368 protein-coding genes, 24 tRNA genes, 3 pseudogenes and 1 riboswitch (2 of these 396 only partly in view) are annotated in these 461,373 nt (G+C 47.6%); of the genes and pseudogenes, 183 read left to right on the top strand and 212 right to left on the bottom strand.

Annotation, left to right across the window (positions count from 1 at the left end):
- On the bottom strand, positions 1–363 hold the 5' portion of the coding sequence (locus ACOMG9_RS07170; RefSeq protein WP_448216392.1) for a GAF domain-containing protein. It extends 138 nt beyond the left edge of the window; the window shows 363 of its 501 coding nt (coding positions 1–363); the start codon lies at positions 361–363; the stop codon falls past the left edge of the window.
- A gap of 421 nt (positions 364–784) precedes the next feature.
- Between ACOMG9_RS07170 and ACOMG9_RS07165 the strand changes: the two genes are divergently transcribed.
- The gene (locus tag ACOMG9_RS07165) at positions 785–985 is read left to right on the top strand and encodes a hypothetical protein (protein WP_422133007.1); all 201 of its coding nucleotides are present in this window, start codon (positions 785–787) and stop codon (positions 983–985) included.
- Between the two features lie 206 nt (positions 986–1,191).
- On the opposite strand, the gene ACOMG9_RS07160 is transcribed toward ACOMG9_RS07165, so the two are convergent.
- From ACOMG9_RS07160 to ACOMG9_RS07030, 27 genes are all read right to left on the bottom strand, one after another.
- Positions 1,192–1,267, bottom strand: a tRNA-Glu gene (locus tag ACOMG9_RS07160).
- Between the two features lie 34 nt (positions 1,268–1,301).
- Positions 1,302–1,377 (bottom strand) — tRNA-Ala (locus ACOMG9_RS07155).
- Between the two features lie 195 nt (positions 1,378–1,572).
- Positions 1,573–1,648 (bottom strand) — tRNA-Ala (locus tag ACOMG9_RS07150).
- A gap of 3 nt (positions 1,649–1,651) precedes the next feature.
- Positions 1,652–1,727: transfer RNA gene (locus ACOMG9_RS07145), tRNA-Glu, on the bottom strand.
- A 43-nt stretch (positions 1,728–1,770) separates the two neighbouring features.
- Positions 1,771–1,846: transfer RNA gene (locus tag ACOMG9_RS07140), tRNA-Gly, on the bottom strand.
- A gap of 34 nt (positions 1,847–1,880) precedes the next feature.
- A tRNA-Gly gene (locus ACOMG9_RS07135) sits at positions 1,881–1,963 on the bottom strand.
- Positions 1,964–1,997: 34 nt separating this feature from the next.
- Positions 1,998–2,080, bottom strand: a tRNA-Gly gene (locus tag ACOMG9_RS07130).
- Between the two features lie 34 nt (positions 2,081–2,114).
- A tRNA-Gly gene (locus ACOMG9_RS07125) sits at positions 2,115–2,197 on the bottom strand.
- 37 nt (positions 2,198–2,234) lie between these two features.
- Positions 2,235–2,310 (bottom strand) — tRNA-Glu (locus tag ACOMG9_RS07120).
- Positions 2,311–2,353: 43 nt separating this feature from the next.
- A tRNA-Gly gene (locus ACOMG9_RS07115) sits at positions 2,354–2,429 on the bottom strand.
- A gap of 34 nt (positions 2,430–2,463) precedes the next feature.
- Positions 2,464–2,546: transfer RNA gene (locus tag ACOMG9_RS07110), tRNA-Gly, on the bottom strand.
- 151 nt (positions 2,547–2,697) lie between these two features.
- Positions 2,698–2,780: transfer RNA gene (locus ACOMG9_RS07105), tRNA-Gly, on the bottom strand.
- 37 nt (positions 2,781–2,817) lie between these two features.
- A tRNA-Glu gene (locus ACOMG9_RS07100) sits at positions 2,818–2,893 on the bottom strand.
- Between the two features lie 43 nt (positions 2,894–2,936).
- Positions 2,937–3,012: transfer RNA gene (locus ACOMG9_RS07095), tRNA-Gly, on the bottom strand.
- Between the two features lie 34 nt (positions 3,013–3,046).
- A tRNA-Gly gene (locus ACOMG9_RS07090) sits at positions 3,047–3,129 on the bottom strand.
- Positions 3,130–3,163: 34 nt separating this feature from the next.
- Positions 3,164–3,246 (bottom strand) — tRNA-Gly (locus ACOMG9_RS07085).
- A 34-nt stretch (positions 3,247–3,280) separates the two neighbouring features.
- Positions 3,281–3,363, bottom strand: a tRNA-Gly gene (locus ACOMG9_RS07080).
- A 34-nt stretch (positions 3,364–3,397) separates the two neighbouring features.
- A tRNA-Gly gene (locus tag ACOMG9_RS07075) sits at positions 3,398–3,480 on the bottom strand.
- 34 nt (positions 3,481–3,514) lie between these two features.
- A tRNA-Gly gene (locus ACOMG9_RS07070) sits at positions 3,515–3,597 on the bottom strand.
- A gap of 95 nt (positions 3,598–3,692) precedes the next feature.
- A tRNA-Glu gene (locus tag ACOMG9_RS07065) sits at positions 3,693–3,768 on the bottom strand.
- 53 nt (positions 3,769–3,821) lie between these two features.
- Positions 3,822–3,897 (bottom strand) — tRNA-Ala (locus ACOMG9_RS07060).
- A gap of 258 nt (positions 3,898–4,155) precedes the next feature.
- Entirely contained in the window at positions 4,156–5,649 is a 1,494-nt protein-coding gene (gltX, locus tag ACOMG9_RS07055; protein ID WP_448216391.1) for a glutamate--tRNA ligase, read from the bottom strand.
- 171 nt (positions 5,650–5,820) lie between these two features.
- Entirely contained in the window at positions 5,821–6,270 is a 450-nt protein-coding gene (locus tag ACOMG9_RS07050) for a zinc ribbon domain-containing protein (RefSeq protein WP_448216390.1), read from the bottom strand.
- Positions 6,213–6,734: a hypothetical protein gene (locus ACOMG9_RS07045; protein ID WP_448216389.1), complete on the bottom strand. Its 522-nt coding sequence runs from the start codon at positions 6,732–6,734 to the stop codon at positions 6,213–6,215. Before ACOMG9_RS07045 ends, ACOMG9_RS07050 begins: the two co-directional genes overlap by 58 nt.
- On the bottom strand, positions 6,707–7,021 hold the full coding sequence (locus tag ACOMG9_RS07040; protein WP_448218622.1) for an IS607 family transposase: 315 nt from the start codon (positions 7,019–7,021) through the stop codon (positions 6,707–6,709). Before ACOMG9_RS07040 ends, ACOMG9_RS07045 begins: the two co-directional genes overlap by 28 nt.
- Positions 7,022–7,027: 6 nt before the next feature.
- Complete coding sequence (locus ACOMG9_RS07035; protein ID WP_448216388.1) at positions 7,028–7,165, bottom strand: hypothetical protein; 138 nt, start codon at positions 7,163–7,165, stop codon at positions 7,028–7,030.
- Between the two features lie 111 nt (positions 7,166–7,276).
- On the bottom strand, positions 7,277–8,569 hold the full coding sequence (locus ACOMG9_RS07030; protein WP_448216387.1) for a cation:proton antiporter: 1,293 nt from the start codon (positions 8,567–8,569) through the stop codon (positions 7,277–7,279).
- 269 nt (positions 8,570–8,838) lie between these two features.
- Between ACOMG9_RS07030 and ACOMG9_RS07025 the strand changes: the two genes are divergently transcribed.
- From ACOMG9_RS07025 to ACOMG9_RS07015, 3 genes are all read left to right on the top strand, one after another.
- Positions 8,839–9,735 carry a LysR family transcriptional regulator gene (locus tag ACOMG9_RS07025; RefSeq protein ID WP_494529987.1) on the top strand — a complete coding sequence of 299 codons (897 nt, stop codon included), beginning with the start codon at positions 8,839–8,841 and terminating at the stop codon, positions 9,733–9,735.
- A 45-nt stretch (positions 9,736–9,780) separates the two neighbouring features.
- Positions 9,781–10,704, top strand: coding sequence for a hypothetical protein (locus tag ACOMG9_RS07020; protein WP_448216385.1), 924 nt, complete (start codon positions 9,781–9,783; stop codon positions 10,702–10,704).
- Between the two features lie 110 nt (positions 10,705–10,814).
- The gene (locus ACOMG9_RS07015; protein ID WP_448216384.1) at positions 10,815–11,192 is read left to right on the top strand and encodes a RidA family protein; all 378 of its coding nucleotides are present in this window, start codon (positions 10,815–10,817) and stop codon (positions 11,190–11,192) included.
- Between the two features lie 40 nt (positions 11,193–11,232).
- On the opposite strand, the gene ACOMG9_RS07010 is transcribed toward ACOMG9_RS07015, so the two are convergent.
- Complete coding sequence (locus ACOMG9_RS07010; RefSeq protein WP_448216383.1) at positions 11,233–11,793, bottom strand: DUF2058 domain-containing protein; 561 nt, start codon at positions 11,791–11,793, stop codon at positions 11,233–11,235.
- Between the two features lie 193 nt (positions 11,794–11,986).
- Here ACOMG9_RS07010 and ACOMG9_RS07005 point away from each other — a divergent pair, with 193 nt between their 5' ends.
- Positions 11,987–12,502 (top strand): shikimate kinase, encoded by a 516-nt coding sequence (locus ACOMG9_RS07005; protein ID WP_448216382.1) that lies wholly within the window; start codon positions 11,987–11,989, stop codon positions 12,500–12,502.
- A gap of 92 nt (positions 12,503–12,594) precedes the next feature.
- On the opposite strand, the gene ACOMG9_RS07000 is transcribed toward ACOMG9_RS07005, so the two are convergent.
- From ACOMG9_RS07000 to rplM, 5 genes are all read right to left on the bottom strand, one after another.
- On the bottom strand, positions 12,595–13,350 hold the full coding sequence (locus ACOMG9_RS07000) for a cytochrome c1 (RefSeq protein WP_448216381.1): 756 nt from the start codon (positions 13,348–13,350) through the stop codon (positions 12,595–12,597).
- Positions 13,350–14,582: a cytochrome b gene (locus tag ACOMG9_RS06995; protein WP_317142580.1), complete on the bottom strand. Its 1,233-nt coding sequence runs from the start codon at positions 14,580–14,582 to the stop codon at positions 13,350–13,352. Before ACOMG9_RS06995 ends, ACOMG9_RS07000 begins: the two co-directional genes overlap by 1 nt.
- Positions 14,582–15,175, bottom strand: a complete 594-nt coding sequence (gene petA / locus ACOMG9_RS06990) for a ubiquinol-cytochrome c reductase iron-sulfur subunit (protein WP_422132998.1) — start codon at positions 15,173–15,175, stop codon at positions 14,582–14,584. The genes ACOMG9_RS06995 and petA overlap by 1 nt, the downstream gene beginning before the upstream one ends.
- 481 nt (positions 15,176–15,656) lie before the next feature.
- Positions 15,657–16,049, bottom strand: a complete 393-nt coding sequence (gene rpsI, locus ACOMG9_RS06985) for a 30S ribosomal protein S9 (protein ID WP_252176279.1) — start codon at positions 16,047–16,049, stop codon at positions 15,657–15,659.
- Between the two features lie 12 nt (positions 16,050–16,061).
- Positions 16,062–16,490 (bottom strand): 50S ribosomal protein L13, encoded by a 429-nt coding sequence (gene rplM, locus ACOMG9_RS06980; RefSeq protein ID WP_252176280.1) that lies wholly within the window; start codon positions 16,488–16,490, stop codon positions 16,062–16,064.
- A 302-nt stretch (positions 16,491–16,792) separates the two neighbouring features.
- On the opposite strand from rplM, the gene ACOMG9_RS06975 reads away from it, so the two are divergent.
- From ACOMG9_RS06975 to trpC, 8 genes are all read left to right on the top strand, one after another.
- Complete coding sequence (locus ACOMG9_RS06975; RefSeq protein ID WP_448216380.1) at positions 16,793–17,824, top strand: NADP(H)-dependent aldo-keto reductase; 1,032 nt, start codon at positions 16,793–16,795, stop codon at positions 17,822–17,824.
- Positions 17,825–18,069: 245 nt separating this feature from the next.
- On the top strand, positions 18,070–18,747 hold the full coding sequence (rpe, locus tag ACOMG9_RS06970; RefSeq protein WP_448216379.1) for a ribulose-phosphate 3-epimerase: 678 nt from the start codon (positions 18,070–18,072) through the stop codon (positions 18,745–18,747).
- A gap of 91 nt (positions 18,748–18,838) precedes the next feature.
- Positions 18,839–19,375, top strand: a complete 537-nt coding sequence (locus ACOMG9_RS06965; RefSeq protein ID WP_448216378.1) for an HAD hydrolase-like protein — start codon at positions 18,839–18,841, stop codon at positions 19,373–19,375.
- Positions 19,372–19,518 (top strand): HAD hydrolase-like protein, encoded by a 147-nt coding sequence (locus tag ACOMG9_RS06960; protein ID WP_448216377.1) that lies wholly within the window; start codon positions 19,372–19,374, stop codon positions 19,516–19,518. The genes ACOMG9_RS06965 and ACOMG9_RS06960 overlap by 4 nt, the downstream gene beginning before the upstream one ends.
- 356 nt (positions 19,519–19,874) lie before the next feature.
- A complete protein-coding gene (trpE, locus tag ACOMG9_RS06955; RefSeq protein WP_448216376.1) occupies positions 19,875–21,401 on the top strand; it encodes an anthranilate synthase component I in 1,527 nt (508 codons plus the stop codon).
- 1 nt (position 21,402) lies between these two features.
- A complete protein-coding gene (locus tag ACOMG9_RS06950; RefSeq protein WP_422132993.1) occupies positions 21,403–21,984 on the top strand; it encodes an aminodeoxychorismate/anthranilate synthase component II in 582 nt (193 codons plus the stop codon).
- Positions 21,985–22,072: 88 nt separating this feature from the next.
- The gene (gene trpD / locus ACOMG9_RS06945) at positions 22,073–23,110 is read left to right on the top strand and encodes an anthranilate phosphoribosyltransferase (RefSeq protein WP_448216375.1); all 1,038 of its coding nucleotides are present in this window, start codon (positions 22,073–22,075) and stop codon (positions 23,108–23,110) included.
- Positions 23,111–23,112: 2 nt separating this feature from the next.
- A complete protein-coding gene (gene trpC / locus ACOMG9_RS06940; protein ID WP_422132991.1) occupies positions 23,113–23,916 on the top strand; it encodes an indole-3-glycerol phosphate synthase TrpC in 804 nt (267 codons plus the stop codon).
- 345 nt (positions 23,917–24,261) lie between these two features.
- Here the strand turns inward: trpC and ACOMG9_RS06935 are convergent, their stop codons facing one another.
- Positions 24,262–24,741, bottom strand: a complete 480-nt coding sequence (locus tag ACOMG9_RS06935; RefSeq protein ID WP_448216373.1) for a superoxide dismutase family protein — start codon at positions 24,739–24,741, stop codon at positions 24,262–24,264.
- A gap of 406 nt (positions 24,742–25,147) precedes the next feature.
- Between ACOMG9_RS06935 and ACOMG9_RS06930 the strand changes: the two genes are divergently transcribed.
- Complete coding sequence (locus ACOMG9_RS06930) at positions 25,148–25,558, top strand: OsmC family protein (RefSeq protein ID WP_448216372.1); 411 nt, start codon at positions 25,148–25,150, stop codon at positions 25,556–25,558.
- Positions 25,559–25,575: 17 nt separating this feature from the next.
- On the opposite strand, the gene ACOMG9_RS06925 is transcribed toward ACOMG9_RS06930, so the two are convergent.
- Together ACOMG9_RS06925 and cysZ are read right to left on the bottom strand one after the other, a co-directional pair.
- On the bottom strand, positions 25,576–25,917 hold the full coding sequence (locus tag ACOMG9_RS06925; protein ID WP_448216371.1) for a histidine triad nucleotide-binding protein: 342 nt from the start codon (positions 25,915–25,917) through the stop codon (positions 25,576–25,578).
- 81 nt (positions 25,918–25,998) lie between these two features.
- Positions 25,999–26,727, bottom strand: a complete 729-nt coding sequence (gene cysZ, locus ACOMG9_RS06920) for a sulfate transporter CysZ (RefSeq protein WP_422132987.1) — start codon at positions 26,725–26,727, stop codon at positions 25,999–26,001.
- Between the two features lie 201 nt (positions 26,728–26,928).
- On the opposite strand from cysZ, the gene trxB reads away from it, so the two are divergent.
- Entirely contained in the window at positions 26,929–27,879 is a 951-nt protein-coding gene (trxB, locus tag ACOMG9_RS06915) for a thioredoxin-disulfide reductase (protein WP_422132986.1), read from the top strand.
- A 129-nt stretch (positions 27,880–28,008) separates the two neighbouring features.
- Here the strand turns inward: trxB and ACOMG9_RS06910 are convergent, their stop codons facing one another.
- Positions 28,009–28,503, bottom strand: a complete 495-nt coding sequence (locus ACOMG9_RS06910) for a Z-ring associated ZapG family protein (RefSeq protein WP_448216370.1) — start codon at positions 28,501–28,503, stop codon at positions 28,009–28,011.
- 284 nt (positions 28,504–28,787) lie between these two features.
- On the opposite strand from ACOMG9_RS06910, the gene zapE reads away from it, so the two are divergent.
- Positions 28,788–29,894: a cell division protein ZapE gene (gene zapE, locus ACOMG9_RS06905; RefSeq protein ID WP_448218621.1), complete on the top strand. Its 1,107-nt coding sequence runs from the start codon at positions 28,788–28,790 to the stop codon at positions 29,892–29,894.
- A gap of 395 nt (positions 29,895–30,289) precedes the next feature.
- Positions 30,290–31,588 carry an L-fucose:H+ symporter permease gene (gene fucP / locus ACOMG9_RS06900; protein WP_448216369.1) on the top strand — a complete coding sequence of 433 codons (1,299 nt, stop codon included), beginning with the start codon at positions 30,290–30,292 and terminating at the stop codon, positions 31,586–31,588.
- 499 nt (positions 31,589–32,087) lie between these two features.
- On the opposite strand, the gene ACOMG9_RS06895 is transcribed toward fucP, so the two are convergent.
- The 5 genes from ACOMG9_RS06895 to ACOMG9_RS06875 form a co-directional block, all read right to left on the bottom strand.
- On the bottom strand, positions 32,088–32,420 hold the full coding sequence (locus ACOMG9_RS06895; protein WP_448216368.1) for a type II toxin-antitoxin system RelE/ParE family toxin: 333 nt from the start codon (positions 32,418–32,420) through the stop codon (positions 32,088–32,090).
- A complete protein-coding gene (locus ACOMG9_RS06890) occupies positions 32,417–32,638 on the bottom strand; it encodes a hypothetical protein (RefSeq protein ID WP_448216367.1) in 222 nt (73 codons plus the stop codon). The genes ACOMG9_RS06895 and ACOMG9_RS06890 overlap by 4 nt, the downstream gene beginning before the upstream one ends.
- A 146-nt stretch (positions 32,639–32,784) precedes the next feature.
- Positions 32,785–33,603: a co-chaperone DjlA gene (gene djlA, locus ACOMG9_RS06885; protein ID WP_448216366.1), complete on the bottom strand. Its 819-nt coding sequence runs from the start codon at positions 33,601–33,603 to the stop codon at positions 32,785–32,787.
- Positions 33,600–34,265, bottom strand: coding sequence for an N-acetylmuramate alpha-1-phosphate uridylyltransferase MurU (gene murU, locus ACOMG9_RS06880; protein ID WP_448218620.1), 666 nt, complete (start codon positions 34,263–34,265; stop codon positions 33,600–33,602). Before murU ends, djlA begins: the two co-directional genes overlap by 4 nt.
- A gap of 5 nt (positions 34,266–34,270) precedes the next feature.
- Positions 34,271–35,308 carry an aminoglycoside phosphotransferase family protein gene (locus tag ACOMG9_RS06875; protein WP_448216365.1) on the bottom strand — a complete coding sequence of 346 codons (1,038 nt, stop codon included), beginning with the start codon at positions 35,306–35,308 and terminating at the stop codon, positions 34,271–34,273.
- 639 nt (positions 35,309–35,947) lie between these two features.
- Here ACOMG9_RS06875 and ACOMG9_RS06870 point away from each other — a divergent pair.
- The 5 genes from ACOMG9_RS06870 to ACOMG9_RS06850 all read left to right on the top strand — a co-directional run bounded on the left by ACOMG9_RS06870 (position 35,948) and on the right by ACOMG9_RS06850 (position 43,576).
- Complete coding sequence (locus ACOMG9_RS06870) at positions 35,948–38,794, top strand: LPS-assembly protein LptD (RefSeq protein ID WP_448216364.1); 2,847 nt, start codon at positions 35,948–35,950, stop codon at positions 38,792–38,794.
- The gene (locus tag ACOMG9_RS06865; protein WP_422412617.1) at positions 38,794–40,086 is read left to right on the top strand and encodes a peptidylprolyl isomerase; all 1,293 of its coding nucleotides are present in this window, start codon (positions 38,794–38,796) and stop codon (positions 40,084–40,086) included. Before ACOMG9_RS06870 ends, ACOMG9_RS06865 begins: the two co-directional genes overlap by 1 nt.
- A gap of 103 nt (positions 40,087–40,189) precedes the next feature.
- Positions 40,190–41,173 carry a 4-hydroxythreonine-4-phosphate dehydrogenase PdxA gene (gene pdxA / locus ACOMG9_RS06860; RefSeq protein ID WP_448216363.1) on the top strand — a complete coding sequence of 328 codons (984 nt, stop codon included), beginning with the start codon at positions 40,190–40,192 and terminating at the stop codon, positions 41,171–41,173.
- Positions 41,174–41,609: 436 nt separating this feature from the next.
- Positions 41,610–42,416: a 16S rRNA (adenine(1518)-N(6)/adenine(1519)-N(6))-dimethyltransferase RsmA gene (gene rsmA / locus ACOMG9_RS06855; RefSeq protein ID WP_494529986.1), complete on the top strand. Its 807-nt coding sequence runs from the start codon at positions 41,610–41,612 to the stop codon at positions 42,414–42,416.
- Between the two features lie 341 nt (positions 42,417–42,757).
- A complete protein-coding gene (locus ACOMG9_RS06850) occupies positions 42,758–43,576 on the top strand; it encodes a symmetrical bis(5'-nucleosyl)-tetraphosphatase (RefSeq protein WP_448216362.1) in 819 nt (272 codons plus the stop codon).
- A gap of 243 nt (positions 43,577–43,819) precedes the next feature.
- Here the strand turns inward: ACOMG9_RS06850 and ACOMG9_RS06845 are convergent, their stop codons facing one another.
- On the bottom strand, positions 43,820–44,863 hold the full coding sequence (locus ACOMG9_RS06845; RefSeq protein ID WP_448216361.1) for a hypothetical protein: 1,044 nt from the start codon (positions 44,861–44,863) through the stop codon (positions 43,820–43,822).
- 402 nt (positions 44,864–45,265) lie between these two features.
- On the opposite strand from ACOMG9_RS06845, the gene ACOMG9_RS06840 reads away from it, so the two are divergent.
- A complete protein-coding gene (locus ACOMG9_RS06840; protein WP_422132974.1) occupies positions 45,266–46,483 on the top strand; it encodes a type II secretion system F family protein in 1,218 nt (405 codons plus the stop codon).
- Between the two features lie 159 nt (positions 46,484–46,642).
- Here ACOMG9_RS06840 and ACOMG9_RS06835 read toward each other — a convergent pair.
- Together ACOMG9_RS06835 and ACOMG9_RS06830 are read right to left on the bottom strand one after the other, a co-directional pair.
- Positions 46,643–47,070, bottom strand: a pseudogene (locus tag ACOMG9_RS06835) (DUF4277 domain-containing protein); the annotation flags it as partial.
- A 394-nt stretch (positions 47,071–47,464) separates the two neighbouring features.
- Complete coding sequence (locus tag ACOMG9_RS06830; protein ID WP_448216360.1) at positions 47,465–48,685, bottom strand: hypothetical protein; 1,221 nt, start codon at positions 48,683–48,685, stop codon at positions 47,465–47,467.
- A gap of 801 nt (positions 48,686–49,486) precedes the next feature.
- On the opposite strand from ACOMG9_RS06830, the gene ACOMG9_RS06825 reads away from it, so the two are divergent.
- A complete protein-coding gene (locus tag ACOMG9_RS06825; RefSeq protein WP_448216359.1) occupies positions 49,487–50,359 on the top strand; it encodes a prepilin peptidase in 873 nt (290 codons plus the stop codon).
- Between the two features lie 7 nt (positions 50,360–50,366).
- Entirely contained in the window at positions 50,367–50,969 is a 603-nt protein-coding gene (gene coaE / locus ACOMG9_RS06820) for a dephospho-CoA kinase (protein WP_448216358.1), read from the top strand.
- 34 nt (positions 50,970–51,003) lie between these two features.
- Here coaE and ACOMG9_RS06815 read toward each other — a convergent pair whose 3' ends face one another.
- Together ACOMG9_RS06815 and ACOMG9_RS06810 are read right to left on the bottom strand one after the other, a co-directional pair.
- Positions 51,004–52,626, bottom strand: a complete 1,623-nt coding sequence (locus ACOMG9_RS06815) for an NAD+ synthase (protein ID WP_448216357.1) — start codon at positions 52,624–52,626, stop codon at positions 51,004–51,006.
- 95 nt (positions 52,627–52,721) lie between these two features.
- A complete protein-coding gene (locus ACOMG9_RS06810; RefSeq protein WP_448216356.1) occupies positions 52,722–54,824 on the bottom strand; it encodes an EAL domain-containing protein in 2,103 nt (700 codons plus the stop codon).
- A 211-nt stretch (positions 54,825–55,035) separates the two neighbouring features.
- Between ACOMG9_RS06810 and ACOMG9_RS06805 the strand changes: the two genes are divergently transcribed.
- From ACOMG9_RS06805 to ACOMG9_RS06780, 6 genes are read left to right on the top strand one after another with little or no spacing between them, the layout of a single operon-like run.
- Entirely contained in the window at positions 55,036–55,602 is a 567-nt protein-coding gene (locus tag ACOMG9_RS06805; protein ID WP_448216355.1) for a GspH/FimT family pseudopilin, read from the top strand.
- Positions 55,599–56,069: a type IV pilus modification protein PilV gene (gene pilV / locus ACOMG9_RS06800; protein ID WP_448216354.1), complete on the top strand. Its 471-nt coding sequence runs from the start codon at positions 55,599–55,601 to the stop codon at positions 56,067–56,069. Before ACOMG9_RS06805 ends, pilV (ACOMG9_RS06800) begins: the two co-directional genes overlap by 4 nt.
- A gap of 3 nt (positions 56,070–56,072) precedes the next feature.
- A complete protein-coding gene (locus ACOMG9_RS06795) occupies positions 56,073–57,122 on the top strand; it encodes a PilW family protein (protein WP_448216353.1) in 1,050 nt (349 codons plus the stop codon).
- Positions 57,123–57,124: 2 nt separating this feature from the next.
- Positions 57,125–57,685, top strand: a complete 561-nt coding sequence (locus ACOMG9_RS06790) for a pilus assembly PilX family protein (RefSeq protein ID WP_448216352.1) — start codon at positions 57,125–57,127, stop codon at positions 57,683–57,685.
- Between the two features lie 55 nt (positions 57,686–57,740).
- Positions 57,741–62,351, top strand: coding sequence for a pilus assembly protein (locus ACOMG9_RS06785; protein ID WP_494529985.1), 4,611 nt, complete (start codon positions 57,741–57,743; stop codon positions 62,349–62,351).
- Between the two features lie 57 nt (positions 62,352–62,408).
- Positions 62,409–62,831: a type IV pilin protein gene (locus tag ACOMG9_RS06780; RefSeq protein ID WP_422132960.1), complete on the top strand. Its 423-nt coding sequence runs from the start codon at positions 62,409–62,411 to the stop codon at positions 62,829–62,831.
- An 11-nt stretch (positions 62,832–62,842) separates the two neighbouring features.
- Here ACOMG9_RS06780 and ACOMG9_RS06775 read toward each other — a convergent pair whose 3' ends face one another.
- From ACOMG9_RS06775 to ACOMG9_RS06745, 7 genes are all read right to left on the bottom strand, one after another.
- Positions 62,843–63,247: a type IV pilin protein gene (locus ACOMG9_RS06775; protein WP_422132959.1), complete on the bottom strand. Its 405-nt coding sequence runs from the start codon at positions 63,245–63,247 to the stop codon at positions 62,843–62,845.
- Entirely contained in the window at positions 63,244–65,694 is a 2,451-nt protein-coding gene (locus tag ACOMG9_RS06770) for a pilus assembly protein (RefSeq protein ID WP_448216349.1), read from the bottom strand. The genes ACOMG9_RS06775 and ACOMG9_RS06770 overlap by 4 nt, the downstream gene beginning before the upstream one ends.
- A gap of 64 nt (positions 65,695–65,758) precedes the next feature.
- Positions 65,759–66,220, bottom strand: coding sequence for a hypothetical protein (locus ACOMG9_RS06765; RefSeq protein WP_448216348.1), 462 nt, complete (start codon positions 66,218–66,220; stop codon positions 65,759–65,761).
- A gap of 1 nt (position 66,221) precedes the next feature.
- Positions 66,222–66,992: a PilW family protein gene (locus ACOMG9_RS06760; RefSeq protein ID WP_448216347.1), complete on the bottom strand. Its 771-nt coding sequence runs from the start codon at positions 66,990–66,992 to the stop codon at positions 66,222–66,224.
- Positions 66,992–67,537: a type IV pilus modification protein PilV gene (gene pilV / locus ACOMG9_RS06755; protein WP_422132955.1), complete on the bottom strand. Its 546-nt coding sequence runs from the start codon at positions 67,535–67,537 to the stop codon at positions 66,992–66,994. The genes ACOMG9_RS06760 and pilV (ACOMG9_RS06755) overlap by 1 nt, the downstream gene beginning before the upstream one ends.
- Complete coding sequence (locus ACOMG9_RS06750) at positions 67,537–68,079, bottom strand: GspH/FimT family pseudopilin (protein WP_422132954.1); 543 nt, start codon at positions 68,077–68,079, stop codon at positions 67,537–67,539. Before ACOMG9_RS06750 ends, pilV (ACOMG9_RS06755) begins: the two co-directional genes overlap by 1 nt.
- Positions 68,080–68,394: 315 nt before the next feature.
- A complete protein-coding gene (locus ACOMG9_RS06745; protein ID WP_448216346.1) occupies positions 68,395–70,263 on the bottom strand; it encodes an autotransporter domain-containing protein in 1,869 nt (622 codons plus the stop codon).
- A 235-nt stretch (positions 70,264–70,498) separates the two neighbouring features.
- Here ACOMG9_RS06745 and ACOMG9_RS06740 point away from each other — a divergent pair, with 235 nt between their 5' ends.
- Positions 70,499–72,553, top strand: a complete 2,055-nt coding sequence (locus ACOMG9_RS06740) for a hypothetical protein (RefSeq protein ID WP_494529984.1) — start codon at positions 70,499–70,501, stop codon at positions 72,551–72,553.
- Positions 72,554–72,600: 47 nt separating this feature from the next.
- Here ACOMG9_RS06740 and ACOMG9_RS06735 read toward each other — a convergent pair whose 3' ends face one another.
- From ACOMG9_RS06735 to ACOMG9_RS06715, 5 genes are read right to left on the bottom strand one after another with little or no spacing between them, the layout of a single operon-like run.
- Positions 72,601–77,370, bottom strand: coding sequence for a pilus assembly protein (locus tag ACOMG9_RS06735; RefSeq protein ID WP_448216344.1), 4,770 nt, complete (start codon positions 77,368–77,370; stop codon positions 72,601–72,603).
- Positions 77,371–77,398: 28 nt separating this feature from the next.
- Positions 77,399–77,959, bottom strand: a complete 561-nt coding sequence (locus ACOMG9_RS06730) for a pilus assembly PilX family protein (RefSeq protein WP_448216343.1) — start codon at positions 77,957–77,959, stop codon at positions 77,399–77,401.
- A gap of 10 nt (positions 77,960–77,969) precedes the next feature.
- On the bottom strand, positions 77,970–79,025 hold the full coding sequence (locus ACOMG9_RS06725) for a PilW family protein (RefSeq protein WP_448216342.1): 1,056 nt from the start codon (positions 79,023–79,025) through the stop codon (positions 77,970–77,972).
- On the bottom strand, positions 79,022–79,531 hold the full coding sequence (pilV, locus tag ACOMG9_RS06720; RefSeq protein ID WP_448216341.1) for a type IV pilus modification protein PilV: 510 nt from the start codon (positions 79,529–79,531) through the stop codon (positions 79,022–79,024). Before pilV (ACOMG9_RS06720) ends, ACOMG9_RS06725 begins: the two co-directional genes overlap by 4 nt.
- 28 nt (positions 79,532–79,559) lie before the next feature.
- Positions 79,560–80,099 carry a GspH/FimT family pseudopilin gene (locus ACOMG9_RS06715; RefSeq protein WP_494529983.1) on the bottom strand — a complete coding sequence of 180 codons (540 nt, stop codon included), beginning with the start codon at positions 80,097–80,099 and terminating at the stop codon, positions 79,560–79,562.
- Between the two features lie 164 nt (positions 80,100–80,263).
- Here ACOMG9_RS06715 and ACOMG9_RS06710 point away from each other — a divergent pair, with 164 nt between their 5' ends.
- From ACOMG9_RS06710 to ACOMG9_RS06685, 6 genes are read left to right on the top strand one after another with little or no spacing between them, the layout of a single operon-like run.
- On the top strand, positions 80,264–80,896 hold the full coding sequence (locus tag ACOMG9_RS06710) for a GspH/FimT family pseudopilin (protein WP_448216339.1): 633 nt from the start codon (positions 80,264–80,266) through the stop codon (positions 80,894–80,896).
- Positions 80,896–81,477: a type IV pilus modification protein PilV gene (gene pilV, locus ACOMG9_RS06705; protein ID WP_448216338.1), complete on the top strand. Its 582-nt coding sequence runs from the start codon at positions 80,896–80,898 to the stop codon at positions 81,475–81,477. Before ACOMG9_RS06710 ends, pilV (ACOMG9_RS06705) begins: the two co-directional genes overlap by 1 nt.
- 12 nt (positions 81,478–81,489) lie before the next feature.
- Positions 81,490–82,446, top strand: coding sequence for a PilW family protein (locus ACOMG9_RS06700; protein WP_494529982.1), 957 nt, complete (start codon positions 81,490–81,492; stop codon positions 82,444–82,446).
- Between the two features lie 7 nt (positions 82,447–82,453).
- Entirely contained in the window at positions 82,454–83,014 is a 561-nt protein-coding gene (locus ACOMG9_RS06695; protein WP_494529981.1) for a hypothetical protein, read from the top strand.
- Positions 83,015–83,041: 27 nt separating this feature from the next.
- Positions 83,042–86,173, top strand: coding sequence for a hypothetical protein (locus ACOMG9_RS06690; RefSeq protein WP_494529980.1), 3,132 nt, complete (start codon positions 83,042–83,044; stop codon positions 86,171–86,173).
- A gap of 13 nt (positions 86,174–86,186) precedes the next feature.
- Positions 86,187–86,597, top strand: a complete 411-nt coding sequence (locus ACOMG9_RS06685; RefSeq protein WP_448216335.1) for a type IV pilin protein — start codon at positions 86,187–86,189, stop codon at positions 86,595–86,597.
- Between the two features lie 48 nt (positions 86,598–86,645).
- Here ACOMG9_RS06685 and ACOMG9_RS06680 read toward each other — a convergent pair whose 3' ends face one another.
- The 12 genes from ACOMG9_RS06680 to murJ form a co-directional block, all read right to left on the bottom strand.
- Positions 86,646–87,506 (bottom strand): D-hexose-6-phosphate mutarotase, encoded by an 861-nt coding sequence (locus ACOMG9_RS06680; RefSeq protein ID WP_494529979.1) that lies wholly within the window; start codon positions 87,504–87,506, stop codon positions 86,646–86,648.
- Between the two features lie 308 nt (positions 87,507–87,814).
- On the bottom strand, positions 87,815–89,026 hold the full coding sequence (locus ACOMG9_RS06675; protein WP_494529978.1) for an alginate export family protein: 1,212 nt from the start codon (positions 89,024–89,026) through the stop codon (positions 87,815–87,817).
- A gap of 128 nt (positions 89,027–89,154) precedes the next feature.
- On the bottom strand, positions 89,155–90,024 hold the full coding sequence (locus ACOMG9_RS06670; RefSeq protein ID WP_422132938.1) for an ABC transporter ATP-binding protein: 870 nt from the start codon (positions 90,022–90,024) through the stop codon (positions 89,155–89,157).
- Between the two features lie 18 nt (positions 90,025–90,042).
- Positions 90,043–91,041 carry an ABC transporter permease gene (locus ACOMG9_RS06665; protein ID WP_422132937.1) on the bottom strand — a complete coding sequence of 333 codons (999 nt, stop codon included), beginning with the start codon at positions 91,039–91,041 and terminating at the stop codon, positions 90,043–90,045.
- Between the two features lie 151 nt (positions 91,042–91,192).
- The gene (locus ACOMG9_RS06660) at positions 91,193–92,536 is read right to left on the bottom strand and encodes a CmpA/NrtA family ABC transporter substrate-binding protein (protein ID WP_448218619.1); all 1,344 of its coding nucleotides are present in this window, start codon (positions 92,534–92,536) and stop codon (positions 91,193–91,195) included.
- Positions 92,537–92,987: 451 nt separating this feature from the next.
- Entirely contained in the window at positions 92,988–93,575 is a 588-nt protein-coding gene (locus ACOMG9_RS06655; protein WP_422132936.1) for an ANTAR domain-containing response regulator, read from the bottom strand.
- A 162-nt stretch (positions 93,576–93,737) separates the two neighbouring features.
- Positions 93,738–94,682 (bottom strand): 4-hydroxy-3-methylbut-2-enyl diphosphate reductase, encoded by a 945-nt coding sequence (gene ispH, locus ACOMG9_RS06650; RefSeq protein WP_494529977.1) that lies wholly within the window; start codon positions 94,680–94,682, stop codon positions 93,738–93,740.
- A complete protein-coding gene (locus tag ACOMG9_RS06645; protein WP_448216331.1) occupies positions 94,679–95,164 on the bottom strand; it encodes an FKBP-type peptidyl-prolyl cis-trans isomerase in 486 nt (161 codons plus the stop codon). The genes ispH and ACOMG9_RS06645 overlap by 4 nt, the downstream gene beginning before the upstream one ends.
- Positions 95,165–95,260: 96 nt before the next feature.
- Positions 95,261–95,755 (bottom strand): signal peptidase II, encoded by a 495-nt coding sequence (lspA, locus tag ACOMG9_RS06640; protein ID WP_448216330.1) that lies wholly within the window; start codon positions 95,753–95,755, stop codon positions 95,261–95,263.
- Positions 95,756–95,987: 232 nt separating this feature from the next.
- Positions 95,988–98,825 (bottom strand): isoleucine--tRNA ligase, encoded by a 2,838-nt coding sequence (ileS, locus tag ACOMG9_RS06635; RefSeq protein WP_494529976.1) that lies wholly within the window; start codon positions 98,823–98,825, stop codon positions 95,988–95,990.
- A 168-nt stretch (positions 98,826–98,993) separates the two neighbouring features.
- Positions 98,994–99,917: a bifunctional riboflavin kinase/FAD synthetase gene (gene ribF / locus ACOMG9_RS06630; RefSeq protein ID WP_448216328.1), complete on the bottom strand. Its 924-nt coding sequence runs from the start codon at positions 99,915–99,917 to the stop codon at positions 98,994–98,996.
- A gap of 180 nt (positions 99,918–100,097) precedes the next feature.
- Entirely contained in the window at positions 100,098–101,681 is a 1,584-nt protein-coding gene (gene murJ, locus ACOMG9_RS06625) for a murein biosynthesis integral membrane protein MurJ (protein WP_448216327.1), read from the bottom strand.
- Positions 101,682–101,969: 288 nt separating this feature from the next.
- On the opposite strand from murJ, the gene rpsT reads away from it, so the two are divergent.
- Positions 101,970–102,236 carry a 30S ribosomal protein S20 gene (gene rpsT, locus ACOMG9_RS06620; protein WP_317142656.1) on the top strand — a complete coding sequence of 89 codons (267 nt, stop codon included), beginning with the start codon at positions 101,970–101,972 and terminating at the stop codon, positions 102,234–102,236.
- 143 nt (positions 102,237–102,379) lie between these two features.
- A complete protein-coding gene (locus ACOMG9_RS06615; protein ID WP_448216326.1) occupies positions 102,380–103,591 on the top strand; it encodes a hypothetical protein in 1,212 nt (403 codons plus the stop codon).
- An 86-nt stretch (positions 103,592–103,677) separates the two neighbouring features.
- Here ACOMG9_RS06615 and proB read toward each other — a convergent pair whose 3' ends face one another.
- The 4 genes from proB to rplU all read right to left on the bottom strand — a co-directional run bounded on the left by proB (position 103,678) and on the right by rplU (position 107,075).
- Positions 103,678–104,808 carry a glutamate 5-kinase gene (gene proB / locus ACOMG9_RS06610; protein ID WP_448216325.1) on the bottom strand — a complete coding sequence of 377 codons (1,131 nt, stop codon included), beginning with the start codon at positions 104,806–104,808 and terminating at the stop codon, positions 103,678–103,680.
- Positions 104,809–104,934: 126 nt separating this feature from the next.
- Entirely contained in the window at positions 104,935–106,143 is a 1,209-nt protein-coding gene (gene cgtA / locus ACOMG9_RS06605; protein WP_422132927.1) for an Obg family GTPase CgtA, read from the bottom strand.
- A gap of 219 nt (positions 106,144–106,362) precedes the next feature.
- Positions 106,363–106,620: a 50S ribosomal protein L27 gene (gene rpmA, locus ACOMG9_RS06600; protein WP_422132926.1), complete on the bottom strand. Its 258-nt coding sequence runs from the start codon at positions 106,618–106,620 to the stop codon at positions 106,363–106,365.
- A 143-nt stretch (positions 106,621–106,763) separates the two neighbouring features.
- Positions 106,764–107,075, bottom strand: coding sequence for a 50S ribosomal protein L21 (gene rplU, locus ACOMG9_RS06595; protein ID WP_422132925.1), 312 nt, complete (start codon positions 107,073–107,075; stop codon positions 106,764–106,766).
- Between the two features lie 403 nt (positions 107,076–107,478).
- On the opposite strand from rplU, the gene ispB reads away from it, so the two are divergent.
- The 4 genes from ispB (at position 107,479) to ACOMG9_RS06575 (ending at position 114,215) form a co-directional block, all read left to right on the top strand.
- Entirely contained in the window at positions 107,479–108,456 is a 978-nt protein-coding gene (gene ispB / locus ACOMG9_RS06590; RefSeq protein ID WP_448216324.1) for an octaprenyl diphosphate synthase, read from the top strand.
- 1,104 nt (positions 108,457–109,560) lie between these two features.
- Positions 109,561–110,304: a hypothetical protein gene (locus ACOMG9_RS06585; RefSeq protein WP_494529975.1), complete on the top strand. Its 744-nt coding sequence runs from the start codon at positions 109,561–109,563 to the stop codon at positions 110,302–110,304.
- Positions 110,305–110,369: 65 nt separating this feature from the next.
- A complete protein-coding gene (locus ACOMG9_RS06580) occupies positions 110,370–110,960 on the top strand; it encodes a hypothetical protein (protein ID WP_448216322.1) in 591 nt (196 codons plus the stop codon).
- A gap of 693 nt (positions 110,961–111,653) precedes the next feature.
- Positions 111,654–114,215 (top strand): hypothetical protein, encoded by a 2,562-nt coding sequence (locus tag ACOMG9_RS06575; protein ID WP_494529974.1) that lies wholly within the window; start codon positions 111,654–111,656, stop codon positions 114,213–114,215.
- 501 nt (positions 114,216–114,716) lie between these two features.
- On the opposite strand, the gene ACOMG9_RS06570 is transcribed toward ACOMG9_RS06575, so the two are convergent.
- The gene (locus tag ACOMG9_RS06570; RefSeq protein ID WP_448216320.1) at positions 114,717–117,278 is read right to left on the bottom strand and encodes an inositol phosphate phosphatase SopB; all 2,562 of its coding nucleotides are present in this window, start codon (positions 117,276–117,278) and stop codon (positions 114,717–114,719) included.
- A 176-nt stretch (positions 117,279–117,454) separates the two neighbouring features.
- On the opposite strand from ACOMG9_RS06570, the gene ACOMG9_RS06565 reads away from it, so the two are divergent.
- Positions 117,455–119,035: a peptide chain release factor 3 gene (locus ACOMG9_RS06565; protein WP_422137439.1), complete on the top strand. Its 1,581-nt coding sequence runs from the start codon at positions 117,455–117,457 to the stop codon at positions 119,033–119,035.
- 67 nt (positions 119,036–119,102) lie between these two features.
- On the opposite strand, the gene ACOMG9_RS06560 is transcribed toward ACOMG9_RS06565, so the two are convergent.
- Positions 119,103–119,621, bottom strand: a complete 519-nt coding sequence (locus tag ACOMG9_RS06560; RefSeq protein ID WP_448216319.1) for a copper chaperone PCu(A)C — start codon at positions 119,619–119,621, stop codon at positions 119,103–119,105.
- A 3-nt stretch (positions 119,622–119,624) separates the two neighbouring features.
- Positions 119,625–120,092: a hypothetical protein gene (locus ACOMG9_RS06555; protein WP_422132916.1), complete on the bottom strand. Its 468-nt coding sequence runs from the start codon at positions 120,090–120,092 to the stop codon at positions 119,625–119,627.
- Positions 120,093–120,140: 48 nt separating this feature from the next.
- On the opposite strand from ACOMG9_RS06555, the gene ACOMG9_RS06550 reads away from it, so the two are divergent.
- On the top strand, positions 120,141–120,932 hold the full coding sequence (locus tag ACOMG9_RS06550; RefSeq protein WP_494529973.1) for a TatD family hydrolase: 792 nt from the start codon (positions 120,141–120,143) through the stop codon (positions 120,930–120,932).
- Here ACOMG9_RS06550 and ACOMG9_RS06545 read toward each other — a convergent pair.
- The 6 genes from ACOMG9_RS06545 to ACOMG9_RS06520 all read right to left on the bottom strand — a co-directional run bounded on the left by ACOMG9_RS06545 (position 120,898) and on the right by ACOMG9_RS06520 (position 125,468).
- On the bottom strand, positions 120,898–122,673 hold the full coding sequence (locus ACOMG9_RS06545) for a hypothetical protein (protein WP_448216317.1): 1,776 nt from the start codon (positions 122,671–122,673) through the stop codon (positions 120,898–120,900). The two genes, ACOMG9_RS06550 and ACOMG9_RS06545, sit on opposite strands and share 35 nt — an antisense overlap.
- 212 nt (positions 122,674–122,885) lie before the next feature.
- Positions 122,886–123,401 carry a peptide deformylase gene (gene def / locus ACOMG9_RS06540; RefSeq protein ID WP_494529972.1) on the bottom strand — a complete coding sequence of 172 codons (516 nt, stop codon included), beginning with the start codon at positions 123,399–123,401 and terminating at the stop codon, positions 122,886–122,888.
- A 70-nt stretch (positions 123,402–123,471) separates the two neighbouring features.
- A tRNA-Pro gene (locus ACOMG9_RS06535) sits at positions 123,472–123,548 on the bottom strand.
- A gap of 40 nt (positions 123,549–123,588) precedes the next feature.
- Positions 123,589–123,665 (bottom strand) — tRNA-Pro (locus tag ACOMG9_RS06530).
- Positions 123,666–123,702: 37 nt separating this feature from the next.
- Positions 123,703–123,779, bottom strand: a tRNA-Pro gene (locus ACOMG9_RS06525).
- Positions 123,780–124,106: 327 nt separating this feature from the next.
- Positions 124,107–125,468, bottom strand: a complete 1,362-nt coding sequence (locus tag ACOMG9_RS06520; protein ID WP_448216315.1) for a class II 3-deoxy-7-phosphoheptulonate synthase — start codon at positions 125,466–125,468, stop codon at positions 124,107–124,109.
- A gap of 380 nt (positions 125,469–125,848) precedes the next feature.
- Here ACOMG9_RS06520 and ACOMG9_RS06515 point away from each other — a divergent pair, with 380 nt between their 5' ends.
- On the top strand, positions 125,849–126,085 hold the full coding sequence (locus ACOMG9_RS06515) for a hypothetical protein (RefSeq protein WP_422132911.1): 237 nt from the start codon (positions 125,849–125,851) through the stop codon (positions 126,083–126,085).
- 94 nt (positions 126,086–126,179) lie between these two features.
- Here ACOMG9_RS06515 and ACOMG9_RS06510 read toward each other — a convergent pair whose 3' ends face one another.
- From ACOMG9_RS06510 to ACOMG9_RS06500, 3 genes are all read right to left on the bottom strand, one after another.
- Entirely contained in the window at positions 126,180–127,100 is a 921-nt protein-coding gene (locus ACOMG9_RS06510) for a M14 family metallopeptidase (RefSeq protein WP_422132910.1), read from the bottom strand.
- Between the two features lie 98 nt (positions 127,101–127,198).
- Positions 127,199–128,041: a sulfurtransferase gene (locus ACOMG9_RS06505; RefSeq protein WP_494529971.1), complete on the bottom strand. Its 843-nt coding sequence runs from the start codon at positions 128,039–128,041 to the stop codon at positions 127,199–127,201.
- 293 nt (positions 128,042–128,334) lie between these two features.
- Positions 128,335–128,652 (bottom strand): hypothetical protein, encoded by a 318-nt coding sequence (locus ACOMG9_RS06500; RefSeq protein WP_448216312.1) that lies wholly within the window; start codon positions 128,650–128,652, stop codon positions 128,335–128,337.
- A gap of 463 nt (positions 128,653–129,115) precedes the next feature.
- Between ACOMG9_RS06500 and ACOMG9_RS06495 the strand changes: the two genes are divergently transcribed.
- The 4 genes from ACOMG9_RS06495 to ACOMG9_RS06480 are packed head-to-tail and all read left to right on the top strand — an operon-like array spanning position 129,116 to position 132,813.
- Entirely contained in the window at positions 129,116–130,081 is a 966-nt protein-coding gene (locus ACOMG9_RS06495) for a glycosyltransferase family 2 protein (RefSeq protein ID WP_448216311.1), read from the top strand.
- Positions 130,068–130,436, top strand: a complete 369-nt coding sequence (locus ACOMG9_RS06490; protein WP_448216310.1) for a GtrA family protein — start codon at positions 130,068–130,070, stop codon at positions 130,434–130,436. Before ACOMG9_RS06495 ends, ACOMG9_RS06490 begins: the two co-directional genes overlap by 14 nt.
- Entirely contained in the window at positions 130,433–131,239 is an 807-nt protein-coding gene (locus ACOMG9_RS06485) for a ChbG/HpnK family deacetylase (RefSeq protein ID WP_448216309.1), read from the top strand. The genes ACOMG9_RS06490 and ACOMG9_RS06485 overlap by 4 nt, the downstream gene beginning before the upstream one ends.
- Positions 131,221–132,813 (top strand): glycosyltransferase family 39 protein, encoded by a 1,593-nt coding sequence (locus tag ACOMG9_RS06480; protein WP_448216308.1) that lies wholly within the window; start codon positions 131,221–131,223, stop codon positions 132,811–132,813. The genes ACOMG9_RS06485 and ACOMG9_RS06480 overlap by 19 nt, the downstream gene beginning before the upstream one ends.
- A 17-nt stretch (positions 132,814–132,830) precedes the next feature.
- On the opposite strand, the gene ACOMG9_RS06475 is transcribed toward ACOMG9_RS06480, so the two are convergent.
- Complete coding sequence (locus ACOMG9_RS06475; RefSeq protein ID WP_494529970.1) at positions 132,831–133,301, bottom strand: outer membrane lipoprotein; 471 nt, start codon at positions 133,299–133,301, stop codon at positions 132,831–132,833.
- 74 nt (positions 133,302–133,375) lie between these two features.
- Positions 133,376–135,703 (bottom strand): inositol phosphate phosphatase SopB, encoded by a 2,328-nt coding sequence (locus ACOMG9_RS06470; RefSeq protein ID WP_494529969.1) that lies wholly within the window; start codon positions 135,701–135,703, stop codon positions 133,376–133,378.
- Between the two features lie 393 nt (positions 135,704–136,096).
- Here ACOMG9_RS06470 and ACOMG9_RS06465 point away from each other — a divergent pair, with 393 nt between their 5' ends.
- From ACOMG9_RS06465 to ACOMG9_RS06455, 3 genes are all read left to right on the top strand, one after another.
- On the top strand, positions 136,097–137,533 hold the full coding sequence (locus ACOMG9_RS06465) for an aspartate ammonia-lyase (RefSeq protein ID WP_448216305.1): 1,437 nt from the start codon (positions 136,097–136,099) through the stop codon (positions 137,531–137,533).
- A gap of 626 nt (positions 137,534–138,159) precedes the next feature.
- Complete coding sequence (locus ACOMG9_RS06460; protein WP_317142683.1) at positions 138,160–138,813, top strand: response regulator transcription factor; 654 nt, start codon at positions 138,160–138,162, stop codon at positions 138,811–138,813.
- A 450-nt stretch (positions 138,814–139,263) separates the two neighbouring features.
- Entirely contained in the window at positions 139,264–139,770 is a 507-nt protein-coding gene (locus tag ACOMG9_RS06455) for a response regulator (protein ID WP_448216304.1), read from the top strand.
- A 6-nt stretch (positions 139,771–139,776) separates the two neighbouring features.
- Here the strand turns inward: ACOMG9_RS06455 and sbcB are convergent, their stop codons facing one another.
- The 6 genes from sbcB to ACOMG9_RS06425 form a co-directional block, all read right to left on the bottom strand.
- The gene (gene sbcB / locus ACOMG9_RS06450) at positions 139,777–141,201 is read right to left on the bottom strand and encodes an exodeoxyribonuclease I (RefSeq protein ID WP_494529968.1); all 1,425 of its coding nucleotides are present in this window, start codon (positions 141,199–141,201) and stop codon (positions 139,777–139,779) included.
- 2 nt (positions 141,202–141,203) lie between these two features.
- Positions 141,204–141,842, bottom strand: a complete 639-nt coding sequence (locus tag ACOMG9_RS06445; protein ID WP_448216247.1) for a YigZ family protein — start codon at positions 141,840–141,842, stop codon at positions 141,204–141,206.
- Positions 141,843–141,936: 94 nt separating this feature from the next.
- Complete coding sequence (locus tag ACOMG9_RS06440; protein WP_422132897.1) at positions 141,937–142,305, bottom strand: PilZ domain-containing protein; 369 nt, start codon at positions 142,303–142,305, stop codon at positions 141,937–141,939.
- A gap of 35 nt (positions 142,306–142,340) precedes the next feature.
- Positions 142,341–153,446, bottom strand: coding sequence for a hypothetical protein (locus ACOMG9_RS06435; RefSeq protein WP_494529967.1), 11,106 nt, complete (start codon positions 153,444–153,446; stop codon positions 142,341–142,343).
- A gap of 180 nt (positions 153,447–153,626) precedes the next feature.
- Positions 153,627–154,523, bottom strand: coding sequence for a hypothetical protein (locus ACOMG9_RS06430; RefSeq protein WP_448216245.1), 897 nt, complete (start codon positions 154,521–154,523; stop codon positions 153,627–153,629).
- A gap of 200 nt (positions 154,524–154,723) precedes the next feature.
- On the bottom strand, positions 154,724–155,536 hold the full coding sequence (locus ACOMG9_RS06425; protein ID WP_448216244.1) for a hypothetical protein: 813 nt from the start codon (positions 155,534–155,536) through the stop codon (positions 154,724–154,726).
- Between the two features lie 334 nt (positions 155,537–155,870).
- Between ACOMG9_RS06425 and sodB the strand changes: the two genes are divergently transcribed.
- Positions 155,871–156,452, top strand: coding sequence for a superoxide dismutase [Fe] (gene sodB / locus ACOMG9_RS06420; RefSeq protein WP_448216243.1), 582 nt, complete (start codon positions 155,871–155,873; stop codon positions 156,450–156,452).
- Positions 156,453–156,570: 118 nt separating this feature from the next.
- Here sodB and ACOMG9_RS06415 read toward each other — a convergent pair whose 3' ends face one another.
- The 3 genes from ACOMG9_RS06415 to ACOMG9_RS06405 are packed head-to-tail and all read right to left on the bottom strand — an operon-like array spanning position 156,571 to position 158,583.
- Positions 156,571–157,383 (bottom strand): hypothetical protein, encoded by an 813-nt coding sequence (locus ACOMG9_RS06415; RefSeq protein ID WP_494529966.1) that lies wholly within the window; start codon positions 157,381–157,383, stop codon positions 156,571–156,573.
- 11 nt (positions 157,384–157,394) lie between these two features.
- Positions 157,395–157,760 carry a DEAD/DEAH box helicase family protein gene (locus tag ACOMG9_RS06410; RefSeq protein ID WP_494529965.1) on the bottom strand — a complete coding sequence of 122 codons (366 nt, stop codon included), beginning with the start codon at positions 157,758–157,760 and terminating at the stop codon, positions 157,395–157,397.
- Positions 157,726–158,583 (bottom strand): phospholipase D-like domain-containing protein, encoded by an 858-nt coding sequence (locus tag ACOMG9_RS06405; protein ID WP_448216240.1) that lies wholly within the window; start codon positions 158,581–158,583, stop codon positions 157,726–157,728. Before ACOMG9_RS06405 ends, ACOMG9_RS06410 begins: the two co-directional genes overlap by 35 nt.
- Before the next feature lie 242 nt (positions 158,584–158,825).
- Here ACOMG9_RS06405 and ACOMG9_RS06400 point away from each other — a divergent pair, with 242 nt between their 5' ends.
- Positions 158,826–159,050, top strand: coding sequence for a FitA-like ribbon-helix-helix domain-containing protein (locus tag ACOMG9_RS06400; protein WP_448216239.1), 225 nt, complete (start codon positions 158,826–158,828; stop codon positions 159,048–159,050).
- A complete protein-coding gene (locus ACOMG9_RS06395; protein WP_494529964.1) occupies positions 159,047–159,484 on the top strand; it encodes a type II toxin-antitoxin system VapC family toxin in 438 nt (145 codons plus the stop codon). The genes ACOMG9_RS06400 and ACOMG9_RS06395 overlap by 4 nt, the downstream gene beginning before the upstream one ends.
- Positions 159,485–159,660: 176 nt before the next feature.
- Here the strand turns inward: ACOMG9_RS06395 and ACOMG9_RS06390 are convergent, their stop codons facing one another.
- Both ACOMG9_RS06390 and ACOMG9_RS06385 read right to left on the bottom strand, forming a co-directional pair.
- A complete protein-coding gene (locus ACOMG9_RS06390) occupies positions 159,661–159,864 on the bottom strand; it encodes a hypothetical protein (protein ID WP_448216237.1) in 204 nt (67 codons plus the stop codon).
- Between the two features lie 449 nt (positions 159,865–160,313).
- On the bottom strand, positions 160,314–161,216 hold the full coding sequence (locus tag ACOMG9_RS06385; RefSeq protein WP_494529963.1) for a transposase: 903 nt from the start codon (positions 161,214–161,216) through the stop codon (positions 160,314–160,316).
- 252 nt (positions 161,217–161,468) lie between these two features.
- Here ACOMG9_RS06385 and ACOMG9_RS06380 point away from each other — a divergent pair, with 252 nt between their 5' ends.
- The 3 genes from ACOMG9_RS06380 to ACOMG9_RS06370 all read left to right on the top strand — a co-directional run bounded on the left by ACOMG9_RS06380 (position 161,469) and on the right by ACOMG9_RS06370 (position 165,182).
- Positions 161,469–163,094 carry a serine/threonine protein kinase gene (locus ACOMG9_RS06380; RefSeq protein WP_448216235.1) on the top strand — a complete coding sequence of 542 codons (1,626 nt, stop codon included), beginning with the start codon at positions 161,469–161,471 and terminating at the stop codon, positions 163,092–163,094.
- A 128-nt stretch (positions 163,095–163,222) separates the two neighbouring features.
- Positions 163,223–164,824, top strand: a complete 1,602-nt coding sequence (locus ACOMG9_RS06375) for a protein kinase domain-containing protein (protein ID WP_448216234.1) — start codon at positions 163,223–163,225, stop codon at positions 164,822–164,824.
- Positions 164,802–165,182, top strand: a complete 381-nt coding sequence (locus ACOMG9_RS06370; RefSeq protein ID WP_422412047.1) for a thiol-disulfide oxidoreductase DCC family protein — start codon at positions 164,802–164,804, stop codon at positions 165,180–165,182. Before ACOMG9_RS06375 ends, ACOMG9_RS06370 begins: the two co-directional genes overlap by 23 nt.
- Positions 165,183–165,207: 25 nt before the next feature.
- On the opposite strand, the gene ACOMG9_RS06365 is transcribed toward ACOMG9_RS06370, so the two are convergent.
- From ACOMG9_RS06365 to ACOMG9_RS06325, 9 genes are all read right to left on the bottom strand, one after another.
- Entirely contained in the window at positions 165,208–168,462 is a 3,255-nt protein-coding gene (locus tag ACOMG9_RS06365; protein WP_494529962.1) for a hypothetical protein, read from the bottom strand.
- Positions 168,463–168,771: 309 nt separating this feature from the next.
- Complete coding sequence (locus ACOMG9_RS06360; RefSeq protein ID WP_448216232.1) at positions 168,772–169,227, bottom strand: DUF29 domain-containing protein; 456 nt, start codon at positions 169,225–169,227, stop codon at positions 168,772–168,774.
- 218 nt (positions 169,228–169,445) lie between these two features.
- Positions 169,446–172,691 (bottom strand): hypothetical protein, encoded by a 3,246-nt coding sequence (locus ACOMG9_RS06355; protein ID WP_494529961.1) that lies wholly within the window; start codon positions 172,689–172,691, stop codon positions 169,446–169,448.
- Positions 172,692–172,889: 198 nt separating this feature from the next.
- Positions 172,890–176,249 (bottom strand): hypothetical protein, encoded by a 3,360-nt coding sequence (locus tag ACOMG9_RS06350; protein ID WP_494529960.1) that lies wholly within the window; start codon positions 176,247–176,249, stop codon positions 172,890–172,892.
- A gap of 202 nt (positions 176,250–176,451) precedes the next feature.
- Positions 176,452–177,594, bottom strand: a complete 1,143-nt coding sequence (locus tag ACOMG9_RS06345) for a hypothetical protein (RefSeq protein WP_494529959.1) — start codon at positions 177,592–177,594, stop codon at positions 176,452–176,454.
- A gap of 202 nt (positions 177,595–177,796) precedes the next feature.
- Positions 177,797–181,069, bottom strand: a complete 3,273-nt coding sequence (locus ACOMG9_RS06340) for a hypothetical protein (protein WP_494529958.1) — start codon at positions 181,067–181,069, stop codon at positions 177,797–177,799.
- Between the two features lie 195 nt (positions 181,070–181,264).
- Complete coding sequence (locus ACOMG9_RS06335; RefSeq protein ID WP_494529957.1) at positions 181,265–185,677, bottom strand: hypothetical protein; 4,413 nt, start codon at positions 185,675–185,677, stop codon at positions 181,265–181,267.
- A gap of 419 nt (positions 185,678–186,096) precedes the next feature.
- Positions 186,097–187,218: a restriction endonuclease subunit S gene (locus tag ACOMG9_RS06330; RefSeq protein ID WP_494529956.1), complete on the bottom strand. Its 1,122-nt coding sequence runs from the start codon at positions 187,216–187,218 to the stop codon at positions 186,097–186,099.
- A complete protein-coding gene (locus tag ACOMG9_RS06325) occupies positions 187,215–188,867 on the bottom strand; it encodes a type I restriction-modification system subunit M (protein ID WP_494529955.1) in 1,653 nt (550 codons plus the stop codon). The genes ACOMG9_RS06330 and ACOMG9_RS06325 overlap by 4 nt, the downstream gene beginning before the upstream one ends.
- Positions 188,868–188,992: 125 nt before the next feature.
- Between ACOMG9_RS06325 and ACOMG9_RS06320 the strand changes: the two genes are divergently transcribed.
- Both ACOMG9_RS06320 and ACOMG9_RS06315 read left to right on the top strand, forming a co-directional pair.
- Entirely contained in the window at positions 188,993–189,343 is a 351-nt protein-coding gene (locus tag ACOMG9_RS06320) for a type II toxin-antitoxin system RelE/ParE family toxin (protein ID WP_448218618.1), read from the top strand.
- Positions 189,340–189,615 (top strand): helix-turn-helix domain-containing protein, encoded by a 276-nt coding sequence (locus ACOMG9_RS06315; RefSeq protein WP_494529954.1) that lies wholly within the window; start codon positions 189,340–189,342, stop codon positions 189,613–189,615. The genes ACOMG9_RS06320 and ACOMG9_RS06315 overlap by 4 nt, the downstream gene beginning before the upstream one ends.
- 160 nt (positions 189,616–189,775) lie before the next feature.
- Here ACOMG9_RS06315 and ACOMG9_RS06310 read toward each other — a convergent pair whose 3' ends face one another.
- Both ACOMG9_RS06310 and ACOMG9_RS06305 read right to left on the bottom strand, forming a co-directional pair.
- Positions 189,776–193,177: a DEAD/DEAH box helicase family protein gene (locus tag ACOMG9_RS06310; RefSeq protein WP_448216221.1), complete on the bottom strand. Its 3,402-nt coding sequence runs from the start codon at positions 193,175–193,177 to the stop codon at positions 189,776–189,778.
- A gap of 537 nt (positions 193,178–193,714) precedes the next feature.
- Positions 193,715–197,005 (bottom strand): hypothetical protein, encoded by a 3,291-nt coding sequence (locus ACOMG9_RS06305; protein WP_448216220.1) that lies wholly within the window; start codon positions 197,003–197,005, stop codon positions 193,715–193,717.
- 648 nt (positions 197,006–197,653) lie between these two features.
- Between ACOMG9_RS06305 and ACOMG9_RS06300 the strand changes: the two genes are divergently transcribed.
- Complete coding sequence (locus ACOMG9_RS06300) at positions 197,654–200,575, top strand: hypothetical protein (protein WP_448216219.1); 2,922 nt, start codon at positions 197,654–197,656, stop codon at positions 200,573–200,575.
- Between the two features lie 361 nt (positions 200,576–200,936).
- On the opposite strand, the gene ACOMG9_RS06295 is transcribed toward ACOMG9_RS06300, so the two are convergent.
- Positions 200,937–201,545 carry an HNH endonuclease gene (locus ACOMG9_RS06295; RefSeq protein ID WP_422132869.1) on the bottom strand — a complete coding sequence of 203 codons (609 nt, stop codon included), beginning with the start codon at positions 201,543–201,545 and terminating at the stop codon, positions 200,937–200,939.
- A 254-nt stretch (positions 201,546–201,799) separates the two neighbouring features.
- On the opposite strand from ACOMG9_RS06295, the gene ACOMG9_RS06290 reads away from it, so the two are divergent.
- From ACOMG9_RS06290 to ACOMG9_RS06275, 4 genes are all read left to right on the top strand, one after another.
- A complete protein-coding gene (locus ACOMG9_RS06290) occupies positions 201,800–202,144 on the top strand; it encodes an antibiotic biosynthesis monooxygenase family protein (RefSeq protein WP_448216218.1) in 345 nt (114 codons plus the stop codon).
- Positions 202,145–202,197: 53 nt separating this feature from the next.
- Complete coding sequence (locus ACOMG9_RS06285; protein WP_448216217.1) at positions 202,198–203,217, top strand: acyltransferase; 1,020 nt, start codon at positions 202,198–202,200, stop codon at positions 203,215–203,217.
- Between the two features lie 371 nt (positions 203,218–203,588).
- A complete protein-coding gene (locus ACOMG9_RS06280) occupies positions 203,589–205,967 on the top strand; it encodes a hypothetical protein (RefSeq protein ID WP_494529953.1) in 2,379 nt (792 codons plus the stop codon).
- A 348-nt stretch (positions 205,968–206,315) separates the two neighbouring features.
- Positions 206,316–207,065 (top strand): HAD-IIA family hydrolase, encoded by a 750-nt coding sequence (locus ACOMG9_RS06275; RefSeq protein WP_448216215.1) that lies wholly within the window; start codon positions 206,316–206,318, stop codon positions 207,063–207,065.
- Between the two features lie 45 nt (positions 207,066–207,110).
- Here the strand turns inward: ACOMG9_RS06275 and ACOMG9_RS06270 are convergent, their stop codons facing one another.
- The 3 genes from ACOMG9_RS06270 to ACOMG9_RS06260 all read right to left on the bottom strand — a co-directional run bounded on the left by ACOMG9_RS06270 (position 207,111) and on the right by ACOMG9_RS06260 (position 209,574).
- Positions 207,111–208,349 (bottom strand): type II toxin-antitoxin system HipA family toxin, encoded by a 1,239-nt coding sequence (locus ACOMG9_RS06270; RefSeq protein WP_448216214.1) that lies wholly within the window; start codon positions 208,347–208,349, stop codon positions 207,111–207,113.
- A gap of 195 nt (positions 208,350–208,544) precedes the next feature.
- The gene (locus tag ACOMG9_RS06265) at positions 208,545–208,790 is read right to left on the bottom strand and encodes a helix-turn-helix domain-containing protein (protein ID WP_448216213.1); all 246 of its coding nucleotides are present in this window, start codon (positions 208,788–208,790) and stop codon (positions 208,545–208,547) included.
- A 121-nt stretch (positions 208,791–208,911) separates the two neighbouring features.
- Entirely contained in the window at positions 208,912–209,574 is a 663-nt protein-coding gene (locus ACOMG9_RS06260) for a TetR/AcrR family transcriptional regulator (protein WP_448216212.1), read from the bottom strand.
- 872 nt (positions 209,575–210,446) lie between these two features.
- Here ACOMG9_RS06260 and ACOMG9_RS06255 point away from each other — a divergent pair.
- The 8 genes from ACOMG9_RS06255 to ACOMG9_RS06220 all read left to right on the top strand — a co-directional run bounded on the left by ACOMG9_RS06255 (position 210,447) and on the right by ACOMG9_RS06220 (position 223,123).
- Positions 210,447–212,006 carry an F-box/WD repeat-containing protein gene (locus ACOMG9_RS06255; protein WP_448216211.1) on the top strand — a complete coding sequence of 520 codons (1,560 nt, stop codon included), beginning with the start codon at positions 210,447–210,449 and terminating at the stop codon, positions 212,004–212,006.
- 466 nt (positions 212,007–212,472) lie between these two features.
- Entirely contained in the window at positions 212,473–213,636 is a 1,164-nt protein-coding gene (locus ACOMG9_RS06250) for an isovaleryl-CoA dehydrogenase (RefSeq protein ID WP_448216210.1), read from the top strand.
- Between the two features lie 162 nt (positions 213,637–213,798).
- The gene (locus ACOMG9_RS06245) at positions 213,799–215,406 is read left to right on the top strand and encodes a carboxyl transferase domain-containing protein (RefSeq protein ID WP_448216209.1); all 1,608 of its coding nucleotides are present in this window, start codon (positions 213,799–213,801) and stop codon (positions 215,404–215,406) included.
- Positions 215,407–215,423: 17 nt separating this feature from the next.
- Positions 215,424–216,209: an enoyl-CoA hydratase-related protein gene (locus tag ACOMG9_RS06240; RefSeq protein ID WP_448216208.1), complete on the top strand. Its 786-nt coding sequence runs from the start codon at positions 215,424–215,426 to the stop codon at positions 216,207–216,209.
- On the top strand, positions 216,206–218,257 hold the full coding sequence (locus ACOMG9_RS06235) for an acetyl/propionyl/methylcrotonyl-CoA carboxylase subunit alpha (RefSeq protein WP_448216207.1): 2,052 nt from the start codon (positions 216,206–216,208) through the stop codon (positions 218,255–218,257). The genes ACOMG9_RS06240 and ACOMG9_RS06235 overlap by 4 nt, the downstream gene beginning before the upstream one ends.
- Positions 218,247–219,158 (top strand): hydroxymethylglutaryl-CoA lyase, encoded by a 912-nt coding sequence (locus ACOMG9_RS06230; protein ID WP_448216206.1) that lies wholly within the window; start codon positions 218,247–218,249, stop codon positions 219,156–219,158. The genes ACOMG9_RS06235 and ACOMG9_RS06230 overlap by 11 nt, the downstream gene beginning before the upstream one ends.
- Complete coding sequence (locus ACOMG9_RS06225) at positions 219,155–221,113, top strand: acetoacetate--CoA ligase (RefSeq protein WP_448216205.1); 1,959 nt, start codon at positions 219,155–219,157, stop codon at positions 221,111–221,113. The genes ACOMG9_RS06230 and ACOMG9_RS06225 overlap by 4 nt, the downstream gene beginning before the upstream one ends.
- A 516-nt stretch (positions 221,114–221,629) precedes the next feature.
- Positions 221,630–223,123 carry a CoA-acylating methylmalonate-semialdehyde dehydrogenase gene (locus ACOMG9_RS06220; protein ID WP_494529952.1) on the top strand — a complete coding sequence of 498 codons (1,494 nt, stop codon included), beginning with the start codon at positions 221,630–221,632 and terminating at the stop codon, positions 223,121–223,123.
- Between the two features lie 70 nt (positions 223,124–223,193).
- Here the strand turns inward: ACOMG9_RS06220 and ACOMG9_RS06215 are convergent, their stop codons facing one another.
- Together ACOMG9_RS06215 and ald are read right to left on the bottom strand one after the other, a co-directional pair.
- Entirely contained in the window at positions 223,194–223,649 is a 456-nt protein-coding gene (locus ACOMG9_RS06215; protein ID WP_422132856.1) for a GNAT family N-acetyltransferase, read from the bottom strand.
- A 170-nt stretch (positions 223,650–223,819) separates the two neighbouring features.
- A complete protein-coding gene (gene ald / locus ACOMG9_RS06210) occupies positions 223,820–224,941 on the bottom strand; it encodes an alanine dehydrogenase (protein WP_494529951.1) in 1,122 nt (373 codons plus the stop codon).
- Between the two features lie 382 nt (positions 224,942–225,323).
- On the opposite strand from ald, the gene ACOMG9_RS06205 reads away from it, so the two are divergent.
- The 5 genes from ACOMG9_RS06205 (at position 225,324) to ACOMG9_RS06185 (ending at position 228,542) form a co-directional block, all read left to right on the top strand.
- On the top strand, positions 225,324–225,512 hold the full coding sequence (locus ACOMG9_RS06205) for a hypothetical protein (protein ID WP_494529950.1): 189 nt from the start codon (positions 225,324–225,326) through the stop codon (positions 225,510–225,512).
- Between the two features lie 91 nt (positions 225,513–225,603).
- Positions 225,604–226,026 (top strand): DUF3301 domain-containing protein, encoded by a 423-nt coding sequence (locus ACOMG9_RS06200; RefSeq protein WP_494529949.1) that lies wholly within the window; start codon positions 225,604–225,606, stop codon positions 226,024–226,026.
- Between the two features lie 114 nt (positions 226,027–226,140).
- Positions 226,141–226,707, top strand: a complete 567-nt coding sequence (gene efpL, locus ACOMG9_RS06195) for an elongation factor P-like protein EfpL (RefSeq protein ID WP_422132852.1) — start codon at positions 226,141–226,143, stop codon at positions 226,705–226,707.
- A 623-nt stretch (positions 226,708–227,330) separates the two neighbouring features.
- Positions 227,331–227,816 (top strand): hypothetical protein, encoded by a 486-nt coding sequence (locus ACOMG9_RS06190; protein WP_422132851.1) that lies wholly within the window; start codon positions 227,331–227,333, stop codon positions 227,814–227,816.
- 120 nt (positions 227,817–227,936) lie between these two features.
- On the top strand, positions 227,937–228,542 hold the full coding sequence (locus ACOMG9_RS06185; RefSeq protein ID WP_448216199.1) for a DUF416 family protein: 606 nt from the start codon (positions 227,937–227,939) through the stop codon (positions 228,540–228,542).
- Between the two features lie 4 nt (positions 228,543–228,546).
- Here the strand turns inward: ACOMG9_RS06185 and ACOMG9_RS06180 are convergent, their stop codons facing one another.
- Together ACOMG9_RS06180 and ACOMG9_RS06175 are read right to left on the bottom strand one after the other, a co-directional pair.
- The gene (locus ACOMG9_RS06180) at positions 228,547–229,653 is read right to left on the bottom strand and encodes a hypothetical protein (RefSeq protein WP_422132849.1); all 1,107 of its coding nucleotides are present in this window, start codon (positions 229,651–229,653) and stop codon (positions 228,547–228,549) included.
- Between the two features lie 82 nt (positions 229,654–229,735).
- Positions 229,736–230,098 (bottom strand): hypothetical protein, encoded by a 363-nt coding sequence (locus tag ACOMG9_RS06175; RefSeq protein ID WP_422132848.1) that lies wholly within the window; start codon positions 230,096–230,098, stop codon positions 229,736–229,738.
- A 190-nt stretch (positions 230,099–230,288) separates the two neighbouring features.
- On the opposite strand from ACOMG9_RS06175, the gene ACOMG9_RS06170 reads away from it, so the two are divergent.
- The 3 genes from ACOMG9_RS06170 to ACOMG9_RS06160 all read left to right on the top strand — a co-directional run bounded on the left by ACOMG9_RS06170 (position 230,289) and on the right by ACOMG9_RS06160 (position 231,784).
- Entirely contained in the window at positions 230,289–230,489 is a 201-nt protein-coding gene (locus ACOMG9_RS06170) for a DUF2788 domain-containing protein (protein ID WP_422132847.1), read from the top strand.
- Positions 230,490–230,657: 168 nt separating this feature from the next.
- Positions 230,658–231,359 (top strand): pseudouridine synthase, encoded by a 702-nt coding sequence (locus ACOMG9_RS06165; protein WP_448216198.1) that lies wholly within the window; start codon positions 230,658–230,660, stop codon positions 231,357–231,359.
- A 38-nt stretch (positions 231,360–231,397) separates the two neighbouring features.
- Positions 231,398–231,784, top strand: a complete 387-nt coding sequence (locus ACOMG9_RS06160; RefSeq protein WP_448216197.1) for a VanZ family protein — start codon at positions 231,398–231,400, stop codon at positions 231,782–231,784.
- 78 nt (positions 231,785–231,862) lie between these two features.
- Here ACOMG9_RS06160 and ACOMG9_RS06155 read toward each other — a convergent pair whose 3' ends face one another.
- Positions 231,863–233,236, bottom strand: a complete 1,374-nt coding sequence (locus ACOMG9_RS06155) for an ATP-binding protein (protein ID WP_494529948.1) — start codon at positions 233,234–233,236, stop codon at positions 231,863–231,865.
- Positions 233,237–233,253: 17 nt separating this feature from the next.
- On the bottom strand, positions 233,254–233,952 hold the full coding sequence (locus tag ACOMG9_RS06150) for a response regulator (protein WP_422132843.1): 699 nt from the start codon (positions 233,950–233,952) through the stop codon (positions 233,254–233,256).
- Between the two features lie 927 nt (positions 233,953–234,879).
- Here ACOMG9_RS06150 and ACOMG9_RS06145 point away from each other — a divergent pair.
- The 4 genes from ACOMG9_RS06145 to ACOMG9_RS06130 all read left to right on the top strand — a co-directional run bounded on the left by ACOMG9_RS06145 (position 234,880) and on the right by ACOMG9_RS06130 (position 242,264).
- Positions 234,880–236,094 carry an efflux RND transporter periplasmic adaptor subunit gene (locus ACOMG9_RS06145; protein ID WP_422132842.1) on the top strand — a complete coding sequence of 405 codons (1,215 nt, stop codon included), beginning with the start codon at positions 234,880–234,882 and terminating at the stop codon, positions 236,092–236,094.
- Positions 236,095–236,099: 5 nt separating this feature from the next.
- Entirely contained in the window at positions 236,100–239,228 is a 3,129-nt protein-coding gene (locus ACOMG9_RS06140; protein WP_448216195.1) for an efflux RND transporter permease subunit, read from the top strand.
- A 195-nt stretch (positions 239,229–239,423) separates the two neighbouring features.
- Complete coding sequence (locus ACOMG9_RS06135; protein ID WP_494529947.1) at positions 239,424–241,712, top strand: hypothetical protein; 2,289 nt, start codon at positions 239,424–239,426, stop codon at positions 241,710–241,712.
- A gap of 183 nt (positions 241,713–241,895) precedes the next feature.
- On the top strand, positions 241,896–242,264 hold the full coding sequence (locus ACOMG9_RS06130) for a hypothetical protein (protein ID WP_448216193.1): 369 nt from the start codon (positions 241,896–241,898) through the stop codon (positions 242,262–242,264).
- Between the two features lie 28 nt (positions 242,265–242,292).
- Here ACOMG9_RS06130 and nhaD read toward each other — a convergent pair whose 3' ends face one another.
- The gene (nhaD, locus tag ACOMG9_RS06125) at positions 242,293–243,600 is read right to left on the bottom strand and encodes a sodium:proton antiporter NhaD (RefSeq protein WP_448216192.1); all 1,308 of its coding nucleotides are present in this window, start codon (positions 243,598–243,600) and stop codon (positions 242,293–242,295) included.
- Positions 243,601–244,090: 490 nt separating this feature from the next.
- Between nhaD and ACOMG9_RS06120 the strand changes: the two genes are divergently transcribed.
- Complete coding sequence (locus ACOMG9_RS06120; RefSeq protein ID WP_317142759.1) at positions 244,091–244,561, top strand: aminoacyl-tRNA deacylase; 471 nt, start codon at positions 244,091–244,093, stop codon at positions 244,559–244,561.
- Positions 244,562–244,618: 57 nt separating this feature from the next.
- Here ACOMG9_RS06120 and ACOMG9_RS06115 read toward each other — a convergent pair whose 3' ends face one another.
- Positions 244,619–245,605, bottom strand: a complete 987-nt coding sequence (locus ACOMG9_RS06115) for a DUF6435 family protein (RefSeq protein WP_448216191.1) — start codon at positions 245,603–245,605, stop codon at positions 244,619–244,621.
- A 137-nt stretch (positions 245,606–245,742) separates the two neighbouring features.
- Between ACOMG9_RS06115 and ACOMG9_RS06110 the strand changes: the two genes are divergently transcribed.
- From ACOMG9_RS06110 to ACOMG9_RS06100, 3 genes are all read left to right on the top strand, one after another.
- Complete coding sequence (locus ACOMG9_RS06110; RefSeq protein WP_448216190.1) at positions 245,743–246,180, top strand: ArsC family reductase; 438 nt, start codon at positions 245,743–245,745, stop codon at positions 246,178–246,180.
- A gap of 99 nt (positions 246,181–246,279) precedes the next feature.
- Positions 246,280–247,317, top strand: a complete 1,038-nt coding sequence (dapD, locus tag ACOMG9_RS06105) for a 2,3,4,5-tetrahydropyridine-2,6-dicarboxylate N-succinyltransferase (protein ID WP_422132831.1) — start codon at positions 246,280–246,282, stop codon at positions 247,315–247,317.
- Between the two features lie 478 nt (positions 247,318–247,795).
- Entirely contained in the window at positions 247,796–248,392 is a 597-nt protein-coding gene (locus ACOMG9_RS06100; RefSeq protein ID WP_448216189.1) for an OmpA family protein, read from the top strand.
- 71 nt (positions 248,393–248,463) lie between these two features.
- Here the strand turns inward: ACOMG9_RS06100 and dcd are convergent, their stop codons facing one another.
- The gene (dcd, locus tag ACOMG9_RS06095; protein ID WP_448216188.1) at positions 248,464–249,048 is read right to left on the bottom strand and encodes a dCTP deaminase; all 585 of its coding nucleotides are present in this window, start codon (positions 249,046–249,048) and stop codon (positions 248,464–248,466) included.
- 184 nt (positions 249,049–249,232) lie between these two features.
- Between dcd and ACOMG9_RS06090 the strand changes: the two genes are divergently transcribed.
- Positions 249,233–249,808 (top strand): NAD(P)H-dependent oxidoreductase, encoded by a 576-nt coding sequence (locus ACOMG9_RS06090; protein ID WP_494529946.1) that lies wholly within the window; start codon positions 249,233–249,235, stop codon positions 249,806–249,808.
- 31 nt (positions 249,809–249,839) lie between these two features.
- Here ACOMG9_RS06090 and apbC read toward each other — a convergent pair whose 3' ends face one another.
- The 4 genes from apbC to ACOMG9_RS06070 all read right to left on the bottom strand — a co-directional run bounded on the left by apbC (position 249,840) and on the right by ACOMG9_RS06070 (position 252,454).
- Positions 249,840–250,934, bottom strand: coding sequence for an iron-sulfur cluster carrier protein ApbC (gene apbC / locus ACOMG9_RS06085; RefSeq protein WP_422137389.1), 1,095 nt, complete (start codon positions 250,932–250,934; stop codon positions 249,840–249,842).
- 75 nt (positions 250,935–251,009) lie between these two features.
- Positions 251,010–251,699 (bottom strand): replication protein P, encoded by a 690-nt coding sequence (locus tag ACOMG9_RS06080; protein ID WP_422132826.1) that lies wholly within the window; start codon positions 251,697–251,699, stop codon positions 251,010–251,012.
- Positions 251,656–252,132: a DnaT-like ssDNA-binding domain-containing protein gene (locus ACOMG9_RS06075; protein ID WP_448216185.1), complete on the bottom strand. Its 477-nt coding sequence runs from the start codon at positions 252,130–252,132 to the stop codon at positions 251,656–251,658. Before ACOMG9_RS06075 ends, ACOMG9_RS06080 begins: the two co-directional genes overlap by 44 nt.
- A gap of 139 nt (positions 252,133–252,271) precedes the next feature.
- Complete coding sequence (locus ACOMG9_RS06070) at positions 252,272–252,454, bottom strand: hypothetical protein (RefSeq protein ID WP_448216184.1); 183 nt, start codon at positions 252,452–252,454, stop codon at positions 252,272–252,274.
- A 435-nt stretch (positions 252,455–252,889) separates the two neighbouring features.
- On the opposite strand from ACOMG9_RS06070, the pseudogene ACOMG9_RS06065 reads away from it, so the two are divergent.
- From ACOMG9_RS06065 to ACOMG9_RS06025, 9 genes and pseudogenes are all read left to right on the top strand, one after another.
- Positions 252,890–253,852 (top strand): annotated as a pseudogene (locus tag ACOMG9_RS06065) (Abi family protein).
- Positions 253,853–254,026: 174 nt separating this feature from the next.
- A complete protein-coding gene (metG, locus tag ACOMG9_RS06060; RefSeq protein ID WP_448218617.1) occupies positions 254,027–256,099 on the top strand; it encodes a methionine--tRNA ligase in 2,073 nt (690 codons plus the stop codon).
- A 77-nt stretch (positions 256,100–256,176) separates the two neighbouring features.
- A complete protein-coding gene (locus ACOMG9_RS06055; protein ID WP_448216183.1) occupies positions 256,177–257,508 on the top strand; it encodes a DEAD/DEAH box helicase in 1,332 nt (443 codons plus the stop codon).
- Positions 257,509–257,658: 150 nt separating this feature from the next.
- The gene (locus tag ACOMG9_RS06050) at positions 257,659–258,180 is read left to right on the top strand and encodes a hypothetical protein (protein ID WP_494529945.1); all 522 of its coding nucleotides are present in this window, start codon (positions 257,659–257,661) and stop codon (positions 258,178–258,180) included.
- Positions 258,181–258,285: 105 nt separating this feature from the next.
- Positions 258,286–259,599 carry a DEAD/DEAH box helicase gene (locus ACOMG9_RS06045; RefSeq protein WP_494529944.1) on the top strand — a complete coding sequence of 438 codons (1,314 nt, stop codon included), beginning with the start codon at positions 258,286–258,288 and terminating at the stop codon, positions 259,597–259,599.
- A 90-nt stretch (positions 259,600–259,689) separates the two neighbouring features.
- Positions 259,690–260,091 (top strand): SMI1/KNR4 family protein, encoded by a 402-nt coding sequence (locus ACOMG9_RS06040; RefSeq protein WP_422408832.1) that lies wholly within the window; start codon positions 259,690–259,692, stop codon positions 260,089–260,091.
- Positions 260,092–260,280: 189 nt separating this feature from the next.
- Complete coding sequence (gene trhO / locus ACOMG9_RS06035) at positions 260,281–261,270, top strand: oxygen-dependent tRNA uridine(34) hydroxylase TrhO (RefSeq protein ID WP_422132819.1); 990 nt, start codon at positions 260,281–260,283, stop codon at positions 261,268–261,270.
- A 471-nt stretch (positions 261,271–261,741) separates the two neighbouring features.
- Positions 261,742–263,238: a C2H2-type zinc finger protein gene (locus ACOMG9_RS06030; protein WP_448216180.1), complete on the top strand. Its 1,497-nt coding sequence runs from the start codon at positions 261,742–261,744 to the stop codon at positions 263,236–263,238.
- 368 nt (positions 263,239–263,606) lie between these two features.
- A complete protein-coding gene (locus ACOMG9_RS06025; protein ID WP_448216179.1) occupies positions 263,607–265,190 on the top strand; it encodes a C2H2-type zinc finger protein in 1,584 nt (527 codons plus the stop codon).
- A 45-nt stretch (positions 265,191–265,235) separates the two neighbouring features.
- Here the strand turns inward: ACOMG9_RS06025 and ACOMG9_RS06020 are convergent, their stop codons facing one another.
- Both ACOMG9_RS06020 and ACOMG9_RS06015 read right to left on the bottom strand, forming a co-directional pair.
- Positions 265,236–265,850, bottom strand: a complete 615-nt coding sequence (locus ACOMG9_RS06020) for a hypothetical protein (RefSeq protein ID WP_448216178.1) — start codon at positions 265,848–265,850, stop codon at positions 265,236–265,238.
- A gap of 67 nt (positions 265,851–265,917) precedes the next feature.
- On the bottom strand, positions 265,918–266,376 hold the full coding sequence (locus ACOMG9_RS06015; protein WP_422132815.1) for an Lrp/AsnC family transcriptional regulator: 459 nt from the start codon (positions 266,374–266,376) through the stop codon (positions 265,918–265,920).
- A 145-nt stretch (positions 266,377–266,521) separates the two neighbouring features.
- Here ACOMG9_RS06015 and ACOMG9_RS06010 point away from each other — a divergent pair, with 145 nt between their 5' ends.
- A complete protein-coding gene (locus ACOMG9_RS06010) occupies positions 266,522–267,433 on the top strand; it encodes a DMT family transporter (RefSeq protein WP_422132814.1) in 912 nt (303 codons plus the stop codon).
- Positions 267,434–267,489: 56 nt separating this feature from the next.
- Here ACOMG9_RS06010 and ACOMG9_RS06005 read toward each other — a convergent pair whose 3' ends face one another.
- Complete coding sequence (locus tag ACOMG9_RS06005; protein WP_422132813.1) at positions 267,490–267,969, bottom strand: FKBP-type peptidyl-prolyl cis-trans isomerase; 480 nt, start codon at positions 267,967–267,969, stop codon at positions 267,490–267,492.
- 93 nt (positions 267,970–268,062) lie between these two features.
- Complete coding sequence (locus ACOMG9_RS06000; RefSeq protein WP_494529943.1) at positions 268,063–271,668, bottom strand: hypothetical protein; 3,606 nt, start codon at positions 271,666–271,668, stop codon at positions 268,063–268,065.
- A gap of 11 nt (positions 271,669–271,679) precedes the next feature.
- Here ACOMG9_RS06000 and ACOMG9_RS05995 point away from each other — a divergent pair, with 11 nt between their 5' ends.
- Entirely contained in the window at positions 271,680–272,378 is a 699-nt protein-coding gene (locus tag ACOMG9_RS05995; protein WP_494529942.1) for a DNA-3-methyladenine glycosylase I, read from the top strand.
- A gap of 243 nt (positions 272,379–272,621) precedes the next feature.
- Here ACOMG9_RS05995 and ACOMG9_RS05990 read toward each other — a convergent pair whose 3' ends face one another.
- On the bottom strand, positions 272,622–272,828 hold the full coding sequence (locus tag ACOMG9_RS05990; RefSeq protein WP_494529941.1) for a type II toxin-antitoxin system PrlF family antitoxin: 207 nt from the start codon (positions 272,826–272,828) through the stop codon (positions 272,622–272,624).
- A 157-nt stretch (positions 272,829–272,985) separates the two neighbouring features.
- Here ACOMG9_RS05990 and ACOMG9_RS05985 point away from each other — a divergent pair, with 157 nt between their 5' ends.
- Both ACOMG9_RS05985 and ACOMG9_RS05980 read left to right on the top strand, forming a co-directional pair.
- The gene (locus tag ACOMG9_RS05985) at positions 272,986–273,756 is read left to right on the top strand and encodes a type IV pili methyl-accepting chemotaxis transducer N-terminal domain-containing protein (protein WP_494529940.1); all 771 of its coding nucleotides are present in this window, start codon (positions 272,986–272,988) and stop codon (positions 273,754–273,756) included.
- 233 nt (positions 273,757–273,989) lie between these two features.
- Entirely contained in the window at positions 273,990–274,649 is a 660-nt protein-coding gene (locus ACOMG9_RS05980; protein WP_448216174.1) for a hypothetical protein, read from the top strand.
- 231 nt (positions 274,650–274,880) lie between these two features.
- On the opposite strand, the gene ACOMG9_RS05975 is transcribed toward ACOMG9_RS05980, so the two are convergent.
- From ACOMG9_RS05975 to ACOMG9_RS05965, 3 genes are all read right to left on the bottom strand, one after another.
- Positions 274,881–275,795 carry a Tim44 domain-containing protein gene (locus tag ACOMG9_RS05975; protein ID WP_494529939.1) on the bottom strand — a complete coding sequence of 305 codons (915 nt, stop codon included), beginning with the start codon at positions 275,793–275,795 and terminating at the stop codon, positions 274,881–274,883.
- A gap of 381 nt (positions 275,796–276,176) precedes the next feature.
- A complete protein-coding gene (gene arfB, locus ACOMG9_RS05970; RefSeq protein ID WP_422132780.1) occupies positions 276,177–276,593 on the bottom strand; it encodes an alternative ribosome rescue aminoacyl-tRNA hydrolase ArfB in 417 nt (138 codons plus the stop codon).
- Between the two features lie 5 nt (positions 276,594–276,598).
- A complete protein-coding gene (locus ACOMG9_RS05965; RefSeq protein WP_422408815.1) occupies positions 276,599–276,961 on the bottom strand; it encodes a DUF2288 domain-containing protein in 363 nt (120 codons plus the stop codon).
- Between the two features lie 175 nt (positions 276,962–277,136).
- Between ACOMG9_RS05965 and ACOMG9_RS05960 the strand changes: the two genes are divergently transcribed.
- The 3 genes from ACOMG9_RS05960 (at position 277,137) to ACOMG9_RS05950 (ending at position 286,801) form a co-directional block, all read left to right on the top strand.
- Positions 277,137–280,277: a hypothetical protein gene (locus ACOMG9_RS05960; protein ID WP_494529938.1), complete on the top strand. Its 3,141-nt coding sequence runs from the start codon at positions 277,137–277,139 to the stop codon at positions 280,275–280,277.
- 120 nt (positions 280,278–280,397) lie between these two features.
- Positions 280,398–283,535 carry a hypothetical protein gene (locus tag ACOMG9_RS05955; protein WP_448216171.1) on the top strand — a complete coding sequence of 1,046 codons (3,138 nt, stop codon included), beginning with the start codon at positions 280,398–280,400 and terminating at the stop codon, positions 283,533–283,535.
- 119 nt (positions 283,536–283,654) lie between these two features.
- Entirely contained in the window at positions 283,655–286,801 is a 3,147-nt protein-coding gene (locus tag ACOMG9_RS05950; RefSeq protein ID WP_494529937.1) for a hypothetical protein, read from the top strand.
- Between the two features lie 58 nt (positions 286,802–286,859).
- Here the strand turns inward: ACOMG9_RS05950 and ACOMG9_RS05945 are convergent, their stop codons facing one another.
- Positions 286,860–287,582, bottom strand: coding sequence for an SDR family oxidoreductase (locus ACOMG9_RS05945; RefSeq protein WP_448216169.1), 723 nt, complete (start codon positions 287,580–287,582; stop codon positions 286,860–286,862).
- 316 nt (positions 287,583–287,898) lie between these two features.
- On the opposite strand from ACOMG9_RS05945, the gene ACOMG9_RS05940 reads away from it, so the two are divergent.
- Positions 287,899–288,528, top strand: a complete 630-nt coding sequence (locus ACOMG9_RS05940; RefSeq protein WP_448216168.1) for a glutathione S-transferase — start codon at positions 287,899–287,901, stop codon at positions 288,526–288,528.
- A gap of 161 nt (positions 288,529–288,689) precedes the next feature.
- On the opposite strand, the gene dnaK is transcribed toward ACOMG9_RS05940, so the two are convergent.
- Entirely contained in the window at positions 288,690–290,645 is a 1,956-nt protein-coding gene (gene dnaK / locus ACOMG9_RS05935; RefSeq protein WP_448216167.1) for a molecular chaperone DnaK, read from the bottom strand.
- A gap of 615 nt (positions 290,646–291,260) precedes the next feature.
- On the opposite strand from dnaK, the gene rsxA reads away from it, so the two are divergent.
- From rsxA to nth, 7 genes are read left to right on the top strand one after another with little or no spacing between them, the layout of a single operon-like run.
- Positions 291,261–291,845, top strand: coding sequence for an electron transport complex subunit RsxA (gene rsxA / locus ACOMG9_RS05930; protein WP_448218615.1), 585 nt, complete (start codon positions 291,261–291,263; stop codon positions 291,843–291,845).
- A 19-nt stretch (positions 291,846–291,864) separates the two neighbouring features.
- Positions 291,865–292,449, top strand: coding sequence for an electron transport complex subunit RsxB (rsxB, locus tag ACOMG9_RS05925; protein ID WP_422137371.1), 585 nt, complete (start codon positions 291,865–291,867; stop codon positions 292,447–292,449).
- Positions 292,446–294,956 carry an electron transport complex subunit RsxC gene (rsxC, locus tag ACOMG9_RS05920; RefSeq protein WP_448216166.1) on the top strand — a complete coding sequence of 837 codons (2,511 nt, stop codon included), beginning with the start codon at positions 292,446–292,448 and terminating at the stop codon, positions 294,954–294,956. Before rsxB ends, rsxC begins: the two co-directional genes overlap by 4 nt.
- Before the next feature lie 30 nt (positions 294,957–294,986).
- Positions 294,987–296,060 carry an electron transport complex subunit RsxD gene (rsxD, locus tag ACOMG9_RS05915; RefSeq protein WP_422132770.1) on the top strand — a complete coding sequence of 358 codons (1,074 nt, stop codon included), beginning with the start codon at positions 294,987–294,989 and terminating at the stop codon, positions 296,058–296,060.
- A 15-nt stretch (positions 296,061–296,075) separates the two neighbouring features.
- Positions 296,076–296,864, top strand: a complete 789-nt coding sequence (gene rsxG, locus ACOMG9_RS05910; protein ID WP_448216165.1) for an electron transport complex subunit RsxG — start codon at positions 296,076–296,078, stop codon at positions 296,862–296,864.
- On the top strand, positions 296,861–297,619 hold the full coding sequence (locus tag ACOMG9_RS05905) for an electron transport complex subunit E (protein ID WP_448216164.1): 759 nt from the start codon (positions 296,861–296,863) through the stop codon (positions 297,617–297,619). The genes rsxG and ACOMG9_RS05905 overlap by 4 nt, the downstream gene beginning before the upstream one ends.
- Positions 297,619–298,251: an endonuclease III gene (gene nth / locus ACOMG9_RS05900; protein WP_448216163.1), complete on the top strand. Its 633-nt coding sequence runs from the start codon at positions 297,619–297,621 to the stop codon at positions 298,249–298,251. Before ACOMG9_RS05905 ends, nth begins: the two co-directional genes overlap by 1 nt.
- Positions 298,252–298,356: 105 nt before the next feature.
- Here nth and ACOMG9_RS05895 read toward each other — a convergent pair whose 3' ends face one another.
- A complete protein-coding gene (locus ACOMG9_RS05895; protein WP_448216162.1) occupies positions 298,357–299,436 on the bottom strand; it encodes a substrate-binding domain-containing protein in 1,080 nt (359 codons plus the stop codon).
- Between the two features lie 80 nt (positions 299,437–299,516).
- Positions 299,517–300,902, bottom strand: coding sequence for a hypothetical protein (locus ACOMG9_RS05890; RefSeq protein WP_448216161.1), 1,386 nt, complete (start codon positions 300,900–300,902; stop codon positions 299,517–299,519).
- 330 nt (positions 300,903–301,232) lie between these two features.
- Here ACOMG9_RS05890 and ACOMG9_RS05885 point away from each other — a divergent pair, with 330 nt between their 5' ends.
- From ACOMG9_RS05885 to plsB, 4 genes are all read left to right on the top strand, one after another.
- Entirely contained in the window at positions 301,233–302,690 is a 1,458-nt protein-coding gene (locus ACOMG9_RS05885; RefSeq protein ID WP_494529936.1) for a hypothetical protein, read from the top strand.
- A 160-nt stretch (positions 302,691–302,850) separates the two neighbouring features.
- On the top strand, positions 302,851–303,981 hold the full coding sequence (gene dapE / locus ACOMG9_RS05880; protein WP_448216159.1) for a succinyl-diaminopimelate desuccinylase: 1,131 nt from the start codon (positions 302,851–302,853) through the stop codon (positions 303,979–303,981).
- 32 nt (positions 303,982–304,013) lie between these two features.
- Positions 304,014–304,400, top strand: coding sequence for a hypothetical protein (locus ACOMG9_RS05875; protein WP_422132762.1), 387 nt, complete (start codon positions 304,014–304,016; stop codon positions 304,398–304,400).
- A gap of 382 nt (positions 304,401–304,782) precedes the next feature.
- A complete protein-coding gene (gene plsB, locus ACOMG9_RS05870; RefSeq protein ID WP_448216158.1) occupies positions 304,783–307,263 on the top strand; it encodes a glycerol-3-phosphate 1-O-acyltransferase PlsB in 2,481 nt (826 codons plus the stop codon).
- Between the two features lie 81 nt (positions 307,264–307,344).
- On the opposite strand, the gene ACOMG9_RS05865 is transcribed toward plsB, so the two are convergent.
- The 5 genes from ACOMG9_RS05865 to adk form a co-directional block, all read right to left on the bottom strand.
- On the bottom strand, positions 307,345–308,130 hold the full coding sequence (locus ACOMG9_RS05865; protein ID WP_494529935.1) for a class I SAM-dependent methyltransferase: 786 nt from the start codon (positions 308,128–308,130) through the stop codon (positions 307,345–307,347).
- A gap of 199 nt (positions 308,131–308,329) precedes the next feature.
- Complete coding sequence (locus ACOMG9_RS05860) at positions 308,330–308,989, bottom strand: peroxiredoxin (protein WP_422132759.1); 660 nt, start codon at positions 308,987–308,989, stop codon at positions 308,330–308,332.
- A 219-nt stretch (positions 308,990–309,208) separates the two neighbouring features.
- Positions 309,209–310,024, bottom strand: a complete 816-nt coding sequence (locus ACOMG9_RS05855; protein WP_448216156.1) for an undecaprenyl-diphosphate phosphatase — start codon at positions 310,022–310,024, stop codon at positions 309,209–309,211.
- A 113-nt stretch (positions 310,025–310,137) separates the two neighbouring features.
- Positions 310,138–310,809, bottom strand: a complete 672-nt coding sequence (gene tsaB, locus ACOMG9_RS05850; protein WP_448216155.1) for a tRNA (adenosine(37)-N6)-threonylcarbamoyltransferase complex dimerization subunit type 1 TsaB — start codon at positions 310,807–310,809, stop codon at positions 310,138–310,140.
- A 151-nt stretch (positions 310,810–310,960) separates the two neighbouring features.
- The gene (gene adk, locus ACOMG9_RS05845; RefSeq protein ID WP_448216154.1) at positions 310,961–311,611 is read right to left on the bottom strand and encodes an adenylate kinase; all 651 of its coding nucleotides are present in this window, start codon (positions 311,609–311,611) and stop codon (positions 310,961–310,963) included.
- A gap of 291 nt (positions 311,612–311,902) precedes the next feature.
- Here adk and ACOMG9_RS05840 point away from each other — a divergent pair, with 291 nt between their 5' ends.
- A complete protein-coding gene (locus tag ACOMG9_RS05840; RefSeq protein ID WP_448216153.1) occupies positions 311,903–312,367 on the top strand; it encodes a hypothetical protein in 465 nt (154 codons plus the stop codon).
- Positions 312,368–312,371: 4 nt separating this feature from the next.
- Here ACOMG9_RS05840 and ACOMG9_RS05835 read toward each other — a convergent pair whose 3' ends face one another.
- A complete protein-coding gene (locus tag ACOMG9_RS05835) occupies positions 312,372–312,755 on the bottom strand; it encodes a gamma-butyrobetaine hydroxylase family protein (RefSeq protein ID WP_448216152.1) in 384 nt (127 codons plus the stop codon).
- A gap of 208 nt (positions 312,756–312,963) precedes the next feature.
- Here ACOMG9_RS05835 and ACOMG9_RS05830 point away from each other — a divergent pair, with 208 nt between their 5' ends.
- The gene (locus ACOMG9_RS05830) at positions 312,964–314,505 is read left to right on the top strand and encodes a TatD family hydrolase (protein WP_448216151.1); all 1,542 of its coding nucleotides are present in this window, start codon (positions 312,964–312,966) and stop codon (positions 314,503–314,505) included.
- Positions 314,506–314,539: 34 nt separating this feature from the next.
- Here the strand turns inward: ACOMG9_RS05830 and ACOMG9_RS05825 are convergent, their stop codons facing one another.
- On the bottom strand, positions 314,540–314,698 hold the full coding sequence (locus tag ACOMG9_RS05825; protein ID WP_494529934.1) for a hypothetical protein: 159 nt from the start codon (positions 314,696–314,698) through the stop codon (positions 314,540–314,542).
- A 157-nt stretch (positions 314,699–314,855) separates the two neighbouring features.
- On the opposite strand from ACOMG9_RS05825, the gene ACOMG9_RS05820 reads away from it, so the two are divergent.
- From ACOMG9_RS05820 to ACOMG9_RS05805, 4 genes are all read left to right on the top strand, one after another.
- On the top strand, positions 314,856–315,290 hold the full coding sequence (locus tag ACOMG9_RS05820) for a hypothetical protein (RefSeq protein ID WP_448216150.1): 435 nt from the start codon (positions 314,856–314,858) through the stop codon (positions 315,288–315,290).
- A 473-nt stretch (positions 315,291–315,763) separates the two neighbouring features.
- A complete protein-coding gene (locus ACOMG9_RS05815; RefSeq protein WP_448216149.1) occupies positions 315,764–316,309 on the top strand; it encodes a hypothetical protein in 546 nt (181 codons plus the stop codon).
- 448 nt (positions 316,310–316,757) lie between these two features.
- Positions 316,758–317,096, top strand: a complete 339-nt coding sequence (locus ACOMG9_RS05810) for a hypothetical protein (RefSeq protein ID WP_494529933.1) — start codon at positions 316,758–316,760, stop codon at positions 317,094–317,096.
- Positions 317,097–317,446: 350 nt separating this feature from the next.
- On the top strand, positions 317,447–318,601 hold the full coding sequence (locus ACOMG9_RS05805) for an LPS O-antigen chain length determinant protein WzzB (protein WP_448216147.1): 1,155 nt from the start codon (positions 317,447–317,449) through the stop codon (positions 318,599–318,601).
- 4 nt (positions 318,602–318,605) lie between these two features.
- Here ACOMG9_RS05805 and hslU read toward each other — a convergent pair whose 3' ends face one another.
- From hslU to ACOMG9_RS05765, 8 genes are all read right to left on the bottom strand, one after another.
- Positions 318,606–319,946: an ATP-dependent protease ATPase subunit HslU gene (gene hslU, locus ACOMG9_RS05800; protein ID WP_422132749.1), complete on the bottom strand. Its 1,341-nt coding sequence runs from the start codon at positions 319,944–319,946 to the stop codon at positions 318,606–318,608.
- A gap of 97 nt (positions 319,947–320,043) precedes the next feature.
- Entirely contained in the window at positions 320,044–320,592 is a 549-nt protein-coding gene (hslV, locus tag ACOMG9_RS05795) for an ATP-dependent protease subunit HslV (protein WP_257255452.1), read from the bottom strand.
- Between the two features lie 204 nt (positions 320,593–320,796).
- Positions 320,797–322,899, bottom strand: coding sequence for a S9 family peptidase (locus ACOMG9_RS05790; protein WP_494529932.1), 2,103 nt, complete (start codon positions 322,897–322,899; stop codon positions 320,797–320,799).
- Between the two features lie 71 nt (positions 322,900–322,970).
- Positions 322,971–323,570: an SPOR domain-containing protein gene (locus ACOMG9_RS05785; protein ID WP_494529931.1), complete on the bottom strand. Its 600-nt coding sequence runs from the start codon at positions 323,568–323,570 to the stop codon at positions 322,971–322,973.
- Positions 323,571–323,844: 274 nt separating this feature from the next.
- Entirely contained in the window at positions 323,845–324,975 is a 1,131-nt protein-coding gene (locus tag ACOMG9_RS05780) for a hypothetical protein (protein ID WP_494529930.1), read from the bottom strand.
- Positions 324,976–325,317: 342 nt separating this feature from the next.
- Positions 325,318–326,457, bottom strand: a complete 1,140-nt coding sequence (locus ACOMG9_RS05775) for a hypothetical protein (RefSeq protein ID WP_494529929.1) — start codon at positions 326,455–326,457, stop codon at positions 325,318–325,320.
- Positions 326,405–326,668: a hypothetical protein gene (locus ACOMG9_RS05770; protein WP_448216142.1), complete on the bottom strand. Its 264-nt coding sequence runs from the start codon at positions 326,666–326,668 to the stop codon at positions 326,405–326,407. The genes ACOMG9_RS05775 and ACOMG9_RS05770 overlap by 53 nt, the downstream gene beginning before the upstream one ends.
- Positions 326,669–326,820: 152 nt before the next feature.
- Positions 326,821–326,973 carry a hypothetical protein gene (locus ACOMG9_RS05765; protein WP_494530408.1) on the bottom strand — a complete coding sequence of 51 codons (153 nt, stop codon included), beginning with the start codon at positions 326,971–326,973 and terminating at the stop codon, positions 326,821–326,823.
- On the opposite strand from ACOMG9_RS05765, the pseudogene ACOMG9_RS05760 reads away from it, so the two are divergent.
- Positions 326,900–327,307: pseudogene (locus ACOMG9_RS05760) on the top strand (trypsin-like serine protease); the annotation flags it as partial. The gene ACOMG9_RS05765 and the pseudogene ACOMG9_RS05760 sit on opposite strands and share 74 nt — an antisense overlap.
- Before the next feature lie 233 nt (positions 327,308–327,540).
- On the opposite strand, the gene ACOMG9_RS05755 reads toward ACOMG9_RS05760, so the two are convergent.
- Positions 327,541–327,942: a hypothetical protein gene (locus ACOMG9_RS05755; protein ID WP_422412108.1), complete on the bottom strand. Its 402-nt coding sequence runs from the start codon at positions 327,940–327,942 to the stop codon at positions 327,541–327,543.
- On the opposite strand from ACOMG9_RS05755, the gene leuS reads away from it, so the two are divergent.
- On the top strand, positions 327,931–330,528 hold the full coding sequence (leuS, locus tag ACOMG9_RS05750) for a leucine--tRNA ligase (RefSeq protein WP_448218614.1): 2,598 nt from the start codon (positions 327,931–327,933) through the stop codon (positions 330,526–330,528). The genes ACOMG9_RS05755 and leuS overlap by 12 nt on opposite strands.
- A gap of 66 nt (positions 330,529–330,594) precedes the next feature.
- Here the strand turns inward: leuS and ACOMG9_RS05745 are convergent, their stop codons facing one another.
- Positions 330,595–331,011, bottom strand: coding sequence for a response regulator (locus ACOMG9_RS05745; RefSeq protein WP_422132742.1), 417 nt, complete (start codon positions 331,009–331,011; stop codon positions 330,595–330,597).
- A 148-nt stretch (positions 331,012–331,159) separates the two neighbouring features.
- Here ACOMG9_RS05745 and trxC point away from each other — a divergent pair, with 148 nt between their 5' ends.
- A complete protein-coding gene (gene trxC / locus ACOMG9_RS05740) occupies positions 331,160–331,600 on the top strand; it encodes a thioredoxin TrxC (RefSeq protein ID WP_422132741.1) in 441 nt (146 codons plus the stop codon).
- 84 nt (positions 331,601–331,684) lie between these two features.
- Positions 331,685–333,523 carry a hypothetical protein gene (locus ACOMG9_RS05735; protein WP_448216141.1) on the top strand — a complete coding sequence of 613 codons (1,839 nt, stop codon included), beginning with the start codon at positions 331,685–331,687 and terminating at the stop codon, positions 333,521–333,523.
- A 109-nt stretch (positions 333,524–333,632) separates the two neighbouring features.
- On the opposite strand, the gene ACOMG9_RS05730 is transcribed toward ACOMG9_RS05735, so the two are convergent.
- Positions 333,633–334,244: a YceI family protein gene (locus ACOMG9_RS05730; protein ID WP_448216140.1), complete on the bottom strand. Its 612-nt coding sequence runs from the start codon at positions 334,242–334,244 to the stop codon at positions 333,633–333,635.
- 164 nt (positions 334,245–334,408) lie between these two features.
- Positions 334,409–336,880 (bottom strand): F-box/WD repeat-containing protein, encoded by a 2,472-nt coding sequence (locus ACOMG9_RS05725; protein ID WP_448216139.1) that lies wholly within the window; start codon positions 336,878–336,880, stop codon positions 334,409–334,411.
- Between the two features lie 224 nt (positions 336,881–337,104).
- On the opposite strand from ACOMG9_RS05725, the gene ACOMG9_RS05720 reads away from it, so the two are divergent.
- Entirely contained in the window at positions 337,105–337,266 is a 162-nt protein-coding gene (locus tag ACOMG9_RS05720) for a hypothetical protein (RefSeq protein ID WP_448216138.1), read from the top strand.
- On the opposite strand, the gene ACOMG9_RS05715 is transcribed toward ACOMG9_RS05720, so the two are convergent.
- The gene (locus ACOMG9_RS05715) at positions 337,253–338,905 is read right to left on the bottom strand and encodes an ankyrin repeat domain-containing protein (protein ID WP_494529928.1); all 1,653 of its coding nucleotides are present in this window, start codon (positions 338,903–338,905) and stop codon (positions 337,253–337,255) included. The genes ACOMG9_RS05720 and ACOMG9_RS05715 overlap by 14 nt on opposite strands.
- A 272-nt stretch (positions 338,906–339,177) precedes the next feature.
- Between ACOMG9_RS05715 and ACOMG9_RS05710 the strand changes: the two genes are divergently transcribed.
- Positions 339,178–340,044: a hypothetical protein gene (locus ACOMG9_RS05710; protein WP_494529927.1), complete on the top strand. Its 867-nt coding sequence runs from the start codon at positions 339,178–339,180 to the stop codon at positions 340,042–340,044.
- A gap of 187 nt (positions 340,045–340,231) precedes the next feature.
- Here the strand turns inward: ACOMG9_RS05710 and ACOMG9_RS05705 are convergent, their stop codons facing one another.
- The gene (locus ACOMG9_RS05705; protein WP_422132734.1) at positions 340,232–340,942 is read right to left on the bottom strand and encodes a DNA-3-methyladenine glycosylase I; all 711 of its coding nucleotides are present in this window, start codon (positions 340,940–340,942) and stop codon (positions 340,232–340,234) included.
- 151 nt (positions 340,943–341,093) lie between these two features.
- Between ACOMG9_RS05705 and ACOMG9_RS05700 the strand changes: the two genes are divergently transcribed.
- The 5 genes from ACOMG9_RS05700 (at position 341,094) to ACOMG9_RS05680 (ending at position 346,383) form a co-directional block, all read left to right on the top strand.
- Positions 341,094–342,263, top strand: coding sequence for a pyridoxal-phosphate-dependent aminotransferase family protein (locus tag ACOMG9_RS05700; RefSeq protein WP_422132733.1), 1,170 nt, complete (start codon positions 341,094–341,096; stop codon positions 342,261–342,263).
- Between the two features lie 126 nt (positions 342,264–342,389).
- Positions 342,390–342,599 carry a hypothetical protein gene (locus ACOMG9_RS05695; RefSeq protein ID WP_448216133.1) on the top strand — a complete coding sequence of 70 codons (210 nt, stop codon included), beginning with the start codon at positions 342,390–342,392 and terminating at the stop codon, positions 342,597–342,599.
- Positions 342,600–343,023: 424 nt separating this feature from the next.
- Complete coding sequence (locus ACOMG9_RS05690) at positions 343,024–343,650, top strand: hypothetical protein (protein ID WP_448216132.1); 627 nt, start codon at positions 343,024–343,026, stop codon at positions 343,648–343,650.
- A 261-nt stretch (positions 343,651–343,911) separates the two neighbouring features.
- Positions 343,912–345,132, top strand: coding sequence for an ADP-ribosylglycohydrolase family protein (locus tag ACOMG9_RS05685; RefSeq protein WP_494529926.1), 1,221 nt, complete (start codon positions 343,912–343,914; stop codon positions 345,130–345,132).
- 222 nt (positions 345,133–345,354) lie between these two features.
- Positions 345,355–346,383 carry a hypothetical protein gene (locus ACOMG9_RS05680; protein WP_448216130.1) on the top strand — a complete coding sequence of 343 codons (1,029 nt, stop codon included), beginning with the start codon at positions 345,355–345,357 and terminating at the stop codon, positions 346,381–346,383.
- A gap of 124 nt (positions 346,384–346,507) precedes the next feature.
- Here ACOMG9_RS05680 and ACOMG9_RS05675 read toward each other — a convergent pair whose 3' ends face one another.
- Complete coding sequence (locus tag ACOMG9_RS05675) at positions 346,508–347,281, bottom strand: ferredoxin--NADP reductase (RefSeq protein WP_494529925.1); 774 nt, start codon at positions 347,279–347,281, stop codon at positions 346,508–346,510.
- Positions 347,282–347,870: 589 nt separating this feature from the next.
- On the opposite strand from ACOMG9_RS05675, the gene ACOMG9_RS05670 reads away from it, so the two are divergent.
- Complete coding sequence (locus ACOMG9_RS05670; RefSeq protein ID WP_448216128.1) at positions 347,871–348,089, top strand: LysR family transcriptional regulator; 219 nt, start codon at positions 347,871–347,873, stop codon at positions 348,087–348,089.
- A gap of 42 nt (positions 348,090–348,131) precedes the next feature.
- Here the strand turns inward: ACOMG9_RS05670 and ACOMG9_RS05665 are convergent, their stop codons facing one another.
- The 3 genes from ACOMG9_RS05665 to ACOMG9_RS05655 form a co-directional block, all read right to left on the bottom strand.
- A complete protein-coding gene (locus tag ACOMG9_RS05665) occupies positions 348,132–349,421 on the bottom strand; it encodes an ankyrin repeat domain-containing protein (protein ID WP_494529924.1) in 1,290 nt (429 codons plus the stop codon).
- A 265-nt stretch (positions 349,422–349,686) separates the two neighbouring features.
- Positions 349,687–349,956 carry a hypothetical protein gene (locus ACOMG9_RS05660; RefSeq protein WP_494529923.1) on the bottom strand — a complete coding sequence of 90 codons (270 nt, stop codon included), beginning with the start codon at positions 349,954–349,956 and terminating at the stop codon, positions 349,687–349,689.
- 6 nt (positions 349,957–349,962) lie between these two features.
- Positions 349,963–351,258 (bottom strand): ankyrin repeat domain-containing protein, encoded by a 1,296-nt coding sequence (locus ACOMG9_RS05655; protein ID WP_494529922.1) that lies wholly within the window; start codon positions 351,256–351,258, stop codon positions 349,963–349,965.
- 290 nt (positions 351,259–351,548) lie between these two features.
- On the opposite strand from ACOMG9_RS05655, the gene ACOMG9_RS05650 reads away from it, so the two are divergent.
- The 6 genes from ACOMG9_RS05650 to ACOMG9_RS05625 all read left to right on the top strand — a co-directional run bounded on the left by ACOMG9_RS05650 (position 351,549) and on the right by ACOMG9_RS05625 (position 357,884).
- Positions 351,549–352,439, top strand: a complete 891-nt coding sequence (locus tag ACOMG9_RS05650; RefSeq protein ID WP_448216124.1) for a LysR family transcriptional regulator — start codon at positions 351,549–351,551, stop codon at positions 352,437–352,439.
- Between the two features lie 95 nt (positions 352,440–352,534).
- The gene (locus ACOMG9_RS05645) at positions 352,535–353,407 is read left to right on the top strand and encodes an aspartoacylase (RefSeq protein ID WP_494529921.1); all 873 of its coding nucleotides are present in this window, start codon (positions 352,535–352,537) and stop codon (positions 353,405–353,407) included.
- A 184-nt stretch (positions 353,408–353,591) separates the two neighbouring features.
- Positions 353,592–354,155, top strand: a complete 564-nt coding sequence (locus ACOMG9_RS05640) for an LPS-assembly lipoprotein LptE (protein WP_422132722.1) — start codon at positions 353,592–353,594, stop codon at positions 354,153–354,155.
- Positions 354,152–355,198 carry a DNA polymerase III subunit delta gene (holA, locus tag ACOMG9_RS05635; protein WP_494529920.1) on the top strand — a complete coding sequence of 349 codons (1,047 nt, stop codon included), beginning with the start codon at positions 354,152–354,154 and terminating at the stop codon, positions 355,196–355,198. Before ACOMG9_RS05640 ends, holA begins: the two co-directional genes overlap by 4 nt.
- A gap of 253 nt (positions 355,199–355,451) precedes the next feature.
- Positions 355,452–356,333, top strand: a complete 882-nt coding sequence (locus ACOMG9_RS05630) for a hypothetical protein (RefSeq protein WP_422132720.1) — start codon at positions 355,452–355,454, stop codon at positions 356,331–356,333.
- Positions 356,334–356,504: 171 nt separating this feature from the next.
- Positions 356,505–357,884 carry a sodium-dependent transporter gene (locus ACOMG9_RS05625; protein ID WP_422132719.1) on the top strand — a complete coding sequence of 460 codons (1,380 nt, stop codon included), beginning with the start codon at positions 356,505–356,507 and terminating at the stop codon, positions 357,882–357,884.
- Between the two features lie 82 nt (positions 357,885–357,966).
- Here ACOMG9_RS05625 and ACOMG9_RS05620 read toward each other — a convergent pair whose 3' ends face one another.
- A complete protein-coding gene (locus ACOMG9_RS05620) occupies positions 357,967–359,778 on the bottom strand; it encodes a hypothetical protein (RefSeq protein ID WP_448216120.1) in 1,812 nt (603 codons plus the stop codon).
- Positions 359,779–360,132: 354 nt separating this feature from the next.
- Here ACOMG9_RS05620 and ACOMG9_RS05615 point away from each other — a divergent pair, with 354 nt between their 5' ends.
- Together ACOMG9_RS05615 and ACOMG9_RS05610 are read left to right on the top strand one after the other, a co-directional pair.
- The gene (locus ACOMG9_RS05615; RefSeq protein ID WP_448216119.1) at positions 360,133–360,393 is read left to right on the top strand and encodes an AbrB/MazE/SpoVT family DNA-binding domain-containing protein; all 261 of its coding nucleotides are present in this window, start codon (positions 360,133–360,135) and stop codon (positions 360,391–360,393) included.
- The gene (locus tag ACOMG9_RS05610) at positions 360,393–360,722 is read left to right on the top strand and encodes a type II toxin-antitoxin system PemK/MazF family toxin (protein ID WP_448216118.1); all 330 of its coding nucleotides are present in this window, start codon (positions 360,393–360,395) and stop codon (positions 360,720–360,722) included. Before ACOMG9_RS05615 ends, ACOMG9_RS05610 begins: the two co-directional genes overlap by 1 nt.
- A 115-nt stretch (positions 360,723–360,837) precedes the next feature.
- Here the strand turns inward: ACOMG9_RS05610 and ilvD are convergent, their stop codons facing one another.
- The 7 genes from ilvD to eat form a co-directional block, all read right to left on the bottom strand.
- Positions 360,838–362,679: a dihydroxy-acid dehydratase gene (gene ilvD / locus ACOMG9_RS05605; protein WP_422474290.1), complete on the bottom strand. Its 1,842-nt coding sequence runs from the start codon at positions 362,677–362,679 to the stop codon at positions 360,838–360,840.
- 154 nt (positions 362,680–362,833) lie between these two features.
- The gene (locus tag ACOMG9_RS05600) at positions 362,834–363,544 is read right to left on the bottom strand and encodes a DUF3581 family protein (RefSeq protein WP_448216117.1); all 711 of its coding nucleotides are present in this window, start codon (positions 363,542–363,544) and stop codon (positions 362,834–362,836) included.
- Between the two features lie 287 nt (positions 363,545–363,831).
- Positions 363,832–364,530 carry a glutamine amidotransferase-related protein gene (locus ACOMG9_RS05595; protein ID WP_422132713.1) on the bottom strand — a complete coding sequence of 233 codons (699 nt, stop codon included), beginning with the start codon at positions 364,528–364,530 and terminating at the stop codon, positions 363,832–363,834.
- A complete protein-coding gene (locus ACOMG9_RS05590) occupies positions 364,527–365,696 on the bottom strand; it encodes an iron-containing alcohol dehydrogenase (protein ID WP_448216116.1) in 1,170 nt (389 codons plus the stop codon). The genes ACOMG9_RS05595 and ACOMG9_RS05590 overlap by 4 nt, the downstream gene beginning before the upstream one ends.
- A gap of 18 nt (positions 365,697–365,714) precedes the next feature.
- The gene (locus ACOMG9_RS05585) at positions 365,715–367,103 is read right to left on the bottom strand and encodes an aldehyde dehydrogenase family protein (protein ID WP_494529919.1); all 1,389 of its coding nucleotides are present in this window, start codon (positions 367,101–367,103) and stop codon (positions 365,715–365,717) included.
- Between the two features lie 23 nt (positions 367,104–367,126).
- A complete protein-coding gene (locus tag ACOMG9_RS05580) occupies positions 367,127–368,500 on the bottom strand; it encodes a glutamine synthetase family protein (RefSeq protein WP_494529918.1) in 1,374 nt (457 codons plus the stop codon).
- 81 nt (positions 368,501–368,581) lie between these two features.
- On the bottom strand, positions 368,582–370,027 hold the full coding sequence (eat, locus tag ACOMG9_RS05575; protein ID WP_422132709.1) for an ethanolamine permease: 1,446 nt from the start codon (positions 370,025–370,027) through the stop codon (positions 368,582–368,584).
- Positions 370,028–370,303: 276 nt separating this feature from the next.
- Here eat and phrB point away from each other — a divergent pair, with 276 nt between their 5' ends.
- The 4 genes from phrB (at position 370,304) to ACOMG9_RS05555 (ending at position 378,294) form a co-directional block, all read left to right on the top strand.
- Complete coding sequence (gene phrB, locus ACOMG9_RS05570) at positions 370,304–371,722, top strand: deoxyribodipyrimidine photo-lyase (RefSeq protein ID WP_448216113.1); 1,419 nt, start codon at positions 370,304–370,306, stop codon at positions 371,720–371,722.
- 663 nt (positions 371,723–372,385) lie between these two features.
- A complete protein-coding gene (locus ACOMG9_RS05565) occupies positions 372,386–373,360 on the top strand; it encodes a YbgA family protein (RefSeq protein ID WP_448216112.1) in 975 nt (324 codons plus the stop codon).
- A gap of 304 nt (positions 373,361–373,664) precedes the next feature.
- A complete protein-coding gene (locus ACOMG9_RS05560) occupies positions 373,665–376,250 on the top strand; it encodes an ATP-binding cassette domain-containing protein (RefSeq protein ID WP_494529917.1) in 2,586 nt (861 codons plus the stop codon).
- A gap of 217 nt (positions 376,251–376,467) precedes the next feature.
- Positions 376,468–378,294, top strand: coding sequence for an F-box/WD repeat-containing protein (locus tag ACOMG9_RS05555; RefSeq protein ID WP_494529916.1), 1,827 nt, complete (start codon positions 376,468–376,470; stop codon positions 378,292–378,294).
- Positions 378,295–378,403: 109 nt separating this feature from the next.
- Here the strand turns inward: ACOMG9_RS05555 and ACOMG9_RS05550 are convergent, their stop codons facing one another.
- On the bottom strand, positions 378,404–379,345 hold the full coding sequence (locus tag ACOMG9_RS05550; RefSeq protein ID WP_494529915.1) for a class I SAM-dependent methyltransferase: 942 nt from the start codon (positions 379,343–379,345) through the stop codon (positions 378,404–378,406).
- A gap of 684 nt (positions 379,346–380,029) precedes the next feature.
- Between ACOMG9_RS05550 and argS the strand changes: the two genes are divergently transcribed.
- Positions 380,030–381,772, top strand: a complete 1,743-nt coding sequence (argS, locus tag ACOMG9_RS05545) for an arginine--tRNA ligase (RefSeq protein ID WP_494529914.1) — start codon at positions 380,030–380,032, stop codon at positions 381,770–381,772.
- Positions 381,773–381,820: 48 nt separating this feature from the next.
- On the opposite strand, the gene ACOMG9_RS05540 is transcribed toward argS, so the two are convergent.
- Positions 381,821–383,413, bottom strand: coding sequence for an FMN-binding glutamate synthase family protein (locus ACOMG9_RS05540; protein ID WP_448216107.1), 1,593 nt, complete (start codon positions 383,411–383,413; stop codon positions 381,821–381,823).
- A 233-nt stretch (positions 383,414–383,646) separates the two neighbouring features.
- On the opposite strand from ACOMG9_RS05540, the gene ACOMG9_RS05535 reads away from it, so the two are divergent.
- Together ACOMG9_RS05535 and ACOMG9_RS05530 are read left to right on the top strand one after the other, a co-directional pair.
- Positions 383,647–384,213, top strand: a complete 567-nt coding sequence (locus ACOMG9_RS05535) for an IS607 family transposase (protein WP_494529913.1) — start codon at positions 383,647–383,649, stop codon at positions 384,211–384,213.
- 22 nt (positions 384,214–384,235) lie between these two features.
- Positions 384,236–385,339: an RNA-guided endonuclease InsQ/TnpB family protein gene (locus ACOMG9_RS05530; RefSeq protein ID WP_494529912.1), complete on the top strand. Its 1,104-nt coding sequence runs from the start codon at positions 384,236–384,238 to the stop codon at positions 385,337–385,339.
- Positions 385,340–385,492: 153 nt separating this feature from the next.
- Here the strand turns inward: ACOMG9_RS05530 and dtd are convergent, their stop codons facing one another.
- On the bottom strand, positions 385,493–385,930 hold the full coding sequence (gene dtd, locus ACOMG9_RS05525; protein ID WP_448216105.1) for a D-aminoacyl-tRNA deacylase: 438 nt from the start codon (positions 385,928–385,930) through the stop codon (positions 385,493–385,495).
- An 87-nt stretch (positions 385,931–386,017) separates the two neighbouring features.
- Positions 386,018–386,971, bottom strand: a complete 954-nt coding sequence (gene pip / locus ACOMG9_RS05520) for a prolyl aminopeptidase (protein ID WP_448216104.1) — start codon at positions 386,969–386,971, stop codon at positions 386,018–386,020.
- Between the two features lie 267 nt (positions 386,972–387,238).
- On the opposite strand from pip, the gene ACOMG9_RS05515 reads away from it, so the two are divergent.
- Positions 387,239–388,939 (top strand): CAP domain-containing protein, encoded by a 1,701-nt coding sequence (locus ACOMG9_RS05515; protein WP_494529911.1) that lies wholly within the window; start codon positions 387,239–387,241, stop codon positions 388,937–388,939.
- Positions 388,940–388,974: 35 nt separating this feature from the next.
- On the opposite strand, the gene typA is transcribed toward ACOMG9_RS05515, so the two are convergent.
- Positions 388,975–390,789, bottom strand: a complete 1,815-nt coding sequence (gene typA / locus ACOMG9_RS05510) for a translational GTPase TypA (protein WP_422132695.1) — start codon at positions 390,787–390,789, stop codon at positions 388,975–388,977.
- A gap of 22 nt (positions 390,790–390,811) precedes the next feature.
- Positions 390,812–391,462: a BUD32 family EKC/KEOPS complex subunit gene (locus tag ACOMG9_RS05505; protein WP_422132694.1), complete on the bottom strand. Its 651-nt coding sequence runs from the start codon at positions 391,460–391,462 to the stop codon at positions 390,812–390,814.
- 229 nt (positions 391,463–391,691) lie between these two features.
- On the opposite strand from ACOMG9_RS05505, the gene msbA reads away from it, so the two are divergent.
- The 3 genes from msbA (at position 391,692) to ACOMG9_RS05490 (ending at position 396,633) form a co-directional block, all read left to right on the top strand.
- Positions 391,692–393,533: a lipid A export permease/ATP-binding protein MsbA gene (gene msbA / locus ACOMG9_RS05500; RefSeq protein WP_494529910.1), complete on the top strand. Its 1,842-nt coding sequence runs from the start codon at positions 391,692–391,694 to the stop codon at positions 393,531–393,533.
- Between the two features lie 123 nt (positions 393,534–393,656).
- A complete protein-coding gene (hldE, locus tag ACOMG9_RS05495) occupies positions 393,657–395,099 on the top strand; it encodes a bifunctional D-glycero-beta-D-manno-heptose-7-phosphate kinase/D-glycero-beta-D-manno-heptose 1-phosphate adenylyltransferase HldE (protein ID WP_422132692.1) in 1,443 nt (480 codons plus the stop codon).
- A gap of 142 nt (positions 395,100–395,241) precedes the next feature.
- On the top strand, positions 395,242–396,633 hold the full coding sequence (locus ACOMG9_RS05490) for a hypothetical protein (RefSeq protein ID WP_494529909.1): 1,392 nt from the start codon (positions 395,242–395,244) through the stop codon (positions 396,631–396,633).
- Positions 396,634–396,666: 33 nt separating this feature from the next.
- Here ACOMG9_RS05490 and ACOMG9_RS05485 read toward each other — a convergent pair whose 3' ends face one another.
- Entirely contained in the window at positions 396,667–397,476 is an 810-nt protein-coding gene (locus ACOMG9_RS05485) for an aldo/keto reductase (protein WP_448218613.1), read from the bottom strand.
- Positions 397,469–398,683, bottom strand: a complete 1,215-nt coding sequence (locus ACOMG9_RS05480; protein ID WP_422413360.1) for an FAD-dependent oxidoreductase — start codon at positions 398,681–398,683, stop codon at positions 397,469–397,471. Before ACOMG9_RS05480 ends, ACOMG9_RS05485 begins: the two co-directional genes overlap by 8 nt.
- A 199-nt stretch (positions 398,684–398,882) precedes the next feature.
- Between ACOMG9_RS05480 and pxpB the strand changes: the two genes are divergently transcribed.
- From pxpB to ACOMG9_RS05460, 4 genes are read left to right on the top strand one after another with little or no spacing between them, the layout of a single operon-like run.
- Positions 398,883–399,584 (top strand): 5-oxoprolinase subunit PxpB, encoded by a 702-nt coding sequence (gene pxpB / locus ACOMG9_RS05475; protein ID WP_448216100.1) that lies wholly within the window; start codon positions 398,883–398,885, stop codon positions 399,582–399,584.
- A complete protein-coding gene (locus ACOMG9_RS05470; protein WP_448216099.1) occupies positions 399,581–400,567 on the top strand; it encodes a 5-oxoprolinase subunit C family protein in 987 nt (328 codons plus the stop codon). The genes pxpB and ACOMG9_RS05470 overlap by 4 nt, the downstream gene beginning before the upstream one ends.
- A complete protein-coding gene (locus tag ACOMG9_RS05465) occupies positions 400,557–401,336 on the top strand; it encodes a LamB/YcsF family protein (RefSeq protein WP_448216098.1) in 780 nt (259 codons plus the stop codon). Before ACOMG9_RS05470 ends, ACOMG9_RS05465 begins: the two co-directional genes overlap by 11 nt.
- On the top strand, positions 401,336–402,028 hold the full coding sequence (locus ACOMG9_RS05460) for a Dph6-related ATP pyrophosphatase (RefSeq protein ID WP_448216097.1): 693 nt from the start codon (positions 401,336–401,338) through the stop codon (positions 402,026–402,028). The genes ACOMG9_RS05465 and ACOMG9_RS05460 overlap by 1 nt, the downstream gene beginning before the upstream one ends.
- Before the next feature lie 42 nt (positions 402,029–402,070).
- Here the strand turns inward: ACOMG9_RS05460 and ACOMG9_RS05455 are convergent, their stop codons facing one another.
- Entirely contained in the window at positions 402,071–405,502 is a 3,432-nt protein-coding gene (locus ACOMG9_RS05455; RefSeq protein ID WP_448216096.1) for a hypothetical protein, read from the bottom strand.
- 427 nt (positions 405,503–405,929) lie between these two features.
- Between ACOMG9_RS05455 and ACOMG9_RS05450 the strand changes: the two genes are divergently transcribed.
- Together ACOMG9_RS05450 and rsuA are read left to right on the top strand one after the other, a co-directional pair.
- Positions 405,930–406,709 (top strand): YccT family protein, encoded by a 780-nt coding sequence (locus ACOMG9_RS05450; protein WP_448216095.1) that lies wholly within the window; start codon positions 405,930–405,932, stop codon positions 406,707–406,709.
- Positions 406,706–407,422, top strand: a complete 717-nt coding sequence (rsuA, locus tag ACOMG9_RS05445) for a 16S rRNA pseudouridine(516) synthase RsuA (RefSeq protein WP_448216094.1) — start codon at positions 406,706–406,708, stop codon at positions 407,420–407,422. The genes ACOMG9_RS05450 and rsuA overlap by 4 nt, the downstream gene beginning before the upstream one ends.
- On the opposite strand, the gene ACOMG9_RS05440 is transcribed toward rsuA, so the two are convergent.
- From ACOMG9_RS05440 to ACOMG9_RS05385, 12 genes are all read right to left on the bottom strand, one after another.
- Positions 407,404–407,934, bottom strand: a complete 531-nt coding sequence (locus tag ACOMG9_RS05440; protein ID WP_448216093.1) for a DinB family protein — start codon at positions 407,932–407,934, stop codon at positions 407,404–407,406. The genes rsuA and ACOMG9_RS05440 overlap by 19 nt on opposite strands.
- A 28-nt stretch (positions 407,935–407,962) precedes the next feature.
- Positions 407,963–409,183: an MFS transporter gene (locus ACOMG9_RS05435; RefSeq protein WP_422137306.1), complete on the bottom strand. Its 1,221-nt coding sequence runs from the start codon at positions 409,181–409,183 to the stop codon at positions 407,963–407,965.
- 16 nt (positions 409,184–409,199) lie between these two features.
- Positions 409,200–410,108 (bottom strand): cyanophycin synthetase, encoded by a 909-nt coding sequence (locus ACOMG9_RS05430; protein ID WP_422137305.1) that lies wholly within the window; start codon positions 410,106–410,108, stop codon positions 409,200–409,202.
- Entirely contained in the window at positions 410,105–410,959 is an 855-nt protein-coding gene (locus tag ACOMG9_RS05425; protein WP_422474268.1) for a D-alanine--D-alanine ligase family protein, read from the bottom strand. The genes ACOMG9_RS05430 and ACOMG9_RS05425 overlap by 4 nt, the downstream gene beginning before the upstream one ends.
- Positions 410,960–410,993: 34 nt before the next feature.
- The gene (locus ACOMG9_RS05420) at positions 410,994–411,512 is read right to left on the bottom strand and encodes a hypothetical protein (RefSeq protein ID WP_422132677.1); all 519 of its coding nucleotides are present in this window, start codon (positions 411,510–411,512) and stop codon (positions 410,994–410,996) included.
- 137 nt (positions 411,513–411,649) lie between these two features.
- Entirely contained in the window at positions 411,650–412,123 is a 474-nt protein-coding gene (locus ACOMG9_RS05415) for a YHS domain-containing (seleno)protein (RefSeq protein WP_494529908.1), read from the bottom strand.
- Positions 412,124–412,317: 194 nt separating this feature from the next.
- Positions 412,318–413,262: a CNNM domain-containing protein gene (locus tag ACOMG9_RS05410; protein WP_448216089.1), complete on the bottom strand. Its 945-nt coding sequence runs from the start codon at positions 413,260–413,262 to the stop codon at positions 412,318–412,320.
- Positions 413,263–413,528: 266 nt separating this feature from the next.
- The gene (locus ACOMG9_RS05405) at positions 413,529–414,113 is read right to left on the bottom strand and encodes a cobalamin adenosyltransferase family protein (protein WP_494529907.1); all 585 of its coding nucleotides are present in this window, start codon (positions 414,111–414,113) and stop codon (positions 413,529–413,531) included.
- 91 nt (positions 414,114–414,204) lie between these two features.
- Positions 414,205–416,109, bottom strand: coding sequence for a TonB-dependent receptor domain-containing protein (locus tag ACOMG9_RS05400; RefSeq protein WP_494529906.1), 1,905 nt, complete (start codon positions 416,107–416,109; stop codon positions 414,205–414,207).
- A 4-nt stretch (positions 416,110–416,113) separates the two neighbouring features.
- The gene (locus tag ACOMG9_RS05395; RefSeq protein WP_494529905.1) at positions 416,114–417,181 is read right to left on the bottom strand and encodes a cobalamin-binding protein; all 1,068 of its coding nucleotides are present in this window, start codon (positions 417,179–417,181) and stop codon (positions 416,114–416,116) included.
- Positions 417,182–417,313: 132 nt separating this feature from the next.
- A riboswitch (cobalamin riboswitch) is annotated at positions 417,314–417,522 on the bottom strand.
- 117 nt (positions 417,523–417,639) lie between these two features.
- A complete protein-coding gene (locus ACOMG9_RS05390; protein WP_494529904.1) occupies positions 417,640–418,233 on the bottom strand; it encodes a cob(I)yrinic acid a,c-diamide adenosyltransferase in 594 nt (197 codons plus the stop codon).
- Between the two features lie 47 nt (positions 418,234–418,280).
- A complete protein-coding gene (locus ACOMG9_RS05385) occupies positions 418,281–419,726 on the bottom strand; it encodes a cobyric acid synthase (protein WP_494529903.1) in 1,446 nt (481 codons plus the stop codon).
- Between the two features lie 265 nt (positions 419,727–419,991).
- Between ACOMG9_RS05385 and waaA the strand changes: the two genes are divergently transcribed.
- Positions 419,992–421,281, top strand: coding sequence for a lipid IV(A) 3-deoxy-D-manno-octulosonic acid transferase (waaA, locus tag ACOMG9_RS05380; RefSeq protein WP_448216084.1), 1,290 nt, complete (start codon positions 419,992–419,994; stop codon positions 421,279–421,281).
- A gap of 246 nt (positions 421,282–421,527) precedes the next feature.
- Here the strand turns inward: waaA and ACOMG9_RS05375 are convergent, their stop codons facing one another.
- From ACOMG9_RS05375 to ACOMG9_RS05365, 3 genes are all read right to left on the bottom strand, one after another.
- On the bottom strand, positions 421,528–422,508 hold the full coding sequence (locus ACOMG9_RS05375) for a hypothetical protein (protein WP_494529902.1): 981 nt from the start codon (positions 422,506–422,508) through the stop codon (positions 421,528–421,530).
- Between the two features lie 158 nt (positions 422,509–422,666).
- Positions 422,667–423,947 carry an ISKra4 family transposase gene (locus tag ACOMG9_RS05370; protein WP_494529308.1) on the bottom strand — a complete coding sequence of 427 codons (1,281 nt, stop codon included), beginning with the start codon at positions 423,945–423,947 and terminating at the stop codon, positions 422,667–422,669.
- Between the two features lie 293 nt (positions 423,948–424,240).
- Positions 424,241–425,638 carry a TolC family outer membrane protein gene (locus ACOMG9_RS05365; RefSeq protein WP_422132665.1) on the bottom strand — a complete coding sequence of 466 codons (1,398 nt, stop codon included), beginning with the start codon at positions 425,636–425,638 and terminating at the stop codon, positions 424,241–424,243.
- 241 nt (positions 425,639–425,879) lie between these two features.
- Between ACOMG9_RS05365 and ACOMG9_RS05360 the strand changes: the two genes are divergently transcribed.
- From ACOMG9_RS05360 to ACOMG9_RS05345, 4 genes are all read left to right on the top strand, one after another.
- Entirely contained in the window at positions 425,880–426,530 is a 651-nt protein-coding gene (locus ACOMG9_RS05360) for a cupin domain-containing protein (protein ID WP_448216081.1), read from the top strand.
- 110 nt (positions 426,531–426,640) lie between these two features.
- Entirely contained in the window at positions 426,641–426,997 is a 357-nt protein-coding gene (locus ACOMG9_RS05355; protein ID WP_448216080.1) for a DUF1249 domain-containing protein, read from the top strand.
- A gap of 101 nt (positions 426,998–427,098) precedes the next feature.
- The gene (gene cpdA, locus ACOMG9_RS05350; RefSeq protein WP_422132662.1) at positions 427,099–427,881 is read left to right on the top strand and encodes a 3',5'-cyclic-AMP phosphodiesterase; all 783 of its coding nucleotides are present in this window, start codon (positions 427,099–427,101) and stop codon (positions 427,879–427,881) included.
- Positions 427,882–427,972: 91 nt separating this feature from the next.
- Positions 427,973–428,227 (top strand): hypothetical protein, encoded by a 255-nt coding sequence (locus tag ACOMG9_RS05345; RefSeq protein ID WP_422132661.1) that lies wholly within the window; start codon positions 427,973–427,975, stop codon positions 428,225–428,227.
- A 43-nt stretch (positions 428,228–428,270) separates the two neighbouring features.
- Here the strand turns inward: ACOMG9_RS05345 and ACOMG9_RS05340 are convergent, their stop codons facing one another.
- Positions 428,271–429,038, bottom strand: a complete 768-nt coding sequence (locus tag ACOMG9_RS05340; RefSeq protein ID WP_448216078.1) for an alpha/beta fold hydrolase — start codon at positions 429,036–429,038, stop codon at positions 428,271–428,273.
- 203 nt (positions 429,039–429,241) lie between these two features.
- Here ACOMG9_RS05340 and ACOMG9_RS05335 point away from each other — a divergent pair, with 203 nt between their 5' ends.
- Complete coding sequence (locus tag ACOMG9_RS05335) at positions 429,242–430,120, top strand: hypothetical protein (protein WP_448216077.1); 879 nt, start codon at positions 429,242–429,244, stop codon at positions 430,118–430,120.
- A 69-nt stretch (positions 430,121–430,189) separates the two neighbouring features.
- Here the strand turns inward: ACOMG9_RS05335 and ACOMG9_RS05330 are convergent, their stop codons facing one another.
- From ACOMG9_RS05330 to ACOMG9_RS05320, 3 genes are all read right to left on the bottom strand, one after another.
- Positions 430,190–431,023, bottom strand: coding sequence for a thymidylate synthase (locus ACOMG9_RS05330; RefSeq protein ID WP_448216076.1), 834 nt, complete (start codon positions 431,021–431,023; stop codon positions 430,190–430,192).
- Positions 431,024–431,062: 39 nt separating this feature from the next.
- Entirely contained in the window at positions 431,063–431,932 is an 870-nt protein-coding gene (lgt, locus tag ACOMG9_RS05325) for a prolipoprotein diacylglyceryl transferase (RefSeq protein ID WP_448216075.1), read from the bottom strand.
- Positions 431,933–432,064: 132 nt separating this feature from the next.
- Positions 432,065–432,853, bottom strand: coding sequence for a sulfite exporter TauE/SafE family protein (locus ACOMG9_RS05320; protein WP_448216074.1), 789 nt, complete (start codon positions 432,851–432,853; stop codon positions 432,065–432,067).
- A gap of 372 nt (positions 432,854–433,225) precedes the next feature.
- Here ACOMG9_RS05320 and ACOMG9_RS05315 point away from each other — a divergent pair, with 372 nt between their 5' ends.
- From ACOMG9_RS05315 to ACOMG9_RS05290, 6 genes are all read left to right on the top strand, one after another.
- On the top strand, positions 433,226–434,122 hold the full coding sequence (locus ACOMG9_RS05315) for a lysophospholipid acyltransferase family protein (RefSeq protein WP_422132655.1): 897 nt from the start codon (positions 433,226–433,228) through the stop codon (positions 434,120–434,122).
- A 394-nt stretch (positions 434,123–434,516) separates the two neighbouring features.
- Complete coding sequence (gene gad / locus ACOMG9_RS05310) at positions 434,517–435,935, top strand: glutamate decarboxylase (RefSeq protein ID WP_448216073.1); 1,419 nt, start codon at positions 434,517–434,519, stop codon at positions 435,933–435,935.
- 84 nt (positions 435,936–436,019) lie between these two features.
- Entirely contained in the window at positions 436,020–436,304 is a 285-nt protein-coding gene (locus ACOMG9_RS05305; protein WP_448216072.1) for a glutaminase, read from the top strand.
- Positions 436,305–436,675: 371 nt separating this feature from the next.
- A complete protein-coding gene (locus ACOMG9_RS05300) occupies positions 436,676–438,598 on the top strand; it encodes a PrkA family serine protein kinase (protein ID WP_422132651.1) in 1,923 nt (640 codons plus the stop codon).
- Between the two features lie 188 nt (positions 438,599–438,786).
- Positions 438,787–440,070 (top strand): YeaH/YhbH family protein, encoded by a 1,284-nt coding sequence (locus ACOMG9_RS05295; RefSeq protein WP_448216071.1) that lies wholly within the window; start codon positions 438,787–438,789, stop codon positions 440,068–440,070.
- Positions 440,063–441,673 carry a SpoVR family protein gene (locus ACOMG9_RS05290; protein WP_448216070.1) on the top strand — a complete coding sequence of 537 codons (1,611 nt, stop codon included), beginning with the start codon at positions 440,063–440,065 and terminating at the stop codon, positions 441,671–441,673. Before ACOMG9_RS05295 ends, ACOMG9_RS05290 begins: the two co-directional genes overlap by 8 nt.
- 19 nt (positions 441,674–441,692) lie before the next feature.
- On the opposite strand, the gene ACOMG9_RS05285 is transcribed toward ACOMG9_RS05290, so the two are convergent.
- Positions 441,693–443,009: an amino acid permease gene (locus ACOMG9_RS05285; RefSeq protein WP_422411342.1), complete on the bottom strand. Its 1,317-nt coding sequence runs from the start codon at positions 443,007–443,009 to the stop codon at positions 441,693–441,695.
- Positions 443,010–443,358: 349 nt separating this feature from the next.
- Here ACOMG9_RS05285 and ACOMG9_RS05280 point away from each other — a divergent pair, with 349 nt between their 5' ends.
- The 3 genes from ACOMG9_RS05280 to ACOMG9_RS05270 all read left to right on the top strand — a co-directional run bounded on the left by ACOMG9_RS05280 (position 443,359) and on the right by ACOMG9_RS05270 (position 446,035).
- Positions 443,359–444,504: an FAD-dependent oxidoreductase gene (locus ACOMG9_RS05280; RefSeq protein ID WP_448216069.1), complete on the top strand. Its 1,146-nt coding sequence runs from the start codon at positions 443,359–443,361 to the stop codon at positions 444,502–444,504.
- Between the two features lie 41 nt (positions 444,505–444,545).
- A complete protein-coding gene (locus tag ACOMG9_RS05275) occupies positions 444,546–445,475 on the top strand; it encodes a sulfurtransferase (RefSeq protein ID WP_422132646.1) in 930 nt (309 codons plus the stop codon).
- 263 nt (positions 445,476–445,738) lie between these two features.
- Positions 445,739–446,035: a cold shock domain-containing protein gene (locus ACOMG9_RS05270; RefSeq protein ID WP_422132645.1), complete on the top strand. Its 297-nt coding sequence runs from the start codon at positions 445,739–445,741 to the stop codon at positions 446,033–446,035.
- Between the two features lie 229 nt (positions 446,036–446,264).
- Here the strand turns inward: ACOMG9_RS05270 and ACOMG9_RS05265 are convergent, their stop codons facing one another.
- The 3 genes from ACOMG9_RS05265 to tyrS all read right to left on the bottom strand — a co-directional run bounded on the left by ACOMG9_RS05265 (position 446,265) and on the right by tyrS (position 451,389).
- Positions 446,265–447,938: a GMC family oxidoreductase gene (locus ACOMG9_RS05265; RefSeq protein WP_448216068.1), complete on the bottom strand. Its 1,674-nt coding sequence runs from the start codon at positions 447,936–447,938 to the stop codon at positions 446,265–446,267.
- A 250-nt stretch (positions 447,939–448,188) separates the two neighbouring features.
- Positions 448,189–449,826: a phosphoglucomutase (alpha-D-glucose-1,6-bisphosphate-dependent) gene (gene pgm, locus ACOMG9_RS05260; protein WP_448216067.1), complete on the bottom strand. Its 1,638-nt coding sequence runs from the start codon at positions 449,824–449,826 to the stop codon at positions 448,189–448,191.
- A 255-nt stretch (positions 449,827–450,081) separates the two neighbouring features.
- Positions 450,082–451,389 (bottom strand): tyrosine--tRNA ligase, encoded by a 1,308-nt coding sequence (gene tyrS / locus ACOMG9_RS05255; protein WP_448216066.1) that lies wholly within the window; start codon positions 451,387–451,389, stop codon positions 450,082–450,084.
- A gap of 471 nt (positions 451,390–451,860) precedes the next feature.
- On the opposite strand from tyrS, the gene ACOMG9_RS05250 reads away from it, so the two are divergent.
- A complete protein-coding gene (locus tag ACOMG9_RS05250) occupies positions 451,861–453,300 on the top strand; it encodes an OapA family protein (RefSeq protein WP_494529901.1) in 1,440 nt (479 codons plus the stop codon).
- 42 nt (positions 453,301–453,342) lie between these two features.
- Entirely contained in the window at positions 453,343–454,470 is a 1,128-nt protein-coding gene (locus ACOMG9_RS05245) for an anhydro-N-acetylmuramic acid kinase (protein WP_422132640.1), read from the top strand.
- Between the two features lie 67 nt (positions 454,471–454,537).
- On the opposite strand, the gene ACOMG9_RS05240 is transcribed toward ACOMG9_RS05245, so the two are convergent.
- From ACOMG9_RS05240 to ACOMG9_RS05230, 3 genes are all read right to left on the bottom strand, one after another.
- A complete protein-coding gene (locus tag ACOMG9_RS05240; RefSeq protein ID WP_494529900.1) occupies positions 454,538–455,968 on the bottom strand; it encodes a hypothetical protein in 1,431 nt (476 codons plus the stop codon).
- Between the two features lie 221 nt (positions 455,969–456,189).
- Positions 456,190–456,546 carry an iron-sulfur cluster insertion protein ErpA gene (erpA, locus tag ACOMG9_RS05235; protein WP_422132638.1) on the bottom strand — a complete coding sequence of 119 codons (357 nt, stop codon included), beginning with the start codon at positions 456,544–456,546 and terminating at the stop codon, positions 456,190–456,192.
- A gap of 152 nt (positions 456,547–456,698) precedes the next feature.
- Positions 456,699–457,484, bottom strand: a complete 786-nt coding sequence (locus ACOMG9_RS05230; protein ID WP_448216063.1) for a DUF6776 family protein — start codon at positions 457,482–457,484, stop codon at positions 456,699–456,701.
- A gap of 409 nt (positions 457,485–457,893) precedes the next feature.
- On the opposite strand from ACOMG9_RS05230, the gene ACOMG9_RS05225 reads away from it, so the two are divergent.
- Both ACOMG9_RS05225 and ACOMG9_RS05220 read left to right on the top strand, forming a co-directional pair.
- On the top strand, positions 457,894–458,526 hold the full coding sequence (locus ACOMG9_RS05225) for a CDP-alcohol phosphatidyltransferase family protein (RefSeq protein WP_448216062.1): 633 nt from the start codon (positions 457,894–457,896) through the stop codon (positions 458,524–458,526).
- 9 nt (positions 458,527–458,535) lie between these two features.
- The gene (locus ACOMG9_RS05220) at positions 458,536–458,709 is read left to right on the top strand and encodes a hypothetical protein (RefSeq protein WP_448216061.1); all 174 of its coding nucleotides are present in this window, start codon (positions 458,536–458,538) and stop codon (positions 458,707–458,709) included.
- 64 nt (positions 458,710–458,773) lie between these two features.
- Here the strand turns inward: ACOMG9_RS05220 and ACOMG9_RS05215 are convergent, their stop codons facing one another.
- Positions 458,774–458,983: a cold-shock protein gene (locus ACOMG9_RS05215; protein WP_034832746.1), complete on the bottom strand. Its 210-nt coding sequence runs from the start codon at positions 458,981–458,983 to the stop codon at positions 458,774–458,776.
- Positions 458,984–459,505: 522 nt separating this feature from the next.
- Between ACOMG9_RS05215 and ACOMG9_RS05210 the strand changes: the two genes are divergently transcribed.
- Complete coding sequence (locus tag ACOMG9_RS05210) at positions 459,506–460,018, top strand: GNAT family N-acetyltransferase (RefSeq protein WP_422132634.1); 513 nt, start codon at positions 459,506–459,508, stop codon at positions 460,016–460,018.
- Positions 460,019–460,224: 206 nt separating this feature from the next.
- Here the strand turns inward: ACOMG9_RS05210 and ACOMG9_RS05205 are convergent, their stop codons facing one another.
- A complete protein-coding gene (locus tag ACOMG9_RS05205; RefSeq protein ID WP_448216060.1) occupies positions 460,225–460,740 on the bottom strand; it encodes a TIGR00645 family protein in 516 nt (171 codons plus the stop codon).
- Positions 460,741–461,007: 267 nt separating this feature from the next.
- Positions 461,008–461,373, bottom strand: the 3' end of a protein-coding gene (gene argC / locus ACOMG9_RS05200) for an N-acetyl-gamma-glutamyl-phosphate reductase (RefSeq protein WP_448216059.1). It continues 669 nt past the right edge of the window; 366 of the gene's 1,035 nt are visible here — the last part of the coding sequence; its start codon lies off the right edge, out of view — the gene reads right to left on this strand; the stop codon is at positions 461,008–461,010.

The raw sequence follows: 461,373 nt of genomic DNA, 5'->3' as shown, positions 1-461,373 counted from the left end.
AGACAACGTAATCACGATCTCGCTCTGACTGGCTGAATCACAGGCAATATGACCAGGAAATGCAGTCACATCAGCCACTAGCTGGGTGGTTTGGTCCCGGGCAGCAGTACCACAGACGCCCCGGCCAAACGGGATGCGAACACAAGCAGGATTACCCATAAACGGCCCCAGTACCAGCTCATTGCCCCGGACGATATAAAACCCGGCCCAATTTACCTCTGCCATGGTCGTAAACAGCAGGCTGGCAACATTGGCGAGATTGGCTAGCGCATCCATTTCACCCTCAGTCAATGCCTTTGCCTGAGCCACCAATATTCGATAAAAGCTGGCTTTATCCTCCGGCATCTCAACAACTTTAAACATACTTGCACTCATTTAGATACAGCTTGATACAGCCCTAAGTTAGTAGCATTTCGCAGCAGAGTACCTAGCCACTGCCGTTATTATCACCATCAGAGCCAGTTTATATACAAGTTCAGAGACTCCAAGCAGCCTGTCGGACTTAAGCGTCCGTAGCGAGGATTGCAAGAAATTGAGGATAAAAATCTCTGTTTCTGAGGAGAATAGCGAGCTATTTGACGAAGAAACAGGGATTTTTAGACCAATTTATTGCAACCGCAGTAGGACAGTCTTAAGTCCGACAGGCTGCAAGGGGAACTTATGTCTCTAAAGTCACTCTAACTAATTATAAGGCTAACCGTGCACTTTCCCGAAGCCGGTCTAAGCTGGACTAGTGTTAAGAAGGGGGTGTGTGTTCAAAAGCACAATTAACAGAGAGGCTGTAATGTTCAATTTACATCGAATTCTTGAAGAAATGTCGACCACCGGATGGATCATCGTGGCTTTCTGCCTGGTGGCATGGATTGCCGCTACCTACCTGATGGGAGAGATTTCCGACAAACATTGGGGCGACAGGGAATCCGGTGCTTTGGTAGGCTTCTTCGTACCCGGTATTCTCTTTGTAATTGGCCTTTATATGCTCTGACATTTCTGTCTGGTTGATTCAGCCTGCATCAGCCAGACAATTCACTTTCTGGCTGACCGACCTGGACAAACAGACTGATGAAAAGCATTCTGCACATTTAATAATTAAGAAGGGAATCGGTGCCAGGGAAAGGAATTGTATTGCAGCAACGAATGATTGAATTATCTTTTCGATCATCTCAATTTATTCATCACTTCAAAGATAAATGGCATCCCGTAGGGGACTCGAACCCCTGTTACTGCCGTGAAAGGGCAGTGTCCTAGGCCACTAGACGAACGGGACACAATATTTAGCTAACACCAGGAAAGTGTTAAATTGGTGGAGCTAAGCGGGATCGAACCGCTGACCTCAACACTGCCAGTGTTGCGCTCTCCCAGCTGAGCTATAGCCCCAAAATCTGATGCGTATTATGCAGTTATTTTCTCAATGATCAAGTAGTAGATACTACCGAGGTCTGTGACACTCCCCGCCCTGCGGAGGGTTTACGGCGATCTTGCCAAAAAGCAAATTCATTAAGAGCTCAATCGAACTTTATAAAGACATAAAAAAAACAGTCAAATGACTGTTTTTTTTATGAAACATTATCATGGTGGAGCTAAGCGGGATCGAACCGCTGACCTCAACACTGCCAGTGTTGCGCTCTCCCAGCTGAGCTATAGCCCCAATTGGCATCCCGTAGGGGACTCGAACCCCTGTTACTGCCGTGAAAGGGCAGTGTCCTAGGCCACTAGACGAACGGGACATAATCTTTTGTGTCTATATGCTTGTGCATACAGCCTTTAATTTGGAGCGGGAAACGAGACTCGAACTCGCGACCCCAACCTTGGCAAGGTTGTGCTCTACCAACTGAGCTATTCCCGCAATGAAGATTATTCAGGACTTCTTCAAAGTCCGGAGCGGGAAACGAGACTCACTCTTTAACTCCGAGGCGACCCCAACCTTGGCAAGGTTGTGCTCTACCAACTGAGCTATTCCCGCAATGAAGATTATTCAGGACTTCTTCAAAGTCCGGAGCGGGAAACGAGACTCACTCTTTAACTCCGAGGCGACCCCAACCTTGGCAAGGTTGTGCTCTACCAACTGAGCTATTCCCGCAATGAAGATTATTCAGGACTTCTTCAAAGTCCGGAGCGGGAAACGAGACTCACTCTTTAACTCCGAGGCGACCCCAACCTTGGCAAGGTTGTGCTCTACCAACTGAGCTATTCCCGCAATGAAGATTTTTTATGACTTCTTCAATGTCTTAAATTGGCATCCCGTAGGGGACTCGAACCCCTGTTACTGCCGTGAAAGGGCAGTGTCCTAGGCCACTAGACGAACGGGACACAATCTTTTGTGTCTATATGCTTGTGCATACAGCCTTTAATTTGGAGCGGGAAACGAGACTCGAACTCGCGACCCCAACCTTGGCAAGGTTGTGCTCTACCAACTGAGCTATTCCCGCAATGAAGATTATTCAGGACTTCTTCAAAGTCCGGAGCGGGAAACGAGACTCACTCTTTAACTCCGAGGCGACCCCAACCTTGGCAAGGTTGTGCTCTACCAACTGAGCTATTCCCGCAATGAAGATTATTCAGGACTTCTTCAAAGTCCGGAGCGGGAAACGAGACTCACTCTTTAACTCCGAGGCGACCCCAACCTTGGCAAGGTTGTGCTCTACCAACTGGGCTATTCCCGCAATGAAGATTATTCAGGACTTCTTCAAAGTCCGGAGCAGGAAACGAGACTCACTCTTTAACTCTGGGGCGACCCCAACCTTGGCAAGGTTGTGCTCTACCAACTGAGCTATTCCCGCAGTGAAGATTTTTTATGACTTCTTCAATGTCTTAAATTGGCATCCCGTAGGGGACTCGAACCCCTGTTACTGCCGTGAAAGGGCAGTGTCCTAGGCCACTAGACGAACGGGACACAATCTTTTGTGTCTATATGCTTGTGCATACAGCCTTTAATTTGGAGCGGGAAACGAGACTCGAACTCGCGACCCCAACCTTGGCAAGGTTGTGCTCTACCAACTGAGCTATTCCCGCAATGAAGATTATTCAGGACTTCTTCAAAGTCCGGAGCGGGAAACGAGACTCACTCTTTAACTCCGAGGCGACCCCAACCTTGGCAAGGTTGTGCTCTACCAACTGAGCTATTCCCGCAATGAAGATTATTCAGGACTTCTTCAAAGTCCGGAGCGGGAAACGAGACTCACTCTTTAACTCCGAGGCGACCCCAACCTTGGCAAGGTTGTGCTCTACCAACTGAGCTATTCCCGCAATGAAGATTATTTAGGACTTCTTCAAAGTCCGGAGCAGGAAACGAGACTCACTCTTTAACTCTTAGGCGACCCCAACCTTGGCAAGGTTGTGCTCTACCAACTGAGCTATTCCCGCAATGAAGATTATTCAGGACTTCTTCAAAGTCCGGAGCAGGAAACGAGACTCACTCTTTAACTCTGAGGCGACCCCAACCTTGGCAAGGTTGTGCTCTACCAACTGAGCTATTCCCGCAATGAAGATTATTCAGGACTTCTTCAAAGTCCGGAGCAGGAAACGAGACTCACTCTTTAACTCTGAGGCGACCCCAACCTTGGCAAGGTTGTGCTCTACCAACTGAGCTATTCCCGCTTAATCAGTGCATTAAACAATGAACTGAGCGACGCAGTCTAATGACTTAGCCGGTCAGAACAATCAGTAAAAATACTACTCACTGACTTTGAAAATGGCATCCCGTAGGGGACTCGAACCCCTGTTACTGCCGTGAAAGGGCAGTGTCCTAGGCCACTAGACGAACGGGACGCAATTTTTTATCCAAACGCCTATAACGAACAAAACGTCTGGCTTTGAAAATTTGGTGGAGCTAAGCGGGATCGAACCGCTGACCTCAACACTGCCAGTGTTGCGCTCTCCCAGCTGAGCTATAGCCCCAAAATACTCCTTAACACTCCGGCTCACCCTACCCTTCCTGAAAAGATGTTTGGCTGCCCCGAAACGCAGGGCGAATGATATGGATGCCCCCCTGACCTGTCAAGCTCACTTATGAAAAAATGTTTAATTGAAGCAGATAGTTATATAGTTTTTTATCGCTGGACGCTTTACCGCTCAGGCTTTAAACAAAGCTTCTACCCCTGATAAAGAAAAAGCCGGAAAAATCCAGCCTTTTCTATAGGGAGGGATGAGTCAGGTTTACTTAGACCCAGCGCCCAGTGCCCTGAACTCTTTTTCAAAACGCTTGGTTTCTTTCTTGGACAATCCACCCAGAACATTGACCGCATGGCGCAGACGGGCACGAGTCATGTCGGCACCGAGAATGGCCATAGAATCCATTACCGACCAGGAGTTCGGTGTCCCGGCAATGGCGATAAAGATTGAAGGATTAAAATCTCCCAGCTTCAATCCCATCTCCCCGGCAAGGGTTTTCACTTCAGCAAAGATATTTTCTTTGTTCCACTGCCTGAGCTGCTCCAGTCTCCAAAGGGTGAACTGTAGCACTTTCTTTACCTCAGCCGACGCAAGCTTTTTATGTATAAAGTCTTCTTCTGACAGCTCTAACATGCCAGAGAACATAAAGCTGGCCATGGGAGCAAAGTCAGCCAGAGTTTCGACACGCCCCTGGGCGAAAGGCAGGAACTTCATAATGTAGTCGCTGTTGAGCAACCATTTATGAAGGCGATCGGCAAACTGCTCGGTGCTCAGATCCTCACGAATCCAACTGGCGTTCAGCCACGACAGTTTTTCCTGGTCAAAAATCGGACCACCCAGGGAAATACGCTGGATGTCAAAGTTTTCAACCATCTCTTCCAGGTTAAACTTCTCGCGCTCATCCGGCATCGACCAACCCATACGAGCCAGGTAATTCAGCAGCGCTTCTGGCAGGTAGCCGGCATCCCGATAATAGGTAATACTGGTTGGATTCTTGCGTTTGGATAGCTTGCTCTTGTCCGGATTTCGCAGCAGTGGCATGTGGCAGAGCTTTGGCATTTCCCACTCAAAGTATTGATAAAGCAGCTGGTGCTTGGGTGCAGAACTGATCCACTCTTCACCCCTGATGACATGAGTAATACCCATCAGGTGATCGTCGACCACATTAGCCAGATGGTAAGTAGGCATACCGTCTGCTTTAACCAGAACCTGCATATCCACCTGAGACCATTCAATTTCGATGGTGCCACGCAACATATCTTCTACTTTGCTACTGCCTTGAGAAGGTACCTTCATGCGAATAACATGGGGCTCGCCTGCAGCCATCTTGCTCTGCACTTCTTCTTCAGACAAATGCAGACAGTGACCATCATAACCTGAGCCCTGTTTGGTTTCAGCCTGCTCTGCTCTCAGGGCATCCAGACGCTCAGCGCTGCAGAAGCAACGAAAAGCATGCCCTTTATCAAGCAGCGCTTGCGCGTGCTCGTCGTAAATTTCACGTCTTTCACTTTGACGATAAGGGCCATGAGGACCGCCCACATCAGGGCCTTCATCCCAGTTCAGCCCCAGCCAGCGCAAAGAGTCGAGAATCTGCTGTTCAGATTCAGCGGTACTTCGCGCCTGATCAGTGTCTTCTATGCGAAGCAGAAACTGCCCACCCTGACTTTTGGCGAAAGCCATATTAAACAGGGCAATATAGGCCGTTCCCACATGGGGATCGCCGGTAGGTGAGGGAGCTACGCGAGTACGAACAGTCATGATCTACTAATGAGTAAAGTTTTAAGTGGCCGCTAGTCTACACCCTGCAGGGCCGCATCGACAACGAATCAACGACCGGTTAATACTTGAGGCCAACAATCCGTTCATTAGCGTTGCTCTTGATTAAATCCGCAACGAGCGCAACACTCGCTGTTATGGATAAGGTTCAAGCTACCTTGTCAAACACTTGAGAAAGACATTTCTGGCACCGTTGATGTCACGATCAACGGTGAAGCCCTCACCCTTAATAATTTTGGAAGAACCTAATTTTTCGTCAATGGTCCCGTTCCATGATTGAGTCTTGGATGTATAGGCTTCGTTGCAATCAACTACATGCTTTCCATACTTTTTTGCGTACCACTTAAGCCGCTTTTTGAATGGGTAGTGATTGAGGTCAAGCATCTGGCGGCAGGTGTTACGGCGAATGGTGCGAACCTTCTTATCTTTGCGTGTGACCATACCTCTTGTCTCAAAGATTGGCAAAAATACAACGTCGTAGTTCGACACCAGCTCGAACGCCAGCCGGTTATGCAGATCAAGAACAATGTCATCCTTTTTGCATTTCAGCCGGTCAATTTCCCTGTTGAAATGAATAATCCGATCTCTTGCCCACTGGGGCATGTCGGGGAACTCAACGCCTCTTTTTCGCTGTAGCAAGTGGCAAAGGTGCGAACTCCGGGGTCAACTCCAACGCTTCTAACCGTCCCTTGGATTTCGGGATTTAGCTCAATATGTTGTTGAACCTGAATGTACCAGCGACCTTTGTCGTAGGTTACGACACAAGATTTACCAATCGCTTCTGCTGGCACATCTTCTGTCAGGTGAATCTTGCCAAGAGCTTGTACGCAGGGATTTAACCCCTTTGGCAAACGGTCAATAGAGAATGAGTGCCTGCTACCTTTGCGGCTTTTGAAACTGATTTCTGCAAAGCCCTCTTTAGCTCCCTTGAGCTTCTTGTTGTGCTCGCAGACCGCTTTGAATGTGGTCGCTGCCGCCAGTGTTCCATTATCAGAAACAAGCGAGTTATAAGCCCTGCCACTTTCTTTTTGCTCTTGCTTCACTTGAGCTTTAATGGCAGGTCGCATGTTGATGAATTTTCCGCCGGCATCTTGTGTCCTCCCGATAATTCAACAAGCCATTTGATGAGTCCAAACCCTGATCGGGCAAGACTATCTTTTGTGGCAACCACAATATGGGTTGGATTTCCGCACACCGCTGATTCCAAAATGGTTTGCAGTCCTTTTCGCTTAAAGTTGAAAGCACTGGCAATGTCGCTGATAAATTCTGCATCAGGGTGCTCTTTGAGTAAGATACGCTTTTGCGTATCAATGCTGGATTTTTGCTTTCCAGAACTGACTCTTGCATAGCATATCTTCCTTTACTGGCTAATGAATATGCGGAAGTGACCACCACTGGTTTGCTTCACTTTTTCGTAGTGACCGCTTTCGATCTTGCGCCCCATAGTTTGGCTGGTTACGCCTTCTATCTTGGCTAGCTTTGTAGTTGAACCCCACAAGATAAATTCACCTTTTGACGATTTATCTTGTGCCTGGCGTAATTGATTTTGCGATTGTTGCAATTTTATTTAACTGCTTATTACCGCTTTCACGATGAATCATTAAAAGGGTCATCCCCCCAGCTTTTTCATAGCTTCTCTAACTATGATGTAGTGTTGATTGACACCCAGCTTTCTCATCAGCCAGTTTACTGTAGTGCCCTGAACCAGAAGAGAGAACAAAATCACAGCCAAAGTCATGTCCATAATCAGTTTTTTCTCGGGAATACTGTCAGGAATCGACAGCATCAGTGCAACAGGCACTACACCTCTCAACCCACCCCAAAACATAATGGCTTTGATTTTGTTATCCACCGGACGCCCAACCGGCAGGCGGTTAGATATAGGCAGGAGCAGATAGACGACGACCAAACGACCAATCAGAACAGAAGCAATGGCGATCAACAGGTAAGGGTAATAGTACTGTAAGTGGTCCAGATTTCTGAATAACAGGTTTTCTTTCATCCCCAGAAGCAGGAAAATCAGGCTGTTAGCAATAAAGGCCACAAACTCCCAAAAAGGCGTAATAAAGCTGCGCACCTGTTGAGACAATACTTTTCCTGAATTGGATCGAGTAACGATACCCGCAGCAATAGTTGACATAACACCGGACACTCCCAAAACGTGATCAGCAATGATAAAGCTGCTGTACGCCAGGATAGTGGTATGAGCAATCTGCACAAAGGGCTCGTTTCTGCCCAGCTTCAATAGCCAGTCCATACCGATACCCATGACCAAACCAACCAGTATTCCGCCAAAGAAGATTTCGATAAATGACCAGACTCCGTCGAACATAACACCAACGCCGAGGCCGCCACCGGCCTGAATAACCGCCAGGACAATCCCGAAGATAACAATTGCTGTGGCATCATTAAACAGACTCTCTGCATCCATCAGCATAGACATTCGAGCCGGCGCTCCTACTTCCTTGAACAGGGCAATAACGGCAACGGGGTCCGTTGCAGAAATCAGCGCCCCGAACAGCATAGCTCCAGCGAGACTGAGGGGAGTCAGCACATTCATGATGACCCCAACCACCAGCATAGAAAGGATTACGCCAAATATGGCCAGATTCAACACCGAAGTCATCTCACGAAACAGATGTGGAGGCTTTATGTTGATAGCCGCATCAAATATCAACACCGGAAGCAGGATATACATGATCAGATCATGGGACAGTTCGACCTTTAATAAGGGCCCCAATACGTCAGTGTATTGCGCCAGAATTCCCAGAGCCATGCCGATTACTACCAGACCAATAGTATAAGGAAACCGCAATTTTTTTAGAAATATGGCTGAGCTGGTGGCAAGCAGCAGCAGAGCAGCCAGTATCAGGACCTGTGTAGCAAGGCCGGTTTCATGCATATCAAAACCTCTGAAAACGATTCAATGAGACATCAGGATTATGTCGATTCGGGTTGACCAGGAAGAACAATTGCGCCTGAGGTACCAAGGAAAAATAGCATCCCACAGAGGAATTGACAGCTCAACCAGGAGACTGGTGCAGAGCTTACATCAGCCGTTAACTCCATAGGTTACAAAGACGTAAAGGTGAAGACAATCAGACATCTTAAAATTCAGTATTGTGCTCAACCAGTTTAAAATACAAGCGTCACCCTAATCAGAACCTCAACATGCACATCACACTGAAACAGCTCAAGACATTCCGGGCTGTCGCAAGTCTCGGACAGGTTCGCCTGGCTGCCCAACAGCTTAACCTTTCTCAACCCGCTACCAGCATGGCCCTTGCCGAGCTGGAGAATCAGCTGGGCTGCCAGCTTTTTGACCGCACTGGCAACAAGCTCCTGATCAATCACCAGGGCGAGCTGCTCATGCCTCTGGCCTCCGAGTTACTGGATCGGACGTCTGAAATAGAAACTCTGTTCAGAGATCTGCAAAACACCGAATCGGGTCATCTTCGAATCGGTGCAAGCACAACAATTGGCAACTATTTGTTACCCGATATTCTGGCCCGGTTCAGTGCAGACTTCCCCAGGATCAGCTTTAACATGGATATCCGTAATACCGAGACCATCATCAAGCGGGTAACCAGCTTTGACCTGGATATTGGCTGTGTAGAAGGTCCCTGCCAGCATGAAGATATTGACGTCATCCCCTGGAAAGAAGATGAACTGCTGGTCATCTGCAGCCCTGACAACCCTATAGCTAAACGGGGGGAAATCTCACTGGAAGAACTCAATCACCAGCAGTGGATTCTCAGGGAACCGGGCTCTGGCACCCGAAATATTTTTGATCAACATCTAAGCCAAAAGCTGACTGACCTGCCTATCAAGATGGAACTAAACCAGTCAGAAGCCATCAAAAAGCTGGTACAGTATGGTCAGGGCATCGGCTGCCTGTCCCGGCTTTGCGTCAGCCATGAACTGGAGCTGGGCGAACTGGTTGCTGTCAAAATCTCCGGAATCACCATGAAAAGAACCCTCTCTCTGTTGCTTCACAGGAAAAAGTATCAGAGCCAGATCATTCAACTGATACTGAAAGCTCTTCGCTGGCAGAAACCGGAATATTGACTATTTTAAGTGAGCTACTGATGAACAGCGTACAAGGATATTATTTTGCAGCTCACAGCAAAGCCTTCACACTCACAACCGCTTTTTACCAGCAAGACCATCTGGAATATTGTTTTTCTGATTCTGGCATTCTGGTTGGCCAAAGCTAATGCCTCCGAGTCTGAAGAGACCGAGCCTGCATCGAAAATAAGCAATGCAGAGCTGGAAAAGCTGGATGTCAATGAACTGAAAATGACTGTGCTTACGGACATCTCCAGCACAATAATCAGTGACGGAGAGCTTGCCAGCAGTATCAAGACCAGCATCGCAAGCCTGGTCATCAGCCCCCTCATGCACACACCTGAAGTTCAGGTTGCCGGCAGTGATGAGTTCACACGCCCAATAGCTGTCAGTTTTCAGAAAACCTTTGAGCAGAGCTTGATGAATATGCTTGATGAAGCCCTTCTCAGTCATGCAACAGCGATTATCCACACCCGCAAACCGACCACCCCGCTATGCAATCCTGTGGGCAAAGCACTCAGACAGACCATGTCAGCTTCCATGCAGGATGACCCGCACCGGGTTAAAACCATTCAGGACAGGACTTTCACCCTGCGCAGAATGGCGCAGAAAGGTTCACCTGTGGAGCTTTATGTGGCGTACACCAAAGGCGGTCTGGATAAACGCTCGCCCGAAGAACAGCAGATTTATAAAAAAGAGGTTAATAACACTGCCAATTCCAGTCTCCGTGACAAAGAGATGACCTGCACTGAAATGCCTGATGAAATAGTAGGCGCCTCCTACTTACTGACCACTAAACGAGGAAACACGCTCTTCTTTAGCACTAATGGTACTCAGGCGGCGGATGCTGCTGGCAGTATTGTCTGGAGATTCTGGTTCGGAAGCTTGAAAGATGCTTCCGTCGAAAAGCGTTACAAAGAAGTGATCAAGTACCTTAAAGAAGGTGGTCTGGATATTCCTGTTAAGTAATTGTACCGAAATCGGCCAGTTAACCCCCCTCACTACGATGACAAAGCCCTGACAGGTGATTAGAATCCGCAAACTAAAATTGGTAAACCTCCCCAGATAACTTAAGTATTATGCACAAAGTCATTGAAACCCCGGATGCACCACCTGCCATTGGCCCATACTCCCAGGGGATTCAGTTTGGCAACCTGATTTTCACCTCCGGCCAGCTGCCCATTGAGCCTGAGACCGGAGAAATGTCTGAAGACACCAAAGAACAGGCTCATCAGTGTCTGAAAAATCTAAAGTCTGTTCTGGAAGCCGCAGGCAGCAGCCTGAATAAGGTCAAGAAAGCGACGGTGTTCGTAAAAGATATGAATGACTTCACTGACATCAATGAAGTTTACAAGCAGTACTTTACCTTCCCTTTCCCTGCTCGCAGTCTGGTAGAAGTGGCTCGCCTGCCCAAAGATGTGAAGGTAGAAATTGAAGTCATTGCCACCACTGAGTAGTCAGTTGCGTCAGTAAGGGGGCCTGAACGCCCCCAGTGCTTCACCACATCAAATCGTCCGGAATTTCATAATCCGCGTACCACTCCTGCTCTTCTTGGGTCAGCTCGCTCTGACTTTCAGACTGAACAACCACAACAGCAGGTTGACGCTCTTCAATCTTTCTGGCCACTGTTGCGGGAATCACCCGATACTCTTCCTCGTCTGCCTGACTCAGAATACCGATCGCATAAAGCCCCCGACTCAGTCTGTTTTGCATGTCTTCAGAGACATAGATCTTTTTAACCTTGCCATCCACCACAAAGTTATAACCCACATCACCGACTTCCCGGGGAATAGTGTTCATCTCAATGAGCTGACAAACCTGTGCAGCAAGCGCCTTTTTCTGACGTTCTTCCTCCAGTTTGCGATTGAGCTCACGATCACGCTCTGTCTGGTCGGCTTTCTGCTTTTCCAGTTCAATACGGCGTTTTTCCTGATCGGTCAGCTCACCAGTCTTGGCAGCCTGTTTCTTCTTTTTCTTATTACTGGATTTGGCTTTCAATGCCTGTTGTTTGGTTGCCAGACCAGCGCCCATCAGCTGGTCTCTTAATGATTTACTCATGGATTGCTCAAAATAGATGGATCGAAGATGGATAAAATCTCAGGAGTGATATCTTAGCAGCCGCGTGATTTCGGAGCCAGCCGAACTCTGGTAGATAAGACACATGCCTTCAACAGAGGACTTGCAGTTGAGCATTCAGGTGTTTGAAAATAGGCCACTAAACTCTGGAAAGCAGTCACGGGTGACGCTAACAATGAAAACCAACATCACACTGATCGGTATGCCAGGCGCTGGAAAAAGTACTATTGGTATTATTCTGGCCAAAGATCTGGCCTTTGGCTTTCTGGATACCGATGTACTGATCCAGATCAGCCAACAGAAAACCCTGCAGGATATTGTTGACAGATCAGGCTATATGTCTCTTCGAGACATTGAAGAAGCAGAACTGCTCAAAGTTAATCTTAAACGACACATCATTGCCACCGGGGGTTCGGCCGTTTACAGCGAAGCCGCCATGAAACATCTTGCTAAAGAATCGATCATCGTCTTTCTGGATCTGGACCTTGAGCAGATTCGTCAGCGCATTCATAACTTTGATACACGGGGTATCGCTCGCGCAGAAGATCAAACCATTGAGGATCTGTTTGAAGAACGGGTGATGCTTTACAAGAAATACGCAGATGTAACTATCGATTGCCGAACCCTCTGTCAGGACTCGCTGGCGCTGGAAATCATTGAGCAGGTTAAACCACTTCTTCAAACAGATTGAGTGATCGCAACTACCCGGGGAAAAACAGCAGATAACAAAAAGCCCATGACAGGTATTCCGACATGGGCTTTTTTACGCTAACAGACTGTCAATCAGTGAATATCTTTCCAGTATTCGCGCTTGAGCAGCAGAGCAACGATGAAGAGCAGAACCAGGAACAGCAGGACATAGATACCCAGCTGCTGACGCTTCTGCTTCACAGGCTCAGCAGAGTATGACAGGAAGTTGGTCAAGTCATACATCGCCTGATCGTATTCAGCCGGAGTCATGGAGCCTTTGCGCTCAGGATCCACAACCAGACCACAAATCTTCTCACCGGTCAGAGGATCACGTTCAGTCGGGCTAGCACCCTGACAGCTGTCAATCTGAACACCTTGAAGCTCCATCAGCACATGAGGCATACCCACGTCAGGGAATACCTTGTTATTCACACCCCACGGACGCTTTGGATCTTCATAAAAAGTACGCAGGTAGGTGTAGACCCAGTCTTCACCACGTACCCGGGTCACCATGGTCAGATCCGGTGGCGCAGCACCAAACCATACCTTGGCTTCATCCTTGCGCATACCGTTCTTCATAAGATCACCGATCTTGGCAGACTTTGGTACCAGATTTTCCATCATCAGATCGTGTGGAATACCGATATCGTCGGCTACACGCTCGTAGCGCTGGAACTGAGTCGCATGACAGCCCGCACAAAAGTTCTGATAATACATGGCACCACGCTGCAGCGATGCCTTATCAGAGTGATCAGTCTCAATCGGATCCAGAGGATAACCTGAACCACCCGCCGCAAATCCAAGCACTGGGACCAGCGAAAACAACAGGGTAATTATTGTTTTTTTCATTATCCGGTCACCCTCTCCGGTACAGGTTTGGTTTTTTCCCATCGTGTATAAAACGGCATCAACAGGAAGAATGCGAAGTAATACAGGGTGCAAAGCTGTGCAATCAGTGTGTAGGTTACTGTCGCCGGCTGAGTTCCTAACCAGGTCAGCACCGCAAAGACAATGGCAAACAGGAAGATCCCAACCTTGCTGATAATACCCTTGTAGCGCCAGGATCTGACCCGGCTGCGATCCAGCCATGGCAGGACAAACAAAATAGCGATCGCTGCCCCCATCATGATGACACCACCGAGCTTGGAGTCGATCGGACCTATGTCAAAGGTGATCGCACGCAGGATGGAGTAGAAGGCTCCGAAGTACCATACCGGTGCGATATGCGCCGGAGTCTTCAGTGCATCGGCCTGCTCAAAGTTAGCGTACTCAAGGAAGAAGCCACCCATTTCAGGGAAGAAGAACATGACACTACAGAACACAAAAAGGAAGACTGCAACCCCTACCAGGTCTTTCACGGTGTAGTATGGGTGAAATGGAATACCATCCAGAGGTACGCCGTCCTTGTCTTTCAGCTTCTTGATATCAACACCGTCAGGGTTGTTGGAACCCACTTCGTGCAGGGCAATGATATGCAAGACCACCAAACCCAGAATAACGATAGGCAGAGCCACAACGTGCAGAGCAAAGAAACGGTTCAGAGTAATACCCGAGATCAGGAAGTCACCCCGGATCCACTGCTGCAGGTCTGGACCAATAACAGGGATAGCACCGAACAGGGAAATGATAACCTGGGCACCCCAGTATGACATCTGACCCCATGGCAGCAGGTAGCCCATAAAGGCTTCAGCCATCAGCGCCAGATAAATGGCCATACCAAAGATCCACACCAGCTCCCTTGGAGCTCGGTAAGAGCCGTAGATCAGACCACGGAACATGTGGAGGTAGACAACGATAAAGAAGAAAGATGCGCCGGTAGAGTGCATATAGCGAATCAGCCAGCCGTATTCCACATCACGCATGATGTATTCAACGGAAGCAAAAGCCTGCTCTGCACTGGGCACGTAACTCATGGTCAGCCAGATACCGGTCAGCAACTGGTTAACCAGAACCAGCAGCGCCAGAGAGCCGAAGAAATACCAGAAGTTAAAATTCTTTGGTGCGTAGTATTTACTGAGATGATCTTCCCAGACCTGGGTGACAGGTAGCCTGGCATTAAGCCAATCCATGAAGTTGCCCATTACGCATTCTCCTCATCTTGGCCGACAATGATGACTGTGTCGCTCTCAAAGGTATAAGGAGGCACTTCCAGATTGGTGGGCGCAGGCACTCCCTTGAATACACGACCAGCCAGATCGAACTTCGAACCATGACATGGGCAGTGGTAACCACCTTTCCATTCAGGGTCAAATTCCATCGGTTTGACTTCAGGCATGTATTTGGGTGAACACCCGAGGTGGGTGCAAAGACCGACCAGAATCAGGTACTCATCCTTCACGGAACGGTACTCATTTGCTGCGTACGCTGGCTGTTCTGATTTCTCGGACCTGGGGTCTCTCAACTTGTCATCCAGAGACCTTATATTATCCAGCATGGCCTGGGTTCGTCTTACCACAAACACAGGCTTACCGCGCCATTCAACTACAATCTGCTGTCCCGGCTCCAACTTGCTGAGGTTCACCTTCACAGGAGCACCAGCAGCCTTTGCTTTGGCACTGGGATTCCATGACTTGATAAAAGGTGTAGCGACCCCAACGGCCCCGGCAGCCCCCACCACCGAAGTCGCAGCCACGAGAAAGCGGCGCCGGCTGTTATTTACGCCGTTGTCACTCATTTAACCTACTCTCCCCATCCAGGCAAATGCCCAAAAACTTCTTTTAATTCACGGGTGGGATATTAGCAGGGAGTACAAGAGTTACGTCTCTTACTAAGAGAAAAATCTTTAGATGACCTTTCTCTCACCCCCTGTCAAAGCCTTGTCTGATTATTTGTCCCACCTAAGCAGCAGAGCGTAATGATACTGGTTTTAGTTTCTATACAAAAGCCTTACATGAAGTTTTCCTTAACCTCTGAATCAAACCCTTACGCCACAGGAACTCCAGCACCCCCCATTGCCCAAGGGCACATTCTATTACATCCAGCCCAGATCATATTTGTTAAACATCCAACACTGATTAAGTTTGTTTTTTATACAAACAACCTTCGCTAAGGATACAAAACACCAGCGATCGTACCGTTTTCTTTTTTTCAGCCAAAAAAAACGCCCGCATAAAGCGGGCGTTTTCTGCAGCGCCTGAAAACAGGCGCCAGCGACATCAACGCTTGGAGAACTGTGGACGCTTACGCGCTTTGCGCAGACCCACTTTCTTACGTTCAACTTCACGTGCATCACGAGTCACATAGCCAGCTTTACGCAGAGGAGAACGCAGGCTCTCATCGTACTGGATCAGCGCACGAGTGATACCGTGACGGATAGCGCCGGCCTGACCGGAACCACCACCACCGTTAACGGTGATTTTAATGTCGAATTTTTCCAGCAATTCGGTCAGTTCCAGAGGCTGGCGAACAACCATACGAGCAGTCTCACGACCGAAGTATTCGTCCAGGCTACGGCCATTGACAGAAATACTGCCAGAACCAGATTTCAGGAAAACGCGAGCGGTAGAAGACTTACGACGTCCGGTACCGTAGTATTGAGTCACTGACATGGCTACCCCCGATTAAATGTCCAGTTTCTGTGGCTGTTGAGCAGCATGCGGATGCTCAGTACCGGCGTAAACTTTCAGCTTACGGTACATGTCGCGACCCAGAGGGCCTTTTGGCAGCATACCTTTAACAGCTTTTTCAATGACCATTTCTGGCTTGTGCGCAATCAGCTTTTCAAAACTGGCTGAACGCAGGCCACCAGGGAAGCCAGTGTGACGGTAATACATTTTGTCAGACGCTTTACGACCAGTAACATGGACCTTCTCGGCATTAACAACAACGATGTAATCGCCAGTGTCAACGTGAGGAGTGTATTCTGGCTTATGCTTGCCGCGCAGACGGGTTGCAATTTCGGTAGCCAGTCGCCCCAGGGTCTTGCCTTCAGCGTCGACCACGAACCAGTCACGTTTTACGGTTTCTGGCTTTGCACTAAAAGTTTTCATTAAATTCGCCTCAGTAGTATTGCTCTCGCAATACCTGTTCTTACTTGGCCGCCCTTCTCAGGGAACTGATCAGGGATCGAAGCAAGGCTAATAGCTTCGGCAACGACCTGTTCAAACATGGGCGCTCAATTGGGAAACGGGAGCGGTATTATATCGTCTGTTCACAGGAATGAAACCCCCTTCCGACACATTAGAGGATTCCTACGTATCCGCTGATACAAATAATCTGCAAATACCCTTGTGAACATTGTAAATCCGGAGTTATTCTGCCATCAGGCTGAAACCTTTGGAGCTTGATTTCAATGGAATACAGAAAACTGGGGCGCACCGATATTAATGTCAGTGTCCTTTGTCTCGGCACTATGACCTGGGGCAAGCAAAATACCGAACAGGAAGCATTTGCTCAGCTGGATCGAGCTGTGGACTATGGTGTCAATTTCATTGACACTGCAGAAATGTATCCGGTACCGGCCAGGGAAGAAACTTATTCCCTTACAGAATCTATCATTGGCAACTGGATAAAGCAGCGCGGTAAAAGCAATGATCTGGTCATTGCCACCAAAGTCTGCGGTCCCGGCCTGACATATATAGATGGTGGCCGAATGATGACACCGAATCATATCCATAAAGCCATTGACGGCAGCCTGAAACGACTGGGCGTTGAAGCTATTGACCTTTATCAGCTGCACTGGCCTGATCGTAACACCAACTTCTTCGGAAAGCTCGGTTACGCTCACCAGCACGGCTTTGACGGGACGCCGGTAGAAGAAACACTTTCAGCCCTGGATGAACTGGTTAAGGTCGGCAAGATCAAACACTACGGCCTCTCCAACGAAACCCCCTGGGGCGTCATGGAGCACCTCCGTATCAGCAGCGAAAAGCACCTGCCAAGAGCCGTCAGTATTCAAAACCCCTATAATTTGCTGAACCGTTCTTTCGAGGTAGGTCTTGCTGAAATAGCCCACCGTGAGCAGGTCGGTCTTCTGGCATACTCACCATTGGGGTTTGGCGCTCTTTCGGGCAAATACATTGGCGGTGCGCGACCTGAAAACGCTCGATTAACGTTATTCCCTCACTACCAGCGCTATGACTCACCCCAATCTCGCAGGGCCATCAAGGCCTATGTACAGCTGGCAAAAGATTCAGGTCTGGACCCTGCTCAGATGGCACTGGCATTTGTCACATCCCGCCCTTTCCTGACCAGCAACATCATTGGAGCTACCAACCTGGAGCAACTGGAGAGCAACCTCGCTTCCAGTGAATTGCAGCTGTCAGAACCCCTGCTGGAAGAGATTGAAAGCATTCACACCCTGCAGCCGAACCCTGCCCCCTGATTTATTACACCCTTGTTCATCGGGTGTCAGCCTCAATGACACCCAACACCCCTGAAACAACGAGCCTCTTCCAGTGAGCAAAAGGTCAAAACACCGCAAAGCTTCAGGCACTTTCTGAAAGCACGACTCAATCTAGTCAGTCCACCTACTTGAAGGTAAATACTTTTTTGTTAAGAACTGACATCGGCTGGGCAAAAGTCTAAAATCCCCCACATTTCTGATCGGAACTCACCGGAAACCAAAACATGCGTGACTTTATTATCGCCCCCAGCATACTTTCGGCTGACTTTGCCCGCCTTGGAGAAGAGGTGGACAACGTCATTGCTGCCGGAGCTGACTGGGTACACTTTGATGTCATGGATAACCACTACGTACCCAACCTGACCATTGGCCCCATGGTTTGCAAGGCCCTGCGAAAGCATGGCGTTACTGCTCCCATCGATGTCCACCTGATGGTCAACCCGGTAGACCGCATAATTGGAGATTTTATTGAAGCCGGGGCCAGTATGATCACCTTCCACCCTGAAGCCTCTGATCATATTGATCGCAGCCTGCAGATGATTCGTGAAGGTGGCTGTAAAGCCGGTCTGGTATTAAATCCGGCAACCTCTCCCGACGTGATTGAATATGTGATCGACAAACTGGATATGATTCTGCTTATGTCCGTAAACCCGGGCTTTGGTGGCCAGAAATTCATTCCTTCGACTCTGCGCAAACTGCGCCATGCTCGCAAAATGATTGACGACAGTGGACTGGACATTCGTCTGGAGGTAGACGGCGGCGTCGGTGTACAGAACATTCGCCAGATCGCTGAAGCCGGAGCAGATGCTTTTGTTGCCGGCTCAGCCATCTTCAATGCTGAGGACTATCATGATGTTATCAGCCAAATGCGGACAGAGCTTTCCATGGCAGAATCCCTCTGAAGCTGATCTCAGGGAGTAGAGTCGCCTGCTGACTCTATCCCCTCTAAAACCTCAGCCTCTATTACTCCCTCCCTCTGGGTATTTGAAAACAATGAAGTTGTTTGAATTGTTGAGCAGTCCCGTTCGATTAATCATGTACGATCTCGATGGCACACTGGTTGATAGTGTTCCCGATCTGGCTATAGCCCTGGATAAAATGCTGACAGAACTCAACCGGCCTGAAGCTGGTGATGAAAAAGCCAGGCTCTGGGTAGGCAATGGTATTCCATCACTGGTCAAAAGGGCTCTGGCTGATGACATGATGGGTGACCAACCCGGTGTTGTTGAAGAAGGCACCTTTACCAAAGCTATGGAACGGTTCAAACACCACTACGCCATTGAAGTTGGCCAGCACAGCGCTCTTTACCCCGGCGTATTCACCTTCCTCAGCCAGATCCACAAGGCGGGCGTCAAACAGGCTGTAGTAACCAACAAATCCGAAATCTTCACCGACTCACTGTTAAAGCATATGGGCATTGACCACTTCTTTGAACTCAGCATAGGTGGTGACAGCCTGAACGAGCAAAAGCCCCACCCGCTGCCCCTTCAGCACACCATGAAGCACTTTGGTTGCAGAACAGCCTCATGATCGGGGACTCCAGCAGTGACGTAAAAGCGGCCAGAGCTGCAGATGTAAATGTGGTGGGCCTTCGCTACGGCTATAACCATGGAGAGCCGATTGAGTCTGCACACCCCGACCTTGTTATCGATAGTCTGACGGATTTGCTATGAAATCTGACCCTGAGCCTGACAGACTGCCAAACTGCAAAGACTCAGGGGAGAGGCAATAAACTACACAATTCAGTAGTCCCAGTGTTTGCATTAACCCTTGCAGTCATATAGTCTTCAACTCTTACTCATACGACTGCGCCCAGAATAATTGCGGAGCCAGCAGTGATAGCAAGTCATTCAGAGACATACATCAATACAAGAGACACTGAACGGTCAGTGAGACCTTCCACCCCTACCTCAAAGCTTTCCTCCCGGCGATGGCTTGGCTGGCCCTGCGCCTGATTAAAAAGCCCCAACTCAGCCAAAACCCTGCGTTTTTAGTACTTTTTAAACAGCCTGATAATAAAGAGGCCAGTATGACGCCTGAAGCTTTTTCTCGTCTGGCCCGCGAAGGATATAACCGTATTCCTGTAACCCGGGAAATCCTGGCGGATCTGGACACACCCTTGACCACTTACCTGAAGCTGGCCAATGGTCGCTACTCATACCTGCTTGAGTCCGTGGAAGGCGGAGAAAAGTGGGGACGCTACTCAATGATTGGACTACCGTGCAGAACCATACTCCGGGTGTCAGGCTACAACCCCGACTGCAAGGTCACACTGGAAACCGATGGCCAGATTGTTGAAGAGCATAACCCGGAAGATCCTCTGACCTTTATTAAGCAGTTTCAACAGGGCTACAAAGTGGCCGAGCTGCCTGACCTGCCTCGCTTTAGCGGCGGACTGGTAGGCTACTTTGCTTACGACACGATCCGTTATATTGAAGAACGACTGAAACGAACAGCACCAAAAGATGAGCTAAACAACCCGGACATCATGTTGATGGTTTCTCACGAACTGGTGGTATTTGACAACCTCAGTGGCAAGTTGATTCTGGTGACCCATGCTGACCCGGCAGAATCTGCTGCCCTGGAAAAAGCAGAGTTTCGACTGGACGACCTGGTGCGGAGACTGCAAACGACCAATGTACTGCCACCGGCACAGGCTTCACTGAACCCTGCCCGGGAAAATGATTTCAAATCCGGTTTCGGTCAGGATGCCTTTGAAGCTGCAGTAGAAACCATCAAAGAATACATTCTGGCTGGAGACGCTATGCAGGTGGTTCCATCCCAGCGCATGACCATTCCTTTTGACAGCTCACCCCTTAACCTTTACCGGGCTCTGCGCAGTACTAACCCATCCCCCTATATGTATTACATGGATCTGGGTGATTTTCATGTCGTAGGCTCATCACCTGAGATTCTTGCCCGTCTTGAAGACGGTGAAGTCACCGTCAGACCTATTGCCGGTACTCGCAAACGCGGTGCCACCGAAGAGCGGGATAAGGCACTGGAACAAGAACTGCTGAATGACCCCAAAGAACTGGCAGAACACCTGATGCTCATCGACCTGGGAAGAAACGACGTTGGGCGTGTAGCTAAAACAGGCAGTGTCAGCCTGACCGACAAGATGATCATTGAACGTTACTCTCACGTTATGCATATCGTATCGAATGTCACCTGTCGTTTAAAAGACGGTATGGATGCCATGGACGTGCTCAAAGCGACACTACCAGCAGGTACACTCAGTGGCGCACCGAAAGTACGAGCCATGGAAATTATTGATGAACTGGAACCTGTCAAGCGCGGGGTTTACGGCGGAGCAGTGGGTTATCTGGCATGGAACGGCAACATGGATACTGCCATTGCCATTCGCACTGCCGTGATCAAAGACCGCAAACTCCACGTTCAGGCTGGTGCGGGCATTGTCGCCGACTCAGTTCCCGAAATGGAATGGAAAGAAACCATGAATAAGGGGCGAGCCCTTTTCAAAGCCGTTGCCATGGCTCAGACAGGTTTGTCTGCTGCTTCCAGCAGCCAGAAGCAGACAGGGGAGCGAAACTAAGATGCTTTTAATGATCGACAACTACGATTCGTTCACCTGGAATCTGGTTCAGTACTTTGGCGAACTGGGTCAGGAAGTGGCAGTGCATCGTAACGACCACATAACTCTGGAACAGATCCAAACCCTCAACCCGGAACGTATAATTATTTCACCCGGCCCCTGCACACCCAATGAGGCCGGTATCTCCATGAAAGCTATTGCTCACTTCAGTGGCAAAAAGCCTATTCTTGGTGTCTGTCTGGGACACCAGAGCATAGGCCAGGTCTTTGGTGGCAAAGTAGTCCGGGCCCGGCAAGTCATGCATGGAAAGGTCTCACCTGTTTATCATAAGGGGCTGGGGGTGTTCACAGGCCTTCCCAACCCGGTCACAACGACCCGCTACCACTCACTGGTTGTTGAAAAAGAGAGCTTGCCAGACTGTTTTGAAATTACCGCCTGGACCCAGCACGAAGATGGCAGCATGGATGAGATCATGGGGATTCGCCACAAGACTCTACCCCTGGAAGGTGTCCAGTTCCATCCGGAATCCATCATGACCGAACGAGGCCACGACATGCTGGAAAATTTTCTGAAGCAATCCTGAAGCAATAAAGCCTTTGGTGACAGAAGCCAGGCCATAGACAACAGACATTCAGACGAACGATTGAGAACACCGACTGGAGCCAGATTACATGAATATTAAAGAGGGCATTTCCCGCGCTGTCAGCCATCTTGACCTGAGCCGTGACGAGATGATGAGCATCATGCGCGACATCATGACAGGCCAGTGCACCAATACCCAGATCGGCTCATTCCTGACCGCCATGCGCATGAAAAGCGAAAGCATTGAAGAAATTACCGGGGCTACCCAGGTACTCAGAGAAATGGTTACTGCGGTTGAAGTTAACGCTGACCACCTGGTGGATATTGTCGGCACCGGTGGAGATGGTGCACACCTGTTCAATGTATCAACAGCTTCCTCGTTTGTCGCCGCCGCCGCCGGTGCCTCTGTTGCCAAGCACGGCAACCGGGGAGTATCCAGTTCCAGCGGCAGTGCTGACCTGCTGGAAAGAGCAGGCATTCAGTTGGACATCAGTCCTGAACAGGTAGCACGCTGTATTGAACATGTGGGCGTAGGCTTCATGTTTGCTCCGGCTCACCACTCCGCCATGAAAAACGTTGTCGGTGTCCGCAGAGAGCTTGGCATAAGAACCTTCTTCAACATCCTGGGACCTATGTCCAACCCCGCCAGTGTAAAAAACCTTGTCATCGGTGTGTTTACCCGTGAACTCTGCCGCCCTATGGCCGAGGTTCTGCGCGAGCTGGGCAACAAGCACATCATGGTCGTACACTCTATGGATGGTCTGGACGAAATCAGTATCGCCAGCGAAACTTTTATAGCTGAGCTGAAAGATGGCGAAATTCATGAATACGTGATCAAGCCAGAGAACTTTGGCATTGAATCCCGGAGCCTGATCGGGTTGAGTGTAGAAGGTTCCGGGGACTCACTGGCGCTAATCAGGGACGCCCTGGGTAAACGGGAAGGCGAATACGCCAGCAAAGCGGCAGACATGATCGCGCTGAACGCTGGTGCGGCCATTTATGTTTCCGGTGTCGCCACCAGTCTGCAGGAAGGGATAGCCATGGCACAGGATGCTATTGCCAGCGGGCTGGGCCTGGAAAAAATGCGTGAGCTGGCCAGCTTCACACAAGTGATTGCGGAGGGGTAACAATGTCTATGCCAACCATCCTCAACACAATTGTTGAGAGAAAACGTGAAGAAGTCGCAGAGCGTCAGGCAACACTGTCCATGCAGGAGGTTATTACCAGAGCCCGTCACACTGAAGAGTCCCGTGGCTTTGCCAAAAGCCTGGAAGCCCGGACAGAAGCCCGGCAGGCAGCGATCATTGCCGAAATCAAAAAAGCGTCTCCCAGCAAGGGGGTGATTCGCGAAAATTTTGATCCGGCCAGCATTGCCCGGAGCTATGAAAAAGCGGGCGCCAGCTGCCTGTCCGTATTGACTGACAGGGACTTTTTCCAGGGTGCTGAAAGCTACCTTCAGGAAGCCCGCTCAGCCTGTGCCCTGCCAGTTTTGCGCAAAGACTTTATGATCGATCCATGGCAGATTTATGAATCCCGCATGATTGGTGCAGACTGCATCCTGCTGATCGCTGCCTGTCTCACAGACGGTGAACTTCAGGAGTTCAGCAGTACTGCCCTGGACCTGGGGATGGATGTTCTGGTAGAGGTCCATGGTGCCGATGAGCTGGAACGTGCTTTACCTCTGGAAGGTACATTGCTGGGCATCAATAACCGAAACCTGCATACTTTTGAAGTCACATTGGACAATACGTTCTCTCTGCTTACTGAGATTCCGGAAGGCAGAAAAGTGATTACAGAAAGCGGCATCCATACAACAGAAGACGTGGATAGTATGTTTTCGAAGGGTGTAAACAGCTTCCTGGTCGGTGAAGCATTTATGCGTCAGGAAGATCCGGGTGACGGGTTGAAAAAACTGTTTAGTCAATACCTTTAACGCCTTAGATTGAGGACCAGCAGCCAAGATCAAACTGTTTTCTACCCAGGCATCAGAGGCTGTCGCAATACTGCCTCCAGCCCCCAAGAGCCTGTCGGACTTAAGACTGTCCTACACGGCAACTGCTCCTGCGTTGCTCTAGCTCCTGCATCCATGCAGTCGTGCGGTTGCGATAAATTGGTCTAAAAATCCTTGTTTCTTCGTCAAATAGCTCGCTATTCCCCTCAGAAACAGAAATTTTTATCCTCAATTTCTTGCAATCCTCGCTACGGACGCTTAAGTCCGACAGGCTCCTGGCCCGGGTTTCGTCTGCTCAAGCAGAAGCTCTCAATGCCCAACGGATAACTACTTGATGACCCCGCAGGCAATCCTTGAATCGGCGCCTTCTGGCGTGTTATTGCCAATGACAGCAGTGCCGGAGTGGATAACCAGCGAGCGCTCTTTCAGATCAGTCAGTTTCAAATTCTTGGCAACCACCGGAACTGTGGCGAAGCCCTTGTCGTCTACATCAAGCATGGGCAGATCATCAAGAGCACCTCCGGCTGCCAGGGCCGCCTGCATCACGTCATTTTTGGAGCCCGGTTCGCAGCTGGGGTTTTCATGAACACGGAAACCATGCTCTCCGGGCGGCAGGTCATAAAGATTGGGTGTCAACTGCACCCCTCCTCCGGAGGCTTCAGAAACAGTCACTGTTCCCAGTTCTGCTCCTACACCGGAAGGAGAAACCTGATTCACCATGACCGTATAGCTTTCATTGGAGGTACAGGCAGAAAGCGTAGCTGCCACGACTACTACACCCGATAGCGCACTGACTTTATTGAACATGATTGCCAACTCCAGGAGAAATGGGATTGTAAAACAGCAATATAGCCATGCTTATTCGGGTTTACTTAATACAGTGCCTTAAAAAACAGGCTTTTTATGGTTTTATTCCAAAAAAACTCATTGACATTCCCGACCGTTATTATGTTGCTTCCGACTCACCAGCATCACGTTTCTTATCAGCCAGAGCCGTTATGGCTCCTGCTCACAGAGCGTACATTAACAGGATGGTTAGCCTGACATCCTGCTGCTGAGGTAAGATAGCGGCTTGATACCCATTGGATTTGGATAAAAGACGATGGGGATATTTTTCTGGCTGCTCTTATGAAGCCTCCATCCCAAGCTCCCGACCTTCACAGCTTGTGGGTTTGAGACTGAGAGCCCTCTTCAAGAAAGGAAAGACGCTGTAATGAAAGCACAAGTCAAATGGGTGGATCAGGAACGTTTTCTGGGACTGACTGACAGTAATAACTCCGTTGTCATGGACGCAGATAGAGCGGTTAAATCCGCACCCAGCCCAATGGAACTGATCCTGATGGGCCTGGGTGGCTGCTCATCTGTTGATGTGATCGGTATTCTGAAAAAAGCTCGCCAGAAGGTCGTTGACTGCCACGTCGATATTCAGGCTGAACGTGCCGATGCAGTACCTGCTGTGTTTACCAAAATTCACCTCAACTTTGTCGTTAAAGGCACTGCAGTAAAAGAATCCCATGTTGAGCGTGCAATAGAACTGTCTGCAGATAAGTATTGCTCGGTTGCCAAGATGCTGGGTAAGGGTGATGTAGAAATCACCCACAGCTTTGAGATTATTGAAGCCTGAGTCACAGGCATGGCTCGTCAGCCCGGAGGCCAGCTCATCTGACGACCACCAATCAGGTGGAGATGAATGTGGTAAACCGACTGACAGCCATGACTATTACAGTTCATCACCGTTCTGTAGCCGTCTTCGGCAAAACCTTCATCTTTAGCGATCTGGCTGGCCACCAGCGCCATATTCCCCAAAACTGCCTGATCTTCCGGAGTGGCATCGTTAAGTGTTGCGATATGCTTCCTGGGAATGACCTGAACATGAACGGGGCCCTGGGGATTGATATCCCTGAACGCAAGAACATCGTCGTCTTCGTAGACCTTGTCGACGGGGATCTCCCCTTCGACTATCTTGCAGAAAAGACAGCTCATTAATTGACCTCCGGGCCTTTGAGTCGAAAAACTGAATTAAGCCTATCATCAGATTCCTTAGCCCGAAAGGCTCCTGTTGCACTACTCAATCCTGTCTTCCCAAAGCAGCGTCGATCCTACGACAGCAGCTGGCATGACCAGCAAGTTGACAAAAGGAATCAGCATAACCAGAGTGACGGCTGTACCAAAACCCCAGACGTAATTTCGATCCTGCTTCAGACGTTCCAGCATATCATTAAACGACACCCCCCTGTTGTCCGCAGCATAGTCACAGTATTGGATCGACATCATCCAGCTGTTGAACAGAAACCAGAGCACAGGGGTGACGAGGTTCACCACGGGAATAAAGGATAAAATTAACAGAACCACAGCCTTGGGCAGGTAGTAGATGAGTTTTCTGACCTCCCGGCCTACGGCTCTGGGTAACAGGGTCAGCCAGTCTTTCAACTCGTATTCCGGCAGGTCTGACTTGCCATGAAGGTTCTGAACTTTTTCGGCAAGAAGCCCATTGAAGGGTGCCGCGATAAAATTCCCGACGATGGTAAAAGTAAAAAAGACCACTCCCAGCATGGCCAGGAATAACAGGGGCCAGAGCAGGAATTCAAGGAAAGACAGCCAGTCAGGCAACCAGTTAAGCAGCTGCTCCATCAGCACGCTCATTTGCTGAAGACCGAAATAGATCAGGAATCCAAACACCAGAATATTAACGGTCAGGGGAATCAACACAAACAGGCGGATGGCCGGATCGGGAAGATAGGATAGACCCTTGAGGAAATAACCGGGTCCACTTCCCGGTGCAGGCGATGGCATAGCAGAGTTCCTTTTATTGATGTTACACAACTGCTGACAATTGGCAGTGAAGTTGATGACGAACAAAGGCCAATCGCTGAAGAGATTCTGGTTCTCGTCAGCACAAGCCGTTATTATTCACACAGTTTAACGAATTATGAATCCTTTACCGTCAGAGATTTTCTTTGTCTCTGACAGTCATTCCTGAACGAGGAGTAAAATGTGAGTGAAGCCAAGCACGTCCAGCTGCTGATTCTGGGTTCCGGTCCTGCAGGATATACAGCTGCGGTTTACGCTGCCAGGGCAAACCTGAAGCCGGTTATGATCACTGGTATGCAACAGGGCGGGCAGTTGACAACCACTACCGACGTGGACAACTGGCCAGGAGGCCCCGAAGGTCTTCAGGGACCCGGCCTGATGGAAGATATGCGCATCCATGCAGAACGCTTTGGTACCGAAATCATCTTTGATCATATCGAAGAAGTCGATCTGAGCAAGAAGCCATACACCCTGAAAGGTAGCGATACCTACACCTGTGATTCCCTGATTATCAGCACGGGTGCCAGCGCCCGCTACTTGGGCCTGGACAGTGAAGAAGCCTTCAAGGGCAGAGGGGTTTCTGCCTGTGCCACCTGTGATGGATTCTTCTACAAAAACAAGGACGTCGTGGTAGTGGGTGGCGGTAATACTGCTGTCGAGGAGGCCCTCTATCTTTCCAACATTGCAAAGAAAGTGACACTCATTCACCGTCGCAAGGGTTTCCGTGCAGAAAAAATTCTGCAGGACAAGATGATCGACCGGGTAGAAAACGGCAACATGGAGCTGGCCCTTGATGCCACATTGGATGAGGTACTGGGAGATAGCATGGGCGTGACAGGCGTTCGCATCAAGGATGTGAATACTGGCGAGACCCGCGAAATCAACGCTGAAGGCTGCTTCATTGCCATCGGCCATACACCGAATACCGGTATTTTTGAAGGCCAGCTGGAAATGAAAGACGGCTACATTAAAGTCAACAGTGGTTCAGAAGGCAACGCAACACTGACTTCCAAAGAAGGCGTATTCGCTGCGGGTGACGTTATGGATCACGTTTACCGTCAGGCTATTACCTCTGCCGGCACTGGCTGTATGGCTGCCCTGGATGCTGAAAAATACCTTGACTCTCTGTCCTGATCACAGTGCCCCGCCATTGAGGCTGTCGTAAAGCTCTGCCGTACTCTCAGGCCGTTTGGGTCGCGGCCCGGGAGCGGAGGGTGGAGTCTTGCGTCGGCTTCTGTTGTCGGCTTGCAGGCTTAAGAGAGATCAGGAGGTTTTCTGGCTACTCACCGCCTCTTGAGCTTCAGTTGTTACCATGAAGTCTTCAGACAAGGTGCCTTTCTCATCCGGAGCTGTCGTCTTGGGTGCATAGTCCAGAGGCTGCTCCAAAGGCTTCGCACGTTCGCTATGACGCTTGGGAATCTGACCCGACGACAGAGCTGTGCTGCTGATCAGAGAATCACTGAGCTTGTTCTTGACTCTGTCATCGTTACACAGTGAATCGGCTCCGTTAGCCATATGCTCATAGACATCTTTATAGCTGTCCGTCAGCTTGTTGATCAGGTGAGCCGTTGTGTTGAAATGATCGGCTACGTTATCCTGATACTGCTTGAAATCAGCTTCCAGTTCGATCAGCTGAGCTTCCATTTTGCCTCGATCCGAACGGGGGCCTGCCAACAGATGATATAAAAGTGCGCCACCGGTCATACCCGCCAGAAATGCCAAACTGCCTAAAAACCAAAGTACATTCACATTTTCCACAGCATCGCCTCATTGGGTGGAACATTTCACGTCCTTTATTGCTGTCAAAGTTATAATCTTTTATGCGCAAAGTATAGAGCGGTTGTGTAACATCGGGATGCCAAAACATACCTTGTCCTGCTGAAGCCGGAAGGATACATTGTGCTCCGTTATTCCAGACTGCGGTAATGATGGCAGCTCGACTTATGCCTGCCGATACAGGAATGGGCCGGAACTGTTTCAACAACCCTGGATATGACACCCGTAAACAACGGACCTGGTGAAATAACAACTGTATGACTAGCATGACCCCGGAATCTCGTTACCAGCAGGACTTAAAGAAAGACAGCTTCAGCTATGACCCGGCTCAGGAAGCAGCGGTTCAGCATCTCCAGCGTCTTTTTGATCAGCTGACCGCTGAAGCTCCCCGCAACTCCCTGCTCAGGCGCATCAACCCTTTTGCCGGCAAAGAATTCCATACTGTTCGTGGACTCTACTTCTGGGGAGGCGTTGGCCGGGGCAAAACCTATCTGATGGACACCTTTTATGACTGCCTCCCGTTCTCCGAGAAAAAACGCATGCACTTTCACCACTTCATGCGCTGGGTTCACGGTGAACTGAAAAAGCTGTCCGGAGAAAAAAACCCCCTGGATAAAGTGGCAGAAATACTGGCTGCCGAAACACGGGTCATCTGCTTTGACGAGTTCTTTGTCTCAGACATCACCGACGCTATGCTTCTGGGTGGACTCTTTGAGCAACTTTTTCAAAGGGGCATTACACTGGTGGCCACTTCCAACGTGGTACCCGATCAACTCTATAAAGACGGCTTACAAAGAGCCCGATTCCTGCCAGCCATTGACCAGATAAAAGAGCATACCCTGGTGATCAACGTTGATGGTGGCACCGACTATCGCCTGCGCCTGCTGGAAAAGGCAGACACTTACTTCAGCCCTCTGGGAGCGGAAGCTGATCTGCACTTGCAGAAAACATTCGATGACCTTGCACCAGACATCAGCCACTGCAGGGAAGCCGACGTCATTGAGATAGCGGGCCGAGCCATCAACAGCGAACGCACCTGCGAAGACATAGGCTGGTTTAGTTTCGGGGCACTCTGTGACGGTCCAAGAAGCCAGAACGACTACATAGAGCTGGCCTGCCTTTACCAAACCGTCATTCTCGAAAATGTACCCCAGATGGGCGAGAAGAAAGACGATCAGGCCAGACGTTTCATCAATCTGGTGGACGAATTCTATGACCGCAACGTCAAGCTCATTCTGACCGCTGCAACGCCCTTGCCTGAACTCTATACCTCCGGCAGGCTGAACTTTGAATTCCAGCGCACCATCAGTCGTCTGCAAGAGATGCAATCCAGAGAATACCTGTCGCAACCGCACGACCCGATTTTGTCATAAAACAGAGTATTGGGCTCAAACGAGCATGCCCCCGAGCCATGCATTTTGAGCCTGAAACCAGTCCGGGCATAGCTGTCATGCATAACTGAATTTCCTGACTATACTCCCCTCCCGGAAAGACATCGAAAAGCCACTGAGGCAACAGATAGCAAGCTGCCATCTATGTTGTCTTCTGTCTGGTTTTGAATGCGATCAGGACAGCCATAACGTGAAGGAATGTATTAATTTAATACGCTACAACAATGCATCAGATGTCTTTCTTACACATACACCATGCAAGCTTTTTATTAGCGCCACGACCTGTTCCCGGAAAAGCAACGTGAGATTTGCGAGAGCATTGATTGCTGATTACCGGGTGGAGGTTTGATTTATTTTTTGTCAGGGGAAGAAATGTTGTGAGTGAATTATCTACAACCCGGTCTATCGATGGCAAATCGGCAACCGGGGCAAGGTCGCCTTTTGTCCCAAAAGAATTAATGATTCCCTTTGTATTGCTGGTCAGTTGTTTTGCCTTATGGGGGCTGGCACATAACATGACCGATGTTCTCATCGCCCAGTTCCGTAAGGTCTTCACCTTAAGCGATGCTCAATCCAGCCTGGTGCAGACCGCCTTCTACGGTGCTTACTTTTGCCTGGCCCTTCCTGCCGCCATCTACATAAAAAAGTTTTCTTACAAATCCGGTGTGCTGCTTGGAATGGGTCTGTTTGCATTTGGCGCCTTGCTGTTTTACCCAGCCAGCCAGACTATGCAATATTCCCACTTTCTGGCAGCCCTGTTTGTACTGGCTGGCGGACTTTCCATTCTGGAGACCAGTGCCAACCCTTACATTATTGCCATGGGGCCACAAGAGACCGCTACCCAGAGATTGAACCTCGCCCAGTCCTTCAACCCTTTAGGTTCAATTGTCGGGGTCCTGATCGGGAAATTCTATATCCTGAGCCAGCTCAACCCGGCTTCAGTCGCAGAGCGGGTAGCAATGCCGGTTGCCCAGCTGGAGGCCATCCAGTCCCGGGAATTAATGGCTGTTATGGAGCCATACATAGTGACGGCTGCCATCATTCTGGGAGGCTGTCTGTCTATAGCGCTCTGTAAAATGCCAAAAGCGGCAGATGCTTGCGAAGCATACAGCTATTCAAAATCCTTTAGCCGTCTCTTCAAAAAGAAAATATTTATCCGTGGAGTACTGGGGCAGTTTCTTTACATGGGGGCGCAAATTGGCTGCTGGTCATGGACAATTCGTTATGTCATGAATAATGTCGGAGGCACCGAGGCAGAAGCATCAACCTATTACCTCTATTCAATCCTGTTATTCAGTGGCAGTCGCTTCCTTTGTACCTCTCTGATGCGCTATATCGAACCTGCCAATTTACTGGGGGGGCTTGCCACTGTTGCGGCAGTTATGACTATCGTTGTAATGATGAGCGCTGGCTATGCTGGCATTTACGCTCTGGTGGTGATCTCCGGATGCATGTCACTGATGTTTCCTACCATTTACGGCCTCTCTGTAGCTGGGCTGGGTAAGGACACTCAGCTAGGTGGCAGCTGCCTGATTATGGCCATTCTTGGTGGCGCGGTGCTCACCGCGATAATGGGGCGGATTTCAGATATGGCGGGGATTGGCTGGGCCTTTATTATTCCGCTGATCGGATTTACTTACCTCACATGGTTTGGTCTCAAAGGGAGCAAAGCCTGATTTCATGGTGAAAAGTTTCTGGCAGGTTGCAATGGCTGCACCTGCCAGTTTGCTGAAGCTTAGCTCAGAGTGACTCTTCGATCCCATATGGTTTTTGCAAAAGGTTCATAAATCAGACAGCGAATATACCTCACAGAACTCCGTACTTGCTTTACCCGTTTGAGCGGATAAAAGCAGTAGCCTTCAGTACGCTCTCTTTTCAAAACAACCCGGGTCGTGGATGGAATGTGCCAGTACATGAATCGTTGTCTGACAATATTCATGGAAGAATCTCCTGAGAGAGAGAAGGCGTCCCTTCCAATGCAACAGGCATTCCGTGTTCTGCGTTTGAAAGAAACATTAGTCCTCTTCTCCCTATTGGGAAAGTTCCTGACAAAATGCTCCCGAATTATTTACTTTTTCGGTGCTCTCGAATCTTCGAGTAGAGCTTACAAGGCAGTCAAAAGGTATCTCATAATATTTCCAAGTGACTTATTTAATCGACAGACACTAGTCTGAACTATCGCAGGTAACGGTCAATTATATTCTGAATCTCACTGACTTGAATATCTGACTGCTCCGTTTTGCTATAGAGGGTTACCAAAATAATATCTTTTTGGGCTTTCAGATAGTAAATGACTCGATAACCACCGCTTTTGCCTCGCTTCGTATCCTTGTTTCTTATCCTGACTTTATACAAAACGGCTCCGGACACCTGAAGTCTGTCGCCGGGTGTTTGACCCGCTGCCAACTTATGAAGAAGCGGTTCCAGGTCTTCTCGAAGACTGCGGTATTTTTTTAATAACCTGCTCAGTGAGCGTTTGAATTCTGGTGTGTATTGGAGCTTTATCAATGCTCAAGACCTTGCCACAGGTCCTCTATGGGCTTGAGGTCGTTTTCAGTTATTTCTTTCCAGCCTTTTTCAAACGAATTTTCTGCACTATCGAAGGCAACACTCTCACGAAAACTATGAACAATAGTCAACAGTGCCGGCAGGAATTCAGGAGGTACTTGCTTTATCTCACTCAGCAACCTCTTTTGCACATTTGTTTCATTTTTACTTTCTTTCATGGTCGACCAACTCGGTGATAAAAATGGAAGAATCTCCTGAGAGAGGTGGCGTCCCTTCCGACACTGTAGGCAATCCATGCTCTGCACTTGAGAGAAACATTAGCCCTCTCCCTCTTAAGGAAGTTCCCTACAAAAATACACCAGAATTACTTACTTTTCCGGTGCTCTCGAATCTGGTCGTAAGCCGCCTGGATTTCCTGGGTTTTCTGCTTGGCAACTTCCATCATCTCTTCGGGCAGACCTTTGGCCACCAGCTTGTCTGGATGGTGCTGACTCATCAGCTTGCGGTAGGCTCTTTTCACTTCACTGTCTGTCGCAGAAGACTCAACCCCCAGCACTTCATAAGCTTTGGAGAGACTTTTCCCACTGTCTGGACGTGCCCAGCCGCCACCCTGATGCCCCCCGGCATGATAATAAGCTCTCTGAGCCTGAAACCTTTTGTGAAGCAACTCAAAACTGATCTTGCTGACACCCAGTTGATCACATACCTGTTTGAAAACAACCCGCTCAGCCTGAGTCAGGCTGCCATCAGCGTATGCAGCCTGCAGCTGAATTTCAAGAAACAGGGGAAGCAGGGTACTTGAACCTGCGACTTTGCGAAACTCAGCCAGGGCGGCACTGATATCTGCCGAAGGCTGCTTACCCTGGTTAAAAAGATTGATTGCAGCCTCACGCTGATCCGGTGAGAGACGCATCTGATTCATAATGGCCGATGCCATTTCAATCTCATGCTCACTGACTCTACCGTCAGCCTTGGCCAACTTGCCCATCACCAGAAAAGTGGCCTGAAAAAACGCACTCTGGGCGCGCTGACGATTAAAATGCCCCCCGGGACCGCCACCGTGGCGTTGATTGGGATTAATATAATTACGGTTCAACCAGGCGCCCACCAAGCCACCCAAAAACGCCCCGAAAGGTCCTCCAAACACAAAACCGATGAATACACCGATCAGAATTGCCGTCATGTTGCCCTGCTCTGATTTAAATGTCCTTCCAGACTCTGCAAGCGTTCCACTGTGCCGACATCAGTCCAGAGTCCGTGATAATGTTCTCCCGCCACTTTGCCCGAGGCCATTGCATCAATCAACAGGGGTGCGAGTTTAAAGACGCCGGATTTACAATGTGCAAAGAGTTCGGGTGACAATACACTCAGCCCACTGAAAGTCAGCTTGTTCTTACCATCCTTATGAACCCGTCCAAGACTGTCCAGGGCAAAATCACCGACTTTCTTGAAGTCAGGATTATCCACCAACACCAGGTGAGCTAAGTCCTTGGGTGTATCTGGTAAAGACTGGAAATCAAAGTCAGTATAAACATCGCCATTGACCAGCAGGAAAGGATCATCCCCCAGCAGCGGCAACGCCTTGAACACGCCACCACCTGTTTCCAGAGGCTCAGACTCCGCTGAATATTCAATATTCAAGCCCCATTGGCTGCCTTTGCCCAAAGCCGCAACCAGTTTTTCTCCCAGCCAGGCATGATTGATTACTATGTCTGTGAAGCCAGTCTCCGAGAGCTTTTCCAGATGATGTACTATCAGTGGTTTACCTGCCACTTCCACCAGTGGCTTGGGTTTTTCCAAAGTCAGTGGCCTGAGTCTTTTTCCCAGGCCGGCAGCCAGAATCATTGCTTTCACTGTTCAGTCTCTTTCCGTGTAGCTGTAATACAATCTTTAAGAATCGGTGCCACAGACTGCTTGAGCCATTTGGCATGAAAATCCAGCTCCTGATAACGTTCACAAACATCCATGACATAAGCAAAGGTCATTGGTATCTCTGGCAGGTACTGAGGCTTGTTATCCCGGAACCAGAGTCGGGAGAATATTCCAAGACACTTGAGGTGTCGCTGCAATCCAATCCAGTCAAACCATTTAAGGCTGGTTTCAAAGTTCACATCTTTCAACTGAGGGTGAGACTTGATAAACATCTTTAACCAACTCTCCACCTTGTCTCTGGGCCAGCTGATATAACAATCTTTCAGCAAAGAAACAGCGTCATACAACACGGGACCATGAAGGGCTCCCTGAAAATCAATGACCCCCAGGTTCCCTTGCGAGAGCACCATCAGGTTTCTGGAATGAAAGTCACGGTGAACGACCCCTTTGGGTTGTTGCAAAGCTGTCTCGGTAAGCAGTTCAAACAGCTGGTTGAGTTGCCTGCCGGTAGTGCCTTCAATATCCAACCCCAGCAATTCTTTCAGAAACCATTGGGGATAGATTTCCAGCTCTGTCATCAACAGTTCACGGCTATAAGGGGGGAGTGTGTCAGGCTTACAGGTCTGGATTTGCAAAATAATATCCAGCGCTTTTCCATAAAACTCGTCAGCACTGCTATCATTGAGGGCCTGAAGCAACAGGGTGTCGCCAAAGTCATCCACCAGCATAAAGCCTGACTGATAATCAACCGAGTGTACATCTGGCACAGAGACTCCCTGAGCCTTGAGCAAACCCGCAACGGCAACAAAAGCACGGGAGTCTTCAGTCTCTGGTGGAGCGTCTACTGCCAGCAATGAGCCTTCAGGGAGTTGCAATCGATAATAATTTCTGAAGCCGGCATCACCACCCACAGGAATCATTTGGGCAGCCCGGTCGAGTGTAGCCTGGACCGGCGTTAAAGCCTTGTACGCCCAATGCTTTAATTGCTGCAGACGATCGTTTGGAGAGGGTGTCACTTGCTTTACATGTCCTGTGTTGATTGAGAGGCCACCTACAGATTCAGAGGCTCCATTGCTTATGCCTCTTTTACTCTTGAATGTCTATGCAATATTCGGACTGAACAACTGAAGGTTTAACATCAAGGTGTTGAAATGTATTGCACTGAAAGACAGAGTAACACAGACTAGTAACAGTGATATAACTGACCCTACTGATTGTTTACTGCATGAGCAATCGGGCTCAGTCATAAATTGTCAACAAGCCATGGAATGCAAAGTCTTCGGGCAAAATCACTGTCCGCCTGAAACAATCAGCCGGACAATAGCTCATGGTAAAAAGCAGATGTTCGCTCTACGATTTCCAGAGGTCTGCCAGCAATTGACAGAGACTGACCTGAACTTTCATGTTTTCAGAACAGCTGGCGATCATGATAACCACACACAAGACCCGAAACACTGCTTTACAGATGCCCTTATTGATAGGAAATGCTGCTTCCGGCAGCAGGTTGAGTAACAAGGTTCTCTGTACGCATGACAGAGCAGATTTAAACCGCCATCAACCATGGCACGCCGTTTTGTCACGCTCCGACATAAACCGGAGTTGTGCAAAAAACCTTCAAACCATGGTAACAAGAACGGCACGGGAAAGTTGAGCTCATGGAGAAATACCCTCTACCTTTCAAACCGGCAACATTAACTCTGGCGATTGCTTCCGTGCTGCTTGCCAGCCAACCGACTGTCAGGGTTTATGCCGAATCCACACTATCAGCAGATGATCATTGGAGCTGTAAAGCCAGCCCGGATGGGTCCGGCTGGCACTGTTCTGCCGAGCCGATGGAGCCTGGTGTTATGAATCGGGCGTCTCGCCCCATTGCGCCGGCTGTGACCCAATCCGCTCGAAAGAAAGCCAGCAGTGAAACAGCGACTGTCGTAACCGGCAACAGCCGCGCCAACCTCAGGGAAACGCTAGACTGGGTGCCTGAATCCCAGCTCAGCGAGAATGAACGAAAAGCATTGGATCAGGCAACGCCCTGGTGCACAGGTGACTATTCAGAGCCTGCCCGTCCTGGTAAAAACTTCACGGGCAACTCTGATACAGCACCCATCATTGCCGAATCAGATGAATCCTCTTTTGGTCAAAATGACATAGGAACTCTTACCGGCAACGTCTCTATCAGACAGGGCAATCGTCAGATCCAGAGTGATACGGCCAGAATGAATCGCGCTACCAACTATGCCGAGTTCGAAGGCAACGTGGTCTACCGTGAGCCTGGCACCCTGCTGGTAGGTGATTACGCTGATATGCTGCTCGATAGTGGCCGGGCTACCATCAGGAATGCCAGTTACGCCATGCATGGAGCCCATGCCAGAGGGAACTCCGAACAAATCATTCGCAACGAAGACTCTACACTGGTGCTCGAAGATGCCTCTTACACCACCTGCCGCCCCGGTGATGAAAGCTGGCTGCTAACTGGCAGTAATGTCACTCTTGACCCCAATACCGGTTTTGGTTCAGCGCGAAATGCTGTTATTCGGGTCGAAGGGCTACCCATTTTCTATGCCCCCTACATGTACTTCCCCATTGATGATCGTCGTCAATCCGGCTTTCTGTACCCGACAATAGGCTCAGACAGTGAAAACGGCATCGACTTTACCCTGCCCTATTACTGGAATATTGCCCCGAATTACGATGCCACCATCACGCCTCGCATTTTGTCCAGGCGTGGCCTGCTGCTGGAAAACCAATTCCGCTATATGAATGCAAGCGGAGAAGGTGAAGCAGGTATTGCCGGGCTAACCAGTAAGGACAAGCTGGAAAAAGAAAACCCCTATTACGATCAGGAACGCTGGCTGGCCAATGTGCGTTATAAACAGCGTTTTTCTGAACGTTGGACGGCAGAGCTCGACTATGCCGACGCCAGTGACAAAAATTATATTGAAGACTTTGGTACCAATCTAAACCTGTCCAGTTCTGGTCCGTTGAATCAGAAGATAGGCACCCAATACCTGGGCGGCAGTACTTACAATAACTGGACCTTCAGTCTCAATGCTCACCAGTTCAAGAACATGAGTCAGACGGCTGATGACCCCTATAACAAACTTCCACAGCTGGTCTTCAGTGGTAACTGGCAAGCAGGAGAAACATTGCAGGTCAATTACCTGGCGGATTACACCCAGTTCAGTCGGGATAAAGACTGGCGCTTCGTCAGAGAGATTCAGCATCCGGACTTTGGTGATCCGGATATCAGAGAAAGTGTTTACGACGAAGGCTACGGTATCAAAAAAGCCGAAGGGGGTCGGGCCTTCGGTCAGGCAGGTGTCAGCTACCCAATGAAGACCATTTGGGGCTTCCTGACACCTGAAGTAAAGGTTCGAAGTGTTAACTACAGCCTCAGCAATCTGGTGGCAAGTGAAGTGATCAACGACCTTCAGGGAGCCTATGGTCAATCTGTCATCGACCCGAATGATTTTACCAAATCTCCGAATACCACAGCGGCTTCCTTCAGCCTGGATAGTGGCCTCTACTTTGAGCGCTTTACCAACCTGTTCGGTACTGACTTCACAAACACTCTGGAGCCCAGGGCCAAGTACCTTTATGTGCCTTATGTCGAGAATCAGGAATACAACCCGATTTTCGACACCGCCGCCATGGGCTTCACCTACGGTTCTCTGTGGCTCGATAACCGCTTCAGTGGCTATGATCGTATTGGCGATGCCAACCAGCTCTCTCTGGGTGTTACCACCCGCCTGATTGAAGACGATGGTTTTGAACGGATGCGTTTTGGTATTGGCCAGATTGTCTATTTCCAGGATCGCAAAGTCTACATAGCCAACAATTTAGGCTACGAGAAAGTTCCGGCTGAGGACATTGATGAAAACTTTGTCGCCATGGATGAAAGACTCAAAAGTGAACTGACCGATCCAACCTCTCCCCTGGCATCGGAATTCATCTACAATTTCAATCGCACAATGAGTGTGAGACAGGATTTCTCCTGGAATACCAACGAAAATCGTCTGGACAACTATGGTCTCTACTATCGTTGGCAGCCTGAACAGCGCAAGACTCTGAACCTCGGTTTCCGTTTCAGGGATCAGGTTGATCGCTATGTTCAAGACAAAGATGGACAAAATATTCAGATCGGCACCGACCAGAATGGCAATCCAATCTTTGAAACTGCTGATAACAACGTGAAGCAGACCGACCTGTCCTTTGCCTGGCCGATCCCCGCAACCACTAGTTGGGTTGGTCTGGGTCGCTGGCAATATGATTTAACCAACAAAAGGAACCTGGAGAGTCTTGCGGGCGTCGAATACAACAGTTGCTGTTATCAGGTTCGATTTTTCTGGCGTTCATGGATCGAAACAGACGATAATATCGACCACCCTGATCCGAAGAGCGGTGTTTTCTTCCAGTTCATCTTGCGTGGACTGGGTAATATCACTGGCAGCTCCGGAACGGAATACTTGCAAGGTATCCAAGGTTACGAGATTCACGAGAAGTAATGATGACGGGATTGAAGAGTCTATTCTTTGCCGCCTGCTGCACCCTTGCAGTAGTCGGCGGTACGGCTAACGCCAAGTCGCTACCATTGGATCGCATTGTTGCCGTCGTCGACAAAGACGTGGTGATGGAAAGCGAGCTGAACAACCGTATCGAAGCTGTTCAGCGTCAGTTGAACAGTCGGGATATTCCCATGCCTCCTGACAACATCCTCAAGAAGCAGGTGCTCGACCAGCTGATTCTTGAAAACCTGCAACTGCAGATGGGTCAGCGCGGTGGAATCCGAATTGATGACTGGGCTTTGAATGACGCCATCAGTAAAATCGCCAAGCGAAACGGTATGTCTGTTGAAGCCTTCAAGAAAAATCTTGAATCAGGCGGCCTGTCTTACGCCGCTGCCCGGGAAGAAATTCGTCGCGAGATGATCATCAACCGGGTGCGTCAACGCCAGATTGCCGAGCGTATCCAGATCAGCGAGCAGGAAGTGGACAACTTCCTCAAGTCGCCGGAAGGACAGGCCAGCATGCAAGTTGAATATCGTCTGGGCCATATTCTCATTGCCACGCCAGACAATCCGACACCTGATCAGGTTCGGGAAGCTGAAAAGAAAGCCAACAATATTGCTATTCAGCTTGACAGGGGTGCCAACTTTTCCGAAATGGCGCTCAGCTACTCCGGCGGCCAGAACGCTTTAAATGGTGGCGATCTGGGCTGGCGCTCTGCTGATCAGCTGCCAACTCTTTTTGCTGAACAGGCGTTGAAGATGACAGACGGAGAAGTATCTGCACCAATTCGCAGCCCTGGTGGCTTTCATATCTTCAAACTGATCGACACTCGTGGTAACGAGAAGCATATGGAACATCAGATACACGTTCGTCATATTCTGATCAAGCCCAACGAAATTCGCAGCGATCTTGAAGCGCAGATGCTTGCCAAGAGCCTCTATGACCGAATTGAGAAAGGTGAAGATTTTTCTGAGCTGGCCAAGGCTTATTCTGACGACACTGGCTCAGCTCTCAATGGCGGAGACCTGAACTGGGTTTCTCCCAAGACTCTGGTTCCGGAATTCCAGAAAGCCATGAAAGAAACGCCTGAAAAAGTAGTCAGCGACCCCTTCAAGAGTTCATACGGCTGGCACGTTCTGCAGGTATTGGGTAAACGTAATTCAGACATCAGCGACAAGGTCCGCAGAAACAAAGTGCGTGAAATTCTGGGCAACCGCAAGTTTGAAGAAGAGCTTCAGGTGTGGCTACGTGAAATCAGAGATCAGAGCTACATAGACATACGACTCTGAGACATCCCGAGAAGAATAACGCCCCGGTTTTCCGGGGCGTTGTTTTTTTTGTAGACTCTCTTTTGTGGCACACACTCTATTTTTCATGGCTCATGGCTGACTTATGACACGCAACACACTGCCCAGACTGATCATTACCTCCGGCGAGCCTGCGGGCATCGGACCCGACCTCTGCCTGCAACTGGCTTACCAGAATTTGCCAGTGCAAACAGTGGTCGCTGCCGATCCTGAGCTTCTGGCGCAGCGTGCAGACACTCTGGGAATGGATATAACCTTTGAATTATTCAACCCTGATGAAAAAGAACCTGCCAGAGAAGGAACTCTTCTGGTTGCCCCTGTATCCCTGACCAAACCCTGCTCAGCCGGACAGCTGGATGAAGCCAACAGCCCCTACGTTCTGGAAATGCTGAGCTATGCCATTGAAGGCTGTCAAAACGGTTTGTTCGATGCCATGGTCACCGCTCCTGTCAGCAAGGAAGTGATCAATAACGCAGGTGTTCCTTTCAGTGGCCATACCGAATTTCTAGCCGAAAAAACCAACACTCAAAAAGTCGTTATGATGCTGGCAACCGAAGGCCTCAGGGTCGCTCTGGCCACCACCCACCTGCCACTTAAGGATGTCTCGTCTGCTATCACACAATCTTCTCTGGAAGAAGTCATCAGAATTCTTCACAGGGATATGCTGACAAAATTTACCATCGAGAACCCCAGAATTCTGGTCTGCGGTCTTAACCCTCACGCTGGAGAAGGGGGTCACCTTGGCATGGAAGAAATAGAAACCATTATTCCGGTACTGGATCAGTTAAACCATGAAGGTATGAATCTGATAGGTCCTCTGCCAGCCGACACGCTCTTTAACCCGAGATATCTTGAAAATGCTGACGCTGTTCTGGCGATGTACCATGATCAGGGTTTGCCGGTTCTGAAATACAAAGGCTTTGGTAATGCCGTCAATATTACCCTGGGGCTTCCCGTTATTCGTACCTCTGTCGATCACGGCACGGCTCTGGATCTGGCCGGGACTGGAAAAGCCGATTCGGGCAGCCTGTTTACCGCTATCCGCTATGCTCTCGATATGGTTCACTAGCAGCCTGTCGGACTTAAGCGTCCGTAGCGAGGATTGCAAGAAATTGAGGATAAAAATCTCTGTTTCTGAGGAGAATAGCGAGCTATTTGACGAAGAAACAGAGATTTTTAGACCAATTTATTGCAACCGCAGTAGGACAGTCTTAAGTCCGACAGGCTGCTAGGAGCCTGACCGAGAATAGCGCCCGTAGCGAGGACGGCAGAAAATTGAGGATGAAAATTCGGTTTTGTGAGGAGAATAGCGAGCTATTTGACGAACAAAAGCGGATTTTCAGACCAATTTGCTGCCGCCGCACGACTGCATGGATGCAGGAGCTAGAGCAACGCAGGAGCAGTTGCCGCGTAGGGCAGTCTGTTCTCGGTCAGGCTCCTAGCCAAATGGCTTATCTGCCGCTATTATAGCGCCCCCTCTGTTGCTGGTTTAGTTTGTCAAAAGCATGGCTGAAATTCCCTACCACAAGGCCCGTAAACGATTTGGTCAGAACTTTCTGCACGATCACGGTGTCATTCAACGGATTATCCGTTCCATACACCCAAAGGCGGGCGACCGAATTGTGGAAATTGGCCCAGGTCAGGGTGCACTGACCGAATTTCTGCTGGACGCTGCCGGGCAACTGGACGTGGTTGAACTGGACAGAGATCTGATCCCGACTCTGAAGCTCAGGTTTGGCCTGAATCCTGAGTTCAGAATTCACGAAGGAGACGCCCTAAAGTTTGATTTCTCCTCTCTCATTAAAGAGGGTCAAACACTTAGACTGGTGGGCAACCTGCCCTACAACATATCCACCCCCCTGATTTTCCACCTGCTTGAGTTCCAGGGGCTGATCAGCGATATGTACTTTATGTTGCAAAAAGAGGTTGTGGAAAGACTGGCAGCGCAGCCCGGTGAAAAGCACTATGGGCGTTTGGGCATCATGGCCCAGTACTACTGCAAGGTAGACAATCTGTTCGTTGTGGGCCCGGGCTGTTTCAAACCAGCCCCCAAAGTTGACTCAGCCATTGTACGACTTGAGCCTTATAATAAGTTACCTTGCCCGGCGGATGACGTAAACCTTTTGGAAAGGATTGTTCGGGAAGCTTTCCAGCAACGCCGTAAAACCATGCGAAACACTCTGAAAAAGCTGATCTCTGCCGACGCACTCACTGAACTGGGTATTGACCCAGCGAGTCGCCCTGAAACGGTGACGCTGCCCGAGTTTGTTGCCATCGCCAACTATCTGCATACATCTGCCATGAACGACTGAAACAATTGTTCATCACCCTCGGGGATGAACAATTTTTCACCGTGAGAAGCTGCTATTAAATGCTAAACAGCAAGACAGCTTGCATGCCCGCTGCTCACTGAGTTACTACTATTAGCAGGGAAATACAGTTTTCAGTAGTGTGGAGAAGAACCTCCATCCGGCCAACGAAGAAAAGGATATTTTTTCGAGTCGGTCAGAAGCTTATCCTGAAACAGACACCTGATCAGGAAAAGCCTTTGGGCATTTCCACCAGGCATTCCTCAATTTGATGTTAAAAATCAGCAACCTTTATAAGTCATGTATTGCTGTTCCACATTGAAAGGTTCAGGAGATTATAGTTAATGACCGTTTACGCCGTAGGTGATATCCAGGGATGTTACGAACCTCTCAGACGCCTGCTTGACAAAGTCCGTTTCAAGCCTGGCCGTGACCAATTGTGGGTGGCGGGAGATATGGTAAACCGTGGCCCCGACTCACTGGCCACGCTTCGCTACCTGAAAAGTCTCGGTAGCCATTGTACTGCTGTTCTGGGGAACCATGACCTGCACCTGCTAGCTGTTGCTGCACGCGTTCGCCGATCTAAAAGGAAAGACACATTAGCCCCTCTACTCAGCGCCCCTGACCGGGACTCACTGCTTGATTGGTTAAGGTACCGCCCACTGATTCATCATGATAAAAAACGCAAAGTCACCATGGTGCATGCCGGAATTCCCCCGATCTGGACTCTGAAGCAGGCCTGCCTTTATGCAGGCAAGCTGGAAAAAGCCCTTCAGGGAGAAAACTATCAGGAGTTTCTTCAGTTTTTATTCAAATCAGACTCCATCAGCTCTATGGAAGAGGCCTATACCCGTCGAGCTCGTCTCAAACTGACCGCAGCCTACCTGACACGGATGCGTTTTTGTGACCAATACGGTCGGCTTGACCTCGATAACAAGACAGCATCTGCCACAGAGACATTCGCCCCCTGGTACAGCTTTCCTGACAGCCCGGTCTACAAGGAACGTATTATTTTTGGTCACTGGGCCGCCCTGGAAGGCAACAGTCAGCGAAAAAAAATCCATGCTCTTGATACCGGTTGCGTCTGGGGACGCTGCCTCACTGCCCTGAACCTGGACGACTACACTACCACCTCAGTAGACTGCTGCTATGAGGATGAATGAAATGGCTAAGAGAAGTTTGTTGAACACTTTGGGCCCTTAAGTACTCAACCATACGAAGTCATATTTTCTGACTTTTTGTTCAGGCACTCGCGGCAACTGCTCCTGCGTTGCTCTAGCTCCTGCATCCATGCAGTCGTGATGCGTTGCAACTCTGGTCACATAGCTTGCTATGTTCCCGTCGTTGCGCCTTGCAGAGCACCTGCCCAGTAAGCCAGAAATATTCGATTCCGTATGACTGAGTACTTAGCGCCTTCTTTTGAAATTCTGACTTTGCTCGGAACGCCCGGTATTGTGTTCTCTTTTTTGGTGCTTCAAAAGAGCCTCATGATTCATACAGACTACCCCGCATCCACAGGTTACTGGATCGTAGTCGTCTGCCCCCCAGGCATCACCTGTAAAGATTGCCTCTGGATGCAGCGTGCAGCTATTTGTTGGGTCATCCATCGTAAACGTAAATTTAAATGTATGAGGTTGCTCAAAGGGTTGTGTTTCTGCCATCTCATGATCATAACAAGTGTGGGTCGTCGAATTCTCCAGAGGACCCAGCGACCAATCAGCTGGCTCGCTAATATCGATTATTTGAGGGAGTTTACAGACGCCTGCGCAGGAATCGACAAAACAATTTAAACCCAAAGTATGCTGGGGTTGTCCAGGGCCTTCGTTACCGCCGCCTGAGCCTGAAGACCAAAAGCTGGAAAAAGCTTGGGGGGTTGCTGTTCCTGAGGCTTGCTGACTGGAGGACGATGCTTCTGCTGATGGCGCTTTTTGTTGTTGACTGTGACCAGGAAGCATCATAGTGGTGACCGCAAACGGGTCACCCTGAGTTGCCTCCAGTTGACCCAACGATTTATAGAACGGTGAATCGGCGTTCCAACAGCTTTTCAAAAGCGCGCCTACAGCAGCAAGTGCTTCTGCAGTCAGCCGTGAGTAGGGTTTAGAGTCAGGGGTGCCATTGGTGGTCAGAACCAGTTCGTAAGCAACCAGCAGATTAGTAGCGTAAATCAGTTGCCACGAAATCGACTCAATAAAAGACGTTTTCACTCCGTAACCGCCAAGACTGAATGCTTCGTTATCAGTTGGCAAATTTGATCCTGAATCGGCGTCGACACCGTATGACGGCTTGTCAGACAATCCATGCTCGCCAGACTCTATGGAAAAGCTCTCGCCCGGATAAACGCCACTCTGTTCAAACTCGACAACAAAACTTCCTTTCAATGATCTGGCCTGACAAATCACAGACAGAGAGAGCATCAGCAACAGCAGTGCCAAAGAGAGTGGTTTTTTCAAAATTTTTTCCTTACATCTGTTTTGTGTTTTATGTCTTCTGTCTTGTGTTTTTGATTTATTAGATTGGAAAAGTAGACAAAGAAAGTGATAGTTCAAGAAAGCAAGCGTATTTTTCTGTCAAAAACCAAAGGTTTCACTGGTAAAAAAAACCTCTGCGGCAAACCCGCTACAGCAGAATAGTCACCGGCTTTTTACAACCGTTCTGAAGACTTCTGTCATCTTTTTGTGATTTTGTTTTCTACTTCCTATAAAGTTTCCCTAAGGTCTCGTACAATACTCGCCGACAAAGCCATTAGCGCTATAATGAACCCCCTATAGCGAACTCCGTTAACAGCGGTTCAGCGCCATTGCATCGCGGTGGCTCAACAAGAATGATAAAAGAAGCTACGGAACTGGCTAGATATGGCACGAAAACCAACAAAAACAGCCACATTCGTCTGGGAAGGTAAGGACAAGAGTGGACGGAAGGTCAAGGGAGAAATCCAGAGTGGTAGTATTGCCCTGGTCAAGGCCGAACTCCGTAAGCAGGGAATCAGCACCACAAAAGTCAGAAAAAAAGGTATGTCACTGGGCACAAAGGGCGGCAAGATCAAGCCCATGGACATTGCCCTGTTTACCCGCCAGCTCGCTACCATGATGAAAGCAGGTGTACCCCTGCTTCAGGCTTTTGATATTACCTCTGACGGCATCGAAAAGCCTGCCATGAAAGATCTCATTGGCAAAATCAAGAATGATGTTGCCGGTGGTTCCACCCTGGCCGACGCTCTGAGAAACCATCCCATTCATTTTGATGACCTCTATTGCAACCTGGTCGCTTCCGGTGAGCAGTCAGGCTCTCTGGAGTCACTGCTGGACAGAATCGCCACCTACAAAGAGAAGACCGAGGCCCTCAAGGCAAAAATCAAAAAAGCAATGAAATACCCCATCGCAGTCGTGGGTGTTGCGATGATCGTAACCGGTATTCTGCTGGTCTATGTAGTGCCTCAGTTTGAGGAAGTATTCCAGGGGTTTGGAGCCGAGTTGCCTGCCTTTACCCAGCTGGTTATCGGTATCTCTGAAGTGGTTCAGAGTTCATGGCATCTGGCGATAGCCGTTCTTGTCGCCTTCGGATTCCTGTTCAAAAAACTGTTGCAGAAGTCCAAAGCAACCAGAGACAAAATGGATCGAATCACCCTCAAGATCCCGGTGATTGGTGTTATTCTTGATAAATCAGCGGTAGCCCGATTTGCCAGGACTTTATCGACGACGTTTGCCGCCGGTGTCCCCCTGGTGGACGCCCTCGATTCGGTTGCCGGTGCTGCAGGTAACGTCGTCTATTTCGATGCTACCCAACGGATCAAGGAAGACGTATCCAGCGGTCAGCAACTCCAATTTGCCATGAGAAACTCCGGCATATTCCCTGCCATGGCCGTTCAGATGGTGTCGATTGGTGAAGAATCCGGCGCTCTGGATGAAATGCTCGATAAGGTTGCTACCTTTTACGAAGACGAAGTCGACAACATGGTAGATGGACTGACCAGTTTGATGGAACCTTTGATCATGTCGGTTCTTGGTGTGCTGGTTGGTGGTCTTATTATTGCCATGTACTTGCCTATCTTCCAGTTGGGGTCTGTGGTCTAACCAACGGCTGGCAGTGAGGACATAGATCGTCCACTGCCTTTCCTTCGAGCCAACCACATGTTCCTCCTGATTATTGACCGTTAATACACTAAGCCCCTGGAAACAGAAAAATACCTATCTTGCTGCTGGGTTCTGGCAGGGCTTTTTTTTCTGGTCTGGATTGTCATGAACTCCATCCACATGAAAGCTGGTGCCATCCAGATTTAATGCCTTGCAAGGAAGTTTCAGATGATTGACGACCTTGACGGCCAGATTGAGATACAAGTCGCTAACACCAGCGTCGTACAAACTGTCGAGAGCCCGACCAAGTACCTTGTCGTTCAAGTGTTCAGCCTGTATACCTTCCCCGATAAGGAGGTCAATCGGTTTATCCTCAAAAAACTCAGGGAGCATGTACAGAGTTTGCCCCGTAAAGCCCATGCCATTGATGATCATTGCAACTACAGCTTGTCCAATAGTGACATTACGAACATCGGAGTCATTTGTGATACGGGCATCAATATATTCGGCTATCTTAACTTCCGACACATAGCGGCAACCAAGCCAAGGTGGTTGAGGTTCTTAGACTGGTATTGAGCTTGAGACATGTTGGTGTACCTGAATGTCTGTTTATTTCTTTGACAACAGATTTTAGGTAAATATCAATCGGGGTGATGAAAGGCAGCTACAGCATGTTAAGTACTCAACCATACGAAATCATATTTTCTGACTTATTGTTCAGGCACTCTGACTGCGTTGCTACTCTGGTCGCATAGCTTGCTATGTTCCCGTTGTTGCGCCTTGCAGAGCACCTGCCCAATAAGCCAGAAATATTCGATTCCGTATGGCTGAGTACTTATGGTGGATTAAACTACCGACACGAAAATAGTGGATCCTGCTCAATTTGGAACGCACTGCGTTCCAGTTTACAAAAGCCAGATAAAATGAGCGCATGTAAAGCAGGTCGTGGCCTGCGCTTATGCGTAGCCGCTGTGCGGGGAGTTAGCTGTCATCGTCAGCATTTTGGATACGGGGGTAGTTACCTGAAATTTCAAAGAGTGAGTGAGCTATAAGTGCAAGCCTATAAAGAGAAGCCATGCCAGTGTGATGAATATATGCATCATTAATAAGTGCAGCTATGGCTCTTTCATTTTCTGTATCTGAATTGTAATTTGCCTGGCTACCATTGTAAAAATGGTTAAATCTTTTAAATGTATTAAAATCCCAATCTCTAGTCCTGTTTCTAATAAATTTGATAACTGAAGATCCTCGACCGAAATTTCTTTTAAGCTTAGCTAAGGCTTCTTGTTCGTGGAGCGTATATTCTTGAGTGTTTTTTCCCAAAGCCGGGTCATCTCCATAATTAAGCCATTGCCCTACAATATCAGAGCAATAACTTGTATTCTTAACCATAATAATGCCTGTATTCGGTAAATGACCACCATCTAAGAAATCTGACTCTTCATAGTACCAGTAGTCCCGAGAAGTTATAATGCAAACTTTCTCTTCAACTGAATCTATTATTTTATCAAGATGGCTTTGATCATTCTTGAAATCATTGATCACAATGTCATCATCAATCCAGGCAATCCATTTCCCAGGTTTTACCCGACCCTCTTTCAGGAATTTCTTAATTAAAAATATTTTCCCCCAATAAGGCTGCATACCTTGCATCCAATTCATCAAATCTACTGAGTCATCATCCTGACTATTCTGGCTAAACAATACAAACTTATAGTTAGTGCGTCTTGCTTTTGAAAATGCCAAATGATTTTTTGCAACGGCCAGCGAATAGGGTTTCCAGGTTCCTCCCGATAGAATAAAGTCTATATTTTTCAATCCATGTATTGCATTGCCATCAATTTCAGAGGCATTTGGAACAGAAGAAAGAGCTGCTTTAAGAATATTTGGCTTGTTGAAATTTGTCTTGGAATATCTAGAATAATTATCTCGATATGATTTAGATTGTCCTTCAAAATCAGCTTTATTACTGATTTCTAATTCAAGGTTATTTTTAACATTCACATATAAATAACTCTCTTTAGAAAGCTCTGTATAAATATATTTATTTAAATTATGCTTTTTATCCTCATTTTCTATTTCAGTGATACTTTGCTCATATGGGCTTTTCCAGAATCTATTATCACCATCGCTTGGAATTGTGCTGTCAGCTGAAAGCCATAAAGGGATTAATGATAGAGAAATGTATCTATATTTTTTCATAACGCTTAGAATTCCATTTAATATTCATATATTTTCGGCATCATCATGATATTTTAAACAGGATGGGATGCAACTAACAAAGCCTTCCAACCGACGCACCTCAGGCGTGCGGTTGAAGGCGGACCCGCTGTGTCATGATTATTGTCCCGGTTATTAATTAATCTACTAATAAAACCGTCGGCGGTAGACAGTTTATCGTTCCTCGTTATTCTGAAGAACGGAAAGCCGCTATAAGTACCTGGCCAGTTGGTTTCGCATATTCTGGCGAGTGGATTTTTTCATCCTTCAAGGCGCAACGACGGGCGCGTAGCCATAGCTACGCAACCAGAGTTGGAACGCAGAAGGGTGGAAAAAGCCGCCGTCCAGAATATGCGAAACCAACTGGTTAGATACTTATTATTGAAAAAGCTTTTACCATCCGTTAATCGCTCTGTTCCCTGGGTTGACTAAAAAGAAGGCATTAGTGAGCGACTGGCAGCATTTGAAGCGATTGCTGCAGAACTCTAGACAAATCCACACTGACTATATTGGGTGCCTTGGCTGGTAACAGTTTCCGGCACCTGTCAGTATTTTTAATACATTGTCATTATGGTCTGAGTCGCTGGCAGGCCGTAAAGACTTTCAGAGGATAGCCCGACAGCTCAATTGAGACTGCACCCAAGAATGCACTGACGCCAAAAATCAAGTAGAGTAACCCCAGAAACAGCCATGAGCCAAAGTGTCGCTGCTATCGAATTATAATGCGCCTCTGAACCTGAACGAGTGGCACTTTAATACTAAGAAAACCGGATTTATTGACTAATGGCACTCATAGAATTACTGCAATCTTCGCCCACTTACTTCTACCTGACCCTGACTCTGGTCGGCCTTCTGGTCGGTAGTTTTCTCAATGTTGTTATTTTGCGCCTGCCGGTGATGATGGAACGTCAGTGGAAGCTGGATTGTCTGGAAACACTTCATCCGGACAAGGTGCCCACTGAGATGGAGCCTTATAACCTGATCAAGCCCGACTCCACCTGTCCAGGCTGTGGTCACAAGATTCGGGCCTGGGAAAATATTCCGGTTATCAGCTACCTGTTTTTGAAAGGTCGTTGTTCTTCCTGCAAAACCTCTATTTCTGCCCGCTATCCGATCATTGAGATGATCTCTGCCCTGCTGACCGTTGCTGTTGGTATCTACTTTGGCGCCACTCTCCAGACAGTTTTACTTTGCTTTTTAGTCTGGTCCCTGCTGGCATTGACCATGATTGACCTGGACACCCAACTGCTGCCAGACAGCATTACCCTGCCCTTACTCTGGCTGGGCTTACTGGCCAACAGCTTTGAATTATTTATTCCGTTGCAGGACGCAGTGCTGGGTGCTGCTGCCGGTTATCTTTCGCTCTGGTCTGTTTACTGGTTATTCAAACTGCTGACGGGCAAAGAAGGTATGGGCTATGGTGACTTTAAACTACTCGCTGCGCTCGGTGCCTGGATAGGTTGGCAAATGCTGCCACTGATTATTCTGCTGTCTTCACTGGTAGGAACCATTGTCTCAGTGGTACTGATCATTCTCAAAAAACAGGAACGGAGCAAACCTGTTCCTTTTGGACCTTATCTGGCCGCTGCCGGTTTTATTGCCCTGCTTTGGGGGGAAACACTGGTTCAATCTTATCTGCAGATTATGGGGCTGTGAGCTGAGCATGAGTAAGTTGGTTATTGGCGTAACGGGCGGCATCGGCAGTGGTAAAACAGCCGTTACCGACTACTTTTCCAGTCTCGGTATTACCGTGGTGGACGCAGACCAGGCTTCAAGAGAAGTGGTGGAACCCGGTCGGCCAGCTCTGCAAAAAATTGCAGAACGACATGGTCAGGATATTCTTACTGATGAAGGTACACTGGATCGAAGAAAACTCAGGGATATTATTTTCAATGACGACAGCGAACGTGTATGGCTGGAACAGCTGCTGCACCCTTTGATCCGTCATCAAATTATTCAGGAACTGGCAGCGTCTGAGTCTCCTTACACCATCATCGTTTCACCGCTTCTGGTGGAAACCGATCAACATGCGCTCACCGATCGCATTCTGGTTGTCGATGTCCCTGAAGACATTCAGCTTTCAAGAACCATGAGTCGGGACGGCATGGGCAAAGAACAAACCCGGGCCATTATGGCCAGGCAAGCCTCCCGGCAACAGAGGCTGGAGAAAGCCAGCGACGTAGTTGATAACAGCGGCTCTCTGGAGCAGCTGTTTCAACAGCTGGATGAGGTTCACAAGACTTACATGGCTTTGGCAAACGCATGAGCCCTATTGGGGAAGCCTGGTTTTGCCCGGACCCTCAAATGCCCGGACGCCATCCGTTGGTAATCGGGTATCGGCGGTCTCGCCCAAAACCACGGGGAGTAATGCGAACCCCGACCACCGCCTGCCGACGCTTGAACTCATTAACGTCAATCAGGCGCAGCACCCGATAGACAGTATCCCGGTCAAAACCGGATTCGATAATGGCTTCCGCGCTTTTATCTTCTTCCACATACATTTCGATGATTCGATCCAGTTCATCGTAGGGAGGCAGGCTGTCTTCATCCACCTGATCCGGTGCCAGTTCGGCGGAAGGCGGGCGATCGATCACTCGTTGCGGAATCACATAGCCCAAAGAATTTCGGTACTCGGACAATTCAAAAACAAGCGTTTTTGGCACATCTTTCAGGGCATTGTAACCACCGCACATATCACCATAGAGCGTGGCATAGCCTACCGCCATTTCACTCTTGTTACCGGTAGTGAGGACCATGTAACCTTTTTTGTTGGAAATAGCCATCAGCATAACGCCCCGGCAACGGGACTGAAGGTTTTCTTCTGTAGTGTCCTTTTGGGTATTCTCAAACTGGGCACTCAGCGTTTCCATAAACGCATCAAACATCGGTGCAATGGGCATGACGGAGTAATCGACACCCAGAATATCGGCTTCTTCACGGGCATCTTCCAGACTCATGTTTGAGGTATAACGGAATGGCATCATAACCGCCTGCACCCGCTCAGCGCCCAGGGCGTCAGAGGCAATGGCCAGAGTCAGAGCGGAATCAATACCACCAGATAAACCTAAAACAACGCCTTTGAAGCCATTTTTATTCACATAATCACGAACACCTGTAACCAGAGCTTTGTAAACCCTTTCATGAAGGCCTGGCAGTTCTGCGACGTCTTCCTGATCAAAAGCCTTGTCTACTATGTCGAAACGGGTTGTGTAGAGACCTTCAGCAAAGTAATCGGCCCTGACAGCAACCTGCCCATTGCCGTTCATAGCAAAAGAGCCACCGTCAAACACCAGTTCATCCTGACCACCCAGCAGGTTGACATAAAGCACAGGAAGACCCGTTTCCAGACAACGGCTGCGGATGGTTTGGTAACGGATAGATTGCTTATCTTTGTGAAAGGGAGACGCATTGAGACTCAAAATCAGCTCGGCCCCGGCATCCGCAGCCTGCTGGGCTGAAGAGGGATACCATAGATCTTCACAGACAGTCAGTGCCAGCGTTACCCCTTTACACTCAAAGACGCAGGGTTTCTGTCCCGGCATGAAATAGCGTTTTTCATCGAAAACCTGGTAATTCGGCAGATGTTGTTTGGCGTATCGGGCCACCACCTGACCGTCTCTCAACACCACGGCCTGATTTTCCAAACCATGAGCCCCCATGGCGGGCAGTCCAATCACCAGGTCAACGCCTTTAATCACACTGAGCTTGCTGATGGCCTGCTCAATTCTTAACACCATACTGGGCCTGAGTAACAGATCTTCAGGAGGATACCCACAAAGTGTCAATTCAGGAAAAACCACCAGATCGGCATGATGCTGATCACGGGCTTCTTCAGCCGATTCGATCACCCGTTGGGTGTTGCCGTCGATGTCGCCCACCTTGAGGTTAAGCTGAGCCATGACGATATTGAGCTTCGCTGACATTGAAAAGCCTGATGCCTTAATCTTGAATTTGAGAGCAGGCTATTTTCGACGATGTTGCAGCCGGTGTAAAACTCAAAATGATCCATGATTATGGCCTAGAAATCACCCTCAAAATCAAAGTCCATATGTTCTGCAGGCTCCTGAAGAAAGTCGCCCTGGATGAAATCAACACCGGTATGCCACAGTGGTGCCATTTCAACAGCACTCTGGACCTGGGGAACAATCACTTTCTGACCTTTTTGCGACAGCGCCTGAACCATTTTCTTGAGTTCTTCGCCCTGATTTTCGCTGGTCAGATCTTTGGTGAAAGACGGATCAACCTTGATATAGTCCAGGGTCATTGAGGCAATGGTTTCCATAGGGTTCAAACTACAGCCAAACTCACTCACTCCGGTACTGCAACCCAACTCCTTGACCGCCTTGAAAAAGTCCGGTGCCTGTTTATTGAAGCGGACAATATTCTGCTCACTGACTTCCACAACCACTGATGAAGCAGGAATACCTGCTGCCTTAAGTGCAACGCCCATCCAGGGCAGGAACTCCTTCTCAAGTATGGCGTTACCGCCGAGGTGCATAAAGAGTCGGATTTTATCCTTTGTGCGGGTTCGGCTCAGAAGCGCTTTTCCTGCTTCTATGACCTGCCAACGATCGACTTTGCTCCAGAGCGCATTTTTATCGAGCTTGTTTCGGAATGCCAGTGAGTCATGTTCACGACCTCTGGCATCCAACATATGCAGCTGAACTTCAAAGTGCTTTTCAGAAGAACCTTTCAGACTGACCACAGGCTGGTACTTCAATTTGAAATTGTCATTTTTCAACGCCTGACTGACCATGCCTGCCAGATGCTTCTCCACAGAACTGACCGTATTAACCTTACGTCTCTGGAAGAAACAAATCTTTCCGCCACCTTCTTTTTGAGCCTGTGTGGCAGCATGACGGGCTCTGACCAGCTGAGTATTAAGATCGCTGCAGGAATCGGTCAGTATGACACTCCCCAGACTCAGCTTGACTGGAAGCTCATTTCTTCCCAGTGTGACTCTCTCTTGTGTAACGCCCTTAATAACTTGATCGGCCAGCTCCCGCACTGCCTTTTCATCACTGGCCTTAACCAGAGCCATAATACAGTCGCCGCTCCAACTGGCAGCCTGATGTTCTATCAACACCAACCCGAGACGTGAACTAACTTCCTTGTAGTAAGGCTGGCTGACTCTTTTGCCTCCTTTGGCATGAAGTGCCCGCAGTGAATCGAGAGTAATACAGAGCAAGGCAAATTGGTCTTTGCCTGCGACCACTCTCTGCATGGCAACATCCATCTGCTCCTTGAAAGCTTCTTTATCATAAAGATGGGTTTCAGTGTCGGGACGTGCGACTCCAACGTCTTTCTGGCCAACTTCCGAAGTTCCTTCGGATTCCCGGGTTCTCACCAAAACGCTCAGTGTATAACGCCCCTCATAGGAAGTAGGACTGACTATAGCCCTGACCGGCACTTCCTTATCCCGATCAGCCAGCAGTGGACATTGAATGGCTGCCAGTGCCCGGCCACTGTCTTCGATACTGTTCAGGAAGTCACCCACATCCCTGCGATCTTTGTCTGCAACCAGATCAGTAAAGGGTTTACCGACAAGACTGGCGTTGCCATCAATCCCTACCAGCTCATTAAATGCCGGGTTTGAGTATTTAATCTGACCTTCACTGATGTAGATGATGGCATCGATCTGATCATCCAACAGGTGACGCCTCTGCTTCTCTGATTCATTCAGGGCAACACTCATGCGTCGATAGTGACGCCGGGTATTAAGGTCGGCAATTTCCCGATCAGAAGTCAGCAGAAGCAGTTCATCATTATCCTGGGTAATGACACTTCTTACTCCCAGCTTAAGCCATTCCAGCTGTTCTTCTTCCTGCTCTTCTTCCTGTTCTTCTGACAACACGATGGCAGGAATATCCCTGCCCTGCTGGTCAACCCGATCAAGCACTGAACTGATTGTTAATCCTTCTGGCAAGTCTGCTGATGAGATAATCAGCAAATCCCATTTCTGATGAGAGGACAGGGCTTCATCCAGACTTTCCATAGCGTTGACATGATGAGCACGGGTCGGGTATCCGGCATCCCGATAGACATTCAGCAGTGCCTCGGCTTCTTCAGAAGAAGCATCCACTATCAACAGCCGGACAGTATCCCTTTTTTCCTGCTCCATGGCATTGACCTGATTCAACGAGAGTTTAAGGCTTATCTCATTCTTATAACTGCCATACGCCTGAAATCATTAGCCCCTGCCAAAAAAACACCTTGTTTTTATCCGTCTGGCTTCTTTGTAAATAATTCTACAGGTTCTCTGACCCTATACTCAGATCATGAAAATGCACTTCTAGACTGATCAGATAAGCGCTAAAAACCGGTTAGGTGCGATGGAGCAGTCAAACAATCATAAAGCCAGAGCAATAAACAGCCCTGAGCCTGGAGAACAGGGATTTTCATTAATTGAACTGATGATCACTCTGTTGATCGCTGCGATTATTGTTGCCATGGGACTGCCACAACTGAGAGAAATGTCTAACTCCATCCGTTTCTCAAACATTCAGCAAAACCTGCTGTCAAACCTGCTTTACACCCGCAGTGAAGCCGTTAAAACCGGCAGCGATACCATTGCCTGTGCATCCACCGACGGGACCACCTGCGCAGCAGACCCAACCCTCTGGAGTCAAGGCTGGATCATTTTCACCGATGAAAACAGTAACGGCCTATTTGATGCAGGAGTCGATACCTTGAGACGTTCCCAGACAACAGATTCCATCGCCTCAATCACCTGGAGCAACAGCACTCCAATCGTGTTTGAGGGAGATGGCACTGTCAATAACACCAGTTCAGGCAGCTTTCTTATTTGCGACAGCCTGACAACATCGAAGGTCGCCAGAGGTATCACCATTAACCTGTCTGGTCGGGTGCGCTCAACTGACTCGGTGGTCTGTCCATGAGTTCAAATCGCTCTCAGGCAGGTATGACTCTGGTGGAAGTTCTGATCACAGTGGTCATTCTGGCCTCTGGCCTTTTGGGAATGGCTGCTTTACAAACCCGAAGCATCAGTTACAACAATATTGCCTACTTCAACTCTCTGTCCAACATTCTTGCTTACGACATGCTCGACAGGATCAAAGCCAACCCGGTCTATGCCCTGAATGGGCCCGGTTATTCGGCCAGTGTCGGCAATGTGCCCGCAGCCTATCCCGATGATTGCGACACAGCAAATTGCACACCTGCAGAGCTGGCCCGCTATGACGTAGCCCAGTGGAAGTTCATTCTCGACACTCAGCTCCCTGATTCAGATGGCTCAATTGTCAAAACCGATACACCAGAGGGTCGGAACTACACCATCACAGTTTTTTTTGATGACAGCAAAGGTCAACAGCCCCGCCGTCAGGTAATTCTCAGGAGCACGCTATAAACCATGAACAGCCCCAGGCAAAAAGGACTCAGCCTGATTGAACTGATGATTTCGATGTTATTGGGTATTTTCATCATTACCTCGGTCACTCAGGTTTTTCTTAGCAGCAATAACTCCAATCGCTTGAACTTTCAGTTGGGGCTAATGCAGGAAGCGGCCAGAATTGCTGTCAACTCCATCTCCAATGACGTCCGTGTCGCTGGCTACACAGGCTGTAATACCGATGCTTCAATCGGTAATGCCCTGCTTCAAAACAGCGCTACCCATGAATGGCTGACTGCTGAACAACCGACACAGGGGATGAATCTTTCTGACACGCAGTCAAAGATGGACGCTCAGGCCACTTCAGAAAGCCTGTTGATCTTCAAAGCCAATCCCGACACTGTTTTTGCTATAACCAACCATGACACATCCACATCCACCCTGACACTGGACCGCAACATTGGTTCGACCCTGTCGGCCGGCGGTGCTGCGGTGATAACCCGTCAGGACTGCTCTCAGGTAGCCCTGATAGCCCTGAGTTCCATCGGCGGCAGTACCGTAACCCATACCACCAGCGGTGTCGGCGATTTCAAGAATTGTGTCGCTCAACTCAAGGGCAGTTTTCGCTGCTATGACGGCTCGACGCCTTCCGGCGCTCTGTCATTCAATCCCGGTTATTTGAAGCCTCTGGAATCTGTGGGTTATTTTGTGAAACCGGATAACGGCCTGCCTACCCTGTTCCGAAAAGAAGCAGGCAATGCCTCAGCACTGGCCATAGTGGACGGCATTGAGGATATTCGAATTCATTACGGCCTGGACACAGATAACGACGGGGTCACTAATCGCTATATCAGCGCCGGTGATCGCAGTTTTCGCCATGCTGACTGGCTGCAAACCACCGCCATCCGAATTCATCTGCTGACGCGCAGTGAAACCGAAATCCTCCCTGTTCCAGCACCTCCGCCTGCGCCCCCGAGAACCTATCTTTTCGATGGTCAACAAGTCACTCAGTCGGATCGCTTCTTACGCAAGGAATATGTCATGACCATGGCCCTGAGAAACAGTGGATAATCATGAGTCATATCAGACGACGTCACGATGAAGACGGAACCGCTCTGCTCTACACCATGATTTTTTTTACACTCATGGTGATGGCGACTCTGACGGCGGTTCAATTCTCAAGCCTTGAGCAAAGAATGTCAGCCAGCTACCGGACTCATCAGACCGCTTTTATCGCTGCGGAAACCGCACTGCTGGAAGCCGAACGCTGTATCAAAAGCCAGAGCAGTTGCAACGATATCAACACGTTCGCCAGCGATTGCAGTAATGGCCTGTGCTTCAATGGCTCTGACCGTAACAGCATTATCAGCTGTCGGGCCGGGAATGCCAGCCCCTGGAAAAGTGCCGCCCTCTGGGCTGATGCCAGCAAAACCATTGCTGCCACCAGTTTGCCTTCAGGAACCTCAGCCCGCTATACGGTGGAATTCCTCTGCTACATTCCAAGAGTCTTGTTTGGGGTCACCCCCAACCCCGCCAACCCTTCCGACTGGTCAAAGCTTTACCGTGTAACCGTGCTTTCTTCGGTCGATAACCTCAATAGTCAGGTCATGTTGCAGTCCACCTACAAACGGTGAACCAGAAGAAAAAGGATTTCACAGTGTTCGTGTTAAAAGGGATAAGGATTTCACAGTGTTCGTGTTAAAAGGGATCAGTCCGTCTGCGCTTTTTGCAGCCAGAAAACAGCCTTTATCTCTGTTTTCGCTAAAAATCTGTTTATTGACATTCCTGCTCCAGCCCCTTTTCCTGCAACAGGCCATCGCAGCCGCCTCGGACTATGCTGCAACGCCCAACCAGGGCAGCACCTTTTCACCGCCTCTGGTTATGCTGGCGATGCCAGTGGATCAGCAACTCTTTCAAAGAGCTTATTCAGACTACATCGATCTCGATGACGATGGCCTGATCGATTCAACTTACAAGGACGACTTTGATTACATCGGTTACTTTGACAGTAACTGGTGCTACGCATACAGCAGCTCGGACAAGATGTACCAACCCGTATTGCCAGCTACGGGTAGCAATCAACATTTCTGCCAGGACGCCTCAGCCCCATGGAGTGGTAACTTTATGAACTGGGTGTCCATGTCCAGAATGGAAATACTGAGAGTCATTCTCTACGGTGGACATCGGTCAACGGACTCTGCCACACAGACAGTGCTTAGAAGGTCTTCCCTCTCTACAAACCTCAGTGGTGCTTTTGCCAAAGTTTATTCCGGTGCAGACATTGATAAATACACTCCGTATTCATCGCCGGTTTCTTTTTGCAGTCTCTGGGCTGGAGCACCGTCACTGAGAATCGCAGCGGGTCAGTTTCCTCGCTGGGCCACTACAGAAATCAACCAATGTCAGTGGGGAAATGCATTCAGTCCTGCCAGAAGTGCTGAACTGGCGACCCACACTGTCCAGGTAGAAGCTTGTGTCTCGGGCAAAGATGGCAATAATACCGGGCGTTGCAAACAGTACTCCAGCGGTGTTCCCAAGCCCGTTGGCCTGCTCCAAGGCTATGGCGAAGAAAATCAGATTCAATTTGGTCTTATTACCGGAAGTTATGGTCGCAACAGCTCAGGTGGTCTGTTGCGGCGCAATATCAGACAATTTGCAGGTAATACCGATCCAAATGAGGATGAGATCAATCTATCCAATGGCACCTTTAATACCAGTGTTCAGGGTATTATTCACAATATCGATGCCATTGGTTTGACCGCATGGCGTAACCCGATTTCAGAAATTTATCTTGAGGCCATCAGGTATTTCTCGGGAAGCAACGCAGGTTCTTCTGACTTCAGCACCTCAGACGCCGGACGGGGCATGACCAACGAAGCCTGGGTGACACCCATGACTCAGGCCAATGACTGCGCCAGCTGTGCCATCATTCTTATATCCAGTGGCACCAATGTGTATGACCTGGATGATTTAGACAATAGCATCTCTGATGTCACAGGCATGAGCAATATCAATGACCTGATTAACATAACCGACGATCTCGGTGACATTGAATACAATGGCAACCTCTCAGGTAATTATTATTACGGTGGCAGTAACAACCTTTGCACAGCAAAGTCCCTGTCTAATCTTTCAGATGCCGTCGGTATCTGCCCTGAAGCTCCGAACAAAGAAGGGGGTTACGCAGTTTCGGGTCTGGCTTATCACGCTCAAACAACAGACCTGAGAACCGATCTTGATGGTATCCAGAATATTAAGACCTATACCATTCAACTGGCTGACAGCCTTCCCTCCCTTAGCGCCAGTGTCAACAACAGGACCGTCAGCTTCCAACCGATCAGTTCCAGCGGCTCTTTCCGTGACCTTGTGGTTGATGAGCAGACGGCAGACGGCAAAAAAGGAAAATACACGTTTATCTGGGAAGATTGCCAGGAAGGCTGTGACAATGATTATGACGCCAGCTCCAGTATTGCCTATTGCCTTGGTAATGCCTGCTCACCCGCCATCACCGGCAATCAGATTCAGGTCACGTCCCGTTTCGAAGGGAAGTTTTCTAATGGAGGTTACACTTTTTCCCACAGTATTTTTGGTACCAATGATGATGGTATAGCGTCACCCTACGCCTTTGGCCCCGGTGGTGGAGCTGCCCAGGGTCCCGGAACGCCAGTGACTCACACCTATGTGGCGACTGGCACGGCATCGGGTATTTTGCCCAAGCCACTGAGGCTGGCAGCAAAATATGGAGGCTTCAACGACCTGGATAATGACGGTACACCCAATCATGATGCCAATGGTGATGGAGTGCCTGACAATGATTCCAGAGAGTGGGATATCAGAAATAACGCAACAGGTGAACTGGGCGCCGACAATATTCCCGACAATTTTTTTCTGGCGAGCAATCCATCTTTGTTACGAACCCAGCTGGAGCTGGTTTTTAAGGACATCGCCAGCCGTATATCTTCCGGTGCCAGTGCTGCGCTGGTTTCTAACAGTGCCAGCGGTGCAGGCTCGGCTATTCAGGGGCTATTCCGCCCCAAAATAACGGTCAATAACCTTGAAATCAGTTGGGTTGGACTGCTGCACAGTTTATTTGTTGATACCAGAGGTCACTTCCGGGAAGACTCCAATGGTAACCGGACGCTGGATGACTATTCGACTGACCGGGTTGTGACCTTGTCTTTTGACCCCATCAGAAATTCTACTGTTATTCAACGTTATACCTCTTCTGATAACGGTGTAACACTGACGCCTGATGGCAGTACCGCGGATTTGACTTCACTGAAACCTGTCTGGGATGCTCGTGAACGTTTGACAGAAATCAACAACATTACCAGTCAAAGAAACTATACGGCGCTGACCAACACTGGCCGTCATATCCTGACCTGGCTGGATGCCAATAATAATGGCCGTGTCGATGTCGGTGAGGAACAGCCTTTTGTCTCTGCCACCTTCACAGGCAGCAACGGCGACTATTTGGGTGTGAACGCATCGGAATCGGATAAGCTGGTTAAATTCATTCGTGGCGAAGACCAGACGGGTTATCGCTCCCGCTCTGTGGATATCGACAATGATGGCGACCTGGAAGTATGGCGTCTGGGCGACATCATTCACTCCAATCCTGTCGCCGTGTCGAAACCGGAAGGATATTACTCTGACAGCAAACCTTTCAACGGCAACGACTCAACCTTTATCGATTTTCAGAAACACTACGAAAACCGCCGCCAGGTCGTGTATCTCGGTGCCAACGATGGCATGATCCATGCCTTCAATGCCGGTTTCTGGGACAAAGACAATCAGCGCTTTGACCTGAATCATGATCCCTCAGAAACTCAGCACCCTCTGGGTGGAGAACTCTGGGCATACACACCGATGAATTTATTGCCCCATCTTCGCTGGCTGTCAGAACCGGATTATCCCCATGTTTATTACATGGATGGCGAACCTTTGATTTTTGATGCCAATATTTTCACCCCGGATGTTGACCACCCCAAAGGTTGGGGAACCGTACTGATCATGGGAATGCGACTGGGCGGCGGGCCGATTGACGCTTCAGTCAATAGTGTGACCCGGACCATGCGTTCTGCCTACGTCATGCTGGATATTACTAATCCGGAAAAGCCTCCCAAACTGATGGCAGAAATTACTCATCCGGAGCTGGGTTTTACCACAGGCCGACCCGTGGTGATACAACGGCGAAAACCCAACGCTTCCGGAGACTATAATTTCCCCACCGAAAACAACTGGTATCTGGCCTTTGGCTCAGGTCCGACGGGCACAGGATCCAGCGGTATACGACAAGCTCTGGGCGATGCCACCAGTGACCAGAATATGAAAGTGTTTGTCTATGACCTGAAAAACAAAAACTTTCTCAGCGCTTTTAACCCGATGGACAGTGGTATCGCACAGGCTTATGCCGGCAACATGGCCACCGTGGACTGGGATCAGGATTACTATGACGATGCCATCTACTTTGGCAGTGTAGAAACCGCAGGCAATCTCAGTGGCGAACTGCTAAGGATCAACCTGGCAGACCCACTGGCTGCTAATTGGACACTGGGCACCTTAACCCGCCCACAGCGCCCTGTTACCGCCCGCCCTACGGCAGTAACCAACAGCGATAATGAGCGTTGGGTCTTTGTCGGTACGGGTCGTGAGTTGACCCGGGCAGACAGTCAGGATACTCAGCAGGAATTCTTTTTTGGCGTAAAAGAGCCCAGGCTCGGTGATGTATTCTCTTATGGCACAGTGCCTTTTGCCAGCCTGATTGATACCACGGATATTCAAGTGGAAGCCGATGGTGACCTGAAATCCGGCTTTACCGTATCGCCGGGTACGACAGTGAGTAACTTTGAGTCCCTGCGCAACACCCTGACCACCGAAGCCGGTTGGAAAAACCGACTGATCCATGACGGCAAAGATCCCAGCGGTAAAAGTGTTAGCTCGCCGGCCAATGCTTTTGCCCTGCTGCTGTTCACCGAATACCAACCACCTGCTGATCAGTGTCTGGTGGATGGCACCAGCTTTCTGAATGCTTTGCACTATCAGACCGGCACGGCAATACCCGCCAGTATCCAGCAAGTGCTGACTCCGGGTGGTTTCACTGACGATACGGTATCGGAAAAGAAAATCAGCCTGGGAGCAGGTCTGGCACCGGCTCCGTTAGTCCACCAGGGCATTGATGGCAAAACCAGCATTATTATCCAGGGCGGTGCCGGTAATATTTCCAGCACCGATCTGGAATACACACTGACAGATGATGGCCGACAATCCTGGCGACAGATATTTAATATCCCCAAGTAGGAAGGCTATAGCGTAAACGGCCATGTGCCAGAAGAAATAATTCTAAGGAGCTGAGTTATGGATAACGAGCCAGTGCCTACTATAGGCAATGGATTCAGTCTGATCGAGCTGATGATCGTCGTTGCTATCATCGGCATTATTGTTGCGGTTGCCATTCCATCCTATCAGCAATATGTCTTTGAAAGTCGCAGGACAGACGCCCATATCGCCCTGACGACGGCGGCCGCAGAACAGGAGAAGTTCTACACCTACGACAATGCTTATACTACTGATATCAACAATCTTGGTGGAGCTACTTCTCCGGACGGGCACTACACCATCGCCGTAACGGCCACCAATACCACCTATACCCTGACAGCCACAGCAAACAGCAGCAGCAACCAATTTGAAGATGCAGACTGTCGAACCATCACCTTAAATCAACTTGGGGTCAAAGCCGGTTTTGACAGTGCCGGGACAGCGTTTTCAGAATGTTGGTGAACCGGAAAGAGCTATTGCCAGGAACCGAGTGGCGTTCGTGTACCACGACTATTGATGGTCAGGTTACCGTCCGGGGCCTGAACACCCTGAGGGGTCGCAGTCAGTAATACACACTGTGAAATAGTCATAGAAGAACACGCAGCTGCACTGATTAAGTAATGACCATTCTCGGACACCACTTCATTGGCACCATTGATGGCATAGCCCAATTTTGAGAGATCAGTAGTATAAGCCAGTTGTTCGGTAAAATAGCGTTCCTGCTGCTGCATAATCGTCAACAGGGACGATATGCCTTCGCTGCGTCGGGAATGCATGACATGTTCGTTGTACGACGGGACAATGATTGCAGCGAGAATACCGATGATGGCCACCACGATAATAATTTCCAGTAGTGTAAATCCCTTTACCTTTCTCACTGTTTTTCCCTCCAGAACGTTTTGTGGAAAGGTATCGAACCCGCTTCCCTGAGAATATCCTGAAAACACTCCCCACCCACACAGATATCTGCGCCTTGACTGCTACGGTTAAGAATGACGGGCGCTGGCGTCAAGGTATCATAGCGTAGCTGTCTCTTGCGGTCGCCTTTAACAACCTGACTATTGCCATCAAGATCAACCACTGCACTGGCATTATCAATGTTCAACACATAAAGAAAGCTGCTACCCCCGCCACCAGGCGCATAGGTAGTCAGGGTCAGGACATTATTGAACACAGTGGGCCTGCCCAGCAGCTTTTCTCCAGACACCTCAAAGCGGATATACCAGCCTTTCAAGCTACCCAAAGAACTGCGGGCCGTTGCCCGCTGAACCCCATTCCCCTGCTGTACAAGGTTGGCCGTGGCATCGTAGAGCGCTGATTCATCAATGACTGAACCATTGTTGTAGTTATAACTGGCAGGAGCGTCGTAAATGTTGGGATCCCTGAATACATAAAGCCGATCATTGACCTGAGTCCCCAGAGGTTTCGCCCTGAAACCACTGCCTACGACAATGTTCAAATGATCAACCGATCTTGACAGCGAAACATCCGGCCTTTCATAAAACCGTCGGGCATCGGCACTGGAGCTGCCAGAGAAGTTGGCAATTCGCCCTCCCGTGGCGAAGTTCCAGGCTCCGCTGTTATTCTGGTTAACATCGAATCGCCAGACCTGACCGCCAATGTCCACCGCAAAAAAGTAATCCGTCAGCCCATCGTTGTCGATGTCAATGACCGCAAGATCAGCAGGAATACTGTAATCCATATCCGACAGGTTCAGGTTGGTACCGCTGTTACCGGCAGACCAGAGCTTCTGGCCTGTTTCGGCATCCACCATATAGATGGCCCGGCCGATGTCATTATTGCCGATCGTCGTCTGTTCATCAGCATCCTGATCGTAGCCAGCACCAAATAACAGCACTTGTCTGTCAGAACCATTAAAACGAACCTTTGCCAGCGTTGGGGCTGACCAGGTCTGGCCCAATTCAGGAAAATCAGGGTTATTTGCAATGCTATCTGCCTGATTGTCCCTGTCCTGGTCCCCTCGAATCACCCATTTCAATACCGGACTGTTCCTTTCAGTAACATCAAGAGCGTAGATATTACTGCCGCCGCGCCTCATGGTGAGATAAAGATAGACATGCTCTCCAGAATCGGGACTGCCATTATTAGTCTGAAGCACATCGCCATCACCGTTGGCATCATCGATCCATACCGTCATCGGGCCATCCATGCCATAGGGCTTGGGCGGCTTACTCACAGGGGGAGGCGGTATCTGAGGGGTGCTCCTGAGCCTGCAGCTCTGATCAAGGAGGACATCACCAAACTTAAAGCGATACTCACAAAACTCAGGCTCTAAACAGGTTTGCGGGGGCACAGAAAGAGAATAATTATAGTAACAGTCACCGTCCGACTTTGGTATGCTATTTTTAAGACGGCAACTCTGTGTATGATGAAGATCTAAAAAACGATACTGATAACTGCACCAATACTCGGGAATGCATTTACCGGGTATTTGGTAGTCCCAGACACAACCCGCATCGGAAGATGGGCCGCTATAGTGGTCCCCCCCCCCTACCAGATTATCTTTGTAGAGTTTAAGGTTAACGAGCAACTCTTTAGGAATAAATGAGAACTCGGTGCTGCCATTAGCGGTATTTACACCGTGTAAAAAGCCGTCGTTGGTGGTGAAATAGACAGTTCGATCCACCACTGAGCCAACACTGTTCTTATAATAGGTGATCACTTTTGGCTGGGTATGAAGTGGATCACCAATACTGGTTCGATTGTCCGTAATGGAACCGTCACTGTCTTCGTCGTCAACATCAACCCCTCTGGCCCACTTGAGAACATTGGTGCGGTTCGTTGCCGACCCACTCCCGGACAAAGCCAGAAGCCCGGTGGTAATCCTTGAATTATTCTCACTGACACGATTACCCGAAACACTCAGGATGAGATTGTTACCAGTGATAATATTGGAAACCACCAGCCGATTTTGACTCAAATGAGCAGCCATCCCGCCATTAGTAACATTGCTGCCATCATTAGCGTTTCCCCAAAAGCTTTTGGAAGCGCTGGTAAAAAACCCGGTGGATGAATCGATAGCCAGATTACCATTGGCATCATAAACCTTATTATCCGAACCCACCCGGTAACGTTTGAGGTTGCCGCGCCAGCTGGGGCCATTAACAGATCGCAGCACGATATAATAGAGCTCATCAGAGCTTTGGAGAGCGTTTGCAGCATCACTGACCGATGCGGGTGCCGCAAACCCCAGAGTATCAATCTGGCCATTATTGTATGCATTGATCAGAAGATCCGTGTCGTCAGAGTTTACCTCTGAAAGACACAGCAGACTGAGAAACAATGTAAGAAGTAGATGATGCATCAAAGGGGAAATCCTCTGTCACGCGCTCTTACTTCTCCATCGGCAGCACAGCCTTCAGATTGATTCAAAGTGTGGTCACGTAGATGAAGCCCAGAGTCTGACTGGATTGTGCGCCTGCCTTGACCAAAGTAGCGACACTATCAATTTCGAACATTAACCCCATGTATTTCCCCAGGCTGTAACCCGGAGGTGGTGGTACCTCACCGATATATCGGAGCGTGGCAGTCTGGCAGATTTGAGTGTGGTTAGAACAACCTGTCTGATCCTGTACAATGGTAAGGCTGACATCAGCGGCCCTGGCATCCATTAAAACACTGGGGTTGTCGATAAGGTATTTATATTGTCCATCCAACTCACTGTACGCTACCTGATAGACCTGTAATCCTTTCTGCTCATTGCTGACCGCCATTTCTTCAAAAATAGCCATTTCCATAACAAACAAACCCGAAAATAGCATCACCAGCATAATGATCATGGTCATAAGCATGATCGCACCTTGCTGCCTGGCTCTGTGAATAGACCTCATACTAGAATCCGGCGTTGTTAAGTTTATAGGCTGTGGTAAAGACATATCGGGGGCGTCCATCGTTAAGGGTCAAAGTGCCACTCTCCAGGATGTTATACGTCCGTGTTCGCTTTTCAAATGACCGAGTCTGCTGACCAGAATTCACAAGTACACCCAATCTGATACTTCTGACATCCCGCCAGTCGCTGACCGTACTGGCCGACAGATACTGATGTACATTATTTGTATTATTGTGGGTAACGCCATAAAGAGCCTGGAGGCGTTCAACACCAGTGATCACAGCCCTGGCTGCACCTCTGGCTATAGAGTTTGCCGGGTTGTAGCCCCGGCAGAACAGGGTATCAATATTATTATTTGCCGGATCAGGAGCCACATAGTAAACATTGGCCGTCAGCTCGTTCGCCGGAACGGTGTTGCCTGCACAATCTTCACTGTTCTGAGGTAGAAACTGGACAGCCACCTGATCACTGTTGTTACCGCCACCATCAAATGTACATTGCGCAGCGCTGCCACATCTGCCAGTAAAGAATGGCAGCACCAGACTATTCACTTCATCGCTGTAGCCTGCCTGTCTTACAGCACGACCCAGCAAATACAGTGTATGCCGCCCATTTTCCTGTGCCAGGGCAAGATCTTCCTGAAAATAAGTAGAACGACTGCTGTTCAACATCAGTTTTAAAAAGGTGCTGCTGACTAACAAACCAATCACAAGTGCCAGCATCAGTTCAATCAGCGACAGTCCTTGCTGTCGGAATAAGGATTTTCTGATCATTACCGTAGATATTTCAGAGTCAGTGATTTCTGAGCCAGAAACAAACTACCAATGCCGCCTCTGGCTTCCCATTCAAGGGTTATCGACACCGTTGCACCAGAATTACAGGGGCTGGCTGAACAGCTGACAGTCATCTGCTGGTCGGATAGTCTGGCATTTCGGCACATGAGATCATGAACATCAAAATCAGCCATTTCATCAGCCGTGCAGGTGTTGGCAAGGCATTGTCTGGGAGCAGGCCCGGCACAATAGGATGAGAGATTACTGCTGGCGGTCTGGGCTCTACTCTGGTAACGGCCTGACTGCACCCCCTGAACATTCACCTTCATACGTTCAGACATCTCATTCGCCAGCCAGAGCGCCTGAGAACGTTGCAGGCTGTCTTGAGTTGCTCTGGTGGCCTGAGCCTGCATTCCCGCCATCCCAAGAATGCCTACCATAAAAATCACCACACTTATCAACACTTCTATGAGACCAAAGCCTTTCTCTTTGCTCTGTGGAACCTTTCTGTACGTCTTTGTATGTGCTTTTAAGTGTGCTTCCATCAACAATTACCTGTGGAAGAAGATTTTCGAATTTGTCCAGTCGTTGTGACCGATACGGTTTTAATTGGAGTGCCCAATCCTCCCGTGGGACAAACTCTGATAGTTCGCACCACTGAAGGGCTGCCCCTGGGGGTAAATGTCAATGTGTTACCGGCATTCAGATTAATCGTGACATCACTGTCAATTTCTCCGTATACCCTGATAACGTCCTCACCCGTATCAACCGAACTGTTATTGTTGGGATTAGTGAAAACCATCCAGCCTGCTTTCCAGTTGCTGCCTGAAGTATCGCAACTTGTGCCGTTTTTGCTTCGACAGAGACTGATATTCACGCCTCTTTTTATCGCCTCACTGCGAGCCACCACCACACTACTGAAAATACGTTGATTGTAAAAATCCAATCGAAACGATTGCACAAGCGAATCCAGGGACACCGTTATGGAACTAATGATGCCGACCAAAAGAATGGTGATCATCATCTCGATAAGGGTCAGCCCTTTCACAAGCCCGGGCCGGGTAATTGCGAAGCGATGCCTGAACACGACCTACTTCCTTTGCTGAATGACACTCCAACTATAGGAAAAAAAGCAAGACCAGAGATTCAGGGAATGACAGTCGGCTTATCCAGGTGTGAGCCGGATAGCACCTGATAAAAAAGGCTTCAAAGAATTGACACGAATCGGGAGATTAAGGGCTTCCCCGGGGAATGCCAAAGATCTGTCTCCATGACATTCTGCCCGAGGTTTGTGAATTCAGTTCGTGATTGCTGATACCGCCTCCGGCTTCCTGATGGATAACGAAAGACGATGTAACCCAGCTCCAGTTTGACTCTTTTTATGGAAAGGTCACGTCCCGGATTAGAAAGCAGCCGAATACGTCAAACTGACCAGCTCAGAGCCATCACCCTGACCGCTATAGTTATAATTCAGCCCCAACTTGCCATTGCCCAATTCCATAACGGCGCCCAGATTAGCCGTAGCAAAGCCACCTTCATCCACATAGGCTCCAGGCAAGTTGTACTGCCCAAAATTCAGATTGGTATTGGTGACGTTAATGCTCTCAAAGCCACCTTCCTGCTCATCGGTATGATACATCTCGGCGTTGAAGGCAATAGTATCCGTGAGCTGCATACTACCCATAAAACCGGCACGCAGCTGCATGCTTTCTGTGGATTGATTCCCCCATTTGTAATTGGAAATTTCTCCGCCACTCTCGGTATAACCGTTAACAGAAGCATGAATGGCTTGTAATCCGAGAACGGGACCAAAAACAAACTGCGACGATTCATCAAGCAGGTTATAGCCAGCCAGAAGATCCAGACCAACAGCATGGCCTTCGGTATCCCCTTTGGCAGTATAAGACTGCGAACCTATATTGAAATCACGCGCAAGATCTGCATAGTCCATATTGGTATAACCCAGTGCACCTTCTAAAAACCAGGCACCTTCACGATAACCATAAAGAATATTCAGACCATAATTGTTTGCCTCAAACGATGAACCATCGACGTCCAGCTCATTCTGTCCCAGAGTAACAGCAATACCCAAAAAATGGTTGTCATCCAGGCCTTTGATCAATCCCACAGTGGATGAATAACGATCATCGTCAGGACTTAAGCCGCCATCCAGCTCATTGGCACCCGCAGCGCCACTGATAAACCAGCCACTTTTTACATCCTTCCAGCGGGACTGACGCATTTCATTGGTAACTGCACTGAATTGACTGCGAGCTGCACTCAAGCCCATCTGCGGTAACAACCCCACTTTTCTGGGGGCTATAATGATATCCGCCATGTAATCTGCAGCCAGAGCATGGGTTTTGCCGGTGGGGTGCAAAAAATCATTAAAAATCAGGCTGTCAGGGTCCGGAGCAGTGCCATCAACCCCATAGACCGGATGCTCGAAGCATGAGGTTGAAAGACCAGTACTGCCCGCCAAACCATTGTCATAACAGGTGTACACCTGATCGATTGCAGCGCCGGTAACAGCTGCATCCACGCCTGAGGCAAAGCCAAATTGATCAGCATCCCTGACAATAAGATTAATGAAACCCTGAAAATCTACCGGTATGACATTGGCACCGGTTTGGTTGACAAAAATTTCAAGCGCCTGATTGTAACCGGCAGCGGCAGTACTTGCCGCAGTGGCCTGAGCCGGATCACTCAGAGCAGCCAGTTGTGTAAGCGGAATCCGCCCCATATCAGGCAAATTTGCCAACATAATATAGTTGGCACCAGCAGCACTCAGAGCACCCACCGCTGTAGCCATATTCTGGGCTGATGCCTGAATCGCAGCCGCTTGATCGGGCGCGCTCGACCATGTTCCCCGTAAATCATTCCCCCCACCATCGAGCAAGTAAAGTGCATTTCCAGAGGCCGAAGGGTTATCAATCAAGTAAGAATTAAAATTGCTTCCTCCACTGACCGTAACAGTATTTGCATCATCCTGAAGGGCAACCCCACCAACAATAGAATCCAGAACATCGGCGGTTTGATAGCCCCCGACTGCATAGTTATTACCGCCATTGGCAAGAGTATCAATATCCAATCCCAGGGCCTTAGCCAGCAATTCAGTCGCTATGACTCCGCCATCATTTGTCGCATAAGACAGGTTGCCTGTATCCAGCAAGCTGTCACCAAACACGTAAAAGTCACTGAAGGGCTGCTCGGCCTGAGCACCAAAAGATACGACTGCAGCCACAGCCGCAGATAGAATTTTCCGCTTCATCTTCTTTCCTTATTATTATTGTGATGATTTTTATATGCAGTATTGTGAGGCTATTTTTATCACTGCGACCAGAATTTAGCAATCAGTCATTAATAATCGGCATATGCCGCCGACTCACTTTTCCTGATTTTCTCAAGCAGCTAGCTCATCAGTCTTTATTGTCTTTCTTTGAACTTTTTTTGGATTTAAAGGTCAAAATATACTCAAGGAACACAATACTTCAGGGATTAAGTATATGAATATATCGCAGTCTGGAGCCTTCAATGGCCCCACCATCGGAAATGAGCCCTACTCGCTACAGGACAGCGTTGCCAGACTGCCTGGCAGCAACAACGCGGCAGAGGTTTATTTACCAGCTAATCGCGAACATCACTACACGGGTTCAGAGCAACCTGTTGTACAGCGCAAGGTTTCTAACCTTGCCCTCTTTGACGGGCCTGGCCCAGTATCCGCTTCAGGTCATGATATTTACCTGACGCCACTGTCCACAGCTGTACATCTTCGGGAAACGCTGCAGAACCTTATCAAAACATTGCATTATCAAAAAATAACCATCGAAAAGTCTGACGTTAAAGAACCGGAAAACCAGATTGAAGAAACGAAGGAGGATGATAAAACCGATGAGGCACTCAATATTTTTATCGGTTTTATATTATACAAGGAGGGCCTCCAGGAAGACCGTGGTTTTTTTGCAAGAGAACAAAATCGATATTTGCCAGACCAGACAATCGAAGCCAGACGGGTTACTGAGATCTGTGATGTCCTGAAGAAAATATTTCAAGAGCATTCAGAAGGAGTAAAATCTAACGAGAACTATTTTAAACATGAAGGTCTTAATTATGATCTCTCTGAAATGCTGATTGATTATCTTGCGGAAACCGGTTATATCCCAGTCTGGAAGAATTGCGATAATATACCCTGGGCTCTTCGCAGGGAACTGTTTGAATTTTTTGAAACTATCCTGTCACATTACGGCAAGTTTTCCGAGCTAATCGCTATATTTGGTTTTATTTACAAACATGAATCCCATTTTATTGAGATTGCCAAAGCTTCTGCTGACAGTCTCAATAATAATTTGTTGTCGTGTGTTTTACGCATCGATGATGACCTGCGCGAAACATTCAACAAATCGATAATGAAAGAAATATTTGAACGACGCTATATGCATGTTATTGACAACCTGTTTGCCAAAAAGTCTGAATTCGTGGGGAGCAGCGGGTATCCATTGATGAGTCCATGCCTTAAATTTGGAGAAGAGTTCGAATACTATATTAACACTTTATCGGGCTCAAAAAGTGAAGCGAGGCGTAAAGCCCTGTTTCCTCTTGGAGAGCACCTTGAAGAGCAGGGCTTTAAGTTCCTTGGTTGGATTGAACCATACAAGAGGCGGTATACCCTGAACAGTGATTTTGAGATTACCTCGTTTGTGGATACAGTTGAGTGTCTTGAGATAAACTGCAAGCCATACCACTTAGATGATAAACAAGCCCATGACTGCTTTAAAAAGGTGATTAGTGCGATTAACTTCATGCGCAACAATAGGGTCATCAGTTATAGCTCCGGGCACAAACATGTTGATGTGTTGAGCGCAACGGGCGGTGATCCCGCAATTATCATGGCAATCGAATGTGAATTACAAAACAACCCCTATTTACTCAGATTTTTCGGTAATGAAAAACGGATTGTCTCAGATAGCGAGGCGCAATGGCATAAAACATTCAGTGATTTTGAGAAGCTGAAGGATATCGCGATAGTCAGGATGAATCAAATGATTGCCCATTACAATACGAGACTAATGGATGGGGATTATTGCAGCAGCAATTTGCAAGGAGCAACCGATGAAGAAAAAATGGAAAACCTGAAACAGTTTACTGGTTTTTACAGTCGATTTGTTCAGATGACCGACTTTCAGCATATGACCGGGAAATGGAGGTGTATGCCATGTGAAGAAGATGATGCACTTGCAGGTGCTGCAGAAAAGTACATGGCGATCTCGTTATTACATATCAACGGAACAGCTGCCATCAATGCACTTCCAACAATGGAATTCCGTTTTTTCCGCTGTCCGAAAACAGCTGAAGAGGTAGAACTGGTCAATGAATTCTTGCAGGCCTGGTTTCAATATATCCACCAGTGTCGGCGTGACAATATACCTCTGGAACCCGTTCCTGCTGACATCAAGGCATCCAAAGATTATTCCCCTGAAGAAGTGCGAAGCTATGGTCTTGCCTATCTCGAAAAAATAGGTCTGGATTCACGACGTTATCTGGTCTTTATGGATGCAGAATAATGGCTTTATCCAATCGAAAAGAAAGGCAAGACCAGAGATCGATGGAATCATTCGCTTCCCCAGGGAATGCTCAAGATCTGTCGCCATGACATTCTGCCAGAAGTCTGGAAACGGTAATTCAGTTCGTGACTACTGATACTCCCCCCGGCGCCCTGGGTTACCGCAGATCGACTGCCACCAGCCCCCTGATGGATAACGGGAGACGATGCATAGCCCAGCCCCAGATTGACTCTTTTTATGGAAAGATCAGCGCTGGCCTGATCGCCCTGATCCTGCTCACCCAGAACGGGATCGGGTGATGCTGTCCCCGTCTGGTAATGCAAGCCGACCAGAGTACTGGAACCATCCACACGGCAACTGTCTGCTGATGGCTTGTATTCAGTGAACAGAATCAGAGAAAACAATCGGGAAGCCGAGGTGATTGACCGCCCGGCGGGAATAACACCATCACCCTCTAAATCAATCATCCAGCCACTCTTGGCCGCAATCACTGACTGAAGCGCAGTAAAGCTGCTGACGATTGAGGAGTCCACTGTATAAGCCACATTGCCGCTGCTGGTTTTTTTATTGATGTTACCATTGGTGTAGACCTGAACGTCCGTCGTATTGACCAGATCTGATAAAGACACCGCATTGTAGGTTAAAGCACCGCTGCTATCTTTTGGTTCCCTGAAACCATAGAAGGACTGTGCTTGTGTTGTGCGATTGTCATCATACGTCAGTAGTCTTCCACTCCCTACATAAAGCCAATGATCACGCTTGTCTGAGGCCACAACAGGGGCGGCTGAAATCGGCTTCCCGGTATCAAGAAGTGTTGTCAGTGTTGAGTCGGCCATAGTGTTTTGCAGACGCAATCTCATAAGTTTGCCAGCCAAAGTCGATGCACCTGTTGCAACTGCTCCGAGATAAACAGCATCGTCTTTATAATCCCGATCCCAATCCACGGCTGTAATATTACCTCCGTACGCCTGAGAAAACCCTGAATCCATCGGCGCCATGCCCGACACAAAAGCTTTACTTTTCAGATCATAGACAAAGAGTTTCAGATTCTGATTACTCGACCCGTCATCCAGTGCCGTTCGTATGCCAGACTCCCCTGTACCGATGGGTCCTGATGCAAAAACCAGATACCATTCATTCGTCGTAGGTGTTTGACTCCAATCATCTTCACCCTGGCTGTCTTTGGCGGCCACACGACGTTTTACCAGAGCAGGGCGAGAAGTGGTAAAGCCCAGTTCCGGATGGGTTATTTCCGCCAGCAGTTTAGGGGGCTCCTCTGGATTAGTGATATCCAGCACTACATAGGCAGAGCGAAGTGTTTTGTTATTCCCACCCAAAGTCACCTCATAATCACCGCCACCAAGACGCATACCCATCACCAGCACGGTTCCCCAGCCGCCGGGATAATCACTGTCATTACTGTCAAAAATGTTGGCATCGAAAGTTACGGGCTCTGCATCCATGTAGTAAACATGGGGATAGTCCGGCTCTCTCAACCATTGCAGATGAGGCAACAGATTCATGGGCGTATAAGCCCAAAGTTCAGAACCCAGTGGATGGCTGACTTCGCTGTTATCCCCCGTTGTGTTATAGCCGTATTGACTGTCATCCCAGAAGCCACCGTTAAAAGCGTGGATCATGCCGTCATTAGCCCCTACGTAAAGCATGTGCCGACGGTTTTTGTATTGGTTGTAGAAGGAGGTATAGGTGGTATCGGAATAGAGGGCATCAAACCGACTTTCTGGAGAAGACACCAGCTGTGGTGTTGAATGAATAATATCACCCAGTCGCCAGACATCATCGTCTCCGTCTTCATCGTAGTCAATGGTTCTAGGACGGGTTCCGGAGATCTCCTCACCGCGAACATAGTTGATGACATTGGCAACCTCAGAAGCTGAAACCCCCAGATAACCCTCGCTTGTGCTGAATGTATCAGGCGTCAGTGGCAGAGTTTCACCGATATCAACAACACCATCATTATCTTCATCCAGCCAGGTCAGAATATGGCGGCCACCTGAAGCGAGGGAACTGAAGGTACGCTGACTGGTGACGTTGGAGAGACTAGATAATTGATCTCTGGCATCCCAGATTGCATCCAGCTGATTCAGGGACTGAAGAGCGCCGTCGGGCGTCAGTGTTACCCCAGAATCTGAAGTGGAATATCTCTGAAGCAGAGTCTGGTTGGAGTTGGGGTCAAAAATCAGCTTCACGACTTTATCGACCGTATAATCATCAAGCTTGTCATTACCATTGCTGTCTTCGCGAAGTAAACCCTTACTGTCGACAAAGAGCGCGTGAAGCATACCACCCCAGGAAATGGTCTTACCGTTGTACTCCATAACGGGTTGAAACAGCGCCTGATAGAGAACACCTGCGCCGGTCTGACTGTTCGAAAAAAGTGCCGCGTTGGTGGCGGAGGACACCCTGCTGACGATATCCTGCAACACTTGCCCCAGCTGAGCTTCTAACTGGCTGGGGTTACGAGCGAAATAATAATTGTCAGGTAAACCATCTGCGCCTATTGAGCCGGTGGTATTATTCCGACTATCCCACTCCCGGTCATCATCTGAAATCCCATCGCCATTTTCGTCATACCTGGGCGTACCATCACCATCAAGATCAACAAAGCCACCGTACTTGGCCGCAAACCAGAGCGGTTTTTCAAGCCGACCTGCTGAGTTGCCGCTGGCCGTAAAGTTACTCACTTCATAATCCGTCTGCCCTTTGTAGACAAAATCGTTTTGTAATCCATCGTCGTAAGTACCAGTCATTGTGTAACTGAACCTCAGGTTCAATCCGGCATAAACACCATCTACTTGGACAGCCATTCGCACCTGGTCACTGCCAAAACTACCCACACGCAGGGTTGAATCTGAAGTGTCTGAGCACTGGGCTCCAACGCAAAACTTAATGCGTGAGGAAGCGTCATAATCAAAATCATTACCCCAGAGAGAGTCCTCCCAGGTAAACAGCAAGCTGCCTTCCACGACCTCACCATCAGAGTTCAGTACTGTATTCTCTACCACTACATCAGTGAGTGTGCAGTCACTACCACTGCCAGAGAAATTCGTTCCAGAACCAAAGTTGGAGCTGGTATGACAAACCGGTTGGAAAGTGACAGGCTTACCACCCGCATTCAGGGTAAAGCTAGGCATACTCTCTGCCAATTGAACGGCATAGGTTTTGACTTTCTGCACACCATCAAGAGTAGTGTTCAAATCGGTCTGGTTGCCATAGAACGCCAATCCGGACGCCTGATAACTCCCCTCCAGCTGAGGCAACTCAGGACACAGGCCTTTGGCTTCTGACAACCCATTAAGATACTTGGCTGTACACTGTCGTGTGCTACCTGTACCTCCAACCAGATAGTTACCAGCAAAGTTATTGTTATATTCAAGCTCACCCACTTCATCGGTTTTGCTATTCACACTGGCAGTACCCGACAAGCCAGGCAAATCGGCACTACTGGAGAGTTCGTCGGAATCAAAAGAGTTCAGTCCGCTGGACAACAGGATAATTGAACAGTTGGCACAGGCGTTGGCTGAAGTGACGGGGGCAATCCAGGACTCGGTCGACAGTCCTGACACAAATTGATCATCAACACTGGTATCAAAAGCACTGCTGGGTGATGACTGACCGGCAAAGTATCTTAGAGCCTCCAGATACATTTCAGCCAGTGGATTCCCCCAGTTGCTGCAATGACGATTTGAATAAGTTGAACGCCCTGATTTAAAGGTATCAATGGAAATGCCATAAGTGCTGCAGTCGGTATATTTATTCTGACTGTAGCTGTATCTGGCAATTCTGAAGCTGTTGATGTGCTGTATGATGCCATTGACAGAGCCGTTAAAAATACCGGTAGATACATTGACCTCATCATCAGAAGACGACGAGTTACCACCAATTTTGGAGATATTTCTTCGCAGCAAGCCACCAGAAATATTCTTGTCGTAACTGCCGCTGATCAAGCCAAACCGGAGACTGCCATCTTCACCATAGCGTTGCAGCAATCCCACCGGTTTGGCGTTGCCATTAGAATACTCTCTGCAACGAACCGACGTTGATGCATCTTTACCTGCTACACAGGATTCAACCCGAACCGTTTTTTCTGCTAACTCATAGCTGCTGGAAGGACTGTTAGACGCACTCCACTGGCACTGAATCACTTCAGTAGACGCCCAGCGCGGCCATTGACCACTGGCAATACGAACCTTTGGTTCACCAAGTTCACTGGTCGCCAGATTACAAAAACTCACAGAACCACTGTAAGGAGTCAGACTGGCAAGATCACTGCCATTGTATACTTTGACAAAAGCATGAATATCTCTGGGCAAATAGGCTCTTTCCAGAACGGTCAGAGATGAACTATCAGAAGACCGTTTACCTCCAAAGAGCACCCTTCTCAAAACATCCATTCGACTCATGGTCGCCCAATTCAGAAAATTACCACTCCATGGTGCATTTGCTGTATCACAGAAGTGACTATGGGTACCGGTTGCCAGTGCAACCGGTGAAAATCGCCCATTCGACGAACTGTACGAATAGCACCACTGACTGTCGAAGTACCCCAGGTATTCGAAGTCGTCTTTATAGGTCACATCCAACTGACCATCACCATCCAGATCCGAGTAATCCGGGTAGGCTTTTTTAAACAGCTCGTGATCAACCGACATCACCAACATAACCAGAGGTTCCGAGCTTCGACTTAACAGAGGTGGCACCGATGAATAGAGATTCGATGAGGGATCTGCTGATACCAAAGTGGACCAGACTGACAAAACAGACAGGCTGTTTATCAGTATTTGCTTCATCTTCATGACTGCACTCCTTGAGCTATAGCCTCTGCTAGTCATTTTTTTTATAAGTAGTCTGCAGCATGACCCGGGCATCTGTAGAACCACCCGTTGCCAATACGGTAATCCGATAAAACTGCGCCCAGTCAGTAAAACTGCCCGGGTCGGGGACAGGGCCATCACTTTCCTTGGGTAGATAGCACCGGAACTCAACGATGTATTTAGCCTGAGCAGATATACCTTCCAGATTAATGACCGTCGTTCGATGTCTTGAAGAGGAAGACCAGACAGACTCATCTTCCCAGGGCCTGTCACTGCCATTTTCACAGGTTCCTGCATCGGTAATTTCAGTGCCACTGAAACAAAGCCCATTGCTGCAGCCTGAATTAAAACTGGAAAGGGAAAAAACGGAATTGGCAATGTAATTTTCAGCTTCGAGCACTGCCACTTCTGCAGAGTGAAAGGCTAATTGTTCATTTCGAAAGTTACCGGTCATTTTCTCTTCCAGGCTGGTCAACCTGATCGAAGTAATACCGGCTACTGTGAGAATCAATAGCAGCACCAGACTGACCATTAAAACGCTTCCCTGCTGAGACTTCATTGTGCTTTTCATTGAACGATCCTCACTGCGGAATTCGATTCCGCAACTCCATAGTGATCACAAAAGATCGACGTAAAAAATTATCCGAGGGTGTTATGCGGTTTCCGGCAAAAAAATAGGACTGAGGGGTGTCCGTCACCTCCTGAAAACTTCTAAACAGCATCTCCATACGAACGCTGGTCACACTTTGCCAATCAAGACTGAACAACCCTATCTCTGAAGCGGTTCGATATTGATTGGCAATGCCATCGTCATCACTGTCATAGCCATAAAGCAGACTTAAACCTTCTACACCTTCAAGAAGCGCTTCAGCTGAATTAATCGCTCCAGAGGAAGTTTCTCCGGCAAACCTGCGATAGAGATTCGGGACACCGTTACTGTCCCGGAGGTAGTAAACGACAGAAGACAGAGGAAAAACCTGTGAACCGGTATGACTCTCAGCTTTGGCGTCCGCAGCGGATGTCAGACAGTTATAGCTTCCACCCAATTGGCTGGTGCAGTTATACAAGTTGCCACTGGAAGCTGATTCGTGAGAGACCGTTGAGCCACTGGTATTGGCTCCGGCACGAAAAACGGAGACCCCCTGACAGTCAGAGCGAACCGCAACCAGAAGATCTCCCGAATTAAAACTATGAGGAGCCGCCAGCGTCATTCTGGCCGTTGAGGTATTGTGACTGATAACACTCAGCCCGCTTTCCTGATCAATCCTGTGAATGACAACACTCTCTGAAATAGCATTGCTGTCGACTGAGGAATGATTGGCCTGGGGGACACCCAGAATGCCCTTATCAAAGTGTGCCATCCAGGTGCGATCATCCGTGCTGGTAAATAGGGCATTGGCAAGATCTGCACTGACAGGGCATCCTGTAGAACCAGCCATGCGAATGTCCCGCGCCATCAAATCAATGGCAAAGCGCGCATTTTCCTGAATACGGGAAAGTTCATCCTGTAGCATGTAAGTGCGATTGGCACTCAAAAAAAGGTGTCCAATACCCGCGATAAGAATCAACCCCAACAGCAGGGCGACCATCATCTCTACCAGTGATAACCCTGCCTGCTTCACCCCCTCTCTATTCATAGTGCACTCCTCAACACCACTTCACGTGCTGCCTGGGCACTTCGGGAATCATTGAATTTCAGAGTGATGACATAAACACGGCCTGAGGAAGTATCTTCTATGGCAATAGAGCCTGTAGCATCGGGTAGCTGACAGGCCAGCTGAAATTTCCATTGCTGAACATCATAGGTTGCTAACTGTGACTCACTGCAGGTTGCAGATTCACAGCTATTAATAAATTCCTGAGTCGTACAGGCAGCGGCAACATGCTCTGTTTCCAAAGTAATGTAATCACTGCCCGTAGCTGCGACTGTTTTATTCGCACGAATACGATCCATCATATCGTTGACAACAATGACAGCCTGGGAGCGGAGATAAGCCAACTGGTTATGCTGGAGGCTTTTGGTTTGCAGGCCAGCCATGCCCAACACACCGACGGAGATCACCAGCAGAGCCACCATGACCTCGATCAGGCCAATACCCTTCTGATACAGCTGGTTGATCAGGTTGCGTGTACTTCCTTTCATACGCACCTCAGTAGATTTCACAGTCTATTCAGTTGCAGGTTCCCGACTCTGACACCCTTGCTCTCCCGGTGAGACTCAGAACTATCTGCCTGACTTCAAAGCCACTCGAATTGGCTTCGCAAAGAGTAAATGTACCTGCCAGCCGGGCTTGTCCATGAGGGTTAAAACCCAGCGTGTTGCCATTATTCCACTGTATGGAAATCAGATTATCCGTTTCTCCAAAGACCCTGATTAACTGATCTTCCGAGTCGAGAGCACCATCAGCATCTTCATCTGCAAACACCAGCCACCCTGTGCTCCAGTTCGTCAGTGAGTTATCACACCCAGACCCATTACTGGACTTGCAAATCGAAACAGGACTTCGTCGTTTAATCGCCTCACTTCGGGCCAGCAACATACTGCCGAACAGTGTCTGGGTATTAGCAGCAACACGACGATCTGCCAGTACATCTTTGAAAGAGGGAGCTGCAACAGTGATAAGAATCGCAAAAACAGACAGTGTGACCAGCATTTCAGGAAGCGTCATCCCTGCCCTGCTTTTCCATTTTTGGCCCGACCCGAACACCATAATCAGTTCTCTGCTTCGATACTTTGGGAAGAAGGTTTCTCATCGTTTAACTGCACTTTAGTTGTCTCTGATATCAAACCGTAGAAGCACTGTAAGAAACTCGGATAGCAAGATCGCTTCAACCGACCAATGGCAAAAACCGCTTGGTTTTCAGGGATAAAAGATTGCGGCTGGACGTAAAGTGGCAGGTACTTATAACAGCTCATCCAGATGAAATACCGCTTATCGGTATCTACTGCCAACTGGAAAAACATTGTGTTCAACTCGGCCATGCAGGGATCATCACACTACCTGCGGCTTGCGAAAAGAAGAAAAATAAATACAAGAAGAAATGCTTTTTCATGGATGTTCAGCCCAAAACCAAGACGAATGGCTTCACACTGGTGGAGCTGATGATCACATTAGCCATTGTGGCCATATTGGCGACTGTTGCGTTTCCATCCATGCAATCGTCCATTGCTAATAATCGAGTTCGCTCCCATGGTCAGGATATTGCCAGTATTCTTAGTTTTGCTCGTTCTGAAGCCATTAGCCGCGGAATTCCTGTCGTTGTTACACCAGTCAATAGTTGGCTTGGAGGAGCAAGTGTTTCTGCTAATGGCGCCGCTATCCAAGAGTTACCCGCTCTCGTGGGCTCTACAAATATTACTAACAATTCAGCAAGCTACACCTTTGACCCAAGAGGCTTAACGATTAATAACACAGCTATTGTCGTCAACCACAATGACTCAGACAACGAAGTAAACATAAATATATCAGCAGGCGGCGCAATTACTGTTAGTGAGGGACCAAAGTGATGACAACTTATCAGGGAAGAGGCAACAGCAAGCATCAGAAAAAAGGTTTCACTATGATTGAAACCTTAGTGGCATTAATCATTATCTCTGTGGGCCTTCTTGGTGTTGCCGGTCTGGTCAGTGAATCCCAGAAGAATGTTCAGGAAGTACAGCAAAGATCAATAGCCCTTCAGCTCACAAACGACCTTCTGGCCAGAATGACTGCCAATCCCCAAGGACTTGCTAACTACCAGGGCAATATTGCTGCCGCCTTGAACCAGCCGGGAACACTCTGCAATCAGAACAATTCCGACTGCACTCCCGCTCAACTTGCAGCCTATGACCTCTGGGAGTGGAGCACCTATCTTTTCGGTAGCTCTATACAACTGAACAATAACGACGCAGGTGGTCTTATTTCTCCCACAGCCTGTATAACAGTCAACAACGATGATGATGTCACTCTTGTGATTGCCTGGAGAGGCAAGTTTCAGAGAGCGGATAGTAATGCTGCGCAGACCTGTGGCACAAATAGTCCAAATTATAACGGCGGCAATGCAAATGATTTACGCAGATTGATGGTTGTTGATACAACTATAAGCTAAGGGATAGTGCTCATGAGAAGCCAACTAAATTCGCTCCATAACCAATCTGGCTTATCCCTGATAGAAATCATGGTAGCCATGACGCTATCTCTTTTTCTTTTAGCAGGTGTTGGTATTTTATATATCAATACATTCACAATACAAAGAGACAGTAATCAGAGAGTTGATCTTAATGACAACAGTAGAACGGCTCTTACGGTAATATCAAAACACCTGAGATCAGCTGGATACGGCAACGGTCTTGGAATAGGAAGTCTGGATACCAACGGCCTTTCTATAAACCCCGCAAATAGTGACTGTGATAACCTCGGTGCTGTTTATAACTCGCTGACCCCTTTTCTTGCAGGTCGTTCCTCTGCCGATATTCTTGGATGTGCAGTTGGCCAAGTTGGGAATTACACCGTAAATGCCGGCTCTCCGTCTGACTGGATTTTATTCAAAGGTGCAGTAGGCCCGGCACTGGAGTTCGATCCTGCCAATGGCGTCAACCAGCTTCAGGCAAACACCAATTATATTTTTTCCAATACTCAACAAGGCCAACTCTTCAGAGGAACTAATCCACCTGCGACTCCGGAAGACGAAATAATCAGGGAATATCAGTTCAGTCTTTTTTATCTTTTTAACAACAATCTTCAGTTGACAAGACTCATCAACGATAGCCTTGTCACAGATACTGTTGCAAACAATGTAGAAAGCATGAGGGTAGTTTTAGGTATTGACGATAACGAGGATGGCCAGGTAAATCGGTATACAGGTGTGCCCGCCAATACACAAAATTGGACCGCAGACCAATGGAATAATGTTATTTCAGCCACCATTTATATTCTTACCACGAGTGACAATGATCCGGGCTATCAAGATACACGCTCTTATTTGATGGGAGATATCACAGTTGCAGCACCCAATGACAACCGTCACCGTATCTTGGCCAGTACCACAGTCTATTTATACAATCAGGCATACAGGTAATTTACCCATGAATAGAAGTCACCGATTGTCGCAAAAAGGTATGATTCTGCTTACCTCACTTTTATTTCTGCTTATGCTGACTGCCGTAGCTGTCACCTCTGTAAACTATTCGAACCTGTCACCCAGAAAGCTGGCAAATGCGGAAATAAAAACGCTGACCTTTAATCAGGCTCAAGGTGAATTGAATGAAGTCAACGCTCTAGGTATGGATCAATTGACACCAAATCAGTGCCCAGGGGAAAGCCCCAAAGACAGCTATAATCCAACGGAAGCGCCTGCGGGTTCAACCAGTGCTGAAATCCAGAATCATCGTTGCAACACTGCTTCTGATACATCTGCTAATTATCTAACAACAACAGCAAACACTCCCAGAAAAGAAGATGCCAGCGGTGTTGGTAATTATTCGGTTGAGTATTATCGTCTGGAAGCTGAAAGAGAGCAGTCCGGTATTCGAACTTCGATTGCAATGAATAGCTATAAGGGATTACTGGGCGACCAAAGCGGCTCAACATTTGGCCTTGATGAAGGTCGTACTGTCACAGTAGGTGACAACTTTCAGTCAAACTAGGTCAAATTAAAATAAAGTATTAGACGTATGATCCTCTTTAAAACCAAGAAGTGCATATCTTTTATAGTGAGAAAAATCTCAATCCTGAGTTCTTTGCTGCTGAGTTTCACTGCTGGTGCTGATGACACTGATATTTTTATTGGCGGTAACATAAATAATAATGAACGTCCCCAAGTACTTGTCATTTTTGATAATTCAGGAAGTATGGGCAATCAAGCTCCTGGTACAACAAAATTAAAAATAGATCTGGCTAAAGATGCTATTCAGTCACTCATCAGAGATAACCCAAACATCGATTTTGGTTTGTCTGTTTTTAATTCAAATGAATATTCTAATAATATCTATGGTGGAAACATATTTCGTGGTGTAAGAGAACGTAATTCAAGCCAAACTCAAAATTTGGTCAATTCAGTAGGTAGCATTCAACCTGAGACATGGACCCCACTCTGTGATACTTTTTATGAGGTTTATCGATACCTTACTGGAGGGTCTATTTATTTTGGCCAAACCTCTTCAAATAGAGATACCTCAGTGGAGTCTAACGGCAATTACATTTCTCCTATCAGAAGCTGCCAGAATTTGTATGTTATCTATATGACCGATGGCGAACCTTCCAAGGATGGTTCCAGAAACAATGCTATAAAAAATTTAAGAATTAATGGGACAGATCGAATCGAGAGCTGTGGCTTCTACAAAGATTATCAAGAAATCGAACGTGAGAACTGTTTACCTAAACTTGCAAAGTATCTCGCCAATCCAGGAGAATCAGGCTTAGACGGAAACTCATCTACAGGTAGTCAGAAAGCTTACACTTATACTATTGGTTTTGCTACAGACCAAAGCTTACTCTATGACACTGCCAGAGAGGGCAATGGTGTTTGTTACACTACCGTTGGAAGTAATACAGACTCAGAATCTGGCTGTATAGCCGTTGATGATATAGCCTCGGCTTTTCAAGGAGCAATCAAAGAAATTTTGAAACGAAGCAGTACATTTGTTTCACCCGCTGTCGCTGTTAACAGCTTTAATAGAACAGAAACTCTTGATAACGCCTATTATTCGATGTTCCTGCCTTCAGAATCATCTCGCTGGACGGGTAACATCAAAAAACTGAAAGTTTTCAAGTCCCAGACAGAAACTCCCGGATGTGGAAATGGCGATGACTATGACGTGGGCACTGTCGTTGATCGTGGATGTGATCAGGCTTTGAAAGAAGGTTCCAGTCAAATTGATGATGGCGCTTCTACCTACTGGGGAACAATCAATGATGGTGATCAGGTGGAAAGTGGTGGTCTGGGTGAACAACTGCTCACCAGCCGGGGTACATTCTATACAAATATTGCTGACTCCGATGGCTCCGAGCAAATTAGCTCTCTTGATAACATTCCCGCTTCAAGTTTTAACATTGCTTCAGGCAAGACCTATAGCGCGCAAAATCTGATAAGCTGGCTAAAGGGTGGAAGTGATGCCAGTGGATCTAACAGAGAGTGGGTATTAGGAGATATTCTCCACTCCAGACCTGTAACATTGAACTATGGAGCGAGAACCAATGCCTATACACAAACCAATCCTGATATACGAATAGTGTTTGGTACCAACTTTGGTCAGCTCCATTTTATAGAAGATCAAGGAAATACTGTCAGAGAAAATTGGTCATTCTTTGCCAAAGAAAGTGCTCCTATCGTTCCGTCACTCTATGAAAATCTTGATGATGTACCTCACCCTTACGGACTGGATGGTCAGATAAGTTTATTGCGTCTTGATGTAAACAACGACGGTAGCATCAAGAAAACTGACAAAGACCGAATGATCCTGTTCTTTGGCATGAGGCGAGGAGGTACAAGTTACTATGCTATTGATGTGACTGACCCGGAAGCCCCTCCAATACTCTTGTGGAGAATTGATAATTCAACCCCTGGCTTTGAAGAAATGGGCCAAAGCTGGGCACCTCCAGTACCTGTTATCTTACCTGGCCACCGATTCGTGGAAGAGACAGTTTCCGGAAGTACAGCTGCAAAAACCATATATTATAAATACGCATTAGCTATTGGCGCAGGATACGACGGTGACGAAATTAACGGTAAAGATGATGATCGCACAGGAGAGGAAATTGTCGACTCAAATGGTGAGACCAGATATGAACGCTATTACTCAACCAGAGGTCGTGGCATTTACTTTGTTGATGCTGCAACCGGCAGCCTTATAAAGTCGTTCACTGCACCCGATACAGATGATACCAATGACAACGACGCAACCCGTTTTGAATACAGTGATTTAAAATGGAGTGTACCTTCCCCACCCGCAGTCCTCGACAGCAATGGTGATGGTCTGGTTGACAGGGTTTATGTACCTGATTCAGGAGGGAATGTTTTCCGAATTGATATCGGAAAAGACTACAATGATGAGGGTGATGAACTGGCGATCTGGTCAATCTTTAAATTTGCAGAGCTGGGAGCTGATGCCTCGAGCTTTAAGCCTTCACCCGATTCAACTGATGACAAGAGGTTTATGTATCAGCCTGAGATAGTTAGAACTGTTCATAGAGGCACAGCCTATGATGCTGTCGTTCTTGGAACTGGTAACCGTGCCAACCCACTTACAGAAACAAATCTTGATAACTATTATGTTCTCAGAGATAAAAACCTGTTTTATCGTTACTACAAGTCCGGAGACTGCAATGGGTGCACCACGCCTCCAGCAACAATAAGGCATTCCGATTTGTATAATGCAACAGCCAATACCATTCAGACAGGCACAGCTATTGAGCAGCAGGAGGCTCTGAGTCAACTGGCAGGCTCCTATGGTTGGTATATTCAGCTTGAATCTACTGGAGAGAAAACAACAACAACGGGACAAGTGTATGGAGGACAGCTTCTATTCAGTACCTACTCACCATCCAGCAATCCCGGAGCTAATATTTGTACTCCTGGTGTAGGGAGTAGTTATTTTTATGTTCTAAATTTACACACTGCCAGTGCAATCCGACAAGAAGATGATAGCTGGGTCAGAAAAACAGCCTTATCCGTCATCGGTACACCCGGTGATGCCACTATCTTTTCACCGGGTGCCGGAAAAAATCTTGTTGACTTAAATACCGGATATAATGGTATCCCAAGCGAAATAGGATTATACCGTTACGGTTGGGTAGAGCAGCAGTAAAGAAGCACTCACTATGATCAATAATCAAAATACAATGAACAGATATAATGGCTTTACACTAATAGAACTTATGATTGTAGTTGCAATCGTAGGCGTTTTGGCTGCAATAGCATTTCCCAGTTATCAAGCCTTTCTCACCGATGGAAGAAGATCAGAAGGTCAAACGGCTTTGTTGCAAGCAGCAGGTCAACAGGAGCAGTTTTTTTTAGACAATAAAGTCTATACAACCGATATGACGGCACTTGGCCATGCCACTAGTCCATTTATGACTGAGGATGGGTGGTATTCTGTTTCTGCCGCCTGTGCTGTGGGTGGCTGTCAAAATGGATACACACTGACTGCCATACCCCAAGGTGCACAGGCCGCTGATGGAAACCTGACGCTTGATTCACTGGGTAGAAGAAACGCAAACTGGGATAACTAATTCTGAAAAAGCCCTCTAAACCTGAGGGCTCCATTCCAAAAAAAACAATCACCCCACAAAAATCTCAGCCACCATAACATGACTCCCCCCCGGTTCCAGCCCAACAGAAACCTGGGGCAACGTTATCGTTTCCACACAAACCATAGACTTATAATCAAAAGTAGGCACATCATGCATTTTTTCTGCCCGAACAGGTCCCGGGTTCCAGACGACTGTGCCGTTGCTGCCGGATTTTTTGATGGTGATTTTTCTTCCCAAACCAGGATCGTGAAGGATGCAGGCTTCGCTATCATCAATATAGGTTCTGTCGACTTCACCCTGAATGATCACATCCCCTTCCTGAATGCAGGCTCTGCTGTCGTCGGTCTCATCCAGGTAACGCTTGCCATCCAGTCCTTCAATCCAGATCAGGTCCGTGTTTGATACGGTGAAATAAGTATGCAACGCCTGACTGATTTCAACTTTTCCTGCTCCAGTGTTTCTCGTGGTCAGACTGATTCTTAGTGTTTTGCCAACAATAATCTCTATAGTCAGGCCTGCTTTACCATCCCATTCCGGAATACTGTCAATGGGTAATGACAAAACAACTCGAGTCTCGCCAGTCTCCAGCGTGTCAGTCAACTCAAATTTCCAAAGCTCTGTACGGGCAAAACCGTGATTGGGGCCTCCTTCCTGTCGAGGACCAAACCATGGCCAGCAAACGGGCACGCCACCACGAATCGCTTTTCCCTCAAGCATGTCTGCCAATGGGCTCATCCAGAGGACCTTCTCCTGACCTTTTGGCTGATAACTTAAAACCTGCCCTCCCTGCAGGGAAATCATAGCTTTGGCAAAAGGGTTGTCGATTTCAAGAACAGGCACAGCGCCTATCATTCTGGGTTTGAAAGCAGAATTCGTTTGAAAAGTCATAGCAAAACTTCCTGAGTTGTAACATCAGAATAACAGACCCACATTTCTGTGACATGACCAGATACCTCATCGACACATGCACCTGCATCTATTCCTGCAGATGCACTGATAGCAGGGTATGAGGTCAGTCTGGACTTATTGTGGCAACCAAAAATTTACAAGACTATGAAAGAGTATCAAAACTTCAGATAGAGAATTGGGTAGGTAGACGATAAATATCGTATTTTGGACATCCGATAGGCTGGATTGAATATGGGATCAATAACTATTTTATGAAAGGGAAGCTCAGGCTTCCCTTTTCGTTGTTATCAGAAAGTTAAACCCACCCACAACCAGAGTTTATCGGTGTCTACCATCTCAGTATCATCACCTGCTGTATAGGTAGCATATTTCACACCTGCGTTATAGTGCTTCGCAAATTTCTTGCTATAGACCAGATCGATCTCTTTGCCCAGATCTTCAATACCGGAGCTATCGTCATCAGCACTAAAATCGTGATAGGTAACCGACCACTTGCCACCAAAGAGCTTGCCGCCTACCGAGGCATAAAGATCTTTAAGACCCTCCTCAGGAGTGCCTAGGAACTGATCCGTCCAACCATTGAACTTATGAGCAGTAGCCAGTGGTGTCGAGAAGCCATAATCGCCACCATCGGAGCCCAGTACTTCATAGCCCACTTTTGTTGTAATACCGAATATTACTACTCCACCCTCGACAAAGTAGAAATTGGCATTGTGTTTATTTGAGCCTGATTCGGACTCCTGAGTGGCAAACTCTCCGGTGTAGAGGAGTTTCAGGTCGCTGACATCTGCGGAACCTGAGAGTCGCACGCCGTAGGTATCCAGCATCTTGTCAGTATTACTTTCTTCCCAGTCAAGCAAGTATGCATAACTGGTAAGTTTGCCTATGGGGGTTGCATAAGAAGCGTTGAGCAGATGATCCTTAGATCTCAGATCTTGTTCTTCTGCAAAAATCCGGTTGCGCTTGTTGATGTAGGCATATTTCAGTGACAATCCTTCAACAGGCATATAATCAGCGCTAAATGCATTGAAGGTTTGTCGGTCCTGTCGCCAGCCCACATGTCCCACAAAACGTTGATTATCATAGGCGATAACCTGCCTACCGAGCTTGGCTGTCAGCCCTTCCATTTTATATTGAATAAATGCCTGATCGACTTCGGTCACTTCCGGATCAGCAATCACAGAGTAATCACCACCATTGCCAACCTTATCATTGTAATCATCGATACCCGCTATAGACCTTGAATCTTCAAATTCCAAAAGGCCAGAGAAACCATAGTAATCCCCTGTCTTGTATCCCAGTCGAGAGCGAAGGGTCAGTGCTTTAGCATCTTTCTTAATATTGTCCTGATCAACAGTCTCGTATCTGAGCCTGAAGTCACCATACGCCTCTCCGCCGGTAAGCGCTTCTATAAATTCGTCAGCCTGAACCTGAGTTGTTGAGACAGCAGCTGCCCCCGCAATAGCCGCTGCCAGTAATGTTACCTTTGTGTGTTTCAAGGACTTAAACTCCGTTTTTTTGTTGTGAAAAGCCTTTTATCGCATGGACGACAAAAAATTATTTTTCTCGCTCATTGCTGATTTATTGTTGTTATTGTTGATTGAGCTGCGTTATATCCCCCCGGATACTACGCGGCCTGAAAGCTTTCCTTACTGCTGGAAGCTTCTTTTTTCTTTTTATGCTTGCTGATGTTTTCCACCTTGCGCTGTTTCTCATAGAGGAACTTCAATACTTCAGAGCGCAGGCGGGTATACTCAAGGTCTTCTGCCAGAGCCAGACGATCTCTGGGACGTTCCAGATTGATGTCAAGAATTTCGCCAATAGTGGCTTCTGGCCCATTGGTCATCATGACGATACGATCCGAGAGCAGTACGGCTTCATCCACATCATGGGTAATCATGATGACGGTGTTATTCAGCTCCTGCTGGATCTCCATCAAAGAGTCCTGCATATGAGCCCGGGTCAGGGCATCAAGAGCACCGAAGGGTTCATCCATCAACAAAATTTCCGGCTGCATGGAGAGTGCCCTGGCAATGCCGACACGCTGCTTCATACCTCCGGAAATTTCATCAGGTCGCTTGTGCATGGCATGCTCCATGTGCACCAATTCCAGGTTGTGCTCTATCCATTCTTTTGTTTCAGACTTGCTTTTTGAGCGTCCAAATACCTGCTTAACCGCCAGTTCAACGTTCTGATAGGCTGTCAGCCAGGGCAGCAGAGAATGATTCTGGAACACCACGGCTCTTTCCGGTCCCGGTTCCCTGACCTCCTTACCGTTAAGGACTACACCCCCGGTAGTGGCCTGGTAAAGCCCGGCAACAATGTTCAATACGGTTGACTTACCACACCCCGAATGACCAATCAGCGAAACAAATTCTCCTTTACTGATCTTCAGGTCCACGCCTTTGAGTGCCGTGAAAGGTCCTTTTGGTGTATCAAACACCATGTCGATGTGGCTTATATCTAATAGAGTGCCCGCTGCTTTTTGAGAGTTCATGTCCGTCACCTCCGTGAATTAACTGACTATGCCGGCCTTGTCCCAGGAGACAAAGCGCTGCAGCTGAAGCATGGTGCGATCCAGCAGAAAACCGATAAACCCGATGACGATAACGGCCACCATAATCCGGGCCAGAGAGTTGGAGCTGCCATTCTGGAACTCATCCCAGACGAACTTTCCAAGACCGGGGTTCTGAGCCAACATTTCCGCAGCGATCAGAACCATCCAGGCAACCCCTAACGACAATCTCATACCGGTGAAAATCATCGGTATGGAAGCGGGCAGAACAATTTTCTGCACATGCTTCAGGGCTGGCAGTCTCAGCACACGGCTGACATTCACCAGATCCTTCTCAATGGAAGAAACGCCCACTGAAGTGTTGATTACCATGGGCCACAGACAACAGAGCGTGACGGTAATCATGGAATTTAAAAAGGACTTGGCTACCAAAGGGTCAGGACTGACATACACAGCACTGACGACCATGGTCACCAAAGGTAGCCAAGCCAGGGGAGAAACCGGTTTAAAAATCTGAATAACAGGATTCACTGCCGCATTCAGGGTTTTATTCAGTCCTATGGCAATCCCCAGGGGTATGGCGATGACTGCTGCCAGGACAAATCCACTCAGCACAGTGATAAGGCTGGTGAAGATCTGGTCCAGAAACGTTTCTTTACCGGTGTAGGCACGAATTTTGGGTACGTAATCCGGGTCCTTGGCCAGTCTGGCTTCGATACGCTTCTCTTGTCGCTCATAGAAGGCCTGCTCTTTGAATCGTTCGGCGCTGTGTTCTTCATAGAGCGACCCCATTTGCTCCCAGACTGCCGAGGGTCCGGGAAATTGGCCCAGTGATGTATCAATTTTGCTGGCGACCCCTGACCAAATCATCAGAAAGACCAGGATGCCGGCAAAAGGAATCAACAGGGTTTTAAAAGTTATTATTATTGTTGTTTTAAGATTTTCAGAAATAATTGGCTTGTTAGTATTGTTATTGGCCAACGCAGTTTCAGTTGTCATGTTGGTTCTCTCCCCCAAACAGCCTTGAGCGGAAAATTCAGCCCATCCCAGAACATAAAACAGTGCACAAATCGTGATGGGGCTGTATTTTCAAAATCATCAGCCCGAGCTTGAATGGATCAACCACAAGGCTGATCCATTCACAACAAAATCAAATCTTGTCGCCCTGCTTCAGACCAATACTGAACTTGTTGATGTACTCATTAGGCTTCTTGCCGTTGTAGACGATGCCGTCAATAAAGTGGGTCTGTGGATTTCTGAACCCGTCTTCTTCTGCAAAGTTCGGGAAGTCGCTAACCTTGGCCAATTTGTCTTCGATCAGGGACCTGGCAGCTGCTTCATAGATATCCGGGCGATAAACTTTCTTGGCAATGTCGACGTACCATGAATCGGGTTTATCTTCAGAAATCTGTCCCCAGCGACGCATCTGGGTCAGATACCAGATCGCATCAGAGTAGTAGGGATAAGTAGCGTTGTAACGGAAGAAGACGTTGAAATCAGGTACTTCACGTTTGTCACCTTTCTCATATTCGAAAGTACCGGTCATGCTGTTGGCAATCACGTCGTAGTCAGCACCTACATAATTGGACTGGGAAAGTATTTTCACAGCCTCAGGACGGTTGGCGTTGTTGTTTTCATCCAGCCATTTGGCAGCACGGATCAGTGCGCGAGTCAGACGAATAGTGGTGTTGGGATATTTTTCGGCAAAGGCTTTGGTAATACCGAACACTTTTTCCGGATTGTCTTTCCAGATTTCGTAATCCGTTACAACAGGAACACCGATGTTTTTGAAGACAGCCTGCTGGTTCCAGGGCTCACCTACACAGTAACCATAGATAGTACCCGCCTCCATAGTGGCTGGCATCTGAGGTGGCGGAGTCACCGATAGCAGTGCGTCAGCATTAATCTGACCTGAGGTATCCCCCTTGTGCGGAGCATAATATCCGGGGTGAATGCCACCCGCTGCCAACCAATATCTTAATTCATAGTTGTGTGTGGAGACCGGGAAGACCATACCCATGTTGAATGGTTTGCCGTCGTCTTTGTACTTTTCAACAACGGGTTTCAGAGCATCCGCCTTGATAGGATGCTGAGGCTTGCCGTCTGCCCGTTTGGGAATATTCGGTTTCATCTGTTTCCAGATTTCATTGGAAACAGTGATACCATTACCGTTCAGATCCATGGAAAACGGAGTGATGATTTCCGCTTTTGTACCATAACCCATGGTCGCAGCAATAGGCTGACCGGCCAGCATGTGCGCGCCATCGAGCCGTCCATCGATGACGCCATCGAGCAATACTTTCCAGTTTGCCTGAGCTTCTATGGTGACGTACAAGCCTTCATCTTCGAAGTAGCCTTTTTCGTACGCAATGGCTATAGGTGCCATGTCCGTCAGTTTGATAAAACCAAACCTCAGTTCTTCTTTTTCTGGATAACCCAACTCGGCATTTACCTGCATTGACACAAGACCACTGACGCTAATCAGGGCACTCATTGCCACCGACTTAAAGGGTCTGAACCACTTCATTTGTCACTCCAAATATCTCTACTGATAGCTCACTGCCCTGCTACCTAAAGATTTATTATTCTGCACCGCCCCCTGAAATGCCTTTTCGGCTCTGGCTCATACATCGCTCCATCACCTTGTCATCACGCATTTCAGGGGTTCGGTACATCCATGTAAAAAAAAAGGCGCCCACCGCTACCTGGAAATTTTTCCGGATAGCGATGAGCGCCTTTGCTCTCTTTCACAACGTCTTTGTTGCGAATGCCTGCTCCTGCCGCCCTTGGCAGAAACATTTTTTATTGTTGTAGCTGAGTTAAAGCATTCTTCGTGCCAACTAATTTCGGCCTCTAACTCTGATCTTTTTTCAATTTTGTTTCATTGTTATTTCGGTTTGGTGCACGACACTGAAATTGCGCACCAACAACGAGCAATCTTCCGATCATGACGCTTTTTCTTCCAGCATGTTGAAAACATCAATAACATTTCTGGCCACAGCTGCCAGAGTTTTACCGTTATCCATAGCCATCTTTCTTAACTTTTTATAAGCCCGGTCTTCACTGATCCCCTGTCTGGACATCAGCAACCCCTTGGCCTTGTCCAGTAACTTTCGATCTTCCAGACGACTCCGGGTCCGCTCCAGCTCATCTTTCAATGACTGGTATTCCTGAAAACGGGCAACGGCCACATCAATAATGGTTTTGAGGCGCTGAGGCTGCAGATCAGCCACGATATAGGCATTAACGCCGGATCGTGTGGCTTGCTGGACGATGTTGTCAGTGGTTTGCTCTACAAACATTACGACAGGGAGTGGAGAGGTCTTGTTGATCAGAGCCAGCTTTTCCAGAAGTGAGGGGGCAGGCTTATCCAGACCAATCACCAGAATATCGGGCGAGAGGTCGGGCACAAGGGTCAGCAGGTCCTCATTCTGCCCCTGTCGTTTAATGACTTGGTAGCCAAACTCATTCAGTGCCTGGTTTAAAACAGACAGTCGAGCCGAACGGTCTCCAATCAACAACACTGAATCCATAGCCTGTAACACTCTATATCCCTGAAAAGATAACTATTCACAGGCTATTTTTAAGCAAGGGCTGTACCAGAGCATTGAGGAACGGGTTTAGCATTCAGAACCAGCCAGCTGTTCCGGAAACGAAATCGATGCAAATGCCTGATGCCTGACCAATTGGATGTGTCAGACTTCTACCATCCGGAGCTCTTTGGGCATGCTAAAAACAATATTCTCTTGTTCCCCTTCCAGTTCTTCGGGCTCTTCGGCGCCTAATTCAATCAACCGATTGATGACACCTTTTACCAGCACTTCAGGGGCTGAAGCGCCTGCGGTAATGCCCAGACTCTGTTTGCCTTCCAACCATTCAGGCTGAATATCCTGGGCTCCGTCAACAAGATAAGCTGATGCGCCTGTTCTTTCGGCTAATTCTCTAAGGCGGTTGGAGTTAGAACTGTTCACCGAACCTACCACAAAGACTGCATCGCATTCGGATGCCAGAGCCCTCACGGCATCTTGACGATTTTGAGTGGCGTAGCAGATATCGTCTTTGCGCGGCCCATTAATTTCAGGGAACTTGACCCTCAGTGCATCAATCACCCTGGCGGTATCATCCATAGACAGTGTCGTCTGTGTAACATAAGCAAGATGTTTCGGATCTTTCACTATCAGTTTCCGAACATCGTCTTCTGTTTCAACGAGGTACATCTTCCCGCCTTTAGAGTCGTCGTACTGACCCATGGTACCTTCCACCTCAGGGTGTCCATCGTGACCAATCAGAATACACTCCATACTATCCCGGGAGTAACGCACAACTTCCATATGGACTTTTTTGACCAGAGGACAAGAGGCATCAAAGACTTTCAAACCACGACGCGCAGCCTCTGCTTCGACCGCTTTGGAGACACCGTGAGCACTGAAAATAACAATAGAATCATCCGGTATCTGATGGAGCTCCTCGACAAATATGGCACCACGCTGTTTGAGGTTTTCTACCACAAACTTGTTGTGAACGACTTCGTGACGCACATAAACAGGAGGCTCAAAAACATCCAGAGCCCGGTTTACGATGTCGATAGCCCGGTCAACGCCTGCACAGAATCCCCGGGGATTTGCCAGCCTGATTTTCATGCCTCTGCGCTCTTGTCTGGTGTATGAGTTTCTGGTGTATGAATCGCTTGAGTGATATTCAGAACCTTCACTTCAAACAACAGTTCTTTACCCGCCAGTGGATGATTAAAGTCCACTTCAACATGGCTCTCTGTCAAACCGGTGATGACGCCAGCCAGCTCAGAGTTGGCGGCATCAGCAAAAGAAACGACTAAACCTACCTGCAACTCCATATCATCAGAGAATGTGTCTCTGGTAAACTCCCTGATGTTCTCGGGATTTGGCATACCAAAAGCACCGACGGGTGGGATTCTGAAGCTGCCCTGGTCACCCTCGGACAAGCCATAAATCACCTGCTCAAAACCCTGAGGCAGGTTCCCATCCCCCACGACAAATGTAGCAGGCTGGCCATCAAAATTACTGTCTACCACCTGCCCGTCTTCCAGTTTCAGGGCAAAGTGCAGTGTTACCTGCCTTCCCGGTCCTACCACAACATCAGACATTGTTTTTCTATACCCGCTTTCGAAAAATCCATTCATACACAGACAACGATTGCCGCCATCTTAAAGACTCCAGGCGCCCCATAGTCCAGCATAATCTCAGCTATGACTGTTATGCTGAGGCCGGAAGATATCCAGAACCAACATGGCTGCACCGGAGGTTATGGCCATATCCGCCAGGTTGAAGGACGGGAAATACCAACCGTCATGATACACCAGCAGAAAATCCACCACGTAACCATTCATGACTCGATCATAAAGATTGCCCAGTGCACCTCCCAGTATCAGAGCCATTGAGCAGGCCTGCCAACTTTCTTCTCTCTTCATTCGGGCAAGCCAGACGACCAACATCAGGCTGACGACGGATGCTACCCCCACAAAAAGCCACCGTTGCCAGCCACCCTGATCACTCAGAAAACTGAATGCGGCGCCAGTATTATAGGCCAGAGTCAGCGAGAAAAAGGAAGGAATGACAGGCACCTGCTCATAAAGGTATAAGCTGTCCACAATGCGATGCTTGACCACCTGATCCAGAATCAGAACCACTCCACTTATCCACAACCAGTGGAGCATTCCCCATGATTTTTTTCTCATACTGTTGAGGCCCTTTTAATCTGTTTTAGTGAGTCCCAGTTAAATCTTATGCCGAGTCGTATAAATGTCGATATGGTTACAAACCGAAATAGAAGATAAAGCTCTATGTCTATAACCGGAGAAGGTGACTTTTCCTTGTCCGTCTGACTGTTCATGCAGTCAAAAAATAGAGCACCAGTGAATGAAAAAAATGCCCGAACGCTATCGGGCATTTCTGATTCATGACGATCAATCAGGCAAACCTTCTGGCCTCACCTTCACCGTCAACATTTTCAACACAACGCCCGCAGAGTGAAGTGTGTGCTTCAATAGTGCCAACGTCTTCACGACGGTGCCAGCAACGATCACACTTCTCATGCACTGACTTGCGAACAGCAACCTTCAAACCCTCAACTTCGGTATCCACAGCCTTCACAGCTTCAGGCAGAGGCTTGAGTTCAGCCTTGGAAGTAATCAGGACAAAGCGCAGTTCATCGCCTAGTTTGCCCAGCGTTTCCAACAGCTCATCACTGGCAAACAAGGTCACTTCTGCTTCCAATCCGCCACCGATCACACTTTCTTTACGAGCATCTTCAAGCGCCTTATTGACGGCGTGTTTTACGGCCATGACAGAGTTCCAGTAATCTGCACCCAATTCATCACCTTCCAGGCTTTTCAGGTCTTCATACCAGGTTTCCAGCAGAACAGACTTGCTGCGCGAGCCAGGAATAGACTGCCAGATCTCATCGGCCGTAAAGCTGGTGATGGGAGCAATCCACCGGGCAAAGGCTTCAACAATATGGAACATAGCCGTCTGACAGCTGCGACGCGCCAGACTATCTGACCGGGTTGTATACTGACGATCCTTGATGATGTCCAGATAGAAACCACCCAAATCCAGAGAGCAGAAATTATGAACTTTCTGGTAAACATTAAGGAAGTTATAGCTGTCATAGGCGTCAATGACTTCCTTCTGCAGACCCATGGCACGGTCAACGGCCCAGCGATCAAGAGACAGCATATCATCCCAGGCTACACTGTCGGTTTCAGGGTTGAAGCCGTTTAGGTTAGACAGCAGGAAACGAGCCGTATTACGAATACGACGATAGCTGTCTGCCGTGCGCTTGAGGATTTCATCAGACACGGTCATTTCTGCGGTGTAGTCTGTTGCAGACACCCAGAGACGTAAAATATCTGCACCCAGTGACTTGAATACCTTCTGGGGAGCGATAACATTGCCCAAAGACTTGGACATCTTGCGACCATTGGCATCCACCGTGAAGCCATGGGTCAGAAGCTGCTTGTAGGGTGGCACACCTTTAGTAGCAATGCCGGTCTTCAGGGAAGACTGAAACCAGCCACGGTGCTGGTCAGATCCTTCTACGTAGATATCTGCAGGGGACTGCAAACCTTCGCGACGATCCAACACAGAGTAGTGGGTGACACCGGAGTCAAACCATACATCCAGAGTGTCTGTCACCTTCACATACTGCTCAGCATCTTCTGCTGATAACAGATCAGCAGGCTCCAGATCAAACCAGGCATCCATACCTTTCTGCTCGACTTTCAAGGCCACTTTTTCAATGAGTGCAGAGGTATCAGGATGCAGCTCTTCGGTTTCCTTGTGAATAAACAGAGCAATGGGCACACCCCAGGTACGCTGACGAGAGATACACCAGTCAGGGCTCTGGCCCAGCATGGACTCCATACGGTTACGACCCCAGTCTGGAGTGAACCTGACATTATCCAGAGATTTCATGGCTGTGTTTAGCAGGCCTTCTTTTTCCATACTGATAAACCATTGCGGTGTAGCACGGAAAATCAGGGGCGTTTTGGTTCTCCAGCAGTGTGGATAGCTGTGCACCATTTTGGCCTGAGCCAAAAGACGACCATTTTCTTCTAACGTTTCAACAACCTTTGGATCAACCTTGTAAACATGCTCTCCGGCAAAACGTTCAACATGACTGCGATAGAGACCGGCATCATCCAGATAGTTCAGTGTGCCAATGCCGTACTTTTTACCAACGTTAAAGTCATCGACACCATGGTCAGGTGCAGTATGTACAGAACCGGTACCGGCGTCGGTGGTGACATGATCACCCAGAATCAGAGGGATTTCACGATGATAGAATGGATGGGCTACTTTTTTGCCTTCAAGCCGGGCTCCCAGACTACGGGCAATGATAGTGTAGTCTTCAATACCGTAGCGTTGCATGGCAGACTCAACCAACTGTTCGCCCAGAATCAGTCGTGCAGGCTGACCGTTGACCTGACACTGAATCAGTGCATAACCCAATTCTGCACCCAGTGTTACTGCCTGGGAGGATGGCAGAGTCCATGGCGTTGTGGTCCAGATAACAACGGCTACTTCGCCTTCACCCTGCTCATTACCTTTGCCATCATTGTCAAAATCAAAAGCAGACAGTAGATCAGCTTCGTCCAGAGCGGCGTAACGCACATCAACCTGGGTAGAGGTTTTTTCCTGGTATTCCACTTCAGCCTCAGCCAATGCAGACCCCCCAACCACACTCCAATAAACAGGCTTATAACCTTTCACCAGATGACCGTTGTCGGCTATTTTACCCAAGGCCCGGATAATGTCGGCTTCGGTCTGGAAGTCCATGGTCAGGTAAGGCTTATCCCAGCTACCCAGGATGCCCATGCGTTTGAAATCTTCACGCTGACCATTGACCTGCTTGGCGGCATACTCCCGGCACTTGGCACGGAAGGTTTTAAAATCAACCTTATCGCCCGCCTTGCCCAACATGCCTTCCACTTTATGTTCAATCGGCAGGCCGTGGCAGTCCCAACCCGGCACGTAGGGAGCATCAAAACCGCTCAGGGTTTTGGACTTGATGATCATGTCCTTAATGATTTTATTGACCGCGTGACCGATATGGATGTCGCCATTGGCATAAGGAGGGCCATCATGCAGAATGAACTTGTCACGACCTTCGGACACCTTGCGAATCTCTTCGTAAAGCGCTTCGTCGTACCAGCGCTTGAGCATTTCAGGCTCACGCTTGGCCAGATTTCCACGCATTGGGAAATCAGTCTCCGGCAAGTTCAATGTATGCTTATAGTCGGTCATAGTTGGATCTCATCATCACACGTCTTGCGGGCCAGACAAACAGGCCCAAAGCTCGTCATCCCAAACTGTTTCAAGAAACCCGCCCGGAAGTTCCAGACGATGTTTCTCAGCAATCTTCTCACAAGCTGTTTTTCTGAGTATTCGTGAAACAGCTTTTTTGAATCCGGCTCATTGATGAAAGAAGCTTCTTGCGGCTTCCACATCATCAGCAATCGCTGCCTTGAGAGCATCCAGCGATTCAAACTTTTTCTCACTGCGGATTTTCTTGATAAATTCTACCCGCAGGGTGTGGCCATACAGGTCACCCTGATAGTCCAGAAGGTGCACTTCCAGCATGGCACGGGTGGCATTCACGGTTGGCCTGACACCCAGGTTAGCCAGCGCATCATAGCTTCGGCCATCGAACCATGCCCTGACTGCAAACACTCCCTGTATAGGCAGTGTCCGCCTGCAGACACGTATATTCGCAGTTGGAAAGCCCAACTGCCTGCCCAACTGCTGGCCTTTTGTAACACGCCCCATCATGGTGAAGGGACGTCCTAACAATTTCTCTGCCGCATCCAGACTCACACTCGCCAACTGCTCACGAATCCGGGTACTGCTGATACGGTCCATATCCATAGATACCGTTCGGGTGTCGCACACCTCAAACCCGAATTGATCGCCCATCTTTCTCAGGTGCGCAAAATTTCCCTGCCGCTTCAATCCGTAACGGAAATCATCTCCCACTATCAGATAGCGTATATCCAGTCCATCCACCAGCACCTTCATAACAAAATCATCCGGTGTCAGGTTTTGCAGTTTCTGATTGAAAGGCAGGCACAGTACCTGATCTACACCGGCTTCTTCCAGAAGTGTCAGTTTCTCTCTCAGGTTAGTCAGTCTTGCCGGTGCCTGATCGCCCTGAAAATATTCCCGGGGCTGAGGTTCAAAAGTGATCACACAAATCCTGACATCCAACTCGAAAGCCTGCTGCCGCAGTGTCTCCAGGATAGTCCGGTGTCCAAGATGAACACCATCAAAATTACCAATAGTCGCAACACAGGCGCGATGCTCCGGTCTGATATTGTGCATTCCGCGAATCAACTGCATTAGGCGGTCTATTCTCTGTTAGGCTGGCAAAGGCAGGGATTATATCTCAGGAGCGTTTTGTACTTAAGAGCCATGTTCATCAAATCACCGCTCTTTTTTCCCGGGTTGAATCTGTCGCCCGGAAAAGTACTGAAAGGAAGCCTGACAGACAGTAAAAAACTGCCCGCCAGACACTGCTCATTAATGCCTGAAGTGAACAGGGCGCAAACCGACAACCAGTAAGGCCGTTGCGTAAACAGCAAGCCCGGCAGCAACCACTTTCGCCATTTCAAACACTCGCTGCCAGAGCGTTGCATCCAGCCACCAGGCAGCGTCACCCGCCATCCAGAGCAGTAGCACCGCCATTGCGAGATTGGCAAAGATCAGTCGCCCGCAGAACAACCACCACCCCGATTCAGGAGTGAATACACCGGAACGCTTTAACCCCCAGAACAATAGTCCGGCATTCAGGAAAGCAGACAGGGTAGTAGCCAGAGCCAGACCCGCATGTTTAAGCCAGAAAACCAACATCAGATTAAAAGCCATATTGGCCACCATCGCAATGATGGCAATCTTGACCGGAGTTTTGGTGTCCTGACGGGCAAAGTAGCCGGGTGCAAGCACCTTGATCAGCATAAAAGCAATCAATCCAAGGGAATAAGCCCGAAGACTCATACCCGCCATAATAACGTCCCGGTTCTGCATCTCACCGTAGTCGAACAATGTTGCCAACAGAGGCTCTGACAGAATGAACAGCGCAATGCCCGCCGGAACGCCAATCAACAGGACAAGACGAATTGCCCAGTCCAGGGTTTTGGAAAACTGATCTCCGTGGTCATCAGCATGCTTGCGAGAGAGGCTTGGAAGAATCACTGTGGCAATAGCAATACCGAAAACACCCAGCGGCAGTTCAGACAAACGGTCTGAGTAATAAAGCCAGGAGACACTCCCGGTTTCCAGAAAAGACGCCAGCACCGTATCCAGTAATAAGTTGACCTGACTGACAGACACCCCAAACAACGCTGGAATCATCAGTTTCATGATACGCCTTACACCCTCATGCTTATGTCCCCAACCGGGAGCTGGCAGCAAGCGAATCTGCAATAAAAAAGGAATTTGCAATAACAACTGTGACACGCCGGCAATCACCACACCCCAGGCCAGAGCCATGACAGGCTCATCAAACCATTGCGACAGCAATACAGTAGAGCCAATCATGCTGAGATTCAGCAGAACCGGGGTAAACGCAGGTACTGCAAAGCGGTTGTAACTATTCAGAATGGAGCCCGCCAGAGCCGTCAGCGAGATCAACAGAAGATAGGGAAAGGTAATCCTCAACATCTCCTGAGCCAACAACAGTTTTTCGGGATAATCCATAAAACCCGGAGCAAACAGGCGGATTAACAGGGGAGAGGCCAACATGCAGACCAGGGTCACCAACAGCAGCAAACCTGCCAGAGTGCCACTGACCCGACTGATCAGATAGCGTACCTCATCAAAGCTGCGTTTAGTACGATACTCTGACAACACCGGCACAAATGCCTGGGAGAAAGCCCCCTCAGCAAACAGTCGACGAAGAAAATTTGGAATCTTGAAGGCAACAAAAAACGCATCTGCTGACGATGTGGAACCAAAATACCCAGCAATAACCACATCTCTGGCCAACCCCAAAATCCGGGAAAGCATGGTCATTATGCCCACGACCAGGCTCGACCTCAGCAAACTGGGTGTTTTATCCTCAGCTTCACTCTTCTGAGGACTGTCTGATAAGTTTTCTGTGGACATTCAGGTCGCTCAAACGATCAAAAACCGATAATAGTACTGAGTTGTCAAAGTTATTAACAGCCTCACCATTCGGGTTTGCACGCCATAGCGCCAGGAAGCCTTATTGACAACCCTTGTCCAAATAGGCATGATTCCGCGACTTGACTGTATGGGTATGGCACTGGTGAGACCCTTGCCCGGGGGATTCATTTGTGACGCGGCAAACACCATACTCCCAACAGGGTGCCCGAAGCAGCCCTGTTTAAAAACAGTGCAAATGGTTAATTAAGATTCTTAGGAGCACCACAAATGGCTAACTCTCCATCCGCCAAGAAGCGCGCCCGTCAGGCTGAGAAGCGTCGTACTCACAATGCTTCCCTGCGCTCCATGGTTCGCACTTCCATCAAAAAAGTAGTTCGCGCCATCGAAGCCAAAGACGTTGAACTGGCTAAAACTGAATACACTGCGGCTGTTCCAGTGATCGACCGCATGGCCGACAAAGGCATCATCCACAAAAACAAGGCTGCTCGCCACAAGAGCCGCCTGAATGCACAGATCAAAGCTCTGTCTGCATAATTGCCAGCCCTTGCATAGCAAGGGCATAACAAAAAGGCCGGTTTTCACCGGCTTTTTTTATGCCTTTACAAATTGAAACTTAAAATTCACAACTATACTTCCGCATTATTTCTTCCTACCCCCTCTCAACGAGGACCTTAACCATGCGGCATTTTTATTCGTTAATCTTACTCGCTTTCACCAGCCTGGCAGCAACGTTCTCTTACGCGACGCCAGCCCTACCTCCGGAAATCACTCTGGTGCTCTGTGCCCCCAAAGGCACAACGACCGATTTAATTACCGAGATGGGGATAGCCAGATTTGACTACAAAATAAATCCCGTCGAGGCTGCCGCACTCGTGCAAAAGACGATATCCGACCACCCTTTGCATCCCAAGGTCGTTTGCACCGGCGAAATTTCAAAAATCATGGAGAAAGTCAAAATTGGCAGCCAGCCTGCTGCAAACGACAACGATCAGGAAGCCTTCCGGAAGATCGCGGACGCTGTTGCGAAGACTGAAAAGTCGTCCAACTTATTCCGCAAAGGGGATCATGAGTTTTATTACCGCACCGTCTCCCCGGAGAATTCAAAAGAGATCCTGATGGAACCCGGAAAGGCTCAGGCTCTCTATCAAAAAGATTCCGGCATACCTAACGCTGGAATCAGTGATTATATGAACAGAAATAGCGGCACGCTTCTCCTGCTTCCACCTCTGGTATTCGCCGCAAGTGGTGCTTCTGAATACACCATTTACTACATCCTGGCACTCGGCCTGGGAATTTCGTTCCAGCAAACAGGCATCTGGAATTCACTCACCATTCTGGCGCTGAATACCGCCGGCATTGCCGCCCAGGCAGGTCTGCTCTTTCAACAAAACAAAGGGGGCGAGTTTCAAGATGAGTGGGACACCAATGGTTATTCCGCAGAGGCAGTTAAAGAAGAGTATGAGAAGCTACGTGCTTCGGAGGCAGATTATAACACGGTGGCAACAACCTCATGGGCTATTCTGACCCAGCAGGTTGCAGCCACTGCATTTACATTCAGCGCTATCAAATTGGCAGCGGCCAAATATCTGAGCATGGGCACAACACAGGCACTGGGCGTTTCATTTGGTCAGGCAGCGTTTAACATCATCTTCGAAAGCATAACAGGCTACCCGCTGGAAGATTGCATCCCTATTTTCAAATACGATAAAAATTACAGCGCCATCAGCGCCAGAAACTGGCCTTACTACGGCAAGAAATTTGTCGCCACTAATTTTTTCATGATTCACTGGGCCGCCAAACATTCAGGATTTATTGCTCGAAAAACCGCCTGGCTTGGTGGGCATCTGGGAAGAGCAGCATCCTTTTTGTGGAAAAAGAAACAGGATTGACAATAATTATACCGGTGTCCATGAAACCGGGATCAGATCATAAAGACGAATACCTCAATGAGTTGCGATCTGATCCCATACCTGACTCAATGCCCAGCAAGCACCATATTATCTCGATGCAAAAGCTCGGGCTCACCTGAATAACCTAACAACTCACCAATCTGGTGACTGGGTTTGCCCATGATCTTCCGGGCATCATCAGCCCCGTAATTGATCAAGCCACGGGCCACTTCCTGACCCGACTCATCAATGCAGGCCACCATCTCGCCCCGAAGGAAGTGACCTTCTACAGCCTTTACCCCCACGGCAAGAAGACTTTTGCCCTGGTTTTTAAGCACATCAACGGCACCCGCATCCAGAACCAGCTTTCCTGAGGTCTTCATGTGCCCCTGCAACCACTGCTTGCGAGCAGCCAATCGCTCATGATCCGGAGTGAGCAAGGTCCCCAAAGCTTCCTGTTCAAACAGGCGACGGATGACACTCTCAATCTTGCCGCCCACAATAACCGTTGCCGCACCAGATGCCGCCGCCTGACGAGCCGCCCGAAGCTTGGTTTGCATACCACCGCGCCCCAAACGACCACTGCAACCACCTGCCATAACATCCAGGGACGAATCAAAGGCCCTGGCCTCACTCACCAGTCTCGCCCCGGGGTCTTTACGAGGATCAGCAGTATACAAACCCTCCTGATCCGTCAGAATCACCAGGACATCAGCCTCCACCAGGTTGGCCACCAAAGCACCGAGAGTATCGTTATCACCAAAGCGAATCTCATCGGTCACAACGGTATCGTTCTCATTAACGACGGGAACCACATCCATATCAAGCAGTGTTCTCAAGGCGCTGCGAGCATTCAGATAGCGTTGACGATTGCTGTGGTCCGCATGGGTCAGTAACACCTGAGCCGGCTGGATACCATGCCTCTGAAAGCTGCTCTCCCAGGTTTGAACGAGTCGCGTTTGCCCCACGGCAGCCGCAGCCTGAAGCTCGTTCAGAGCGGTCGGTCGCTCCTTTTGTCCAAGCTTTTCCATGCCAGCCGCGACAGCTCCGGATGACACCAGAACCAGCTCAACACCTTGCTTACGCAGTTCGCACAACTCATCGACCCAACCATCTATCTGATCAATAGCCAGACCACGCCCTTCATCCGTTAACAGGGCGCTACCTATTTTGACCACCCAGCGTCGGGCTGTTTTCAGCCTGCTACGCTCACTCATGTTGCTCTCCTGCACTCTCCTCTGCACTGCCTTCTGAACCTGAGAAGGCTGTCACAACAGTGCAGCGCTTTGCTGATACTGAGTTATAAAGTGGCTCAGCTTTGCTCGCTTCTCTTGCCACAGCTTCTAAGGTGCGTAGAAGACTTCAACATCATCATCGTCGTCATGATCATCATCGTCCCGAGCCGCTTTTTCAGCTTTTCTGGCAAGACGCTGCTGCCTTCTCTCTTCCGCCAGCTCACGCATACGCCCCCTGGCTTCGTGCTCCAGCTTCTGACGGGCCTCTGCTTCCTGAGCAGCCAGTTCAGCGTCTTCGCTCTCCTGAAGATTACGCTCTTCAATGTAAGACATCAGATCCTGGGCCAACTTTTCTGTACCCCGGGAAGAGATTGCGGAAATCTTGTAAACAGGTCCTTCCCAGCCCAGCTCTGCAATCACCCGATCACAGATCTCCTGCTGTTGCTCTTCGGGCAACAAATCCAGCTTGTTCAGCACCAGCCAGCGCTCACGTTCAGCCAGAGCCGGACTGAAACTTTTCAACTCATCGACAATGGCATTTGCCACATGCACAGGATCGCTCTCGTCGAAGGGAGCCACATCGACCAAATGCAGGAGTACACGACAACGTGAAAGATGCTTAAGGAATCGAATTCCCAGACCCGCACCATCGGCAGCCCCCTCAATCAGACCGGGAATATCAGCGATAACAAAACTGCGATGCTTCTCCACACTCACCACACCGAGATTAGGAACCAGCGTGGTAAAGGGATAGTCTGCTACTTTCGGCCTGGCATGAGAGACTGAGCGAATAAAGGTAGACTTACCCGCATTGGGCATACCCAGAAGCCCCACGTCAGCGATAACCTTGAGCTCCAGTCTGAGCGAACGCTCTTCACCCAGAGAACCCTTGGTTGTCTGCCTCGGAGCACGGTTGACGCTGGATTTAAAGCGGGTGTTACCCAGACCATGCCAGCCACCCTGGGCCACCAGTAATTTCTGACCCTCGTGTGTCAGATCACCAATCACTTCTTCTGTTTCATCATCCACAACCGTAGTACCCACAGGCACTGGCAATTCCAGATCCTGACCCTTGGCACCGGAGCAATTGCGACCACGACCCGACTCACCACTTTCTGCCTGATAGCTGCGCTGATAGCGATAATCCACCAGCGTGTTCAGGTCGTTCCCGGCAACCACATAGATGCTGCCTCCGTCACCACCATCGCCACCGTCCGGCCCCCCTTTGGCAACATACTTTTCTCGCCTGAAACTCAGGCAGCCATTGCCACCTTTGCCAGCCTGAACCCTGATGGTGGCTTCATCGACAAACTTCATTCAAAACCTCCCGCAGCAATGACTTCAGACGGCCAATGCCTGCAGATAAATACTCACCCAAATGCCTGCAGCAAAAGAAAAGCATTGACCTCCAGACACTCAACTTCAGGAGTCTACACCACTCAAATCACTTTACGCATATACAAGAAAGCCCCGCCAAAAAGCAGGGCTTTCCCGTGGCGCCACCCTCAACAGGGGGTAAACACCAGAAAAGTACTGTTACGCAGCTTCGATGCGAACGTACTTACGCTTCTGAGGACCTTTAACCTCAAAAACAACCTTACCGTCAGCCTTGGCAAACAGGGTATGATCCCTGCCAATACCGACGTTTTCACCCGCGTGGAACTTGGTGCCACGCTGACGAACCAGGATATTACCTGCGTTGACTACCTGACCGCCGAAACGCTTAACGCCAAGGCGTTTACTTTCTGAATCGCGACCGTTACGAGTAGAACCACCCGCTTTTTTGTGAGCCATGCTGCTCTCCTTTTAGCTCGGTCAAACAGCCGGCTACCACACCAGATGCAGACCTTGGAAGTATTTAACGAACTGTTTCCAGTCCATCAGCCATGCCCTTTTAATCAGCCTTGAGCGGCTTCAGCAATCAAAAGGCCTGATCATTAGCCAGCAATGCCGGTAATTTTCAGCTCAGTGAACCACTGACGGTGGCCCATCTGCTTGCGGTGATGCTTACGACGCTTGAACTTTATGATCTTGATCTTTGGACCACGACCATGAGCTACAACTTCAGCAGTCACCTTGGCACCTTCAACAACAGGAGCGCCGATCTTGACTTCTTCACCATTAGCTACCAGCAGAACGTCGTTAATATCCAGGCTTTCACCTGCAGCTACGTCCAGTTTTTCAACCTTCAGGGTTGTGCCTTCAGCAACACGGTACTGTTTGCCGCCAGTTTTGATAACTGCGTACATATTTATCTCCGAAAATCCTTAATAGCCTCTTTGTCAAAGGCATCCGGCGAGATCCAGGCTTTGGTTCAAGAAAACAAGACCAGGGTACTCAGACCGGAATTTTCAATGCCATCTACGTCTATCTGATCATCACTTCAAGGTGGGCTGCGCCGCATAAACTTCTGATCAACTCTGAAAACAGAGCTCAAAAGCATGACAAAATGGACCGCCGCCCGGATTCTCAGTCAGATTGTAAGACAGGGGCGCAAATTCTAAGGAATTGCAATCCGACTGGCAACCCCGATTTATCCTTTATGACCCCTGGGGATGATACCCATGAAATAAGCACCAAAGTCATACAGCTATTGACAGCCGGGTGGTCTCTACCTACGATGCTCGATTTCCCTATCTCTGCAGCAGCCTTATGCCTGAACGCAACAAGCACTCCTTTCAAACCGTTGTCAGCGAAGATTTTGCTCTGGTTAACCAGTACATCGCCGAACAACTGCACTCGGATGTTGTCATGGTCAGCAAAATTGGCCAGTACATAATCCAGTCCGGAGGCAAACGGCTCAGACCCCTTCTGGTTCTGCTGACCGCAGGCGCCACAGGCTTCCGGGGACAGGACCATATCCCACTGGCGGCTATCATCGAGTTTCTCCATACCGCAACGCTGCTGCACGATGATGTCGTGGACCAGTCGGACCTCCGCCGAGGTCGCGATACGGTCAACGCGCTATGGGGTAATGCTCCCAGTGTTCTGGTGGGCGACTTTCTCTATTCCCGAGCCTTTCAGATGATGGTCAGTCTGGACAACATGAAGCTGCTCAAGATTCTCTCTGATGCCACTAATATCATTGCTGAGGGTGAAGTCATGCAGTTGATGAATATCAACGATGCCAGCGTGACAGAAGAACAGTATATGGATGTTATCCGATGTAAGACCGCCATGCTCTTTGAAGCCTCTACCCATACTGCAGCGATCCTGTCTAATGTGGACAGCAGGGTTGAACAATCCCTGAGAGATTTTGGCAATCATCTGGGCATGGCATTCCAGCTGGTAGATGACCTGCTGGATTATGAGGGCAACAGCGAAGACATGGGAAAAAACCTCGGCGATGACCTGGCAGAAGGCAAACCCACCCTGCCCCTGATATTCACTCTCTCCCAGGGCACCCCGGAGCAAAAAGCACTGGTCAGGGAAGCTATTGAACAGGGTGGTCTGGATAAGATTGATCAAATTGTTGAGGCGGTTCGCACCTGTGGAGCGCTGAATTACACATCCCGCATAGCCAGAGAACAGTCTGAGAAGGCCATTGCCTGCCTGCAGGCCTTGCCTGACAGCGAGTATCGTGACGCTATGGAAGACCTGGCACGTTTTGCTGTGGCCAGAACATTCTGAGCACTAGCCTGCCGAACAGCTTCTCTCTTCAGGTGGATGCTATCCACCTGCAAGGCACTGAACCTTTATTTCACTCTAAACCATCGGGTGTGAGCAGCTGACAAGCAGATTCACCTTCTGTTGGTTAGCCACCCAAACTCTTATGGGACCAAGCTGCACCTCAGAACCCATCAGCTTGATAAGCCCTTCATTTTATTCATCTATCAGATTTTGATCTACGACTTCTTATCATCCGAATCGAAGGGGGCAAAACACATAATGAGAAAATAACAGAAAAATGTAGGGAACATTTTCATGAAATCACAGTCTAAACCTTCATTATGGTCAGAAATACTGGAAAACAACTGAGAAACCACTTAGCAAGAATTGATTAATCGGCTTATCTCAGCGTCTGTGTCTAACTGACCACTCACGCTCAAATTGGAGATTGCTATGATACATGATTTTTCCTTAACAAAGACTGATACGAGATGGCAATCATCCCAGAATCATGGAGAACAAACCGCTTCTTCAGTATTGCCCCTTGTGAACATCGATTCATTGCCCTTAACACCTGAACCACAAAGTACCGGGCTGCAAAGACGCTCCAGAATTGAAGCAATTAATCAATCATGCCTTCGATGCCTGCTACCCAAATTATCCAAATCTTTTCGGTTGGATTTTGACCTTAGTGAAATTGAACGCCAGATTGATAGCTATCGGAATAGCTTTCAAGCTTATACCGATAAGGATAAGCCTTTGGAAGCTTATGAGCGCAACAAATTGGCATTGAGAACACTGGAGTCTAATATAGATGAGAATCTCAGGTGGCCCATACGCAGACACGATAACAGAAGATACGTCAGGCTACAGAATAGACTTGCTGAACAAATACAGAATATAGATACGCTTTTGAAAGCTAATTTGAAGCGTGCCACCCGATCATTTTCCAGTATCAGCCCCCTACTGAACCTCGTCTACTCAGAGCTATCTGAGTTCATTGAATTCCCCGATACGATCTGTCCGCTAAAGGACTCATTAAAGAGGTTATTTGACGAGGACCAGGCTCAGCACCCTCACTCTGGTAATGCCGAGACTCTCCAGTTGATATACAAGGTTTCTTGTTTGGTCGATCAAAAGATAGAGGAAGAGCAAAAAAGCCTGAATTATTTTCGCATTAATCTGCAGAAGCGGCGGCAAGAAAGAACACAAAGAGACTTAGAGCTTCTTAAAAATCTGAATGCAACCCTGCATGACATGGCCGTTGCTAATATGTGCCGTCACCTTGATTCACTCAACACTATGGAGTCGTTAATAGAATTCGTTGAAAATCATGGCGGAAATATAAGAACCCTGTCAGATTCAAACCATAACTCTCTTATTCAGCGTATGATAAAAACAATAGAGCATTTACCTGAAAAGGTATCCGCTGAACCACTGTTTTTACTTGATAAGAAGATGGAAGCTATTCGTGAAGACAGTAAAAAAATAATTCTCAAAAAGGCATCTTCTTTACTAATCAACGAGATCGACTCATTAGATGCCGGGATAAAGGCTTTTATCAGAGCAAGTTTTGCTGGACTGGGTGGATTTAGCAAAGATGAGGCTGCCGAGAGATTATTCTATAAGATGTGTACATTTATTAAAGACTTTGATGATGCACTTCTTACATTTGATAAAGTCACTGCCTTAAATCCACATACCTCAAAAAAATATTCTGATATCTTGTATGATAAAGTGGTATCCCAGGTAGTCAGTTTCGAGCACTTTTACCGGCTCACCAAACATACAGCTTTTACCAAACATACAGCTTTTGATAAAGACAAGAGCACCTTTTTCCTGGAAGCTTTGGGTGCTCTCTCTGAATGATTGAAACAAATGTACACTTAATTTACAGCTATTATGGAAACACCTTTTCATAGTAGTAACCTGTCATGCCTGCTTCTATTATTGCCCGCCGAGAGAAAACTATTGTCCTGCAGATTGAGGTGCCTAACGATTCTGGGAACATGCTGAATCTTGAAGATGGTTTGCAGAGAGCACTGAATGAAGCAGGGCAACTCGGAACTCAAGAGTTACTGAAGCTATTTGAGCCCCCTAATAAAGAACCTATCGTCGTTAACCAGCAGAAGTGGAGCAGCTATAAGGGAAAAGTGCTAAAGCACTACGAAACCTTATACGGGCGCGTACCCATGGAACGTTCTGTTTATCAGGGGGTCAGGGGTGGAAGTACTTTGGCACCGATTGATCTTCGCACTGGGATTGTTGGCTCTGCTACACCCAAATTTGCCAAAACTCTTGCCTGGAAATACAGTCAGATGCCTGCTCCTGCTGTAAAAGAAGATTTTGAAACCAATCATCAAAGAGTGCTGTCAAACTCGTACATCAAGCATTTATCCGACAGATTAGGTGCGTTAGTCGAAGACCAGAAAGACACTCGCTACGACTTGCCATCACTTACCGAGCCCGTGGAAACAATCGCTATCGGTCTGGATGGCACCTGCATGCTGCTGCGAGTATCGTGACGCTACGGAAGACCTGGCACGTTTTGCTGTGGCCAGAACATTCTGAACACTAGCAGCCTGTCGGACTTAAGCGTCCGTAGCGAGGATTGCAAGAAATTGAGGATAAAAATCTCTGTTTCTGAGGAGAATAGCGAGCTATTTGACGAAGAAACAGAGATTTTTAGACCAATTTATTGCAACCGCAGTAGGACAGTCTTAAGTCCGACAGGCTGCTAGCCTGCCGAACAGCTTCTCTCTTCAGGTGGATGCTATCCACCTGCAAGGCACTGAACCTTTATTTCAACCTAAACCATTAAGTGTGAGCAGCTGGCAAGCAGATTCACCTTCTGTTGGTCAGCCACCCAACCTCTTATTGGATCAAGCTGCACCTCAGAACCCATCGGTTTGATAATTACCTGACCTGAATCCACCGTCGCAGGATGTCGGGAGCAGTTTATGCCTTTTTTGAGTGAAGCAACGATGGCAGGATCAGAGGTTGGAGGACAGGCTTCATCAGCAATGCAGCAAAGATTTCACGTAATGAGAAAATAACAGAAAAATGTAGGGAACATTTTCATGAAATCACAGTCTAACCCGTCATTATGGTCAGAAATACTCGAAAACAACTGAGGAACCACTTAGCAAGAATTGATTAATCGACTTTTCTCAGCGTCTGTTTCTAACTGACTACTCACGCTCAAATTGGAGATTACTATGATACATGATTTTTCCTTAACAAAGACTGATACGAGATGGCAATCATCCCAGAATCATGGAGAACAAACTACTTCAGTATTGCCCCTTGTGAACATCGATTCTTCGGCCTTAACAAGTGGACCACAAAGTACCGGACTGCAAAGACGCTCCAGAATTGCAACCATTGATCAATCATGTTTTCGATGCCTGCTACCCAATTTTGTTCGGTTGCATTCAGGCCTTAGTGAAATTGAACGCCAGATTGATAGCTATCGGAATAGCTTTCAAGCTTATGCCGATAAGGATAAGCCTTTGGAAGCTTATGAGCGCAACAAATTGGCGTTGGAAACACTGAAATCTAATATAGATGAGAATCTTAAGTGGCCCATACACAGACACGATAACAGAAGATACGTCAGGCTACAGAATAGACTTGATGAACAAATACAGAATATATATACGCTCCTGGAAGATAATCTGAAGCGTGCCACCCAATCATTTTCCAGTATCAGCCCCCTACTGAACCTCGTTTACTCAGAGCTATCTGAGTTCATTGAATTCCCCGATACGATCTGTCCGCTAAAGGACTCATTAAAGAGGTTATTTGACGAGGACCAGGCTCAACACCCTCACTCCGGTAATACCGAGACTCTCCAGTTGATATACAGGGTTTCTTGTTTGGTCGATGAAAAGATACAGAAAGAGCAAAAAAGCCTGGATCATCTTCGCACTAATCGGCAGACGTGGGGGCAAGAAAGAATACAAAGCAACTTAGAGCTTCTTAAAAATCTGAATGCAACACTGCACGACATAGCCGTTGCTAATATGTGCCGTCAGCTTGATTCACTCAACACTATGGAGTCGTTAATAGAATTCGTTGAAAATCATGAAGAAAATATAAGAATCCTGTCAGATTTAAAGCATAATCTTCTTATTCAGCATATGATAAAAACAATAGAAGATTTACCTGAAGAGGTATCCAGTGAACCATTGTTTTTACTTAATAAGAAGATGGAAGCTATTCATGAAGACAGTAAAAAAATAATTCTCAAAAAGGCATCTTCTTTACTAACCAACGAGGTCGACTCATTAGCTTCCGGGATAAAGGCTTTTATCAGAGTAAGTCTTGCTGGACTGGGCGGATTTAGCAAAGATGAGGTTGCCGACAGATTATTCTATAAGATGTGTACATTTATTAAAGACTTTGATGATGCACTTCTTACATTTGATAAAGTCACTGCCTTAAATCCACATTCCTCAAAACATTTCGATATCTTGTATAAAAAAGTGGTATCCCAGGCAGTCAGTTTCGAGCACTTTTACCGACTCACCAAACATACAGCTTTTGATAAAGACAAGAGCACCTTCTGCCTGAAAGCTTTAGCAATAAATCCAGACCATGTTGACCTCAGGAAACTTCATAAAAACATTATTGAACAAAAAATCCATCAACAGTTTTATAAAACCGTAGATGCATCAAGAAAAGTTTTTAATAAAAACAGTCAGTCACAGATTAAAAAGATTATTGACTCACACAAAGCTAATTATCAAAATCAAATTAGCACTCTAATTAGAGAACCAAGTATTCTCACACGCTACAATGAAAAAATTAAAGAAGCTACCGAGAAATTTGAAAAAGCTGATCTTAGTTTTCGCCACATTAGAAGTCGTCATGACACAGATAGATTAAAAATACCTTTAAAAAAGGCTATTACGCTTTCCTTGGAAGCTATGATACTAGCACCCACAGACAAAATGAGAAAAAGCGCTGAAGAACTAATCGACAAATTTTTTAATGAAACACATATGAACCCACGGACTTACCAAAAACATATACGGAGACCAAAAATAATAAATACAGAGATTAAAAAGATCAAAGCTTATCCAACCGCAGAAAACAAATGTCAGAATTTAAAAGAAACTGCCATCGCAAATATCAAACGCAAGCTTGACGCTCAGGTCTTAATTAAATCCCATGAGTTCGATAAACTTGTGAGCCAGAAAAAGCAAGAATTAGACAACTCATTGTCGTTGCACCATCAGAAGCTTGGCAGTTATTACCATAGCTTGGCTCAAATGAGTCCCACTGCCTGGTTTTTTCCAACAGATGGGTTTTTGATGCCCTATGTGTATGCTGCCCTATTAAGCCCTGAATATCCCGTCAATATGGGTAGCAGATATTCATCTGATACTGGTGATGTGCGCGGAGATCTTTCTCCGTCTACTGTCACAGGAAATTTATCAATTTCAGATTCAGTCATTGGAGATGTTCTTGATCAAGGCAGTCTCGATTTAAGCGGTATCGGTGACAGCATCGATTTAAGCGGTCTGGGTAACAGTCTCGATTTAAGCAACCTCGATTTAGGCAACCTCGATTTAGGCAACCTCGAGTTAGGCAACCTCGAGTTAGGCAACCTCGATTTAGGCAACCTCGAGTTAGGCAACCTCGAGTTAGGCAACCTCGAGTTAGGCAACCTCGATTTAGGCAACCTCGATTTAGGCAACCTCGATTTAGGCAACCTCGATTTAGGCAACCTCGATTTTAGCGATCTAGATGGCGGTTTCGATTTAGGTTTCTAGTAAGTATTTTCTGAGGTGGCCACTTACCACAATATAAAACAGCTACCAAACTCGGCTTAACTGATATGCTTTTTAAAACAACAGACAACCATGTTTGTAGACAGAGGGTTATTTGCAGACGTCAGAAAAGGACTAATCAACCTATAAGCCTCGTAAGACAGATCCAAAATACTTTCTGTCTATGACAGACTTGAGAAAGCTTTGAAACCTGGCTTAGCAGTTGGAGGCTCTCATGCTGTTTAGCACCGGGAAAAACAAGGCGGGCAGAGTTCACACCCGCAAGATTTTCGGTGGTTAAGTACTCAACCATACGAAATCATATTTTCTGACTTATTGTTCAGGCACTCGCGGCAACTGCTCCTGCGTTGCTCTAGCTCCTGCATCCATGCAGTCGTGCTGCGTTGCAACTCTGGTCACATAGCTTGCTATGTTCCCGTCGTTGCGCCTTGCAGAGCACCTGCCCAATAAGCCAGAAATATTCGATTCCGTATGGCTGAGTACTTATTTCACTTTAAACCGGGCTTTATGAGCAAGCTTATGAGCAAATTCGCCCAGACGCTTTTTGTTCAACTGCGTCTTGAACCCGGGCATGTTGATGTTCATTTGCTGCAATTCAAGATTGCCTGAACCAAACTGGAAAGCCTGACTGAGGTTACGATCCTCCCGGCTAACGGGTTTGCGGGGGTCCGGGACATAGCCTCTGGCCTCCACTTCAGCAGCAAAGCGCTTGATCGAGGCGTCGGCTTCTCCGGTTCGATCCTTGCCACTCTTACAATTGATATGACCCACTGCGCCTATCTTGAATGCCAGCAACTGAATTCGCTCAACCATCTTATAGGCATCTTCGCCTTCTGTTTGATAGTCGCCTGAAACATGAAGATCCCTGATCTGTTCAACCAGCATACGAACAATCTGCTTGGATTGCTCCGGGGCCGAGCCTGCCAGATAGTCGCCTACCCAACCGCCAACAGGATCGAACTGGTCTAAAGAGCCCATCAGTTCAATAAGCCCCTCATTATTAACCCGCTTGGCCTCACCCCAGGGACGGACAACGGACTTCAGACCACCCAATGAAAGTGAATTGACACCATAATTAGTGTTGGCCAGCTTCATATTGACTCTGAGTTGATATTTTTCGCCTTTGGCATCAGAAATAACCAATGGCTTACCATCGTTGAGTTCTTTCTGAACTTCCTTAAGGGCAGCGATCTGCTCTCTCTGCATCTTCAGTTCATCATCATGAATATGCAGATAGTGCCTCAGTTTGTCGGCACTGAGCATAGACGTGGAGAGCATCTTCAAAGGAACAGGCTGCCCCGATGTCAGATAGCCGGGATTATCATCCAGAAACTGTTTTACAGCCGCCGTCACCAACTCCCTGGCCCGGTTTCTGGCTGCTTCAAGTCGAGGCTCTTTTTCTTTTATCCCATAGGCAGAGAGAGTTCCGGAACGCAATCCTTTGAACAGAACTTTCTTGTTCCCCTTTTCTGCAGTGGACAGCTCAGATTGCGCCATATTGACGGCATGAACGCGTTCACTGGTTGCAGTCGAAGGACTGCCCATACCCTCATAAGAATGCTCAAAGATATCTTTTGCACCTTCTCCCCATTTCATTTGCGAAGCAGGGGTCAGCTGACTCTCATAATGCCGGGTTCGCCCTTCAATCCTCACATCCAGATGGGTAGTGATTTTTTCCCATTGAAGTGTTGAGAGCACATGACTGCGTGATTCTTTCAGTTTCTTGCTGGCATTATCCAGGCCCACCTCTCCCAGCCGCTTCAATATACAGGCGGTATAAGCCTTTGCATCAACCACAGGAAGGGTGTCAGCGCGGGAAGCTCTTCCGGTTAGCTTCGCTCTGGCTGGAGGAAGATCATTGTCTGTTCCTTCCTGAATACGGTCAAAATGGTCACTCCACGTCTGATGCAATACCTCCAGCTTTGCCAGCTTGCTGGTTTTCTTTCTGCTGAATAGACCTTCCTTGCCTGAGTTGTTGATGAGTGCACTTTCATGCTCAATTTCATTCTTGAGAACATTAATTGCGGAAATCAGTTCCAGACATTTAAACTTTTTCCACTGCTGCGGCCCCAGTGGATTCTCCTGGTCACTGACCTCCAGCTGATCGATAAAATCCAACACACCATCGAGCTGCCCCACCAGATCATGGATTAGAGCCTGCTGCAATTGGGCAGGCAAATTTTGTGAATGTCGTTCCAGTGCATCCAGCGTCTTGATAAGCTGCTTGGCAAGCTCTCTGGCCTCTTCAGCCTGTTCGGCATAACTGGTGTTCTGCAAACGCTCCAATGGGGAACCGGAAAGAAGCCCAGAAACACGGTTGGTGTAATACTCGGCATTACCTATCAGCTCCATCTCGTATTGGCTGATATAGAGATCATCACCTTCTATCGGAGTTCCCGGGACTTTGTCCTTATCAAAGTGCTCTTCGGCCCAGAGCCTGAGCTGACCGGGAAAAAGAGTATGTCCCTCCTCTGTTTCACTGGTGAGAAAGCGGGCTGTTTCGGGAATATTGGCTGAGAAGATAGATTCATGCTGACCGACCACTTTTACCGCAAGCTCAAGAGCCTTTGATTGACTCAGATAATCGGTATGACCAGAGAGCTGAAACTGAACGACTTCCTTAAGATGCTCCTGTTCGTGTGCAGGAAGAGATCGCCACTTAAAAGGTGTCGCAGTCTCAAACGCTTTTGCCACCATACCGGAATCCAGCCAGAGCTCTATACTGCTGCAATTCAGCTTCCTGACATCCCTTAACAGCTCTGTGGCCCGTGTTTCCAGCTTTTTAATGGTTCTTTGGTTCAGCGGCTTGCTTTTGAGATCATTGTGAAGCTGATTTTCCACAAAACTGCCGTACTTGAAAACAAATGCCGTAGTACCTTCACTGGCACTGAGTTTTTCACCTTCCCTCAGCTCTCTGACAGGAAGCGGCAGCAACTCGGCCTCCCGGCCTCGCCACTTGCCTCTGACAGAAATGTCACTGGATTCATCCTGCCCTCTGTCCAGCAGGGGTTGCAAGCATTGCAAAGTCCGTTGCGATGGATTCAAAACACTCACTTCCTTATCATCAATCTCCTCGCAACTTTATCGACCGGTTTCGCCAAAAGTCCTGTGTTATCAAGCACAACATCCGATTTCAATCTTTTATGATGATTCTGGCTTTGCGCAACAGAGCGGATATAATGTCGCCATTTTTTCAAGCTCTGGAATCAGGCAAAACATCAATGAGTGGATTATCCCCCGAAGTGGCAAAGCGTCGAACCTTTGCGATCATCAGTCACCCGGACGCCGGTAAAACCACCATCACAGAAAAGCTGCTGCTTCTGGGTGGTGCTATCCAGATGGCCGGCACTGTAAAAGGTCGTAAAAGCGGTCGTATGGCTACTTCTGACTGGATGAAAATGGAACAGGAAAGAGGTATCTCGATCACCACCTCGGTTATGCAGTTCCCTTACAAAGGTTGCACTGTCAACCTGCTGGACACTCCCGGACACGAAGACTTCTCGGAAGACACCTACCGAACCCTGACAGCAGTGGATAGCTGCCTGATGGTGATTGACGGCGCCAAGGGTGTCGAAGACCGGACCATTAAACTGATGGAGGTCTGTCGTCTGAGAGACACTCCAATCTTTACCTTTGTTAATAAGATGGACCGTGAAGTCCGGGACCAGATTGAAGTGCTGGACGAAGTGGAAAGCATCCTGAAAATTCAGTGTGCTCCCATTACCTGGCCGATCAGCATGGGCAAGAATTTCAAGGGGGTTTATAACCTCTACACCGATACTATTCACGTCTTCACCCCCGGCCAGGGACATACTATACCCGACGATATTCGTATCAAGGGTCTTGAGTCGGACGAAGCCAAAGAGCTGCTGGGTGATATTCATGAAGACTTTGTCGATGAGGTGGAACTGGTTCGCGGCGGCAGTCATGAGTTTGACCTGGAAGCCTATCATGCTGGCAAGATGACGCCTGTTTTCTTTGGTACTGCCCTAGCCAACTTTGGCGTCCGTGAAATGCTGGACGACTTTGCCGAGTGGGCTCCAGCGCCTCTGGCTCGTATAACAGATCAGAGGGCAGTGGAGCCGGACGAAGCCAAATTTTCTGGCTTTGTATTCAAGATCCAGGCCAATATGGACCCTAAACATCGTGACCGCATTGCCTTCCTGCGCATCTGTTCCGGAAAATACACCCGTAATATGAAAATGAAGCATGTGCGAATCGGCAAAGATGTAAAAATTGCCGACGCTGTCACTTTTCTTGCAGGTGATCGCTCCCATGTCGAGGAAGCTATCTCCGGTGACATTATCGGTCTGCACAACCACGGCACTATCCAGATTGGCGATACTTTCAGCCAGGGCGAAGAGATCCGCTTTACCGGGATTCCACACTTCGCCCCCGAACTTTTCAAGCGCGTTCGCCTGAGAGACCCTCTGAAGCTCAAGCAGCTCCAGAAAGGCTTGCAACAACTTTCAGAAGAAGGCGCAACCCAGTTGTTCATGCCTCTGAACAATAATGACCTGATCCTGGGTGCGGTCGGCGTACTCCAGTTTGATGTCGTTATGCGCCGCCTTAAGGATGAGTACAAGGTGGAGGCTATGTACGAGCCGGTCAATGTCAATACTGCCCGCTGGGTGGATTGTACGGACGAACGTAAATTGGAGGAATTCAAGCGCAAATGCGCTGACAATCTGGCGATTGATGGTGGTGGCTACCTGACTTACCTGGCTCCTACCCGTGTCAATCTCTCTCTGGCAGAGGAACGCTACCCGGATATTAGCTTCAGGACCACCCGCGAGCACTGAGCTCTCCTGAATCCTGCCACTTCGCTTTAAAGTGAAGTGACAGGATCAGGCCACGATGACTTCTGAATCAGTGATCCATGGTACTGTGATCCACTGAGCCGTGATCCATCTCGCCATGCTTCGTGGCACTGCCATGGGCCATATCTTTGGTTTCGTGACTAAGATCCTTTACCGGCACTTTTATATCCACAGCGTCTCCGTCAGAGAAATGCAGGGTGACATCAACCTCACTACCGGCTTTCAATGGCCTCTTCAAACCCATCAGCATGATATGATTGCCACCACTTTTGAGATATTCAGTTTTACCTGCCGGTATATCAATATCTTTCAACTCGAACATTTTCATCATATTCCCTTCATGCCTGTGACCGTGCAGCTCAACATGAACCGCACTATCACTGTCGGCAGAGACCAGCTTGATATCTTCTTTACCTTTGTTGGTAATAGTCAGAAAAGCCGCAGAGTTTGTGGAAACAGCCGGTACCGCTCTTGCGTACTGATCCTTTATCTCAACATCTGCCGCCTGAAGGGCTATAGGTGACATGCCTGCGAAAATGGCCAACGTAGCCATTGCCAATAGCTTCATAATTCAAGTCTCCAGTTCAAAAACAACTGTTGTCACTTCGGAACCTGATTCAATCACCAGTCTGGCCAGCCAGGTCATATCTTTATCAACCGTGCAAAAAGTCAGGTTACCTACGCCACTGAATACCGAAGGCCCAAAAAAAGAGGACTGCTTGTAGAGTGGAAAAGGAGCTAACCCCATCGGCATATCCCGGCCAAAAAACTCCATGGTAACCCTGTCTGCTGACAGGCCTCTCAGGAGAACTTCAACATCCAGCGGCTCCAGCTTCGGCAGACCTGACGGCTTTATTCTCAGCTCAATCTCGCTGTCTGCTGTTGTCAGTCGACAGCCTTCAGCCACCAGACATCTCTTGTGGAAGCTCTGCCCGGTCAGCCCTGTTTCAGATTCCGACTTGAAGTAGCGAGGTATAAAAACCAGTACTGCAATCAGCACCAGCGAAACACCCAACCCTATGTACTGCTTTATTTTCATCGGGGTAACATAACAGACTGAAGCCCCATGACCAACTTTATGAACATTATGTCCCCTATACCAGAATTGTTTGATAGCCATTGTCACCTGGACTTTCCCGAGTTCGACCAGGACCGGGATGAAACCCTTGAACAATGCTGGCTCGCAGGTGTCCGCTCAATCTGCATCCCGGCAACGGAAGCGCGTTACTGGCCCAGAGTTCTGAAACAAGTGAATGATTCGCCCGATTCTGTGCGACGCTTTGTCTCACTCGGACTACATCCTTATTTTCTGAAAAGCCACAGACCTCAACACCTTGATGAATTGAAAGTATTCCTGGAACGTCATTCCGAGACGGTTTGTGCTGTGGGTGAGATAGGCCTGGACTACTCGCTGACCAACTCGGACCGTCAGCAACAGCACTACTATTTTATCAGGCAGCTTGAGCTTGCCGATCAATTTAAGCTACCTGTCATTCTGCACTGCAGGAAAGCACACGATGAAATCCTTAAAGAAATCCGGCAAATTAAACCGGAGAAAGGTGGCATCGTACATGCTTTTTCTGGCAGTGAACAACAGGCCCGACAGTATATTGAACTGGGCTTCAAACTGGGGTTTGGCGGTACAATTACCTACCAGAGGGCCAGAAAAACACGCCAGCTGGCCACCTCGTTACCCCTGAGTAGTATTGTTCTGGAAACCGATGCCCCGGACATGCCGATGTCAGGCTATCAGGGTCAAAGGAACACTCCCACCCTATTACCTGTTGTCCTTGAGCATCTGGCACAATTACGTTCCAGCTCTACAAAAGAGATCGCACAGGCTACTACCGAGAATGCATTATCAATCCTGGCGAAATAATATAACTGGACAACGGCTCAGGCTCAGGTTCGGTTAAATTACCCCCAATCACCATGTCATCAATCTGGCGGATAGGACCGCCCGATGAGCTCAAGAATGATGACAGGGAAGAGGATGAACTGGAACTGGAAGAAGAATAGAAGCCTGAGTCATCGTCATGACCTCCATCATCATTAAAAGTACCACCATCAGTGGAGAGCGTCGTTGGAAGCACACCGGGCACATTATTCAGGATATTCTGTTCGGACGTTGCAAACATCCAGCGATTAACACCATCGTAGATCAGCACCGGCTCAACTTCAGGAACAGCATCCAATTCACTGATGGTGCCGTCCAGATTAAGGCTCCAGACCTGTATAACACCGCCCAACCGGATCATAAGATACAAAGGTTTATCAGGTGGATGATCCGACCCCAGCAGGGCTGCCCAGGTCATCAAAATAGTAGGAAGTCCGCCCAGATTCCCTTCTGAGAGAAAATCAGCTTCAGCTTCAATATCTGCAGCAATCCAGCTTAAAAGCCTTCTCTGGGCATCAGTCAGATTATTCTGCTCCCAGGTTTTCCATAACTGTCTCAACAGGACAATGACACGCTCCCGATTCAAATAATCGTTTGGTAGAATAGCGTTCAGTGAAACAAATAAACACTCATTGCCATGATGGACCTCGTGAAGAGTCAGCCTTAATGGTTCCAACAACATTCTAGCAAACGAAAGAAAGCTTTCATGTTCCATCGCCACAAGACTTCTACTGGACATGAAAGGTTGGAAGTGATGACGCATACGACTGCTTAATACTTCCGAATCTAATGAATTCTGTTGAAAAAGACGTGTCAGGGCATAGCCTGAGTTAAAATGATGAAGTCGCAACTGTCGAGCCAGATCTGGCAGCTCTGAATCAATAGTTTCTTCTGTCAGTTCAGGAACTTCGTTATTCGTATGCCAATAAAAATGAATGTCCGATAGGTCAGCATTTCTTCTTCTCCAGGTTTTAAACTGCTCAAACAAAACCTGCAAGATTGCAAATAATTCTTTTTTCGTTCGATTACCCAGAAGATAGTTCCGTTTCCACATATTCCAGGTAATTAAATTATCATCACTGTCGAGAAACAGGGCGTGATCAATGGAAGCCCGAGCCCCCGGATCATTCACATGAGTACCTTCGATAATAAGAATATCGCAGGTGATACGCCGGGCTTCTTCAGGACCCAGCTGACCTTCCAGATGGCGACAATAAGGGGCATACCGAAAAGAATCCCCCCGGGCTATCGCTGCCAGACAGCTATCTCTAAGCTCTGCCCGATACTCCTCACCATTGTTGTTCCCTGACGCGCCATCGCCCAGATGGCTGAACATTTCACGTCGGTCGGCACGGGAATGAAGAAAGGTATCAATCCCCAGTGTCTCCAGACTGCAGACCCTGCCTGACAGCTCCGAATGTGATCGTTGATAAAGTGCCGAAGAAGTTCGAAGCTCCTGAGTAAATTGATCAAGAAAAGTAGACTTACCGGCTCCGGAAGGCCCATCCAGACCAATAGTAAAAGGTCTGGAAGAATCATTTTCTCCTTCCAGATTACCCTGTTGCAGATTATAGAGATAATCAAGAAAAGCGTTTATCGCCAGAGCTTGAACAATCAAGCCGTTTGATCCTTCAGCAGTAGTCCAGGGGATAGAAACAATAAAAGCTATAAATAATGAACGACGTCCCGTTCGAGCAAACTCCTTTATTTTTTTAATGAGCAAAACAGTAACTCCAAGCCAATAAACACGACCTTATCTAAAGTAGACTAAAGCGATTCATTCTGCCGAAAGGAAGCTGCTTTTAGTTTATTAATAAATGCACTCTGAAATGAACAAGGCTCGGTTTACTATGAAAACACGTCTATTTTCCAGCCTACAAACCTTCTATAGGATCAAGAGTCAAAAACATGTTGGATTCAAATCTGTCTGCGGCCTTATTTATTACCTCTTTCATGCTTCTTCAGCGCCTTACGTGCTCTTTGACGTACCATTTTTTGCTTCAGAGCCGAGAGTTTGTCAATAAATAATACACCGTCCAGATGGTCGATTTCATGCTGAAAAGCTTCTGAAAGGATACCCTCACCTTCCATCTCGAAAAATTCACCATGACGATCCTGAGCCCTGACTTTGACCCAGCCTGCCCGCTTAACTGCTGCCCAGCAGCCCGGCAGTGAAAGACAGCCCATCTCCATTTTCTGTTCACCCGACTTTTCAATAATCTCAGGATTTACAATGACCAGAGGCTGACTTTTATCAGGCGTGACATCAATTACCGCCACTCTCATCCCCAGACCAACTTGTGTAGCAGCCAGCCCGGCACCGTTAACGGCATACATAGTTTCGAACATATCATCCACGATTTTCTGAAAACCCGGACCAAAGTCAGTAACAGGAGCAGTGGGAGTTCTTAAAGCAGGATTGGATTCCGGAACCAGTTTTAAAATCGCCATGGAGCTTCTTCTGTGAATATTTTGTTGGTTGTTACACAACAACTATAGACAGAAAAAAAGGAGGAAAAAATGGTCGGGGTAGAGAGATTCGAACTCCCGACATCCTGCTCCCAAAGCAGGCGCGCTACCAGACTGCGCTATACCCCGATGCGTTTTGACCAGAAACCGTGAAATTTCTGCAAGAATTTGGTCGGGGTAGAGAGATTCGAACTCCCGACATCCTGCTCCCAAAGCAGGCGCGCTACCAGACTGCGCTATACCCCGTGTTCTGTCCAGAAGTCAGGTTACTTCTGCAAGAAACTGGTCGGGGTAGAGAGATTCGAACTCCCGACATCCTGCTCCCAAAGCAGGCGCGCTACCAGACTGCGCTATACCCCGTCTCTATCTCGTGACAGGCTTTTGAGGCCTCGCCACGGAACGGCGGCTAATCTACCAAAATGATTCGCCTTTGACAAAAGTATTTGCCACAAAACTTCAACCAGCTAAAAAACAGACAACCAAGAACTTGCACAGGAAGGACCTTTTTTTAATGTAAAATGTTTTTTCGCTCATGGTTATTTTTTTAGTCAGACTGGGAAAATTTCCTTCCGAAGCATAGATGCCCTGTAAAGATATTATCAACTCCAATTCCTCAGTGCTGAGTTGAGCAGTAACAATGCCATTCACTACCCCCTCGAAGGATCCTGTCCAACTGCATCATCGTGGTCATCTTTCACGCAGTTTTCGACAGTCTTTCAGAGTGTCGGAAATCATGAAAGCAAGTTCCAGCGCCTGATCAGCATTCAGTCTTGGATCACAGTGAGTATGATAGCGATTACCCAGAGAGTCTTCGGTTACGGCACGGGAACCACCAATGCACTCGGTTACCTTCTGACCGGTCATTTCAAAGTGAACACCACCCGCATAGGTCCCTTCTGCCTGGTGAACCGCAAAGAACTGTTTCACCTCACGCAGAATTCGGCTGACCTCACGCGTCTTATAACCGTTGGAGGCCTTGAATGTGTTGCCGTGCATCGGATCACAGCTCCACAACACCTGACGCCCTTCCCTCTCGACAGCACGAATCAGTTCTGGCAGGTGTTTTTCAACATTGTCTGCGCCCATGCGCACAATCACATTCAGGCGACCAGCTTCGTTGTCCGGGCTGATCAGATCAATCAGGCGAATCAGATCTTCAGGAGGCATGGTTGGACCCGCCTTCAGACCAATCGGGTTGCTAATACCCCGAACGAATTCAACGTGCCCCCCCTCAACCTGACGAGTTCTGTCGCCTACCCAGAGCATGTGTGCCGAGCAGTCGTACCAGTGACCGGAAAGACTGTCCTGACGGGTCATGGCCTGCTCATAAGGCAGCAAAAGAGCTTCATGGGAGGTGTAGAAGTCCGTTTCACTGATCACCCTGGAATGCTCGGAAGAAATACCGCAGGCCCTCATGAAATCAAGTGCTTCATCAATTCGATCAGCCAGATGACTGTACTGCTCAGACTGTGGACTGCTGGCGACAAAATCCAGATTCCAGGCGTGAACCTGCTCCAGAGACGCAAGCCCGCCCTGGGCAAAAGCCCTGAGCAGGTTCAGAGTCGATGACGCCTGATGATAGGCCTTAAGCATTCTCTCGGGGTCAGGAATTCTGGATTCTACTGTGGAGTCCATAGCATTAATGATGTCGCCGCGATAAATCGGCAGCTCAACACCTTCTATGACTTCGGTACCAGACGAACGGGGTTTGGCAAATTGTCCAGCCATCCTGCCCACCTTGATGACAGGACAACTGGCGCCAAATGTCAGCACGACGGCCATCTGCATCAGGACCTTGAAGGTATCCCGAATATTATCTGCTGAGAACTCCAGAAAGCTCTCGGCACAGTCACCACCCTGCAATAGAAACGCTTTGCCCTCGGTAGCAGCTGTCAACTTCTGTCGCAACGCTCTTACCTCACCGGCAAAGACCAGCGGCGGCATGCGGTGTAACTGTTGCTCCACCTGTTTAAGATGATCTTGATCGGGGTATTCCGGCAGCTGGATGACAGGCATTTCCCTCCAGCTATCAACTTGCCATTGTTTCATTTACTCCTCTCGAGGCGTCGTATTTCTTCATGAACATAACAGGCCATTTTACATGAAATCACTGGACAAAGCCCAATCTCTATCGAACTTGTATCAAAAAGAATAGCCTGTTTTTTACTTTCAGCCTTTCAACAAAAAGCCTTTACACACAATTGAAAAATTTGGTATACAGTGCAGTGAAATTTAGCCTGGTGCATCAGCGACCATGAATTCCACACGATCCATGACCAAAACCATTATGAAACGCGGCATTATTATGTGTCGCGGGGTCTGTCGTGGATAGCTTAAAAGCAGAAAACACAGCCCCCGCACCAAGAGAAGGTCCGGGGGCTTTTTTTTGCCACTGCGAAATAAAGCGTCACGAAAAAAAGGAGAAGACAGTGAGCGAACTCAAACTCAGACTGGTCACGACAGGTAGCCTCGACAGCCTTGAGAAAGTATTGAACTCCAGTGCAGAAGAGGGCCTCAAGATCAGCAACTTTTCTGCTGAACTGGTTCCGGAGCGAGGCCACTACGAAGTCAAAATGTCTGTCTCAGGCTTTACCAGCCAGAACCAGGTCGTCAGTAAGCTGGCTATGGAAAAAGACATTCGCGAGCTGACGCCGCTGCGCCGGTGATCCTGTAGCCTGTCAATCTGAAGCTGTCTTGAAGCTTGTTTGCGGTTGATGTTTCCTGCCGTCATTGCCTGCTGCAGGAAACGCAGGCTCATAGTCAGAGCTGACCCATTACATAATTGAGACTGCCGACAATAGCCGCCACCTGGGCATCATTGCACTCTTCGTCAGTTACTTTTGGGCTGTCCGGATAAACTTCAGTCGTGGTGCCAAACCTGCAGTCTGTTATACCACCACAAAGACCCAGCTTTTTCATAGGATAGTGGATCACACCTTCCTGAATCACCGGGGAGCCAATAATTTTTCCCTGATCGTCTGCGGGTGCAATGTGCGTCACCTGTCTGACGGAATCAATCACCGCCTTCTGGAATTCGGGAACAGGGTTTTCGGTATCAGCCACTGTGTAGAAACCATCTGGTATTCCCTCTTCCACATAGCCTTTGCCATCCCTTGCTGCCAGAGCAGGACGAAATTCAGTTTCATCCGTATCCGTAGTTTCATGCAGATCAATATGAACCAATACTTCCTGCTCCAAACCTGCCAACAGTTTCATCAAGTTGGTGGACTCTTCTGCCGGGCTGTCTTTGTAGAAGGAACGATTAGGATCAATGGCATTGGGATTCCAGCGATTGATGGTTTCATAACCCCAGGGGCTGATGCAGGGCGCCACCAGGATATTGAAGTGGCTTACAAAGTTTTTAGCCTCAACTTCCAGAAATTTTAACGCACCGTGAACACCACTGGTTTCATAGCCGTGGACTCCACCGGTCACCAGAACAACGGGCTTGTCAGTGTTCCAGTTTCGACTCCTGATGGCATACAAAGGAAAACGCTCAACATCGTAGGAGAGGGCACCATACTGCTCAACATCATAATGCTCTTTCAAAGCCATTATTTTGGGCACGACTTCCCTTTGGTATTCACGCTTGATGGTGGTTTGTTCATACCAGACTTTACGTTCTTCCTTGCCCCATACTTGACCAGGCGTGCCAATCGGGAATCTATAACTGCTGCCCATCTCTCTGCCCTTAACGCATTCACTGAAAAGAGCAGAGTATACAGAGTTCAGTCAATAGCCGCTTGTGATGATAACATCCAGTCCAAAAGACACAGGGTTCAACCCAAACCGGTTGCTACCGGCCTGCTGTCATCAGTAATCCACTCACTCCATGAACCCGGAAAGAGTTTGGCAGCTGGCATACCAGCGTATTCCATAGCCAGAAGGTTATGACAGGCAGTAACACCCGAGCCACAGTAAAACACGGGCTCCAGTCCATCGACCATCAGAACTCCCAACTGTTTTCGTAACTGTTCTATGGAAAGAAAAGAACCTGAATTATCCATATTGGAAGTGAATGGATAACAGATCGCCCCGGGAATATGACCTGCTTTACTGTCAAGAGGCTCTGATTCTCCGGCAAAACGCTCAGGAGCACGGGCATCTATTAAACGAAAAACCGGACTTTGCAACTGCTCCATAACCTCACTGGCAGAGACTGTCATGCCGTGATTAACATCAGCCATAAAGTCAGAGGGGGTGATAGCAGGCGTTTCAGTCGTTACAGGATAACAGCCAGCAGACCATCTTTTGAAACCGCCATGCAAAACCTGAACAGGTTCCACGCCAACCCAGCGCAATTGCCACCATGCTCGGGCAGCCATAGCATGATTACCGTCATCATAAACAACCACATGGGTGGTTTTGCTGATACCCAGGGTTCTCAAATGTTCAGCAAACACCTCAGGCTCCGGCAGGGGATGCCTGCCAGTTTTCCCGGGAACCACTGGAGCAGACAGGTCTTTCTCGAGATCGATGTATCGAGAACCGGGGATATGTCCCTGACGGTAAAGAGTCTGTCCCAGTTTGGGGTCGGCAAGACTGAAGCGAGCATCAAGCACGACAACCCCAGGGGCGGTTAGCAGGGCTGCCAGGGTTTCGGGTTCTATGAAGGGTGACATTCTATAAATCCATCCCAACTTTCAGGGAGATGCTCAAACATCTCGGTAAGAAGACTTCACTGAGGTTCTGGATTATTGCTGATCAATTCAGAGGCAGGGGCAGGGTAAAAACCCTGAGGGGAGACTCAGGGTTACTACCCGACTGTCCATGATGGGTTCACATCCGTGTGAATTTGCTGTCCATGCACCTTCAACATATCAAGCTGCTGAAGGGCAGAATGCAGGAAGAAAGCACCAGACTTTGTAAGACATTTCCCACAATCTTGTAATCAATCAATAAGCCTCGTTATATCTCAGTGATCCAGCTCATCCAGTTCGCTCTGGTCTACCACTTCGTCATTGATCAGAACCTTTTCAGACAAAATGTCACCGATATCCCCAGCCTCATCATCAATAATAATCCGTGTTACATCACCATTATTGGACAACGGGAAATCATCGTCGTCTTCAGCTGCCCTGATTTCTGCCTCAGGCTCAGAGGGAGTCTCAACAAGCACATTGTTACTATCTACCTGCCCAGGTTCATCAGCGGGTTGCATCAGATAAAGCCCTGCGGCAACGGCCAGAATCCCAAAGCCAAATACCAGGGCAATCAGATGTTCCTTTCTCATAGCTACTCCGTCACAGGGTCTGTTTATGATCTCAAAATCCGGACTATACCGTATCAGACGACAGGACATTGGTCATGCTTCTGTGGCCCGAACTGACAGAATGCCCCAGCTAAAAGATTCTTCTAATGAAGGCAAGGATTCACGCAATCCTGAGTCAGTCCTTTAAAACTCTGACCGCAACTTGCTTTTTCAGAGACACCATACCACTATGGTGTAGAACTTTGCTCAATTTTTGGTCACAAGCGCGAGTCAGGAATGCTCTGTCAACACCAAGAAAAAAAGCATTTTACTGATGAATAACCTTGTTCGTTTCCTGCAGCTTAGTGAATTGAGCCTCACTGTAAAGAGTGCCAAGCCGATAAATAATAACAATTAAATGTAGCCATGAGCCCGATATATCGCTCCCTGTTCAAGGATGGAAAGCGAAACTCATGACCCTATAAATTATCGAGCCGGAGACAAAATGCCCTCTAACAACTTCTTACTTAGCTGTGTGGTGCCGGTTTTCAATGAAAGCCAGGTCATTGGTCGGTTCATGGAAGCACTGATTAAACAGCTTGAAGAGATTACCGAGCATCTTGAAATTATTGTGGTGGATGATGGCAGTACCGACAAAACGGTCGAACTGGTCGAATCCTTCTGTAATGACGAGAGGATCAAGCTGATTGAGTTATCCAGAAACTTCGGCAAGGAGACCGCACTGACTGCCGGAATTGATGCCACTTCCGGTGACGCTGTGATTTTGATCGACGCAGACTTTCAGCACCCTCTGGAAATGATCCCTGTTTTTGTTGATTACTGGCGACAAGGTTACCAGATGGTCTACGGCGTCCGCCAGGACAGGGAAAATGAATCTTTCCTGAAAAAGAAAGGCGCACAATTTTTCTATCGAATCATGCACTCCAGCACAGGCATTGATGTACCGGCTCACGCAGGCGACTTTCGGCTACTGGACAAGGTGGTGGTCGATGCCCTCAGAGCCATGCCTGAACGCAGTCGCTTTATGAAAGGTATCTATGCCTGGGTAGGTTACAAGAGCATCGGCCTTCCCTTTCAGGTCAGAAACCGGCTGGCGGGGCAATCCGGCTGGGGTTATGGCAAACTGACCAGTCTGGCTCTTTCGGGCATTACAGCATTCACTACTTTGCCACTGAGGATTGTCGGTGGGCTTGGACTGATTATTTCATTCATCTCGGTGTTTTACGCACTCTTTATCATCTTTCGGACTCTTGTTCTCGGCGCCCCCCTGCCGGGCTGGCCCACGGTTATTGTCGCCATCACCTTTATTGGCGGCATACAGCTATTGTCTCTCTGGTTACTGGGTGAGTACATTGCCGGTATTTTCTGCGAAGTAAAAAAACGCCCCAGATACTTGATACAGCGACAACTGGGGTTCAAGAATCAGAAGGATAGCAATGCAGCCGATTAAGTTTATTATAACCGGCAGTACTGCTGCAGCTGTTCACCTTTTTGTACTCTGGCTTCTGGTAGACCTGACTCAAGTAAACCCGCTACTGGCGAATCCTGCCGCTTTTATTCTGGCCTTTGTCGTCAGTTACCTGGGTCATTCATTGTGGACTTTTAATCACAAGCAACATGTACTTCGCAATACTCTGCTGAAATTCCTGTTGGTTCAATTGCTCTGCAGTTTTGTGCTCAATCAGGGGCTTTATACCCTGCTGTTAACCTACACCGGTTTGAATTATCTAATGGCCAGCTTTATCGTCCTGACAACGATTCCCCTGGTCACTTATACCCTGAGCAAATACTGGGCCTTTAAATGAAAAGAATAACACTGTGCGCAGATGATTACGGGATTCACCCAAGGGTATCGGAAGCTATTCTGGAGCTGGCCATTCTCGGCAGAATTCAGGCCACCAGTTGTCTGGTCACTGGTCCGGACTGGATAAAGCAGGCAAGCCACCTGACGACCATTCAGGAAAAGGTTGATATTGGCCTGCATCTTAATTTAACTGAAGGCAATGGCCTCAGTTCCGCCTATGTAGACGGACTCCCCAGCCTGAATCAGGTTTTAATCAAGAGCCATCTTCACTTATTGGACCGGACCGCCCTGCTGGAAGAAGTCACGGCACAATATCAGTATTTTATCGACGCTACCGGCAGAGCCCCCGACTTTGTTGATGGCCATCAGCACGTACATCACCTGCCCATGGTACGTGAAACCCTGTTATCGGTAATACGCACCTTTAGGCCCGAACCTTCTTTCTGGGTGAGAAGCGTTACACCCATCATCCGTCATGGTGGTGGCCTGAAAAGCTACATTATTGAAGGTTCTGGCAGTAAGAGCCTGAACTGCGAATTGCTCAACCAGAGTATCAATACCAATACTTCCTTTGCTGGCGTCTATTCACTGAAACCGCAAGAAAACTATTCCACCCTGATGAAAGCATGGCTCTCTGATTCATACGACAAAGGGCTGATTATGTGTCACCCGGGTAAAACTGCCGGCCACATCAATCTGGATCATTCTCAAGCCAGACAGTTAGAGTTTGATTATTTATCGAGCCAACAATTTCTAGCCGACTGTCAACAAACAGGAGTTGATCTGTGCAGAATGAAGCAATGATTGCCGAGTCTTCACCCTCTTCCATGGTCATTAAGCACCCTTTTCGCTGGCTCGGTCTGATCTGCCTTTTTCAGCTGTTTTTCTGGACCCTGGGCCCCTGGTTGGTCAGGAACACGCTGCACTCTGACACACTTGAAGGCATCGCCTGGGGTAACCTCTGGCAGTGGGGGTATGAAAAACACCCACCGCTGGCAGCCTGGACTGCCGCTTTTTTTTCAAACTTAAGTGATACCAGCGACTGGCCTGTCTATCTCTTTGCCCAGGTTACTGTGGTGATTGCTTTTGTTGCTGTCTGGCGTCTGGCCAGAGAATATTTGACCGAGGCTGGTGCCCTGCTGGCAGTCTTTTTGTTACAAGGCATTCTCTTCTACAGTAACCGGGTAGAAAGACTGACACCGGACACGCTTCAGCATCCAATTTGGGCCTTACTTGCCCTGACTTTTTATTTTGCAGTGACTCGTCAATCCCCGGCTTATTGGCTGCTGAGCGGAGTCATTTCAGGGCTGGCCATTCTGACTAAATATCAGGTGGCCGTTTTGTTTGCGCCCCTGTTTATTGTTCTTTTAATCACCCACGAAGGCAGACTCGCACTTTCCTCCGTTGGCCCATGGTTGGGTGGGCTTCTCGCACTGGCTATCGCCTCCCCCCATCTTTACTGGCTATGGGACAACAACTTTGCAGCAGTGAGCTATCTGGGAGAAAACTACGTTGAAAGTGAGCGTTATGGAACCGGTACACACTGGGATCATCTGATATTTCCTCTGAACTTTATCAAGAATAATCTGGGCAATGTCCTGGTATTCTTTCTTTTGATGATCCCCCTTTTCAGAGCTCCCAGGCTCCCTATCCTTTATGATCGTTTCAAAAAAGTTTTTCTAATCGCCATAGCGACAGGTCCATTTGCCTGTACACTCTTGTTTGGACTGGTAACCGGCGAGAAGCTCGTACCCCGCTGGGCTACCCCCTACTTTGTCTGGCTGCCGCTGCTGGTGCTGGTCTGGACTCGTCCATTGATCGATTACCCGCGTTTCAAGAAAGTGGTGTTCTGGTGTTTATTCACCGGGGTATTGTTTGTTTTATTGAGATGCAGCTACTTGCTGTTCAAACCTGTCTTTGATGAAGATTACTCGGATTCAGTGGAGTTCGTGCCTCTCAGGGCCCAAATGCTAAAAGCTGAAGAGTTGTGGGCATTTCACCAGGAAGATCGCCCTGAAAACGAAGGTTATATCCCTTATCTGGGCGGGCTTCACTACCACGTTGCTGAGCTGCTGGCGTATAGCCAGAATCACAAAACCATTCCATTTTTTGGTCTTAATCCGGCAGAAAGCCTCTGGATGAAAGAAGAAGATTTCCGCAAAAAAGGCGGAATCATTGTCATGACGGATGGCAAGCGATATTCAAAGGAAGTCAGACAAAGGCTTGAAAAGAACTATCCTCAGGCTGAATTTCTAGGGCTCTTTGAATTCGAGCCCGTAACTAAAGTGAAGGTGGATAATAAGCCTAAACTGTTTGTGGAGTATTACCTCTTAAGACCGCAAATGACCCCAGGTAATCTGGCGGAGGGCATTGATTAAGCCGATCCGCCTTTTTCTCACTGAACCTTGACAACCCGGCTGGCAGTGCCCTGGGTAAGGATTTTTACTTTATCGCCCGCAGCAAAGCTAACGGCCGGATCAGCCTGTTGAACAACAGAAACATAAGAGCCGTCATCCAGTCTGACTGTCAGTTCAACACCCTGCCTGGAGGTGATTTTCTTCTCGGCCATATTGCCCAAAACACCACCGGCAACAGCTCCAGCTATTGCTGCAATAGCACTTTCGCGCTGACCACCAATACTGGAAGCTGCAATGCCTCCTGCCGCTGCCCCTGCCAGAGTGCCGACCTCACCCTGGCTGCCTTCCAGTTTGACCAGCCTGGATTCAGCGACCGTACCAAACCGGACTGTCTGCATTTGACGGGCTTCAGAAGCAGAATAAGTAGTCCCTGTCTGATCAGTCGTACAGCCAATCATAGAGAGAGAAAGCAGTAAGACGGTCCCTGCCTGTTTGATCCTATTGTTCATAAATATGCCTCCTGTTAGGTTTAATTCCAGTTTCCTGTCCAGTTTAGACTGTGCTATGGCGACAAAATTCCCCACTAATCCACTGATTTGGAAAGCCCTCTGATTTCTTCGCGAATGGCAGGATCACCCACTCTCTCGTTGATCGAATCGACCCATTCTGTTTTATAACCGCGAACACCGACGTTCTGCTCCTGGACTTCCAGGTTACCGCTTTCCTGAAGAATCTTCTGGAACAAGGCTCTGTCAGCGGGATCCACAATAGGTCCCGGTTCGGGTACCTCTCCGGTTTCCGGGTTGATCCTGGCCGCCAGAAACTTGATTTCGGCATCCAGCATTCCGGCTCTGTCTTTGCCGCTTTTGCAATTGGATAATGGCACAGCACCTACCATATGAGTCAATAGGGCCACTCTGGTAGCCAGCTTATAGGCATCATGATGATGGTGATAATGGCTGCCTTTTTTATAGATTGCTTTAATCTGAGTGGTAAGGTCCTTTACTGTTCGATCATCCCTGGTTAACTGGTCCAGCTGGGCATTCAATTCAGAAACTTTTTCCCCGTTGCCGGCTTCTTCGGCGTCCCTGATCTGCGCCCTGATTTCCTCACCTTTCTTTGAGGTACCGCTGAGAAATTCACCCGCCATACCGCCCGGGATGCCGTCCTTGCCCGGCTTTCCTACCAGCATTTCCATAGCCGGATCGTTCATTTTTTTCTGGAAAGATCTTCCACCTGTTACCAGAGAGGCGCTTCCAACCCCACCCCAGTTCACAGGAATATTAAAGCGTGCCTGTTTGAAATTAAGTTTGATTGTCCGGGTCTGTCCATCAGATCCCGGAAGTTCCATCGTGACAGGCTGTTTAGCAGGGTCAGTAAAGTATTTGAAAGCTTCATTCTGAGCTTTCTGCATTTTTCTCTCTTTTCCGGAACCCAGGCCTGTCGTGACCATGGAGGTGGATGTCATAGCAAGTGTTGGGACTGGCCCTCCCTGTGACGCTATCAGTGCTTGCTCAAAAATATCAGGCCGGGTTGCCAGAGCCGAAAGTAAGATTTCTCTGGCCTTGACTTTTCCACCTTCAGCCTTTAGATCGGGATCCCAGTCAACACCATAAGGATCGGCAATGCCATGTCTTATGCCTGTGTAGACATTACTGTTGTTAATAGAAAAATCACTGCGACTCAGGTTAGTAGCATGATACGTGTTGGTCGAATCGATACCGCTGACTCCATACCCTGCATAGTCAGTTTCATACAGACGGGAAACCTCTCCCCTTAAGGACTCTGGCACCTTGATTTCAGCCGCAGGTTGCTGTCTGGAAGCAAACTCAACTCCAGCCTGAGAAAAAGATTTTTCTATCGTTTTCCAGGGACGAAAATTTAACTGATCGATAAAAGCCTCTTCGAAATCTCTGGCCACGGTTTGCTTATCGACGCCAGCCGAAACCAGGGCGTCCTGCAGAATTTTCGGATAGTACACTTTGGCCTTGCGCATCTCTTCCCTGTTGACAGGTTCATCGCCCTTAAGCTGAACGGTTTGCTGGAGTCTTCTCAACTCATTCAATAGCTGACGATCGAGCTTGGTCAGACGTTCAACATCCTCTGTACGTCCCTCTCTCTGAGCCGAATGTGATTCATTCTTCAGAACTTCTCTGGCTGAATCAAACTGCAGCTTCTGTAACTTGAACAACTCTTTGTGATCGTGAGTACTTCGGGGAACGACCACTTCAGCATCTGATAGAGGTATCTGGTTGTGATCTGAGACGGTCTGGGACTCCCTGCTTTCATTCAGATGCACCTCTAACACTTCTCTGGCAACCTCCCTGTCTACATTCCTCAGAGATAATTCATTGAGGAGCATACCTGGAAGCTTGCGCAGATCTTCCACCATCTTTTCTGTCACGGGTTCATAGTTCTGATGAATCTTTTGCTCATGCTGCTCGATGAACTCTTTCATTGCCAGAATAAGCTCGCCACCATCAGACTGAAGCCGGGCTTCAATGAGAACATCCTTGGCTACGGAAATAGCTGCACTTTCGAATTGATTGCTGGCCTGCCGATAAGCCCTCTGAACTTCAGGACTGTCACCCTCCCCCATTTTTACCTTGGCAAAGACATCCCCAACCTCTCCGAAAATACTGTTTGCCTGAACCTGAGATCGAATATTGTCAGACATTATCTTCGGCACAGGCTGACTGAATGCAGTAATTTGTCTCTGCTCTATGGGGATATTGCGAGGTGCCGGGTTACCTCGTCCCGGCAACTTTTTGAGAACATTTTTAATGGCTTTGATGAACCTGTTCTGGCGGCTGCTGTGCCTCGCCTCCTGCGTTTCCCCGATATCCGGAGTTGCCGCTTGAGGGTTAACCGATGTGGGCTGGATGCCCGATGGAAGTTTGCTGCCATCCATAGCTATGATTCCTCAGTCAGGGATAAATTCCGGGCAGTGCAGAAAGAATCAGTAAATCACTGGGCACCGCCACAGGGGTTGTCTGATCATACCGGGAGCAAATCTGTGTCCACTCATGTCTGGGATTAAAGAACAGACCTGGAATATGATTTAGTAGCATTAGCAATAAGCCTTTGACATCCTATTAGAAGAATAGCCAAAGGCAGAGCCTGTGACTTGTCATCGGTAGCTATTAACACCCTGAATGATGACAATTGTAATAGTTTGATAGGTAGAATTTCATATTGCCGGAAGCTCTAAGCAGGAACAGACTAGCTCCGATATTTTGAGGTGGCAGTTAACCAGACTCTCCATCTCTTGTTGCCGATATTCCTTATTAGTGGTGATACATCAATGGCACTGGATAATACTGATCTGAACGAATACCGAATCGAACATGATCTGCTGGGTGAAGCCCCTGTACCCCGGGACGTTTACTATGGCATCCAGACTCAGCGAGCCATGGAAAACTTCAACATTTCCGGTGTCACTCTGAACCACTTCTCAAACATTCCGATAGCCTTGGCCATGGTTAAGAAATCCTGTGCACTGGCTAACCGTGATCTGGGAATGCTGGATGCAGCCAAGGCCGATGCCATTGCAGATGCCTGTGATGAAATTATTGCCGGTAAGCTGCATGACCAGTTCACCGTTGACATGATTCAGGGCGGGGCCGGAACCTCCACCAATATGAATGCCAACGAAGTGATTGCCAACCGCGCACTGGAGCTGATGGGTTACCGTCGTGGTCAATATGAGCACCTGCACCCAAACACACACGTTAACATGGCACAGTCTACCAATGACGTTTATCCAACGGCTATGCGTCTGTCCATGGTGTTGAAGCACGACGAACTGGTTGTAGCTGCCATGAGCCTGAAGAATGCCTGTGATGTTAAAGCAGAAGAGTTCAAAGACGTTCTGAAAATGGGCCGTACCCAGCTGCAGGATGCTGTTCCTATGACTCTCGGTCAGGAATTCCGTGCTTTCTCAACCACCATTGGTGAAGACATCGACCGTATCAAGGATATGGCCAAACTGCTGTGTGAAATCAATCTGGGTGGTACTGCCATCGGAACGGGTATCACTGCAGACAGCCGTTACGCCCCTCTGGCGGTTAGATACCTGTCTGAAATTTCCGGCCAGAATATGATCCTGGCCAGTGATCTGGTAGAAGCCACCTCGGACATGGGCGCTTTTGTCATCTTCTCCAGCGCCCTGAAGCGTATGGCCGTCAAACTGTCCAAGATGAGTAATGATTTGCGTCTGCTCTCCTCTGGTCCCCTGTGTGGCTTTAATGACATCAACCTGCCTGAAATGCAGCCAGGTTCCTCCATCATGCCGGGCAAAGTTAACCCGGTTATTCCTGAGGCCATGAGCCAGATCGCTTTCCACGTTATCGGAAACGATCTGGTCGTTACCATGGCTTCAGAAGCAGCCCAGCTGCAGCTTAACTACGCTGAGCCGGTACTGGTTTACAAGATTCTGGAATCCATCCAGCAGCTCACCAACGGTATGTTCATGCTGTCTGATCGCTGCGTTAAAGGCATTACGGCTAACAGGGACGTCTGTACGGATTATGTCTACAACTCTGTTGGCCTGGTAACCGCTCTGAACCCATACCTGGGTTACGAAAATTCCAGCCGCATTGCCAAAACTGCCTTGAAGACCGGTCGTCGTGTAGTAGATCTGGTTAAGGAAGAAGGCTTGCTGACAGACGAGCAACTGGCGGAAATCCTCAAGCCAGAAAACATGATCGCGCCACTGGACCTGAGCAATAAGGTACACTGATCGTTAAAATCAGTCGTATATAGTGACATCCGGTGTATGAAGAACCGCGCTATTGCAGGTGCGGTTCCTTTATCAGCCCTTTGTCCCCGGAATCCGTTGAAAAATCAAGACCAACAAGGATTTTACCGCCCAAAACCTGCCCTTCTGCTTACTTACCCACATTTAATAAACATTTACAGTAGTTATACCACTTGGAATGTATAATTTTTTCATTAACATTGCGCATTCCGTTAGGCGACCAGTAGAAAGCGAAATTATCTGGACCATTCAAACGTAATTACGACTTGGAAATATCGGACATCGAATAACCAAGCTCAGTATACTGGGTTGTAGTTTGCAAAAAGCTGTCCAGCAAAATCCAGGCAGAACAGCCCACTCAGTGTAAGTTGTAAAAGAGACAACAGGCGTTACAAGAAACAGCCTGCGCGGAGCATAGCTACTTCGAGGTGTTGTTACTTCAGTGCATTGTTACAAACCTCTGCTACACTGAGATCGAATTCCACAGCCGTTAAGCATGTAAAAAAATGAATGACGTGGTTCTACCTTCGCAAATTTTCTCCGGCCTGACGGCGTTTGATTATTAAATCCGTTTACGGCAACTTTTATACAGTTACAGTGGAGTCGTTATGCAGCAACAGGATATGAAGCAGGAGCCCACCGTTTTCATCATCGACGATGACGAGGCTGTTCGTGATTCGCTGAAAATGCTGATGAAATCTGTTGGACAGACAGTAGAAGCTTTCTTTTCCCCAGCCGAATTTCTGGAAGTCTACGATGAAAACCGTCCGGGATGTATCGTACTGGACATTCGTATGCCGGGAATGAGTGGGCTTGAGCTACAGAGCAAACTCAACGAAATGCACTGCATTCTGCCTATCATTTTTATTACCGGACACGGCGATGTACCTATGGCCGTTCAGGCTATCAAGGATGGTGCAATGAACTTTATCCAGAAACCGTTCCGCGATCAGGAGCTTCTGGATCTGATTAATGACGCCTTGAAACTTGATGCGCAACAACGTCGTGAGCTGCTCGAGCACAAAGAAATCCTTCGTCGTCTTTCTACGCTGACTGACCGTGAGCGTGAAGTTCTACACCATGTCGTTGAAGGTAAGGCGAACAAGGTGATCGCTGCTGACATCAATCTGAGCCAGAGAACGGTAGAAATCCATCGCTCTCGTGTGATGGAAAAAATGGGCACCAAATCCCTGGCCCATCTGGTTCGCCAGGTTATGCAGGTTAAAGAGCACCTGGAAGGTGAATTTTACTTCAAGGTCTGATCTCTATCCGGGGCGCCTTTATGAATGACGCCCCGGTTCATTAATCTCTCCCTGGTAGTGGTCAGCACACAGTCTTGTCAGTCCATAACACGCCAGCCCTGCTCCTCACAATTATCTCTGGATTCCCTGCGAAGCCTTGCGCCACCTTTTAAGTAGTCCCCGTACAACGTCTAGTACATCCCTCCATTCAGCAATTCTGAGACTAATCCTAAACTCCTAATACGCTATGAGAGAGCTGAGGGCAGAAGTCGATTTTTCTTAAATGAACGAGACTATTTTTGGGACTATTTTTGGCTACCTAGCGGTAACTGAATACTTTATTAATAAAAAAATCGATCATTTCAGAAAAATCATCTACTTTATTGCAACTAAAGTTTTTCTTTCATTGCAGATAACGCTCTGCTGGATGTAGATGCCCTGTGTTAAGAGAGCAGGTCATTCTTTCAGAGCATGAGTACAACAGAGTTTCCATTTTCTGGCAGGATACCCGGTTACCCTGCAGAAGCTGGCGGCTCGGCAAAAGACACAAGTATTGTTATTGAATTGACCATCAAGGCTGCCCCTATGAGCTTGGCAACAAAAGCTACTGTGTATCTTCTGGAACAGGATACAAATGTTACCGACACCATCCGCAGCCTGTGTGATGAGAAGTCTATGCTACTCGAATGTTTCAGCAACAGCAGTGAACTGTTGATGGCGATGCAGGCCATAAAGCCTGACTGCATCATTGCTGAGAATGAAAAAGAAAGTAAAGAAGCTATACAGCTGTTAGAGACCCTGAACGAAGCTGAATATGATATTCCTGTGATCGTTCTTGGACACCATAACGATGTCCACACTGCCGTCGCGGCCATTAAGGCAGGCGCAGTCGACTACATCGAAAAGCCCGTTATTTATGGCCGACTGGCTGAACACTTTAACCAGGTGATCGGCGGAGGGGGTGCTGCTGCGGTTTGATTCATTTCAACTCACAGATGATTCCAGCCCCCTGACGTAACCGGCCAGCTCATCAAGCAGAGCCTGCTGTGCAACGGAAGCCATCCCCTGTGCTTCATCCATAGCCTGCCAGAATGAGCCAAAGCCGAGAATCCGGTCGTCACCGTCAGACATTCTCAGCTTTCGATAAGATTCCCAGGCTTCCAACTCTTCGACATCCAGTGTCTCCGGGTAATGTCGTGCCCGGTAACGAAATAACATGTCATCCAATCGCGCATCATCGAAAGAAAAGCCCAGTCTGGCCAGACAGGAAGGCTCCGAAGATCTGATCACCTGCATTCGCTCTTTATCTTCATCAGAGAAAAAACCACCGGTATAGATCATCTGATCCGGATCGCTGGAAGTGTTTTCTGGCGCAGAGTCAAATACCTGCTGAACCTTCTGCATCACTTGTGGATGTTGCAGCAGCCATTCCCTGTTCCTTGAGCACGCATTCAGATCTATCCCCAGTCGCTGCTGGTCCTCTGACCTCAGTACCTTCAGGGGAGCTACCACCGGGCATTTATTGATATGCACCACTTTCAGAGCAATCCTTTCCTGCCCTTCTCTGGCAGGTGAGAATAATCGCGCCTGTAACTCTTCCACCGACAGGTCCATCAGAACTTCAGGGTCAACAGACAAGTCGTAAACCACCACCCCATTGCGATTAACTGGATGCATGGCAACAGGCATCACGATGGCAAGACAATGCCTCTGGGCACCAAACATACCGGAGACATGGACAACAGCCTCTTTTTTCATCAGATTCAACTGCCGGGAAACGTCTCTCTTATTGCGAAGGTTCAAGATAAAGTTGAAGACTCGGGGTTGTCGGTCACGTATCAGACGTGCCATCGCTATGGTGGCTCTCACATCAGACAAAGCATCATGAGCATCGCCATGATCAATCCCGTTTGCCTGGGTCAGTTCTTCCAGCCTGTAACTGTTAAAACCATCTTCTCTTTTGGGCCAGGCAATACCTTCGGGCCTCAGAGCAGCGGTCAGCCTCACCAGATCAATGAGATCCCAGCGACTGTTTCCGTTCTGCCACTCCCTGGCATAGGGATCATAAAAGTTTCGATAAAGGCTGTTACGAGTCACTTCATCATCAAAGCGAATCGAGTTGTAACCTGCGGCACAGGTTCCGGGCTCCACCAGCTCGGCATGAATCCGACGAATAAACTCCGGCTCAGCCACCCCTCTTTCGTTGACAACCTGAGGTGTCAAACCGGTGACCAGACAGGCCATGGGATGAGCCAGATGATCTGGGGGTAGCTTGCAGAAGATATTGAGAGGCTCCCCGATTTCATTCAACTCGGCATCAGTTCTGATACCCGCGAACTGGCAAGGCCAATCCGTCGCGGGATCGGTGCCAAAGGTTTCGTAATCGTGCCAGTAGAAACTTCTCAGCATGTTCACTCCTGCCAATTTAATGCAATCTTCCCCTTCAGGGATTCAGTAATTCTGGAAGCAAAGTCCATCCGGTTCGCTTCAGGCAATTTAACCTGGATAACAACCTGGTCGGTATAGTCACAATCAATGATCTGTCCTGACAAAGATTCGAGCCAGTGTCGAAAAGCCTGTTCGCTGGCATAATCCAGCACTGCGGTTCCCCGAACCATGGGAACGCATTCAACCACAGGTAACTGTTCGACGGCGGCCTGAACTGATGAGCCATAAGCCCGAACCAATCCTCCGGCTCCCAACCTGGTACCACCAAAGTAGCGTACCACGACGGCAGCGACTTCTCCGATTTGACTATGCTGCAAAACATTTAGCATGGGCCTGCCAGCCGTGCCACCGGGCTCACCGTCATCATCAAATCCCATGACGGTATTCCCCTCGGGAGGGCCCGCTATAAAAGCCAGACAATGATGGGAGGCGTCAGGAAACTGTTTTCTCAGAGATTGCTGGAAGGAGAGTGCTTCGGCTCTTGAGGCCACTCTGGACAGGAAAGTAATAAAACGGCTTCGCTTGACTTCCGTTTCCCGCTCAAAAGAGGTTTCGGGTAAGAGGTCTGGCACCCGATAGCGGCCGGAGGGCTGGCTGGACATTCAATTCTCTTGTTGCAGTCAGGGCGATGTGAATGCACAAGACAAAGCAGAAAACAATCAACCCAGTGATCGTTGACCTTATTTTCCGCTAAATCTATGGGCACTCAGTGAAAGAAAAGTACTCCTTGAGCACTTCAACCAGATCAATAATATCATGCCCTGCACTGACAATACTGTAGCCAGAATCAAAAAACTCCGGACCCACGTCGGGCTTGCACCAGTGACACCGGGCATCAAAGTCAATATAGTTTTTCTCTTCATCCGGGCCAGGCAGCTTAATTCTCATGCTGTAAACCGCACCAATGAGAACCGGTACCGTACTGATGAGCATCAGACCATTGCTGCTGATATTGCCAATACTTCCCATTTCCTTGAGCGTGTTCCTGTTGTAAATGGTCAAATAATCATTCAACTGGTGACGCTTGATGCTGCGACGCTCCTTGCCGCGTGGGACCATAGACATAATCTGTATTCCTTTACTGCCCAACCTGTAAAAATTTAAACCAGAACCTTGTACAACTTGCTCTGCCTTAACTCACTCTGTTTCAGCATTAACTCCTGCTCTCGCTCTGTGATCTTTTTCTGTTCTCTGGTAAAAGCATCAAACTGCTGCATTAATGCTCTTTCCACTTCATCCACACAGCCCCTGAACTCGTTTTTGACCGGGTGCTGGCACAACTTGACGGCACGATCCAGCTCAGCCTGCCGCTTACTGAGGGAAGCAGCCTGGGTCTGCAAGCGGTTCAACTGAGCTTTGTTGGAGATATAACCATCTTTAATCTCGAAATGATCTTCGGCCTTATCGCAATCCATAACGTTCTGACTGGTATTCCCAATCAGCGTCCACTGACCTTGCGGCCCCTTCCTCCGCCACCTGAACTTTTGAGGGTTGGCAGCGAACTCTTTAAGTCGACCGAAACCCATCGCTTTGATTACGTCAGGACCAATGGGATTCCTGTACAGAGACAGCCGCAGGTTGTGATCAAGATCAACACATTGAGTGATCACGTCCATTATTCGCTTTTCTAATGCTTCAAGATCTGCTGGTTTAATTTGATAAACTATGACTTTCATGACAGCCTTCATCATATCGCTGTACGCTCTCTGAATGGTGGCCTCCGTTTGCATCGCTTCCTGCGCACCCCCTGCACCACTCAGCTTTCGCCTGCTGGCCTGAAGGGAAGCCATAATGTCCTCGAAAAGCTTAGCGCCCAGAGCTTTGTCATTTAAACTCTTCACTACATTGTGAAGTTCAGTGACTCTTGTAAGAGCCTCTTCTAAAGCGACATCGCTCTCACGGATCAATTTTTTATTGGTCTCACTCACCATATCTTTGCCATCAAGCTTAATGCCTTCACTCTTTAACTGCTTGAAGTAACCACTGAGGCATTCACGTGTGGGTTTTGCATCCGCTGTTTCGACCAGATCCTCCTGATAGGTTCCCGGCAGAACAAAACGCCTCTCAATGGATTTGAGAAAGTCTGTAACTTCTGACTTGAGGTTGCTGGTCACAACAGGAATGGCTTCCGTGGGAATTCCCATCGCCTTCATATCCAGTCCATTCACCAAACTGACCGCTTCATCATTCAACCAGTGATGCTCCGCAGCATACACTTTATCCAGATGACTGTTGGTTCTGGCCTGCATCAACTCTTTCTCACAGCTCAGGGTATGATGACTTTTCTCACGACTGGCAATATCCACAGCCACAAGTTCAAGCCATGCATTCTTACAGACCCACTGGCGGACTTTCAGTTCAATCAGCTCCTGAAATGCTGCCTGAGAGAGACCCAGCTCTGCCCAATCTTTTTTAGCCATCTCAGACAGTTGGGCTCTTATTTGTGAAAGGCTCTGCAAATAACCACTCTCGCCTTCTTCCGTTTTCTGAACAGGCAAGGTAACTGTTTGCTCAACCACTTTTTTCAAAGCGGGAGAAGCGTTATCAATGCCCTCAGGAAACAGATTTTCTTCAGCCTGCATGGACTCATCCAACGCGTTCAAAGCCTCCATAAATGCCTCTTTCTGTACGTCGGCACCTTTGATGTCTTTCACCGCATCCAGATCCACCGCCATGAACACTCTCTGTGCCTTGTGCAAATCCTTGCTGTCACGGGTAAGACGGCCAAGCTGCTGAACCAGATAGTTTTCATTGGCTTCGCCACCGGCCTGCCCCACCAGCCCATGAAAAATACCTATACTGGCACTCCCCTGGGGCATGTCAGTGCCCACAGACTGCTCTTTACTCAGGTAACCATCGGTACTCTGTCCACCCATACGTCTGAGCTGGGTAATGGTTTCCCGGGAAGCTGAAGCCCCTTGCCCATAGACAGGATCATCCTGATACTGCATCTGCAGATTCTTATCATGGTCATAGTAAATTACAGACTTCTGAACGCCCCCCATGGCCAGTCGTTCCTGATTCAAAGTCCGACTCATCTGATGCGCCTTTGTCGTACATTCATCACCCGACTCAGCGCCATCAAAGAAAATAATCTGGGGCTCTGGGCCTACCCTGTGCAAAACATCCGTCAGCATCTTGTTCCTGCCCTGCGGGTCGGAAGAGCTGAAAAACACCGGTTCCGCCAGAGAAATGAAGTGCCAGAAACGCTGATTGGTGGTCACCGGGTCTGTTCTTGCTTTGTGACGCACTTCTTCAGCACTGCCTGAAGCACTGGCCAAAGCTGCACAGTACAAGGTTCCCAGAGTTGCTGAGAGTAAATGCCGGGCTTTACATCCAAACAGAAATTCAGAATGTTTCAGATTGATACTTCGGGGCTCTACTTCAAAGGCATAGCCAAGCCCTCTGATCACTGCCTGCACGGTCTGAGCCACTGATATCGACTCAGCTTCGGTATGAGGCACCATCTCACTGTCAAACTCGTCGGCAAACACCATAGAGTTTTTGAGCAAGTCAAGACAGTCATCCAATTTTGCCAGTATCGCCTGCTTGTCCTGAATGAAACCTTCAGCGTCCAGCAAGGCCTGCTTCAGATGCATCAGAATCTGCACATCTGTGATTGAGGCGCCCACGGGTACTCGCCCCTGGGCCAGCAGGGATTCTCTGTCATTAATCGAAGTTCCGGCAGGTAACCCCAGCAGGGTATTCTCAACCTCTACCAACCGGGCGACGGATAACTCACAGGGGGGGGCAAAACAGGTTTCAAGATTCAATCGACGATAGTCCTGCCCCTTGCGAGCGTAGTACTCACGTAAGCCTTTATCCAGTTCTGCCTGGTTGGTCTTTGGAGCCATGACAATAATCGAACGGTCCGTATCAGCACCTAACTGGGCCGAAGCGTGATCCGTCAGCGCCAGCAGCAGTGTACTTTTACCGTAGCCAGTGCCTTTATGAGACATCATGGCAACTTCATGGCCATCGGCCCATTGGCTGACACCGTCCAGTGTAACAGCCAGTTCGTCGGCCTGGTCGGGTGACAAGACAATGTGATGCCTTCTTTCGAACGACAAAAGGGCCAGGTTTTTAGTATCCAGCAAGGTATTCTCGTAACTGCTGATTCGGTTATTCAGGTTGCTCTGTCTGGATGCCAGCAGAGCCATATCCAGATTCCATTCCTGACAACGCCTGATGTATTCGTGGGGCTCACTCACCTGCTCAAAGGCGGCAAAGTCCAGATCCACCAACTCACTTTTAAGCGCCTCAAGGCGCTGACCTATCAGGCTGCTCTGCTCAAGGTCAATATCCACCAGCATCAGCTGCGACATGCGTTTGATAAACCCGTCAACATCATTACCACCCGGAGCCAGTCCCTTCTCAAAGTTACGAATGGCATGATCCAGAAGCTCGCCATCAGAAAAACCCTGCACATCATTTTCAGAAGCATTACGAATGTAGCTGACCAGACCTTTTTCCAAAGCTTTTTTTAACTGAAGTGTACGAACACAGTGCTTTCTGTTGTTGACGATGACCTTTTCAAAATGGCTCAAAACCGACTGCCTGTTGGTTTTTAGCGTTTTCGGATCAGGTACCCCACGGGGTCCCTGGGTTTGCAACTCGCAACCAGAGTAGACTGACAGGTTTTTAAATACCTGTTCCTGAAACGCTTTTTGTTCTCCTTCAAGCGTTTTAATAACACTTTCAGTGACACTTTTAGTGACACTATGAGCACTATCAACCAGCAACTCCCTCCTGGCTTTCAGAAACGCTTCACTGACATGGCCGAAACTGGCATTGACAGTAAAGGGCGAAAACTGTTCTGGATGAAACGTTTCCTGATGGGCACCGGTTTCCGGCTTCCTTGATTTTTCCTGAGCCACTTTTCTCACCACCGGAAGCTCAACAGGCAGGCTTCTGACACGTCCATCACAAGGTGTGCAGGTAAAAGGCGGTTTCAGTAATTGATGATCCACTTCCTTAACAACTTTCTTGTAACATTCATCAATTTGCTTGAGGGAAGCACTCGGTAGCCAGGTATTTTTCAGCGATTCAAGCTCAAGGACTTCAGGCGGATAATCTTTGCGTGATCTTGATGGTGAAGTACTGTCTGGCTTCAGTAAGCAAGCTTTACTCAGTAAGTTCGCTTTAATCAGCTCGCTTCTGGGGTTTTCCCCCCGGATTGGCACCGGGATCAGTTGATCATTGGAACCCAGTTCATACATAAAGCACTGCTGATCTGAAGGTGTTTTCTGAGCAACCAGCAGGACGGTTTGTCCCGAAGCACTTTTCAGGGGAATCCAGTCCCGCTTTTTTTCTCTTCCTTCCTTGCTGACCTGAAAGGGAACTTCGAAATTGGGATGCTCATGAAGAAAAGCAGGATCCAGAGACCAGGTTCGTCCATCCAGCTGAATCTGCCAGTGCTGACCCTCTTTGGAGTGAAACACCAGTGAAGGTCGGCATTGGGCACCTTCAGACAATTCAATGTATCGGTCACCGGTAACAAGGCTGGTTTTATGAAGAGCAACCTTATTAAAACCATTCATGAAACTGTTTATCAGACAGTCAGGGTTCTGGGTAAGAGCGCTCACCCTGAAGCCAGCCTGAGTCTGAACATGACCTGAAGCTTCTGCCAGAGGTACCGGTGAATCTGGCTGAAAGCAGGCAATTTCGGCTTGATGAGGATGTTCAACAGCTTGGGTAAAGTCATCATCATGAGTAAGGCCCCTGAACTTCTGCTTCGGCTCGAGCCTGGTTTCCTGAGCCAACAACTCTGTGCACTGTCTTTCCAGCTTGAGCCTGCGCGTCTCTCGCTCTTTTCGGGTTTCGTAATTCTCTTTGTGCTGCCTGACAGCCATGGTGAGAACCAGTGATCCGGGTCTTTTCAGCTCCTTTTGAAGGGTTCTGAGCACCTTTGTCATGGTCGGTGTCGCGGGTAATCCAAATTCATCCCTGATCTGACTGAGCCCCACCAAGGAGGCATCGGCATAGCTGAAGTCAACCCATTGCGTTGCCCCTGCTGCTAAATTTGCGGACCCGGGTTGTTTAACAATCCCTTCATGCTGCTCCTGTAAACTGGACAGCAGAGTTAAGAGTCTGTCACAGATCTGCGGATCCCTGACCATTTGCTCTTCCAGAGAATGGCCCGCCTGCGGCTTGAGAGCGACTCCCAGCTGTTGATCCAGTCTGGCTTCAAACTCCGCCTTTTGATATTCAACCAGCTTCGATAAAAATACCCGTCCATGTTCGGGCACACTGCGTCTCAACCGGGGTGGCAGATGCTCTGAAGCCAATCGCTGAAGCGAGTATTCATACCGTTTTAAAAGCCGATGCCCTTCGTCTGGCCCCTCAATCGTTGCAATTTTTTTCTTCCAGGATTCATTCAGACGCTTTGAAGCTGATCTGGCAAGGGCGCACAAGGCATGTGTATAGAACTCCCTGTCCCGATCCCCCGAACTTTTTGCCAACAGTGTACTCATATTGGTCAGTTCCAAATCGACTATGGCTTCAGGATCTTCCGGGCCAGCCAGAGCATCAGGCTTTAAGGCTTCAAGAGTCGCTTCGAATCTGTCGAGCTGAGTCTGAAAATCATCCTGCTCCCTGGCCATTACTTGTATATTGCCCCGGGTCAGGGATACAGTCCGGTCAATCTGACGGGTAAACTCATCCACTAAAGGGCGATCCGGGGTCGCACCCGGGGCTTTTTGATAGGCCTGATCAATGGACTCCAGCTCCATCAGGAACTGCTCATGGACTGATATCACTTCTTTTCGGGAGCCACTCCTGCCCGGAAAATCATCCGGACCGGTGAAATGATAAATTTCCCTTTCTTTTTCAATCACTTCCAGTCTGGAAGCCAGCTCAGACCAGGCTGAACTCATTTTTTGAATCAGGCCCGAAATAACAAAAGTTCCTGGGCCAAGAGAAGCAAACTCTTTGCTTTTGATCTCTGAAACGACTGTCCCCAAATCTGTCCACTGGGGCAATGGAGATTCCTGAGTGAGATCCAAACCTTCATCAGCAGATGAATCGAACCGATCAGGTAACGGATCAGAAGAAGCCTTTGAAGTATAAGACTCCGCCTCGGAAAAGCCGTCCTCGGAAAGAGAATCTGACTCATAACCGGAGTCAACCTGATGACTGTCAACCTGATGACTGTCAGCCTGAAGCGTTAATTGATTGAACCGCTCAGATTCGCGCTCAAGGCTTTCCTTAGCTTCAACTAATTCTTCGTTTTTTAATATCAGGGCGCTCTCTTTCTCAAGAACTTGAGCTTCCAGATTACTTTTCGTTTCAGAGAGTGTTTCAACCCGTTCCCGCTCAACTTCTAACTGGCTTTGTAGAGAGGCCTTGGCCTTAAGAGCTTCTTCTGATTGCTGCTCGACTTCTCTCTTTTTCTCTCTAATCTTGTTCAACTCTTCCTGAGTTATATGCAGTTGGTCTTTTAAATGAATAACTTCAGTGGCAAGCGTCTGGTTTTCAATACTCACAGCCTGAAACTCAGTCAGTTTGGATTGCAAACCCTTTCGCTCCTGCTCCAGGTCACTGACAGCCTCTTCCAGCTTTATCTTTTCCTGATCCCGCTGGCGCTGTTCCTGCTCAAGACTCTCGGCTAATTTTTGATGAGCAAGTTCTTTCTCTTTCAATGCAAGCGTATGATTTGACGCTGCTTCTCTGGATTGATCAGTCAGGCTCTTTAATTCAGCTTTCAGGCTTTCAGCCTCGCTCTGAACACGACTGACTTCTTCTTTTCTCTCCTCAAGGCCCAGAGATTTTTGCTGCAGCTCAAGATCTTTCGTCTTACCTTCCAGTTCAAGCTTTGAAACCCGGTTATCAACATCATTTTTCAGATCCTGGAGTTTTTGCAACTGCTCTTTAAGATCAACGACGATCTCTTTGTGCGAGCTGGTAAGACGCTGCCTTTCTTCTTCCCAACCCGAAGCTTCATGCTTGTGCCTGCTTTCCTGAAAAGCCAGATCTTTTTCAAGCTGACTGCTGTAACCTTGAGCCTCTTTCAACGCCCTTTCCTGTCTGACACCCAGTTCATCGACCTTACCCTTTAAGCTGTGAGCCTCTTTTTGGCTATCCCTCAACAGGGCTTCCAGTTCGCTAAGCCTTGTATCCTTTATTTTTCTTTGTTCTTCTGCCGTCTCGGAAAGCGATTTAAAGTGGTCCCTGTTTTCTTTAGCCAGACGAATCTGTCTTTTAAGATCAGCAAACTCCAGTGACTTCTCACTTTGCTCATCGTTAAGCTGCTTTTTCAGAGACTCCAGAGTGGTTTCTGCCTCTTCAAGGCTGCCTCGCAAAAGGTGCAGCTCCTCATTCTGCTTTAAAGAAGCGCTATGAGCCTGATCCTTCTCTTGCGTCAATCTTTTTACTTCCAGCTCCAACCTTCCATATTGTGTACCCAGTTCGGTAGCCTCACCTTCCAGACTCAACACCCTGGTTTGACTTTCCTCAAGACTGTTTTTCAACGCAATCAACTGGTTATTTACACGCTCAATGCTTTGTTCTTTCTGTTCGAGAGTGGCGTCTTTATGGGATAGCTCAAGCTTTGTCTTCCTGACCTTCTCCTGAGACGCAAGAAGTTGCTGATCAAGTCGTTGTTTTGTTTCAACCAGCTGGTCATGCTGGTTTTTCAAATCAGCAAACAGTTTTTTCCTGGCCTCCTCAATTCTGACCTTTTCTTTATCCCAGTCAGCTGAAGCAACTTCTGCCTTTTGCTCCAGTGCCTCGACCTGTAGCTTAAACTCATCTCGCTCCCGGATGAGCCTTTCCATCTCAAGGGAATGCTGACTTTTCAGACTTTCTGCATTGAGCTGAAGCTCCTGAAGCTGCTTCTTCACCTGATCTCTGTCGTAAGCAAGAGCCTCTGACTCTGATTGAAAGTGATCTCTTTTCTTTTCGGTCTCTTTAAGGCGACTTTCCAAATCAGACACTCTGGATCTCGAATCCCTGAGCTGGTTTTCCCATTGAGATTTCTCAATCTCAGCGGCATCACTACCGCTTCGTAAATTTTTCTCAGCTTTCAGAAGCATTTGCTTTGCTTCATCTCGCTCCCGGGCAATTAACTGAACTCTCTCTTCCAACTCAATGACTTTATTGTCACTCAATTCTTTCTCAGGGAGCAGTTGTTGAACTCTGTGCGTGAGCTTTTCAATAGCACGAACTTGATCATCGACATTCTGGCTAAGCGCAACCACTTTCTGTTGCTTTTCCTGCGTTCTTTGATTGGCTTTTTCAATCTCGCGCCTGAATTCAACCTCAGCTTCTTCAAGTTCCCGAATCCTGTCGTCCTTTGCCAGGATCGAAGATGACAGCGAGTTTTCCCTGATTTTGGCTTCGGCAAGTTCATCTTCTTTGCCGGTTAGCAGATCTTTTAGTCGATTCACTTCCTGCTGGCTTAACTGAAGCTCTCTGTGATAACGCTCTGACGTCTCCTGCAATTTAGGGATAGACTCGTCAGCTATTGCAGAGCGCTCTCTCGCCTCTCTTTCCTTGCTTTTTGCTTCATCAAGTTTGCTTTGCAGCTTTTCTGTGTTGTTTTCAGCAGCTTGAAGCTGTCTTATATATTCGGTGACCTCCTCTTTCGAGGACCGGGTAGCCCTTTGAGCCGTCTCAAGTTCTCGGCGAAGGGCTGCCAGCGATGACTCGAGTTTATCTTTCTCTTCCTCAAGCCCATCGCTCTTAACCGTTAGCTCCTGAACTTTTCTCCTCTCAATCACTAACGCCTGATCTCTCTGTGAAAGATCCTCCTCTTTTGAGCGAAGATCATTCTCAAGACTGACTATTTTTTCCCTGAGTTCACGCTCAGTGCTCTGCAACCTTGACTGCAACTCATTCAGCTCTCTCTCTTTGTCTGTGAGCTGAATCTGTACCTGCTGTTCAGATATTCTGGCGCTTTCGACCTCTGACTCTAAATCAGCTTTTTCTTTTTGATGCTTTTGTTCAGCAACTCTTAACTGCTCTGCAATCTGAGCCATCTCAGCCTCGTGAGATTGACTCTCCTGCGAACCGTTACTCTGTTCAAGCCGGAGACTCTGCAGCTGCTCTTTCAGGGAGGTGATCTCAGCTCTGGCTATATCCAGCTGCTCATTCAGCGCTTCCAGACCTTTTAAGTCCTGCTCATATTTGAGTTGCAAGTCTTCCAGTTCGGCCTGTTTAGTCAATAGCGACGCTTCAAGCTTCGCTTTTTCTTCCTGAGCCTGATCCTTATGCTCAACAAGGCTTTGTTGCAGGCCTTTGATTTCATCGTCGTATTTCTGTCGTTCCAGATGAATCTCTTTTAATGATCGGGCTTTTTCCTCAAACTCAGACTGCTGCTTCTCGAGTTCTTCGACCTTTTCCCGTAGATCTTTTTTGGTATCCGTTAATGCTTTTTTGAGATCTTCTTCACGAGCAAGCGCCCCTTTATAGTCGCCTTCAAGGGCAAAAAGTGATTGCTCTGCTGAATCCGCCCTGCTGTCTGCTTCTTCAAATTTTCTTTGCAGCTGATCCAGCTTTTGCTTGTGAGCTTCTACAATACGATTTAGCTGCTCTTCCAGTTGCTTCGCCTTTTCTTCAACTTGTTTTTTCTTGCCAGTGACATCGACATGGGCCAGAATCCAACGATCACGATACTTGGTAAGCTCTTTCACCTGCGATTCAAGCTGCGCCACTCTTGCAGTATCCACTTGCTTTAGTGTTTCAAGGTCCTTGTTGAGTGCCTTGATATCAAGATGCAGTAAACCATTTTGCCTGAATAAATCAGCCACTCGCTCTTGAGCATTTTGATAACTCTGCTGAAGCTCTGCCAGCCTGGCTCTTTCCTGATTCAGTTCATTTTCAACGGATTGATAGCTCTCCAGGTACTCCTGCCGCAGTCGCAGTATCAGCTGATCCTTTTGTTCCAGAGCTGAAACAGCCTCCTGACCCATCTGCTGATGGTTCAGATGGGCTGCCTGAAGTTGACTTTGCAGCGCGTCTATTTTTTGACCAGAGTCAACCACCTGTTTCTGGAGTTCTGACAGAGTAACGCCATTGTCAGCCAGCATTCGGGTTTGCTCTTTCATTCGAGCTTGAAGCTGACTGTTCAATGCTTCCAGCTCATCCAGCCTGTCGTCAGAATCGAAGGTTTCTGCACTCAATAATTCGCTGCTGCCAATGGGAGATCCATGGGTACTGACTATCCGATACTGCTCCTCACGTAACTGACGATCCCTCTCGCTGAGTTCGTCTTTTAGTTCGGATTGTTCTTTCTCAAGCTCACTCAGCCTTTCTGAAAAACCTTCAGGCACTCTCTTTTCTTTCTGCTTGAGGACTTCTACTGCTTCCTTCAGTTCAGTCAACTGATTGCGGGTCTGTTGCAGCTCGTTGCCTAATTCTTCTTTCTCTTCTCTGAGACATCTCAGTTCCTGTTGCGCCCTGGATAGTTCAAAACTCCGGGTGGAAAGAACAGGACCATCAGGCGGTCTGGGAGTTGCAAGTGTAGGCACCAACGGTGGCGTGCCGAGACTATTCTCTGCAAAGATGTGACCAAGAAACGGATCATTCTCTGAAGGGCTGGAAATCTCTTCAGGGTTTGTTAGCTCGGGGGAATGCTGACAATAGAACTCAGCGAGTGCCAGAACCTCGCGATTCATTTTATCCAGCTCATACCGTTTCAGCAGTCCCCATGCCCATGCTTCCTTCGATTGACCACTGGCTGTGATTACATCAGCAACACCGGTCTGCAGAACCTCTATCTGATGAAGCATGGATTGGGCCATGGCCAATGTCATCAAAGGCCCGTTGTTGCCATTGAGGCCAGTTTCCAGCTGTTGGCGGTTAGCTGGCATTTTAAAGCGCCAGCCCAACACATCATGGACCCTGCCCAGCCGTTCAGCCATCTGTAGTCTGGTTTTCCTGTCAGCAGTTTTTACTGTCTCAGGCCTTATGCTTTCTCTGAGTCTGAAAAGAGTATGATCAGCAACCTGACTGACAGGACGGGCATAAGCCCTGCAAATCATGTTGTGAGGTTTTGGAATTGAGGGTGTGCCCACATCGACATGGGAGATACCCCTGTCTCCAATGGGGGTTGTAATTGGACGATCGCCTTGTAGAAGCTTATTTGGCAGTTGAACTGAACCCACACCATGACTTGTCTGTTCCTCAGAAGTCTGGGAACCATGCACTGATGTACTGTTCAGGTGTTGGCTATGGGGTATGCCAATGCCACTGCTTCTATGGTCCATGCGGTCTACAACATCCGTTGAAAAACTACACAACTGCCAAGAAACAGCTTACATTCCGGCACCTAAGACGCTAAATTCATACCTGTCGGATGAATTCACAATTTAAGATTAGCAGTGGGTTGCCGAGGAGTTTTGCATTCCGGTGGCTTGAAAGCACAGCTCGTCAAAACGCCAGAGTACTCATCTGGACGGCGCTGAGATGGCTTTGGTCGCGTCGCTCATAAACTCAATAAAATAGGGAAGCAAAACCTGATTGACCTCAGCCAGTGACGTCGTTTCTATCCAGCCCGGGCCATGTAAACGTCTCTGTTTCTCAAGCTCTTGCCAGTTCAATCTGCAGGAACCCAGGCTAATAAAAGGTCTTTGCTCGCCATTACCCGGAACGGCCCAGTCAAAACGAATCCTGCCAAGGTAAGGCCTGATGCTTTTTTCTCTGACAGAAATGGGCTGTTCGGAAATCAATCTGGAATTGGCAGAATAACGAGCACTAACAAGAGCGTCAGAATTAAACAGTTCACTGGAGCCCATGATCAGGTATTTAACAGCCGAATGAGATTGGTACCAGCGCTTGAGACGACCTTCATCATGAACAGTGTTTTCTCCCCCTAATCCGGTAAATGACATCCACTTTTTAAACTGGCAGCTGTCGATCTCCCGGGTCATGTTGGCAGGACAGGTATGTTCAACGCTGGATAACAGGGTTTGATAAAATTTCAGGCTGTCACTTGCCCCAGCCAGTGGGAATCGAGATCTGAGTATCTGGTAAAGTCTCACGCTGTTTTCAAAATCTGGCGCCAATGTCAGATCACTGGCCACCTTGATAACAGGTACCAACAAACCTTTTGGTTTTGATTCCAGCAGAGTCAGCATATCTGCAGAAAATGAGCACTGTCCTGTCAGGGTCATGTATTCGTCAGGTACCAGAGATTCAAGGGAGGGATGAGTATTCTTGACCTGCCATTGATGATTGAAAGTCCAGCCTGATGGCTTTTTTAGAACTGTATTTGCGGATTGGGAAGTGTCTGCTTTAGTCTCAAACCAGTCAAATAGCGAGCAGGAAGAAGTCATGACTGCCATCGCAACCACCAGACATATGCGCACTGTTATGGGAAAAAAGCCCATCATCGACCCACATCTCCGGAAAAAGTTATTACCTTAAATGTAGCCAGTTTAAAACTGAATCTCGCTTTTCATAAAATGAAAGGTGGTTTTCAGAAGCTGTCAAGATGTTGTTTAGCACCCTGCAGCGCCTGAAACCACTTACCTCGCTATGAGGATTATTCCAGCCCCAGACCTTCCCTGGGGGGTTGTGTCAGTTCCCTGACAGTATCTTCCAGTTGCTGAAGTTTGCGGTTAACCTGCACCCGGAATGAATCAACCGCTTTAACTGCCTGCTGCTGATCTTCCACTTTCCTGGTGAGCTCAGCCTGAAGTTTTTTCTGATCAGCCACCAGCTTTTTCATTTCAGCAACCTGTTTGTCAAACTTCGCAAGGCTCTCCGTCATCATACCCTGGGCAGCCACCTGCTCAGTGCTAATGGCCTTCATCAACTGATCCATTTCACGAATACGCTTCTGCAAAGCACTCAGCTGGCCAGATGCTTTATCCGCTGTTTTGCCTGCCTTATCTGCGTCCTTGAGAGCTTTGGCAACATTATCCTTATTGATCAGGATCCACTGGCGGTTTCGCTTATTCGAAACATCCCAGAGCTTGCGAATTTCAGAATTCACTACCTCCAGCTCAGATCGCAGCGCTGAGCCGCTCTGATCAAGGTTTTCACCGGTAGCAGTGATCTCTCCGGTCACGGTACTCAGTTTTTCCTGAGTGACCTTCAAGGCCTGGCGGGTATCAGCCAACTCCTTTTGTATCAATTTGAATTGCCAGACGCCACCCGCCCCAAGCACAACAATCATGACCAGTATGAGCCAGGTCAGGCCATTTCCACCTTTAGCCGAAGCAGTCCGCCCCGAGTCCCCTTTCTTGAGAGGAGGCGTTCCTCCGGAAGCCACAGCTTTCCTGCGCCCCGGACGCTCGTCCGCTGCAATTGAGAAATCCGGTATATCATTGATCGCCTTTTTCTCTTCTCTCATGGGTTTCTCATCTGTCTCTTAATCCGCTACGGGCATCTGTTCCGCCATGGGCAGTTGAGGGGCAATACTACTATGAAATAGAGACTGGAATAAGGGCAACAGACTTTATGATCACCGCTGTAACAGAGAAAATCAGCGGAATTGCCTATCACAGTCTGGAAATATCCGGTTCATGACACTGTTTCAGGTTTTTTCTGTCACCCGGGGGTTGAAGAGATATCGCGCGCCCCCAAACTATCCACCACATAGATTCGTAATCAAACCGATGTTAATATCGTCGCGCGAGACGAATTCAGGTCAAACAAGATCAACCCCCCAAGTGGAGAACGACAACATGGCTTTTGAACTTCCTGCACTGCCCTTCGCACGCGATGCACTGGCTCCTCACATTTCTGAAGAAACTCTGGATTACCACTACGGCAAGCATCACAAGACCTATGTTGACAAACTGAACGGTCTGGTTGCGGGTACCGAGCTGGAAAGCAAGAGCCTGGAAGAAATCATCAAGACTTCTGAAGGCGGCATCTTCAACAACGCTGCTCAAATCTGGAACCACACGTTCTACTGGAACTGCCTGAGCCCTAATGGTGGTGGTGCTCCTGCCGGTGAACTGGCTGAAGCTATCAATAATGCTTTCGGTTCTTTTGACGATTTCGTTGCTGCATTCAACGACAAAGCGGTTAACAACTTTGGCTCTTCCTGGACCTGGCTGGTTAAAAACAGCGATGGTTCTGTAGAAATCGTAAACACCAGCAATGCAGGCACTCCTTTGACGACCAATCAGAAACCACTGCTGACCTGCGACCTGTGGGAGCATGCCTACTACATCGACTATCGCAATGTGCGTCCAGAGTATCTGAAACATTTCTGGGCACTGGTTAACTGGGACTTTGCTGCGGCTAATTACGCTGGTTAAGATTCTGATTTGATAGATACACAATTAAGTTGGAAATCAGCACAATTTGTTGGAAATTCTAACATTTAAGTTAGCAAACAGGCTTAATTTTTGACCTTCACTGTCTGGCATATAAATGTCAGACGGTGTTTTTATTTATGCCTTTAAAGAATATAAAGCACTCTCCTATTTTACGGAACTGACCATTTTTCATGATTCCGGAACGGGAAGCTCCGGCATAAATAGCTAAAGACTCATCCGGCAGGTGTTCTTTAGAGAGTTGTGTAGCCAGCCACCAAACGGAATCGTAATACTGCGAAAAGATAATACAACCGCACTCCAGCCACTGTTCCTTAAACAGGTATCTCTGAACTTCAAGGTATTTCGGGTCTTTATCCTGACTGGATTCAAGAGCTTCTTTGCATAGCTTTAATATTCTTATTTCCGCTGGAGTAAGGTCTTTCATGGAGTCAGAGATGGAGAGATTTTCGACATCATCCTCATCTTCCAGACAAGCTGAAAAATCCTGCTCATCGCCAGAGTCAGCCCACTCGCTAAGCAGCTTATCCATCGTTCTTTGTCCAGCGTAGAGCGTGCTTCCTATTCTCCTCAGCAACAGGGTCTTGAAGAAACCGGCCCCTTTAGCTCTTTTGCTTAATGCCTCAGAAAACTCCTCTGCTTTCTCATAAGCCTTCTGGAAGTAAAGAGGTAATGAGATAGAGTCTTTCTCCCCCTCACCAAACAATTGGACCTTGACCGGCCGCAGGCAGGGCTCGCCAGTTTCCGGGTCAATGGTAGCTTCCAAATAGTCCCGGGTGCGCCGAATGATTTGTCTGATAAAGGGGTTATGCTGTCTCCCATAGTCCGGAAGAACCCGGCGAAGCTTTGTTTTGTCAGGTCCACGCAACTGATTGAAGCTGGCAGCATCGGCAACGTAATCGCCCGGCTGCATGTGCAGGCGTCTCAGGCATCACCCAGTACTTGATCACTACCCAAGGCAAGTATGCTTAACAGATCAAAAGCTTCAACCGGATACAGCTGAACCGGGGTTGCTGTGGCCAACAGCATACTTTTGCTTCTTTGGCTGATCTGGGTCAGAAAGTGCATCAGGTTGTTAGGATCGGCTTTTTCTTCCAGACAGTTGTCGGTTATTTTCTTACGCCTTGAGCGGTGGGCTTCGTCGACAATAACGCATTCATAATGGGCAGCAAGAAGATAATCTTTGATTTCAGAGCCGGATGTAATCAGCCCCTGAGGTACAATGCCAAGCTTCCTTGGGCATTTAAGAATGCTTTCAGGTCCTGGAGGGCCAGGCGATACCCTGCTCATCCAGCCACTGTTTGCCTGTCCAGATGGCAGATGGCATATCCAGCAGCTCCATCAATTCATCCTGCCATTGCAGGGTCAAAGGCTTTGAGGCAATAACCAGCACCGGCTTATTTCCCTGAAGAGCCATCAGCATCCCAGCCAGCGCAAGCTGCACAGTTTTACCCAGCTCTACCTGATCAGCCAGAATATATCTGACCCCGCCTTTTTGGTGATCATCAAATGCTTTTTTGACAAAATATTTCTGGTGAGGCCAGAGGCCGAACTCTTTACGATAGACAGGCGTTTCGACAATGGCAGGAGCCGGATCAATATGAGGCTCTGTTTGCCAGGTCGTCCTGTCTACTTCAACTCGCTCAGAAATCCGTTTTATATCAGCAATAACAGAATCACTAAGAGGCGTTGCAAGGTGATGGTTCCAGAGAGCATTAAACTCACTTTCAACCCACCTTATCCCCTCTTGAGAACTGTCTTCCCATAACATTTCGTAGTTCAGTTTCCAGGCCGTCAGACTCTCATTGGTACTGCCCATAAAACAGGTCTTGCTGCCATCTGCCAGAGTAATGACACCCGCCTTGCCATGAACAAGTCCAAAGGCTTCATCGGGTAAGACCCGCACCTCCATTTTGCCTGAAACCAGAAACTCGTAGAGCTTCTTAAATCGCTTATGGCTGGCTTCTGGAGGCTTTTCAGGTTCACCGGCACACCAATCCCGGCGCATAGCCTGCTGGGCAGCCTTGGCAGTAATAAAATCTTCAGCTGAGAGTTCAGAATTACAGATTACCCGGACCTTTCCAGACAGGCTGTCCAGAGCTTCGCCAGCCACTTCGAATATGCTCGATCGAAAAAACCGGCAATCCGGTCATAAGATTGGGCGCCAGCCAGTTTCTCACTGATAAACGATTGACCCAGCGGCTGCTGGCGGGATGAATAACGCTGAATCACAAGAGTGCCTGATACATAATTAATAGCTGATCATATTGCTTACACGCCATTAACGCCAGCATGCTTTCAATATGCTAGCATATAAAATGGTAGCGCAATGACTTAGCAAAATGGAGGCCCCCTATGGCAACACTGACCATTAGAAATCTACCCGATGAACTGGTTGAGCGCCTTAAACTGAAAGCCAAAGCAGCCAATCGTTCCATGGAGCAGGAGGTGCGGGAACTGCTGGAAGCCAGCTACCCCAGGAAGCAGGATACAATTGACCGTATCAGAAGCCGCTGGAACCAGCTCCCGGCAACCCATCATGAAGAAATGGACGAGTGGCGCAACGAAGGGCGTCCATGATGGCAAATAAGGGCATAAAAGCAGCTGTCATCGATACCATGGTATTTGCCTATGGTCTTCTTAACGAAACGGACTTTGCAGAAGATTCACTCACAACCATCGATCGTACAGAAACTATTCACGTACCCGACTCCATCAGGGCCGAGCTGACCAATGTGCTATGGCAGTGGATTACCCAAAAAAGCATTTCCGTGCAAACCGGCCTGGATGTGCTTCAGGATGCCAGCACCCTGTTCAGCCGTGTTCATCCGACCGAACATTACTGGCGGGAGGCCTTGATTCTGGCCTGTGAAGACAAGCACCCTGCTTATGACACCCTTTTCATTGCCGTGGCGAAAGGCCAGAGTATCCCCCTGGTGACTTACGATAAAAAGCTGCTGAAAAAATACCCTGACATAGCCATCAGGCCCGATGTGTATATTCGAACCCTCTGAATACAAAGAACCTACAACCCTGGCCACTCGCTACATATTAGAATGGGCACCGTTGCAGGTCTGTGACTCAATAAATAGCAGCTGGAGCAGGAAACGCAAGCTGCTCGAAAACCGGTAGATCGTTCAAGCCATTTCGCTTTTCTCCCTTCCTGGCACCATGCCAACAACCAGACTCATCATGCCGCTCTTTCGCTTTCAGCCCACTGCTCACAGGCTTCACTGAAACAAACCTGATAGCGGGCTTTGAGTATGCGCACCAACTGATCCTCAGCCTGATATCCAGCCTCTGTGTTTTGATAGCCAACAGCATTCACAACCGCTGTGACAAACTCATCAGATGCACTGGCAAGGCTCTCAAGCTCATGTCTGAGATAAGTCACCTAGGCGTCTTTCAAGTAACGGCGGTAAGAGGAAAAAAAGAAAGGAAAAAAAGGACATCCGGAAAAAAAGGACATCCAATTAAGGAAAAAGAGGACATCCAATTAAGGAAAAAGAGGACATCCAATTAAGGAAAAAGAGGACATCCAATTAAGGAAAAAGAGGACATCCAATTAAAGCAGGAAAAAAAGGAAAAAAAAGACATCCAATTAAAAGAAAAAAATTATCCATTTAAAAGAAAAAAATTAAAGAAAAAACAAGATATCCACATCAAATATAAAATACAGCCCACAAACTGGGAGCCTGGCAACCCATCAAACCCTGACAGCCACTCAAAATCATCGCTTATCATAACAAACGACAAGCGGATCACTCAAAAAAGGAAAAAGTCAGAAATAGCTAGACGCCCCATATGACAGGAGCAACAAATAACAACGAAAAAGTCGGGCAATCAGCTTAAGCCATGAAATAAACGACTACAGATAAACAATCCCTTCACCCATTGCTGTCCCATTTCCCGAGCAAAAGTTTTCATGGCTTCCAGCCTGCCCACTGCACGATAGAAGCGGTTATTCCATCTCATGGTTTTGAGCCATTCATTTGAATCAATTTCCAGTCGGGTCAGAATGGGTGGAATGTCTGAAGGGTTTGAACCTTTCTTATCAGATCGCACTGCACGCCCACTCCAGTCAACCAACTCAAGATAATCATGAAGAATATAAGGCAACGCCTTATCCGGATTTTGCCCCTGTGATCGAAAAGGCATAAGGGTGGCTGGCTGCTTTCGGGTATCAGAACCTGCCAAATTTTCAATTCGTTCCTGGATCGACGTGTAGTCTGATCCTTCTGGAGTTTCCGCCATTTCGGCACGGAGCGGATTCAGGTCAACATAGGCCATGCATGTCAACAACGCTGCCTCATCCAACAACGCCTGACTTTTAAACCGCCCTTCCCAGAAGCGACCTTTGCAGTCATCTTCCTGGTTAGCCTCACGGGCAAGATATTCGTTGAGGCAACGCATGAACCAGCTGATACTCGTTAGACGATTTCGATACTCTTCAACAAATTCGTCCACGCGAGCCAGTTCCGAATGACTCAGCCGGTCAGCAGCAAGATACCTCTGAACCAGAAGCGGCCCTGTGAAAAGCCTTGTCCATCGACGCAAAATTTCATTTCGTGTCCACTCTCTGGCAGGTTTCTGATTGATATGCAAAACCACATGATAGTGATTCGACATGACAGCATAAGCGCAGACCTCTATAGAAAAGATTGAAACCAGTTCCCTGAGCTTGTCAACAATCCACTGCCGACGGTGCTCGTAGTTTTTGCCCGTTAAATGATCCTCTCCACACAAATATGCTCTGCGTACGCATCGAGCTATACAGTGATAATATGGCGTGGAGCCTAGGTCGATCAGAGAACTTCGTGCACGGGTCATAATCTCTCCTGCCGGAACTAAATATCAGCAACAGGGGAAAATTAGACGAGCTGGCTTGTTTGTCAAATATAAGGGTGTCCTATTATTTTCTTTCCTATTATTTTCTTTAACTGCCTCTCATCCCTGCCGATGCACTCCTTAATAGTCAAAGTAGCCAGGGAAAAATCCGTGGATATTCCAGGAAAGAAGCGAGGGCCTGCCATTAATGTCTCTAATGTCCCTGAGCAGGCGCAGCCAGAACAGAAGGAACAGGGTAATTGGCAGGGTAAGAAAGTTCAGTCAAATGATGTGCCGGTCGACGATCTGAGGCACAGCTCTTCAAGCTCAAGCTCAGACTCAGCTTTTGCTGAAATATCTGACTTGTCTGACTTTTCGGTTTCTTCCCACCCCCCAAGCCCGGGAGAATTCAGTGAAACTGAACTCTTTCCTGAAGATGATGTTTTTGCTTATCCCTCTCCTTTGAATGAAACGGCCCATCTGGCAAAAAAACAGTTGGGTAGAGGGCGCTTTGCAACGGTACACCGGGTTATTCAGGAAAAAAGCGGAGGCAAGCAAGAACATTTTGCATTAAAACAGACGCATTTGGGTGACCAGGGAGCAGGTGAAGACAGGATATTAAAGAAATTGGGAGAGCATCCAAATATTGTCAGCAGTTATGGTCTGGTCGAAGTCGACGGGGTCAGAGGGCTCCTGACAGAGTTGATTGAAGGCCCCTCTCAGGATAGCGTGATGATGCTTCTTATTGAGCTTTATGGAAATGGCAGGCTCAGCAGTCAGGCGTTTTTCAATGTTCTGGCGTTTATGGAATACGAGAAGTTCCGGGCACTTGATCACCTGCACAAGAAAGGCATTGTCCACAACGATCTGAAACCCAATAACGTCATGATTGATCTTAAAAGCGGCCGCTTGAAACTGATTGATTTTGGTGGTGCCAAAGAAGAGGGTCAAAAAGCCAGTTACAGTCATGAAGACTACGCTTCTCCGGAATTGTACCGATCGGAGTTAATTAAGAAAGAAGAAGTTAAAGCCAGCTATGCAACGGATGCCTTTGCTCAGGGGCAACATCTCTACCGTTTTTTGAACAGTCCGGATCAACCCCATATTCATTCCTTTACCAATGGCGCGGATCCATGGGGCAAATATACGCCCAATCAACGATCTGAAGCGGCTTTTGAGGTACTTAAGGCATTTCTTGATTATCAGAAGCCCAATTTTGATGGCAGTTACAAACAAGCAATGAAGCCAGTAAGTCCTGAATTAACAGAGGACGATCTGAAGACTGAATCTGAGCGTATGAAGCTGCAAGAATTTAATCTGGATAGTCTGCTGACCTCCAGTGATGAAATTAGCAGCATTATAAAGTTGCTGGATGGGGATTTGAGCGCCAATGATGTAGAAAGAATCAAAAAAATGCTGCATGGAAAATTAAACGCCAAGGACAGCGAGACAGCGCAAAGACTGCTGGACGGGCCGCTCACATTTCATGATATCAAGGCAATCAAACGATTGCTCTATAGCAAGTTAACGACACCTGAAAAAGAGACGGTGGCCGATCTCGGACACCTGATAGCCTCTGCAGAAGAGATGAAGAGAAGTAAAAGTCAGCTGATTAATATGATTAACCTCCTGCTGCACCCGTCGCCCGAGCAGAGAATGACACCAGAGCAAGCTTTGCAGCACACCTGGTTTACTGAGCGTACGATAGACAAAGAGCAGGCCTTAAGAACTCTTCAAATGGCTGCTGATGCCCTGAAGGGAGGTGATGAAGGTGGTGAAAATAAGCGTTTTGTATGAGTGACTGAGCCCACCTCGGAGCGCCTTTTAAACCCTTCACTTTCTTCTCCCGGATAATAGGCTCCCGTTAATTACCTCTCATTCCTGCCGATTCACTCATTAATAATTAAAGTAGCCGGGAAAAATCCGTGGATATTCCAGGAAAGAAGTCAGAGCCAGCCAATGCTGCATCGCTCCCCGCTGAGCAGGCGCAGCCGGAACCGGAGAAGCAGGGGAAGTGGCAGAGTAAGAAAGTTCAGCTCGAAGCGCCGGTGAAAAATTTAGAGCAACACTCTTCAGGCTCAGGCTCTGATTTCAGCGGTATCTCCACTTCTTCTATTTCTTCTTACCCGTCAAGCCCCGGAGTCGTCAGTGATAGCGAAGTGTTTCCTGAAGATGATGTTTTCACACATTCCTCACCATTGAATGAATCGGCCCATCTGGCTAAGAAGCAATTGGGTAGAGGACGCTTTGCATCGGTATTTCATGTCATCCAGGAAAAAAGTAAAAACGTTAAAGAACATTTTGCATTAAAACATACTCATTTGGGTGACAAGGGAGAACGGGAAGCCAGGTTATTAAAGAAGTTGGGAGAGCACCCAAATATTGTCAGAAGTTATGGAATGGCCGAAGTCGACGGCGTCAGGGGGCTCCTGACGGAGTTGATTGAAGGCCCCTCCCAGGATAGCGTAATGATGCACCTGATTGAGCTCTACGGCAATGGCAAGATCAGCAGTCCGGCGTTTTTCAATGTTCTGGCGTTTATGGAGTACGAGAAGTTCAAGGCCCTTGATCACCTGCATAAAAAAGGCATTGTCCATAATGATCTGAAACCCAACAACGTTATGATTGATCTTAAAAGCGGCCGCTTGAAACTGATCGACTTTGGTTGTGCCAGAGAAGAAGGCAACAGAGCCAGTTATAATCATGAAGACTACGCTTCTCCGGAACTATACCGATCCCAGTTTAAAAAAGGGTTAGTCAGAGCCAGTTATGCGACGGATGCTTTTGCTCAGGGGCAACATCTGTACCGTTTTTTGAACAGTCCGGGTCAGCTCCATATTCGCTCTTTTACCAATGGCGCAGAGCCATGGGGTAAATATACCCCCGACCAACGATCTGAAGCCGCTTATGAGGTGCTCAAGGCATTTCTCGAGTATCAGAAGCGCAACCCTGATGGTAGTTACAAAAAGGCAATGAAGCCAGTAAGTCCTGAATTAACAGCGGATGATCTGGAAGCTGAGTCTGAGCGTATGAAGCTGCAAGAATTTAATCTGGACAGCCTGCTGACCTCCAGTGGTGAAATTGGTGTCATCACAAAGATGCTGGATGGAGAGTTGAACGCCAGAGACATAGAAAGAATCAAAAAAATGCTGCATGGAAAATTGAATGCCCGAGACAGTGATACCGCTCTGGCACTGTTGGATGGACCACTTTCATTGGATGATATCCAGGCCATCAAACGACTGCTCTACGGCAAGTTAACGACACCTGAAAGAGAGACGGTAGCCGATCTGGGAAAACTGATAGAGTCTGCAGAAGAGATGAAGAAAAGTAAAAGCCAGCTGACTGACATGATTAACAGTTTGCTGCACCCGGAGCCCCTGGAGAGATTGACGCCAGAGAAAGCTTTGCAGCATCCCTGGTTTACTGATCGGACAATAGACAGAGAGCAAGCCCTGAGAACACTTAACTGGGTTGCTGATGTCCTTAAAAGAGATGAAGGCGATGCAAATAAGAGTTTTGTATGATGGTCTCTGTCCTCTTTGTACGAAAGAGGTCGCACGCTGGCAAAATGCCCGTTTTCGCTGTGAAGTAGAGTGGTTTGATATCACCGGTCAGGAAAAAGTACTGGAAACCTGGGGGGTTGATCCCGGTAAGGCTCTGCTTGAATTGCACACCATAACCAATGATGGACAGGTTTATACCAGTATTGACAGCTACGCTCTCTTGCTCAATCAGCTACCCGGTTGGGCCTGGCTGGGTTGGCTCATGAGTCTGCCCGGTCTGAAACAGTTCCTGAAATGGACCTACGACTGGATGACCAAAGTCCGCCTGAAAAAAGAGGGACGCTGGCCGGGTCAGTGCAACACAAAACAATGTAAATAGCCTTGCACTTGTTCATTACACATCATCATCCGTGTACTTGGTGTGCGAACGCAAAAATATTGCCGACAAGCAGTGTAAGTCCCTTGACCAGACTGACCAGAGGAAAGACAGCGTTGTTGGCTCCCAGATTGAGTTCGTCATTGACATTATAGAAATCTCTGGGGAATTTTTTTTGCATGTCGAAGATACTCAAACCTTCTGGATACAGTGTGCTATCCAGATTTCCAGTCTCCTTTATATGTTTCGAGAAACACTCAACATAACGATCAAATGTGGCCTCATCAGGTTGCCTGGCCGTCCAGTAAATAATTTCCCGGGCTGTTCGATTCAGCCATGAACGGTATGTGTCTTCGTCTAGCCCCATAAGTTCTTGCAGTCTTGACTTGGACGGCGACTCTTTTTCTTTTGCTAACAGGCCTGACAGGTATTCGTTCAGTAGTTGCTCAATAAAGTTTTCTGTCTCTTCCACTGCCCGTTGATTTTGATAATGATAATCCGGCGAGTCGCGGCGCAGACGTGATCTCAACAACACGGCTGCCAGCAGGTTTTCGCAGAGGGCATTGGCAAAACTTAACCGCTGCATAACTTCTGGCGTATAGCCCGAAGTTTTTGAGTCTCTGGCAGTGAGGCCGCTTTTCATGCTGCCATAGAACTCAACATCGCCCCAATCCCGTAGACCATCCCAGCCAAAATCAGGGCGTTCAATGGCTTTGATCCAACCTCCAAATGTTCCGGGTAATGGCAAGGCATAAAGCATGGATCCCAACAAAGGGGTGAGGAACACCCAGCGACGTCCGGTATCGTGAAACGCCGGGATAGTTGACGTGGGCATAACACCAAAGTTGCCATTAAGTACTCCAATATCATGGATGCCTTTCAATAGACCTCTCTCGGCGACCGCGAAAGAGGCATTGGTTATATCAGGAGTATGAGCGTATTGACCGTAGTGTTTTGTGGCCTTGAAGAAGTAGACCCTGACAGCTCTTTCACCATCAACATTAATCACTTGTAAGCGATCAGTGAAACCTCGGGTACTCTCGGGAAGATCCTTTTCCAGCACCGTAAGGTATTGGCCAAAACGGGGTTTCTGGCTTTTGAAGCGGTCACTTTTAGCTATAAATTGATGCATAACACCTTCTTGCGCCAGAGTGGTCACGGACTCCCCGACCCGCTGGAACTTATAGTAATCAACCTCTTCACCGTTGGTTATTGCCAGTGTACGGCCACCAACGATGGTTCCTTCTTTTTCAAACAGTGACAGCCGGTGCTGACCAGGATAAACCGACGGAAATTCTGTTTCACCAGCACGAGCAAATTCTGACTGTAACTGACAACTGGCGTCTTTATTCGCAAACTCAAAGCTATATGCGTGGAGAGACGCCAGCAACTTGAATGCCACAGTATTTGGCTGTTGAAATTTGAGCGGGTTAACCGGCTCTGTTAATGCAACAGAGGAGTCCAGTCTGGAGAAAAGCGCAGGATCATTGAGATAAGCCAGAGTATCATCCAGTAACTTTCTGGGTAAGCGATCCTTCCAGAACCTCAACAACAGCGGTTTGTTAGCAAGGATCCTGGCAGCCAGAATATGAACAAGCCTTTGCTGGAGTGCCGGGTCATTGCAACACTGCTCCAGATACCCTGCATCATTAAACTTATGCAAAAAATCCAGATGGAGTTCAATGTAGCTTACTATAAGGTCGCCTTTGTCGGGCCGTAAACCTCTCTTAATAATATGAGTCGCTCCAGACCAAAAAGGTTCAGAGTTTAAAACGATATCGTCTTGTTTCGTCAGTAATTCATCGGAAAACGAATCGAAATATTTTATAGGGAAATACTGACAGACAGCACCCATCACCTGGTTTTTAAAATCATCACCTGCATTAATTTTTTCAAAAAACTTATCAAGAAGACTAAGGGAGAAATTTTCACTTTTCTCAGGTCTGTTGATTAATATTCTCAATAAAGACCATTTTGCTTTTTCGATTAATCCCTGAAGCAACCTATCATCTGTATTTTTAATTGATACAACAATAAAAGGATTGGCAATTACCAGTTTATTTAACAACAAAGCAAGTTTATCTCGATCAGTCTTATATCTTTCTATACAAAGATGATAAATATCAGGTAAGGGCGTGGTATACGAACGAGCGAAATCTCTGTTACCCAGAATGGCTGAAGCAGTTTTGAAAAGGACTTCTTCAAAGAAATCATCATCATTTATCAGCACCTTATATTCATGATTGCCGTTGAAAATTTCGCTAAAATTATCACACAAATTGTCACCGTCAAGGGAGTCCAAAATCGACTTTTTTGTTATGAACCGATCCGGAACCTCTGATAATTGACACCGTCCCTTCGATAATTGTAAAAGGCAGTAGTCTTTTTTTCTGTTAATAATGTGTTGTGGCAGATCTTTAAGCTCTATCCTTCCTGAATTGATAAGCTCATCATACAATTCATCATCTTTAAAGCTGTGTGGAAGAACGCTCAGAGATCTTATTTTTGCTGCGATGTCCAGATAACCATAAATCAGTTGTGCCTGTTTCGGTGGTGTTCCCTTCGGAAGACCATTCACTTTTGAGTACTCTATCAAAAAATCTATATCAGATTTTAATTCTTCAGAAAAGTCTTTGTAGTGAGAGGTTAGGGCCAGGTTCCTGATATCATTTAAAAATATTTTTTTTGTTCGATCAGCTGTTGATAACAATACATCTCTGATTTTATCACCTTCCGTCATTGAAAAAGCACACCAAAGACGGTTCCTTACTATCTCTTCAAGAAGGGTTTCCGATTTAAAATAATCTTCAGGCAAATATGTTTCAGGCCTATAAGGAAGAAAGTCGGCAACCTCTATAAACTCATCTTTTGTGAGCCGATCGCTTCTACCATCAATGAGTCCTTGAATCAGCTCGACTTGTCTGTTGCTGATGATCGCATTATTCGCACTCTGAATGGCTTTAAGCTTTCTTAAAGGTCTGGGTGATAATGCTTCGGGCTTTACAACTCTGTCATCAGTAAAGTCCAGTTTTCGTTTGCTTATTGTGGCTTCACGAGTATCTACCGCTAAAGCAACAGCTCTGGAGGAAATTCCGATCTCTTTCTGATCTTGTTGCCCTGTTGCGGTATCTGGTATGAAAACTGCGCGATTGACTCCAAATGGCTCACCGCTAAAAGAGCTGAAGGTTCTGCCGGAGACCTTGCCATGATCCGCTGCCCCTTTAATATCCGCTGTTGCACCGCAGGTAGAGGGATTAAATGATTGTTGAGATAATCGATCCATTGTTTATTTCTGCCTTTAACTGTCCTTAATCTTGACGAGGGTCAAGCCAAAAAATGCTTAAAAATTTTGACCTATGAAATAAACAAAAGTTCCAAAATCGGGTGGGGACGGCCTTTTTTATTCTCGCAGGACGGGTGGGGGGGAACTATGGCTGGGAAAAAAAGGGCGTGCTACCCCCTCATCCCTCGTCAATTGTTGATCGACACGGGCTTTGACAGGTGTCAGTGAAAGATGCCAAAAATAGACAAACGGGTAACGGATGACGGGTGACAATTGTTACTCGACAGGGGCCCCTGACACCCATCATCGTCAATCCGGCAACCAGTCTTCCGTCATCACTTGCTCATAAGTCCATGGGCATTCCTTGGGGAAAACATCCGTTTTACACTGCATCTCGCTAGCAGCCAGCTTTCGTGCATGTCGATAAGCCTTCGGAAAAATCTCGCTAACTTTACTGCTAAGAGCAGGATTTTCCTGAAGCTCTTTCTCTATCTCAATTCGCTGTTTACGGATACTGGTTGACCAACTACGAAACCACTGATCCATCTCATGAAGATCATTCTTTTTGCGCTGCATCTGCCATTTAAGAGCGTGCATAAGTAATTGAGACAAACGGCTATCTACTGAACGATAACGAGCTTTGCCCATGTCCTCAACTTCCTCGATCAGGTTGTCCAAATCCAGCTCGCTAAAACGACCTTGCCTGATCAGCTCGGCTTGCTGCAAAGACCAACTGTAGAAATCGGTATCGTATAAATCACTCATTGTTAAACCTCTTGTGAACCAGCGCAGTATATACCAATGAACCGTTACTATCCGTTACCTCTTGACAATTATAAAACATGCCACGCACCAAAAAGGAGCCTGTGCAGAGGCAATAAAGAAGGATCGTAGAGCTGCAAAAAAGGCCAATGGCCAAGCCAGTGCCACACCAAACAATGTAAATAGTCTTAAATACTGGCTGCGCTGGGGGAATACGAACCTCATTCCCTATTTTCTTCCTCGGTGTATTGACCTGCGTACGCAAAAATATTGCCAGCTAACAACGTAAGCCCCTTGACCAGGGCGACCAGGGGAAAGACGGCGTTATTGGCTCCCAGATTGAGCTCATCATTGACATTATGGAAGTCTTTGGGGAATTTTTTATGCATGTCGAAGGTTTGCAAACCTTCCGGGTACAATGTGGCATCCAGGTTTCCGGTTTCCTTTATATGTTTTGAGAAACACTCAATAGAAGGATCAAGTGCACTGTCACCTTTCGCCTCATAGGGTTGTTTGGCTGTCCAGTACAAAATTTCCTCGGCTGTTCGCTTCAGCCAGGAGCGATATGTGGTATCGTCAAGCCCCATCAATTCTTGCAGTCTTGGTCTGGGCGGCGATTCTTTTTCTTTTGCCAACAGGCCAGACAGGTATTCATCCAGTAGTTGCTCAATAAAGTTTTCTGTCTCTTCCACTGCCTGTTGATTTTGATAGTGATAATCCGAAGAGTCCCGGCGCAGGCGAGCTCTTAACAACACAGCTGCCAGCAGGTTTTCGCAGAGGGAATTGACAAAACTTAATCGCTGAAGAAGCTCGGGAGTATAACCCGACGTTTTTGAGTCTCTGGCATTTAAGCCGCTTTTCATAGAGCCATAAAACTCAACATCGCCCCAATCCCGCAAACCATCACAACCAAAATCAGGGCGTTCAATGGCTTTAACCCAGCCCCCAAAGGTTCCCGGTAATGGCCAAGCATAAAAATCAGAGTTACCCAACAATGCGCTAAGGAACACCCAACGACGGCCGGTAGCATGAAACGCCGGGATCGTTGACGTGGGCATAACGCCAACGCTGCCATTAAGTACGCCAATGTCGTGAATGCCATTCAACAAGCCTCGCTCGGCGATCGCGTAAGGGTTATCGGTTGCATCCGGAGTATGGGCGTATTTAGCGTAATTTTTTGTCGCTTTGAAATGGTAGACCCGGAAGGCTCTTTCACCATTAATTTCGCTCACTTGTAAGCGATCAGTGAAACCCAGGATACTTTCGGGAAGATCCTTTTCCAGTACCATGAGGTACTCTCCAAAACGGGGTTTCTGGCTTTTAAAGCGGCCACTTTTGGCAATAAATTGATGCATAATGCCTTCCTGTGCCAGAGTGGCTTCGGACTCTCCAATTCGCTGGAATTTATAGAAATCAACTTGCTCACCATTCTGTACTGCCAATGTACGGCCACCGACGATGGTTCCCTCTCTTTCAAATAGCGACAATGAATGTTGATGTTGACCAGGATAAACCAGTTTAAAGTTTGTGTGATCCGCACGGTCAAATTCTGATTGCAACTGACAACTTGCGTCTTTATCGGCAATCTGAAGGCTATTTCCCTTAAGAGACGCCACCTGCCTGAGTGCCAAAGTGTTGGGTTGTTGGAATTTGAGAGGATTCACCGGTTTTGTTAATGCTCTGGAGACATCCAGTTCGGATAAAAGGGCAGGATTATTGAGATAAGCCAGAGTATCATCAATCAAATGCCGGGGGAGATAACGTCGCCACTCCGTCAATAACTGCTGCTTGTTTGCAATGACCTTGTTAGCCAGGACATGAATAAGCCTTTGCCGGATTGCCGGGTCGGCGCAACGCTCCTCAAAATATCCTTTGTCATTGAAGTGGCTCAAAAAAAGTGGATAGGATTCAATGTAGTCTATTATGATGTCGGCTTTGGCGGGCCGTAATTTTCTGGAGATAATGTGAATCGCTCCAGCTTTAAAGGGCTCAGAACCCAGAACCAGAGCGTCTTGCTTACGCTTTATGTCTTCTGAAAAAGGTTCTGAGCAAGTGACAGGAAAATACGGATAAACAACATTTATAACTTGGTTTTTAAAATCATCACTTGCATTAACTTTATTGAAGAAACGAGTAATCATAGGCATAAAAAAAAGGTGACTTACTTCAGGCCTACTATCCAATATTTCCAACAATGATTCTTTTGCTTCCTCAATCAACTCCTGAAAAAGCTGATCACCGACGTCTTTAACAAGTAAAATAAAAAAAGAATTAGTTTTTATCAATCTTTTCAGCAACGAAGCAAGTTTTTCTCTATCATCACTGTATTTTTCAATACAACATTGATAAACCTTAGACAAGGTATTGGTTTGTGCAGTGTAGAAATCATATCTTGCTTCCAACACCGATGAAGTCATTTTTAGCAGGAATTCTTCAAAGAAGTCAGGATCATTCTTCAGCGTCTCAAATTCACTATCACTTCTGAGGATATTGATAAAATCAGCATGCAAACTGTCACTATCAAGCGAATCCAGAATAACCTTTTTTGTTATAAAGTGAGCCGGAACCTGTGATAACCGGCACAGACCTTTTGATAATTGCAAAAGGCAGTACTCTCTGTTTTTTTCCCGGATGTTGAATGGCAAATTACTTAGCTCTATTCTTCCTGAACGGATAAGCTCATCATAAAAATCATCATCTTTAAAGCTTTCAGGCAGAATATTTATAGACTTTATTTTGGCTGCGATATCCAGTCGCTCATAAATCTGCACAGCCAGTTGCGGCGGTGTAAAACAGGGAATACCGTGAAAACTTGAGCATTCAGTCAGAAAATCTATATCCTTTTTTAATTCTTCAGGAAAGCTGCTGTAGTCAGGCCTGATGCCTTCTTTCCTGATACGGGTCAAACACAACTCTTTTTCCCTTTCAGGTGTTGATGCTAATACCTCCCAAAATTCATCACTCCCCTCCATTGCGAAACGCTTCCAAAGCTGATTTCTTATAATCCCTGACACAAGGGTGGGTGATTTGAAAAAATCTTCAGGCAATTTTTCTTCAGCGTAATAATCAAGAAAGTCGATAACCTCTATAAACTCTTCTATTGTGAATCTACCTTTTTCTTCATCCAGGAGTCTTTGTATCAGCTGGAATTGTTTGTCGCTGAGGATAGCAGTAGATGTCCCCGGAATAGCTTTAAACTTTTTAAATTTTGGTTTTTTTTTAGCGGCTTCAAGACTATCTATCTCTAAAGCAGCGACTCTGGAGGAAATCCCCACGTCTTTTCGTTTTTTTCCTGTAATGGGATCTGGCCTGAAATCTGTGGGATTGACGCCAAATAGATCATCACCGGTAAGGCTGACGGATCTGCCGAAGACCCTGGCTGCATTTTTTTTATCATCAGCTGTAGCAATGCAGGTAGAAGGGTTTAGCCTTGAATTACATGAGGGTTGATTTAATTGATCCATCATTTTTATCCTTTCTCTGATTGTCCTTAATCTTGACGGAATTCAGCCCGATCAATGAGTGCTTATATATTTTGACTCTTAAATTAGACGAAAGTTGCAAAAAAGAATGATCGCAGAATTGGAAAAAAAGGCCGTCGGCTCAGCCAGTGCCAAGCACTGTAAATAGCCTGAGATATCGGAGTCAGCGAGGGAATACCCATGTCATTCCCTATTTTCATCTTCAGTGTACCGATTGGCGAATGCAAAAATATTGCCGACTAAAAACGTAAGCCCCTTGACCAGACTGACCAGAGGAAAGACGGCGTTATTGGCTCCCAGATTGAGTTCATCATTGACATTATGGAAGTCTTTGGGAAATTTTTTATGTGTGTCGAAGGTTTGCAAACCTTCCGGGTACAATGTGGCATCCAGGTTTCCAGTCTCCTTTATATGTTTTGAGAAACACTCAACAGAAGGATCAAGTGCACTATCACCCTTGGCCTCATAGGATTGTTTGGCCGTCCAGTACAAAATTTCCTCGGCTGTCCGCTTCAGCCATGAACGGTATGCGGTATCGTTAAGCCCCATAAATTCTTGCAGTCTTGACCTGGGCGGCCACTCTTTTTCTTTTGCTAACAGGCCTGACAGGTATTCGTTCAATAGTTGCTCAATAAAGTTTTCTGTCTCTTCCACTGCCTGCTGATTTTGATAATGATAATCCGGCGAGTCGCGGCGCAGGCGTGCTCTTAACAACACGGCTGCCAGCAGGTTTTCACAGAGGGAATTGACAAAACTTAACCGCTGAAGAACCTCGGGAGTATATCCCGAAGTTTTTGAGTCTCTGGCAGAGAGGCCGCTGCTCATGGAGCCAAAAAACTCAACATCGCCCCAGTCCCGTAAACCATCCCAACCAAAGTCAGGGCGTTCAATGGCTTTAACCCAGCCTCCAAAGGTTCCGGGTAATGGCAAGGCAAAACAAATGGAGTTACCCAACAATGGAGTAAGGAACACCCAACATCGTCCGGTATCATGAAATGCCGGGATCGTTGAAGTAGGCATAACGCCGAACTTGCCATTAAGTACGCCAATGTCGTGAATGGCAGCAAACAGGCCTCGCTCGGCGTTTGCGTATGGGCTGCTGGTTGTATCGTGAGTATGAGCGTATTTAGCGTAGTTTTTTGTCGCTTTGAAGTGGTAGACCCGGAAGGCTCTTTTACCATTAATATTGATCACCTGTAAACGGTCACTGAAACCTCGGATACCCTTGGGGAGATCCTTTTCCATTACGATAAGGTACTGACCAAAACGGGGTAGCTGGCTTTTAAAGCGGTTATTGGTCACCCTGGCAATAAATTGATGCATAATACCTTCTTGTGCCAGGGTGGCTACGGACTCTCCAAGTCTCTGGAATTTATAGTAATCAACGTCCTCACCATTCTCTACTGCCAGTGTACGACCACCCACGATGGCTCCCTCGCCTTCAAATAGTGATAATGGATGTTCAATACTATCAACCCACAGCCCAAGCCTTTTCATCGGAAAATACAATGGATGCAGACTGCAATAAACCGGTTCAAAATAAGTGCGATCTGCACGGTCAAATTCTGATTGCAACTGACGACTGGCGTCTTTTTCGTCAAACTCAAAGCTATATGCGTGGAGAGACACCAGCAGCTTAAATGCCGACGTATTGGGTTGTTGAAATTTGAGTGGATTCACCGGCTCTGTTAATGTGCCTGAGACATCCAGTTCTGAGAAAAGGGCAGGATTATTGAGATAAGCCAGAGTATCGTCAATTAATTTTCGGGGTACACAACCTCTCCACTCCGACATGAACAGCTGCTTGTCTGCAATGATTCTGTTAGCCAGAACATGAATAAGTTTTTGCCGGATTGTTGCATCCGTACAACACTTCTCCAAATATTTTTTGCTATTAAAACAACGTAAAAAAGATTGATAATACTCAATGTAATCTATTATGAGTTCGGCTTTATCAGGTTTTATACGTCTATCTAAAATATGCGTTTTTCCAGCATCAAAAGGTTCGGAAGCCAGAACAATAGCATCTTGCTTTAGTAATATATCTTCCGGAAAACTACGGGAATAATCTTCAGGAAAATACGGAAAAACAACATTCATAACATCGCTTTTAAAATTATCGTCTGCTTTAACTTTCTTAAAGAACAAAGATAGAACTTCCGTATCAAAATCCTGACTTATTACAGGTCTAATGCTTAACATCTCTAACAGTGATTCTTTTCCTGTTTTAATCAATTCCTCAAGCAACCTGTCATCCTGACTTTCAACGTTTATAACAAAAAAAGGATTAGCCTTTACCAGTTTTCTTAACAATAAAGCAAGTTTCCCCCTGTCATCCCTGAACCTATCTGTACAACATTGATAAACAGAAGACAATGGATAGGCTCTTGAATCTTCGAATTTCATTTCTTTTTCCAACGCTGTTGAAGCAAACTTGAGAACGACTTCTTCAAAGAAGTCAGAATCATTGCTCAGCATCTTATACTTGGTATCATCTTTAAAAATATTGATAAAATCAACATGCAAACTGTCACTATTGAGTGAATCCAAAATAGCCTTTTTTGTTATAAACTGATCCGGAACCTCTGATAACCTGCAGAGACCTTTTGATAATTGCAAAAGGCAGTACTCTTTGTTTTTGTCTCTGATGTAGTGCGGCAGATATTTAAGTTCGATTCTTCCTGAACGGACAAGCTCATCATAAAAGCCTTCATCTGTAAAACTGGGCGGCAGAACATCAATAGACTTTATTTTGGCTCCGATATCCAGACGCTCATAGATCGACACAGCCAGTTTCGGCGGTGTACCACGAGGAATACCCTGCAAACTTGAGTATTCAGTCAGAAAGTCAATATCGTTTTTTAGTTCTTCAGGAAGGCCTTTGTAGCGATACATTAAGCCCGTTTTCCTGACATCAGTCAATAATACCTGTCTTTTCCTCTCGGGTGTTGATTGTAATACTTCCCTCATTTGATCACTTTTGTCCAGTTTGAAAACATCCCAAAGATGATTTCTTATTATCCCTGACAAAAGAGTGGGTGATTTGTAATAATCTTCAGGTAATTTTTTTTCAGGACAAAAATCAAGAAAGTCGATAACAGCTATAAATTCATCGACTGTGAATCTACCTTCTTCACCATTCATGAGACTTTTAATCAGCTTGATTTGTTGGTCGCTTATGAGAGCAGTGTTTGCATCCTGAATGACTTTAGGCTTTTCTGAAGGTCCGGGTAATTGTGCTTCGGACTTTATATCTCTGGCATCGGTAAAGTCCATTTTTGATGTGCGTTTAGTGGCTTCACGGTTATCTCCATCTAAAGCAACGGCTCTGGAATAAATTCCGATCTCTTTTTGATCTTTTTGTCCTGTTACTGCCGTGAAATCTGCGTGATTGATTTCCACCAGCTCAACGCTGACAGGGCTGACGCTTCTGCCGAAAGCATTGCCATCATTTGCTTTATTCTTTTTCGGAACATCGGCTGCAGCAATGTAAGTAGAAGTAGCTGGTCCTTCATTATGTGGGAGTTGAAATAATCGTTCCATCGTTTTTTTCCCTGCCTTTAACTGTCCTTAATCTTGACGAGGATGAGATTTCCCAAAGAATGCTTAGAATTTAGACCCGTTAATTAAACGAAAGTTCCAAGAAAGAAGAATCGCAGAGTTGAAAAAAGAGCCACTGACCAAGCCAGTGCCATATAAAAGCATATAAAATTCAAACGTTAATCCGCCTGAAAGAGTGGTTGTGTTATTGCAATTTTTCCAACAGGCTCTCAAGGTTTTTAATGCGATTATATGCAGCCCGATTTTCAAGCACGCAGTAACATGGGTCATTGCAAACAGAAACACAATCGGCTTTTAACGGGCCATAATGACAATAATCTATATAGGTAACCATTTCCTCCCAGTCAGGATAGTCTTGGCAATTTGTCAGTTCGATGTTCAACCACTCTTCAATAATCACCCGTTCGTCCTCACTCCAGCCATTACGCAGAGGTAGGCAATCCTTGAGCAAGAGTTTTTTTAATTCACTGTACTTTTCGTCCGGATTGAACGTCGGGTATTCCGTACCTTTTTCTTCATAAAAAACCCCTTTCAAATAATCGTATTGATCAAAAAAAATAAATGCACCGTGGAACTTCACCAAAGCCTGATACTCCTCAGGGGCAAAACTGTCTCTACCAGACCAGTCTTTATTCAGAAACTCATATAACGCTGTCGGCAACCTCGTTAATATTGAATCTGCCAGTGACTTCACTTCATCCTTGGCAGGCCAATCGTCTCTACGGTTATGATCATAAAGAAAAACCAATCTATCATGGACATGCGATGTAAGAGCATCTTTAAGTTTTCCCGGATTGACATGCAAATCAAAACCGGAGGGGCTGACAGAATTTTGTGGGTAGAGCAGCATTATGTCATTTTCCTGAAACTTTGCCGGTGATTTTTCAGCGCCTGTTTTTACAACACCAGGTATTGGCCCAGTCATTTGATGCTCATCCAGCGATTGCTCCGGATGCTCACGGGAAACAGGAAGCCGGGTTACTGGCATCAATGTTTCATCCACTGGCTGCAAAGGTGCAACGAATTTAGGGTGTGCGGGTTCTGTAGGCCCGGCAGGATCAAATTCTGGTTTGTTTGTAGCGACAGTGTCTACAGTCAAAGCTACGACTCTGGAGGAAATTCCGATCTCTTTTTGATCTTTTGGTCCGGTTATGTGATCTGCGGTCAAATCGGGGCGATTGGCTCCCACTGGCTCACTGCTGACAGGGCTGACGGCTCTGCCGGAGAGATTGCCCTGGTTCGCTGGAGCATTTTCAACTTTTTCATCTTTTCCAACAGCAGAGGGAGCTAGCCCATAATCAAATGAGGGTTGTAGTAATTGATCCATCGTTTTATTCCTTACTTTAATTACCCTTAATCTTGTCGGGAGAGAGCCCATCTAAAGAATGCATACGTATTCTAGACCCGTTTATTTAACAAAAGTTCCAAAACAGAAAAATTACAGAGCTGAAAGAAGACCTCTGGCCGACCAGTGTCGCAAAAAACAATGTGAATAGCCTGAGGTACAGGATGAACTGTGGATATCCAGATCATTCCATACTTTCATCTTTGCTGTATTGAGCTGCGTAGGCAAAAATATTGCTGACCAACCGCGTAAGCCCCCTGGCCAGAGCGACCAGTGGAAAAACAGCGTTAATGGCTCCGAGGTTGAGCTGACCATTCGCTCTGCAGAAGTCTCTGGGAAATTTTTTCTGTATTTCCAGGGGATGCAGAGGTTTCGGGTACAATGTTTCATCGAGACAGCCCTTCTGCTTTAAGTGTTCCGAGTAACACTCACCAGAGAGGGGAGAGGCACAAGGGTCCGTCACCTCACAGGGTTGCAAGGCAGTCCAGTAAAGGATCTCCTGAGCTGTGCGAGTCAACCATGAACGGTATTTGGAATCGTCTAACCGCATCAATTCTTGTAATCTTGACTTGGGCTTTAGTTCTTTTTCTTTGCCAAAAAAACCCGACAGGTATTCATTCAGTAACTGTTCAATAAAGTTTTCTGTCTCCTTCAATGCCTTTTGATTTAAATAATGATAATCAGGGGAGTCCCGACGCAGGCGTGACCTTAATAACACAGCTGCCAGCAGGTTTTCGCAAATGGCATTGGCAAAGCTTAGTCGCTGTATAACCTCTGGAGTATAACCCCAGGTTTTAGAGTCTTTGGAACCAAGACCGCTTTTCATGGAGCCATAGAACTCAACATCTCCCCAATCCCGTAAGCCATCCCGGCCAAAATCAGGACGTTCAATCGCTTCGAGCCAGCCTTTAAAATCTCCGGGAAGTGGCAAGGCAAAATAATCCGAGTTCCCCAACAACGGACTCAGGAACACCCAACGACGTCCGGTAGCGTGAAATGCCGGTATCGTTGACGTAGGCATAATGCCAAACTGGCCATTAAGTACACCAATATCGTGGATACCCTTCAATAGACCCTGCTCGGCAGCTGCATAAGGAGTGTCGGTTTCATCAGGAGTGTGAGCGTATTGACTGTAGTGCTCCGAGGCTTTGAAATGATAGACCTTGAAATCGCACTTACCATTAACAAAGCTCGCTTTTAAACGGTCAGTGAAACCTCGGGTACTCTCCGGAAGGTCTTTTTCCAGTACAACAAGGTACTGACCAAAACACGGTTTCTGACTTTTAAATCGATCATTTTCGGCAATAAATTGATGCATAATGCCTTCTTGTGCCAGAGTGGCTTCGGACTCTCCGACCCGCAGAAACTTATAGTAATCAACCTCATTACCATTGGGTATTGCCAGCGTGCGACCACCAACAATGGTACCTTCTTTGTTAAACAGTGATATCGGGTGTTGACCAGGATAAACCGGTTTGAAGACTACTCCACCGGCATGGGCAAATTCACACTCTAACTGTCGAGCCGAGTCTTTACCTGCTGGATATAAATCAGGTCCGTGAGTAGCCAATATTAATTCGAGTGCCGAAGTATTGCGCAGCTGAAAGTTAAGAGGATTAACGGGTTCTGACAATTTGTCAGAAGCATCCAGTTTCGAGAAAAGTGCCGGGTCTTTGAGAAAATCCAGAGTATCATCCAATAATTGTCGGGGGAGACAAAATTGCCAAACATACAATACATCTTCTTTATTAGTAACTAACCTTTCTGCAAGTATTGGAATGAGCCTTTTCCGGACTATTGGATCATTGCAAGACTTCTCCAAATATTCTTTATTGTTAAAAAGCCTCAAAAATTCCCGATTCCGTTCAATATAGTCAATTACAGTGTGAGGGTCAGCGGGCAATAACTTTCTGTTCAGAATGTGATGACATCCCATATCAAAGGCTTCAGATTTGAGCACTATTCGATCCAGCTCATTCTGAATTTCATCTGGAAGATACTCGATCCCATGATCAGGAAAATAAGGATAAACAACATTCAAAACATGGGTTTTAAAAGCGCTGTCTGCATTAACTATTTCAAAGAAACCATAAAGAGCCAAAATACTAAAACCTTGGCTTACTTCAGGCCTACTACTTAATATGTCCAATAATGAATGCTTTGCTATATCGATTAATTTCTTAAGCTGCCTACCCCTCAGGTTTCCAATAGAATTCAATACAAAAGGATTAACTTTCACCAGTTTTTTTAATAAAAGACCAAATTTTTTTTTGTCATTTTCATACAGTTTCGAAGCAAGAGAATATACCCTGAACAGGGACCTTCGATAGGCATCATCGACAAGATTATTTGTTTCCAATTCAGCAGTTACCACCTTGAGCATGATTTCTTCAAAAAAGACAGAATCCTTGGTGAACACGTTGCATTTCTGGTAGTAAATACTCTCAAAATTATGATACCAATTACAGCTACTGAGCGAATCCAAAATAACTTCTTTTGTCAAAAACTGAGCCGGAACCTCTGGCAAATCACACAAACCCTTTGATAGTTGTGACAGACAATAAGCTTCGTTTTTACTTTTAATATATTCTGGAAGGTCTTTAAGCCTTATCATTCCTGAGCGAATAAGTTCATCATAAAAATCATCATCTTTGAAACTGACTGGAAGATTTTCCAGCGATTTCATTTTCGCTGTGGTATTCAAGTGGCTATAAATAAAAACGGCCAGACTGAATGGTGTATCTTGGGGAATACCATACAGATTCGAATACTCAATAAGAAAATTAATATCACATTTCAATTCATCGGTTAGATCATCGAGGCCACATCGGTAAGGTATATACATAGGCTGGGCCAATAGTATACCCTTGGTTAGCTTATTTTTTGGTAGTTCTTGAATCGCAAAAATACCATGTCTTACAAACTCTTTCATAAGAATTGGCGATTGATGATAAGCTCGAGGCAAAAATCGGCTAAGGTCTTGTCGTCTTATAAAGCTGATAATTTTAGTGAATTGACCTTCTGTGAGTTCATGGCCTCGACCATCAATAAGCTTTTGAATCAGCTCGACTTGTTCTTCCGTAAAGATAGCATTGCTCGTGCCCGGGCTCGCTTTAAGCTTTTTTAAAGTTCCGGGTGTTGATGCTTCGGACTTTATCGAAAGACCAATATCTACAGCATCGTTAAAGTTCAGTTTTGTTTTGCGTACACTGGCTTCACAGGTATCTATATCTAAAACAACCACTCTGGAGGACATTCCGGTCTCTTTTTGATCTTTTGTGGGTTCTGATTCGAAATCTTCTCGATTGAAGCCCAACGTTCCATCGCTGACAGGTCTGACAACTCTGCCGGAGATATTACCCTGATTTTCTCTAGCATTTTCTGGAACATCGGCTTTAGCTCTGTCAGAAGAGGAATTTGGCCTATGTTTAACTGAGGTTTGAGGTAATAGATTCAATGTTTTTATCCTTTCTTTAATTGTCCTTAATCTTGCCCAAAGTAGCTCAGACAAAGAATGCTAAAAATTTAGACTCATTAACTAAATGAAAGTTCCAAAAAAACACAGAGTCGGAAAAAGCCCCCAGCCCGGGCCAGGACGGCACAAAATAATCTAAATAACCCTGGATGCAGGATGCAGTGGCGGATATCCACGCTATTCCCAATCAGCACCCTCGGTATATTGGTCTTCGTAGGCAAAAATATTGCTGACAAACAGGGTAAGCCCCTTAACCAGACTGATCAGGGGAAAAACAGAGCGCCTGGCCCCAAGAATGGACTGACCAGTAGCCAGGCGGAAATCTCTGGGAAATTTTTTATGCTCATCCAGGGGGTGTAAATGTTTCGGGTACAGTGTTTTATCCAGGCGTCCACTGCGTTTCAGATGTTCTGAATAGCACTCGCCAGAAGGGGTAAAAGCACAAGGGTCTGTGACCTCATCAGGTTGCAGGGCAGTCCAGTATAGAATCTCCTGGGCTGTACGAGTCAACCATGAACGATATTTAGCATCGTCAAGTCGCATCAATTTCTGCAATCTTGACTTGGGCTGTAATTCTTTTTCTTTTGCAAACAAACCCGAAAGGTATTCGTTCAGTAGCTGTTCAATAAAGTTTTCTGTCTCTTTCACTGCCTGTAGATTTTGATAATGATAATCCGGGGAGTTGCGACGCAGGCGCGATCTCAACAACACGGCTGACAGCAATTTTTCGCAAATAGCATTGGCAAAGCTTAGCCGTTGCAAAACCTCCGGAGAATAATCCGTAGTTTTTAAGTCTCTGTTAGTCAGGCCACTTTTCACAGCGCCATAAGACTCCATATTGCCCCAATCCCTTAAACCATTCCAGCCGAATTCAGGACGTTCAATAGCTTCGATCCAGCCCGTAAACTCTCTGGGTAAGGGGAAGACAGAATAAAGTGACTCGTCCAACAACGGACTCAGGAACACCCAGGGACGTTGGCTAGCGTGATAGGACGGTAAACTGGACTTAGGCATAATGCCAAACTGGCCATTAAGTACGCCAATATCATGAATGCCCTTCAGTAGACCCTGCTCAGCTGTCGCATAAGGGGTTCCGGTTACATCAGGAGTGTGAGCGTATTTAGCAAAGTTGTTTGTCGCCTTGAAGTGATAGACCAGACAGGCTCTTTTACCATCAAAATCGCTCGCTTGTAAGCAATCAGTGAAACCTTCGGTACCCTTGGGAAGATCCTTTTCCAGCACCAGAAGGTACTGGCCAAAACGGGGTTTCTGACTTTTAAAGCGGTCACTTTTGGCAGCAAATTGATGCATAATGCCTTCTTTCGCCAGGGCCGTCTTCAACTCTCCGACCCGATGGAATTTATAGTAATCAACCTCTTCACCATTGGCTATTGCCAGTGTACGTCCACCAACGATGGTACCTTCTTTCTCAAACAGTGTTATCGGATGTTGACCAGGATAAACCGGTTGAAACTCTGTTTCAGCGGCACGAACGAACTCTGACTTTAATTGTCGAGTGGAGTCTTGATCCGCAAAATGAACACCAAATGCGTGAAGAGCCACCAGTAATTCGAATGCCGAAGTATTAGGCAGTTGAAATTCCAGAGGATTAACGGGTTCTGTGAGTTTTTCAGAAGAATCCAGTTTGAAAAAAAGTGCCGGATCTTTGAGAAAATCAAGAGTATCATCCAGCAATTGTCGGGGCAGATTATCCTTAAAATCATGCAATAAATCATGTTTATTGGCAACAAGCCTTTGTGCAAATGTATATATGAGTCTTTGCCGGAGTATCGGGTCAGTGCAGCAACTTTCGAGATATTCTTTGTCTTTAAAAAAGTACACAAACTCCCTGTGTCGTTCAATGTATTCTACTACAATGCTACGATCGACAGGCCGTAACTTTCTGAACAGAAGATGCTCTTTTCCCTTGTGAAAGGGCCTGGATTTGAGCACCATTTTATCTTGCTCCTTGAGGATTTGCTCTGGAAAACGAGTACGGGGTTTGAAAGCCTCCCCAATATGAGCAAGAACATAAGGATAAACAATATTCAGGATACGGACTTTAAAACTCTCATCTGCATTCACTCTTTCAAAGAAACCATCAATTAGTCCAGGGTAAAAGCCATGACTTATTTTAGGTCTCCTGCTCAATATGTCTAATAATGATTCCTTTGCTATGCCGATTAATTCCTGAAGCAAGGCATCATCCAAATTTACAGTGTAAAGCAAAATAAAAGGATTTGCTTTTGTCAGTTTTTTTAATAATAAACCAAATTTCTCCCCATCTGCCTCATATCTTTTTAAGGCAGAGTTATGTACCTCACACAAGCAGGAATTGTTTGAATAAGAGTATAATTCAGAATCGAACTTATCCAACATTTCCAATTCGACTGTGACGACCTTAACCAGTAATTCTTCATAAAAAACAGGATCACTGGTGAACATTTTGTATTCATCGGAACAAATTCTACGAAAATTACGACTCAAATGTTTACCATTATTAATCGAACTCAGGATGGATTCTTTTGTCATAAAATGAATCGGAACGTCTGATAATTCACAAAAGCCATTTGCCAATTGTGAAAGGCAGAAGGCTTTGTTTTTATTTTTAATGCGTTCTGGAAGGTCATCAACCTCTATCATTCCTGAACGAATGAGCTCGTCGTATAAGTACTCACTTTTAAAACTGGCTGGAAGACGATGCAAGGACCCTGTTTTTTCCACGGTGTCCAAGTGACAATAAATAAAAATTGCCAATTTTGCTGGTGTGCTGTAGGGAATGCCATAACGCCCTGAAAATTCAATAAGAAAATCAAGATCTTTTTTCAATTCATCAGGTAATTTATCATAGCGGGTAAGAGTATGAATACCATCGCTCTGAGCTAAAAGTATATCTTTAGTTAGTTTATCTACTGGTATTTCGTCAGCGCACAAAATACCATTCCTCACAAAGTCTTTCATAAGGCTGGGTGATTCTAGATAAGCATCAGGCACATATTGCCTGGAATTTATTATTGTAAAATAGTCGATAACGTTCACGAATTCATCTTCTGTGATTTCACTGGCTTTGCCATCAAGGACCTTTTGAATCAACTCGACTTGTTTCCCGGTAAGAAGAGCGGTGTTCACACCCGGACTGGCCTTAAACCTTTTTAAAGGTTCGGATGATGAGACTTCGGGCTTTACCATAAAACTTCTAAATAACGCAGGATGCAGCACCCACAGCACCGGTGGAACGTCGGAGAGCTTTCCTGATTTCCAGATACCACCTTCTGGCATCAACGTTTTAACCACTGGCTGCAACGCTTTAGCAAGTTTATTGTGAGGGGTGTTTATGATCGTTTTAAGGCTTCTTTCGTTAGGTTGAGAGGAGGCCTGAAAATAAGGCTTGCCAGTATTCTCTGGCTCCTGATTGTTTTGCTGAAAAGAGGCTATGAAAAAGTGTAGAACCGCCTTTTCCAGCAGTTGCAGAATTAGCTCAGCGCGGTTGGCATTCGCCAGCTGTTTAATGGTCGCGTCAACGCTGGTTTTGATGTCCTGCTGCCCCTGCAAAGTCATACCAAAATGCGGGTATGGAAACAGTTTATAGGTCAATTGCAGATGGCTGTTGCATTCGGGTTGCTGCTCGCCACAAAGTGAGAGCTGACCGCTATGACCATCCGCCTCAAATTCAACGTTGCCAGCGACCTGTGACACAGGGAGGCTGGTTGAGGCCGAATCCGGATTTTGGATCAAAGCTATGGTGTTTTTAATGACCGCATCGCTTAGCAGGCTGGCAATGGAAAAACCATTGGCAAAATCTTTCGCCTCATTATGCAACAACGACTCAATACTCACCGGTAAACTTTGTGAGTTTCCAGTGTTGGTCAGTGTGACTAAAGTTGACTCCCTGCTTTTGTCTGAATAGTCAATATCAATGCGAATGGCATTTGCCGCCATGGGTGAAACCCATGAGAGATCAATATGAACGACACCGTGTTGCGAACTGGCCTCGTACAGCTCCAGCCAGGGGGAGTAGCCCTCAGGTAATGGAGTCTCGGCCAACCAGGGGCTGATGGATGGGTTCAACGGGAATGGCGTTATTCGCAAAGTCTGCTGGTGACTTTGCTGCTGGTAAATCAGCTCCAGGTAAAATCGCTTGCGGATGTGAGGAGGGTCCACCTGAATTTGTTCTGATCCCAAACGAGTCCCGGTATACCAAGTGTACAAGGCACTTTTTACACCGGGCAAAATGGCCATGGACAAGACTTGAGCGGTGTGCAGCATCAAAGGGTTTTCTGTCCAGCGGCTCAGTACGGAGGCTGTAGTTTTACTCACCATCCAGTAAATCATGGCGTTAAACGCCAGCGTGGGCAGTGTGCGCAAACCGTTCAGCGATAAATAATCGCCATAACGGCGATAAGTAAAATCATCTCCAAGACGGAAAAAGAAGCCCAATGGCGACACGCTGTGAAACTCAAAATCAAAAGGTGAAAGTGTATTTAACCCGCTTTCAGCTTCACGATAACCGTGATTATCCGTATCTGAGTTGCTGATGCTTGCCCAGGACAACTGCAGGGTAAAAATAAAAAATAATGCGTATCTTCTCATGAGATTGTTTAAATCCAATCATTGATGAACGCACGAAAACAAATAATGGTCTTTATTGTTTTTACCATTGAGACAGGCATCAACAACTCATGACGACCGCTATCAGTGCATGAGCCTAGTCAATATTTTTGATTCCGGCAAAAAAATCATACGAATTTCACGCCCTTTCCGGTCTCGGGTCAAGGCTTCAAGACAGTTACCCGGTGGAACCTTCAGTTCATCCAGGATTAGCACAGAATCCAGCTGTACCAACTTTCTTGCGGCGATTCGCCAAAACGACTGAGGACAGACTTTGCGGGCCAGGCGGGAAGCCTTACCGTTAAAAATATCTGCTATAGCCTTGTCTTTATAAAGAAGCGAACATGGATTGCATGGTAGCACGGTTACCATGCCACCATCGGATGAATATTCAGTTCGGCTTACAGTTCTCCGGCGAAGGCTTTTTGGCTGAGGGAGTTGAACAATGGAAATGATTCAGCTTGTTGATTCTTTTCCTGCAAACATTCTATCTGAGCTCTTATTTGCTCAAATTTATCTTGCATCTCAACTGGTGGGACACGAACTTTAAATTTTTTACACTCAGGTACGGATAGGTGTGTAACTGTCGATCCTGAGCTCAACTTGCGAATTTGATGCTTAATGCCATTGTCCATTAACTCATACAGCAGAAACGATGATTTCATGCAATTTGAATTCGGTCGGAAGTGCATAGTCCTTTGCCCTAGAAAAATGAGTTCGTCTGTATCTACTATGCCTGCTTCACCTGCAGGGGCTTCACGAGTAAAAATGATATCGCCCTTCCGAGGCTTCAAACGGCGAATCCACTTTTCATATACGTCTTTTTCTACACACTTCAAGTCGATCAGATTCAGCTTGTGATTCCGAACATTGGTTGTTCTGATCATCTTATACTGTGTTTTATAATCAACTGCTGGTGCTGTTCTGTTTACGCAGTCGACAATATCAGTACAAACTTCTGAAATGTCTTTCACCTCCCACCCCTTAGGATTCGTCACCGGATCACCAAACATATCCAGGAACACACTGCGCAGGAATTCGTCGGCCAGACCGATGGCCTGCTGGCGTTTCTGGCGCAGCTGGTCGGCTTTATCCAGAATGGCGGCGATGCGTTTTTGTTCGGGGAGTGGGGGGAGTGGGACCTGTTCATCATGCACTAAATTTCTGTTCAGGGTTGGTACACCTGCGCCTCTAACGAAACGTTCAAGTTTGAAAGATTGAAGCATGTACATAACCCATCGCGGGTCATTTCCGTGAAAATCTTGCACATATAGAGCTGTGTTTAGTGGCCAAAAATCACCAGCAACATAATGAACCTTACCGATAGTCCCGCTTCGTCCAGTGACGACTCCAGGCCCCTTCACCATGAAGTCATTGTGTGAGCCATTTACCCCGTTTGCAGCAAATATTGGAATATCACCTGGAAATCTGTTTTGAACTGGGAGATCATAACCACGCTTTAACGTTGCTATTTCCTTGAGAGGCTTTAGCGGCCAGCCCTTCTCATTTTGGAAGAAGCTCACAACATCCCCTCCAACTCAACCAGCTCCTGCTGAATCGCAGCTTCCAAAGCCTTCAGACGCCCCAAAATCTCCTTGGGCGGATCATAAACCTCTTCCTCATACACCACTTCTTTATAGCGATTGATGGTCAGGTCGTATTTGTTGGCTTTCAGGTCGTGTTTGGGTACAACAAACGCTTTTTGGGTGCGGTCAATCCAGTCGTTGTTTTCTATGAGGGGTGGATTTCCAGCTTCGCAGGAATGACGTGAGGTATCGTCGGTATAACGGAGTTTGTGCCCTGTAAACTCTTCTACTGGCAACTGCTTACTTTTACGGAACGCTTTCCAGCTGGCCACCAGATGAGGCAAGTCATTTTTCTCAACAGAATTACGTTTGTCATCCAGACTAAAGCCGTCGTGTTTCAGATCGTAGAACCAGACGTTGTCGGTTTCGCCGCCCTTGGTGAAAATCAGGATAGCTGTAGCTACACCAGCATAAGGTTTGAAGACACCGGAAGGCAGGTTTACGACGGCTTCCAGCTGGTTGTCTTCTACCAGGGTTTTCCGCAGGCTCTGGTGGGCTTTGCTCGAACCGAACAACACACCCTGAGGGACAACTGTGGCGCTACGACCACCGATTTTCAGCATTTGCAGGATTCGGGCGACAAACAGCAGCTCGGTCTTTTTGGTTTTGACCAGTTTCAGAATATCGGGGTCAATGTCTTCTTCGTCCAGGGTCCCGGTAAACGGTGGGTTGGCGAGAATCAGATGAAAGCCGTTGTGGGATGCTTCAGGGTAACGATCACTAAAGCTCTGGCTCATGGTGTCCTGATAGTGAATATCCGGCTCGTCCACGCCGTGCATAATCAGGTTCATGGCGGCAATGCGCAGCATGGTGGAGTCAAAGTCGTAGCCGTGGAACATATCAAAGTCCACATGCTGGCGGTATTTGCTCAGCAGGTCACCGGAAAAAACTTTCTGTTGTTCCAGCTCGCCTTTCTCGTTGGTGACGGTTTCGGTATGAATACTGTCCAGAGAGCTGTATTTTTCCAGCAGGTATTCATAGGTAGTGGAGAGAAAGCCACCCGTGCCACAGGCCGGATCACAGATGCGCTCGCTCCGGGCCGGGTTAGGCTCCATCATTTCCACCATGGCCCGAATAATATGGCGCGGTGTACGGAACTGGCCATTAATACCCGCTGTGGTCAGCTTGCTGAGGAGGTACTCGTAAAGATCACCTTTGGTGTCGCCCCGATCCAGCGGCAGGTTTTTGATCATCTCTACCGCTTTAACCAGCAGGTTGGGCTTTACGATTTCCAGACGGGCGTCTTTCATAAATTCGCCCAATAGTGAACCTTCGTCGCCTTTTTCGGTAGAGAGGCTTCTGAAGTGCTGGAAAACTTCATCCCGCACCACTTCCATCATTTCGTCAGCGCCCAGGTTGCAGTAATGACTGAACCGGCAATCCTGCTGGTACGACTGAAAGCGGGGGTTGAAATCGACACCGGCCAGGGCTTTTTTCTGCTCGTCCTTGCTCTCCATGGTGTCGAGCATGCGGGAATACATCAGATAGGTGATCTGCTCAATCACGGTGAGCGGATTGGTAATACCACCGACCCAGAACTCTTCCCAGAGCTTGTCGATTTTGCTTTTCAGTTCGCCTGTGATCATGGAGGGGAATATCTCGGAGTTATTCAGAAAAATATCGCTGATTATATCCTTTACTGGCTGGCAGAACCCGAATTTTCTACCAGAAACCGGCTGGAAAAAGTTTACACCTGTGTTAACCTGTGACCATGCGTGTAATCAGTTTTTATACAACGGAAGACGGCAAAACGCCTGTTGCCGATTTTCTGAATACCCTGAGCAGCCAGCAGGCTCGAAAAGTTACCTGGGTTCTGAAGCTGGTTCAGGAGCAGGAGAAAGTACCGAGCAGTTATTTTAAAAAGTTGGTTGGCACTGAGGAAATCTGGGAGGTTAGAGTTCAATCTGGAAGTGTTATATTTCGTCTGCTGGGTTTCTTTGACGGAGGCAGCTTGATCGTATTAAATCACGCTTTTCAAAAAAAGACACAGAAGACACCGTCAAAAGCCATCAAGCTGGCTGAAAAGCGTCGCAGGGATTATCTGAACAGGAGGATATTATGAGAGATCTGGATCAGTACATTCAAGACAGGAAAACCCGAGATCCGGAATTTGCCGACGGTTATGATGAGGGCTATGAGTCGTTCAAGTTTGGAGTATTGCTCAAGGAGGCCAGAAAAGAAGCAGGGTTGACCCAGCTCCAGCTGGCACAAAAGCTACAAACCCATAAAAGCGCGATATCCCGTATCGAAAACAATTCTGAAGATGTAAAACTCTCTACACTTGAGCGCTTTGCTGCTGCCTTGGGTAAAAAGCTGGAAATTCGGCTAATTTAAGCTGCATCTGGACGTTTATTTCACCCATCAAGGCTGTGGTTTCTTGCGACCTTTCTGACACTGCTTCAAGCATGAACATTAACCAGTCATGAGCGGTGACAATATTCTCTACCTCTGAGCTGTCTTTGGCTTCCTGAAGCGTCAGAGAGCCAGTGTCTACTTAAGCTGACTCCCCTAAATTAACCGAAAAACCGTCCACGATTTCCTTAATGGCCATCACCTGGGTCATATCAGTGAATACACCGGTAATGCCTTCGCCATGAATACGGGTAAAGGGCTGCTCGAAGAGCTGCTTCATTTCCACGGTGCCGAAGTCCCGGATATGGTTTTTCAGCATATCCAGAAAACGGATCTGCTGACTGTTGAGGTTGTACTGGGCAGCAAACCCGGCAAACTTGTCCGCCACGGCACTGCTGTTCATGCCGATCAGTGTGCGCAGAATCTGATCCAGCCCGGCGGAAGCTTCAGGGTAAAACTCTTTTAAAGCCCGAATATCCACATTGGGGTTCTGAACCATTACCAGCTTGGCCAGTTCTTCCAGCTCTTTTTCATCCACCGGTTGCCCGTTACGAATTTTCAGCAGCACCGGATGGCTTGTAAAAAGGGGTTCCAGAGCACCCTGCACCTGCTGGCGATAGAGCTTGAGATCCACTGACTTGATCTTGCTTTCTCGCTGACCGATTTCATAGAGAGCCTGATCTTCTTTGACATCCAGATACACAGGTTCAGCTGGCGGTGGAGCGACCTCGCCTTCCATCAGGTACATAATGCCTCGCAAACGGGTCCGAACATGTTCGAGCTCTGCAAAGCTGGCGTTTTGCCACCAATCAGGGTCACGCACCTGATTGATAATCTCACCCTGTTGCTGAACCTGAGCCAGGTGAGGCGGCAGCATATCGAGTTTGTTGACCACTGTAGACCAGGGCTTCATCAAGCGGTCTTTATTGGTGTAGAGCGCTGTCTGGGCTTCGATCATATCCATATCAAAGCGCAGAGCATTGCCCTGCCCCCGCACATCCAGCCATTGCATGAGAGGGCCTATTTCATCCTGAAGTTGCTGCCGGGTTTGTGGTGCGAACTGTTCGAGGACTTTCAGATCCATGAGCCGGTCGCGGGTTTGCCATTTCTCCTGAACAGCAATGGAGCTTTCATCCAACCCTACCACTTGCTCCTGCAATTGCCTGGCGATGGTTTTCAGGCTGCCCTGTTCAAACTTTTTCTGCGCGGCTTTGCCCAGTTCAATCCAGGCTTCAAGACGTTTTTGGGCCAATGATTTGTTTTGGCTGACTTCTCCTTCTCCGGGGTCTTCTTCAAAGTATTCAAAGTTGCCCCAGTGGTCGAAGATCCGGAACTTTTCTTTATGCTTGCCCTGACCATACAGGTTTTCACAGAGCCGGGTTCCCCGCCCAATCATCTGCCAGAATTTCACTTTGGATTTGATGGGTTTGGCAAAGACCAGGTTCACTATTTCCGGTACATCAATTCCGGTATCCAGCATATCCACCGAGATCGCTATGGTCAGCTCATCATTGGTGGACTGATCACCCCCTTTGAAATCATCAATCAGCTGCTCGGCACGGGGATCGTAGTTATCAATTACCTGACAGAACTTGCCTGCAAACTGGGGATACATTTCATCAAACACACTCTGCAGCAGCACCGCATGTTTATGACTGCGGGCAAAGACGATGCTTTTACCGGGCAGCTGATCATCTTTATCTCGCAGTCCATTTTCCATCAGGTTTCGCATGATGGCCCGGTTGGTATCCCGGTTGAAGATCGCCTTATCAACCGCTTTGGCTTCAAACTCCAGGGTATTCGGGTCTATCCCTTGCTCTTCCAGTTCAGCAATCTGCTCATCGCTCAACTTGTCCTGCTTGATGCCTTCTCGCAGGAACTGTGTGGTGTGGGTAATGATCTCGTAGGGAGTCAGGTAAGAGTCAGCAATGGCCGCTTCCAGAGAATATTCAAAGGTAGGAATCCGGCCTTCGCAACCAAACAGTCCATAAGTGGTGTGACCTATCATATCTACGGGTGTAGCGGTCAGACCTACCTGCAGAGCATCAAAGTATTTGAACAGATCACCGTAAACGTTATAGATAGAACGGTGCGATTCGTCGGCAATGATCAGGTCAAAATAGCCCACATCGTACTGATCCATAATGTTCATCATGCCAGGATAAGTCGAAATGTAGATGCGGGAGTTATCCTGATATTTCTTGTCCGTTCTTCCCACCACAAAGATCGGATCATTCACAAACTCATTAAAAGCATTTCGGGCCTGTTTCCTGAGCTCTTTTCGGTCACAGAGAAACAGCACTCTCTTGGCCCATCGGGCATCCAGCAACTTTTTGGTCAGAGCAATGGCGACTCGGGTCTTACCGGTGCCTGTGGCTTGCACGATCAAAGCCTTGCGATGACGGTCAGAAAAACGCTCGCTGACTCGACTGATACTTTCCATCTGATAAAGGCGGCCAGCAATGCTGGTGTCCACTGAAACGGACTCCAAAGGACGACAGCTATTCCTTTGCTGGATCAGATACTGCAAGCTTTGGGGACTATAAAAGCCAAACAGTTTGCGAGGTGGATAGTTGCGGGCAGGGTGGTCATCCCAAATAAAAATATCGTTGCCGTTGGTGTAGAAGATCAGTGGACGCTGGCCAGATTCCTTCTCCAGCCAGTTGGCATAGAGTTGGGCTTGCTTGCGGCCTTTTTCAGCATCGACTTTGGTGCGTTTGGCTTCAACAACAGCAATTGGCAAGCCTTTATCATCCCAAAGCACATAGTCTGCATAACCGTCACCGGTTGGAGTAGGTTGCTCCTTGACCGGGTGTTCCTGGGTGACCTGCAGAGTGTTCTGGACACCTTCGGCAACATTCCAGCCTGCCGCCATTAACCGGGAATCAATCAGACGGCGACGCGTCTCCGCCTCATCCATGTCTAAAACGCTTGCTGCCTGCTCACCCTGTTTGCGACTTTGTTCTAATCGGGCTTCCAGCTCGTCAGCTTTTTCCTTGGCAATCTGAAGATCACGGAGAATGGAAATTTCCCGCTTCTGAGCTTCTTCCAGGTCGGTTTTGGCTTGCTCTAATTGTTCCTGCTTTTTCTTCAGTTCTTTTGGATGAATCTCTGAGGAGGCTTTTGGGGGAGAGGGCAGTTGAAATTTCGCAAAGTCATCGGCATGGCCACCCGCATACTTCAGGTACATCCAGGCCCCCACGATATGGGCTTCCTTGAGCAGCCACTGAGCATCCTCAGCTTTAACAGGATCACCATGAGCAGCCCGGTTGCCATGAATACGCAGTGCATCCATCTTCATGGAGATAGGCTTGGGGATGATGCTTTGGAAGGTATCGTCAGAAATCAGATCATAGACACTGGATCGGTAACCTTGCTGAAGACGTTCATGACGGTATAACCAACGAACGATCAGCTCCAGATAATTGCGCAGTTTAACCACACTGCTTTCAGGATCAGAGTGCACATATTGCTCGGCCTGAGCACCAAGATTCGCCAGTTCCGGCCATTTGGAACGAAGCATTTCAAAGTTAACTGACGTCATTGGACAAACATCTTGTCAAAGGTTTCTGAATGCTCGTTATTATTCTACGTTTGATTTGAAAAATAAATTGGCTTGCTTACGTCGTTTTTTTACTCCATCACACATTACTTTTCCCTGACTATGGGCATCTGTCGCTTTTTAATCAAGACATTGGCTCTGCCAGCTAATATTTCCCAATATTCCGATAAACCTTGCTTCCAGCGAGCAAATGCCTCAGCTCTTTTTCATAGAGCCGAATAGCGGCACGCTTGGCGGGTAAATGATGATGGCGGTCATAGTGTTTTTTAACAATGTCGGTTTGGCCATGTGACTGGAGCAGATTACTGTCTTCTGCCCTTACCCCTGCATCAGTCAATAGATAGTTGGCCGCTCTTCCGATGTCCCTTGCGTAAATTTTTCGGGCTCTGAAAGACCTGCCTGCCTGGACTTTTCAACTCGATTCTCATGCCAGCGAAGAAAAACATTCTTCAGGTTATCCAGTCGTATTCCCTGTCTGGACTGCTGTGGAAAAGTCCTGGTAAATCACCATTTGCTTATCTACAACTTGGACCAAGCCAAATTATCATCCTCGGAGTATTGATCTGAGAATGCAAAAATATTGGCAGCCAACAGCGTAAGCCCCTTGGTCAGACTGACCAGAGGAAAAACACCGTTAGTGGCTCCGAGATTGGGCTGACCATTGGCTTTGTAAAAGTCTCCGGGGAATTTTTTCTGCGTGTCCACAGGATGCAATTTCGAGTACAACATTTCATCAAGATGTCCATTTTTCTTTAAGTGCTCTGAGTAACACTCATCAGAAGAGGGAAATGCAGAGGGGTCTTTGACCTCATGAGGTTGCAGGGCCGTCCAGTACAGGATCTCCTGAGCTGTCCGAGTCAGCCATGAACGGTATTTGGTATCGTTTAACTGCATGAACTCTTGCAATCTTGCCTTGGGCTGTAATTCTTTTTCTTTTGCAAACAGGCCCGACAGGTATTCGTTCAGTAGCTGTTCAATAAAGTTTTCTGTCTCTTTCAATGCCGATTGTTTTTGATAATGATAATCCGGGGAGTCCCGACGCAAGCGTGATCTTAATAACACAGCTGCCAGCAGGTTTTCGCACAGAGCATTGGCGAAGCTTAATCGTTGCAAAACCTCTGGAGTATAACCCGACGATATAGAGTCTGCGGCAGCCAGGCCACTTTTCATAGAGCCATAAAACTCCACATCGCCCCAATCCCGTAGACCAGCCCAGCCAAAATCAGGACGTTCAATAGCTTCGATCCAGCCTTTGAAATCCCCGGGTAATGGGAGGGCAAAATATTGCGAGTTCCCCAACAACGGACTCAGAAATACCCAACGACGTCCGATAGCGTGAAATGACGGTACCGTTGACGATGGCATAATGCCAAACTGGCCATTAAGTAAGCCAATATCATGAATGCCATTCAATAGACCTCGCTCAGCAGTCGCATAAGGAGTGTTTTTTTCATCAGGAGTGTAAGCGTATACACCATAGTCGTTTGTCGCTTTGAAGTGATAGACCAGTATGGCTCTTTCACCATCAACATTGATGACTTGCAAGCGGTCAGTGAAACCTCGGGTCTTCTCAGGGAGATCCTTTTCCAGTACGGCAAGATACTGGCCAAAACGGGGTTTCTGGCTTTTAAAGCGGTCACTTTTGGCAATAAATTTATGCATAATGCCTTCTTCCGCCAAAGTAGACATGCACTCTCCGACCCGATGGAACTTATAGTAATCAACCTCTTCACCATTAGGTATTGCCAGTGTACGACCACCAACAATGGTGCCCTCTTTTTCGAACAGTGATAGCAGATCCTGACCAGAATAAACCCATTGAAAGCCTGTTTCACCGGAATGGGCAAACTCTGACTGCAACTGACGACCGGAGGCCGGATCCGCAGGTTTAAAACCAAACGCGTGAGCAGCTACCAGCAATTCGAATGCCGAAGTATTGGGCAGTTGAAATTTAAGAGGATTAACGGGTTCTGTCAATTTGTCGGAAGAATCCAGTTTAGAGAAAAGTGCCGGATCTTTGAGAAATTCCAGCGTATCATCCAGTAATCGTCGAGGTAGACGATCTTGCCAGTATATCAATAGCGCCTGTTTGTCAGAAACCAACCTTTCTGCAAGTATGTGTATGAGCTTTTGCCTGATTATTGGATCAATGCAGCACCGCTTCAGATATTCTTTGTCGTCAAAAAAGTACAAGAAATCCAGATTCCGTTCAATGTAATCTAATGCAATCTGAGGATTGGCTGGCCGTAACTTTCGGCTCAGAAAGTGACTATATCCCCTGTCAAAGGGTTCAGTACCAAGTACTATCTCATCTTGCTGTTGCAGAATTTCCTCAGAAGTCTTGCTGTTATTCTGGTAAGGAAAATATCGATAGACAATACTCAAGACATGGGTTTTAAATTCGTTATCTGCATTAACTTTATCAAAGAAAACTTTAAGGACTCCAACATGAAAGCCTGGGATTACTTCAGGCCTTCCGCTTAATATTTTCAATAATGAATCCTTTGCTTTATCGATTAAATTCTGCGCCAACTCAGCATTTAAATCCTCAATATAAACTAAAAAAAAAGGATTAACTCTTACCAGTTTCTCAAATAACAAAGCAAGCATTTCTGCGTCTGAATTATATCTTTTTGAGGCGTAACAATATGCTTGCTGCATACATAAATCCCCTGAAGAATATTTCAATGAAGAATCATATTTAATAACACTTTCCAAATCAGCTGTTACAGCCCTGACCAGTACTTCTTCAAAAAATACAGAGTCCTTGATAAAAACCTTGTATTCATCAAAAAAAACACTACTAAAGTTACGCCAGTAATATTTACCCTTGATCGAATCCAGAATGGATTCTTTCGTCAACAAATGAACCGGAACTTCTGATAATTCACACAGGCCTTTTGATAATTGCGAAAGACAGTATTCTTTGTTTTTGCTCTTGACGTGTTCTGGAAGGTCTTCAAGCTTTATCATTCCTGAATGAATGAGTTCATCGTAAAAATCATCATTTTTATTTTTAAAGCTGTCCGGAAGTTGATTGAGAGATTTTATTTTCTCCGTGATGTCCAGATAATCATAAATAAGAACAGCCAGTTCCGGCGGTGTGCCAAAGGGAATACCTTTACGGGATGAATATTCAATAAGAAAATCAAAATCTGTTTTCAATTCGTCTGGTAGTTTATCGAAGTCACAGCAACTAATACCAAAACTGCTCTTAGACAAAAGTATATCTTTAGTTAGTTTATCCTTTGGTATTTCATAAACTTTCAAAACACCATTCCTTAAAAATTCTTTCATCAAGGCGGGTGATTCTAAATAGACTCTGGGTACGTGACCTCTAAAATTTTTTCGTGAAAAATAGTCGATAACGTTCTTAAATTCCTCTTCTGAGAGTTCACGGCTTCGACCATCAAAGACTTTTTGAATCAGCTCGACTTGTTTTTGGTTCAAGATAGCAGTGTTGTCACCCGGATTGGCTTTAAACTTTGTTAAAGATCCGGGTAATGATGCTTTAGGTTTTACCCTAAGAGCAATATCTCCGGCATCGGTAAAGAGCCGTTTGCGTTTGCGTTGAGTGGCTTCACAGGTATCTGGATCTGAAGCAATGGCTCTGGAGGAAATTCCGATCTCTTTTTGTCGATCGGCTGTGAAATCTTCACAATTGACTCCAAATGCACCACTGCTGGCGGGGCTAACGGCCCTGCCGGAAACAATGCACTTCGTTGTAGCATCTTCTATAAAAGCGGCTGTAGCACGGTAAGAAGAGGCATTTGGCACCTGATTACGTGAGTCTTGAGATAATGGTTCCATCGTTTTTATCTTACTTTAATTGTCCTTAATCTTGATGAGGGTGAGCCCACCTGGAGAGATATTGTAATTTAGACACGTTAGTTAAACGAAAGTTCCACAGCTGAAGAATCCTTGAGTTGAAAAAAAGCCGCAAGCCTGGTCAGCCCAATACAAAATCATATAAGTACCTGGCCAGTTGGTTTCGCATATTCTGGCGAGTGGATTTTTTCATCCTTCAAGGCGCAACGACGGGCGCGTAGCCATAGCTACGCAACCAGAGTTGGAACGCAGAAGGATGGAAAAAGCCGCCGTCCAGAATATGCGAAACCAACTGGTTAGGTACTTAAATAGCCTGAGATGTTGGATGCACTGGTGGGATATCTACGTCATTTCATATTATTATCCCCGGTGTATTGATTCTACCTTGCCATAGCTTGAAAAAAAATTGCTATTAAGCCCTGTAATGATGATCACTCTCTCTCTGATGGTCTATCCTGCTATTCGGAGTCGTTATGAGCTGAGCTTATTGATACGCTGAACGTTAAATCAAAAAGAAAAGCATTTACTTGGAATGACAGAAAGTCTACCGACGAGAATTCTTATACTTTGTCAGACATACCACTCAAGTTATTGCTGAACGGAATGGTGTACTGCGGATATCAGGGTGATATGAAAAAAATAGATTACTGGCAGGCTGTTTGCGGATTTCTTTTTTTCTGCCTCGTAGTACAACTGGCAACGATACAACAGGCAATGGCCGTGGATAGTCTCGGACATGTTCCGCAGAGTTCATTGTTACCCTTGCTGGCCACTGTTTACCGGAATATGCCCGAAGCAAAGAGCCTATTGCCTGACCTGAATCTGCCACCGCAGCCTGCACATCGTCACGGAGACAGTTCATGCCCTTTTGATACCACCGTTTCCGTCGTTGCGCCGCAATACCGTCAGATAAAGTTACAAATCACCCTGGCTGAAGGCCATATCTGGCAATCCTCAGGCAATAATGAACCTTTGGATCTGGAGCCCCACCATCTGCCCGGCGCCTTAAAATACATTGACCCAACGGGACATTGTCATGAGCACTGGGTTATTCAGGGTGTCGCCACACAGGACATGCCACCAGACATCGACCCGGAAGACCCCGAAAACAGCCCGCCACCATCACTGAGGAATAATTCTGATTTATCCACACCCTTTAATTTCACCCATCTCTTTGCAGGTAATGGACTGGATAGATCTGATAGCAATGACCTTGACGCAGTACAAAACCCGTTAACCCATCTCCTGCCTGCCACCTACCCCCTGTCAATCCGTTATGCTGAATCCGGCCTGTCGGTTTTATTCCAGGATTCAATCTGGCTGAGGCTTAATCAGGAAGAATCGCTGGTTCTTGCGCCATCGGAGTTTCCTGCCGTGGCCAAAGTCAGCGATATGTCCGATGAAAACTGGCCGCAACTCATTGCGGCTGAGTCTGTTCACAGGAATACCGATGGTGTCAGGTCTGTCTTGAGATGGACTAATAGGCTGATACAGAACGCACTGTCCGATGATCCGTTATTAAGATTTCTGGCATTCATTCACGGGACAGCCTTTCTGGTACAGGACAGTAATGGACAACTTTCATACATCATCCAGCGCAACGGCAAGCTGTTATCCATCAGCAGATTCGAAGCCCACTTAAGGTTAAGTCTTTATAGCCAGAGCTTTCTTGAGTCACTGTATCCGGAGATTTTCGGTCCATCACTCCCTGCGGGTGGCGGCTGGCATGAATGGAACCGCTGGGTTCGCAAGAAGCCTTTTCAACCCTATGAGAGGTCTGAACGGGATGCCAGTGAGGGTTCTGGTGCTCAGAGACCTGTAAATCCTGAAGGCAGGAATAATGAAAGAAACGACAGATCGACTCGATCTGAAGCTCATGCAATGCATTACTCAGAACAAACCCGGGAACCCGGAACAGCATCTACCGAAAGGGATGGAAGGCAAGCACAGATTAACCGGCAGAAAGTTGAAGTGATTTACGATTATCAACCTCCGGAAAACCGCGATGAAACCCCCATTCCGTTATACGCTACCGCTTTTCTTAATGGCAACCAGCAACATTTGTATTGTCCGGTTTGCACTGAGCTCATTACCGGAGAAGCGAAAACCTGCACTTCGAGTCTTCCACACAGTGTCTGCATTGACTGTTTTGAGGCAATGACTGAAGCAAAAATGAAAAACATCAAAGAATGCATTACTTGCCGTGGGAAAATGCATAAACATTCATTCAACTATGAAGACGCTGCCGCAGTCGTCATGTTTCAATGTCCGTTAGGCTGTGGGCACAGTTGCCCGCTGGCATTCATAAAGAACCATATCAAAGAGCAGCATACCCCCGGTTCTCCCGAAGATCGATCAGTACCCATGAACCAAGAAGAGGAAGAGCAGGCGATGCCTCCGGGGAGCGTGTTATTTTATGGTGTGCCTGTAATGGCAGAAGATAAAGACAGGGTCGAGCAATTTCTTCATATCTGCCGCCAGATTAATGACCCCGAACACCTGCAACTGGCAGGCGCATTTACCCGGGTCTTCGAGGCACTTCAAAACAGGCCCGAACAGCCAGCCAGTATTCATTCTGGACGGGAGAGCACAGGTGCAGCTTGTCATAATAATCACCCGTCGTATGCTTTTTTCAATTCCATAGAGCAAAATCTTGATTCGGCATACTTGCAGTGTTTCAGAAGTACTAATGAGCTAATCGCCAAATGCCGTTTTTGTAACGTCCGCATAGGGTTGAATCAAAATGTGCTGGCTATACGGGAACATTTAAGCAAATGCTCTAAAATCGGTTTCTGCCCTAACAGAGATGATGGCTGTTCTTTTCAACATCAGTCTGCCCTGATGCCGACACACTTGTTAAAATGCCGTTATAACAAAGTTAAGTGCCAAATATGCCACCAACAGGTAGCTTTGACGAAAATGAGCAGGCACAGGGAAAACTGCCTTGCCAGTATACGACTGAATCAGGATGATGCCTTATTTTATGACAGAACTGAGCAGATGCCTGTTAAGCTCTATGGGGGTCAAGATAGAGAGGAGGTGATTCCAGTGTTTAAGAAGCCAGGAGAAGATACCTACTATTGCAAAATTTCAAAGCTTTTTTATGAATCAATAACCAAAAGAGGACGCGTATGGGGAAAACACTCTATAAAGTTTATCTGCGTTAACCCTGATTATTCCGATGGTTTTTCTGTAGATTTCAGATTTGATACCTTTGAAGGTAGTCTGTCTCTCCTTATATTTCCGGAAGCCGAACATCGCCGTATGGCACTACCCGTCGTTTTTAACGGAAAAGGTGAAAAGCTGGAAGACATACCCTTTGTGATGCGGGGAGATTCCTCATGTGATCTCTGTGGTTACGAGGTTCATCTTGATACGATGACTCATCCAGATCCGTACCCAATATGCCTGACAGAATTACTTTTTAAAACCGTGTATAGTAAGGACAGAGGTCGTCACAACAATGGTTTTCCTGAATGTGTTTACGTTCAGATTAAACTTACCCCGGTTGGCCAGCAGCGTAAGTCCCCTGACCAGAGCGACCAGAGGTAAAACGGCATTATCGGCCCCGAGATTAAGCTGATCATCGCCTTGATCGAAGTCTCTGGGAAATTTTTTCTCCTCGTCCGCTGGGTGCAAAGTTTCAGGGTAGAGTGTTTTATCCAAATGCCCCGTTTGCTTTAAGTGTTCTGAGTAGAACTCACAATCAGGATCAAATGCACGATTGTCTCTGACCTCATAAGGCTGAAGGGCAGTCCAGTAGAGGATCTCCTGAGCTGAGCGAGTCAATCATGAACGGTATTGGATATCGTCTAATTCCGTAAATTCTTGCAAGGTAGTAGCTAGACCGTTAGTCGCTATCCTTCTGAAACCTTGCCCGGATTGAGCTGATGATCTCAAAAGAGAAGAATCATTAAATGAAGTCATCAATCAGTTGTGCAGGCTCTTTGTCCAGACGATCCGGATCAAGACTCCAGCGACAGTTTTTAGAAAACTGGCTGCTGAGATAATCCGCCTGCTCCGGCAAAATCCGGTGGCTATTCACTAAAGCCAGATATTCAGCGGCATTCGGTCGATAGGGTAGCGCCACCAGTGTCATATCCAGTTCATCCAGCAAACGATCACTTTTGAATTGATTGCATCGCTTGCAGGCAGCCACCACATTCATCCAGTCGTCTTGTCCGCCCCTTGAGGTAGGCAGAATATGGTCACGGGTCAAAAACCGGCGTGCCAGGAACTTGCCACAATACATGCATTGGTGATTATCACGTTCAAAAAGAGAAGTGTTAGTTAAGGCTGGATTTGTGCGGGCAGGGAAGAGTCGTTTACCACCACAAGCAATGATGCTGGGTAATTCAATGACCGTCTGGGCGCCAAGCCATCGGTTATAGCCACCTCTTACCCGATAAATGATGTCACCAAGGCTCCAGCGGATCAGGTCTCTCGAGTAGAGACAGACTGTCTCCTGCCAGGTCAGCCACTCCACCGGTTGTCCGGCAGCATTCAGTCGCAGAATATACATAATTCAGCTCCCGTTTTTTCATCCATGACCCTCTTTTATTAACTTATCGAAATGAAATGCACTTGCCAATGCCCTATTCCCGACAACTGTTTGTTAACAATTGAACTTTTGTTCAAAAAACACAGGCAGGAACTGCCTTTATTTTAAATCAGAATTGACTCCTATACTGACTTTCTGAAACCACAACCCAACCAGAGTTGGAAACGCAGACATGCCGTAACGGATTCTGATAGTCTTTTTTCAAGGGACGGAGCTTGTCTCCCCTGCAACAGAACGACAGCGAAGTAATAATACTGGAAGTAACCATCCTGGATGTAAAACCGGGCCAGGAGGTCGGGTTTGAACGAGCCTTTGTTCAGGCACAGGACACCATTGCCAGCATAAAGGGTTACTTCTACCATCAGCTACAAAAACGTCTGGAGAAGGATAGCCGTTATCTGCTTTTGGTAAACTGGGAAACACTGGAAGATCACACTGAAGGCTTCAGAGGGTCAGAAGAGTATCAGGATCGGAAACGGTTACTGCATCACTTTTATGATCCCTTTCCAGAGGTGGATCACTACACCCAAACTTTAATAAGTAGTTTCCCCCCTGAATAAGCTATGAAGCAAACTTCATAATATACGGTCACCCAGCAAGAAGAATCAGGCCAATGTCATCAAAAAGAGAACCTGTGTTTTATCTGGATCTATTACGTGTTGTGGCCGCAGTAGCTGTGATCATTATCCACGTATTGGGACCCTATCGTGACCTTTACGGGCAAATTCCGATGTCGGACTGGCTCACAGCGGTCACTTTTAACAGTTTTTCCCGCTGGTGTGTTCCTATTTTTATCATGATCACCGGCATGTTGTTTTTATCAGACAAACGCCCTTTTGACCTGGATTACTTCCTCAGACGACGGGTGATGAAAGTTCTGGTGCCCTTCCTTTTCTGGGCCGTGTTTTATTCCTTTCTGGCAGGACTCTCACCCACTTTTGATTACCAGTGGACCAGGGCCATTGATACCCTGAAAGAACTTCCCTATAAAAGCACCTGGTACCACCTTGGCTTCTATTACTATTTTATTCCTCTTTATCTTGTTATTCCTTTTCTAAGGCCTGCCGTTCACACCATGCCCGATGATCTGCTTAAATTTATGGCCGGGGTCTGGTTATGGCTGACATTGAGTTATTTGATCAGGATCGAGACTTTCTGGCATATCAATACTCTCCTGTACGGGGGTTATTTAATCTGGGGTTATTGCCTTGCAAAGTATGATACCCGCAAACATCAACCATTGATTATTCTTGGCGGTATTCTTGGACTGGTGCTTACTTTAGGTGGCGTGCTCTGGCTCAGCACCGAAAAGGGAATGTACAGCTTTGGTCGATTTAACTCCTATAAAACCATTAATACCGTTCTTGTGGCGACCATGGTCTTCTGTCTTGCCAAGCACTATGGCGACAGGATTCAGGGTAGAAGCAAAAACATTATTTCCATGTTCAGCCGTTACAGTCTGGGCATCTATCTGGTACATCCTCTTCTGCTCTGGCCCGTAAGAGCCTACGACCTCTACCCAGCCAGCGCCATTATCATGATTCCCTTCTGGACTGTTGTGACCTTACTGGCCAGTACCGCTTTCGTCTGGCTACTCAGTCGAAGTCGTTTAACCCACTGGATGGTTCCCTGACCTGGAGAATGTCGCAAAAGTAGCGGGCAAACCTGCATTATTTTTTAACGCAGTATCGGCAAAATGCAGCGCTTTTGCGACAGCCTCCTGAAGGCACCAACAGACAGAAGCCTCTCTACCTGTCGGCCGAATACCTGAGATTTTTTCGTCAGCGCGTTTGATTAATTCCTGATATGTAACTAACTTGACCGATGCCAGTTAGTTTTTATGCTAAATAGCCGCACAATATTCTGCACACCCTATCAGAACTCGAGTCAACTTAGTTCATTTATTGTGGTAATAGTTTTTAATTGAAAGACTGGAATTACTGAATAAGAAAAACCACTAAAAACATCAACCTTTATACAGACGGATACGGCAAGTCCTCCACTATGAAATCAGTCATTATTTTCACCTGGTCATTCATGGTTGCTTCATACTTGATAGCTTCTGAACCCTTCACTCTTGACAGTAAAGGTTTTTTAGCTCCTGTTTATTCAGGCAAGTTGTTTCCTCAAATACTTCCTATAGAAAGAAACAGTGCTAACAAAATACTGTTTGATGCCTTTAAGAAAAAAGAAATATCGGTCTTCAAAGGCTGGAAAGACCCCTTTCTCGAGAGTACAACATATAAAGTAAAAAAAGAGCTGCAAGAGCTTGAACAGAAAAAAAACACAGAGTTCTCTAAACAAGCAAAGGACAAGCTCTATCAAGTGGCTCACAAAAAACATGAGCTCATTAATAATCAGGCGAACACCTCGAATATTCTTTTATCCTTGTTGTCTGACACTGCTAAAAATATTTTTTTAAAACAGAATACGGGTCACATTCCCGGTATTATTAGTCTCGGTAATTCAGAGGAAAAACAAGCAGTGAATAACAAAGGCAATAGTGATCAGCAAACCAGAAAAAAAGGAGGGCAAGCCGAAAATCAAAGTCAACAAGAATCATCAAAAGTAAAACCGGGTAAGCGCAAGAGGGCGGCCTCAGATCTTAAATTAAATGTACCGGACTTGACACCTCAGGAGGCAGCGGAGCATCTCTTGAATACAATTAATAAATTGACTGAGGAGCATGATCTATCTATCGAAAGAGTAAACGACGATGGAAAAAGCATTGATTCCGTTACTATCAAACACAATGTTAAAGAAATTTTTGTAGACTTCATATTGTATACGGAAGGATTGTTAAAAAACCAGAAATTCACTTTTAAAACCGATACCAATAAGTATCGAGCTGAACTAAGAATTAGTGTCAAAGACATTGAAAGAATAAATTCAATCGTATCAGTGATATTTTCTCAACGAGAAAGTGAATTATCACTCAATAATAATCGACATAAACACTATTATCTTGGAGCTTTATTGGCCGACTATCTTTATATAGACCATTCACATCAAGATAAATTTAAAAATAAGGGCTTCCAATCAGCCGGACATGATGCGTTTCGTTTTTTTGAACAAATTCTTTTTGGGGATGGCTGTTTTTTAGAATTTCTTGATCTTATGAAATTTATTGATTTCCACAAACACGAAATCACTAATACATTGAAGAATTTGATGTTTTTTGATGAAAATATACCGAGCAGAAACCTTATTAGTGACATCTTACGAAAAAACATTACTTTAAGAAAATCTTTTAATGAAGTTTTTATTGGACCAAAACTTGAAAGACGCTGGCTAGGTACTCTGAATGATTTGTTTGCAGAAAAACCAGACTTGGTAGTACAGGGTATACCACCTGATAACAGCATAAATCTCAAATTTGGTGAAGAATTGGAGTATGATATAGCTTCTATACTCGAAGAAAAAAGCTTGCAAAGTTTCAACTATATTCCAATATTTGAAAATCGTATGAAACAGTCTGGGGCCAACAAGGCAAGTGTTGGTACCCATTCCTTAACTTTTGATGGCTTTTTCTACATAACCCCTACTATGGATTGTGATGCCTGGTTTGAGGTGAATTGTAAGCCTTACCATGATGGTGAAGCCAATGTAGACCATTGTTTTGAAAAAGTTTTTGAAACGGTTGATTCAATGATAAAAGATGGGCTTATAAGTTATTCTTCCGGTCACAAGCATGTGGATGCTCTGAGTGCTACCCATGGCGATCCCAGTGTTCTTTTGGAATTGCAGAGGGAGATTGAGAGCCATCCTTATTTACTTAGAGCATTTGGAAATAATGACCGAATCATTAAATATGATGAGAGTCAGTGGTATAAATTGTTTTCTGATTATTCTGATATGAGGGATTCAGCCATTGAACGGATAAATTGGATGATTGCTACGTACAATGAAAAAATGGCGGGGTTCAGACATAAAAAACTTTCAGGCCATTGGCAAACCGATTCAGAAAAACTGGAGAAGCTTAAGCTGTTTTCAAAAATATACAGTCACTTTGTACAGGTGACGCCTCTGCAACAAATGTTTGGTGAGCTTTCTGATGCGGTGATAAACAAATATATGGCTATCTCTTTGTTACATATTCCAGGAGCGAAGATGATCAAACCCTATGGCACAATAGAGTTTCGTTTTTTCCGCTGTCCTGAAAATTTGAGGGAGTTAAAATTGGTGAATCAGTTTTTACAAGCCTGGTTCGAATATATCCGTGAACGTCGGAAGCTTAACGAGCCGATTCAGCCTGTCCCCAACGATGTTAGATCCAGCAAAAATTATAGTGCTGGAGAAGTGCTTCTCTATTCCGTCCAGTACTTGCAGAAACTGGGACTGAACCCCGATGACTATCACAGTTTTCTGAATAAAATCAGATAACATTTGTTCACAATGAGGTGTGACGCGGCTCGATTGCAAAAGTTATGATGCTTTTTTATCTCTACTGTGCGACGACTGACTTCCCTGGAACTGTCAAAAAGGGCTAATCCGGGATCTGTGGTAAACCAGCCTTTTGCACAACTGCATGCAAGTGATGAAGAAAGCCAGAATAATGCAGCAGACAGACTGAGTCAGGCGATCTTGCAAGCAGATACCGGACCCTCTGATTCAACCTGTGTCTATCCGGTAACGGTAAGCCAACACTTCGGGAAGAAAAGCTTTCTGGCCTTCTGGCTTTCAAGCCCCTTATAATGCCCTTCCCACAGTTCAACCTGATCAGATAGCATTATGTCTAAAAGCGTTATTTGTGACATTGACGGCGTAATCCTGCATGATAACACCCTGATCCCCGGTGCCGATGATTTCATTCATAGCATGCAGGAGCGGGACATCTCCCTGATCATGCTAACCAACTACCCCTCCCAGACCGAAAAAGATCTGCAAAACCGCTTTGCTTCTGCTGGTATCACTATCCCGGAAAGTTGCTTTTTCACTTCTGCCATGGCTACTGCAGAATTCCTTAAACGACAGGAAGGCCAGAAAGCTTATGTTATCGGCGAAGGTGCCCTGGTTCACGAACTGTATAAGGCAGGCTTTACCATTACCGATATCAACCCGGACTTTGTCGTCGTGGGTGAAACCAGGAACTACAACTGGAACATGATCCACACCGGAGCCCGGTTTGTGTCTGAAGGGGCACGCTTTATTGCCACAAACCCTGATACCCACGGTCCCAATATGTCTCCTGCCTGCGGCGCACTCTGTGCTCCTATTGAGCGGATTACGGGCAAAAAGCCATTCTACGTAGGTAAACCCAGTGCCTGGATTATCCGTGCCGCCCTGAACAGGATGGGGTCACACTCAGACAACACCGTTATTGTGGGTGACAACCTGCGCACCGATATTCTTGCAGGCTTTCAGGCTGGTCTTGAAACCATACTGGTTTTATCCGGTGTATCCCGCCTCGCCGATATCGATCAGGTTCCATACAAGCCCAACCATATTTTCGATTGTGTAGCGGATATTGATATTATCTGAGCCGGTTTAATCTCAGATAGAGTTTGGATGATCTGAATGCCTGCCTCACAGATAACGATCAGTCTTTCTCTTTTTATTCCTTTTGACGTTGTATCTAACGCCAGAGCCTGTTATCGACATAGCTCTGGCAATGGACTTCTCCAGGGCAGTTCTGAGTTCTGGAAACGACTCCCACCGATCAAAGCCATTAATATAATCTCTGGCAATGTCCGCCATCTCTTCCAATCGTTTTGAAGGATTTTTAACACCAATACCTTTGCCAAATCTCACCAGTTTGTCCTGATCTGGAAACTCCCGGCTCTGCTCCATCTTCAAAGCCAGATCATGGGCATCACTTTTGTACACCGTCGTGTTGACCACGTCATAAAGAGGAGAAAGCCTTAACTCTATTAACGGACAAATACTGCCATAAACTAATGAAAAGTTTTTCAAATGGGCATCGCCATTACCTAATAAACAACTGATGGCTACATAATCAAAAATCTGATCACTCTGCTGCGTATCTTTTGTATAAAGTTGTACAACTTTAGCAACCTGTTCATAGCTGCCCACATACTTGTCATCACCCGATCTTTTCATCAAAACAGCAAAGTCTTCCATGCCTAATGACTGCCCCTTTAAAAGATCAAAGCGCTTCATGATAAATAGCTCTTCATTCTGTGACAGCCAAAACTCTGGAACACTGATGCCACACTCTCGGGCGATACTCATACAGATGAACTCATTCAGTGCCAGATTCTCATACTCATCCCCACCGGTTTTAACGATCAGTTCAGGTTCAACCAAAGTTCCTCTTTCACTGGACTTCTGAGTGTTGACCAGAAGTTTTGGCTGAACGCCCGATACTGCTGCCGTGTTCAAAAGGTATTTGTCCAGAAGATAATCAAAGACACTTTCACGACGATCCCAATTTATAAGAGCATTAAGGCTTTCATGCCCTGCTGGTTCCAGAACCAGATCACTTTCGTAACTGAGTCGACCAATTCCGCGATGCTGCTGAAGTGCCAGAAACAACACATCGTTGACCTTAATATACCTCCTTAGTCGTTCAGTTAGCCTTTCCCTGACATAGCCTTCAGGGATATTCATCTGAAAAACAGGATGAAGCGCCCCGCTATTATAAGAAGCTATTCTTTGTGGCATCGTCAAAGAGATGTCTTCACCGGATTCTGCATAAGAAAAGGAATAAGAACCCCGGTCAAAGTCCAACACTCCAGCTTTCCCTGCCGGAGTGTGAACCCGGACCCGATTCATTTTTTCTGGCCATTCATCAAAGCGATTCAATCCTTCTCTCCAGTCATGAATTTAAGTACTCAACCATACGAAATCATATTTTCTGACTTATTGTTCAGGCACTCTGACTGCGTTGCAACTCTGGTCACATAGCTTGCTATGTTCCCGTCGTTGCGCCTTGCAGAGCACCTGCCCAATAAGCCAGAAATATTCGATTCCGTATGGCTGAGTACTTACCCGTTGTCACTATTCGTATTTAAATAACTCATCAAGATCATCCCATGTGGGTCTTTCAGCATCTTTGACCGTCAGCTCCAGACCCAGCAACCCAAGATAATTGTTCAGAGCCCACAAAGCTCCCCGGTATCGATCGTTTTCTATGGCTGAGATAACACTTCGGGTAGTTTTAGCCTGTTTGGCAGCCTCGGCCTGATTCCAACCCCTGGCTTTTCGGCGATCTCGACATTGCTGTCCAATAGTATTCATTTTCATCAATTATGAGTGCATATACATTCATTATGGCATAAATTCACAACATGAACTTATATACATTCATTTTTAGTTTGAAAAACTCTGTTCAACTTCTGAGGAAGCGTCTTTCCAAACGGCAAACTCAGGACCTTGATTCCGGCTCTCTCTGCAGAGCATCCTGATCCATCCCGCCCGCCAGAAACTCAATGAGGAACCGGGTCTGCTGAACAATATGTTCCGGTGTCCAGGTCTCGGGGTCCAGACGGCACTGCTGATCCCAGCGAGCTACCGTGTGAACGACCATGGAACCCAGGAAAGTGAGCCGGGCATGGCGCTCTTTGACACTCAAGTGTGGCAAGGTGGTAGCAAATGCTTCAGTCATACGAACCAGAGAGCTGCTTCTGGGGGTATCCATGGCAACGATCTGTTGATTGCCACGCTGGAACAGCTGACTGACCAGACTGGTATAGGAGCTATCTTCTCTTGAGCCTGTAAGGTTTTCCATGTAGGGAAGCAGTAGAACCTTAACTAAATCTCTGGTTGTTGGAGGTTCCTTGCGGTTATGGAGTTCATCCAGCATCTCGTGACGTTTTTGGTTGAGAGGGATCATCCGGAAATCCAGAATTGCATTAATCAATCCGGCCCGGTCACCAAAATGGTACTGAACAGCAGAGTTATTCTTCTGTCCTGCAGCTCTGGCTATTTCACGATCTGAAACAGCATCGAGCCCTCTTTCGGCTATCAGCTTTTCCGCTGCTCTTATCAGTGCTTCCTTAGCGTCTGTCAGACGTATAATTGCATTCATAGTGTTGCCACAAAGGTTAAGCTATCTAGCTTAATTACTCACTTTAATATCATTCAAAAAGAACGAGCCAACTCAGTTATAAAGGCTGCCCGCTGTCGTAGACCGCCTACGTTATCTGGCAGAGAAATGCCGATCATAAAACCCTTTTGCCGTTCTCAATGATGAGACACTGGCAGCACTTCCTGTTCAATGCCGTTTAATAGCAGTATTTAAAGCTTCTTAAATTGAACGCAAGCTTAACACCTGTAGTCTTTGAGGGCGAACCCCAGTGAGAGCTGAAGTCTTAATTCCGCTGCACCGGTTAAAAAATGGCTTCCAAATTGATAGGCATAAAGAGCCGTGAGCAGCTTAAAAGAAGTTGGTCATACTCGGCACTGTTAGCATATGTTGACCAATCATAATATTGGTTACCTTACTTTCAGGCATCGCAGAAGTAGCTATTCAGGGCAAAATTCATTAAATCTCGATTGGCGAAAATGCCCCCGAATTCCTGAGTATCATATTCTCCCCGCCCTGAAGAGGGTGTTCCTTGTCAGCCTGTGTTCTCCTGAATGCTATGGGCAGGGTGAAGGACAGCCAAGCCAGCTCCCTGGTTTGGAAGAGATTATTGTAGATTAGAGGGACTTATTCGCAATTTAGTTAGCTTCACTTACCTTAATGTTATGAACTTTCATTATAAAACCGTTTCCAACCTTCATTAATCAATTTTGAAAAGCCTCTCAAGGAGAGAATACAAACTGACTGTGGAGTAACCAGACATGTTTTCCCCTGTGGAAAGAAATCCCAGCATTAACGATTCACTCTCACATACACTTAAGCAATCCTGATCAGAGGAAGCGCCAAGGGGTATAAGTGCAGGTAGGGACGTCACTGTGTGTGACAAAAATGAATCTTTATTCCTCAGTTTGCCCCACATACCAACATTGATGATTATTGGCCATTTAAATTTTCGAGAGGTCACCGGTTTAGCAATGGTATGCAAACATTTTCACACATTTATTAAAACAAATAAGATTGTGGAAAGAGCCTGGTATCGCCGGTTTCCTTCACCTCACCAATGTCAACTCAATACCATCGCTACGACAAAAAAAGATAAGGAAAAACTCCGTCATTGGCTGCAGCCTTTCGCATATGAGGACACCATCAAGTCACTTATAGAACAACGAAATGAGATTCATTTTCCTGCCGACCTTCTTTTCACCAACAGTAAACTGATGTCTCAATGTGAAAAATTTGAATTAGTGGAAAAAAACAAATTTAGCCACAGTAATACAATCTGCAAGGCTACCTTCAGCGCCGATGGCTACCATCTGGTGAGCACCGGTATGGATAAAAAGGCGAGAATCTATGGCCAGAAGATCAATGGGTCATGGGTACAAGAAGCCAAAATCCCCCATGACTGCTGGCTCAGATTCGCCATCTTCAGTCACGATAGTCGTCATGTGGTGAGCGCCGGTATTCATGATGGCAAAGCGAAAATCTGTGGTCAGGGTGACGATGGATCATGGCAAGAAATAGTCACTATTCGCCATAAAGGTGTTGTCCTCTCTGCCACCTTCAGCGCCGATGATCACCTTGTAATGACCGCCAGTTCGGATGGAGTGGTGAAAATCAATGGACAGGAGACCTATGGATCCTGGGAACAAAAAGCAACTATTAACCATATTGGTTCGATCGTGTCAGCCAGTTTAAGCTTCGATGGCGGACATCTGTTAGTTATCGATTCAGATAACACCATAACAATCTATGGTCAGGAAGAGGATGGATCATGGAAAGTAAAAACCGCCATTCACCATGAGGATAATGTCCGCTCTGCCACCTTCAGCACGGATGGCTACCATCTGGCAACCGCCAGCGTGGATGGTACGGCAAAAATCTATGACCTGCTGGACGATGGATCATGGAAAGCAATAACCACGATTTCTCATCGTGATAAGGTCTACTCAGCCAACTTCAGTAGCGATAGCAACCGTGTGGTGACTGCCAGCGCTGATCGCAAGGCGAAAATCTATGTCCGGAAGGCACCCGGATCATGGGAAGAAGAAGCCACCATTGAACAACAGGGGGCAGTCACATCAGCTGACTTCAGCGCCGATGGCCGTCATCTAGTGACCGCCAGTGATGATCACACGGCGACAATCTATGGCCAGAAGGCGCCCGGATCATGGGTAAAAAAAACCACCATTACCCACAAGGGCTGGGTCCGATCAGCCACCTTTAGTGCCGATGGTTGCCATGTATTGACGATCGCCAACAAAGACAAAGAGGCTCAAATTTATGGTCTCGGAGGCGATGGGTCCTGGGTCAAAAAAGCCACTATTCGGCGCAAGTCGAGGATCGTGTTAGCCACCATCAGCAGCGATGGCCGACATGTGTTGACCATCAATGCATCTCATCAGCTGAGAATCACTGAACTGCAAAGGAAAGACTAATTATACCAATCGTGCTTTCTAACTCCCGTGATGAGCATGGAGATTTGAGCCTTAAGACAAGGCGGCGTGAGGAGTCATAGCCTTAGCTATGGCGACGATCGGCAACGCAGGATTAAGGCTCAAATCTTCAGCGCAATAGGGAGTTAGAAAGTTCGACTGGTATTACATGTGCCTTAAGGACATTGCAAGCAAAATGGGTGGACATAAGAACGTCTGCTGGAATGGGCAAAAAATCCGGGTCCCACCTTAATCCCTGTATACAACTTTCAACTTTCAACTTTCAACAATAAGCATTTACGTTGACTCCAAGAAGTGGAACACTAAGATTATATTCTGAAGTTATTTATCCGATAACTGACGTTTAGATGGATGTACAGAAAGATCTTCGGGACTGTGGCCACAAATTGAAATGCTTTAGCCAATCAATGCCTATAGTCTAAGAACAATTTAAACAAAGATGCTTTCAATGAGTTACCTGACATTCAACTTCAATCTGGGTGAAACCAATGATCTGCTGAGAGAGCAGGTCAGACAGTTTTGCGATCATGAAATTGCTCCACTCGCACAGGAAATCGACAGGAACAACCAGTTCCCCATGCACCTCTGGCAGAAGTTCGGAGAGATGGGTTTGCTCGGTATAACAGCAGAAGAAGAGTTTGGCGGCTCTGGCATGGGTTATCTCGCGCATGTCATCGCTATGGAAGAGATCAGCCGCGCTTCCGCCTCCGTTGCACTCAGTTATGGCGCACACTCCAATCTGTGCGTAAACCAGATCTGTCGCAACGGCAACAGAGCACAGAAGCAGAAATACCTTCCCAAGTTGATTAGTGGTGAGCACATCGGTGCTCTGGCCATGAGCGAACCCAACGCTGGGTCTGATGTTATCAGTATGAAACTGAAAGCCGAAAAAAAAGGCGACAGATATATTCTGAATGGCAATAAAATGTGGATCACCAATGGCCCTGATGCCCACATTTACGTCATTTACGCCAAAACCGAACCCAAAAAAGGTTCCCGGGGAATCACCGCATTCATCGTTGAACGAGACGCCAGGGGTTTCTCCCGCGCACAAAAACTGGACAAACTGGGCATGAGAGGCTCGAACACCTGTGAGCTGGTGTTTGAAGATTGCGAAGTGCCTGCAGAAAATGTACTGGGCAACGTCAATGAAGGGGTAGCTGTACTCATGAGTGGTCTGGACTATGAACGGGTCGTTCTGTCCGGTGGTCCGACCGGCATTATGCAAGCCTGTATGGATATCGTGATTCCCTACATTCACGATCGTAAACAGTTTGGCAAATCCATTGGTGAATTTCAGCTGATTCAGAGCAAAGTGGCCGACATATACAGCCAGATGAATGCCAGTAAAGCTTACCTTTATGCGGTTGCGTCAGCCTGTGATCGTGGTGAAAGTACCCGCAAAGACGCAGCCGGTGTCATTCTTTATTGTGCTGAACGCGCAACTCAGATGGCACTGGATGCCATTCAGATTCTGGGAGGCAATGGCTACATCAATGAATACCCGACAGGTCGTCTGCTCAGAGACGCCAAACTCTACGAGATAGGCGCCGGTACATCGGAAATCCGTCGTATGCTGATTGGCAGGGAGCTGTTCCAGGAGTCTTGCTAACTGCGACAGGCAGTATTGCCCTCTCCGGGGAACCATGTTGCCATAACAAGAATAATAAGTTCTCAAACAGCCATGGCCTTGGCATGTTGGATGTGATCTGACCTCTATCGCAACACTGCAAGACTATGAGCAAACGAAACTGCTTCATCAGAGGCGATCAATATGCCCGTATTATCTTCAAAAGTGGCACCCGACAGTCCCGAATTCCACAAGAACCGGCGACATATGCAGGCCCTGGTAGACCAGATCAATACACGCTTTGAGACCATTGCCCGGGGCGGCAGTCAAAGATCCAGAGAAAACCATATTGCCCGAGGTAAACTATTAGCCAGGGATCGTATTGCCCAGTTGCTTGATCCCAATTCTCCCTTTCTTGAAATAGGCCGTTTTGCCGCCACAGACATCTATGATAATGACGCTCCCTGCGCCGGTGTCGTTGCAGGTATAGGTTTTGTTGCTGGCATCGAATGTATGATCCTGGCCAACGATGCAACTGTAAAAGGCGGCAGTTACTTCCCGCTTACGGTTAAAAAACACCTGCGCGCCCAGACCATTGCTGAACAAAATCATCTTCCCTGCATTTATCTGGTTGATTCCGGAGGGGCCAACCTTCCCTATCAGGATGAAGTATTCCCAGACAGAGAACACTTCGGTCGCATCTTCTTTAACCAGGCCAATATGTCTGCCAAAGGAATCCCTCAGATTGCAGCGGTTATGGGCTCCTGTACAGCAGGGGGAGCCTATGTGCCGGCTATGGCTGACGAAACCATTATCGTCAGAAATCAGGGCACCATTTTTCTGGCAGGACCACCGCTGGTCAAAGCCGCTACCGGTGAAGAGGTCACGGCAGAAGAACTGGGTGGAGCCAGAGTTCATTGTGAACAATCCGGGGTGGCTGATCATATGGCGGAAAATGATGCCCATGCCCTTGAACTTGTAAGACACGCCATTGGCAGATTGAACAAAAAGAAAAACCACTCCGTTGCTTTAGAAAAGCCTGTTCCTCCAGTCTTTGATCCTGGCGAGCTCTATGGCCTGATCCCTTCTGATCTGAAACAGAGTTATGACGTTCGAGAAGTCATTGCCCGAATCGTCGATGGCTCCGTGTTTGATGAATTCAAGGCCCGCTACGGCAACACTCTGGTCTGCGGCTTTGCCAGAATTCATGGTCATCCGGTCGGTATTCTGGCTAACAACGGTGTGCTTTTCTCGGAATCAGCCCAAAAAGGGGCTCACTTTATTGAATTATGCTGTCAAAGACGTATACCTTTGATTTTCCTGCAAAACATCACGGGCTTTATGGTGGGTTCAAAATATGAAGCTCGAGGCATAGCGAAAGACGGCGCCAAAATGGTGAATGCAGTAGCCTGTGCAACCGTGCCAAAGCTCACCGTCATCATTGGCGGCAGTTTTGGTGCTGGCAACTACGGTATGTGTGGCCGGGCTTATGATCCAAGATTTCTATGGACCTGGCCCAATGCAAGAATTTCGGTCATGGGCGGTGAACAGGCCGCCGAAGTTCTGGCCCAGGTTAAAAAAGACAGCCTGGCCCGAAAAGGAAAAACCCTTTCTGCTGACGAAGAGGCCGCCATAAAAACACCGGTCATCGAAACCTATGACCACAAGGGCAACCCGATTTATGCCAGTGCCCGGCTCTGGGACGACGGCATTATTGACCCCGTCAATACCCGTGACATTCTGGGACAGAGCCTTTCTGCAACCCTCAATGCGCCCATTGAAGAGACTCGCTTCGGCGTGTTCAGAATGTGAGCCAGGGAAGTAATACCATGAGCAACTCTCTCATTATCGAAACCAGCGGCAATGGTGTTGCCACCATTACCATGAATCGTCCGGAAGTGGGCAATGCCTTTAATGCCGAACTGATCAGCGAACTGATTGATGCCCTGAAACAGCTGTCTGGCGAAGAGACTCGACTCCTGCAACTGAGGGGCTCCGGCAAACATTTTTCTGCCGGAGGTGACCTTAACTGGATGAAGAACGCCATTCATCTCAGTGAGCAGGAAAACTACGACGACGCACGCACACTATCAGAACTGCTCTACACCCTGAATCACTTTCCTGCACCAACTATGGCGGTGGTTCAGGGTGCTGCATTCGGTGGTGCCATAGGACTGATTTGTGCCTGTGATATCGCAGTTGGCGCCGACAACACCCGATTCAGCCTGAGTGAGGTCAGGATTGGCCTGATTCCAGCCGTCATCAGCGCATACGTTGTACAGGCCATTGGCACCCGTCAGGCTCGTCGTTACTTCCTCAGTGCGGAAGTCTTTTCCGGAGAAAAAGCGCTTGAGCTGGAATTGCTGCATGAACTGGTGCCTGAATCAGAACTTGATACCAAAGCCGATGAACTGACCCAACAGCTTCTGGGGAATGCTCCGGCAGCGACCCGATTGGCAAAAAGCATGTTGCACAGTGTTCATAACAAGCCGATTGATGATGAATTTGTTGAACTGGCTTGCCGGGAGATAGCCCGGATCAGAGTTTCTCCGGAAGGTCAGGAAGGTCTGGCATCATTCCTTGAAAAACGCAAACCTTCATGGAGTCAGCCATGAGCAAGAATAGCGCCATGAACTCGGACAACAGTCTCCAGAATGTAAAGCATTTCCATAAAATCCTCATTGCCAACCGGGGTGAAATCGCCTGCAGGGTAATAAGAACCGCCAGAAAACTGGGAGTCAGAACAGTCGCAGTCTACTCTGATGCGGATTACCAGGCCCTTCACAAAACCCTGGCCGATGAGGCTTATTATATTGGCCCTTCAGCTGCACAGAAAAGCTACCTGTGCAGCGACAAACTGATTGAAGTAGCAAAACAATCCGGTGCCCAGGCAGTGCATCCCGGCTATGGTTTTCTGTCTGAGAATGCCGACTTTGCCCTCGCCTGTCATGACGCCGGTATTCACTTCATTGGACCCGGGCACGAAGCCATCAGAGCAATGGGTTCAAAAAGTGAAGCCAAAACCCTGATGGAAAAAGCCGGTGTTCCTATTTGTCCCGGTTACCACGGTTCCGATCAGTCTGATGAAACCCTAATCCTGGAGGCGGAGCGTATCGGTTACCCCCTGATGGTCAAAGCCGCACTGGGTGGTGGCGGCAAGGGGATGAGAATTATTGAGCATCACGACCAGTTACAGGAAGGCCTTCAGGCGGCCCGAAGAGAGGCCCTGAAAAGTTTTGCCGATGACCACTTACTTCTGGAGTCGTATATCACCCAACCTCGCCATGTAGAAGTTCAGATCTTTTTCGATCATAACAATGAAGGTGTTTATCTCTTCGACCGTGACTGCTCCTTGCAGCGACGTCATCAGAAAGTCATCGAAGAAGCCCCCGCTCCTGACCTTTCCGATGCCATGCGAAAAAGTATGGGAGAGGCAGCAGTCTCAGCGGGTAAGGCTATACAGTATCGCGGAGCCGGTACAGTTGAGTTCCTGGTTGACGGTGAACGCTTCTATTTCATGGAAATGAATACACGACTTCAGGTCGAGCACCCGGTCACTGAGGCTATTACCGGACAGGATCTGGTTGAATGGCAACTGGCTATTGCCGCAGGTGCATCCTTACCTCTGACTCAGGATCAGCTGCAATGTCATGGTCATGCCCTTGAAGCTCGCATTTATGCCGAAAGCCCCGATCATGACTTTTTACCCTCTTCAGGGAAAATCATGGACTTGCAATGGCCTCAGGCAGTGGATCACGTCCGCATCGATACGGGTGTACAACAGGGCGATTATATCTCCAGCCACTATGACCCGATGCTGGCAAAACTGGTGGTCTGGGCTGAAGATCGTGAATCTGCTATTGATAAAATGTCCCGGGCTTTGTCTGACTATCAACAGGCTGGCTTAAGTGATAACCGTGATTTTCTGATGCATCTGGTCAATGAGCCCGCTTTCAGAGAAGCTGAATTATCCACGCATTTTATTGATCAACATCCACCTCAGACAGAGCTGGATCATGATCAACTAAGAATGTCGTTGATTGCAGGAGCCCTTTATCAATTCCATCAATCTCAATACGAGGGGTCGTTACCGGCTGCTTCAGCACCGTCTCAAATGACTCTTTTTCTGAACCAACAACCCTATCTGATTTCACTGGAAAAAGTGTCTGAAGGATTCAGGGTGAGTCTGCCTGATAGCTATTGTCAGGCTGATATTCACTGGTATGAGGCAGAGTCTGGTTGTTTGTCGGGACAACTGTTGATTGGCGATCACACAGAGTTCTCTTCGACACAATTAACATCACAATGTCGTGTGCTTCCCCTACCGGAAGCCAGGCTGAAAATATTCTTCCCGCACTTCAGTGTCGAGCTGTGTCTTTCAGGACAGTGCCTGACCGCTCACGATGGTTCTGAAGCCATGTCGGCGCCAATGAACGGAACCGTCAGCTCTGTCATGGTCTCAGAGGGACAGCAGGTCAGTGCCGGAGCCCCTTTACTGGTTATGGAAGCCATGAAAATGGAACATACCATTCATGCTCCCTGCGGCGGAATGATTGAGTCGATCTTTTACAAGGAAGGCGACAGAGTGGACGCTGGTTCGTCACTCATGAGTTTTCAGGAAACCTTGAGCAAGGGTACAAAGGACAACGAAAATGCTGCCTGAATCTGTCCGCATTGTTGAAGTTGGACCCCGTGACGGGCTTCAGAATTTGCCAACACCAGCGTCTTTGGAAACACGAGTAGAACTGGTCAACTTACTGTCTCAGTCCGGTCTTGAGCACATAGAAACAGGCAGTTTCGTTTCCTCCAGGTATGTTCCCCAGATGGCGAACTCGGATCAGGTATTCCAGACCATTAAGCGACAAAGTAACGTTGTTTACACGGCTTTGACCCCCAACCTCATGGGGATTGAAGATGCCCTGAAAGCAGGAGCGGACCAGACCGCAGTGTTTGCCTCAGCTTCCGAAGGTTTCAGTCAAAAAAACATTAACTGCTCCATTGCCGAGAGCCTTAAACGTTTTGAACCGGTTATGGAGTTGGCCAGACAGAATAATATGCCCGTCAGAGGCTATGTTTCTTGCATTATCAGTTGTCCTTATGATGGTGCAACCTCACCTCGGCAAGTGGCTGAAGTGACTAAAGCGCTCTATCAAATGGGATGTTACGAAGTATCCCTTGGAGATACCCTGGGCACAGGAACACCTCTTCGGGTTAAAAGAGTTCTGGAAGCCTGTTGTCGTGAAGTGTCTATCAAACACCTTGCTGCTCACTATCACAATACTTACGGACAGGCATTAGCCAATATTTACGCATCTCTTGAGGAAGGTCTGGCGGTAGTAGATTCGGCGGTTGCAGGTCTGGGTGGCTGCCCCTATGCACCGGGAGCCTCTGGCAATATTGCGACTGAAGATGTGCTCTATCTGATGGAAGGTCTGAACATCAAAACCGGCGTGCAGATGGACAAGCTTTTGAAGGCCGCTGCCTTCATCTGTCATCAACTGGGTATTCGTTCTCACTCGAACACTGGACTGGCTTTGGAAAGAATAAAACAGGATCGCATATGACACAGCTCTGGACACCTGACGAGAGCCGGATTCAATCATCAAATCTTCATAAATTCATTCAGTCTGTCAATGAAAGCAACGTTCAGAAACTGACTGACTACCACTCCCTCTATGACTGGAGTGTCAGCGATCGTTATGCTTTCTGGGAAAACCTGGCAAAATTTGTCGATATTCAATTTCACACCCTACCCTCTGCCATCTGCAACCATGATCAAATGCCGGGAGCAGAGTGGTTCCCGGACTCGACTCTCAACTATGCAGAACACATGCTGCGACATGGCAAAGATGCTGAGAAGGCTACAAAAGATGCGCTGGTTTTCAGACGCGAAGACGGCCACCGTACCACCTTGAGTTGTGGCGAACTGACTAAAGCGGTCGCGGCAGCTCAGGCAGGACTGAAAGCGGCAGGGGTCAGCAAAGGAGACAGGGTGGCAGCTTTTATGCCCAACTGCCCTGAAGCCCTGATCATGATGCTGGCTACTACCGCCCTGGGAGCTATCTGGTCGTCCTGTTCGCCAGACTTTGGTATTCAGGGCGTTCTGGACCGTTTTGGGCAAATCACACCAAAAGTACTGCTCAGCATTGATGGCTATTTTTATAATGGTAAGCCGATTCAGTGTCTGGAAAAGGTTCAATCCCTTCAGGCACAGATCCCTTCTATCGAACAAACCGTCATTGTGCCATTCCTGAGCGGTGATGCCGATATCAGTTCCCGAACCTCATCGGTCTTATACGACGATTTTATTATTCAAGATATTGATACACCTGAGTTTGTAGCGGTGGACTTTAATCATCCTTTGTTCATTATGTACTCTTCCGGCACGACCGGAGCCCCAAAGTGCATCGTGCATGGACATGGTGGAACCCTTCTGCAACACCTGAAGGAATTGTCTTTACACACGAATTTAAAATCCGAAGACATTATCTTCTACTTCTCTACTTGCGGCTGGATGATGTGGAACTGGCTGGTTTCCTCTCTTGCTTTGGGAACCACTGTCGTTCTTTATGATGGTTCCCCTTTCTACCCAGAGCCGCGAAGTCTTATAGATATTGCGGAAGAAGAGGGCATTACTGTTTTCGGCACCAGTGCAAAATACATTGCAGCATTGGAAAAGGCCGGGGTTAAGCCGGCTGAATCTCACTCTTTACCAAAGCTGAAGACTCTTCTGTCTACGGGCTCTCCTCTGCTTCACGAGAGCTTTGATTATGTATACCGGCACATCAAAAAGGATCTCTGCCTATCTTCTATTTCTGGTGGCACCGATATCATCTCCTGCTTTGCTTTGGGCTGCCCTGCCTTACCGGTTAATAAAGGGGAGATTCAGTGCCGCGGACTGGGAATGGACGTTCAGTTTGTCAGCCCTGAAGGCAAGCCTCTGTTGGAAGAAAAGGGTGAACTGACCTGTCAGAGCAGTTTCCCATCCATGCCCATTGGATTCTGGAATGATCCCGAAAATAAAAACTATCATAAAGCCTATTTCAGCCAGTTCCCTGGGGTCTGGGCTCATGGAGACTTTGGTGAACTGACAGAAAATAAAGGGGTGATCATTCACGGTCGGGCAGATGCTGTCCTGAATCCGGGTGGCGTAAGAATCGGGACTGCGGAAATTTACCGACAGGTTGAAAGGGTAGAGCAGGTGCTTGAGAGCATTGCCATTGGTCAGGAGTGGAAAGGCGATATCAGGGTTGTTCTATTTGTTAAGTTACGAGATGGTGCCACACTGGATGACGAACTTATCCACGAAATTAAAAAGGCCATTCGAGACAATACAACGCCCCGTCATGTGCCTGCGGTTGTACTACAGACACCGGATATTCCCAGGACCATCAATGGCAAGATTGTTGAGCTGGCCGTTAGGGATGTTGTCCATGACAAACCAGTTGCCAATATCGAAGCCCTGGCGAACCCGAAAGCTTTGGAGTATTTCCGAAAACGACCAGAACTTCAGGATTAAGGGGCTGTCATCTTTGTCTCCGGCGTGATCCAAACAATCGAGCAGCCGCAAAAGGTGCTCATGATCCTTCACAAGTCTATTGATCGGCAGCGACATAGCACACTCCCTCCCTTGTTCTTCTTAATTATGAAATGCCAGCTCTGAAAGAAAACTTAAGGGGTCTTCAAGACATTCAGACATTTCAGCCCGGGGCTCGAGAATAGACAGCCCTCCATGAAGTCTAGTGAATAAAAACACTCTCACATTCTGAAAGCTGGATCTATTCTATTTACAGAATATTTCCGAAAGGTTGCTCCAATGCCTTATTTTGCCACTATTCAAGTCAACCTGCTCAACAACCATTTGAGCAGGTTCACAGAATAACTGCACTCAGCCGTAATCCAGAAGTCCTTGAGTCAAAGGAGTTGTTGGAGTTTTGCGACAGCCTCTTCATACGGAGACTGAATTCCCGTAACCTTAAAAAGGTAATGGTTTCACTCTGAACAATAAAAGTAATGAACTGTAAGGAGCCCTGACATGAGTGCTCAAATCAACCATTTCATCGCCGGCTTGCCCTCTGCACCCAGCGCACGACAGTTACCCGTTTTTAACCCTGCTACCGGACAGCAGGAAGCTTCTGTTTCTCTGGCCAGTGCCATGGAGGTCGAGGTTGCTATAGCCACAGCCAAACAGGCTTTTGAACAATGGCGAAATGTCACCCCACTAAATCGTGCAAGACTTCTCTTCAAATACAGGGAACTGGTTGAAAAACACCGTAATGAGCTGGCTGAAATGCTGACCAGAGAACATGGAAAAGTTCTGGAAGATGCTCATGGCGATATTACCCGTGGATTGGAAGTCGTAGAATTCGCTTGTGGTATTCCTCACCTGCTGAAAGGGGAATACACAGAAAATGTGGGAACAGATGTGGATGCCTGGTCCGTCAGCCAACCCTTGGGCGTAGTGGCCGGAATCACACCTTTTAACTTCCCGGCCATGGTTCCCATGTGGATGTTCCCCCTGGCCATTGCCTGCGGTAACACGTTTATTCTCAAACCTTCAGAAAAAGACCCCTCAGTTCCTTTCCGTCTGGCCGAGTTGATGAAAGAAGCCGGTCTTCCCGATGGTGTTTTGAATGTGGTCAATGGTGATAAGGAAGCTGTTGATACTATCCTCGCCTCAAGGGATGTTCAGGCCGTCAGTTTTGTTGGCTCTACAGCTGTTGCTGAGTATATCTATCAGAAAGGCTGCCACCACGGAAAGCGCGTTCAGGCTCTGGGTGGAGCCAAAAACCACATGGTTATTATGCCAGATGCTGATCTTGATCAGGCCGTTGACGCACTGATAGGTGCTGCCTATGGTTCTGCGGGCGAACGCTGTATGGCTATTTCTGTTGCAGTTGCTGTGGGTGATGTAGCGGATGCACTGATTGAACGCCTGACTCCGAGAGTGAAAGCCTTGAAGGTGGGTAACGGTCTGATGTCTGGTATTGAACTGGGTCCACTCATCAGCCAGGAGCACCGCAGCAAGGTATCAGGTTATGTGGATGCCGGTATTGCCCAGGGTGCCAAACTGGTCGTGGACGGCAGAAATTTTTCCGTTGAGGGCCACGAAGAGGGTTACTTTCTGGGCGGCTGCCTGTTCGACAATGTTACCACCGATATGTCCATTTACCGGGAAGAGATATTCGGACCGGTACTGTCGATAGTACGAGTGCCTGATTATGAGACAGCGGTCACCCTGATCAATGATCATGAATACGGCAACGGTGCTGCCATATTCACTCGTGATGGCAACAGTGCCCGACAGTTTGCCCATGACATCCAGATCGGCATGGTCGGTATTAATGTACCCATTCCAGTCCCAATGTCATTCCACAGCTTTGGCGGCTGGAAGCGGTCTCTGTTTGGTCCACTGCATATGCACGGCGTGGAAGGTGTGAAGTTTTATACACGTCGCAAAGCTATTACTTCTCGTTGGCCAATCGGAATCAGACCAGGCGCAGAGTTTGTCATTCCTACCATGAAATGAATAGCCACTGAACATTAGAAGCTGGCACACAGCAGAATCAGTTGTCAGAGACAACAGGAGCCGCCGGTCATCAAGATCTTCTTAAAAACATAGCAATATGGGGGATACCATCTTCCTCATAGATGTCACCTTCAGCTTTAAAGCCATAAGCGCCATAAAATGTTTGAAGGTGAGCCTGACCACTGAGATAAAGATCATACTCAGGAAAGAGTTCGGTGGCTTTTTCTACCGCTCGTTTCATCAACTCTTTGCCCAACCCGCCACCACGGTAAGAGTATGTAGTGATAACACGACCAATAGCCACAACAGATTCGGGGGAGGATGGGGGTATAATCCTCAGATAGGCCGCAAGATTATTTTCACCTTCCCTCCAGCCTGATAAGTGCAGACACCTTTGATCAACCCCATCCGCATCGTGATAAGGGCAATCCTGCTCAACGATAAAGACATCCTGACGGGCTTTAAGAATGCTATATACTTCCTGCCCGGTAAGTTCTTCAAACCTGGACCATTGCCAATTAATCAAACCCGAATCCAACCCAAAATCAATCAACCTGTGTGTGAATATCTATTCACCGTTAAGTAACGAGCTACCCAACAGAGTATCCTGCTCGCCGGACCATCTCTCAAGAATTAAAAACAAAAAACTCTGGCTTCCAAAAGCAAACCAGAGTTTTCGGTTCAGATAACCTTAAATCAGATTTCAGACAGCATTTCAGCAGCAGATCCGTAGGTCAGGTTTTGTACCTGAGCAACGCTCTCACAGGTCACTATGCCTTTGCAGACGTTAAGACCTTCCAGCAGGTGTGAATTATCCTCAAGAGCTTTACGAGTCCCCTTATTGGCAATGTCCAGAACATATGGCAGCGTTGCATTTGTCAGTGCCACTGTAGAAGTTCTTGCCACGGCACCTGGCATGTTGGCCACACAGTAGTGAACAACACCATCCACGATGAAGGTAGGATCATCATGGGTGGTGGGTCTGGACGTTTCAACACAACCACCCTGATCAATAGCAACATCAACAATAACAGAGCCACGCTTCATTCTGCTGACAAGAGCTCTGGTCACCAATTTGGGTGCGGCAGCACCTGGCAGCAGAACTCCGCCTACCAGCAGATCAGCTGTCAGTACATGCTCTTCAATAGAATGATGAGTAGAAAACACGGTTTTAATACGGTTGCCATAGCGGGCGTCAAGCTGTCTGAGAGTGTCCACAGAGCGATCCAGAATAACAACGTCTGCCCCCATGCCAACAGCCATAGCTGCAGCATTTTGACCAACAACACCGCCACCGATAATGACAACCTTCGCAGGATCTACACCCGGAACACCGCCCATGAGTACGCCACGACCTGACTGGGACTTCTCGAGACAGTGGGCGCCAGCCTGAATAGACATACGACCAGCGACTTCTGACATAGGTGCCAGCAAAGGCAGACGACCATTAGCATCTGTTACAGTCTCATAAGCAATGCAGGTAGCTCCTGATTCAATCAGATCCTGAGTTTGAGGAACGTCTGGCGCCAGATGAAGGTAAGTAAAGAGAGTATGGTGAGGACGCAGCCTTGCTCTTTCAATAGCCTGAGGTTCCTTGACCTTAACAATCAGCTCAGCCTTTTTGAAAACTGCCTCGGCACTTTTAACAATAGTAGCTCCAGCATTCTCATAACAATCATCGGTGAAACCAATACCTGCTCCGGCATTCATTTCAACCATAACTTCATGTCCCTGTGCCACGAGTTCCTTAACTGCAGCGGGTGTTAACCCGACTCGATACTCATGATTTTTTATTTCTTTCGGCACACCTACCAGCATATATTCCCCCGGCCCAAGCTTTATCTACGCTTATAAACTAGTATAAGGCCTTCGGTTTAGTGAATTATTTTTATTTGAAATTTTTTTCAGAATATTCAACCAAAAAAACTAACACTACAAATAAAATCACCAACTCCAGAAATTTTCAAGCAATCAACTGCCTCACCGCAAGCGAAGAGGAAAAAGACTCCCAGAGGTTAGTCAATAGAAACAATAAGGAGGCTTTAAAGATTGGAGAAAGCACGTACCAAGTCAAAGAAACGAAACATATTGCTGCTATTCTGGTTTCGAATTTCAGTGAGACCTTTGTTCGACCAGAACCCGGAATGGATGATCTGGATAGTAGAGAGTCACTTTATGGAGCCAATAGTTGGAGGCTAACGTGCCCGACACCATTTTTATGCTTGAATATCTCAAACGGGTTGGCGTAGACATCAAGCAGTTTGCTGATCAGAAAGCCCTGACGGCGGAATACTTCAGAAGAATTTACAGAGTCGACCCCAGAGAAAAGATCATTGACCGTGATGGAAAGCCCATTGGTAAAGCCAGCAATCCAAGACATCTGAACTGATTTCTGGTTTATTACTCAGAAAAACGCCACAACTTGTAAAGAAACGCTTGAGACATAGCTTTTCTATCTTGCTTGGCTATAAAATGCCCCTATGAATATTATCATCTGGATGCTACTTGTAGCAGCTTTTGCCTGGTACTGGGCTGATACAACAAAAGCAAGAGAGATCGCGATCATGCATGGCAGACGTGCCTGCAAGGAAATGAACTTACAGCTTCTTGATGGGACAGTGGTTCGTTATTCTACACGTTTCAAGCGCAGTCCAGACGGTCAGATGCGCCTTGCCAGAGATTTCAGTTTTGAATTTACACCCGATGGGATTCAGCGTTACCCGGGTCATATACGCTTGCTTGGTCAATACTTGCAGGTAGTGAATTTGCAATACACTAACCTTGAAGAACAGCAAACTTCGAATCTGATCATGTCTACAGAGTATTCAGAGGATACTCAGCCCAAGAATAACAACCCATCTGATGCAGTTGATCTGACAAACTACCAGGACACGAAGCCCTAGTACATCGTTTCAGCCCAAACATTCAGACCCAATATACAAATGATTAACGAGCCGATGGCAATTTCTGTCCTGTGATAGAATTTGCCTGCCCCCTTTGAACCGAGGTTAAAACAAATGGCCCATGCCAAAGATCTGAAGAAAGGTCAGATTGTTCAAATTGAAAACCAGTATTGCATCGTTCGACAGCAGGAAACCAAGAGTCCGTCCGCTCGCGGTGCCTCAACCCTCTACAAGTTTCGTTTCAGCTCCATTCCCGATGGCCAAAAGCTGGAGATGACCTGCACAGGTGACGATCAGTTTGCTGATGTCGACTTACTCCGCCGAACAGTTTCGCTTCTCTATCGTGAAGGTGATGAATTTACCTTTATGGACAGTGAGGACTACAGCCAATATCTGGTTAACTCAAGCACCATTCAAGAGCAACTTCCCTATATGTCTGATGGCATGGAAGGACTGATCGCTCTCTTGGTCGATGGTCAGTTACTGGCTATTGAACTACCGTCATCTATCGCTCTGGAAATTATTGATACCTCTCCCGCGATTAAAGGTGCTTCTGCAGCTGCTCGAACCAAAACAGCACGATTGACTACCGGTCTTGAAGTTCAGGTTCCAGAATACCTGAGTACCGGAGAAATCATCAAGATTAATACAGAGACAGGCAAATTCATGTCCAGAGCATAAAGTCGGATCATACCTTTTTGGCTCTTCAAACCTTCTGCGATTTAAACCTTCAACAGTGCACTTGAGTGCGCTGTTAAAAACGATCGCCATTGGAGTCAATACATTCGCTCGGTCACCTAATGTCAGGGCATTATGACCAGATAGTATTGGTCATTCACAGCCCAGAGCCTGCAAAAGGGTCAAGATAGCAACCCCGTGGCCGATAAGGTCAGATACCAGAGTTTTCTTGTAGATTTCATAGCTCAAGGAAAAAACCAGTAATAAGTGAAATAAATACGAAGGAATATAACTAACTATATGGTCCCAATACACAACGAATGGATAACGAGGTGTTTTTCTCTTTTTGTACCATTCATCACGGCCATCCTGAGAAATTATTTCACAATATAATAACGAAAAAACATATATATTATGTTGCTATATTGAGCAGGAAATTCAAGGCACTTCAGCCTGAACATGCTTAACTGAATAGTAGGGGTTTTTCTATTGCCAGCATGTCGTATAGACTGGCAATATAATTTGGATGGAAGCGCATTCAGCGCTAACTAAGGGTTAGCACCATGGATGGAAGCAAATCTTTAAACAGCTCTAGTGCATGTTGCAAATGGGGGTCGTGCTTTTTCATGACTTTGTTCCCGGTTGTAGCACTGTCGGACTCGGAAGGTCATTATCTTTCAGGGTCCCCTCATTACAGCACTGTCTACTCTCGTGATGTTTCGATGATTGACCCGTTCTCCACCATAACTACTAAGCGATCAAAAAACGTCAATAGAATGCCTGAGTTGTCTATCCGGGAAAAATCCAAAGTAAACCAGAAAAAAGTCAGCTCTTTTGTATACAAAGCTGTTAGCGATCCCAAAAAGCTGGCCGAACAGGCTGCCGCCAGTGCTGCATTTCTCGGGCTTGACTACATTGGTGTTGCCAGACCCATCAAAGAAGGCATGGACTTCATCAAGGAAAAAACACAGTTCGAATTCGGCGACTGTGGTAAGGTCCAATTCAGCAGTAACGTCAAAGCAGAAACCTGCATGTTCGATAATTCTACAATTGAGCTCAATTCTGATTATGATCTGGATTCTTTCACTGTTAACTTCAAATGGCAGATCTAATTAAAGGGTTATGATTTGTAGCTAAAGCTCTAACTGACTCAGGAACTTCTTCCAAGCAGTGCCTTCCCGGTATAATCCCGTTAGAATCCCTGTCCAGATATTCTGGCCTGAGGTTTCACCTTGAACACACATCGACAATACGCTCAGTTCTTGCGTCAACTGCATAAACTTCCAGCCTGGAAGCTCGTAGCAGTCACAACTGCTGTCTGTGAAAGAAGCTGGCCCAACTTTGCCCTGTTTGCCGAACTGACAGAGTTTGGACTTCCCGAAGACGTTCGACACTCTCTTAATATGCTCTGGGATAACGTCGCAGGCTATCAATCAGCCAAAAACTTTGAGCGTCTTCTGGAGAAGCTTGAGCCGAATGTACCCGACCTTGATGAGTGGGAGATGTTTGGCGCCATTCCAGCTTACGACAGTGTTATCAGTACGATATGTGCCGTTAACTGTGCTATGGAACCTGATGCTGGAGAGACAGCCAGTGCCTTGACACTCTCACTGAGCACCATTGGTAAATTCGTTAAGTATACAGAAGCTGAAGAGCTTAAAGGGACTGAACTCCAACAGTATGTTGAACAGCATGAGCTTTATCAGCAACAGATTGCGTTTATTGAAGAACTGCTGGATCAAATCAGCAGAAGCAAGCAAAGCCCCGATGTTATGAAACAGATCAGGGCTTTGGCCAGGAATGAAGGAATCAGCCACATTGGTATCAGTCTTGAGTGATTTATCATTTCGAATTACTGATGATATCTTTCAGCAATGTATATATTTTACTCTGAGAGTTCGACATCGTATCAAAGTTCTGATTGTAAGTAGTCATCGCACGCTGCAACTGGACAGTCTGCAACTGGTTACTTCCCGTCAGATTTTCTTTTGCCGCGTTCAGTGATGTCTTCAGCGAAGCCCATTCCTCTGGTGTGAGCTGGCCTTTTCCACTGGCGTCAGTGTAATTGATCTTCAGCAGATTACTGAGAACATCACGCTCTTCCTGAGTCAATGCTGGCATACCACCAGTCACTTCATTAGTAAAACTATTCTGGAAGGCGACTTTACGGGCTGCATAGCCACTGAGAGTTTGACTGGAATCGTTCGGGTCCTTACGAGACATCTGGTTGGTATTCACTCCGTCAAACTCCCAGGAATGAAGCCCACCCGCCTCAAGTAGAACATAACCATCGTTACTGGCAGCATCCAGGGCGGTGCCATTGAGATTTGGTGTACCTATAACAGGCTTTGCCGTATTCAAGTCAGTTACTGTAAGCCCCTGATTGCCTCTGGTGATGGTGATTCCGGTGATATCCGCGAGACCTCCTGACAAATTGGAAGGATCAAAGGGAGTTCCGGGAGCAGATGTTTGAAAAGTAATCTCAGTACCATCATCCAACACCATAGTCATATCATTCATAACCGGAATGCCCACCTGTTTGGCATCCGATATGGAGCCCTTGGCAACCGGCACCAGTGCCTGGTTTTGATAATTGAGTTGATTGCCTTCAGCATCCACCAGAGTGAAGGTAGTTTTGCCATTAGCATCCGGCTGAATAGCAATACCATAACCATTATCCAGTACAATGTTATTACCGTTAGTGGTCCAGGTCGTCTGCTTGTATTGACTGGTGCCATACTGGGCTATGTTGGATTTGTTGATCAGAGTATTGACGTTACCCAATAGCTTATTAGAAGTTTCTATCTCACTGAGAAGTCTGCGGACTTCTGAGTCCAGCATGTTCCCGCGCTCAAGGTAGACAGCCGAGACAAAGTCCTGCTGACTGAGCTTGGAAGAATCAACAACATTAACATTATTATTACTGTTAACTCCATTAACGGTAGCCATGAAAAACCGCCCCTGTCATCCACATGAATATTCAGTAAAAAAACACTGTTTTCTGCCCGATCCGGCTGTTCCGTTCGGACCATCAGACAAATCCGGTCCGATGCCTTCTGCCGGAGGATCCTGATTTTGTCTTAGGTTTCAGCAGTCGATTAGCCATTCTGAGTTCTTTTCGTTTCAGTGATGCTTCTTGAGAAAGGTCACTCTTCAGCTCATCATTGAACTTGATCAGCTCCTGACGGGCTTTATGCTTGAAATGGGTGGGCCAGGCATCGCTATTGATAAACTCACGGAGTTTCTTTTTATCCATACCAACAGAATCCATAAAGTCTTTCTGTTGGTTAATGCCTGCTTTGGCGGTCTTTACTGCAGCTTCGGATTCCTGCTGAACAAGCCAGGACGATTTCTTAAGCTTGGTGACATCAATCAATCTGATACGGGAGGCCATAGGGTTCTCTCCTTTTAGCGAAGTAAGCGGCCATTTACTCACCAGTCAATGGCCCATTATCGCTTTGGCACTTTGTATTCTTTCCAGCTCAACCTTACTTTCCGATGACATCAGCCAGTTCTTCTTATTTCAGTGTAGACATAGAATTCACCGGCGATAGAATGAGTAGCCCTATTCGCTGGAGTGAAGTATGGATATAGACAGTTTTGAAAGCCTGATGATGAAAGCCCTCCTGACAGCTCTGGTGTTGTTCATGGGTTTCATTGTTTACGATCTGGCTAAAAAGTCGAAAGCGGGAAAGTTTGGTACATTTATTCTTTTTGGCGCTTTATGCCTGGGTGTACTGGGGTTTGTCCTGAAAGGTGTTTTGATGAAAACGATTGGTGGTTAAGGCCTTTTGCCTGACTCTGCGACGATTGAACACGCACTTACCACTCAAAACAGCGTAATCCTGTCGAACGTTTGCAGAGTCTCGCCCATTATTCAGATTAGACTTCAGGGCTTTTGTTCTGTCTCAATCACTTTATAATATCAGCCAAAGCCAATGAGACTGAGCCCGATGTCAGGTCGCCCCCTCCACCCCCCCGGTTCTCCCGAGAAGAAAACAGAAAAGACTCCCGCTCCCCGACTGATTCTGTTTAACAAGCCTTTCAATGTACTGACTCAATTCACCGATTCAGAAGGGCGCCCTACGCTTAAGGATTACCTGCCCATTCCAGGTGTTTATCCTGCTGGTCGCCTGGACAGGGATAGTGAAGGGCTGGTGCTGCTCACTAACAATGGACAGATTCAACATCAGGTCAGTTCTCCCCTTCACAAGATGGATAAAACCTACTGGGTTCAGGTGGAAGGCATACCCAATGAACGGGCATTGGAGAAACTGAGAAAAGGCATTGAGCTCAAAGACGGCAAGACACTTCCTGCAAAAGCCAGAATCATAGAGGCTCCAGCAGTCTGGCCAAGGACACCGCCCATAAGGGAAAGAAAGTTCATCCCTGACTGCTGGTTGGAGCTGACTATTCGAGAGGGACGAAACAGACAAGTTCGACGCATGACCGCAGCAGTTGGCCACCCTACCCTGAGACTAATACGATACCGTATAGGTGATTGGGCACTGGACGAACTCAAACCGGGAAACTGGTGCGAGATAGAGATACCAGATGCTTTAAAGGTACAATTAAAACAAAACAGTATTACCAGAAATCGTTCCAGCGCCAATAAACTGGCTCGAAAAGGTTTTACAAAACGTCATAGAAAATAAATATCTGATCATTTTCAGGAATCGACAGGAAGGACAGCTTGATAGCATTATTCAAGACTCATTACACAAAACTGGCCCGGACTGCCCTCCTGCTGGCCATGGCATCTATTATGGTTTTGTCCCTATTGCCAATAGAAAAAGTCCCCCTCAGTGCTGTAAACGATAAGCTTCAACATCTTGCAGCTTTTCTGCTGTTAGCTTTTCTGATGGATGCCAGCTTTCCAAACCAGCCATTCAACTTATGGAAAGTCAGTGCTTTAATGGCCTACGGCTTTCTCATTGAATTGCTGCAATTACAAACGGAATATCGCTTTTTTTCACTGGCTGACCTGATGGCTGACCTGGCCGGAACAGGTCTGTACTTTTTCACTATTCCTGTCTGGAAGCGCATACCGCTGATCAACTGGCGCTGGTCTCTAACGTAAATGCTGAGCGAGGAGTCTTCAGCTTTGACAGCGCTTCAATTCATTGCGGCGTTCTCCCTGATTTCTGGCAGATGCCGGTCATAACTTGCGCTTATTGTCCAGAGGTATCCTGATCGTTACTTCAAGACCAGGGTGGGCATTTCTGGCGCAGATTGACCCATCGTGATTGGCTATAGCACCCATTGCTATGGCAGTCCCCAGTCCAAATCCATCATTCTCCTTGCCTCGGGTTTCATCCACCCTGAAGAAAGGTTCGAACATGGACTCCAGCACCTCTTCAGGAACACCCGGACCTTTGTCCCGTACTTTGATGATCACATTTCGCCGAAATTCTTCCAGTGTCACTTCAACGTTACTGCCTTGCGGAGTAAATCGGATGGCATTACGAATGATGTTTTCAGCGGCGCTGCTCAGCCAGTCACGCACTCCAACAATCTCAACAGGCTGGCTCTTAATCAGATCAACACCTTTATTCCGCGCCTGAGCTTCAAAATTGCCGTCATCCACCAATTCCTTGATAAGCTGCTCCAGATTGACCTGCTCACAGGCCACTTCACTCAGACCATGCTGAATACGGGAGAAACGAATAATCTCACCAATCAGCTCATCAAGGCGCTCAATTTCCCTCTCTATACGCCCATGTTCTGCCTCAGCTTCTGGCGTTTTTCTTCGAGCCAGCGCCAGAGAAATCTGCAACCGGGTTAACGGGGAACGTAACTCATGAGAGACGTTTCTGAGTAAGATTTCCTTGTTATTGATCAGCGTCTCTAACTGCTCTGCCATGTGATCAAAGTCGCGGGCAAATTCTCCCAGCTCGTCGCCTCTTTGTCGAACAGTGGCTTCCACCCGGGCAGAGAGCTCTCCTTTCGCCAACTTTCTGGAGGTTATCTGCAATCGCCTGATGGGGACTACCAGATAGCGCGCCAGCATGATGCAGAGCAGAAAACTGACCGCCAGAGCAATGATGACCAGATGCCATTGCTGAGAAAGCACTTTGGTCACTCGCCAGTGAACCAATCTGGGCATTTCCTTGGTCAGAAACAGATCATAAGGCACTCGTCCAATCCAGACTTTCCTGGGGCCTACAACTACCACTCCACTTCTGAAAGTAATGGTAGGCTCAGTGCGATCATGGGTTCGATCATAAGCGGACATCAGTTCGTCCGGAATGGCTCTTCTACCCATCACTTCACCGGCAGGATCAAAAAGGTAAAAATAACTTCCGCTGAACTGAGGGAAAGGAGTGTGGGGAGCCCAACCAGAAGCCATGCGTTCGACTTTTCTGGAAACGATCTCCAGTTCACGAAACAGCTCTCTGCGTTCTGACAGAAAATCCGAGGGATTCACCGTTATGGCCACCGCTATAACCATGGCAGCCATCATCGACAACATGGTAAGCCAGAACCACAGGAACAACTTCCAGAACAGACGCTGAAATGGCCAGACCAACATTCTCCGGACTTGTTTAATCATGGTCGTATATAGAAGTAGCCGGCACCACGGACGGTTTTAATTCTGGGTGAGCCATCCGGTCGTGTGCCAATTTTCTTGCGTACATTGCTCACATGCATATCAATCGCGCGATCATAAAGTGTCAGACGACGGTTCAATGCGATTTGGGTCAGTTCATCTCTGGAGATCAATTCGCCAGCTTTTTCAATCAGTGCCTTGAGAACCATAAACTCAGTGGCCGTCAGCTCAAGCAGTGTTTCACCCATCTTGGCTTCACGGTTTGCCAGATTGAGAGTGATATCATCAATAGAAAGGACTTTATTACCGACCTCGGTCCCCGGTGACCTTCCCCTTCTCAGAATGGCCTTGATCCTGGCTACCAGTTCGCGGTGGTTATAGGGCTTGGGCAGATAATCATCCGCTCCGATTTCCAGCCCAATGATGCGATCTACATCATCGCCACGAGCCGTTAACATCAATACCGGGATATCAGACGTCTGACGGATTTTTTTCAGGACTTCGAAACCGTTCAGTTTTGGCAGGGTAACATCGAGCAATACCAGCTGATACTCGCCAGAGAGGGCAGCATGGGCACCTGACTCACCATCATGAACTGCATTGACAGAGTACCCTTCTGTGGCCAGGTACTCAATCAACAATTCACAGAGTTCAATATCATCATCTATCAACAGAAGCTCTAGATTTTCATTACTCATTGGCAGCTCCTCAATAAAAAAAGACCCCGCAGGGGCAAGGCGGGGTTAAAGGTACAGCACAGGGCACAAAATTTACAGAGAGTCTGTCAGCTGACTTATCCAACACGACCCCGGAAAGCGTCACGAAACAACAAATTGTCTTGTTGCAAACAAACAGAGCTCAACATTCCGGAAGACCTTCGTTTCAATCGCCCCCTTCTTTGTTGAAAAACTTCAGCGTTTAAACAATGGCCACAGTGTATTGAAGCCCGTATATACACTGGGGTTAGAGTCAGTAAGCACTCTGTAAAAAGATTTACTCGCATCTGAAGTAAGCGTCCTGTAAACAAATGCTTTATTTTTAATTTAGTGGTAGGAATCAGCCTTTAGCTGAGTACAATACTCACTACTTTTCCAGCACGAGTATGCTCAGCTCTGCAGAATACTGCGCCAACTATAGAAAAACGGGTGACTTTGAGTATAAACGCTCAATAATTAATGTTTGTATTCACCTTCTCCGGCACTCAATGGTGGCGGTTGCACAGAATAAAAGACAGGTGAAAACTAACTGTAATCATGCCTGAATATACTCTTGTGCAAGCAGCTAAGACTATTTACAGACTAGCAGCCTGTCGGACTTAAGCGTCCGTAGCGAGGATTGCAAGAAATTGAGGATAAAAATCTCTGTTTCTGAGGAGAATAGCGAGCTATTTGACGAAGAAACAGAGATTTTTAGACCAATTTATTGCAACCGCACGACTGCATGGATGCAGGAGCTAGAGCAACGCAGGAGCAGTTGCCGTGTAGGACAGTCTTAAGTCCGACAGGCTGCTAGACTTGCCGGTGTATTGCCTGGCGGAGAGATCTCCTGACCGGCACACTCATACCACAAGACTCTGACCGTGGGCTGGAAATCTGAACTTGAGACTCTTTCTCTCGGAGCCATCGATGAAATCAATCATCAGAAATAGACAACGCCCCCTGCTCCCTTTCGGCTTGCTTGTCGCATCTCTGTTAGCCCTGTCAGGCTGTAATCAAGAGCAGGAACAAAGAAAAATGCCTCCCCCTGCTGTTTCAGTTATCAGTGTTACGGAGCAGCCTGTTGGCGATTACAAAGAATATGTCGCTCGTACAGAAGCTGTTAATACTGTCGACCTGAGAGCGAGAGTAGAAGGCTTTCTCGCAAAGAGAGACTTCATTGAAGGGCAAACCGTCGAGAAAGATCAGCTGCTATTCGTTATAGACCCGAAACCGTATATCGCCAACCTTAAAAAGGCTGAAGCTGATCTGGCCAGTGCTAACGCAGAGTTGAACAAGTCGAAAAAAGACCTTCAACGCAGCAAGGATCTTCATAAAAAAGGCTATATCAGTCAGGCTGACCTGGACACCCAGACCAGCAAAGAAGCTCAGGCAGAAGCCTCTGTTCAAGCTGCTGAAGCGCAGCTGGATACTGCCAAACTGGATCTTAGCTACACCAAAATCATAGCCCCCTTTAAAGGTCAGATCGGCCGCACCAATTACAGCGTGGGTAACCTGGTAGGTCCCAATAGTGAACCTCTGGCAACTCTGAATTCGATTGACCCTATCTATGTCAACTTCCAGGTCGACGAACAACTATTCATCAGCCGCTTGCAGGAAAGTTCTGGCAGCCGGACATCCGAAAAGCAGGACTTTGAAATGAGCCTGCGTTTACCCAATGGCAGCGATTACGATCACAAGGGCACCTTCAATTTCGCAGACACCAGAGTCGATGAAACCACGGGAACCCTAACCCTGCGGGCTGAATTCCCGAATCCTCAGGGCATCATAGTTCCGGGCCTTTACGTCACCCTGATCGTGGAAGGCAAGAACAAAACCGAACATCCGATCATCCCGCAGTCTGCCGTTCAGGAAAACCAATCGGGCCGCTTTGTATTGGTCGTAGATGCTAATAACGCAGTTGAAACCCGTCAGGTAGAACTTGGACGTCGCCTGGGCCCAATGTGGGTTGTAGACTCTGGACTTAAAGCCGGTGAAAAAATCATCGTTGAAGGCCTCCAGAAAGTTCGTCCGGGTGTCAAAGTCACTCCCACCAGCGTCACAATTGATCCAGAGACAGGCGGAATTGAAGCCCAGCCAAAGTCTGATCAAGAGCAGGGCAGCCAGGCTAACAAACAAGGGTAACTGCGATGATCAGTCAGTTTTTTATTCACAGGCCCAAGTTTGCCTTTGTTCTATCGATCGTCATAACCCTGGTGGGTATGATTTCCATGCTGACCCTGCCTGTGGCTCAGTTTCCTGAAATCACCCCTCCCCAGGTTAACATCAGTGCGGTATTCCCGGGAGCCGATGCAGAAACCATAGAAGAAGCCGTCATCCGACCGATTGAAGAACAGGTCAACGGTGTAGAGGACATGATCTATATCAACTCTTCTGCTGGTAACGATGGCAGCGCCAGCATCACCGTGACCTTTGATTCCGGTGTCGACCAGGATATGGCTCTGGTAAACGTCCAGAACCGTGTTGCTGTAGCTGAACCATCACTTCCCGAAGACGTCAGAAGAACGGGGGTGACGGTCAGCAAAAAGTCTTCAAGCATGCTGTTGGGCATCAACCTGGTTTCCAATAAGAGTGAGTACGACGGCGTTTACCTCAATAATTACGCCAACAATTACCTGAAAGAACCCATGGCTCGTATTGACGGGGTCGCTTCCGCCGACATTTTGGGTTCACTGGTTTATAGCATGCGTATCTGGCTTGATCCTGAACGCATGGCATCTCTTGATATCACAACCTCAGACGTATCCAACGCACTGAATGAGCAAAACGTTATTGTTGCAGCCGGTAAGCTGGGTCAGGCGCCAAACCAGCCAGACCAGCAGTTCACTTACACCATAAAAACCCAGGGACGTCTGAGCAACCCTGAGGAATTCGGCAACGTCATTATCAAGGCCGACCCTGATGGCTCCTATGTTCGCATCAAGGATATCGCCCGGGTTGAAATGGGTTCCCAGAGTTACGATGGTGTTGCCAAGTTTAACAATGATGACACGGCTTTCCTGGTTATCTATCAGCAGCCTGATGCCAACGCTATGGATGTGGCGAAAGGTGTAAAAATGACCATGGAAGAGCTGTCTGCCCGTATGCCGGAAGGTATCGAGTATGAAATCAAGTTCGATACAACCCAGTTTATTGATCAGTCCATCAAGGAAGTAATCATCACTTTGCTCCAGGCAGTCGCTCTGGTGGTATTGGTTGTATTCCTGTTCCTGCAAAACTGGCGGGCAACACTGATCCCCGCAATCGCAATACCGGTCTCCCTGATTGGTACCTTCGCTATCATGAAAGCTCTCGGGTTTTCCATTAACACTATTACGCTTTTCGGCCTGGTGTTGGCGATAGGGGTGGTCGTGGACGACGCCATTGTTGTTATTGAAAACGTTGAGCGATTAATCACCAGGGAAGGGATGAGCCCGGCTGAAGCCACCGGTCAGGCCATGAAGGAAGTATCGGGTCCTATTGTGGCGACCACCCTGGTATTGCTGGCGGTATTTGTACCTGTAGGCTTTATGCCGGGTATTACCGGTGGACTTTATTCACAGTTTGCGGTCACCATATCGGTAGCCGTTGTAATCTCTTCCATCAACGCTCTGACATTAAGTCCGGCCCTGTGTGCCACTTTGCTGAAAAAAGGCAAGATGGGACACATCAACTGGCTGGTTCCTCTTGATAACTTTATCAAGCGACTGACCGGCGGCTACAAGAGCTGGGTTACCCTGTTGATTAGAAGAAGCATTCTGGGAATTGGACTGTTTGCAATCATGATGGCCTCCACCGGCTTCCTGTTCAACAGCACGCCCTCCGGCTTTGTTCCGGATGAGGATCAGGGATTCTTCGTGGTTGATGTTCAGCTTCCTGACGCAGCATCCCTGAACAGAACCGAAGCCACTATGGAGAACATCACCAACATCATTCGAACCGAACCCGATGTAGACAGTGTTATCAGTGTTTCCGGCTTCAGCATCATGGGTGGATCCAACTCCAACAACGCCATGGCTATCGTTGTCCTCAACGACTGGAAAGATCGCCCGGACCCTCTACAACACCAGCAGGCGGTACTGAGAAAGATACAGGGCAAGCTCTGGACGTTACCGGAAGCCCAGGTCATGGCGTTTGCCTTCCCGCCCATTCCAGGCCTTGGATCTTCAGGTGGTTTTGACTTCAGGCTTCAGGATACGCTTGGCCGCACCCCTCAGGAGCTTGGTCAGGTGTTGAATGGGCTGATCTATCAGGCAAACCAGCGCCCCGAAATGACTCAGGTATTCAGTACTTTCCGTGCTAATGTGCCTCAATACTTCCTCGAAGTAGATCGCAACAAGGCTAAGGCACAGGGTATTCCGCTGTCTGAAATTTTCATGACCCTGCAAACCCAGCTGGGCTCCCTGTATGTCAATGACTTCAGTAAATTCGGTAGAACCTACCAGGTTAAGCTTCAGGCAGAAAGCGAGTATCGCGCCAATCCTTCAGACCTGAGCAAGTTCTTTGTCAGAAACCTGAATAACCAGATGGTGCCTCTGACTACCGTTGCCTCATTGAAACCGATTCTCGGCCCCAACAGCATTGACCATTACAACCTGTACCGCTCAGCCAGCATAAGTGGCAAGGCTAATCAGGGTTTTAGTTCCGGTGATGCCATCACAGCCATGGAAGATCTGGCCAAAACATTGCCCGATGGCTACACCTTCGAGTGGTCTGGACAGTCACTGCAGGAAATTGAAGCCGGTAGTCTGGCTCCACTGCTATTTGCCCTGGCATTCCTGTTTGTCTACCTGTTCCTGGTGGCACAGTATGAAAGCTGGACCATGCCGCTGGCAATCATCGTGGCAGTGCCCATAGCGGCTTTCGGTGCCATTGTCGGAATCAACCTGTTCCGGTTATTGATACCCTCGATGGCCAATGATATCTACGCCCAGATAGGTATGGTGCTATTGATTGGTATTGCTGCAAAGACGGCGATTCTTATCGTAGAATTTGCCATGGTTCAAAGACAGTCAGGCAAGAGTATCTTCGATGCTGCCATCAACGCTGCCGAACTGCGCTTTCGCGCCGTATTGATGACAGCCCTGTCTTTCGTACTTGGGGTACTACCTCTGGTATTTGCCAGTGGTGCCGGTGCTGCCAGCCGAAGGATAATTGGTACGACAGTAATGTCTGGAATGATCGCTGCCACCCTGTTCGGCACGATAATGATCCCATTGTTCTATTATCTCCTGCAAAAAATGCGTGAGCATTTTGATTCAGATAAAGCGAACAGCTGATCAACATAAAGCCCCTGTCTAAAGGGGCTTTTTTGTGTCCAGCCTGCCTCTCGCTACCGTGCGCCAGCTTGAGAACCAGAGTTTTTTGCTCCCACTTGCATGAGGTAATCTATCCTTCCTCTCTGAATGCCAGAATGCTAGAACAGAATTATTAAACACTCACTCTTTGTAGCGGCGCTGTGGCTGCTGCTGTCGATGTCTATCGTCTGTCAGGCTCAACCGTTGACAGGTTTTTTTGTTGTCGAGCTTGAACCGAATGCAGTTTTTCCAAACCAGAGCCTTTCTATAAAGCGTAACCGGCACACATGGCCTTGCAGCCCATCATACATTTCCGACACAAACGACTGTACAGAACAAGATTCGCCGCCTGATATCAAACAACACATACCTGACATTTACGGGATGCCCCCTACCCTTATTGAGTTGATAGCGCAGCAATGTTTTTTCACCGCTCCTCTGCTGATTGCCTACCAACTGATCCTGACAACCAAAGATTCTCCTTCAGGCTCGAATCCCTATTCATGGCTCCCCTTAAAAGTGGTTATCACTGTCTGTTGGCTTTTAAAAAGCGATTGGACCCCCGATTCACCTCTGTTTAAACCGATTAAACTACAAGAGGTCAGCCAGAAACATTCGTTTGCGACCATCACTATGATGTTTGGCTCTGGAGATAACCAGCAATCACAACAGTCATCAGAATCATCCATTCAGACAGTATCGGAAGCCAGGACCCTCCCTGCAGGCTCTTTCACTAACCCCGTGAACTCTGACTCTGGCGGCGGTAACGGAGATCCTCAACAACACCTGCACACTTTCGGTTTAAATTGTTTCATCCTTCCCTGTCATGGCGTTTGTCAATTCCGAAGATCACCCGACAGCGGATTGCCCAGTGGATGGCCACTGAAATCGGCAGAAAGTTCAGCAGTCCAGAAGGGAGCAGGACAGAGCACATGCCCCGATCCAGCCAATAAACACAACCATAACCGTATAGATCGCTTTAATTTTCTACAGACTCTATATTCCCAGCAAAACTGGCTTTTCCAAATATTGAGTAATCCTGCCATTCAACTCCAATGTACTTCTGTTCAACCTTCTCAGACACAGTTCGATCAGATGCAACCCTGTGGCCTTAACAACAACCGGGCAAGTAGCTGCAAGCTAGCATACTCCAAGAGTTCTGGGTCAACAGACAGTCACTCAACCGGGCCAGTCAGAAATGACGCCCAAGTACTTGAGAAATTTCCTATCTCCAATGATGACTTGATTGTAATCAACGGGTTACTCAATTTAGGTAATCAAATCCTTCTCGAAAAAATCGGGACCTCTTGTGCCTTTACCGACTTCACATCCTCAATGGGAACTTCAGAAACACCACAAAAAACAACAGAATCACCCCAATGGGTTCAAAGCCCAACTCAGCTTATTCAGATAGGTTCAATAAAGGCGCCGACAGCATCTTGTAAAATTATATTCGCGACATCAAACCAAAAAACCTCTCAAGCTGGCGAACCTGAATTGGCTCGGACTTCACCTTCAGGTTATCTTCCCCCCAATGGTTCCACCCGTTGTCAACAAGACTGGCCTAATCCCATAAGGAGAAACGGTGGCGGGCAACAAATCTGCGCAATGACTTTGGTCGGGAAGGATGGCCAGACACGGCCATGTGGGGTGATCTTCAAGAATGCCCGATCTCTATCCTCGCACAAGAGCAGATACCACAGCGGGCAAAAAACCTGTGACCTGACAGAAGTCGGAAAGGATGGCCAGCTGCTGCCATGCGAAAAGGTCTTTAATCATTCTCAAGCCCTGGCGGCTCACAAAGCCAGAGCCCACATCAGACAACAAACCTGTGGCGTAACCATAGTCAGAGAAGATGGCCAGCTGCAAAGATGCGGAACAGTCTGCGAGGATGCCAGAGCCCTGATATCTCACAAAAGAAGCGCTCACAAAGGACAACAAAAAATCTGCGATAAGACAGTCATCGGAGAGGATGGCCAGCCGCGACCATGCGGAAAAGTCTGTAATAATTCAATGGCCCTGTCGTATCACAAAAGAAAATACCACACCGGGCTACGAACCTGTGACGTGACCGTGATCGGCGAGGATGGCCGACAGCAGTCATGCGGGAAAGTCTGCAGAAGTACTCAAGACCTGATTGAGCACAAAAACAAAGAACACACCGGCCAACAAATCTGCTACGTGCGCCTGATCGGGGAAGATGGTCAACTGCAGCAATGCGGAAAGGTCTTCAGGAATATTCCATCGCTATCAGTTCATAAAAGCAAAATCCACAGCAAACAAAAAACTTGTGATGAAACCGTGATCACAGAGGATGGTCGGTCCTGGCCATGCAGGGTGATCTGCAAGAATGATCAAATCCTGATGGATCACAAAAGAGGACATCGTAAGCGCAAATCTGTTGATGTGGAGCAGAACAATGACCTCACTCCTGAAAAAGCTAAACGAAGTTTTCAAAGCCATTAAGCTGGTGTAATAATTGACAGATTGATCCGGAAGTTTCTTAAAGCCTCAAGCTCCTCAATCAAGTCAAAACGGCTTTATGATCAATGATCGCAAAGACTCAACGTATTTCACGAAACCAGAACTGCGGGAGCTTCTCTGGAAGAAAGGGAATGCTCCTGGTAAAGAGAACAAGGAGCTTCAGGTTTGAAAAGATCTGATCATTCCAGAACATCTCTTCCCATCGCAGCATGGATACTCCCATCCATTCTGTTGGCTGGCTGTGCCAGTCCTCTGGAATCAATCAGCTGTTACTACCAGCCTGTCAGGGGAACGATGCTGATTAATGAAGTGAAGGGAGACCTTGCTGAACTGGACTTCTTTCCCGATACAAAGCAGGATCTGGTATGGTTCAGGAAGCACGATATTGAACCTGAAGGTCTTGTGATGCCTATCAGCAATGTTGGGCGAGCGCCAAAACCTTCTAGCCGTCACAAGGCGATTGTTAATATCCTTACTTCAGGCAGCTGCTCACCCTATATTGTTTATCAGGGAGAACCTGTTCTGGCGCAATGAGAACAGGAATTATCCCCTGCCTTTCACTTCAACCGTTCACCAGGAAGTGGGTTGCAATACTGGCGGCATATCCCAGGGCAATGGCCCAGCTCCACTTCAAATGGCCCAGGAAGGTATATTGGCCTTTGGCCGTTCCCATCAGACCGACGCCTGCAGCGGAGCCTATTGACAGTAAACTGCCGCCTACCCCTGCGGTCAGGGTAATCAGCAGCCACTGGAATGTATCCATTTCAGGGTTCATTCCCAGAATGGCAAACATGACTGGAATGTTATCCAGAATCGCAGAGAAGACTCCGGCTGCAATGTTCGTCCAGGTGGCACCTATACCGGTGTACATGCTTTCGGAAATCAGCTCCAGGTAACCCAGATAACGCAAGCCCCCTACAGAGAAAATGACACCAAAAAAGAACAGCAGGGTGTCCCACTCGGCGTGGGCAATCCGTTTGAAAATATCCAGATCTTCTTTTTTCTCGTCGTCCATCGAAGGCATAATCTGACTGGCGGTCAGCCCTTTCAATCGCAGGAAATAGGTATAGAACATCAACAGCGAAAGTCCGGTCATCATGCCCATAAAAGGGGGCAGTCCGAAGAAGCTCTCAAAACAAACGGCCAGTACAATCGTGATCAGGAACAGCACACAGATAGCCCACCCACCCCGGCGAATACCAGAATGGTCTTCAAGGGCTGCCGGGCGACCACTATCAATAAAGAAATTCATGATGGTCGCCGGGATAATAAAATTCACAACCGAGGGAACAAATAAAGCAAAGAATGTGAAAAACTCAACCTTGTCAGCCTGCCAAACCATCAAGGTTGTGATATCACCAAAAGGACTGAAAGCTCCACCGGCATTGGACGCTACAACCACATTGATCATTGCCAGGGTGACAAAAGCAGGGTTTCCCTGTCCGACGGACATAATGACGGCACCCATCAACAGAGCCGTCGTCAGGTTATCGGCAATCGGTGAAATAAAGAAGGCCAGCACTCCGGTTACCCAGAAGAGTTGACGATAACTGAACCCCTTTCGGATCAGCCAACTGCGAAGTGAATCGAATACCTGACGCTCTTCCATGGCATTGATGTAGGTCATCGCCACCAGCAGAAACAAGAACATGGCCGAATATTCTTCCAGGTCATGCATGACCGCTCTGGATAAGCTTTCGTGGGATACTCCCTCTCCGACGGCCAGCCAGGCAATGAGGGCCCAGATGATACCGGCAGCCAGAATGACCGGTTTTGACTTACTGAGATGTAACTTCTCTTCCGCCATCACGGCAATATAAGCCAGAGTAAAAATGACAATACACAACCAGGCGATGGGGTGAGTTGTCATCCTCAACAACTCCTCTGCCGCAAAAGAGTTCTGCGGAAGAGCAAACAAACCTGCCCCGGCAAGCAAGGAAGGCCTTCTCAGTCCAGAGAAATTCACAATGATTTCCTTTAATTTTTAAATGAGTCAGGGTCCAAAAACGCGCAAATGATACTGATTGAATAACGATAAGCCAACCGCCTGTGAGATCCAATTTGAGCCAGCCCAACTCATTTCAGTGGATTCCTGTCTAATAAATCGACACCCTGACTATTTACTTTCGATATAAAATATTTTTTGTGAAATCTGCTCAGACATGCAGGGTATGAAGCGTCGGTTAAAGAGTAGAAACAGATTACAATCGACTTTTATATACAATTTTCATCTTACTATTTAGGCCTGAGGGCACAGCACTCTGAAATAATCCATATACACTTGGGCGTAGTCTCTTTAATTACGACTTTTCTAACCTTCGTGCGGGGACGTGAAGATGAGCATCGCCCGGAAACTGCACATGTTTCTAAACCAACATAATGCGGAATACGAACTTGTTTCCCACCCATACTCAGAAAGAGCGATGAATACGGCACACTCCGCCTGTATTCCAGTCAAGAATATGACGAAAGCTGTCGTTCTCAGGGACAACAGGGGTTATGTCATCGCTGTCATGCCCTCAATGAACAAACTCATGCTGCGCTGGATCAACGCCAAGCTGGATCGCCATCTGAATCTGGTTTCAGAGCAGGAATTGAAACACCTTTTTCCAGACTGTGAGGATGGTTCGATTCCCGCTATCGGCACCGCTTATGGCATGACCACCTGCTGGGATGACGAGTTGAATTCATTACAGGACCTGTATCTGGAGTCTGGTAACCACAGGGAGCTGATTCATATGAACCGTAATCAGTTCAAGGCATTACTTCAGGGGGAAACCCATGCTGCCATCAGTTGCGACCCAGACGAAATGGAAGCCTATTGCACGTGAAAAAAACAGCTGAGAGTCGATAACCGCTGAAGACTATGTAGCCAGTGACGGCTCTCTTCAGCGGGTCATTTTTTTTACAAAAACCACCACAAAGAGTGCCAGTGTGAAACTGCCGATAAAGGCCTCAATGGCTGCAAACAATCTTGAAAGACCCACGGGAGCCAGATCTCCGTAGCCCAGTGTGGTAAAGGTCACGACACTGAAGTAAAGTGTCTCCAGCCAATTAATCAGATTATTATAAAAAGGCTGGCCCGACTGGTACTGAACCATTGTCCCGCTATCCTCAATACCCAAAAAGAAATAAAAAAGGGAAAAGAAGACAATAAATGACACTGAAAACAGAACCACTCTTTCGGGCTTTTCGCCATAGCCGCTGAGCAGATCGACAATCTTTGAAACCACCCTCTGCCGGGAGATGAGGGGAAACCGGTATCGGTTGAAGGTCCTTTCCCGGTAAAAAAACTCACCAGCATTATGAAACAGTCCCTGCGCTTCACAATGTTTGCGAATATTTCTGGCTACTTCTTCAGCCTCCTCAAATAACTCGCTGGACTGGCGTTTATCGCCTTCCCGGCTGGCCTGATGAGCTTTTTCTTCCTGCAGAAAAGTATCGCCCAAATCAACATGCTCAATTCGGGCCGACTTAAAATTAACACCCAGAAGGTTTGCTCCGATTAAAAGGGTACGATGTAGATTTGCCCCACTTAAGTCCGCCTTCAGTAAATTACAACCGGAAAGATCTGCTCGATAAAGATGAGCTTTAACAAGGCTGCAACGACTCAAGTCACTACTGATCAAGTGATAGACTTCACCCTCAGGACAGACAAGATTCAGATTATCGAGATGAGCGCCTTTCAGATAAAACCCCTCCATCGTGGTACCTTTGTGAGCCCGCTCTTCCAATAATGCTCTGACATCGGCGCCGGTTTTATCAACTTCCCTGTCATGCCAAAAGCAATAGTCACTGCCTTCTAAAACCGACTCATTACAGGGGCCGGATCGCTCGCCAATATAACGGCATTGATGGTCATCTTTAATCGGCATGAAAAAATAGCCCAACCTTTTTGAATAAGTGCTCCATTACTGTGTCGGCAAAATAATCAGAAGTGTTTACCATTTGCTTTGGTGAATTACCTGACCGGCTCATGCAATTCAACACCCAGACGTGTATGCTTAGCCGTTTGAAACTATTACTTGAATATCTTCCATCTCCCAGTGAGACAAATGATGGTTTTATTGCATATGGCGAATACAGCGGACACAAAGGTAGCCTCGTGATCACCCTCTACGGAATCAGCAACTGCGACACCGTTCGAAAAGCCCGTAAGTGGCTTGCTGCTGCCGGTATTGAATACCGCTTCCATGACTACCGCAAAGACGGTCTGGACAAGGCTTCTCTGCAAACCTGGTCCAATGAACTAGGCTGGGAAGCACTGCTGAATCGTCGTGGCACAACCTGGCGACAGCTACCAGAGCAGCAAAAAGCGTCTGTCGATGAAGCCTCAGCCATTGAGTTAATGCTGGAGCAACCCGCTATAATCAGGCGACCCTTGCTCGACACAGGCTACAAAAGAGTTCTGGGCTTTTCAGACAAGCAATATCAAACACTTTTTCAGTGAAACGCCTGACTCTTTTCAAGCAGGCAGAATAACAAAGCCCCTTGCAATCGCTGCAGAGGGCTGTCTCCAATTTGATTTGAATATCAGGGGAAGTAATTTATGAACCAAACTCTTTTCAGTCTTGCGATTGGTGTAGGCAGTAAAAACACGAAAGGCGACTGGCTGGAAGTATTCTATCCTATGCCTCTGCTGAACCCATCGGAAAAGCTGGTTGCAGCGATTATCGAGCTCGTTGATTACACTGGCGGCAACACCTGCGTTGAGCTGGACAGTACAACCTGTCATGCGCTTGAAGAGTCTTTCGTCAATCTGGGTGAGGAAGCTCTGGCGAAAATGATGCTGAGCCTTGAAGAAAGTGATCAGCCCCGTGTCATTACTTTTCTGGAAACGGACGACACCCTGAACAGCACGCCTGAAGCTTACCTGAAGCTGCATCTGCTCTCACATCGTCTGGTTAAGCCCCATGGTGTCAAACTGCAAGGGATCTTCCCTCTGTTGCCCAACGTTGCCTGGACCAGTGAAGGAGCTATCGACCTGACAGAACTGCCTGAGCGCCAGCTAAAAGCTCGTGCTGAAGGCCGCTACATCAGCGTAGACTCAGTGGATAAGTTCCCGAAAATGACCGATTACGTGGTCCCTGCCGGAGTGCGTATCGCCGATGCGGCCAGGGTTCGTCTGGGCGCTTATGTTGGTGAAGGCACCACGATCATGCACGAAGGCTTTATTAACTTTAATGCCGGCACCCAGGGTAAGAGCATGATTGAAGGTCGTATCTCTGCCGGTATTATGATTGGTGAAGGTTCTGACCTGGGCGGTGGTTGCAGCACCATGGGTACCCTCTCGGGTGGTAACGACATCGTCGTTTCCCTGGGCGAAAACTGCCTGATCGGCGCCAATGCAGGAATCAATATTCCACTGGGCGACCGTTGCACCATCGAAGCCGGTCTGTACCTGACGGCTGGCAGCAAAGTCAATGTCCTGGACGATCAGAGAAACGTGGTTGAAACCGTTAAAGCCAGCCAGTTGAGTGGCCAGTCTGACCTGCTGTTCCGTCGCAACTCAATTTCCGGTGCCATTGAATGCCTGACCAATAAGTCGGCTATCGCTCTTAACGAAGACCTGCACGCTCATAATTGATAAGTCAGGGCTTCCAGCGCTCTGAACAATTCGGACTACTAAATGAATAAACCAGTCCATTTCTGGCCAAAGCCTTATAAACTTTATTTGAGGTTCTGGTCAGTCGACTGGTTTCTTCTATCAGGCCTATCGAACGGAATGGCCATCCTGTAAGATAAGCGACTTTGATCGATTAATTTCTACCCCTTATCGGCTAATGACTATCGACAAAATCCGGTAGCTTTCATGACATTTTGAATCTCGAAAAGTGAAACCTCTGAAAAGTGACCACTCTTCCAGCAAATCATCCCTCTGACGCCTCTCTGACGCCAGTTGTTGTCAAAAAAACAGCCTGATCTCAGCCTGCCTCTCACAATAAAACCAAACCACCGGAAAACAGTCATCTGGAGCAGGATTCAACGCTCCCTATAATCAACACAAATGGTCTGCATTCATTCTCTTGCAGACCAGACTCTAAACCATGGATAGGAGTAGTACCATGTCTGCAAGGATGCTGAGCACGTTAGCTATCGTTTTCCCTCTGCTGTTCACGGCAGGTTGTTCCACCACCTCTTCACAGACTCAACCTCAGAAGCCTCACTGGTCGACCTGTATGGCCCAAGGGGGGGTACTTATGGGGATCCCCGGAGCGGCTTACAATATGGCAACCGGTGGTGCTGCCCTGGTGGCAGGAGCACTGATCGGTGGCACAGCCTGCGCCATGGCAGACCCTGTTACTGAGCCTGAGGGTCCAATGGTTACTAATGGTGTAGAAGAGATGTCCACCGTTAACTTTGACTTTGACTCTTCCAGACTGAGATCGGGCGATCTGGAAATGCTGAACACGCTGATTGGTCAGCTGGATCATGACAGCCACATCGAAATAGTCGGCCACGCCTGTGAGATAGGTTCCCGCTTATACAACCAGAAGCTTTCTGAAAGAAGAGCTGAGGCCGTTAAAGACTACCTGGTGAGCAAAGGGATTCCAGAAGAAAACATGAACGTCAGAGGCAAAGGTGCAGATCACCCACTACGCGGGAATGATACAGAAGAGATGAGACAGGAAAACCGTCGTGTTGAAATCATGCTGAAATGATACCGGCCTGACAGCTAAAACCCCGGCTTGCCAGGGGTTTACTTTTTTGTCATCAGACCGGGAGCTCTACCTCATTGATCCTCAGCAATTCGACTGGCTACTGCACTCTTCTGTTCCTTGTATTTTGCGTCTTTTCGTTTGTTGTAGGGACGGGCTGCGGTACCACTCATGGTCTCGAAATTAATAGCACCTATGCCCATTCCCGGTCTCAGAGCCAGTGGCAGTTTCCCACCGTTAAAAAACTCCAGCACAATCTGACCACTCCAGCCCGGGTCAATCCGGTGAGCGGTGACATGCACCATCAAACCCAGTCTCGCCAGAGAAGATCGACCATCCAGCCAGCCAACAATATCATCGGGCAAGGTAATGGATTCACGGGTAACTGCCAAAGCCAACTCGCCCGGATGAAGGAAAAAAGCTTCGCCATCATTCAGGGTTATCTCCTTGCTCATAATGGAGTCCAACACGCGATTAATCTCTTCCCTGGGACCACTGATGTCCACAAAAGGGGCTGCATGATCGTTGAAGACCCTGAAACTGTTTCCCAGAGTCAGGTCAACACTAACCCCACTGATCTTGCCAGAGCCGGGACGGGGCTCAATAATGATTTTTCCACTGTCGAGGCAAGCTTCTATATCCCGATCACAAAGTCTCATGGTCTATTTTTCCAGCAGCAAGAAGGGAGTGTCTCAACCACAACCCCCAGAATGTTATTAAACGCTATTATACGTGCCCGACAATCAAAGGCGGTAGCTCTCTCCCCGCTTTCTCTGCTGCACCTGCTTTTGTTGCTAAAAGCCACTAAAATAGCCCTGATTGTTGCCAGCAAATAAGATCAGAATGAATGTTTTAGTCGTTTATGCCCACCCGAACCCGGAAAGCTACAATGGAGCACTGTTCAGAATGACCTGTGAACAGTTGACTCTGGCCGGGCACAATGTACACCCACTGGATCTTTATGAGATTGAATTTGAAGCACGAATGTCCCGTGAAGAGAGACTGAACTACATGACCCGTAACAACACTGACGGGATCGAAAACCAGGTTGCCAAACTGAAATGGGCAGAAGCAGTGGTCTTTATCTACCCCACCTGGTGGATGGGCCCTCCGGCGATTTTAAAGGGCTGGCTTGACCGGGTCTGGCTACCCGGAGTTGTGGCAACCTATGGACCTAAAGGTCTGGAACCGGGCCTGACCCGTATTAAAAAGTTCCTGATCATTACTACCCAGGGGTCATCCCGCTGGCGGATGGCTCTGATAGGCAATCCGCCCAGGAAAATGTTCAGGCTCTCACTGAAAGTGGTATCCCGCTGCAAAGATATAAAGTGGCTGGCGCTTTACGGTATGGACAAAAAAACAGAGGAAGATCGAAAGCAGTTTATGAAAAAAGTCATTAAGCACCTGCAAGGCTTCTGAAAAACGGGAGAGCAGCCTCTCCCCGTTTTAGTTAGTCGTCACTGAATGAGATGGTTGGCGCTTCGGGCTTCTCAGTATTTTTTAATGCCAGTTCCGCAGCCATCCGTTTAGCCATATCCCTGTAGATCATGGTGATCTGTGAGTCCGGCTCAGAAACCACAGTCGGCTCTCCTGCATCAGACTGTTCACGAATCATCATGGACAAAGGCAGTGCAGCCAGCAGATCAACACCAAACTGGTCAGCAATGCGGGTTCCTCCCCCTTCGCCGAAGAGATGCTCGGTGTGACCGCATTCAGAGCAGACATGCATAGCCATATTTTCAACCACACCCAGCACCGGGATATTGACCTTATTGAACATTTCGATGCCTTTTTTAGCATCGATCAACGCCAGATCCTGCGGTGTAGTCACAATAACACTGCCAGTGACGGGTACTTTCTGAGCCAGTGTCAGCTGGATGTCCCCGGTGCCCGGAGGCATATCGATAAACAGGTAATCAAGATCATTCCACAATGTCTGGGTCAACAGTTGCTGCAGAGCACCACTGACCATGGGACCGCGCCAAACCACCGGAGTATCTTCTGTCACCAGAAACGCCATGGACATGGCCTGAATGCCGTGAGCCTCAATGGGAATAAAGAACTTTTCATTTTTGACTTCCGGACGGGTACCATCAGGCAGGCCCAACAACATCCCGATACTGGGACCATAAATATCGGCATCCAGAACACCAACTCTGGCACCTTCTGCGGCCATCGCCAATGCCAGATTGACAGTGGTGGTCGACTTACCCACACCGCCTTTTCCGGAAGCCACTGCAATAATGTTTTTGACACCGGACAGAGCTTCCAGCTCACCCTGAACCGGCGCACTGGACACACGCCAGCCGACAGAGACTCTGGCACTTTCAACACCGGGAAGGTTCTCGATCTTGGCAGCCAGTAACTGCTCAATGCCCCCCTTCAAGCCTTCTGCCGGGTAGCCCAGTTCGACCTTCAGGGTGACTTTGCCCGACTCAATGGAAAGCTCTTTGATACAACCTGCCGTGACCAGGTCCTGTTTCAGAAAAGGATCGTGATAGCCTTGAACAGCGGCTTCAACCGCAGCACGATCTGGGACACTCATGGGCGTCAGACTCCAACCGTTTGAATGGCAGATAGACTAATGATTTCGTTGTTATTCTGCCAGTAAAAAACGAATTTACTGACCATTGGACAGCGACTTTTTCAACTTCTCAAAAGCAGAGCGGCCCGAGTCAGGATCAATGCCCTGCTTTGCCATGGTTTTTCGCAGCGCCTGCTCAGCCTGCTCATCCGCAACCCTCACGGCTTCTTTCGAGCGACTGTCTTCAATACCTTTCATGATTGAAGCCTCAAGATCCTCACCATCAAGAACCCGGTTACAGAGTATGTTGTAATTTCGCTCAAAGATGGGAAAGGCGACTCTTTGCTCTTCACTTCGCAGGGTCATCCAGCCCGTTTCCCGTGCTGCCAGATAGACGGCAATGTGAGACCAACGAGAGTCGCGGCTCTGCTCAGGCGCATAGCAGGCTTCGTAATAAGCTTGCAGAGGCTTTTTCAAGCCCATCTCATCATGATGCAGCTTACAATGTTCGCGTATCTCGCTGAGATCAGGAAAAAATTTAGTGGTATCCAGAACTTTTTGACCAGCCCTGACAATCCTGGCAGGCTTGAATTCTCCGAGCCCCTGAATCCAGACTTTCTTCGCTTCTACCAATGAAGCATCGGTTGGGAAGGCTTTTTTAAACTTTAACGGGAAGGCGGCTTCCAGCATGGTAAACAGAGTATTAATGGCATACTTTGTCTGTTGAGCTCTTTGCAAGGTTTCACGACTGGTCGTCTGACTCGTCGAAGTCGAACTGGAGTCCATCTGCCCAGCTGGTGTCTGTAAGTTTTTCGACAGTTGATTTATGAGTTCGTTGCCCTTCTTCACTTTGACCCCGCTTCCACTGGTAGATCACATGGTTCTTGAACTTATTCTGCCAGGCTTTGCGAGCTTCACCGGTCTCCAGCCAGTAGAGCTTGAATTCCGGAAGTTGGGCAAGGGTAAAGTCTGCCGGAATACCGTGGTGCGCCTCAAGAAACTCTATGTAAACTGCATCAGGCGTAAAATCCTCAGGCAGAGGCTGAACCCTGGCGCCCTCCGCAAGCGTGTTTGACTGAGCGGCTGCCGATCCAGTCGTCTGTCGGGCAAACACCGGATGTTCTTCTCCACGTTCCTGAGCAAAATCCTGAAATGGAGACCTGTCTCCGGAAGCCCACTCTCTTCGCAGTTTTTGCTTCTGGCGTTCTTCGTCAGTCATGAATTTAACAATACCTGCCTTCCCGGCTTCGGTCTACCGGTTGTAATAATGAAACAGCCCTGGCTTTCAGATAAGGCCACAGGCGTAGACGCCAGCCAGAAACAGGCCCATTCCTCCGATAAGGAAGCAGATACCTGTCTTAAGATTTTGTGGTGAGTAAATCCCTTCGCAAGTCTGAAGCCAGACTGGACAGAGCCCATTTACTCCCGGAATTTTCCCATATTTGTAACGGGAAGCCGATTATTCTAACGCCAGTAAAGCCGGATTGAATAGCGGTATTTTTACTTTCTTCTGACGTTTTCACCCAGACCAGATCTGTCATGCGCTGGCGACTTTTCCTTTGTAGCTTTTAAGTGATCTTACTTTTTTCACAGGGACAAAAATTTCATCTGAACACGAGATAAATTTCAGTGGCTATTGATTTAAAGTAAGCTGTGTTGCCAAAATAACCCTCTTCAAGGCCTCTCATAGCAGCACTTTGTTCTTCTTCGCTGAGGTAGCCCCACACATCACCGATTTTTAAATCGGTACCCGATCAAGATCTTTTGGTCGTTCGGTTAACTCCTTGCAAGCACTATTGTCCGTTGCATCGTATGCTACGCGAATTGGAGATAAAAACAGGCACCTATTGACATATCACCCACTAACACCTGGTTTTACCCTGACACACCCGCCATGCCTCTCGACGAAGCACACTCTGGCGGTTTTTTTTATTGCCAGTTAATAATAGAAAGCACATTTTCGACAATAAAAACAAATGGTTACTTTCAGCAAACACGCATTAAGCCTCAACGAGCAGATTGAAACTTTGATTGCCAGAGGCTTGGTAGTTGCTGGCCCTGTCAGAGCCAAACGCTACTTAAAGAATATTAGTTACTTCCGTTTAAGTGCCTATACCCGCCCGTTCTACATCCCCAGATCGGGTGATGGTCATCAGTTCATTTCAGGCACATCATTTGAAGATGTCCTGGAACTGTATATTTTCGACAGAGAGTTGAGACTTCTCCTTTTAGATGCCATTGAACGAATAGAAGTTGCACTGCGTGCTCAATTAACACAAGTTCTCGCTACACGACACGGTCCTCATGGGTATCTTGACCCAAACATTTTTAATAGCCATTACAATCACCAATGGCTGATTAGTGAGCTGAAAAGCAAGTCGGAGAGGAGGAAGATGGAGGTATATCTGGAAAGCTATCAACGAAAGTACCCTGATTCACCAGTACAACCACCGTTATGGATGGCACTGGAACTTTTAAGCTTCAAACAAATTTCATAACTCTTTGCCAATCTTCGCTCCCCGGAAGATCAGAAACCTCTTACAAAGCATTTTGGTTTTCAATTTACAGTACTTAAAACCTGGTTTCGTTCACTGTCTGATTTACGTAATCACTGTGCTCATCATTCAAGAATCTGGAATAGAGAGTCTGGTACCAGCCCCGTATGGCCAAGAAAAGCACCAGCAAATTGGATATATATCCCTGAGAAAATTACGGTTCCCTCATCACCTGCACAAACCATTAATCCACGGCGACGGCTTAACTATCAGCTGGTTATTATCGAAACGCTATTGAGCAGAATTAGCCCCGGAAGTGGCTGGGCCACCAGGCTTAACGGGTTGATCTCAAGAAATCCAGCGATTTCAAGAGTACATATGGGGTTTCCGGCTAACTGGGAAAAGGAACCCTTATGGACTCGTGCAGGCATTCAACCTAAGTAAACTTTCAGTAGCTGTTAGTTCGAAGTAAGCTTTGCCGCTGATAAAGGGTTTCCGGGTCGACCAGAATATCTCTGGATATGGAGGAGTTAAAGTACTTCAATAGCGGCCTCTTTACTTAAGTCTTAGCCTAAGCAATAAGAATTATCGTATACTGCCCCCCTTTACCCTCTTTCAATTTTCCAGCAACACAGTACTCGAATGAGCCAACGTAAAATACTTGTCACCAGTGCCCTGCCCTATGCCAATGGTCCTCTGCATATGGGACACCTGGTGGAATACATTCAAACCGATATCTGGGTTCGTTTTCAGAAGCTGTTCGGCAACCAATGCACTTACGTCTGCGCCGACGATGCCCATGGCACCGCCATCAGCCTGCATGCTGAAAAGCAGGGCATTTCGCCAGAAGAGTCTGTCGCCCTGATCAACAAAGAGCGCATTCGTGACTTTGGTGATTTCCTGGTGGAGTTTGATAATTACCACTCCACCCACTCTGAAGAAAATCGCAAACTGTCTGAAGCCATTTACCTGAAGCTGAAGGAAAATGGCCATATCGCCAGCCGCAACATCACACAGGCGTATGACCCTGAGAAGCAGATGTTTCTGGCGGATCGTTATATCAAGGGGGAATGTCCAAAGTGCGGGGCAGACGACCAGTACGGTGATAACTGTGAAAAATGTGGCGCCACCTATTCTCCCACCGACCTGAAAAATCCCAGGTCGGCTATTTCCGGTGCGGTTCCGGTAGAAAAAGAGAGTGAGCACTTTTTCTTCAGACTTTCAGATTTTGATGGCTTCCTGAAAGAGTGGACCCGTTCCGGCACCATTTCCGACGAGATTGCCAACAAGTTGGCCGAGTGGCTGGACGCTGGCCTGCAGGACTGGGATATTTCCCGCGACGCGCCTTACTTCGGCTTCGAAATTCCCGGTGAGCCCGGTAAATACTTCTACGTCTGGCTGGACGCTCCCATCGGCTATATGGCGTCTTTCGAGAACCTGTGCCAGAAAAGAGACGACCTGAACTTTGACGATTACTGGAAAAAAGACAGTGACTGTGAAGTGCATCACTTCATCGGCAAGGACATTGTCAACTTCCATTGCCTGTTCTGGCCTGCCATGCTGGAAGGTACGGGTTATCGCACACCGACCTTCGTCAATGTTCATGGTTACCTGACAGTGAACGGCGAAAAAATGTCCAAGTCCCGTGGCACCTTTATTACCGCCCGGACTTATCTGGAGCACCTGGACCCGGAGTATCTGCGTTATTATTACGCCGCCAAACTGTCCAGTCGCATCGATGACCTGGACCTGAACACAGAAGACCTGGTTCAGCGGGTAAACTCTGACCTGGTCGGCAAAGTGGTTAACATTGCCAGTCGTAACGCCGGCTTTATCAAGAAGCGTTTTACTGGAAAATTGTCTACCAACAACATGATCCCGGAGCTGACAGCCGACTTCCAGAAGACCGGAGAGCGCATCGCAGAACTCTATGAAGGCCGTGAATTCGGCAAAGCCATGCGTGAAATCATGGCTCTGGCTGACAAAGCCAATGCCTGGATTGACGAAGTGAAGCCCTGGGTTGTTGCTAAAGAAGAAGGCAAGGATCAGGAACTGCACGACATCTGTTCAGCCGGTATTAACCTGTTCCGTTTGCTGATGATCTACCTGAAGCCGGTTCTGCCTGCTATGGCAACCAGGGCAGAAGCCTTCCTGAACATAGAGCCTCTGCGCTGGACCGACAGCCAGACCCTGCTTCTGGATCACGGGGTGAACAATTTCAAGCCTCTGATGACCCGTGTCGAGTTGAATAAAGTCGAAGCCATGATTGAAGCCAGCAAAGAGGTACTTGCCAAAATGTCTGAGCAAAAACCTGCTGAAACCTCTGCCTGCAACGAATGGCTGGAAAAAGAGCCTGTGGCTGAGCAGATTACTTTCGATGACTTTGCCAGGGTGGATCTGCGCATTGCCAAAATTGTCAATGCCGAGCTGGTAGAAGGCGCTGGTAAACTACTGCGATTAACTCTGGATATTGGCGAAGCAGAGCCTCGCAACGTATTCGCCGGCATAAAGTCTGCCTATGCCCCGGAAGCCCTGACCGGCAAGTATACGGTTATAGTCGCCAACCTGGCACCTCGTAAAATGAAGTTTGGCGTGAGTGAAGGGATGGTTCTGGCCGCCGGCCCCGGCGGTAAAGATCTCTGGATTCTTGAGCCCCATGAAGGTGCTCAACCCGGAATGCGTGTCATGTAATCCCCAATCATACCCTGTTAAAACCCTCCCCCTCCCCACCGAGCTGATTCGGTGGGAATTCTCATAAGGAGTATCGCTTGCTTTTTTCTGACCTGGCTCTGCACGAACGGCTGCAAAAAGCCCTGACTGAAAGAAATTTCAGCGAGGCCACCCCCGTCCAGGTGGCAGTGATTCCCAGAGCGCTGGATGGCAAAGATCTGCTGGTCAGCTCCGAAACCGGCAGTGGCAAGACGGCGGCATTCCTGCTGCCTGCCCTGAATCATTTCGAGAACACTCCAGCCCCCCGCTCCGGCACCCGAATGCTGATTCTGGTGCCCACCCGGGAGCTGGCCCGACAGATTCTGAAAGAGACGGAAGCCCTGGCCCGTTTTACCCAGATCAAAGCCGGACTGATTACCGGTGGCGACCCGTTTCGTCACCAGGTCAATACATTGAGAAAGAATCCGGAAATTCTGATCGCCACGCCGGGCCGTCTGCTTGAGCATATGGAGAACAACAATACCGACTTTAATGATCTGGAATACCTGATTCTGGATGAGGCTGACCGTATGCTGGATTTTGGTTTCAGTCCAGACATGCTGAAAATTGCCTCTGAATGTCGTCAGGATCGACAAACCATGCTGTTCTCTGCCACCCTGCAACAAAAAGGGATGGGTGTACTGATTGACTTGGTTTTGCGAGAACCTGAAACCCTGACCTTAAATACGGCCAGAGAAAAGCATGAGAACATCCACCAGCAGATCGTACTGAGCGATGATCAAAAGCATAAGGAAAAGCTGACTCGCTGGCTGTTGGAAAACGAGCCTTTCGAGAAAGCCATTGTTTTCACCAATACCCGTAACCTGGCTGACCAGCTGTGCGGTTTCCTTCGCTACAGTGACCTGAAAGCCGGTGTTCTGCATGGTGAGATGGATCACCAGGAACGAAAAAAGATGATGGCCATGCTGGCTTCAGGCCAGATCAATATTCTGGTGGCTACCGATGTCGCAGCCAGAGGTCTGGATATCAAAGGGATTGAGCTGGTCATTAATTTCGATATGGCTCGCAATGGCGATGACTATGTTCACCGCGTCGGCCGCACTGGACGAGCCGGTGAAAAAGGTCTGGCCATCTCCCTGATTGGCCCCAACGAATGGAACCTGATGTCAGGCATAGAGCGTTATCTGAAAACACGCTTTGAAAAACGCTCAATCAAGGAGCTGAGAGGCAGCTGGAAAGGCCCTAAAAAGCTGAAGGCTTCGGGAAAAGCCGTCGGCAGCAAGAAAAAGAAGGTCTCCGACAAGACTAATGCTGGAAAAACACGGCAGCGCAACAAAAAGAACCTGGGTAAGCGCCGTAAACCCGCCAGTCAGGACACCACTGAATCGGTTGATGCCGGTTTTGAGCCTTTAAAACGCAAGAAAAACTAATCCTTCCTGAACCGTTATGAGAGCGGGTTTTCTCAGACTTTAGTCTAGAAAAAACCGCTTTAACCTCAACAAATCCCTTCCTACTGAGAACTTAACTGCACATTCCTTGTCTAATAACAATATAAGCCATTAAAAAATTGGAGGAAGGGAATGAAAAATCTAATAAAAATTAAGCTATTCAGCGTGCTTGTTTGCCTGGCCAGCTTCGTCAATGCCGGAAACTTATGTAACCTGCCCTCAGGGAACTACTCGGGCATGTCTAAAGTTACGCTTGATCGCTCGACCGACAAGGTGGAACAGTTTCAAGTGGAACTGAAAATCGGCTCCGACAATAACAGCTTCGGCTATATCAAGCTGTATGAGCTGGATATGGACTCTTCAGGCACACTCCATCATAACCTGATCAAAAATGAGTATTTCACGTTGAGTGATTGCAGCTCTGGCGCAACTTACAAGCTGAAAGGCCCTGAGATCGAGGGTTTTCTCAAGGTGATGAACATTAATCAGAGCCTGGGAGAAATCACCATCACAGGGGCTATCAATACTTATGAAGAAGGTCTTTATGGCGTGGCTCAATGGCTCTATGACAGTGCCGGATCAATGATTGGATCCGAAGGTAAGTACGAGATAGATTTTCGCAGACTGCCCTTGCGCCTGCGCAAGCAGATCTGAGTTGCACTCCCGCTCCAGTGAGAGCGGGTAAACCCCAATGCACAACGCCAAAGACTGCTGTACAATCCTCTGCCCATTTCATGTCTTAGAGGTCTGCAGATCAAAATGACTGATTTTTCATCCCTTGGTTTGTGTAAACCTCTCCTTCAGGCAGTCACCGAACAGGGTTATAAAAAAGCCTCCCCGATTCAGGCCAAAGCTATTCCTATGGTTCTGACCGGCCGCGATGTCATGGCATCCGCCCAGACCGGAACGGGCAAAACAGCTGGCTTCACCTTGCCGCTGCTGCACCGTCTGTCAGAAATGCGGACGCTCAAGAACCATCCTGTTCGCGCCCTGATCCTGGTACCTACCCGCGAGCTGGCTATTCAGGTTGGCGAAAGCGTCGTTCGCTATGGTTCAAACCTCTCTCTTCGCTCAGCAGTCGCATACGGCGGTGTTGATATAGAGCCTCAGGTGGCAGCGCTTCAGGCTGGAGTGGATGTGCTGACGGCAACACCGGGGCGACTGCTGGACCTGATCCGGAAACAACATGTGACCCTGGACCACCTGAAAATCCTGGTTCTGGATGAAGCCGACAGAATGTTGGACCTCGGCTTTAAAAATGAGCTGGATCAGATTCTTGAGGTTCTGCCCGCCAAACGTCAGAATCTGCTTTTCTCTGCAACCTTCTCCAAGCAGATCAGGGCGCTGGCCCATGAGTTCCAGCGTCATCCGGTCAAAATTGAAATAGAGAATCCAAACTCTGCTGCCAGCACAGTCAAACAGTCGGTCTATCCTGTGGATCAACAGGATAAACCGGAAATCCTCAGCTATATCATTGAAGGTGGCAAGTGGGAGCAGGTACTGGTTTTCGTGCGCACCAAAAAAGCCGCCGAAAAAGTTGCCGACCTGCTCTCTGACGAAGGTATCAGCGCCACGGCACTGCACAGTGACAAGAGCCAGCCTGTTCGCAGCAGAACGCTGGTTGAGTTTCAGGCGGGTGCTTACCGGGTTCTGGTAGCCACTGATGTTGCTTCCAGAGGGCTGGATATGGATCAGTTGCCACTGGTGGTAAACTACGACCTGCCTAAAGTGCCGCAGGATTATGTGCACCGTATTGGTCGAACCGGTCGTGCTGGCAGCCCGGGGCGAGCAATCTCCCTGATGAACCCGGAAGAGAAAAAACTGCTGGAAGCCATTCGTAAGCTTATTAACAAGCCCCTGAACGTTGAGCCAGTGCCTTATTTTGAGGACGGTGTTAAGGTTACTTTGAGTGACGAGGCGCCCTCCAAAAAGTCTGGCAAGCCGCGCTCAACTTCAGCTCATCCGGGAAAAAAGCCTGCTGGTAATAAAAACAGGCCAGCATTCAAATCAGGCTCCGGCAACACTCGAAAAAAACCTTCCCAATCTGGCAGACCGGTCAAAGGTCGCAGATAATCAGGAAAACCGGCTCCATTGAGCCTCATGACAGCCCCTTATCCATGAGGGGCTTTTCTACCGCCACAGCCCCAGTCACAGGTTATCGCTATGGAAGATGTCATTGATGAACTCCGGGAAGGTGCCGTCGAGGTACCTACACCATTGGAGCTTCCTGACGAAGATGAGATCATCGAAGCTGAAGAGCAGCTGCTGCTTCCGATTCCTTCCGACTTCCGGGAGTTTCTGCTGCAAGTCAGTGACCTTGTTTATGGCTCCATGGAACCCGTTACCATTAAAGACCCCTGCTCTCACACCTACCTGCCTGAAGTTGCGGCCATCGCCTGGGACCAGGGAATGCCCAGAGATCTGCTGCCGCTCTGTGAGCATAATGGCGACTTTTATTGCGTGTCTGCGGAAGGTGAAGTAGGCCTTTGGACAGCAGGCGACCTCTCGGAAACCACCTGGCCTTCGGTCTGGCACTGGGCTAAAGATGTCTGGCTGCAAAGCTAGTTTATGTAATAAAACCAGACCAACCAACAGAGTGTGTGTGAGTATTAACTGCACTGGCAGCCGGTGCTTTCTCTTTGCTATGCTTATCGGCTGGTCTGATTCCTGACCAGAAAGTTAGTCGTCTTTCGCCTGAAGGAGGCTGTAACACACTGCACCGGATTTACGCTCCGGCCAGCAACAGGACCCTATATGTCAATCGTCGTTTGTGCGCTCTATAAATTTGTTACTCTGGATAACTTTGAAACCATTAAGCCTGAACTTCTGAAAGTCATGGAGGGCCATGGCGTTCATGGCACTCTGCTGCTTGCCCGGGAAGGTATTAATGGCACCGTTGCCGGTACCCGAAATGCCATAGACCAGCTCCTGGTCTGGCTGAAAAGCGACCCCCGTCTCGCTGAAATTGAGTATAAGTTATCCTACACCGAGGCGATGCCTTTCAAACGTACCAAGGTCAAACTCAAGAAAGAGATCGTCACCATGGGTGTGGAAGGTATTGATCCCAACCATGTTGTCGGAACCTATGTCGATGCCAAGTCATGGAACGATTTGATCAATGATCCGGAAGTTCTGGTGGTTGATACCCGCAACGATTATGAAGTCCAGGTAGGCACCTTCAAAAATGCGATCAATCCCAACACTGAGACCTTCAGGGAGTTTCCTGAATACGTCAGGGATCACCTCAACCCCGGGCAACACAAGAAAATTGCCATGTTCTGCACTGGTGGCATTCGCTGCGAAAAGTCGACGGCCTATCTGAAAGAACAGGGTTTTGAAGAGGTCTACCACCTGAAAGGCGGGATTCTCAAATACCTGGAAGAAATACCCCAGGAAGAATCCACCTGGGAAGGCGAATGCTTTGTTTTTGATGATCGTGTCACCGTCAATCATCAGCTTGAAAAAGGTCAGTACGATCAATGCAACGCTTGTCGTCTTCCTATAACCGTTCAGGACCAGCTCAGCGAACACTTTGAACAGGGCGTCAGTTGCCCTCACTGCTATGACAGGCACACACCGGATCAGAAGCAACGTTTCCGTGAACGTGAACACCAGATTCAGCTGGCAAGACGACGTGGAGAAGCTCACCTCGGAGGTGAGGTCGGCAATACCGTTTTGAATCGAAGAAAAGCCAAACAGGCTTTTCGTGAACAACAACGCGCTCTGGCAGCCACAAAGCAGTAATACCAATCAAACTTTCTAACTCCCAATTGCGCTGAAGATTTGAGCCTTAATCCTGCGTTGGCGATCGTCGCCATAGCTAAGGCTCAAATCTCCATGCTCACAAGAAATACCAGCCACCTCCCAACAGCATCACAAACAGGATGGCCCATCGATCTGCATCATGCCCCTGCGTCAAGGTATGCTCAACGGCCCTTTTAAAAACACACTTATCTTCTTGATCTATCCTTCCTATCGGTAAACCAGAGCAAGGATAGAATTATTAAATACTTACTCTTTACAGCACTGCTATTACTGTCATTGTCTGTCGTCTTTCAGGCCGAGCCGTCGGGAAGAGATTTTATTGTCAGGCCTGCACAGAATACAGATAATCCAAACCCGTGCTTTTCTATAAAACGAGACCGAACGGTCCGACCAGGCAGCCATTTTTTTTGGGTACCTGACGAAGTGGTTGTCGGATTTGCGATCACTACTGTGCTATTTAACTCTGGGCATGACCCATCACAATACCGGCCATCAACATCATCATCCGGCCAACAAACCTCACCAGCCACCAGCCACTCCGGGGGCTCTTTTACCAGCCCACTGAACACTGATAATGACGACGGTAACGGAGACCCTCAACAACACCTGCATACTTTCGATTTAAACTGTTATACCTCTCCCTGCCATGGCCTTTGTCAACGGCGACCATTACCCGACAGCACCGAGCCAGGGCAATGGTTGCCGAATTTTGAAGAGAGTTGGACAGACCAGACAGAAGCAACACACGAACAAGACTCATACTCCCATTTAGCCGATGACTGTTTTATTTGTATGGGTCATCTTGATTTTCCAGAGGCCCAACTCCCCCAATACAATGCGCCTATCGAAACACTGGCCGAACCGGGCATTCAGCCCCAGGGTACTTCTGGCCTTTCTGCCACCGCTGATGGTTTTGCTGTCATTAATGACTCGTTCACTGTCCCGGGCCCTCCCGAAGCGGTCGGGATTTCCATTGCTCTTATCCAGAGAGGCACGTTACAAGCCCGGAAAGAGGATAAAACCAGACAAAAAACCTGCGACGCACCCCTGGTCGGGGCGGATGGCCACACGAAAGCCCTGTCAAATCACAAAAGGAAAGATGACAGCGAAGCTCAAACCTGTCCTGAGTGCCAGAAGACCCTGTCAGACGCGAAGGCCCTTTCGAGTCACAAAAGGCAATATCATAGTGGAGAGAAAACCTGTTCTAAGTGTCTAAAGACCTTGCGCAACACTCAAGCCCTGCGGGATCACAGAAAAAAAAATCACAGCGGAGTAAAAACCTGCCCCCAGTGCCAGAAGACCCTGCCAAACACGAAAGCCCTGTGGATTCACAAAAGAAAAGATCACACCGGAGTGCAAACCTGCCCTGACTGCCAGAGGACCCTGTCAAACACTCAATCCCTCGCGGATCACAAAAGTCACTATCACACCGGAGTGCAAACCTGCCCTCTGTGTCAGAAGGCCCTGCCAAACTCGAGAGCCCTGTCGGTTCACAAAAAAAAAGATCACACCGGAGTGCAAACCTGCCCTGAGTGCCAGAAGACTTTGCCAAACGCGAAAGCCCTATCGTATCATAAAAGAAAAGATCACAGCCCAGTGCGAATCTGCCCTGAGTGCCAGAAGCCCCTGCGAAACGCTCAAGCCCTGTTGGATCACAAAAGAAAAGATCACAGCGGAGTGCAAACCTGCCCTGAATGCCAGAAGACCCTGCCAAATGCTCAAGCCTTGTCGTATCACAAAAAATGTCATACTGGAGTGCAAACCTGCCCTGAGTGCCAGAAGACCCTGCCAAATGCAAAAGCCCTGTCGAATCACAAAAGCAAAGTACACACCGGAGTGCAAACCTGCCCTGAGTGCCAGAAGACCCTGCCAAACGCGAAAGCTCTGACGTATCACAAAAGTCAACACCGGAAACGAAAGCTTGATGACTCAAAGTCAAGTGATTGATTTGTGCTTGTCATTGGATCACCTAAACACAACCAGAATGCCCCATCGGTCTGCATCATGCCCCTGCGTTAAGGTATGCTCAACGGCCCTTTTAAAAACACACTTATCTTCTTGATCTATCCTTCCTATCTGTAAACCAGAACAAGGATAGAATTATTAAATACTTACTCTTTACAGTACTGCTATTACTATCATTGTCTGTCTTCTTTCTTGCCGAGCCGTCGGAAAGAGATTTTATTTTCAAGCCTGCACACAATACAGATAATCCAAACCCGTGCTTTTCTATAAAACGAGACCGACCGGCCCGGCCAGGCAGCCAATTTTTTTGGATACCTGTCGAAGTGGTTGTCGGATTTGCGATCACTACTGTGCTATTTAACTCTGGGCATGACCCATCACAATACCGGCCATCAACATCATCATCCGGCCAACAAACCTCATCAGTCACCAGCCACTCCGGGGACTCTTTTACCAGCCCGCTGAACACTGATAATGACGACGGTAACGGAGGCCCTCAACAACACCTGCATACTTTGGATTTAAACTGTTATACCTCTCCCTGCCATGGCCTTTGTCAACTGCGACCATCACCCGACAGCATCGAGCCAGGGCAATGGCTGCTGAATTTTGAAGAGAGTTGGACAGGCAAGACAGAAGCAACACACGAACAAGACTCATACTCCCATTTAGCCGATGGCGACTGTTTTATTTGTATGGGTCAATTTGAGTCTCTGGAGACCTTACTCCCCCAACACAATGTGCCTTTCGAAATACTGGCCGATCCGGGCATTCAGCCCCAGGGTGCTTCTGGCCTGTCTACCACCACTGATGGTTTTGCTGTCATTAATGACTCGTTCACTGTCCCGGGCCCTCCCGAAGCAGTCGGGATTTCCATTGCACTTACCCAGGGAAGCACAGTACAAGCCCGAAAAGACGACAAAACCAGACAAAAAACCTGCAATGCCCCCCTGGTCGGAGCGGATGGCCACACGAAACCCCTGTCAAATCACAAAAGGAAAGATGATACCGGAGCTCGAACCTGTCCTGAGAGTCAGAGAACCCTGTCAGACGCAAAGTCCCTTGCGAGTCACAAAAGGCAATATCATACTGGAGAGAGAACCTGTTCTGAGTGTCTAAAGACCTTGCGCAACAATCAAGCCCTGTGGGATCACAGAAAAAAAAGTCACAGCGGAGTGAAAACCTGCCCCCATTGCCAGAAGACGCTGCCAAACTCGAAAGCCCTGTCGGATCACAAAAGAAAAGATCACAGCGGAGTGCAAACCTGCCCTGACTGCCAAAGGACCCTGCCAAACGCTCAATCCCTCTCGGAACACAAAAGTCACTATCACACCGGAGTGCAAACCTGCCCTCAGTGTCAGAAGACCCTGCCAAACACGAGAGCCTTGTCGGATCACAAAAGGAAAGATCACACCGGAGTGCAAAGCTGCCCTGAGTGCCAGAAGACCCTGCCAAACGCGAAAGCCCTGTCGGATCATAAAAGAAAAGATCACAGCGGTGTGCGAACCTGCCCTGAGTGCCAGAAGACCCTGCGAAACGCTCAAGCCCTGTCGGATCACAAAAGGAAAGATCACAGCGGAGTGCAAACCTGCCCTGAATGCCAGAAGACCTTGCCAAATGCTCAAGCCCTGTCGCATCACAAAAGGCGTTATCACACCGGAGTGCAGACCTGCCCTGAGTGCCAGAAGGCCCTGCCAAATGCAAAAGCCCTGTCGAATCACAAAAGGCGTTATCACACCGGAGTGCGGACCTGCCCTGAGTGCCAGAAGACCCTGCCAAACTCTCAAGCCCTGTGGGCTCACAAAAGCAAAGATCACACCGGAGTGCAAACCTGCCCTGAGTGCCAGAAGACCCTGCCAAACGCGAAAGCCCTGACGGAACACAAAAGTCAACACCGGAAACGAAAGCTTGGCGACTCAAAGTCAAGCGATTGATTTGTGCTTGTCGTTGGCTCACCCGGGAGGCAAAGTCGGCTGTCTTCAGGCAAAATATCGAATCACTATCTCAACATTGAGCCGACCCTTATTATATTGGTGCACCAGCAACATACAAAAGGCCAGTGTTATCAACGGAAGAAGCCGCTTTTTCTCTTCACTTAAGAAATACCAGCCACCTCCCAACAGCATCACAGCCAGAATGGCCCAATGGCCAACCTCATGCTTCTGCGGCATGGTGTGGAACAGCACCACAAAACAACCCACAATATTGAACAAAATCCAGAGTGGCGAGAGCATCCCGATACTGCCCAGTATTGGAAACCTGATCAATGCTCCACCGGTCCATGTTTTTGGCTGGATATCGGACGACAAATGCAGCGCAATCCCCATTGCCAGACCGCCTGCAACGAAGGGCAGATCAAGCATCAAGGGCAATACCGCCAGAAGGCACGAATGAGTAATTCCTGAACGGTGACTCAGCCCTGGTAAAGCCAGATCAATATCCGGCAATCGAATACCGGTAATCAGTCCACTCAGGAACAGCAGTGCTGATTCAAACCGGACGATGGCCTGAAAATAATCGGGAAAATAATGCCGCCCTGCCAGAACAGAAGCCGCCAGCAGACAACCCGCTAACGGAGAAGTGATGTGTCGCATACAACCGGAACAACTAAAGATATGAGGGTGAAACCAGTCTAGTACATGATTTCGATGAGTCTCATAGTCAACCCAATGGCAGGTAAGTGGTATTTTTCAGCTTCTCCATAGCAAAGGAAGAGGTCACTTCACTGAGTCCGGTCACACTGTTTACCAGTCGCTTATAGAATACGTCAAAGGCTGCCATATCCCTGACCAGCACTTTCATCATATAGTCGTACTCTCCAGCCATCCGGAAGAACTCAATCACTTCGGCAAAGTCACTGACTTCCGAGACAAAAGCCTCATACCATTCATTGCTGTGATTTTGGGTTTTGATATTCACAAAAGCAGTGAGGTGTAAACCCAGTTTTTCACTGTCCAGCAGCGCCACCCGCTGAGTGATATAGCCCTCTTCTTCCAGCCTTTTCAACCGCTTCCAGCAGGGTGAGACGGTTAACCCTACCCTGTCGGCAATATCAGCCACTGGAATGGATGCATCCCGCTGAAGGCAGTCAAGAATCAGTTTATCCTTTTTATCAAGCATAATAGAGAATTATTTTTCCCAAAACTTTTTAAATCATGACGACTTTGACAACATTTTTCCAGCTTTGTCATTTAAACTTTTCATCATAGGTAATAATTAGCAACAACTGTTTTTCAGCCATTGAACGTATTACGAGGATGTTGGCATGAGCACAAAGACCCGGGTCAGCCTTTTGTTTGTTACTGTCTGCTTCATTTGGGGGACGACATGGCTGGCTATGGAACTGGCTGTTGCTACTATTCCGCCCATTACCGCTACCGGCATTCGTTTTGCTGTTGCAGCACCCCTGATTCTTCTGCTGGCCAGATTGAAAGGCGTTACGATCTGGTTCCCAAAGAATAAAAGTCTGGAGTTTTTCCTGATCAGTCTGTTTTACTTTGCCATCCCCTTTACCCTGATGATTTTTGGCGAACAATATATTTCATCGGGACTGGCGTCTATCATCTTCGCCAATATGCCGGTCGTCGTTCTGATCTTTTCGGTATTACTCCAGCGCCATAAGGTGGCTATGCACCAGCTGGCGGGTCTGGTCATAGCCCTGGGCAGCCTGGTGACTATTATTGGTAACGAAATGTCGGTCAACAGTAACGGCAGCCTGATGGGTGTGATTGCACTGGTCGTTGCCGTGCTCATGCATGCCCTGATTTACACCAGTGTCCAGACTCGTTGTGAGGGTATTCATGTGCTGACCTACAATGCCCTCCCCTGTCTGATGGCAGCGGTATTTCTGATGATTACGGGCTACTTCATGGAAACGCCGGATATAAACAGTTTCTCGGCGCTCTCACTCAGCGCAGTGATCTATCTGGGTTCCGTAGCAGGGATTGGCGGCATTATGGCTTACTTCCAGTTAAACAAACTGGCCAGCCCATTCCAGGCTTCCATCTGTTTTCTGATCTTCCCGGTGATTGCACTCTGTCTGGACAGCCTGTTGAACGGAACAATGCTCAGCCATGAGTCTCTGTTCCTGACTCTGTTCCTGATGCTCGGTGTATTTTTGACCAAATTGCCAGAAAAAACTTTCAGAAAAAACAAGATCTTGTTCAAAAGAAGCTAATGCTTTTTACCGTCATAAAAAAAACCGGGCTATTCACCCGGTTTTTTATGACTGATTCAATGCTCGTGACCACCGGGTCCATGTACATGACCATGATCCAGCTCTTCTTCTGTCGCATCACGAACTTCAACCACCTCAACGGCAAAGTTCAGGTCTTCCCCTGCCAGATGATGGTTGGCATCAATCACAACTTCATCGCCTTCAATGGCCGTAATGGTGACAATGCGTGGGCCGATAGCTGTATCTGCATGGAACTGCATACCTACTTCTACGTCGTGTTCACCAAACTGGGCACGGGGAATGGGCTGCACCAGACTTTCATCGTATTCGCCATAGGCTTGCGCAGCTTCTACAGAGACGTCCAGCTTGTCACCCGCCGTTTTTCCTTCCAGAGCACTTTCCAGACCGGCGATAATATTACCCGCACCGTGCAGATAGGCCAGAGGGTCATGACCTTCGGAACTGTCCAGAACTTCACCCCCGGCATTTTTCAGGGTGTAGTGGATCAGCGCGACTGTTTTGTCGGTAATGTTCATGAATTGAAATTCTCTGGAATGAATGAAAATGAAAGAACAGAATACCTGTCTGTCTGAAAAACGAACAGTTCTTTTTCCGGTTAAAATCACCCTCTATTCAGACATCATCCCGGAACGTGCTGACTCTGCCAACTCAAGGTGAAGCTGTGCCCTGTTTTCTCCCTCTTTGCCTGCCTGTTGCAACAACTCAACCGCTCTGGCCGGATTGGAAACCTTACCTTCAACACCGTAAAGGTAACGTATACCGAGCTGGTAGAGTTCGTCCGGCCTGACATCGTATAATCCTTTGTGTTTCATTCGCTTTTCCAGAGCATGAATACTCTTTTCAACCCTGGCAGTAGGATGTATGAAAATCTTCCGACCGTTTTCTATTCTGTTAGCCAGAATAGTTTTTGCTACTCTCCCTTTGACTCCCTCTCCCTGTGCAGCTATTCCCTCAAGCTGGTTCAGGGCTTTGTAGAAAGCAGAAGGTTTATGAACATGGGTCAACAAATCTCCGGCTTCAGCCAGCAACGCATAAGGCTCCCGTTCTTCACAGAGTTGCTTCTGAAGCGCTATCGCTGCAGGGTATTTTTTCCTGGCAGCAAGCGATAACCTGCGGGCCGACTCAATACTCCGATGCTCTTTCTCGTCCTCGCTCATCTGATCCGGCCTGATGGCATGGAGCCCGTCTCTTAAAACGACACTTGCATAGTAATTCAGTCTGGAATCTTCCGGCTTCTTCTTGAGTGCTTCTGCCAACACTTCATAAGCTTCTTTGATCAGCCCTGCCTGCGAAGCGGAAAGAGCCAAAGCTACAGGATCAATCTGTGAGCGGAAGGGCTGTTTCAGTATGGCTTGGGCCAGAGGCGGGGTAACAGGCCACTGAAGGCTCCTGAATAACAGGATGCCCCGACCAGCTGTACCCGGATACTGAAAAAATAATCCAGCTAATGTTTTCAAATAGCTGAAGGACAGTTGATCCCCACCCTTCGACCTCTCTATCCAGGGTTGAAGCTGCAACGTTTTCAGCAGACGCTCAGCCCGATCAGATCCGACCTGTCGACAATAGCTCTCCAGTGTTGAGAGAGCCTGCAGATCGCCCATATTGATCTTATGTATAAAATCTTTGTCGTCTGTTAAAGCATCACCCCAACAGACACCGGTGTAATGATGCAGCAAAACCGGAAGAGAGAGCTTTTCGCCCCGAACAGCCTCTTGCGGTGCTTTCATGATCGGAATGGGGTAACTCAGTGGACCAATACCCAATGAAATACAGAGCTGTTCGTCGGCCACATTCATACCCTTGAACGAAACCCAACCGGCTGCACCGATCAGACCACTTCTGAACCATTGATCCCATGAAGACCATTGTGTCCAGGCGGATTTATCCACATCCTTTTCATCCAGATCGAAAGAGAGAAACTCGGCTGTTTTCAGGTCCACCAGCCCCTTCTCCACCTTTACTTTGACTGACGCCTTCAGCTTTCTGCCCTTAAGAAAACCTGTGGGTATGTTTTGTCGGATAGCTTGGGGAAGCTGCTCGAAATCCTCGATAAGGTCATCACCACTCAAAAAAACATCGTTGAGATAAACGTATCCAGTGCCTTCTTCATCCAGCTTTGTAGTCAGGTTTCCAACCTTGACAGAGCCGGCTCTGACGCCATCGATACTGATATTTCCTGGAGTGACTGCCGTAATCGCTGAAGATTGCCTTAAATCCCCTTCTTTGAACTTCGTATTAGAGACCTCACACTGATCCACAGCCACATTGCCCCTGACTGGAACAGAAAACTTGCTGGCCTGAGTCTTAACGGCCACCAGCCCCTCACCTGATAAGTGTGTTTTACCGACACTGAACTTGAGTTCAGCATCTCCTTTTTCACTGTCTTTGAGATGAGCAGAGAGCTTCTGTATCTGCCCACCCAGGTTTTGGGGCAGCTCAATGCGGGTATCACGCCAATGAATCGAGGATGGCTGGCCATGGGTATCAACGATCAGCCGGTTTGTTTCAATTTCGGTTTGAACCTGCCCCTGATGCAGAGCCCTTGCAAGCTTTAAATCTTCACCTCTGACATCAGCATGACAATTAACACTGTTACCAGAATCCGCTCCCAGCTTCTGATTGAGCCTCAGCCCGGCTGAAAAGGTTTTTGCACGACCGCTAAAATCTGTTGCACCTCCATCCAGTTTGCCCTCCATATGAACCTTATTCAGATCCAGATGCGCTTGTGCTGCTCCGCTATTTTCCAGCTCCAGATGGCCCGCATCGAGTTCCAGATCGAAATCTCCAGACCCACTTTGAACTTTTTCTTTTGATAACTGCGCCTTCAACTGCAGATTAAGGTCGCTGGCTCTGGCCCTGAGACCGGAGGACTGTTTTTCCAGTTCAGAGACCCAGTCAAAATCTTCCTCTTTATCAGAGGTTATTAAATCCATAGGCTTGAGCTTTTTCTCGCGGGCAATACCATACAGGGCATCCGAAAGCCCTCCTGTATCCACTTCCATGGTTTTCACACTGACGGCCAGCCTTCTCTCCGTCTCACCCTGTGTGCACTCAAAAGGCTTGAGTTCACTAGCCACCTTAAGTCCTTCCACCCTGCTCAGTGGATGAGGCAGACCTTTTCTGGCTATCTCAAGATCATGAACCATCAGATCAAATGGATGCTCGAGCAGAGAAAACATCTTGCTGATGCTTTCTTTCACCCCGATACTTAACCCCCCTGTAAATGCAAACAGGGCTGCCGGGTCCGGTTCATCCAGAGAAGCCTTTATTTTTCCAATGGTGACCCCTGTCCGGTTAAGCTCGAAGAAGGTGCCTTTCTGCCTGCGAATACGGTGAAGTGCCCTGAAAAAGCCTGCAATGCCCTTTCCACTAATATAGGCATTAATTCCTGCTACCACTCTGCCCTGAATACTGACATCCATATCCTTGATTTTGATATCCATCTTAAGGGGAGGCTGACCGGGCACATCAACATTAACAGAGCCCTTAACATCCAGGGTAATTTTGGGGTAGGTCTGGCCCGTGTCCGAATCCAACAGCTCCACTTTGTGGACCCTTAACTCAACATGCTTCAAAGTGGCTTTGCCACCTCCCAGTGACAGTTCGTCCAGATGAACAGTATGCTCCTTTAACTCTCCTCTATGCATAGCTTTGAAAGATCGCAACAGCCTGAGGTAACTACGAATCTCATTATCCCTGGCCACTCTTGCCTGCTTTTTCTGTTTACGCAACAGCATCTGCTTTTTTTTCAGAATCCGGCGTTCATCAAGCGTTTTCTTTAAAGGCTTGCTGTGTATCGCCTCCCTGACCCTTTTCAACTGTTTGTTCAGTTGTCTGACGACGGCCGCCCTGCGAAAGCTGACTTTTGACCGAACTTTTTTCAAGTCCAGCACCCAGATTATGACCGAAGCCAATAGTCTCTCGAACACGCTTGATCTAATTTTTGGCATGGCGGGAAAGGCTGCTTCCGAGGTTGCAGGTATATCATCAATCTGAATCAGTGGCTGGGCATCGACCACTCTGGGGTGTCGGGAATCCAGACTTTGAGGAGCAGTGTGCCATCCTTCCTGCGGGAACGTTAATCCTTCCTCTCCATCCGCAACAGAAACATCTCGAAAGCCTGATGAAACGGTGTTTTTTGATGAAGGCTCATCCGGCAAATGAGGAGGCACAGGTGGCAACACTGAACCGGATGATGACACTTTGGATGGCATGACTTCCTCCCATGAAGTTGTTACTGTTTCAGCTTAGCCAAAATCACTGCCAACAGCTCAAGAGTGCCATTGACCTGTTTTCTAATGCTTTACTCTTCACGGCAACCAGTATGGGAGTCATCCTTTTGACAAATCAACGATGTGCCTGGTGCACAGAAGACCCGGACTACATTCGATATCATGATGAAGAGTGGGGCATTCCCTGTCACGACGATCAGAAGCTGTTCGAATTTCTGATTCTGGAAGGGGCCCAGGCTGGTCTCAGCTGGATCACCATACTCAAACGCCGGGAGGGCTACCGCAGAGCCTTTGCAGGCTTTGATCCGACAGCCGTCGCCCAATTCACCGGGCAAGATGTAGAAAGACTGCTCCAGGATGAAGGTATTGTCAGAAACCGGCTGAAAGTAAACAGTGCCATCAACAACGCCCGGGCCTTTCTGAACATTCAGGAAGAGTTTGGCAGCTTTAATCAATATATCTGGTCCTTTGTGAATCACACTCCAATCCGGAACCAGTGGAAAACCATGTCTGAGGTGCCGGTCACCACCCCGGAATCCAATGCCATGAGTAAAGACCTGAAAAAAAGAGGTTTTTCATTCGCAGGCAGCACTATCTGTTATGCATACATGCAGGCTATGGGGATGGTGAATGATCATTTGGTGGGCTGTCCTTCGTACTCCTCACCACTGTTGGTGTCGGTTGAAGCATAAGCTGGTTTTTCCGACAATTCCTTGTCAGACAAACCATAAAGTCGTTTTTCCGGCAACGGCTCTGCACAAATGATGACTTTCAAGGATATGCAGGATTAGAGGGATTGCCTGAAACCCGTTCAAATGCCAACTGGTTGATTGCCGCCAGTCGTTTTGTGGCGTTTTTCTTTTGAAAGTCGAGATCGATATCAATCTCCCCAACCAGATCACTGAGCTTCCGAGCAAGCTCCGGGAAAAACGGCTTCAGTGTTCAGGGGTGATTTTCATATCCCGCTCAAGAAAATCCAGGAATCCTGCTATTACAGGGTCTCTTTCGTCACTCTGGCACTTAAAAAGCAGGACGCTGCAATCGGAGCGAATCTCATACTGAAGCTTTTCCTGCTTGTTTAATTCCAGCGCCTTTCTGACCGAGGCCGGAATAATCGTCTGAGAACTATTCAGCTCTGGCATATATTCTGCACATAGCTTTGCAACATAACCTGTTGAACCAAAAACTCATCAGGATGCCCCCGGATAGCGCAGAGAGCGAACAATAACAGTGCAAATTTCCAGAATACTTCCCGACTTCCGCCCACTTTTATTCTGTTATAAATTCCTGGGCTTTATTATGGCGTATTTAATCGCTTACTCAGGAGAAACTTCAGCCGCCCTGAACGATGCCGAAGCGGTTAACACATCCGGTTTGCAACGGATGCTGTCTCAGCGAGTCGCTAAAAGCTACCTGATGATCGGAGCCGACATTAACTCAGAAGACGCCAGAGAGCAGCTCGATAAAAGCATTACGCTGTTTGAAAATAACTTTCAGGCTTTATCAGATTATGCGCCCAACGATGCAATCAAACATCAGCTGAGTGTGGTTGCGAAAGACTGGGAAACTTACAAAAAAATGGCACTGTCAGAACCCGACAGAGAAGCTGCAGCTGACCTCATTCAAAAGGCTCTGAGGGTATTCAACAGCAGCAATGACCTGGTTACATTGATTGAAAAGCACTCTGCCACCAGCAAAGCCAGACTGGTCAATGTTTCAGGTCGACAGCGCGCGCTCAGCCAGAGAATAGCTATGTATTACCAGGCTCTGGCCTGGGGCGTCGGTGGCAATATCTATGAGAAAGGTTTTGAGGAATCCATGGCTCTGTTTGAAAGCTCACTGAATGAACTCGACCAGTCCCCCGTGAATACCCCTGAAATCAAAAAGCTGCTCTCCAAGGTTAAAGCTCAATGGTTTTTTTCCAAATCAGGGTTTACGCAATATAAACAGGGACGCTATATGCCTACAGCCATCTCTGTGACCACAGAATCCATTCTCAAGAAAATGCAGGTGTTGACCCAAAAGTACGAACAGGTCATGGTCAATGGTCAGGGGCTAGCCAGCAGTTAGTCCCCGGCTTCCTCAGCGGTATCACGCTACATACCTGTGAAACGCAAGCTGATCCCGGCAAGACCGTCATTATAAAAACCTCCCCAACTCAACACCGTCCTGGTGGCTGCGGGAGGTTTCTGACTGCAAGGCTATACCCTCTCGCTTTGTCCTTTTCCTGCTTACAGCACGTGTTTATGAACTTCCCCTGTTTCTTCTTGTCTAATTTAAGTAAGCAATTAACGGAGTGACTTATGATTCCATCTAATTCAACTAAACCACCTTTATTGGTTACTGGTTCTGGCAAACCGACAACAGAGCCGGATCAGCCAGAAACGGCCAGAGCTACGGCTGTTGACGCCCAAAAAACATCTGGCCTTGATAATCCAACATCCCATGGTGCAGCCAGGCCATTGGCTTCATATTCTATTGAGTCTTCAGACGATGAATCTGAAGACAGTGATGATGATTTTTCAAAACTGCTGGACGAGTATCTTGAAGGCAGTAAAAGCGGAATTTTAAAACTGTTTTCGGATGATCGTGAATGGGTTGATATGGACAAAAACGTTCAAGCACTCAGGCTTGTTAATAGTTTATTCCTTGTTCATGTTCCTGATCAGGGTCAGGCCTACAAAGCCTGGTATATTTCCGGGATGGATTTGCATAATATATTCAAGCCAGAGTTACGAGATATACTCGGGGTGAACAGCCGCTTAGAAGCTGAAGCTTCTGACGACAGAGTAAAAACCTGGAAAGAATTCGTGCAAGAAACGCCTGGAACCAGCTATTTGTGTGGCCCTAATGCTGATGATAAAGTACGGGATTTTTTTGATGTTGACCCAGTTAATGTCACTAAAACCAAAAAAGGGCCAGTTACCGTCACATTTGATATTGCTACCAGAAGTTTTCAGTAAATCATATGAAGATCATTGACAATAGAGCCCAGTCAGGGAAAGGCAAAACACCTTTCCCTTCGGCTCTAAGTACTCAGCCATACGGAATCGAATATTTCTGGCTTATTGGGCAGGCGCTCTGCAAGGCGCAACGACGGGAGCATAGTAAGCTATGTGACCAGAGTTGCAACGCAGTCAGAGTGCCTGAACAATAAGTCAGAAAATATGATTTCGTATGGTTGAGTACTTACATCAGGCTTCAATACCCACAATCAGCCAGGGAGCATCGGGCTCTTTCAAGCTACGTTGCAGATGCCAGATATCGGTAATATCTTCTTCAACACCTTCAACGGTATCGCGATATTTACCGGTGAAGCGCACGCTGATCTCGGCAACAGTGTCGTTGTAATCAGCTCTGCCCAACTCAGCGTCCACAAAGATCACTTCGGTGTGCTGATCGCCACCCAAAGTGGCTCTTTCCGCTTTTAACTGTAAAAACAGTTCAGGGTCCAGATACTCACGAATGATGTCCAGATCGTTTTTATTCCATGCTTCCTGAAGCGTGCGGTAATGGTCTCTGGCACCATTCATGAATGCACTCAGGTTAAAGCCTTCTGGCAGATTCATCGGGACATCACTGGTTCCAAAACCGGTTTGAGGCAAGCTTGTTTGGTCAGCCTGACCGAAGTTATCTTCGTGCTGTTCCCTGTTCTGGCCAAACAGCTGATCTAATGAAGGGGATGGCTGGTTCTGCCCTGACTGTTCCGGGGTGAAGTGAGCATGATTGCCACCATGACCCGCTGCCGTAGCTTTGGCACGGTTCATACTGCGGAACACCTTGAAGAGCACAAAAGCCAGCAAAGCGATAATCAGAATATCCATCATCTGCAGACCAGTGAAAGCACCACCAAACAGAGAGGCAATCAGTCCACCTGCCAGCAGGCCACCCAACAACCCGCCCAGCATACCCTTGCGGGAGCCTTGAGCAGCTGTCTGTTTGCTACCCTGTTGAGGTGCGGCAGCCGGTTGTTTGGGAGCGGGAGCCGTGTTATAAGAACGACCAAAGCTCTTGCCTCCTCCAAACTTTTTAGCATCCGCCACTGGTACGTTGAAGACGAAGCTGAAGGCCATGATGATGGCCATAAAAGAAGCAAATCGTTTTATCATGAATCCGAGAGTCTCTTGTTTCCAATACCCATGGGCCTTAATCCTATGGAGAGCCAGATTTATTGCAAGTCATTCCATAAAAAAACCGCATTAATCAATGAAATAAGTTAGGTACTTAAATCAGGTCTCAATTCATTCAGCCTGAGGAGATCTCTTTGTTTCTCCACAAAGCTCCTCGGAGGACTGTAGAGGGTTCAGTATACCATTGGAGGCACTGATTGTCGGTTTAGTCCGGCGCCCCGTCACCCGAAGGTGGGGGCACAGATCCATCTGTTGGCGGTATCGGTATCTGGAGTCTCCTGACTCTTTCACTTCCGTTAGCTTTATAGTCCGTGGCAGTGGGACTGTTAATTAATTTTTCTAATAATAACCGAGTTTTGATCACCAGCCCTTGACCTGACCTCTCAGTGCTTTTGTCTGGCCTCGCTGATGCTTTCGATCCATGCGTTTTTTCTGTGAAGAACGGGTGGGTTTGGTGGCCTTTCTTTTTTTAGTCACCGCTGTCGCTTTTTGAATCAGGCCCAGTAACCGATTCAGAGCATCTTCACGATTTTTCTCCTGAGTTCTGAAGGACTGCGCCTTGATAACAATGACGCCCTCAGAAGAAATCCTCTGATCACTGAAAGCCAGCAGCTGTTCTTTATAAAAGTCCGGAAGGGAAGAAGCCCTGATATCAAACCTTAAGTGGACCGCCGAAGAGACTTTATTAACGTTCTGTCCCCCAGCCCCCTGGGCACGGATAAAATTAAACTCAATTTCATCCGAAGGAATGGTAACGGCATTGGAAATCTTCAGCATAGAATTCAGTTTCTATCCTGAACAAGCACCCACGGGCGCACAACTACCGCCCATAAATCCGCTTTTTGTTCATGCCAGTTCCTCGCCTGATCATCACTGACCGGTCCCAGTTTCCTGTCATTCAACCAGATTTCTACCGTCGCTTTATCATCAATGGAGATACTGTGAGCGACGGCAACAATATCCAAATCGGGAGCCACCGCCAGCAGGTGGCCGGAAGCAAAGTAGCGCTGGAGATCTTCCCAGGCAATTTTTGCGGTTTCCAGGTTGAGTTTGGCTTTGTTCAGCTCATTGGGGTCTACAGAATCACTCATTAACAATCTGTCTGTCTGATAAAGGTTAATAAAGGCAGAGACTAACACATCCATGGTTTTTTCAGCCAGTCAGGTCTCAGGAGTGCTCAAGCTTCTTCAGACCCGTATGTCTAACGATCTGGAGTCTCCCGAACCGGAGATAACTTTCCATTTTTTGAACCAAATCAAACTTTGCTGGTCCATTAATTAAAAGATTTAAAAAAAAATCAGACTATAGATGGAGTAAATCATGTTAACAGGGATAGCCAATACTACCGCCTCAAACTTGTCCAGCTGGGCCCTTCCGGAAACAAATGTTTCCGCGCCTGCTTCCACTCCAGATTTGAGCAACACTACAGCCGGGTCTGATGGACCCTCAACTCGCTCTGTACACCTGCGACAGATCACTTCTACTGCTGACCAGCATAGTGAATGGATATCCCATGTTCAGAGTGCAATAAGTAGAATTGATATTCCAATTGATAATAAATTTTTGCGAGAAAAAGTAGAAAATGCCAATCATGATCTTGAAAGGATGAGTCCGATCCATCCCGGGAAGGATGAAAAACTCTATTCGCAGTCATTGCAGGAACTGATCTGCTGCCTTGCCGAGGAGCCTATATATCCTGAAAATATTTCCGTTCTTCAAACGCTGGCTGATTTGGGGCTGGGACTTGAAGGCATGTCGATGAATTGTGAAATAAAGATCCCCCCCCGGTTATTAGAACAGTTACTGAGTAACACACGCCATAAAGAAGTGCTGAAAATTCTTGACAAACATGCCAGAAAAATAATCTTTATGGCTGATCCGGGCTATATGGAAATATTGGAAAAATACCTGACCCGGACGCTAATAAAGGAGGCTGCCAGAGAACTTATGCTTGCGCTGGCAAAACTTTGCCAAATGGTCACAAAAATTAATCCATCTCTACAGTTTTCCGATCTTTCAGCAAGCTATCTGATAACAGCTATTTTCGAATCGCTGAGCATCAGGCATTGCAACCCCGAAGCATCAGAGGATTTCTGCCAGAGTATCACCACTGCACTGAATTCAGAGTACTTTGTATCTCAGCTTTCTATGCTGGAAGTGAATGTACAAAGGCATGAAAAACTGATCCTGGAAGAACTGAAAAAGCTGGATGATACGGAGCGGGAACAGCTTCTGGTATCCAGCTTTACATTAGGCCAGTGGGAGCTGTTCAGGCGGTTGCTGGCCGACTCTTCTCCGACAATTCTTAATCGGGAGTTTAATAAGGGCGGGAATATTCTTCACCTTATGGTGACAGCACTGCAGAGCGTGAACTCTTTCGATGGGATATGCAGCTATTCCTGTCTGGAAGCTTATCCCCCCCGCTATGACCAGTTGTTTCAATATCTGCCCGCCGAGACTCTGGCCAATCAACGGGACAACAGCGGCGCAACTCCGCTGTTGCTTTTATACCGACATCACCGCGAGCAGTTAGCATCAGTGCCCATATCCAAAGTGGAAGACCGTCAACTGGCCAAAGCCCGGCGCAGCGCTCTGATCAAGATAACCGCTTCTGCTCACCTCATTGATTGTATGCAGGATCATTTAGACGGAAAATTCCCGTTCAATGTCAACTGGTTTTTTGAGTTCCTGCAACTCTTTAAATCCCTGCCGTCATCTACCTTTAAGGCCGATCGCTTAGGTTCTTCTGACTATTCATACAAAGGACACTTGTTACACAAACCCTTGCCCGGTGCAACCAGGTTACTACAGCCTGTTATCAATTATTTTCACCTTCACCCTGACGTTTTGCGGGATGAGCAGCAGACACTGGAATTAATGAGGTTAATACATCAGAACCGGTTGCCGGTTGAATTTTCTGCGCAGGTGCTCCGGGCTGCCAGCGAGGACATACAAAAAAAACTACTTGAGCACCTGTCAGCAGCACCTGATGATCGCAATTCACTCTTTATTGAACGAAACTACGACGTAGCCCAGAGGAGACGTTTCTACCCATGGCATCTGATTGGCCTTGGGGTTGGCGGCGGGTGTGCGCCTGATCCAGACAGATTTTATTGTCAGAGGTTTCGCCATGCGGTTGCTGAATTTGACAGGGAACACCCAAAAGAGACGGTTCCACGAATTCCCGGGCTTTGGGAAGCAGAGCTACTCAACGTCAACTGCGGGAGTATTATAACTTACGGTCGCAGCCTGGCTTTTCCATCACAAGAGGTACCTGAGGGGTATCGCCGTTTCAAGTTCCTGAAACAGCAACATTGCTCCACAGAAGACTGGCATGATTTTGTCCGCGAGCAGCCACAGCTGGAATTTTTTCGAACCCATAAGGATAAGCTGGGCCTTGAAAGCGCCCTGCTTAAACCACGGGGCATTTATCGTCTGAACGATGCCCTGGACAAGCTCAAAGCCTGTAGATTAACTGAAGAAACCCTGGCAAGCATTGCCCTGGAGCCCGATGGTTCAGCACTGCTACAGGTCTTTGATGATGAAAAAAATACCCAACTGTATCACCACTATCCTTATGAAACCGGAGACGTGACCGGCCTCTCGGTGCAGGCATCCTTTGATGGCCTGAGACTATTTGCCAGAGATGCGGGGCGTCTCTGGCATCACAATTTTCAGGCACCGGATACACTAACTTCATTCCATAATACCGCTAATGGCAGACGCTGGGTACCAACACCCTTTTTTGGAACTCAGAGTGTTCCCGGCACGATGGGAGAGTGGAATGCCCAGCACTACCCAAACGTAGCACCTGCCCCGGTGGGGATGAGAGACTGGGCTGATATCCGCTCATTTGCCGAGCAAACCTCCTACAGCTTTGGTTTGCCAAAACTCTACCTTATAACCGATCGTGAGGGGATGGGCGAATTGCGGATCACTGAGCTTGGGAAAGTCTTTTACGGACTGGTGATTAACTGGCTCAGGGTGCGCCATGACACCAACAGTCTCGATTACAAAAACACGGAGCAGATGAACCAGTTGCAGGATGAGCTGGTGACCATTGCCGCTGACCTGTTTGGTAGTGCTTACCAAATGGACACGCAGGCCATGAAAGCAAGGATATGCCAGAAATTCCCGACAGAGTCGCTGAGCCGGGCTGCACTTGAGTGTGGTTACTGGTGTGACCCGGAACTTCGCTATGTAAAGGATATCAAATCAGGCCGTTTTCCTGATGAGGTTTATCCGGATCATCCGCGTCAGAGCTTTAACCCTGGCCGATTAAATCCAGACACAAAGAACCTGACCGATCTGGGAATTCGGCGCTCATCCAGAGCCAAAGGACCAAATCTGGGTGTTAACACTGGCACCCTGCCAATGCCCCATCTCGACAGTTTGTTCTGGTTTGCACTTTATACGGGGTGGCAACAGCTGGAGCCATCCCGGCAGAGTGTTTCAAGATAACCATCCTGTTAATGGCCTTTTTTATACCCATCGAACATTCCATTTTTTGAACCAAATCAACCTTTGCTGGTCTAAAAATAAAGACGCTACAAAAAATTCAAGTTATTGATGGAGTAAATCATGTTGCCACGGATGACCAACACTATCGCCTCAAACTTGTCCGGTTGGACCGTTCCGGAAACAAATGTTTCTGCCACTGTTTCTGCAGGTTTGAGCAACGTAACAGCCGGGTCTAATGGACCCTCAAGTCGCCCTGTACACCTGCGACAAATCACTTCTACTGCTGACCAGCATCGTGAATGGATATCCCATGTTCAGAATGCAATAGGCAAAATAGATATTCCAATAGGTAATAAATTATTGCGAGACAAGGTAGAAGATGCCCATCATGATCTTGAAACGATGAGTCCGATTCATCCCGGGGAGGATGAAAAACTCTATCCGCAGTCATTACAAGAACTGATCAACTGCCTTGCCAAGGAACCTATATTTCCTGAAAATATTTCCGTTCTGAAAACGCTGGCGGATTTGGGGTTGGGTCTTGAAGGCATCTCGATGTCTCTTAAAATAAACACCTCCCCCCGATTATTAGAACAACTCCTGAATAACACAGACCATGATGCAGTACTGAAAATTCTTGCCGAAGATGCCAAAAATATAATTTTTAAGCCTGATTCGGGCTATATGGAAATATTGGAAAAATACCTGACCCGGACGCAGATAGAGAAGGCTGCCAGAGAGCGTATGCTTACGCCGAGAATGTTCTGCTCAATAGTCACAATAATTAATCCATCTCTACAGTTTTCCGATCTTTCAGCAAGCTATCTGATAACAGCCATTTTCGAATCGCTGGGCATCAGGCATGGCAACCCCGGAGCATCAGAGGATTTCTGCCAGAGTATCACCACTGCACTGAATTCAGAGTATTTTATATCTCAGCTTTCTATGCTGGAAGTGAATGTACAAAGGCATGAAAAACTGATCCTGGAAGAACTGAAAAAGCTGGATGATAAGGAGCGGGAACAGCTTCTGGTATCAACCTTTATATTAGGCCAGTGGGAACTGTTCAGGCGATTGCTGGCAGGCTCCTCTCTCACAATTCTTCTTCGGGAGTTTAATAACGGCGGGAATATTCTTCACCTTATGGTGACAGCACTGCAGAGCGTGGGCTCTTACAAGGAGGTATGCAGATATGGCTGTCTGGAAGCTTATCCCCCCCGCTATGACCAGTTGTTTCAATATCTGCCCGCCGAGACTCTGGCCAATCAACGGGACAACAGCGGCGCAACTCCACTGTTGCTTTTATACCGACATCACCGCGAGCAGTTAGCATCAGCGCCCATATCCAAAGCGGAAGACCGTCAACTGGCCAGAGCCCAGCGCAGCGCTCTGATCAAGCTAACGGCTTCTGCTCATCTCATTGGTTGTATGCAGTATCATTTAGACGGAAAATTCCCGTTGAATGTCAACTGGTTTCTTGAGTTCCTGCAACTCTTTAAATCCCTGCCGTCATCTACTTTTAAGGCCGTCCGCTTAAGTTCTTCTGAGTATTCATACAAAGAACAGTTGTTACACAACCCCTTGCCCGGTGCAACCAGGTTACTACAGCCTGTTATCAATTATTTTCAGCATCACCCGGACGTTTTAAGGGATGAGCAGCAGACACTGGAATTAATGAGGTTAATGCATCAGAACGAGTTGCCGGTTGAATTTTCTGCGCAGGTGCTTCGGGCTGCCACTGCGGGCATGCAAAAAAAACTACTTGAGCACCTGTCAGCAACACCTGATGATCGCGATTCACTCTTTATTGAACGAAACTACGACTTAATCCATTTAAGGCCACGTTTCTATCCATGGCATCTGATTGGCCTTGGGATTGGTGGCGGGTGTGCACCTGATCCTGACAGATATTATTGTCAGGCTTTTCGCCATGCGGTTGCTGAATTTGACAGGAAACACCCAAAAGAGACGGTTCCGCGAATACCCGGGCTTTGGGAAACAGAGTTAGTCAACTGCAGAAGTAGTATTATAACTTACGGTCGCAGCCTGGCTTTTCCATCCACGGAGGTACCTCAGGGGTATCGCCGTTTCAAGTTCCTGAAACAGCAACATTGCTCCACAGAAGACTGGCATGATTTTGTCCGCGAGCAGTCACAACTGGAATTTTTTCGAACCCATAAGGATAAGCTGGGCCTTGAAAGCGCTCTGCTGAAACCAAGAGGCATCTATCGTCTGTTTGATGCCCTGAATAAGTTCAAAGCCTGTGGATTACGTGAAGAAACCCTGGCTAGCATTGCCCTGGAGCCTGATGGTTCGGCACTGCTGCAAGTCTTTGATGATGAAAAAAATACCCAACTGTATCATCACTATCCTTATGATACCGGAGACGTGACCGGTCTCTCGATGCAGGCATCCTTTGATGGCCTCAGACTCTTTGCCAGAGACGCGGGGCGTCTCTGGCATCACAATTTTCAGGCACCGGATACACTAACTTCATTCCATAATTCTGCTGATGGCAGATGCTGGGTACCAACAGCCTTTTTTGGAGCCCAGGGTGTTCCCGGCACGATGGGAGAGTGGAATGCCCAGCATTACCCAAACGTAGCACCTGCTCCGGTGGGGATGAGGGACTGGGCTGATATCCGCTCATTTGCTGAGCAAACCTCCTACAGCTTTGGTTTGGCAAAGCTCTACTTTATAACCGATCGTGAGAGACAGGGCGAATTGCGGATCACTGAGCTTGGGAAAGCCTTTTACGGGCTGGTGATTAACTGGCTCAGGGTGCGCCATGACACCGACAGTCTGGATTGCAAAAACCCCGTGCAAATGAACCAGTTGCAGGATGAGCTGGTGACCATTGCCGCTGACCTGTTTGCCAGTGCGTACAAAATGGATACGGAGGCCATGAAAGCAAGGATATGCCAGGAATTCCCGGCAGAGTCGCTGAGCCGGGCTGCACTTGAGTGTGGTTACTGGTGTGACCCGAAACTCCGCTATGTAGAGGATATCAAATCAGGCCGTTTTCCTGATGAGGTTTATCCGGATCATCCGGATCAGAGCTTTAACCCAGACCTATTAGGTCCAAAAACAGAGAACCTGACCGATCTGGGAATTCGGCGCTCATCCGGAGCCAAAGGGCCAAATCTGGGTATTAACAGCGGCACCCTGCCAATGCCCCATCTCGACAGTTTGTTCTGGTTTGCACTTTATACGGGTTGGCAACAGCAGGAGCCATCCCGGCAGAGTGTTTCAAGATAGTCATCCTGTTAATGGCCTTTTTATATCAATCGAACTTTCTATTTTTTGAACCAAATCAACCTTTGCTGGTCTAGAAACCAAGACGTTACAAAAAAATCAATTTATTGATGGAGTGAATCATGTTGCCACGGACGACCGATACCACCACCTCAAACTTATCCAGCTGGACCGTTCCGGGGACAAATACTTCCCCCCCTGTTTTCACTACAGGTTTGAGCAACAAAACAGCCGGGGCTGACGGGCCCTCTTCTGGTCGCTCCATACACTTGCGACAGATCAGTTCTACTTCTGGCCAGCGTCATGAATGGGTAACCCATGTTCACAATGCATTAAGAAATATTGATATTCCACTTGATAACAGGTTTTTGCGAGAGCTGGTAGAAAATGCCCAACAGGATCTTGACAGGGTGAGTAAGAACAATTCCACAGAGGATGAAAAATTCTATTCGCCGCACTTGCTAAAACTGATCTTCAACCTTGCTTGCCGACCCACCCTTCCTGAAAATATTTCCGTTCTACAGACGCTGGCTGATTTGGGGTTGGGACTCCCGAATGAGTCGGTGGGTAATGAAATACGGATACCGCCGCAATTATTAAAACAACTCTTTGATAACACACACCGTGAAGCAGTACTGGGAATTCTTGGCGAGCACGCCAAAACAATGATGTTTAGGGCTGATCCGGGCTTTATGGAAATATTGGAACACTACCTGAGCCCGTTACAACTTCGCTGGGCTGCCCGGGAGCTTGTGAATTATCTGGCAAGAGATTGCCATTTTCTGGCGGAACTCAACCAACTTCTTCGACTTTCCGATGGTTCGGCACCGTACCTGATAAAAGCTATTTTCAACTCACCGGGCATCAGGCATGGCAACCCTCAAACGTCGCAGGATTTCTGCCAGACAATCACCACTGCAATGGCTTCAGAGGCTTTTATTTTCCAGCTTTGTTTGCTGGAAGTTAATGCCCAGAGGCATGAAAAACTGATCCTGGAAGCACTGGAAAAGCTGGACGAGAGGGGGCGGGAGCGCATGCTGGCATGTGCTTTTATATTAGGCCAGTGGGAACTGTTTAAGCGCTTGCTGTCGGGCTCATCAGCCGCAATTCTAAACCAGACGTTTGCTAACGGCAGTAACATTCTACACCTTATGGCGACAGCCATTCCGAGCTTAAAATCTGGCCTCAGCATACGCAGCTATCGCTGTCTGAATACTTATACTCCCCGCTATGACAAGTTGTTTCAATATCTGCCCGCAGAGACTCTGGCCAACCAACGGGACAACAAGGGCGCAACTCCGCTGTTGCTTTTGTACCGTCATCAATGCCCGCAATTAGCGTCGGCGGCCATGTCCGGAGCGGAAGACCGTCAGCTGGCCAGAGCCCGCCGCAGCGCTCTGATCAAGCTAACCCATTCAGGTCATCTCATTGATTGTATGCAGGATCATTTAGACGGAAAATTCCCTTTGAATGTCAACTGGTTTTTTGAGTTCCTTCTGCTTCACAGATACCTGCCAGCATCCACTTATAGAGCAATCAGCTTACGCTCTACTGAGTATTCATTGTACGAACAGCTAATAGACAAACCCCGGCCCCATGAAAGAGAGTTACTTCAGTCAGTTATCAACTATTTTGAACTTCACCCTGACACTTTAAGGGATGAGCAGCAAACACTGGAACTGATAAAGTTAATACACCGGATCGGATTGCCGGTTGAATATTCTGCGCAGGTGCTCCGGTTTACCACTGGGGACATGCAAAAAAAACTCCTTGGGCACCTGTCGGCAACAGCTGATGATCGCAACTCACTGTTTATTGAACGACGCTACGATGTATCTTATGACGGGAAACCTTATTACTATCCATGGCATCTGATTGGCCTTGGTGTGGGTGGTGGGTGTGCACTTGATCCAGACATGTTTTACAGCGAACGTTTCTGCCATGAGGTTGCTGAATTTGGCAGAAAACATCCGAAAGAGTCTGTTCCGGAAATTTCCGGGCTTTGGGAAGCAGAGTTATTAATCAACAGCGGGAATATTGAAACTTACGGTCGCAGTCTGGCTTTTCCTTCTGCAGAGGTACCTCAGGGGTATCGCCGTTTCAAGTTCCTGAAACAACAACCTGGCGCCACAGAAGGCTGGCATGATTTTGTCCGCGAGCAGCCGCAACTGGATTTTTTTCGAACCCATAAGGATAAGCTTGGCCTCGAAAGCGCACTGCTGAAACCAAGAGGCATTTATCGTCTGTCCGATGCCCTGAATAAGTTCAATGCTTGGGGATTACGTGAAGAAACCCTGGCAATCATTGCCCTGGAGCCCGATGGATCGGCACTGCTGCAAGTCTTTGATGATGAAAAAAATACCCAACTGTATCACCACTATCCTTATGAAGCTGGAAGAGTGGACGGCCTCTCAGTGCAGGCATCCTTTGATGGTCTCAGGCTGTTTGCCAGAGACGCGGGTCGTCTCTGGCAACACAATTTTCAGGCACCGGATACATTAAGCTCATTTCATAATGCTGCTGATGAAAGATGCTGGGTCCCCACACCCTTTTTTGGAAACCAGTGTCTTCCAGGCACACTGGGAGAGTGGAATGCCCAAGATTACCCAAACATAGCACCAGCCCCAGTGGGGATGAGAGACTGGGCTGATATCCGCTCATTTGCAGAGCAAACCTTCTCCAGCTTTGGTATGAGCAAAATTTATTGTGTAACTGATTGTGAGAGACAGGGCGAATTGCGGATTACTGAGCTTGGAAAAGCGTTTTACGGGCTGGTGATCAACTGGTTGAGAGTGCGCCATGACACCGACAATCTGGATTACGAAGACAGCGTGCAGATGAAGCAATTGCAGGAAGAGCTGGTGACGATTGCCGCTGATCTGTTTGGTAGTGCCTATAAGATGTGCACGGAGGCTATGAAAGCAAGGATATCTCAAGAATTCCCGGCAGAATCGCTGCGTCGGGCTGCACATGAGTGTGGTTACTGGTGTGACCCGAAACTCCGCTATGTACAGGATATCAAATCAGGTCGTTTTCCTGTTGAGCTATACCCGGATCATCCGGATCAAAGCTTTAACCGTGAACATTTGAACCCAGACGAAGAGAACTTTACCGATCAGGGGTTTCTTCGTTCATCCAGAGCCAAAGGACCAAATCTGGGTACTGACTCCGGCACCCTGCCACTGCCCCATCTGGACAGTTTGTTCTGGTTTGCTTTATATACAGGGTGGCGCCTGCAGGAGCCATCCCGAGGGAGTGCTTCAAGATAATCACCCTGATAATGGCATTTTGTTGCGAGAGCAGATCAATAAACCGATCCTCTGAGTCTTAAGGCTGCTGACGTGTAGCAGAAACCACAATTTCACGCACACAAACATTTTGAGGCTGGCTGTAAACAAAGTTCACGCAGCTGGCGATGTCTTCTGGATGAATAACGCCACCCATGCTGTCTTTCCAGCTTTCATAACCTTCCCTGATATCACTGGACGTGGTGTGACTCAGCAGCTCGGTCTCTACTGCACCGGGAGCAAGGGTAATCACCCTTACATTGTCGTCTGCAACTTCTTCACGCAGGGTTTCTGACAAGCCATGAACCGCAAATTTGGTGCCACAGTAGGCCATATGATTAGGAAAGCCTTTGATACCAGCAATGGAACTCAGGTTAATAATAGTGCCACCCTTGCGCTTTTTCATTTTGCCAATAACAGCTCCAATACCATTAAGAACACCGTTCACGTTAACGCGGATCATTTGATCCCACTCGGCTGGATCTTGTTCATTCGCATTACCCAGCAACATCACACCTGCATTATTGACCAGACAATCAGTCTCACCGTAAACAGATTCCGCTTCATCCACTGCGGCATAAAAAGCTTCGCGATCAGTCACATCGACTTTTCTGCACAGCGTGTTGGGCAGGCCCAGAGCATCCAGCTTTTCAATTCTTCTTGCCAGCAGTAACAGTGCATGGCCCTGGGCACTGAACTGACGGGCGATGGCTTCACCAATACCGGAACTGGCACCTGTAATCACTACCAATGGTTTTGTCATGGGAGGAATTCCTGTTAATACCAATCGAACTTAAATCGTACCTGGCATGAGTTCGTAACCAATCAGAATTGAGCGATACTCTACCTTCAGACTCACCTCTTGCAGAAATACCTTTTGGTTTGGACATCAATGAGTTTTTATTATCTACAGGCCTACCTGGATGCCCTGCAGCGAATATCAATGCCTGAAAAATGTTATGTGAGATCAAAACTTGTAAAAGAGTTTCAATTCCTGGCAAGAACTACTGTATTATTTTTGTGCCTTGTCCGCCGCCTGAAGAATAGTTTCAGATGACTTAACCTGCCCGGGAACCTCCGTGAACCATAGCAATACACCCATTCTTTATTCTTTTCGTCGATGCCCTTACGCCATGCGTGCCAGACTGGCTCTGACTTACGCAGGTATTACCCTTGAGCACAGAGAGATATTACTGAAAAACAAACCTCAGGCGATGCTTAGTGTCTCACCAAAAGGCACTGTTCCTGTTTTGGTACTTCCTGGAGGCAGAGTCATTGATGAAAGTCTTGATATCATGCTCTGGGCACTGGCTGTCAATGATCCTGAAAACTGGTTACCTGAGAATCCTGATGACAGAGCTGAAATCATGGCACTGATCCGCAAAAGTGATGTCGAGTTTAAGCCACGACTGGATCGCTATAAGTATGCCGATCGACACCCTGAGCATCCCATGGAGTTTTACCGTACTCAGGGTGAAGAGTTTATAGCGCTTCTGGACAACAAACTCAGCAGTCAGAACGGATTAATGTCCGATAAAGTCACCCTGGCGGATATGGCAATTGCTCCTTTTATACGACAGTTTGCCCATGTAGACAGAGACTGGTTCTATTCAACGCCTTACCAGAGAGTGCATCAATGGCTGAAGCGCTTTCTTGAATCCGGGCTGTTTTTGCAAATCATGGGCAAACACCCTTTATGGGAAAATTAACACTCAGAAATCTCCCTTCGAAATCAGAGACCATGGCAAAACTCCAACAACTCGTTCCCACGCCAGGACCCAAAGGGCCTGAAAGCATGGGAACCAGAGTTTTGCAACAGCCTCAATTGGCGGTGATTTACGCCGGATTTGCTAATTATCTGGTTAGTGACTTACAACTCGTCTTTATCCTTGGATGTATCAGTGGCCCGGGCAGCTATAGACTGAAAGGCGTCGCTGAGTTCCTGATATTTTTCCTCTAACTGTTCTGCAGTGGCTTCCGCATTGTCATCAAGCCAGGCAATGGCATCCTGAACGTTATTATCAAGAAGGCTCTTGTCTTCATCAGAGAGTTTACTTACCCAGCCGTTACTGTCATCCGTCAATTGGGCGCGTTGCGAATAAACAATTGATTCCAACTTGTTACGGGCCTCAGCTCTTTTTTGTGTCTGCTGATCCTGCTCCGCGAATTTCTCGGCATCCTGAACCATTTTTTCAATTTCCTCTTCGCTCAGTCGGCCAGTATCTTTGTTAATAACGATATTGTTACTGCCACTGGATTTTTCCTCGGCCTTCACCGTCAATATGCTGTTCTCGTCCACAGAGAAAGTCACATCTATTTGAGGAGTGCCCCTGGGAGCAGGTGGAATACCGGTAAGATCAAACTTACCCAACAGGTGATTGTCCTTCGTCATAGGACGCTCCCCCTCGTAGACCTGGATAGTCACTGTGGTCTGGCTATCGCTGGCAGTGCTGAATATCTGGTGTTTCTTGGTGGGGATTACCGTATTGCGGGTCAGTATTTTTGCGAAAACCCCGCCTACTGTCTCAATCCCCAGGGAAAGTGGGATGACATCAAGCAGAAGTATGTCGCTGGTTGACTTATCCCCACTGAGCACCGCTCCCTGAACAGCAGCACCATAGGCGACGGCCTCATCCGGATTGATACTATGATTTAAAACTTTACCTTCAAAGAAATTGCTTAGCAGCTCCCGAACTTTAGGGATTCGGGTGGAGCCACCAACCAGAATAATCTCGTGGATATCCCCGCGTTCAAGTCCGGCGTCTTCCAGAGCCTTCTTCACGGAAGTCAGTGTTTTTCGGAACAGGTCAATATTGATCTCTTCAAATTTCGCTCTGGACAGTGGCTCGCTGAAGTCCTTTTCATCTGCCAGTGACTCAACTTCAATCCGGGCCTGATGGGACGCTGACAAAGTGCGCTTGGCCTTCTCCACCTCACGGCGTAATTTTTGCTGAGCGCGTTTGTTATGGGTCAGATCAAGACCGTATTTACGTTTGGCAATTTTACTGAAGTGATTAACCAGTCGCTGGTCAAAGTCCTCCCCCCCAAGGTGGGTGTCGCCAGCAGTAGCCAGTACCTCAAACACACCGCCATCAATCGTCAGTATTGATACATCAAAAGTGCCACCACCAAGGTCAAATACCAGTATGTTTTCTTCACCCTTGAGCCTTGCATCCAAACCATAAGCCAGTGCCGCTGCCGTCGGTTCATTGATGATTCGCTCCACAGTCAACCCTGCTATTGTGCCAGCATCCTTGGTAGCCTGGCGCTGGGCGTCATTGAAATAGGCAGGTACAGTAACAATCGCACGGGTAACTTTATGCCCAAGATACTCTTCAGCAGTTACCTTCATTTTGCTCAGCACCATTGCGCTTAACTCTTCCGGAGTAAATGAAAAATGTTCCCGCTGGGTTGTCATTTCCACCTTGGGCTGACCATTGACATTGATGACACTGAAAGGGAAGTGCTTGATATCCGCCTGCAATTGCGGGTCATCATAACTTCGACCAATAATGCGCTTGACATCAAACACCGTAAGCTCCGGATTTCTGGAAGCCTGGTTCTTCGCAGCGTCTCCAACAAGACGCTCATTTTCCGGCGTCCATGCGATAAACGATGGCGTTATTCTATTTCCCTGATCATTGGCGATGATTTCCGTTCGCCCATTGCGACGAATACCCACACAGGAGTAGGTGGTCCCCAGATCAATACCGATAATAACTCCTTTCTCTTCGCTAGCCTCTGATTGGGCAGAGGCAAAGATTATCAGAGCGCGAAATAGCATAGCCTTAATAAATGACTTTTGAATTAAACCCCACTCCAGCATGATCAGCACCTTTATTAACGGATTTGAAGTTAACAGTTATCCCAGGCAATCAATGGCAGAGCGCTTGCTAATACAAACGCACATCCTAAAAACGCTAATCTGAACTCTATGCCTTCGTCAGAAGAGGAAGGATTGGCAAGCGCAGGCCCCCTTAGACCTCTCATAGTTTCCAAGAGTCGAACGGGAATTACGCTTGAGCATAAAATTCAGTTGCGCAAGTCAAACTTTACACTCAACGTTTTTCAGTCAACTTGCGCTAAAAAGTGAACTGTTTTATCGAATTGACCGGAAAGCTAGGCCATTATTTCTGGATTTTCAACCAATCCACTTACTTTCCAAACAGTCTCTCGAACTGGGTGACTTGGGAAATTTCCACGATGCATCAATGTTCCAATCCCGCTATAATCCCGCAGTTTTCAACATGAAATGTGGTCAGGCGGTGGTGTGAACCGTTTTATATTTATTTCTTTTAGATCTTAAAGTGCATTTAACTGCATTTTTTGGACATATATAATGAGCGGCCGCATTCGGGTATTGACGATGCTGACACCTGGATAAGGCACTCCATGGTCAGCCTGCCCCCAGAACACTCTCGGTAGAGTCAAAATGGAACAGATGAGCGAACTGGTACTGATTATGATCAGTGCCATCCTGGTCAACAACTTTGTACTGGTTCAGTTTCTGGGCCTCTGTCCGTTTATGGGTGTCTCCAACAAGCTGGAGTCAGCCATGGGTATGTCTCTGGCCACCACGTTTGTTCTCACTCTGGCCTCTATCTGCAGCTATCTCACTTATCGGTACCTACTGATTCCCCTGGGTCTGGAATTTCTCAAAACCATTGCCTTCATCCTTGTCATCGCAGTAGTGGTTCAGTTTACCGAGATGGTGGTCAGAAAAGTCAGCCCCCTGCTGCACCGTGTCCTTGGCGTATTCCTGCCTCTGATCACCAGTAACTGTGCTGTTTTGGGTGTGGCTCTGCTGAACAGCAATCGATTAAACAGCTCACTGGTTGATTCTGCGACCTACGGCTTCGGCGCTGCTGCCGGTTTCTCGCTGGTGCTGGTTTTGTTCTCTGCCATGCGTGAACGAATTGCTGCTGCCGATGTCCCAACTCCTTTCAGGGGAGCGGCCATCGGAATGATCAGTGCTGGCCTGATGTCACTGGCCTTTATGGGTTTCACCGGCCTGATCAAACTGTAAGGGAGAGCTGTCAAGGTTTATGGAAATCGTCATTTTCGCCATTATCGCCCTTCTTGCCCTGGCGCTCGTTTTTGGCGCCATACTGGGTTTTGCCAGCGTTCGCTTCAAGGTGGAAGGCAACCCTATTATCGACCAGGTGAATGAACTACTGCCCCAGACCCAGTGCGGTCAATGTGGTTTTCCGGGCTGTCGTCCCTATGCAGAAGCAATTGTCAGCGGTGAATCCATTAATCGTTGCCCTCCCGGTGGTCAGTCCACTATCAATGCACTGGCTGACCTTCTGGATGTAGAGCCAGAGCCACTGGACGAAGAGCACGGCGCCGAAAAACCACCCATGGTCGCTTATATCCGGGAAGATGAGTGTATCGGTTGCACCAAATGTCTACAGGCTTGCCCGGTTGATGCCATTCTCGGCGCTGCCAAGCAGATGCATACGGTTATGAAAGATGAATGCACCGGCTGTGATCTCTGTGTTGAACCCTGTCCTGTTGATTGCATAGACATGGTAACCATCGAAACAACCACCCGTACCTGGAGCTGGAACCTGCCCTCCAGAGCAGAACCCGACCTGATAGCCACTGACATGAGAGGTCAAGCCCTATGAATTTGCCTCTCAGGGACATTACTGAATCCGGGCACTTGTCCAGAGGCAAAGTTTGGCCTCTGACGGGTGGTGTTCATCCTGAAGAAAACAAGCACCAGTCCAACCGCACGCCAATCAGGCCGACTCCCATGCCGGAGAAGTTGATTCTGCCATTGTCACAGCACGCGGGATCTCCTGCCCAACCCATTGTTTCTGTTGGCGACATCGTATTGAAGGGACAGATGATTGCCAAAGCGACCGGCTTTGTCAGTGTGCCCGTTCACGCACCTACCTCAGGCACTGTAACTGCAATAAGTTCGCAAGCTATTCCCCATCCCTCCGGGATGCACGACGAGTGCATTACATTGGTTCCGGATGGAAAAGATCAATGGTGTGAGCTAAAGCCCGTCAACGATTATACTTCTGTTGAGCCAGCCACCCTGGTTGAACTTATCCGCCAGTCTGGTATTGCGGGTATGGGCGGAGCAGGCTTCCCAACCGCAGTCAAGCTATCGCCAAAGAGCCCGGTACACACCCTGATCCTGAATGGCTCGGAATGTGAGCCGTATATCACGGCTGATGACATGCTGATGAGAGAACGTGCCGACAGCATTATTGCCGGCGCAGAGATTTTGCAACACCTTCTCAATGCCGAACGCTGCCTGATCGGCATTGAAGACAACAAGCCAGAAGCGATTGAAGCTGTTAAAAAAGCCGTTGCTCTGTGCGACAACGGTCACAGGATGAAAGTGGTCGTCTTCCCAACCAAATACCCTTCCGGTGGTGAAAAGCAGCTGATTCAAATACTGACAGGTCTTGAGATACCCTCCGGGAAACTGCCTTCTGATTTGGGTATTGCTGTTCAGAATATCGGCACGACGGTGGCTGTCTACGAGGCTGTCCAGCATGGAAAGCCCCTGATTTCCAGAATCACCACCATGACCGGCAAAGCCCTCTCAAGCCCGGGTAATCTCGAAGTTCTTCTGGGCACACCTGCCAGACATCTTCTCTCCTGTGCAGGCATCAATGATCAGGAGCTGGAAACATTGATTATGGGTGGCCCCATGATGGGTTTCACGCTCAATGAGCAGGATGTCCCTGTCACCAAAACCAGCAACTGCCTGATTGCCGGAACCCGGGAAGAATTCCCTCCGGCTATGCCCGCTCAGGCCTGTATTCGCTGTGGTATGTGCGCAGAAGCCTGTCCTTCCTCTTTGCTGCCTCAACAGCTTTACTGGCATGCGAAATCAGAAAATCATGAGCAGCTGAAGCATCATAACCTGTTTGACTGTATCGAATGCGGTGCCTGCTCCTATGTTTGCCCGAGCAGTATTCCACTGGTTCAATATTACCGCGCCTCAAAAGGTGAAATTCGGGCTCAGGAAGCCAGACATGCCAAAGCAGAGCGCTCTAAAGTTCGCTACGAAAATCGCCAGGCCCGTCTGGAAAAAGAGCAGGCTGAAAAAGAAGCCAGGCGTAAGGCTAATGCTGAACGCGCTGCCAGGTTAAAAGCTGAGAAGGCGGCTTCAGGCAATAAAGTTTCATCAGCAGCCCCGGACCCTGTCCAGGCCGCCATTGAAAGGGCCAAAGCCAAAAAAGCAGCCACTGGCACAGCTACCAGCAAGCCGGCAAAAGCGACACTGTCAGGAGATCAGAAAGAGCTCAGGATCCAATTGTCTCTGGCCAACGCCCAGCTGAAGAAAACCCGCAGAGCTCTGATTCAGGCTCAAGAGAAAGCAGAAGGCGACGTTGACAAGCTAAGTGCTGACGTCAGTATGCTGGAGAACCAGGTGGCAAAACTGCAGAAAGATTTTGATGCTGCAGCCGTTTCAGAGCCTTCAGCTATAAAACAGCCTTCAGCTATAAGACAGTCTTCAGCTATAAAACAGCCGCCGAAAACTGAAAAAGCCCTTGATGAAGAAGCCGCCAAAAAGCTGAAAATAGAATCCGCTATGGCTAAAGCGGCCTTGAAAAAAGCAGAAAGAGCTTTGGCCTCAGCACTCGAAGAAGGTAGCTCTGAAACAGAAGCCCTCAAGGACACTGTAGAAGAGTGCCGCCAGAAAGCAGAGCGTCTGGCCAAAGAATGTGCTAACGCCGATATAGAAAAGCCTGCAAAACCCGCAGCGGATGACAAAAAACTGAAAGTTGAGCGTGCAATGGCCAAAGCAGCTTTGAAGAAGGCTGAGCGCGAAATGGCTAAAGCCCGGGAATCGGGCTCCATTGACACAGTACCCCTTCAGGAAAAAATAGACGAATGTCGGCAAAAGCTTGAACAGCTGGAATCTGGAAAAGCATCCGTTGCTGATAGCGAACCGGAGACGACCAGACCATCATCCCCGGCAAAAGTAGAAGCCAGCGACGACCTTAAGAAATTGAAAATTGAGAACGCCATGGCCAGAGCCGCTCTCAAGAAAGCCCAAAGGGCACTGGATAACGCCGAAGGCGATACTCATGCCCTGGAAGCTGCGCTGATGGAAGCACAAGCCAAAGCAGCTGAAGCTGAAAATGCTCTGACCGCAGCAGGTTAAATCTCATTTAATAAACAGTCGGAATTTACGATGACCCTGGTAAGGCAGACATCCCCCCATGCTCGCAGCCCGAACAGCACGCAGCAGGTAATGAAATGGGTCCTACTGGCAGCAATGCCGGGTCTGGCCATGCAGACAGTCTTTTTTGGCTGGGGAACGCTGATCAATCTCGTCTGGTGCGTATTCATTGCACTGGGCTCGGAAGCCTTGGTGCTGAAAATACGACAACGCCCTATCGGCTTTTATCTCTCTGATGGTTCTGCGATTGTCACTGCCGTGCTGCTGGCCCTGGCACTTCCACCTCTGTCTCCATGGTGGCTAACCCTGATAGGGACCTCCTTCGCTATTATCATTGGCAAGCAGCTCTATGGGGGGTTGGGCAACAATCCATTTAACCCGGCCATGTTAGGCTATGTGCTGCTACTGATCTCTTTCCCTCAGGAAATGACACAGTGGTTACCTCCACTGGGTTCAGCAACAGGCGCAGAGGGTCAGGCTGCAGTGAAAAGTTTCAGCGATGCGCTTTTCACCATTTTTCCATTGTTCGGCCAACCCGTTAATGTTGATGCCATCAGCATGGCAACGCCGCTGGATATTGTTCGGGAGAATACATCTCTGACCATGAAAGAACTCTGGTCAGAGAATACAGCCTTGCAATATTTTGCTGGCAGAGGTTGGCTCTGGATCAACCTTGCTTATCTGTTGGGTGGACTTTTCCTGCTCTACAAAAAAGTTTTCACCTGGCACGCACCAGTGGGAATGCTGGCAGCCCTGCTGGTGATGTCTACCCTGTTCTGGGGTGGCACCGGATCTGGCAGCCACGGCTCACCACTGTTCCATTTATTCAGTGGTGCCACTATGCTCGGCGCCTTTTTCATCATTACCGATCCCGTCAGCAGTGCTACCAGTAACAAGGGCAGGCTGATCTTTGGCGCTGGCATAGGAATTCTTGTTTACGTTATCCGAGTCTGGGGCGGGTATCCTGACGGTGTCGCCTTCGCCACACTGTTAATGAATATGGCTGCACCCATGATTGATTATTACACCCAGCCCAGAACCTATGGTCATAAGAAGCCCAACAAGGGTTTGCCAAAACAGCCCTGAGTGAATGAATGCGAAATGAGTGACTTACGAATGCCCATAGAGAAAGAAAGTCAAAATGAACCAGAGTCGTCTGCCGAACAAACGACACCTTTTGTCGGTCTGGCCAGCAGCATCGTCCGTAATAGTCTGACACTGGGTTTGTTTGCCATTCTCACTGTGGGCCTTATCGCTCTGACTTTTGTTTTGACAGAAAAGAAGATTCATGCTCAGGTTCGTGCCTTTGAAGCCAGGGCGCTGAAAGAAATTCTTCCGGATAACACACACGACAACAACATTCTGGATGCCCGAATTACCATTCCGGCCAATGATTTACTGGCAACCTCTAGCGAAAAGTATGGCTACGTAGCTTTCAAGAATGACAAGCCTGTGGCAGTTATTCTCCCCGCCGTAGCCCCCGACGGCTATGCCGGAAAAATCGATCTGCTGGTGGGTATTTATGCCGACGGAACCCTGGCTGGTGTCAGAGCTACCCAACATAAGGAAACACCCGGACTCGGTGATAAAATAGACACAAAAGTCTCTGACTGGATTTTGCAGTTCCAGGGTAAATCGCTGCTGGACCCTGCCCCTGAAGATTGGGGTGTCAAGAAAGATGGCGGCCAGTTTGACCAGTTCACCGGAGCTACTATAACCCCCAGGGCTGTTGTCGGTTCCGTTTATCGAACCCTGAACTATTTTGACGCTCACAGGCAAGCACTCTTTAAAGAGGGCGAGGCAGCCATGAACGGAGAAACTGCTCTAAGCGAAGAGACTGACTTGAAAGGAGAGACAGCCTTGCGCGAAGAAAGAGGTGCAGAAAAATGACCAATGACGTTGCTACTGATTCAGCGCTGCAGAAAAAATCATTATTTGCCGATCAATCTGCCGCCAAGATTGCCTGGGACGGACTCTGGAAAAATAACCCGGCCCTGGTCCAACTGCTGGGTCTTTGCCCCCTGCTGGGTGTATCCAACACTGTAGTTAACGCTCTGGGACTGGGCGTTGCGACCATGCTGGTTGTCATGGGCTCAAACATCGTTGTTTCCCTGATTCGACATCAGGTGACTGACGCGATTCGCCTCCCCGTTTTTGTTATGGTCATCGCCTCCTTTACCACCTGCATAGAGCTTTTGATGCAGGCCTACACTTATGAACTGTACAGGATTCTGGGTATCTTCATTCCCCTGATTGTCACCAACTGCATTATTTTGGGCCGTGCAGATGCCTATGCCTCCAGGCAACCCGTGATTCCTGCCGCTTTTGATGGGTTTATGATGGGAGCAGGCTTTGCTGCCATTCTGGTTCTGCTGGGAGCGCTTCGGGAACTGATCGGTCAGGGAACACTATTCTCAAGTATGGACCTGCTGCTGGGCCCTGTCGCACAAAACTGGACAATTGTCGTTTTTCAGGACTACAAACAGTTTCTGTTCGCCATTCTTCCTCCCGGAGCCTTCGTATTCATGGGCTTTCTTATCGCCATCAAGAATGTCATCGACAAAAAGCTGGAAGCAACCAGAAAGGCTCAGGAACCGTTATCAGAAGTGGGCAGTAAACGTGTTCGAGTAACTGGGAATATCTAATGAATAAGGAAAAAAGGACCCGAATTTTTACCCGGTTACGGGACCAGAACCCTAACCCGACGACAGAACTCAATTACTCCTCATCCTTTGAGCTTTTGATCGCCGTGATTCTTTCAGCTCAGGCAACGGATGTTGGCGTTAACAAAGCGACAGATAAATTATTCCCGGTGGCCAATACACCCCGGGCCATTTTGGATCTGGGTCTTGAAGGTCTGAAGGAGTTCATCAAAACCATTGGCCTGTTCAATGCCAAAGCCGAAAATGTCATAAAGACCTGTGGAATGTTGCTCGAACACCACGGCGGCCAAGTCCCTGATACCCGCGAAGCCCTCGAAGCATTACCCGGTGTGGGCAGAAAAACTGCAAACGTTGTGCTGAATACCGCTTTCAAGCAACCTGCTATGGCTGTAGACACTCATATATTCAGAGTTTCCAACCGGACCGGAATCGCTCCGGGCAAGAATGTTCTGGAAGTGGAAAAAAAACTGGTCAGACTGGTTCCCAAAGAATTTCTTCTGGACGCTCACCACTGGCTCATTCTTCATGGTCGCTACGTCTGCAAGGCCAGAAAACCTCAGTGCGGCAGCTGCATTATTGAAGATTTGTGTGAATTCAAGAAAAAGACTTCCTGACCTATTAGTACCTGACCAGGCACCGAGACTCCGTCCTGAGCTTGTCGAAGAATGATGGCTCCACATTTCGACAAGCTCCGGACGAAGCGAATAGAGTATAGTGCTTCAGAAACGGCAATAACCTCTGTTAATCCAGGCGGCAACAGCTGCGGAAGTAACAGCGGACAGAATTCCAGCATAAGGAATCGCTGAAAAATAACTGACAGCGGACGAAGTGTTAGCCGGATCGCAAACCTCTGTATAACTCGCAGGGTAGTAACCATGAGCTCCAATATAGGCTTGAGTGGTGGGTGATAGCATAAACGTTGCAAAGGTTTCAGCTGCTTTGGTGCTGGTAGAACCCTCTATTATTACCATTTCCTGCCTGAGACGATGAAAATCATTGTCTTTTAACAGGGACACCTCGTCATCTTTGGGATAATTGTGCCTAACATGATGTGAATCCCTGGAGTGATCATCTTCTTCATGAAACACTAATGAGGCCGGGAGCAGAGCAAATAGCTCTGTTTTGTTTATGTTGTTGTTCCAGACATCATGGGTACTGTTTTCGATCTTGATTCTCCTCATTCTATTCAAGGGATAGTATAACCCCGCAGCCTCAAGCAGATCCTCCGCCCTCTTGCCATAGGGAGAATCCTTAGGATCCGGAATATAGACTGTCTCATTGCGATGCTTGGAGATAAAGTCACCCAACTCCTTCACTGTAATAGTCTCTTTTCCATGACCGTGACCATGATCTTCGGTCTGGTTACCCATCTTGTGCAAGAACGCAAGCCGACCATACGCATAGGTTTTCCGGGACTTCGGTTTGGCTTTTTGTAGCCGCACCAGCGTCGCCGGGTGGGTTTCATCTGCGCTGAGAAAGACGTCGAAGGCCTCGTCATTCATAATACGATCAAACAAATCATCACTTACGCCTTTTACCAGCGTAAGCTCAATGTCCGGATGGAGTTTGTTAAAGGTTTTTCTCAACTCAACAGCCGTCGGGTAAAAGTTGGATGCAACCGCAATTTTCAGCGTGTCTGATAAAACAACGGGACTGAGAAATATCAGAGCCAGAGCAAAAAATGTGGCGCGATAGATTTTTTTAAAAAAACCATGTCGTGTATTAGACCTGAGAGACTGCCAATACTCTTTGAAACTCCATTTCGGGCAGCTGAATAAAGTCGGCATTAACGTAGTCATAACAACTCTATGTTTACTGGTAGATAGGGCAAGAAAGTATAGACGGTATTTATGCGATGTATTTTTTTATCGGTTTAGTCTCACTCGTCATTTGGACATTGGTAAGGTCCGCAAATGCTGACGTACATGAAATTAAAGGTATCAATCACCTGTTGTATAGTCATTTCAATGATGCCGGTCCTGGCAGGGCTTCTCTCTGCTGTAGGCTTCGATCTTGCAATATTTAAAGGAATGACGCCCTGCCCTGCAGCCAATGCCTTCGGAAAAGTTTGATTAACAATAGCGGTAATCAGAGACTCTGTCAGGCCTAATGCGAAACCATAGTCAGGGGAACTGGGATTACTCGCCATGTATTCATATATTACTTTATTTTCTGAAGAAGCAGGTTGAATATGTCTATTAATGGTAAGGAGACTTTCAACCGCATCAGAACGACCATGAGGGTCACGAATATAAACAATCTCTTTTTCTTTGTCATAACCGATCAGACTATAGGCATGCCGGGGTCCGATTCCCTCAAATGGCCTTAGCTTCAAGGGGGCTGACAACACTGAGGTAATAAAAAAAATTGCTGCTTTTTCATCAACCACAAAAGAGTTGAGTAGCATCTTTAAAAGATCCTGAGATTCAAACTGCGGGTTGATGTGCCCGGAAGGTGAATTCATGAGTGCCTCATTGGCTAATGGAGGTTGTACTTGGACCAGCTCAGAATATTGATGATACTCGAATCGCGCCTGATCATTTCGTCCCCGTACATTATAATATTTTTTCGACAGATGCGCATAAGCGGCTTCCAGCATGGCCAGCCAGATACCGCCATCGCGTGTTTCGGCAAAGTGTGAGTAACGCTCAACTTCTCTGAATTGAATCACTTCGCGTTTAGCAATCCCGGGAAAAACAATTTCAAATGTCTGTTCATCGAAGGGATAAAAGTAATTGAATGCGAGCCTTTTTCCCGTTTCTGAGCTGACTATTGAGGCAAGCGTAGCGATCAGAACACAATCTGGAAAATACCCCTGCAGGAGATTATCCGGAGTAACACTCGTCAGACCTTGAGGAAAAAGTCGTCTGTAGCCGTCGGCAAACGGTTGCCGTTCGGGTTTTACAAGCCAGGCATCCCAGAAGGTGTTGTCCTGCTCGTGGTGATACTTTGCGACTCGCCCCGACAGTTCAGCCAACTCAATGCTTTCTCTGCTTAATGAGGCAGTGACAGGGTTTTGCCATGACTCGAAATTAACAAGATAAAGTCTGATGGTCTGGTAAAGGTCTTTGTTCAGATAGGGTGCATGGTAGCCCTCAATCAGCTCATCGTAGGAGAGCAGGCCATCAAAGTCTTTATCAAGGGCACCTGCCAGCTCCGGGAAGTAGCGGTAGGCCGACGGATAGCCGGGTGAAAATACCCCGCCTAAAACCTGAACAGAAAAAAATAGCAAACTCGTCAGTAATAAAGGGTGTAAGCGGTCCATAGTACTTTTTCTCCAAAAAAAACCTTAATCAGCTCGTCAGGTATTGCGATACAACCCGCTATTAATTAGATGACAGAAGGCTCCGAAGAATTCCTATATGAGTTAGTGAAATGGACACTATTGTTAGCAGAATCGCCGTGTGCCTGCTCAGAATCAGCTTGTTTATTCTGAGCTAAAGCGCACCGGGTCTGAATTTAAGGCCATAAGGTTCCTGCAACGATTGAAATAGAAAACAGTGCTGACTCTTCTTATTTGATTGTCTGGAACTAGTTGCACTTTCTGTTGTCCAAATAGATATCGACAACATTAAATCCAGAGAGGTACTTAATTATGCAACCTGTAAAATCCCCATCATCACTGCCACTAGACAACTCAATCAGGCAGGAGCAATCTGACCAGTTAACAGACACCTCAGGAAGGGCTGATAACGGAAGGGCAGTAAACAGCTGGTTTGGCGCTATCTATAACGGTTTCTTCCGCGCTATTGGCTACGGAGAAACCGGTACAGACACTGCTTCAGCTCTTTCCGACAGGACAATCGCTGCTTCTGTCTCCGGCAGCTCTGCACACACAGGCTCCATCCCGGCAGCCGATCCACAACCAGCCACTCCGATGGAACTCACAGAGGTTTTACCTGCTCTGGCAGAGGCCATAAGTGCAAAAGATGCCGCCCGGGTAAAATCACTGCTGGCATCACTGAAACTGACATCCCCGAATCAAGCTGCGCAAGTAGCCGAGGATAACCTTAAAACCATTTTGCAGGATTATTTCCCATCTGCTCGTAAAATACCCCAAAATGATTACATAAAGCTGAAAAAGCTTATCGACTGTTTGCTGGCCAACTGTGGCAATGGTGGTTATGCACTGGCGAATTCAGCTCTGAACCTTTTTGTCGTTCGGGGAGATTTTCCACATGCCCAGTCTGTTAGAGATAAACATCAGGCAATTCTGGAAGCAGATCATCTTCAGGTAGCCCTCGATAAGGAGGTCCAGAATTACGCGCCATACGTTAAACATACCGACGACTCTTACCCACGCTTCCTCCATAGCCACAGCAAAGCGCTACTGGCCCTGGCGGATCAGCAAGATCATCAAACCATGGAGATTGCCAGGAAAACGTTCGCTGACGGGCTGGAAAAATGTTTGAGAGACACCCAATGGGTGCGAGGCTTGCCCCCAAAAGATTTTACTGAGATAGAGAGGTGTTTTTGGGAATTTTACAAATTCGGCATCAAGGATGAGGAGCTGGCCTACCCCTTCCTGAATCTCTTCTTTATCAGGGGTGATTACGAGTCGGCAAAGAAAGTTGCATCGGACGGTATCCGCATTACCGACGAGGACCTTTGCAAAGCCCTCAGGGATCATTTTCACCAAGATTCTGTCAAGCAACTGTTTGAGCTGGCAAATCCCGGGGCTGCTGGCCAAAAGAGAACTAAAGAAACCGTTCTGGATATTTTGCAACAAGCTCTGGTCGATGTTGATCGCATGCCACCTCATGAGATTGTAAATTTCGAGAGTTTTATCCGGTCTTATATCTGCCTGCTTTCTAAACCGGTCGAAGGCAGATTGTTCTTGCTCAACCCGCTCATTGATTTTTGTGTTCGTGGGGAAAAAATTGAACTGGCACAACGGCTGAAAAGAATTTTTAAGGGGTGTTACCTTGAGCCAAAGGCTTTCGAGAATGCCTGTGAAAAACTGAAGCAGTCTGCAACCGATGAATTAGAGAAATCAGAGACGCTAAAAGCGTTATCGGATCTGACCGAGCCCGCCAAGATCAAGACCGATTAAGCCTTCGGTCTTGATCTTGGGCTGAGTGAATTTCTTCAAGGTCCTGGACAGAAAACCCTGGCATTCTGAAGACTTTGTTGGCTCGGCTGGCAAGTACATCACGTGGTACAATCACTTTTCAAAGTAAAAAACTGTAAACCATAGAACAGATAAACTGCACATGACCCCTACGATTGAACTTGCCATAGATCTGATTCAGCGTCCCTCAGTCACTCCTGAAGATGAGGGCTGCCAGGATCTGATGATCAGCCGTCTGGAACCCCTGGGCTTCAAAGTAGAGAAACTGCGGTTTGGTGAAGTGGAAAACATCTGGCTCCGCAGAGGAGACTCTGCGCCGGTTCTGGCATTTGCCGGTCATACCGACGTTGTACCCACAGGTCCTGTAGAAAAATGGGATAACCCTCCTTTTTCTCCTTTTGTCGATGAAAACGGTATGCTGCAGGGCCGCGGCGCGGCAGATATGAAAGGCAGTCTGGCTGCCATGGTGACAGCTTGCGAAACCTTTCTGGCCGCGAACCCTGACCATAAAGGCTCCATTGCTTTCCTGATCACCAGCGATGAAGAAGGTCCGGCCCGGCATGGAACCGTTAAAGTCATTGAGCACCTGGAAGCCCGTCACGAAAAGATAGACTGGTGCATCGTAGGCGAGCCATCCAGTACTCATCAGGTAGGCGATATCATCAAGAATGGACGCCGGGGCTCTATGCACGGCCACTTGCTGATTCATGGGATTCAGGGGCACGTCGCCTATCCGCATCTGGCCAGAAATCCGGTTCATGAAGTGGCACTGGCTTTATCAGAGTTGACCGGCGAAGAGTGGGATCAGGGCAATGAGTTCTTCCCGCCCACCAGCTTCCAGATCTGGCACATTCATGCCGGAGAAGGTGCCAGCAATGTGATTCCCGGAAACTGCGAAGTCAACTTTAACTTCCGTTTCTCCCCTGAAGTCACTGACAAAGCGCTGCAGGAAAGAGTGCTGGCCATTCTGGATCGACATAACCTTGAATACGATATTGAATGGCATGTCAGCGGCCAGCCATTCCTCACCCGCCCTGGTGCGCTGGTTAATGCAGCCCTGGCATCCATCAAGGCTGAAACCGGCATAGATTCAGAGCTGTCGACCTCTGGTGGCACCTCCGATGGCCGGTTTATAGCGCCAACCGGTGCCCAGGTGGTTGAGCTGGGTCCGGTCAACAAAACCATCCATAAAGTGAATGAATGTATCAAAGCCAGCGACCTTGATGATCTGGGCCGGATTTATCAGGGCATCCTGAAGCGACTGTTGACCTAAATTCATCCTCTACTCTCAGACATACAGACCCTATGAACAAGGTTGAAGATCTAGAAATTTATGTCAAAGACCTGAGCCTGGAGATGATCCGGAAATGGCTCACGGTTAATTTTGATAGCGTTGAAGTTCTTAGTAGCGGCAAGAAAGTCCACGACTTTCTGCTGCACAGCGAGAAAGACTCAGCGCCGGTGATGATTGTTGAGTGTGCGGTTGGCAAAGCCTGGACCAGCATCTGGTTCAAAGCCAATAAAACCCCCTGGAGTGATGATATGGCCTGCGCCAGAAGCCTGAACCAGTTTGCCAGGTGCCGGGTGAGGGCCAATGCAGCCCCCTGGTCAGACGGTGAAGATATGGATGAATGGTGGCAGATGACGGAAACAGGCGAAGAAAGCACGGTCTCCTGGCCTAATGCTCTTTGAAAACTTATTGCTGCCAGAGAAGCTATTAAGCGCTCCTGGCAGCCTGTCGGACTTAAGACTGTCCTACTGCGGTTGCAATAAATTGGTCTAAAAATCTCTGTTTCTTCGTCAAATAGCTCGCTATTCTCCTCAGAAACAGAGATTTTTATCCTCAATTTCTTGCAATCCTCGCTACGGACGCTTAAGTCCGACAGGCTGCTGGTTTTTCCCCATTGCTTTTGCTCGCCAGGAAAGAACAAAACCCTTACTGGCGTGCCTTCACTCCGGGAACCTGTTTTCAATCCGGGAAATAGTCACTTTCCTCTTTGCGCCACGGCCTCTATTCAAGCTAGAATCCACCGACAGCCATTCACCCTCTTGATTTCAGGCCGCGACCAATTCCATGCACAAACCCAATACTCTCAGTCGCTTTTTGTTTCATAGCTTGAGAAAGCTGTTATTCATCTGGGTTAGAACAACGGTTCATAACAACACTGCACAAAGCCTTGGGATTCAGCCAGACAAGCCTGTCTGCTACGTACTTCGTAACCGCTCCCTGTCCGATCTGATGGTAGTTGAGCAGGAGTGTCGAAAAGCCGGTCTGCCACGACCCTATGCGTTTATTCACAGTGGTCACAAGAACGGTGATCAGGCCTATTTTTATCTGACTCAGCAGCGAGGCGTTCTGCTTCAAAGAGAGCATCCGGAAACGGCAGATACACTGGCAAATCTTCTCAGGGAAACCGAGGAGCATCCTGACCACGACGTTCAGCTGGTTCCTGTCAGTATTTTCTGGGGACGGGCCCCGGATAAAGAGCAGTCCGCCCTGAAGCTCCTTTTTGACTGGAACTTCAGCCTGGGAGGACGGTTCAGGAAGTTTATGGCCATTCTGCTCCATGGCAGACAGACCATGGTTCACTTTAATCCAGCCATGTCCCTGAGAGAAATGGTGGATGAAGGCCAGGAACACTGCCGCACTCTCCGAAAGGTGGGTCGTATTCTCAGGGTGCACTTTCGTCAGCTCAGAGAGTCTGTCATTGGTCCTGATCTCTCTCACCGAAGAATACTGGTCAATGGCCTGATCCATACACCACAGATTCGCAAAGCCATAGAAGCTGAAGCCGCTGCCCGGGAAATCACCCTGATCGAGGCCGAGAACAAGGCTCGACAGTACGCCAATGAAATCGCCTCTGACTACTCTTATCCGGTCCTCAGGTTTCTGGACATTGTCTTGACCTGGTTCTGGAACAAGCTCTACGACGGCCTGTCGATCAATAACATCGAACCGATCAAAGCACTTTCCCAGAAGTACAGCGTTGTTTACGTACCCTGTCACCGCAGCCATATTGACTATCTGTTGCTTTCCTATGCTCTTTACAATGAAGGACTGACACCTCCCCATATTGCTGCCGGTATCAACCTGAATATGCCTGTCGTTGGCACCATTCTCCGTAAAGGCGGCGCTTTCTTTATGAGAAGAACCTTCAGAGGCAACCCTCTCTACAGTGCAGTCTTTCATGAATACATGCATACCCTGTCCAGTCGTGGATTCCCCATTGAATATTTTGTTGAAGGTGGCCGCTCCAGAACCGGTCGAACCCTGAACCCGAAAACCGGCATGCTCTCTATCAGTCTGAGAAGCTACCTGAGAGATAACCGACGACCCATATTGTTTGTGCCGGTTTATATCGGTTATGAGAAGTTACTGGAAGTCAGCACTTACATGAGTGAGCTGCGAGGCAAGAGCAAGAAAAAAGAGTCCCCTCTTGACGTTGTGCGCACACTGGCAGCCCTCAAGGATCAGTTTGGCAAAGCCTGGATTAACTTTGGTAACCCGGTCAGTATGGGTGAATTCCTGGATAAGGAAGTACCTCAATGGCAGCAAGAGCAATCTGAAGGCTTTAAACAACAGTGGCTAAAGAAAGCAACCAATACACTTGCTTTCAACATTGCCAGTGAGATTAACTCAGCAGCTATCATCAACCCGGTTAACCTGATTGCCATGGCCCTGCTTTCATCGCCTCGTCATGCTCTGGGTGAACAGGAGCTGGTACTACTGGTAGAGATTTATCAGCGACTGCTCAGAAAATCTCCCTACAGCGACAAAACAGTTATTACTGACATGGATGGCTACAGCGTCATTCGCTATGCAGAGAAGCTGGATTTACTCAATAAATTCAGTGATTCCCTGGGTGAGGTCTACAGTCTGGATGAAAAAACAGCGGTAATGATGACCTATTACCGGAATAACGTACTGCATATGTTTGCCGTGCCTTCCCTGCTCAGCTGTCTGTTTATTAACAACAGTGCCATGACACAAAGAGAAATTTTCCGGGTCTGTTCCATTTTATACCCTTATCTTCAATCCGAACTCTTTCTCAAATGGAGTAAAAGAGGATTTCTGAAAGTGGTCACCCAGTGGCTGGAAACATTGGCAAGTGAAGGGCTTATCATCAGTGACCATGACGGCTATTACCGCCAGCCTGATTACAGCTCAGCACAGTTTGTCACTCTGACGGTGCTTTCCCGTGCCATTGCCCAGACCCTTGAGCGCTTCTTCATGGTCATTAGCCTGCTGATCAGTAATGACAGTGGCAACATTGAACAGGAAACCCTGGAAAACCAGAGTCGTGTTCTGGCTCAAAGACTGTCCATTATCCACGGGTTGAATGCCCCTGAGTTCTTTGACAAGGCGCTGTTCAAAAACTTTATCGAGCAGTTAAGACTCAATAACGTCGTGGAGATCACCCGGACTAACAAGCTCAACTACGGCGATGAAGTCAAAATGGTCGCGGACGAAGCCTTTAAGGTCCTGACCAGCGAAGTCCGTCATAGCATACTGCAAACCACCAAAACCCAACCTGCTCCTGTCGAAGAGCATTAACTCGCTTACGGTTCGGGAACCCTCTTTCATCGTCGGATGATTGGATGATGAAAGAGGGAACCGCTAGTCCTGAACCTTTCACTAAAATGCTTTAAGAGCGTGGATATCATACCTGCATGCCTTTCCTTCCAGTTTGTAGGTAGGTGAGGTATTGCCCAACTCCGGTGATAACCGGGGTCTTTTAATCACCACCCGGTATTGGGCCAGTTTCAGGGCAGGCTCAAGCAACTCATCGGCATCGGGATCACCTGATAATAGTGCCTGAAAGATTTTCATTTCCTTTTTGACCTCTGCAGACCTCTCTTTATGCGGAAACATGGGATCGAGATAAACGACATCAAACTGTTTTCCAAGGGACAGACTCGACGCCATAGCATGACGACTGTCTTCTTTGATCAGCAGCATACGTCCGGCAATCTCTGAGACCTCCGGATCTGCTATCGCTCTTCTGATGCCGTCTTCCAACAAAGCGGCGATGACGGGAGAGCGCTCAATGACCGTCACCTTGCAGCCAAGAGAGGCCAGCACGAAGGCATCTCGACCCAGCCCACCTGTGGCATCCAGAACATGAGGTTTGACACCTTTATTCAAACCCACAGCTTTGGCTATGTCCTGACCTTTCCCGCCGCCGAACTTTCTTCTGTGACCTGCCTTGCCGCCCACAAAATCAACACTGATGGGTTTTTCTTTTCCACAAGCCCGTGTCAGAGAAAGGCGATCATCTTCGAAACCCAGAATAAGTTGATTTTCCCGGCAGCCAGCCGGATTCTCAATGTAAGTGGCTCCATCCATGGAACTCAGCAGCGTCTCAAGATAGGCTTGCTTATCAGGATCCGGATGAATTTGTACTACGACAGAACTGGCCATTCACCTATTGCTCACAACGCGTTTAGTTAGATCGGATTTTATCACCGGGGAGCTGTTTGAAAACCTCGAATCATTTCTAAAGGGGGCCTCCCGGGCTGGTTCCAGACCGCTATTCTGTAACTGTGCACCATAAAAAAACAGCAGACATTTGGCCTGCTGTTTCTGTTAATAGAGGAAGTTTCAGATATTAGTTCGAGCATTAATCAGGCTGAGCAACCACCCTCAGGTAAGGCTTCAGAGTCTTCCAACCCTGCGGGAATTTCTTTTTAGCTTCTTCCTCTGAAACCGCAGGTGGAATAATCACATCCTCACCAGGCTGCCAGTTCACTGGAGTAGCCACGGTGCATCGGCTGGTCAGCTGAATAGAATCCAGAGAACGAAGGATCTCGTCAAAATTCCTGCCGGTGGTCATTGGATAGGTCATCATCAATTTGACCTGTTTGTCAGGGCCGATGATAAATACGGTTCTGACCGTAGCATTGGTGGCAGCTGTTCTCCCTTCTGAGCTATCACCTGCGTCAGCAGGCAGCATGTTATACAGCTTTGCTACGTTCAGGTCCGTGTCACCAATCATGGGGTACAGGGGCAGGTGCCCCTGAGTTTCCTCAATGTCTCTGGCCCAGCGTTCATGATCATCTACAGGGTCCACACTCAAACCAATGAGCTTACAGTTGCGTCGTTCGAACTCTGGTTGCAGCCGGGCCATATAGCCAAGCTCTGTCGTACAGACAGGTGTAAAGTCTTTCGGATGGGAGAATAAAATAGCCCAGGAATCACCTATCCAGTCATGAAACCGAATAGAGCCTTGGGTGGTTTGAGCTGTGAAATCAGGGGCAACGTCATTAATTCTCAGAGTCATGTCAATTCCTCGGGGATCAATCTCGGGTCAAAAGCCAATATCTCAGCACCATCTATGAAAAAGAGTTCTCATTAAGATCAGCCTGAAACAGATAGAGTCTTACCCGACCCGTCCCGAATTACAACCTATGAGAAGTAAAGCCTGTTTATGCAAATGATCAACCGGAATTTACAGTTTGAAGATGAAATTACCCATCCGGACAGGATGGGTAGCGATGCTTTAAGCGTTTACCTGGAACACCATCACAGCAATCAGTAGGGCGCCGAGAATAAAGCGATAGATCACAAAAGGCATCAATCCGATTCGGTTGATAAACGACAGGAAGAAGTATATGCAAACCCAGGCACTGACGCCTGCCAGCAGGGCACCAGAGAAGAGTACGCTCCAGTCCACCGGCTCTGTCGCTTTAACAAGGTCCAGTGTCAGAAGCAGTCCTGCTCCCAATATGACCGGAATAGAAAGCAAAAACGAAAAGCGGGCTGCTGCCTCCCGGGTCAAACCGAGCATAAGGCCAGCGGTCATGGTTATGCCTGAGCGAGAGGTGCCCGGAATCAAGGCGATAGCCTGGGCAAAACCAATTAACATGGCCTGACGAAAGTTTAACTTTTCGATAGGTTGTATTTTTTTCCCCTTGTAATCAGCCCAACCGAGGAGCGCACCAAATATCATGGTTGTCCCGGCAATGACGGCAATACTACGCATAGCCTCGTCCAGGCCCATGGACTTCAGGACAAAACCAAACACAACCGCTGGCAAGGTAGCAAAAATCAGGTACCAACCCAGACGACTGTTGACCGATGAGCCTTTACCCATCAGAGAGCCCAGCCAATCCTGAGTAATTCTGATCAAGTCTTTACGAAAATATCCTACAACCGCGATCAATGTGCCAATATGAACCGCCACATCAAATGCCAGACCCTGATCCTTCCAGCCCAACAATTGCGCAGGCAATATCAAATGAGCAGAACTGGAAATCGGCAGAAACTCTGTCAGGCCCTGAAGCAGAGCAAGAATCATTATCTGAAGGCTATCCACGATAGCTTCCCTCCCCTGACGGGTAATATCAGCCCATGCTGACTTCTATGTCATCTCACAAAGGAAGAAAGCACTTCCCATCAGGCTTTAATTGTTAAAGGAGAAAACGAGTTTTATCGTTCACTTTTCTTGAGAGCCACTTTATCTCTGAGATAGACTGGCCTGGCTTGTTCAGCAGGGACACTGAGTCCTTCGTTGAAATCAGCCGCAGCCAGAATGGCGATATCAGCCGCCCTGGGATATGCCTCAGGGAAACATTTCACCGCTTTTGCTGCCAGCTGATCTTCGAACTGCCAACCCGTCCCCATTCCCAGCCAATTCTCTTTGCCATCGGGCAGGACAACTTTTTCGGGAACGATAACGCGCTCTTCTATCTCTGGCTGCATCAGTCCATTCTCTTCCTTGAAGGCCCCCCAGTAAACTTCTCCCATACGGGCATCAATAGCAGCCAGTACGGCATTTGACTGATGCACTCTGAAGCCTTCCTGCGCCAGTGCTCTAAGAGTTGACACAGCAACAACCGGCTTATCGATGGCAAATGCCAGCCCCTGCACCATGGCAACCGCTATTCTGACACCGGTGAAAGCACCTGGCCCGCAACCAAAAGCCAAAGCGTCCAGATCAGATAGGCTGACTGCCTGTTTTTTCAGTAGATTGTCGACCATTCCCAAAAGCTCACGGCTGTGCCTTCTGGGTAATAACTCAAAATGTTCAACAATTTCACCATCCAGATTCAGTGCCACTGAACAGGCTTCTGTAGCGCTATCTAGAGCCAGAATTTTCATCAGCGTATCTCTAATAGGGGTAACTCATGCGGCTAACGGTGTATTATATCGTTGCCAGCTCATGAGAAAGTCTCCTGAAAACGTAAAAAAAGGACGAACAGTCGTCCTTTTTTTACGATCAGCATCATGAGATGCCAGACAGCAGAGCTTATCAGGCAGCCCCAGGCTTCAGGGCACTGATCACTTTAGCCTTGATATCATCAACACTGCCTACACCCTCTACACGGCTATAACGGGTATGGCCTTCAATAGACTTATAGAAGCTGACCAGAGGGGCCGTCTGGTCATGGTAAACGCCCAGACGCTTGCGAACGGTCTCTTCCGTATCGTCATCACGCTGAATCAGGTCTTCACCCGTAACATCATCTTTACCTTCAACCTTCGGCGGGTTGTAGATAACGTGATAGGTTCGGCCACTGTCGGGGTGAACACGCCTTCCTGCCATGCGTTGAACAATCTCTTCATCTTCAACGGCAATTTCGATCACATGGTCAATGTCGACGCCGGCATCACGAAGTGCTTCAGCCTGGGGAATGGTTCTGGGAAAGCCATCAAACAGGAATCCATTGGCACAGTCATCCCTGGCAATACGTTCTTTAACCAGCTCAATGATGATTTCATCTGAAACCAGGGCGCCGGAATCCATAACCGCTTTTACTTTAAGGCCCAGCTCGGTACCGTCCTTGATCGCTGCGCGCAGCATATCGCCGGTAGAGATCTGGGGGATACCAAACTCTTCCATGATGAACTGGGCTTGCGTACCTTTACCGGCACCCGGGGCACCCAACAGAATCACTCTCATGAACAGGCTCCTGTCTGACAAGTCCCAGTATTTGAGCCTTGCCATGACGATTTTAAAAGGCACAAAGGATATACACAGAGCCACTGGGTTACAAGTTGATACAGGAAAATTCTAACCCTCCCTGTGCCCATCGCCCGGGTAATCAGGATTAACTCACAACGATGAAATTTCTTAATCCCTTGGCCGATAAAGTCTCCAGAACACCCATTCCAGAGAGAAGCAGATATGAGATGGCCATACAATGCAAAAGTACTATTCACAAAGGTACTATCCATTAAGGTACTATCCATAATGGCTGTGTCCCTGATGGCTATGACCCTGCCGGTCACATCTATGGCACTTCCTGACGCTAAAATCATGGGGCATCGCTGGCTACTCTCCGCTATAAAAAGTAACCGCCCCCCTTCTGGCTATCTCGATCTCAACAACTGCAGTATTAGCAAGAACATTGGCGACCTGCCTGCTGACAAGCGCACTTACAGAGTTTCATTTGCCGAAAATTTTTCCTACGATCCCGAAGATGGCAGCATCTCAACCATCATGAACAGGCTTTACCAACAGACCCTTAACCTGGGCGGAACCCCTGTTCTTATCAGTAGACCTGCCACCGTTATCCTGACCAGCAGGCCTCAGAGAGAATCGGTCACTTACCAGATCGTCGTCTCTCACAATGAGAGAACCCTGATGCAGCTCTATGAATGCCCCTGGAGTACAGCAGTCTATTTGTGGAAACCCAGAGGGACACTGTTCAACTAACGATTTAACTGATCATCAGTTTGACAACATCAGCATCGGGCTCCCGGCTTTCACCCGCCTGGTGCAGCTTCTCCAGATAGGCCTCCCAGTACACTTCCTGGTTGACACAAAGATCGTAGAGATAGCCCCAGTCGTAAATGCCACTGTCATGACCGTCATTAAAGTGAATTTTAATCGCATAGTGGCCCACCTTTTCTATATTGGTGACCTGAACCTGCTTTTTTCCGGTTTGCAGCACTGGATTACCATGTCCCCTGACCTCGGCAGAAGGACTGTGGACACGAAGCATCTCACTGCTGAGCTGATAAGTCTCATCGGTGCTGTATTTCAACTCCAGTCGTTGGGATTGCCTGTGAAAGTTCAAAGCTTCAGGGATTTTTTGCTGCATGCTGAAAGTCTCTACTGCGTCGTTAAATGACTGGCTCAACGCAGTTTATATCAGTGTCCTGTTTTCTTGTTAGTTATGCTTACGTCAATGTTCTGAACTTTCAATCTAAGAACCACTCTGACTTATCGGAGGACATCGCTGTTGAATGCCCTTCAACCCTATATCCTTGTAATCAAGGATAATACTCATTTAACTGAAGGAGCTTAATATGATTAACCCGGATCACACTAGCGGCGCTGTTGGCGGTTCAAACCCAATCACGTCACAACCTGTTCAACCTCAACCGCAAGAGGTTGAAGAAGCTGCTCGTTTCGGTAGGACTGTCAGTACTGGTGATAGCAACAATATACTTTCAGTAAGAACACCCGACTTTTCTCATTCTCAAACGGGCAGATCAACCACCTCCGGCCCTGATGGCAGATTTGTGAAAGTTGATAATGTCGATGAAAAAGCGATACTTCCCAATATCACGTCACCCAATTCAGTGTCCCCTCATGACGTTAGCAGCAAAGGTACGCAATGGGCCGCAGACGAAGCGGATCTAAAAGTCTGGCAAGAAGGCCGTTCAAAGCCACGGAAAATGAAAAAAAAGAAGAGATCTTCAGGTTCTGCTGACAAGCCTTCTTCAGGCGTTTGTCCCGTTGCATTCCGATACTCTGGCAACACGAACTACCATGCCGTTCAGGGTCGGCAGGTCATGGATCAGGGCCTGGAGTCCCGATATTGCCAGCGCTCAAGCGAGGCCGCTGCATCACCTGATGCGCCTGCCAGGGATGATGAAGCTTCTGGTTTCCAGTTTGCTGCCCGGCCAGAGTCGGGCAAGGTAAATCTGACTCGCCCGTGGTTCAGGCCTCAATACACGACGCCACTTGTTGATATTGGAGCCAATCTTGTTAAAGACTGCTTTGACTTGCCCCAGGTTCTTGCAGAAGCTTCCCGGGCAGGGCTTGGTAGCATCATGATAACGGGCACTTCCATTTCTGCGTCTAAAAAGGCTCAGAAACTGGTGGAGCAATGGTCGGAGCCATCGGCGAAAGCCACCGAAGCTTGTGGATTTTCAGATTCCCCCCCATGCTCTTTGTACTATACAGTGGGATGCCATCCACACGATGCCAAGAATTTCCGCCGAGATGGTGGCATACGGGAACTGAGAAAAATACTTAAACAGGGGGATCGTCACTGCATTGCGGTGGGTGAGTGTGGATTGGATTACGATCGCGAATGGTCGTTTCCTGATGTGCAACGAACCGTGTTCACGGAACAATTGGAGCTGGCTGCAGAGCTGAAAAAACCACTGTTTTTGCATGAGCGACTTGCCCATGATGACTTCATCGGCATTCTGAAAGATCACATAAATCAGTTGCCTTCACCAGACATGGCTTGCGTTCACTGCTTCACGGGGAACAGTGAGCAACTGCAGGCCTATCTTGATCTGGGCTGTTCCATCGGAATTACCGGTTATATCGGCGACAGACGTAACGAAGATCTGGTTAAGGCACTGCGCTCTGTCGGTTGGGAGACTCTGCGTGAGCGCCTGATGGTTGAGACCGATGCACCGTTTTTAAAGCCTTATCTGGTCATGCCAGAGCGGTTAGAACATCGTCGGGGTGGCAGAAGAAGAAATGATAATGAACCGGCTAATCTGCCCTATGTGATCCATGCGCTGAGCCAGGTGCTTGGCGTGGATGGCGAAGAGATTGCCGCTGCAACCACCGACAATGCCAGACGTATATTCTCCCTCGGTAACTGACGCAGTACTGGTATCCCACCTGCAATGAATCGGATTATTGACACCCTCGCCGCCGTAAAGAGGGTGTCGCAGATGGCAGCATCTCAACCGGCATGAACAGTCGTTGAGATTGTTTCAGAGCCTCGGGGATTTTTTGCTGCATGCTGAAGGTCTCTGCTTCATCGTTAAATGACTGGCTCAAAAAAGCTTTCATCAGAGTCCTGTTTTCTTGTTAGTTACGCTTACAACAATGTTATGAACTTTCAGTCTGAAACCCGTTCTAACCCATCGTAGGACATCAATATTGAATGCCCTTCAAACCGAAATCCTTGCAATCAAGGAAAATACCTATTTAATTCGAGGAACATAATATGAACGTAAATAATGGTAACATTAGCGGCGCTACCGGGTATTCACCCGCGCCACAAGCTCCGGAAAACACACCAGAAGGTACTTGTTTTGGGAGGAGTGTTATCGTCATTGATAAACATGACAATTTTGATAACAGTGCGTCAATCTTAGAAGGAGGTAAAATAAAAGCCACCTTTCACACGGATGATATGATCACTTCAGCCGAAATAACTGCCGATGGCACCCGAGCGATGATTAATACTCGCGATGGAGTGTCGCGAGTCTGCTCTAAGACTGACGGGTTCTGGTACATACAGGATTCGATCACTCAAGCTGACCTAAGGGACAATGGCACCCGGGCGGTGGTCACTGACGATGGAGTGGCGAGAACCTACACCAAGGATGCTGAGGGGATATGGCTCTTTCATCACTCTTCCAGGGTTGGGGATTGGTGATCAACTACGCTTCTTCAGTGCGGTGACTGCCATCAGTGCACTGTAAGTACTCAACCATACGAAATCATATTTTCTGGCTTATTGTTCAGGCACTCTGACTGCGTTGCAACTCTGGCCACATAGCTTGCTATGTTCCAGTCGTTGCGCCTTGCAGAGCACCTGCCCAATAAGCCAGAAATATTCGATTCCGTATGGCTGAGTACTGTAAGTAGCGACAAAACGTTGAAAATCACTGAACCAAGAAGGGATTGTTCAATAGCCTCCGGCTGAGTCGGAGGCGTATTTCGTTAAATGACTGGCTCAAAAAAGCTTACATCAGAGTCCTGTTTTCTTGTTAGTTATGCTGACAACAATGTTATGAACTTTCAACCAGAAACCCGTTCTAACCCATCAAAGGACATCAATGTTGAATGCCCTTCAAACCGTAATCCTTGCAATCAAGGAAAATACCTATTTAATTCGAGGAACATAATATGAACGTAAATAATGGCAACATTAGCGGCGCTACTGGGTATTCACCCACGCCACAAGCTCCGGAAAACACACCAGAAGGTACCTGTTTTGGGAGGAGTGTTATCGTCATTAATAAACATGACAATTTTGGTAACAGTGCGTCAATCTTAGAAGGAGGCGAAATAAAAGTCACCTTTAGCACGGATGATATGATCACTTCAGCCAAATTAAGTGCCGATGACACCCGGGCGGTGGTTAACACTCGCGATGGAGTGGCGAGTACCTACGTTAAGTCTGCTAATAGCTTCTGGTTCTTACAGGATCATATCACTCCAGACAACTTAAGTGCCGATGGCAACCGGGCGGTGATTAACAATCGCGATGGAGTGGCGAAAATCTACATTAAGGACGCTGATGGAGTATGGTTCTTACAGGATTCGATTGCTCCGGCCGACTTAAGGGACGATGGCACCCGAGCGGAGATCACCACTGATGGAGTGGCGAAAACCTACGCTAAGGATGCTGATGGGTTATGGTTCTTACAAGACACTTCTATGGAGAGGTGATCAACTACGCTTCTTCATTGCGGTGACTGCCATCTGTTTACTGCAAGTGGCGAAAAACGTTGAAAATCACTGAACTAAGAAGGGATTGTTCAATGGCCTCCGGCTGAGTCGGAGGCGTATTTTGTCCATAATGGCTGCCCTGCAGACGGCAGCATATCGACCATGATGCAGCTCTTTGGAGCCTTTCGGACTAAAGCCTCCATAGCGAGGATTCATTCAGAGCTTCGGGGGTTATTTGCTGCATACTCAAAATCTCTACTTCAGCAAAATAACAGGCTCAACGCGGTTTATCAGGGTCCTGTTTTCTTGTTAGTCACGCTGCCATCCATGTTATGAACTTTCAATCTGAAACCCGTTCTAACCTATCATAGGACATCAGTATTGAATGTCCTTCAAATCAAAGCCCTTGCAATCAAGGATGATACTTATTTAATTAGAGGAACTTAATATGCATAACGTAAATAATAACACCACTACCGGCGCTTTTGGGTTTTCAGAGTCAACCTCACAACAAGCTCCGCAAAACGCACAACAAGGTGCTTTCGGCCCAAGGGCTGCTATCGGTACTGGCATTTATGACAACAGCGTGACAATCTATTGTCCGCGAGCCGATGGATCAGAGGAAGCAAAAGCTACTATTTACCTTAAGGATCGGGTCGTTGCAGCTGTAGCGAAAACCGGTGATAGCGACCACCCGTGGTTAGACACCAGTGGCACCCGGGTAAAAGTTGCCACTGCCGATTGGTGGAGAATCTACCTTTTGAGAGACGATGGGACTTGGAGATAGCCGCGACCAACTCTGCTACTTTCAGTGCCGGTGACTGCCATTTGTGCACTGCAAGTAGCCACAAAACGTTGAAAATCGCTTAACTACGAAGGGATTGTTCAATGGCCTACTGGGCAGACGAAATACCCTCGCGACCGGAAGTGCTCACCAGAAAAATTTCGCTACCCATCTTTGAAGCGTCTCGTATCAGCCATTGCGCATTATAAAAACAATCAAATACCGAGCTTTACCTGCAAGTGTCTTTGCCTGATCAACATAAAATCACAGGAGACATTAACCCTTTTATTCTGGATAATGTTGCAGCACTAAATTTACAACGAATAAATACACTCAAGGATTTTATCCCAGGTATGAATAACCTACAGACCCCAAATCAGTTATACCATGACCCTTATCCTGACGATGAAATTGATCTTTTTGAACTTGCAGAGAAACTGTTTGCCCAGAAATGGCTGATTATAGTGATTACCACGCTGGCAACAGCCATTGCTGTGATTGCTGCCTTTAAGCTTCCTGTAAGCTACACGACCGAGGCTGTCTTAAATGAATCTTCCCCGGCAAATATTGCGGCTTGGAACAGTAACGTTTTCCTGATTGCCTCAAATGGTGAAAGCAAGGACTCCGAGCATCTGACCACTGAAGAAGCCTATCAGCTGTACCTGAAGTATTTAACCAGCCCTGCCGCAAGACGTTATGCATTCCAGAAGTCGTCTCTTGCAAGCATTGATTCCGATAATAGCTCAACGCCTGATCAAAAAATGCTCGCAGCACAATACAAAGCATTTTCTGATAACTTAGCTATCACAACGGGCAAGAATGATAATCGGACGAACATTCGATACAGCTCTTCAAACCCTGAAGAATCAGCATCGATCATTAATGAAGTTCTTTTGCCCTATGCTCAGGAACGGTTCGTAAAGAATATGCATGAGAACTTTCATGCACAGGTTGAAATAACGAAAAAGCAGATAAAAAGTCATATTGATCGTCTGGAATCAAACTTCATCTCTTATAACAGACTGCGTCTGACAGAATTGAAGGAAGCCTTAGCCCAGGCTCAAGCCGCCGGAATTACGGAACTCCAGACCAGTCAAGTGAATGCAACCATTATTGATGGAGCTACTTACTTACTGGGTGAAAAGCTTCTGAAGTCAGGGGTTGATGCGGTCAGTAGCAGAATTGAGAAGTATCGCTTTTACAGCAGGCCCAATGCAGAAGATAGCGCAGAAAAACCCTACATCAGAGGTGTATCCAGTCGTGTTTACCAGCTCGAACAATTAGAAAAACTGGACCCGGACTTTTCTACCATGATTCCTGCCAAAATAGAGCAACCTGCGATCGTGCCAGTTTCACCCTCTAAACCCAATAAAAAGCTTATCGTCGTTTTAGGAGCTATGTTAGGGCTGATGGCTGGCGTCTTTCTTGCCCTGATCAGGATAGCGCTCAGAAACAGAGAAGAGAAAAAGCGAGCTGCCGACCACAACTCTCTGAGTATGGTCGGCTAGAATATCAGAGAATATAGCGACTCAGGTCTTCGTCCTGAACCAGCTCGCCCAGATGCTCGTTAACATAAGCAGCATCGATCAGCAGCGGTGATTCGCTGTGTTTCAGGGAGAGGTCTGCTGCACTGTAGGAGATCTCTTCCAGCAAACGCTCAATCACAGTGTGCAGACGACGGGCACCGATATTCTCGGTGTTCTCATTGACTGTCCAGGCCACTTCCGCAATACGGGCAATACCATCTTCAGCAAAAGAAATATTGAGTTCTTCTGTTTTCATCAGCGCCTGATATTGCCTCGTCAGGGAAGCATTAGGCTCAGTCAGAATACGAACAAAGTCTTTAGTGGTAAGTGCCTTCAGCTCAACACGAATAGGCAGACGACCCTGCAGCTCTGGAATGAGGTCAGATGGCTTGGCGAGGTGAAATGCACCGGAAGCCATGAACAGAATGTGATCCGTTTTGATCATGCCGTACTTGGTGGAAACGGTGCAGCCTTCGATCAGTGGCAACAAGTCCCGCTGAACACCTTCACGGGAAACATCCGCGTTAGAGCCGGAAGAACGCCTGGCCACCTTATCAATTTCATCGATGAAGACAATGCCATTCTGTTCAACAGACTCAATCGCTCTGGTTTTCAGTTCGTCTTCATTGACCAGTTTTGCAGCTTCTTCGTCCTGAACCAGTTTCAGAGCGTCCTTGACTTTCAGCTTGCGTTTTTTCTGCTTGCCGGCATTCAGATTCGAGAACATATTCTGCAGTTGGCTGGTCATTTCCTCCATGCCGGGAGGTGCCATTATTTCCACACCCATGGCCGCTTCGCGAACATCGATCTCGATCTCTTTCTCATCCAGCTGGCCTTCACGCAGCTTTTTGCGAAACACCTGACGGGTTGAATTATCCTGAGGCTTTTCGGACTCTTCTGAGAAGGAACGGGGAGGAGGCAGCAGGGCGTCGAGTATCCGCTCTTCTGTGGCATCAAGAGCACGATCTTTTACTCTCTCAACTTCCTGCTCACGCAGCATTTTTATAGCCGCATCCATCAGATCTCTGATGATGGATTCTACGTCACGGCCAACATAACCCACTTCTGTAAACTTGGTTGCCTCAACCTTGATAAAAGGGGCATTAGCCAGTTTGGCCAGACGACGAGCGACTTCAGTCTTACCAACACCGGTAGGACCAATCATCAGAATATTCTTGGGGGTAATTTCATTTCGCAGCTCTTCATCCAGCTGCATGCGACGCCAGCGATTGCGAAGAGCAATGGCTACGGCACGTTTGGCATCATCCTGGCCAATAATATGTTTATTCAGTTCGTGAACGATTTCACGAGGGGTCATATTTGACATGTCACAGACTCTGTTAACGAAAGATCAGTAAACTCACCATTTAAACGCTGTCAGCGAGAAGCCGGATTGTAACCGATTTCTGCTTTCGGCCTTCTGGTCAGGACTGCTCAATCTTGATTTCTTCGATAACCCGGTTCTGGTTGGTATAGACGCAGACATCTGCAGCTATTTCCAGACTTTTCTCAACGATATCTTTCGCACCCAGGTCAGTATTCTGGTAGAGCGCTTTGGCAGCAGACTGAGCAAAGAATCCACCCGAGCCAATGGCCAGAATGCCATCGTCAGTGACCATAACGTCACCATTGCCGGTAATGACCAGAGATGCTTTGGCGTCTGCCACAATCAACATGGCCTCCAGACGCTGCAATGTTCTGTCGGTACGCCATTCTTTCGCCAGTTCAACGGCTGCTTTTTCCAGACGCCCATGATGCTTTTCCAACTGGGCTTCAAAACGTTCGAAAAGAGTAAATGCGTCTGCTGTACCACCTGCAAAGCCTGCTATAACTTTGCCTTTGAACAGGCGACGCACCTTATGGGCATTGCCCTTGATGACGGCATTACCCAATGAAACCTGACCATCACCCCCTACGACCACACTATCGTTTCGACGAACGGACAGAATGGTGGTGCCGCGATACTGTTCCAAGGTGGGCTCCTTTTAGCATTTTGCTTGATTCGTCGATTAATATTGGGGGCGAGACAGAATTATCAAGGGTGTGGCAGGGAAAAACTTTCCATACCGCGTAACGCGCTCGTGACCAGTTGGTTATCCGCCTGATTTTTCGCATTAGAAAATTTCGAAATTAACACCATGGTAACACTTAACAGTGTTTCCGCGCCTGACAGTCCGTTACACCTTATCAAAACATTTCAGGATAAAGGCGTAATCAAATGCAATCTCCTCTATCCATTCGTAACGCTTGCTGGCACCGGCATGACCCGCATGCATTTTCATATTGAGGATCAGGGGGTTATCGTCGGTTTTCAAGGCTCTTAGTTTGGCCACCATTTTGGTGGGTTCCCAATAAGTGACCTGCTCATCGGATATCCCCGAGTTGTAAAGCGTAGGCGGATAGTCCTTTGCTTCTATGTTGTCATAGGGCGAATAACCTGAGATGTAATCAAAGTCTTCTTTGCTGGTGATCGGGTTACCCCACTCTTCCCATTCTGGCGCAGTCAGGGGCAAAGACGCATCACTGATGGTATTGATCACATCGACAAAAGCCACATCGGCAACAACACAACCAAACAGGTCGGGTCTCATATTGGTCACGGCTGCCATCAGCAGACCGCCCGCACTGCCACCATTGATAGCAATATTACCCCGGGCCGTATAGCCACGACGAACCAGGTACTCACAGCAATCAATGAAATCATTAAAGGTATTCATTTTGTGCTGCATTTTGCCATTGAGATACCAGCTATACCCCTTGTCATCCCCGCCCCTGACATGTGCAATGGCATAAACAAAGCCGCGATCAATCAAACTGAATTTAGGCGAAGAAAAACCTGCTGACATTCCATAGCCATAAGAACCATAGGCATACACCATGGCTTTGTTGCTTCCATCCAGCTTCGTTCCTTTTTTGCAGATAATGGTCAGTGGCACCAGCTCACCATCTCGAGCCATGGCAAACTCTCTCTTCACTTCATAAATCGAGGCATTAAAGTTGGGAACTTCCTTGCGATAAACCTCTGTCAAAGCACCATTTTCCAGATTCAGCTCAAACACCGTGTTTGGCGATACAGGTGAATCGTAGTCTAACCTGACAACGGTTGCCTGATGATCCCAGTCACCATAAAAATCCAGACAATAAGCCTCATCCGGCATTGAGATGATTGAGAGAGTTCCGGAATCCATATCCATCACAGCCACTTCATCCAGTACTTTCTGGTTATTCTTGCGCTCAACGATCAGAAAGTGGCTATAGAAATGGATACCGCCCAGGCACAGGTTCTTCTGCTCAGGCAGAAACTCCTGCCAGTTTGCCTGGGGCCACTTTTCCTGGGCAACCGTCATTTCAGAAGCTACCGGACACTTCATAACTTTGAAGTCGTTGGCTCCATCCTGATTGGTCAGAATGTAGAAGTCGCCCCTGTAATGTTCCAGAGAGAAAGAGACATCGTTCTCGCCCACAGCAAACTTTTCAAACTGATCTGAATCCCGTCCAGCCAAATACACGACATGCGTCGAACCACTATCCAGATGAATCATGAAATACTCACGATCATTGGTTCGGGATAAAGACAAAAACATGCTGTCGTATTCTTCAGGCTTGGAAAAGATTAACTCTTTTTCAGCAACACCTTTATGGATATGAACTTTGTATACATCACGACCACGACCTGACTCATCCCGCTCAACAATGTACAGATGCTCATTGCCGTGCCAGAGAAAAGACCCGGTACTGTTTGCAAACTCCCAATCCAGATCCTGTCCTGTCTCCAGATCTCGAACCCGGATAGTCCTCTCCATTGAACCGGTCAGATTGAAGCTGTAGGCAAAATGAGTCTGCTTAAGGTTGGTGCCTGAAGCACCGAAGATATAAAGCTCTTTACCTTCTGCTTCCCTGTTTATGTCAAAGTAGACTTCTTCAGGCGCTTCTCTTGAGCCCTGCTTGCGACAGAGAATCGAATAATCCTTGCCTTTTTCTTCTCTTGAGTAATAGAAAAAACCACCTTCTTTGACCGGCCAGGATTCATCGTCTTCCCTGATACGGGAAAGAACTTCACCGTAGAGAGTTTCTTCAACATCCTTGTAGCCTTTCATAAACTCATCTTTGTAAGCATTTTCAGACTGGATGTATTCAAGAACCGCCGGATTATCAAAATCCAGATCACCGGCAATAAACTTCTGCCAGTTTTTATCTCTCAGCCAGTGGTAGTCATCAACCCTGCTGGAACCATGTTGAACGATCTCGTGGGCTATTTTTTGGGCTACCGGTGCTTTCATACTTATCACCTGATTCATTTTTCTTCGCTTATGGCACTTTATCATTCGGGAATATAAGTGGATGAATCCAGCTATTTCATTCTCAACAACAGACCATCAATCTTGAATTCAGCCAGCACCTGCTTTGCCTGATCAATACTTTCTGATGTATCAAAAGGCCCCAGCTGCACCCTGTGCCACGACTCCCCTGCACCCACGGTTACCTTGACGACCCTGGGTTCCTGACCTGCCAAAAGCAACTGCGCCCTCAGACGATCGGCGTCTTTGGCACTTCGAAATGAACCAGCCTGCAACAAATACTTCACACCGGACTTAGTAGCTGTTTTCGCTTCAGGCACGGATTTCGAGCCAGTTTTTTCACTGACACTGACTGCAGGTGGCGACTGACGTTCAATCGGTTCAGGCAGAATCACTTCCTGCTCGGGCAGCACGGTATAAAAATCGAAGACCGGCTCCGGGCGTTCCTTACCCGACTGAGCCGTTTCAGCTGTCTCTATAGAAGCATTAACCGAAACTGGAGCCGGTGTCAGCTTGATCAGGAAAGCCACAAAAAAGCCAGCCGCAAAACCGGTTACCAGCCACATCCAGCCTGGCAGTTTCGACTGTTGATTGGATTTCTTTTTCGAAGCGGCCTTGCTGGCGCCTCTTCTTGTTGGAGTACGGGTGCTCATATGCCTGATGCAAAATCTGTTTCAAGAGAAAAAACAAGAGACTCATCGTCACTCATGAACCGGATTTTTGCACAATATCCTTTTTAACAAGACGACTTTAACGAACAGGATCATACTACCACGGATACCCATAGTTACCACGAAGTCACGATACCTTGTGACTTTACATCTGGTCATGGTGGCCAATCCCGAGCTGAAAAAGGGCCATCTCAGACCGGTGATTACATTCCGCCGTAAACCCATGCACTGTACTGTCGGACTTAGACGACCACATTTATTCTGTATTTCCTTCTATGTGAGCGGATGGATACCTTCTCTGAAGGCATTCTGGAACAAAATATTCACTGAACTTGTCCTCATTATCAGTTTTTTTTGGAAAATAACTGATCTTATCATTGATACACCAGGGAACATTAGAATGAAATATGCCGGTCATTTGTCGGTCAGAAGCGTTATTTTTATAGGTAATGAGCGCGTGAACCTCACCATAACGACGTTTTACCCATAAAGGGACCTGGATCTCATCAAAAGTGGGGTCATGGGATGCGGATGGTTCAGTTTTTATATTTTCAAAACTCAATTTGGCAGCGAACATTCCATAATCTTCATAAACGATAAAAATCCCCGGTGTAACCCCAGATTGCCAGGACTGTGAATGTTTAACAGGGTAGGTAAAGTTCGAATACGACACAATATGACTGTTTTCATGCAAAATCAGTGTGCATTCTGATGGGAATCCATGCACAGTACTGTCGCTGAATTGCACTTTAAAAACCTCCCTGGTTGCAACCACTGGATGCTCTTTATTCCCATCATTCCAGATTTCAATCTGGCTGACTTCCAGTTTTTTGGAGTGCTCCACATAAATAGGGCTTTCAATAGACTCACCCGTTTTGTGTAACCTGAGGTTCTTCAGCGTAACCTCGTCACTCTTGGCATGGATAAAGTGATTAAGATTACCGTAAAAATTAGCAAAACTGCCACCGGCATCCAGTTCAAACCCATCGAGATACAGCAATTGGTTATCTGAAGCCCGAATAAACTCATCAACACCGTTGGAAAATATTGTCCCCGCCAATGACACAGTCGGATACTTGCCATCAGTGGCAATACCAACAATACCCACATTGACAGCTCTGCCTGACACGGTAATCGGATCATACAGAGCAAAATCACTGGCCACAATATGCAGAGTATTTCGGGATTTCAGATTACCCCTCAGACTTCTGACCGGATTGTCATGGAAAACAACATTAGTAAAAACACCCGGAAATGCTTTTAAAACCTCTTCACAACGAGCCTGAACATCAGCTCTGGGGTGAGTGCAACAATATCCGGCATTTATCCACAAAGCGGACAATATTATTGGAAATCGGTATAACCAGATCTGCAATACTGAAAACATATCTATTTCCGTTAAAAATAGTTAGCATTAGCAAAAACTGAATCATGTAAGTACCTGGCCAGTTGGTTTCGCATATTCTGGCGAGTGGATTTTTTCATCCTTCAAGGCGCAACGACGGGCGCGTAGCCGTAGCTACGCAACCAGAGTTGGAACGCAGAAGGGTGGAAAAAGCCGCCGTCCAGAATATGTGAAACCAACTGGTTAGGTACTTATAATGGTCAAACAATTCAAAAAATCAATTCAGAAACATTCCGTCAGGTGAACCACCCTCAGGCAAATAAGTCAAATGCTAAGGCGACAAACAGACTTAAATGAAAAATCACAATAAGAGCAGGCATTATCTTAGAGTTCTCGCTCGCTAATATTTAATAGTTTATCTAATGATATTCGCAACTCTATTAATTCTTTATTCCCTTTTATAGAAGCTGATGGATACTTTCTATGAAGGCATTTTGGAACAAAATCTTCTTTTAAAAATGCCTCATATTGAGGTGTTTTCAGGATAGGTATGGCTGCAGCATCTCCCTTCCAATGAACATCAGTAAGAAACATGAGAGTATTTGCCCGGTCAAACGTGTTATTTTTATAGGTAACGCTCGCGTGAACCTGATCAGGACCATTTACCCATAAAGGAACCTGAACCCAGTCAAGATCGGGATCATGATATGAGGGCGGATCGGTTCTTATATTTTCGAAACTAAAATTGGCACTGAATTTTTCAGGATCTTTATAAACGATAGAAATTCCCGGGTAAGCAAACACATACGAAAAACGTTCTTGTTTAATGGGTAAGGCAACATTTAAATACGACACCTGATAACTGTTTTCATGCAAAATCAGTGTGCATTCTGATGGGTAGCCATGCACCGTACTGTCACTCAAGTACACTTCATCAACCTTTCTGGTTTCAAGCAATGGTGGTTCTCTGTACCCATCTGTCCAGATTTCTAAATGGCTGACTTCCAGTATTTTGGAGTGCTCCACATAGATAGCGCTATCAATAGATTCATCAGCTTTGTGTAACTTGAGATTCTTCAGTGTAACTCTATCATTACTGGCATGAATAAAATGGTTAAGATTGCCGTAAAAATTAGCAAAGCTGCCACCGGCATCCAGTTCAAACCCATCGAGATACAATAACCTGAAGTCTGAAACTCGAATGAACGCATCAACGCCATGGGATAACATTGGTCCTGTCAATGACAATGTTGGATATTTGCCATCAGTGGCAACACCAATAATCCCCACATTGACGAAATAACCTGATACGGTAATCGGAGCATCCAGGGCATAATCACTGGTTACAATATGCAGAGTATTTCGGGTTTTCAGAACGCCCCTCAGACTCACACCCGGATCGTCATGAAAAACAAAACGAGTAAAAATACCCGGATTTGCTTTTAACACCTCTTCACAACGAGCCTGAACTTCAGCTCTGGGGTGAGTACAAGAGTATCCAGAATCTATCCACAAAGCAGCCAATATTACCGGGAATCCGGATAACCAGATCTTCAATACTGAAAACATATCTACTTCCATCAATAATGGTTAATAAGAGCAAGACCTGAGTCAGCTGTAATGTTAGTAGCTCCAGAAATGTCCAGTTGTCAGCCGTTGTGTATGCAACACCCACATAAGTCGCATCAGGATAACGCGCTTTTATCTTCTGAACTTCCAATGAAAAACCCTTCATGATCCTTTGCTTGCCATACTCAGGTGCTGCTGCGCAATAAAGATAGCAAGTGCAGAACGAGCAAAATGTGCTAATTTCGTAAGCAACTTTCATAGATTCAGGAGAGCTGAGTCCGTGCGTGCAAACAAAAACGCAATTTTAACTCTGTTTTTTTATACCTTTATATCCAAAGATGTTTTTGCCGCATCATTGGATAGAGTTGAACGATATGCGCCATCATCAGTAGTACCCATTGGCACATATCCATGGATTGCCTTCTCATCCTCCTCCTCATCATTATGTACAGCAGTACTAATATCTGACATTCATCTGTTGACTGCAGCCCATTGTGTAAGTTCATTAAGCGAAAATGATAGTCTACGACTTTTTTTCTTTAATGAAGCTCATGCTCCAGTTAGAGAGGCTGTTAGATATATCAAGCACCCTGATTACAGACATCCGAACACAATACACGACATTGCAATCATTGAACTGGAGGATTCAGTGAACATAGCACCTCCAAAAATGCAATTAAATGCAACATGCCCTGATCTCCGGGAAGTTGCGCCCCATCCAATGGCTGCTGGTTATGCAGGTAAAAAAATATTACGATCAGCTTCTTTATATTGGCCCTTTAAATGTCGAACCGACGTCTATCGACTTTGGTATAGGGGTACATCGCAGAATGGCGACTCAGGAGGACCCTTGTTTTATTTTCGGAACAACGAGACTTATGTATTAGGAATACATCATTCTTCTGTCAACATCTCGTTTTTAGCGGGTGCAATCTTTCAGAATAAAGTATCTCTGTCTTTCAATCATGAATTCATCAGTGACTCAATTGCGTTAGAAGAAGTGTATCAGGCGCATTCTGGCACCTGGTTTATTTCTGGTCATTCACTTATTTTAGAAAACTGGAGTAAGTTAGCTACATCCAGTACACCCACTTCATCCAATATATCTACTTCAACCGATACATCTACTTCACCCAATACATCCAGTTCATCCAATACATCGACCAGGTCCACCTCAAATACTTCATCCAGTACATCATCAAACTCACATTTTGTTGCCCTGCCTGCTCTGTTATACATTGTTCTACAAGCCCCATAACAAAAAATTCCAGAAGCGCTACCCCCGCTGCCCTCACTCATGTATGCTTCGCAGGTTATACTGAACACCCGTGTTCTTCTCCGCTCTGCAATTAAAAATTTGTACATTTTGCAAATTTTTAATTGCAGAGTTTGAAACCCTTTAAATCCAGATTCTCGCAAAGAGCCATGATGGAAGAGCATTACCAGCCGCACAAGATTGAGACAGAAGCCCAGAAATACTGGGAAGAGAATGACAGTTTTGCTGTCAGTGAAGAGGCCGGCAAGGAAAAGTACTATTGTCTGTCCATGTTCCCTTACCCCAGCGGCCGACTGCATATGGGCCACGTTCGCAACTACACCATTGGCGACGTGGTATCCCGTTATCAACGTATGCAGGGTAAAAACGTCCTGCAACCCATGGGTTGGGACGCCTTCGGCCTACCGGCAGAAAACGCCGCTATCAAACACAAAACCGCTCCAGCCCCATGGACTTACGAAAACATTGACTACATGAAAGGTCAGCTCAAGCGTCTTGGCTTCGGTTATGACTGGAACCGTGAGCTGGCCACCTGCAAACCGGACTACTACAAGTGGGAACAGTGGTTCTTCACCCAACTGTACGAAAAGGGTCTGGTCTACAAGAAAATGTCTTCTGTGAACTGGTGCCCCAACGACGCCACCGTACTGGCCAACGAACAGGTAGAAGATGGCCGTTGCTGGCGTTGCGACACTCTGGTGGAGCGTAAGGAGCTGCCCCAGTGGTTTGTGAAAATCACGGCTTACGCTGAAGAACTGCTGGCTGATCTGGATCAGCTGGAAGACTGGCCTGATCAGGTTAAAGCCATGCAGCGCAACTGGATTGGTCGCTCCGAAGGTGTTCAGATGACCTTCAAAGTGGCTAACCCCGTTGCCGGATCACCGGAAGCATTCCAGATCTACACCACACGCCCGGACACGCTGATGGGTGTGACTTACGTGGGCGTTGCTGCAGAGCACCCTATCGCCAAAGCTGCGGCTGCCAATAATCCGAAGCTCGCCGCTTTCATTGAAGAATGCAAGTCCAACGGTGTCACCGAGGCAGAAATGGCAACCATGGAAAAAGTGGGTGTTGATACCGGTATTCGAGCTATTCACCCAATGACAGGTAAAGAAGTACCTGTCTGGGCTGCCAACTTTGTATTGATGGATTACGGTACCGGCGCTGTTATGGCGGTACCCGGTCATGATCAGCGTGACTACGAATTTGCTACCCGCTTTAAACTGGCTATCGAACAAGTCATCGAGCCTGCAAACGGCGAAGAGTGTGACCTGTCCAAAGAAGCGTTCACTGAAAAAGGCAAGCTGATCAACTCCGGGGAATTTGACGGCCTGACTTCTCAGGAAGCATTCAATGCAATTGCCGACAAGCTGATTGCTTTGGGCAAAGGTGAAAAGCAGGTTAACTACCGTCTGCGTGACTGGGGAGTCAGTCGTCAGCGTTACTGGGGAGCTCCGATTCCCATGCGTTATCTGGAAGACGGTACTGAAGTCACAGTCCCTCTGGAAGATCTTCCGGTGCTGCTGCCTGAAAATGTTGAGATGGATGGTGTTCACTCACCCATCAAGGCCGATCCTGAGTGGGCCAAAACCACTCATAACGGCCAGACAGCAACCCGTGAAACTGATACCTTCGATACGTTCATGGAATCCAGCTGGTACTACGCTCGTTATTGCTCTCCCAAGACTGACAAGCAAATGCTGGACCCGGCGGCTGCCAACTACTGGCTGCCCGTCGATCAATACATTGGTGGTATTGAACATGCCGTTATGCATCTGCTTTACTCCCGTTTTTTCCACAAACTGCTTCGTGATGCCGGCCTGGTTGACAGTGACGAACCCTTCAAAAAGCTGCTCTGTCAGGGCATGGTTCTGGCTGATACCTTTTACAAGCTGGACGATAAGGGCCTGAAGCACTGGATTGCACCAAACGAAGTAGACTTTGAACTGGACGACAAAGGTCGATTGATCAAAGCCACCCTGAAGGAAACCGGTGAAACCGTTGAGCATGCGGGCATGAGCAAAATGTCCAAATCCAAAAACAACGGTATTGATCCACAGGAACTGATCGATAAGTATGGTGCTGACACCATCCGTCTATACACCATGTTTGCTGCACCTCCCGAGCAGACCCTGGAATGGTCCGAAAGCGCTGTTGAGGGAGCTCACCGCTTCCTGCGTCGTTTCTGGAAACAGGTTTCTGAACATCTGGCTTCCGGAGATGTGCCGGCTCTGGACAGCAAGGCTTTGAGCAAGGAACAGAAAGACCTGCGTCGTAAAACTCACGAAACCATCAAAAAGGTTTCCGATGATTGCGAACGTCGTCTGACTTTTAACACCGCTATTGCTGCCATAATGGAATTGAACAACGCGATAGCCCGGTTCCGGGACAACAGTGATCAGGCTCGTGCCGTTCTTCGCGAAGCTCTGGAAGCCTCTACTCTGATGCTGGCACCTATTGCTCCTCACGCTATGCACAGCGTCTGGAATGCCCTGGGTCATTCAGAGCCCGTGGTTCAGGCTGGCTGGCCTGCAGTGGATGAGTCCGCCCTGGAGAAAGACGCCATCACCATGGTGGTTCAGGTCAATGGCAAAGTTCGTGCAAAGTTGGAAGTTCCAGCCGACATGGATAAAAGTGCGATTGAAAAGCTGGCGCTTGAGCAGGAAAATGTAACCAAGTTTACTGAAGGAAAGACTGTTCGCAAGGTGATTGTAGTACCCGGCAAACTGGTTAATATCGTTGCCAATTGATCGGTTAACGCCAGCCCCCTGTCAAAAAGGCCAGCATTTTTGCTGGCCTTTTTCCTGAGACGTCATTCAGCCGAGATAATCGACCAGGGTTTGAAATAAATAATCACGCTCAATAGGCTTGGTTAAGTAGTCGTCCATGCCTCTGGATAAGGCTTTATTTTTTAACTCGTCAATAGCATGAGCACTGAGACCAATAATGGTATGCTCTTCTATTCCGGCCTCCTGTTCAAACTCCCGGATTGCTTCGGTGGCAGTGTAACCATCCATGACGGGCATTTCACAGTCCATCAGAATCAGGTCCCAGCTCTCCGGATCACTCTTGCAGTATTCCAGAGCTTCCTGACCGTTTTCTGCGAAAACCGGCTCAATATTGACTTTCTTGAGTAACTTCTTCAGCACCAGTTGATTGGCGGGATTATCTTCAGCCACCAGCACTTTCTTGTTCTCCAGCACACCGGACTCAACGATTTGGTAAACGTCCATGATTTAACCTTCTTATAACAATTGCCCTACTTTCAGATTAGCGGTTAACCCAGAGTTTGCATTAATGCATCTGGTCTTATGCTCTATTAACGAGTCATAATCCCCCACATATATCACGTAAAATTCTTCATTTGTCCCAGGTAATGATATGTCTCAGCCCTTGCAAATCGCCTGCCCCAAATGCAGCACTCCCAACCGGGTCCCTAAAGAGCGCCTGGAAGACGGGGGCTCTTGCGGTAAATGCAGGAACAAACTCTTTTACGGCAAACCCGTAGAACTCAATTCCGGTAATTTCAAACGTTTTCTGGCCCAGACCGATATACCGGTTGTGGTGGATTTCTGGGCTCCCTGGTGCGGTCCCTGTAAAGCCATGGCTCCAGCCTTTTCCGAAGCAGCCCGTGAACTCGAACCCAACATAAGACTGGCAAAACTCGACACTCAAAAGCACCAGCAAATTGCAGCGCAATTGAACATCCGCTCTATCCCAACCCTGATTGTGTTCAAATGCGGGAAAGAAATTGGCCGTATATCCGGTGCCCTGCCCGCCAATCAGCTGAAGAAGTGGATTAAAAATGCGGCCAAAAGCTAATAAAAACCAGAGGCAATAATAAATAGAACAACTAATGCTCTACTATTCTTAAGGAACGGATAGAAAACGGCATACAGGGACAGTATGAGCTTGATCGACAAAACCTCAGGTCAGGGTCCAAAATGGATACAGCCTGAGCAGACCAGTCGGGTTTCCAAGGATGGCAAAGTCAAGGCGTTGAGTGATGTCGTCAGCAAGATGCTCTCTCCTGGAGATCAGGTGACTCCTGAAAAAAAGTCCATCTATAAACGGGGCGTCCGGGTTATACCTCCAACGCCTAAAGAAATGTACAAGACATCGTCCCAGCCGCGCAGACGGGCACCGTCGGCGACCGATCTTAAGCCGCAGAAACAACCCTCTTTTGAGCAGAAGACCCGACTCAGACCCAGAAGCCAGGTGCTGACTGAAAGACCCCAGGAAGCTAAATCAGTTGCCAGCCGGTCCATTAGCAAGCCTGCGACACCTCCAACGAACACATTGCTTCAGACTGCCGCTATGCAAAAAGCGACCAGCAATCTTCTGGACCATCACCTGGCCAAAATATCATGGGCATCAGACAAGCAGGCAGAGTACCGGGAACTGATTGCAACCTTCAAACCCGGCTCCTGTGCTGAGGGAGATGATGCGTTCTCTGACGTACAGGAAGCCCTGAGGGGCGCAGCCCAAAAACTGGGAATCCCGGAACTCGCAGACGATCCCGCTGCGATAAAAGACTTGCAGAAGCATTTTTATCGGCGTCTGGAAACAAAGGGTAAAGAACTTCTGAAGCAAGCTCCCCCGGAAAGAACCATTAAAAAAGTGCCTCCAAAACCACCAGTCCGCACCAGCTCACTGCCCGATAGTGTAGCTCCGACTGCAAAAAGCAAAGAGCCAGCGAGCATTCAGAAAACGCCTGTCACACCATCAGAGAAGGTTGAGACAGAGCCAGCCGCTCCTATCACTGAAATTTCTCTTCCGGCCAGACGCCAGAGAAAAAGACAAGCGGCACTGGATGCACCGGCAAAATATATGTCCAAAAGTCTCGCTCAGCGCAAGGACACCCCCTGGAAAGAGCAGATGCCGAAATTTTTCACCCGATATCTGAGAGCCATGGCTCTGACGGGGGCATCCGAAAAAGGGGGTGTCGATAAAAAATGGTTCAAGCATGAAGTACCAGGCTCCTCAATCCTCAGTAACAAAAGCAGTGCTTCGGATACCCAGAAAGGACTCAGGAACAGACTGGAAGACATTGCTTTCCAAAAAGGTGAAAGCCTTACCGGCTTCTATCGTTTCTTTGACCAACATCAGCTCGGCAGAAATGTGAGAATGGCGGCAGTCAGTCAGATGATGTTACCCCTGTCCGAGCACGGCCATCTTGACCCCATGAGTCTGCAGGACCTTGAGCCCAACTCGGGTAAAGAAGTATCCCAATGGCTGAATCAACAACTGGACACTATATCCCAGCAGGAATACCAGAATTACACGACGCTGCTGAATGACCTCAAGAACAGGACAGAAGGTAAATACAAAGTACGCCTGGATGACACGCCTTTCGGTAAAGTGCCTCTGGAAAGCATTACCGGGAAAACCCATGGTACAGGTGTTTTCAAGGTAGCACGGGTGAACAGTTTTCAATACACCCTCGATCATTGCACACCCTGGCTAAAATCCGCTCACCCCGTCACCGAAAAATTTGCCGAACTGCGCCTGAAGAACACCAAAAAAGATGATGATCAAAATTTAACAGCCGGAGGAAATAAGGGTCAAAATTTAACAGCCGGTCAGCTCGAAGAGCTGAACAACCAGGCAAAAGGACTGTTAAGCGAAATGAGCCAGATAAACATGAACAAGGTCCCAGAGAGTGTTCAGGCCATCATGGATACAGAAAAGAAAAGTCTGGAAAATATTGTCACCAAATATAAAGAGCTGTCCAAGCAAAATTAGTGCAGCCAAGAGGTATATTCCATACCACTTGGCTGCACTGGATGGTTGGCCGCCATCAAGCAAGAACAGAGAACTGATCCCGCCATCCTGCTTTCCAGGTAGATCTATTTTATTTGCTGAATACTAATGAAAAATTGACAGGAACGTTGTCAGAAATCGAGATCTGTCCCACTGTTTTTGCCAGTTCTGTCAGATTTTTAGCCGGAATACCAAACTGTGAAGCTCGAACGATAACCGGCTGTGTACTGGCTACCGACAACAGGTTTCCGCTTTTTACCACATTGACGGAAAATTCCAACTCTTGTGTTTGGCCATAGAGGGTTACTTTTGCCGGCACAGTTAGCTGTTGAACCACTGTATCAGGGGCTAATAATGAGTTTGAAATTTGTGCAGAAACCTTAGCACTGGGAAATAAATCCGATTGGAAAAACAGCTTATTCAAGCGCTCATTTCTAATTCCAATGCCAGTGTCAATGCCAGAGATTGGAATATCCAGAGTTAACAGACCGGTTTCATTAATACTGCCCGTTAGAGAGGATATTGAAGCCGGCTCAATAACGTACTCTAACTTCACCGTAGCAAATGACACTCTTGATATATCCCGGTTTAGTTCGTATTGCGCCGCTTTACTGAGTCCGCAAGCAGTTAACACTAATAGAAATAAAAGGATTTTTTTCATCTTTTTTCCCTTGGAATTAATCGGGGCAGGTTGAAACCTCATGGCTTCATTCCTCCAACGTAGAGGTATTTACTGGGCGTTTCTGCCAGTTAAGCACTCAATCCAATCAAAAATCAAACCAGACGCATTAACCTCAATGGCACACCGTCTGAAAATGGCAATAATTTTTGATCATAAGTGGCTATTCCAAGATAGTCTCTAACCGTTCACCTGCGAGCCTTTTTACTTGGAGGCGGCGACAATAACGATGACGCTGCAGCACGTTTACCTTTTGAATGGGATGTTGGCGCTGCCTCCACCCCGCAGAGGCGCCAGACTTTAATCCGCTTCCCCCTGCTGCTAACAGTGACGAGATGGCTGCCGTTGGCACTGAATTCTGATGATTTGAGTGAATATGGATGGCGGATGAGAGCTTTTCGTGACCAATTGCCATCTTTGCCACAGCCAAGGATCTGGGCATCGCCTGAAAAGTCGTTGATGACAACATGGGTGCCATCGTGGTTGAACTGACCTGAACAGACCCCGCCCTCTGGCTCAATATTGGCGCCTGGCAGCCACTGCCCATCGGAACAGAGAGAGTGGATTATGGCTTTACAATTGTTTTTAGGCTCTGATGTGTCGTTGCTCGATAGTGTCAAAATATGGCGGCTATCAGCACTGAACAGGGCAGAATTGATTTTATCTTCATGCTTAATGGCCATTTGCTCTGTCCAGCGCCTGTGGTCTGTATCAAACCCGAAAATTTTCGCCGAGTGATCATCGCTGCTGGTTATTATCAGCAGACTATTGGGGCTAAAGCTGGCAGAGCTGACCCTCCCTGTATGGTTGATCAGCGCATTTTTCTGCCAGTTGTTGTCGCTATCAAAACTGAAGACGGTACCCGTGTGATCGAGACTGGCCGTCACTGCATGGCAGCTGTCGGGGCTGAAGGTGGCTGAGCAGATCCTGTCGGAGTGGGTAATGTCGGCTTTTTCTGTCCAGCAACCATCAGGGTTAACGCTGTAAATCGTTGCTGTTTGTCCAAACTTACCAGTCTGATTAGTCCAGACAGTGATGATATGCTTGCTATCCGGGCTAAACTCGGCTGAGATGACTTTGTTTTTGTGTTGCAAGGTGGTTATCGGCAACCATTTGCCGTTAGCTGCACGCCTATGGATTTTGGCGGTATGGTCTTCACTGGCGGTCACTAGAAGGCAGCTATCAGGGCTGAAGTTTGCTGAACAAACATCCCCCTCATGGACAATCGTCGCTGTTAATGCCCAGCGGCCATCCTGGTCTACTGAACTGATGTACGCATTTTTATCGCCGCTGACCGTCACCGCATGCCGACTGTCGGGGCTGAAGCTGGCTGATCTGATCTTTTTTTTATGGACAATGCAAAGTTGCTCTGCCCAGCGGTCATCGTCAGAACGGCTGGTGATTTTTACCGTACATTGGGTACAGAAGCTCAGTATATGGCGGTTATCTGCGCTACAGATGACCTGCCTGACCCTGCCAACATGAGGAATGTGGATCTGCTGGCAGTCACTGTTCTTCGCCGCCAGAGCATGAATTTTTGCTCTGCCATCGGCGCCATAACAATCGGTCACCAGGTAGCTGGCATCATGGCTGAGTATGGCTGTTTCGACTAAATAGGACTTGCACTGAATCTCTGCTACCAAATCCGGCTGCAAAACCGGACTGTCAATCATCAATTGACTCACCTGGTAAAACAGGAGTTGAGGGAACAACGGTATCTTTTCCGGGCTCCGGGCCTCAGAGTTGTCTGTCACCTCCCTGTCTGACTGTTGACAGAGATGACTCACCAGCATTTTATCCCGGGTAAACTGCATCAACCAGGCTCTGAGTTGAGGTTCAGTGAAATTTTTGGCGATCTGTATGAATATCTGCTGTTGTGATGGCGCGAACTGTTTGAACCATACCCTGCTGCTGGCCATGTTCCTGACACTCAGAACCGGGGCAGCTATTTCCCTTAAATGCAGACAGCTTTCTTTCATCGCTGTTACATCTCTGTGCGATAAATGACCCATGATCCGGGATAGAATCTTCTCTGGCAGAGCCAGTAATGGAAAGATGTCCTGATCAGGAACAATGGCGACACTGTTGCTGGTGACGTTTTCTGCCGGATCATTGGTCATGGCAACTGCAATAATAGAGCCATGGGCCTGGCCAACAAGAGGGGTATCCGAGCTTAAAGGCTTCTGTGACATCGTGTAAGAGTGATTCAGAATCTGTGCAGGTTTGAGCTCAGGCGGTGGCGTTAAATCTTCCGATGTTGAGGGCTGTTGTTTTTCAGGGTGGACGGCGCTCCCTGGGAGTAATGTTTTATTGTCAACACTATCACCGGAGTCAGAGCCAATTGTGACCGGGGAATTGTCAGTGCTTGTTGAGTCAGTCTGAGCATCCGGCATAGAAGGATACAGAGACTTAATATCTGAGATAGGGCGCGCATGGAACCGGGAAATGCCGTCCTGCGTACGAATGTAACAGGTGTCAGCATTGGAAAAGAATACAGAAGCCTTTCTGACAGCCTTAACGGATCTGCCGACAAAGAAGTAATACTTGTCGTCTTCGCGGGCTTGTAACAAAATAACAGGCCTGCTGGACTCATTACCATAAAACCTCAATTCGAAAGCTGCACCGACAGTATTCTCCGATAGGTTGCGAATGCCCTGCATACACTTATTCCTTTAAGCTGGTTATTTATGTTGGAGCCTGACCGAGAATAGCGGTTCTTTAGCCCCCTCAGTGAGGACGGGCGCTATTCTTGGTCAAGCACATAAGGGCTTCGACAGACTTACAAAGAAAAAGTTCATGGGAACAAGTGAGGTGGCGAATTTTCATAAGCTGGAGACAAAAACGGCAGGTCGTGAATGTTTCCAGAAAGCGCCTATCCGCTTTTGTGAACGAACGGATACCCTATACGACCAAGCGGTTGGCTATTGCTCTGGTTACATCTGTAGATCTGTGGCCTGAAATGCAAAATGCTGTGGATATTTTGGAAATGGAAAACAACAATGATGAGTGGTATCAGGCTTTAGGAAAACTGGCTACCGCTTCTTAAGCTCTGTCTCTATCAGCTCCCTGACTTCACCACGACATGCCTCAGGGGCTAAGGCTTCTGAAGATGTTTCAATATCAGCACCTTCTTCAAGAAGACGTTTAACGATTTCAATATGCCCGGCTTTGATCGCCATCTGTATCGGGGTTTCGCCCTCATTCGTTTTGTGATTTATTTGGACATCAGGTCTGACGAGTAACTTTTCCACTATTTCGGCGTGACCACAATAACAGGCAATGTGTAATGGTATTGCACCATCTTGTCTGGGTAGATTAGTACGAATCCCCGGTTGATCTAACAACTTATCCACGACATTTGTATAATTCTCGACTGTAGCCAAGGCCAGGGCAGTCTGGCCAAAATGATCTTGCTGATTGAAAAAGCCTGGTTCTATGTCTGCGACCTCTGTGGCTTTAACCATTGCTGTTTCAGCCACTTCACTGGTTCCAAATGTAACAGCCAATAGCAGCTGATTGAAATTATGAGGGTTATGATGATTTATGGGTAAAAGCCTGGATTCCGGAATTTCCGCTAACAGGATTTCAAGACGCCTGTGTCCTGAGTTGCTGCTGGCTGATGAAACGTTTGTGAATTCCTTGATGGCAAATACGGTATCTTTTGACTCGTTTGGAATCGCTAAGCCGGATGACAAGATTTGACTGGTGTTTAAAGAGTCGGCTAGCCATCTAGCGGCGAAGAAGTCCAGTTCCTTTTTAAATAACTCCTTATAGTTACCAATATTTTGATCCCTGATTTCAAATCCTTCGGGAGTCAACTTCAGAGATAGGATATGCTTGCCGGTTTGGAGATGAAAAAGACGGCTTCCCCGGCCTTCCGGAATCGTTTCTGCGATCTTGTTTAATAATAAGCGCAACCCGGATTGGGTAAGCCCAATGGGGTACCAGGGAGTTGAATGTAATACTGGAGTACTGCCATCAGCCGCTGAGACAATCCATTGTGCAGTCTTCTCTGTATTTTGCACAGGCACTTCTTCCTGCAACGTCGTGGTTGCCGGTGCCTGAAAAGCCAGTAACGATTCACAAAAAGGCCGCAGTTTTAATAAAAAGAGCGCCTGATGATCCTGCGTGGCAGGATCGGCTTTAAACATCTGCTGGGCACCCAGAATAGCATCTGCCAGATGATCATAGTGGTTATTCCAGAATACCCAGCCCAGTGCCGGGTCCTGGCTTACAGTGCTCAAAAGTTCATCATATTCCTCTGCACACCCCATCTGCTCGTATAGTACGTAGCTTGAGGCAAGACCACAGCAACAGCCGTCACTGAAATCATAAAGTCTTGCCTTATCTTCACCATCAAACCGGGTTGATAGTGACATCAGATTCATGACCAAAAACGGTAATCTTTGCTGCGGCTCTGATTTCGATTGCTCAATTTTCTGCACTCTGGTTGACAGAAGCTCTCCATGACCAATCAGGTGGAGCAAAGGCAATAATATAATTTGCGTTACCCGACTGAGCAAAGTTGTGGATTGAGTGATTGCTAAAGACAGCGTATGCAGAAAAGTTTGACCGACCGTACTTTTGACTAACCAGTGCTTAAAACGCCCTGAATCCAAGTCCTGTTGCCGGGGCATCTGATCAGATTGAACCTGATCATTCGGCAGGCGTGGTCCTGTTTTCATCGCTATTCCTGAGTCACAATAATGACCGATTTATCGGCTCTGGGTGAAGTAAATCAACAATTTACCCATTCATCAGTTGATTTTTCCGGGTTTATGGGAATACGGCGATGTATATGCATTACACAGAAGTTAGAAAGCACGATGGGTATAAATCACTGAATCAAGAGGCATAAACTGACAAGCTGCTCTCAGATACCGGAAATATGGCCGATATAAGCCACATCGCCTGCAAAACAGAGTGTTTTTTAAGGTGTGACAGACCGGAAGGAACCATGAATAAAGCAGCTGAACCCATTGAAAACGTTATGCCAGAAGAGAGCAACAGCCCTTACCCGGGTCTATCAGAAAAAATGACTCGGGCCGAGCTGAGTCAGAAACTCAAGGATGCCGTTGCCCAGAATCAGATCAAGCTGCTGGAATCTCTTTTCTGTTTCATGCTGGTCAATGAATACTCGCCCGAACAAATTAATCAGGAGTTGGATTATATTCGCGCCAATAATCCGGCCATTCAGGACTCTCTCATTCGCTGGAGTGAGGAGCCCAAAGGGAAAAAGAAGCTAAAGATTGCTGGCAAAGCCGCTTTTATTGCGGTGATGATTCATTATGGTAACGGAAGTTTTGTTGCTGCTATCAGGGCCATAGAGCGTTTCAATGCCCTGGGAGATGCCCCCCATGAATTTACCGAGACCATTGATGAAATTCAAATAAGCTCCTGGCTGGGCCTGCTGAACCATGAACTTGAAAATCAGGTTCCGCTTAAAAACATCATTCGTCAGCTTGAAGCTCTCAGGCTGAAGCACATCTGGTCAAAAGATCTGGCTATGTTTGCCATTCCAGTGACCACGGCCTATTTCCGTGAACAAGCCAAAGAAAAACTCCTTGATGGTGATTTTATCGGAACTTATCGTGACCTGGAGCAGGCCCTGAGACTCCCTGAAGAAGACAAGTCAGAGACCTACCAGGCCTATGCTGATTGTATTGTCCGACAGGTAAATGACCCTCTGTTTCGTTCAAGAGCAATCAAACCCGAACTGGAAAAGCTAAGCGCCAAGATGGAATACCTGCACGAAGTAGACTTCTGGACACCGGAGCTGGACATCGGACGCTTTCATCTCAAAAATATGCTGGGTGATATTTAGCGTTCTGATTTGAGAAGTCAGAAGGACCCTGAAAAACATTATTTCTTCAGAAACTTGCCTACTGATGTATACCCGCTTAGCATGGCGGTGCCATTTTGATCTGACTTATTCTCAGGGCAGGTAGGGCAGGCTGTGACTCCGATGAAGGACGGCCAATCGTGATACTTTGCTGACCAATAAATTTTATTCAGTGTGCCATGTCAGCCAACGCCTGAACATGGTTATCACCGACACCAAAAGCCAATATTCTGCTAAGTTCGGCCAACGATCGACCACTGGTCTCCCTGAGCTGATTGAAGAATAACTGGATGGCTTTCTGGCTTTTCTGACTGGTTGCACTGCCTTCAATGACTTTCATAGCACGAAAATAGCCTTCAACATCCCGTGTCATCAGAAAGGTATCTTTGCCCAATGCCCTCAGGGCATAGGGGCCGGTATTGCCGCCCAGACGACTGCCATGTTTTTTCAGATAGGCCCAAAGCCCAATGATATTATCTTCAGGCCAGAGCGCGACAAACTGTGCAAAGCTACCTTCTCTCTGTCGTACATCATGGATCATCAGGGCATTTTCCCGGATGCTCCAGACCTTCTTGAGATGACGAATAATTTTAGGGTCAGTTGCTTTTCGCTCCAGCATGTCGTCAGGCATCATCAGCAACTTGTCAATATCAAAACCCCAGAATACCTCCTCAAAGTCAGGCCATTTCTGATCCACAACTCTCCAGACAAATCCACTCTGAAAAACCTTGCGGGTAAGTTCCGCAAGATAGCGGTCGTCCGGAATACTTCTTAATTGGTCATTGGAAAGGGGTTTTACCAGCAAGGATTCAACGGCTGCTTCTCCCCCCTTGCGTTCACAGGCACGTTCAAAGATGACATCATAGCGTTCTGGCTTCATGGCCACTCCATATTTCTGGCAAAGGTTTGCCGAAAAGTGTATACAGTGCTCAAAAAAAATTGAACATTGATAGTTACTGATAAAATGTGTATTACATACACACCCCTTTGTCATAAACCTGACCAAAAGGTCAACAACAGCAGAACAAGACATGACCATTCAATCATTTCATCCGCCCAAACGAACACTGATGGGCCCGGGCCCTTCAGATGTATACCCTCGAATTACAGAGGCTCTGTCCCGACCCACTATAGGTCATCTTGATCCTGAGTTTGTCCGTATGATGGATGAGGTCAAGGAGCTGCTTCAGTACGCCTTCAGGACCCGCAATGCCCTGACACTGCCCATCTCCGCACCCGGCTCTGCCGGTATGGAAGCCTGTTTTGTCAACCTGATCGAACCAGGCGACAAGGTAGTGGTATGCATTAACGGCGTCTTTGGTGGCCGTATGAAAGAAAACGTCGAGCGGGCAGGTGGCGAACCCGTTATTGTTCAGGGTGAATGGGGTCGTGCTGTTGATGTGGCTGAAGTTGAAAAAACGCTTCAGGCTCACTCGGACAGCAAAATTCTGGCCTTCGTTCATGCAGAAACCTCTACCGGTGCCTGCTCTGATGCAGAAACACTCTGTCGTCTGGCCAAAGAGCATAACTGCCTTACCATCGTTGATGCGGTCACGTCACTGGGTGGATCTGAGCTGGAAGTAGATGCCTGGGGTATCGATGCTATCTACTCGGGCACACAGAAATGTCTCTCCTGTGTGCCAGGTATATCTCCGGTGAGCTTCAGCGAAAAAGCTGTGGAGAAAATTGCCAGCCGCAAGCACAAAGTCCAGAGCTGGTTCCTGGACATGAATCTGATCATGGGATACTGGGGTAAGGGGGCCAAAAGGGCTTATCACCATACTGCGCCTGTCAACGCCATGTATGCCCTCCACGAAGCTCTGGTTATTTTGCAGGAAGAAGGTATCGAAAACGCCTGGCGCCGCCACAAGCTTCATCATCAGGCCCTGGCAACCGGTCTTGAAGCCATGGGGTTGGAACTGGTTGTTCCTGAAAATGAACGTCTGAGCCAGCTGAATGCGGTCAGGATTCCTGATGGTATCGACGACGCCCGGGTGAGAAGTGAACTCTTGTCAAAGTACAACCTGGAAATTGGTGCAGGCCTTGGTGATCTGGCTGGAAAGGTCTGGCGGATTGGGCTGATGGGCTGCAGCGCCGACCAGACCCATGTTCTGTGCTGTCTGGGTGCCCTGCAGGCGGTTCTGGGTTCTGATGAAAACGGAGCGGCCGCTGCACTGGCATTTTATCGCTCACAGAACTAATGCCCTGGGTCTCCTTCATCCGTTGAGGGAGGCCTGAATTTTGTTAAGAGAATTCTCAACAGTACACCGAGCCTGGAAGAATCATTCTGCTAATATCGAAGAAACAGATTCGTTGGGGTAAGAAGTATGTTCAAGCTGCTGGCAATTATTTTACTGACTCTGGTTGCGATCGTCGGCCTCGCACGGAATTTTGAAATGCTCGTTGGACCGGATTATGCCTATGTGAAAGCGGACTATCCCCGCTTTGCCGATAAAACATGGTTTGACTTTGAAGTAGGAAAAAGAGGTGGACTCGAAGGTGTGTACGACAATGTTAAAGAAAAAATAAAGCAGTAGCCCTGCTTCAAACGTCTATTTGCTGAGTCACCATTGCGCTTGCGGAATACTTGCCTCCTGCTGTAATTGTGAGTCCGCCAGCTGTTGTCGGCATCAGGAGACCACTGACTTGTATCATGAAAACCAACATTGGTTTTGGTTCTCTGAAAATCAGCTCGCGGACGCCCGCTTGTACTCATAATGTGACTACACCACGATCTGCAAAAATAATTCGTATAGTAAGTACCTGGCCAGTTGGTTTCGCATATTCTGGCGAGAGGATTTTTTCATCCTTCAAGGCGCAACGACGGGTGCGTAGCCGTAGCTACGCAACCAGAGTTGGAACGCAGAAGGATGGAAAAAGCCGCCGTCCAGAATATGCGAAACCAACTGGTTAGGTACTTAACGGCTATTATTTTTTCCTAAGCGTGAAGGTACGACTATTATGTTGCATTGTTATCTAACTAATAGAGCTACTAACGCTGTGATTCCAACAAAAAGACTGTATTTATTATTATTTTTCATATTAGGCAATAGCTCTGTTTCAGAAGCTTCAATATTATCGGCTGCAGAGAAATTTTTGAAGTTACATGACAAGATACTCGTAGAGTCTCAAAAACTAGGGTTGGAACAAGTGGATTTTTTTGCAGACATTTGCAGGTCTTCAGGTTTGAGGGATCCCATAGGGGATCTGAGAATGTCGCACTCCATGTTAACATGTCGTGATCAGCCCAGCCCCATGACAACCAGAGTCTTACTTTCTCAAAATGAGCAGGGCGTAGAGCAAGTTGGAATAAGTATAGAAATGCAAGTTTCTTTGGCATCTGTAGCCACTGCAATCACTCATCGCTGCACACTCGACAAAGCTTTTTCTGAACTGGATACGAAGGCCAGAAGTGAGATAGAAAATGAATTAAAAATGCTACTTATTCAAATACGAACAATAATTAGTGGATACGAGCCTTTTATTAAACTGTGTGCAGATTTTAATTTATCCAAAGAACTAAAAGATACAATTGAGTTAATCGATGAGTCAGTTAAAAATATCAGTGAATCAACTACCCTCCCCTAAAGGAACGTGCTTGTAAAAGCCCTTGTTGACCAGACCAATACGTCCGTACCAGCTTCAGTCCCCTACGTTCAGACATTGCTCCCAGGCTTCTGGGTAGCAAGATTTAAGAAAGCCGCTATTATTCCCTTACTTGAATTAATATAAGGAATGTATCTAATGACTAACCTGGGACGAACTGATCGAGAGTGTTGGTATGAAACAGTTAATCTTCAATTTTTCATTGCTCAGTGCATGTGCTTTGCAGTCTTCTTACTGCTAATAATGCCTGCATTTGCTGCTACCCCGACCAATGCAGAGCTGGCTTTGCTTGGTACTGCCCTGGGGGATTGCAAGGGGACCGTTCGTTACGGCTATGGAGCAGGGAGGCGTGAGCTATTTACGGATGACACTCACAAAGCGGCTGCAATTTACAAGTTCTTTTTGGATTATTACCGAGGCGCTGATCATGCCAAAAAACAACATCAAAAAAAGGGAAAAGGCGCACAATTTGATGCTGTCAGGCTGGCTAAATGCCAGTGTTTTTTTGCATTTCCCAAAGAGCAGCGTTTTCATTTAAATATGGAAGATTCGATGGATGTGGTGTTAAGCGAATACGGTGCTTTTCACTCTCGGTTGTTAAAAACTTTCTTTCAGGGATTCAGAAATGGCACTCTGACAACCAGGGATCAGGTTCTCGACCTTTCCGGTCAGAGTTTTCGTACAAGATCAGGGAAAACAGAAGGCTCCTCTGGTAATGGCGGTTGTATGGGAATTGCTACGATTGTTGCTATCCTTGATCATGATCCATTTATCAGTGACGAGGATTTTGTCAGCCGCGTTCGACAAACGGTTCAGGTCAGTCATAACCATGAGCAAGCCATGCAGGCTGCTGTTGCTATCGCCCTTACAGCGAGGGTCATGATTGAAGATCGTGATTCAAGAACTGCGAACAGGTATCTGGCTGAAATCACCTTAGAGCGCATCTATAGACAGGTAACTGACCCGGAAGTTTTGAAATGCCTGAGGATTATTGAGCAACAGATCCTGCAAAACACGCATGCTCGCAAGCTTGATCATGGGGAGGTTATGGCTGAGTTAAATCTCCTTCTGCCTTCCAGTTCTGGTGCAGAGAGATCCCGAAAAAAGACTGGTGACACAAAGCTTCGAGGAACCTGGGCCCCCAGTTCTGCAGCGGCCGTCCTGTATTTTCTTTTTACCGGTGACAGATCCCAGAATTCATTGCTGCAGCAGGTAGCAAAATTTACCATAGACCAGGATACGATTGGGGCAATGTTAATGGCACTCAGTGCTCTGCGGGAAGGTGGTTTCAGACGAAGCGAGTTTGGTGCAGGGCAGGAGCTGAAACTGTTACAGGAGTTGCTTGACCATTTGCCGGAGTGGGTTGCAATAAACCCCAATGCCTTGGATTATCTGGTCGATGATGATGAGGATGAAGGTGAGGCAGGTGCGAGTAATTGTGCCTGTCGGAGCCAGTCAATGTAAATTAAAAATATTGAGCTGAGAGTAAATGAGCATTTTGAGACACTTATTAATATCATATCTGCATTTTTCGACGGCCTCTGAAGCAAGCAAACAAGTCAATGACTGTTATATTTTACTCAGCGATTAACGTTAGAATCACTAACTAAAAAGATATTTTTGGAACTTTATAAGACGTAAGAAATCAAACAAATTGATAATTTTTTACGATATAAAGTTGACAATATGACTCCACCTCATCCAGATGATCCATTGTACAGAAGTTGGTATTTTGACAAGAAAAACCCTATTCATAAAGGAAATACTGTAAAGTTAAGAATGCGATCTTTTCGATCAATGAAAAGAGCATCCCCTTATCCTCTGAAATTCAAATATATACCTATTCCTGATAAAGCCCAAAGGTCAAAGACTTTAAGACTGGAAAGAGGAAAAAATTTAGTCACACAGAAATTTATAGAAGTACTTTCAGTAGTGAAAGTTAACTGGGCCAGGGCAGTAAAGCTACTGAAAAGTGGTGGAGATCCTTTTGCATATAAAGGGACTGGCTTCACTCCAAATATATTATTTAAGCTTATTGTTGATATTACCAATACTCCAAAAATCGAAGCAAAACACCTTTTAGAGTCAAAAGAACGGGAAGAGTTCATTGCATTACTTCTGGAGAGAGATGAGATTGAATCTGCCCTAATGGAGTTTGACTCGTCACCCTTTCAAAACACACCATTTACCGCAGCCATTGCAGCCAGAGATATAAAGTTATCAAAAGCCCTATTCAATCATCTAACGAAAACAAACCATGAGTTATTAATCACACCAAATCAAAAGACATTAGAAAGGCAATTTGGAAACAATACACCTCTGGTACTGGCCATTAAAACTAACAATGAAGAACTGGCTTTGGATTTAGTACCTTTTTATACCGATGAGTTATTGCGTAAGCGTGTAACCTGGGCAAACAACAACACTCTTGAATTGGCTCATTTAGCGAGATTCAATCATTTACTTCCAATAATGGTGGCAATAGCTCAAGGTCTTACTACAGATGAAGCAACCAAGCTTCAATCATTATATGATGGATGTCCACGTGGGAGTGATATATGGCATGATTTATATGAAACAGATATGTTTCTTAATGACGAAGGAGAATTCATTGAAGATAGAGAGAGAGTCTCAAATCCTGATATTTATCATACCTCAAAATATATTCGAACCAGTGTAATTCCCCTACCCCAAAATCGGTGTTCCCTTCATTAATACATAATAACTGATAGCAGATCGAGAACAGGCTATCGCAAAAGTAGCCTGTAAAACTGACCCAGCTTAACGCTCTATTGGTCAAGCAAAAGACTTTCACAACAGCCGCCTTTTCAGAAAGGAATTACTTCTCAACAAAAGCCCTTTCAATAACATAGTGCCCCGGATTTCCACCACGGGCTTCCTTAAAGCCACGCTCATCCAGAATACGACAAAGGTCTTTCAACATGGCAGGGCTGCCGCACAGCATGAAGCGATCATTTTCCAGATCGGGCTCAGGAAGATTCAGGTCGGCAAACAGCTTGCCACTTTCCATCAAGTCCGTCAGGCGCCCCTGGTTGCGGAAAGGTTCCCGGGTAACCGTTGGGTAATACTTCAACTGTTTTTTAACCATCTCACCAAAGTATTCATTTTCTGGCAGTTCATTTTCAATCCGCTCCTGATAAGCCAGTTCAGAAACATAGCGAACGCCGTGAGTCAGAATTACATTGTCGAACTGCTCATAAATTTCAAAATCCTTGATGATGCTCATAAAAGGAGCCAGACCCGTTCCGGTGCTGAGTAGGTAGAGATTCTTTCCGGGCAGCAGATGATCGGCTACCAGAGTCCCCACAGGCTTGGTGCCCACCAGAATGTCATCTCCCACTTCCAGCTTCTGCAGGTGTTGGGTCAGGGGGCCATCCTGTACCTTGATGGAGAAAAACTCCATCTCTTCTTCATAGTTGGCGCTGGCAATGCTATAGGCTCTCAGCAGAGGTTTGTTATCGATTTCCAGACCGATCATGGTGAAATGGCCGTTCTTGAACCTCAATCCCTGGTTGCGTGTAGTGGTAAAGCTGAACAGGGTATCATTCCAGTGATGTACACTGGTCACTGTCTCCCGGATAAGATTACTCATAGTAGGTGTCACTCCTGATGGTCGATTTTTCTTTCTGACACTTTGCTGTACCCTGAAAAGTTACTTATCTTTGTAATAATTCAAAAGGCGGTCAGCTCCCTCGCGATCTTTTCCTGTGACTCGAGCATCCCTGTCAATGAGTTTTCGCAGCGATCCGATGTCCCGAGTTTTGAGAGCGTATTTAAGAAAGCTCCTACCCCGAGAATCTACCGGTGCATTAACATCACCGAAGTCATTGATAGCGGACGAGAGTAAGAATTTAATATATTCCGCCCTTTTGGACAGATATCTGAATTTTTTGAAAGCGTCACTAGCAGCCTGTCGGACTTAAGACTGTCCTACTGCGGTTGCGATAAATTGGTCTAAAAATTCCTGCTCCCTCGTCAAATAGCTCGCTATTCTCCTCGGAATCAGAAATTTTTATCCTCAATTTCTCGCAATCCTCGCTACGGACGCTCAAGTCCGACAGGCTGCTAGCCGAAAGTTCATTTATTCGTACTATTTTTTCTTCCGGGATATCTTAGTCAGGGGTAGGATATTTGTGAAACAGATAATTCTTATAAGATTATTCGATTAAATCGATTACCCCATGAAACTGACTCTCCAACAACTGGAGATTTTCCTGGAAGTTGCCCACCAGCAGAGCCTTAGCGGCGCCGCCAAAGCTCTGATCATGTCCCAGTCTGCCGCCAGCGGTGTACTGAAAGAACTGAAACAAAAGTTCAATAGTCAGCGCTTTGATCGCATTGGCAAAAGACTTCAGCTGAATGATCTCGATAAGATTACTCAGGGTTGTTATCACTCCTGATGATCGATGGTTCTGCCTGACACTTTGCTACATCATGAACAGTTACTTATCCTTATGATCATTCAAAATCGAGTCAACTTTGTCTCGGTTGCTGTCGGTGACTTGAGCCCCTCTGTCAATGAGTTGTTGCAATGCTTCCTTGTCCTTGGCAATGAGTGCATATTCAAGAAGGTTGTGACCTGGGTGGTATTCTGAATAACCTGCCGGTGCATTAATATCAGCAAAGCCATTGATAGCAGACGAGAGTAACACTTTAATAATTTCCGCCCTGTCGGATAAATTTCCTACATAATCGACTCCGTCAAAAGCTGTGTAACCTAGTCCAGTGCGAAGCTCAACTTTTGCCCCCGCATTGATCAGCATCCTGACCAGACCTAAAAAGTTTTTGTTTTTAGGGTAATCTTGATGTAAACCAAGTACCAATGCGTAGTGAAGGGCGGTACGTCCATCGCGAGCAGTTGCATTTACATCGGCTCTGTTTTTAATCAGAGTTTCAAGTGCCAACTCATGGTCAGCATCAACAGCTATGTGGATTGCCCTGTTACCGTCGTTATCTGGAATATCGAAACGGGCTCCATGCTCCATCAAAAGGGTAAACAAATCAGGACATTCAGGGTTTTCGGCAGCCAGATGCAGAGGTGTACGGCCACCCTTGTTGCGGATGTTCATACCAGCATTGAAGTCCAGTAATGTTCTCACCGTCTCCAGGTTATGATTGCTGACTGCGTAGTGTAGTGCTGTGTTGCCCTTTGAGTCTTGAACATCAATATCTTCGCCGATGTCAAGTTCTTCGGCGACACCAATACCTTCGTCAGATTCAATATCTTCGTCGGTGTCAGGATCCTCGGCCAGTAGTCTGGCTATATTTTGGTCGCCCTTTATCGCTGCAATGTGGAGGGCTGACATCTTGGCTTCCTGCCAAGAGTGTTTCGAGCCCGGGCCTTCATGCTCCATAAGTTCCAGGGCTTGGTCTATCTCGCCAGATACTACAGCATGAGCCACCGATGAAAATTCTAATTTCGGGGCCAGGTAATCCTGACAGACAGGGCATATTTTTTGGGAATCGAGACTCTGCTGGTTTTCTTTAAATTCCCTGTGGCAGGAACCATGAAAAAGATGGAGGTTGATTGACTTAAAAAAATTTTGTGGAGCGTGTGCAACAACGACGTTGTGAGAGCCAAAAACCCCCTTAAAGCAAATGCCACATTCTTGAGAAACATTACCTTCAGTCAAATTGTTGATTTTTCTTGTACTTTTTTCACAGAATCTATCCGATTCCAGAATCAATTGTTTCAAGTTTGCCAGATTGAAGGCATGAGAATTTATATCCATTATCAGATCCTTATTGTGTTTTTAGATTAATATCGAACAATCATATCAACTGATAGCAGACATTCTTTGATCGACAACTAATTGCTTCAGGTGCTGGCACCTGAGCTATCTGAGTGATGGTTTCTTACCCAGAGCGTAAAAAATTCATCACAATCGAACGTTTGAGAGAAAAGTTAGCCAAAAGTTCAATTATTCATACTATTTTTTCTTCCGGAATATACCAGTCAGGGATACGATATTGGCAAAACAGATAATTCTTATAAGATTATTCGATTAGCTCATGAAACTGACTCTCCAACAACTGGAGTTTTTTCTGAAGATTGCCCGCCAGCAGAACCTCAGCCGCGCCGCCATAGCTCTGATAATGTCCCAGTCTGCCGCCAGCGGTGTACTGAAAGAACTGGAACAAAAGTTCAACACTCAGCGCTTTGATCGCATTGGCAAAAGACTTAAGCTGAATGATCTCGATAAGATTAATCATGGTTGTTATCAATCCTGACGGTCGATGGTTCTGCCTGACACTTTGCTGCATCATGAACAGTTACTTATCCTTATGATCATTCAAAATCGAGTCAACTTTGTCCCGGTTGCTATCGGTGACTTGAGCGCCTCTGTCAATGAGTTGTTGCAATGCTTCCTTGTCCTTGGCAATGAGTGCATATTCAAGAAGGTTGCGACCTGGGTCGTAACCTGAATGACCTGCCGGTGCATTGATATCAGGAAAACTATCAATAGCCGACGAGATTAACAGTTTAATAATTTCCGCCCTGCCGGATGAATTTCCTACATATTTGATTCCGTCAAAAGCTGTGTACCCTTTTCCGGTGCGAAGCTCAACTTTTGCCCCCGCATTGATCAGCATCCTGACCAGGCCTAAATGGTTTTTCTTTTTTGGGTAACTTTGATGTAAACCAAATACCATTGCGTAGTGAAGGGCGGTACGTCCATCGTGAGCAGTTGCATTTACATCGGCTCTGTTTTTAATCAGAGTTTCAAGTGCCATCTCATGGTCAGCATCAACAGCTATGTGGATTGCCCTGTGACCGTCTTCATCTGGAATATCGAAACGGGCTCCATGCTCCATCAAAAGGGTAAACAAATCAGGACATTCAGGCTTTTCCGCAGCCAGATGCAGAGGTGTACGGCCACACTCGTTGCGGATGTTTATACCAGCATTGAAGTCCAGTAATGTTCTCACCGTCTCCAGATTATGATTACTGACTGCGTAGTGTAGTGCTGTGTTGCCCTTTGAGTCTTGAACATCAATATCTTCGCCGATGTCAAGTTCTTCGGCGACACCAATACCTTCGTCAGGTTCAATATCTTCGTCGGTGTCAGGATCCTCGGCCAGTAGTCTGGCTATATTTTGGTCGCCCTTTATCGCTGCAATGTGGAGGGCTGACATCTTCGCTTCCTGCCAAGAGTGTTTCGAGCCCGGGCCTTCATGCTCCATAAGTTCCAGGGCGTGGTCTATCTCGCCAGATACTACAGCATGAGCCACCGATGAAAATTCTAATTTCGGGGCCAGGTAATCCTGACAGACAGGGCATATTCCGCGGGAATAGAGACTCTGCCGGGCTGCTTCCGATTCCCTGGAACAGGAACCATGAAAAAAATGGAGTTTGGGGTTGGTTGACTCAAAAAAATACCATTCTACGTGTGCAACAATGACGTTGTGAGAGCCAAAAACGCCCTTAAAGCAAATGCCACATTCTTGAGAAAAATTACCTTCAGTCAGATTGTTGATTTTTCTTGTACTGTCATCACAGAAACTTCTCGATTCCAGAATCAATTGTTTCAAATTTGCCATTGAGAAGGTGTGTGAACTTACATCCATTAGTCAGTCCCTTATTGTGTTTTTAGATCAATATCTAACCATCATATCAACTGATAGCAGACATTCTTTGGCCGACAACCAGTCGCTTCAAGTGCTGGCACCTGAGCTATCTGAGTGATTGTTTCTTACCCGGAGCGTAAAAAATTCATGACAATCGAACGTTTGAGAGAAAAGTTGGCCAAAAGTTCAATTTTTCATACTATTTTTTCTTCCGGAATAGAGCAGCCAGGGGTAGGATATTGGCAAAATAGATAATTCTTATAAGATTATTCGATTAAATCGATTAGCTCATGAAACTGACTCTCCGACAACTGGAGGTTTTCCTGGAGGTTGCCCGCCAGCAGAACCTTAGCCGCGCCGCCAAAGCTCTGGTCATGTCCCAGTCTGCCGCCAGCAGTGCACTGAAAGAACTGGAACAAAAGTTCAATACTCAGCTCTTTGATCGCATTGGCAAAAGACTTCAGCTGAATGACCTCGGCCAGCAGGTTCGACCGGACGCCGAAGCCCTTCTGGAAAAAGCCCGGCAGCTTGAGCAGAAACTCTTCAGTAAAACTATGACAGGACAGATCCGGGTCGGCGCTACTCTGACCATAGGCAATTATCTGGCCGTCAACATCGTAGCCCGAATGATGAGAGACAAACCGGGTACCCATATTGATCTGCAGGTGGCCAATACCGCCAACATTACCGAGAAGGTTCTTAACTTTGATCTGGATATCGGACTGATCGAAGGAGAGTTACACCACCATGACCTGAATGTCATTCCCTGGTGTGATGATGAGCTGGTTGCCTTCTGCGCACCGGGCCATGACTTCGAACACAAAACCCAACTGACAGACCAGGACCTTTTGAGTGCGGGCTGGATTCTCCGTGAAGCCGGTTCGGGTACCCGTCAGGCGTTTGATCGAGCCATGCACGGCATTCTGCCCAACCTGAATGTGGTTATTGAGTTGCAACACACTGAAGCCATCAAGCGGGCTGTCGAGGCCGGTCTCGGGATTGGCTGCCTGTCGAGAATTACACTTCAGGATGCTTTCAAAAGGGGCAGTCTGATCCCTTTGTTAATCCCTGACAGAGATTTGAGCCGACAATTCTATTTCATCATGCACCGACAAAAGTACATCAGTCAGGGAACCAGGGAATTAATTGAACTCTGTCGTAGCTGGACCGCCAGTCCTTGAGAACATAAGAGGTCTGTGGGCTCTTAACTTCTCAGGAAGTTGTACAAACCTGAAGCCGGGGTTAGTCTTTTAGTCGGTGCAACAAAGGTCTGATTATGATTAAAAGAATCACTATCGTGGGCGGAACCCATGGCAACGAGTTGATTGGGCCTAACCTGATCAGGAAGTTGGAACAGGACGGCAGTTTCAAACAGAGCGTCATTCCAGTAGATTATCTGCTGGCCAATGTTGAAGCCTATAAAGCAGTCAGACGATTTATGGATGCCGATCTGAATCGTTCCTTCACGGATGACATTCTCAACGGCGATGATGATTCGGTCTATGAACACCGCCGAGCCCGGGAAATCAATCAACTGCTCGGCCCCAAAGCCAATAATGACCGTTTTATCATCGATCTGCACAGTACCACCAGCAACATGGGAATGACGCTGATTATCAAAGATCAGGCAGCTTTCAACCTCAAAGCAGCATCCTATGTGCAACAACAGATGCCGGAAGTAAAAATCATTCTGAGTGACCGTGATAACCAATTCAGCCGAACACTGAATAGCCTTTCCGACTACGCAGTGACCATTGAGGTCGGCCCTCTTCCCAACGGCGTTTTGCGACACGATCAGTTTTCAGACACTGAATCAGTGATCCAACATCTGGTCGACTTCACCCAAACGCCAGAAAACGAACGGGACAATATCTTGCCCGGAAGCACCGAAGTTTATACCGTCAGGGATCGTTTTTTTTATCCCAGAGACGACGACGGACAAATATCTGCCATGGTTCACAGTGCTCTGCAGGATGGGGACTTTGAGGAGCTGAAGCCGGGCATGCCGATGTTTCAGAATATGGATGGCACAGTGACTCCCTATCAGGGTGAACCCGGATACCCTATCTTTATCAATGAAGCTGCGTACTATTACGAGAACACGGCTTTTGTCATGACAACCCGGAAAACGGTTGTTCCAGACGGTTAAACTCTTCAAGGCAACGATACACAGGCAGGCATTCCGATGTTAACCTTTAGGGGACGTCATGCTAGCATGCCGTCCCCTGAGATACTGTCCGACTGCTGGCACAATCTCTGGTCGCAGTTCATCAGCCTTGAGCTAAAACAGCCATGAGCTCAATAAAGAGTCCTGAGCCCGGAATGGAGAGATTATGACAAGACGCTTTCATACAGGGGCCATTCTCCCCCTGCTACTGATCACCGGTTTGCTGACAGCCTGCGGCTTTCAGCTGCGAGGCAAGGTCGATATTGCCAGTGAAATTGCCCAGCTGTCTGTCTCAGGAAGTGATCTGCCGTTTGTCAGGGAGTTAAAAAAAGCCCTGACGCTCAATGGTATTGAGATCACAGATAATGCCCACTATCACCTGCAAGTGTTGAGTCTGGAGCGTTCGACAGGCGATGAGATTCAAGCCAGTGTCGGTCAGTACGAACGCCTGCTGACCCTGAAAGCGACCTACCAGCTCAGCACTAATGATGGCCTGAAACTCTTTGACCCCATTGTGCTCTTCAACGAGCGCTACATGTTCCAGGACAAGAACCAGACCAACGCGGCCCTGAGCGAGGAAGCCATCATCTTTGATCAGCTTCGTCAGGAGCTGTTGCTGACCACTGTTCGCAGGGTGGCTGCTATTTCCGGTGAAGTGCTTCGCCAGGAAGAAGTACGAGCCCGCAAAGCCCTCGAAGCCGAGCGAGAGGCGCGTGAAGCGGAACAATGAACATCAGACCCGACCAACTCGGCGCCCAACTCAAGCGACAACTCTGTGCTGTCTACATAGTCAGTGGCGATGAGCCCCTGCAGGTCTCGGAGTGCTGTGACCAAATCCGGCAAGCGGCAAGAAAGCAGGGGTTTACCGAGCGACACGTTTACCATGTCGACAATAACTTTGACTGGGGGGATTTTCTGGAAGCAGCAAACAGTCTCTCACTGTTCGCTGAAAAACAAATTCTTGAAGTCAGGATGCCCAATGGCAAGCCCGGTGATGCAGGCCGAAAAGCTTTTCAGGAATATCTGAAACATCTTTCTCCGGATAACCTGCTACTGATCATTACCGACCGGCTTGATAATGCCAGCCAAAAGGCAAAATGGTTCAAGGCCCTGGAACAGGAAGGACTGTTTATCCCGATCTGGCCTGTTGAACATGACAAGTTGCCGGGCTGGATTGCCCGACGTCTGAAAAGTCAGGGCTTTGAAGCCAGCCAGGATGCTCTTTCGCTGCTCTGCGAACGCATTGAAGGAAATCTGCTGGCCGCCTCACAGGAAATTGAAAAACTGAAGCTACTGGCGGATGGCAAAAAGATTGAAGTGGAAACCGTCAGGGAAGCGGTTTCTGACAGTGCCCGCTATGACGTTTTCCAGCTGGCTGATGCTGCTCTGAATGGTGACCCGAAGTCTGTGGTCAGAATACTCGGCGGCTTGAAAAGCGAAGGCATTGAGCCACCCATTGTGCTCTGGGCTCTGGCCCGTGACGTGCGACTGCTCAGCCACCTCAGCCGATTAAAATCCCGGGGCACACCGCCCAACGTGGCTTATGATCAGGCAGCCAAAACTCACGGCATGTCTTCCTTTATTCTCAAGAAACGTAAAAACCTGCTGGAAAAATGCATGGGGCGTCACAGTGAGCGTGCCTTTCGCCAGATGCTGATTCATACTGGCCATATTGACAAAGGTGTCAAAGGGCTTGAAAAAATCAACTGCTGGGATGAATTATTGACCCTGAGCCTTTTCCTGGCCGGTATGCCTGCTCCTCTTCAAGCCTGAATTTTATACCAATTGGTACGTTTTTAATGACATTAAACAGACAGCTGTGACCGTCAGACCTCTGGCTAAAAATAGTATTCAATCTCAGTCGGTTGACTCATTCTGCCTTTAATAAGTCGCTTATAATTTCCTATTGCACTAAATAAACCCACTTGCTAGACGCATTTGCAACAAGCGAACAACTTCTATAAAGGCTTCTATGGCAGGGCCGATGGTTCGAGAGATCCGAAACCGCGCACAGGAGTGTATGGATATGATTTTTCGAAACCTGCTGGGAGCAGCTGCTGCATTGCTGGTAGCAGGCTGTGCCTTCAACATGTCAAACCATAAAGGGGCCTATAACGAGAAATGGTCCAAAGCCAAGAACCTGACTAATGCAGGCGGCATGCTTGAACAGGTGTATGACCAGCAGTTACCTGCCGGAGCTTACAACAAGGAAGGCAAGCTGGAGGACTACAAACTGGGCAATATTTCTCACCCGGCCTATGGTGCTGCCAGCGGTGTGGTGGGAGTTAATGTCAAACCTTATGGCGCCTTTGAACGCTTTTACTGGGGATGGACGGTACCGGGTGCCAGCCATTATGATCACCACAGGTTATTTGCCTGGATGCCCATCGCCATGGCCGAGGATGAGATCGGAGCCAGAGAAACAATGGAGCTGATGCTGACCCGTTCCGCCCTGACCATCCTCAACGACATGAATTACAAGTACAAGCCGATCAAAACACCTTTCGAGCATAATGGTCTGGCTTTCAAGCAGTGGTACCTGGAACAGACCGGTGCTACCTGCTCTTTTGCCCGAATGAACTGTGTTCTGAGTCTGTATATCCCGGTTCCAACTGCTGTCGACCATGCGCCTTCATTCTCCTATTTCAGTATGGCGGGAGAGCCAGCCTGGTTTTTCTCAGCCCATGATGATAACGCTTTCCCCAGGCTGTCCATCACCCAGGGTGAAGGTTTGGAAAGCATCAGCGAGAATGTCTTTTATCAGAAGCTGAGTGCCCGTCTGCCAGGGTGGGTCTATTTCTACATGGCGCCCAAAGAGGTGGGTATCGGAGACGACAACAAAACCATCGCTTACCCCTATGTACTGGAGAAAGGCAAACCGTTGCTGTTCATTCGCCCCAACAAGTAGGTAAAAACGAAAAGCAAACCTCAAAATCACTGCTATAGTCTTTGGGATTTGCTGTTACAGCGGCGCAGTTGTCGGCCCATAAAGATCAGGCCCGCGCATCAGACAACGAGGAAGCTGTTATCAACAGGCTGTATTAAAAATAAGTCGGCGGACAAACAGTCCCTGAATGGAATGACTGATCAGAGTAAATCCACCTTGCCAGAAATCCAGGCTACACGAGGTCAGTTCAGTAGCAGACTGAGCTTTATTATTGCCGCTGCCGGCTGCGCAGTAGGTGTGGGAAACATCTGGAGCTTTCCAACCCAGACGGCACAAAATGGCGGCGCAGCCTTTGTTCTGGTTTACCTCTGTTTCTCATTCCTTCTTGCCTATCCCACACTGGTGGCCGAACTCACTATCGGCCGATACAGTCAATCCAACTCAGTGACTGCCATGACCGGTCTGGATAACAGGAACTGGGTCAAAAAACTGGGCTTGATCACCAGCATTATGGGATTAGTGACCCTGACTCTGATTTACAGTTTTTACAGCATTATCGGTGGCTGGTTTACTGGTTTCTCTCTGGCCCCGATCTTCGAATTGGGCGGCCTTCACGCGGCGGCCAGCTGGCTGACCGATTTTAATGTCTACTCAACGGCTCTGGTCACCCTGCTTTTCATGGTTCTGACCACGTTGATCGTCATCGGTGGGGTTAAAGAGGGCATAGAGCGCTGGTGTAACAGGCTGATGCCCGCCCTGTTTATTATTTTGTCTGTGCTCATTGCTTTCGCTTTAAGCCGACCCGGTGGTATAGAAGGTTTGAAAGTCTATCTGATTCCGGACTTTTCCAAACTACTGAACCAACAGCTTTTGATTTCAGCCCTGGGGCAGTCTTTCTTCTCTATGTCCCTGGGTGTGGGCTGCATGATGGTTTACGGTTCTTATCTGAGTAAAAAAGCCAACCTTCCACTCACCGCTTTCCAGGTTGCGCTGGTCGACAGCTCAGTGGCGTTCCTGGCTGGTATGCTGATCATTCCCTGTATGTTCGCTGCCATGCAGCAGGGTATCGAGATTTACACCGCTAACGGACAGCTCCACAGTGCTGACACGCTGGTTTTTAACGTACTGCCAACCTTATTTAATCAGCTGGGAATACTCGGGCAGCTGGTTGCGCTGGCTTTCTTCATGCTGCTAACGATTGCCGCGCTGACTTCATCGATTTCTCTGATAGAACCAACCGTAGCCTATATGGTTGAAAAGCTCAGTTTTCGTCGCCATTACGCCAGTTGGTGCATTACGGTGATCTCAGCCTGCCTGTCGGTTTTAATCATTTATCACATTGAGACGCTGCTGGGTCTGGCCGTTAAAGTCGCTACTCAGTATCTGCAACCTGTTTTGTGCTTCATGATTGCCATTTATGGCAGCTGGATCATGCGTCAGAACCGCCTGCTGAAGGAATTGAGTCAGGGCTTTCCTGAAATCCGGAAGAGCCTGTTCTGGAAGATCTGGCCCTGGTATATCAGGACGATTTGCCCGGGCCTGATTCTGATACTCTTCCTGAGCAATCTCTGATCTTCTTTTTAAAAATTTCCCGGAAAGCCTGCTAATAGCAACCGGGCTGAAAGAACAGGAAGAAGATTAAAAATAAACTCCGTCAAAAGCCAAAACTCTCTCTGACGGCATCGATACCCCCAGAATCATAAAGCGCATCCACTCTCTCTATGACGGCCTCGATATTCTCAGAACCACAAAACGTTTCCACTCTCGCTCTGACAGCCTCGATATTCTCAGAACCATAAAGTTCTTCCACAGAATAATCAAAGTTAGCATCGAACCATTCAGTGAAATCATCCAGGTATTTTTCCCGTTTTTTCAGATATTTTATCCTCTCTTCTTCTTTTCTTCTCTCCTTCTCTTCGATGCTAAGCTCTTTTTCTTTATCTCTCTTTTCTGCCTTGTTTTGTATAGCTCCATGAACCTGCTCAGTGACGTTGGTATTAACAGTTGGCGGAAACATCGCCATCACAGCAGTTGACACTGCCACAACATAGTTTATTTGCATTCTGTCAAACATTGTGCCAAGGCTTAACATTGTGCGTGTGAATTCACATCTACCAATAAACAGTTTTTCTAATTGATTCGTTATGAACTTTTCTAAGGCTAGAAGAAATTTTTGAAACAATTCAGGGTTTTCATTTCCAGGGTTTTCATTTGAGGCGTTTAATACCCTTTCTAGTCTTATCTTTAATTCTAATTTTCTGAAAATCGTTACATAATTTTCAACCATGTCTTCATCCGTATCTGATTGGCTAAAACAAATCGGCATATTATCAACATGTGCACTTACGATTTTTTTAAAGAGAAGTTCAAGTTTCAGGCTTGTGGCATACAAGAAACTCATGAACTGCATATTCGAGGCAACTGATTCAGGATCTTTCTCACCATATTCTTCTATAAGCATTAACATTTGTTCAGCTGATTCTACACCGTACTGATAAAGCGGTGTTAAATTTTTATTAACTTCAAAATTGAGCAGAGAGTTAGCAGCTAATAACATTGGGTCTGCTGATGCCTCAGAACTTTCAGCTTCTGGGGAACCACCCAATTGTTGCAAAATCTTAAGACGCATTTCTCCCAATAACTTCAGGCCAGAGAAGACGGAAGCAGACTCTTTAACATTTGCTTTTAAAACGTCGTGATCGTTTATTGAGGCTAATGTACCTAAAAGGTCACGTTTTCCGGCATGGAGTCTCTCAATACCAGACAAGCCAGTGGCGTGAAACAGGAATGAGTCAAATAAAGCATGAGCCACCTGAGGGAGGCTTTCATTTGAATGAATGACTGTGTAGTAGCTCAACATCAAAATCGCCAGGTTCTGTTGATCTTCTGGCTTAGTCATATCGACAGGAGATTCGGTACCCACGATGTTAGTCAGAACGCCTATCATTGCATTCTGGTTACTGTCAGCCGAAATATGGAGAACTTGTTGTACTTGCTGAATCATGCTTGCAATTGTCAGGCTCTCATCGGGTGGGGTTATCGGGATATAGCTCAACATAGTGTTCAGGGTGTTGTTTTCAATTCCTGTATTCAATCCCAGGATAATGGCAGTAATTTGTGCATGATTCATTGGCGGGAGCGGAATATCCATTAAAGCCTGAGGCTGCTGCGCTCCAGCCCCATCCGATGCTTCTGAACCCTCAGCTATTATTTCGCCTTGCTCATTTTCATAGTTCATTGCAAAGATAAGATGGGTGCTATTTGGGCTGGGTACAAAAGGAGGGATTTTGCCTGTATAAGCATTATGGTTAATTAAATCCTCCAGGAAGCCAGACCCTTTTGTGGTTTTTTCTCTGACAAATTCCTCCATCATTGGCGTTGAAAAAGGACTTCCTGCCAGCAGTTTTGAACAGGGGCAAGCCATTATGATGAGGCCAAGGGAAGCAGCAGTTGGTAATCGAGCCATGTAATTACCCATTGTCGTCTTTCTAGCTTAGTTTGAACGCTACAGTAAAGTAGTCCATCTATTGCAGCAGCGACAGATTTTCAGCACCCGCCAGACCAAGCCTGATCACCCTTTGAACTCCGTTTTTAAATAGAAAAGGCGGATAACGGGCTCAACCTCATCTCTGAAAATGAAAGTCAGTAAGGATTAGTGTTTGAGCATGGGCTGGAGACCTGAAACTAAAATTCAGTTCCCTGTACGATTTCGAGCACTCGTAGTTTTAAAAGTGGCCAAATTTAAGAACGCTTGTATTAACTTGCACAGGCGCTATAGTCTATACCTGTGTATATACTTTTATTCGGAGCCAGTGGCCAGATGATCGTTCAAATTAAAAAATGGGGTAATAGCCTTGCTGTTAGAATACCTGCTAAGGCTCTTTCTATTTCAGGGTTAGGTGAAGGTTCCTGGTTGGAAGTAAATTCTTTAAAGGGTGAAATTCTCCTGAAGGAATCAAAGCCAAAGGTGAAATACACCTTGGAGCAGATGTTTGATGGTTATGACGAGAACAGTTTTGAGCCTAATCAGGAAGATAGGGAGTGGATGAATGATGGTCCTGTTGGTGGGGAGAAGATTTGATGCCCTATATTCCTGACAGAGGTGATGTTGTATGGATCAACTTCGATCCTTCCTCAGGAAGGGAAATACGTAAGAGAAGGCCGGGGTTGGTTCTATCGAATAAGCTGTATAGCCGGTTTACCAAATATGCTCTGGTGGCCCCAATAACATCAACAATAAGAGGCTGGCCCTTTGAGGTCAAAATTGATGGCGGAGATGTTTCAGGAGTTGCCCTTTGTGAACAGATCAAGTCATTGGACTACCTTTCGGGAGAACTAGAATTCATAGAGAAAGCTGATCCTGATGCAGTTGAAGAAGCGATAGCCAAAATAGTGGCTATTTTCGATTAAGTCGGCACATCAATGTAAGCTCAGACTCATTGTCCTGAATTTTTTGTTTGTTTACGACAGATAAAGTACACGACAAGCTCTATATAACATAGAGCTTGTCGTTCATGAGTCACTGTCAATCCAGGAGCGACACATCTCTGACAGCACCTTTATCGGCACTGGTCACCATAGCCGCATAGGCTTTTAATGACGCAGAAACCTTACGAGGCCGCTCTTTCAGAGGTTTCCAGGCTGCCTTGCCTTTCGCTTCCATCCGGGTACGACGCTCGGCCAGCTCTTCATCAGACAACTGTACGTCAATGGTACGATTAGGGATATCAATACGAACGATATCGCCTTTTTCTACCAGAGCAATATTGCCCCCCGCTGCCGCTTCTGGAGAAGCATGACCTATGGAAAGTCCGGAAGTACCACCAGAGAAACGACCATCGGTCAGGAGCGCGCACTCTTTACCCAAACCTTTGGATTTCAGGTAGCTGGTCGGATACAACATCTCCTGCATACCCGGACCACCTTTGGGACCTTCGTAGCGGACGATGACAACATCACCGGCTTCTACCCGACCTTCCAGAATATCACTGACTGCATCTTCCTGACTCTCACAGATATGTGCAGGTCCTTCAAAAACCAGAATACTCTCATCGACACCAGAGGTTTTTACTACGCAACCATCCAGAGCAATATTACCGGTCAGAACCGCGAGACCACCTTCATTGCTGTATGCATGCTCCAGTGTACGGATACAACCTGATTCACGATCATCGTCCAGCGTTGGCCAGCGAGTTTCCTGACTGAATGCCTGTGTCGTACGTATGCCGGCAGGTCCTGCCTTGAAGAATGTCAGTACCGATTCGTCACTGGTCTGTTTGATATCCCATTTAGCCAGAGCTGCGGCCATGGTTTCACTGTGAACCGTCGGGATCTCATTGTTCAACAACCCTGCCCGATCCAGTTCACCCAGGATGCCAAACACACCACCCGCACGATGGACATCTTCCATATGGTATTTCTGGATGTTAGGTGCCACCTTGCACAGCTGAGGCACCTTGCGAGAAAGGGCATCAATATCTTTCATGGTGAAATCGACACCCGCTTCCTGTGCAGCGGCCAGCAAATGCAGAATGGTATTGGTGGACCCCCCCATGGCTATATCCAGACTCATAGCATTTTCAAAGGCCTTATAGCTGGCAATAGAGCGAGGCAGAACAGACTCGTCATTCTGTTCGTAATAGCGCTTGGTAATATCGACAATCCGTCGACCGGCTTCGAGGAACAGTTGCTCACGATCGGCATGAGTGGCCAGCATGGAACCATTGCCGGGCAGGGACAGACCCAGAGCTTCCGTCAAACAGTTCATGGAGTTGGCGGTAAACATACCGGAGCAGGAGCCACAGGTTGGGCAAGCTGAACGTTCATACTCAGCAACAGTTTCATCGTCGGCATCCGAGGCGGCAATGACCATGGCATCGACCAGGTCCAGTCCATGCTGTGCCAATTTGGTTTTACCGGCCTCCATGGGACCACCGGAGACAAATATCACTGGAATATTCAGTCTCATGGCGGCATTGAGCATTCCGGGAGTAATCTTGTCGCAGTTGGAAATACAGACCAGGGCATCAGCAGTATGGGCATTTACCATGTACTCAACGGAGTCGGCAATGATGTCCCGGCTGGGCAGGGAGTAAAGCATGCCGTCATGGCCCATCGCGATACCATCATCGACGGCGATGGTATTAAACTCTTTGGCTACACCACCATGCTTTTCAATTTCTCTGGCCACCAGCTGTCCCATGTCTTTTAAATGAACATGGCCGGGAACAAACTGGGTAAAAGAGTTGGCTACGGCAATAATAGGCTTTTTGAAGTCATCATCCTTCATACCCGTGGCACGCCAAAGCGAGCGGGCTCCAGCCATATTACGACCGTGGGTCGAGGTTCTTGAACGGTATGCAGGCATGACTCTCTATCCTTTCTCTCTGATTCTTAATCCTGATGTTTGAGAAGCTCTCTGGAAACCAGGCTCTCTGATGTCTTCCATGGCGGATTCGGGATTATAACAGAATGATGGGAGCCTGATAGGCTCCCGATAGCCTCATAATGCAGAAGAATAATCAAGCTGCGTATTCTATCCGGCGACGATTATACTCCTCGACCATACTGTCGACGGCAGGCTGATCATATTCCCGCAAGTTGGCCAGAACCATGGTTTTCTTCCCTTCGCCCACAACTTTGTCACCTTCTTTGAAGACAAAGCCCAGGGTGACATTACCACGTTTGCCATTCACTTCCAGATGAGACGCTGAGGCCTCTATTACGGGGTCTTTCAGATCAATTGTGTCCAGATGTACCGACATGGTTTCGTAGATAACCAGAGGCCGCGCCACATTAATCATGACATTCTTCTCTTTCATCAGTGGCACCAGAACATGTGGGAAGTTTTCACCTGAGAACGCCACATAAGCCTTTACCAGCTTTGCAATCATGTCAGCATTGTTTGTTTGCTTGCCATCATGCTCAACCCGCAGGTATTCCTTCTCACTCTGGTCACAAATAATCTTGTCACCATTGCCGGCATCGGCAATCGACAGGGCAACGCCATCACTGACCATGCCACTGAAACTCACTTTCATATCAGGGTATAGCCCTTCAGAGCAGAGAATTTTGGCAAACAGAAGATCACCCGGAACACAAAACTTCTTGGTGTCGACATCATGCAGCGGGTTGAAGTCATTGGCGATATTCTTGGCAAAATCACTGGACTGCTGACGAGTGAATGAGAACTGGTTATTTTCCAGCTCAGTACAATATTGATCTAAAAACATAATGTTGTTCTGTTGGCCCGGTCTTTCAGATGAGTGACCAGAGCTCAATCCATTTCATATGGACTTGTATTTCCCCAGGGCAGTGAGAATCAAATATTGAAAACGGCCAGAGGGCTCGATCTATCTCTGGCGACTCACTGATATCATACGTCAAATCCGAATAAGACTACTGTTACTAAAACGTAGCCGTTTGTTTCAGCACTTCATATATTAATACAACCGATTGATTAATAAGCCATTTTAATATCAGCCCGGAAACTCAATTAAATTTCCGGGTTAGACCATGACTAGAAAAACTGCATGATCCATTGAGCTATCAGATCACTATCAGGATCGTCTTTCAACGAATCCATGCCCTTGCGCACTCTGTCCCCGGGAATCGCCTCCCGACGTGAATTCATCAAGTCCGCAGAGTAAGACTTGCTGAATTCCGGATGCCCCTGAATACTGATAAAAGAATCGCCATATTGCAGCATAAAATTGGGACAGAAATCACTGCAGGCGAGTACTTCAGCCGAAGATGGCAAACGAGTGACTTGATCCCTGTGACTGACCAGTAACTTGAAGTCCTCAACCGCAGGCTCCATCCAGCGGGTCTTTCGGGTGACGTGATTGTACGACATACCAACACCCCAGCCTTTGTCAGCCAGCGCTACTTGCCCCCCAAGACTGTTTGCCATGATTTGATGACCAAAACAAATACCCGCCAACTTGCAACGATCCTCGTACAGCCTTCTGATAAACCCTTCCAATAAAGCTATCCATGGAAAAGGATCATAAGCACTGTGACGACTGCCCGAGATAATCCAGCAATCACACTCATGGGTCGTTTCAGGAATCTCACCATCCACTACCCGGTAGGTGATCATCTGTATATCAGGTTCCTGCTTTCTCAACAGAGCCAGAAACATATCCGGATAATTGTTGTGAACCTTGCGCAGCTCGGGCGAAACGTCATCACACAATAGCAAACCGACTTTCATCATAGATCTCCCCGAACCGCATCCTGGCCTATCTGCTGATATTCAGCCGCAGAGAAAGAGATTGGGTTTCCGGCTGCCGAAGGATCGGCAAACGCCATCCGCCCGACTTTATCCAGCTGGCTATCGTCGATTCCGATTTCAGCCAGTGTATGGGGGATTTCCAACTGTTCTCTGAGCTCTATCACCCAGTTGAAGAAAGCGTCAAAGTCTGGAGCAGGCAGGTCAAGGTAACGACTGAGGGCCGCCATTTTATGACCGATGGCTGCTCTGTTTGCCTTCAGAACATAGGGCATCAGAATGGCATTCAACAATCCATGATGAGCGTCGTATAAAGCCCCCAGTGGATGCGCCAGAGCATGCATAGCACCCAGACCTTTCTGAAAGGCCGTTGCCCCCATGCTGGAGGCCACCAGCATCTGATGCCGGGCCTCAAGATCACTGCCCTGCGCCACTGCCCTGGGAAGATAGTCTCTTACCAGACGAATGCCTTCCAGTGCGATGCCCTGGGCCATAGGATGATGGAAAGGCGAACAATAGGCTTCAAGATTATGGGAGAGTGCATCTATACCGGTCGCTGCAGTGAGTCCGGCAGGCAAACCACAGGTCAGTTCGGCATCAAGAAGCACGATGCCAGGAAGCATACCCGGGTGAAAAATGATCTTTTTCACCTGCTCATCCTGATGGGTGATCACAGAAGAACGCCCCACTTCCGAGCCTGTTCCGGCAGTGGTGGGCACGGCCACAACGGGCAGCATTCCCTCTGCATTCACTCTCAGGTAGTTATCACTCACATCTTCAAAATCCCAGATTGAACGACTCTGGCCAACCATCAGGGCAATAGCCTTGCCCGCATCCAGGGCAGACCCCCCGCCAAAAGCGATCACACCATCATGGTCGCCTTCCTTACAGGCAGCGACGCCGGCTGAGACATTCTCACCGGTTGGATTACCCTTGATTCCGGAAAACAGTCCACAACCGGTCAGAGCAGAGCTGACCTGTAACCGGGCTTCCTGAACCATGGGCAACTGTGACAACCCGGGATCAGTAATAATGAGTGGGTTTTTCATCCCCAGTTCCATACAGGCAGCGGATAGATCTTTGATACGGCCAGCGCCAGCACGGATGGCTGTCGGAAAATTCCAGTTAGCTGTGTACTGCTCAATGTTCATTGACGTCTCCTTTCTGCCTCAGCCGTGCTTGATGTGGAAGGATTTGGGTCGGGTCAGGGCATCAAAACCCAACACCGACAGGGTGCAGCCTCGACCAGAGTTTTTAATGCCTGTCCAGGCCAGGGCAGGGTCAAGATAGTCACAGCGATTGACAAAGAAAGTGCCGGTTTGAACCAGACGACCCAACTCAACCGCTCGTTCAATATCCCGTGAGAAAATGGCGGCAGTCAGTCCAAATTCACTGTCGTTCATCAGGCTGAGCGCTTCTTCGTCCGAGGAAACTTTTTGAATCCCTAAAACAGGACCGAAACTTTCTTCAGTCATCACCCGCATATCGTGATTTACCTGAGTCAGCAGCTGGGGTGCAAGATAGGGAGTGCCTGTTTCATCCTTGGGAAACAAGGCCGGATCGATATGAGCAACTGCACCCTGTAACACAGCTTCTTCCACCTGCCCCCTGACAAAGTCCGCAGCACTGCTTTTTACCAGAGGACCCAGAGTGGTTTCAGGATCATCGGGTCGTCCGAGGCGGTATTGCTTCACCAGAGCAACAGCCTTTTCAACAAATGCATCATAAACAGCTTCATGTACGTAGAGCCTTTCTATGCCACAGCAGGATTGACCGGAGTTAAAGAAAGCACCGTCTATCACCGTGTCTGTCGCTGCATCCAGATCAGCATCCGCTCTGATATAAGCAGGATCTTTGCCACCAAGCTCCAGACCCATACCGATGAATCGTCCGGCAGCCGCCTTTTCTACTACGGCTCCCGCAGGAACTGAGCCCGTAAACGCCACATGCTTGATCGCGTCACATTGAATCAGGTACTCAGTGTTCTCATGGGACATGTGCAGATACTGAAAAAGCCCTTCAGGCAGACCCGCTTCCAGAAAGGCTTCTACCATGCGCTCAGCACAGAGCGGGGTTTGAGCGGAATGTTTCAGAAGCACGGCATTACCGGCCAGCAGTGCCGGCATAATGCTGTTGATTGCAGTCAGGTAAGGATAATTCCAGGGCGCTATGACCAGCACAACACCCAGAGCTTCCTTGCAGATATAACGGGTAAAGCCTTCTTTTTCAGGAATTGTGACGGGCTTCAGTGCTTCACTTGAAGCTTCAATCATGTAGCAGGCACGCTCTTCAAACCCTGCCACTTCTCCGGCAGCGTATTTGACAGGTCTGCCCATCTGCCAGGTAATTTCACTGGCAATGTCGTCTTTTTGAGCGACAAAATAATCCACAGCTTTGCTGCAGATGTTTTGCCGCTCTTCCAGAGCAGTACTTTGCCAGTCAAGCTGAGCTTTCTCAGCCTTTGCCAACGCTTGATTAATGTCTGAAACATCAGACAGTGGACGTTCAGCAACCACCGAACCATCCACTGGTGAAAGGGTAATCTGTGTATTATTCATTGTTTTAAATCCGTTGGAAGTGATCAGATAATTTCGAAATAACGATCCATTTCCCAATCCGTAATATGCTTTCTGAACTCTCGTTCTTCCCACTCTCTGGAAGCAGCGTAGTGTTCGACAAAAGCGCCACCCAACATCGTTCGGGCGGCTTCGGATTGCTTGAATTTTTGAGCTGCATCCCAGAGCGTTGAGGGAAGTGCATATTCAGGTGGGTGCCCCTGGTCGTAGGCATTTCCTTTCACCTGATCCTCAGGCTCCCATTGGTGAATAATGCCCTGAAGACCGGAAGCCAAAGCGCCGGAAAGGGAAAGATAAGGGTTAGCATCTGCAGAGCCAAGCCGGTATTCCACTCTCTGTGACTTCTCTGAGCCCGGAATAACACGCAATGCAGTGGTACGGTTTTCAACCCCCCAGGTCGCGTCGGTAGGTGCCCAGAAGCCGGGAATAAGTCGGGTGTAACTATTGACGGTAGGGGCCAGCATGGGCAGAAATTCAGGCATTAATCGCTGCAAACCGGCAATAAAGTGCCTCTGTGTCTGACTGATGTTGTGTTTCTGGCTGGGATCAAAGAACGCCGACTGCCCATCCTTTTTGTTGAACAACGACAAATGAATATGACCGCTCTGCCCCGGATAATCCGGTGACCACTTGGCCATAAAAGTGGCCATCAGCCCATTACGCTGCGCCAGCACCTTCATAAACGTTTTAAACAGCGCGGCTTTATCTGCGGCATTTTCAGCAGAGTCGACAGCAATGGCAGCTTCGACCACGCCAGGCCCGGTTTCTGTATGAATGCCTTCGATGGGAAAGTCCATTACTTCGGCCATTTCCAGTATCTGGTGATAAAGATCGGAATGCACTGAGTTTCTTATCATCGAATAACCAAACCAGTCAGGCGTCAATGGTTTGAGATTTCGAAAGCCTTTTTCCCGAACCGATTCCGGTGTCTCCTGGAACATAAAAAATTCATATTCCAGCGCCGCACGGGCATCAAAGCCCATGTCAGCTGCTTTCTCAATTACCCTTCTCAATGTACCCCGGGGACAGAGCGCTTCTGACTGCCCCTTGAATTCGGCAATGAACAACAGCATGCCATTTTCAAATGGGATCTCCCGGCAGGAATGGGGCAGGATTCGTACGGGAGCATCAGGGTATCCGGTATGCCAGCCTGTATATTTTACATTGTCATAAAGCTGGTCTTTACTGTCCCAGCCAAGGATTACATCACAAAAGGCAAAGCCGCTTTCCAGAGCTGAAAAAAACTTGGCCTTGCTCATGTATTTGCCAAGCATGATCCCATCGTTATCGAAAAGACCGACTTTAACGTGAGAGAGTCCTCTTTCTTCAACAATCTTTTTGGCATCATCAATGGTTTTGACATCTCTGGGGTTGTGCATATTTGATACTCGTTTTTCTTAGGCTTTTCAGGTGTCAGGCACCAGAAAGATGCCCAACCAATCAGCTCAGCTCAGCTCAGCTCAGCTCAGCTCAGACTCAGCTTCAGCAATGGCTTCGAATTCTTCTTCTGGCGCTTTAGCCACCAGGTGCTGTCGGCTGTATAAACCGAAATAAGCCACCATGACGGCATAGAAAGCCGCAGACCAGAAAGCGGCTTCGCTGCTCACCAGAAAGGTAGAGAGAAAGGCAACAATAGCCAGACCAAAAGCAATGCCTGACGTTATGATGCCACCCGGCGTTTTATAAGGACGTTCCAGCTCTGGCTCTTTAACTCGCAGGATAATATGAGACAGCGTCATCATGGCGTAGGAGAGGGTGGCACCAAAAACGGCCATAGTGATCATCAGATCACCTTCTCCGGTCAATGACAGCAGGAAACCAATGATTCCAGGAATGACCAGGGCCATTGTGGGCACTTTTCGCTCACCGGTTTTTGATAAAAAGCGAGGTAAATAGCCGGCTCTGGACAAGGCGAATACCTGTCGGGAATAAGCGTAAATGATAGAAAAGAAGGACGCGATCAGACCGGCAAGTCCAACAAAGTTTACAAAGGTCGCCATGTAAGAGTCTTTACCATAGACTTCTTGCAGAGCCCCTACCAGTGGAGCAGCATGATCCTTCATGTATTCGGCGCCCACTGCGCCGGGGGCCAGAACCAGTACCAGCCCTCCAAACAACAACAGAACGACCATGGCGGTGATAATCCCTCTGGGCATATCCTTCTTGGGATCGCTGGCTTCTTCCGCCGCCAGGGGAACACCCTCTACCGCCAAAAACAGCCACATGGCAAATGGGATGGCAGCCCAGATACCGACATAACCTTCGGGCAGGAAAGTTGAAGCGCCGGTAGCTTCTGCATTCACGGCGATATCAAACAGGTTGTCGACGTTGAAGACAGGAATCATTCCCAGGATAAACACTACTATGGCTAAACATGCCAGGCCGGTAATCACCATCATGATTTTCAGAGCTTCTCCGGCCCCCAAAAGGTGCAAACCAATGAAGGCAGCATAGAAGGCACCGTAAACCAGGGGTCCGTCCCAACCAAAAAGTTCATTCACATACCCGCCTATAAACACGGCTATCGCTGCAGGCGCGATCGCATATTCAAGAAGTATGGCGGTGCCTGTCAGATACCCTCCCCAAGGACCCATTGCCCGACGGGCGTAGGAGTAGCCGCCACCAGCAGTAGGCAATGAAGAAGACAGCTCAGCCAATGACAACACCATAAAGGTATACATAATAGCCATGACAAGGGTGGCCAGGAGCATGCCACCAAAACCGCCCTGTTCCAGCCCGAAATTCCAACCGGCAAAATCTCCGGAAATCACATAAGAAACCCCGAGTCCAGCCAGAACCAGCCAGCCCGCTGCTCCTTTCTTAAGTTGTCTCTGTTTCAGATAATCATCAGAAACCTGCTCATATTCAACAGAACGGGTTGTTGGAAACGAACTCGTATCGAGCATGTGTAGTACCTTTTTTTAAAGCCATCCTGTTAGCTCATCTATGCTATTAACTCCCCTGATAGCATAGTGAGAAAGTTAAAATATTGTTTAGCAACTTTTAAGCCAGAGTTCTTAACGTTTCCCCGGGATGATCCACTTCCTTTTAAAGTCCGTAACAGAGTTATAACTTAAAAATATAACTGAAGGTGCTATTCACACTATGAAAATCCAGCTCAGTCAGAGAGAGTATTTATTTGCCTATTTCGGAGGTGGGCTGGATTTCCAGCCTACATATCTATGAGTCGAACACTGGTCTGGTTCAGAGGCGATCTGAGAGTGAGAGACAACCCTGCTCTGTACCACTGTGCAGACAAAAATGAGGTTGTAGCTGTTTATTGCCTGTGCCCGGATCAGTGGCAGGAGCACAATGACAGCCCGAACAAGCTCTGGTTCTGGATGCAGAATCTCAAACAACTGGAGCAGTCTCTCAACAGACTCAACATTCCATTGGTCGTTATCCAGTCTCTCAGGTTTGAGCACTGTGCCCAACAACTGTTGCAGATGACCCGGAAGCTACAGTGCGATGGCATAAGCTTTAATAACGAACATGGGCTCAATGAAGAAAACAGGGACAAGGCTGTAGAGCAAACATTTATCGGGCAGCAGCTAGAGTGCCAGCGCTTTTCTGACCAGACCCTGATCCCTCCCGGCCAACTGTTGAATGGCAGCGGTGATTATTTCAAAGTCTTCACGCCCTTTAAAAAGGCCCTCTATCGAACCCTTAACCTGCATCAGATTCAGCCACTGCCTGCGCCTGAAAAACAAAAGCCCCTGAAGCTGTCTGAAGTTGAGACCGTCGACTACCAGAATCTGTTTACGCCGATAGAAGGTCTGCAAAAACTCTGGCCCGCTGGTGAGGAGGAAGCAGCAAACCGGCTCAAAGCATTTATTGAGTCTCATGGTGAAGGTTATAAAAAGTTCCGGGATTTCCCGGGTATTGATGCCACCAGCACCCTCTCACCCTATCTGGTTTCAGGAACAGTCTCCCTCAGACAGTGTTTTTATGCTGCCCTTCAAGCCAACAACGGAGAAATGGATTCAGGAAGTGATGGCCTGCAATGCTGGATGAGTGAGTTAATCTGGCGGGAGTTTTACAAACATATTTTGCATGGATTTCCCAGACTCTCCAGAGGCAGGGCATTCATCACGGAAACCGAACATCTGCCCTGGAATCAGGATAAACAGGCATTCAATGCCTGGTGCAAAGGTGAGACCGGCTTTCCATTAGTCGATGCAGCCATGAAGCAATTGGTGAATACCGGCTGGATGCACAACCGCCTCAGAATGGTCACGGCCATGTTCCTGACCAAAAATCTGATGATTGACTGGCGCCTCGGGGAAACCTTCTTTATGCAGCATCTGATTGATGGTGATCTGTCTGCCAACAACGGTGGCTGGCAGTGGTCTGCCAGCACAGGCACCGATGCGGCCCCCTATTTCAGAATGTTTAACCCTGTCAGTCAGTCCGAGAAATTTGATTCACAAGGCCAGTTTATTCGCTACTGGCTACCCCAGCTGAACAAACTCAGCAGTAAGGAGATTCACGCCCCCTGGCAAAAAGATACTCATGAGATTAACTACCCGGCACCGATTGTTGACCTCAAAGCATCCAGAGCAAAAGTACTCTCTGCTTTCAAGGCGCTGAAGCAGTCATAAACAAAATCGGGAGAGCCTGTCTCGCTCCTGAGCCTTCGGGAATGAATTTCAGTGGGGCGAGTCAGCTTTTATTGTTGGATTTGTGCGACTGGTTGACCTGTCTGAGCAACCCCTCAGGTCGATTTTGCATCGTAAATCACGCTGTTTATAACGCCTCTGAATTTGCGGGTTATGACGGTCGCCTACTAGACTGGGTGATTATGGTCTTTTGAAGATAATCATGTCTGATGTTAAAACTGCTTCATCCATATTGCCTCTCTGGAAACGTTGCCTGATTGCCCTTGCAGTGATGTTGGTAGCAAGTTTTTTAATCGGTTTATTGTTTCGTAGTATATTCGGTTTTTCTCTGCCCGATTATGTGTCTGGGGCAGTCGGAGGTTTCTCAGCGATATTGATATGGGAGTTTCTCAAGTGAGTGCAACTTGGGCCTTTGTTGTTATCGGTCTTTGTTATTATCAGTGCCGAATCGTTGGACTTATACGTACGCAGTAGTATGTTAGCCTTCCGTGCTGTCGTTTTATTCGGACCTGGCAGGAAGCTTACAAAAGATAAAGATGGCCGCTCTTTCCGGAGCCCGGGTCGAACCATAGTCCGACAGGCTCCCGGGGGTTTGCCTTAAAATAAGTGACATTGAAAGCAAAGGGATAAGAAAGGAAGAGTTAAATGGCTATCGTCTCGATTCCAGAACCTGAAAAAGACATCAAACTCGGCATCAGCGCCTGCCTGATGGGTCAGAAAGTCCGGTACGATGGTGGGCACAAGCGCTCTTCATTCTGCATGAATACCCTGAGCCAGTACTTCCACTTCGAACCAGTCTGCCCCGAAGTAGCCATCGGACTCGGCACCCCCAGAGAGCCAATTCGTCTGGTTGGGGATATCCAGCAGGTTCGGGTTGTGGGTACGGATCATCCGGATGTCGATGTTACCGATCAACTAACGGACTATGGCTACAAGAAAGCCAGAGAATTAACCGATATCAGTGGCTACATCCTGATGCAAAAATCCCCCAGCTGCGGTATGGAAAGGGTCAAGGTCTACCATGAAAACGGCTGCCCTTCCGGCGTCAGTTCAGCCGGTGCCTACGCCAAGGCCCTGATGGCAGCACAACCCTTACTGCCGGTTGAGGAAGAAGGCCGACTCCATGATCCCGTTTTAAGGGAAAATTTCTTCACCCGGGTCTATGCCTATCACCGCTGGCACAACGAAGTGCTGAACAACCCCAGTCATGCCGCTGTGGTTCATTTCCACTCTGCCCACAAATATATGATCATGGCTCACAACCCCAGTGACTATACAGCCCTGGGAAAACTGGTTGCCAAAGGTGGCAAACTGGAACTGGAATCTTTGCTGGCACAATACTTCGAAGAATTCATGAACACCCTGAAAAAAAGGGCTAACCGCAAGTCCCACACCAATACCATGTTGCACATTCTGGGGTATGTGAAAAAAACCGTGGATACCAAAGAGCGAAACCAGTTTCTCAAACTGGTCGAAGAGTACCGTCAGGGTATATTGCCATTAGTGGTTCCAATGACCATGCTACGCCATTTCATTGAAAATCATGGTAACGATTACATTCGGGAACAAACCTATCTAAACCCTCATCCTGATCAATTAGGACTCAGGAATCAGATCTGAATTCTGACGCTCCACACTAAGCGCCGGACACAAGTGTCTGGTGCTGAGCTACAAACTGTGAAACAGAACCTTCTTGAGCGGTCAAGAACCCTCGCCTGATAGGGGGCAGGGAGAGTAGAAAGACCTCTATTCGGATACTTCCCATTTTGCACGCCACACAGCAGTAGCCTCCTTCCAGATAAGCACTTCAAACTACTTCACTGATTATCAGAAAAGAAGGAACTTTTCCGCCCCCCCCATACTCTAATATCTAGTCCACTGAAGTGACACACAAAGAAGAATTAAGAAGTAAAAGGAGTTTTGAGTGCGATTTTTTGTATTGGGATTCATTCTGTTATTAATGAATGAAATGGCTTTCTGTTCAGAATTATTACAACCCTCTTATCCTGATCTGGTATCTCACCAGCCTCATCAGATATTGCATAATTCTCAGTGGCTGGTAATGCCTGTCATGAGCGGTATTGCAGGTGGCATAGCTGCGAGCAATTCGCCCGACCAAACCTCTTATACCGTGAGTGCAGGCGTTATTTCCGGTGTCGCACTATCCGGCCTGGATTTACTTTACAATCACTTCAATACATCTGCCTCCTATTATATGAGTGCCGGTGTCATGGGAGCCGCTACCATGAGCAATACTCCCATGCCCAGCTCTATTAATTACCTTTGTGGTTTTGTCGGTGGCGCACTGATTGCTTCAGGCCAGTTTAACTTCCTTGAAAAGTACGTCAGCGCACCCGCAAAGGGAGCCATCAACGGCGCCATCCTGGGAGGAATGCCGGGAGCGGCTGCAGGAGCGGCTATCGGTGCAGTCGATGAAGTGATGGCAGCCTGTAATCTTACGGGCACCGAGCCCTTATCCACAACATTATCCGCTGTCACCCAGCTAAAAGTAATGACGCCCTTTTTCTCATCGGCTCTGGGCCGCCTGCCACTGATTGGCAGCTCGTACAGCTCTGCGGTGTCTCAACTCAATGTGCCTTATTTATTGGAAAGTGCCGGCACTGTCTGGAGTGGAACCTGCCTGTTTACCTCACTTTCAGAAGACCAGCGATCTCTTTCTTATCTGTGTATCACGCTGAAACCCTCCAGTCGCGAAAATGACAAAACCAATCTGGAAGTCGTTTCTGAAATGGATCAGATCCTTAATGAAATTATGGATCGCCAAACCATCCAGAGACTCTCACACATGCAGGCTCTTGCCATAGCAGGCTCTCAACTGATGAGTTCCAGACTGGCCAAAATGCACTCTTCCCGGTCTCAATCTATCCAGGCAAGTCTGTCAAACTTTAATCCAAGGCTCGGTATACAGCCGGAAGAGGCTCTATCCAATTATATGGAAGCCGGTCTGTCATTGGGCTATTTCTGCCTGCCTTACCTGGGACACTGGTTGATGGATTCGGTGATAAACAGCTACTACAGACTTCTGATGACGCAAGCTGCACAGGATGAACTGGAGAGTCTCTTTTTCGACGACCAGAATTTTATCAGACTGAACCTGGATAAAAATCTCGACACCCTGATTGCCAACATGGATGTCAGTATCCACAACGTCGTCAACGCCGGTAGCATACTGAAGCGTTCGCTGGCCCGTGCTTATATCGGTGGTTTTTATGACCTCTCTTTTATTGTCAAAAGCGGCGCTGCCGATATGCTGGTGTTCATGGATATCTACAGCAAAATGACGGAGTCCGTAACCCTGAGCCTTAACCAGGGCGCCCTGGATCTGGAAACCAAAAGGCATTCTCTGAACACTCAAATCGACTTGTTAAAAAAAGACTTCACCACCAATGCCCGAACCATTGGCAGCGGTGCCAAAAAGGATTTTATGGTCGAAAAGTATTCCGAGCTGCTGCAGGTACTTCGAAAGACAGAGGCCAGCCAGTCTGAAGCAGAGCTGATTTCAGGTAGCTGGAGCATAACAAAAGGCCTTATTGACTTCGTCGCCAAAAGCCTTTTCATTGCCAAAAAAATGAGCACCGGAGAAGTCTCATACGACGATTATCAGGCCCTTCTTTTCGCCTCTGACAGTGTTTCCGACGCCTTCTCATGGCACGCTAATAACGTCGAAAACTTGCTGAGCTTCGATAAAGCGCTCTATAGCATTTATTCTCTGGGAGCAGAAATAAACGATCCCCCGGCGGAACTTTGGAAACAGCCTGACTATCGGGCAAAAAAAGGGGATGAGGTCGCCATTCGTCTGGACGCCTTCTCCATGGGACATCCTGAAGGAGTGCTGATGACCGATCAGGCATTGACCATTCCCAAGGGCTATTATGCGGTTTCCGGTGCTTCTGGCAGCGGCAAGAGCAGCCTGCTTTCAAAGATCAGAAGAGAAGCCGGCAACGGTATCTGGGCAACGGGTAATGTGACCTACACCACTGCCAATGGCGAGTTGCCTGAAGTCTTCCATGCCGAACAGTTAACCTACATTCCTCCCAACACAACCCTGAGAGAACTCGTCACGTTACGATTGGAAAGCGACTCTAACGACCAGCGTCGTCAAAAGCCGGAACACCGAGGCGACCTGACAGACAGAGAGTTAATCAACAGGTTGCAGGAGATCGATTTCTGCCCTGAAGATCAATGGCACCTTCTGGAAGAACAGCTTCGCGACGAACGTAACTGGAAAGATCAGCTCAGTGGTGGCCAGATTAAAAAACTGGCGCTGCTCTCGGTAATTAACCGGCGCCCCGAAGTAGCCATACTGGACGAAATTTTCGCCGGGATGGATCAGGCATCGGTGCAACGGGCACAGGAAATGTTAAAAAAATATCTGCCTGACAGCCTGCTGCTGATCGTCGACCACAATGCAGCCCATAATAACCACGATGGATTTTTTACGGGCAGAATCCACCTTGAAGACAGCCAGGTCAGTCTGGGGGAGATGTAGAATGAATGTTGTCGCTGAGTGACGCCATTCTGCATGTATCAAAAAACAAAAACCACTGTCTACTTATTGCTCATTTTCTCAAATCAGGATCTTGTTTTTGTCAATTGTACTTAACAACCTGTTATGAACTTTTTGTTTTAAACCATTACTAATTAACTACATAATTTTAAACGACCCTATTATTCGGTGAGAAACGGTAACTCAGGAGCAACCAGACATGTATAAAATACGGGACAGTTCCAACAATGAAGCTTTACTCTCACTATCTTCCAATCAAGCTCAATTAGAAAGACCAACGGGCAGTGGTTGGGGTAGAACCATCTCAGTACCTGACAAGCAAGAATCCTTATTGACCGATTTGCCCATCGAAATACAAGACAAAATTATTGGCTTGTTAGAGCTTCGGGATATTGCCCGTTTACAGCAGGTCTGTACCTACTTTCACGGAACCATTAAAGATAACCATGCGCTTGCAAAGGCCTGGTATCGGCGATTTACTTCACCACACCAATATCTACTTAAGAGTGCTCTTCCTACAAAAGATGTGAAACAACTCACTCAATGGCTGCAGCTATTTACGAATGATAAAGAGTTAGTTTCGTCACTCATAGAACACCGGGAGAAAACTTATTTTCCTGCTTTGTTCCATTTCACCCTGACTGGACTGATGTCTAAATGTGAAAAATTTGCAGTAGATAAAAAAACCATCATTGCCCATGATCGCGATATCATGTCTGTCTGTACCATCCCCAATGGTCTCTATATAGCGATTGCCGGTCGGGATAGCCAGGCAACAATCTATGCCCGCGAGTTCAATGAATCACAGTCTGAATTCAGCTGGGCAAAAAAAATCAAAATTTCCCATCCTCATATTGTCTTAAGGGTCTGCTTTAGTAACGATCAACGCCGTCTGTTGAGCATCTCCCGGGACTTGGGAAAAATCTGTCGTGAGAAGGACGATAAATCCTGGGTAGAAGAAGTCACCATTCGCCACAAAGGCATGATCAAATCAGCCGCCTTCAGCCCCAATAGCCGATATCTGGTGACTGCCAGTTACGATGGAACGGCGAAAATCTTAACTCTGAAGGACGATGGATTATGGGAAGAAAAAGACCTTATATCCTCAGATAAAAGTATCGAATCCGCCCAATTCAGCTACGATGGACAACGTCTGGTCATTGCCTGTCATGATGATACAGCGAAAATCTATGGTCTGAAGAATGGATCATGGGAACAAGAAACAATCATTACTCATGATGGTCCGGTCCTGTTAGCCTTCTTCAGCCTTGATAACCGTCATCTAGTGACCATCAGCAAAGATCATAAATTAAAACTTCACGATCTGGAGGATAATGGGCTGTGGCAAGAAAAATTGACTACTTCCGATGATGATTTGGTCGCATCGGCCATCTTCAGCCGCGATGGTCACCGCCTGGTGACCACCAGTACCGATAACAGGGTAAACATCTATGTTGAGGAGGACGATGGATCATGGAAACATGAAATTACCATATCCCATAATCGCAAGGTCATATCAGCTACCCTCAGCCCCGATGACCGCTATGTGTTAACCTCCAGTGGAGGTGGTAAGGCAAATATCCTGTACCGGGAGGATAACGGATTATGGGTCGTTAACACCATTTGCCATAAACTCTCTGTCCTGTGGGCCACCTTTAGCCCTGATAGCCACCATGTGATAACCGCCAGTGCAGATCGCACGGCAAAAATCTATAGTCTGAAGCTTGGATCATGGCAGCAAATAGCGATCATTTCCCATGATAAAAGGGTTCTCAAAGCCATCTTCAGCTCTGATAGCCGCCACGTATTGACCATCAGTGAAGATAAAACGTTGAAAATCTATGGCCAGCAAACGGATGGAACATGGGACGAAAAAATGATCATTTCCCACGATGCCCAGATCCAGTGGGCCACATTCAGCTCTGATGACCGCAATGTGATAACCATATGTCGTAATAACAAGGGGTTCATGGTGTTCGTTCATGAACTACGGGGGCATAATCGATTGATTGCTGCCTCTGACTGACACCTCTTTCGATCACCTTTGCTGGTCGAAGTTGACATCCTCCCCGCCGTGTTGGCTTTTAAGACGCCCTCTATCAGACGAGGGTTTACGACGATTTTGCTAACCTGCTTTATTTATAAGCGACAATGACCATATCGTATTTTGGAATCGGAAGGTCCTCACCGGTCTTTACATCCTTAAGCCACACTTTTCCACGAATCCGGTGCTCTAAAATCCATTCATTATCAAAAAACTTAGCTACATGAACTTTAAAACCAACGTCGTTCAGCATAAAGATAAGTTTGCGGGGATGAATGAATCCGTAATGTTCTTTAATTTCTGCATGCCAGTCTTCCGTGTAATCCTTTCTGAACATGTAATCATAAGCTGATGCCATATCCGTCTCGAAGGATTCATAATCTTCGGTACATTTATACAAATCAATTGGCACAGGCCGATTAAGTTGCCAGAAGCCGAGTGCAAATTCTGCGAAACAATGTCGGTCTTTTACATCAGATTTTGCGTGATAAAAACGAACTCTCCTCGTACCATCTTCAGGTCGGGCAAAATCTTTGATAATGATTCTCCCCCCTTTCTTAAGCGTCTGATAGGCAAGCTCTAAAGCATGTTTAACAGCGGCGAGAGAATCTTCGTTGTAGGAATAGATCTCATGAAGGACCGAAGCCATTATCACTGCGTCAGCATTCATGCCATAAGGTTTATTGCTACTGCCCTGCTCAAAATGAAGATTTTCTATTGCGCTGTATCGACTTTGGGCATGGGCTATCATCGGAGGCTGAATATCGATACCCTGAACCATTAATCCGGGATTTTCCCTGGCAATGGCTGCGGCCACAGCTCCAGTGCCAGATCCTACATCAATAATAAATGCCCCGTCGTATAATGGCAGATAGGGTAACAGCCGGGACAGTTTGTGTTGTAAAGCAGCATCCATCTGACTGGTGTAGAGGCTGAAATCACGATGCTCGGCAGCCGCCTCCATTAAACTGGATTCATATTGTCCGGCTGAAAAATTAACTGCTGAAACATTAACTGAAGGTGCTAATGCCAACCATAGAATCAGGGCAAAGGAGACAGTCCTCAAAAACATCGCAAGCTCTCACTAATCTGAAGAATATTCAAGTGTCTGAATTCAAATCCTTATGTTTAGTCGCTTTTCGGAAAAAAGACAGTTATTTTATTTTCCCATTGATGGCGATAAATCCGGTTTATCAGCCTCTGCAGCAGCCTGGGTAGACAAATCAACCAGCTGACCATGGTGTAGATACCCGACTTCACATTTCTCGACAGTGGCAACATTTCTCATGATTGAAGAAGACTGCTATTGTCTCAAAGCCATTTTATTCGCTATTATTTCCCGCTATGAAATCACTCTCATCAGCCACTTCATCTGCCTCTCAGGCGGCAAGTCCTGAAAGGCTTCAGTCAGCATCTGATATTGCCCTCTGTTACAGCATGTTTCTGGGCTGCCTGACATTCACATTGCGACGATGCCAAGGCTGAAAGGTTGTTTTTCAGTCGCCATCACTTTCGACATCCTGCTTTTTTGCAGAACAAGGCTGCCGCTGACCAGAAAGGTCAACAGGCTCTCTGTTAGAGATGCCCATAGCGATAGAAAGATATTTTGAAAAACCATCAACAATGAGACGCAGACAGTGCAAAATATTTTTCCCGATGAGCAGCCATGAGCAAAAAAAATCATCGTACACTCGTTTCAGACCAAGGAATTTTTTCCATGAATATTCTTAAACTGCTTGAAGACAGAGTCATCAAAGCACTGATCGCCGCCGGAGCCCCGGAGGACACTCCTGCGATGGTTCGTCAGAGCGCACGAGCCAACTTTGGTGACTATCAGTGCAATGCAGTGATGGCAGCAGCAAAGAAAATGGGACTCAAGCCTCGAGATCTGGCCCAAAAAGTAGAAGAAAACCTGGATCTGGAAGGTATTGCTGAAAAAACGGAAATTGCCGGACCCGGCTTCATTAATATCTATCTCAAGCCAGAATGGCTCGCTGCCAGATTGCAGGAAGCAGTAAAAGACGATCGTTCCGGTGTAGCCTCTGTCGACAGCCCGGAAACTGTGATTGTCGATTACTCCGCGCCTAATGTTGCCAAAGAAATGCACATTGGCCACATTCGCTCCACCATCATTGGTGATGCCAGCGCTCGCACTCTGGAATTTCTGGGCCACAAGGTCATTCGCCAGAACCACTTGGGAGACTGGGGGACTCAGTTCGGTATGCTGATTGCTCACCTCGAAGAACTGGAGCAAGACAGTCAGGAAGCTCAGGCTATGGAGCTTTCAAATCTGGAAGCCTTCTACAAGGCGGCTAAAAAACGTTTTGACGATGACGAAGTGTTCGCCACAAAAGCCCGTGAATATGTTGTCGAATTACAATCTGGCGATGAGCACTGCCTGAAACTCTGGAAAAAACTGGTTGATATCACTCTGTCTCACAACCAGGAAGTCTACGAGCGATTGAATGTTTCCCTGACGCCATCCGATGTTATGGGTGAGAGCGCCTACAACGACAGCCTGCCTGCCATTATCAATGCACTGGACAGCAAAGGCCTGTTGAGTGAAGACCAGGGGGCAAAAGTGGTCTTTCTGGATGAATTCAAGAACAAAGACGGCGACCCGATGGGTGTCATCGTTGAAAAGTCTGGCGGCGGCTTTCTCTATTCTACAACCGATCTGGCGGCCCTGCGGCACCGGACTCACGCCTTGAACGCCGACCGTGTTCTTTACTATGTTGATGCTCGTCAGGGACAACACTTTGACCAGATCTTCACTATTGCCCGCAAGGCCGGCTTTGTCAATGAAGATACTCGCACAGAACATCATGCATTCGGTATGATGCTGGGCAAGGATGGCAAACCGTTCAAAACCCGTGCCGGTACTACCATCAAACTGGTAGATCTGCTGGACGAAGCTGAAGAGCGTGCAGCCAGACTGGTTGCCAGCAAAGCCTCTGATCTCAACGAAGAACAAAAGTTCAAGGTTATCAAAGCCGTTGCCATGGGCTCGGTAAAATACGCTGACCTGTCCAAAAACCGCACCAGCGACTACGTTTTCGACTGGGACACCATGCTGGCCTTCGAGGGCAACACTGCGCCTTACCTGCTCTACGCCTATACCCGTATTAAAAGCATCTTCCGCAGGGCCGGAGTTTCTGAAACCGACCTCACCGGTAACATCCTGGTTGAAGAGCCTTCCGAGAGAGACCTGGCGCTGAAGCTCAACCAATTCAGCGAAACCATTGAGCAGGCTGCCCGTGAAGGAACGCCTCACGTACTTTGCGGCTACCTCTACGACTTGTCTGGTGCATTCATGAGCTTCTATGAAAACTGCCCGGTTAACAAAGAAGGCGTCAGCGAACCCGTTAAAATCAGCCGCCTGCAATTCTGTGCCCTGACTGCCCATATCCTCAAGAAAGGCCTTGACCTGCTGGGCATTGAAACCGTTGAACAGATGTAATCCTGTTTAACCCGGAAAATGCCGACTTTAATGTCGGCGTTTTCTATTTCAGGCGATCAGCCCGGGTAAAAACTCATCAGCCGAAGCCTGGGCCCAGTGGTTGCTGTAGCCAACCATATCATCGCGATTCAACAGGCATCCTGTTTCCAGAACCGGGTATATGGTTGCGTAAGAAGCTTCTGTCTGATCGGCGAGACGTCGGAAGATATGCCTCGCATTCAGCTGTTCCGGGCTGTCCAGCCCCATTGCTCCAACAATATCGAGAAAACTGGCCACCGTCACATGGTGATAATTTGCCACCCTGATCTGTTTTTCAGCAATGTTGACGGCTCTGCCTCTGACCGGGTCCTGAGTGGTCACTCCGGTCGGGCAGTGATTGGTGTTGCACTTCAATGCCTGAATACATCCAACAGCAAACATCATGGCTCTGGCCGAGTTACACAGGTCAGCACCCAAAGCAATCTTTGTCACCATATCAAAACCGGATGCCACCTTGCCGCTGGCAATGATCTTTACCTTCTCTCTCAGACCTGCACCTGTCAGGCAGTTGTGTGCAAAGACCAGTGATTCGTTCAACGGCATTCCCAGCCGATCCGTATACTCCACCGGGGCTGCACCTGTGCCTCCCTCTGCGCCATCAAGCGTAATAAAGTCCGGAGCCAAACCGGTTTCCAGCATGGCTTTACAGATCCCCATAAACTCCACTTTGTTGCCCAAACAGAGCTTAAAGCCCACCGGCTTAGCGGCAATCCTCCTGAGATGATCAATAAATAAAATCAGCTCTTTAGGCGTTGAAAAAGCCGAATGCGCGGGAGGAGAAATGACGGTCTCTCCCTCAGGAACACCTCTGGCTTCAGCAATTTCTTTTGAGACTTTAACGGCGGGTAGCACGCCACCATGGGACGGTTTGGCTCCCTGGGATAATTTGACCTCAACCATCTTCACGGCTTCATGCTTTACTTTTTCAGCAAAACCTTTTTCGTCGAAGCCACCTTCTTGTGTACGACAACCAAAGTAACCTGTGCCGATCTGCCAGACCAGATCCCCTCCTTCTGCCAGATGGTGTCGGCTTAACCCGCCTTCTCCCGTATTGTGAGCAAAGTCACCCCTGCGTGCGCCCGCATTCATTGCTCTAATGGCATTGGCACTCAGGGCGCCAAAGCTCATGCCGGAAATATTCAGCCTTGACGCCAGATAAGGTTGTGAGCAGGAATGTTCACCGATCAGTATTCTTCCATGGCTGGCATCCACCTCTTTGGGGGTCAGGGAATGATTGGCCCGATGGTAGCCGCAATCGGTCAGTTCAAACTGGGTGCCAAAAGGTTGGGTATCAGACACGCCCTTGGCTCTTGAATACACCATATTTCGGATTTCACGATTAAAAGGTTTGCCACTCTGATTTGACTCGATAAAGTATTGATGAATCTCGGGACTGATAAACTCCAGTGCATAGCGCATATGGCCAATGACAGGATAATTTTTCAAAACGTTATGATTGGTGCAGGTCAGATCAAAAATCCCGACCAGAGTGTAAGGCACCAGAAAAACAAACAGCCAAAGTATCCCGGGCCAGAAAAACGACAGAAGCAAGGTGATCAGCATTCCGCCAACGGCAACCCAGAAAAACAGTTTACGAGCCATTTCTCCACCTTTTTCAGCGAGAAAATCCAGATAGCTGGATCTGATGCTCTTGAGTCTTGATGATAAAACGGTCTTTGGCAATGCTCCTTCTTTTGCCCCCCCACAAAGACGTCTGAGCCTTGGGACTTCATTTTGATTCCCTTCTGCTTTTTGCCTACAGTCAAATAAAATTGCAACAATCGCAAAATCAATTACGCCAGAAACAAGATAAATCGTCAAAAGGTGAATTTATCTTGTGGGGTTCAACTACAAAGCTAGCCAAGATTGAAGGCGTAACCAGCCAAACTATGAGGCGCAAGATCGAAAGCGGTCACTACGAAAAAGTGAAGCTAACCAGTGGTGGTCACTTCCGCATATTCATTAACCAGCAGAGGAAGATATGCTATACAAGAGTGAGTTCTGGAAAGCAAAAATCCAGCATTGACACGCAAAAGCGTATCTTACTCAAAGAGCACCCTGATGCAGAATTTATCAGCGACATTGCCAGTGCTTTCAACTTTAAGCGAAAAGGACTGCAAACCATTCTGGAATCAGCGGTGTGCGGAAATCCAACCCATATTGTGGTTGCCACAAAAGATCGCCTTGCCCGATCAGGGTTTGGACTCATCAAATGGCTTGTTGAATTATCGGGAGGACACATCGAGGTTTTGGATGACCCGGATAACGCCAGTGAGTCATTCGACACCCAAGAGCTTATCGGTTTCATTACCTCATTCTGCAATAGCCACTACGGGAAGCGATCTGCTAAAAGACGCAAAGATAGTAGCGTCAAAAAAGATCAGGTTTTACCCAGAGAATGAGCAAGCCTATCACGATGCCCTGATGCTCTATCGGAGGTCGTACAACCTTGCTGTTGAGCGTTTCCGCAATGATGACTATAAAGATGCCAGCGGAAAATTCATCAACATGCGACCCGCCATTAAAGCTCAAGTGGAGCAGGAGCAAAAAGAAAGTGGCAGGGCTTATAACTCGATTGTTTCTGATAATGGAACACTGGCGGCAGCGACCACATTCAAAGCGGTCTGCGAGCACAACAAGAAGCTCAAGGGAGCTAAAGAGGGCTTTGCAGAAATCAGTTTCAAAAGCCGCAAAGGTAGCAGACACTCATTCTCTATTGACCGTTTGCCAAAGGGGTTAAATCCCTGCGTACAAGCTCTTGGCAAGATTCACCTGACAGAAGATGTGCCAGCAGAAGCGATTGGCAAGTCTTGTCTCATAACCTACGACAAAGGTCGCTGGTTCATTCAGGTTCAACAACATATTGAGCTAAATCCCGAAATCCAAGGGAAGGTTAGATGCGTTGGAGTTGACCCCGGAGTTCGCACCTTTGCCACTTGCTACAGCGAAAAAGAGGCGTTGATAGCGGGTGATAAGGTTGCAAAAACAAAGCTGTTCCCACTGATGAAGCAAGTGGACAGCTTGATCAGTCAAAAGCAAAAAATCCTGAACACGCAGAAGGGCGTTAAGTTCCCCGACATGCCCCAGTGGGCAAGAGATCGGATTATTCATTTCAACAGGGAAATTGACCGGCTGAAATGCAAAAAGGATGACATTGTTCTTGATCTGCATAACCGGCTGGCGTTCGAGCTGGTGTCGAACTACGACGTTGTATTTTTGCCAACCTTTGAGACAAGAGGTATGGTCACACGCAAAGATAAGAAGGTTCGCACCATTCGCCGTAACACCTGCCGCCAGATGCTTGACCTCAATCACTACCCATTCAAAAAGCGGCTTAAGTGGTACGCAAAAAAGTATGGAAAGCATGTAGTTGATTGCAACGAAGCCTATACATCCAAGACTCAATCATGGAACGGGACCATTGACGAAAAATTAGGTTCTTCCAAGGTTATTAAGGGTGAGGGCTTCACCGTTGATCGTGATATCAACGGTGCCAGAAATGTCTTTCTTAAGTGTTTGACAAGGTAGCTTGAACCTTATCCATAACAGCGAGTGTTGCGCTCGTTGCGGTTTTAATCAAGAGCTTCCCCGAACAATGCCCTTGGCCGTTTGAGCAGATCACAGATGACGACTGGCTGCCGGGAGATTAACCCTTCTGGCGTTTTTCCATCGAATAATACATCAGACTTCGAGATTGAAAGTAACCGGCCCATCATTCAACAGGGAGACTTTCATGTCGGCTCCAAAACGACCCGTTGCCACATCGTGATGAAGCGTGTGGGCACGCTCGACAAAATAGTCATACAGCTTTTCACCATGCTCAGGAGAAGCCCCGGAACTGAAGCCGGGACGGAGTCCTTTGCGTGTGTCGGCGACAAGCGTGAACTGTGAGACAACCAACAGCCCACCACCGGAGTCTTGAAGACCCAGATTCATTTTTCCATCCTGATCACTGAAAGCCCTGTATTTGAGCACTTTATCCAGTAACTTATCCGCTTTTGCCTGATCATCGTCCTTTTCTATGCCCAGCAATAGCAAAAGACCTTCTGCAATCTGGCCTACGGTTTCACCGTTCACTTTTACATTGGCATACTGAACTCGCTGGATTAATCCACGCATGGGTTATCCTACTCCGGAAGTCTGTATAAAAGGTCGCCCCGGCTGATAGCCAGGGCCAGGAAGAAAATCACTGGAACCCATGTGAAATCAACCGAATTTAACCGCCAACTTATCGGTGGCAATCACCAGTGCATCGACAATACCTGGCTCGGAGGACGAATGACCTGCCTCCCTGATCACCTGAAGCTCTGCTTCTGTCCAGTGATCAGCTAACACCTGAGCGTTATCCAAAGGGCAGATCATATCGTATCGACCATGGACAATAATGCCCGGAATCTGGTCAATGTATTTCATGTCACGAATAATCTGATGAGGTTCAATAAAGCTGTCATTCATGAAGTAATGAGCTTCAAGCCGGGATATGGCTTTTGCGTTATGTGGTTCGCTGCAAAATTCTTCAGCATCAGGACAGGGCTTCAATGTGCTGATCCTCCCTTCCCATAATGCCCAGTGCTTGGCGGCATTCATCTGTGCCAGCTCATCATCACCGGTCAGGCGATTGTAATAAGCTTCCAGCATATTACCTCGCTCACTTTCCGGAATAATTTCTTCAAAGTGCTTCCAGTGATCCGGAAACACTCTGCCGGCTCCCTGCTTGGTGTAGAGCCAGTCAAAGTCCTTCTGTCGGGACAGAAAAATCCCCCTGAGCACCATGGCCATAACCCTTTTAGGGTGAGCCTGAGCGTAGAGCAGAGAGAGGGTTGAGCCCCAGGAGCCGCCAAAAAGAAGCCATTTTTCAATACCCAAATGTTTTCGAATCTGCTCCATATCAGCAATCAGATTCTGAGTGGTATTCCCTTCCAGCTCAGCATGGGGCAGCGACCGACCACAGCCTCGCTGATCAAAAAGGATGATTCTATATTTCTCGGGATCAAAGAATCGCCGCGATTTTTCTGAAGTACCCACCCCGGGCCCGCCGTGGACAAACAACACGGGAATACCATCTGGACTCCCGCACTCTTCCACATAAAGTTGATGAACGGTATCTACAGCCAGTTTGAAAACAGAGTATGGCTTTATAGCCGGGTAAAGCGTGCGCATGTTCCTTCCTTCAGAAGTCACTGAATCAAGCGAAGTCAGTCAGCTGAGCAAACAGAGCATCTGATCCACCTCTTGTCTCTGGGACACTGCCGAAAACTTAAATCAGACAGGCTCCCAGCACTCTACAATACTCTTAAAAACCAAGGTTTTCCAAGCATTGTCATGGCTTCTGAGGAACTTTTACGCCTCTTGGCTATCTAAGTTTCATAGCTGATATGAAAGGCAGGGAGTGCCTATGTATAACGTTGAAACAGCGAGCAGTAGTCGATGAACAAGCCATTTTTTCACAGGTCCATTAATCCATCGATCATAGCTTTGGCGTTCTCCACCGCCATGGGTTTTTGCCATGCTGCAGTGGTGGACCCCTTCCCGGTGGATAATTCTGAGGAGCTGAACAGACACCTCTCAAGCCACAATTATCAAATGCCTGAAAAGTGTAACAAAAATGCAGATCAGGGAAGTTGCTGGGCCCGCTCCATCATGAGCCTTCTCAGTGAACAGGAACTCAGCCAACTCTACAGGCAGTCGGCAGAGTACCTTAACTACCCGGACGATCAGCCAATTAATGCGGCTGCCCTGCATCTCTATCTTGAAAGTCACAGCACGGTCATACCTGAAGGTGCGACACCGGGTGTGCCTATCAACCATCTGAACACTCAACTGGCCATTCTTCTTAAGAAAAGAATACTGACAATAACGCCGTTAGCGGATGGAACCATTGCTATTCAATTCTTCTCAGGCTTTGAAGATGGCAGCTATGAAATCGAGGAAAACATCATTTCATTGTCAGAAGAGCCTGAAACTCTTTTCTCAGCCTTAATCACAGCAGATATAAGCCTTTTCCTGACCCCCGGCGTTAATGACACTCCTGGTCATGTGCAGCCCATTGTCTTCAATCTGCAACCCCATCAGACACCCGGGGCAGCTCTTGCTGAAGACTCGCTGAATGCAATGATCAATCGACCTGCCAGAACACTTGAGATCTCCGCTGTCAGCAGCGGTGATATACCACCTTACTTTTTCTCTGCGCTCCAATTTGGCGTCAGAAATGTCCGCCACCAACCCAGTTGGGAGGAGATGGAGCGCGAAATAAAAGAGGCCAGAAAAAGAAAATTCGCCAGAGAAAAAATGAAACAAGATGTCGAGCATTACAGAAACGAAGCCGCAAGCGAATATCGAAAAGGAACCATGACTCGTTTTTGTGCAAGCTGTGCAAAAGGTGCCTTCAAGCTGGGTATTCTTGGTGCTGCCTCTGCAGTCATTTACCAGAAATGGGAAACCATTAACCCTTATTCACAAGACTTCTGGAAAGAAGTTATTGCTCCTAACCTGCCAATGATGGCCCGTCTCGATGGCACAGGGGTGATAGGAAACTCTAAAGATCTGCCTGAGGAACTGGTCGGCTACGTTGATACAATTCCGGAGAAAAGTCGTGAAGCCTGGAAATACCTCACTTTCAAAGTGGACAGCTACCTGAGATCACGTTGGTCTGACTCTCGCTGGACTCATTCTCATTGGTACAACGAGGTCCTGGACCAACCCACCCAGGGCTTTGCAAATCAGGTGCTAACCGCTGTCAATGCTATACGCTCTAAACCGCAGGTCTGTGGCAATACCGTCATGCGTGCAGTCGGACGTTTGCGCTGGAACTACTCTCTTGAAGCAGCGGCCTTTAAACACGCAACGGATATGGCCAATAAAGATTTTATGAGCCACATAGGTTCAGATGGCAGTGAAATCAATCAACGAATTGAAGCACAGGGTTATCGCTGGTCAGCCTTTGCCGAAAATGTAGCCGTAGGCGCACACAACCTCGACGCTTTACTCAACGGCTGGATGAGCAGTCCGGGGCATTGTAATAATATCATGAATCCTAATGTCATCGAGATGGGAGTCAGCTTTGTAGAGAACCCCTCCGGCCGATTCAGAATATACTGGGCCCAGGTTTTTGCTTCACCAAAATACTGACCGGGGAGCTGCCCCCGGTCAGAACAGCCAGTCAATTATTTACTGCGGCTGGCGCGCTTGCGCTCATGCTCCTTCAGGAATTTCTTGCGCAGACGGATATTGTCAGGTGTAACTTCCACCAGCTCGTCATCGTCGATAAATTCCAAGGCCTGTTCCAGGCTATGTCGGATAGGCGGTGTCAGTTGAATGTTTTCGTCAGAGCCGGAAGCACGAACGTTCGTCAGCTGTTTACCCTTGGTAGGATTAACCACCAGGTCATTGTCACGATTATGCAGCCCAATGATCTGACCTTCATAAACGTCAACGTTCGGGTTCAGGAACAAACGACCACGATCCTGTAAGTTCCAGAGCGCATAGCCCAGCACCTTACCATTCACCATAGAAACCAGAACACCGTTCTTGCGGTGAGTCACTTCGCCATCTTTCACGTCACCGTAGTGATCAAAGACATTGGTCAGAATACCGCTACCAGAAGTCATGGTCAGAAACTGGGAACGAAAACCGATCAGACCACGGGCAGGCATGATGAACTCCAGGCGAATACGGCCCTTGCCGTCTGGTACCATGTTGGTCAGTTCTGCCTTACGGTGCCCCATCTCTTCCATCAGAGAGCCCTGATGTTCTTCCTCAACATCCACAACAACCTGTTCGTAAGGCTCCTGCAAAACGCCGTCAATCTCCTTGATGACAACCTCTGGACGGGAAACCCCCAGCTCAAAACCTTCACGGCGCATGGTTTCGATCAGAACCGACAGATGCAGTTCACCACGACCAGACACCTTGAACTTGTCAGCATCATCACCCTGCTCAACACGCAGCGCTACGTTATGCAGCAGTTCGCGATCCAGACGCTCTTTGATATTACGGGAGGTCACATACTTGCCATCCTGACCTGCAAAAGGAGAATCATTGACCTGGAAGGTCATGCTCACGGTTGGCTCATCCACCGTCAGTGCTGGCAGCGCTTCAACGTGATTTGGATCACACAGGGTGTCTGATATGTTCAGCTTGTCGATACCCGTTACACAAACGATATCGCCAGCACGAGCCTCTTCCACGTCTACACGTTCCAGACCCAGGTGCCCCATAACCTTGAGGATCTTGGCATTGCGCTCATTGCCATCGGCACCAATCAAGCGAATCGGAGTTGAGGGCTTGAGAACACCACGGGTGATACGACCAATACCGATAACTCCCAGAAAGCTGCTGTAGTCCAGGGCAGATATCTGCATCTGGAAAGGCGCATCGACATCCACCTTGGGAGAAGGGACATTATTGACGATCATTTCAAACAGTGGCGTCATATCTTGTGCCATGTTTTCAGGATCATCACCGGCAATACCATTCAGTGCAGAAGCGTAAATAACCGGAAAATCCAGCTGCTCTTCGGTAGCACCGAGACGATCAAACAGATCAAAGACTTCATCCATGACCCAGTCCGGACGAGCACCAGGACGGTCAATCTTGTTGATAACAACGATAGGGCGCAGACCCTGCTCAAAAGCTTTCTGGGTGACAAAGCGGGTCTGAGGCATAGGACCGTCAACCGCATCCACCAGCAGCAGAACCGAATCCACCATGGACATAACACGTTCCACCTCACCACCGAAGTCGGCGTGTCCGGGTGTGTCCACAATATTAATGTGGTAGTCCTGCCAGTTGATGGCGGTGTTCTTGGCCAGGATGGTAATGCCCCGCTCCTTCTCCTGGTCATTGGAATCCATGATCCGTTCGGCACCCTGATCTTTTCGACCCAGAGTTCCGGACTGCTGAAGCAGCTTGTCAACCAGGGTGGTTTTACCATGGTCAACGTGTGCGATGATGGCAATATTGCGTAACTTTTCTATCACTGTCTTTCTCTCTTAAAATCTTTCAGGTGTGCTGCATTACAGCTTCGACCTTGTCCACATCCAAATCCGCCAGCCTGGCGTAGGTGGAACAAAATGTCTGGTCCTTAATCAGATACTGAACATCCTGCTCATAACGAGCCAGATGATGTAAATTCCTCAGCCTTAACGCTTCTTTCAGAGGACTCCGGCTAAAGCGCATATCGGCAATGTCTATCAGCCCAAGAGCACCGTCGGGCAACTTGAGAATATTACCCATGTGCAGGGAGCGAAAATAGACGCCCTGTTTATGCAGCTGCGCAATATATCGGGCTAACTGCTCGGCCAGAACTCGGGTTCCATCTTCATCCAGAGCAGGGAAAACCTGCCTGAGGGTCCGACCCGGCAACGGCCGATAATGGACAGCTGTTTTTTTATATCTTCCAAGACGGTAGCAGCTAATAATATCAACCGTTTGAATGCCACGGGTCACGAGTTCCGAGGCATTTCTGGCGAACCGGACAGAATATGGCTTAAACCACGCCGAGCTGATAGTGCTTTTAACCCGAAACAGTTTCAGAAAAGTCTTATCTTTCAGTTTCAGAACCTTGTCGCCAAAATGGTCCTGCTCTATCACCTCAGCCCCTTCAATCAGGGCCTGATAAGCCGTGGAAGATAATCGCTGCATACCACTCATGTCTGTTGAGTACTCATTATTTCCACAATAAAAAAAGCGGCCAATCATACCCTAGCACGAAACATTCATAAAGCCGCTTTGATCCGGGTAAAGGAGGGCAACGCAAGGTAGAGCTTTACCAAGAACGTCATTTTACGGTAAAAATCATGGTTTTAGAGGCTCTATCCATTGAGCCCAAAGCCAGATTCATCCAGAATAGGCCCCTCATTTTTAACTGATTACAGTGGCCATGTCGGAACACGCCAAGTCGGGAAGCCTGCAGATTTACCTGCGCCTTCTCAGCTATGTAAAGCCCTACTCGGGCTTTTTTGCCCTCAGTATACTGGGCTATGTCATGTTTGCGCTCAGCCAGCCAGCTTTTGCCCGTTTGCTGGAATATTTTGTTGAAGCGCTCGAAGGCAGCTTTGCCACTATTGACAGAGACCTTGGGGGTTTTCTTCCCGCTTCTATCATGACTTCGGTGGCCCTGATTCCTATCGTCATGTTGTCTATTGCCATATTCAGGGGGATTGGTTCCTTTCTGGGTAACTACTTCCTGGCCAAGGTGTCCTTATCGGTTGTGCACGACCTGCGCTGCCTGATGTTTAACCGAATGATTCAGTTGCCCAATAACTACTTTGACAACAACAACTCCGGGCACCTGATTGCCAGAATCACCTACAACGTGGGTATGGTGACCTCGGCAGCAACCGATGCCGTCAAGGTTATTGTGCGGGAAGGCCTGACCGTTGTTTTCCTGTTCGGGTATCTGATCCTGACCAACTGGAAGCTTACCCTGGTATTCATCGGCGTTGCTCCCATCATTGCCCTGGTGGTCAGTACCGCCAGCAAACGTTTCCGTAAGCTGAGTTCGAAGATTCAGACATCCATGGGGGATCTGACCCACGTCAGTTCGGAATCGATCAATGGTTATCGGGTAGTCAGAGGCTTTGGTGGTGAGAGTTATGAAACCAGCCGCTTTTTTGATGCCAGTGATCGCAATACCCGTCAGGGGCTGAAAATGGTCAAGGCTTCCGCTGTCCATACGCCCACCCTGCAATTCCTGGTTAATACAGCCCTCGCTATTCTGTTCTTCCTGGTGCTGTGGCTAAAAGGAGATGCAACCACCGCTTCTCTGGTGAGTTTTGTCACGGCTGCGGCACTGCTGCCAAAGCCTATTCGTCAGCTGAGCGAAGTAAACGCCAACATACAAAAAGGTATTGCCGCAGCAGAGAGCATTTTTGAAATGGCTGACCAGCCTTCCGAACCTGATAACGGCACCTTTGAAAAGGAAATAGTTGCAGGCAAGCTGGAGTTTCGAAACTTGTTTTTCACCTATCAGAATGCTGACAAACCCGCCCTGAACAATATTAACTTCACTGTTAATCCGGGTGAGACTATTGCTCTGGTGGGCCGCTCGGGATCGGGAAAAACAACACTGGCCAACCTGGTTCCCCGTTTCTACACCTATGGACAGGGTCAAATTCTTCTGGATGATACGCCCATTGATGATTACAGCCTGAAGAACCTTCGCAGGCATATCGCTCTGGTAGATCAGAATGTCACTCTGTTTAATGATACAGTGGCTCGCAACATTGCCTATGGAGACCTGCGCGACAAAGATGATTCTGACATTCACCTGGCTGCTGAAGCCGCCCATGCCAATGAATTCATCAAGAATATGGCTCAGGGCATGAACACGCTGGTTGGTGAAGATGGCGTGCTGCTCTCGGGTGGCCAGCGGCAGCGTTTGGCCATAGCCAGGGCTATTCTGAAGGACGCCCCCATTCTGATTCTTGATGAAGCCACTTCGGCCCTGGATACCGAATCCGAGCGTCATATCCAGGCGGCCCTGGATGAAGTCATGAAGAATCGAACAACGCTGGTCATTGCTCACCGACTTTCCACCATCGAGAATGCTGACCGTATCATTGTGGTGGATAAAGGCAAAATTGTAGAGAGCGGCACTCATTCCGAACTACTGGCCAGAGAAGGTCATTATGCCAAACTGCATCAGATGCAGTTCCAGGAAGAGCAGGAAGAAGCCGTAGAGGTGATACCTTTGGCTTCTTCGCAGCCATTACAACATTGAACGCTTTAAAAAAGCTGAGGTTTTACCATGATTACCCATCAAGACGATTTCGTGGTAAACCTACCGGAAACTGGGCCAACTTACTTGGCAGGCCTCCCAAGATACCGAAGCGGAAGACACTGAATGAAACTGACTCTGCCACGATTTAATGAAGCCAGGGTTCTGGTGATCGGCGATGTCATGCTGGATCGATACTGGCACGGCGGCACCTCCAGAATCTCCCCTGAAGCACCAGTACCTGTTGTTCGCGTCACCAATATAGAAGATCGCCCCGGCGGCGCTGGCAACGTAGCCCTTAACATTGCCTCTCTGGGTGCCCCGACCTGGCTGATAGCTGCTACCGGAGATGATGAAGCAGCCGACTCCCTGCAGACCCGTCTTGAAGCGGCCGGAGTCTATTGCGATTTTGCCCGGCTGAAAGATATGCCTACCATCACCAAACTCAGGGTCATCAGCCAGCATCAGCAACTCATTCGTCTGGATCAGGAAGAACCTTTCTCCGTTCTCAGCAGCGATATTCTCGAAGAAAAAGCAGCCAATTTGCTGAATAACATAGGGGCTGTCATTCTTTCTGATTACAACAAGGGTACCCTGCAGAACCACCAGCAGCTGATCAAACTGGCACGTACAAAAGGCGTTCCGGTCCTTGTTGACCCCAAAGGTACAAACTTTGAGCGTTACCGTGGTGCTACGATCATTACTCCGAACCTGCAAGAATTTGAAGCCGTTGTCGGCCGCTGCGCAGATGAGCAGGAGCTGATCACCAAAGGTCACCAGTTACTGGACGAGCTGGAGCTTGACGCCATGCTGATCACTCGCAGTGAGCACGGCATGACCCTGATTCGCAGAGACGAAAAGGAACTGCACCTGCCAGCCAGAGCCCGTGAAGTCTTTGATGTGACCGGCGCCGGAGACACCGTAATTTCCACTCTGGCCACTGCACTTGCAGCGGGGGCTGAACTACCCAAAGCAGCCGCTCTGGCCAATATTGCAGCCGGTATTGTGGTTGCCAAGCTGGGGACTGCAACGGTCAGCATGCCAGAGCTGCGCCGTGAGGTGAACAGAGAACTGGGCGCAGAGCGTGGCGTTGTGACCCCGGATCAGCTCAAGATTGCACTGGAAGATTCCCGGGCCCATGGCGAAAAGATCGTCTTCACCAACGGCTGCTTCGACATTGTTCATGCCGGCCACGTGGGTTATCTGGAGCAGGCCCGAAAGCAGGGTGACAGGCTGGTACTGGCTATCAACAGCGATGCTTCTGTAAAAAGATTGAAAGGTGAAGGCCGCCCCATTAACTCGGAAGATCGCAGAATGGCGGTACTGGCAGGCCTTGAAGCTGTCGACTGGGTCGTATGCTTCGAAGAAGATACACCTGAAAACTTGCTCAGAATGGTTAAACCTGACGTTCTGGTAAAAGGCGGCGACTACACCATTGATGAAGTGGTCGGTGCTCCTATCGTCTACGAATACGGCGGCGAAGTGAAGGTTCTGGCGTTCCTGGATAACTGTTCGACAACGGCCATTGTTGAAAAGATCAGGAAGGACAAATCTAAAGAGTCTGCTTGATACTTTTATCATAAAACAACAACATTGCCGCCAACTTTTCGACAGTTAGCGGCTATCTTCTTCAAAACCCAAGGCTAGCCAATCTCCAGAACTTCGCCCTCTATAATAAGTTGAAAGCACTCAAAGATTCAGGGATAGAGTAATGGGTATTATCAACGGCGGCGAAAAGATTTCTATCAGCCCGACATGGTCTGAACATGCTCAACAGAAAGTTGATAAACCCAGGGGACGCCATAAAGGCTCTTCAGTATACTCCATCGAAAATACCGTCCCTCAAAACGGGAAAGGCAAGAAACTACCGATAAAAAGTCTCTTCTCCCGCAGTGTCAGCAATTCTGATAAAGCCGCAGCGAAAGAAAAGAAAGCCACTGAGAAGAAAGCCGTCAAAGCGTTTATGGTGGCAATGGATGATGTCAAAAAAGCAGTAAACAACAAAAATGGCAGTCTTGAGTCTGTTCAGAAAGTGATTAACAAGCACGCCAAAAACAAGGGTGAATTGGAAGACCTGTTGGCTAACCTGACCAGAAAATCCGGACAAGCAGCCTTGCAACCCCATGTTCAAAAAGCATTCAAGGAGGCCGGTCTTTCCATGATGCTGTCGAAAGCAAGAGATAACGCTCAGCCGCTAAAGAATACCACAGATCATGGTCAGTCTTTCAGAGATGCACTGGATAAGTGCATGGCACCGTTAAGGGCTCAGCGGCAAGAACTGAGTTACTCCACTTATCCTGATGCCATTCGAGATCAGCTTAAATCTTATCCCGCACTGACTGAATGCCTGGTGGAAGAACTACCCAACTCAAAAGGATATTCTTCTCCCAACAATCGATATTCTGCTATTCAGGCCCAGACTATTCTGACCTGCCAATGCTTTGAAGAGGCTCACCAAATTAAGCAAAATCTGAACAGAACTATGAAGAGTCAACAATTACCCCCTGAAACAAAAAGCAAGATCGCGAGTGCTTTAAATGAGGTTCAGGGAATTTTAGAAGCTACGCAAAAAGACCTCAAAAGCCTGCACCGGAACTACGCCATGAAAGGAGAGGGTCATTTCCTGAACGCTGAATACCGAGAGAGTATCAAGGAAAGAATTCATTCAGACCCTGTTAGCAAAGATTCATTCAGTAGCAAGCAAACTTCCAGCAAGCGCCAACCGGTCAGTCAATCTATACCGGCTCAGGAAAACAGGGTTCAACCTGAAGCCAAAGCAGCTCCTAAGCCACCTAGAAGAGCAGCACCCGCCATTCCTTTCGATGCTTCTCTTGCAGCCCTGAAAAAAGAGAGGCCAGAGCTGTCACGTGAAGCAGGCCTACTACGTGATTATCTGAAGGAACTGCAGACTTTCTGCAATTCACGAGAGTTAGTTAACCTTATGGGTAAAGATTTTTCAGCTTACAGAGACGCAGGCTGGAGCTTTGACCAGTACGCATCCCTGTGTCAGCATGCAGCTGGATTCATTGCAGAAAACCGGTCACTGACACCTGCTGAAGCGATGAATGCGGCCTATGAAAACATCACAACCCCGCGCCAATAAAAACCTTTTTTCTCTAACCTGGCCGCCAGAGAATCAGCTCTCAAGAAGTCTGATGACTCTGGCGCACGACTCTGCATTACTCTTCAGGTGTAACGGATTAATAGTGCCAATCACTGCCGCCGAGGTCGCAGGATGAGAGAAAACCAACTCCATGCTTTTCTCCACCGGATCTTCACCTTCCAGACAAACATGCCCACTGGCCAGAGCTTTCTTGATCAGAATGCCCTTATCGTTCCGGAGAGCGTAATCAAGTACCGGTTTCTCAGCCTGCTCCTTCAAGTTATAAGTCACCATGACGATATCCGACTTTTCCAGCGCCATAATGCCGCCTTCAACAGTTTTGGTAGACATGCCTGACGCCAGAATCTTGCCCTCTTTTTTTAACGCTTCCAGTACTTCCAGACAGCCATATTGCTGAATAATATTGACGTCATCACCATTGGAATGGACCAGCACCATTTCAATCCGATCAGTATTCAGCCGTTTCAGACTTCTCTCGATGCTGAAGCGAATATGTTCCGCTGTGAAATCAAAACGAGACTCACCGTTCTCAAACTCTTCTCCGACTTTACTGCAGATAACCCAGTTGTCTCTCTGACCTTTTAACAAAGACCCCAATCTTTCTTCACTGGTGCCGTAGGCTGGTGCTGTGTCCAGCAGATTAATACCCAGGGTTTGTGCCAGTTTCAGAAGCTCTCTGGCCTCGCTATCATCCGGAATCCTGAATCCGGATGGGTATTTTACGCCCTGATCCCTGCCCAGCTTTACGGTTCCGAAACCGATGGGAGAAACCCGGATATCAGTACCTGCAATGGTTCTTGTCTCAAGTCGGTAATCAGTCATGATCGACAAATGCCCCGCTCCAGAAGGGTTGGCAGATTTCAGGATGCTGAACATCCTCTGGCAAAGCAAAGCCTTCATTGCCAGAAGGCGAGAGTTGCTGCCTGTTCAGCACTTTAATGACCTCATCAGAAAGGTTGGGTGCCAGCGCCAGCTTGGTCGGCCAGGAAACAATGCCGTTTTCTATCTCATGAATGAATGCGGCATCCGGTCTCAGCAGTCTGCTCTGTCTGGGTTCGGCCCGGTTTACAAACATCGTCGCCCATTGGGCATCGTCCAGATTAACCCATGGCAATAATGCAGTCAGCTCACGCCGGGCCACCCGGATCTGTTGTTCCGGTGTGCGTTCCATCCCGTCTTCCGCAATTTCGCCCCCCAGATACCAGACCCAGCTGCCTTCACCATCCGGATGGCTGGTGACTGTTATTCTTGGAACGGGTTTGGTACCCAGACAATGCGCGAAGAGCGGCTCAGGATGACGATGCCGAACCATAACCATATGAAGCGGCCTTCTCTGCATCTCTGGCCGGGAGAGTCCCCAGAGTTTTATCAGGTCCTCTGTGCCTTCGCCCGCCGTGGTAACAAACTTGCTGGCCCTGATTTGCAGGGTTTTGCCTCCAAAGGTATGCTCGATGAAATCTATTTTTTTGCCTTCAGTGACAATACGGGTGTTTTCAGACCAGTCCACCTTGAGAATCCGATCTTCCAGACCTTTCACCAATGCATCGATGACCGTCCGGATATCCAGCACGATCTCATTGAGCTGATAGACTTTGCCCAGAAACGCTTCATGACGAAAAATATCAGGAAAATCCTCCGGTTTCTTCAACTGCTCCACCCGACCGCGCAAAGCCTTGCTGGCGAAAAACGTAGTAAGCCTGGAACCCACATCACCGGGAGACCATAGATACTGGAACTCAGAGAGTATAACGGCTCCCGACAGATCAACCTCACCTTCCCCCCTGAGAGCCTTGCGCCAGCGGTCTGGCATGCCGACAATACACTCTGCCGCCTTGGTCAGAGTGCCGGTCAAAGTGTACTTGGTCCCGCCATGAACGATCCCCTGGGATTTGATCGTCTGACCCCCGCCGAGGGTAGCATTCTCCAGCAGAAGGGCTTTATAGCCTTGCTGATTGAGGGTATTGAACAGCCAGAGACCGGCAATGCCTCCGCCAATTACAACAACATCTGTTTCTATGGTCTGAGTCATATAAAGTGGATCAGAGAGTAAGACAGGGAAAATACAAAACCGGCAGTATACGCCTCATACCCGTCCGAGACCAACATCGCCTTCAGCCTCTGGATGCCAGACGTTCGCATTTGGTAGATTTACCCTCTCCGACGACTAACGCTTGATAACCCAATCCTATGTTAGAATCGGCTGCAGACTTTGAGAATATGACGATAATATGAACCATCCCTGTGAGTGCTTCCCTCTGGGTGACTCAGCTCTAATGCTGTGTTTTGGTGACCGGATCAGTCCCAAAATAAACCTGATCGTTCACACGGCGGCAAAACAAGTTCTCGAAGCGGCATCCCCTGAAATAATTGAGATAGTTCCGGCTTACACAACTTTGACCGTCTATTACGATCCCTGCCAGATTCAATCAGCAACACCTTATGAAGCTTTGAAAGAAAAAATACTCAACCTCCTGCAAACACTCAAGGTGGGTCAGACAAACGTTGGCAATCTTGTTGAAATACCAGTCTGCTACGAAAGCAGCTTTGCTCCGGACCTGGATCGTGTAGCCAAACACTGTCGCTTAAAAACTGAAAAAGTGATTGATCTTCACACTTCAGCGACTTACGACGTTTACTTTCTTGGCTTTGCTCCGGGTTTTCCCTTTCTGGGTGGAATGAATGAAAGACTATCAATACACAGACTTGAAAACCCACGTCTGTCGATACCGGCTGGCTCCGTTGGCATTGCCGGTGAGCAGACAGGTATCTACCCTCTTTCCACTCCCGGAGGCTGGCAGCTGATAGGCCACACCCCTGTTTCTCTGGTGGACTTCAGTAACGACCACCCCACCCTGCTCAAGCCCGGTGACAGAGTAAAATTCACCGCTATTTCCTCCAGAGAGCATCAGGAAATGGAGGCGCAAAGGTGAGCCTGACCGTCAAACAACCCGGAATGCTGACCAGCCTCCAGGATCTGGGCAGGTATGGCCTCCGGAACCTGGGCCTATCAACCTGTGGCGCTATGGACTCCCTGGCAGCCAGAGTCGCTAATCTGATACTGGGAAACCCTGAGAATGCCCCACTGCTGGAATTCACTTTGACAGGACCCACTCTGGAATTTCATAAGTCCACTGTAATCTGTCTTAGTGGAGGAAGTGCCGATGCCACCGTGGATACCCATCCCATCGCCAGCAACTTCGTAACCGCCGTTAAAGCAGGGCAAACACTGAAAATTGCCAGTCTCAGAACAGGCTGCCGGGGCTATCTGGCGATTAAAAACGGCTTTCAGGCTCGGGAAGTGTTGGGAAGTTGCAGTACTTATCTGAGAGCTGGTATCGGTGGCCTTGGCGGCCGGGCACTGAAAGAGAACGACCGGCTTGGCTTTAACAGCTGGGCAGCAAAGAAAAATTTCAAACCTGATATTGCTGTGGGCCACAGGTTTACACAGTATCTTGAGGATCAGAAACATGTTCAGCCTGTTCGTTATATCCGGGGTCCACAAACGTCATGGTTCTCCGGCCCAAGCCTGAATGTTTTCCAGAACCAGAGCTACTCTGTCCGCCCGGATTCTGACCGGATGGGTTATCGTCTCTGTGGTCAAAAGATCAAAAGCAGCTATGCCGGAAATCTGATCACAGAGGGGACAGCCATGGGTTCCATTCAGATCCCTCCGGATGGTCAACCCATTATTCTGATGAGTGATTGTCAGCCCACTGGCGGATATCCCAAAATCGGGAACATCATCTCTGCGGACTTGCCCAGAGTCGCCCAGCTGAAGCCATCGGACACACTGACCTTTCAGGAAGTCACTGTGGAAGAAGCACAACGGGAACTGGTAAAACAGAGAATCGGCCTGAACCGTCTGGCCATAGCGGCTGAATATTATTGGAACCGAAACCAAAATGATTACTGATAAAGTTCTGACACTGGATCTGAACTGCGACATGGGTGAAAGCTTTGGCCAGTACAGGCTGGGAAACGATACTGGAATCATGCCGTATATCAGTTCTGCCAACATTGCCTGCGGCTTTCATGGGGGTGATCCGAATATCATGGCCAACACGGTAAAACTGGCTTTGGAACACAGTGTTGCCGTCGGTGCTCATCCCGGTTTACCAGACCTTCAGGGCTTTGGTCGCAGAAACATGCACATCAGCCCCGAAGATGCCTATAACCTGACACTTTACCAGACAGGCGCATTAAGCGCTTTTGTGACGGCACAAGGCGGTCAACTTCACCATGTCAAACCTCACGGAGCTCTGTACAATATGGCCGCCCGTAACCCGGACCTTGCCAAAGCCATAGCCGAAGCGGTTTATCAATTTAATCCGGAACTGATTCTCTATGGGTTAGCCGGTAGTTGCCTTATATCTCAGGCTGAAGCCATTGGCCTGAAGACCGCCAGCGAAGTCTTTGCCGACCGCAGCTACCAGATTACTGGCCAGCTAACCCCCAGAGATCAGGACGGCGCAATGATTGAAGACCAGCAAAAGTCCCTCGACCAGATCAGAGACATGGTATTACACAAACAAGTGACGTCAGTGGATGGCCGGACAATTGCTATCCAGGCCGAGACCCTGTGCATACATGGCGATGGTCCCCGGGCTCTGGACTTTGTCCGTGGCTGTGAACGATTTCTCCGGGCACAGGGCATCACCATTCAAACGATTCAGGCGCAGTAATGAATATTTCTCCCCAGGCTTCATTGCCCTCTTCAAGATCTCTTTTTGCCACTTCCTGGAGTGGCGGCAAGGATGGTTGCTTTGCTCGATGGATTTCCAGTCAGAGTGGCGCCAAACCCGCCTGTCTGCTCACTATGCTCAGAGAAGGTGAACAGAGAACCAGTGCCCATGGACTGCACCAGGAGGTTCTTCAGACTCAGGCTGATTGTCTGGGAACCCCAATCATTTTTGGCTCTGCCGGGTTTGGAGGTTATGAACAGGGATTAAAAAAGGCACTGGCAACCGCTATCAGTGAGTATTCTGCCAGTCACCTTGCTTTTGGTGATATCGACCTGGATGCCCACAAGGATTGGTACGATCGTATTCTCAAAGATACTTCTATCCAGACCTGTTACCCACTCTGGCAATACAGCCGCAAACAGCTTCTGAAAGATATGTTCTCGGTGGGCCAGGAGGCCCTGATTGTCAGCATCAAGAATGAATCACTGGATCAAAGTTTTCTCGGACGAATACTGACACCCTCACTGGCCGATGAGATAGAAGCCAGAGGCATCTGCCCCACTGGAGAAGAAGGCGACTTTCACACACTGGTGATCAATGGTCCTGACTTTAAAGAACCCTTGTCCGTTAAAAAAGCAGATATCTGGCAGGATGACTGGGGCCACTCTGTGCTTGAGCTCTTACCTGCCTGAGGTTCAGGAGAACGCTTTCTGGCCCTCTCCAACAACGCTCTTTTATGCCGTGGAAACGTCCGGGTCAGGCACAGGTATCTCTTCGTAAGCAACCCTGTTAAATGCCCTGGAGCGTAAAATGCTGGCCATTTTGTCCAGGGCTGGATCGGGGTAACTGTCCTGAAGACGCTCCACAACGTGCATAAGTACAATGCCTGATATGGAATCAAGCTTTGGCTCTGAAGATTCAAGGGCTGCCAGGACATTAATGCGCATCATTGCCATCAGTGCACGGGCAGGGCCAGCAGCCTGACCGACCGCCAGGTTGAGTTCGTCAATCATAATGCTAGTGAGCGGTCTGGCGAGGGTCGGACTACCGGAAGCCAGCTCGGGGGAATCGTAAGGCAGCAGGGTTGACGGACCAGAATCCATAGGGGTAATCAAGTCAACCACATAAACCCAGTCTTTCTTTGTATAGCCTTCTTTTAAACGAAGAATGAGGTTGCAAAAAAAACATTTTTTTCCGTAGTAAAGTTCCTCACCAACTTTGGTCTTAAGCAGCACACATTTCTCAGGCAAGTAACCACCTGCCCGGGCAGCTTCCTCCAGCCGGTTATAGAGTCTCCCTATGATCTCACTGAATTGCTCTTTGTTAAGTACTAAAAGATCTGTATCCCTTGGCGTGACTGAGCGCTCAATAATTTCCCGGGATATTTCGCCCGGTAACAGATCGCTGCCGGTTGCCCGTTTTAATGCCTGGCTCCCCCAGCGTGACTGAACCTGCGTCTGATAGGCACGGCTTCCCAGATATACCACAGGCTTATTGTTATGATTCAGCGCCTGTACTTCGCTGGCTATTTGCTCATGAAAATAAGCTCTTGTCTCGAGAGTCTCCTGAGTATCTACCCTGAAAAATGTATTCACGACAAAATTTGCCAGAGTATCAGGCTTTTTGCTGGCTTGTTTGTTAAATCGGCCATTTTTAAAATGAACTGGATTCGGTTCATTATTGCCAGTAATTTTCACTAGTGATAGCTCTTTGGAATTATCCAGATCTTTTACACAACCTGCTATGAAAGCAATATTTTTGTTAATTTTCTTCCTGCAACTGACTGTAGCCTGCTCAAGGTTGGCAATAGTGGGAAATTCACTTTTGAGAATATCGATACGTTTAGTGCTAACGGTAACAAGCCCCGTATTCAAATGCTGAAGTTGTCGCAAGCCATGGTATAAAGTAGCTTTGATTGACTCGAACAGGACAATCTTCAGACATTTGTCTTGCCCAGTAATAACTTGCTCTCTGATTTTGTTCAATTGCCTGAAAGCATCTCTGAAACAGGTTTGGATGTTTTGATTAATCTTATCAAATTGATCAATTTTCTCTTTAATCCCGGAAGCATTTGCTTTGATTTTTTCTTTCCATTTCTCTTTGGTCACCTTAAGCGAGGGCGACGAATCACTTGTTTGAATGCTTGTAATGCAGCCCTCCAGATCACTGAAAATTGAAGCGCATTCACAAATATGCTCAATGAGCATTGCACAGTAATAACTGCAGTGGGAGAACGTCAGGAGCAATTCACTGTGTGGTGATTGGGCAATGTTTGCAAAAATATTGATTAGCCATTCACAGGATTTCCTGTCTAGTTCTGTGATGTTAATGCCTGGATTATAGATATCGCACTCTTTGTTTATGAGCTTTAAAATATCATTATTCTGGATCAGAGTCTGTGCCAACAGGGATTTCAGGGATTCAGGAAGCTGTCGCGGATTGTCATTTGTTATCCCATCCGTGGCGGTACCTTGCACGATAACTTTTTTGACCTCATTAAAGCTATTTCTGATAGCCACCTCGTGATTGTTGGTCAGAGTCTGTATTCTTAGCTTGGCGAGTGATAATCGATGATGGTATTTACAGGATTCCACGGCTTCATTGGTCAATAAGCCAAGCTCCTGCAACTGGGTTGCCCATGGGCTCAGAACATTAAATATGTGTTGCAGCTCTTCTGTCTTCTTTATCTTTATTAATGGTGACTGGTTCTCAGTGACACTCTCCTTGTTAGCAAGCAGGGTACTCAGGTAGATAGAAGAAGCTTCAATCCCAAGTTCGAAATAACGGTTCAGGGGATAGCATCGGGTTTGCGTATATTCATTAAGACCATCATGCCAGCTTTCAATGTTGATTCCTTTCGTATTGTCTTTTTTAAGCCCTTGAATAACTTTTTCCAGTGAATAGTCGTTATGGAAAACGATTCGACTGGTTGTTTCACAAACCTTATTAATAACATCCCATCGTTCTGACATTAACGCTGCATGGAATAGCTCTGCACAGAATAAATGCTGAGCAATCATCTTTTTGTCAACGCAGACGGGTTGGAATTCCTGATCGTACCCTTCATTCCTGTATCGATCAATTGAACTGAAAAGACATCCAGAGGCGATTTTCACGATATCTTGAGAATCTTTCTTGCTCTGGATTTCCAATGTTGCCGAAGCAACGGTAGTGAGCAGATTGCTTATCCCTTCACTGAGTCTGCGAGACTCAGATGCCACAGAGTTAGATCGTTTCCGGGGGGGCGCACGCAAAATTGAGTGGTGCTTCCTGATTTTTGGTTCAACTGGCGCTCGAAGAGCAATATTTCTTCTGAAATCAGCATGTCTTATCATGCTCTCCACAAAACTATAGATACAGGACAAATGGCATACAATAGACTCACTCAGAAAGCTGATTGATTGCTGGCCCGGGGAAGTATCCTTGGGGGACCATAGACATAGCATTTTCCCGAGAACACGATAGTTCTGGACCAGCTGCCGTGTTACGTTACTCATGTCATCGCTCAAAAACAGCTCTTTGGACAATAGGACATATTGGCTTTTGTCAGCCAATTTTATTGTGTTGAACCAATCAACAAGTTTGTATGAACTCTCCTTGAGTACCTGATATTTATTAGCGAGACGCTTGAGCAAAGCCAGTCTATTGTAGATTAAGCTATGGAACTGCAGAGCATCTGTATCAAGGAAATTTCTATCAAAAAACTCTTGATCAAGTTTCATTTGGAATTCGAGTAATTCCTGCCTGAAGTTTTGGACATCCTTTATCGTAATTTCTTCAGAAGGTGAGGACAGTGCTTTGTGAAAACAAGGAAGAGTATCCAGAATGATGTCATCAGGCAGAGGCCCCAGGAGAACTTCGAGGGGAGAACGGCAGGCTGATGACTGCTCCGGCTGGCTCTGGTCAATAGCTGATGTCAAATCAGGTGTATGGTACTTTTGTTCTACTGAACTGATCGCAGCCTGTCTTTCAGATAGTGGAAAACCACTGGGTTTGCAGTATGCCGGATCATTGCTTTGATCACTGCTCTGGAATTGAGACTCTGGATTTATTGCAGTCGTTGAGCCTGTGTCCTCCGGTCCTTCTGAGCAGCGCTGAGTGTTGCATTCTTCAGGGGCAGGCTGCGGGTAAAAAGGCGGAGCAAAAGTGTTTTCGATATTTTGCATAATAGATACTTAAACCAAATAATCATTAATTAAATAACCGCATGTAATAATCAGGCATATACTATTTTGACATCATTATGGTGATTTGGTTCCATGGACTTAATTGCACTCGCCCCTCAAGGATTAAAGACTTGCGAGTAAGGTTTGCCATCAACAGGAGCCTGACCAAGAATAGACTGCCCTGCGCGGCAACTGCTCCTGCGTTGCTCTAGCTCCTGCATCCATGCAGTCGGCGGCAACTGCTCCTGCGTTGCTCTAGCTCCTGCATCCATGCAGTCGTTCGGCAGCGAATAGTCGTCACATCTCCGCAGCAAACCGGCTGAGCAGAGTTCCGCCTCCCAAAAGCCACTTGCTTTTAAACCCTGAGTCCGGCATGTTGTAGCGCTTTTCTTACCCTCATTAATATAAGTTGCATAAGGGGATATCTATGCGCTCTCTTTTAAACGACTTTTTCAGCCTCTCTGAGCGCTCAAGACTGCATCATCGCACATGGCTAAACAGACTCCTGGCGTCAACTCTTGGCTTTTTCATGGTCGCTTCAGTCTCAGCGGCTGAATCCAGAGCAGAACAGGCCACCCTGCAGATACCGGCCAAATCTGAGTTACTGGTTCTTGACGGCACCAATGTCAAAGACCTCGACTTCAAAGTGGAGGCTAACAAGCCCATTTCTCTTACCAATGTGCGCCATCAGATTGTTTTCCAGTTATCTGATACCGTCACTAACGGCGGGGACCGAACTCGCTTTACTTCCAAACCTTTTGTCCTGACCTTCCATCCAGCAGCTGGCAAGCACTACAGCATTGATGTTCCCGACCTGAGAGACATTCGTCAGGCCGAAGCTATCAACAACAACCCCACCGGCAAGATTTCATTGAAGGATGCCAAGGGCGAAGCCGTTCCCTATGAATTTGCTATTCTGCCCAGCAAGGGTATCCAGTTCGGCCGCAACTATGCAGCAGACGTCCAAAAGTTTAATCGTAGCGACAGCCCTGCAGCAGCCAGCGAATTTTCAGGTATGGGTGTCTTCGCAGAGACAAACACAGGCTTTGCCAATGCGACTCAGAATGAGGAAATCTATGGCTCTGCTGTCAATAAAAGTGACGAGGCCAATATAAGTGCCAGCATGCTGCGTTACTGGTTTGAAAAAGCCGATCCGAAAACCCGGAAGACCTTCGTCAACTGGGCCCGGGAACAGGTCAGCCAGTGAGACTCGACAAATTTCTTTGTGAAAGCACCGAACTGAGCCGCTCAGAAAGCAAAAGGCTTTTGAAAACCGGGTCGGTGACCGTGGAGGGTACCGTCGTCAAAGACCCTGCCTGCAAGGTTTCTGACGATGCTGAAGTTCTTCTGGATGGAGCACCACTCACTCTGGTGGGATTTCGTTACATTATGCTCTACAAACCGCTGGATACCCTTTGTGCAACGCCCTCCGGAACAAGAGCCGAGATGTATCCATCCGTTATTAATCTGCTGGATGTCATTAAATCCGATCGTCTCAGGATTGCCGGTCGGCTGGATGTCGACACCACTGGGCTGGTACTGATTACAGACGACGGTCAGTGGTCTCACAAAATCACGTCACCGGTTAAAAAGTGCGGAAAACGTTACCGGGTAGAACTGGCCTCGCCTCTGGATCAGTCAGCCATCGAACAGTTTGCGCAGGGTGTCCAGCTGCATGGGGAGAAAAAGCCAACCTGCCCCGCGCAACTCGAATTTATTTCTGATCAGGAAGTACTGCTGACGATACATGAAGGCAAGTATCACCAGGTCAAGCGCATGTTTGCGGCTCTGGGTAATCGTGTAACGGCCCTTCATCGGGAACAGATTGGCTCTATCACGCTCGACCCTGATCTGAAAACGGGTGAGTGGCGCTATCTAACTGAAAACGAAATCCACTCCGTTCAGGAAGCCACCACCTGACCCCGGTTAAAACTGGACGTCGCTGGTGCCATACCCACGGAAGGGTCGATTTTGTTACCTGCTACTTTTGCGATCGTCGCCATCATTGCCAGATGGTGAGTCAGATGACTGCTAGCAAAGACCAGCTCCCTTCCCAGGGTGGATTTTAATCGCACGCTGCTGCTTTCTGACAAAAGTACCTCGGTTTTGATTTCAACATCTAAATCCAGATCCCCTGCTTTCAGCGCCTTTAACCATTGCTGCAAATCTTTTAACTCTGCCAGACCCGCATTCTTTTCATGCTCCAGCAACAGCCCCCGACGTCTGAGATCATAATCTACCGATTTGTCAGAAGAAGAACGGATAGCTTCATACAGATCCAGAACATGACGCAAGTGCTGCCCGACGGTACTTTGGAAAAGATCGGAGTCCCTGAATCGGTAATCATCAGCGCTCAAACCAGAAACAAAACCGATCATCTGTTCAACTGTTTCCTGATTGCCCCGGAGTATCCGCTCAAAATCATTATGCATGATAAAAATATCCTTTTCTCTTAACTGTCTATCGAGTTTTTATCAGAAAATTATTTTTTCCGCTCATGGCTTCTCTATCTACCCTGACAGTTCCGGCCTGCCAGCTATAGCGGAAATAAACCAAAGCTAAAATGGATGAAACAAAGTACACAGCCTGAAGTGCCTCCAGAGCTGCTTTTCCCTGATGCAAGAACAGAGCTGTAACAATAAACAAAACAGCGACACCCAGTTGCGAGCAGTAACTTTTCAGTAAAAGGTAGGTATGGGTATCCGTTTTATCGGAACGATCAAAAAACACTTTGTTGAATGACAAACGGAACAGGCTGGTCAGGAAAGCAATGACGAGAATAAATGCATACTGCTGCTGTGTTGAGAGCGTTTCATCGACCATTCCCCTGAGCAGCCAGCTGAATGCATAAAGAAATATGGCCCACCGGAAAAGACGGATAGCGGACATACGGTCAATAAAAGTCTGTATCAGTTTAAACAGGGCAGCGACTGCGATTGCCAGAATCACCATCATCCCACCCAGCTCAAGCAGACTTTCTCTGTTGATAAAATAGAGTGAGAGAGTCCAGAAATAACTTTCCAGAAAAAGAAACAGTCCATCTACAAAAAACACCCCGCAGGAGCCAAAACTATCACGAAATCGGAGCACTTCAGAGACACGGGCAGCCGGTGCCGAAAACGCTGTGTTGATTGCAACAGCCACCTTCGTTTTGAAAGTTTGAGCAACACCTGCAGTTGAGATCAGTGCGCTGAGTAGAAACAGAATCCAGTAACTCGATTGCTCCAACAGAAATGCACCCGCCACTATGCCGATTTTAAGCATCACTGCTACCAATATCTGGAAGTTGCCAAAGTGCTGACCGGAATTCCGATTATGACTGATGGATTTGAACAGCAGACGTTGAGCCATCCAATAGAAACAGCCATAAATACCATTCAGAATGGCCAGCAGAATAAGTCCTGTGGCTCCGCTGTCTGCTTGTTGTTGAAAGAAAAACAGTCCCGCCACCAGCAGGACCTCAGTCAAAAACGAAGCCCTTACTGCCCAGACGCTGCCTTTTCCAGATCTCAGGTTTTCCCAAACCCACAGGGTAAAAAGATAAGCCAAACCGGACAGGGCAATAAATACAGCTATTTCGGTCAGACTATAACCCTGTTGCCATAACAGAGTGGGCATAAAGAACGGCAACAGACCGACCAGAAATGCGTGAATACCTGAGAACTGAAAAAAGTAATGCACTCCAGTCTCCCCTGTCTCAGAAAATATCAGTCTGAGCGATCTGGAGTTTATTCAGTTCCTCAAACACCCCGGAGATATCTTCTTTTTCTCCATATCTGGGGTAGTCGTGCATTTTCACGTAAGGACGAGAGTTCACCTCCAAAAGGATGCATTTCTGATCTTTATGACTATGCTCTATGCCTTTTTCCATGATGACATCGATACCGAGAATATTGGCATCGAAAGTAGCCAGCACTTTTTCCATCAGTCGTATATTCTCTCTGGCCAGATTAGTGGCCGGAATGGTTTCAATAACACCGCCGGGTGCCAGGGCAATTCGATGGAACAGCTTTACCTGCTCCTGATCAGCCGGAACGGAATTCAGATCAAAGCCCTGTCTCGCTAAATAGTTTCTGGTTTGTTCACTTTTCTGAAGCGGGTACATGCAATCCAGAAGCCCCATCTCCTTTCGAATAGTATTCTCCTGATCGATCAGGGTGCTGATCGAGTCCTCACCATTTCCGATAACAAAAGGAGCATAACGCTGAATCACAGACACCACTTCACCGTTCGCCACCAGAACCCGATAGTTTTTTCCTTCCAGATACTGCTCTACAACACTGGCAGGCCACCAGATTTTGGCCAGCAAAGCCGCTTTCCATAACTCCCGATAGTTGCGAATGGGAAAATAGCTGCCTCGTGAGAAACCGCCGACATTAGGCTTAACCACCAAAGGAAAGCCATGCTGCCTGGCAAAGCGAATAGCCTTCCATGGATTAATGAAAATCTCACCACGGGCATGGGGAATATCATTTTTATTGAATGCCGCTCTTGCCTGAGCTTTTGAACGACAGCTCTTGCGAACTTCCAGAGAGTTGTACTGAGTGCAACCATTCATGAATTTCTGGCTGATGTAGCTGTAAACCGCTTTCCTGATAAATTTCACAGCACCATCTCCTCTTCGGTCTTGGCTGGCAGCTTTTTAAAATTCAGCCGGTTCAGGTAAAACAGCTTCCTGAAGAAAATAGATTTCCGTTTACGGGCTTCTGGAATTTCACCGGTCACCTGCGCCAGTTGACCGGTCAACTGACCTATCAGCCGCAACTTCTCGAAAGCCCCCAGATTCTTGCTTAACAACACCAGAGGCATTGGCAGGAAGAGATTGATTTCAAAAATTTTGAACTCTCCTTCAACCAGCGCTTCGATGCTGTCTGCTCGGATACCATAGCGAGCCATTCTGAACGGCCCGGTCTCACTCAAATGCATAGCCAGCTGATCGGCCTGTTTTCTATCCAGCTCGTGGGTTTTGTCCAGATAAAACGTTTCGCTGTTGTAGATACCATTGACAGGATGTTCATCGTTGCTGGTATTCAGAACCTGGGTTACGGACAGTGTTCTAAGGCACTTTGTGGAATCCGGGGAGCAAATCACAAACACTTCAAACTCTCTTTTCCCCTGGGCACCTTCCTGAATCAGATAGGGCACACTGTCCTGAACGCGATTCGCTCTTGCGGCCTCCAACTGAATTTCATTATCGACCCGTATAACCCCGGCGGAGTTCTGTCCCCATTCAGGTTTCAGAAAAACCGGGTATTGCTCCGGCCTTATACCATCAGTATCCAGGCTCTGTTTCAGGCGCCACCGTCTGGGAATGGACTCATCCATATCAAGTTTCGAGTACAGTCCTTTGGCGTCATTGAAGTAATCGGCATTCAACTGAAAAAACAGCCAGGGCTTTACTCTTTGTCTCAAGGCGTGCCAGATAAATCCCAAAACCAGCAACGTACGAACTATCATAATGATCACTTCCAGATTTAGTGTCTCCGGTGAGTTAAGGGTTAGATCTTGCCAGTTTTTCTTCTTTAACCAAAGAGAAGTTGGCTATCGCCATGATCAGCCCCAACACCAGGATGGATACAGCGGCATAGAACAGGGAGCCGCCGTCACTTTTCCCCTGGTGCAATACCTCTATTCCCAGAGGTGTAGCAAGGTGGAAGAAAACCGCACCCACCATGATACCAGACGCTGCCAGCCCCCCGAGACTGTGTATCAGACTCTGGCTGATTTTGCTTTCATTGCGACTCAACTTATTGTTAATGAACAGTATGACAGGCAGGAACAACAGCAAACTGACGGATAATTCTGCAACTCCAACAACAATAGCACCGTAACTACTGAACCACTCGCCCATTGAAACACCAATAACTCCCTGCATCCACTGACCAATAGTTCCAAAGATATGCCGGGTATCCGGATGCCCACTGAACTTGTAGGGCAGGGAGAACAGAAACACCTTGGCTATCCAGAGGACAGTTAACCAACTAAAAACTTGTATCACGCGTTTTTTCATGGGATCAATTCCATTTCTCAAAAATCAAAAAGTCCTTTCACCCGATTTAAAGTGATGTGACTCATCGTACTAATGGGATAGATGAGTAAAGTCTCAGATCGCCAGCGAACCAGACTTTACTCGGAACTTGATAAGCTTTAATTGATCACTTTCGGCCAGTTATCATCAGCTTTATTGATCAGGTTTTTCTTATCCTTGAGCCATTTTTTCTGAACGGAACTATTGTAATTCAGGTAAAGCTTACCATCTTCGATGGTCCATTGCTGAGGATCAGCACTGGCAGTCTTACCTTGAGCCACAGCCCATGCACAATAGCCGCCATACTGAGGGGCGTACTTTTCCGGAGACTCCAAAAACAGCTTTTTATGTTCTTCACTGCTGAAGTACCAGGTAGCCCCTTTATAGCGGGTAGAAAATTTATCGGAACCTTTTACCGGCTTACCATCAGTAAAGTAAGCCACCGGGTCGTAGCCACTGACAGCCTTGTCGCTGAAAAGCCCGGTATAAATCTCGTCTTCGGCCATAGCCTGCATCGAAAAAACCAGCGTCAGAGCCATGATCAATCTGGCCCATACGCCTCCAGCTAAAGATAAGTGATTTGTCCTGGTCATTTGCTTTACCTCTTTGATATTCGAAAAAAATCATTATCCTCTTGGCTGAATATACGCTATGACAAATTAAATAGTTTCAGAACAAAGAAATAAAAATCAAACACATAAAAACTGTCATTCAGTTTTCAGTTATCGATGCATGAATACGTGTTTCAGGGGAGGCAACGAGGTGGGAATTGCGGGGTTCTACAGACTCAGGAAGCCTGTAGAATAGCTCGATAAACCTGTTTGGCAGTGATCATTCGGGTCTGTTCCGGATTCCGCCCGGCAAGAAGTGCGACAGAGGCCCGGGCCTTGCCAAAAGCCTTTATGGCATCCAGCAACGTACACTGTTCTTCCAGGAAAACAACCTGTCTGGCCAACTCTCCAACCGTTTTATCGGCAAGGCCATTAACCAGACAGCTAGTGATATGACGATAGTGTACAATACCCACTACTTCGCCATCGCTCACAACCAGGTAGCGCTTGTAGGAATGCTGGCAAATGAATGCCTGAATGTCCTGCACTCTGGAGTCAGAGGCAAGCCAGACCATAGGACCATCTTCAGTGGTCAGGGCTGCCAGAGTCTTCTGGTTCATTTTCAGGGCCAGCTCTGCCATTTTACGCTCTTCACGTTCTATCACGCCGGACTTATTGAAGTGACGAATGATGCCTTTCAGCTCGTCCCGACTGGGCTCCTGAGTATTCTCAATCCTGAACAGTCTGGCCCAGACCAGCGTCATCTTGAGCATTGGCCGAAGCAGAAAACAGATAACTCTTACGAAACGGGCAGAATGATTGAGTACGGGCTCTGCCATCTGAACCGCAAAGAGTTTTGGCAAAATTTTGGCAAATACCAACATGCAGTAGGTCAGAAGAGCAGTGAATATGGCCAAACCGGTGTCATTAAAATGTCTGGCAGCAATAGCTCCTATCATCGAACTTCCGGCAATACTGATCAGCGTGATCAACATGACCATGGAGGACAAATGAGCCTCCTTGTTCTTGATAATGTATTTAATGTCGGCCTTGTTAACAGGCTTGTGTCTGAGAATTGTGGCTAACCTGAGATCATCAACATAAATAATGGCAGATTCAATAACCGAGAGAATAGCAGTAACAGCAACAATCAGGCAGGCAACAGCAACAACAAGAAGCATCCTTGCTCCTCCATTTTTCAATCTGTGGGAATAAACCTTTATCGGTCACCTAATTGATAAGTTTAAGTTAAAAATCTCATGACGACAGGCTGATTTCACGACTTGCAGACAGCCTTTCTTATTCTGAAATAGAACGCCTGAACAGCTACAGGCACTTAAACAGCCATGAGCGTAAAAGTAGTGAAAAGAAAGTCCTTTTCTTACCACGGCCTCCAATTTCTTTATTATTCTGAGCCTACTTTCTATCCTAAATCGAACTTTCCTGATTACACAACCTTTTTCCTGGACTCCTGCTTTAACTTTGAGGGTGACTTGGACTTGTAACTCTTGCTCAAATACTCAGGTTCTGTGATCCCCAGTCGTCCATTAATCACCACCGTTAATCTGAAAAAGAGATTGCAAAGCATGTTGGCAAAGCGGTGCAGAACATCCGGAACTTCTATGCCTTCAGCATCCACCAGAACCATGGCTCTGATCGCTTTTTTACTGAGCGAACGACAGGAGTGAAGCAACTGAACGGGTCGAGGTCCGCGAGGTAAAACAAAACCTTTTATTCGCCCGGCAATCTCTTCCTGATAACGATCAAAATACCCGGCGAGCCATTCTATCTGCTCTTCAAAGATGGCCTGCTTACCCCGGATAGACGCATTAAGATGAAAAATTTTCGGCTGCAGTTCGCAGAGAAAATCGTAGATATCCCTGAACCTTTCATCTCCTTCCAGCTCATAGATAGCTCCGCCCAGTGTCGTACAAAGCTCATCGGTAATAATTTCGTGATCACACAAAGGTGAATGCTCGTAAATGAAGGGATAGCATAGTTCCCGGACGTCTTTGGATTTTTTAAGTGCCATATTGACTACCTTATAAAAAAGCTCTCACTCTAGGGGAAGAGAGTGAGAGCTTGCTCAATACATGAAAGACGCTAGTCGTACAAGAAATGACTTACAATTCAGGAGTCCAAATCAGAGTGAGGAACACACCTATTGGCTCACTTTTATAACCATTTGCTGTTTGGTAATCCTTGTCGAACAGATTAACCACTTTCAGCTCTGTAAGAAGTTCTTTGGTTACCCTATATCCACCTCTAATATCTACGGTTACAAAGCCAGCTAAACGTGTTTTATTGTCGACATCATCATAAGAGTGGCCTTGTGCTCTAACAGACGAACCAAGAGAGAAAAGGCCAAGCTGCCTGTTAACATCAAGCGTCGCAAACTGCTCAGCTCTCCTGACAAGAACCTTATCCCTTTTGGTATCTTCCGCATCTAGAACAGTTGCTGATGCTCTGATGTTCCAATCATCAATTCTCTTTTGAACAACAGCTTCAATACCCTTAATTCTGGCTTCGTCAACGTTAGAAGGCACCCATTTATTTTGGTCGGCAGCACTAGGAGCCCAAGCAATAAGATCCTCTATATCATTCTGAAAAATGGCAACAGACCAGTTACCAATCGCATGATGCCCCTTCAGAGCTAACTCAGCATTTTTTGAAGTTTCTGGCTTAATATTGGGATTCCCAGCGTCTGGATAGTAGAGATCATTAAATGAAGGTGCTCTGAAGGCTGTCCCATAGGAGGCAACGATTCTGAAGTTTTCAGTCAAATCAACACCCCAAGCTATATTTCCAGTTGTGCTATAGCCAAATGACTCATTTTTGTCTCTGCGCAGCCCAACCTGCAGATCACTCCAGCCAAAGTCAGATTGATTCTGAGCAAATACCGCTGCGTTGTATCGAGAATCAACCCTCTTATTCGTTTCAGGATTAAAGTATCTATTGCTACTATCAACTTCATCTTTGTAATAATCTGCGCCAAGTGTCAAAAGCTGATCATCAAGCCAAGAGATATCTCCTTGTGCCGCTATTGAGTAACGTTTGGTATCATAATAATTTGGTGTATAAGGGGCATTTGCATCAACATTCTTACCGAGCTGCTTACTCTCTAACTCAGAGTATCCAGCGTTAACTCTGGTAATAGCTGACTCTGAAACAGGTACTACAGCGTAAACATTTGCTGTTGAAGATTTAAACTCTGTGTAGGCGCTATAAGGGTAATTTTCATACAAATCATCAGTCGTATATCCATCAAACTCCGTTTTTCCCTGATTATGTATAAAACTAAAGCCCAACTCAGTTCCTGTCTCAAAAGTATGTGATAGCTGACTAATGAATGACTTATCTCTAAATCCATCATCATCCAGGTTTACACCTGAATTTACAGAATAATTGTCATTCGTATAGTCATATCCGCCAGTTTCAAAGAGGCTAGCACCTATATTGAAGCGGGTACCATTAACCTCACCACCATAGTTCAAGCCAATATCACTGGTCTTTCTACTACCTGCACCGGCTTTAACTGTCAGCTTCGGATCTCCCAGGCCTCTTCGTGTAAATATTTGAATAACGCCACCAATCGCATCAGCTCCATATAAGCTAGATCTGGGACCACGAACAATCTCAATTTTTTCAATCTGATCTGGAGTTAAGTACTGAAACTCAGGTGTCGCAGCAGTAGGGCTATTCAATCGCTGTCCATCAACCAGCACCAGTGTCTGTGAAGAACTGGCTCCGCGAATAAATACAGACGATAAAGCACCAGGTCCACCACTTCTATTGACCTGAACACCCGGAACTTGCTTTAGAAGCTCGGTAACATCTGTCGCCTGACTACGCTCAATTTCTTTCCGCGTAATTACAGTAACCGGAGCCAGAGCCTCATCCACAGACTGAGCAGTTCTGGAGGCTGTCACAACCACTTCCTCCAGCTTGATAATTTCTTCACTGGCCTGAAGCGTGCCAGCCAGACCTGCTGTGGCCAGAGCGACTGCAATACGCAATGTGTGGGACATGGGATTATTCCTTGTGTGTGTTTGCTGGCGTCTTTGAAGCCCCGGCAAGACTTTCTTTTCTGACGCTCTCGAGTTGTTGGCAAAGGGATTCGGCAGCATCCAGAGCCCGGGGTGCTGGCCTGGATATCAAATTGCCCGGCACGGTAATCAGATGGTGCTGTTTCACTGCCTGAAGATCGCTCCATTTCGACCAGCGCTCTTCGATAGCTTTACCGTCTTTAAGATTGCTGGAGCTGACAATAACCTCTGGGTTCTTGCCAAGAAGGGATTCCATGCTGACTTTGGGTACCCTTATTTTTGAGTCGGCATAAATATTTTGGCCACCACAAAGCTCTATCACCTGCCCGATAATCTGGTTCCTGCTGATACTCATCAGCGGTTTGTTCCAGATCTCATAAAAGACAGTGACAGGCTTTTTAAACTGGTATTTTTTCTTGATGGATTGATAACGAGCCAGAAACCTTTTGGCTTCTTTATCCGCAACCGCAGAGGTACCAAACAGCCTGCCCAAGCGCCTGATGACCGATGCGATCTCAGGAAAGCTTAGCGGATCAATGTAGAAAACCCTGACACCCAGTGACTCCAGCTTTGACGTCACTTTCGGGCTGTTGCCTCCTGCCCAGGCCACCACTAAATCTGGTTTCATAGCAGCAATGGCTTCAATGCTGACATTGGGAAAGCCACCTACTCGGGGTACTTTAGCGACTGCGGGAGGGTAGTCGCTGTGATCATCGACTGCGACAACTTGCTTACCTGCTCCTGCAGCATAGATCAATTCTGTTGAACCGGGAGAAAGGCTGACTATTTTTTTGACGGATTTGGGGGCACAGACTTCCCTTTTCAGGTCGTCTTTTACGCAAACCTGTGCTGCCTGCAACAATGTCGTATGACCAGAAATTACAAAAGCAGCCAGCCAGGTAGCAGACAGAAGATACCCTTCAGCGAAGCGCAGCACTTTTGCGACAGCCTTCCCGAGTGATGAACAACTTCGTTCTCGACTTGTTTGATGCAGATGCCTCATGGAATCCCTGAGATCGATGTTTCTCAGGGCGGCAGACAGTCGGCCAGACACAAAGTTCCAACCGCAGAATTATTCTGACTTGTCTCTCTTGCTCAAAGACTTGTCAGTTTCCGGGGAAGATATGAATTTTCCCAACCGCCAGGTGACCCGCCCGGTTAGAAAGCTCTATAGCTCAGAGCTTCCATGGTTGCTTTACTGAAGGCAGGTCTCCTGGCTCCGGGATCAACATGCTTTTCTCACCTTCCCGGAGCTTGAATCCAGTGGTTTAGAAAGCCTCCAGGGGCTTTCTTGAGAACGCATTACTCCGTCACAGTTGCGGGCACAGCCGGGTTTAAAACCCCGTTCCCTATCGTTCGCAAGCGGATAATAGACCGTTTCGCAAACAATCCACAGCGTCTGAACATGTCAGCACTTTTTATGCGCTGCCGTTGCCACCGTGGGACCTTCGTAAAGGTCGGGCATATTACCCGAACTTTCGTATTAATTCACCCCTCTTGAGAAAGGCGACATTAACCCTGAACTTTTGATTTGGGAGAGGGCTGCCATAGCACCTCTCCTTCGTTCTTTCTGGCACAATGCCTTGAAAGCACATACATCACATCGGACAGCCTGTTGAGAAAGGTAATGAGAGGGGCATTAATGTCGACACCAGATTCACGCAATCGGACCACAGCACGTTCGGCCCTGCGCGAAACCGTTCTTACCATATGACAATGACAGGCGGCAGCCCCGCCACCGGGCAATGTAAAATTTTTCAATGGTGGTAAATCTTCATTCAACTCGTCAATCAATGTCTCCATGACTGTCGTATGCTCTTCCTGAATCAATTGATATCCGGGCATGGCCAACTCTCCACCGACATCAAACAGCCTGTGCTGAATCTCGCTGACCCGTCTCAGCTGCGACTCGGTCAAGTCATCAGACTGCCTGAGCACATTTAGCAACATACCCATCCAGCTGTTTGTCTCATCAACGGAGCCAATAGCTTCAATCCGATCATCCGCTTTTGACAGAACATCACCACTGCCAATCCGGGTGGTTCCCTTATCACCAGTACGGGTATAAATTTTGGTCAGCCGATAGCCCTTGCGCTCTTCTGTCATCTTAAATATTCCCTCAGACGTAATTATTTGAAGTAACGAAATATTTTTCACTGATAAACAGCTAACAATTTGTTCAAATCAATATTCTGCTCAACAGCATCCGCCATTCTATTAATACCTTCTTCCCTGAGCGCTTCGTAGTCCACTGTCGCTAATTGCCTGAGACCAGACCAGGTTAAAAAGGCATTACAGGCTGCCGTTGTTTCAAAAATGCCATGCAAATAAGTACCAAATATCTGGCCATCTTCAGACATGACACCGTCCACCCCCTGTTTCAGTTGAATGAGAGGATTATCAAGAGCCGAACCCCGGGTAATACCCGCATGAATTTCATAACCGGTCACTGGAACCTTTTCCATATCGGGAAGAGAGAGACAACCAGCCACCTGTTTCAGCTGCTTTTGGGGGGCTATTGTGGTTTCCAGGTTCAGCAACCTCAATCCTTCAGTGCTGCCAGGTTCTCCTTCGATACCCTGAGGGTCATGTACAATATTGCCGAGCATTTGATAGCCTCCGCAGATGCCCATCAGCTTTCCGCCATATCGCAGATGCCTGAGAATATCCTGATCCCATTCATTCTCTCTTAGATAGTCGAGATCAGTCCGGGTATTTTTGGTACCGGGAATAATAATCAGATCCACCGGAGGAATGGGTTCGCCTTTGCCAACAAAGTGAATCTGAACATCAGGTCTCAGCCTAAGGGGATCAAAATCAGTGTGATTACTGGTACGGGTCAGTATAGGCACCGCAATTTGTAAAACTGAATCATTATCATGAGAAACCTGTTGTGACTCAATTGCATCTTCAGCCTCCAGATGCAGGCCATGAAGATAAGGAAGCACACCCAGCACCGGCTTACCCGTTTTTTTCTCGAGCCATTCCAGTCCCGATTCCAGTAGCTTGATATCACCTCTGAAGCGATTGATCACAAAACCGGCTACCCGTCTTTGCTCTGATTCTGACAATAGTGCCAATGTTCCATAAAGATGGGCAAAAACCCCGCCTTTATCGATATCAGCAACAATAATGACCGCACAGTCGGCGGCCTGGGCAAACCCCATGTTGGCAATATCCCTGTCACGCAGATTGATTTCTGCCGGACTTCCCGCCCCTTCAACCAGCACGAAACGGTATTGCTCTGCCAGCCTGCGCCAGGATTCGAGGACGCACTCCAGCAACCTCGGTTTGAATTCATGATAGGTCTGGGCATTCATTTCACCGATAGAACGTCCATTGACGATCACCTGTGCACCTGTATCGGAGTTAGGCTTCAACAAAACCGGATTCATATCTGTATGGGGCTCAAGACCCGCCGCTAATGCCTGCAGCGCCTGGGCTCTGCCAATTTCGCCGCCATCCTCGGTCACCGCACTGTTCAGAGCCATGTTCTGTGGTTTGAAGGGAACCACTGGAATACCCCGCCTGCTGAAAGCTCGACAAAGTCCGGTAACCAGCGCACTTTTCCCCGCATCACTGGTGGTTCCCTGAACCATGAGAGTCCGTCGCCCGGGCGGTATTGAGTGATTCATAAGTTCGAGAATGGCAGTCCTGACAATAAGGTGAGGCAGTTTGATATTGTTCAGTGGATGGATGCAAGCGCTTTCTTGATGTCCAGCATCATTTCTCCATGGGTTACATCAGTGTTCGAAAGCCCCCATCACTGAAAGCTGGACAGATTCGACTCATAAATCTATTTCGGGTCAGGCTCTATCTGTTAACATACTTGGTAGTCCAACTCCTAACGAATCCAGCCCGAGCATGAGTCGATACTTATATTCACTTTTATTGTACCTTTTGGTGCCCGCTGTCCTGATCAAGCTGATTCTGCGCACTAGAAAATCTCCTGCATATGGTCATCGCTGGGGTGAACGCTTTGGTTTTATCAAAAAGTTGCCCAATGACAAACCCGTCATATGGATCCATTCCGTTTCTGTGGGTGAGACCATAGCCAGTGCGCCCATGGTTAAAGCCTTGATGAATCAATACCCCAATTACCGCTTTGTCGTCACCACCATGACACCCACCGGCTCCGAGCGTGTTAAAAAAATATACGGTGACCGTGTTTCTCATGTCTATTGCCCCTACGATTTGCCAGACGTGCAAAACCGTTTTTTAAATCGGACTCACACCAAAATGGCTTTAATCATGGAAACAGAGCTATGGCCCAACACCATTGCCGCCTGTAAAGCCAGAAACATTCCCGTGGTTATCATCAATGCCCGGTTGTCAGAGAAGTCGGCCCGGGGTTATGCAAAATTGAGCTCGCTGACTCGAAATATGATGCAGAACATCCATCAGGTGGCCTGCCAGACCGAGAATGACGGTGAACGATTCAAACAACTGGGCTTGCCTGCTGAACGTCTGGCCATAACCGGCAGCGTCAAGTTTGATATGTCTGTGGATGATGAGATCAACAACAGTGCAGCTTTGCTTAAATCCACATGGGAATCGGGATTGGGCCACAAGACAAAAATACTGATAGCTGCCAGTACCCACGACGGCGAAGACAAGCCGGTTCTGGATGCTTTTCGCAAAGTGCACGAGAAATTATCCGATACTCTGTTGTTGCTTGTTCCCCGACATCCCGAACGCTTTGACCGTGTTTTTGAACTGTCAGAAAGTCTCGGGTTCATCACCATAAGACACAGTCAGGCGACAGAAACATCTGCAGATACCCAAGTAATCATTGGCGACACCATGGGTGAGCTGATGAAGCTGTATGCAACATCAGACATAGCCTTTGTCGGGGGTAGTCTGATTAAGAACGGAGGTCATAATATGCTGGAGCCCGCCGCCCTGGGGATACCTGTTTTATCCGGTCCCAGCGTCTATAACTTCACAGATATCAGCCAACAGCTAGAAGACGCTGGCGGTATGAAAACCATTCGGAACTCAGAACAACTGGCAGAAGTCGTATACGATCTGCTGACAGACGATGCAGCCAGAAAAAAGATGGGCAGCCAGGCTCAAAGATTTGTGGAAGGTAATAGAGGTGCATTACAAAAGCTTTTGAAACAGTTGTCAGAAACCATTGATCATCTTGGCTAATTGGCTGCAGAAAGTACGCTGATCGACCGACCAGGACATTAGAGCCAACTCACTTGAACAGAGTCGATAAATATCTCGACTCTGGCTCTTGCGTCGTTCTACTTCATAAATCCATTGACTCGAAGCCCCCCTCTTAAATTACCGATCTCCGTTAGAATACTTAAGTGGCAATTTAGCTGCAGACCTGTGTCCATTTTATCGGGGGAATATCATGACTCAGTGTGTTTGCCACCTTTGCTACAAGCATCAGTTGCCACGCCCTTTGTCAGCCCTCAGACTGTCTTCCAGCAAACAAAATTCAGAATAACCGGCTTTGCAAATATCTTTTACTATTTCTAAATATTTTGTCTTCAGCATAGCCAGAATAACATTGGAACTGTACATTGGAAGTGAGGATATGTACCCTTGTGCAAAACTATTAAAAGGGATTAATAGACATTCTTGATTGCTACCGCAATTCGCATCGGTGTCTAGCTCATCATAAAGATCAATCATATTTAATAGCCACAACTCCAATTCTTCTTTCACTTTAACTTCCCTTCCAATATATCTATCATCATCAGCTAAATCCAAGATATATATTTTATCTTTATCTTCATGATATTTTTCATTCCTGGTATTTCTGTCACTAAGATGTAGCCTTACAGATCTATTTAATATGACATCTATATCCTGACCAGGCTTTTCAGGGTCAAGATGACTAACTGATAAAACCTGCCCGTAGCGATAAAATGCTTTCTTCAAGGTTTCTTTGCGTATTTTTTCGTTAAAATACTTACTGTAAATATCTGATAATGTTTCACCAGGAACCCAGGCATAACTGGCAACCAAATGTTTTTTATTTTCCAGAATAAAGGTTGCACCTTTTTCAGGAAATACCAGTTCAGCATTTTTTAAACCAAGCCATGAATAATTCTTATATTCTTTCTTTAATTTCCACTCAGTATCAAAATGAGTGTTTTCACATGACTCGCAGTCTTCTCTTGTAATTTTAACAAACCATCTTTTGTTCAGAGATATAACAGAAAAGACTTTTTCAACCTGGCCGCCAGAAGTCTTTATTTCTTCTATCTCTTGTAAATGATCATCGAAAAGTATTCTGACGGCATCATAGTATGAGTTAACTTTTCCAAAATCTGGCAATTTTGGAAGCCCTTTAAAATCTGCTTTTAAAGAAAAAGGATACATCAAGCAGAACAGAAATATTACCAGATGCTTTTTAAACATTTTTTCGACTCAAGTATTTTTATTGTTATCGGTATTTCAAAAAATAGCTTTACCACTCAACCTCAAGGCAGCCAAAAAGTGAATTAGATGCTCTTGCCAGGCTTTTATTGTCGACGGTCATCTCATCAATAGGGTGCTCTCTCAATTTGATAACTGACTCATACGTCAATTAACATTTTCCCAGACATGAAATTAGACCAAAGCTGATCCCAGCGTCCTTTGCTTTGGATTAGAGATCTTGTTGCCAAAAGAACTTCTGCACCAGTGGGTTTCCACCTCATCCCTGAACTACACAATCGTTGTTTTACCAGTGTCTTACATGCCGCTTCTGTCACTCCGGAACCTATGGGCCAGTTATGCTTAAGAGCCTGGTGATATTTCATCAGATGGTGATTGTTTGTAAAGTAGGTCACTGCCTTGTAACGCTTTTCGGTCAGTGCAATTGTCTTTTTCGGAAGCTCGGCTGATTCAATTTCTTCAAGTATTTTCCTGGCTGCTCCACGCTTATTTTTCAAGCTATGAAGCCTGTCTTCAAGCCAGTGATGCCGCTTTGATTTACTGGTTGGAAACAGCGCTTCTGCTGCCCCTGCCAGATATTCTGATGCATGATAAAAATCAAGTATCTGAGCTGTGGTATGTTGTTTAAGATAACGCCAGTTTTCTTTGGCACCATCAGCTACTCCAACATATGTCGCTTTTGGATAGAGCCGTTTGAGCTCTGCAATTTCCTCGTTAAGCTTACTCGTGAAGCCCTGCTTGCCATATTCTGGTGAGCTCGCAGTATAGATGGTGTGGAGCCTGTCGCCATCCGCAGAATAAAGACTCAATGTTCCACACATTGCTTCTCGCCAGCCTTCTTCACAAAGCAGCATGCAGGTGCCATCCAGTCCGATAGCGATTGTTTCCACAGGTTCTGTAAGTGATGGCAAGTCGTAGCGAGTGTCTTTCAGGTCTTCGACTAACGCACCTACTCTGTCGGATAAATGCTTGATGTACGAGTTTGACAGTACTCTTTGATGATTGGTTTCAAAATCTTCTTTTACAGCAGGAGCAGGCATCTGACTGTATTTCCAGGCAAGCGTCTTGGCAAATTTGGGTGTAGCAGAGCCAACGATTCCAGTGCGAAGATCAAGCGGTGCCAAAGTGCTTCCACCCCTTACCCCCTGATAAACAGAACGTTCCATGGGTACGCGCCCGTATAAGGTTTCATAGTGCTTCAGCACTTTTCCCTTGTAGCTCCACTTCTGCTGGTTAACGACGATGGGTTCTTTATTAGGTGGCTCAAATAGCTTCAGTAACTCTTGGGTTCCGAGCTGCCCTGCTTCATTCAGTGCTCTCTGCAAACCATCTTCAAGATTCAGCATGTTCCCAGAATTGATAGGCACCTCAATCTGAAGGACAATAGTTTTCTCTCGGCGGGCAATGACAGAAGCAGACATGGCGGGTTACCACTAAGAAAAGGTGTCTCCATAATAGCTGTAAATTGAGTGTACATTTGTTTCAATCATTCAGAGAGAACACCCCATCAATAGGGGACTCTAAACTACTGACTGCATCATTAAGTGGTGATGTATTAGCATTGCATGAATACAAAATAGAGATAATAAAAGTAATTCGAGTTATTACACTTGCTCTGTGATTTTTAACGCTTTAGATCTATGGACAAAATAATAGCGCTGAAACCAGCGCTATTATTTTGTCATCCAAGCCTGTTTAAACCAAAATGTCTCTGTCAGTTAGCACGACACTGGGCAGGAATGGACATCTCCTCTGAAGACACTATCCAGTTATTCAGCTGGGTAAGGTCTTCCGGATTCAGGGTACCTGCTGTCTGCTTCAGCTTCAATGTGTTCACGATAAAGTCGTAGCGGGCATTCAGGTAATCACGCTGGGCAGCAAACAGTGTCTTCTGGGCATCGAGAACATCGGTAATGTTACGGGTACCAACTTCATAGCCGCTCTCTGTCGCTTTCAACGCACTTTCAGAAGAGACAATACCCTGACAACGGGCTTCTACACGAGCGACATCAGAATTGACGGTGCGGAACAGGTTACGGGTACCGGAGTTAATCTCGCGCAACGCCTTGTCGTAATTCTGCTGAACCGATTCCATCTGGTAAGTCGCCTGGCGAACCTGGGAGCTGGTTGCACCACCGGCAAACAGGGGCAGGTTAAATTTAACGCCTACCACAGTCTGGTCGCCATCACCGGTCCTGATCCCGTTACCTGTAGTGTCTGCTCTGGCAGAGTCTGCATCACTGGAGTTGTAGTTATAGCTGGCGAAAGCATCAACAGTTGGAGCATGGCCTGACTTCTTGGCCTTGATATTGCTCTCTGCGGCTTTCAGGCTTTCACGTGCGGCCTCAAGCTGCAGGTTATTCTTGAGCGCGTTGTTGACCCACTCATCAGAGACAGCAGGTGTGGGAGCAGTAACGGGCATGGTTTTATTGAGCTTGCCAATGTCCTGAATATCCTGATCGACGATTGTACGCAGAGCCTCATAAGACACTGAAAGATTGTTTTCAGCGTCAATCCGGACTACTCGAGCATCGTCGTAGCGTGCTCTGGCTTCGAGAACATCAGTCTCAGCAATAAGACCCACATTATAGCGTTCACGAGCCTGATCCAGCTGCTGTTTGACCGCTTTTTCTTCGGCTATGGCAGTGGTCAGACTGTCTTCAGCTCTCAGCACATTAAAGTAGGCTTCTGAAACCCTGAGAATAAGATTCTGCTGCTCATAGCCAAAAGTAACTTCTGCCTGGGCACTTTGAAACTTGGCAGAATCATAACCAAACCAGCTGGCCATATTGAACAATGGCTGACTTAAAGTAGCTCCCCAGGTATGAGAGTTATAATCGTCTTTAACGTCACTGACGGCTGCCTCGAGAGATGTTTTGTTGTACTGAGTTCCACCCGACAAAGACAAATTGGGCAGCAATAGGGCTCTTGCCTGGGTGCTACCTTCCTGAGTCGCCATCATATCGGCACGTGCAGCGGCCAGCTGGGCATCATTTTTCAACGCCAGATTATATACTTCCAGCAAGTTGTATTCAGTCTCAGCCGCTTGGGCAGACATAATTGAGCTGGCCAGGGCTGCCAGTAAAAAGCCTTTAAGATAAGTTTTTGGCATATCTCCAGTTCCTTGAAAAATGGGCCCGAAAGCCGAACAATAATGTCGGTTTACCCGTTGTTACTCAAGCGCAACTCGCTGAATTTACACTAGTTTACCTGTCGTCAAAAGCAATAAACTCAATGTGAAAAGATTTGAACTGGCTTCTTAATACAGGCGACCATGAATCCAATAATTGTTTGATCAGGAAACCGACACCGAATGGTCATCCATTGTCTTATAGTTAAACAGGTAATATTCCATGCTGAACATGAACTTTCAGGAATCCGTTGTTATTCAAACCGAAAATCAGCAGTGGCAACCAAGCCCCGCCAGTAAAGTGTTCCGTAAGCCACTGGCTCGGGAAGATAAGGAGTCAGGACATGCCACCAGCATCGTTCAGTATATTGCCGGTGCCAGTTTTCCTGCGCACCCTCACCCGGATGGTGAGGAAATTCTGGTACTCTCAGGAACTTTTTCCGACGAAACGGGAGATTTTGGTCCAGGTAGCTATCTGCGAAACCCACCAGGCAGCCAGCACGCGCCTTTCAGTAAAGAAGGCTGCGTGATATTCGTGAAGCTATGTCAGTTTGATCCGTCAGACAGGCAAACTGTTCGAGACAATATGTTCGAAGCCCTGGGCCGGAATGATTCAACCGGTGTTGTTGAAGTGTTTCTATATCAGTTTAAAGATGAGAAAGTTTCTACCCTCAGAATTCCTGCAGGGAAAACCCTGCCTCTGCAAGACAGGTCTGGAGGAGTAGAAATACTGGTTATTTCTGGTAAGCTTTCGACGGCTTCAGGAGACTGGCCTGCTGGCACATGGATACGAACCCCACATTTTAATTACGATCTTGAACCGGCAACGGAAGACACTATCGTTATGATCAAGTCTGGTCACCTTCCTCTTTAGCACGGCCATGCACTACAATTGAGCATATGGACACCAGGACAGAAAAGGCTCGCTACAAAGCCGACCTCATCAAGCAGCAAAACTTGTGTGAAAGGAATTTTCATAAACTCATGCTTCTGCTGCCCGATCTTGAGCAAAAAGATAACGTTGCTCTTTCATTTTATTTCGCTGGCAAGAAAGGACAGGCATGGTTTCAGGTGCTTGAGCGGGCTCCTTTTACGACCGTTCTGCAAGTCGATCTGGATGCAGCCTGGGGTGAGTGGCTGAGGCTGCCCGAGTTCCGAATCCGAATTTATCTGGATGTCAGAATGGCCGAGATCATCAGTGTTAATAAAGAACGACACTTCAAGGCTATCTATCCTTATCCCAATGAAAAGATGCTCATGCCTGACGAAAAGGAACAGTTGAATCAGCTTTTTTCCGAATGGCTGAACTTCTGTCTGACTCATGGTTTAAGTCAAATCTGATATGAACTGAAGACGTGCGAAGAGTGACTGCTTTATTCTGGCCTCCCTGATAAAATTATGAAGAAGACTCGCTGCACCCATTATGAATTATCAGAGGACCTATGACCGGAATACGCATCATTCAGTTAACGGATACCCATCTGTTCGGCTCTTCTGATCGCAGATTGATGGGAGCAGACACCAATCAGAGTTTTCTGGACGTTTGGGAGAAGATTCAATCCTCGTCCTTTAACCCGGACATTTTCCTTGTCACCGGAGACCTTACCCAGGACGAGAGCCTGGAATCCTACCAATCGTTGAAAACGGTTCTGGATACCAGTGAGAAACCTTATCTCTGGACTTGTGGAAATCATGATGATGCTCAACTGATGCAACAGGTCAGCCCGCAAGCCATGAGTCCTTATCTGGATTCAGGCTCCTGGCAGATCATTATGCTTAATTCCCAGATTCCGGGGCAGGTTCCGGGCTTTTTATCGGACAAAGAGCTCCAGCTTCTGGAAAAACACCTCTCTGAGACCCCGCATAAACACACACTGGTGGCTTTTCACCATCCGGCCTACACCATTGAGAGTCAGTGGTTGGACGCTATCAGCCTGAAGAACGCTGAACAGTTTATGAGCCTGATCCAGTCATACTCCAATGTCCGGGTGGTTATCAATGGTCATATCCATCAGGAACGGGATCAGACCATCAAAAATACCCGGTTTCTTTCTACCCCTTCTACTTGTGTCCAGTTCAAGCCTGAATGCGATAATTTTATGCTGGATGACCGCTGGCCAGGCTATCGAGAGCTTGAGCTAATGCCTGATGGCACCTTACATACACGGGTGGTTCGACTGGAAGGCTACTCTTTAAAACCGGATCTCACTGCTAACGGCTATTGATAACCCCCTTCAATATCAGCATTTTTTATTAGAACCCTGACTGTTTTTTTCTAGATTGATAATTAGGAGTAGTAAAAAAGGAAGTAAGATTATGTCCAGGGTTAGGTCAATGCAGTTCGATGACCAGGATAAGATCTTTTGGGATTCAGGTCAGGAATTCAGAAAGAGACAAACCGCCAAGGAACGCTGCAAGCAGAGAAAGAAGAAATCCATTCGACAAGGCATTGAAGATTATTGGGATAAAAAGTCCCTCCGTCAAAATCTCGCCGATTCCCACGACGATTTAGATGACGATGACGATTACAGTCAATGGGATGACATCGAAGGTGAACAACCCAGACATTGAAGTCAATACAGTGAAGCCGCTCGAGGCGGCTTTTCTTATAACTTCAAGATTCAAGAAAGCGCATCAAAGTACGAGCGACCAATTCTGGCTTTTCGGCATGCAACCAATGTCCTGTACCGGCAATTTCTCTCATGGCTGCTTTTGGAAATCGTTTAAGTACTTCTTCACGGTGTTCTGCGAGAATGTAATCCGAGTTACCGCCTTTCAGGAATAATACATCACCTTCAAAGGACTCCTTTCCGGAATGACCCGCAGAAATATTCAGGTAGTTATGATGAATCGCTTCCAGGTTCATTCTCCAGCGGTAATTTCCCTCGTCATTGCGATAAAGGTTCTTCAGAAGAAATGTTCGAACAGCCAACTCTTCTACATGCTGGCGCAGAGCATGATCGGCATCGCCACGCTTCTGTATAGTCTCAAGATCAACAGCAAACAAACCTGCAAAAACATCGTCGTGCCGTCGCACCCTGTAATGCACGGGAGCTATATCCATAACAGCCAGCTTGTTTACCCGCTCAGGGTGAGTCAAAGCCACTTCCATAACGACTTTACCGCCCATAGAGTGCCCGAGCAGGTGTGCTTTCTCAATCTGCTGATCATCCAGATACTCAACGACATCGGCAGCCATGACAGGATAATCCATTGCATCATCATGGGGAGAACGACCATGGTTGCGTACATCCAGACCGTGTACCATGAATCTTTCTGCAAGCTGCCGATTGATAGCCCCCAGGTTTTCCTGTGATCCAAATAATCCGTGCACACTAACCAGGTGCCCACCTTCTCCCTGTTGTCTGGCATACAATTTCATGGGTTATTTAATCTCTCCTTTCGTCTTGCAGCGATCCACGCAGGATAAGGCATCATGCTGGTTGACCACGTGGACATTGTATTTCCTTAAGATACTTTATCAGTATGGTTTTTCTTCAGTAATACGGAAAAAGCCTAAGACTCTCCCTCAGACGTAATGCTAGTCTGAACTTTATGACTTCACTATCTGGTAAGGACACCATTATGAAAGGCTCTCAATGGCTCTGCGGCTTCTTAATCTCGGTATTTTGTCTGCCTGCCTGGTCTACGCCCCCCTTAAAACCCGAACTGCTGTCCGAGCAGGTGCAGGCAGACAAAGAAGGGTGGTGGAAAACTGGTTTCCTGGTTGGCACGGTTTCCTCAAAAGGCTGGGAAGTGGGCTTTATCTGGGAATCCGGAGAGCTGGAAGTTCTGGCAGGGAAAGGCACCTTGAATGGCACAAACTACCCAGCCAAAACCTACGAGGTATCGGTACAACCTGAATTTTATTACCTCTGGGACAAACTGAGAGTTTCCAGGAAACCTTTAGTGATCAGATACCAATATCCATTTTGGTCTAACCCCTTCGCTACTAACAGTGGTTATCGAGTGATTGATGTCCAACCGGTTGAGAGCAGCTTTTCCAAAACGCCTTCATTTACACAATACCCTAATGGCATAGATTTAAATCCGACGATAAAAAATTCAGGAACCTACACTCAGCGGCAAACATTCGGCCTGGTGCTCCATGTAGCCCGTTGGCTACTGAACCACAAATGTACGGTATACCTTCATTTGGGTGGCACCGCCAGGAGTCTGAAAAGCAGGCCGACTTATAAACCGTCTCTTGAATACAATGTCGATAAGCGTGAATATGAACACAGAACGGTTTTAACCTATGAAACTTATGAAGTAGAAGTGCCTAACGTTGTTAAGTTATACACGGACAGCGAAGCCATTTGTCGCTATGCAGAAGATTCCGCTATATCGCAGTCAGAAGTCTATGTTGAATACTATGGAGTAAAAGCCCAGGCTGATACCGCGACGTTCTCAATCCTCAACTCCATCCATGTTGCCACCCCCTTCGACGAAGAAGTAAATTAATGATTCAATCTGACGTAACAACTGCCTCTGGCCTGATACGTCAGAGCACTTGAAAACCTCGAAAACTGATTAAACCGAAACAGCCGCCCTGATATGAGGATGAGCCTGGTAATCAATCAACTCAAAGTCATCAATAGTAAATTCAAACAGCTCCCTGATGACAGGATTCAACTTCATTGTTGGCAAGGGAAGTGGCTTGCGGGTTAGCTGCTCTTCTGCCTGTTCCAGATGGTTGGAGTATAGATGGGCATCACCAAAGGTATGAACAAAATCCCCCAGCTCCAGGTCACAGACCTGGGCAATCATCATGGTGAGTAGTGCATAAGAGGCGATATTAAAAGGCACACCCAGGAAAATATCAGCACTGCGCTGGTAGAGCTGGCAGGACAGCTTGCCGTCCAGAACATAGAACTGAAACAGACAATGACAGGGAGGTAAGGCCTGCTTACCCATCGCGGCATTGTCTTTAGGGCTGAACTTTACGTCCGGCAGCACACTGGGATTCCAGGCACTGATGACCAGCCTTCTGGAATCTGGATTGGTTTTTATTTCATCCAGCAGCCACTGTATCTGATCAAACGTTTCTCCGTTTACACCTTCCCAGCTCCGCCACTGCTTGCCATAAACAGGGCCCAGATCACCTTCGTCCGTCGCCCATTCGTCCCAGATTCTGACACCGTTTTCCTTCAGATAGGCGATATTAGTGTCGCCCTTCAGGAACCAGAGCAGCTCATGAATAATGGAGCGCAGGTGGCACTTCTTGGTGGTAACCAAGGGGAAACCTTTCGACAGATCAAAGCGCATTTGATAACCAAAAACACTGTAGGTTCCAGTGCCGGTCCGATCAGATTTGAAAGTTCCTTGCTCTTTTACATGACGCAGGAGATCAAGATACTGTTTCATGACATTGATCCTTTATTATATTAACGCTCATGGCTGTTATTAACGCTCATGGCTGACTTCCTTAGCGGGCTTGGGTTTATACTTTTTCAACCAGGCCCGATCATCCTGATTCTGACCATCCACCAGTGGGAACTTTTTATAGGCTACCACCATAAGCGCCACACCCAGAAAAATCATGGGCACTGTCAGCAACTGCCCCATGGTCATCCAGTCAAAAGCAATAAAGCCCAGCTGCTGGTCGGGTTGCCTTACGAATTCTACGCAGAAGCGTCCGATGCCATAGATCAACAAGAATAGTCCCGATACAGCCATACGGGGACGTGGTTTGGCCGAGAACCACCAGAGTGCTCCAAACAGGATGACACCCTCAATAACAAACTGGTAAAGCTGTGATGGATGTCTTGGCATCCGGGAGGGGTCTGTCGGAAATACCATAGCCCATGGAACATCAGTTACCCTTCCCCATAGCTCACCACCTATAAAGTTACCCAGACGGCCCATACCCAACCCCAGTGGAATGAAAGGGGCAATAAAATCCGTCATCTGAAAGAAGTTCTTGTCAATCCTGCGACCAAAGAGGAATACGGCCAGCAGAACCCCCAGCAGACCACCGTGGAAAGACATGCCACCTTCCCAGATACTGAATAGCCAGAGCGGATTTTGCAGAAAATAATCAAAGTTGTAGAACAGCACATAGCCCATGCGCCCACCTACTATGACCCCGACAGCTATGTAGAACAATAAATCCCCGATTTGTTCGGGATTCCATAAGCCGTTTGATTTCCTGGTTCTCTGGACCGCAAGCCACCAGCCTCCGGCAAAACCCACCAGATACATCAGGCCGTACCAGTGGACTTTGAGTGGCCCAAGGCTGATCGCAACGGGATCAATTTGAGGATATGGGATCACAGGAGGATTCCGGATAGTTCTCAAGGTTTGCTATTACACACCCCTCTCTCTCAGTTCGAGTGGAGTGCCATGGATACGAGTTGGACCAGTGTATCAGCTGTACAGAGGAGTGAGCCAGCTGGCCGGACTCTTTTACATTGAGAAAAGAAACTTAAACCCTACTATCACTAGCAGGAGAGCAAAGAGTTTTTGCAGCTTTTCGGAAGGCAGCTTATGGGCTAACTGAGCGCCAAAGCGGGCGAAGAGCATACTGGTCAAGACAATGCCAAGAAATGCCGGCCAATAGACATAGCCAGTGCTCATCGTCGGCAGCAGCTCGTTTTCCCGACCCAGAAACATGTTCGCAGCAGTTCCCACAAGAGCAATCGGTAAACCACATGCAGCAGAAGTCCCCACCGCATCAGTCATTGAGAGATTGCACTTGCGCAAAAAGGGTACCGACAGGCTTCCACCCCCGATGCCAAACATACTGGAAGCCCAACCGATGACACCTCCAGCTGCCACCAGTATTGGTCGTGCCGGTACCTTGCTGCTTTCAGAAAGCTTGAAGCCAAACCACATCTTTGCAGCCACTGCCAGGGCAAATGCCCCAATAAGTTTCTGAAGCATAGAACCTGACATCTGGATCGCTGTGTAAACCCCCAGCCATGAACCCAACAGAATCCCCAGAGCCAAAACGCTGAAAACAGGCCACTGAACAGCACCCTTGGCATTATGAGTCCTAATGGAGCTGACTGAAGTAACAACAATAGTGGCAAGCGAGGTACCCACAGCCAGATGAGTGAGAATATCGGGAGATAATCCTTGCAGTTCGAAACTAAATACCAGCACCGGAACAATTATCAGCCCTCCACCAATCCCGAACAGACCGGCCAGAGTCCCGGCCAGAGCACCGAGCAGCAGGTAGGAAAGAAAAATCATTAAACAACTATCCAGCTGAGCAGCCTCAAATCAGGAATCCTGTTGTGATTACCCATAGCCAAGGCCAACAAATATTATCAGGGCAGCATTCCTTGATGGAATGAAGAGTGACCCTTATTGTAAATAAAATCAACAAGTTAATAAACTAGAAAACAGCGATTTAGCTCATCTCTTTCAAAAACATAACCCGACGGGAAGCTCATTAAGGCTCAACACAATGACCGCATTTAATACAGCATCTAAGCAACTTCCCTGTATCCGGGGCGTTGTGCAACATAAACAACAAAGTACAAATTTTGCCCATCGACTGGTAATAAAGCATTCCTTCACCTAATCTGGTTCTCACAATTTTTTTACATAACAAGAATAAAAATGGCGATACTCTTAAAGTCCGGCTGGAAGGACTCAGTGTTGGATCTCTTAATCGGGCTCTTGTCTCGAACGCCTCAGGTGCTTTATTCTGTCATAGGCCTGATATTTTCTTACGTCTTGCGAGCTAAAAAGGGGCATATTGCCCGAGCGTCACTACAACTAGCTCTATTGCCTGTATCCGAGAAGACGCATAAACAGATCATTCGACAGTCTGCACGTCACACCGTTGATTATATTCTTACCCTGCCTTTTCTTGATAAAGTGCCTTATCTGCTCAACAATCAGGATGTCATTGCCCGCGCCCTTTCAGAAAACAAGGGTGTGGTTGTACTCTCTCTCCACTTGGGCCCTCCTGATTTGGGAACCCTGGCACTCTCACAACGGGGTTTACCGGCAACTACCCTGATTGGTTCAGGAAAGCAGTCGCCTTTGACTCATAAGTTCGGAAAAGCATTTCTTTTGAGGGTCGGCATTGAGCCCATTGTGAAAGGTGACCCCACTGCCCTGCTTCAGGCTCTGAAAAAGAAAAAAGCCGTATTTCTATACAGCGATCTCCGCTCAAAAGAGATGCCTGTAACATTTTTTGGACAGGCAACCCGGGCCCCTGCCTGCGGAATCATGACAGCTCATCTTCTAAAAACTCCCGTTCTCTTTCACTACTGCACGTTTGAAAATAATCAATGGCAGTTGCATTTTGAGCCTCTGCCACTGACCCGAACCGGTAACAGAAAACTGGACACCCAGCACGACCTTCAACAACTGATGCACAGAATGGAACAGGTGATCAGGGAAAACCCCCAACTTTGGATATGGCATTACGACCGGTTCAAGTTGAAAAACAAGATTTACGGGAACAAAAGCATTTCATTATCTTCAACCAAGCCGGATGTATCATAAAATCGACTAGTGCGGGTATAGATGGCTCAAGATCAGTCCCCTGAACGACAGCTCTCCTTACGAATTCAACGTTCAATTTTTTTCACTGGTGACTGTCTGACAACGCCCTTTATGACAACTTTCCATGACTGGCAAAAGCCTGTGATAATGGCGAGTTGTTCGATTAAGTTAAAGGTATTCATTGCACTGCTCTCAGTTATTCACTGATGGCGCTTTTCAGGAGATAAAAGTGTTACCAAAATTGCATTTAAGGGTATTGCTCGGGGCCGACTTTTCGTAAACTTTTCGTCATCTCAGCCTACTTCCAAGAACTTTGCTACACTCTTATTACCGTTTTATCCTGTCGGGTCTAATGTCATTTATCTCTCATTTCCAGTGATTTGGAACTGCAGCCATGCCTCTTCACTCTATCCATCGAAGCTATAGCAGGGACTATCAAAAGACTGATGACGTCTACGCATCGTCTGATTTGTCCGTCAGTATGCCCAGGTACAAAATGCCGAAAACATCCGAAGATCCTCGGCATGCTTATCAGGTCGTTCATGATGAGCTGGTGCTGGACGGTAATTCCCGTCAAAATCTGGCCACCTTTTGCCAGACGTGGGTAGATCCGGAGATTCATGCAATCATGGATGAATGTGTCGACAAAAATATGATCGACAAGGATGAATACCCTCAAACAGCAGAATTGGAAAAACGATGTGTGCATATTTTGGCTGATTTGTGGAATTCACCGGATGCAGCAAACACCCTGGGCTGTTCCACTACTGGCTCAAGCGAAGCTGCCATGCTCGGCGGTATGTCTCTTAAGTGGCGATGGCGTGAGCGGATGAGGCAACAGGGCAAACCTGTTGACAGGCCGAATCTTGTTTGCGGTCCGGTGCAAATCTGCTGGCACAAATTTGCCCGTTATTGGGATATAGAACTTCGTGAGATTCCAATGGAAGGCGACCGTCTTATAATGACTCCGGAAGAAGCCGTTAAGCGCTGTGATGAAAACACGATTGGTGTCATTCCAACACTGGGCGTCACCTTTACCTGCCAGTATGAACCAGTAGAGGCGGTTTGCAAGGCTTTGGATAAACTTGAGGAGGATACTGGTCTCAATATCCCGGTACATGTCGACGCCGCAAGTGGCGGCTTTCTTGCTCCTTTTTGCCAGCCAGATTTACTTTGGGATTTCAGACTGCCAAGGGTAAAGTCCATCAACGCCTCCGGTCACAAATTTGGTCTGGCACCTTTAGGCGTTGGCTGGGTCATCTGGAGAGATCATGAAGATTTGCCTGAGGATTTGATTTTCCGGGTCAATTATCTTGGCGGTGATATGCCAACTTTTGCTCTGAACTTTTCCCGTCCCGGAGGTCAGATTGCGGCTCAATACTATATTTTCCTGCGTCTTGGAAAAGAGGGTTATCAACGTATACAGCAAGCCTGTTATGACACAGCCCAATACCTCAGCAAAAAGATCGAAAGCCTGGGTTTGTTCGACGTAATCTACAATGGAAATGGCGGGATTCCGGCCATAAGCTGGTCACTGAAGCAGAACGTTAACCCCGGCTTTAACCTATATGACCTGTCGGATCGCATTCGCATCAGGGGCTGGCAGATTGCAGCCTATTCAATGCCAGCCAACCGTGAGGATCTGGTTATCATGAGGATTCTCGTTCGTCATGGTTTCAGTCGGGATCTGTCAGACTTACTGATTGATGACCTCAGACGTTGCCTTGATTACTTTGAGAATCATCCTGTAGAAAATTCGGGTAACGAAGGGGATTCATCCAGCTATAACCACACTGGCTTCAAGTCCAAATGACTCACCTCTGCTCAGGCTAGCCTGACTTTTTTACCAGACGACTCTCCCCTCCCAGGGTAACAACCCCTCCTGGGGTAACAATGTGTGGAATGGGGTAAACACCTTACGGCTGACAATTCATCTCCCGAAGTCAGTGTTAAGAAGTTCACAGTTTTTACACTGGCAATTATCAATGGGGACTGGGCATTTCTGGTGGGTTTGCCAGATAAGAGCGGTGTTGGTGGTGGCGTAGTGGCTGTTGTTCCCGGAAAGATGGCCATTGCCGGATTCTCACCACCACTGGATGAGGCTGGCAACAGTGTTCGAGCCATGAAAATGATTAGTCATATTGCCAATAGCCTTGATCTTAGTATTTACTGCCCATCTTGAGGTAAAGAGTGCTCAAGATCAAACTCCTGAACGACGGCTCTCCTTACAACTTCAACGTTCAAAATTTTTCACTGGTGACTGTCTGAAAACCCCTATAAGATAGATTGGCTAACTCTCTCGAAAATTATATTTTTCCTTTTTTATCAACAAGTTACCCTCCTCTACCCAGACAAGAAAAAGTCCGAAAAGAAGTAGACATTTATACGGATAGTCTCTATAACATTTACTGTGACCAACACACACAGAGCACTTATAAAGTTACAGTGTCGTGTGAATCGCAGTAACAATTCGCGTTCAAATTACAGTGCCCAGACCAACAATAAAATAAGTACGCCTATGATCATGGAGGTCGTGGCGAGGGGGAGCCGGATATGTCTATTTTTTCTCACTATCAGGAAAGGTATGAATCAACTCAGCAAGAGGAGATGAGCCTTCAGGAATACCTCGACCTATGCAAGAGCACCCCTGGTGCTTATGCCAATGCGGCAGAGAGAATGCTGTCAGCCATTGGCGAAGCAGACATTATCGATACGTCTCGTGACCCACGTCTGAGTCGTATTTTTTCCAATAAGTTGATCAAGCGCTATCCTGCTTTTGAAGAGTTCTATGGCATGGAAGAAGCGATCGAACAGATTGTTTCTTACTTTAAACATGCTGCACAGGGTCTGGAAGAGAAGAAACAGATTCTTTATTTGCTGGGTCCGGTAGGTGGCGGTAAGTCCTCTCTTGCTGAGCGTCTCAAAGCTTTGATGGAACTGAAACCATTCTATGCCATCAAGGGCTCGCCCGTATTTGAATCACCACTGGGTCTGTTTAATCCCGACGAAGACGGCAGGATTCTAACCGAAGAATACGGCATTCCCGGCCGCTACCTGAAATACATCATGTCTCCCTGGGCGGTTAAACGCCTGCACGAATTTGGTGGCGATATTTCCAGATTCCGTGTTGTTAAAGTCTACCCTAGTCGTTTAAATCAGGTGGCTATTGCCAAGACTGAGCCAGGTGATGAGAACAACCAGGACATTTCCAGCCTGGTTGGCAAAGTAGATATCCGTCAATTGGAAGAATTCTCTCAGGACGATCCGGATGCCTACAGTTTCTCTGGCGCACTGTGCCGTGCCAACCAGGGTGTGATGGAATTCGTGGAGATGTTCAAGGCACCTGTAAAGGTTCTACACCCACTGTTGACTGCCACTCAGGAAGGTAACTACAACTCTACAGAAGGTATGGGGGCCATTCCTTTTGAAGGTATCTTGCTGGCGCACTCCAACGAATCCGAGTGGCAGACCTTCCGTAACAACAAGACCAACGAAGCATTTATTGATCGTGTCAACATCGTTAAGGTTCCTTACTGCACACGCATCAATGAAGAAGTGGGTATCTACGAAAAACTGCTTGAACACAGCTCTCTGAAAGATTCGCCCTGTGCACCTGACACTTTGAAAATGCTGGCCCAGTTCTCTGTTCTGTCCCGCATCAAAGAGCCCGAGAACTCTTCCGTTTACTCCAAGATGCGGGTCTATAACGGTGAGAACCTGAAGGACACCGACCCTAACGCCAAGCCTCTGCAGGAGTATAAAGATTCAGCCGGTGTTGACGAAGGCATGGACGGACTCTCTACCCGCTTTGCGTTCAAGATTCTGTCCAAGGTCTTCAACTTTGACTCCACCGAAGTCGCAGCCAACCCTGTGCACCTGATGTACGTTCTGGAACAGCAAATTGAACAGCAGCAGTTCCCGGATGAATTGACTGATCGCTACATGCGCTTCATCAAGGAATATCTGACACCCAAATATGTTGAGTTCCTGGGTAAGGAAATTCAGACCGCATACCTGGAGTCCTACTCCGATTATGGGCAGAACATCTTTGATCGCTACATCACTTACGCTGATTTCTGGATTCAGGATCAGGAATTTCGTGATCCCGATACCGGACACATTCTGGACCGCAGCGCCCTGAATGACGAGCTGGAAAAAATCGAGAAGCCTGCTGGCATCGCGAACCCGAAAGACTTCCGTAACGAAGTGGTTAACTTTGTTCTGCGTGCCCGGGCCAACCACGAAGGCAAGAACCCAAGCTGGTTGAGCTACGAGAAAATGCGTGCGGTGATCGAGAAGAAGATGTTCTCCAACACAGAAGATCTGCTGCCAGTGATCTCCTTTAATGCCAAAGGCTCGAACGAAGACCAACGCAAACACGCAGACTTTGTTAAGCGCATGGTTGAGTATGGATATACAGAAAAACAGGTTCGCCTGCTGTCCGAGTGGTACATTCGGGTTCGTAAGTCACAGTAAGTCATGAGCCCATTTGCGGCCCATGGCAGCGTTCTTGATTAATCACCACAGCGCCTTTGCGGGCGCTTGTGCATCTTGTTTAATCAGGAAAAATGGTCATTGTTCAAAGAACGACATGGCCATGGCACCAGGAAAATAGTTCTGGATAGAACAAGCAGCCAGGGCTAAGCACCCAAGGAGAGCGTCCTATGAGCATAATAATTGACCGGCGCCTCAATGCGAAAAAGAAAAGTACGGTCAACCGTCAGCGTTTCCTGAGGCGCTATAAAGGTCTGGTAAAAGAGGCAGTTCAGGATGCTGTCGATCAACGCTCTATTACTGACGTTGACAGCGGCAGTGACATCAGCATTCCCAGAAAAGACGTGTCAGAACCGGTTTTTCATCATGGTCGCGGTGGCCGTGTGGAACAGGTTCATCCGGGCAACAAAGAATTCACTGCCGGCGATCGTTTCCAGCGCCCTCAGGGCGGAGCTGGTCAGGGCAGCGGTGAAGGCGAGGCCAGCAACAGCGGTTCCGGTGAAGACGATTTCATTTTTTCCATTAACCGTGAAGAGTTCCTGGAATATCTCTTTGAAGATCTCGAGCTGCCCAATCTGGTTCGCAAAGAACTCAGGGATTCCACCGACTTTAAACTGAAAAGAGCAGGTTATACGACTGCGGGCTCTCCTGACAGGTTGAACGTAGTTCGCTCCCTGAGAGCAGCCCACGCCCGTCGAATTGCTCTATCCGGTAAAGAAAGGAAAGAAATTCGCGCCCTGAAGCGTCAACTGCGTGAAATGGAAGTAAGCCCGGAAAGCAACGATGAAGTTCTGAGAAAAAAGCTGATGGATCAGATTGCTGAGCTGAACAAAAAACTCAAGCGTCTGCCCTTTATCGACGAGTTCGATCTTAAGTTCAACAACCTGGTAAAAGTGCCGCAGCCTTCAAGCAAGGCGGTCATGTTCTGTGTTATGGACGTGTCGGGCTCTATGACCCGTGAAATCAAGGACATTGCCAAGCGCTTTTTCCTGCTGCTCTACCTGTTCCTGGAGCGCAATTACGAAAAAATTGAAGTTGTTTTCATTCGTCACCACAGTGAAGCCCGTGAGTGTAACGAGCACGACTTCTTCTATGCCCGGGAAACCGGTGGCACCGTTGTATCCTCAGCACTGACACTGACAGACGAAATAGTGACTGAGAGATATTCCCCCGGTGAGTGGAACATCTATGTAGCCCAGGCGTCTGACGGCGATAACTGGGAAGCAGACTCTGCCAAGTGCCGTAATATTATTGTCGACAAACTGTTGCCGCTGACTCAGTACTACTCCTATGTAGAAATTACTGATCGTCACCACCAGAACCTGTGGCATGAATACAAAACCATCGAAAAGAACCACGAAGGTCATTTTGCCATGCAGCAGATACGACATGCTGGAGAGATCTATCCGGTGTTCCGCAAACTGTTCGAAAAGAAGGAGGGTCAAAATGCCTGACAGGGAACGCTATGAGCAGGACATTAATCCGCATACAGCAGGGCCTTCCTCCGAAGCTGCCAGTGTTCAGAAGCCACCACGTCGTGCAGAGCCTATTTCCACAGGCTCAGAGTGGACTTTTGCACTGCTGGAAGAATACGACAGAGAACTGGCAAAGTTGGCAGCACGCTATCAACTGGACACCTACCCCAACCAGATAGAAGTCATCAGTTCCGAACAGATGCTCGATGCTTATGCTTCTGTGGGTATGCCACTCATGTACAACCACTGGAGCTTCGGTAAGCAGTTTCTCAGTAACCAGCAAAACTACCAGCGCGGACAAATGGGTCTGGCCTATGAGATTGTGATCAACTCCAATCCTTGTATTGCCTATCTGATGGAAGAAAACACCATGCCTATGCAGGCACTGGTTATCGCACACGCATGTTACGGACACAATTCTTTCTTCAAGGGTAACTATTTGTTCCGGCAGTGGACAGATGCAGACTCCATTATTGACTACCTGCTGTTCGCTAAAAACTACATTGCAGAGTGCGAAGAAAAGCACGGTGTTGACGCAGTGGAAGAGCTGCTCGATGCCTGTCACGCTCTAATGAATCAGGGTGTCAATCGCTATGAGCGCCCTCGTCCTATTTCACCAGAGGAAGAGAAAGCGCGAATCAAAGAGCGTGAAGAATACATTCAGCGCAACCTGAATGACTTGTGGCGAACCATTCCTCTTCGTGAAGAGAATGAAGTAAAGCAGACTGAGCGCTATCCAAGAGATCCGGAAGAGAACATTCTCTATTTCATAGAGAAAAACGCCCCTCTACTGGATACCTGGCAACGAGAACTCATACGGATCGTTCGCAAGGTGGCTCAATACTTCTATCCTCAGCGTCAGACTCAGGTCATGAACGAAGGTTGGGCAACCTTCTGGCACTACCACCTGATGCACGAAATGTACAACGAGGGTCACATTACAGAAGGCTTCATCATGGAGTTCCTACATTCGCACTCCAGCGTGGTGTTCCAGCCTGATTTTGATGACCCCCGTTACAGTGGCATAAATCCATACGCTCTGGGCTTTGCGATGTTTCAGGACATCCGCCGGATCTGTGAAAACCCGACAGAAGAAGATCGTCGCTGGTTCCCTGATCTGGCCGGTTCGGATTGGCTGGAAGCCGTTCACTTCGCCATGAAGAACTTTAAGGATGAAAGTTTCATCATGCAGTATCTTTCACCCAAGGTGATGAGAGATCTGAAGCTGTTCTGCATCGACGATAATGAAATCAACCCATATCTTGAAGTCAGCGCCATTCATGACGACTCCGGCTACCGAAAGGTGAGGGAATCTCTTGCCGCACAGTACAATCTGGGCAACCGTGAACCCAACATTCAGGTATACAGCGTAAACACCCGCGGTGACCGCTCCATTACCATGCGCCACTTCATGCACCGGGGTCGCCCGGTAGATTCTGACAGTACTCGTGAAATCATCAAACATATCCACAGACTGTGGGGCTTTGATGTGCATATGGAGTCTGTTGATGAGTGGGGTGGTGTAAAAACCATTTACGGTCTGCCCAGACAGGAAAAAAATGAAGAGACCGAGGCAGCCTGAAAAAGCTCAAACAACCTCTTTATCCATTAGCCGGGTCCTCCAGAGGATCCGGTTTTTTGTTACCCCGATGCTGATACCGGTAAACTGCACCACCAAAGACAATCAACACCGTACCGTATAAAAAAACCATATAGCCAGCCCCACTGAAACCGAGAAGACAGTAACCGGACGCCAGAAGAATGATAATAAACCAGCCTGAAGTAATCCCTCCGGGTTTTCTCCGCTGAATCTGGAAGCAGGAAAGACAGGCACAGAAATAAGTCAGCAACATAATGTAAACCGCAATCAGTACGATAGACTCAAAATGCTTTTGAACTGTAGGCTCCACCGTTAACAGAAGCATTATTGACATCAGAATGGCGGTGATTAACAGGCCTTTCCAAGGTGATCCATAACGATTCAACACCCTGAATGCTTTAGGTAAAAGTCCTTCCGAAGAGGCCGTTATGGCTATCTGGGAATGCATAAGAATCCAGCCATTAAGGCTGCCAAAACAGGCAATAACAGCCATGGCACTGACCAGTTCACCGACCCGGTCACCCAGCAAATAGCTGGCTGTTACGGAGAAAGGTGCAGCACTGCTTTGCAGAATATCGTTAGGTACAATACCCATCATTGCCGTGGTGCTCAGAATATAGAAAAGAGCAGCCAGCAGAGTGCCTAATAATGTCGCACAGGGGACATCCCGCCTCGGATTTTTGGCGTGACATGCAAGGTTACAGGCTGATTCCAGACCTATAAAAGACCAGAGCGTCAACGTGATGGATTCAGACAAGATATGACTGGACGGTTGTCCGGTCACATTAAAGGAGTTAATGATGTTTACCGTTTCGAACTGACTCCAGCCCAGAGTACTGACAATAATCACAGGCACCAGCATGCAGGAAGCCGTAATGATCTGGAGACGACCTAAAAGACGAATATCGGTCAAATTGATCACACTGAGGATCCAGATGACAGCAATGGCAGCCAGGGCGGTTTCCCAGGGACCATCGAGCACAGGAAAGAAATAACTGAGATAGGCCACACCACTCAGAGCCACCGCAATGTTGCCAATCCATATGGCAGCCCAGTATCCATAAACAACCTGTGACCCGATATAACGTCCCAGTCCTCCCCTGATATAAGCATAGAGACCGGAACCCTGTTTACAATCTGACCTCAATCGAACAAAAACCAGAGATAGCATTACCGCGCCAATAACCGTAACAATCCACCCCAGAAGAGTGATTGAACCATAGCTGGCCAGAGATGAAGGTAACAGAAAAATACCGGCACCCATCATATTTCCTGTTACCAGCATGGTCAGTGGCAAAAGGGATAATTTTCCAGACACCAGAGACACACCTCCATCATCAACAGCCATGAGCTGAGAGAAGTATTTTGCGTTATTCTTTGCTTGATCCTTTTCCTTTTACTTCACTCTTCACAAGTATCACTGGCATCGCGAACCAGCTTTGTTATTCCATCGGATAGTAGGATATCCATCTCAAACCGCTCATTTATCGCTGCCACGAAGTCATGACAGTTTAGACTATGAAGCATGCCAAAACGTTTTCCGGACGTTTGGAAGTACCCTTTTTTTAAAGATCCATCCGGACAGCATCGGCAGAAAAAAGTAAAATCATAGTAAGAGCGTTCCTGACGGCAGATAAAGTGGTAAATCCAACAATTGAGAGAGCAGTATGACTAATACCATTAAGCCTACAGTTGTTCTGGCCGGAGGAGGCCATGCCCATGCACTGTTCCTGAAAAGGCTTCAGAAGAAGCAAACGCCTCCCGCTCATTTTATTCTGGTTTCTGCCAGTCGCTATACCCCTTATTCAGGCATGCTTCCTGGTGTCATTTCAGGACAATATAGTGCTGAGCAGTCCCACATTGATCTTGAGTTGCTGGCCCATGAATCAAAATGCAGATTCCTTAAAGCGACTATCTCGGGGGTAGATACCAAAGCGAATGAATTGATTTTTTTGAATGGTGACCGACTGGGGTACGACATACTCTCCATCAATACAGGCTCTACACAAGCTCGTGTCATTGATACAAAAGACAGCATCACTATAAAGCCTATCAGGCCTTTTTTATCCTGGTTAGGACAGCCTTTGCCCGAACATATTAAGCAGAATGAAAGTTTTACTCTGGCCATTATGGGTGCCGGGGCTGCAGGTGTTGAGGTAGCAATGGCCCTTCACCAACGCTTCAAGCATCTTCACTCCCTCAAAATACATATTGTCACAGCTCAGGGTATTCTGAAGGGCTATCCGCCGAAAGTTCAAAAAATGGCCAAAGAGGAAATTGAACGAAAGCCTATTAAAATACACACTCATTTTCGGGTAACCGAAGTCAAAGATAAAACCCTGATCAGTGATCAAAATGACCGCCTGCCATATGATGCCCTGATACTGGCTACATCGGCAGCTCCCGCTCGTTGGCCTTCTGAAAGCTCGCTTGCAACCAGTCCAGAGGGATTTATCCACGTTAATCCCATGCTGCAATCCGTCAGCCATGACAATGTCTTCGCTTCTGGTGATGTCGCAGAATTCACTCACTCCAGACAGGCCAAGTCGGGAGTTTATGCGGTTCGACAGGCTCCGACCCTGTTTCAAAATATTTGTAACATCCTCGAGAAAAAAACGTTGGAACCCTACCGTCCACAGAAACAATTTCTTTCTCTGCTAAGCTGTGCAGATGGTCGAGCCATTGCATCAAGAGGCTGGTTCAGTACCAGAGGGCGTTTAATATGGCTTTGGAAAAACTGGATCGATCAACGATTTATGGCGCAGTTCCCCCTGCCCGCCTCAGGCTCCATGGAGTTCAATGGTTCCGATTGAAGCTAAACCTCACGAGAATTTTATCGGCCCGAAAGAAGCCTATGACTCTTCTGATTTTAGTGTTGTCTGTTGTGATGTCAGTGCCAGTCCATGCAAACGCGGTGCTCAGCCTTGACGACCTGGAGCAAAAGATCCGGCAGGCCAGTAACCTGCTGCTTCTGGATGTACGCCCCAAGTTTCGCTTCCTGCTGGGTCATATTCCCGGTGCTCACAATATCTGGCGCCCGGCTTTTCAGGCTGACGCAGATGATTATCCCTACTCCGGAATGAGAGCCAGCAGAGAGAAACTGTCCGAACTATTAAGCCGACTGGGTGCTACTCCAAAAACGGAGATTGTTCTCTACGATGATCAGCAAGGCATGAATGCAGCCCGTCTCTGGTGGTTACTGAAACTCTATGGTCATGATCAGGTCTCTATCCTTGATGGAGGCCTGTCGGTCTGGGAAAAGCACAAAAAAAAGCTGAATTTCAAATCGCCTCAAACACCTGAACGATCCAATTACCAGTTCACGGGGACACCTCATCCTCAATGGCTTGCTGAGATGGAACAGGTAAAGTCGATTCAAGCAAAAAAAGAGAACGTCGCCCTACTGGTGGATGTCAGAAGTTTGGATGAATTCACCGGTAAAACCATAAAGTCAGGAGCCTATCGCCATGGCCGGATTCCCGGAAGTATCTGGTTTGAATACAAGCAAACTGTCAATGAAAATGGATTCCTCGACAAAGAACGATTAAGACATTTGTTTCTGTCAGCGGGTATCACACCTGATAAAGAGATCGTTGTTTACTGTCAGTCCGGAGTCCGTTCGGCTCATACCCTTTTTGTTCTTTCCGAGATACTGGGATACAGCAGGATAAAAAACTACGACGGTTCCTGGATTGAATGGTCCTGGATGAGAGAGTTACCAGTCGTCCAGGGGCCACCCAAAAAAAACCATATAAAGTTCACAAATCCTCTGCAGCATAATTAATTCTCAAAAATACTGTCTTATCTATTCCTGAATATCAAAATGGGCTGTTATCTCGCGTCAATATGGTCTTATAATAGGTTTAGCTCTATATGGAAATGTAGGCTGTATTCTTGGCATGAAAGCTTTCTAGCCGAGGAGACATCACCAAAAAAGAGCTCTGTGATATGGACGACGCAGAACAGAAATGTGACTAAAAATAAAACAACAAGGGTTGCTGTTTCCCGGCAGTTCCTTCAATGTTAATAATGTAGGAATCGCGCTGTATGGAAGCGACCAAGAAGGAAATGGAAGCTATGCTGGAAGGTACAGTAAAGTGGTTTAACAATCCTAAGGGATATGGATTCATCCAGGCCCAGGAAGCCACTGAAAATCAAGACGTACTCATACATTACTCCGTTATCGAAATGGACGGCTTCAAGACGCTGAAAGCCGGGCAGCTTGTGCAATTTGAAATTGGTCAGGGACCCAAGGGGCTGATAGCCACTCGTGTCGTTCCTGGTGGTGGAGAAAGCGCAGACCAGAGCACACAGACTTCCCGGGAAGAATCCCTGCCAGCCTGACAGTTGGTGTCAGCCTGGCTCCAGAGTCCAGAGACGATGTCACCCGAAACTTTGCCTCGTCAAAGAGAAAGGGTGACATTAGTCTGACAGGGATTTGTAATAAAATGCACCTGTTCATCAGGTAGCAGATGCCCGGTATTTGGGAAAATGCTCGCTGAGTGCTCTGATGATCAAGGCAGAAAAATACTGTGTGTTTTGAGCTGTGTGTTTTACCCGCTACACGGCTCGCTCAAGAGGAATAAACAGAAATCCTGGACTGCGTCTTTTCTGTTTCCGTCACTTTTTCAAAATGAATTTTTGGCTGATTTTTGTCAAGAATCATGTCCGCTGCTTTTTCAGCGATCATCATTGCAGGCGCATTGGTATTCCCGCTGATCAGAGTTGGCATGATTGAGGCGTCAACCACCCGCAACCCTTCGAGCCCGTGAACTTTCAGACGAGTGTCGACTACAGCCATGTCATCAGCTCCCATTTTGCAAGTACCCACCGGATGATAAATGTGATTGGCATTATTTCTTATATAAGACTCAAGCTCATCATCGTCCTGTACATCCGAGCCTGGCAGATACTCCTCTCCAGCGTAGCGGGACAACTCAGACGACTGAATAATCTGTCTCACTCTTTTGATCCCTCTCACCAGACAGTCCATGTCGGCCTGTTTTTCCAGAAGATTCAGTTGAATCTCGGGATTATCCGTGGGGGATGCACTGTTAAGGGATACACGACCTCGGCTATCAGGCCTGAGGATACATACATGAATCGAAAACCCGTACTGCAGATATCTTGAAAGTTTACGACCATGATCTTCCATAGCCGCTGGAATAAAATGCAATTGCAGATCAGGCCTTTCAACTTCCGGAGAGGATTTTATAAATCCGCCCGACTCTGCAAGGCTACTTGTCAGGAAACCTTCTCTTTTATAGATGTATTTCACTGCATCCCTGATAACCCTGCCCATTCCCATCGGCCTGGCAAAAGCCATTGATGATGCAGTCTTGTCATTGGCGACAACCAGAACATCAGGATGCTCCTGAAGGTTTTCACCAACACCTGGCAGTTCATGCAAACAGTCAATATTGTGGGGAGCCAGTTTATCTCCGGCTCCGATGCCTGAAAGCAGCATAATCTGCGGAGAACCATAAGCTCCAGCTGAAAGAATGACTTCTTTTCGAGCAAAGAGTTTCCTTCTGGTAACGCCTCGAACAATTTCAATCCCAATAGCCTTTTTGCCTTCAAGGATAACCCTGGCAGTATGACTTTTGGTCATAACCGTCAAATTGGGTCTATCCATGACAGGGTGCAGATAAGCAGCCGCTGAACTGCATCTTTGACCCTCTTTCTGTGTCACCTGATACCAGCCTACACCTTCCTGATCGGCACCATTAAAGTCCGGATTGTTTTTTTCTCCGACTTCTATCGCACCTTTAATAAAAGCTTCACTCAAGCAGTGTTGACTTCTGGGGTCTGCAACATTCAGCGGGCCACCGATGCCATGAAGTTCAGAAGCACCTCTTTCCTGATTCTGGGATTTTAGAAAATAAGGCAAGACATCATTGAAAGACCAACCTTCATTCCCCAGAGCAGCCCATTGATCGTAATCTTCTTTTTGCCCTCTGATATACAGCATGGCATTGATGGAACTGCTCCCTCCAAGGGTTTTTCCCCGGGGACAGTATATATCCCGGTTATTCATGGTGGACTGAGCCTCGGCATTCAGCTGCCAGTTGTGAAAGCCATGGGGCACAGTAATTGCGGCTCCGGCAGGTATATAAATCAAGGGAGACTTGTCGCTGCCTCCTGCTTCTACCAGGCAGACCTGATGGTCAGGATTCTCAGACAGGCGGTTAGCCAGAACACAGCCTGCAGAGCCACCTCCCACAATGATGTAGTCGAACTCTGTCATATAAGTCACTTTTATTATCAGTCTTTTTCAGCTTATTGCTGCTGAATTCTTTGCCGTAAAAGCTTACTAGCTAGCCTGCCATCGCTTCAAGTTCATTTTACTTCTCTGGCATTTAGCCATAAAAAAGTCCTTGCAACTCTCCTGATATCAGGAATTTATTCATGAACATGATTATTAGATTCCAGATTTCCGAGATCTCCCTCCCGCAGAAGCCCACGGGAAGGGAGTCTGAGAGACTGTCGAAAAACGCCTAGCCGGTAACAAAAACTTCCGAAACCATAGCTTTGGCTTCTTCCTGAATTTGCTTAAGGTGGTCAGGACCGACAAAACTTTCGGTATAGATCTTATAAACTGCTTCAGTGCCAGAAGGTCTGGCAGCAAACCAGCCTTTTTCAGTAACGACCTTAAGACCACCGATGGCGGCGCCGTTTGCAGGAGCATGGGTTATTTTGGCAGTAATGGGATCACCCGCCAAAGTATCAGCTTTAAGCCTATCCGGGCTCATGGCTGAGAGTACTTTCTTCTGCTCATCGGAAGCAGGAGCCTGCAGTCGTTCATAAACCGGAGAGCCATAGCGGTCTGTCAGCTCCTGGTAATGTTCACCCGGGTCTTTACCTGTAACGGCAATAATCTCAGCAGCAAGAAGAGCCAGGATAAAACCATCCTTGTCTGTGCACCAGGTGAGCCCATCACGCCGCAGGAAAGCAGCACCGGCACTTTCTTCGCCTCCAAAGGCCAGCTCGCCAGAAGCCAGACCATCGACAAACCACTTGAATCCGACAGGCACTTCCGCCACTTCTCTGCCTAAACCTTTTGCTACATGATCAATCATGGCGCTGGACACCAGAGTCTTGCCAATTTTGGCATTGCCCGACCATTGCTCACGGTGGTTGTACAGGTAATTGATCGCCACCGCCAAATAATGATTGGGGTTCAGCAGACCATGTTCACGAGTCACAATACCATGGCGATCAAAGTCTGGATCGTTACCAAAAGCAATATCAAAGCGATCCCTCAATTCAATCAGCCCTGCCATGGAATAGGCTGAAGAACAATCCATACGAATCTTGCCGTCTTTATCAACATGCATAAAGGAGAAAGTAGGATCAACTTTCTTGCTGACCAGCTCAATATCAAGCCCGTAACGCCTGGCAATAGGCTCCCAATAGTGAAGGCCGGAGCCACCCAGTGGATCAACACCTATTTTTACACCCGCCCTGCGAATAGCCTCCATATCAATGACATTTTCCAGATCATCAACATAAGGTGTGACATAGTCGTATTCAGTAATAAAGCCGGATTCCAGCGCCTCATTAAGCGACATCTGTTTAACACCTTCCAACCCCTGAGCAATGAGTTGATTGGCTCGATCCTGAACCCAATTGGTGACTTCAGAACCGGCCGGACCTCCATGGGGAGGATTGTATTTGAAACCACCGTCTTCAGGAGGGTTATGGGAAGGCGTGATGACAACACCGTCCGCCCTGTCCTGATGATCCCGGTTGTAGGAGACGATGGCATGAGAAATGACCGGAGTTGGTGTATAACCTCTGCCTTCCTGGATTCGAGCCTTTATACCGTTGGCTGCCAGCACCTGAATGGCGCTGATCAATGCAGGTTCTGACAGGGCATGGGTATCCATGCCAACAAACATGGGTCCGGTAATATTATGCTCGCGACGGTATTCGCAGATCGCCTGTGTGATAGCAAGGATATGAGTTTCGTTAAAAGAGGCCTTGAAAGAAGTCCCCCTGTGTCCTGAAGTACCAAACTCGACTCGCTGCGTGGGGTTCAATGGGTCGGGCTGAATAGTGTAATACTCGCTGACCAGACGGGGAATCTTGGTCAGCATATCATCTGTGGCGATTTTACCGGCTTGAGGATGCATGAAGAATTCCTGAGTGAGTGACACTGAAGCATAAAGCAAAAGCTGCTCCAGGTCAGAACACAATATGGCTTAGGTTACCCGCCCTGACTATATGAAGACAGTATCGGAAATTGCCATTGTACCGTGCCAACGATGACCCAGAAACGTCTTGCAGGCCATTCCACAAAGATTCCCTCATGAAAAGCTTTACAGAGGCTCTGAACTTAACAGAGCCTTGGAGATGTCTTCAAAGAGTTGGGAGCCAGCTACAAGCCTTTAGGTCACTTCAAAAAGGAAGTGATTTTTCTTACCCAGTTTCACCAGGAAGAACCGTCCATACATGGCATTTTCTTCAGCAAAGCACCCAGGCAGGTTCATGTTGTCGGCAGCACCGCGAGCTGCTCCATTGAAGAATACCGCATTACGACCCAGCGCATCCTTTACCTGCTTACCGCTTTTCACCATGCCAACCTCTGCAAACAGCTGGGTCATGGGATTACCTTCCAATTGATCACGTTTGATGGTTGCACTGGGCAGCCCATCCAGCTTCAACTGTTCAAGATCCGTTTCAGATAAATTGCTGATCTCTCCCGAGAACAGAGCTTCCGTAATACGTTCTGCAGCTTGCAGACCCTCTTCACCATGCACCAGAAGGGTGACCTTTCTGGCAAGAACCTGCTGGGCCTGCGGACGACCTTCACGCACTTGGTCTTCTTGCTTGATCGCTTCAATCTCTTCCTGTGACAGGAAGGTAAAAAAGCTCATAAAACGGTAAACGTCAGCGTCCGCAGTATTCATCCAGAACTGATAGAAAGCGTACTGGGAAGTCCTGGAAGGATCCAGCCAGACCGCACCGCCCTCGGTTTTACCAAACTTGGTACCATCGGACTTGGTGATCAGGGGCACAGTCAGGCCAAAGGTTCTGGCTTGATTCTGACGACGGGACAGATCAATGCCACCCACAATGTTACCCCACTGGTCACTGCCACCCACCTGAAGAGTGCAGTCATAACGACGATTCAGCTCAGCGAAGTCCATTCCCTGAAGGAGGGCGTAGGAGAACTCGGTGAAAGAGATGCCGGAACCTTCACGATTCAGTCGCTGCTGAACGGATTCTTTGTTGATCATGGCATTGACGGAGAAATGTTTACCGACGTCTCGCAAAAAATCCAGAGCAGTCATCTCACCAGTCCACTCCAGATTGTTGACCACTAAAGCGGCATTCTCACCGCAGTCAAAGTCGATAAACTGGCTGACCTGTTTCTTGATCTTGTCAACCCAGCCTGCCACAACATCAGGTGTATTCAGCTGTCGCTCGGCCGCTTTGAAACTGGGATCTCCTATCAGACCCGTTGCACCACCCACCAACGCAATAGGCCTGTGCCCTGCCATCTGGAAACGTTTCAGGACCAGCAAAGGAACCAGATGTCCCAGATGCAGACTGTCTGCAGTCGGATCGAAGCCGCAATAAAGAACCCTTGGCTGTTCACTCAGATGAGCGTCCAGCTCTTCCACGGCAGTGGTCTGCGCGATAAGCTGGCGGGCCTGCAGATCTTTCAGAAGCGGATTTTGACTCTCAGACATTTACCTATCCTGCTATGAAGTCAACGAGACTGAGCGAAACCATCACGGCTCAGCCTCATGAATTAAACACTGCCGAGGCAGCTGTAGACTCAATTTAGCGGGTAAAAGTACAATAAAACGACTTAAGAACAAAGCCGGAAAAATCGGTTTAATTACATTAATTAACTTAGAGAGCGGTTTAGTTACCTTACTTTAGAAAAAACCACAAACAGAACAGGGCAGATCGGTAGCTTTCAACTAATAATATATAGAGTTTTGGGCCAGAGTCGGTTTCCTGACGCCCGCCGACAAAACATTTACAATTCGTTTATAGCTATATATCAATTCATTATGTAGCGTTTAGATATATAATTCATATATATTCTTCACAAAACTTTAACCAAACAGCTACGAGCTATTTGAAATACTGTCTGATCCGAACCATAAAAGTGGCAGGCACCTGAAACAGTAATTCAACAGTAAATACGTGCAATGACCAAACTTCCCCCCAGAGGTGCCACGCGCAAGCAACCCGGCGGCATCAAGAGTTTTCCTAAAAGACACCTGTTACTGGTAACCGGTGTCGCAGCTACGGTGTTGACTGTTATTGGCTTGCTGCCATCTCCACAAGTTGAGGCCAAACGCTCAGAAACCGAACTGCTTATTGACGAATTTCAATCTTCATCCCCCAAAGAAAAACTAAAGGAACTGGCTCTTGAGGAGAAAGCTGCGCCTGAAGAAACGGTTCCTGAAGAGACGGGAGAGCAACGTGAGGCCAGAGAAAAAGCCGAGCGACTGGCCAAGGAAGAAGCTGCTCTAGGCCCCCGAAGAAGTATCACTATCGAGTCCGGCGATAATCTCTCAACTTTGTTTGATGATATGGGTTTGAGTGCCAAAACTGTCTATGAAGTCTCCAGAACTCCGAAACTGGGCAAAAACCTGACCGATATCCTCCCCGGACAGGCGTTTGAATACCGGGTCAACAGCAAAGGAGTTCTGACCCGGCTGCGCTATGTCCAGAATAAACTTGAAAGCATCCTCTATGAAAGACAGGGGAATGGCTACGTCGGTAAGAAGATAATCCTCGAGCCTGAAGTGCGTATTGCCTTTGCTCAAGCCTCAATCAAAAACTCTCTTTTCCTGGCGAGCCAGAGTGCTGGTCTGAGCGAGAAGATGACCATGGAGCTGGCGGGCATATTTGGTTGGGACATTGATTTCGCGCTGGATATTCGCAGCGGTGACAGTTTCAACGTAATGTACGAAGAAAAATATTTGGATAACGAGAAGCTGGGTGATGGCAATATACTCGCAGCAACATTTATTAACCAGGGTGAAGCCTTTACCGCCATTCGTTACACCAGCAGTCATGGTGACAGCAATTACTACTCTCCGGATGGCAAAAGTATGAAAAAGGCATTCCTGCGAACGCCTGTGAACTTCACCCGGATCAGTTCAAGCTTTAATCCTAACCGCCTTCATCCAATTTTCAAAACCAAGCGCCCTCACAACGGGACAGACTATGCAGCGCCCACTGGCACTCCCATCAAGGCAGCGGGTGATGGTAAGATTCAATTTATTGGCTGGAAGAATGGTTTTGGCAATGTTGTCTTTATCCAGCACCCTCATAATATTGTTACCGTTTATGCCCACCAGAGTCGTGTAAATAAAAGATTCAAGAAAGGTAGCCAGGTTAAACAGGGACAGACCATTGGCTATGTGGGCCAGACTGGCTGGGCTACAGGCCCGCACCTTCATTACGAGTTCCGGGTCAATGGTGTTCACAGAAACCCCGTTACCGTCAAGCTGCCTAATGCCTCACCGATCCCCAAAGCCGAGAAGGCACGTTTTATGGCTTTTGCCAATAAAACCATGGCCCAGCTGGAAAAGCACGGTACAACTATGCTGGCCAGAAACGAGAAAGAGTCGAAATAACAACGATAGCCTCCAGGGAGGGCATGATGGATTATCAGAGATATGCCTGAATACTTTATCGGCCTGATGTCAGGCACCAGCCTTGATGCCATTGACGCAGTTCTGGTTGAATTTGAGGACTCGATATCCAGGCACTCACCATCAGGAAACTGTCGACAGCTGCAGGCATTATCCCATCCGCTCCCTGAAAATCTCAGAGAACAGCTTCTTGCCCTGACACTACCTGGTCCTGATGAAATTGAACGAATGGCGCTGGCTGAGCCCGCTTTTGCCCGGGAATCGGCTGATGCCGTCAGGCGACTCCTGGAACAGGCCAATGTTGATTCAAACCAGATTTCTGCCATTGGCAGCCATGGACAAACGATCCGCCACCGCCCGGAAAAAGGTTTCACTCTGCAGATTGGTGACCCTGGTCTGATTGCTGAACTATCAGGGATTACTGTTGTCGCCGACTTCAGACGTCGAGATGTTGCGGCAGGTGGACAGGGAGCTCCCCTTGTTCCTGCCTTCCATCACGCTGTTTTCAGCAACCCTGTATTGGACAGAGTCATATTGAATATTGGCGGTATGTCCAATATCAGCTTGTTACCTGCAGACCATAAGAAAGCTGTCATAGGCTTTGACACCGGTCCGGGTAACGTTCTGATCGATTATTGGTGCCAACAGCACCTCAACCAGAAATTTGATGCCAATGGCCAATGGGCCTCATCAGGAAGCGTGGATGACCAACTGCTGAATGCGATGCTGAATGACAGCTACTTTTCTGAAGTGCCGCCCAAGAGCACTGGCAGGGAACGCTTCAACCCGGGCTGGCTGGAGTCTCACCTGAGAAATTTTTCTGGCCTGCAACCTCAAAACGTGGCGGCCACACTCACTTTACTGACAGCAAAAACCATTGCCCTGGATATCTGCCAATACGCTCCGTCAGCCAAAGAACTTCTGGTTTGTGGTGGGGGTGCCAACAATAAGCAATTGATGAAACTGATTGAAGATGAGCTTGACCCTTTGTCCGTTGCAACCACAACCTCTCTGGGCATAGCACCTGAATGGGTAGAAGCAGTAGCCTTTGCCTGGCTGGCCAGACAGACACTGTCAGGAAAGCCTGGCAACCTTCCTGCCGTGACAGGAGCTGCTGGCGAACGGGTCCTTGGGGCTATATTCCCGGCTTGATAAATACCGCTGACAATGGATAAAATTGTTCGCCCAGACTAAGGCTGAAGAAAAATCGTGATTTCTATTAACCTTCCGGAGCTTTCAAGAGTCGTTTTCTGGCTTCTTCAGCACCGTATTCGGCGATTAATGCCGGAGTAAGAATTTTGTTAATTTTATCGACACTACTTCTCAACTTGTCCCTGTCCTGAATAGAGGTTAACCCTTTACTCATTAAAGACCGAATAGACTTTCTAAACTTATCAAAACCATTGCTATACAGTTGCATCAGTGATCGTTCCTGTTTCATGTGAGCAGCCCACTTGAGTAGATTTGACTTCGGGGGTCTCTGACGCTTAAAGGTTTTAATCAGAGAAAACATTTGCTCATCAAGCCAAACAGAATCATTGAACAGTGGTTGAAAGTCGTAAGCATCACCGAGATTCTGAGAGACATCTTCCAACTCCAGCTCTAATTCAAGCATCTCCAGCTCAAACTCCTCATCATTAATCGATTGGTATATATTTTCGCCAGTAGATGGGTCTATGGAATCCGAACGGACTCTTTCCGGATCACTTGCATGCTGGGGTGATGATTTGAAGTTCAAACTTTTGGGGACATCGTAATCTGAAGATACTTTCAGGTCTCTGGGTATATCATAGTCTGTACTTTTCATCCGATTAACAGGCACATCATATTCTGGTTTTGCTTTCAGATTTGCAGGTACATCATATTCAGGGCTTTGCTTGCGATTAGCAGGCACATTATATTCCTGTTTTGTTTTCAGATTACCGGGTACATCATATTCAGTGCTTCTCTTCCGGTTAGCAGGGACATCGTATTCTGGTTCTTTTTTTAGTCTACCGGGTACATCATAGATATTAGCCTGTCCAGGCTTTTCATTTCCGGCAAGTGCCTCTTTGCCCTGGTTACGTGGTTTTGGCTGCGGAGCTCTACTCAGAGAGCCGCTCAAGTCCCCGCTGTTTTTTCTTCTCGTCCGAGGGGTAGGTACTGGCCTTTCTTTCACATCTGGTTGCTCTTGTTGCTTGCTCTGAACAAGCTCATCGGTCGGCTCTTTAACCTGAGGAGGATGCCTGGGTAATGATTTACTTCTTCTGGGTGCCACTGGTGGCGCCTTCTTATTGCTGCGTCGATTCGATTCAACTTCATTCCCACTCCGCTCCTGTTGGCCGCTCACTGAAGAGGGGCTCTCTGGAGATCCAGGCGTTGGAATGGGGGCCGAAATGGATTGACCCTGCAGAGGGAGTACCTGAATGAAAATCTTGCTTTCAGCTTTCGCTGCCACTCTCGACTTCAGGTCTGTAGGAGGCCTAGGATCTGATTGCTTACTTTTCGCTTGCTCAGTCTTCAAGGAAGGAAGCCCATGGGGGCCAGCTTTTCTGATTTTTCTCAGTATGCCTCCCAGCAGTGCTTTGACGGTAGTTTTCCAGTTATTCTTAACAGGTGAAGACGAATATAAGGGCCCATCGCTTCCCTGAGGACCTGAGAGATCTGCCATCACACACCATCCATATATGCATTAATATACCTATCAGTATAATAGCCTCTGAATTCAACGCGTTACGACGACTTTCAAGTTACGGACTACTGACGCTTCAGAGAGTACTTGTCTGACAGCATTGCCCTGCTGGCCAAACAAATGGCAGGGCTGAAAGGATGAGGGCATGAGCAGCTACTTAATAGGAATATCCGGGCGCTGGCGCCCGGCAAAAAGAGTATTCAGATAGAAAAAGAAGAACCGCAGCCACACGTGGCGGTTGCATTAGGATTTTTCACCAGGAATCGGGAGCCTTCCAGTCCCTCTTCGTAATCGACCTCAGCACCGACCAGATACTGGTAGCTCAGTGAATCCACGACCATTTCAGCTCCCTGCTTTCTGACCAGAGTATCGTCGTCTGCCAGTTGATCATCAAACTTGAAACCATACTGAAAGCCCGAACATCCACCACCAGTGACATAGACACGAAGCCTCAGGCACTTGTTATCTTCATCTTCCATGAGCCGATTGACTTTCTCAGCGGCATTATCCGTCAGTTCGATCGGGTCCGGCATTACCGTTTCAACTACTGCGCTCATTTATCCTCCCGTGCTACCTGATCGCCACAGGCAAACCCTATCTCTGTATACTCTCAGAGTCCTGCTCTTACGGTCTCTGCACGTATAACTGTATTAATATGCTGCGTCCATTATCCAAGTAACCCAGTAAAGCAGTCAACTACTCAGGCGACTTAACCACTTTCGGTCAGTCCGTTTTTCACATCGCCTTCCAGCTCTTCCTGCCAGTCCAGAATATTGGTCAGGCTTCGCACTGCACCACTTTTGACTTTAATGCTGACCATCACTTTCTCGGGCTTGAACCCGTCGGGAAGCGTCAGATTGATATAGTCACGGTTTTCAGGGAAAGACTGAAAATAACGGAACCCAAGTGCCTGGGACTTTTCCATTCCGGCCAGTTCCATCAGGGACAGAGACTCTTTCTTACCATCTTTCACCCCTTTGACAGAGACATTCAGAGTTCCTTTGAGAAACGGGTTGTCTCTGGCCACCTGAGAGACCACCATTCTGAAGCGATACTGATTTTTCTCCTCACCCTGCAGCAGATCAAATGCATAGAGCCTGATGCCTTCAGCACTGTCTTCCGGAGCAAGAATACTCTTGTAAAATGCTAGATCCTTGCTCAGCAGAGCTTTTTCATCTTCCAGATCCCGTATAACACTACGAATGCTGTTTGCCGCCTCGCGGTCCACCTTACTGGTTCTTTCCAGAATAACCAATTTCTGCCTGAGAGACTCCTCTACCCCCAACAAGTCTTGCAACTGATTCCTTAGATCTAAGCTTTCCTGCCTCAGTATGGCTGCCTCGGTATCGGAAATCCGTCCCCCAAGATAATAAGAAAGTCCCATAGCCAGAACAAAGGCCAATACCAGAAAAAGCCTGATCTTGCGCTCTCTGGCGGGATCATCACGCACCACCTTCATACTACCCGGCGGCTTGATAGAAAGAGAATCTGGCATCTCATTTATCCTGATAAAAAAGCGGCATAATGAACTTTCCGGGCAAAATTTATGCTTTCAGGGACAATCCCGGCAAGCTCCCGACAACCTAATGTTAAGTACCTGGCCAGTTGGTTTCGCATATTCTGGCGAGTGGATTTTTTCATCCTTCAAGGCGCAACGACGGGCGCGTAGCCATAGCTACGCAACCAGAGTTGGAACGCAGAAGGATGGAAAAAGCCGCCGTCCAGAATATGCGAAACCAACTGGTTAGGTACTTATATAAGCACCTAATCAGATACTTACAAATAGAATCCGCTGGACTATGCAAAAGCCACTTTCCCGGCAGCTTAAAACAGTAACGTTTCGACTCCTATGGCACGATCAGGGTATGATAACCGGCTGTGACTAAAGACTGCCTGAAACCCTGATGCTTGACCGCTGGACTTCTCTCTGGATCAGATCGCCTCTGAATCTTCTTGCCCGCCCACTGAAAAAAGCAGGTGTCCGGGCTGACCAGATTACTCTGACTGGTTTCCTGGTCGGATTAACAGCCCTGCCATTGCTGGCATTTGAGCTCTATTTGCCTGCTCTGGTTGCCATTCTTTGCAATCGTCTGATGGATGGGCTCGATGGTGCTCTGGCAAGAATAACACAAACCTCAGATGCCGGTGGCTATCTGGATATAACCCTGGACTTCATCTTTTATTCGGCCATCGTGCTTGGCTTTGCCTTTGCCGATCCTGAAAAAAATGCCCTGATGGCCAGCCTGCTGATCTTTACTTTCGTCGGAACGGGCTCCAGCTTTCTGGGCTATGCGATTATGGCTCAGAAGAGAGGTCTCTCAGACCCTGACTTTAGCAACAAATCCTTCTATTACCTGAATGGTCTGGCAGAAGGTACAGAGACCATTGCCATTTTTGTGCTCTTCTGCCTGTTTCCCCAGTATTTCCCGATTCTGGCTGCATTTTTTGCTGTAATCTGTATCCTGACAACCATGACCAGAGTCTGGGCAGGTTACCAGACTCTCAGGCGGGCAGACGAGCTCGATACCCATCAGTGAATGATAACCATGGAATTATTGAAGATACTGTTTCTACTCTTTATTGCGCTGGCCGTAGTGGTCATGGCAACACAGCGGTTCGGCAAACCCATGAGTCGGGAGAAACAGTCAAAACTGTCAAAAATAGCCATCATACTGATTTTGATCATGCTGGTAGCCAAAATCATCAAAGAGTTCGTCTAGACGAAAAAAGGCAGCGCAAAGCGCTGCCTTTTTTGTTCACTGCCCGAAAGGTCGTGAAGAGTAATCAGTCGATTACTTCAATGTTCTCAGCCTGAGGGCCTTTGGCGCCCTGAGTCACCTCGAACTTAACACGCTGGCCTTCGACCAGAGTTTTGAAACCAGTACCGACGATAGCTCTGAAGTGAGCAAATACGTCCGGACCAGAGTCCTGGCTGATAAAGCCGTAACCTTTGGACTCGTTGAACCATTTAACTGTTCCGGTAGAAGCAGACATAATCAATTCCTGAAATTGAACAAAAATAGGGTGGTCACACAACATGACCGCTTAGCTGAAAGCGTCGCTACTACTTATGATTTATCAGGAAGATCTACAACTATGGAACTTCGAAACGCAAGACATAAATATAAGGCATAACTTAAAGCTAAGCTAATTGTATCTCAAATAGCTACAGAAGCAATGAGTACAACACGATTAAAGATATCGTGAAAATCAGCAGATACAACCCCGGCAACATTGATATAGAGACAACCTGCATGATTATTTCTCATAACCGTTACCTTGATTCCTTATTCCGCACCAAAACCTGCGACTGGAAGACCGCTATCAGAGGGTATGCAACCTTGTAAAACAGATACCAAAATTCCCAGACAGACAGTTTTGTTGAATTTTGCTACTTATTCCCACACCCAGGCTCACACCAGCCACCTCGAGAAAAGCACCCAGCCATATAACTTGCATCGAACATTTGGGTAGAGAATACTGCAGTTTTGAAGTTATAGCAGAGAAGTAGTGATCATGAAAATAAAAATACGACATCAGGAAGACAGAGACTTACCCCACATTGCAGAAATGTTTGAATATGAGGATTTGGCAGAAAACACCTCCCAGATCCCCTATAACCACTCCGACCACTGGAAACAGCTGTTCCAATCCCGAAGCAATGAATCCGTTCAACTGATTGCGGAGGTAAATGGCAAGGTTGCAGGTCATCTCGGCATTCTTATGTCCAGCAAGCCACGTAAAAAACACGTCGCTACTTTTGGCATCAGCGTACATCCTGATTTTCAGGGACAGGGAATAGGATCAGAACTGGTTGACGAGATGATACAGCTTTGTGATCACTGGCTGAATATTGTTCGCATTGAACTGGGTGTTTTCACAGAAAACAAACAGGCAATCGCCCTGTATAAAAAGTACGGGTTTGAAATTGAAGGGACGTCGCGCTTTGACTGCTTCCGCAGAGGCCAGTACAGCAGCACCTATAAAATGGCCAGAATAAGACCGGATCTGCTGGAACAACTGTCATAACACCAAGGCCCGGGAATAATCTGCAAATCCAGAACGCTGTCCTGAGCCACCAGTATCACAGCAAGGTCTTCTGGTGCACGCTCCATCAGTCCATACTTCAGGCATTGGACAGGTTAAGAATACAAGAATAGAAAGAATATCAGTCATAACTGGCTCACCGGAATGAGTCAGCCTGAGAACACGATTAACCTCTGAGTAAGAGAGCGTTAAAGCGAGGTATTAATTTCTTTCTCTTTTCTGTAAAGCAGGAGATCGAGCAGGCCCATAAAGAACGCTGAGGCAACAAAGGTCAGATGTATCAGCGCCGCCCACATCAACTTGTCATTTGGGATGTTAACCGTATTCATAAACATTTTGAGCAAGTGGATTGAGGAGATGGCTACAATGGAGGCAGCAACCTTGGCCTTAAGTGAGCTGGTATCCATTTTACCTAGCCAGCTGAGCTTCTCAGAACTCTCATCCAGGTCTATTTTAGAGACAAAATTTTCATAACCGGCATACATAACCATAACGATTAGGCCCCCAACCAGAGCTAAATCAACTAGCGTAAGCACCTTGAGTATTACCTGCGTCTCATTCATATTAGAAACGTCGAGCAGCAGGTTAGTAACACTCTGAAAAAACTCAATCAATAAAGCGATCAGGACAAGACTCAAGCCGATGTAAATTGGCGCAAGAAGCCAACGGGCAGAATAGAGCAGCCTTTCAAACAGTTTTTCCATGGATATGCCAGATCAGTCGGTAGATCATTAAAGGTTGCAGGATACTAGCACAATTATTCTAAGCGAAATTACAAAAGTCGTAATGATTTGCGAACCGGGCAGTGCCGACGCATGAAAGACTTGAAGAAGCCATTACCCAGTATACCTGCTCTTTTGATGTCTACCCCTCAAGCTGAAGTGCCCTTTGACCAAAAATAACGCTCAGTCTTTGCAACCTGCCAGGCAAGGATGGAGCATCGATAACCCGAACAGGCTCACAAAAAAATATCAAGGCATCAAAGCAGGCGCATCAAGGCCTACTGTTTCATTCAGTTCACACATGATATTCATGTTCTGAATGGCCTGACCTGCCGCCCCCTTCACCAGATTATCTATGACCGACAGAATAACTACGGTATCGCCGTCCAGAGGACGATGAACGGAAATGCGGCACTGATTACAGGATTTGACTGAACGGGTTTCCGGATGACTGCCTGCAGGCAAAACATCAACAAAAGGTTCATGACTGAACTTGTTTTCATACAACGCCTGAAGATCAATGGAGTGATCTTTTACCGAAACATAGGACGTTGCATGAATCCCCCTGATCATGGGGACAAGGTGGGGCACAAAAATCAGCTCGCCCCTGTAACC

Source organism: Endozoicomonas sp. PH6C (genome assembly GCF_059322965.1).
Note: the sequence above shows the minus strand (reverse complement) of the source record. Positions and strands in the feature narration are given on the sequence as shown.

Excerpts from the sequence above, each read along its gene's own strand:
- ACOMG9_RS06565 (WP_422137439.1), top strand. The coding sequence starts at position 117,455 with ATGAGTGGATTATCCCCCGAAGTGGCAAAGCGTCGAACCTTTGCGATC.
- nth (WP_448216163.1), top strand. The coding sequence starts at position 297,619 with ATGAATAAGGAAAAAAGGACCCGAATTTTTACCCGGTTACGGGACCAG.
- ACOMG9_RS05875 (WP_422132762.1), top strand. The coding sequence starts at position 304,014 with ATGAACAAGGTTGAAGATCTAGAAATTTATGTCAAAGACCTGAGCCTG.
- waaA (WP_448216084.1), top strand. The coding sequence starts at position 419,992 with ATGAGTCGATACTTATATTCACTTTTATTGTACCTTTTGGTGCCCGCT.
- holA (WP_494529920.1), top strand. The coding sequence starts at position 354,152 with ATGAACATCAGACCCGACCAACTCGGCGCCCAACTCAAGCGACAACTC.
- ACOMG9_RS05315 (WP_422132655.1), top strand. The coding sequence starts at position 433,226 with ATGGCGATACTCTTAAAGTCCGGCTGGAAGGACTCAGTGTTGGATCTC.
- pilV (WP_422132955.1), bottom strand. The coding sequence starts at position 67,537 with ATGGAAGCACACTTAAAAGCACATACAAAGACGTACAGAAAGGTTCCA.
- ACOMG9_RS05705 (WP_422132734.1), bottom strand. The coding sequence starts at position 340,942 with ATGAAGCCAGAACGCTATGATGTCATCTTTGAACGTGCCTGTGAACGC.
- proB (WP_448216325.1), bottom strand. The coding sequence starts at position 104,808 with ATGAGTGAGCGTAGCAGGCTGAAAACAGCCCGACGCTGGGTGGTCAAA.
- ACOMG9_RS06190 (WP_422132851.1), top strand. The coding sequence starts at position 227,331 with ATGACTTTGTTCCCGGTTGTAGCACTGTCGGACTCGGAAGGTCATTAT.
- ACOMG9_RS06715 (WP_494529983.1), bottom strand. The coding sequence starts at position 80,099 with ATGGTGTTCGGGTCGGGCCAAAAATGGAAAAGCAGGGCAGGGATGACG.
- ACOMG9_RS05290 (WP_448216070.1), top strand. The coding sequence starts at position 440,063 with ATGCCTGACAGGGAACGCTATGAGCAGGACATTAATCCGCATACAGCA.
- ACOMG9_RS07045 (WP_448216389.1), bottom strand. The coding sequence starts at position 6,734 with ATGCGACCTGCCATTAAAGCTCAAGTGAAGCAAGAGCAAAAAGAAAGT.
- rsxA (WP_448218615.1), top strand. The coding sequence starts at position 291,261 with ATGAGCGAACTGGTACTGATTATGATCAGTGCCATCCTGGTCAACAAC.
- djlA (WP_448216366.1), bottom strand. The coding sequence starts at position 33,603 with ATGACGGCAATTCTGATCGGTGTATTCATCGGTTTTGTGTTTGGAGGA.
- rsxC (WP_448216166.1), top strand. The coding sequence starts at position 292,446 with ATGAATTTGCCTCTCAGGGACATTACTGAATCCGGGCACTTGTCCAGA.
- ACOMG9_RS05205 (WP_448216060.1), bottom strand. The coding sequence starts at position 460,740 with ATGGAAAAACTGTTTGAAAGGCTGCTCTATTCTGCCCGTTGGCTTCTT.
- ACOMG9_RS05450 (WP_448216095.1), top strand. The coding sequence starts at position 405,930 with ATGCGCTCTCTTTTAAACGACTTTTTCAGCCTCTCTGAGCGCTCAAGA.
- rsxB (WP_422137371.1), top strand. The coding sequence starts at position 291,865 with ATGGAAATCGTCATTTTCGCCATTATCGCCCTTCTTGCCCTGGCGCTC.
- ACOMG9_RS06935 (WP_448216373.1), bottom strand. The coding sequence starts at position 24,741 with ATGTTCAATAAAGTCAGTGCGCTATCGGGTGTAGTAGTCGTGGCAGCT.
- ACOMG9_RS05295 (WP_448216071.1), top strand. The coding sequence starts at position 438,787 with ATGAGCATAATAATTGACCGGCGCCTCAATGCGAAAAAGAAAAGTACG.
- ACOMG9_RS05330 (WP_448216076.1), bottom strand. The coding sequence starts at position 431,023 with ATGAAACAGTATCTTGATCTCCTGCGTCATGTAAAAGAGCAAGGAACT.
- arfB (WP_422132780.1), bottom strand. The coding sequence starts at position 276,593 with ATGCTGAAGATTTCCAATGCCGTTACCATTCCTTCGGATGAAATTGAG.
- ACOMG9_RS05625 (WP_422132719.1), top strand. The coding sequence starts at position 356,505 with ATGACTGATCAGAGTAAATCCACCTTGCCAGAAATCCAGGCTACACGA.
- ACOMG9_RS06865 (WP_422412617.1), top strand. The coding sequence starts at position 38,794 with ATGATGACGGGATTGAAGAGTCTATTCTTTGCCGCCTGCTGCACCCTT.
- ACOMG9_RS05245 (WP_422132640.1), top strand. The coding sequence starts at position 453,343 with ATGCCTGAATACTTTATCGGCCTGATGTCAGGCACCAGCCTTGATGCC.
- ACOMG9_RS05885 (WP_494529936.1), top strand. The coding sequence starts at position 301,233 with ATGCAACCTGTAAAATCCCCATCATCACTGCCACTAGACAACTCAATC.
- ACOMG9_RS06670 (WP_422132938.1), bottom strand. The coding sequence starts at position 90,024 with ATGAACTCTCAAAAAGCAGCGGGCACTCTATTAGATATAAGCCACATC.
- leuS (WP_448218614.1), top strand. The coding sequence starts at position 327,931 with ATGGAAGAGCATTACCAGCCGCACAAGATTGAGACAGAAGCCCAGAAA.
- ACOMG9_RS06440 (WP_422132897.1), bottom strand. The coding sequence starts at position 142,305 with ATGTCTATGGTCCCACGCGGCAAGGAGCGTCGCAGCATCAAGCGTCAC.
- ACOMG9_RS06475 (WP_494529970.1), bottom strand. The coding sequence starts at position 133,301 with ATGAACAATAGGATCAAACAGGCAGGGACCGTCTTACTGCTTTCTCTC.
- ACOMG9_RS06730 (WP_448216343.1), bottom strand. The coding sequence starts at position 77,959 with ATGAAAAGCACAATGAAGTCTCAGCAGGGAAGCGTTTTAATGGTCAGT.
- ACOMG9_RS06355 (WP_494529961.1), bottom strand. The coding sequence starts at position 172,691 with ATGATGGATCAATTAAATCAACCCTCATGTAATTCAAGGCTAAACCCT.
- ACOMG9_RS06455 (WP_448216304.1), top strand. The coding sequence starts at position 139,264 with ATGAGTACAACAGAGTTTCCATTTTCTGGCAGGATACCCGGTTACCCT.
- rpe (WP_448216379.1), top strand. The coding sequence starts at position 18,070 with ATGCGTGACTTTATTATCGCCCCCAGCATACTTTCGGCTGACTTTGCC.
- pilV (WP_448216338.1), top strand. The coding sequence starts at position 80,896 with ATGACAACTTATCAGGGAAGAGGCAACAGCAAGCATCAGAAAAAAGGT.
- ACOMG9_RS06175 (WP_422132848.1), bottom strand. The coding sequence starts at position 230,098 with ATGGCCTCCCGTATCAGATTGATTGATGTCACCAAGCTTAAGAAATCG.
- ACOMG9_RS05905 (WP_448216164.1), top strand. The coding sequence starts at position 296,861 with ATGACCAATGACGTTGCTACTGATTCAGCGCTGCAGAAAAAATCATTA.
- murU (WP_448218620.1), bottom strand. The coding sequence starts at position 34,265 with ATGATTCTGGCTGCCGGCCTGGGAAAAAGACTCAGGCCACTGACTTTG.
- ACOMG9_RS06220 (WP_494529952.1), top strand. The coding sequence starts at position 221,630 with ATGAGTGCTCAAATCAACCATTTCATCGCCGGCTTGCCCTCTGCACCC.
- rpsT (WP_317142656.1), top strand. The coding sequence starts at position 101,970 with ATGGCTAACTCTCCATCCGCCAAGAAGCGCGCCCGTCAGGCTGAGAAG.
- rsmA (WP_494529986.1), top strand. The coding sequence starts at position 41,610 with ATGGCTGAAATTCCCTACCACAAGGCCCGTAAACGATTTGGTCAGAAC.
- nhaD (WP_448216192.1), bottom strand. The coding sequence starts at position 243,600 with ATGACAACTCACCCCATCGCCTGGTTGTGTATTGTCATTTTTACTCTG.
- ACOMG9_RS06230 (WP_448216206.1), top strand. The coding sequence starts at position 218,247 with ATGCTGCCTGAATCTGTCCGCATTGTTGAAGTTGGACCCCGTGACGGG.
- ACOMG9_RS06485 (WP_448216309.1), top strand. The coding sequence starts at position 130,433 with ATGAAAAGAATAACACTGTGCGCAGATGATTACGGGATTCACCCAAGG.
- ACOMG9_RS06430 (WP_448216245.1), bottom strand. The coding sequence starts at position 154,523 with ATGGCAGTCATGACTTCTTCCTGCTCGCTATTTGACTGGTTTGAGACT.
- dnaK (WP_448216167.1), bottom strand. The coding sequence starts at position 290,645 with ATGCTGGAGTGGGGTTTAATTCAAAAGTCATTTATTAAGGCTATGCTA.
- ACOMG9_RS05790 (WP_494529932.1), bottom strand. The coding sequence starts at position 322,899 with ATGAAAGCACCGGTAGCCCAAAAAATAGCCCACGAGATCGTTCAACAT.
- ileS (WP_494529976.1), bottom strand. The coding sequence starts at position 98,825 with ATGACCGACTATAAGCATACATTGAACTTGCCGGAGACTGATTTCCCA.
- pgm (WP_448216067.1), bottom strand. The coding sequence starts at position 449,826 with ATGCATCCTCAAGCCGGTAAAATCGCCACAGATGATATGCTGACCAAG.
- ACOMG9_RS06075 (WP_448216185.1), bottom strand. The coding sequence starts at position 252,132 with ATGACTGACGAAGAACGCCAGAAGCAAAAACTGCGAAGAGAGTGGGCT.
- ACOMG9_RS05700 (WP_422132733.1), top strand. The coding sequence starts at position 341,094 with ATGACCATTCAATCATTTCATCCGCCCAAACGAACACTGATGGGCCCG.
- rplM (WP_252176280.1), bottom strand. The coding sequence starts at position 16,490 with ATGAAAACTTTTAGTGCAAAGCCAGAAACCGTAAAACGTGACTGGTTC.
- pilV (WP_448216341.1), bottom strand. The coding sequence starts at position 79,531 with ATGAAAGGAAGTACACGCAACCTGATCAACCAGCTGTATCAGAAGGGT.
- ACOMG9_RS06995 (WP_317142580.1), bottom strand. The coding sequence starts at position 14,582 with ATGGGCAACTTCATGGATTGGCTTAATGCCAGGCTACCTGTCACCCAG.
- ACOMG9_RS06690 (WP_494529980.1), top strand. The coding sequence starts at position 83,042 with ATGATCCTCTTTAAAACCAAGAAGTGCATATCTTTTATAGTGAGAAAA.
- ACOMG9_RS06015 (WP_422132815.1), bottom strand. The coding sequence starts at position 266,376 with ATGCTTGATAAAAAGGATAAACTGATTCTTGACTGCCTTCAGCGGGAT.
- ACOMG9_RS06655 (WP_422132936.1), bottom strand. The coding sequence starts at position 93,575 with ATGGATTCAGTGTTGTTGATTGGAGACCGTTCGGCTCGACTGTCTGTT.
- ACOMG9_RS06040 (WP_422408832.1), top strand. The coding sequence starts at position 259,690 with ATGGAAGATGTCATTGATGAACTCCGGGAAGGTGCCGTCGAGGTACCT.
- ACOMG9_RS05410 (WP_448216089.1), bottom strand. The coding sequence starts at position 413,262 with ATGCTTCTTGTTGTTGCTGTTGCCTGCCTGATTGTTGCTGTTACTGCT.
- ACOMG9_RS05615 (WP_448216119.1), top strand. The coding sequence starts at position 360,133 with ATGATCGTTCAAATTAAAAAATGGGGTAATAGCCTTGCTGTTAGAATA.
- ACOMG9_RS05400 (WP_494529906.1), bottom strand. The coding sequence starts at position 416,109 with ATGTCCCACACATTGCGTATTGCAGTCGCTCTGGCCACAGCAGGTCTG.
- ACOMG9_RS05960 (WP_494529938.1), top strand. The coding sequence starts at position 277,137 with ATGTTAACAGGGATAGCCAATACTACCGCCTCAAACTTGTCCAGCTGG.
- pxpB (WP_448216100.1), top strand. The coding sequence starts at position 398,883 with ATGAACCATCCCTGTGAGTGCTTCCCTCTGGGTGACTCAGCTCTAATG.
- ACOMG9_RS05335 (WP_448216077.1), top strand. The coding sequence starts at position 429,242 with ATGAAAGGCTCTCAATGGCTCTGCGGCTTCTTAATCTCGGTATTTTGT.
- ACOMG9_RS05765 (WP_494530408.1), bottom strand. The coding sequence starts at position 326,973 with ATGTCAGATATTAGTACTGCTGTACATAATGATGAGGAGGAGGATGAG.
- sodB (WP_448216243.1), top strand. The coding sequence starts at position 155,871 with ATGGCTTTTGAACTTCCTGCACTGCCCTTCGCACGCGATGCACTGGCT.
- trxC (WP_422132741.1), top strand. The coding sequence starts at position 331,160 with ATGTCTCAGCCCTTGCAAATCGCCTGCCCCAAATGCAGCACTCCCAAC.
- trpD (WP_448216375.1), top strand. The coding sequence starts at position 22,073 with ATGAATATTAAAGAGGGCATTTCCCGCGCTGTCAGCCATCTTGACCTG.
- ACOMG9_RS06155 (WP_494529948.1), bottom strand. The coding sequence starts at position 233,236 with ATGTTGGTCTGGCCATTTCAGCGTCTGTTCTGGAAGTTGTTCCTGTGG.
- ACOMG9_RS05990 (WP_494529941.1), bottom strand. The coding sequence starts at position 272,828 with ATGCCAGAGCTGAATAGTTCTCAGACGATTATTCCGGCCTCGGTCAGA.
- trhO (WP_422132819.1), top strand. The coding sequence starts at position 260,281 with ATGTCAATCGTCGTTTGTGCGCTCTATAAATTTGTTACTCTGGATAAC.
- ACOMG9_RS05860 (WP_422132759.1), bottom strand. The coding sequence starts at position 308,989 with ATGACTCTGAGAATTAATGACGTTGCCCCTGATTTCACAGCTCAAACC.
- ACOMG9_RS06345 (WP_494529959.1), bottom strand. The coding sequence starts at position 177,594 with ATGGATCAATTACTACAACCCTCATTTGATTATGGGCTAGCTCCCTCT.
- ACOMG9_RS05420 (WP_422132677.1), bottom strand. The coding sequence starts at position 411,512 with ATGAAAAAACGCGTGATACAAGTTTTTAGTTGGTTAACTGTCCTCTGG.
- ACOMG9_RS07165 (WP_422133007.1), top strand. The coding sequence starts at position 785 with ATGTTCAATTTACATCGAATTCTTGAAGAAATGTCGACCACCGGATGG.
- ACOMG9_RS05515 (WP_494529911.1), top strand. The coding sequence starts at position 387,239 with ATGAACAAGCCATTTTTTCACAGGTCCATTAATCCATCGATCATAGCT.
- ACOMG9_RS06575 (WP_494529974.1), top strand. The coding sequence starts at position 111,654 with ATGATACATGATTTTTCCTTAACAAAGACTGATACGAGATGGCAATCA.
- ACOMG9_RS06000 (WP_494529943.1), bottom strand. The coding sequence starts at position 271,668 with ATGCCATCCAAAGTGTCATCATCCGGTTCAGTGTTGCCACCTGTGCCT.
- ACOMG9_RS07015 (WP_448216384.1), top strand. The coding sequence starts at position 10,815 with ATGCACAAAGTCATTGAAACCCCGGATGCACCACCTGCCATTGGCCCA.
- ACOMG9_RS05665 (WP_494529924.1), bottom strand. The coding sequence starts at position 349,421 with ATGGATATAAATTCTCATGCCTTCAATCTGGCAAACTTGAAACAATTG.
- ACOMG9_RS05725 (WP_448216139.1), bottom strand. The coding sequence starts at position 336,880 with ATGCAGGGCATTCGCAACCTATCGGAGAATACTGTCGGTGCAGCTTTC.
- ACOMG9_RS06275 (WP_448216215.1), top strand. The coding sequence starts at position 206,316 with ATGTCTAAAAGCGTTATTTGTGACATTGACGGCGTAATCCTGCATGAT.
- ACOMG9_RS06495 (WP_448216311.1), top strand. The coding sequence starts at position 129,116 with ATGCCCTCTAACAACTTCTTACTTAGCTGTGTGGTGCCGGTTTTCAAT.
- ACOMG9_RS05280 (WP_448216069.1), top strand. The coding sequence starts at position 443,359 with ATGACTAATACCATTAAGCCTACAGTTGTTCTGGCCGGAGGAGGCCAT.
- gad (WP_448216073.1), top strand. The coding sequence starts at position 434,517 with ATGCCTCTTCACTCTATCCATCGAAGCTATAGCAGGGACTATCAAAAG.
- ACOMG9_RS05540 (WP_448216107.1), bottom strand. The coding sequence starts at position 383,413 with ATGGCTCGTAAACTGTTTTTCTGGGTTGCCGTTGGCGGAATGCTGATC.
- ACOMG9_RS06325 (WP_494529955.1), bottom strand. The coding sequence starts at position 188,867 with ATGATCACAGGCGAACTGAAAAGCAAAATCGACAAGCTCTGGGAAGAG.
- ACOMG9_RS05385 (WP_494529903.1), bottom strand. The coding sequence starts at position 419,726 with ATGGTTCAGGGAACCACCAGTGATGCGGGGAAAAGTGCGCTGGTTACC.
- ACOMG9_RS05650 (WP_448216124.1), top strand. The coding sequence starts at position 351,549 with ATGAAACTGACTCTCCGACAACTGGAGGTTTTCCTGGAGGTTGCCCGC.
- ACOMG9_RS06660 (WP_448218619.1), bottom strand. The coding sequence starts at position 92,536 with ATGAGTGCCCTGATTAGCGTCAGTGGTCTTGTGTCAATGCAGGTAAAT.
- ACOMG9_RS05660 (WP_494529923.1), bottom strand. The coding sequence starts at position 349,956 with ATGATGCAGCAAAGTGTCAGGCAGAACCATCGACCGTCAGGATTGATA.
- ACOMG9_RS06805 (WP_448216355.1), top strand. The coding sequence starts at position 55,036 with ATGGAGCAGTCAAACAATCATAAAGCCAGAGCAATAAACAGCCCTGAG.
- ACOMG9_RS05375 (WP_494529902.1), bottom strand. The coding sequence starts at position 422,508 with ATGTTTAAAAAGCATCTGGTAATATTTCTGTTCTGCTTGATGTATCCT.
- ACOMG9_RS05480 (WP_422413360.1), bottom strand. The coding sequence starts at position 398,683 with ATGACTCAGACCATAGAAACAGATGTTGTTGTAATTGGCGGAGGCATT.
- ACOMG9_RS06350 (WP_494529960.1), bottom strand. The coding sequence starts at position 176,249 with ATGGAACGATTATTTCAACTCCCACATAATGAAGGACCAGCTACTTCT.
- murJ (WP_448216327.1), bottom strand. The coding sequence starts at position 101,681 with ATGTCCACAGAAAACTTATCAGACAGTCCTCAGAAGAGTGAAGCTGAG.
- ACOMG9_RS05655 (WP_494529922.1), bottom strand. The coding sequence starts at position 351,258 with ATGGATGTAAGTTCACACACCTTCTCAATGGCAAATTTGAAACAATTG.
- ACOMG9_RS05460 (WP_448216097.1), top strand. The coding sequence starts at position 401,336 with ATGAATATTTCTCCCCAGGCTTCATTGCCCTCTTCAAGATCTCTTTTT.
- ACOMG9_RS06370 (WP_422412047.1), top strand. The coding sequence starts at position 164,802 with ATGCAAATAAGAGTTTTGTATGATGGTCTCTGTCCTCTTTGTACGAAA.
- ACOMG9_RS05980 (WP_448216174.1), top strand. The coding sequence starts at position 273,990 with ATGATTCCATCTAATTCAACTAAACCACCTTTATTGGTTACTGGTTCT.
- ACOMG9_RS06115 (WP_448216191.1), bottom strand. The coding sequence starts at position 245,605 with ATGCCGATTAAAGATGACCATCAATGCCGTTATATTGGCGAGCGATCC.
- rsxD (WP_422132770.1), top strand. The coding sequence starts at position 294,987 with ATGACCCTGGTAAGGCAGACATCCCCCCATGCTCGCAGCCCGAACAGC.
- ACOMG9_RS06120 (WP_317142759.1), top strand. The coding sequence starts at position 244,091 with ATGTTTCTAAACCAACATAATGCGGAATACGAACTTGTTTCCCACCCA.
- ACOMG9_RS05275 (WP_422132646.1), top strand. The coding sequence starts at position 444,546 with ATGACTCTTCTGATTTTAGTGTTGTCTGTTGTGATGTCAGTGCCAGTC.
- ACOMG9_RS05485 (WP_448218613.1), bottom strand. The coding sequence starts at position 397,476 with ATGACTGATTACCGACTTGAGACAAGAACCATTGCAGGTACTGATATC.
- ACOMG9_RS05555 (WP_494529916.1), top strand. The coding sequence starts at position 376,468 with ATGTATAAAATACGGGACAGTTCCAACAATGAAGCTTTACTCTCACTA.
- cysZ (WP_422132987.1), bottom strand. The coding sequence starts at position 26,727 with ATGCCATCGCCTGCACCGGGAAGTGGACCCGGTTATTTCCTCAAGGGT.
- ACOMG9_RS05680 (WP_448216130.1), top strand. The coding sequence starts at position 345,355 with ATGACTCCACCTCATCCAGATGATCCATTGTACAGAAGTTGGTATTTT.
- eat (WP_422132709.1), bottom strand. The coding sequence starts at position 370,027 with ATGCTCGATACGAGTTCGTTTCCAACAACCCGTTCTGTTGAATATGAG.
- ACOMG9_RS05825 (WP_494529934.1), bottom strand. The coding sequence starts at position 314,698 with ATGAAAGCTTTTTTGAGCCAGTCATTTAACGATGAAGCAGAGACCTTC.
- ACOMG9_RS06685 (WP_448216335.1), top strand. The coding sequence starts at position 86,187 with ATGATCAATAATCAAAATACAATGAACAGATATAATGGCTTTACACTA.
- ACOMG9_RS07025 (WP_494529987.1), top strand. The coding sequence starts at position 8,839 with ATGCACATCACACTGAAACAGCTCAAGACATTCCGGGCTGTCGCAAGT.
- ACOMG9_RS05695 (WP_448216133.1), top strand. The coding sequence starts at position 342,390 with ATGTTCAAGCTGCTGGCAATTATTTTACTGACTCTGGTTGCGATCGTC.
- ACOMG9_RS05730 (WP_448216140.1), bottom strand. The coding sequence starts at position 334,244 with ATGAGGTTTCAACCTGCCCCGATTAATTCCAAGGGAAAAAAGATGAAA.
- ACOMG9_RS05610 (WP_448216118.1), top strand. The coding sequence starts at position 360,393 with ATGCCCTATATTCCTGACAGAGGTGATGTTGTATGGATCAACTTCGAT.
- ACOMG9_RS06020 (WP_448216178.1), bottom strand. The coding sequence starts at position 265,850 with ATGCGACACATCACTTCTCCGTTAGCGGGTTGTCTGCTGGCGGCTTCT.
- ACOMG9_RS05620 (WP_448216120.1), bottom strand. The coding sequence starts at position 359,778 with ATGGCTCGATTACCAACTGCTGCTTCCCTTGGCCTCATCATAATGGCT.
- ACOMG9_RS05210 (WP_422132634.1), top strand. The coding sequence starts at position 459,506 with ATGAAAATAAAAATACGACATCAGGAAGACAGAGACTTACCCCACATT.
- ACOMG9_RS06765 (WP_448216348.1), bottom strand. The coding sequence starts at position 66,220 with ATGAGGTCTATTCACAGAGCCAGGCAGCAAGGTGCGATCATGCTTATG.
- ACOMG9_RS05685 (WP_494529926.1), top strand. The coding sequence starts at position 343,912 with ATGCCTGCATTTGCTGCTACCCCGACCAATGCAGAGCTGGCTTTGCTT.
- ACOMG9_RS05780 (WP_494529930.1), bottom strand. The coding sequence starts at position 324,975 with ATGTTTTCAGTATTGCAGATCTGGTTATACCGATTTCCAATAATATTG.
- hldE (WP_422132692.1), top strand. The coding sequence starts at position 393,657 with ATGAAACTGACTCTGCCACGATTTAATGAAGCCAGGGTTCTGGTGATC.
- efpL (WP_422132852.1), top strand. The coding sequence starts at position 226,141 with ATGGCCCATGCCAAAGATCTGAAGAAAGGTCAGATTGTTCAAATTGAA.
- ACOMG9_RS06170 (WP_422132847.1), top strand. The coding sequence starts at position 230,289 with ATGGATATAGACAGTTTTGAAAGCCTGATGATGAAAGCCCTCCTGACA.
- ACOMG9_RS05270 (WP_422132645.1), top strand. The coding sequence starts at position 445,739 with ATGGAAGCGACCAAGAAGGAAATGGAAGCTATGCTGGAAGGTACAGTA.
- ACOMG9_RS05785 (WP_494529931.1), bottom strand. The coding sequence starts at position 323,570 with ATGAGCACCCGTACTCCAACAAGAAGAGGCGCCAGCAAGGCCGCTTCG.
- apbC (WP_422137389.1), bottom strand. The coding sequence starts at position 250,934 with ATGAGTGTCCCAGATCGTGCTGCGGTTGAAGCCGCTGTTCAAGGCTAT.
- ACOMG9_RS05820 (WP_448216150.1), top strand. The coding sequence starts at position 314,856 with ATGAACGTAAATAATGGTAACATTAGCGGCGCTACCGGGTATTCACCC.
- coaE (WP_448216358.1), top strand. The coding sequence starts at position 50,367 with ATGAGTAAGTTGGTTATTGGCGTAACGGGCGGCATCGGCAGTGGTAAA.
- ACOMG9_RS05770 (WP_448216142.1), bottom strand. The coding sequence starts at position 326,668 with ATGAAGGGTTTTTCATTGGAAGTTCAGAAGATAAAAGCGCGTTATCCT.
- ACOMG9_RS05840 (WP_448216153.1), top strand. The coding sequence starts at position 311,903 with ATGGCTGTGTCCCTGATGGCTATGACCCTGCCGGTCACATCTATGGCA.
- ACOMG9_RS05735 (WP_448216141.1), top strand. The coding sequence starts at position 331,685 with ATGAGCTTGATCGACAAAACCTCAGGTCAGGGTCCAAAATGGATACAG.
- ACOMG9_RS05950 (WP_494529937.1), top strand. The coding sequence starts at position 283,655 with ATGTTGCCACGGACGACCGATACCACCACCTCAAACTTATCCAGCTGG.
- ACOMG9_RS06760 (WP_448216347.1), bottom strand. The coding sequence starts at position 66,992 with ATGATCAGAAAATCCTTATTCCGACAGCAAGGACTGTCGCTGATTGAA.
- ACOMG9_RS05465 (WP_448216098.1), top strand. The coding sequence starts at position 400,557 with ATGATTACTGATAAAGTTCTGACACTGGATCTGAACTGCGACATGGGT.
- argS (WP_494529914.1), top strand. The coding sequence starts at position 380,030 with ATGAATATTCTTAAACTGCTTGAAGACAGAGTCATCAAAGCACTGATC.
- ACOMG9_RS05640 (WP_422132722.1), top strand. The coding sequence starts at position 353,592 with ATGACAAGACGCTTTCATACAGGGGCCATTCTCCCCCTGCTACTGATC.
- ACOMG9_RS06770 (WP_448216349.1), bottom strand. The coding sequence starts at position 65,694 with ATGCATCATCTACTTCTTACATTGTTTCTCAGTCTGCTGTGTCTTTCA.
- ACOMG9_RS06695 (WP_494529981.1), top strand. The coding sequence starts at position 82,454 with ATGAATAGAAGTCACCGATTGTCGCAAAAAGGTATGATTCTGCTTACC.
- ACOMG9_RS07010 (WP_448216383.1), bottom strand. The coding sequence starts at position 11,793 with ATGAGTAAATCATTAAGAGACCAGCTGATGGGCGCTGGTCTGGCAACC.
- ACOMG9_RS06930 (WP_448216372.1), top strand. The coding sequence starts at position 25,148 with ATGAAAGCACAAGTCAAATGGGTGGATCAGGAACGTTTTCTGGGACTG.
- ACOMG9_RS06235 (WP_448216207.1), top strand. The coding sequence starts at position 216,206 with ATGAGCAAGAATAGCGCCATGAACTCGGACAACAGTCTCCAGAATGTA.
- ACOMG9_RS05965 (WP_422408815.1), bottom strand. The coding sequence starts at position 276,961 with ATGGATGTGTTAGTCTCTGCCTTTATTAACCTTTATCAGACAGACAGA.
- ACOMG9_RS05225 (WP_448216062.1), top strand. The coding sequence starts at position 457,894 with ATGCTTGACCGCTGGACTTCTCTCTGGATCAGATCGCCTCTGAATCTT.
- ACOMG9_RS06470 (WP_494529969.1), bottom strand. The coding sequence starts at position 135,703 with ATGGATGGCAGCAAACTTCCATCGGGCATCCAGCCCACATCGGTTAAC.
- ACOMG9_RS06245 (WP_448216209.1), top strand. The coding sequence starts at position 213,799 with ATGCCCGTATTATCTTCAAAAGTGGCACCCGACAGTCCCGAATTCCAC.
- dapD (WP_422132831.1), top strand. The coding sequence starts at position 246,280 with ATGAACCAAACTCTTTTCAGTCTTGCGATTGGTGTAGGCAGTAAAAAC.
- ACOMG9_RS05390 (WP_494529904.1), bottom strand. The coding sequence starts at position 418,233 with ATGACAGAAGAGCGCAAGGGCTATCGGCTGACCAAAATTTATACCCGT.
- ACOMG9_RS06780 (WP_422132960.1), top strand. The coding sequence starts at position 62,409 with ATGGATAACGAGCCAGTGCCTACTATAGGCAATGGATTCAGTCTGATC.
- cgtA (WP_422132927.1), bottom strand. The coding sequence starts at position 106,143 with ATGAAGTTTGTCGATGAAGCCACCATCAGGGTTCAGGCTGGCAAAGGT.
- ACOMG9_RS05580 (WP_494529918.1), bottom strand. The coding sequence starts at position 368,500 with ATGCACAACCCCAGAGATGTCAAAACCATTGATGATGCCAAAAAGATT.
- ACOMG9_RS05985 (WP_494529940.1), top strand. The coding sequence starts at position 272,986 with ATGGCGTATTTAATCGCTTACTCAGGAGAAACTTCAGCCGCCCTGAAC.
- erpA (WP_422132638.1), bottom strand. The coding sequence starts at position 456,546 with ATGAGCGCAGTAGTTGAAACGGTAATGCCGGACCCGATCGAACTGACG.
- dapE (WP_448216159.1), top strand. The coding sequence starts at position 302,851 with ATGACCCCTACGATTGAACTTGCCATAGATCTGATTCAGCGTCCCTCA.
- ACOMG9_RS05645 (WP_494529921.1), top strand. The coding sequence starts at position 352,535 with ATGATTAAAAGAATCACTATCGTGGGCGGAACCCATGGCAACGAGTTG.
- ACOMG9_RS06080 (WP_422132826.1), bottom strand. The coding sequence starts at position 251,699 with ATGGACTCCAGTTCGACTTCGACGAGTCAGACGACCAGTCGTGAAACC.
- ACOMG9_RS05440 (WP_448216093.1), bottom strand. The coding sequence starts at position 407,934 with ATGCATAATGATTTTGAGCGGATACTCCGGGGCAATCAGGAAACAGTT.
- ACOMG9_RS05975 (WP_494529939.1), bottom strand. The coding sequence starts at position 275,795 with ATGATAAAACGATTTGCTTCTTTTATGGCCATCATCATGGCCTTCAGC.
- ACOMG9_RS06550 (WP_494529973.1), top strand. The coding sequence starts at position 120,141 with ATGTCCCCTATACCAGAATTGTTTGATAGCCATTGTCACCTGGACTTT.
- gltX (WP_448216391.1), bottom strand. The coding sequence starts at position 5,649 with ATGACTGTTCGTACTCGCGTAGCTCCCTCACCTACCGGCGATCCCCAT.
- ACOMG9_RS05670 (WP_448216128.1), top strand. The coding sequence starts at position 347,871 with ATGAAACTGACTCTCCAACAACTGGAGATTTTCCTGGAAGTTGCCCAC.
- ACOMG9_RS05320 (WP_448216074.1), bottom strand. The coding sequence starts at position 432,853 with ATGATTTTTCTTTCCTACCTGCTGCTCGGTGCTCTGGCCGGGACTCTG.
- plsB (WP_448216158.1), top strand. The coding sequence starts at position 304,783 with ATGCACAAACCCAATACTCTCAGTCGCTTTTTGTTTCATAGCTTGAGA.
- ACOMG9_RS06310 (WP_448216221.1), bottom strand. The coding sequence starts at position 193,177 with ATGACGTCAGTTAACTTTGAAATGCTTCGTTCCAAATGGCCGGAACTG.
- ACOMG9_RS05355 (WP_448216080.1), top strand. The coding sequence starts at position 426,641 with ATGCTTCTGCTGCCCGATCTTGAGCAAAAAGATAACGTTGCTCTTTCA.
- ACOMG9_RS05595 (WP_422132713.1), bottom strand. The coding sequence starts at position 364,530 with ATGATGAAAGTCGGTTTGCTATTGTGTGATGACGTTTCGCCCGAGCTG.
- ACOMG9_RS06320 (WP_448218618.1), top strand. The coding sequence starts at position 188,993 with ATGCGTGTAATCAGTTTTTATACAACGGAAGACGGCAAAACGCCTGTT.
- ACOMG9_RS05360 (WP_448216081.1), top strand. The coding sequence starts at position 425,880 with ATGCTGAACATGAACTTTCAGGAATCCGTTGTTATTCAAACCGAAAAT.
- ACOMG9_RS06145 (WP_422132842.1), top strand. The coding sequence starts at position 234,880 with ATGAAATCAATCATCAGAAATAGACAACGCCCCCTGCTCCCTTTCGGC.
- ACOMG9_RS06135 (WP_494529947.1), top strand. The coding sequence starts at position 239,424 with ATGTCTATCGTCTGTCAGGCTCAACCGTTGACAGGTTTTTTTGTTGTC.
- ACOMG9_RS06005 (WP_422132813.1), bottom strand. The coding sequence starts at position 267,969 with ATGAACATTACCGACAAAACAGTCGCGCTGATCCACTACACCCTGAAA.
- ACOMG9_RS06735 (WP_448216344.1), bottom strand. The coding sequence starts at position 77,370 with ATGAAGATGAAGCAAATACTGATAAACAGCCTGTCTGTTTTGTCAGTC.
- ACOMG9_RS06265 (WP_448216213.1), bottom strand. The coding sequence starts at position 208,790 with ATGAAAATGAATACTATTGGACAGCAATGTCGAGATCGCCGAAAAGCC.
- ACOMG9_RS06335 (WP_494529957.1), bottom strand. The coding sequence starts at position 185,677 with ATGAGAAGATACGCATTATTTTTTATTTTTACCCTGCAGTTGTCCTGG.
- ACOMG9_RS06520 (WP_448216315.1), bottom strand. The coding sequence starts at position 125,468 with ATGAAACAATGGCAAGTTGATAGCTGGAGGGAAATGCCTGTCATCCAG.
- ACOMG9_RS05865 (WP_494529935.1), bottom strand. The coding sequence starts at position 308,130 with ATGGCCAGTTCTGTCGTAGTACAAATTCATCCGGATCCTGATAAGCAA.
- ACOMG9_RS05365 (WP_422132665.1), bottom strand. The coding sequence starts at position 425,638 with ATGCCAAAAACTTATCTTAAAGGCTTTTTACTGGCAGCCCTGGCCAGC.
- ACOMG9_RS05710 (WP_494529927.1), top strand. The coding sequence starts at position 339,178 with ATGAATAAAGCAGCTGAACCCATTGAAAACGTTATGCCAGAAGAGAGC.
- ilvD (WP_422474290.1), bottom strand. The coding sequence starts at position 362,679 with ATGCCTGCATACCGTTCAAGAACCTCGACCCACGGTCGTAATATGGCT.
- ACOMG9_RS05220 (WP_448216061.1), top strand. The coding sequence starts at position 458,536 with ATGGAATTATTGAAGATACTGTTTCTACTCTTTATTGCGCTGGCCGTA.
- ACOMG9_RS06315 (WP_494529954.1), top strand. The coding sequence starts at position 189,340 with ATGAGAGATCTGGATCAGTACATTCAAGACAGGAAAACCCGAGATCCG.
- ACOMG9_RS05585 (WP_494529919.1), bottom strand. The coding sequence starts at position 367,103 with ATGAATAATACACAGATTACCCTTTCACCAGTGGATGGTTCGGTGGTT.
- ACOMG9_RS05945 (WP_448216169.1), bottom strand. The coding sequence starts at position 287,582 with ATGACAAAACCATTGGTAGTGATTACAGGTGCCAGTTCCGGTATTGGT.
- ACOMG9_RS05230 (WP_448216063.1), bottom strand. The coding sequence starts at position 457,484 with ATGCCAGATTCTCTTTCTATCAAGCCGCCGGGTAGTATGAAGGTGGTG.
- ACOMG9_RS06810 (WP_448216356.1), bottom strand. The coding sequence starts at position 54,824 with ATGGAGCAGGAAAAAAGGGATACTGTCCGGCTGTTGATAGTGGATGCT.
- ACOMG9_RS06280 (WP_494529953.1), top strand. The coding sequence starts at position 203,589 with ATGAAATCAGTCATTATTTTCACCTGGTCATTCATGGTTGCTTCATAC.
- ACOMG9_RS06490 (WP_448216310.1), top strand. The coding sequence starts at position 130,068 with ATGCAGCCGATTAAGTTTATTATAACCGGCAGTACTGCTGCAGCTGTT.
- ACOMG9_RS06460 (WP_317142683.1), top strand. The coding sequence starts at position 138,160 with ATGCAGCAACAGGATATGAAGCAGGAGCCCACCGTTTTCATCATCGAC.
- ACOMG9_RS06560 (WP_448216319.1), bottom strand. The coding sequence starts at position 119,621 with ATGAAGCTATTGGCAATGGCTACGTTGGCCATTTTCGCAGGCATGTCA.
- ACOMG9_RS06425 (WP_448216244.1), bottom strand. The coding sequence starts at position 155,536 with ATGAGAGAAGAGAAAAAGGCGATCAATGATATACCGGATTTCTCAATT.
- ACOMG9_RS06815 (WP_448216357.1), bottom strand. The coding sequence starts at position 52,626 with ATGTCAGCGAAGCTCAATATCGTCATGGCTCAGCTTAACCTCAAGGTG.
- ribF (WP_448216328.1), bottom strand. The coding sequence starts at position 99,917 with ATGCAGTTGATTCGCGGAATGCACAATATCAGACCGGAGCATCGCGCC.
- dtd (WP_448216105.1), bottom strand. The coding sequence starts at position 385,930 with ATGCGTGGATTAATCCAGCGAGTTCAGTATGCCAATGTAAAAGTGAAC.
- ACOMG9_RS05715 (WP_494529928.1), bottom strand. The coding sequence starts at position 338,905 with ATGAAAACAGGACCACGCCTGCCGAATGATCAGGTTCAATCTGATCAG.
- ACOMG9_RS06510 (WP_422132910.1), bottom strand. The coding sequence starts at position 127,100 with ATGGGCAGCAGTTATAGATTCCCGATTGGCACGCCTGGTCAAGTATGG.
- ACOMG9_RS06840 (WP_422132974.1), top strand. The coding sequence starts at position 45,266 with ATGGCACGAAAACCAACAAAAACAGCCACATTCGTCTGGGAAGGTAAG.
- ACOMG9_RS06645 (WP_448216331.1), bottom strand. The coding sequence starts at position 95,164 with ATGTCTGATGTTGTGGTAGGACCGGGAAGGCAGGTAACACTGCACTTT.
- ACOMG9_RS05755 (WP_422412108.1), bottom strand. The coding sequence starts at position 327,942 with ATGCTCTTCCATCATGGCTCTTTGCGAGAATCTGGATTTAAAGGGTTT.
- ACOMG9_RS05630 (WP_422132720.1), top strand. The coding sequence starts at position 355,452 with ATGATTTTTCGAAACCTGCTGGGAGCAGCTGCTGCATTGCTGGTAGCA.
- ACOMG9_RS06010 (WP_422132814.1), top strand. The coding sequence starts at position 266,522 with ATGAGCACAAAGACCCGGGTCAGCCTTTTGTTTGTTACTGTCTGCTTC.
- ACOMG9_RS06100 (WP_448216189.1), top strand. The coding sequence starts at position 247,796 with ATGTCTGCAAGGATGCTGAGCACGTTAGCTATCGTTTTCCCTCTGCTG.
- ACOMG9_RS06165 (WP_448216198.1), top strand. The coding sequence starts at position 230,658 with ATGTCAGGTCGCCCCCTCCACCCCCCCGGTTCTCCCGAGAAGAAAACA.
- ACOMG9_RS06395 (WP_494529964.1), top strand. The coding sequence starts at position 159,047 with ATGATGGCAAATAAGGGCATAAAAGCAGCTGTCATCGATACCATGGTA.
- ACOMG9_RS06465 (WP_448216305.1), top strand. The coding sequence starts at position 136,097 with ATGGCACTGGATAATACTGATCTGAACGAATACCGAATCGAACATGAT.
- trpE (WP_448216376.1), top strand. The coding sequence starts at position 19,875 with ATGACGCCTGAAGCTTTTTCTCGTCTGGCCCGCGAAGGATATAACCGT.
- trpC (WP_422132991.1), top strand. The coding sequence starts at position 23,113 with ATGTCTATGCCAACCATCCTCAACACAATTGTTGAGAGAAAACGTGAA.
- ACOMG9_RS06680 (WP_494529979.1), bottom strand. The coding sequence starts at position 87,506 with ATGACTTTTCAAACGAATTCTGCTTTCAAACCCAGAATGATAGGCGCT.
- ACOMG9_RS07030 (WP_448216387.1), bottom strand. The coding sequence starts at position 8,569 with ATGCATGAAACCGGCCTTGCTACACAGGTCCTGATACTGGCTGCTCTG.
- ACOMG9_RS05405 (WP_494529907.1), bottom strand. The coding sequence starts at position 414,113 with ATGGCACTTAAAAAATCCAAAGACGTCCGGGAACTATGCTATCCCTTC.
- petA (WP_422132998.1), bottom strand. The coding sequence starts at position 15,175 with ATGAGTGACAACGGCGTAAATAACAGCCGGCGCCGCTTTCTCGTGGCT.
- adk (WP_448216154.1), bottom strand. The coding sequence starts at position 311,611 with ATGAGAGTGATTCTGTTGGGTGCCCCGGGTGCCGGTAAAGGTACGCAA.
- ACOMG9_RS06400 (WP_448216239.1), top strand. The coding sequence starts at position 158,826 with ATGGCAACACTGACCATTAGAAATCTACCCGATGAACTGGTTGAGCGC.
- ACOMG9_RS05300 (WP_422132651.1), top strand. The coding sequence starts at position 436,676 with ATGTCTATTTTTTCTCACTATCAGGAAAGGTATGAATCAACTCAGCAA.
- ACOMG9_RS06965 (WP_448216378.1), top strand. The coding sequence starts at position 18,839 with ATGAAGTTGTTTGAATTGTTGAGCAGTCCCGTTCGATTAATCATGTAC.
- ACOMG9_RS05505 (WP_422132694.1), bottom strand. The coding sequence starts at position 391,462 with ATGAGTGGTATGCAGCGATTATCTTCCACGGCTTATCAGGCCCTGATT.
- ACOMG9_RS06365 (WP_494529962.1), bottom strand. The coding sequence starts at position 168,462 with ATGGATCGATTATCTCAACAATCATTTAATCCCTCTACCTGCGGTGCA.
- ACOMG9_RS05835 (WP_448216152.1), bottom strand. The coding sequence starts at position 312,755 with ATGCAGCAAAAAATCCCTGAAGCTTTGAACTTTCACAGGCAATCCCAA.
- ACOMG9_RS05895 (WP_448216162.1), bottom strand. The coding sequence starts at position 299,436 with ATGACTACGTTAATGCCGACTTTATTCAGCTGCCCGAAATGGAGTTTC.
- tsaB (WP_448216155.1), bottom strand. The coding sequence starts at position 310,809 with ATGAAAATTCTGGCTCTAGATAGCGCTACAGAAGCCTGTTCAGTGGCA.
- ACOMG9_RS05805 (WP_448216147.1), top strand. The coding sequence starts at position 317,447 with ATGAATAACCTACAGACCCCAAATCAGTTATACCATGACCCTTATCCT.
- ACOMG9_RS07005 (WP_448216382.1), top strand. The coding sequence starts at position 11,987 with ATGAAAACCAACATCACACTGATCGGTATGCCAGGCGCTGGAAAAAGT.
- rsxG (WP_448216165.1), top strand. The coding sequence starts at position 296,076 with ATGAGTGACTTACGAATGCCCATAGAGAAAGAAAGTCAAAATGAACCA.
- ACOMG9_RS06745 (WP_448216346.1), bottom strand. The coding sequence starts at position 70,263 with ATGAAGCGGAAAATTCTATCTGCGGCTGTGGCTGCAGTCGTATCTTTT.
- ACOMG9_RS06950 (WP_422132993.1), top strand. The coding sequence starts at position 21,403 with ATGCTTTTAATGATCGACAACTACGATTCGTTCACCTGGAATCTGGTT.
- ACOMG9_RS06140 (WP_448216195.1), top strand. The coding sequence starts at position 236,100 with ATGATCAGTCAGTTTTTTATTCACAGGCCCAAGTTTGCCTTTGTTCTA.
- ACOMG9_RS06295 (WP_422132869.1), bottom strand. The coding sequence starts at position 201,545 with ATGTATATTCTGCGACTGAATGCTGCCGGACAACCGGTGGAGTGGCTG.
- pilV (WP_448216354.1), top strand. The coding sequence starts at position 55,599 with ATGAGTTCAAATCGCTCTCAGGCAGGTATGACTCTGGTGGAAGTTCTG.
- ACOMG9_RS06830 (WP_448216360.1), bottom strand. The coding sequence starts at position 48,685 with ATGAAAAAATATAGATACATTTCTCTATCATTAATCCCTTTATGGCTT.
- ACOMG9_RS06790 (WP_448216352.1), top strand. The coding sequence starts at position 57,125 with ATGAGTCATATCAGACGACGTCACGATGAAGACGGAACCGCTCTGCTC.
- ispH (WP_494529977.1), bottom strand. The coding sequence starts at position 94,682 with ATGAAAATCAGGCTGGCAAATCCCCGGGGATTCTGTGCAGGCGTTGAC.
- hslU (WP_422132749.1), bottom strand. The coding sequence starts at position 319,946 with ATGTCAAATATGACCCCTCGTGAAATCGTTCACGAACTGAATAAACAT.
- ACOMG9_RS06415 (WP_494529966.1), bottom strand. The coding sequence starts at position 157,383 with ATGCAGCCGGGCGATTACGTTGCCGATGCTGCCAGCTTCAATCAGTTG.
- ACOMG9_RS05830 (WP_448216151.1), top strand. The coding sequence starts at position 312,964 with ATGATTAACCCGGATCACACTAGCGGCGCTGTTGGCGGTTCAAACCCA.
- ACOMG9_RS05590 (WP_448216116.1), bottom strand. The coding sequence starts at position 365,696 with ATGAACATTGAGCAGTACACAGCTAACTGGAATTTTCCGACAGCCATC.
- ACOMG9_RS05995 (WP_494529942.1), top strand. The coding sequence starts at position 271,680 with ATGAAGTTGTTACTGTTTCAGCTTAGCCAAAATCACTGCCAACAGCTC.
- ACOMG9_RS06435 (WP_494529967.1), bottom strand. The coding sequence starts at position 153,446 with ATGGACCATAGAAGCAGTGGCATTGGCATACCCCATAGCCAACACCTG.
- ACOMG9_RS06665 (WP_422132937.1), bottom strand. The coding sequence starts at position 91,041 with ATGACAACTGAAACTGCGTTGGCCAATAACAATACTAACAAGCCAATT.
- ACOMG9_RS06740 (WP_494529984.1), top strand. The coding sequence starts at position 70,499 with ATGAATATATCGCAGTCTGGAGCCTTCAATGGCCCCACCATCGGAAAT.
- ACOMG9_RS05345 (WP_422132661.1), top strand. The coding sequence starts at position 427,973 with ATGTCCAGGGTTAGGTCAATGCAGTTCGATGACCAGGATAAGATCTTT.
- rplU (WP_422132925.1), bottom strand. The coding sequence starts at position 107,075 with ATGTACGCAGTTATCAAAACTGGCGGCAAACAGTACCGTGTTGCTGAA.
- ACOMG9_RS05890 (WP_448216161.1), bottom strand. The coding sequence starts at position 300,902 with ATGGACCGCTTACACCCTTTATTACTGACGAGTTTGCTATTTTTTTCT.
- ACOMG9_RS06825 (WP_448216359.1), top strand. The coding sequence starts at position 49,487 with ATGGCACTCATAGAATTACTGCAATCTTCGCCCACTTACTTCTACCTG.
- ACOMG9_RS06615 (WP_448216326.1), top strand. The coding sequence starts at position 102,380 with ATGCGGCATTTTTATTCGTTAATCTTACTCGCTTTCACCAGCCTGGCA.
- phrB (WP_448216113.1), top strand. The coding sequence starts at position 370,304 with ATGAGTCGAACACTGGTCTGGTTCAGAGGCGATCTGAGAGTGAGAGAC.
- ACOMG9_RS05815 (WP_448216149.1), top strand. The coding sequence starts at position 315,764 with ATGAACGTAAATAATGGCAACATTAGCGGCGCTACTGGGTATTCACCC.
- ACOMG9_RS06500 (WP_448216312.1), bottom strand. The coding sequence starts at position 128,652 with ATGAGAAAGGAACATCTGATTGCCCTGGTATTTGGCTTTGGGATTCTG.
- ACOMG9_RS05675 (WP_494529925.1), bottom strand. The coding sequence starts at position 347,281 with ATGAGTAATCTTATCCGGGAGACAGTGACCAGTGTACATCACTGGAAT.
- ACOMG9_RS06180 (WP_422132849.1), bottom strand. The coding sequence starts at position 229,653 with ATGGCTACCGTTAATGGAGTTAACAGTAATAATAATGTTAATGTTGTT.
- ACOMG9_RS05810 (WP_494529933.1), top strand. The coding sequence starts at position 316,758 with ATGCATAACGTAAATAATAACACCACTACCGGCGCTTTTGGGTTTTCA.
- ACOMG9_RS05425 (WP_422474268.1), bottom strand. The coding sequence starts at position 410,959 with ATGATAGTTCGTACGTTGCTGGTTTTGGGATTTATCTGGCACGCCTTG.
- rpsI (WP_252176279.1), bottom strand. The coding sequence starts at position 16,049 with ATGTCAGTGACTCAATACTACGGTACCGGACGTCGTAAGTCTTCTACC.
- ACOMG9_RS05530 (WP_494529912.1), top strand. The coding sequence starts at position 384,236 with ATGCTCTATCGGAGGTCGTACAACCTTGCTGTTGAGCGTTTCCGCAAT.
- ACOMG9_RS05565 (WP_448216112.1), top strand. The coding sequence starts at position 372,386 with ATGGCTATCGTCTCGATTCCAGAACCTGAAAAAGACATCAAACTCGGC.
- ACOMG9_RS06975 (WP_448216380.1), top strand. The coding sequence starts at position 16,793 with ATGGAATACAGAAAACTGGGGCGCACCGATATTAATGTCAGTGTCCTT.
- ACOMG9_RS06070 (WP_448216184.1), bottom strand. The coding sequence starts at position 252,454 with ATGACAGATCTGGTCTGGGTGAAAACGTCAGAAGAAAGTAAAAATACC.
- ACOMG9_RS06505 (WP_494529971.1), bottom strand. The coding sequence starts at position 128,041 with ATGTCACCCTTCATAGAACCCGAAACCCTGGCAGCCCTGCTAACCGCC.
- ACOMG9_RS07050 (WP_448216390.1), bottom strand. The coding sequence starts at position 6,270 with ATGCCCCAGTGGGCAAGAGATCGGATTATTCATTTCAACAGGGAAATT.
- ACOMG9_RS06725 (WP_448216342.1), bottom strand. The coding sequence starts at position 79,025 with ATGAATAGAGAGGGGGTGAAGCAGGCAGGGTTATCACTGGTAGAGATG.
- ACOMG9_RS05370 (WP_494529308.1), bottom strand. The coding sequence starts at position 423,947 with ATGTCTGCTTCTGTCATTGCCCGCCGAGAGAAAACTATTGTCCTTCAG.
- ACOMG9_RS05215 (WP_034832746.1), bottom strand. The coding sequence starts at position 458,983 with ATGTCTGCTTCTACCGGAACAGTTAAATGGTTCAACGAGTCCAAAGGT.
- ACOMG9_RS05600 (WP_448216117.1), bottom strand. The coding sequence starts at position 363,544 with ATGTTTTTAGATCAATATTGTACTGAGCTGGAAAATAACCAGTTCTCA.
- ald (WP_494529951.1), bottom strand. The coding sequence starts at position 224,941 with ATGCTGGTAGGTGTGCCGAAAGAAATAAAAAATCATGAGTATCGAGTC.
- ACOMG9_RS06305 (WP_448216220.1), bottom strand. The coding sequence starts at position 197,005 with ATGGAACCATTATCTCAAGACTCACGTAATCAGGTGCCAAATGCCTCT.
- ACOMG9_RS06045 (WP_494529944.1), top strand. The coding sequence starts at position 258,286 with ATGACTGATTTTTCATCCCTTGGTTTGTGTAAACCTCTCCTTCAGGCA.
- ACOMG9_RS05415 (WP_494529908.1), bottom strand. The coding sequence starts at position 412,123 with ATGACCAGGACAAATCACTTATCTTTAGCTGGAGGCGTATGGGCCAGA.
- ACOMG9_RS07000 (WP_448216381.1), bottom strand. The coding sequence starts at position 13,350 with ATGAAAAAAACAATAATTACCCTGTTGTTTTCGCTGGTCCCAGTGCTT.
- ACOMG9_RS06960 (WP_448216377.1), top strand. The coding sequence starts at position 19,372 with ATGATCGGGGACTCCAGCAGTGACGTAAAAGCGGCCAGAGCTGCAGAT.
- ACOMG9_RS06580 (WP_448216322.1), top strand. The coding sequence starts at position 110,370 with ATGCCTGCTTCTATTATTGCCCGCCGAGAGAAAACTATTGTCCTGCAG.
- ACOMG9_RS06925 (WP_448216371.1), bottom strand. The coding sequence starts at position 25,917 with ATGAGCTGTCTTTTCTGCAAGATAGTCGAAGGGGAGATCCCCGTCGAC.
- ACOMG9_RS06410 (WP_494529965.1), bottom strand. The coding sequence starts at position 157,760 with ATGAGCAGGGTATCGCCTGGCCCTCCAGGACCTGAAAGCATTCTTAAA.
- def (WP_494529972.1), bottom strand. The coding sequence starts at position 123,401 with ATGGCGATTTTAAAACTGGTTCCGGAATCCAATCCTGCTTTAAGAACT.
- ACOMG9_RS06360 (WP_448216232.1), bottom strand. The coding sequence starts at position 169,227 with ATGAGTGATTTATACGATACCGATTTCTACAGTTGGTCTTTGCAGCAA.
- ACOMG9_RS06260 (WP_448216212.1), bottom strand. The coding sequence starts at position 209,574 with ATGAATGCAATTATACGTCTGACAGACGCTAAGGAAGCACTGATAAGA.
- dcd (WP_448216188.1), bottom strand. The coding sequence starts at position 249,048 with ATGAGACTTTGTGATCGGGATATAGAAGCTTGCCTCGACAGTGGAAAA.
- ACOMG9_RS06250 (WP_448216210.1), top strand. The coding sequence starts at position 212,473 with ATGAGTTACCTGACATTCAACTTCAATCTGGGTGAAACCAATGATCTG.
- ACOMG9_RS05340 (WP_448216078.1), bottom strand. The coding sequence starts at position 429,038 with ATGAAATTGTATGCCAGACAACAGGGAGAAGGTGGGCACCTGGTTAGT.
- cpdA (WP_422132662.1), top strand. The coding sequence starts at position 427,099 with ATGACCGGAATACGCATCATTCAGTTAACGGATACCCATCTGTTCGGC.
- ACOMG9_RS05265 (WP_448216068.1), bottom strand. The coding sequence starts at position 447,938 with ATGACAGAGTTCGACTACATCATTGTGGGAGGTGGCTCTGCAGGCTGT.
- ACOMG9_RS06445 (WP_448216247.1), bottom strand. The coding sequence starts at position 141,842 with ATGTCCAGCCAGCCCTCCGGCCGCTATCGGGTGCCAGACCTCTTACCC.
- msbA (WP_494529910.1), top strand. The coding sequence starts at position 391,692 with ATGTCGGAACACGCCAAGTCGGGAAGCCTGCAGATTTACCTGCGCCTT.
- ACOMG9_RS06795 (WP_448216353.1), top strand. The coding sequence starts at position 56,073 with ATGAACAGCCCCAGGCAAAAAGGACTCAGCCTGATTGAACTGATGATT.
- ACOMG9_RS06850 (WP_448216362.1), top strand. The coding sequence starts at position 42,758 with ATGACCGTTTACGCCGTAGGTGATATCCAGGGATGTTACGAACCTCTC.
- ACOMG9_RS06150 (WP_422132843.1), bottom strand. The coding sequence starts at position 233,952 with ATGAGTAATGAAAATCTAGAGCTTCTGTTGATAGATGATGATATTGAA.
- ACOMG9_RS06700 (WP_494529982.1), top strand. The coding sequence starts at position 81,490 with ATGAGAAGCCAACTAAATTCGCTCCATAACCAATCTGGCTTATCCCTG.
- ACOMG9_RS06285 (WP_448216217.1), top strand. The coding sequence starts at position 202,198 with ATGTCATCAAAAAGAGAACCTGTGTTTTATCTGGATCTATTACGTGTT.
- ACOMG9_RS05250 (WP_494529901.1), top strand. The coding sequence starts at position 451,861 with ATGACCAAACTTCCCCCCAGAGGTGCCACGCGCAAGCAACCCGGCGGC.
- lspA (WP_448216330.1), bottom strand. The coding sequence starts at position 95,755 with ATGAGAAAAAAATCATGGGGAATGCTCCACTGGTTGTGGATAAGTGGA.
- ACOMG9_RS06890 (WP_448216367.1), bottom strand. The coding sequence starts at position 32,638 with ATGAAAGAAAGTAAAAATGAAACAAATGTGCAAAAGAGGTTGCTGAGT.
- ACOMG9_RS05455 (WP_448216096.1), bottom strand. The coding sequence starts at position 405,502 with ATGCAAAATATCGAAAACACTTTTGCTCCGCCTTTTTACCCGCAGCCT.
- ispB (WP_448216324.1), top strand. The coding sequence starts at position 107,479 with ATGCCTGAACGCAACAAGCACTCCTTTCAAACCGTTGTCAGCGAAGAT.
- ACOMG9_RS06090 (WP_494529946.1), top strand. The coding sequence starts at position 249,233 with ATGAATGTTTTAGTCGTTTATGCCCACCCGAACCCGGAAAGCTACAAT.
- tyrS (WP_448216066.1), bottom strand. The coding sequence starts at position 451,389 with ATGTCTGAGAGTCAAAATCCGCTTCTGAAAGATCTGCAGGCCCGCCAG.
- ACOMG9_RS05690 (WP_448216132.1), top strand. The coding sequence starts at position 343,024 with ATGTTGCATTGTTATCTAACTAATAGAGCTACTAACGCTGTGATTCCA.
- pdxA (WP_448216363.1), top strand. The coding sequence starts at position 40,190 with ATGACACGCAACACACTGCCCAGACTGATCATTACCTCCGGCGAGCCT.
- ACOMG9_RS05955 (WP_448216171.1), top strand. The coding sequence starts at position 280,398 with ATGTTGCCACGGATGACCAACACTATCGCCTCAAACTTGTCCGGTTGG.
- rpmA (WP_422132926.1), bottom strand. The coding sequence starts at position 106,620 with ATGGCTCACAAAAAAGCGGGTGGTTCTACTCGTAACGGTCGCGATTCA.
- ACOMG9_RS05490 (WP_494529909.1), top strand. The coding sequence starts at position 395,242 with ATGGGTATTATCAACGGCGGCGAAAAGATTTCTATCAGCCCGACATGG.
- ACOMG9_RS06240 (WP_448216208.1), top strand. The coding sequence starts at position 215,424 with ATGAGCAACTCTCTCATTATCGAAACCAGCGGCAATGGTGTTGCCACC.
- ACOMG9_RS06200 (WP_494529949.1), top strand. The coding sequence starts at position 225,604 with ATGAATATTATCATCTGGATGCTACTTGTAGCAGCTTTTGCCTGGTAC.
- ACOMG9_RS05745 (WP_422132742.1), bottom strand. The coding sequence starts at position 331,011 with ATGGACGTTTACCAAATCGTTGAGTCCGGTGTGCTGGAGAACAAGAAA.
- ACOMG9_RS05240 (WP_494529900.1), bottom strand. The coding sequence starts at position 455,968 with ATGGCAGATCTCTCAGGTCCTCAGGGAAGCGATGGGCCCTTATATTCG.
- ACOMG9_RS06870 (WP_448216364.1), top strand. The coding sequence starts at position 35,948 with ATGGAGAAATACCCTCTACCTTTCAAACCGGCAACATTAACTCTGGCG.
- sbcB (WP_494529968.1), bottom strand. The coding sequence starts at position 141,201 with ATGCTGAGAAGTTTCTACTGGCACGATTACGAAACCTTTGGCACCGAT.
- ACOMG9_RS06225 (WP_448216205.1), top strand. The coding sequence starts at position 219,155 with ATGACACAGCTCTGGACACCTGACGAGAGCCGGATTCAATCATCAAAT.
- ACOMG9_RS06300 (WP_448216219.1), top strand. The coding sequence starts at position 197,654 with ATGAAAAAAATAGATTACTGGCAGGCTGTTTGCGGATTTCTTTTTTTC.
- ACOMG9_RS06050 (WP_494529945.1), top strand. The coding sequence starts at position 257,659 with ATGAAAAATCTAATAAAAATTAAGCTATTCAGCGTGCTTGTTTGCCTG.
- ACOMG9_RS06555 (WP_422132916.1), bottom strand. The coding sequence starts at position 120,092 with ATGAAAATAAAGCAGTACATAGGGTTGGGTGTTTCGCTGGTGCTGATT.
- zapE (WP_448218621.1), top strand. The coding sequence starts at position 28,788 with ATGACCCCGGAATCTCGTTACCAGCAGGACTTAAAGAAAGACAGCTTC.
- pip (WP_448216104.1), bottom strand. The coding sequence starts at position 386,971 with ATGCGCACGCTTTACCCGGCTATAAAGCCATACTCTGTTTTCAAACTG.